Source organism: Staphylococcus simiae (genome assembly GCF_017357005.1).
GTDB classification, from domain to species: Bacteria; Bacillota; Bacilli; order Staphylococcales; family Staphylococcaceae; genus Staphylococcus; species Staphylococcus simiae_A.
Genome location: NZ_CP071589.1, coordinates 1,557,129 through 2,018,501 on the forward strand (window position 1 = coordinate 1,557,129; position 461,373 = coordinate 2,018,501).

Below are 461,373 nucleotides of genomic sequence, written 5' to 3' on the forward strand. Positions count from 1 at the left end.
GAGAGGCGTCATGATATCTTGTACAATCAAAATATCTTTTCGTATTTTTTGATCAAATAAGGCTTTATTAATAATATTAGCTACTAAAAATGTATCATAGCTTGATGAGATAACAGGTAATTCTTTCGCATTAGCATATTCTATGACCCTACTTGATGGTTTAAAACCACCAGTGATAAGAATTGCAGTATCTCTTTTCAATGCTTCAATTTGCACATCATCTCTATTACCAACAATTAATAAAGTTTTATCACCAATATATTTCATAATATCTTTAATTTCCATTGCCCCAATAGCAAATTTCGACACAGTTTTAGTTATTCCTTTATGACCACCTAAAATTTGACCATCAATAATATTAACAATTTCATTAAACGTTAAATGTTCAATTTCAGATCGGTTACGTTTTTCAATTCTTACAGTACCGACACGATCAATGGTTGCAACCATACCGATTTTGTCAGCATCTTTAATTGCACGATATGCTGTGCCTTCCGATACATTTAAAAATTTGGCGATTTTACGTACTGATATTTTAGAGCCAATAGAAAGTGATTCAATATAATCTAAAATTTGTTCATGTTTTGTCATGATATACCTCGTCTTTTCAAACACTAATAGCTATATTATAACTTTATTTTCAATAAAAAGCATTGAACAATAACTGATAAATAACTACCAGTAGTATTTTATATTTTACATAAAAGTGTGTTTATAAAATATTTCAAAAAAGATATATTTTAAATGGAAAAATTTACTATTATTTATTAGAATAGAAGTGAGGAGGGATGTACCGATGTATAAAAATATATTACTTGGTGTAGACACTCAACTTAAAAATGAAAAAGCATTAAAAGAAGTGTCTAAATTAGCTGGCGAAGGTACAGTTGTAACAATTTTAAATGCTATTAATGAGCAAGACGCACAAGCTTCAATTAAAGCAGGTGTTCATTTAAACAAATTAACAGATGAACGAAGCACACGTTTAGAAAAAACACGTAAAACTCTTGAAGATTATGGTATTGATTATGATCAAATCATTGTAAGAGGAAATGCTAAAGAAGAATTACTAAAACATGCCAATAGCGGTAAATATGAAATTGTTGTGCTTAGTAACCGTAAAGCTGAAGATAAGAAAAAATTTGTTCTTGGTAGTGTCAGCCATAAAGTAGCAAAACGTGCAACAATCCCTGTGCTGATCGTTAAATAATAATTTAATGTTAGATTCGAAGCGGTTTTGAAGAATAATTTATATTGTTAAACTCAACTAAAAAACTGATAAATTGATACTATAGTTTATCAACTTTATAACCATTCGATTAATAACAGCATTAAAAATAACGCGTTAGATTTCACGTTACTGAGCTGACCCCAATTAGTGGGAATAAAATAAAAACACTTCCGTTGAATTCGTGTAAAATGAATCTAAACGGAGGTGTTTTTCTATGAAAAGAGTATCTTATTCATTAGAAACTAAAAATAAAGCTATTGAAATGAAAAGTGCTGGTTATACTTCAAAACAAATTATGGAGACCTTAAATATTAGAAATAGAACACAGGTCGATACATGGTGGCGTTGGTATCGAAATGGAGAAAGTTATAGATTTTCTCAACAAGTAGGAAAACAGTACAGTTATGGCAAGGGTATTGAAGAATTAAGTGAATTAGAAAGACTAGAATTAGAGCTTAAAAGAAAAGATGTTGAATTGGACATTTTAAAAAAGTACAAAGAATTGGAAAGGAAGTGGTTCCAGTAGTAGTTATAGAATTAGTAGAAGAATTGAAGGATAAGTATTCAACCAAAATGATACTTGAGGTTTTAAACATACCTAAATCAACATTTTATAGATGGAAAAAGAACCAAAATAAAATAGATTTTATTACTGAAAAAGTCATTGAATTATGTGAAGAAAACAACTATACCTACGGTTATCGAAAGATTACAGCGCTAATTAATCAATCATCTTCTGTACCTGTTAATCATAAACGAATTCAGAGAATTATGCAGGAGAACAATTTGAATTGTCGAGTTAGACCTAAAAAGGCTAAAAAAGCTGGATCTGCTTATTATAAAACAGATAATTTATTACAAAGACAATTTAAAGCTAATCAACCAATGAAGTTACTAACTACTGACATTACTTATTTACCATTCGGTAATTCAATGTTGTATTTATCTTCGATTATGGATCTTTACAATGGAGAGATTGTGGCATATAAAATAGGATCTAAACAGGATCAAAATTTAGTTAACGAAACATTAAATCAACTAGATATACCCGAGGGTTGTATACTACATAGCGATCAGGGAAGTGTGTATACATCGTATTCTTACTATCACTTATGCGAAGAAAAAGGCATTGTCAGAAGCATGTCCCGTAAGGGAACACCTGCTGACAATGCCCCGATAGAAAGTTTCCATTCCTCGCTAAAGTGTGAAACCTTTTATCTCAACAATGAGCTTAGTAGCTCTAATAACATTGTAATCGATATTGTGGAAAAATACATTGATTATTATAATAAATTTAGAATTCAACAAAAACTAGGCTACTTTTCTCCTATAGATTTTAGAAAATTAGCAGCCTAGAATATAGTGTTTTTATTAAGTTCCCGTTTTAAGGGTTCAGTGCCTTACAAACATGATAATCTAACGCGTTTTTATATTAAAATTTAACTTCTTCTCCAGGTTTCAACACTTGAACTTCCCCAACTGTCACTGCATCTTTAAATTGTTGTGGATCCTGTTCAATAATCGGGAAGGTATTGTAATGTACAGGAACAGAAACTTTCGGTTTGATAAACTCATTGATTGCATAACTTGCATCATCAATACCCATCGTAAAATTGTCACCAATTGGAACGAAACATACATCTACTGGATGGCGCTTAGCAATAAGTGACATATCGCTAAATAGTCCTGTATCTCCTGTATGATAAATTGTTTTACCTTCTGCTTCAATAATGATACCCATAGGCATACCTAAATATACTGGTATACCATCTTCATGTGTGAAACTAGAACTATGAAATGCTTGAACATATTTAACACTGCCGAAATCCAAATTAGCTTTACCACCAATATTCATACCTCTAACATCTTTAACACCATGATATGTTGTTAAATAATCAGCTAATTCTGCACTACCAATAACAGTAGCATGATTTCTATTAGCTAATTCAACCACATCACCAAAGTGATCAGCATGTCCATGAGTAAGAATAATATAATCTACCTCTAATGTTGAAGCATCTAAATCTGATTGTTCATTACCTGTAATAAATGGATCGACGATAACCTTTTTACCATGTGCTTCAAAATATATTACCGATTGACCATGAAATGAAAGTTTCATTAAAATAGCCCTCCTATTTAATTTCTAATAATTTTAATATACCCTACTATAAACCAATTATAACAAATAAAATTTCTTTCAAGTGATAGTGTAATAAATTCTAAATTCGAACTCATTCTACTTTATATTATAAAATGCTAAAATAAAGTTAACTAATACAAGTATTGGAGTGTTAATTTAATGGCAAACATACAAAAAGTAATTGAAGCATTAAAAGAACAACAAGCAGATGCAGCATGGATTACGACACCGTTAAATATTTTTTATTTCACTGGATATAGAAGCGAGCCTCATGAAAGATTATTTGCTTTGTTAATTAAGCAAGATGGTTCGCAAGTTTTATTTTGTCCGAAAATGGAAGTTGAAGAAGTTAAAGCATCTCCATTTAAGGGTGAAATTATTGGGTATTTAGATACTGAAAATCCATTTTCATTATATCCAGCCACTTTCAAAAAGTTACTTATCGAAAGTGAACATTTAACTGTAGCCCGTCAACGACAATTGAAAGAAGGATTTAATACGACTGATTTTAATGATATTGACTTAACCATCAAACATTTACGCAACATTAAATCTAAAGATGAAATTGCTAAAATTAAGAGAGCAGCAGAATTAGCTGATAAATGTATTGAGATCGGTGTAGCATATTTAAAAGTAGGTATTTCAGAGCGTGAAGTTGTCAATCACATTGAACAAACCATCAAACAGTATGGTGTTAATGAAATGAGCTTTGATACGATGGTATTATTCGGTGATCATGCAAGCTCTCCTCATGGTACACCAGGTAACAGAAAGTTAAAAAACAATGAATATGTATTGTTTGATTTAGGTGTTATTTATGAACATTATTGTAGTGATATGACTCGCACAGTTGCTTTTGGTACGCCAACCCAAGAAGCACAGGATATTTATCAAATTGTTTTAGAAGCGGAAACGTCAGCTATTGAAGCAATCAAACCAGGTGTACCATTACAACATATCGATAAAATTGCGCGAGATATTATTAGTAATGCTGGATATGGTGACTATTTCCCTCATCGTTTAGGACATGGCTTAGGTTTAGAAGAACATGAATACCAAGATGTATCTAGTAGTAACAGTAATCTACTTGAAGCTGGTATGGTCATTACCATAGAACCAGGTATTTATGTACCACAAGTTGCAGGAGTGAGAATTGAAGACGATATTTTAGTTACAGAAAATGGCTATGAAGTCTTAACTCATTACAAGAAATAAAATAATAATAAAAGAACCTCTCATCATCAACTACCTGTTTGAGAGGTTCTTTAGTTATATAAAAATATAGTTAAGACAATATCACATTAAAATATTTCTTTTCACTATTGGAATATTTAAATGTCCTATGATTCAAGTGCAGCTTCTACTGTTTGATATGGTAAATCAAATGCTTGTGCTACACCTTTATTAGTTACATGACCTTTATAAGTGTTTAAACCTAAAGATAATGGTTGGTTAGATTTAAATGCGTCTCTATAGCCTTTATTAGCTAACATTAATGCGTAAGGTAAAGTAGCATTATTCAATGCAATTGTTGAAGTACGAGGAACTGCACCAGGCATATTGGCAACAGCGTAATGAACAACACCATGTTTAATATAAGTTGGGTCATCATGTGTCGTAATTTTATCTGTTGTTTCAAAAATACCGCCTTGGTCAATAGCAATATCAATAACTACAGAACCATTTTTCATTTGTTTAATCATCTCTTCAGTAACAAGTCTTGGTGCTTTAGCGCCAGGAATTAACACTGCCCCAATAACTAAGTCACTTTGTTTAACATATAATTCTATATTTAATGGATTAGACATAATTGTATGAACACGACCATCAAATAAATCATCTAATTGTTGTAAACGTTTTGGATTAACGTCTAAAATAGTAACATCGGCACCTAAACCAAGCGCAATTTTAGCTGCATTTGTTCCTGCTTGTCCACCACCAATGATAGTTACTTTACCTTTAGGTACGCCAGGTACGCCACCTAGTAAAATACCCATACCACCATTTAATTTTTGTAAAAATTCTGCGCCTACTTGAGCAGACATACGACCTGCTACTTCGCTCATTGGTGATAGTAATGGCAATGATCTATCAGGTAATTGTACTGTCTCGTATGCAATACTAATAACTTTGCTATCGATTAAAGCTTGTGTTAGTTTTTCTTCATTAGCTAAATGTAGATAAGTAAAGAGTACTAAACCTTCTTTAAAATATTTATATTCTGGTTCAAGTGGTTCTTTCACTTTGATAACCATATCTACATCCCATACTTTTGCTTGTTCAGCAATAATTTCTGCACCAGCTTCTTTGTAATCTTTATCTTCAAAGAATGATCCAGAACCTGCGTTTGTTTCCACCAATACAGTATGTCCACTTTCAACTAATGCATGAACACCACTAGGGGATAAACCAACACGGTTTTCATTATTTTTTATCTCCTTAGGTATACCAATTTTCATTACATCCACCTCCATACTCATCTTAACGCGAACTATATGAAAGCGCAATCAAATTTACACAAAATTGTAACTGTTATTTCTCTAACTTTTCGGAAAATTATGTTAAAATAGACTTAAGAAAGAAGAAGGAGGCACTTACTATGATTACTTATAAAAATATTTTAATTGCAGTTGATGGTTCACATGAGGCAGAATGGGCATTTAACCGTGCTGTTGGCGTTGCAAAACGTAATGATGCGAAATTAACAATTGTGAATGTTATCGATTCAAGAACATATTCATCATATGAGGTTTATGATGCTCAATTCACTGAAAAGTCTAAACACTTTGCAGAAGAGTTATTAAATGGCTATAAAGAAGTAGCCACTAATGCAGGTGTAAAAGATGTTGAAACTCGACTAGAATTTGGTTCTCCTAAATCTATCATTCCTAAAAAACTTGCTCATGAAATTAATGCAGATTTAATAATGAGTGGTACTTCTGGTTTAAATGCTGTAGAAAGATTTATCGTCGGCTCAGTATCTGAAGCTATTGTACGTCATGCACCATGTGATGTATTAGTCGTTCGTACAGAAGAATTACCAGCTGACTTCCAACCACAAGTAGCTACAACTCAATTACGTGAGAAATATCAAAATTAATCATTTATAATAATTAAATACATCTCGTTGTAGTTTCAAAACTGCAACGGGATGCATTATTTTATATCAACAAAAGCTCTAATCTGATAAACCAATCAGATTAGAGCTTTTCTACTTTAACTTATATTACCGCTACTATTTAATTATTTTAAATTTCCGAATGTCATAACATCACGTGCAATCATACTTTCTTCATCAGTTGGTATTACAATAACTTTAACTGGTGAATGTGGGTAGTTAATAAAGCCTTCTTTTCCACGTAACTTTTCATTTTTCTTAGGATCCCAGTATACACCCATAAATTCTAGTCCTTCTAAAACTTTAGCACGTATTTCTACTGAGTTTTCACCAATTCCAGCTGTGAAGACGATGACATCAACACCGTGCATTCTTGCTGCATAAGAACCAATGTATTTATGGATTTTAGAAGCAAAAACATCTAATGCCATTTGAGAACGGTCTTTACCGTTTGAAGCTTCTTCAGATAAATCACGTAAATCACTTGACGTACCAGAAAGTCCTAATAAACCAGACTCTTTATTTAAAATTTCTAATACTTGTTCAGCAGTCTTACCTGTTTTTTCCATAATGAATGGAATTAAAGCTGGGTCAATATTACCTGAACGTGTACCCATTGTTACACCAGCAAGTGGTGTGAAGCCCATTGACGTATCAATTGATTCTCCACCATCAATAGCTGCAATTGAAGCACCATTACCAATATGACAAGAAATAATACGTAGATCTTCAATTGGTTTGTCTAAAATCTCTGCTGCTCTTTGTGATACAAATTTGTGACTTGTACCATGGAAGCCATATTTACGAATACCATAATCTTTATAATAATGATATGGCAAGCTATATAAATATGCTTTCTCAGGCATCGTTTGATGGAATGCAGTATCGAAGACAGCTACATGCGGAATATTTGGTAATAATTTACGGAATGCACGAATACCCATTAAGTTTGCTGGGTTGTGTAAAGGTGCTAATTCACTTAATTCCTCAATTTCTTTTTCAATTTCATCAGTGATTTTGACAGACTCAGGGAATTTTTCACCACCATGTACAACACGGTGACCAGTACCGTCGATATCATTAATATCGTTAATAATATTATGTTCCTTAAACGCTTCTAACATAATATCAACTGCTTCTACATGATCATTAATATCTTTAATTGTCGTTTCTTTTTCACCATTCACTTCAATTGTAAAAATTGAATCTTTTAATCCAATTCTTTCAACTAGTCCTTTAGTTACTAATTCCTCTTCAGGCATTCTTATCAATTGAAACTTTAATGATGAACTACCAGCATTGATAGCCAAGATTAATTTTGACATAAATATTGTCCTCCATCGTTTGCTTATTTGTACTATTTCATTTCCCATTTTATCATTCAAACAGTTTTATGACTATACTATTACAGATTATTTTTTAGGATGATTTGTGTCCATCCAATGATTTAATTCAGTTATAAATCCTTGGAATTGTGTCGGATTTTTAAAATCTGGAATATTAGCTAATAAGACTTCGACTGGCTTTGTTTCACCTGACTTTTTCTTTTGCAAAATTAATATAGATTTTCTAGCTTTTTCACTTTTAAATAAAGTTGGTGGTAAATTTAAGAATGCTTGCATTTCTGTTTCTGTTGCAATATATTTTTCAAGCTGTTTTACATGGTCACCATTAAAAATATCACTTGGTACAATTAAAAAGGCATAACCTTTTTCTGTTAAAACATTTACTGCTTGTTCCAGTAATAAATAATGGGAATAACTATGACCTTCTGAAAAACCTAAATGAAAGTCATTACTACGTTCATCAACTGGATAATAGCCAACTGGAAAATCTCCTACTACAATATCTGCCCCTTCAATAGGTAAAGGCATAATAGCATCTTGAGGATACACATCAAATGGTATTTCTAAAAAGTTAGCTAAATGTACACTAACTCTTGATAATACAGGGTCTACTTCAATTAAATGATGCATAATAGCTATTTCAGGTAATACTTCTTTTACGGTTGCACTTAAATGTCCAGCGCCACTAGCTAAATCAACCATATGTAATTCTTGTTGATCTTGCATAAAACGCTCTACTAAAAATCCCAATATTAAACCGATAGAATCAGGCGTAATTTGATGATTCGCTTGTATTTTTTCTTCTTGCATTAAACTTAAATATGCAAATTGAAACGCTTTTCTACGATCTTGTAATGTTGCTTGCTCTAATAATTGTCTATCGTTAGTGTAAATGTACTCCATTGCTAACCCAAGATTTTCGATAAAGCTTTGTCCATTCTCATTGTTTAATGCTTTAGCCTTTTCATCTAAAGTATGAAATAAGCGTTCCATAATCGTTTGTTCTTCAGCCATTATTTAATTCCTTTCTAATAAAAAATGTCCATAAGTTTCTAGCAATCATAGATAAATATAATCTATTACAATGCTGTAAACAACTATGGACACTTATTGTATAAATAAATTTAAAAATTAAATGTTTTTATATGCAGTTAAAGCAGAGTCAAAGTCTGGGAAATCTGTTCCTTCACTAACAATCTCTTTATACACTACTTTATTGTCAGCATCTAAGACAAATACTGAACGTGCTAGTAAGCGTAATTCTTCCATAACTACACCAAAGTTTTCACCAAAAGATAAGTCACGGTGATCACTTAAAGTAATAACATTATCTAAACCGTTAGAAGCACACCATCTTTTTTGAGCAAATGGTAAGTCAGCAGAAATTGTTAATACAACGCCATCTTCTTTTGAAGCTTCTTCATTAAATTTACGTGTTTGTTGGTCACAAACGCCTGTATCAATTGATGGTACAACACTAATCAATTTCTTTTTACCTGCATAGTCAGCTAATGTAACTTGATTCAAATCGTTATCTAACACTGTAAAATCTGGAGCGATATCTCCTTCATTAACTTGTTGTCCAACTAATTGTATTGGTCCACCTTTAAATGTTATTTCAGTCATTATTTTGACCTCCTAGTAGTAGTTTCTATTCATATCATACGTAATTAATTGCGAAATTACAATTTTCAAGCATTAAATTGAATATTTTTCTAATGATGTACGATTTGTTGAAGATAGTCATATATATTTTTAACTATTAAAATAGCTGTAATCACTATAAATAAAACTTTAATATAGCCGACACCTTGTTTAATGGCGAATTGCGCACCAACATATGAACCAACAATCATACTAGCAGCCATAATAAGACCATAAACATAATTCACTTGGCCTAATGCCATAAATAAAACTAATGCACCAAGATTTGAAGCAAAGTTTAATACTTTGGCATTACCAGCAGCACTTAAAAAGTCAAACCCAAATAATAATAAAACGAACAACATAAACGACCCAGTACCACCACCAACGAATCCATCATAAAAACCGATAACAATGAATAACCCAGCAAATAATATTGCTTTGGCTACTGTGAAATGTGTAAAAGTTCTCACACTTCCCCAATCTTTTTTAAAAATTGTAAATATAAATACAGATGTTAGCGCAATAATAATTAATGGTTTAAGTATTTGTGATGGAATCATGGTTGCTACAAATGCACCAAGTGATGATGCTAAAAAGACGAATATAAAAAGTTTACTTACTACTTTTAAATCGACTTTTCCTGAACGGATAAATCGTAACGCACTTGTGAATGAGCCAAATGAGCTCGCTAGTTTATTCGTTCCTAATGCTACAGATGGCGGTAAACCAATTGCTAATAAAGCCGGTGTTGAAATTAGTCCGCCTCCACCTACAACTGAATCTATAAATGCTGCTACAAAACCAAAAACAATAATAGTCGAAATAATAGTTAAACTTAAATCCATATGTAACATTCCCCTTTGTTTTTATTGGATTTATGATACTTTATTATAAGAAATCATTAATTAAATCATCCGTTTGTTGTTGTTGTTCAGTTTTATAGTCACTTGAAATTGTTAGAGTCTCTATATTGTCAACAGCATGATTAATCATATCTTCAAAATCAAATGTACTTTCATATTGGACAACTTTGTCAAAATTAGGTTCTGTGACAGGATTCTTTGGTGTGAATATTGTACAACAATCTTCAAATGGTTGTATTGAAGTTTCAAAAGTACCGATATCTTTTGATTTCACAATGATTTCTTCTTTGTCATAAGTTAATAATGGGCGTAATACTGGTGTCGATGTCACACTATTGATTGCATACATACTTTGTAGTGTTTGACTTGCAACTTGACCAAGGTTCTCACCATTTACAATGGCATACGCGCCAATCTTATGAACTAATTTATCAGCGACACGCATCATCATACGTCTTGTAGATGTCATTGTATACCTTGGATGAACAACTTTATTGACTTGTTTTTGTAGTTCAGTGAAAGGAACAATGTGTAACTTAATAGGTCCTACACGCTCTGCTAAAATTCTAGTTAATTCAATTACTTTTTCTTTAGCTTGTTCACTCGTAAATGGCGGACTATGGAAATGAATCGCTTCGATTGTAACACCGCGTTTCATTACTTCAACACCTGCCACAGGTGAGTCTATACCACCTGATAACATTAATAATGTTTTTCCACCAGTGCCAACTGGTAATCCACCAGCTCCCGCAACAACATCAACATACATATAAATAGCATCTAATCTTACTTCAACTCTTATTTCGTGATCTGGTTTTTTGACATTAACAGTTATATCATCAACATTTGATAGTACTGCTCCACCAATTTCACGTTGTAGTTCATATGTATCCATTGGATAATTTTTATCGGTGCGTTTAACATCTATTTTAAATGTGCTATTTGTTTCAAATTGTTGTGCAAAAGATACTGCTGCTTGATTGATCGTTTCAAGTTCTTTATCAATTTTAATAACCGGACTAATAGATTTAATTCCAAATATTTTAGATAAACGTTGTATTATTTCATTAATATCCGCATGCTCTTGTAATTCTATATACATACGATCTCTTTTACCTTTTACTAAAAAACCATCTAGTCCTTTTAATGAACGATGGACATTATCACGCAATTGATTAACAAATTTTTTACGGTTAGAACCTTTTAACGTCAGTTCTCCATATCTCACTAATAAGTGATCATATTTCATTATTTTAGCAACTCCTTAATTTCTTCATAGATTAATTTGAATTTTTCTTTAAAAATAGCTATGTCTTGTGAAGTTGTCGTCATTCCCATTGATAATCTAATACTACCTTCAATTGCAAGATCAGAGATATTCATAGCCTTTAATACTTCATTTAATTTATGCCTTTTAGACGAGCAAGCACTGGTAGTAGAAACCATAATATCATGTTTAGAAAATGCATTAACAAGCACTTCTCCTTTAACCCCTGGAAAACTTACATTTAAAATATATGGTGAACCGTCTTCGGCTGAGTTGATATAGACACCTTGATAATTGGTTAAAAATTGACGTAATTCTTGATTAAAATGACTTATCGTTGCGTGTAAATGATCTACATTATTTATAGCTTCTTTCATCGCTTTAACCATGGCAATATCAATTGGTAAATTTATAGTACCACTTCTGACATTATATTCTTGCCCACCACCATGAATAGTTGGTTCTATGTTTTGTACATGATTAATTAATAACAAGCCTTGTCCTTTTAAACCATTAAATTTATGACCACTGAAACTTAAACTATCAATATTATCATATGTCATTGGAATTTTTCCGAAAGCTTGAACTGCATCAACATGAAAATGTGCTTTAGGATAACTTTTAACTATGTCAGCAATTTGCTTAATCGGTTGAATTTGGCCTGTGATATTATTTGCATACATACATGTAACTAAACCAACTTTTTCTGTCATCAATGACTTTAAGTGATCAAGATTAATTTTGCCATCTTTATCAACATCTACTAATTTCAAAATAAATCCCTGTTGTTCAGCTAAATATCTAACAACTTCTAATACAGATGGATGCTCAATGACGGATGTTATAATCTCATTTGCCGTATCTTTTTTACGATAAGCTATTCCTTTAAGTGCTATATTGTTAGATTCTGTTGCTCCACTCGTAAACACTACATCATAATTCATATTAGAGTTAATCATATTTTTAATTTGTTGTTTTGCTTGTTGCAGTAATTGTTCTGCTTGTAATCCAGCTTTATGTGGACTATTAGGATTAAAATACATTGTTTGATTTACTTTGACAAAAGACTCTAAAACTTCTGGTAAAGCTTTTGTCGTTGCAGCATTATCTAGGTATATCAAATTAAACACTTCTCTTTCATTTTTCAGCCAATTTTAAAAAGTTTTTACTCAAGCATTATACTATTATCACATAAAAAATAAAGGCTATTGCAATATTTCATTATATTTTAATATTATATATCCAAAAAGGATATAATAGATTAAAAATAAGGTTCTCTAACAAATCGGACTGATACATAATTAAATTTTCAAGCCTCGCTATGCCCAACTTGCATTGCATGAAAAAACTGGATAACCAGTTTTTCTGTGTTGGGTCCCTTCCTAGGGTGCTGTCTCAGCCTGTAGTCTTCGATTAGCACTGCTCCCTAAGGAGTCTCGGCTTCAAATTAATTTTCGATTTAAATTATTCATTTTTTATTTATCAGTCCTAAAAAACAGAGAACCAAAAATAATAACAAAAAGACCTAAGACTTATGTGTATTCACATTAAAAGTCTTAGGTCTTGACTGTAGTTAATGATTATCCTTTAATAACTTCTTCTTCAATATGCTTAGTTATGCCTGGTTCAACACTTTCAAGTGCTTGTTCAGAAATTTCAATCGAGCGTTTATATCGATTATTTTTAAATAAACGTTCTGCTTCATTTAAACTTTTATCTACACTGCTATAATCTTTTCTAAATCTATTACCATATTGGATCAATTTCTCAGCGTAAACAGCATTAACTAATACATCATTGGCTTCATCTTCAAACGTATTCATTTGGATAACAATTTTCGAAACTTTGTCTTTTAATTGTTTGACGTGAATTGGTCTTTCATTAAATTGTTCATTTACTTCACGTACTTCATGGTCTATTTCATTTTTCATAATAATAAAACGTTCTGGTACACTTGTTAAATTTGATGCTAATAAGCGACGATAAACTTCTTCTTTTTTAGATTGTACTCGAAGTAAGTTATCTTCCGCTTCTGCTTCATCTTCTCTAAGTTGAATGAGATGATTTTGCAGTTTTTCTTGTTTGTCGTTAATAACTGTAACATGATCTTCTAAATATTGCAGATTATCTTGAACTTCACTATAACGAACTGCAGATTTTGACATTTCTTTTAAAATATCATCATATACAGAAATTAAACTTTGTATTTCGTTTTCAAATTGACGAACACTTTGTGCATCTGATTCATTAATGTAGTAATTCTCACGTACATATTCAATTTCAGTTTGTAACGTGTAGTTCATGTCTTTAGCTTTGAACAAGTTATCTGTAATGATATCTTTAGTTTCTTCGACTTCATTTTTGGCTTTAACTTCGTGCTCAATTAAATCGTACATTTCATCTAACTTATCATTAATATTTGCAAGTTTATCATTTGCTTCATCTAATTCTAAGCGACTAATTAATGGTTCAACAAAACTTAATTCTGTTTTTAAGCTTTGTAAAGTACTATCTACTTTAACATGATCTAAGTCATAACCTTCGACTTTCAAATCACGACAACCATATTTTAAATCTTGGAATTGACCAGGTAGCTCTTTTTGAGTTTCTCTAATAAGCTCTGGTATTTCTTCCATGTAAGACTTTAATTGTTCCATATGCTCATGTAATGCTGAAATATGATTATGCGCTTGAACATAGTTACCATCAGCTTTCAATATTTCATATTGTTCAAGTTGTGGTTCAAAACGTTCAATTTCTGATTCTAATAATGATGCAGCCTCTCCAAATTGATGACGATTAGCAAGCACATCACGCTTCATCTCACGGTAATCGACCTTACATTTGTCATAAAGTCCGTCGTTATCTTTATACAATGCAACAATTTCATTAACTTGATGTTGTTGTTGCTCATAATTTTGTTCATATTGATCCATTAATTCATTAGCATCATCTATTTCACTTTGTGATGCAGTGAAATTAAATTTATCTAATAATGTTTCAGCATTATGAATCTTTTCTTCTACAGGAGCTAAATATTTGTTTGCACTTTCTAAGTTGTCCTTTTTCATTACTTCATATTTTGTTTTTGTTTCACCTTTTAAATTTAACTTAGATAATTGCGCAAGATTTTGATCAAAAGGTAATGTTTCTACTTCTTTTTTACGCTCAATTGCTTTTTCAATTACTTGTCGCTTAGTGGAACGTAAATAAAACAATACGCCGACAGCAATTAAAATAATCACAATGATTGCTAAAATGATATATAACACCATATGCTTCTCCTCCTATTTTATCATTATTATTATAACGTAATTTTAACTAAGGATAAATTATAAAATGAATTTATTGCCATAATATTTGAGAAACTTTATACTATTATAAAATTTATGAAAAAAAGAGGGTTTAATATGGCGACATTTCAAACAACAAATTATGACTTATTAAAAAAACAAACAGTTAGTTTAATTGAAGATGAACATAACATGATTGCAATATTAAGTAATATGTCCGCCCTATTAAATGACAATTTAGATCAAATTAATTGGGTAGGTTTTTATTTAATAGACAATGGCGAACTCATCCTTGGACCTTTCCAAGGTCATCCGGCTTGTGTTCATATTAAAATTGGCAGTGGTGTTTGTGGCACTGCAGTTGCTGAAAATCAAACACAAGTTGTAGCTGACGTAACACAATTTGAAGGACATATAGCATGTGATGCTAATAGTCGTTCTGAAATTGTTATCCCTATTAGAGTTAACGATAAGGTGATTGGCGTACTTGATATTGACGCACCTATCACAAATCGCTTTCATAACGAAGATAAAACAAATTTAGAAAGTATTGTTGAACTAATTGAAAATCAATTAGAACTGACTGATGGAACTAAATAGCAATAAAGTATTGACACTTTACAAGAAAATGTTACAATAATCTTTGTGTGAATTAACGAAAGTAGCAGTTGTATATTATTGAGCGCTATGTTGTTCCCAATGCGGACGTGTCACGTAACTGTCGCTATAAGGTGAAGACACATAAAACAACATATCTTAATAAGCATATAACACTCTTTTTTGTTTATTCATAACAACAAAAAAGATTAAAGGAGGAGTCAAATTATGGCTCGATTCAGAGGTTCAAACTGGAAAAAATCTCGTCGTTTAGGTATCTCTTTAAGTGGTACTGGTAAAGAATTAGAAAAACGTCCTTACGCACCAGGACAACATGGTCCTAACCAACGTAAAAAATTATCAGAATATGGTTTACAATTACGTGAAAAACAAAAATTACGTTACTTATATGGAATGACTGAAAGACAATTCCGTAATACATTCGACATCGCTGGTAAAAAATTCGGTGTACATGGTGAAAACTTCATGATTCTATTAGCAAGTCGTTTAGACGCTGTTGTATATTCATTAGGTTTAGCTCGTACTCGTCGTCAAGCACGTCAATTAGTTAACCACGGTCATATCTTAGTAGATGGTAAACGTGTAGACATCCCATCTTATTCTGTTAAACCTGGTCAAACTATTTCAGTTCGTGAAAAATCACAAAAATTAAACATCATTGTTGAATCAGTTGAAATTAATAATTTCGTACCTGAATATTTAAACTTTGATGCAGACAGCTTAACTGGTACTTTCGTACGTTTACCAGAACGTAGCGAATTACCTGCTGAAATCAACGAACAATTAATCGTTGAGTACTACTCAAGATAATATGTTTGTACACATTCATACTCAAATGTATGGATACAAAAACAGCATTGCCAACATGGCTATGCTGTTTTTTTTATAAATGTCCCCCATTCGATATCATTCAAATCATGATATCAGATGAGGGACATTTTTATTTTACTTATAAACTTATCATTTTATAATTTAAAAATTTCAAATGGTACATCTGTAATTAATCCATCGACACCATAGTTAATCATTTTTTGAGCAACTTTACTTTTATTCACAGTGTAAGGTAAGACTTTCAATCCAACTTTATGAGCCTCTTTGATAAATTGCTTAGTCACTAGCATATAATTAGGATTTGCATAAGTTGCACATTGAGCTATTTTAGCGAAATCAGGTCTTTTATACCAGTACTTCTTTTTACTACATAATACACCTAATTCGTAAGGACAATCCATATTATATAAATATTCAATACTGTTAATATCAAATGATTGAATAATCACTTTATGTTCTGGAATGTTATGTCGTTTCAACGTCTCTAATAATATCTTCTCTATATTAGGATATTGATTTGGTTTCTTTATTTCAATAAGTAATTGTTTTGAAAATTGTTTAGCTGTTTGTAATACTTCTTCCAATGTTGGTATAGTTTCATCTTGATAACTTATATCCTTATAACTACCAAAATCAAATGACTTAAGTTCATCCAATGTATAATTTGTAATCAAACCTTTTCCATTAGAAGTTCGATCAAGTTTATCATCATGAATAATAACGAGTTGATTATCTTTAGTTAAATGAATATCAATTTCTAACATATCAATATGATGCATTAAAGCGGCTTTGTAGCCAACCATCGTATTTTCTGGATATGTATTTGGTAAACCACGATGTGCAACAATTTTAAATTCTTTATATGGCTTTGTTATCTTCATATAAGACACCTTTCTATGAATCTTAGAGAAATTATTCTAAACTTAAGTTATCATAAACAACTCAGGAGGAAAAAGAATTTGGTTCAACACGACTTTAAAGTAACAACCATGTGGTCAGGCGGACGTAATAATGTAGGTAAAGTAAATGGAGATATCTTAAGCGAGCAAATATCTATACCTTCTTCCCTAGGCGGTATTGGTAAAGGAACTAATCCTGACGAGATGTTAGTTGCAGCAGCATCATCTTGTTACATTATCTCCCTTGCAGCTACATTAGAACGCGCTAAATTTGAAAATGTCACGATTGAACTCGAGTCAATTGGTACTGCAACATTTATAAATGGTAAGTTTGCTATGGAAAGCATCAACCATTATCCAAAAATTCAAATTGATAACAAAGATTTCGAGCGCTTGACTGAAAGATTACCAAAATTGTTACAAATTGCAGATCATAATTGCATGATTTCAAATTCAGTCCGTAATAACGTTAAAATCAACATTTCGCCTACTATTACAACATAAATATAGTTAAACAGAAGCATCATTTACGTAATTTTTATTTCTAAATCATGCTTCTGTTTATTTTTCCTCTTTTAAATTGTCAGAAAATTTGCTAAAATAAAAAAATCTTATTTTTAGGAGGACTACCTATGTATTATCATCATTCTTTATTACTGACACCTGGCCCAACACCTGTTCCTGATCACATTATGAAAGAAATTCAATCTCCAATGGTCGGTCATCGTTCAAGTGACTTTGAAGATATTGCTGAAGAGGCATTTCATGGTCTTAAACCAATATTTGGAAGTCAAAACGATGTACTCATATTAACTTCTAGTGGGACGAGTGTACTTGAAGCTAGCATGTTAAATATCATTAATCCTGATGATCACTTTGTTATTATTGTTTCTGGTGCATTTGGTAATCGTTTCAAGCAAATTGCACAAACATATTATAAAAATGTACACATTTACGATGTTGAATGGGGTAAAGCTGTAAATGTTGAGGAATTTATAACTTATTTAAAATCTCTCAACGTAACAATCTCAGCTGTTTTTAGTCAATTTTGTGAAACTTCAACTACAGTTTTACATCCTATTCACGATTTAGGCAATGCTATTCATCATTATAATAGTGACATATTTTTTGTCGTTGATGGTGTGAGTTGTATAGGTGCAGTTGATGTTGATTTAGCCAAAGATAAAATTGATGTGTTAGTATCAGGAAGTCAAAAAGCCATCATGTTACCTCCTGGATTAGCTTTTGTTGCTTATAATCAACGTGCAAAAGATCGTTTCCAACAAGTGACAACACCACGATTTTATTTAGATTTAAATAAATATATTTCTTCTCAAGTAGCACACTCAACACCTTTCACACCAAATGTTGCTTTATTTAGAGGGGTTAATGCTTATGTAGAATCAGTTAAAACGGAAGGCTTTAATCATGTTATTGAACGTCACTATGCCATCAGAAATGCGTTACGCCAGGCATTAAAAGCACTTAACTTAGACTTATTAGTAAATGATCATGATGCTTCACCTACTGTTACTGCTTTTATTCCTAAAGATAAAGAAGAAGTAAATCATATCAAAAACCAACTTAAACAACGTTTTAATATCACTATTGCTGGTGGACAAGGTCATTTAAAAGGACATATTTTAAGAATTGGTCATATGGGACAAGTTAGTCCATTTGACATATTATCAGTTGTAGCTGCATTAGAAATTATCCTATCTGATTACCGACAAGTTAGCTTAATTGGACAAGGAACTGCAAAATTTATGGAGGTTATTCACAATGAAATTTAATGTTTTAGTTGCTGATCCAATTTCTCAAGACGGTATAAAAAGTTTATTATCTCATGAGCAATTTAACGTTGATATTAACACTGGTCTTAGTGAAGATGAGTTAATTACGATTATTCCAGATTATCATGCACTAATTGTACGTAGTCAAACTACCGTTACACCTAATATTATCAATGCTGCTGATCACCTAAAAGTTATTGCACGCGCAGGTGTTGGCGTTGATAATATTAATATTGAAAGTGCAACTTTAAAAGGTATTTTAGTTATCAATGCACCAGATGGTAATACGATTTCAGCTACCGAGCATTCTATGGCTATGTTATTATCTATGGCTAGAAACATTCCTCAAGCACATCAATCTTTAAAAAATAAAAAATGGGAACGCAATCAATTTAAAGGTACAGAACTTTATCATAAAACATTAGGCATTATTGGTGCCGGAAGAATTGGTTTAGGTGTTGCTAAAAGAGCAAAAAGCTTCGGTATGAATATATTAGCTTTTGATCCTTATTTAACAGAAGATAAAGCTAAACAATTAAATATTACGAAAGCTTCTATTGATACCATTGCACAACAAGCTGACTTTGTAACACTACATACGCCACTTACCCCTAAAACAAAAGGTATTATAAATGAAGATTTCTTTGCTCAAGCTAAACCTAATTTACAAATTATTAACGTTGCACGTGGCGGTATTATTGATGAGCAAGCATTAATTAACGCACTTGATAAAGGACAAATTAGTCGTGCTGCCATTGATGTTTTTGAACATGAACCAGCTACTGATTCACCATTAGTCAGCCATGATAAAATAATTGTAACTCCCCATTTAGGTGCGTCTACGATCGAAGCACAAGAAAAAGTAGCAGTATCTGTATCCAATGAAATTATAGATATTTTAATCAATGGTACTGTTACACATGCAGTTAATGCACCAAAAATGGATTTAAGCAATGTTGATGATACGATTAAATCATTTATTGATTTGAGTCATACAGTCGGTGAATTAGCAATACAATTCCTTCATAATGCTCCTAGTACTATTAAAATTACGTATGGTGGAGAAATCGCAACTATAGACAACAGTCTATTAACTAGAACGATTATTGCAAGTATTCTAAAAGAAGATCTAGGTTCTGAAGTTAATATTATCAATGCTTTATTATTATTAAATAAACAAGATGTAACCTATAATATTGAAAATAATAAATCAGAAACAGGATTTAGTAATTATTTAGAAGTTGAATTGATTAACGATACTGATACTGTAAAAGTTGGTGCCTCAGTGTTTGCAGGTTTTGGATCTCGTATTGTACGTATTAATGATTTTTCTGTAGATTTAAAACCAAACCAATACCAAATTATTTCCTATCATAATGACATTCCAGGTATGGTTGGTAAAACTGGTGAATTATTAGGAAAACATCACATTAATATTGCCTCTATGACATTAGGTAGAACACAAGAAGGTGGCGATGCTTTGATGATTTTATCGGTTGATCAACCTGTCTCACAACATATTATTGATGAACTTAAACAACTGGGTGATTATAATCAAATATTTACCACTGAATTAACTGCCGTGCACTAAAGATTAGCACGTTTTAACTGCAATCACTAAAAGTTTTTCATAAATATTAAATTAAAACATACTAAAATTAGCCGTGAACGAATCTATGATGATAGATTTATTCACGGCTATTTATTATAGTTGTAGAGACTGGGACAAAATATTTCACTCTTAAATTCAAGCATTTGACAGTAACTGTCTGATTTGTAAAATGTTGATAAATCACCATTTTGAAAACCTAGTCAGTCTTGCCGGGGTGGGAGGGACCCGTCATAGAGAAATATAGGGATTACAATTGGTTTGAAAAAGGTTTACAGTTTATTAATTCATAATAAACTGCATAAGATTTTCTAGCTATTAAAATAGCAGAAACTCTAACAATTGCATAGGGACCCATCACAGAGAAACTGTACTTACAGTTTCTACAAACAATGCAGGTTGGGCAAAAGCTACTAAAAATTAAAATCTAAGTAGCTTTAAATGTGCAAGACGGGCATCTAAGAAATAAATTTTATATAAAATTTATTTCTGTCCCACTCCCTTTAGCTATTTATAATAATATATTACGGATATCTCCAATGTGATCAACGATATAATTTGCATTATGGTCTTCTAATTCTTGTCTTGCTTGTTGTCCTTTTAAACCAGTTAAAGTACCAATAAATGTTGCACCTATCGTTTGAGCACTCAATAAATCTGCTAATGAATCTCCAACAATGTATACATCACTTTTAGCAACAATTTGATGCTGTTGTAAAGCATATTCCTCATAATTCTGTTCTACATTCCCTTTTAATGCTGCAATATAACTAAATGGATTAGGCTTACCAAGTGGTCTATATTGTGGATATAATTCCTCAGCTTTTAAAACATCAGTCGCTGTTGCAATATGTCGCTTATCAAAATAATTTAATAATCCTAATGTTTCAAATGGCACAATAGTTTCAGTATAAGGTCTACCAGTGGCAATCCCTAATGAATATCCACCATTAATTAAATCTTCAAGTAATTGTTTTACCTCTGCAATTGGTCTTAAGATTACTTCTTGATATATAAAACCTTTTTTAAAATCTGTTTTACTAGCCTTTTGTTCAACTTCACTAAACAATGTCGTTCCTAAATACCATTCTTGATACACTTCCTGTGCTAACACCCATAATTTTCCTTTTAAACTAAATAACTTAGTATGTTTAATATTTAACCGCTGTGCCGCAAACTGTTCTAAAGCTTGATATATATTACTTTTACCACTATGTACTTGGCTTAAAAACTGTAACGGTTGTTGATAATCAAGAACAACATCATTGTTAAGCAATTGCCCTATATGTTGAAGTGTATTATCATCAAAGTTATGTTGTTCAATATAATAATCAATATCTTGTTGATTTAGTGTAGTTAATAGTTCAATAAAATGAATACAAAAAACTATAAATAACATATCCCAGTTAGAATTTAAACCTAATGATTTGAGTTTATTTAAAATTGTATCATTTAAAAAAATTTGCTCTCTAATCTCCGTAATTTGTTGATTAGAAATAGTTGCTAAATTTTGTGAATGCGCTAACCCTAAATAGGCTTTATCCATCAATAATTCATAAACTGTCAATGCTGAAACATCAAAACATCTTTCTTCACTTAAAAAGACTCCATCAACATCAAATAAAATCGTCGCCATATACAGTATCCACTCCATTTCTGAAAATTCAGATATAATTAATCATTGTACTATTAGCACTAAAAAAGCGCAAACCTATTCATATAGATTCGCGCTTCAAGATGCTTATTAATACATCACTATTTTACATTTGTTTCTCAAGTTCATCAGCTATTTGCTGTACATGTGTACCAATGATGACTTGTGATGAATGTTTACCACTTACTGTCACACCAACAGCTCCTGCACTTTTAATTTTTTGTTGATCTATTAAATTAGTATCCTTTAATTCTAAACGCAATCGTGTCGCACAATTTGTTAAATTAGTTATATTGTCGCGACCACCCAAACCTTCTAAGATAATCATTGCATTATGATAAAATTTTCCGCGCGTCGAATTCGTTTCACCTGTAGCCACAGTTTTATTATCAGTCGTTGGATCAGTTAACTCATTATCTCCACGACCTATAGTGTTTAAATTAAACACTTGAATAACAAATCTGAAAATAACATAGTACAAAATAAAGAACACTACACCTTGAACTAAAAGCATCAATGGATGATTAGCAACTGGATTAACTAATGATAAGACATAATCGATTAATCCAGCGCTAAATGAAAATCCTGCTGTCCAATGGAAAAATGAAGCAATAAATAATGATAAACCAGTTAATAACGCATGAATAACGTATAAAACCGGCGCAACAAACATAAAAGCAAATTCAATAGGTTCTGTTACACCAACAAAAAATGCTGCTACTGCACTCGCTAAAAACCAACCATATACTTGCTTTTGTTGTGATGATTTAGCTGTATGATACATGGCAAGTGCAGCAGCTGGAACACCAAACATCATGATTGGGAAGAAGCCTGCTTGGTATCGACCAGTGATACCTTTAATAGCATCTTTACCACTTTGGAATTTACCAATGTCATTAATACCAACTGTGTCAAACCAAAAAACACTATTTAATGCATGATGTAAACCTGTTGGAATTAATAAACGATTGGTTACACCATATAGAAATGCACCTAACGATCCCATACCGACAATTGACTCACCAAACCATACTATCCAAGAATATACAACTGGCCAAACAAAAAGTAATACCACAGCTAAAAACGTACAAAAGAATGCTGTTAAAATAGGTACAAGTCTTTTACCACTGAAAAATGATAAGGCCAAAGGTAATTCTGTTTCACTAAATTTATTATATGTATATGCAGCAATTAAACCAATTATAATTCCTACAAAAACATTTGTATTATCCATTTTTTCAAAAGCCATATCAATACTAGACATCTTCATACCTAATAATGGTGCTAATTTTTTTGGTGATAAGACTACAGTTACAAGTAAAAACCCAAGTGTAGCCGCTAAAGCAACGGCACCATCATTCTTCTTAGACATTCCTATCGCTACACCAATTGCGAATAATATTCCTAATTGTTCTAATATCGTTGTCCCTACTGTTGTGAAAAAAGTAGCGATTAATGGTACAACATGTAAGGCATTTAATGAGTTACCTATACCAGTTATAATAGCTGCTGCTGGCAATACTGCTACAGGTAACATTAAAGAGCGTCCTAAATTTTGAAAAAATTTATACATGATATCATTCCCCTTAAAAAAGGTAGCAATACATTGAACAGTATCACATCGACATGATTTGATAGGTTAGTAAAACTTTATATTCGTCACTATCAATATCATACGCTTAATACTCAAACAATTTTATTACTACCTAAAGATGTTAGTTATAAACTTTTAGCAATTTCGTTTAATTCTTGTTGTAACTTTGCAGTACGTGTTTCAATTTCTTTAGTAATGTAATCAATACGTTCATTACGTTTTAAATCTTTTGGTAACTTAGCAAGATCAATCGGTTCACCAATATTAATCAGCGCTTGCCCTGTAATTAGTCCATGAATTTTGTTAGGACCGACATAAGCAACTGGTAAAATTGGAGATTTACTTAACATCGCAATCGTTGCAGCCCCTCTTTTTAATGGTGCGCCTTCAGCTGAAGTACGATGACCTGTTGGGAAAATACCAACTGTCTTATGCTCTTTTAATAAATTAATTGGACGTTTTAATGTGCTAGGTCCTGGATTCTCCCTATCGACAGGAAAAGCATTTAATGATGTTAAAAACTGTCCAATCCATTTGTTATTAAATAATTCTTTCTTTGCCATATAATGGATTTGATTTGGATATAATGCCATTCCTAACATAATAACTTCGTTATAACTTTCATGTGTACAAGTTACAACATATTTATTATCTTGTGGAATATTATCTTTACCAATAACATACAGTGATTTTGATAATTTCACTAAAATAAATTTTAAAATACTACTGACAAACGAATACATAGTGCCACCTACTTAACTTTTTTGTATATAACATCTAAATTTTATCATTATCTTTTTAGTTGAACAAGATAGGATCATTATACATCTAAAGTTGTATAGTGTATTACTAGCATAAATTTTGAAAAACATACATAATTAAAATGAATATTATACAATTGGAGGTTAAATATGTCAGTTTTTAATCAATCAAATCAAACAACAAGATATAAAGGTCCTAAATTCCCATGGTTTAAAACCATTATTGTCGCTCTAATTGCAGGAATTATTGGCGCATTACTCGTCCTTGGAATTGGAAAAATTTTAAATCATACGCTGTTAGATGGTGATGGTTCCAAAGTTCAAACAACCAACTCTAAAGGAGGTAATCAATTAGATAAAGAAAGTGATAAATATGGTTCAGTACACGACATGATTAAAAATGTATCACCTGCCATAGTAGGTGTAATTAATATGCAAAAATCATCTAGCATTGATGACTTATTAAAAGGTAAATCATCAAAACCTGAAGAAGCTGGTGTCGGTTCTGGTGTTATTTATCAAATCAATGGTAACTCAGCTTATATTGTGACAAATAACCACGTTATAGATGGCGCAAATGAAATTAAAGTCCAACTTCATAACTCTAAACAAGTAAAAGCAAAATTAATTGGTAAAGATGCAGTGACAGATATTGCAGTATTAAAAATAAATAATACTAAAGGTATCAAAGCTATTAAATTTGCCAATTCATCTAAGGTTCAAACAGGAGATAGTGTATTTGCAATGGGTAATCCACTTGGTTTAGAATTTGCCAATTCTGTAACATCAGGAATTATTTCAGCTAATGAGCGTACAATTGGAGCTGATACTACTGGTGGCGATACAAAAGTGAGTGTTTTACAAACTGATGCTGCCATCAACCCAGGAAACTCTGGTGGTGCTCTTGTCGATATTAATGGTAATTTAGTTGGTATTAATTCTATGAAAATTGCAGCAGCCCAAGTTGAAGGTATTGGTTTTGCTATTCCAAGTAATGAAGTCAAGGTGACAATAGAACAACTCGTTAAACATGGTAAAATAGAGCGCCCTTCTATTGGTATCAGTCTCATTAACTTGTCTGATATCCCAGATTTAGATCGTCAAGAATTAGATACAAATAGAGATAGTGGCGTTTATATAGCTAAGGCCCCTAAAGATAGTGATCTAATAAAAGGCGACATCATTACTAAAATAGATAATACAGAGGTCAAAGATGATGTTGATCTTAGAAGTTATTTATATGAACATAAAAAACCTGGTGAATCAGTAACGTTATCTATTATCCGAGATGGTAAGAAAAAAGATGTTAAAGTAACTTTAAAAGAACAAAAATAAGTAGAGTCAAAACATCATGACCAAAAACAACAACTACCAAATGACAATGATAGTGATTTTACTAGATAATTAACTTTAAACTATAAATTAATCCCCACATACGACATTATAAAGTCCTATGTGGGGATAGTTTTAATTTAATGACTTATTGTTATGTGACGTTAACATGAGTGCAGGAATAATAATTAATAATATTGCTATAACTGCAACTAAGAACCCTGCATGATAAGCAGTTAATGTATGCGAAACCGTTGTATGTGTAGCCGGCATTATAATTGCTATAACTGTGGCAATTATTGCAGTACCCACACTTGAACCAGCATTTTCAATTATATTGATCCCTATACCTGCCTCAGCTAGATTTGATTCAGCAACACCTAAATATGCATCGGTAGTTAGTCCTAAATTAATTCCACCAACACTGCATCCTCTGATAAATAAAATAAGTGAAATAATCCAAATACTCGTATGATTCGTTATAAATAACAATGGGATTGAACCAAACATAGCAATAATAATACTATATATGATAACAGACTTAGCTCCAATTTGATCAATCATTTTACCGATATATGGTCTTGTTATAAGCATTCCTACACCTTGTGGAATTAATGCAATTGCAGTTTCAATCGTTGAATAACCTTTAAATACTTGGAAATATAATGGAATAATTAACATAGGTCCCATAATCCCAATATTTGCCAATAATAATCCAATCGATGCTGCACTATAACTCTTACTTTTAAATAGTGTTATAGGTAAAATTGTCTTGTAATTCATCTTGATATTATAAAGGATATATATTACAGCAAAAATGATAGCTAAACTTATAAGCACAAGTGACATCATATCAATGGCGTGTGTAGCATTTGATAAACGTGTCACTCCTAAAATAAGCAATGTACTAATTAATCCAAGTAAGACAATACCAATAGCATCTAATTTACTATTACGGTTAAAAGGTTCGAATTGTGGAATATATTTGATCATTAATGGAATTGCGATAATTAAAATAACAATGTTAATGAAAAATATCCATCTCCAACTAAGTAAATGAATAATGACGCCACCTAATACTGGTCCAAGTATAGGACCAAATATCATCGGTGTACTAACTATAGCCATGACTTTACCAGTATGTTCACGACCAGCAATTTTTACAATTAATGTAAACATCAGTGTTGTGATTAATCCTGCACTAAATCCTTGAGCAACTCTAAATATAATCAATGCTGTCATAGACCAACTGAGTCCAGCTAAAAGTGACGTTATACCGAAAAGTAACATAGCATTAATAAATACTTTCTTACCATTGAAGCGATTGATTAACCAACCAGCTATTGGTACAGCAATTGCTAAAGCTAATACATAACCGGTGATGGTCCACTGTGTTATTTCTATTTGTGAATGAAATGTTTCATTTAATTGTTTTATAGCAATATTAATCATTGTTGCATCAAGCATTGGTGCAATTGCACCTAATGTAATTGCCCATGCTGCAATCATAATATGTTTGGGTACTTTATTCTGTTGACGTTGTGACATAATACGCTCCTTTTTGTTTCTTTAGAAACAAAATATACACCTTTTATTGTTTCCTTGTCAACAAAAATTCCAAAAAATAAAAAACATCCTGTGCCAAAAACATTTCACACTTCAATTCAAGTATTTGGCAGTAACTGTTTGGTTTGTAAAATATTGATAAATCAACGTTTACAAACTTAGTCAGTCTTGCCGGGGTAGGATAACGACATAAATTTTATTAAAATTCATTTCTGTATCATTCACTTAATATCCTTTTCAATTCAAGTTAACAATGCTTTCCTACTTTTTGATGTTTTCTTTTTCGATAATTTCTTTGTCTAGATGATGATTATATTTTTCAATAAATGTCATCATATGTCGATATTCATCCTCTGTCATTTGATTGAATACGTCTCGATCACGTTCTTCAAATTCTTTATGTAACTGTTCGTGTAATTGATAAACATCAATACCTGCTGGAGTTAATTTAAAGTAAATTTCTTTTTTATTATCTTGATATTGGTAAGTTTCAATTAAACCTTTAGCTATCAAACGTTTCGTTAATTTACTTATTGCGCCTCTAGTCATATATAATGCTCTAGTTAATTTGGTGACATTGGGTGCTTCTATTTCTTCTATTGCCTCTAAACAATGAATCTCGCTCGACTTATACCCTTTTAAAGCTTCTTCCATACGGTCTTTATTTAAATAAGCAATTTTATTAAAAATTTCGCGTAATTGTGACATTAATTGTTGCTCTTTATTCATTGCTAGACCTCCTGAACCTTATATCAATTTAATGATTCTCATACATATAAAGAGGTTGAGACATCATAAGTCCCGACCTCTTTATTGGTAAGTCATCTTATTTATAATTTACCATGAAATATTTTTTCTTACCACGACGAATAATAGTAAATTCATTATCAATCTTATCATCTGATGATAACTCATAGTTCACATCCTGCTGTCTTTCACCATTAATATAAATAGCTCCATTAGTCACGTCTTCTCTTGCTTGTCTTTTTGATGACGAAATTCCTGTTTCAACTATAATATCAATGATATTTGATGTAGCATTAGCTACTTCAACTTGAGGTACATCTTTAAATCCTTCTTTTAGCTCTTTAGCTGATAATGATTTTAAATCACCACTAAACAATGCTTGAGAAATACGAATAGCATCATTCAATGCGTCCTCGCCATGAATGAATCGAGTAACATTTTCAGCAAGTGCTTTTTGAGCTTCTCTTAAGTGTGGTGCTTCATTTTTAGATTGCTCTAATTTTTCAATGTCATCTTTATCTAAGAAAGTGAAATATTTTAAGAATTTAATAACATCTTCGTCTGATTGGTTGATCCAGAATTGATAAAATTCATAAGGACTTGTCTTGTCGGCATCTAACCAAACTGCACCAGATTCTGATTTACCAAATTTCTTACCATCAGATTTAGTAACTAATGGAATCGTTAAACCGTAAGCATCCGTTTGACCATACATACGACGCATTAATTCAATACCACTAGTAATATTACCCCATTGATCAGATCCACCTACTTGAATTTTACAATTAAGCTCTTTGTTTAAATGACCAAAATCTATTGCTTGTAAAATAGTATACGTAAATTCAGTATAAGAAATACCATGTTCTAAACGTGATTGAATAGAATCTTTCCCTAACATATAATTAACACCAACATGCTTACCATAGTCACGTAAAAAACTAATTAATGATATTTGACCTAACCAGTCTTTATTGTTAACTAATATTGCATCTCTATCATTACCAAATTCAAATATTTTATGCATTTGTTTACTGATTCCTTGAACGTTGTGTTCTACTTGTTCTTCTGTTTGCAGCACTCTTTCTTCGGATTTACCAGATGGGTCTCCGATCATACCAGTTCCCCCACCAATTAACACAATTGGGCGATGTCCATGTTGTTGGAAACGTCTTAACGTTAAAAATGGTAGTAAATGTCCAATATGTAAACTATCTGCAGTTGGATCTGCTCCACAATATAATGTAACTTGTTCTTTATTTAATAGATCTTCAATACCTTGTTCATCAGTTTGTTGATAAATTAAACCTCTCCACTGTAAATCTTCTAATAGTTGATTTGTCATTATTGTTCCTCCTATAAAGTTTAAATATGTAAGTTATATTATAAGTTTAATTGATAATTATCATAAAATCGAGTAGGAGGATAACCATTATTTGATTATCCGTCCTCTCACACCACCGAGCGTACGGTTCCGTACTCGGCGGTTCAATATCTTGCGTAAGCCGTCTCTGCGAGTTGGGTTAATGGTTCTAACCCCCACTTGTAGAGACGTTTTGTTGTAAGTGCACGATGAACTTCATGCGTTGATGATAAGCGCCAGTATTTCTTTCTTGAATTGGCAATTTTCATTGCACTCTTATGGTCAAGTCCATACTTACGTAACATCTTATATTTGGTTTTTATTCTTTTCCATCTTTTGAGGATTAGTTGTCTAATGCGTCGGTTTAACCATGATTGTAACTTCGTTACAAAACCTGTAATAAATCCTTTACCAAAGTAATTTATCCACCCTCGTGTTACTTGATTAATTTCTGATATAATCTCTTTAAAGGTACCTGGTCTATTTCGTTTCGTTAGACGTCTTAAGGTGCGTTTTAAATTTCTTCTTGCTTCCATAGTCGGTCTGAAACGATAAGTGCCATTTACTTTGGTCATTAGACAACTCAAGAACTTTAAACGTGTGATAGAACCTACCTTGCTCTTTTCACTATTTACAATAAGTTTAAGGTCTTTTTCGATAAACTTTGTCACACTTTCCATGACACGTTGACCCGCTCGTTTTGTACGTACAAAGATGACGAAGTCATCTGCATAACGAACAAAGCGATGACCACGTTTCTCCAATTCATTATCTAATTCGTGAAGATAAATATTACAAAGTAACGGGGAAATAACACCACCTTGCGGTGCACCTATTTCTCTACTTCGATAATTACCATTGAGGTCGATTGCACCAACCTGTAGGCTTCTACGAATAAATTTAGAAATGGCTTTATCTTGAACATGTCGTTCAAATAGATACATTAATTTATCATGGTTCAACATATCAAAGCACTGTTTTAAATCACAATCAACTGCAACTAAGTAACCTTCTTCATAGTATGTTGCACATTCTTTAAGTGCAGTTCCTGTACTACGATTCGGTCTAAAGCCATGACTGTGTTTTGAGAAAGTACGGTCGATACTAGGTTCAATGACTTGTTTAATGGCTTGTTGGATAACTCTGTCTCTTGCGACAGGGATTCCAAGCACGCGCTTTTTCCCATTTGATTTAGGTATTTCAACCTTTCTTACTGCTTGTGGCTTATACGTGCCATCAAGCAGTTTTTGTTTAATTTGTGGAAAGTATTTTGCGAAATGTGATGTTAATTCACTTACTCGCATGCCATCGATGCCAGGTGCACCGTTGTTTTTCTTCACTTTCTTAATTGCTTTTTGTATATTATTCTCTCTTACAACAAGCTCCATCATAGATGGAGACTCACGATACATTTCTTTCATTTCACCTAAGATTTACTGTACGCACTCATATATCCTTTTTCGTTCCACTACTTATCTTTCTATGAGTTGCCAATCATTAATTGTATTCTGTACGTTGTAAATCTCTAACCTCCATTCTTTACTTTGTATGAATATTGTTCAGTCCTTCAGTATTTCTACCTACTATGACCTCTGCTGACTTCTCATCATTCGTTATTACTACGATTTTTTTTATCGCTGATGAGACCTCCCCGGGTAAGAGTAACCACTTTCCACTCATTCCACTGCATCATTTACTATATAGAACTCGGGTAGTATCGGACTTTATCTTGTATTGCAGATTCATCCATTCCACATAGCCTTGTATGATATTTCTGTTCGTCAGTGCGAGTGTTTGCGTCCGACTTCCTTCAGATTCCATTTCACAATGGACACCCTTGTCTTTCGCTAACAGTTCCTACTACCAAGCCTGTAACGGACTTTCACCGTCTAGTAATTACCCATGCCGGGCGCACAATAAAAATGCACCCTCACAAATATGTAAGGGTGCATTGTGCACGTTACCACCAAACTTAAACATAACTTTAATGTATGTTCACTCTATTAATGATACGTTCATTAATTAAACGTAGGATATCATATTAAGAGGTGTATTCGTATGACGAACATTACCAGTTTGCAGCGACCACTAGCTCTCTTAAAATGCAAATCATATTACTTGTCCTCGTACCCTATTTCATTATACATTTTCTCTAATTATAATTAAGGTAAATTTAAAAGTCAACTTGTCTGATATGGTATACTATACCTAATTTAGGAGGTTAAAGATGGTAAATTCAGATAACAATCAACAAATGGATCATCGTTTATATCGCTTTGAAAAAATATATAAGTCAATTAAACATACTTTGGTTGTATTTGGTATGGTCTTAATCGCATTGATATCTATTTTGTTGATTATCATGTCTATTTATTTTCATCATTTAACTAAAATGTCTGATTCATTGTCAGACCAATCTCTCATTAAACAAGTTACCCATTTACCAGGTGATGAAATGTTAGATCATAACAATAAAAATATTTTATATGAATACAATCATTCGCAAAACTCATTAATCATTGGCCCTAAAACTTTAAATCATAGTGCTATAAAAGCATTAACTTCATCAGAAGATACTTTATTTTATAAACATGATGGTATTTTACCTAAAGCTATTTTTAGAGCAATGTTTCAAGATATATTGAATAGTCATCAAAGTTCTGGTGGTAGTACGATTACGCAACAACTCGTAAAAAATCAAGTATTATCAAATGAAAAAACATATAGTAGAAAAGCGAATGAACTTAGATTAGCCATTCGTTTAGAACATTTAATGTCTAAAGATGAAATTATTTATACTTATTTAAATATTGTGCCTTTTGGAAGAGATTATAACGGTAACAACATTTCAGGAATAGCTTCAGCATCTTATAGTTTGTTTGGTATACCACCTCAAAATTTAAATATTGCACAATCTGCATACTTAATTGGATTATTACAAAGTCCTTATGGTTACACACCATACAACGAAGATGGTAGCTTAAAAGCAAACGATGACATTCAACATAGTATTCATCGCCAGCATTATGTATTGAAAAGGATGTTAGTTGAGCAACAAATTTCACAAAACGAATATAAAAGTGCATTAAAGTATGACATAAAGAAACATTTATTAAGTAAACCAACTAAATAATTATTATGTTAGTTAACTTTGTATTTATGTAAATTAATCATTTTAATTTATATAAATGTATATAGTGATATGAAAGTCACCACTTAAACTGCAGTTAAACCTCTTTTCCACATTAAATATCACTATAAAAAGTAAGGGTGGGACAGAAATAAATTTTATATAAAATTTATTTCGTCATCCCACCCCAGCAAGACTGACTAGCCTTATAAAACTTTGACTTACCTATATTTTTCAACACAGACAGTTACTGCCAAATGCTTGAATTTAAGTGTGACATATCTTTGTCCCAGCTTCACTATATTTATAACTCAATTAAATTTCAATATATTCTAATATTTTATTAGAATAAACCGATTGCATGACCATCATCAGTAACATCCATATTTAAAGCTGCTGGTTTTTTCGGTAATCCCGGCATTGTCATAATTGCACCTGTTAATGCAACAATAAACCCTGCACCTGTTTTAGCTTCAAGTTCGCGGATTGTGATTTCAAAATCACTTGGTGCACCGAGTAATGTTTGATCATCTGAGAAGGAATATTGTGTTTTAGCCATACATATTGGGTAATTATCCCAACCATTATCTTTAAATTGTTTTAATTGCTTTTGCGCTTTACTACTGAATGTAACTTTAGAACCACCATAAATTTCTTTCACAATGGTTTCTATTTTTTGTTCTAACGGTAGTTCTAAATCGTATAGTGGTTTAAATGAATTAGGTTGAGCTATTACTTCTAACACTTCTTTAGCTAAATCAACACCACCTTTACCACCTTTTTCCCATACTTCAGTTAAAGCAATACGTACATTGTTTTCTTTAGCCCACTGTTTTACATATTCTACTTCCGCATCAGTATCATGAATAAAAGCATTAATTGCAACGATAGGTTCTACACCGAACTTTTTAATATTTTTTACATGGCGTTCTAAATTTACAATACCAGCTTTAACGGCATCAACATTTTCTTCTTTAAGATTATCTTTAGCAACGCCACCATGCATTTTCAAAGCACGAATCGTAGCTACTACTACGACAGCAGAAGGATCAAATCCCGCTTCTCTTGCTTTAATGTCCATAAATTTTTCTGCCCCTAAGTCAGAACCAAAACCTGCTTCTGTGACAACTATATCCGCTAACTCACGTGCTGTTTCAGTAGCTAAAATAGAGTTACAACCATGTGCAATATTAGCAAATGGACCACCATGTACTAATGCAGGTGTGCCTTCAATTGATTGAACTAAGTTAGGTTTAATGGCATCTTTGAGAATCATTGCCAAAGCACCTTGTACTTTTAAATCTGCAACTGTCACAGGTTTACGATCTCTAGTATAACCAATGGTAATACGACTTATTTTATCTTTAAGATCATTAATATTACGACTTAAACATAAAATAGCCATGATTTCTGAAGCCACTGTAATATTAAAGCCATCTTCACGAGGAACACCATTTGTTGGTCCACCTAAACCAACATTAACATGACGTAAAGCACGATCGTTCATATCAAGAACACGTTTCCATTCAATTCGACGTTGGTCAATTCCTAATTCATTACCTTGATGAATATGATTATCTATAAATGCTGATAAAGCATTATTGGCTGTTGTAATCGCATGAAAATCTCCATTAAAGTGCAAATTGATATCTTCCATAGGTAACACTTGCGCATAACCACCACCAGTTGCGCCACCTTTAATACCAAATGTAGGTCCTAATGCTGGTTCACGTAAAGCTACCATGACACTTTCACCTAATTCATGAAAGGCATCTGCTAAACCGACTGTTACTGTTGATTTCCCTTCTCCTGCAGGTGTTGGACTCATAGCAGTAACTAAGACAACTTTCCCTTTTTTATCTTTTTTGTTGATTTTATTAATATCTATTTTGGCTTTGTAGTGTCCGTATGGTTCCAATGCATCTTCTGAAATACCAACTGTTGCTGCAATATCCTTGATTGGTTGTAATGTAGCTTGATTTGCAATTTCTAAATCTGATAAGTGAGTCAACGTTATTCGCCCCTTTTTGTTTATTAAAATTACTGCACATCAAATATGTAAGTTGAAACTAAGAAAACTTACCTTACATTCATATAATAACGAACTGTTATCCACTTGTCGACTAAATAGAGTTAGCGCTTTCATTTTCTAAATATTTATTTTTATTAACTATTTTTATATCAAATAGATATTAAAGTTAAATTTTTTTATTATACAATGATAAAAGCAGAAACCGACATACGATTTCTGCTTTCCTAGTTATCAATTATTGTACCTAATTGATATTATTCCATGGTACTTAAATCACCTGCATCTAAATCTAATTCCCAAGCTTTTAACACGCGTCTCATAATTTTACCTGAACGTGTTTTTGGTAATTTATCTTTAAATTCAATTTCTCTTGGTGCTGCATGAGCAGATAAACCTTCTTTAACAAACTTTCTAATATCTTCTTTCAATTCATCAGTTGGCTCATAGCCTTGCCTTAAAGCAACAAAAGCTTTAATAATTTCGCCTCTTACCGGATCTGGTTTACCGATAATACCCGCTTCAGCAACAGCTTCATGCTCTACTAATTTCGACTCTACCTCAAATGGACCAACGCGTTCACCTGCTGTCATAATGACATCATCTACTCGCCCTTGGAACCAATAGTAGCCATCTTCATCTTTATAAGCAGAATCACCAGACACATACCAATCACCAATGAAATAAGACTGATATTTGTCAGGATTATTCCAAATTTCATACATCATTGATGGCCATCCTTTTTTAATAGCTAAATTACCCATACGATTTGCTGGTAACTCATTACCTTCATCATCAACAATAGCTGCTTCAATCCCTGGTAATGGTTTCCCCATTGATCCTAATTTAACATCCATTGCAGGGTAATTCACAATCATATGACCCCCAGTTTCAGTCATCCACCAAGTATCTAATACAGTTAAACCGTACACTTGTTTAGCCCATTTAATTACTTCAGGATTGAGTGGCTCACCTACAGATAAAATTGAGCGTAATGAAGATAAATCATATTTTCCAACTATATCATCTCCAGCACTCATTAACATGCGTAAAGCAGTTGGAGCTGTATACCAAATCGTGACATCAAATGTTTCAATCATACTATACCATTGTTCCGGCGAAAATCTTCCACCTGCAATACAATTTGTGACACCATTTAACCAAGGTGCAAAAATACCATATGACGTTCCAGTAACCCAACCTGGGTCTGCAGTACACCAGTATATATCATCTTCTGTTAAATCAAGAACATATTTACCTGAAATATAATGAACTAGCATTGCTTGTTGAATATGAAGCACGCCTTTAGGTTGTCCAGTCGATCCAGAAGTATAATGTAAAATAAGACCATCATCTGGTTTCAACCATTCGATATCAAAGTCTTCACTAGCTTCTTGCAATAATGCATTAAAATCAACAAATTCTTCATCAACCTCATCATCTACAATTACAATTTTTTCAAGATGTGGTAATTTATTCACTGGAACACGTGGTAATAATGCTTTATTTGTAATTAATACTTTAGCTTCACTATTTTGTAAGCGATCTGAAACTGCTTTTTCCATAAATGCTTCAAATAGAGGTCCGACAATTGCACCAATTTTCAAGACACCCATTAATGCAAAATATAGTTCAGGTGTTCTGGACATAAAAATAAATACGCGATCCCCTTTTCGTACATGCGCTTCATTTTTCAAAATATTTGCTGCTTTATTAGAATATTTTTGCATATCACGATAAGTATATGATTCTTGACGCTGTTCATCTTTATAGTTAAGCGCAATTTTATCTCCTAAACCATTATCAACATGACGATCAATACATTCATATGCCATATTCATTTTTCCAGAATCATACCAAGAAAATTCTTTTTCTACATCTTTCCAATTAAAGTTATCGTATGTAGTGTCATAATCCGTTAAATTATAATCCCCTTGTTGACTTTTATATACTTCAACTTTCATATGAAACTCCCCCTTTGAATTGTATGAAATCGCTTTCTTTTTTCTTATTATACATATAATTTCAAATTATTCAAAATTTTTACAATTATCATTATTTGTATATTCATAAATGTAATTTTTCTATATAATGTAATTAATACATTTATTGCGTCATCTAAGGAGCTGAAGATATGAATCATGTTAAGACGTATAAAAGAGAAATTTATAACGTTAATGATCAACAATTTATTATTGAGGGGCCAGTTTCTAACTCTTATTTAAAATCATTCAATTTTGATACTAATTTGACTGCCTTCAGAAACGCAAATGATCAATTTGAAGCCCTATTAGACATCACTACTTTGGACGAAGGTCGAATCTATATTATTCATATTGATAACTTAATTATTGGCTATGTAACATATCATTACCCTGATGACATTGAACGATGGTCAACGGGCCACCTTCCTTACTTAATCGAACTAGGTGCTATTGAAGTGAGTATTAATTTTAGACAACGACAGCTTGCTGAAAAATTAATCATGCTTAGTTTATCTGCACCAGAATATGAAGATTATATCGTCATAACAACGGAATACTATTGGCATTGGGATTTAAAAAATTCTAACCTAGACGTATTCGAATATAAAAAAATTATGCAACGTTTAATGGCGACAGGCGGTTTAGAAATATTTGCTACTGACGATCCAGAAATTACTAGTCATCCAGCAAATTGTTTAATGGCAAGAATTGGACGAAATATTACACTAGAGCAACAACAAGCGTTTGATGATATACGCTATATGAATAGATTCTTCTTTTGATGACTAGTGAGAAAATTAAGGTGATGACATGACAAATACTACACATTTAACAACTGGTTATGTTTATTCTGATAAGTTATTAAATTATCGTTTCCATGATAAGCATCCATTTAATCAGATGAGATTAAAATTAACTACTGAATTATTATTGGATACGGGTCTTTTATTACCCGAACAAATTATTAAACCTAGATTGGCAACCGATGATGAATTACTACTTGTTCATCAATTTGACTATATTCAAGCAATTAAGCATGCATCTCATGGAATTATTAGTGACGAAGAGGCTGAAAAATATGGTTTAAATCAAGAGGATAATAGTCAATTTAGACATATGCATCAACATAGTGCCAGAATTGTTGGTGGCGCGTTAACACTAGCTGATAAAATAATGGCTGGTGAACTAAATAATGGCTGTCATCTTGGTGGTGGCCTACATCATGCTCAACCTGGACGTGCTAGTGGTTTTTGCATTTATAACGACATTGCCGTAACTGCGCAATACTTGGTCACTAACTATCAACAACGTGTACTTGTTATTGATACAGATGCTCATCATGGTGACGGTACACAGTGGAGCTTTTATACTGATGAACATGTCTTCACTTATTCTATACATGAAACTGGTAAATTTTTATTCCCTGGTTCTGGTCATTATACTGAACGTGGTGAAAATATTGGATACGGACACACTGTTAATGTACCACTGGAACCATTTACCGAAGATGAATCATTTATAAATACGTTTAATAAAACAGTTGAACCAGTGGTCAAAGCATTTAAACCAGATATTATTTTAAGTGTTAACGGTGTAGATATTCATTATCGAGATCCACTAACTCATATGAATTGTACGCTACAATCTCTCTATCAAATTCCATATATTGTTAAATCTTTAGCTGATACCTATACAAATGGAAAGTTAATGATGTTTGGTGGAGGTGGTTATAATATTTGGCGCGTTGTACCTAGAGCATGGAGTCATGTTTACTTTAGTTTAATCGACCAACCGATTCAAAGTGGTTATTTACCTTTACATTGGGTTAATAAATGGAAAAATTATGCACCAGTTCAGTTACCCAAACGCTGGGAAGACAAACTAAATGATTATACTTATGTAGCGAGAACTAAAGAAATAACTGCTAAAAATTATAAACTAGCGCAGTTAATTACTAGCTGGCATGATGATAGTGAAACATAATTACCTCTTGTAACGTCTCAAAGTAACTAATTAAACTTACGAGTCACTTACATTGCATAATAAACAACAAAATGGACTTATGCTCGTTATCAAAAAACGTGTCATAAGTCCATTTTTGTTATGCAGAAAAACTATATTTTTGAAAATACACTTCGTCTACTTCATCAAAGATTCAAAGTAAGATTGATCTTTATTTAGTAGTGCCTCTATACTCAATTCTATGCGGAAGAATAACATTCGGCTCTTCAATTGGTTCTTCACTCATATATTTAGTCAATAAACGCATACCTACTGCACCTATATCATAAAGAGGTTGAATTACACTTGATAATTGTGGTCTAACCATTTCAACTAAGCGTGTATTATTAAAACTAATAATTTGTAGCTGTTCTGGTACTTTAATGCCAGCATCCATAGCACTGTGCATAATTCCAATCGCTTCTTCATCACTAATACATAATACTGCATCAGGTAAGTTATCTTTCATCATTTCGAAAGCTTTAACACCTTCTTTGTAACTTTCAGCACCAGTTGCATTAAGTGCATCATCTAATTCTAAATTATGTTTATCAAGTACTGTTGTTAATCCACTTAAAACATCTTCTTGAGCTTTTCTAGAATAATCTCCACCTACAAGTGCAAATGATTTAGCCCCGCTTTCGATAAGATGTTGTGTGATTTCTTCTGCAGCTGCTGTAAAATCAATATTAACAGAAGCAATATCTACATCTTTACCGTTTGTACCCGATACAACGACTGGAACAGAAGATTGATTAATCATTTCTTTCATTTCATCAGAAATTGTGCCACCTAAGAAAATAATACCATCAACTTGCTTACTTAATAAGTTATTAAAAATTTCTTTTTCTTTATTTGGATCATTATCTGAATTTGAAATGATTGAATGATATTTATACATTGTTGCTATATCCTCAAGTCCTCTAGCTAATTGAGAATAATAAATATTTGAAATATCTGGGATAATTACACCAACTGTTGTTGTTTTTTTACTAGCCAAGCCACGTGCCACCGCATTGGGACGATAATTCAAACGCTTGATTACTTCATTCACTTTATTTTTTGTTTCAGCTTTAACATTTTGGTTACCATTTACAACGCGTGATACTGTAGCCATTGAGACTCTTGCTTCTCTTGCTACATCATATATAGTTACTGTCATTATTGTCCTCCTTGTAAACGCTTTATTTATTATAATAACATGTTTTCATATCATTTTCATAGTTTACCACAATTTATAAATCTCTAAAATTAATTTGTTTGGGATTTTGACTACTTGTCATTAATAAATGATAGCGTTTATTTTGTATTAGTTTGTTATTAAAGTTTTATACATATTAATTTTATAATTTTCAGAAAGCCTTTTCAATTAACTTTTGGTTGTGTTGAAAAATAGCCACAAATTTACATTTACATTCTTATTGATCTAGGTAGCTTAGCAACTGGGACTGTTAGTTTTAAGCAAGTTGTAATCTTTAATAGCTATGCCCAACCTTGCCCGTCTGGCACATTTAGAGCTAGTTAGATTTACAATCTTTACTAGCTCTTGCCCAACCTGCATTGCATGAAAAACTGGCTGACCAGTTTTTTCATGCAATGTAAGTTGGGCATAGCAAGGCTTAAAAAAATAATTATGTATCAGTCCAATTTAGGAAAGAACCTAAAAAAAAATGACTTTAATTTAATAATTAAAAACACAATAAACGACAATTCCTATTATTTTTAATAAGAATTGTCGTTATTAAGTTCTTTGTAACTGTAGCTAATAAAATTAATTACAATTTGTTTTGATTATATAAATCTGCTAATGGTTTAATTTCATCATAGAATGCTTGGAATTCATTTAAATCCATTTGTTGTCCTGCATCACTTAATGCAACAGATGGGTCTGGATGTACTTCTGCCATAACACCATCTGCACCAACAGCTAAAGCTGCTTTGGCTGTTGGTAACATGATATCTTTACGTCCTGTACTATGAGTTACATCTACCATTACTGGTAAGTGTGTACCTTGTTTCAAAATAGGTACAGCAGAAATATCTAAAGTATTACGTGTTGCTTTTTCATGTGTACGGATACCACGTTCACATAAAATAATATTTTGATTTCCTTGAGCTGCAATATATTCAGCAGCATAGACAAACTCTTCAATAGTTGCAGATAGTCCTCTTTTCAATAAAATTGGTTTGTTTGTTCTTCCAGCTTCTTTTAATAATTCAAAGTTTTGCATATTACGTGCACCAATTTGGAATACATCTAAATACTCGTCTGCAACTTCAAAGTCATTAGGATTAACAATTTCACTGACTACATTTAAATTATATTTATCTTTAACATTTTTTAAGATTTTAAGACCTTCTACACCTAAACCTTGGAAATCATATGGTGACGTACGTGGTTTAAATGCACCACCTCTAATGAACTTTTCACCTTTTGCTTGTAAATTTGCAGCCACGGCATCAACTTGTTCTTGAGATTCTACAGAACATGGGCCAAAGACAAATGATTTATTCCCATCACCAATAATACCACCATTATCAAATTTAACAATTGTATCTTCTGGTTTTAATTTACGAGATACATATAAATGCTTTTCGTTCTCAGATTTTTGTAAATCTGTAGAGGCTTTAAATATTTCTTTAAATAATTGCTTAATTGTATTGTCATTAAATGGACCTTGATTTTTATCAATCAAATCATTTAACATTTCTTTTTCACGTTGTGGGTCATAAATACGTGTACCTTGTTTCAATTTTTCTTCGCCAATTTTTTGAGCTAATTCACCACGTTTAGATAATAAGTCTAAAATTTGATGATTTAGCTTAACGACTTCATCTCTGTAACCTTCTAATTTACTAGTCATCCTACTCACCTCTACGAATTATTACTGTTAATTGCACTTTAAAGCGATAAAATAATATGTTAAAAAATATTCTAACAATTCTATTACTATTGTTCAACCCCGAATTGACAGAAAATAAAAAATCTTCGTACTACTATATTATTTATAACATCAGCAAACAATTATACACTATGTATTATTAGTCAATTAGTAAACCGTATTATATTAATTATAAAGATAAGTGAAAAAATATCTAAGCTCTGGGACAAATAACATTCTATACTTAATATAATGTTATTTGTCGTAATTATTTGCATTATTAAATGTTGCTAATTCAATAAATAATTGATAACTTTAATCAGCCTTGCTGGAATTATTTATTTAACAAATAATTAAATGATATGTCATAACTAAACATCGTTATAACTTCCTTTTTTCACTCTCTTAAAACAAGTTTAGTATAGAAATATCTAATTTAATAGATATTTCTATACTAAAATCTAACAATTCATATATTATATATTCACACTATTGTTCTTTAAAGACATTTATTAATCATTAAATGTACGTTTTTCTATTTTACTTTTAGCTGTTTCTACTTTAGTTGAGTCATCTTTGTTTTGTTTAGTTGATGATGTTGTTGTTTTGTTAGTTGTTTGTTTAGTTTTTTTAGGCTTTGCACTTGCTTTAGTTGTTTTTTCTGTTTCTGTTTTTTTAGAATTCGCTACTTTTGATGTTTTAGGTTTAGTATTTGTAGCCGTTTTTTTAGTTGTTGTTGACTTTTTAGTTGTTGATGTTTGCTTAGTCGTTGATTTCTTTTTAGTCGTATTTTGATTATTTGTTGGTGTTTTCTTTGTTGTAGTAGTATCAGTTGTTACTACACCTTTGTCGAATGTTGTTTCTTTTCGTTGTACTTTATTTTGCTTTTTCGATGATGTTGCTGTTTGATTACTTTTTTTTGAGGCATTTTTTTTAGTTACTAAATTTGGTACTTCTTTCATTTGTGACTTGGCAACCGGTTGTTCTTTTAATAGTTTGTCAGTTAATTGACTTTCTTTAGAACCTTTCGTCAATTTAGCACGTTTATTTTTGGCTGCGTTAGCTAATTTTTCAGCTGAAGAAAACTCAGTTATATGTTGTTCTTGCTTAATATGTTGCTTTTCTTGTGCTTTTTTTGAAGTATCGCTTAAGTTATTAGCTGTTGCTTCTTCTTCTTTGATTGCTCGTTGTTGTGCTGTCAATTCAGCTTGTTCATTTTGCTTTTTATGTAGTATATTTTCAAATTTATCTTTTACAGATTCTACATTACTTTCTAATTGTGTTTTTGTTTCTTTAACTTTTTTTGAAATTTCTTGTTCTTTTGCAATAAGTTCATCTGTTTTTTGATAAACTTTATTTTTATAATATAAACCTAATGCCGAACCTATAATTGCACCTGTTATAAAACTTACTACAAAATCTTTTCTATTTGGTAACTGTATATTTTGATAGCCATGTTTATTTTTTAACACTCTTTTATTGCACTTTTCTTCAGCCATAATATATCCTCCTACAACAAATGCACTTAAATAAGTAACATCCTTATTTAAGTGCATTTGTTTAATTATTAATTATTTATCTACACGAGTAGTGTAACTATGATCTGCATCACTAGCTACATTATTTGCTTTGTAGTTTGCACTTCCACGACGGTAGTGTCTATTTTGCCATTTGTCAGCAATTTCCATTGCTACATTTGACCATTGAACAACTTGTGATATTTTCTCTTCATTTTGTGAGATATTATGCGTAATTGAATTAGTTACACGATCAACAGAGTTGTTTAATGTTTGAACTGAATCACCGATACCTTTAACAGCATCTACAACTGAATTCAAACGATCAAGTTTACCTTGGATATCTTCAGTTAAACGATTGACTTTATGTAATAAGTCAGTAGTTTCACGAGTAATACCTTGTACTTGTCCTTCAACACCATCAAGTGTTTTTGCGACATAATCTAAGTTTTTCTTAACAGAAATCAATACAACTACGATACCGATACATAAAATTAAGAATGCTATCGCAGCGATAATTCCAGCAATTGGTAAAATCCAATCCATTAAAAACGCCTCCTAATTAACATATAATGAATGTCATTAATTATAAATACCCATGCAAATCTATTATAAACATATTAAAACTCATTTTTCATACCTATTTTATCTAAATATGCTTTTAGTAATTTCTGAATATCACCAGCACCCATAAATAAAATAACAGCATTATCAAATTGCTCTAATACATCAATAGAATTTTCATCAATTAATGAAGATCCGTCAATCTTATTAATTAAATCTTGTATTGTTAAATCACCTGTATTTTCTCTAATGGAACCAAAAATTTCACATAAAAAGACTTGATCTGCTTTACTTAAACTTGAAGCAAATTCATCTAAAAATGCTTGAGTTCTAGAAAATGTATGAGGTTGGAAAACAGCTACAACTTCTTTTTGTGGATATTTTTTTCTTGCGCTTTCTATTGTAGCACTAATTTCTCTAGGATGGTGTGCATAATCATCAACAATAACTTGATTTAATACTTTTGTTTCGTTAAAGCGACGTTTAACACCACCAAATGTTTCTAAAGCTTCTTTAATATTTTCAACATCTAATTTTTCAAGATAGCTTATAGCAATTACAGCTAAAGTATTTAAAATGGTATGATCTCCAAATTGTGGTGATAAGAAATGATTATAATATTCACCATTAATATACACATCAAACGACGTACCTTTTTCTGTGATTTCTATATTATCAGCATAAATATCATCAGATTTGTTAAACCCATAATAATATATTGGGACATCAGCTTCTATTTTACGTAAATAGTCATCATCACCCCAAGCAATAATGCCTTTTTTCACATTATGCGCCATTTCTTGGAAAGCTTCAAAAACATCGTCAATATCTTTGAAATAATCAGGATGATCAAAATCAATATTAGTCATAATCGCATAATCTGGTTTGTAACTTAGAAAATGTCTACGATATTCACATGCTTCAAATGCAAAATAGTCACTTTCAGGTAAGCCCATTCCAGTACCATCACCGATTAAAAATGATGTTTTTTTATCTCCATTCATAACATGAGAAAGCAGTCCTGTTGTAGATGTTTTACCATGAGCACCTGTTACTGCAACAGAAGTATATTGATCAATGATATGTCCTAAAAAGTCATTGTAGCTAATCACATCTAGTTTAAGTTGATGTGCACGCACTACTTCTTCATGATTGTTTGGAAATGCATTCCCTTGGATAACAACCATATCTTCTTTTATATTATCAGCATCAAATGGTAGTATTTTAATCCCTTTATTTTTAAGAGCTACTTCTGTAAAAACATAATTTTCAATGTCTGACCCCTGAACATCGTGGCCTAAATCATGCATAATTTGTGCTAATGAACTCATGCCAGAACCTTTAATTCCGACAAAATGATAGTGTGTCATTATATAAAACTCCTTACTAAAATTATTCGTTATTTAAATCTGCTTCTGTAATATAAACATCTCTAGGTTTTGATCCATTAGCGCCTGAAACGTAACCAAGCTGTTCTAGTTGGTCTATGATTCTTGCTGCTCTGTTATAGCCTATTTGGAAATGTCTTTGAATTAACGATGTTGAAATATGTCCTTCTCTAACTATAAACTCACAAACATCATCAAATAACTCATCTTGTGCTTGTGTTTCTGTTTTTTTCAATAATTCTTTTTCCTCAAATAAATAATCTGGTTCTCTTTGTTGTTTAATAAAGTCAACAACATCATCAATTTCGTCATCAGAAACAAAAGTTCCCTGAACTCTAATTGGTTTGTTCATACCGCTTCCAAGATATAACATATCGCCATATCCTAACAAGCGTTCTGCTCCGCCACTATCTAAAATAGTTCTTGAATCTACACTAGATGATACCATAAATGCAATTCTAGTAGGAATATTGGCTTTTATCAATCCAGTAATTACATTTACAGATGGTCTTTGTGTTGCAACTAACATATGAATACCACAAGCACGTGCTTTTTGAGCAATTCTTGCAATAGATTGTTCAACTTCTTGTGGTGCCATCATCATTAAATCAGCTAACTCATCAATAACTATAACAATTTTTGGCATTCTTTCATCATAAGGTGCTTTCTTATTAAAGGCAGTGATGTTTCTTACATGATAATGTGCAAATAATTTATAACGTCTTTCCATTTCTTCAACTGCCCATTTCAAACTTTGAGTTGCCGCTTTGACATCAGTTATAACTGGAGACACCAAATGAGGTAAGCCATTATAAGGAGCCAATTCTACCATTTTAGGATCAATCAGTAATAAACGTAATTCTTCAGGATGATTTTTATATAATAATGACATCAAAATACTATTTATGCACACAGATTTACCTGAGCCAGTCGCACCAGCAATGAGCGCATGTGGTGTTTTAGCAATATCCATTAACAATGGTTCATTATTAATTCTATAGCCCATTGCAACTGTCAATTTAGACTCTGCATTTTTAAAACTAGCTGTTTCAATAATTGATCGTAAATTGACTTTAGTTGGATTTTGGTTTGGAACTTCTATACCTACTCTACTTGTACCTGGAATTGGTGCTTCAATACGTATATCTTTAGCAGCTAATGCCATTTTTATATCATCTTGCAATGCTGTAATTCTAGATACTTTCACACCTTTTTCAACTGATAATTCGAAACGTGTTACACTTGGACCTTCAGTCACATCTTGTACTTCTGCAGGAACATTAAAATAGTATAAGGCATCGTTTAACTCTTGTTTCTTTTCATCTATCCATGTTTCATTAGGTTCTAACACTTTTGGTTCTTCTAATAAATCTACACTTGGTAATTTTATATTAGGACCTTTACGAATTGTCACTTTGTTATCACTGTTATTTGTTTGTTGTGCTGTATTTTGTTGTGATATTGACTGAGTATTAGTATTATTTACTGTCACGTTATTAGTAATATCACTTACTGCTTTACTATTGTCATCATGTGTTGATGTTGGTTTATGACTCTCATCATTCATATTATCATCATTAGTATGTTGTGTATTAGTAACATTTTCTTGCTGTTGTTCTGCATCCTGTTGTAGACTTGCTGACTCTATTTCAGACTGTTCATGTATGTTATTTTTTTCTAACTCATCGCTTGAATTAGATATAATATCAACTGAAGATTCACTACTATTATTGTCATTAGTCGTTGTTGTCATATTACTGTCACTTTGATGTTCATCCGTTGATATATTAGCTGACTGTTTATTATTAGAGCGTTGTACCGGCTTTAGTTCTGGTACTCTAACTTGGCTATGTTTCTTTTTATCCATCATCCGTTTTTTGTCTGATGGCGTCATGACAACATTGAAAGGTCGTTTAGTAGTAATGTCTGTTGTTTTTTTAGCATCCTGACTTGTGTTTTCTACCTTTTGAGATTGTTGTTCTTCGTTTAGTTGACCACTTGTTGCTCGAGATTCACTACTATCAGATAACATACTTTGTTGCTTATTTTTAAATTCAGAAGTCGTGTCTGTCGCAGTATTATTTTTGTCATTGACCTCATTTGAAGCTGATTGTTTATGACGTTTTGCGAATTCAATTTCATTATCAATCGTTTTATCAATATTATTAATATTGTGGTGATTGTTTGGTTGTTTCGTTGAATTTTCATCTTGTTCATCTTTGCTATTGCTTTCAATTGGGTTAGCAGTATTACTATCTTGATCATGTTGTGTCTCTGTTAGCTGTTCGCCATCAAGCTGTTGATGATTTAATTCATAATAATCTGCATCATCGACATCTTCAGTGTCATGATGTTCATTGTCGTCTTTAGCTTTAGAATCATTTTTAGATGTAGTTAAAATTTCACTATGCTTATTAACATCTTTACCTTGTTGTTCAGTATTCACTTTAGACGTTTCATCAATATCTTTGACAGTCACATCTTCATCATTAAGTTGCTGTTTATTATTAAGATGTACGTCAGTTAATGAAACTTCTTCATAATCATAGTTTGGATTTTCATCTAATTGTTCATCATTATGTTCTTTATTGTTATTTGTATCTAATGCTGTTGCTTCATCTGAAGAAGGTTGATTATCATCATCATCGATAGAAGCATCGGCATCTAAAGAACTTTCTCCAATATATTGTTCTGCTTGTCTTGCATACATCTCATCAATAGCTTTTTGGATGCTATCTTGTTCATCTTCGCTATGCTGCTCTCTTTTTTGTTGTAATGCCTTTTTGAAACGACGCTTTTGTAAAATTTTTCGTTCTCTTTCGCGTCTAATTTCTTCTACTATTTGTGATGCATAAATATTTTCAATATTAATTGTGTTATCAACTTTTGAATAATTAGGCGTCTCTTTAATCGAAGTTTCTTTTTTTGGTTGCTTAATGTCAACTTTAGATTTAACAGCATCGTTACCCAGACTACTATCACTACTTTGTTGGGATGATTCAGTTGTCTTTTGTGCTGATATACTTTGTACTGCTTTATCCTCTAGATTTACTGATTCATTACTATTGTCTTGATTTTTTGTTGTAGGAATTCGGCCATTCTCTAATTTTTTAGGTTTCATTGTTCCAAAAATAGCTGATGGCACTTCTGATGTTCTAAAACTTTCTTTATGATAATTACCAACAGTTGAATCATTCACTTTAGTAGTCGCTTTAGAGTTACTTTGCTTTTTATTTTCAGATGTTACACCATCGATAGCTGAAATGTATGTACCAATTTTATTGACAAAATAATAGTCATTATCATGATTTTTTGAATGTTGTTTACTAGTAGACTGTGAATTAGATCTGCTTCTATTAACTTCTTTGTTACTATCTTCTCTATCTTCTCTTAACTGACTTCTTCTTCGACGATGTCTTTTATGATTTTGTGCTACGTCGTTATAGAGTTGGTTGTCCTTTCGATAATCAGATATACCTTCAGAAATAGTAGTTTCATCATTGTCTTGTTGTTCAAAGTTTGAGTTAACATTCATAGGGAATCTAAACTTCCCTCTTGGACGATTATATATATCGTTATTTTGAGGAAGTAATGAGTCATGATGATTGTCTTTTTGAAGAGATGATTGTCTTTTCTTTTTTCTATGGATTAGATCATCACTTGAATCATTATCTTCACCGAATAACTTATCAAACCAACTCATATTTCCACTACCTTCCTAATTTATTCAAAAAATGGTTGACCAATATCATAACTATCATTAAGTACCATGATGCCTTTTTCTGCTGGTGCATTTGGTAAATCTAGTTCTTTCATTGAACAAATCATACCACTTGATGCTACACCACGTAATTCTGCATCTTTGATAACCATACCACTTGGCATTACTGCTCCTACTTTAGCTACTACTACTTTCTGTCCAGCTTCTACGTTAGGTGCACCACAAACAATTTGTAATGTATCGTTACCAACATTAACATTTAAGACGCTCAATTTATCTGCGTCTGGATGTTTATCTTTTGTTTCGACATATCCAACAACAAATTTGGGAGATAAATCAGCATCTAAAGTATAGTCAAAACCAGCTTGAGTAATACTTTGTTGTAATGCATCAAGTAAGCTTTCATCTAATTTAATATGTCCATTACCATTGATTGTTGTTACTGTTGAAATATCAAATATATTGTAACCAACGACTTTATTGTCATTTGTAATTTCCACAACGTTTCCTTTTTTGTTATATGCTAATTCTCCGTCTACTGGTTCAATTTGTAAAAATGCAACATCTCCTACAAATTGTGGATTATAAAATAAATTCATAATGTATGTACTCCTTATTTAATCTTGTTTGTTATTATTATTAAATTTTTGTCTATTGGCTTCTAATCTTTGTATAACGTTAGGATCTCTTTTTTGTTTGTTATTCTTACCAAGTATAAATATGGGTTCAAGATGGCCTTGTTGATAGCCAAATGATAACGATGTTATTGGTACTAAGCCTTTAGTGAAAAATTCCATAGTTAAATGTGCCATAACATCATAACCTGTTTTATTGCGTATATCTGCCACAATTAAGACATCTTGGTGAGGTACAGCAACAAGCATTTCACCTTGACACTGTTCTTCAAAATCATTTAAAAATGTTGTGTTTAAAATTCTACTAGCATCGTAACCGTCATTCGAATTGATGAAGTAAAAAAGGTTTCCTTTAACTTCATCAGTTGAATAGTTATTTGGTAATTTTCTAACATTAAATAACGAAATTTCTTTAACTTGTTGAGCAGATAGATTTAATTCTTTTAACATACTTTCATCTATTAAACGATAGGATTTACCTAAATCCACAGCGTAATAGATGTTAGTTTCTGCCGTATGTTCATCATAAACGAATTGATGTCCTTCTTTCGTTTGTTTATCAAAACTTGTCGCTCTGATAACTGGCATGATTTTTGAAGAATCAATTCCTGATAATTGTTGATCTTGCATTTGTGCAATGGCTTCTTCAACATAATAGACAATTTCATCTACAATTTTTTCTTTTTGAACTTCATATTTTGCCACAATAGCATTTAATTTGACTGTAATTCCTTTATTATTGTCAACTCTATAAATACGTAAAGTTTCTTCTTCACGATTAAATTTAAATTCAACATCTAAGTGCTTTAAACGTTGTTTGATTTTATCTCTCATTTGAAAGGTATTCATGTATAACACTCCTAATTTCGCACCTTTTAATAGTTTACAATAAAATAAGTCACAGTAACAGAGAAAAACGAGATTGCTCTCGTTTCTTAACTGTATAATTTATACATATTGCGCTAAAAAATTATCAATTTGTTCTATAGATTTTCGTTCTTTACCAATGTAACTGCCAACTAATTGTCCATTTTTAAATACTAAAAAACTTGGGATACCCATAATTCCATTATCTATACATATATCCATGAATTGATCTCTATCGACAGAAACAAAATCAAACATAGGATATTTTTGTTCTAATTTAGGTAAATCTGGTTCTATTACTTTACAATCAGGACACCACCCTGCTGTAAACTCAAATACTGTCGCACCTTGCTTTAATTCTTCAAATTGTTTTGCAGATTCTAATTGTTTCATAGTTAAATTACTCCTTTAATAAATATTATTATTGTTATTACTTACTTATATTGCAATGTATAAATTTGGTCATCATCTAAATTTAAAAGCGCTTGTTGCAATAATTCACGTGCTGAATAGTAATCTCTGATATCGAAAACTGCATCTGTACTATGGATATATCTCGCACATACACCAATAACAGCAGTTGGTATACCAATATTTGCTTTATGAATTTCTCCACCATCAGTACCACCTGGAGAAATATAATATTGATATTTAATATGATGATGATCGGCCAACTGTAGTAAATAGTCTCTAAATGTTGGTTTCAAAATCATAGTGCCATCTTTTATGCGAATTAATGTGCCTTGACCTAATTGCCCAGATAATGATTGTGTTGATTTAACATCATTTGCTGGTGAACAATCTACAACAAATGCAATATCAGGATCTATTAATTCAGCCGATGCTTTTGCACCTCTTAAGCCAACTTCTTCTTGAACATTTGCTCCCACATATAAATCAAAATCTAATTCTTTATCATGTAATAATTCTAGTATTTCAATAGCAATGACACAACCGTAACGATTATCCCAAGCTTTGGCACTGTAACGATTTTCAGACAGTTGTGTCAATGATGTGTTAGGTACTATCGTATCTCCAATTTCTATTCCTCTACGTCTTATATCTTCTTCGGATTCTGCACCTATATCTAACGTTAAATCATGTATTTGGGGTGCGCCTTCTTGACCTGTTCTAAAATGTTTAGGAATGTTAGAAACAACGCCTATAATTTGTTCTCCGTGACGATTCTTAACCGTTAATCGTTGTCCTTGCCAAATATCATTAGCAACGCCGCCTAAATTAGTAAATTGCAACATACCATTGTCAGTGATATTTGTAACCATAAATCCTATTTCGTCCATATGTGCAGCAATCATCACACGTTTAGCATTGGGTTTCTTAGATTTCTTCACTCCAAAAAATCCACCCATACGATTTTCCACAAACTCATCTATATAAGGTTCCATTTGTTGTTTCATATATTCTTTCACATCATTTTCAAAGGCTGGAGCCCCATGCATTTCTGTTAATGATTTTATTCTGTTCAATGTTGTTTTTTTATCTATGTTCATAAAACTCACTCCTTAAAAGTTATTATATCATCTTCAATATGGTAAACTAAAAATATGAATTTTTAATTAAGGGAGCATAAGTGATGACAAAAGCAAAATACATAATTCCAACAATAATTACGCTGTTAGTCATAATTATTTCAACTGTCTCAATTATACAATTAATCAACCGTAAACGTTATAATCCCGTTAAAGTACTAAACGAAGTAAAATCTTATTTTATGAATGTAACTGGATCTTATATTGTTTATGAACCATTCGTTCATCCAGAAACTGATAAATATCGTTTAGTGTATCAAGGTGGTATTACAACTATCAAAAATGGCAATCCTATTCATTATGACTTTTATGCAGATGCCTATACTGGAGAAGTTATCAATATTGTTGAATGTTAATATTTAGTGTTCAAGTGTTTAAAGCGTTAAGTTCAACCAAGGGGAAGCATAATATTTAAAAGTTTATTGTCAAACCGTTACACAAACGATGACATAAGTTCACAATGGTGAAGATAGCTATATAAGATAGTGCTTAATAAGCATACAGTAATACGTTTATCTTTATGTTCGCTTATGTTTGAAAGTGTAAAATAACTTTCCAAATCTAGTACTTAGTTCATAAAGAATGACAAAACATATCTTCTTATAATTACTCAAATTAAAACCGAAGTTTTCACGATCATGTGAAAGCTTCGGTTTTTTAATTTTAATATTTTAAAATAACTTGTACGGCAAATACGTTTTAAGTTTCTCTTGTTATAAATGATTCGATTGTTTTACCGTCTTGATCGTATTTTACAGCGAAATATTGTTCATCATGATAAAACAAGAACCAATACTGTTGATATATAAAGTATGGTAGTAATCTTTCTTTTTCACGAATTGATTGCATTGGATAATCATCATATGACGTCACCCACAATGGATTAAGATGAGCATGCGTTGGGAAAATGTCACCCATATGTACTGCTTTTTCTCCCTTACTTTCAATCAAAATAATACTATGACCAAAACTATGACCACCAGTATGTTGTAATTTAATACCTGGTATAGGTTCAAATGTTTTATCGTATAAGATTAAATTATCATCATAGTCACCAATATTTTTAGGCCAATACGTCGATTTGCTTCGTATATTAGGTGCTAAAAATTCATGCCATTCGTCTTGTTGAATGACATGTTTTGCATTTTTAAATACAGCTTTACCTTCAGTATCAGTGAGACCTGTGGCATGATCAAAATGCATATGTGTCATCAAGACAAAATCAATATCACCCGTAGTTAAATGATATGACTCTAAATCTTTTTCTATTTCACTTTCATAATCAACACCAAAGTTTCTAAGTTCTTTATCTGTTAGTTTATGTTGTCCAATACCAGCATCAATAATAATATTATACTGTTCAGTCTGAATTAAAATTGGATGTGTAGGTAAATGGATTTGATTACGTTCATTTACTTGATACTTTTTAGACCATAATGGCTTAGGTACTGGGCCAAACATGGCTCCACCATCTATTTTAGTATTACCACCATTTAAATAATGAATTGTAAAATCCCCTATTTTCATCTTCGTCACCTAATTTCTATATTTTTCGGCATTCATAAAATCGAGAGATATTCTTACATACATAAATGTAACTTTACAATAAAAATACCAATTTCATTTTTTATCTATATTAAGCCTATTATAAATGAATGTTGTCATTAAAGTACAATTTTAGGAGTTATTAAAGCTACTTAGATTTTTAATCTTTAGTAGCTTTTATGCAATTGTTGCGCTAGCAATCAATTGTAATCCTTTATGTTAGATTTATAATCTTTACTAGCTCTTGCCCAGCTTGCACATTATTGTAAAAATTCTGTTGACAGAATTTTTCTTTGCTGGGTCCCTTGCCCAACCTGCATTGCTTGTAGAAACTGTTTCGCAGTTTCTCTATGTTGGGTCCCTATGCAATTGTTAGAGTTTCTGCTATTTTAATAGCTAGAAACTCTTATGCAGTTTATTTTGAATTAATAAACTGTAAACCTTTTACAAATCAATTGTAATCCTTTAAAACCAGGTGGATTTTTAATCTTTACTGGTTCTTGCCCAACCTGCATTGCTTGTAGAAACTGTTTCGCAGTTTCTCTATGTTGGATCCCTTGCCCAGCTTGCACATTATTGTAAAAATTCTGTTGGCAGAATTTTTCTTTGCTGGGGCCCTAATGCCCAACTTGCATTGCTTGTAGAAACTGTTCCACAGTTTCTCTGTGTTGGGTCCCTACCTCAAGATTCTCGGATTTAAAATAATTTTTATTTTAAATTACTCAATTTTTATGTATCAGTCCAAAAAATAGAGAACCTAAAAAAGCATCTCTATATCATCCAATAGAGACACTTTTTCAAATTATTATATTTTGTTCTAACTATCATTGATGATGGAATTTTGCTTCCATACGATAAATTCTAGATCCTTTTTGAGAAAACTTTTGCTCATACTCAGTCAAAATATTACTACCATCGTCTTCTTCATGAAGATTTAAATTTATTTTAGTAAAATACATACCAAATTGAGACATACTTTCTAAACTGTAAGCAAATAATCCTCTATTATCAGTTTTAAAATGTATTGCACCATCTTCTGCAAGTATTTGCTTATATAATGCTAAAAATGTTTCATAAGTTAACCGTCTTTTAGTATGTCGCTTTTTAGGCCAAGGATCTGAAAAATTTAAGTAAATACGAGAAACTTCTTCAGGTTTAAAGTATTCATTAAGTTCTATTGCATCATTACAAATCATTTTCAAATTTGTTAATTGCAATTCTTTCACTTTATCTAATACTTTATACATGACACTTTTTTCACGTTCAATAGAAACATAATTTATATGTGGATTTTGTAGGGCTAAAGTAGTTATAAATTGTCCCATGCCTGAACCAATTTCAATGTGAATGGGTTGAACTGTGTCAAACCAATCAGTTATTTTCCCTGCATGTTGACCATCTAAATCTACTAAATCAGGATGATCTTTTAAATAATCTTCGGCCCATGGTTTGTATCGAACTCGCATTCTTAATTCTCCTTAAATAAACATGTTACTTGTCATTACTTCATTTAAGAATTTCAGCCAAGTATTCATATCTTTATATCTCTTCTGCTCTTCATACCATTGAACAAGACCTATTGATTGAATAACCGTATACCATTTCATGCGTTTATTCAAATTCAAACTTTCTTCTACACCATAAGTTTTAAACCATGATGACCATTGCTGTTCGGGAACGTAGTTGTATAGCAGCATACCTATATCAATTGCTGGATCTGCAATCATTGCGCCTTCCCAATCCACTAAAAATAATTCATCTCTATCAGATAATAACCAATTATTATGATTAACATCACCATGAACTACAGTGAAAAATCGTGAATCTAGACTCGGCATATGGTCTTCTAAATATGTTAACGCTTTTCTAACAGTATGATGCGTTAGTACTTCTCTAGACAATGATGCATTGATTTTATTAAGCATAATTTCTGGTGTTATAGGTTCCATTTCCATACGTTTTAGCATATTCAATAATGGTCTAGAACTATGAATTTTCTTTAATAAATGTGCAACTCTAGCTTGTTTCATTTCATTTAAGTTTAATTCACGTCCATTTTTCCAATGTTGTGCTGTTACAACTTCACCTGTTTCAATACGTTTAGTCCAAACTAATTTTGGCACAATACCTTCAGCAGATAAAGCAGCAATAAATGGATTTGAATTACGTTTAAGAAATAACTTTTGACCATCTTGTTCAGCCATATATGCTTCACCAGATGCACCACCTGCAGAATCAAGTGTCCATCCTAATTGATAAAACTGCTCCAACTCGTTCACCTCACTTTCAATTAGAAAATGGCTCCAGAAATATGTTTTCAAGAGCCATATATTCTAATTTATAACGCAGTATAACTACTCGTTATACTAGTATTTAGATTTATTTTAGATAAATCTTAACGTTCTTTGTAAAATATGATTAATGGTTACCACATTTATAACTCATAGAAAATTTTATAATTTTTACGTTGATATTTCAACTGAAAATGATAAACAAAATGTCACTTTTTACTAATAACCATTTGTTAATAAACGTTTTTTAGATTCGATATAAATTATAACATAATTAACTTACGATAGTTGATAATTTTATGAATTTAAGTTGAAAATTTTAATGATTAGTAAATTAAATACTACGAGTTGCGATTGCTTTATCAAAACCTTGTTGTAATTTACGTGTGATAGGTCCAACTTGACCATCATTTACAACTTCTCCATCTAATTTAATGACTGGTGTCACTTCTGCAGAAGTACTAGATACAATAATTTCATCTGCATTTTTTAAGAAATCAACAGTAAAAGCCTCTTCTTTAAAAGGAATTTGGTAGTCATCAGCTATATCTTTAATTACTCTACGCGTAATACCATTAAGAATAAAATTGTTAACTGGATGTGTATAAATTACCCCATCTTTAATGGCATAAGCATTACTAGATGAGCCTTCAGTTACAGTTTCACCACGATGTTGAATTGCTTCAACAGCATTATATTTCACAGCATATTCTTTTGCTAAGACATTACCTAGTAAATTCAAACTTTTAATATCACAACGTAACCATCTAATGTCTTCTACAGTTACTGCATTAACTCCATTTTCTAAGTGATCAAATGGACGGTCATAGCTTTTAGTATAAGCAACAATAGCTGCATCAACTGCTGGTGTTGGGAAATTATGATTTCTTTCAGCTACACCTCGTGTTGCTTGGATGTAAATGGCACCATTATTAATGTTATTGATTTCGACTAACTTTCTTGATAATTCAATAAGTTGATCAATATCATAATTTAAATCCAAACCAATTTCTCCAGCACTACGCAAAAATCTTTCATAATGTTCTGTTACAGTGAATAATTTCCCATTGTAAACTCTAATATATTCATATATACCATCGCCAAAAACGTAACCTCTATCGTTGTATGATACTTTTGCATCATCTGCAGCTACAAATTCACCATTAAAAAATACTTTTTCCATATATCATTCCTCCACGCATAAAGCATATATAGCTTCTAAATAAATACTTGTTGCATTAAATAATTGTTTCTTAGTGATATATTCATTTTTCTGATGCATTAAGTCTTCAGAATCACTAAACATGGCACCAAAAGCTACACCTTTATCTAAATTTCTAGCGTATGTACCGCCACCTATAGTATATGGTTCAGTCATATCGTTTGTTTGATTTCTATATGCTTGCACTAATGTTTGAACAAATGGATCATTTTTATCAACATAATGAGGAACTTGAACTTTGCCAATTTCAATTTCAAAACCATCATTATCAATTTCTGATTTAAATCTTTCCATAGCTTTGTCAAAATCAAATCCTTCAGGATATCTTAAATTAACACCAAAACGTCCACCTTGTTCATTATCGTAATTGATAATACCAATGTTTGTTGTAACGTCACCCATGACATCAGTATGGAATTTCATACCCATCTTTTCTCCAAAATCAGAGTCATATAAATAACGGTTACTGAATGCGACAAATGATTGAGCATTATTATCTAAATTAAGTGAAGATAAGAATTTTAGTAAATGTAATCCAGCATTAACACCAATAGAAGGATCCATACCATGAACAGCTTTTCCTTCAACAGTTAATACTAAAATGCCGCTATCTACTAAACTTTCACCTTGTAGTTGATTTTGTTCTAAGAAATATTCAAAATCTTGAATAACATCAGTCATATTTTCTTTAACTAGTACTCTTGCTTCGGCATGGTCTGGAACCATATTGTATCTTTCTCCTGATGTAAATGATTGAAGTTCATAATCTGGTTCATCTTTATCATCAACTATTGATTGTTGAACTAAATCAAATGTTGTAATACCTTTTTCACCATGGATTACTGGAAACTCTGCATCAGGAGCAAAACCTAATGCTGGCATTTCTTCAGTTTGGAAATAACGTTCAGTACATTTCCAATCAGACTCTTCATCAGTACCAATAATAATATGTATACGTTTTTTCCAATCAACTTTCATATCTTCTAAAATTTTAACAGCATAATACGCAGCAATCGTTGGTCCTTTGTCATCTAACGTTCCTCTAGCAATAATAGCATTTTCAGTTTCAACCGGTTCAAATGGATGACTATCCCAACCTTCACCTGCTGGCACAACATCGACATGACAAAGAATACCTAATACATCTTCCCCTTTACCTGCCTCAATTCTTCCTGCAATATGGTCAACATCATAAGTTGCAAAACCATCTCTTTGTGCAATTTCATACATATAATCTAATGCTTCACGAGGTCCAGGTCCGACTGGTGTTTCTGTTGATGCTTTAGAGTCATCTCTCACACTTTCAATTGATAACAACCCTTTTAAGTCATTAATAATTTGGTCTTCATACTGTTGAACCTTTTCTTTCCACATTCGAAATCGACTTCCTTTATCTATAAGTTAAATACTATTTTACATGAATTAAGATAAAAACTACAATAAGATGTCAGAAAATAATAAAAATAAGTCGCATTTATTGCTAAGGTTTAGCAAACATAGTTAAGTATTAAAAATACATACTATTGGTTAAGTGACGTATAACGGTTCTCTATTTTCTACGATTAGTCAAGTACTTATAAATAAAATAAGCATTACTAAATTAAACCGTTCAATTTATTTTTTTTGAATAAGGTGTTAAACTATATTTGATTGTACGTTTGGCTAATGTGGGGACATTTGATAATCGTACAATTTCTGATTCATTACTAAATAATGAATCGTTTTTAACAATCGATTTATACAAGCAACGACGGCAGTCTTATGAGATTTCTCATTAGGCTGCTTTCTTAGCTTATAATAATAATCAATGACATGATTATCAAAATGATGTTGCCCCTTTAAAATATTCATAATCACCCAAAACAATAATCTTCTCGCTTTTTTATTACCACGTTTGTTGATTGTATCTCTACTAGATGTACTACCTGATTGATATCGTTTGATATCAATACCTACAAAAGCATTGATCTGTTTATGTAATCTGAATCGTGTAATATCACCAATTTCTCCAATAATCATCGCTGCACTTAACCTACCTATACCTGGTATCGAATGAATGTTTTTTAGGACTGATAAAAAAGTGAATCATTTAAAATATAAATTATTTTAAAGCCAAGACTCCTGAGGCTGGGAGCCAACACAGAGAATTTCACCAAGAAATTCTACGGACAATGCAGGGACCCGTCATAGAAAAATTTTAAAAGGATTACAGTTGCACTATAAGTACAACTGCATTGGGACCCAACACAGAGAAACTGTGAAACAGTTTCAACAAGCAATGCAGGTTGGGCAAGAACTAGTAAATATTGAAAAACTAACTGGTTTTAAAGGATTACAATTGATTGCTTGCGCAACAATTGCATAAAAGCTACTAAAGATTAAAAATCTAAGTAGCTTTAAATGTGCAAGACGAGCAAGGTTGGGCAAGAACTAGTAAAGTTTAAAAATCTAACATAAAGGATTACAATTGATTGCTTGCGCAACAATTGCATAAAAGCTACTAAAGATTAAAAATCTAAGTAGCTTTAAATGTGCAAGACGGGCAAGATTGGGCAAGGGACCCAACATAGAGAAACTGCGAAACAGTTTCTACAAGCAATGCAGGTTGGGCAAGGGACCCAGCACAGAAAAATTCTGTCAACAGAATTTTTACAATAATGTGCACGTTGGGCAAAAGCTACTAAAGATTTAAAAAAGAATCAAAATAAAAAAGCTAACAAGTAGTATCACTACTCGCTAGCTATAATCTTAAAATATTATTTGTTATTCGGTGTTGCATTTTTATTGTTTTTTAAATCTTCTTCAGTAACAACTCTTAAGTTGTTGCTCGCTGTAGCGCCACCTTCATCATCAAACTTACCTTCTTCAACTCGATCTGCTTCCGGGTTATCTAAATTAGTAAATTTTGATTTTTCTTCTTCTAAAAATGATTTCGGATCATTTTTTAATCGCTCTGCGTAATCTTTAGGATTATTTTTAACTTCTTTAAGTGTTTCATTAGCAATTGATCCTAATTGACTAGCTTTATCTTTAGCGTTATTTTTATATGATTCTGGATTTTGCTTATATTTATTATATTCAGCTTTTAGTTTTTCACGACTATCTTTACGTGATAATAATACTGCAACAGTTGCAGCTCCGATACCTAATACTGCTCTACATAAATTTCCTTTTGCCATAGTAAAATCTCCCTTTTTTATAAATTTAACTGCTTAAAATCTGTTTCAGTTAATAGACGATATTGCCCTAATTTCAAATTACTATCTAATTCTAAGTTAGCAATTTTGATTCTTCTAAGTTCTAATACCTCATTTTCTATACTATGAAACATCCTTTTAACTTGATGATATTTCCCTTCATATATAGTCACTTTAGAAGTAACATCATCAATAATCTCTAATATTGCTGGTTTAACTTGGCCATCAGATAATTCTATACCTTGTTCAAATTTAACAATATCACAAGACTTTATAGGTTTTTTGGAGATCACTTCATATGTCTTAGGTACGTGATTTTGTGGACTCATCAATTTATGATTAAATTCTCCATCATTCGTTATTAATAAAAGCCCTTCAGTATCTTTGTCTAATCTGCCTACTGGAAAAATATTAAGATGTTGATACTCTGGAACTAAGTCAATAACCGTTTTATGCTGTGAATCTTCAGTTGCTGAAACATAGTTTTTAGGTTTATTTAGCATAATATAAACATTAGCCACATATTCAACGATTTGGCCATTGACTATAACAGTATCTTGTTCTGGAATGATGTGCACTTTAGGTAATTTAATTACTTGATCGTTAACCGTTACGTTACCTTTTTTCAGTAATTGCTTAACTTCGTTCCTCGTTCCATAGCCCATATTCGCTAAAAATTTATCTATTCTCATCGTAAAAATTTAATCTTTCTTCTTAATTTTTCAGGAATTTCACCTAAAAACTCATCAGCAAAACGTGTTTTAATAGTGATTGTGCCATAAATTACAACACCAACAATCACACCAAGAATAATGATAATTAAATAATTCAATTTAGATGGTTGTAATAATATGTTTAAAATATAAAATACTGCTTCTACACCTATCATCATAATAAATGAATATAGGAAAATTTTAGCAAATTGTATCCAGCTTTCGGTAAATTTGAATTTCGCATATTTTTTAAGGATGATAAAATTACAACCAATTGCAAATATTAAAGCGATACTTGTGCTTAATACTGCACCCGGTGTGTGGAATAACATAATTAATGGATAGTTTAATGCTAATTTAATTACGACTGACGCTAAAATAACATAAACTGTTAATTTTTGTTTGTCTATACCTTGTAACATTGATGCTGTAACACTTAATAAAGAAATTAAAATTGCTACAGGCGCATAGAAGAATAATAAACGACTTCCATCATGGTTAGGGTCATGACCTAACACAATTGGATCATATCCATAGAAAACAGTAAATAATGGTTGTGCTAAAGCCATAATACCAATACTAGCTGGTACCGTAATAAACATTAAAACACCAATAGACGTTCTAATTTGTCTATGCATTTCATCTAAACGTCCTTCTTCATATGTCTTAGTAATAAATGGTATTAAGCTAACTGCAAAACCAGCACTTAATGATGTTGGAATCATAACAATTTTATTTGTTGACATATTTAGCATATTAAAGAAGATATCTTGTAATTGAGATGGTACACCTACTAACGATAATGCACCATTATGGGTAAATTGGTCTACTAAGTTAAATAATGGATAATTTAAACTTACAATAACAAATGGAATACTATAGGCAATAATCTCTTTATACATTTTGCCATAAGAAACATCTATATCAGTGACATCTGAATCAACCATTCTATCAATGTTATGCTCTCTCTTTCTCCAATAATGCCATAATGTAAAAATTCCCGCTATCGCACCGACTGCCGCAGCAAACGTTGCTATACCATTTGCAAGTAAAATAGAACCATCAAAAACATTTAATACTAAATAACTACCTATAAGTATAAATAGTACACGTGCGATTTGTTCTGTAACTTCAGAAACTGCTGTTGGTCCCATTGATTTATATCCTTGGAATATACCACGCCAAGTTGCTAAGACCGGTATAAATATTACAACCATACTGATAATACGAATAATCCAAGTAATATCTTGTACTGACCAACCATTTTTATCATGAACACTTCTTGATAAAGTTAATTCCGAAATAAATGGTGCTAAAAAGTACAATAATAAAAACCCAAGTACACCTGTAATACTCATCACAATAAAACTTGATTTATAAAATTTTTGACTGACTTTATAAGCTCCAATTGCGTTATATTTTGCAACATATTTAGAAGCAGCTAATGGAACTCCTGCTGTAGCTATAGCAATAGCAATATTATATGGCGCATAAGCGTATGTGAAAGGAGCCATATTTTCTTGTCCACCGATTAAATAGTTAAACGGTATAATAAATAGAACTCCTAAGACCTTAGTAATTAATATACTAATCGTAATTAAAAAGGTCCCACGTACCATTTCTTTACTTTCACTCATTACGTATCTCCCTATCTCATATTTATTCAAATTTTATGATAAAATATTTAAATCTTTGTTGTCAGTTATTTTATTATGGACATATCATAAAATTTTATATACTTACTCATTATTCAATGCTATATCATAACAATTTCTTTGCTATCTGTCATTGAATTATAAAGTCATTACTTTAATTTGAGTATACTTTTAATGCTATTATACTATTAAAGAATATAATTGTATGCTTTAATCTTATTACTTGAATGAAAAATATTGCGATTTAAAATATTCACTTAATATACTAAAGTACCATTATAGTAGTATTGTAATCCTTTGACATCATTTTAAACAACCAAAGTCTTAATAAATATTAGACAAACAATAAGTCTTTCACATTCTGGAGGGAATTAATTATGTATCAAACAATCATTATTGGTGGTGGCCCTAGTGGATTAATGGCTGCAGTGGCTGCTAGTAACTCTAACGACAAGGTATTATTATTAGAAAAGAAAAAAGGTTTAGGAAGAAAGCTTAAAATTTCTGGTGGTGGTCGTTGTAATGTTACCAATCGTTTGCCCTATGCTGAAATCATTCAAAATATTCCTGGTAATGGTAAATTTTTATATAGTCCATTTTCAGTTTTTGATAATGAATCAATCATTAATTTTTTTGAATCAAAAGGTGTCAAATTAAAAGAGGAAGATCATGGTCGTATGTTTCCCGTGTCAAACAAAGCTCAAGATGTCGTTGATACACTAGTTGAAACTATTAAAAATCAACATGTAACAATCAAAGAAGAAGAAGCTGTTTCACAAATAGATGTCACTCCGAATCATACATTTAAGGTTCAAACGCAAAATAATACATATGAATCTCAAAGTTTAGTTATAGCGACTGGTGGTACAAGTGTGCCACAAACTGGCTCAACAGGTGATGGTTATAAATTTGCTGAATCATTAGGACATTCTGTTACTGAATTATTCCCTACGGAAGTTCCTATTACTTCTAATGAACCTTTTATAAAATCTAAGGAATTAAAAGGCTTAAGTTTAAAAGATGTCGAACTATCCGTCTTAAAAAAGAACGGTAAAAAAAGAATCAGTCATCAAATGGATATGATTTTTACTCACTTTGGTATAAGTGGACCTGCAGCTTTAAGATGTAGTCAATTTGTCTATAAAGAACAAAAAAATCAAAAGAAAACGCATATTAAAATGGCAATTGATACATTTCCTGACTATAACCACGAGCAATTAAAACAAACGATACAGCAATTATTATCTGAGCAACCAGATAAAGCAATTAAAAATAGTTTACATGGTCTAATTGAAGAACGATATTTACTATTTATGCTTGAACAATCAAACATTGATGTCAACATAACGTCACATCATTTATCCAACCAACAGTTAAATACATTAGTAGATAATTTTAAAGGATTTACATTTGAAGTCAACGGCACTTTACCTTTAGATAAAGCATTTGTCACTGGTGGAGGTGTGTCTTTAAAAGAATTACACCCAAAAACAATGATGTCTAAATTGGTTCCAGGATTATTTTTATGTGGTGAAGTATTAGATATACATGGTTATACAGGTGGTTATAATATTACAAGTGCTTTAGTTACTGGTCATGTTGCTGGCTTAAATGCTGGAAATTTCGTTTATCAAGCTCAATGAGTTATTTCAATATAGGCATGCTAATTAGTCTGACAATATAACATTGGATTGTAAATTCTGAGATACATATATGATATATTTAAGATGATGCAATGAGCAGGAATTATCTAGATGATAACTAGTTAATGAATAAATATTTTACATTCTTAATCAAGACTTATCCCGATTAGATTGAATCCACTATATAAAAGTCACCTATAAATTATGCATTAATGTTCAAGACGGCCATTTTCGCAATAAATGTTTTGAAAAGATTGATTTCAACCAAACACACTGTCTTTTATTGTTAAATAAAATATATAAACTCCCCATATAAACTATTTGGGTTCTGAGACATACTATTACAATGTATACTCAGCTAGTTTACAAATTAAAAAGCTACCTTTAAAGTTTCAGCTATTATTATTGCTGTTACTTTAAAGGTAGCTTTACTATAGTTATTATCTAATAAAGCTATTTATTGAGTTGTTGTTTTTTAGTTAACTGTCTCGCTACCAAAGCTAAGCCAGCAACTAATGATATTTCCATAAATGGTAAATGATAATCTTGTCCACCTGTTTTTGGCAATACTTTTGTACTACATTGTGGTGTACTATTATTATTCACTTTTGGAGGCTGTGGTGTCACTTTTTTACGTGGCATTATTACTTCTTTTGCAGATTCAACTGGTAATTTAATTGACAATATTTTAGTAATTGTTTCGTTTGTATGTTGTTTAATTAGCGCAAGATCCAAATTGCCATCTATCATGTTGAAACCTTCAGCTTTATAATCCTCAATTTGCTTAATGATATGAGATAATTGGCTAGCAGTCGCTATAGCTTTAAATTTAGCAATTGTTTGGTTTGCTACAATATCAATTTTAATTAATGATTGTTCTTGTGTTGCAATAATCGTTTCAAGATCATGTAATTGATGTTTGAAACGTTTTAAAACTTCATCTGCTTCTTGATTAGAAATGGCTATTCTTAAGTCATCTTCCATTGCAGTTTTTAGTTGAGCAATCTTTTGTAGGGCATCATTTTTTGTTTTGTCACTTATTTTATTATAGTTCTTGATGATTGTATTTGCTCTAATTACTTCGTTATTTATTTCTTGACTAATAGCCGGTTTTTTCATTGGTTTGACATTATTATCCATTAGTAGTTGTTTGTATTTTAATACTGTATCAGCTACTTGTTGATTAGTATGATCGTTGTCTATTGCTGTTAAAGCTTGTTGTTGATAAATGTTTTCTAATACTTTTGTAGCTGCCTCTTTTTCTTCAATAGTTGCTTCTTGATTATGATTAATATCATTAAGCAATTCATCTAATGTTTGTTTAAGACTTTCTCTTGCTTCAGGTTTAACTTTTGTTTCTGGTTTGATCTTATCAATTGCTTGGTTACCCTGTTCAACATGATCTTGTACGTCTTGTGTTGAATTATCTTGATTAATATCATTTAGAACATTAGATGTTGTATCATGTAGGACATTTATTGCAGCATTTTTTTCTTCGTCTGTAGCATCTGACACTTGATTAATCTCGTCTTCTTGACTATGCGCTTTGTCGTTAATATTTTGACGTCCATCCTTTTTAACATGTACATTCGGTAAAATATTTTTGATATCTTCAAGACCTTTACTTTCCGTATTATCAATTTGGCTATTAGTTTGGTCTTGTGAAATTTGTTGACCTAATTGTTGACGTAAAGCTTTAATTTTATCAATTGCCTCTTGTTTTTCATCATCTGTTGCATCTGGTGTTTGATTTATTGTAGCAATTTGCTCCTCTACACCTTGGTCTAGTGCGTCTAAGGCTGCACGTCTACGTCTTACTTTCGGTTTTGTTTTATCAATCATATCATCTGCTTTATTTTTCAATTGTGCTACTTCTTCATTTGTTGTCACTTGTTTAATACGTTGTTTATTTTCATTAACGGTATTATCAATGATTTGATTTGCTTCATTGATTTCATCATGCGTAGCATCAGGTGTCTGTTTATTTTGTTGTTTTTGTCTATTCGCTATATTTTGAATATCATCAATTGCTTCTTGTTTAACAACAACATTCGGTAAAATAGTAGCAATATTATTGATACCATCTTGTTCAGCTTTGTTTACTTCTGCAGTAGAAGGTAACTGATTAATTTGCTGTAAAATTTGTTGTTTAAGACTAGCTAAATCGTTAAGAGCTTTATTCTTTTCTTCATCTGTAGCATTTGGCGTTGTTAATATTCGTTCTTTTTGTTGCTCAGATTTTTGTTCTACAGCATTTCTTGCCTCGCTTCTAACCAAATGTGCTGGTGTAATTTTGGCAATACTATCAAATGCCTGTGTTTCTGTATCATTGACTTGTTGGTTGGTCTTATCGTTATTAATATCTTGCATGGCTTGCTTAACAACATTATCAAGTTGTTGTAAAGCTGCTTGTCGTTCCTCTGAAGTTGCTTCTAAGTCTTGATTAATTTGACTTCTTTTTTCATTCGCATGTTGATTAATACGTTCTCTGGCAGCAGGTTTTACTCTAGTCTCTGGAACAATCGCATTAATATCATTTATTGCATTAACTTTTAGTTGGTTAACTTGGTCATTCGTGTTGGCCTGATCAATACTATTTAAAGCCTGAGTTTTTGCTGTTGCTAAACGTTGTAATGCTGCTTCTTTTTCATTATCTGTTGCATCGACATTATTATTAATTACTTCAGTTTGACTATCGTTCGCTTGATTTATCGCATTACGGGCTGCTGGCTTAACTTCAGCTTGAGCAATGATTGCATTAATCGTATTAACCCCAGCCGTTGCTGCTTGATCTACTTCACTATTTGTTTGACTTTGGTTAATTTGTTGTAATGCATTATTTAATGCTGCTTGCACTTTATCTTTAGCTTGTTGCTGTTCATCGACAGTCGTATCTGGTGTTTGAACGATATCTGCATCATGAGTAGTAGCTTGTTGCTTAACAGTATTTCTTGCTTCATTCTTTTTAACTACGTTGGCAGCGACGCCTTCAAGTGTATTTAAACCGTCTGTTTTAGCTTGTTCAACTTGTGCATTTGTCGTAGCTTGATTGATAGCATTTATAGCTTGTTGTTTATCAATGTTCAAAGCATTAATAGCTTCATCTTTTTCTTCTTTAGTGGCATCAGGTGTTTGATTTATATTCGCTATTTTGTCCGTATATTTATCATTAATTGCTTGTATCGCAGTTGGCTTAACAATTTCTTGCGGAAGTACTTGAGCAATTTGAGTTAACCCTTCAGTTGTCGCTAATTCAACTTCGTTATTATGAGTGGCTTGATTAATATTATTCTTAATTTGTGTTACTAAATGAGTTAATTGTTGTAATGCAGCTTGTTTTTCTTCCGCAGTTGCTACTGTATTATTGTTGATTACTTGTTCTTGTTGTTGTTGTTTTTGATCAATTTGATTGATAGCATCTGGTTTCTTTTGAACTGTTACTGTAACATTATCAATATTTTGAATCGCACTATCTTTGATAGCATTGACATCATTCGTCTTTCTTGCGTTATTAATCTTATTCAAGGCATCTTGTAATTGTTGATCTACTTGATTTTGAGCCGCTGCTATTTCTTCTTGTGTGGCATTAGGTGTTTGTGTTAATTGTTGTTTTTTATCATTTGCTTTAGTTGTCACAGCAGTTCTAGCATCCGTCTTTACAGTTGTTTGTGGCTCATCTAGTGTAATGTCATTAATACCATTATTTTTAGCATCTTGAACTTCTTGATTTGTCGTAGCATTATTAATATTTGCTACAGCTTGTGTTTTATCATTGTTTACTTCTTGAATTGCTGCATCTTGTTCTTCATCAGTAGCATCGTTATTTGCTTTAATTTGAGCGATTTGTTGTTGTGCTTTATCATGAACTTCATTTCTAGCATCCGTTTTTTCTTTCGTTGCTGGCAAAATGTTATTAATATCAGTTGTCCATGTTTGTTGTAATTGATCAACTTCAGCATTGGTTGTCGCTTGATCAATAGCCTGCTCTGCTTGTGTAACTGCTTGATCTACTAATGATATCGCAGTTTGTTTCTCTTCAATAGTAGAATCATTGCTTTGATTGATGACAGCTTTATGAGCAATTGCTGCTTGATTAATTGCACTTCTGGCATCAGGCTTTTTCGCTATAACCGGTTGGATACCATCAATTGTTTGTAATCCAGTGGTCTTAATTTGATTAACTTGGTTATTCGTAGTTGCTTGATTAATATTATTTATAATAGAAGTAACTTCTTGATCTAAGTTCGCAATTGCTGCATCTTTTTCTTCTTTAGTTGCTGCTTGAATATTTAATAATTGTTGTCGTTTAGTTGCTGCTAATTGATTTATGTCATTACGTGCAGCTGGTTTGACTATAGGTTCTACAACGTCCGTATTGATATTTGCTATCGCTGCATCTTTTGCTTGTGCAACCTGATCATTCGTAGTGGCATTATCTATCGCTGTATCTCCTTCAGTAACATGAGTATCAATTTTTTGATTGGCTGCTGTAATTTCTTCTGTTGTGGCATCACTATTATTATTATTTAATTGCTTTTGCTCAGCTGCTTTATCACTCACAGCCTTTTTAGCTGCTGGTTTGACTACTGGTACCCCGACATCACCATTTAATAGCTGAATACCTGTATTTGTTGCGTTTGTAACACCTTGGTCTGTTGTTTGGTTATCAATATCATTTAAAACTTGGTTTTTATGATTATCTATTTGTTCTTCAATCGCTGTTTTTTCTTCATCTGTTAAGTCATTATTATTTTCAGCTAAATTAACCATTTGTTGAGCTTTTTGATTAATTTGTTGGTTGGCATTAACACTGCTAACTAATGTGTGCGACATTTGATTCACTAATTGATCTATTTGTTGTTGAGTAGCGCGTTGGTCCACCGGTACATTCTGATTTTGTTCATTAAGAATGTTATTCGCTTTAACTTTCAATTTATTATATTCTAAAATAGATGCATACGTATAATTCACTTGTTGTGGTATAAAATCATACTGTGTTTGTAAAGCATCTTTATTCATAATGATACTGAGTGGTGATGACGTCGTTGCTGTTGTATAAGGTGTATTAGGTGTATTCATAGTTAATTCAGTATATGTTTTATATGTGATATTACTTTCTAAATTAACTGTTTTCGGTGTATTGATTCTATTAACATGAACTTTAAATTTTAGGTGAATATCTTTTAATGGTAATAGCATCGGTGTATTAGGTGCACCATTTTTCGCAGTTAACCCATTACTTGAAAATGTCACTGTATTTGTTGTTCTATCGTATGCTTCAGCAAATGGATTTACATCGGTATTAGCCACATTTCCAATAGGTGTGCTCGTTACTAATGAATTATCTACATAAGTCACATCATCAGGTAATTTAACTTTATACACTAGAGCACCATTTTCTAGTGACGCACCAAAGTTCCCATCATTAGAAATCGTTGCATCGATGGCTAAATCACTATCTGTCTTAATTGTATTATTATAATTAATATTTTTGATATAAGCATGAGAACCTGATTTAACCCCGATAGTATCAACTAGTGAAAAGTACTTATAGCCATCTTGGTTTTTAGTAACCCTTCTAAAATTCCCATGCACACTAGCGTCTGGTAACAATTGAATTTTAAGGTCAGTTACATTTGCTGGTATTGTTGCTAATCTTAAAGTAGAACCTCCATCTACTGTTGCTCTAGCAATTTCAGAATCGTCAGCTGCATTTTTCAGTACTAAAATAGTTGCCCCATTACCATCTGCACTTGCCATCGTATTAAATTGGAAGACGACTTCTGAATTAGGATGTACTGACACAATTTTTTCAATACCGTTAAAATCTCCTGTATCACTAGGATTAGTTGCTAATACTCTACCTAATGCAATAACATTATCTGATGCTTGATCATTCTTTGGATCACCTTGATTAAAGACGCTAGTTCTTACTAATGAAGCACTTAAGACACCGACTTTACCATTATTAATCATCGTAAAGCCTGGTAAATTATTAACAACAGTAATCGTTGGTCTTAATTTATCTGGACTTGGATTAATACCGTTATTATCAAATGTAAATACTTCGTTAATACTACCCACATTATTCGCACCTGGGTCTGTATTGGCAGCGTTATTAGCTGGAGCTGCTGGTGCAGGTCCTGGAGCTTGTCGTCTTGTTCTTTTCTTTGGTTTATTTGAAGTCGCTTCTGTAACTGCAACGACATTTGTTTTGTCATTCGTATGTTTTAATTGTTCTTGAATCTCTTTTAATGAAATATGATGATCTACTGTTGATGTATTCTCAGGAACAATTAGTGGTGTATGACTTGCTATCATTGCATCTTTAGATACTTTTGGAACATCATTGACTGGTTGATGTTTGATGTTAGTATTTGTAGTGTCATATTGTTTAACAACAACATTGTTAGCATCAGCTGCTTTGTTAGAATTAGAATTAACCAAACTTGATGATTGATTTATATTATTATTAACAGTTGAAGTTGTATTGAGTGTATTATTTTGATTATTAACAGTGTTTGCTTGACTAGCAGTCTGTTGATTCGCTACTTGCTGATTCGTTGGCTGAACAAGATTTGTATCTGTATTTGATACCGTTTGTTCTGCTGCAAATGCTTCAGAATGATTGGAGTTAGCAAATATTAAGACTGATCCTATTACTGTTGACAATATACCTATTTTATATTTTCTAATACTGTATTTATTATTTTTTTCTAAATTCATTGTGTCGTCCTCCTGGTTGTTAATTCTATGATGTTTAATACGAACGCTATTGCAAATCGATTTGTAGCCAAATATTATTTTGCACAATAAAATTATTCTAATTAAGTTTATCATCATAATTATATAAAATAAAGTTATATTTTATTACAATTTAATTTCTATTTTTAACTACTCTGTAATAATTAATGATACTTTCTCTGAGCTTATTTACATTTCTCAATATGGATAAAAAAAGAAGTTAAACAACTTTATAAGCTGCTTAACTTCTTTTTTTATTGATACTTTTAGATGTTACTCATTTCTAAACCTTCATCGCCCCATGATTTCATGCCGCCTTCTACATTAACTGCGTCAATATCATGATCTTCTAAATATTCAACAACTCTGGCACTACGAACGCCACCAGCACAAATGATATAATATGTTTCATTTTTATTGAAATCTTTTAAATGCTCTGGAATTTGATCCATTGGAATTAATTTAGCATTAGGGATATAACCCATTTCAGTTTCTTCATCCGTTCTAACATCTACTATATTCACTGGATTAGAATCCAACACTTTAGTTTTTAATTCGTCAGTCGTAATTGACTTCATTTAATGACATCCTCCTTATTTTGCAACAATATTCACTAATTTTTGAGGCACTGCAATTACTTTTTTAATATCTTTACCTGCAATACTTTCTTTGACATTATCATTTTGCAATGCAGCTTCTTGCATGTCTTCTTTTGACATATCTTTCGGGATATTAATTTTAGCTCTTAATTTACCATTAACTTGCACAACAATTTCTACTTCATCATCTACTAATAATGATTCGTCAAAAGTAGGCCATGGTTGATAAGTAATTGTCTCTTGATGACCTAGTATTTGCCATAATTCTTCTCCAAGATGAGGAGCGATTGGAGATAACATTTTAACAAATCCTTCAATATAAGGTTTGTAAATTTCGTCAACTTTATAACATTCATTGATAAATACCATTAGTTGACTGATGGCTGTATTGAATCCAAGTGTCTCAAAATCTTCAGTTACTTTTTTAACTGTTTGATTATATACTTTGTCTAATGATTTATTATTAGTTAAGACTATTTTTGAATCTAAAGTGCCATCATCATTCGTTACTAATCTCCACACTCTATCTAAGAAACGACGAGAACCATCAAGACCTTTTTCACTCCATGCGATTGCTGCATCTAAAGGACCCATAAACATTTCGTATAATCTTAGTGTATCTGCTCCATGAGAACGTACAATATCATCTGGATTGATAACATTACCTTTAGATTTACTCATTTTTTCATTACCTTCACCAAGAATCATTCCTTGGTTGAATAATTTTTGGAATGGTTCTTTAGTAGGAACTACACCTAAATCATATAATACTTTATGCCAGAATCTAGCGTATAATAAATGAAGAACAGCGTGTTCTACCCCACCAATATATAAATCTACCGGTAACCAATGTTTTAATTTTTCAGGATCTGCAATCATATCTTCATTTTTAGGATCAATATAACGTAAATAGTACCAACAACTACCAGCCCATTGTGGCATCGTATTTGTTTCACGACGACCTTTCATGCCTGTTTTTTCATCAACAACATTAACAAATGAATCGATATTTGCTAACGGTGATTCTCCAGTACCAGATGGTTTAATTTCATTAGTTTCTGGTAATAATAATGGCAATTCTTCTTCTGGTACTGTAGTCATCGTACCATCTTCCCAGTGTATTACTGGAATTGGCTCTCCCCAATAACGTTGACGACTAAATAACCAATCACGCAATTTATAATTAACTTTCTTTTCTCCAGCATTTTTTTGTTCTAACAGGCTGATGGCTTTAGTTATTGCTTGTTCATTATCTAAACCATTCAATTCACCTGAATTAACATGTTTGCCTTCGCCTGTGTAAGCCGCTTCTTGTACATTGCCACCTTCTATAACTTCAATAATAGGCAAGTCAAATTTCTTAGCAAACTCATGGTCACGTTCATCATGTGCTGGAACTGCCATTACTGCACCAGTTCCATATGTTGATAAGACATAGTCAGCAATCCAAATTGGTAATTGTTTTCCAGATAATGGGTTAATAGCATACGCACCAGTGAAGACACCAGATTTATCTTTTGCTAAATCTGTACGCTCTAAATCAGATTTTTTAGATGCTTCTGTTTGATAAGCTTTAACTGCCTCTCTATTATCATCAGTAGTTATAATGTTAACTAGTGGATGTTCCGGACTTAAAACTAAGAATGACGCACCATAAATAGTATCTGGTCTAGTAGTAAAGACGTCTACTTTATTTTCTAAACCGTCAACATCAAATGCAACTTTCGCACCTTCAGAACGACCAATCCAATTTCGTTGCATATCTTTTAATGATTCAGGCCAATCCAAATCATCTAAGTCAGCAAGTAGTTGATCAGCATATTCAGTAATCTTTAATACCCATTGTTTCATAGGTTTACGGTAAACTGGATGTCCACCACGTTCAGATACACCATCAATAACTTCTTCATTAGATAATACAGTTCCTAATGCAGGACACCAATTTACTGCCACTTCATCAACGTAAGCTAAACCTTTGTTATAAAGTTGAATAAAAATCCATTGTGTCCATTTATAATATTCAGGATCTGTCGTATTTACTTCACGATCCCAATCATAACTGAAGCCTAATTCTTTAATTTGACGTTTAAACGTTTGAATATTTTTCTTAGTAAATTCGCGCGGATCATTTCCAGTATCTAACGCATACTGTTCAGCAGGTAAACCAAATGCATCCCACCCCATTGGATGCAGTACGTTATATCCTTGCATACGTTTATATCTAGAAATAATATCTGTAGCTGTATAACCTTCGGGGTGACCTACATGTAAACCTGCACCTGATGGATAAGGGAACATATCAAGTGCATAGAATTTTTTCTGACCTAAGTTGTCACTTGTTTTAAATGTTTTATGTTCGTCCCAATAATCTTGCCATTTCTTTTCAATTTGCTTATGATTGTAATTCACAGTTCGTCCTCCTGTATCAATAAAAAAACACCCCAAACTATTAATCGTAGGGACGACATTTGCCGCGTTACCACCCTATTTCACAGATACTGTGCCCTCATTTTAATAGTAAGAGATGTCTTGATTTGATTTATTTTTAATTAAAATTATTAATACATCTAGTCCTTAACACTGGCTCTCAACATTACCAGTTCTCTGTAGAAAAGCTTCTAAACGTTTTAAGTTGATAAGTTAATAGTATGGTATATATTGAATTATTTCAAGCTTTTAAAATGAATTTAACATTAAAGTTCATGATCCGCTTGTACAGATTTAGAATTGTTTTCATTAAATGCTATAAGTAAAATTAATGCACCTACTAATAACACAATCATTCCTAAAAACATCATACGCATATTGAACACATCAACTAATACCCCTCCTAAAAAAGGACCCACAGCTTTACCAATTGTAGAAGCTGAATTAACAAATCCTTGATATTGTCCTTGTTTACCTTTAGGAGCTAAATTATTAGCAATAGTTGGTACAGCAGGCCAAACAAACATTTCACCAAATGTTAGAATAACCATTCCAACAACAAAAATAGTGAAACTTTGGGCAAAGCTAGTAACCAAAAATGACATCATAAAAATGATGATTCCAACAAACATCTGTTTTTTTAAATTGCCTTTCAATATGTATAACACTGGTTTAATTAATGGTTGCGCTACTAAAATCATTATGCCATTAATTGTCCATAACACACTATATTGAGACATTGAAATGTTTATGGATTGAGTAAATGATGCAATTGTTGATTCCCATTGAATATAAGCGATCCAACAAATAGCGAACATGGCACAAATTAAAATTAACGACATCAACTTTGATTTATTCTTACTTTTAGCTAATTCCATATGATTTGGAAATTTTACTTTAACGCTAATCGGAATATTGAATTGCGTTAATGCCACAATAGCAAAAATAATATACATAATAAGGTTAGCTAAAAATATGTAATTAAAACTAAATTCTGCTACAAAACCACCAAGAGCTGCACCTAATGCTACACCAATATTTTGTGCTAAATATATAGCATTAAATGTTTGTCTACCTCCATTAGGCCAAACTGCACCAGCCATTGCATAAATTGCTGGTATGATCATTCCTCCACCAAAACCTAACATAACAAGCCATACTGCATACCAAGGCCATCCATGAAAGAAATTTAATAACGTTGTACTACATAAACATGTGACCGTGCCTAACATAATCGTTTTATAGCCACCTAATTTATCAAATAATGTACCACCTAATAAATTTCCAATAACCATACCAACAGAATTTATCATCAGTACTAAACCAGCAATCGTCAAACTCTTATCTAGTTCCTGCTTCATATAAATAGTATTTAAAGGCCATAAAAAACTAGAACCAGTAATATTGATTGCCATACCAATGACTAGCCACCATACTGATTTAGGTATATTCATTGTTCATAGTTCCTCTCTCTTTTTTGTCAAACTATAATAAACACTATAACATTAAAATATGTTAAAATCTGTACTTAGAACTCTTTTTTATAGAAAGGAAAATGACTTATGGGCAATCATTTCCCGTATGCTTTTGAAAACAAACGTTATCATACATGGAATTATCATTTAAAAAATAAATTTGGTCAAAAAATATTTAAAGTAGCACTTGATGGTGGCTTTGACTGTCCTAATCGAGATGGTACAGTAGCTCACGGTGGCTGTACATTCTGTTCAGCTGCTGGTAGTGGAGATTTTGCAGGTAATCGTGCAGATTCTATAGAAGTGCAATTTAAAGAAATCAAAGAAAAAATGCACGAAAAATGGCGTGATGGCAAGTACATTGCCTACTTTCAAGCATTTACAAATACACATGCACCTGTAGAAGTATTAAAAGAAAAATTTGAACCTGTATTAAAAGAACCTGGTGTCGTAGGTCTATCTATAGGAACAAGACCAGATTGTCTACCTGACGATGTAGTGGAATACTTAGCCGATTTAAATCAACGTACGTACTTATGGGTTGAATTGGGATTACAAACAATCCATCAATCAACATCAGATTTAATTAATCGTGCTCATGATATTCAAACATATTATGATGGTGTAGCTAAACTGCGTAAGCACAATATAAATGTATGTACACATATTATTAACGGTTTACCTGGTGAAGACTATGACATGATGATGGCAACAGCTAAAGAAGTTGCACAAATGGATGTACAAGGTATTAAAATTCATCTATTACACTTATTAAAAGGTACACCAATGGTCAAACAGTATGATAAAGGTATGCTAGAGTTTATGACTCAAGAACAATATACTAATTTAGTTGTTGATCAGTTAGAAATCTTACCTCCTGAAATGATTATTCATAGAATCACTGGTGATGGACCGATAGATTTAATGGTAGGTCCTATGTGGAGTGTTAATAAATGGGAAGTATTAAATGCTATAGATGATGAATTAGCTAGACGTGATTCATATCAAGGTATTAATTATAAGGAACATGTGACATCATGAAATTAGAACGTATTCTCCCCTTTGCTAAAACATTAATATCACAACATATTACTACTTCAAGTGTGGTTATAGATGCAACGTGTGGAAATGGTAATGATACCCTTTTTCTAGCACAAAGTGTCCCGCAAGGCCATGTTTATGGTTTTGATATTCAGTCGATTGCTATAGAACATACTAAAGAAAAAACTGCTCATTTTGATAATATTTCTTTAATTAATGACGGTCACGAACATGTAAATCAATATATACAAGACGAACATATTGGGCATATAGATGCTGCAATATTTAATTTAGGCTATTTACCAAAAGGTGATAAATCTATTGTCACGACACCTGTTACTACTATCAAAGCAATAGAAGATATCTTAGCACTTTTATCTAAAGAAGGCATTATAGTGTTAGTTATTTATCATGGTCACAGCGAAGGCCAACTAGAAAGAGATGCATTACTTGAATACGTTCAACATTTGGATCAAAAATATGCTCATGTACTTAAATACGAATTTTTAAATCAAAGAAATCATGCGCCATTTATAATTGCTATTGAAAAAATTTAATAAAACTAAAGCCACCAAAACTTCCTATAAAAGGAAATGTTGGTGGCTTTAGTTTGCTATACTGCTAAAATAGATTTCATACTATTTTCAAAAACATTAGCTTTATTTGCAATAGCTTCTCCAATAAATGATAACAATGTTTCTTTTTTATCTAACACTTTTTCATTAAAATGAATAATTACAGTTCTTTCATCATCAACTGGTCTTTCTTTGTAAATCCATTCTAAATCTACAAGATTATTGTATGTTCTTGTACGTTTATAAGGTTTTACTTCTACAAATTGGTCCATTTCTTTAAGTGTCATTGAACCTTTTTGCCATAGTGTTAATAAAATCAAAACTTCTTCTTTTGTCATATGATATTCCTTTTCTATTTCATCAAAAATAGAGTTGATATCCGTCAACAAAGTTTCAAGTTTTAAAATACCAGAGACTTTATCACTATCAAGATTTTTCATTTTTAACATCTCCCTATCATTAATAACGATCTTCACACAATTTATGCAGTGAATTCCCATTTCAAACATAACTATGTAATAACTTGCTCTTCCCAAAGTAACAATAAATATTAAATTCTAAATAATACATCGCAGATATTGAATGAAATTAAATAACAATAAAAATCAATTATGAATAGAGTTAATCATAATAATTATGTTAATAGTACAAAAAAACATATCACCCTATTACATATTAATTTTATATTTTTTTCACAAAGAAAATATATCAATTTAACCATTAAATTGCAACAATTCTACTGTGAATTTTTCAAGAATAAAGCTAAATTAATTATTAATTCATATTATTATCATTTTTAAAGATTTTATGACCAAATCGAGTAGGAGGATAACCATTATTTGATTATCCGTCCTCTCACACCACCGAGCGTACGGTTCCGTACTCGGCGGTTCAATATCTTGCGTAAGCCGTCTCTGCGAGTTGGGTTAATGGTTCTAACCCCAACTTGTAGAGACGTTTTGTTGTAAGTGCACGATGAACTTCATGCGTTGATGATAAGCGCCAGTATTTCTTTCTTGAATTGGCAATTTTCATTGCACTCTTATGGTCAAGTCCATACTTACGTAACATCTTATATTTGGTTTTTATTCTTTTCCATCTTTTGAGGATTAGTTGTCTAATGCGTCGGTTTAACCATGATTGTAACTTCGTTACAAAACCTGTAATAAATCCTTTACCAAAGTAATTTATCCACCCTCGTGTTACTTGATTAATTTCTGATATAATCTCTTTAAAGGTACCTGGTCTATTTCGTTTCGTTAGACGTCTTAAGGTGCGTTTTAAATTTCTTCTTGCTTCCATAGTCGGTCTGAAACGATAAGTGCCATTTACTTTGGTCATTAGACAACTCAAGAACTTTAAACGTGTGATAGAACCTACCTTGCTCTTTTCACTATTTACAATAAGTTTAAGGTCTTTTTCGATAAACTTTGTCACACTTTCCATGACACGTTGACCCGCTCGTTTTGTACGTACAAAGATGACGAAGTCATCTGCATAACGAACAAAGCGATGACCACGTTTCTCCAATTCATTATCTAATTCGTGAAGATAAATATTACAAAGTAACGGGGAAATAACACCACCTTGCGGTGCACCTATTTCTCTACTTCGATAATTACCATTGAGGTCGATTGCACCAACCTGTAGGCTTCTACGAATAAATTTAGAAATGGCTTTATCTTGAACATGTCGTTCAAATAGATACATTAATTTATCATGGTTCAACATATCAAAGCACTGTTTTAAATCACAATCAACTGCAACTAAGTAACCTTCTTCATAGTATGTTGCACATTCTTTAAGTGCAGTTCCTGTACTACGATTCGGTCTAAAGCCATGACTGTGTTTTGAGAAAGTACGGTCGATACTAGGTTCAATGACTTGTTTAATGGCTTGTTGGATAACTCTGTCTCTTGCGACAGGGATTCCAAGCACGCGCTTTTTCCCATTTGATTTAGGTATTTCAACCTTTCTTACTGCTTGTGGCTTATACGTGCCATCAAGCAGTTTTTGTTTAATTTGTGGAAAGTATTTTGCGAAATGTGATGTTAATTCACTTACTCGCATGCCATCGATGCCAGGTGCACCGTTGTTTTTCTTCACTTTCTTAATTGCTTTTTGTATATTATTCTCTCTTACAACAAGCTCCATCATAGATGGAGACTCACGATACATTTCTTTCATTTCACCTAAGATTTACTGTACGCACTCATATATCCTTTTTCGTTCCACTACTTATCTTTCTATGAGTTGCCTGTAAATGTCAATAAAAGAATGTACAAAAATGATTGTTTAAGAATGTACAAAAATGTCATTCTGTCTTTTCAACTTTCACAAAATGGTCTTTTAACCGATAAGACTTCCCAGTTATTTTTATGACATTTGAGTGATGTAATATGCGATCTAAAATGGCATTAGCTATTTTAGGGTCTTCAAATATTTCATTCCATAAATTGAAATTAATATTTGTAGTAAAAATGGTACTTTTCTTCTCATATCTTAAATCAATCAGTTGGAAAAAGAGTTTGGCATCTTCACTATCAATAGGTAAATAGCCTATTTCATCAATAATTAGTAATTTATATTTACTATAGTGCTTGAGTCTATTTTCTAACCGATTCTCTAATTGAGATTTTTTCAAATTTTGTATTAAATCATGACATTTAATGAAATACGTACTTACTCTTTTTTTCGCTGCTGACATACCAATTGATGTAGCTAAATGGGTTTTACCTACACCACTTGGACCTAAAAAGACAATATTCTGATGGTTTTCTATAAATCGTAAATGAGTAAAATCTACGATTTCTTGTTTATTGACGTTAGGTTGGAATGAAAAGTCAAAGTCGCACAGTTCCTTTTTAAAAGGGAATGCTGCTACCTTAACCATTGATTCAATCATATTCTTTTCTTTAACTGCGATTTCATAATCACTCAATTTAATTAAAGTATCAATAAATGATAAATCGTTAGTGATACTAAAATCTATCACTTCATCTAAATGAGTAATCATTTGATTCATTTTTAGATATGACAGATTATCTTTTAAACGTTGGTAGTTAGTAATATTATTCATCATACATCTCTCCTATCGTTTTTAAATTATCTAAGGCCAGCTGATTAATATCATCATGGTCTCCATAGGAGACAGCTAGCGTTTCTAAATAGTGTTGTTGCTGATAATTTAATTTATGATGGGTAATAGGATGCTCAACGATTAATTTGGTGTTATAATAAACAAACAAACGTTGATCATAAACTTGAACTTCAACCGTTTTTCCATAGTATTCAGCAGGAACTGAGTACTGATTGGAGCGATATGTAATCATATTCGAACGATTGACTTTCAAATATTTATGTTCTACTTTATATGAGTTTCTTACATGGACATTGGGTAATGGCTGTAAGAAGCTCTTTTCTTTTTTTACTTCAATAATTGGTATTTTTCCTGTCCCATTATGCACTGAGTAATTCAAACGATCATTTAATTCGTCAATAAATTGTGGAATTTCATGTAAGTATAATTGTCCTTGATAGGCATGAATTTCATCTAATATTTTCATAATGGATTCAACTTTACCTTTCGTTCTAGGACGACCAGCTATACACGGCTTCACTTTAAAATTAAAATCATCAGCGAATTGTTTGAATTTAGGATTAACTTGTCCACTAAACGTTTCAGTCCTAGGTTGACTCATCACTGTTTTCATATTATCTGTAACAAGTTCCTCTGGAACACCTTCAATAGATTCAAAAGCTTGAACCATTAAATTAAGTAATACATCTAATGATTTACTCATCGTAACTTGCATAATTTTGAAGCGTGAATATGACAGGAGTAAAACACCAATATTTAAAGATACCTCTTGATGATCCTTCGTTTTAAATCTTATATCTTCCTTCCAATCAAATTGAGCTTGGCAACCTGGTTTTGTTTCAAATCTAGTTGTTCCAACAGGCGTTGACTTTTGTCGTCCTTTTTTAAAATAATTATTGAATAAATCATGTTTTCTTATATATGTTCTAAATGTGGAATACGCACAATTTAGACCATGATTATCTTTAAGGTATTGCCATAACACGCGTTTATAAAAGAATTTCTGTTCACATTCTTCAGACAACAATTCTTTTATTAAATCATAATAGGGATCAATTTTAGATTGTTTTTTTCGATTAACCGAAGGTTTAAAGCCATTTAAATATTTATCTATTGTTCTTCGATCTACATTCATTTGTCTTGCGATTTCACTTTTATTAATTTTCATGTTTAAGCTCTCCATAACAATTTTTAATTTTGGTAAATCTGAAAGAGTTGTAACTTCATAATCTGTATTTATATCTAAAGATAATTTCATTGTTATTCACCTCAATAAAATTATCTCTAAATTTTACAGATTGTACATACTTAAACAGTCAAAAGTGTACATTATTAAATTATCATTTCCAAGTTGCCAATCATTAATTGTATTCTGTACGTTGTAAATCTCTAACCTCCATTCTTTACTTTGTATGAATATTGTTCAGTCCTTCAGTATTTCTACCTACTATGACCTCTGCTGACTTCTCATCATTCGTTATTACTACGATTTTTTTTTTATCGCTGATGAGACCTCCCCGGGTAAGAGTAACCACTTTCCACTCATTCCACTGCATCATTTACTATATAGAACTCGGGTAGTATCGGACTTTATCTTGTATTGCAGATTCATCCATTCCACATAGCCTTGTATGATATTTCTGTTCGTCAGTGCGAGTGTTTGCGTCCGACTTCCTTCAGATTCCATTTCACAATGGACACCCTTGTCTTTCGCTAACAGTTCCTACTACCAAGCCTGTAACGGACTTTCACCGTCTAGTAATTACCCATGCCGGGCGCACAAAAATAACCGCACCAACTAAGGTACGGTTGCAAATTTAATCATTAATAATTCTTAACAATTCATAATTATTATAACTTCTGTTACGCTTCTTACTCTTCTCTTCATAAATCAAATCTAATTCAGCCAATTTTTTTAATGCTCTTCTTACGGTTGGTTGAGAGTAAGATGTTATTTCTGATGCTCTTTTAACTGTTATTTTTGGCTCTTGAAACATTAAGAACCATAGACTTATTTCTGATTTGGCTTTTAATCGTTTTACGCCATTAGTATATAGTTTTTCGGATTTTTCAATTTTTTTTAATATACTGTTAATCATTCTTTCACTTGCATTAAGGAAAAACATTATCCAACCTTCCCAATCACTATTTTTAGATCTCACACCATTTAGTAAATCATAGTATCTAGCTTTTTCTTTTTCCAATTCTTCACTAACAAAGAATACTGGTTTATCTATGACACCTGTATTTACTAACATTAAAATAATTAAAATTCTCCCTAACCTACCATTTCCATCAAGAAAAGGATGAATAGACTCAAATTGGGCGTGTGTGATAGCTGTTCTTATTAATGGGTCAGCATCAAAATTAAAGCACGTATCGTTAGTATTTACTACTAAACTATTATGTTCTAAACCATTCATAAAGTACTCTAAGTTGGTCATATAGTCATCAATTTGATTGGCTTCAATTGGTATATAAGTCGCATTTTCAATTTTATTATCAGGACCTATAAAATTCTGTATTTTTCTAAAATTGCCTGGATCTTTCTCTTTACCTCTCGTTCCTTCTAATAATATAGCATGTAACTTTTTTATTAGATTTGAGGAAATTGGCATATTTTTATTTTTGATTTGATCATACCCATAGGTTAATGCATCCATATAGTTAAGTACTTCTTTAACTTCGTTACTTTGTCTTTTCTCCATTTTTTCTTCTAATAACTCATCAAATGTAACTTGAGTTCCCTCAATTTTAGTTGATTCTAATGACTCTCTCATACTCATTATATTTATAAAGTTATCATTGACTATTGCGTGTGATAGCTCACTATTCATTTTGCCTAACTTCATATTAATTTCAGATACTTTAATATATATTTTTAATGCAACACTATTAGAAACACTTACTGGAAGTTTTTCGATACCTTTTAACGTCATTTTATTACCTCCATTTTCTTAATATTAATAATTATAGCAATTTAAGAAAATAAAACAATAATTTCTTTCTTATTGAAATCAAAATAATGTAAGAAACATATTTCGATTTTTAAAATAGAATGTAAATATTTTGATATATTATCAGTCAATGAATTCACGAAAAAGACAGCCATTTTTGACTGTCCTAATATTTAGTATTAATATTTGTCCTCTGCTTCCATTTCCTTTTGATAATTGTAGAGCTTTTCGGCAGTATCAAAACTTAATTTTTCTACAGTTCGTTCGCCTCTTCTTATTCTTCTTATACTTGCTGAATCTACACCAGTTTTTTTACCTATTTCATAAGCTGATAAATTAGAATTTATTAGTTTTTTTACAGTTCTTATTAACATAAATAACCATGGACAGATTAATTTTTTATTTTAATATTAAATATATAGCAAATGCTAAAGCTAATATACCAATAAGATAATTTAAAAAGATTTTCACTTTTATCTTAGTTTGATTTGTCATATTGATCACCTCGTAATATAATATGAGGGAGGGGTAACCCCCCTCTAACTAAACATTTTGATTATTGAGACAAGTGTTGCAAAGCCTAAGCAGTAATTTCGGAATATCTCGCTTTTGGCTTTTGCAATATTTGTCTTTTTTTCTTCCCTTTCTAGCCTGTCCATGGTATCACCTCCTGACTACACTATTTATTATACAGGACATTTGACCTTTAATCAATATAATTATATATATTTTTTATATAATCATTTTATAATCAATCGTTTAAAGTACATTTACTTATATCTTAATTCACAAAAATAGGGCAGTCGCTAGGACTACCCTTCCATAATTATTTATACTCTTCTTCTACTTCAATGGTATATTTGTGTACCCAACCGTTATTACTTGGTGAATATGTTCGACACCAAATATTGCCTTGTGGGTCTTCAATTTCTTCATAAATATAAACAATAGCACCCGCTTCAAGTACATCTTTTTCTCTTGCGAAACTGTAATTATCGAAACTACTACCAGCGCGTTCTCGTAAGGATGCGTCATACTTTATTGTACCTCTATAATATGGTTCTTCTGACCATACTTTTACACGTTTACACCCTACTGGTTTCTTTTCAACAACGTCTTCATCTTCAGATTGTTGATTAACAACTTCCTTAGTTTCAATACTGTCATCCGTACCATCAATATATTTTTGTACTAATTCATCAATCACATTTACTGCATCTCTATCATATCCACACGCCGACAATGCATTTCCAGGATCTTGTTTATCATCTTGAATATCTTGATGACCTGGTGCTTTATGCCAGTGATCAATGTCCCACGAATCAAACAACACAGCATTGATACGTGCAAAGTTGTCCAACGCCTTTAATGAGCGTTCATGGTCTCCTGGAAAATAACATAATTCTCCTCCAAACGCAGCATCGTTTGCATCATCACCAAAATAATAATTATCCGTCGGTGTATTATATAATACATGCCATGCCTTTTCATCAATTGGCACCGTGATAATACACTCTTTATCATCAACAAAGAAATGTGCTGACGACGTTGTATTCCAATCTTCATTATACGTATTATAATAATAATCAGCATTTTGTTGAGCTGTACTATTGGGATTACCTGTGTCGTGATAAACAGCAAAAATTGGTTTACCTGTATCTAATTGTTGCCCTGTGCGTCTTGTTCCATACGGGATAAATTGTGTGTAAACTGGTACACCATTCCATTCATCTAAATAAGTTTTAGCCATATAAATCACTCCTTAAAAATGTGTATAAAAAATACGACTGATATCGTCGTTTACTTGTCGTCATCATTCAATTTTTCAGAAATAATTAATCTCTTTTTCAATTGTTCTGGGATTGGTACACCTAAAATCACAGCATTTTCTACAATACTTGTTGCTTCTGCGATAATTAAGAAAATAACAGAGCTATTCACTAAAAAACCATCTAGTCTAAATATGATGTCTAAAGCATTAGCAACTAATATGATACATAAATAAGCTATTTTTTTAATATAACCACTAATTGCTTTGTGACTCCATAATTTACCCTCTGAGAATGCTTTTAAAATACCAGTGATAATATCTATAAAAATCATTAGTAACAGTAAATCTATAAACACATAATTACCTGAATAAATTAAACTCATAAAATCATTCACTTCAACATCAAAATTTTTAACACTATCCATTATCATCATCCTTTAATAGATACCATAGACAGCTGTTACTGTAGCATTTGAATTCTTAGCTACATCGTTGTCAATCGTAACTAATGTTTTTAATACTTTTAAATGGCGTTCATCTTTGAATAAGATTGAAATTTCATCTAAAAACCCATTCTTCATATTGCCATTCTGTTCTCTTAAACCTGCATTATTAAAATATAAAGTGACGCCATTTTCAGGAATAGTAACGAACTGTGTCGCATAATGATTACTATAGAACGTAATATTAAAAATCAATTGGCCATAATTATGAAAGCTATCTTTCAATTCTATATTAGTATCTCTACCAGCTGAGCCACGCCATAATAAAATAGGTTGTGTTGATCTCCAACGTTGATACAACTGACCACGATATTTTTCAATTGATAAACCAGAACCTAGAATTGTCAAAATCCCATTATTTTCATCTTGCATAATAGCTTGAATAATACCTGTTGTATTATTACCATTACGTACTGGTAAACCTTGTGTAGTTGAATCAAAATAATAATTACCAGACTTTGTAATATTAATTGGATGGTTTAATGTACCATCAACAACACCACTATCTGCTTTTGTATTTAAAATTTTACTAACATTTAAATTTACATCTGACTTTGTATTTTCTAATGCATTAGAGAATGATACAACTTGATCAGTCAACTGCGTTATCTGATTTGTCAATTCTGCTTTGGTAACTAATTGATTACTATCAATAGATGATTGTAATGCTTTAACTTGTATATCTAGTGCTTTCGCTGATTCAACTTGACCATTTATTTTTCTATCTGTTTGTTCTGCAAGCTTTGTTAAATCATCAATACCTTGATTTACTGTTGTTCTCAATCTATTTAATTCATTTTGATATTCAGTAAAATAACTTTCGGAATTAATTCCAAACTCTACTTTATTTTTCAAAACTTTTATTTTAATTTCTAGCGTTGAATCAGTTTGTTCACCGCGTTTTAATTTGAAAAATGCTTGTTGATATTCACCTTCAGCCGTACTCGTTTGTTGTGGAAGAATATATCTAAATACACCATTACGTGCATCAAGTACTAAACCCCCATTCGTGTCAATAATACGTTCGCCATCTGGTTTCACTCCTTCAAATACTGGAGTTAATCCAGTTAGATTGTATGGTCTTCCATTAGAATAAACAGTGATTGTAATAGCTTTTAAACCACCATCTCCAACTCGACTTACAATATACTGTTGTTGCTCTTGTTCAGTACCAAGTTTTGTGATATCAAAAAATAAATCTTGATTTGCCATATTATGTCAATCCTTTCTACCCATAAAAATAGTAATAATTTTTCAATAACTCGTACATGATAATTTCATGTATATTTTCATTTGGATGTAACCCATCTTGCATATTAAATTTTCTAAATGCTGGATTATATACATCAATATAATTAGAATGATATGCATCAAAAATAGGTATGTCGAGTTCTGTACAGGCTAAAATATGAGCGTTGACATAATCTTCTAACGTATAGTTAAGACCATTTTTATCAGTATCTTTTCTTCTGATTATTTTGCCATTGACAGGTAACTGTCTTGTTGCAGTCAGACTGATAATTTTGACATCCTTATTTTGCGCTCGTATTAAATTAACCATTTGATAAAATGCACCAATATAGGTTTTAATATCCATTTTATCAGTACCAATTGGAACACCACTTTCCCATAGCCAATCGTCATCAGTACCTTGAATAATAACCAAATCAGCATTTTTAATACTAGTTGCTTGGTTAAAGATATTATTACTACTTACTGTTGAAAATGTAGCACCACCAACGGCTAAATTAGTCACATTAGCATTTAATTTTTCAGCTAAATATTGCCCGTAATTTTTGGTAGCATTTTTACCTCTAGTTACTGAATCACCAATACAAACAATACTTTTAATATTTTGTAATGTGTTAGACACTTTTGCATAGTCGTAAACGAGCGTGCCATTATGTGTAACTAATGTATGTTGTAAAGTACTTTGACGTTGTTGTTCTTCTTTAATTTGTGACAAATCACTCATCATACGCTCATTGAATGTATCGTGTTTCACACCATTAATATCCGTTTTAGCTTTAATAAATTCATCTGTAATACTTAATGGTGATTCTTCTGGCATTACAATAGCTCGTACTTCTTTTTTAATTTCGTCATATCTATCATCAATACCAGCAATCACTTGTTTTACAATGGATTCTCCATATTTTGATTTGAGGTTGAATAACTCATCAAAATTATCTTCTACTTCTTTTTTAAATTCTTTAAATACTGGTGAAAGTTTTGTCTTCATATTCAAACCTCCTAATATTCTAAAATTTCTTGTAATCTCACTTTATTTGCTTTAGTTGTTCTATTTTGATTGTCATCAGTACCAGTAACTATATTATCTTTGACAAAGACTGTTTTTGTACAAAATTCGTTCGTTGAATTTGTCGGAATGAGATGCACAATTTTAGCTGGACTATGAGCAGTCACATGATACTTAGGGATATACTGATAATGGTAGTTATTATCTTCGGTATCTGATCGCCATACGAGTACAATACCATTACGACATTCACTTACTCTTATACTCAAATTTACAATTTGATTAGCATTAGGCCACTTATCGATATTAGCTGCAATAACAGTTTCTGATGTGCTTGTATTGAGTACACCTTTATCATAGGCATTGGAATTGGTTTTTAATTCATCAAGCCGTTGCTTATCTTCTGCTGACATTAATCCTGCTTTTTGAGTTGTCGCATTTGTAAGTGTTTCTGGATCAAATTGCCTTAAGCCATCCAACTTCGCTTTATCCAGTGCAGACATCAATCCATTTTTAGATTGCGTTGCAACATCCATTGAATCTGTATTAAAATTTTGTAATTTCTGTTTTTGCTCTTCAGTTAATAACATTGATTTATCTAAACCATCAACAACATCAATGTGTGATCTAGCATAAACTTCTTCACCATCGTAAGTTAACGTTCTAGCCTTAGTAATTTCAGTCATTTACTTACGTCACTTCCTTATAAAAAATAGACCCAAGTCCACTTGAGCCTACACCACTTAAATTATCTAATTTTGTTTTATCGTCTTTTGACATTAATCCATCTTGATTTTGTGTTGCTAATGCTATAACAGCAGTATTAATACCACTACCACTAATTGCAACTTGCTTGTTTATACCACCATCATGACTAATTTCAATACCATTTTGTGTAAAAAATACATGATTTAAATGATTGACACTTTGAATCCCATTACTATCAAACGTTAATGCTTTTGTTGCTGCTGTGACATTATTATTAATTGTCTTATTATCTGATGCACTATTTTGGTTACTTCTTTTATCATTGTACAATTCATTCGTTTTACTAATCGTACTATTTATTTGTGCGCGATATCGATCTTTTTTCTTGTAGTTGCCTAATGTAATATCTTGCTTAACAATCGTATTTTGTTCATCACGAACCGTTTTCACTTCGATAATTCTGATTTTTTCAAAGATATTCATTGAGGTGTCTTTGACTGGTACAACATCACCTACTTGTGCAACTGCGTGTTTAAAGTGCTGTTGCATTAACGTAAAATCTATCGCTAAAGATTGTTTCAATGATTGATCAACTACATTTTTCATTTTGTTTAACAATACATGTTTATCTTTAATTCTACCGTCTTTAATTGGAGGTGCACTATACCTTCCAATCATATTGGCTAAAGGATGTTCATACTCAAGCTTGATGTTAGCATCTTTTAGTTTTGAATTATCAGGAAAATCTGCAAAACCTTTAATATAAGTATAAAAATTATTGCCATCTTCTTCTAATTTAAAATTCAATGCGTTTGTGCCATTTTTTATAAAGTAATCTGCATAATGTTCTACACGATCAAATAAATAAAATGTCTTATTACTTGGATTGTATTTAAATTCTAAATGATACCTATCTAAGCCATTTTTGAAATTTTCTAGTACAGTTGTTCCTTCTCCAGCATTTTGCCATTTCTGTGCATGTACCTTTGTTTCTAATGCATATTGATAACGACTATGTTTAAATATAGCACTAAAATACTCACGTCCTGTTAAACTTCCAGATATATTGTTATATATTATTTCTGATTTTAAATCATCTAGTTGTTTAGCTTTTGCTACAACACTTACTTTAGTAGTCGCAGCATTTGAATCTCTTTGTACAATAGTCACAACATATTGATGTTCATCTGTAGCACCACCTACATGTGTAACAATCCATTTAGCTGCTATAGATTGAGCAACATCTTTTAATTGATCTGTCGCATAAAATTCAAATCTTAATTCACTATCACTATTTAGTTTTTCAGTTAAAGTCGTTGATACTGGCAAGATAAAGGCTTTACCTTCATAATTGATGACTTTAATCATTTTGACACCTACTTTTTATAAAAACGCATGTCAAATTCGACACGTTTAACAGTTTGATTAAAAGAAAAATGGTTAAATCCTGGTATAAATATAGGTAACTCTACATTAGATTTATCGACAATAGATATACCGTTACGGGTAATTGATAAATCACGATATACAATCACATCACCTGGCTTTAATTGGACATTTTTAATCGTCATTACCTTATTCGCGCTTAAAGACCATTTAAATTTTGATGTTGGCTGTCCAATAACGATTGTCACCTTTTTATACATATTAAATTGATCATTAGCAACTGAACCATGATAGTAAATCTTGCCACTACTAACATGATTAAATACATACGTACGTTTACTAGCATCATCGAAATCAAGATCTAACTCAGTCCCCCATAGATTATTAACTTCGTTGTGATGTAGTTGCATGCTAGTACCAGTTGATTGAGCAAAAGGAAGTTCTACCGTCTCAAACTCGAATACGATATTACATTTATTATTTTTTTGACTAGGATTTAAGACGTTGACCAATTTAACATAATACTGATTACCATTCACATAAACATTTTGTTCATTATCGTAAAGCGGGTCACCATTATCACGAATAGCTTGATAATCGTCTTTAATAGTATCTTTAAAACTATAGCTATATTTATTAAATTTTCTAAGCTCACGAATATAAAATGGTTGATTATCTTGAATGATTTCAAAAATAAAATCCCGTTGCATTGCATAATCTACATAATTTTCAGCAATAAAAAAGACAGGTACCACGATTTTACGTTTATGATAAACACTACTAATGAGTTGTCTACCATGAATCCCTTCAAAATCATGATAATTGTCTTTCATTTCTATACCTTCTACTTTAATATCAGAGACAATAATTTGATAATCAGATAAACGAAATGACTGATTATCCTGCTTAATGATTTCTAAATCCAAATTTTATCGCCCCCTTAAAATTCAAATATTGAATGGTTAGTTGCATTAACATCGTTAACAATACTTGTAATCGCGTCATTATCAATGGCCATTTCAACACGTACTGTTTTTACATTAGGACTTTGTTCAATTGTATGTGTGTGTTGGATTTGACTATTAATACTAGCAGTCATATCTTCTATATTGCTACCAATATTACTAATTGTTGGTGCTTCTAACGTTGGATTGAAAACATCAGTCATTCTTTTAGCCACAGAAACAACACTATCAATGGCATTGCCACTATTTTTATCGATACCAATGTATAACCCTTGCATGACATATTTACCAAATTGCTTAAATACTCTAGAAGGAGATTTAATTCCTAACAATCTTTTGGCTGCCTTAATTGCTCCACCCACAACACCTTTGACTTTTTCTATTAATTTTTTACCAAAATTTACAACACCATCTATTAAACCCATAATTAAATCTTTACCAGCTTCTTTAAAACGATTAACAAAATTCTTTACTGCATCTAATGCACTAGATATTTTTTCTTTAATACCATTATAAACAGCGAGCATTTTCTCTTTTACTGTTGACACAATTTCTCTAAATTTAGATGAAATGGTAGACCAAATATTTTGTGCCGTTGATACCACTTTATTATAACCAGCAACGATATTGTCAATAATCGTACCTTTAATAAAGCCCCATACCGTTTGGGCCACATTTACAATCGCATTCCAAATATTGCCTAAAAATGTCATTAATCCATTAAATAATGCGACTGCTGTTGAAACGATTGCATTCCAAATCGCAATAACTGCATTCCTAAAGCCTTCGTTGGTGTTCCATAAATATATAAAAATTGCAACAAGCGCAGCAATAACACCGATAATAATTAATACCGGTGCACTTATTGTCCCAAAAATAACTCCTAAAATTGTCAACACAGTTTGTACAATTCGAATGACTGTTGTAATAATGTTAAAGATATTTATCAATGACATCAAATTAGTAATTAAACTAATTATAAATGGCACAATTGCCGCAAAAATAGGTGCTAAAGCCGAAAACACACTACTTAACATTAAAATAACTCCAATAATTTGGGCAACTATTGGATGCGCTTCAAATAATTTAGCAACAAAGCCTGTAATAGCAATTAAGACATCTAATACCACTGACGCAATAGGTGCCATAGCAATCGCAAAATTCATGACGGCATCAATAATATTACCAATTAATGTTGCTATTTTAGGGGCATTTTCACTAATATATGACATAAATTTATTGAATCCATCTGATTGTCCTATAGACTCCGACCATGTTTTAAAACCATTGGCCATCGTTGCTAATGTTTGTAGTAATCCTGATGAGTTACTACCGAAAATTTTAAATAAATTAATAATACCCATAAAAACATCCGAGAATATTTTTACAATTGTTGGTAAATTTTCTTTGATATAATTTATAAAGTTACTGATACCTTGTTGTGTAGATACTTTATTTGACCATTCTTCAAACTTAGTTCCTAAATTCACTAATTGTTCAGATATATAAACAAATAGAGGGCTAAATTGCGTTAAGATACTCACAAATCCTGAGCCAAATTTACCTACTGCACTCAGCATATTACCAAATACTGTCACACCGTCTGTATTTAGTGCATTGAAAGCATTACGTGCAGTTGTCGAATGATTAACCCAGTCGTTAAACTTTTGTGCATTTTTGGATATTAAATTGGTCACTTCGCTGATAAACGGTTTCAATGCATTAAGCGCACTTGTTACACCTTGCATACCATTGGCCATTGCAGTAAATATTGCATCAGAATTTTGCTGTACAATACCTTGCCATGTTGCCTTCAATGTATTCAAACTACTGTTATAGGCATTTGTTGCACTAGATGCTTGAATTAACCCATCATTTAACATTTTAGTAGCACTTTTAGCCATTAAACCAAATAATACAATACCTGATGTTGCAATACCAACTGCACCAGCAACACCTAACGCAGCACCACCGACAACAGCGAGTGAGTTACCGACTGCAGCAATGACTGGGATTAAACTCGCAATAATAGGTATTAACGCTGAAAACGATGACATTAAAATGCCACGAATGACATTAGAACCTACAACACCTAACGATTTAAAGCCATTAGAAAAGCCATTAAGACGTTGCATGAGTTTAGATCCTTGTGCTGCTAAACCTTTTAATCCTGTCATTGCTTCCTTAGTATTACTTTGTGCTTTGATACGAAATCTATTGGGAATACTTTTCAATACTTTTTTAAATAAGATAAGTTTTGCAATAGCACCAGCTGTATGTACACTCAGTTTAGTCTTTATCGCCTTACCATGTAATTGACGAATCGTTTTCTTTACTTTAGCCACTTTAAACAGAAATAGTTTATCATGTAATTGCATATAACTATTAATTTTTTTGTTATTTAAATGATGCATCAAAGTTTCATATTTGTGTAATTTAAATGTTGCCTTATCTACATTTGCATCAGCAGTGACACTGACAGTTTGGTGATCTAACTGCTTAATTTCTGTCTTAACTTTTTTAAATTTAGTATGAAATAATGAATCATTAATATCCACAACAGAATTGGCACGAACTATATCAATGAAATCTAAAGATTTCCTTAATTTTACTAACTTGGCCTTAGCTTGTTCATCTGCGACATTAACTGAGCTTGATACATTTTTGCCATCAACTTGATCCAATTCACCATCAATTTCAGCAATCTTTGTACTCACTTGATTGATATCAATATCCACATTCGCAATATGCACTTGCTTTTCAAACTTTTTTAATGAAGCTTCAGCTTGCTTTAATGTTGTATTTAGTGCTTTGTCATCAAGTTTTAAAGTGACATCTTTAATTTTTGAGGCTATCTTGTCAAACTTCTCAATTTTTTTAATTGCTGCTTCTATGTCTTTTTTAAATTTAGAGGTATTGGCCTTCAGCTGCGTACTCACTGTATATTCTGAACTCATTCGTATCACCTCCTATTGACTAATTTGCTTATTAATATCAGCAATTACTTCTAATAGAGCGTTTTGTTGTTCATCATCTTCAATTTGATCACCACTAAACACGATATCTTTACCTTGTAATAAACGATAATAATTATATTCATAATCTAAAATATCCTGTACTGATTTAAAGCGATATACTTCTTTTGGTTTTTTATCTGTACCAACATTTTTAGTTGACGCTGCATCTCTAATCGCAAAAGCCAATTTATACATATCATGTTCTTTTCTTAATAATTCAAAATGTAATGCATACATACGATAATTAAACTCTGTGAGTGTCATTTGATTGATATCATCTAAACGTTTGATATTTAGATCAGTCATGCAAATCAAAACGATACGGTCATACGTCATTTTGATGTGATTCGTGGTTTCAGCTTGCTTTACTTGTTCTTGACGAGGTCTTGGGTTAAAGGTTTGTTTCCCAATTCTTCAATAACTAATTTACCGAATTTTTTAAATGAACCATATTCTGCAACAAGATGCTCCAAAATGTGTTCTAATTCATCTTCATTTTTCGGTCTTCCTGTTTGTCCTTTGGTTGTAGCTTTAATAATTTTCGCTATGGCTAGAACGTTCCCACTTTGTAATTTAGGTATTAATTGCTCTAATCCTTCACCTAAGTTAATTTCTCTTACTTCATAACCTAACTCTTTATCAATTGCATTTAATTCACCTAAACCAAATTTTAATTCTAATTCATGTTTACCATTTTTAATTGTAATCATACGTTTCACTCCTATAAAAAAAGCAGGCAACATGTGCCTACTTTTGAATTAATTTATTCTATTATGCTGATGGAACTGCAGTTGTACTAGAAGCACTAGTTGTTGAAGTTGATGCTGTAGGTTGTGGAATGGTCGCTAAACCATCGTCTGCAAAATCAGATTTAACCGTATCATGGAAGCGATAACCTACTTTAGCTAACTGATCTACAACAACTTGTGGAATTGTTGCATAACCACGTTGATATTTATCATGCACTGCAAATTCAACTTCATATTCTTCTACGGAACCAACTTCACCTTTACGTTTAAATTTCTTAAAGCGTCCTTGATGATATTTCGCTTTAAATTTATCACGATTTTCTTTGTCACCAGGCACTTTACTTTCTACTTCCCATACCTCATATGCAATTTTATCTCTGACAGCATCTTCAAATTCATCACATAGAGGATCAGTATAATTTGCCTTAGCAGTTGCTGATAGTGTATTTTCAATCGTACCATCACTTGTATAACTACCGTCCATTGTTTCTTCAGTATCGTAATCATTTTCTAATTCATTTTCAAATTCAGTCATAAACATTAATTTTGACGCATCTGTTTTATCGCCACATTTTCTAAATAAATAAAGTCTGTCTTTACTATTTTTATACATGTAGAAGCCTCCTAACTATAAAATTTCATATTCAACTTGAATAATTGTGTGTAATAATGCTTGTTCTGTAGAATCATCATTTATCGTATTAATATTGAGTTCTAAAAGGCGTACTTGGTAATCTTCAAGTTGTGTTATCGTCGATAATATATTATCAATTTGTACAATGTATTGATCATGTTGACCAACATCTTGATAAGTATTCCATAAATGGATAGCACCTGTAGAAATACCATGATAAGCATTTAACGTATGTTCTGTTCGTTGTAACTTAAATTTATCCAACATAATAAAAGGATAAGGAATCACTTGCATTAAATCTTTAATATCTATGACACTGACGTCAATTTTACTTAGTTCAAGAAACACTTTATCAAATAATAGTTGATTAGGTGTATATGTCATTTACAACTCTCCTTATCCATTTAATAATCGGTTTAAATCATCATGTACACTATTTTTCAAAGCTTGGTACGTTGGAAACATGAACGGCTCTTTAGCCATATATCGTGTCCCATATTCTAAATAACCACTATAATGCGCATTTGAAACGACTTCATAGTGCAAGGGTGCAACTTTATTTACTTCAATTTGACGTGCTAAATTTCCAGTCCAATAACCCTTTTTAAAAGCAGTCTGAGCATTTTTTACAGCTATTTCAACACCTTCATGCGTATTCATTTTTAATATATAATCTACATCGTCATCGATATCATCATGCATTTGTCTCAATTTATTTATTATCCCTTTAGTTCCTGTCACTTTCATGATTGGTAACCTCTTTTAGAAATAATGAAGTACTATTATGATACTGTTTGATTTTAAGAACTTTATATAATTTATCGTGAATGGTTGCGTGTGTTGGTGAGGAACTTATTCGAGTTGATAATCTTGCTATTGCTACATTACTCACTACTTCGCCAAATTCAAGACGTGTTGCTTCAGCATTCAATTCGTTATAGTAGCAAGTTATTTCTGTTTCGTTTTCTTTAATTGATAATCTGCTTTTAGTAATTGGATCATAACGTGTTGACTTATAGTTGAAAATAACAATCCTATCTTGATATCTCATTAATAAAACACGACTTTCCCTTTATGTTGATCTTTATAAAATAAGTTGTTAAGCAACGGTTTATATTGATCAAAATCATTAGATTCATAAGTGTTTGATTTACCATCTTGAGATTCAGATGTCATACCCTCTGCACCTACCCTGTTATAACGCTTAATGGTTACTTCAACGACAATAAATGCGATTTTTTGCGGGATGCCTTCAATCTCATCAGGCAACATTGCCATCAATTCAGCTTTGACATTATCAATGATATGTTGTAATTGAATATCTTGTTTATCATCAGTTAAGCCTATACGTGCTTTAACATTATCTAAAAAATTCATTAGCTATTACCTCGATCTTCTTCAATTACATTGATTGTTAACTTAATTATCTGATCAGGTAAATCAACATGAGTTATTGTTATCTCAGTAGTACCTATTTTAAGCGCATCCATACCAAAAGGATATTCCATACCAAAAGGATATCCTTCATAACTTGCAATAGAAATTATATCAGGATCAGCTACAACAACATTACATGGTCTTGTAGTGTGTCTTGGTTCCAACCCATACATAATATCTCTGTATTTACCAACTACCATTTCTATGACATTAGATTCTTCTACCAAATTAATATATTTAGGTTTAACGTAATGAGTAGTGAATTCTGGTACTTTTACCCTTTCAGATTCAATACCATTAATTTCAAGCACTCCTTCATATGTACCTTCTGGAATTGTTGTATTAATTGGAAGATTATCAATATCAACTTCTAATAAACCATAGGGATAGTATTGCTCGTCTCCATCATGAAATTCAGTTGTTGCAACCACTTCTGTACCTTTATATACTTTTAAAATCTTAGATACCATTAATCAAAACCCCCAATTAACTTTATTTAAAGGATAAAGTAACTCCATTGTAATATGGTGATACCTCAACTAATTGAGGCTTAACTGGGTGTATTACTTTGGTCGCCTTGTTTAATCTTAATTTTGACTACTGCATCAATGTTTTCAGCAAAGATTTGAATTGCTCCAGCTAGTACAGTTTCAGCAGTTAAACGGTTAGCTTGAATATCATGTAATACGCCAATCATGCCTGTTTCATCTGTCACAAGATTAAATGCTTTACCTACTTCACCATTTGGATTTGCATAAGCAATATTTAAGTTTTCAGATGCAGTCATCCATACTTCGCCAGCTGGTACATCTGATAATTCAATGACACGTACCCCAACATAATTTGTTAATAAGCCCATGCCAAATAGTGATCCATTAGACACAATCAATCCATTCGTAATATGTTCAGCAGTATCATCTGGATTAACAAAGGCAATTGGCGTTATATCACTTTCAATAACAGTAGTTAACTTAGCACGTCCTTTAGCTAAAGCACCTTGTAAGTTTTTAGCTGATAATGCTCTTTTAGTAGTATCAATTGAAGTTCCTGCAGCTTGACTTAATGCTGATGCGAAATCTGTTCTGATTTTCTTTTGATAATGTCTAATCAGTTCGTTATCTGTATTATTTACTGCTAAATCAAAACCGTGTGCTTGAATAGCTTCTAACGTTGTCGCTTTACGATATTTGGTATAAGTTAATTCAATCGTATTAACCAATTCACGTTTAACTTTAGTTAATGGAATTTCTTCTCCTTCATTAACTGTTGTCGTAGATGCTTCTTCAACACTAAATTTATACATCTTAATGTTTGAACCAACATTCATTGGTAGCTTATTCGTTACACCTAATACTTCTAATAACTTAACAATGTTATTACCAAATCTATTCGCAAAATCAATAGACTTAGCTTGTCCTAAATCTTGACTAGTAATTTCAGCCATAAGTTTATTCCTCCTAAAAATTATTTAAATAAATTAATGTTCTTTGCAATGGCTTGCTGTCTTTCAACATCATCTTTAATCGCCATAATATCTTGTTTTGATAGGCTAGATTGTTGATAATTTACTGGCGTCTCTTGTCTTAATGCCTTTTCAACATTAGCTTGAACCATTTTGTTTAACAAATTCGCAAAGATATCTACATTTTTCTTTGTTTGTTCAGCATTCTCAGTGACTAAAATATCTAATAAATCTTCGTCAACAACTTCAATACCAGTTTGATTGAGCATTGAACGTGCTTCTTGTTTCATTTGGCTCTTAGCATCTTTTGTTTTATAAGTTTCTAATTCTTTGAGCAATTTCTCATTTTCATATTGTAATTGTTGATCTTTATTCATTTTCGCTAGTTTCTGTGCTTCAGCGATAGCATCTTTAATCTTCTCATCAGTTTTACGTTGCTCACGAGCAACACGCTCCTGAATCAATTTTGTCACTTCTTCTTGCGTAAATGTCTTTTCGGTGATTTGTTGTTTGTCGTCGTTAGTACTAACTTCTGCATTGTGAGATGACTCATTGTGTTGAGTATCATCAAACTGGTGATTAACTTGTTCTGCCATGAGAGCAACCTCCGTTTATAGTCTGTCGACTTATTCCATTACAGCTTTTATAACGTCATCAGTATGTTTTGGACAATAAAAAATAACCTTCACATTGGAAGGTTAAAAAAGCATATAAAAATAGCACCACTTTCTATTTATCTGTGTAGAAAGGATGCTTATTTATTAATTTAATTTTATTAATTACAGACTCATCAATAGAAAAGATTCCATCATCTGTCTCAACATCCATAGAATAATTTCCTGTTTCACTTTCAAATGGATTTTCATAATCTAAAACAAATCCTTGAAATTTTTCATCATTTTTAAGTGTTACAACAACGTTTTTTCGATAAGCATCTTTAATTTTCATTATTATCATTCCTTTTTAAATGTGGCACAATATGTACACCAGTCTTTGAATAATGAACTTTACCATATGGTGTTTTGTAATATTTCCCATTAATATAAGTTTTACCTATTATTTTATTGAAATTAATAATCTCTTTATGATTAAATGACCCTTTGTTAATAATCAAATCACCTTTAGTTGAATGTTTTTTTATAAGATTATTTAACTCTTCATTAGATAGTGTAGTATAGCTTGGTAATTTAGAACCATTTTTCATTGCATACTTCCTATTTCTCTCAAACAGTTCATGCCCTTTTTGATGTCTATTTTGTTTTTCATGGTTTAATTCTAATTTTATTCTACCATCTTTAATCATTTCTAGCATTTCTTTTTTAGCATTTTGTTGTAATTCTTCACTATTAACTTCTAGCTTATACTTACCTCTACGCTCTTTAAAGAATTGGTCGCGCCAATTACCAACATGTGGAACGGTTGTACTGCGACAAAATGGATGCATCGGTGGTGCATTAACACCTGGCATCATATCTTTAACTTTAAATACTTCACCATTTAAACTGTGACATAGTTTAGATGTCTTACTATCTATTTTAGCTACATATTTATATTTAGCATCTTCGCCTAATTCTTTAAGATAAGTGAGCTTTTGAGCCTCTGCTTGCACTCTTGCTGATTCAGTGATTAATAATCTCTTTGCATTAAAGGTTGTTGCATTGGTTTTCTTCTTAAAGGTCGATACAAATTCATTAGGATGCCTGCCTCTTAACACGACATGACTTGTAATACGTTCTACTTCTTTTTGTACTTGTGCCATATCTTTCCACAATCGCTTTGACCATGTAACACCTTTAAAGTTACTATTCACGACTGCTTTAACATGTGTATCATCAATCTTGACATGTTCGCCTAAGATGCCTGCTTGTCGTTTTACTTCTCTATCTACTGCATCAACTAGTTTATCTTCAATCTTATGTTCAATATCAATACCTGAACGCTTAACAATCAAATCTAATTGTTGTTTAAGTAACTTCTCTCGCGAAATATTCATCTTCGTGTTATATGCTTTTAATGCTATATTCGCTTCATCACTAAAGTCTTTAGTTTCAACCAATTTCTTAGCTTGTTGTTGAAAGGCTACAACATCAAATTGATCAGCAACTTTAATAGCTTCTTGCATCACTAAACCTTGAGACTGAGCATATTTAGCATAAAACGCAAGTATTTCTCTAGCTATTTCTGCATACATTAATAAAATAATACGCTCAATATCTGTCATTGCTTTAGCATCTTCTTGTGCTTCTGCATCAATAACATTTTGAGCGCGTGTTAACCAATATTCACTTGTCTCAGTCATTTATATCATTCTTTTCATCCTGAGTTACATGTTCATGTTGTGATTTAAATGCATCTTCATAATGGTCATTATTAGATTCTTCCTGCATTTTTTGTAACTCTTCATTTGGATTATCAATAAATGGTAGTAATGTCATTCTCGTTTGTTCTGAGATACCTCCATTTAGCGCATTAAACGCCTCTATAGACTCCATTAAAGATTTAGGTAGGTTAGGTGTAAACTGAATCGTTATCGTTGAATAATCGTGCTTATAAACGCCTGTAAGGTTAATATTATTAAACAGTAATTTATAACGTTTCATCAATCCTTTTTTGAATAAGCGTTCTTTAATTGCTCTAATCTGTTCTAAACCAAATAATTTATATTTCATTGATTCACCAGACTGAACACCACTAAAGTTTTCATCATTTAAATCAGGAGTATTAGTATATTTATGAATATCTCGTTGTAATCTTGTCTTATAAGCTTCTGTACCATTAGAACTTTCACCTGGCTTAATATGAATCATATTGGCTTGTCTAAATTTAACTGCATCATCGCCATTTAATTCAACATTACCAACTATAGCTAACATTGCATCGTTGATATCAGTCATATAATTAGCTGTATCTGATTGTGCACTATCGTATAAATCAATCAGGGTTAAAACATTTTCAAAATCACCTTGCTTAAAGCGATCATTGAGATATTCAATAATTGGTACTTCGTTATAGTAATGTGACTTTTCTTCACTGATGACTAATTCACCATCTACTTCTTTAAAGTAATAGATTTTTTGTGCCGTATACACTTCTACCATATTAACTTTGTCATTATTATCAGCTGTAATAGTGTAATATCTAACACCAGCTAATACATTTTTATCTAGGGAATAATCATAAATAATAAATGTATTTTTAGGATCTAATACCTTAAATCTATCAATATCTTGTTCATCTCTATAAACAATTTCAAATGCTCTACCATAAATCGATAAATCTAAAGCTAAATCACTATTAATAGCATCCACATCATTGATATCATTCACTTTAATAATTTCTTCATTAGTCTTCTCATCTTTATGAATAATCGTAATTGGATTACCTGTTAGGTAACCAACAATAAAGCGTGATACATATTTAGCATAATTATGAACTGCTCTATGGTCAGCTTTATTCGTCGTATCATTGACTCTTCTTTCAGCTGTTAATATATCTGTATTCCTGTTTAAATAATATGCCTCTAACATCTCTAATCGAGGTACCTGTGTATCTTGATGCTTCTTAACTAAGTATTGTAAGTTATTAGCTTTAAACAATTCATCTAGTTGTACAATATTGAAATCGTCATTAGCATTCTTTGAGAACTTTGTGTTGTTGTTATCTTGGTTGTATATTGTCATTTGTTCACTTCCTACTAAAATAAACCACGTATCGCTTTTAAATTATTATGATTATTATAAAATTCTTTATTTTTAAAGATTAATTTTGTTATGGCATAACGTAATGCATCAATACAGTGGTTATATGTATCAACTGGCTTATTGATATACTCACCAGTGTTCTTATCTTTTTGCCATGTGTAATTATCGAATTCTTCAATCGTCTTAAAGCATCGTTCATCAATCACAATGTCAAATTGTTTCAGAAACTGGATACCTGCCATGATGCTGTCTTTACCTTTGATTGCTGCTCTGATTCTATCAACGCCATGTGTTCTAATTTCTGCAATACTTTTTTGCTCTGCACTATCTGCAGTAATAATTTCTTTGTGATATCCCATATTTTTAATCATTTGAGCAATATCGTTATTTAACATACCTCTTTTGACAAATTCTTCTAGTATGTAAATGACTTTATTTGCTAAATCAACTTTTACATGAATAAAAGCACTCGGATCATTAATATATCCGAAATCTAATCCGAAGTATGACGGGATTTGTCTTAATTCATCTTTGTTTAATATTCTTATGTCATATTTAGGAAATACTAGTTTATCTAGTGTCGCAAATTCACCTAATGCATAAATTTTATAATATGCTGGGTTTCTATTTGCTAATTCTTCTAAATTGAATTTCGTCTTGTCATCTAAAAATTTATTATCTTTATAACTTGATTGTCTGATAAGTGTATTTTTAAGTGGCGTTTGTGATGCAAAGAAATACGAATAAACCCAATTCAATTTTGAAACAGGGTTAAACATTAAGTATATTTGTTTATCTTTATGTTTACGTTCTCTTAAACGTAATGTGAGTTGTGTATAATCATCTAATGTAAATTCAGAAGCCTCTTCCATGACAATATCTGATATACCTTTGATTGACTTAATTTTTTCAGGATTATCTAAGCCTTTAAATATAAAAATAGCGCCATTAGGTAATTCAACTTTATTATCTGTTTTATTCCATCTGCACATTTCCCATATTTTAAAACTCATTAAACAACTTCTAACATCTTCAAATAAACTTTCGCTAATCGTTGCTTGAACTTTACGTAACCAAAGTATTTTACGAGGATATTGCCAATTTCTGAGTGCTTTGATAACGACTTTTTGAACAACACCGTGTGATTTACCACTTGAACCACCACCATAATGAACTTCAGTAAAATGATGATAATCATAGAGTATGTCATAAATATTTTTATTAAAGACTTTATGGGGCTTAGTAATATTCAATTTAATCGTCGTCATTATATTCACCGATAGTTATTTCAATATTTCTTTGTGTGATTTCTTGTTTATCAGTCCACATGACGTGTCGTTTTCCTAATAATTCTGCTGCTTTAATTCTATCTTTTGCGCTAACTTCAATTGTAATTAATTTTTGGGTACCTTCACCTGTACCACATAACGTTTGCTCTGTGGTTTCACCGCGCATCACCGAAGTTAAATATTGCAATATCTCATCTTGTTGTGCGATACTTTCTTTTTTTAATTCTTCTAAGCGTTTAGCTACATACGCTTTGACGCTAGCTTTTTCTATCAACTTATAAGCATGTGTACGGCTATATGCTTTACTATATCCTGCAATAATAGCAGCTTGCGACACATTACCACTCTTAATATATTCATCAGCAAATTTCTGTTGCTTTAAACTCAATTTCATTTCATATATCACCACTCTCACGCTAAATGCATCATAAAAATAAACCTACCCATGATTTAACACAGGTAGGTACTAGGGAGTAAAAGCAATATTAGAGGACATCGCTAGGAGATATATTCTATCTCCTACTAATGTATCAATCGTAAGACAAGATTTGACTATGTTTAAATGTAAGTAATAAAGCCACACCGAATAAAGGCATGGCTTAATCTTTAATCTTCTAATGATTTTTGGTATTGATATAATTTCGCAATTGTTCTAAAGCGTGCATCTTCAATATGCGTTTTACCATTTTTTAAATCTTGAACAGTTTGATAAGGTACACCACTATCTTTTGAAATTTTATATCCTGTATGTGATTTTAATAATGTTTCGATTGAGTTAATAATTTCATTTATTGTATTCATTCTTTTCCCTCTTCCAATTATTAATTAATAATAGTGTAGTCAATAATGCGATGACGCTATCACTTATGTCATTACCTAAAATTACATTAACCCAAATTAATAAAATTAATAAAATGTAAATTGTTTTCATAATACTATAGTGTTAGAATTATTATACATAGACAAGCCCTTTCGGGCATTGTCTCTTACTTATCGTCTTTTTGTAATGTCTTGACTATGGCTATGACAGACATTATATAAAAGGCGATTTCTGTTATATTTTTCAAACTTTCTAACACCTCACTGCCCTCCTTTCAATTGGTATACTTTATTATAGCACGACTAAACGTGTTATTAAATACTATTTTATAATTTTTTTATACAATTTTTAATAAAAATAAATTACTTTTTAATTCAGATTCCATTTTTGTTATTGCCCTGTTTAGATACATTTGAACAGTTCCTTTTTGTATATTTAATAATTCTGCCACTTCTTTTAATGATAGCCTTTCACATTTTACCATAATGAAGCATTCTAATTCTTTTTGAGTTAATTTCATTAAAGCATGACTAACAGGATGATTTATATCATTTATTACATCGGAGTATTCAACATCTGAACTTTTATGATACATAGATTCACTGAAAGCTTTGCTAATAACATCATGATCGATTAAATAGCATTGTGCTTTGTCAATGGCATTGTAATTGTTTGGCTCATGGCCAGTCGTTAACCATTCAATAATGTAATCTATATCTTTGAGTATATCTTTATAAATTGATAAATCATCCTCTTCATGTCCTTGAACTATCTCAAGTTGATTAATTTTATTAATAACTAACAATCTTGTTTTTCTGTATTCTATTAGCAAATCTTTCATGATGTTGTTTCTCCTTGATGTAATAAATGATGTACTATATGCTAATTACGTTTAGTATTTAAAATAACTTTAATCTCAATTAATTCTATAAATACAATTAATAATAATACTGATAATATGTATTCTATATAATCAAACTCGAATGCTATTGTGATTGTAAAACTTAAAAAAATAGTTAATAACAAACCTACAACCATTCTTAAATAACTGTATGTAATCATTGTTGAGAAATAGAACAATAAAATTGTCATTGCTAGTAATGTTATATTGATTAATATCACTTTAGTTCACTCCTTTGGATTACAAAAACCTGAGCTACCAAAACCTTTTGTACCTCGTGTGGTTTCATGATGAAAGTCATCGACAATTTTTAAAGCTGGTGTTTCAATTGGTACAATAACCAATTGGGCTAATTTATCGCCTTTATTGATTTGATAAGTTGGATAGTCATATCTTTGGTCATAATGTGACTTTCCGTTGATATTATAGATAGTGTACATAACTCCACCGTCATTGGTATCCATTTTCGCTCCGTCATATTCTTCTAAACTAATATAGTCATTCTTAATATTAATCCCTAAATTACCAGTATAACCAGCATCTATCTTGCCTGTTTCAATCACTAAATGTGTTTTACTACTGACACCACTTCTTGATGTTAATAACCCTACATAACCTTTAGGAATGTTGACAGCTATATCAGTTTTTATCACCGCTTTATCTTGCGGCTCAAGTATCAATGTTTCGGCTGAATATATATCTAATCCAGCCGAATGATGATAAGCACGTGTGGGTAAAGTTGCATATTGTGATAATAATTTAATTTGTAGCTCTTTAATCATGTTCGTTGTTCCTCCAGTCTGATTTTCAACAGTGTTGAAATTAATTTGATCAGTATCAATTACAACATCATATAATTTGTCACCATCAACAAATATAGGCGATTCAGATATAAGATAGTTGCGTATATCCAATTGATTACTCGTAATATCTAATAATCTAATTTTCACTGTATCAACTCCCGAAATAATGATGAGGTTTTATATTTCTTCAACCTTATTCAAATCAATGTCTAATGCTTCACATATTTTTTTAATCGTTAAAAACCCCGGATTTTTATTTTCTAATTCAACTGAGCGAATAGTCGAGTTTTGTAAACCTGTTAATTTAGCTAACTGATATCGACTCATCCCTTTTTCTTCTCTTAATTTTTTTATATTAAGCATATAAGTACTCCTTAGTATTGTTTATGACGAAATTTCGTTTTATAATTATAATAACCCCACGAAATTGGGAGGTGATTTACTTGCTTATGCGAGGTTTTAAATCACCCTGTGGTTTTATAAGTTAGTAAATTTAAATTCGGACATCTTTTGTCGTGTTCCATTGTCAAACGAGAGACGTTAAAATTGGTAAATGATATTTAGGTAGTAACTAGATATCATTAGACTTTAATTGAAGACTTATGCACATGACAGGGCTGGGGACGATACCAGCAAAACATGTGCTGTTAGTCGTAGTAGCTAAAACCAAACAAAATTTCCGTAGCACATACTTTCTACGACAAGGTATGTGTTTTTTGTTAGCATTTTATATTAAACAAGATGAGTTGTTTCTCTATCTCTTAACTCAAATCTTGTTAAACTCCTACGTTTGATAATTTAGTCGTCTTCAACGTCTGCCCATTTCGTTTTAAGGTGTTCTTGAAATGCTTGTCTATCACGCTCAAATTGTTCATCATTTTGTGGTGTAGCATCAACTGGTGGTGTAGGACTATTTTGTTGTTCTAACCAAATCGGTGTTTTTTCTTTCGATGCTATTTTAAACGTCGGCGTTTGTTCTTGACGCTTTAAATTCAGTTGTTGAATCTCATATGCTCGCACTTGCTCAATTGATTGTAAATTTAAATTAAGCCATGAATTTAATACTGACTTGGCATAACCCCAACTAACTTTGTTTCGATCCTTAGCAATTTTTAATGCTGCTATCATGATGTCATCTGCATCGTTGTTAAATTGGTCGAGGTAATAATTCAAGTCTTCTTGAATGTATGGGCTCAATTGACCAAATCCATTTTCTTGAAAAAAGACGAAGGCATTTATAATCTTCTTCTTCTTCTTCTCCTTCTTTACATTCTTATCATTCTTATAATTCTTTATATTCTTTACATTCTTAGTCGTGTTCAGTGTATTGTTCAGTCTGTTGTCCTTCTTTTGTTCAGTGTATTGTTCAGTTCGTTGTTCAGTCTGTTGTTCAGTCCGTTGTTCACTTTGTTGTTTTTTATTTTCCTCATTTCTTTGATAAACACTATAGTTACGCACTTCAATGGTTGTTCCGTTTCTTGTCTTTTTAGTGGCTATCATATTGTCTTTTTCTAGTGCATTTAAATAGTTTCTTACTGTGTTTCTTGAGACGTTCCAACGTTCAGCTAATTTTAATTCTGATGTATGAAAAGTGCCACGTTTAATGGTGATTAATTCACCACCAATCATTGTCTTTTTATCTGTATGATTGGTTAGTAATAATATATCCATCCACCATTTAAATCGTTTAGCATCTTCCCAAATCCAATGGTCTATTATTTTACGATGTATTTTTATCCAACCAGCCATTTAATCACCTCATTTTTATTAGACAATTAAAATGGCAAATCATCGTCTGTAATTTCTAATGTAGATATATCTGGATTGCTATCTAATACACTTAGTTTACTTTGTTTTGGTTGATTCTTCTCATTGTCTTTAATTTCATACTGTTCAAAAATGGGTGTACCATCAAAGCGCCATATACGTTTTAAAACAGTGTTCCATTTGTCTGTATAATCGTTATATTCGCGCTTTAATTCAATGTTTAATGGTTTACCTATCAAATCTCTTTCTGTAAAGCTAAACGCCCCATTTACGCCTTGTAAGCCTGCAATGGATAAGAATGTATATATCCAATTCTTAGCGTAGTCTGTCGTCATATCTGCATTAGCAAAATGTACAAACTCACCAGCTTCTTTATGGGCAAAAGTAATCGCAAATTGTGGATGTCCATTTTTACTTTGCTTTCCTTCAAAATTCTTGATTTTCACGCTATATTGTCCAGGATTCATATAGTTGCCAATTTCTTGAGCGCCTTGTAAATTTAAATTAAATTTCATATTATTCACCTTTCCTAATTACCATTTCTAATCGCTTGTACAATGTCACTGATGCATGGATCAATAAATTTCTTATGATTGATTTGTACTGATGGAGAGTGTCTTATTTTCGTTTCATACATGTGTGAAGGCTCAGCATTTAAAACATAGTTTGCTTTGACCTGTCCATTTTCTAATTGCTCTTCTTCAATCATCATTCTTGCTAAGACATCACTTTGAGATGTAATGGCTTTTTTAATTTGCTCTTGAGCTTCAATCGTTACAGTTGGATTGATTGTGCTTCCTTCTTCATCTTTATCTTTGTTAATCCCTTCGTGTCCTGTAACGACAAAATGAAAATGATGTAATTCTTGTAACTTCGATATACGTCTATACATCGTTATGATTCGATCTGCTACTTCTCCCCAATCATTAAAAGAAGGCTTTTTTGTTTTATGTTTCATAACATCAGTTAATGTAATATCTCTTAGTTTTTGAGCTGTCTCAATCACTACAACGTTTATTGTCATTCCCTCATCACGCATTTCTTTTAAAATTTGTGGTAGATATTGAATGACATATAAAAGATGTTGATAATTCTCTATCGATACATCAGCACCTTTATCAACCACTGTTGTACCATCTTCATTAATATCAATAACAAAGGCATCATTATCCCTTGTCGCAAATGTCGTCTTACCTGAGCCAATTTTGCCGTATATCGCAAATTTATAAAATTTCTTCTTATTCTTCTCTGCAATATTATTTATCTTCAATTTGGCTAATATACTTTGTTGTGGTTTTGATTGCGTCATTATTATTCACCTACTTTGACAGAAAAAGTCATCGGCTTTTCTACTAAATGTGCCCCTTCTAAAACTTCACCGTTAACATCGATAAGTGTGCCTGAATCTGTCGCGTTAAAATCTTTCTTAATCTCTTGTTGATTGAGTTTCTTAGTGACTTTGATATAGTCTGTTAATCCACGTGCTTCTAATTGTTCAATCACCATAGACTCATTGCTCAGTTGAATAACTTTAGATCCTTTACGTGATGTTACTTTGCCATATGGCGTTTTTAATTTAAATTTCTTATCTAGTTCTTTTTGTTCTCGATAGTAATCAATGACAAGACCTTCAAAATAAGATAATTTTTGTTTTAATGAAGCGGTCTCTTGGTCACACCAATTTATAATTTTTTCCACTTCTTCTTTTGCAACATCTTCAATATCAGTAATTGATGCATTGATAGCATCTATTTTTTTAAACACCCAATTTGCTGTCTTTAAATCTGTAACTTTAAAAGTTTCTTGCTCATTAGTATTATTGAGCGCATCTATTTCTAATTGTTGTAATTTATTCATCAATCAATTTTTCTCCCTTCAAAATTTTCTTTGCTTGTTCGAATTTAGTTAAAATTGTATTTTTGCTATCGATATCATGAAATATATAAAAACCTTTGAATCGATTAACATATGCATCATTAAAATGTCCTATAAAAATCATGTTGTATTTATATTCGACTAAAAATCTATCGGATGGAATGAGTTTAATTAATTCAATCGCTAGCTTTTCAAAACTACTATGTTTTAATTTAGACTGCACTAAAACTTTCGAACACATGTTGACGTCCTCCTAATATTTAGTTAAAGTAAAATCGTGCTTAATCATAATGACTGATTACTAATTGGCGTTAGTAATCGGTCTTTTTTTCTTTGTAATATATATCTATAAAAAATTTAAACACTCCTATACTGATAAATGCCGCTAGTGATATTGCTGTAGTAAAGTAGAACACAAAACACAGTGCACTACCTAGAGCTGTAAATGCTAGATTGGCTATTAGATAACTTTTATAAGTGTTTGTCATTATCAGCACCTCTAATTAATTCGATTTAAATAGGCTTTATAACCTTCAATGACTTCAGGATATAGATACAGTACCCTAGACCCTATACGACGTTGGTATTGCTTTATTTCAGGTTCAAGCACGATTTTATTTTGTAGTGTTGATTTACTAATACCAGTAATTTCAACTAATCCTTTAATATCTATTGTCGCAATTTGTCGTCGATACTTTGCTAACATTTCATTAACCTTTTTCTCAACAAGAATATTTAGTTGGTCATTATCTATGCTAAAAGTAAACAATTTAATCATTCCTTTCTGTTGTATACTTGTATATCTTATTTACAATTAAGTTTCGCTCCATATTTCCGTGTTATAATCCTTTTATCGTTACTGAGATAGAATGGAGATGTTATATAATGGATCAATTCCTTTTTACTTTTGTCAATAAATTAATTGAAAAAGGTGCTGCTAAAGGACCAATAAAAACATTCAGTAAAACTTGGGACCTTATTTTCGGAAAATTTCATTTTTATGTTGATAAAATTCAATACAAACGCGAATTAGATTTTGAAAGATTCAAAATGCAGTTTAAAGATGAAATTTCAAATGTTCCTGAAGAAAATTTAAAAGAACCACAAATCTCTTTGCTTGGACCTGCATTAGAAGCCTCAAAATTTTATATTGATGAGCAATCTTTAAGTAACATGTTTGCCAAATTAATCGCATCATCAATGGACAATAGGAAAAGTTCGTTAACACACCATTCATTTGTTGAAGTTATTAAGCAACTTTCTCCAAACGATGCTGTTTTGTTAAAACATTTAAGCACTTCTAATATACATCCAACAGCGAAATATAGAGCTGTCGTTAATTCAAGTAATGATGGTTTCAATATTTCTGACTCGTTAATAAAAAACTCGCCTATCGACATACAACAAACCGAACTAGCAATAAATAATTTAATCAGATTGGGAATACTTAGTGATAGTTCTGGTCTTTCTTCTTTAACTAAAGAAGGTGTATATGATGCTTTTTATAGTCCTAGATACTTTGAACATTTTTCTCAATTTATATTTAATATGAGAACAGATAAAAATTTAGAGTTTGTTAAAGATATGTTGCGAGCTGGATTTACCTTAGAACAAATTAGTAATAAGACAGATTTGAATTACGAAAATCTTATTTCTTTCTATAAACCTTGGGTAATAGATATTGAAAAAGGCTACATACAAATATCGGCCTATGGTCAAGCGTTTGTAAATACTTGTATTAATTAAATGGTGAACTAAATAATTTTTTATATTTTTTATCCCTTTTAGCATTCCTAACTTCCTCGACCAAAAGTGCTGTTAGGAGTGCTATTTTGAATAGTTGTAGTTTGTTCAATCTTTTCATCTCCTTATAATGCAGTTTCTGGCATCAATAAATTTTGTTCTATAAAATCAATCGCCGGTCTAATCTTGATGTAACGCTTGTGATTTTTACCAATTCGGTACATACATTGGACTTGAAATTCCGTATTACTGTAGACATGCTTTTCTAAATCGTTCTTAGAAATGCCGCTTATTTTTACAAACTCAATAGCATCTGCAAAACCGATATATTCCATTTAAATCACTCCTTTCATGTATAATTTAGTTATTAACCAATAAGGTGGTGTTAAATATGGATAAAAGCGAATTTAAGAATTTTGTCGAAAAAAGAAATAATCGTTTTGAAGAAATTTATAAAGAATTATTTGAGGATAGAGAAAAAAATAATCCAAACGATATTTCTTTAATTCAAATCAGTGCTTTTCGAAGTTCTTAAAAAAGACTAAAACCACTACCATTAGTGTTTTGTCGATTAATTTCACTAGTAATATTCTCAATATTTAATCGACTATTAATTTTTATGACCTTCCAAGTCACAACTGCCATTGTGATGAGGAGGGTTGTTTTAAATAATTTATTCATTACTTATCACTCCCAAATCTTTAATACTTACAATTTTGCTAAGTTCAACCTTAATTTTTGTCTTTTCTTTATCTAATGTCTTAATACAATGTGCCAATTCTTCTTTACCTTCAAAGTGCTTTAACAAATGTTTATCTTGTAAAAGTAGTACGTTGGTTGTGTTTGCTGTAATTATGTTTATCACTCCTTGTTTTAGCATTAATGTTCAAAACTATTGAACTTTAATATTAAAAAAATATCTAGGTATATCTATATCATTAATACCTAAAAGTTTGGATGCTTTATAAATATCTCTATCTTTCCATCCAACTTTATTATTTAATTTTAATGATAAACTTCGTTCTGACATACCTAAAGCCAATGCAAACTGACTTTGATTGCGAAACTTTTCAACAATCTTTCCATTTAAAGCATCATAATTAAATAACATGATTATACCTCCACTTCATCAAAGTTGTTCAATTTTATTGAACTTAACTATAATTTATCATATGGTGTTTAGATTTGCAATACTAAAGTTCAAAATTTTTGAATAATATTATTGAACTTTTTTACTATAATCACTATAATTAATTTATATTCATTAGGAGGTTAGTTATAATGAAAAGTTCATTTAGTGCTAGATTAAAAGAAGCAATGAAAAAAAATAATATGAAACAAGTTGATATTATTAATAAAGTAAAATCACTGAATGAATTTAATGATATTAAAATTTCAAAAACTGATCTTAGTCAATACGTAAATGGCAAAACGACACCTGGTCAAAAAAAACTTTATGTATTAGCAAAAATTTTGAATGTTAATGAAGCCTGGTTATTAGGTTATAATGTTGATTCACTAAGAATATCTGATGATTCTCGTAACGTTAGTCGAAATAAGGAAAAAATATACGCTCACATTAAAAGTGACGTAACTAAAGAAGAAATGGAAGAAATCATCAATTTCATTGATTATGTAAATAGCAAAAGAACTAACCAACAAAATAATAGCGATAAATAAAGAGAGCTACTATTCAAACACATTTGTTTTATTGTGTTTTGTGTAACTCTCTTTTTTTATATAAAAATTATGCATAATTTAACTTTGATAAATTGGAGATGATAAAAATCTAAAATTCTTACAAACTAAAATATAAAGGAGTGAAGTTATGCATCAATACAAGGAGTTGATTGATGATATAAATCTTAAATTTATTGAGATGCCTGATAAGCTAGAATGTCTGATTATAGGTAGTGATTTATATATTAATAAGAATTTATCATCTATTTCAACTATTGAAATTAAAGAACCAAAGTCTTTATATCATTATCATGATTTTGAATTATTAATCCCCTTAAATCATATTAAACAAGCGATAGAAATACATGACTGCCAAACGATACCTCAGTTAAGTGCTTATTTTAAAGTCCCTGTAACAGACATCTTACTAACAATATACTTCTATAAAGTTAAATACTCAGATCTACATTTTCTCAATATATTCCACACTGATTTATTAAATATTCATCAAGAAATTATTTAGGAGGCTTTAAATGCAACAAGAAGCAACAGCATGGTACAAACAAAAATATAGATTAAATGCTCGATATGATAATTACATTATAAAATTTGAATAATTGACATTGTTTGAACATAAACAAAGAAGATTGAGAATTTATAAATTACAGTTTATTGATTAACTACGCCTGCATGCGTTCAAATATATACGTAAAGGAGAAATGTATTATGAAAGATTTTTTATATTTAGATACTGATGCTATCTCAAGTATTTCCGCACAATTATTTGAAGGTAAAATATTAGAAATAAGTGATGAAAAAATGAAACAAACAGGTGACAATATTATCGATAATTATGGAAGTGACGAAAAAAGAAGCACTTCTGCTAAATTTGGTACGAGCGGTACTAATATAAGTGGAAATGTGGAAAATTCAACTTTTGAAAGTAAATCTATCGAATTTCTTAACAATGAAACTTTTAAAATGGGGATTAAAAAAGCTTATGATGATTATTTATATAACAAAGTCTATGAGGAACTAGAATCAAAAAAAGAAATACATAACATTGCAAATGGTAATCAATTTGATTTTGTAGATATCAATGGAAAGTTTACTGTTCTAGATATAAATACATCTTCTAAAATATTTGATACTGAATTATTAAGACAAATGTCGTTCATGAGCAACTCATTTATTCTGCCTGACATTGAAACTTTAAACAATAAATATAAAGCTGCAACAAAGTATTTAGAGCATCCCGGAAGTAAAAAGTTGCCAAAGGATTTTAAAGATAAAAAAGAACTAGAAGAATTCTATGAAACATTCGAAGGATTATCATTTTTAAAAACTTTTAATGAAATGTCTAAACATCTTTCAACTATATTTGGTAACAAAATAATTTTATATAGAGGTAATACAATATTAATTGGAGATAGAAGTTGTTTAAGAATACCTGGAGAAACCTTATCTTTAGCTAATATAGTAAACATTGAGGGATTTGGAAGAAAAATAACTGAAACAACAACTCTCTCATCTGTAACTGATTTTCAAAAAATGGATTTTGATGACGAAGATTTCTTATCAAAAGGTACTCAAGGTATATTAATGATCTTTTTAACATCAGTATTAGGTTTAAAAGAAAAAGACACATTCGATATATTCCAACCAATTGGTTTAGAATACTCAAAAGTGTCTAGATAATTCTTTTTCTACATGATTTTGAATATAATTTTCCTTTTTATTATCATTATTATTTTTTATTTTTTTCTTGGCTTTTAAATAGTTCTCATGATGTATTACCGACATATTCTTACGTTCTTTTTCATTTTGTTTAATTTTATTTTTAATTAAATCAATCATTATTATCACCACCACTTGATTTAATTATATCATATTTTTATTAAATATACATTTGTGGTTAGCAAGCCTACTTTTATTGTTTGTTACATTTTTTAGTGGAAGGATAGTTTAAGAAATTAAAAAAGATAATCCCAGGGTCATAGGAATTCTCAGCTTTCGCTTACCCCCATTCGGGGACCCAGAGCTAATCCTTCTCGCGTTATCTTAAATATACTAAAAGTTACATTGGCTATTATTTCAAGAATTATTCACAGGGTAGCACGTCTACCCTTCTTATTTTTTAGGAGGTGTCCTATAAATGGCTTCATTTGAAAAGAGAGGAAATTATTGGAGATTTAAAGTACATTATAAAGATGAATTTGGAGACAAAAAATATATCACTCAATCAGGATTTAGAACTAAAGCAGAAGCTAAAAAAGCAGCCTTAGAAGTTGAGTTAAATTTAAAAAATGGCTTTAAAGAATATGTTAATTTTACGCTCGAACAATGGCTTGACTATTATCTTGAAACTTGGCGTAAAGATAAAATTAGTCAAAGTACATTTGAAATTGAGCTATATGCTAAAAGAAGATTATTAACTTACTATGATCCAAATATTAAAATAAAAGATATTACACCATCAATGCATCAAAAATTTATTAACACGTTAATTGAACATGGTTATAGTAAATCAACTTTATCAAAAACACATAATTTACTTAAGCGTGCGATGGAACGTGCTAAATATGATAGACATATATATTTCAATCCATGTGATGGTATCACGCTTCAACATAAAAACTTAAAAGAACGAGACAAAGCGAAATATTTACCAAAAGACAAAATCAAACCTTTTTTAGATATGGTTAAAAAACGCGATATATATCAATATTTTTTATTTAGAACGCTTATTGAAACAGGTATGCGTATTGGTGAAGCGAGTGCATTATCCTGGCAAGATTACGACAGAAAAGCCAAAACTATATCAATTACAAAGTCATATGATCAGAAAAGAAATCAATTTGGTGCTACTAAAAATAAAGAAAATAGAATTATATTTATAAGTGACACATTATCAAAAGAATTATTTAAACTAAAGTCCTTGCAGAACGCTAATAAACTCGCAAACAGTGAGTTATATAATATGAGTTATGATTTTATGTTTTGTAACGAGTTTGGTGACCCTCTTCCACGTTCAACAACACATAATACAATGAAATATGTTACAGGTAAAATTTTAGGTAAAGGTAACGAGTTAAGTATACATAAATTAAGACATACTCACGCCACTTTATTGTTAGAGAGTAATGTTCCAATGAAAGTAATTCAAGAACGACTTGGTCATAAGAGTGAATTCATAACAAGCAACGTGTATAGTCACGTAACTGAACAAATGAATCATAATGCAAAAGATAATTTCGAAACCTATATACGTGACATTTTTTAAGTTTAGTTGCCCAAAAGTTGCCCAATCGACTAAATAGCACCAATTTCCACATAAAAAAGTTGCCCATTTCACACCAAAAAAGAGCTAAAGCGAAATCGCCCTAGCTCTTGATACTACTTAAATCATCCCATTTTGTTTAGCGTATTAATATTGTTTCATGTACTGCTCGCGCTCCCATTCAGACACTTGGGTACGGTAATAATCCCATTCTAATGATTTAGAGTTAATAAATTGATTGTAAATATGATTACCTAAAGCTTGTTTGATAACATTGTTTTCACGCATAGCTTTTATTGCTGTATATAATGTTGAAGGTAAATCTTGAATGCCTACTGCTTCACGTTCTTCACGGTTCATTTCATAAATGTTTTGGTTAACAGGTTTTGGTACTTCAAGTTTGTTCTTAATACCATCTAAGCCTGCTTCTAAAATTGCAGCTAAAGCCATATATGGGTTAGCAGCTGGGTCTACTGAACGAACTTCAATACGAGTAGAAAGTCCTCTTGAGGATGGAACACGTACTAACGGTGAACGGTTTTTACCACTCCAAGCGATATAACAAGGTGCTTCATAGCCTGGAACTAATCGTTTGTATGAGTTAACAAGTGGGTTACATACTGCTGTGAATCCACGTGCATTTTTTAAGATACCTGCCGTAAATTGATATGCTGTATCTGTTAGACCCATTTCACTATTAGGGTCGTAGAAAGCATTTTCTTTACCTTTGAATAAAGATACATTAAAGTGCATTCCACTACCATTCACACCAAATAATGGTTTTGGCATAAATGTTGCATGTAAATTATGTTTACGCGCAATTGTTTTAACTACTAATTTAAATGTTTGGATATTATCACATGCTGTGATAGCATCTGCATATTTAAAGTCGATTTCATGTTGTCCAGGTGCTACTTCATGATGACTTGCTTCGATATCAAAGCCCATGTCTTCTAATTCTAATACGATATCACGACGACAATTTTCACCTAAATCAGTAGGTGCTAAATCGAAGTAACCACCATCATCATTTAACTCAAGCGTTGGTTCGCCTTTGTCATCTAATTTGAATAAGAAGAATTCTGGTTCAGGCCCTAAGTTAAAGTCTGTGAATCCTAAGTCTTCCATTTCTTTTAACACACGTTTTAAGTTGTTACGTGGATCCCCTTCAAATGGTGTACCATCCGTTTTATATACGTCACAAATTAAACGCGCAACTTTACCTTGTCCAGCTGTCCATGGGAAGATAACCCAAGTATCTAAATCAGGTTGTAAATACATATCTGATTCTTCAATTCGTACAAATCCTTCGATAGAAGAACCATCGAACATCATTTCGTTATCAAGTACTTTTTCTAATTGGCTAACAGGTACTTCAACGTTTTTAATTGTTCCTAAAATATCTGTAAATTGTAATCTTAGATATCTTACATTTTCCTCTTCAGCAAACTTACGAATGTCATCTTTTGTAAAAGTACGTTTTGGCATTTTGAAATCCTCCAAGTTTTATTTAATAAATCGGGATAAATCACCACGATTTATTGGCAATGTTTCTCCAACAGGCTTTTGCGTGGCATCTACAATCATCTTTTTTCTAGTTTCTTGTTCATCAGTTGATAAATGCTCTTGACTATCAAATATGATTTGTTTAATCCCTTTAATATTAAATCCTTTTTCTATTAATGATTTAATTTCTAGTAATCGTTCCAAATCATTGAGTGAGAACAGTCGTTTCTTACCTTCTGTTCTTTCTGGTTTAATCAGTTCATGTGTTTCGTAATAACGGATTTGTCTTGGAGATAAATCTGTTAGTTTACTAACAACACTCATAGAGAATACGGCCATGTTGCGTCTGATTGCATCATTCGACATCATTGTACCTCTCCTCTACTTTTGAACTTGTTAACAATTTATCATAAATAATCAGATAATACAAAAATATGTTAGGTTTTCTAACATAGAGCTTCAAACCCTTGATATGAAAGCATCCAATATATCTGCATAATATAAAATTCAGTTCAATTACATAATTTTTTTCGAAAATTTTTAAAATAATCTGATAAAATAAACAAAATTTAACTCAGGACATTACATTTTGCCCTGAGTTTTAAGTGTTAAACTAAACCTTGTTGTTGCAGTTGTCTAACTGCGCGAGTAACGGCTAATTTAACGTGTTCATAGGTTAATCCACCTTGTACATACGCTTCATATGGTGGTCTAATAGGTCCGTCAGCTGATAATTCAATTGATGACCCCTGTACAAAAGTTCCTGCTGCCATGATGACATCATCTTCATAGCCGGGCATATAACTAGGCTCCGGACTAAAATGCGCATTAATTGGTGAAGCATGTTGAATACTTTGACAAAATGAAATCATTTGTTCCTTAGTATCAAATTGTACAGTTTGAATTAAATCTGTACGTTTTTCATTATATTTAGGTGTCGTTTTCATATTTAACTTATCTAACAATAAACTCGTAAATAATGCGCCTTTTAAACTTTGACTAACAACGTGAGGTGCTAAGAAAAATCCTTGATACATCTCTTGCAAAGAATTTAATGATGCACCCGCTTCTTTTCCTATACCAGGAGCAGTTAAACGATAACCACAACGTTGAATTAAATCTTGTCTCCCAACGATATAGCCACCGATTTTCGCTAGACCACCTCCAGGATTTTTAATTAAGGACCCTGCTATTAAATCTGCACCACATTCTATAGGTTCTTTTGTTTCAACAAATTCACCATAACAATTATCAACAAAAATGATGATATTCGGGTGTTTAGACTTTATCATGTGTATTGCATGTTCAATTTCATCTATTGTAATAGAAGGTCTTTGGTCATATCCTTTTGAACGTTGTATCGCAATTACTTTTGTTCGATCATTGATTTGTTGCAACACGTTTTCTATATCAATATGTCCCTCTTTCAAAGCGATATCCTGATAAGTCACACCGTGTTCCTTCAAACTTTCAATACCATTGCCATTGATACCAATCACTTCAAGTAAAGTATCATAAGGACTACCTGTGATATATAATAATTCATCCCCATATTTCAACATACTTTGTAATGCTAAAGTAATGGCATGTGTACCTGAAATAATTTGTGGTCGAACAATAGCATCTTCTGCCTTAAAGGTATGAGCATATATTTCTTCTAAATGATCTCGACCAAAATCATCATAGCCGTATCCTGTCGTACCTTGTAAATCACTTTCGCTTGCTTTGACATGATGAAATGCATCTAATACCTTTTCTTGGTTATAATACGCAATATCTTCTATCTTTTTAAAATATGGAGCTAATGTCTGTTCAACATCAACAATTAATTCATTAATATCAGTCATTCTTTTGTCGTCCTTTTACTATTTTTTATATCCCTCAATATAATAATTTTCTTGAACTTCATTAAAAACAAGCCTAGTTACTAGCGTATGTTGCTTCAAGAAATATAAACGATCAGCGTCTTCAGCTGCTACTGTTTCATTATAAAAAGTTAAATTTCTTTTCACTTCAGTCATTAATAAATCTTTTACTTTTTCTTTATCATCTGCATTTTTTGTTGACACAAATATATGTGGTAATTGTGTTACAGGAATATCTCCATTCACTTCACACAAATCTTTTTTATTAAAAATGACAACTTGTGGTATTTGACCCATATCCAGTTGAATAATTAAATCATTAACCGTATCATATTGCACGCGATATTCTGAGTGGCTGGCGTCAACAACGTGTACTAATAAATCAGCACCTTTAGCTTCCTCGAGTGTTGATTTAAATGCAGCAATTAATGTTGTAGGTAATTTTTGAATAAATCCAACTGTATCAGAAATAATCATATTGAAACCTTCATTAATTTGAATTTGACGTGTTTTAGGATCTAATGTCGCAAATAATTGATTTTGTTCATAAGTTGTTTCATTTGCTAACACATTAAACCAAGATGATTTACCTGCGTTAGTATACCCAACTAAAGCCACTTGGTACACTTGATTTTGATCTCGTTGATTACGATAACGTTGTCGATGTTCTTCAACTGTCTTTAATTGGTGTTTAATTTCATTCATACGTGTACGTATATGTCGACGATCCATTTCAAGCTTTGTTTCACCAGGACCACGAGTTCCAATACCTCCACCTAATCGTGATAAGCTCTTACCATGTCCTTGTAGTCTTGGTAATAAATAATCTAGTTGAGCAAGTTCGACTTGTAATTTACCTTCTTTACTACGTGCTCTTAACGCAAAAATTTCTAGAATCAACTGAGTTCTGTCAATAATTTTAACACCTAATAAGTCATTTAAAGTTTTCGATTGTGCTGTAGTTAACTCATCATTGGTAACAACGACATCAGCATCATGAAACTCAATAAATGCTTGAATTTCTTCAATTTTGCCTTTACCAACATAATATTTACGGTCAACACGATGACGATTTTGTGTCACTTGACCAACTACATCTAATTGACAAGTACTTGATAATGCATCTAACTCTTCCATTGTTGATTCAAAATCAAATTGTTGATCATCTTGAGCATGTACACCGACTAAAACAGCTTTTTCTTGTTTTTCTTTTGTATCATGAATCAATTGCTGTGCCATGTTATACATCTCCTTAATTTTATACTACAAAACCTATTCTATCATAGTGTATATCTAAAGACTATTAAGCAAAATTATGTTACATTTAATTAAATCGAAAGGATGATTATATGGAAACAATTTACGATTTTGTAGTAGAGACAAATAAAGGTGTTACTTATAAATTAGAAGATTATAAAGGCGATGTCATGTTAATCGTTAATACTGCAAGCGAATGTGGATTTACCCCTCAATTTGAAGGGTTACAATCTTTATATGATAAATATAAAGAACAAGGATTTGTAGTACTGGGATTCCCATGTAATCAATTTGGTGGACAAGAGCCAGGTTCTGGTGAAGAAGCAGCACAAAACTGTAAACTAAATTATGGCATAACTTTCCCAATGCATCAGAAGGTCGATGTCAAAGGTGAACATCAACTGCCATTATTTAGATTTTTAACTGATGCACAACACGGTTTACTAAACGAAAAAATTAAATGGAATTTCACAAAGTTTTTAGTTGATCGTGATGGTAATGTGGTTAAACGTTTTTCTCCACAAAAAAAACCGGCACAACTAGAAAGTGCAATAGAAGAATTACTGTAAACAATAATTTCAATTAAATCTTTCAACATTAAAATGCTTCGTTTAAAGTATGGCTTTCAAATAAGAAACCGGCTTTAAACGAAGCATTTTTACAAACATTGTACTGTGCTTAAGTTATACGATATTCAATATATAAATGATGCTATACATTAGTTAATCTCACAATTAACATATGCTCACTTTGTATGTAACAACAAAATTTTGTATTACATTTAAACCTTTACATATTGAATAGTGGTTGATTAATGCTAAATAAACATTGAGCTTGATTACCTATTTTTATTATGCTCATATACATAATATCTATTGGTAAATCTTAGAAGAAATAACTCATGTTGTTGATTACAACTTATTCTTCACTTTCAGTTGTATCTTCAGCTTGAGCTTCATTATCAACTGTATAAGTGCTGATCGCATGTTTGTATATCAAATGTTGTTTACCCTGAGAATTTAAGCTAACTACATACTTATCGTAATCTTCTATAACACCTTTCATTTGGAAACCATTTAAGAAGAATACTGTCACTTCTGTTTTGTTCGCTTTAAAGTTCTCTAGTGCTTTGTCTTGGATGTTGTCATTTGCAATCATTTGTCAGAACTCCTTTTATTTAATATGGGTTGTAATCTCATCTAACATCATTTGAAGTGTCATGTTTTCTTTGTCTAACCAATGAACATTCATTTTATTTTTGAACCATGTCATTTGTCGTTTAGCATATTGGCGAGAATGCTGTTTCAATTTATCAACAGCATCGTCTAATGTCATTTGTCCGTTAATCACTGGGATTAATTCTTTATATCCAATTGCTTGCATACTTTGGCATGTTTCATAGCCTTGGTCAACAAGTTGTTGCACTTCTTTAAATAATCCGTGATCCAACATAATATCAACACGTTTATTTATTTTTGAATATAATGTTTTACGCGACATTTCAATCCCTATTAATAATGTATCATAATTTTCAGTAAATTGTTGCACTTTCTTTCGATTACTTAAAAGTTTTTTTGTTTTTAAATAATATTCAATAGCCCTCAATACTCTTTGTCTATTATTTGGGTGAATATTATTTGCAGATTCTTCATCAAATGAAGCTAAATAGTCATGTAATTCAGTATTATCAAGTTCAGATAATTGAGTTAACTGTTGTTGAACCTTATCAAGTTGTTCTTGTGATACGCTTTCGTCTTCTAACTCATAATTATACAACAGTGATTGAATATACAAGCCTGTTCCACCTGCAATAATCGGTACTCTTCCTCTTGCAGTTATGTCTTCAATTAATTGTTCAGCACGAAGTTTAAAATCATATGCTGAAAATGTTTCGTCAGGCTCTAAAATGTCTATTAAATGATGAGGCACATCACCCATTTCTTCTAGTGTAACTTTCGCTGTACCTATATCCATTGTCTTATACACTTGCATAGAATCACCACTAATAATCTCTCCATTTAGTTGTTTGGCTAATTCTATACTAAGTTCAGTTTTACCTGAAGCAGTTGGACCTACAATTGCTATTATAAAAGGTTTTTTCGCCATAATATCTCGTTCTCTTTCCTTTTGTCTTTATATGTTCTTATTTAGCCATAAAAATAACTCTTTCCAAACTTTGCGATAGCCATGTTCAAAAAGGATTTCATGTCGTTTCTCATGATATAACTTAACTTTTACATCCTTTATACCTGCTTTTCTATAACGTTTAGCTAGTTTTAAAACGCCTTGGCCATAATCACCAAAAGGATCTTCATAACCAGCAATTAATAAAATAGGCATGTCTCGATTAAGTAACTTGAGATGTTTAAATTGTGTTGTATGATGCATATAAAATAACGTTTGGTGCAATAATTGAGTTGATACTTCAAATCCACAATATGAATCACGAATGTATTTATCTACTTCATTTGAGTCAGATGATAACCAATCACTTGTTGTGCGTAAGGGTGATATGTTTTTATTAAAACTTTTAGTAAGCATATGATTTAGCCATGTAAGTCTTGATTGTTGACCAAAACTTGTTGTCATTAAAGTCAGAGCGAAGATAGCAGGTAAACTTTTCCAACTTGGATACATGGCCGTACCACTTAAAATAAGACCTTTACAATAATGTGGATATGTTTCAACAAATAAGCGTGCAATGATAGAACCCATTGAATGGCCTAAGACAAAATAAGGTTTGTCACTATTACTTCTGATTGTTTGAGCAATCTCGAAAGCATCACTGACAACTTGTCTCATATCATCATAATGCCCTCGAGTCGTCTCATCAATGTCTTTACCATGTCCTCGATGATTATGCCTAATGACATCAAATCCTTGTTGGTTAAGTGCTTGTGTTATTTTATCATATCGCTCCATATGTTCAGCCATACCATGAAAGATATGAATAAAGCCTCGAGATGGCATGTCGGTATAATCAACTTTTACTTCTATATTCGTATCATCTATCACTGTTAATTTAAAAGCTTTTGTTGCCATATAATCAACTCCTATCACCAATATCAATACACACGTTCGAAATCTTATCTTATCATATTTTCATAATTTCTTTCTTTACAGACTTTTACAAATTAATAATCAATCATTAGCAAAAATTGCCCTTTTGTACCTAGACGTCAATTTATTGATGTCCAAATCATTATCGTCACTAATAATAGAATTCAGTTCTATAAAAACAGTTTCTCTCAAAATCGAACTGATACATAAAAAAAGCAAATCTAAAAACAACAGCCTCGACATATAGGACAAGGCTGTTAAATAGATATACTATGAAGTTATTAAAACTAACTGTAGTTTTTAAAATTTATTCTCTAACTGCTGGTTGATTATTACCATGTTGAGCTTCTTTTATAGCTTGATCAACTTCCTCAGTATAAGCTACAACTTGTGCTGGAGAATAATCTAACATGTCAGACATCACTTTAATAACACTATCTTTATAATCTAAGACATCTTGGATGTTAAAGTACATTTTTCCTGAACGACGTACTAAGAAATCATTTGGTTTATAAACCATTTCTTGTTGAATCGCGTAAACAAGTTCAACATATATTTCTAATGGTAATTTATTATCATGGAATTGTGATGTTTGAGCAATATTAAATAATTCATCAACATTTGAACCATATTTTGATGCTAAACGTCGTGCAACTTCTGCATCGATACCATAACCTTTAGCAGCGTCTACTTTCTGTTCAACAAATTTCGCAAAGTTTTTGCTGCCACCTACATCTCCACCAGAAATTGGCAAGTTTTTAGTATTGCATGGTCCAAATGTTAATTTATATTCTTCTTTTAATCGTTTAGATACTAAATCAACAATGCCTTTAGCCATATGACGATAGCCAGTTAATTTACCACCAGCAATTGTTAGCAAGCCAGATTTACCTTCCCATACTTCATCTTTACGAGAAATTTCAGAAGGGTCTTTGCCTTCTTCATAAATAAGTGGTCTAACACCTGCCCATGTAGATTCAATATCATCATCTGTAACATTAACACTTGGGAACATGTAATTAATTGCATCTATTAAATAATCTCTATCTTCTTGAGTTGTTAAAGGTGATGATTTGATATTATCGTAAAATGTATCTGTTGTTCCTACATAAGCTTTACCTTCACGCGGAATCGCAAAAATCATACGACCATCTTTTTCAGTATCAAAGTATACCGCTTGACCAAGTGGGAATTTTGATTGATCGATAACAACATGGACACCTTTTGTTAAACGTAATTTTTTATTATTACGTGCATAGTCACCACTTCTTACATCGTCAACCCATGGTCCTGCAGCATTAATAACTTTTTTAGCTTTAATTGTATAGTTTTCATTTGTTAATTTATCGATAACTTCAACACCATTAACTTGTTGATTCTTATCATAAGTAAAGTGTTCTGATTTAGTATAATTTATAATTTCAGCGCCTTTTTCAGCAGCTTTTTTCATTACTTCAATAGTTAAACGAGCATCATCAGTTCTATATTCAACATAGTAGCCTCCACCTTTAAGACCATCTTGTTTAACTAAAGGTTCTTTATTTAATGTTTCTTTTTTAGATAACATTTTTTTACGTTCTGATTTCTTAACTCCTGCTAGACGGTCATACATTGCTAAACCTATAGAAGTTGAAAACTTACCAAATGTACCACCTTTATGCATTGGAAGTAACATCCATTCTGGTGTTGTAACATGAGGACCATTTTCATAAACGATTGCTCTTTCTCTACCTGTTTCAGCAACTACGCCTACTTGAAGTTGTTTTAAATATCTTAAACCACCGTGAACCAACTTAGTTGATCTTGAACTTGTTCCTTGAGCAAAGTCTTGCATTTCAACTAACGCTACTTTCATACCGCGTTCACTTGCATCTAATGCAATTCCTGCACCTGTGATTCCTCCACCAATAATAACTACATCGTATTCTTCATTTCTTAAATTCTTCTTAATATGTTCTCTTTTAAAAGTAGACAATGCCATGTTAAAACGCCTCCTATAATATAAAAAGAGAGATTTATCCTACATAAACAATTTCATTTAATTGAAAATGCACGAATAAATCTCTCATTTCTCGATTCAAATATTAACTTGTCTTTATTGTAACATAAATTTTGTTATTCAGTCTATTTAGTGTTTGGAATTATTCTGTTTTAAAAACTTGTGTTGCTTCTACAGCTTTCTTCCAACCTTTATACAATTTTTCTCTCTCTTGTTCATCCATTTTCGGATCAAATTTTTCTTCTAATTTCCAGTTTTTAGCAATTTCATCTTTACTGTCCCAGAATCCAACTGCTAAACCAGCTAAATAAGCAGCACCTAATGCAGTAGTTTCTTGAATTTCTGGTCTTTCAACCGGCGTATCAACGATATCAGCTTGGAATTGCATAAGAAAGTCATTTTTAACAGCGCCACCATCAACACGTAAACTTTGAACATCAATGCCAGAGTCTTTTGACATTGCTTCCATGACATCTCTAGTTTGGTAACATAGAGATTCTAATGTAGCACGAATAAAGTGTTCTTTTTCAGTACCGCGAGTTAAGCCAAAAATTGCACCACGTGCTTCAGAGTCCCAATAAGGAGTTCCTAATCCAACAAATGCTGGTACTACATAAACACCTTCTGTTGAGTCTACTCGTGTTGCATAATTTTCAGATTGTGGTGCTGAATTAATCATTCTTAGTCCATCGCGTAACCATTGAATTGCAGAACCTGATACAAAGATTGAACCTTCAAGTGCATAGTTAACTTTTCCATCTAAGCCATAAGCAATCGTTGTTAATAAACCACTTTCTGACTTAACAGCTTTTTCACCTGTATTCATTAACATAAATCCACCAGTACCATACGTATTCTTAACATCTCCACGTTCAAAACATGCTTGTCCAAATAAAGCAGCTTGTTGGTCTCCAGCGATACCAGCGATAGGTACTTCTTGACCAAAGAAATGATAGCTAACTGTTTTAGCATAGATTTCACTAGATGCTTTTACTTCAGGTAACATATTTTTAGGAACATCTAATATTTCTAACAACTCATCGTCCCATTTTAAGTCATGGATATTAAACATCAAAGTACGACTAGCATTTGAATAATCAGTAATATGTGCAGCATCACCTGATAATTTCCATACTAACCAACTATCAATTGTACCAAATAACAAATCTCCATTATCAGCTTTTTCTCTAGCACCTTCGACATTATCTAAAATCCATTTCACTTTAGTTCCAGCAAAATATGGATCTAATAATAAACCAGTTTTGTCTCTAAATAATTGTTCATGACCTTGTTCTTTTAAGTCATTACAAATACCTTGAGTTTGGCGAGATTGCCACACGATTGCATGATAAATTGGGCGACCTGTATTTTTATCCCAAACAACAGTTGTTTCACGTTGATTTGTAATACCTATCCCTTCAACTTGCTCAGCATTAATGTTATGTTCATTCATAACTTCCGTCATTACAGCTAATACAGAAGTCCAAATTTCATTTGCATCATGTTCTACCCAACCTGATTGTGGAAAGTGTTGTTTAAATTCACGTTGCGCAACACCTGCTATTTCTCCCTTTTGATTAAATAACATTGCTCTAGAACTCGTTGTTCCTTGATCTATAGATAAAATATATTTTTCCATAATATGTAGTCTCCTTTAAACTGTAAATCAGTATATTAATTCATTTTACAAAATTTTTTAATAGGTTGCGAAAAATAGCATAATTTACAATAAACTGATGTCAAATTATGCTATTTGATTAGCTGAATATTTTGTTTAATAAATAGTTTCAATATCATCATTTTTAGATGTTTTATTTAAAATTACACCTAAAATTAACGTAGCGATAACAACTAAGATTCCAATGGCACTTATTAAGTTAAATGTATGTTTATAAAAAATTGTATAAATTACAGCACCTAACATACCGCCAGCAATAGGACCCAATACTGGGACAATTGCGTAACTCCAATTTGAATCACCTTTACCAAATATTGGCAAAATTGCATGAGCAATTCTCGGTCCTAAATCACGAGCCGGGTTAATTGCATAGCCTGTTGGTCCACCTAAACTTAAACCGATTGCTACGATTAACAGACCAACAATGATTGGGTTTAATCCGTCAGCAATCTTATTAATACCAATAAATAAAATACCTAAAGTTAAAATCGTTGTACCAATAATTTCACTTAAAAAGTTAGCGAAGTAATTCTTAATTGCTGGTGCAGTTGAGAATACACCTAATTTTGCACCTTTTTCTTCTGTTACTTTCCAATGTGGTAAATACATTAGCCAAACTAATGCAGCACCCACAATACCACCAAGCATTTGACAAACTATAAATCCTGGTACTTGTGCCCAACTGAAACTACCATCCATTGCTAAAGCGATTGATACTGCTGGATTTAAATGTGCACCTGAAAACTTACCAACTGCATAAACACCCATAGTTACGGCTAAGCCCCAACCTAAAGCAATAACAATCCAATCAGCACCATTACCAGCACTACGTTTTAAATTAACATTAGCACAGACTCCGCCACCAAAAAGAATTAAAATTGCAGTTCCTAGAAATTCTGCTAAATATGCATTCATATATAAATGTCCTCCCAAAAGATAAAGAGATTCCTACAGCCATTTAATTGCGTAGAAATCTCTCGTCTCTATTCTAGATATTAACTTGTATTTTATGTTTTATATCATACTATTTGTATGAAAGCGTTGTCAATAACTTTTGTAAAAAATTGGTCATAATTTAATCTTTAAAAAACTAGTCATTGTCACAAAAAAGAACATATTGAAATTTTATTAAAATTTTACATATATTATTATCAATAAAAATCTCTTTTTGAATCTAGATAAAAGTACTTTTATTTTTTAGGACTAATTGATTAAATGTAAATAGAAAATATTGAAAGTATTAAGTAATTTAAAACCAAAACACCTGAAGTTGGGACCCAGCAAAGTAAAATTATGTCCACAGAATTTTTACTTTAATGTGCAAGCTGGGCAAGGGACCCAGCAAAGTAAAATTTAAAAGGATTACAGTTGCACTATCAGTACAACTGCATTGGGACGCAACAAAGAGAATTTCACCAAGAAATTCTACAGACAATGAAGGTTGGGCAAGAGCCTGGGACAAAATGTATTTTACGCTTAAATTTAAGCATTTGGCAGTAACTGTCTGGTTTTCAAAGCGTTGATAAATCAACATTTTGAAAACCTAGTCAGTCTTGCCGGGGTGGGACTACGAAATAAATTTTATATAAAATTTATTTCTGTCCCACTCCCAATTCGGGAGAATACAAATAAAAAACTCGACTCCTATTTTATTTCAATAGTCATCGAGTTTCTAAATTGTTATTATTTAGTCATTTAGCATTACTAATAACAATTTAGTTAATTTACCATAATTTTTGATCACTTGTTGTTACGTATTTTGCACCATTTTTAATTGCTTCTTCTATTTCTTGCTCAGTATTAATCAAGCCTCCTGCAATAACTTGTGCTTTCGTTTCTTTTTCTATATTATGAATTGCTTTACTTGCTACGCCAGGTAATACTTCAACGAAATCTGGTTCAACTTTTTTTATTAAATCTATACTTCTTTTCAACGCTTGACTGTCAATAATAAATACTCTAAATATCGTTAAAGTATTTAGAGATTTAGCCTTTTTAATGACTTTAGATTTGGTCGACACAATACCTTTAGGTTTAAATTGTTGAATAATATATTCACTAGCAAATTCATCATGACTTAGTCCTTTGATTAAATCTATGTGAATAAAACACTCTATGTGATTTTGTTTAAGTAATTCCATGATGCTCTTAATATGACCAATATGCATATCCAATAAAACACAAATTTTATGATCCGTCTTGATTAACAATTCTAAATCTTTCATGTTTCTAACTGCTGGTAAAATATTAGTGTTCATATTGACATCCTCTCTACATGACACGTTTGAATAATTTTTCTAATTCATAATTGGTAAAATTAATAATAATCGGTCTTCCATGTGGACACGTAAATGGATCTTCCGCTTCTCTCAATTGATCGATTAAATCTGACATCTCATGCTGTTGTAGATAATGATTAGCTTTGATTGATTTCTTGCAAGACATCATAATTGCAGCATCTTCACGCATTTTTGCTACATTAATTTTTTTATGTTCTAAGACAAGTTCAATCATATCTTTAATAATATCTTCTACTTCATCTTTAGGGAACCACACTGGATAACTATTAACGATATAGTCATAACCACCAAAATGTTCTAGATTAATTCCAACTCTTTGCAATTCACTTTGATATTGATCAATGATTAATTGCTCATCTTTTGAAAAATGGAATGTTAGTGGAATTAATAAATCTTGTACTTCATTTGTCACTTGTCCTATTTTATCTCTAAAATATTCATATTTGATACGTTCTTGAGCAGCATGCTGATCTATCATATACATGCCTTGTTCATTTTGCGCGATAATATATGTTCCATGAACTTGACCAACAACTTCCATATATGGAACGCGTTGTTTTGGTATAGATTTAAATGTTGAGCTATCGACATGTTCAGTATCAGATTCTGTGTTAGACATATATGTTATGTCATCGTCATTTTGATGTGGTAGATCCATTTGTTCCAAAATTTGTCTTTGTTTATTAGAGTAATCATCATCAATATTTCGTGTATCATTATATAAATTATTGTCATCAACTTCAGCAACCATATTAGATTCGTTATTATCACTTTGGTTTAACAATCCATCATACTGATAGTCAGATTTATCATCTAGACGTTTATCATTTTGATTAGCTTGTTCAAAAGCGATCTTTTGCTGTTCAAAAGTTTCTAACACTTTATTTTTTTTAGACATTTTATCTAAATCATTTTGTGGAATGAGTATTTTATCTTTAAATGCCTCTCTGATTTTTGTCACAATCAACTCAAATAATTGATCCTCTTTCGATAGTCTTACTTCTAATTTAGTTGGATGCACATTGACATCTACTAGTATTGGGTCCATCTCAATATTGATATAACATATTGGATAACGGCCAATAGTTAATAATGTATGATAACCTTCTAATATAGCCTTATTTAACATGAAATTCTTAATATAACGGCCATTAATAAAAATTGAAATATAATGTTTATTACTTCTTGAATGTTCTGGTTTGGCAACAAAACCTTCTAAATGATAATCACTTGTATCGCCAGAGATATGTACTAAATCTCGAGCAACTTTCATCCCATATATCTGTGCCATAACTTCATTTGTTTTACCTGAGCCATTCGTAGCAAGTAAAGTTTTCCCATCTGAAATTAAAGAGAATCGTATATTAGGATGACTCATAGCCATTCTATTGACAATATCTGTAATTTTGCCTAGTTCTGTATACAGACTCTTAATATATTTTAATCGCGCTGGCGTATTATAAAATAATGACTCAACTAAAATGTCAGTTCCTTGTTTAGCTTTAGCTGGTTTGTGATTTAAAACCTCGCCATTTTCGACATATATTTCATTTCCACTAATGCCATCTGTACATGTACGTAATGTGACTTTAGCAACTGATGAAATACTAGCTAGAGCTTCTCCACGAAATCCTAATGTTCTAATATGAAATAAATCTTCATCTTGGTCCAATTTACTTGTAGCATGACGATGAAATACTAAACCTAAATCTTCAGCTTCAATACCGCTACCATTATCAACTACTCTAATAGACTGAACGCCAGATTGCTGCACTTCTATATTTATTTCAGTAGAACCAGCGTCAATGGCATTTTCTAATAATTCTTTGACAACTGAACTTGGTCGTTCTACGACTTCACCCGCTGCAATTTTATTTGCTAATGAGGTTTGTAACTCTTTAATTTTCCCCATTTGGCAACACCTCTATTTTAACTGATTTTGTAATTCATTTAATTTCACTAATGCTTCGATTGGTGTCATATTAGATAAGTTTAATCCTTTAATTTGTTGTTCAACTTCACTTTGTCTCTCAACATCAAATAAATCAAATGTCGCTTGTTCAAATGTATTATCGCTTTGCTGTTTATTATTATCTTGCTTAATTATTTGTTGTTGGTCATCATTATTTTCTACATTTGATGTCGAAGTTATAGGTGAAATTTCTTTATTATTAGTTTCTTGCTCAAATTCATTAAGTATTACTTGTGCTCTATTGATAACTTGTTCAGGTAAATCAGCTAATTTTGCAACTTGAATTCCATAACTATCATCATCCGCTCCATCTTTAACTTTATGTAAGAAGATTAACTCTCCTTTATATTCATTGGCAGCTACATGCACATTTTTTAAATTTGGCAATACTTGATCTAACGTTGTCAGTTCATGATAATGTGTTGAAAATAATGTTTTAGCATGCGATGTCTGTGCTACATATTCAATCATCGCTTGAGCAAGTGCTAAACCATCATATGTAGAAGTACCTCTACCTATCTCATCAAAAATGATTAAACTATCTTCTGTAGCATATGTTAATGCTTTTTGGGCTTCTAACATTTCAACCATGAATGTACTTTTACCAGAAACTAAATCATCCGCTGCACCAATACGTGTAAAAATTTGATCAAATATTGGTAATATAGCTGATTCACAAGGAACATAAGCCCCCATTTGAGCCATAATACTAATAATAGCTACTTGTCTCATATATGTGGATTTACCTGACATATTTGGTCCAGTAATTAAATATATGAAGGTATCTTGATCTAGCAAACAATCATTAGGTACATAATCATTGTAGTCCATCACCCTCTCAACAACAGGATGTCTAGAATCGATTAACTTTAATTCTTTACTTTCACTGAACTCAGGTCTTGAATAATTATATTTTTGTGCAATTTCAGCAAAGCTTTGTAAACAGTCTAATTCTGAAATAATTTTAGCTTGTTGTTGTAAGCGTTCTGTATATTTTTTTACTTCTTCACGCAGCGTGACAAATAATTGATATTCTAATTCAACCGCTTTATCTTCTGCACCTAATATAATATCTTCTTTTTCCTTTAATTCATCAGTGATAAAACGCTCCGCATTTGATAAAGTTTGCTTCCTCATATAACCAAAATTAACAGGTTCTATATTTTGCAAATTCGCTCGTGTTATTTCTATAAAATAACCAAAGACTTTATTAAAACTTATCTTTAACGATTTAATGCCTGTTCTTTCTCTTTCTTTCTGTTGCAATTCTGCTAACCAAGATTTACCATTTTTAGATGCTTCTAAATACTCATCTAATTGATGATTGAATCCTACTTTAAATAATCCGCCATCTTTAATAGATATTGGTGGTTCTTCAACTAAGCTATTCTCTAGTACTTCTAATAAATCATCTAATGGTTCTAACTGATTAATTTTAGCTAATGATTGATGATTCATAGAATCTAGCAAAGCTTTAATATTTGGTATTTCAGAAATTGAATGTTTAAGTTGGATTAAATCTCTAGCATTAACATTACCATAACTTACTCTACCTACTAATCTTTCGATATCGTATACTTGATTTAAATAATGACGTAATGTATCTCTTTCTACAAATTGTTCGCTAAATGCTTCAACAATATTTAAACGTTCTTCAATTTGTTCTTTATTAATTAATGGTCTATCAATCCATTGTTTAAGTCTTCTGGCACCCATTGGTGTCTTCGTTTCATCCATCAACCATAAAAGTGTCCCTTTTTTTGATTTTAAACGAATACTTTCAGTTAACTCTAAATTACGTTTGGCATAAAAATCCATTTTCATATAATCGATAGCAGCATAAAATTCAGCATCTTCAATATGTGATAAATCTCTTTTTTGCGTATGATGAATGTAATCTAATAGTAATTGGGTTGCACTATGCATTAATGGTTGTTCTACTTGTCGATTGAAATCATACATCTCTGTAGATATTTGTTCTCGCAATGTAATTGTTTCTGTAACCATATTGATTTGTCTTTTTAAGTCATCTGTCAAAAGTTTATTAACTACAACTTCATTAGGATTAATAGTGGTAATTTCATTTAATAATGTTGCTTCATCATTAAATAAAGTCACTTTTAGTTCTCCTGTTGAAACATCACAATAGCTTAGGGCAATTTGTGGATAATCCGTCATAAAACTTAAAATATAATTATTCTGTTTATCATCCACACCACCTTGTTCCATTACTGTACCAGGTGTAACTATCCTAACAACTTCTCGTTTGACCATCCCTTTGGTTTGCCTTGGATCCTCCATTTGTTCACATATAGCTACTTTGTAACCGTTATTTATCAGCGTTTCAATATAGCTGTCAGCTGAATGATATGGTACGCCACACATTGGAATAGGATTTTCTTTTTTAGCGTCTCGTTTTGTTAAGGTGATTTCAAGCACTCTTGATGCTTCTTTGGCATCATCAAAAAACATTTCATAGAAATCTCCCAATCTAAAAAATAACAAACAATCTTGATATTCTGATTTTATTTTTAGATATTGTTGCATCATAGGTGTTACGTTAGACATTTATTTGTTCACAACCTCATTATTTTTATATTTTATAATTGAATTTTCCACTCAAATATAGCTGACAAAGTTAATTTGTATGAGTTATTTAACTCGTATATTTTAACATAATTAAAGTGACAAACATATCGAAAGCTTATTATGAAAAAACGCCCAATACTCGTTAAACGCAACATTAGTAATCAAAAATCATTGTTACTATGCTGAATAAGTATGGACGTATAAATATATTAATTTATTTTTTATTCAAGAATTTATCTAATATGCCACGTTTTTTTAATGTAATCAATAAGAAATAACTTATTAAAGCACCGATAGCACTAGATACAATAAATGTAATCATCAATGGTTTAATTAAAAAGTCATCAAAACCAATAAAATAGGCAAGTGGTATACAGACAAGACTACCAATAATACCAGTACCAAGTACTTCTCCAACAGCAGCCATAAAAATGTGTTTGCGATAAAAATAAAATGCACTGGCTAACAATACACCAATCATACTTCCCGGAAAAGCAAAAACACTACCAGTACCGAATAATAATCTTATTACTGAAGAAATAAGGGCTTGAGCTAATCCATACCAGGGACCAACTAAAACTGCACTTAATACATTAACAAAATGTTGTACTGGGGCGGCTTTAACAGGACCTAAAGGAATGATAATAATACTACTCAATACTACATTAACCGCTATTAACAGTGCAGTGATAGTTAGTTTTCTAGATTTCATATAATTAAGCTCCTTTTTCTTTAGTTAATTATGTTATTACATGTTGTTATATTGATTTAACCGCTTCTCCATCGTCGAAATAAACATTTGTAACAATTCATTGGCCTCAAATTGAGAAACTCTAAATTGTTCAACAATTGGTAAACTATTAATCTCTTCTTCTAGATGATGAATGTTGTCTTCAGATTGTTGCAATGCAAATTGTTGGCCATAATTTTGAAAATTAACTGATTGCTTTTGATATTTTTTTAATGTCGTCATTTTCTGTTGAATATTTTGATTACGATGTATTTGTTCTTCGACCATTCGATATTGCTTAATCGTATCTAACTGTTGAATTTTTTTAGCTATATTATCGGCTCGTTGTAATATTTCTTCTTTATCATACATTTTATTGTGCCACCATTTCAGGCTTAACTTCTCTAATGAATGTACCATTAAGTGAATATTGTTTAGCTTCATCAATTTGAACTTCAACCAATTTACCAATCATTGCTTTAGGTGCTTTAAAGTTCACTAATTTATTTTTATCAGTATATCCTGCTAATACTGTTTCATCTTTTTTACTGCTACCTTCACATAAGACAGTAACAATTTGTCCTTCATATTGGCTCATAGCGCGTTGTGAATATTCTCCAACTTTTTTATTAAGTCGTTGTAAGCGCTCCTTTTTGACATCTAAAGGAACATTATCAGTCATTTTAGCAGCAGGTGTGCCATCACGTTGTGAATATAAATAAGTGTAAGCATGTTCAAAGGCAACTTCATCATAAAGTGTTAATGTTTCTTCAAATTGTTCTTCACTTTCATTTGGATAACCAACAATAATGTCTGTAGTTAGCGCAACATTAGGAATTTTAGCTTTAATTCTTGAAACTAAGTCCAGGTAGCTTTCGCGAGTATATTTTCTACCCATAATTTTAAGTACTTTATTATTACCTGATTGTACTGGAAGATGAATATGAGGAACAATATTGCCACCTTCTGCTATAACATCAATCATATGATCAGTAAAATCCCATGGGTGACTTGTTGTAAATCTAACTCTTGGAATAGCGATTTTTGAGATATCTTGTAATAAATCTCCTAATCCATAAGACATATCTTGCAAGTCTTTACCATAAGAGTTAACATTTTGCCCTAATAAAGTAATTTCTTGGTATCCTTCACGAGCTAATTCTCTTACTTCATCTATAATATCTTGCGGTCTTCTACTACGTTCTTTCCCTCTAGTAAATGGCACAATACAATATGTACAAAACTTATCACAGCCATACATAATATTAACCCATGCTTTGATATTACCTTCACGGACTTTTGGAAGATTTTCAATAACATCCCCCTCTTTTGACCACACTTCAACAACCATTGCTTTAGAAAGATATGCCTCTTCTAAAATTTCTGGTAAATGATGTATGTTATGTGTCCCAAAAATCATATCTACATTTTGGTAAGATTTCAAAATTTTATTAACTACTGATTCTTCTTGTGACATACATCCACAAACGCCGATTAATATATCTGGACGTTCTTTCTTAAGATGCTTTAAGTTACCAATTTCACTAAAAACTTTATTTTCTGCATTTTCTCTGATGGCACAAGTATTAATTAAAATGACATCTGCAGTGTTAATATCTGAAGTAGCTTTATATCCAAGCGCTTCTAAAATACCTGCCAACACTTCAGTATCATGTGCATTCATCTGACAGCCATATGTTTTTATTAAAAATGTACGGTTTTCTCCCATACCACGATATTTTTCATCAATTTGAAAGTCTCTATTATATTGTATTTCTTGCTTTCCACGTTTTTTTGCTTCTTTTAAACTGGGTGGTTGATATATTTGTTCAAAATATTTGCTGTAATCTTTTTCAGCTTTGTTATCACGTTCTTTTAATATATCAACAGAACTAGACTTTCTTTGTTCTTCATTCACTTTGCAAAATCCTTTCTATATGCCCATATCATTACATCATTATATTAAATTTATCATCAAAGTGCAAAATGCTAAAAATTCAGAATGGAGTAGAAATAAGTTTTTAACATATATTTCATTGTCCACTCTAGCCAAACTATCTATGATTATAAAGGTAAATTTATTAATATTCTTAACCTCGATAGTTACAGTCAATTGCATAATTTTAAGTATATAATGCTTTTACTCCACACTCTTGACAGAAGAACTATTTCGAATTTTATTAATCATATTTTTCAGTTAGCGTTTCAATACTAATACCTTCTGGTACGTGATAAAACTTGACTTGGCTAATTATACTCGGACATTGTAATTCAACCATTTTATCATTTAAAGTTTGTATTAAAATTAAACACTCATTCATATCACCTTGTACTGTTGTTTCTAATGCACCAACTCTATAATTAAGTCCAGATTGATCAATAATAGCAATTGCTTCGTCTACATAAGGTATTACATTATCATTATTTGGCGTTCTAGGAATAATTTGAATACTCATTAATGTATCTTGCATTTTACATCTCTCCAATTTATAAATTTAGTATTATCTTTACTTATACTTATTTAGTCTTTAATAAAATAATAAGGATCACTGACAAACGCACTAATTATTGTGATCGTCTTTCAACTTTGATTGGAAATTTTCATTATGTTTACGTACCATTGCTGAACTATTAATTGTGTTAACTTGGTTAGCTACTTGCAATTTTGACTTTTTATTACTCTAGTTACTACTAAAAAGATTAACAGTTAACATGTATTTTTATTATATCAGTCTATTCTAAAAAATAGACAAACGATTGTGTTTCATATGTATAAAAAACTGAGTAATTTAAATGAAACTCATATTCATTTAAAAGACTCAGTTTTTATTTTTAAATAAATTGTTCAGTTAATTCATTAAATGTATCTTGAGAGATTTCGATATCTCGCTTAGCTAACGGTGTATCTTCTAATTCTGTTATTTGTGATTCATATGAAGGTGTTTCAGTATCTTGGTACACAATACCTTTGACTAATGATTCATGATCAATAACAGTTTTCATTGCGAGTTGTTTGTCTGATGTATCATAATCTTCAATATCATCCAAACTTACTAAGTGCTCTTTAAACCAATCATAAGTATTGATTTTATTATACGTTACACATGGTGAGAAAACATTAACAAATGAAAAGCCATCGTGATTGATTGCATCTTCTATTAATTTTGTTAATGCTTTAATATCACTAGAAAAGCCTTGTGCTACAAATGTCGCTCCTGAAGATAATGCTAATTCTAACGGTGCTACATTTTTCTCAATATTTCCTTTTGGAGTTGTTTTAGTAACAAAACCTACTGCTGATGAAGGTGAAGTCTGACCTTTGGTTAAGCCATAAATTTGGTTGTCCATAACAATATAAGTCATATTCATGTTTCTACGTAAAGCATGGATTGTATGACCCATACCTATAGCATAGCCATCTCCATCTCCACCTGAAGCAATTACTGTTAAATCTTTATTAGCCATTTTAACACCTTGTGCTAATGGTAGTGCTCGACCGTGTATAGAGTGCACACCGTATGAGTTAATGTACCCTGATAAACGTCCTGAGCAACCAATTCCAGTAATAATAGCCACATCTTCTGGTTCTAATCCAATGTTTGCTGCAGCTTTTTGAATAGCAGCTTGAACTGAAAAGTCACCACAACCAGGGCACCAATTGGGCTTTACATTATTTCTAAAATCTTTAAATGTAGCCACTTATACCATCTCCTTAATTTTTTTTACTACTTCTTGACCTTTTTCCACTATCTCATGTGGTAAGAATGGTGTCCCATCATATTTTGTATAATTTACTAATTTATCATGTATGTTGACATTCATTTTTAAAATACTGGCAAGTTGTCCTTGATAATTGTGTTCAGCTACAATAACTTTATCTGCCTGATTGACAGCTTGTTGAACGATTGACGTTGGGAATGGATGTAATTGTCTAATTTGCATTGTATTTACTTTAATTCCTTCATTTTCAAGTCGTTCACTACCTTCAACAATCGCACCTTTAGTTGAAATAAAACCAATATATAATATGTCAGCATGCTCATGATTTATCTGTGCTTCAACAGGTTCATTAATTAATAGATGTTCTGTTTTGTGCATACGTTTATCCATTTGTTGTTGTCTATTTTCAGCAGCTTCGCTAGGTTTACCTTCTTCATTATGCTCAACGCCTGTAATATGATGAATACCACCTTTTACACCTGGAATTGGACGTGGTGAAACACCATTTGCAGTTAATGCATAACGTTTAAAGTAACCTTTATCATCTTCATCACGTTCAATATCAGATTGTAATAATTCTCCACGTTTGATTTGAACACGATTAAAATCAAGATTATCAACGGTTTGTTTACCTAACGATAATTGTAAATCACTTAATATAATTACAGGACATTGGTATTCTTCTGCTAAGTTAAAGGCTTCTACAGTTAAATAAAAGGCATCCTCAGCATCTGTTGGTGCAACAACAATTTTAGGAATATCACCATGAGTACCATATATCATTTGCATTAAGTCAGATTGTTCTTGCTTAGTTGGCAAGCCTGTTGAAGGACCACCACGTTGTGTATTAATAATGACAAATGGTGTTTCAGTCATTCCAGATAAGCCAATAGATTCCATCATTAATGATAACCCTGGACCAGCACTTGCAGTAAACGCTCTTACACCACCATAATTAGCTCCAATTGCCATTGTTGCTGCTGCTATCTCATCTTCTGTTTGAATAACAGTTCCACCTACTTTTGGTAAGTTAGCAATCATATATTCCATAATTTCTGACGCGGGTGTAATGGGATAAGCAGCCATAAATTTAGATCCTGCAGATATTGCACCTAAACCTATGGCATCATTACCAATCATATATAAATGAGGTTGTTCATTTGTATGTTCAAGTTCAAAATCACCAATTATTTCTGATAACTGTTGTTGCATTAATTGATAGCCTTCATTTAATGCTTGAATATTAATATCAACAACTTTGTCCCCTTTTTTGCTAAACATATTTGAAACTAATGTTTCAAATGTTTGAGTGTCTAGATTCATTAAAGCAGCTGTGGCGCCGATAGCAACCATATTCTTCATTAATGCCGTACCAAGTTCTTTAGCTGTACTTGTAAATGGTAATTCAATAAGTTGAGCTTTACAATCTTCTGGTTTAGTTGGTTTAGCTTTGGCGTCAGCTAAAATAATACTATCTTCTCTCATTTCGTGATAATTCACTTCAATTGTTTCTTGATCGAATGCAATTAAAATGTCTAAATCATCACTAATTGCATGTACTGGTTTTGTAGATACTCTAATTTTATTATTAGTATGTCCACCTTTAATACGACTTGAAAAATGTCTATAGCCATATAAATAATAGCCTTTTCTATTCATAGCCGTAGCAAAAATTTCGCCAGTTGACTCTATACCTTCACCTTGTTGTCCGCCAACTTTCCACGATAATTGTGGTTTCATAGTTAATTGCCTCCTACGGATTGATTTCATATTAAATAATAACAAAAAGAACCACCGATTTACTATGTAAACAGTGGTACGATATTAAATTCATACTAATGGACGATAATATCATTTACGCTTCCATTCAACTTAACAGTTTAAATTCTACGTAGCTAATGAATAACTATTAATCTATCAAAAAGTTAAATGTTATCTATCTTTACAATTTTGATTGTTCAATTCATTATTAATAATTTAGCTTTTATATTAATTTATACTAATTGATGATCTTCATTAATCAATATACGTTCAATATACTTAGCAGTTCCTTCTTTATTTAAATCTATAATAACACCTGATAAAACACTTCTACCTTCATCTGGTACAACATGCCGTTGAGGTAAACTTGTAATAAATCTTTTAATAACTTCATCTTTATTTATACCTAGGATTCCATCATAATAACCTGTCATACCGACATCAGTTATATAAGCAGTACCATTAGGTAAAATACGATCATCTGAAGTTTGAATATGCGTGTGTGTTCCAACAACTGCACTCACTCTGCCATCAAGGAACCAACCCATAGCATTTTTTTCAGATGTTGTCTCTGCATGAAAGTCCACAAAGATATAATCCGTTACTTTTCTAGCTTCTTCCACAAGCTCATTTGCTTTTTTAAAAGGATCATCTATATCTTGCATAAAAGCACGACCTTGTAAATTGATTACTGCCAATTTAATTTCATTAATCTGGATAAATCTCATACCTACTCCAGGTGCTTCTTCAGGAAAATTCGCTGGTCTAACTAAGCGTTTAGCAGAATCAATAAATTCATATATTTCACGTTGTCCATAGGTATGATTACCCATAGTCATAAAATCAACGCCATCTCTTAACAATTGTTTATATATTTTTTCAGTTAAACCTTTACCATGTGCAGCATTTTCTGCATTCACTATGGTTACAGTAGGTTTATATTTTTGTTTTAATAGTGGAAGATATGTTTCTATAGCATTTCTGCCTATCTTTCCAACAATATCCCCAATAAACATTATTCGCATGGTGTGTCATCCTCTCATATATATTAGTTTAATTGATATAGTTGAATATTTAAAGAAAATAATCCCCTATTTATAGTTTTAAAATTGATAGTAGGGATTACTTTTTTGAATAGTTTGTTTATGTTATCATTGAACCATCAAAAAATAGGAGTTGTAAATAAATACATGTCTATTAATATTGATCCAGAAAAATTTGCAGAATTAGTTGTTAGTTCAAATCCTTCAAAATCAGAAGATGTTGAAGATATTGCAAAAGATAGTTTAAAACTATATATTAATGCTTATCGTTTAGCTGAAAGATATTCTACAATCGCAACAAATTGTTATGATACAGCTGAAGTGATTCAAGAATTGAAAAAAACTGATTTACAATTAAAATAATACAAGTAAAAATTTATACACTGCTAATCAAGTTCACAACTTTTTTAGCAGTTTTTTTATGCGCGAATTTAGTTTACATAATAATGTTATACTAAATTAAATTATTGTTTTCAATTCTATCTTTAAGAAGTTTGCATATTTAGAGCTAGTTAGATTTACAATCTTTACTAGCTCTTGCCCAACCTTGCCCGTCTTGCACATTTAAAGCAACTTAGATTTTTAACCTTTAGTAGCTTTTATGCAGTTGCACTTATAGTGCAACTGTAATCCTTTTAAAATTTTTCTATGATGGGTCCCTGCATTGTCCGTAGAATTTCTTGATGAAATTCTCTGTGTTGGGTCCCTTGCCCAGCTTGCACATTATTGTAAAAGTTCTGTTAACAGAACTTTTCTTTGTTGGGTCCCAATGCAATTGTTAGATTTTCTGCTATCTTGATAGCTAGAAAATCTTATGCAGTTTATTATAAATTAATAAACTGTAAACCTTTTTCATAGCAACCAATTGTAATCCTTTATTTAGTTTTTTAACCTTTACTAGTTCGCCCAACCTACACTGCTTGTTGAAACTGGCAACCAGTTTTTCTGTGTTGGTTCCCTTACCCCAACTTTCGTATTTATAAAAAATCCGAAAGTTATTTTTCTCTATCGGGGCTTTATCACATGAGTATTAATATCAATATTTTTGTATTTTAAATAATTTTTATTTAATTAATCATTCGTAAATTTCAAGTTTAAGTTAGCCACTTATATTTTTTAAGTAGTACTAACGTTTTAGGCTCTTTTCTGTTTTGTAAACCCAAGATGAGTGGTAGATATTTTATCTATGACTCATCTTGGGTTAGTAACAGCTAAAGTATTTAGCTGTTAAATAACTATAATAGATTTAATACTTTTAATGCTTGAGCCATTCTATGATGAGCTGTGTCATAGCCTAGGATTTTTCTAGGATAATCATTCATAAATTGTTGCACTTGTTTTAAGCGACATTGACTCACGGTTGATAGATCTGTTCCTTTAGGTATAAATCGACGTAACATTTTATGTTGATTTTCACTGGTACCACGTTCAAATGATGAAAATGGATGTGCGAAATAAATATTGATGTCATGACCAAATTCTTCATATAATGATGCGAATTCTGAGCCATTATCTGCTGTGATTGATTTGAATATATGTGGTGTGAGCGACTTTAAATGCTTAAATATTGATGTTAATCCTTGTGAGACTGAATGAGCGCTTTTATCATTAATCAGCTTTAAGATTTCAAAACGTGTAGCACGTTCAACGAGTGTTAAGATGACAGGTTTAGATTTATCTTTGGTACCGATGACAGTATCGATTTCCCAATGTCCAAAGGTTTGACGAGATTGGACGTCCTGTGGACGCTGTTCAATACTTGGACCTAAAATACGACGATGTGTACGATGATAGGTTTGATTAGACATGCGTCGTTTTAACTTCTCTAAAAGATGGATATTTTTAGTCGCCATGATATTATCATTAATCCAAGCATATAAAGTTGTCACACATGGTATTAAATCTTTACGGAACACATTTTCACGATGAGCACATGCCACAACAGCTTCAGGTGACCAACGTTGTTGAATCATTAAGTCATCAGCCCAAGCTATAAAATGAGGATTTTTCCGCCATAAAGATTGTGCGCCACAACGTTGTCGATTCTTGTAGTAATTTTGTTGTGCGAGTGATGGAATATATTGGAATTATTCATATTCATAAACTTTATCTTGATATTTTTGGCGTGAAATTTGACGTGTGGTACCACGTTCTATTTCATTATGGATTGTTTGAGGTGCACGTCCTAATTCACGTGCAATAGCACGATTAGAAAAGCCTAAATCTTTAAGAGTTTCGATACGAATGCGTTCTTCATAAGTTAGGTGTGTTCCTTTATGTTTTATCGTGTTACAATGATTTTGCGTCATGTGAATTCATCCTTTATTGAAGAGTGTGAGAGCCTCAATAATAACATGAAATTCACGTGACGTTTTTTATTTATAGGTGGCTAAGTTGATTATAAAATCCACCTTTATTAATCATTCTTAATAAAGAGTAAATTTTAATTATTACTATATAAAGAAAACTCCCCCACACTTTGTGGGGGAGACAAAAATTATTTTGCATATTCTACTGCTCTAGTCTCTCGAACAACTGTCACTTTGATATGACCAGGATATTGTAATTCTTCTTCAATCTGGTTTTTAATATCTCTTGCTAATCTATATGATTTTAAATCATCAATTTCTTCAGGAGAGACAATCACACGGATTTCTCTTCCTGCTTGTATTGCAAATGCCTTTTCAACACCGTCATAACTTTCTGATAACGTTTCCAATCGTTCTAATCGACGAATATAATTTTCCAGTGTTTCTTTTCTAGCGCCTGGTCGTGCAGCTGATAATGCATCAGCAGCAGCCACTAAAATAGAAATAATTGACGTTGGTTCTACGTCTCCATGATGTGAATGAATCGCATTGATTACTGTTTCATTTTCACCATATTTTTTAGCTAATTCTACACCTATTTCAACATGACTACCTTCTACTTCATGATCTATCGCTTTACCTACATCATGTAATAGCCCTGCACGTTTAGCTAAAGTTTCATCTTCACCTAATTCTGCAGCTAACATACTTGCTAGATGTGCTACTTCAATAGAATGTTTAAGAACATTTTGACCATAACTTGTACGATAATTTAAACGTCCTAATATTTTAACTAAATCTGGATGCATATTATATGCATTAACTTCAAATGTCGCTTGTTCACCAGCTTCACGAATAATATCATCTACTTCTTTTCTTGCTTTTTCGACCATATCTTCAATTCTTCCTGGATGAATACGACCATCAGATACTAAGTTAACAAGTGCTGTTCTTGCAATTTCTCTTCTTATTGGATCAAAACCAGATAAAATTACAGCTTCTGGTGTATCATCAATAATTAAATCAATTCCAGTTAAAGTTTCAAGTGTGCGAATATTTCGTCCTTCTCTACCAATAATACGACCTTTCATCTCATCATTTGGTAAATTAACAACTGATACAGTAGATTCACTTGTATGATCTGCTGCTAATCTTTGCACTGTAGTAGCTAATAATTCTTTGGCTGTTTTATTAACTGTTTCTTTAGCTTCTTTTTCTTTTTCTTTAACAAGTATTGCAATATCTTGTGACAGTTCTTCTTCAACTCTTTGAAGTTGTTCATTAACAGCTTCTTCTTGAGTGAGACCGGAGATGCGTTCTAATTCTTGTTCATGCTTCATTATTAACGTTTGAACACTACTCTCTTTTGCATCTACTTGTTGTTGTTTTTCTTCAATTTTTGATTCTTTTTGCTCTAAAATCTCATCCTTTTTATCAAGTAAATCAGATTTTCGCTCTAAGTTCTCTTCTTTTTGAAGAAGGCGGGATTCTTGTCGTTGAAGTTCACCACGTCTTTCACGTAGTTCCGCTTCAGCTTGTTCTCTTAAAATTTGATTCTCTTCTTTTGCCTCAAGTAATTTTTCTTTCTTGATATTGTCAGCCTCTTTATTGGCTTGATTTACAATATCTTCGGCAGTCTGTCTTGCATGTAATTGCTTTTGATGCAATATATTTCGGGCTACAACATACCCTACAACAACGCCTAGAATAATCCCCAGCAAAATGAGTAGGAGGCTTAATAAATTCACATAAACACCTCCTTTTTCTAGGGTTTCGTCTGTATATGAAATTCAATATGACTTTATGAAATTATATATAAATCATACATATTAATTGTACGGTTTTAAGCGGATAAGTGTCAAGTTATCTATTTGCACTTTTAGAAGATATTACAACTATTGACTGTTGAAAATTATAATTATTATACTATTAAAAATATAATTTTATCATCAATAAATTCACCATTAAATCTATGATCTTAATTATCAAATTGAATGTAGAAATCTCCATAAAAATATATAGCAATTAGTTTTATTAACATATAATAGCTAAGGTACAAGACTATCAAAAATACCAGTCAACAACTATATTAAGAGTCTATAAGCATTTTTATTGGGTTTTCTCCCAACTTGGACTGGTACATAATTAATTTTTAAATTATTCATTTTTTATTTATCAGTCCTAAAACTAGAGAACTCTTTATTGTAGTTATAAACGCTAACACATTTAAAATTTTCCATAAAAAAACTTCAAAGTACAACATCGTTATACTTTGAAGCTATAAATGTTTGAAGATTTACCCTTATTCTTCCTCTTCAAAAAGTGACTTAGGCGCTTCTTCTTCAGAACCTTCAACATCACCATCAAAAATTCCAAGCTTTTCACGTAATTTACGATCAATTTCTTCTTTAATTTGAGGATTCTCTTTTAAGTACATTTTAACGTTTTCTTTACCTTGGCCCATTCTTTCACCATTATATGAATACCAAGCACCGGATTTATCAACAATTTCATTTTCAACACCTAAATCAATAAGTTCGCCTTCTTTAGAGATGCCTTGTCCATACATAATATCCACTTCTGCAACTCTAAATGGTGGTGCAACTTTATTTTTAACAACCTTAATTTTAGTTCTATTACCAACAATTTCTTGTCCTTGTTTCAATTGTTCAGCACGACGTACTTCTAGTCTAACAGAGCTATAGAATTTTAATGCTCTACCACCCGGTGTTGTCTCAGGGTTACCGAACATGACACCAACTTTTTCACGAATTTGGTTAATGAAAATAGCTGTTGTATTTGATTTAGAAATAGCACCAGATAACTTACGTAAGGCTTGTGACATCAAACGTGCTTGTAGTCCAACATGAGTATCTCCCATTTCACCTTCAATTTCAGCTTTAGGCGTTAGAGCTGCAACTGAGTCAACTACTACAACATCGACAGCGCCACTTCGTACAAATGCTTCTGCAATTTCTAAACCTTGTTCGCCATGGTCAGGTTGTGACAAATATAAATTATCAATATCCACGCCTAGCGCTTGAGCGTACACTGGATCTAACGCATGTTCAGCATCTATAAATGCTGCTACACCACCATTACTTTGTACTTCGGCAATAGCATGAAGTGCTACAGTAGTTTTACCAGAACTTTCAGGACCATATATTTCAATAATACGTCCTTTAGGGTAACCACCGACACCTAATGCATTATCCAATGTCACTGAACCACTTGATGTACTTGAAACACGACGAGCTTTATTGTCCCCAAGTTTCATTACTGCACCTTTACCAAAAGACTTTTCCATATTTTTTATTACTGTATCTAGAGCTTTTTGACGATCATTATCCAAAGCGAGACCTCCTAAGTGAGCTTGTTTCTTTTTATTATCTTACCAATACTATACAAGGATTTTAATTGAATTACAAGTGTTTTGCGAATATTTGTTCGTATTTTTTGGCTATTTTTTACAACAAAATCGAACAAACGTACTTATCAATTTAACAATTATTAAAAATTAAATCCTCATTTAAATGAATTTAATAATCTTATTAATGCATAATTTTGACTTCTGCTATGCATTAAATTTCTTGATTGTGCCATTTTAAATGACTCAATAGTTAACTTGTCATTTTCCAATAATGCCAAATAAATAGTGTTATCTTGATTTAGAATAGAAATTGCCAAAGGAACTTGATATAAAGAAGCTGTATAATTAGTTGATTCTAGTAATTGTTCCTCGATACTGTTGTTTTTATTAATGATGTATTCTGAATCAATGATAGATCCTTTAGCCATTTCATGTTCATCTACATTTTTTAATCTATTGAATAATGCTCCATTTGTTACACCATCATATATTGCAAACGGGGTGTTAATACGTTGTATAACTGCTTGCTCTAATAATATATCATCTGATCCATAATAGAACTCACCAATTCTCTCCAAGATTTCTTTTTTAATTGGGGTTATTATATTTTCAGCCTCAGTCTTAGATTCTGCACTTGCAGTTAATCTAATATAAACTTCATGACTACCAGCTAATGGTGCGATTGTTGGATTTGTTTGGTGATCTATCATATCCATAAGTACCGTTTCGACTTTGGACTCTCCTATTCCGGCAAATCTAAGTAATTCTGAGTGTATGATTCTTTTATTATCCATAAAATAAGGCAATAACTCATGTTTAGCCATAGGTTGCATTTCTTTAGGCGGTCCTGGTAACATGACAATTTTTTTATTACCAGTTTCAATTAACATGCCTGGTGCCATACCATGATGATTAGGTAATACTATTGAATCTTTTATAACTAAAGCTTGTTGTTTATTATTTGGTGTCATTTCTTGGCCTTGTTCTCGAAAATAACTTTCAATATAGTCAAGAGAAGGTTCATCGGTTATCAACTCTTTATTAAGCACTTTGGCAACTGTATGTTTAGTTAAATCATCTTTTGTAGGTCCCAAACCTCCTGTTAAAATCAACGTATCAAATCGTTCTAAACCGCTTCGAATCACATGTTCTAAGCGATGTGGATTATCACCAATAACTGTATGTTCAACAACATCTTTACCAATTTCATTAAATAACTTGGATAAAAATTGTCCATTAGTATTGGCTATTTGACCTAGTAATAATTCTGAGCCGACTGCTATTATTGAGATTTTCATTTGTCTCCCCCTTTTGCATAACACATCTATTATAAACAAATCTCCTTAAAATTTCTAAAAATGAGTTTCAAAATGACTGTAATTTTAATTGTATAATCAATTACTAACTGACGACTTGTCATAGAAACTGAAATTAAAATGCATTCTATAGTTATTATTGTAGGATTTACAGTAATAATCTGAATTACAATGCCTTGATTTATTACTCTTTTATCATCTTAATCGGTCTTGCCGTGTGAGACACGTCATCAAAATATACGCGAGGTTTTTAAATTAACGTACAAAACAGACATTAACGAAATAACTATTTGAAAAATTATTTCTATCGTACTCTCCACTATAATTATTTGACTGAAAACAATTTTTAAATAATTTTCTCTTAACTGGATAATCTAATGTTTAAATTTTAATGATTATAAGATGTATACTTTTGCTTTGAATATCATTTAATATACCCAAAATAATAAAAAGGTAATTTCTACCAAATTTAAATAGAAATTACCTTTGATAAATATTAAATTTATATAGCTTTAGTACTAAACTTCTCAAAATAATTAATGTTTAAATACATCTCTACCTTTATAGAAATATTCAACACCTGATAAGATGGTAAATAATACACCGATATATAATAATATTTGACCTATAGAGAATCCAAGCCATATTGCCATTGGGTCACCTAATAGCAACCAAATGATTGCTACCATTGTTACAGCTGTTTTAATTTTACCAAGTTGTCCGGCAGCACTAACGAAACCTTGTTCAATTTGTAATAAACGTAATCCTGTAACAGCAAATTCTCTAGCGATTATAATAATTGCTACAACAGAATTGGTTAAACCAAGTTGCACCATAACAATAAGCGCACTAGCTACTAATAATTTGTCTGCTAGTGGATCTAAAAATTTACCCATATTAGTCACTAAATTCCATTTACGTGCTAAATATCCATCTGCAAAATCACTGAGAGATGCAATGATAAAAATAAAGCCACTAATTAATTGTTCTATTCTTATATCATAGCCACCTATAAATGATACGTTGCCAAATCCGAAATCTACTAATGCAAATAAGATAAAAACGGGTATTAATACAACTCTGAATACCGTTATCTGATTTGGAATATTCATCTTAAATCCTCATTTCATATTTTGTTATTGTTGTTAAAATATTAAAACTAAAAGAATCCATAACACAATAGTAATCAAAATTGCTAACCCCATGATTACTAATAGTTGTAAAGGTTCTTTAGATTTACTTTTATAAGTTACTTCATTACCATTACTAAAATCTGTTAAGACTTTGTCAAGTTGCTGTTGATTAGATGGTATTTCATCTTGATGAGCTTGAATAAGTTGGTTAGGTTCAATATTAACAACACTTGCGTATTTCCTAATAAATCCTTCGCTATAATTAGGATTAGGTAGTAAATTTAACTCGTTATTTTCAATATGTACTAATAAATACCTTTTAAGACCAGTCAATTGTTCTAATTCAGTTAAAGTCATCCCTAATCTTTCTCGTCTACCTTTTAATACTTCACCAATTGTCTTCAATAATGAACCTCCTAACTAACATTTACTCAAAGAATCCGAAGCCTCCACCAAATGGATCTCCAAAATCTAAATTATTTTTACTTTGAATTGTTTGTTGTTTCATATCTTCATATGTTATTTCTTGATTTTCATTTTCTCTTAATTCAATAATATAGTCAAAATCTTCCATAGTATAAGAACTTGTTTCTACAAATAAATCAGGGTGTTCTACAACTTTAATAGATGGTAAGGTCATTACTTCTGTTACAAGTTCTTGATGTTTGGGATTTGTCTCACGAGCAGTTACTGCACCATCTATAATATAAACGTGATTACAATCGTACTCTCCTTTAATTAGAGAGCTTCGAACAGTTTGTTTAATGAGTGTTGAACTAATAAATAACCATCTCTTATGTGCACAAACACTACCTGCTACGATTGATTCTGTCTTGCCAACTCTAGGCATGCCTCTAATCCCAATTAATTTATGTCCTTCTTCTTTAAACAATTCTGCTAAAAAATCAACTAATAATCCTAAATCTTCACGTTCAAACTTAAAAGTTTTCTTATCTTTACCATCCTGTTCAATATAGCGACCATGCCTTACCGCTAATCGATCACGAAGTTCAGGTTTTTTTAATTTAGTTATCTGAATTTCATTAATTTCACGTGCAATTTGTTCAAAACGTTCTACTTTAGTTAAACTATCCGTTTTAATTAACAAACCACGTTTACCTTGATCAACGCCGTTTATTGTAACGATACTGATACCAAGCATACCAAGTAAACTAGAAACATCACCTAATAATCCTGGACGATTCATTTCTATTTCATATTCCAGGTACCATTCTTTTTTTTGTGCAATAGTCATGGTAAACCCACACCCCTTGTTAGTTTAGCAATACTAAAAATTCAATTTTAATAGTCATATTATAACATTAAAAAATTTTAAATGTTATTGATTTACAGATACCAACCACCATTAACTTTTTGAATCGTCCCAGTAATACTTTTAGCTTGTGAGTGATATAAATATGCACAAGTATGTGCAATTTCAGAAGGTAATACCATACGTTGCTGTGGTAAGTCAGCCAATATACTTGTCAACTCTGCTTCATCCCAGTATTGAGCCATGTTTCCAGCAACAAAACCAGGAGTAACGGCATTAACAGTAACAGTTGTTAATGCTAATTCTTGACTCAATGCCTTAACGAAACCAAGTTGTGCACTCTTCATCGCTGAATATATCGTCTCCATACTCGCACCAGTTTCACCCCATATGGATGAAATAACAATAATTCTACCATTTTGACTTTGACGTAATTGATCTACAAAGTAACGACAAATTCTAATTAATTGCAGTACATTTAATTGATAACTGCTATTTATTTGATCATCAGTCATATCTTGAAGCATACCGTATAGTGCCTGTCCACTCGTATATATAAGAAAATCTAATTCTTCTATTCCATTAAAAGTAGCATCTAAATCAAGGGGATGTGATAAGTCTGCTTGAATAAAATGAACCCTTTCACCACGATATTGAGCTTCTAATTGCACTAAATCTGCATGACAATAGTGTAAATATACCTCATAACCATCTTGTAATAAGCGCTTTACTATTGCTGAACCAATTGATCCAGAACCACCAATGACTAAAGCTTTCATTATTCTTTAATCTCCAAACGACTGTCTACTTGCTGTTCTAAATTTAAATATAATGATGTTGTTTCATTTATACTATCTAAAGTAATATTTTCTACTATATCTAACATATCAAAGACACTTACACCTTCAAAATACAATTTAGTATATTGATTAGCAATATATTCTGGAGAATTCAAACTTGAAATAAACTCACCAATGAATTGTTTTTTCAATAATTCAAACGCTTGTTGATCTTGTAACTTACCTTTATATGTTGTTATTTCATCTAACAATAGTTGTTTTAGTTCATCTGGTTGTTGTGTAGCACTTGTAATGATAGAAAAACTATATGTTGGTTCTAAGACAAATTGATAACCAAATGTATCATCAATTAATCCCTTATTTAATAATTGTTGATAAAAATCCGTTTCTTCTCCAAAAATAAGTTCATAGAATAATGACATTTCCAGATCTCTTTGTACATATTTGTGTGGCTCTTCTGACAAAGGTTTATTTTTAAAACCTAGCATTAGTCGTGGTGATTGGATATTCATCTCTTCAGTTACAAATGCTTCATTAACTTCTTCCGGTTCATCAACTATAGCTCTTGCTATTTTCGGTTGATCCGTTTTATTACGTTTATTTTCATGTTCTTCTACTATTTGACAAATATCATTAGGATTGACATCCCCAACAACAAATAGCACCATATTAGAAGGATGATAAAACGTTTCATAACATAAATATAAGTCTTCTTTCGTAATATCATAAATACTTTCTACACTACCAGCAATATCAACACGTATAGGATGTTTTGAGTACATAGCACGTAAAGTATTAAACATCAATTTATATCCAGGTTGCTCCTGATACATTTTAATTTCTTCTGCAATGATACCTTTTTCTTTATCAACTGTTTCTTTAGTGAAATATGGCGTCTCTACCATCTTTAACAAACGTTCAATATTACTTTTAATATTATCAGTAGCACTAAACAAATAACTTGTACGGTCAAAACTGGTAAATGCGTTTGCTTGAGCATTATCTTCAGCGAATGCTGTAAATAAGTCTTCCTCTTCTTTTTCAAATAATTTATGTTCTAAAAAATGAGCAACACCATCTGGTACAGTAACATACTGATTTTGACCTAATGGTTTAAATTTATTATCTAAAGAGCCAAACTGTGTAGTATATGTGACAAATGTTTTTTGAAATCCTGCTTTAGGTATAATAAATAATCGTAAACCATTATCTAATTTCTTCTCATATACCCATTCATCTATTTGTTCATAATAATGTTGCTTCATTCTTCGTCACCTCTTTTGGTTAATACATAAACCGTATCTAAATATGCTTCATTTGCAACTGTCATAATATCTTGATAATTAACATTACTTATCTCTTCTATAAAATCATCCTTGGTTTGTGGCTGATCCAACAAAATCTGGTTATGCATAATTTCGATAATACTTTTTGGTCTATCTTCAGATTCAAATCTATGAGATATTATAATTTTTTTGGCAAGTTCTAACTTTTCTTCAGAGAATTCTCCATTTGCTAGTTTATTAAATTCCGATATAACAGTTTCTTTTGCTATTTCATATTTATCACTTGAAACACCACTTAAAACAAATAAATAACCGTTTTTACCATCAATTTGAGAATGAATAGAATATGCCAAACTTTGTTTTTCTCTCACTTCATTAAATAAAACAGATGATGGATCGCCACCGAACATCATGTTTAAAACAACAAATGCAGCATAATTTTTATCACCATATCTAGTATTAAATCGATATCCTAAATTTAATTTAGCTTGATCAACTTCATCATAGGTAACAATATAATTGGGCTCTGTAATGCTTATATTTTTAAAATTATTTTTCTGTTGCAATGTGGTAGCAAATGGTTTTATTGGAAACATATTTTTTATTTTAGCTACTACTTCTGATTCATTAACATTCCCAACTACATATACTGCACAATGGTCATTATTAATCATTGATTGATATGTATGATATAAACTTTGCGCAGTAATATGTGGTATTTGTTCTAATTGCCCAGTTGATAAATATTTGTATGCTTCATCTTCAAACATATAATCTAGCATTTTTAAAAATGAATATTGTGCTTTGTTATCCACCATTGCTTCGATTTTCTTTTGTAGTAATGTTTTCTCTTGTTCAACAATATTAGTATCAAATGCATTATCTTTAATTAAAGGGTTCCAAATAATTTCATATAATAAGTTTAATCCTTGTTCAAGTAGCAATTCATGATTTTTTAAATAACGCTCATTGACAATTTCTAATGATAACGTAATAACATGTTGATCTTTAAATTTCGTAACTGTGCTATTTACATAAGCGCCGTATAATTCTGCCAAATGATTATTAAACAATTTATCTGTCGGCCATAATTTTGTAGCTCTTACTAAAATTTTACTTAATAATGAACGTGCGGTGATTGTGTCGTAGTCTAAGGGTGCCATAAATTTAAAAACAATTGTCGTGGTCTTAAATTTTGTTGTTGGTGTAATATTAATATGTATATTGGATGATGAACTTTGTTCCAAGTTATTAACTCCTTTATTATGTGTGTAACTATATTTTTCGAGATAGTTTAAATTGTACTAAGCTATTTTTCATATAATTTAATGAATATAATACTGGTTCATTAAATTCATTATAATGTGTTATTTTTAATAAAATTAAACCTTCATGCAATGATGCATTTAAAACTTCTGAAATACGCGGTTCATAGTTAATCGCTTCAATTTCTGTATCAGCATAACAAATATTATGGCCACTTTGTGTTTTAATTGCACTTAAGATTGAACCGTTACTCATTTGATAACCCGTGCAAGTCAAATTTCTTTTAGCAATTTTGTCCATACAATAAACAACAGGATTACCATTAGCTGTTCTTATTCGTTCGATGAGCGTGATAGCCTCACCATCTTTAACATTTAATAATGATGCGTCTAATGAAGTTGCAGGTTGTTCATCAAAATTTAAATATTCGGTGCCACTTTCATAGCCAGCATTTTTGATCATTTGTCCAATGCTCACTAATTCATTTAATGGATAAAAGAAAGGGGGTAGTGTTTTTACACTTGTACCCTCTTCAAAATTATCTTTAATGACTTGTTCTGTAATTAATGCCTTAATTGCTTCATTGACATCATCAGTTTTGACATTTAATTGTCGAGCAATCGTTAAATCACTTGGTAACGTTTCACCATTGTGTAATTTATTCTGCTCTATCAAATTTAAAATGTATTGTTTTACTTTATAAATAGCGTTTACTTCTGACATTGTTACACCTCGTCATTATTTAGATCAATTAGTACTTGTCTTGGCTTACTACCTTTTTGTGGACCAATCACTTGATTACGTTCTAAATCGTCCATCAATCTTGACGCTCTATTATAACCAATTCTGAATTGACGTTGTAGTAGTGACGTACTTGCTTTTTGTTGTTCAATAACAAATAAATATGCTTCGTCATATAAGGCATCTTCACTTTTCATCTCAGATTTATCAACTGGAGCATCAGGTTCCATTTCTTTAACATAATTTGCTTGCTGTTGTTGGACAACATAATTCACAACATCTTGAACTTCTTGATCACTTAAAAATGCGCCTTGAATCCTAGTTTGAGTAGAATCACCATTACCAACATAAAGCATATCACCTTTACCTAACAGTTTCTCTGCACCACCAGTGCCTAAGATTGTTCGTGAATCTGTTTGCGAACTAACAGCAAAAGCAATTCGTGATGGTATATTATTTTTTATGATTCCTGTTATAACATCAACAGATGGTCTTTGTGTTGCAACTATTAAATGGATACCCGCTGCACGTGCCATTTGTGTAATACGCTGTATGGCATTTTCAACTTCTTTACCAGCAACCATCATTAAGTCAGCTAATTCATCAACAATTACAACGATATATGGTAATTCTGCTTGTTTTTCATCTAATTCTTGATTTTGCTTACGTATAAAGGCATTATATCCTTTAATATTTCTAGTTGCAGAATGTTGGAATAAATCATAACGTCTTTCCATCTCTGCAACTATCTTTTCTAAAGCTTGTGCAGCTTTATGTGGGTTTGTCACAACTGGTATTAATAAATGAGGTATACCATTATAAACATTTAATTCAACCATTTTCGGATCAATTAACATCAATTTAACTTCGTGTGGTTTAGCGTTTAATAAAATACTCGTTATGATACCATTAATACATACAGATTTACCACTACCCGTCGAACCTGCAACTAATAAATGTGGCATTTCGTCAAGTTGAACAGTAATCGGATCGCCTGAGATATCTCTTCCTAAACCAACTTCTAACTTATTATTAGACGGGAATTTCTCATCTAAAACTTCTTTAAGAGAAACTAAAGATATTTTCTCATTTGGTACTTCAATACCCACTGCAGATCTACCAGGAATTGGCGCTTCAATTCTAACGTCTTTAGCAGCTAGTGCTAATGCGATATCGTTATGTAAATTGACAATTTTACTAACTTTAACACCCTGTGCTGGTTGAATTTCATATTGTGTCACTGCAGGCCCAATTTTAATCTGCGTCACTTTAGCATTAACACCAAAATCTTTCATCGTATTTTCTAAAATTTGACCTTTACGTTGAACTTCACTTTTAGAAGTTGCTTGTTGTTTAGCTGGTTGATTTAATAATGTTAATGGCGGTATAACATATTCAACATTCGTAACTTCGCCCGCTTCTACAATAGATCCTTCAACTTCTGAGCTACTATCGTCCTCTAATTCATGCTGTGAATTATTTTTATTAGAAGGCCTTTCTTCGGTTACATCACTTGATTTACTATTATCTTGATTATATAAATGTTTCTTGCGAGAGGATTGTTGAGGTTGTTCTTCACTGTCATCATGACCAAAAATTGGTATTGGTCTATCATTAGACACTTCAGCGACTTCAGGTAAATCGCTTACATCCTTAATAGTTACATCAGTTACTTTTTGCTCCTCAGCTTTTTGTGATTTAAGTTGTGCTTTCTCTTCTTTTTTCTTTGCACGTTGTTCAGAACGCTCTTGCATATTCATTTTCATAGAACTAAACCATGTTTTAAGATTTTCTAAAACAAGTTTTGATACATCTCTATGACGATGATTAGTTAATAAAATCACACTAGATATGAGTAATAATAATGTAATTAATACAACACCAATAATTGAAATTAGTGGTTCACTAAGAATAAACAAATAATACCCTAAAACACCTCCACCAAAATTAGGGAACATTGTATGTTCATATGACTTGTATACGTAAGTTAATACAGGCTCACGTTCAGATTTAATGCCACTGTTGAAATAATATATAAGTTGACATAAGAATAGCAACGCAAATTGTAACACGATTGAACCTGTAGTTCTTCTAGATTTAGGGATACGTTTAGAATATGTTAAATAACCAGTTGATAATAACACTAAGATATACGTTAAATACCTACTAAATCCAAATAAATAATTAAAGAAGCTATCAATAACACGTCCAATAATTCCTAATTGGAAGATACCTAAAACAACTAAAATAACTACTAAGATAGCTATGACATATCTTATGGGATTATCATTTTGCTTTTTTCTAGAATTTGTACGTTTTTTAGTTGTTCCTTTTTTCTTCGTTGTGGGTTTTCTTTTGGTTTGTGGCAATTGATACACCTCCTTCTCGTTATAAGTATATTGTAATAAATCATTTTATTATGAGACGTCGAAAGAGGTAAGAACAACCTCACTCGTTACTAATTCATTAATTGAAATAACGTAAACATTAGCTCAACTATATTAGTATAAAATATAAAGTCATAGTAAATACTAAATTTATATTTTGTGAATTGTTCTAACCTCTTTTAATGTTTGTTAATTAAAATTATATTTCTGATATGACTGGAATAATCATAGGACGACGTTTAGTACTTTCAAATAACAGCTTACTAATTTGGTCTCTCATATTTTGTTTGATTTCTGACCATTCAATACGTTTTTCTTGTAAGCCAGCTTCTACAATTTCACGTACTTTATCTTCTGCCTCTTGTAGTAAATCTTCACTTTCTCTTACATAAACAAAGCCTCTTGATTGAATTTCCGGTCCAGCAGCGATTTTTCTATTTTTAGGATCTAACGTCACAACAACTATAAATATGCCGTCTTCTGCTAATAAATGTCTATCTCGTAATACGATATTACCTACATCGCCGACACCTATACCATCAATCAAAATGTTACCTGATGTAACTTTTTCATTTATGATCATATTTTTACCATCATAATTAATAACGTCACCTTTTTCTACAAGGAAGATCTTTTCGGGAGATACACCAGCTTCTGCCGCTAATTTTGCATGAGCAATTTGCATTTTAAATTCACCTTGTACTGGTATAAAGTACTCAGGTTTCATTATATTTAACATCATTTTTAATTCTTCCATACATCCATGGCTAGATGCATGGATTTTTTTATTATTTGGAATAATATGTGCTCCTGCACGTACCAATTCATTTAAAGTATCTGCAATAATCACTTCCATATTAGCTGAAGCTGTAATTGCTAAAAATACTGAATCTCCTTTTTCTATATTCATAATTTTATGTTTATGCTGAGCCATCTGACTTAAAGCTTCAACTGGCTCACCTTGCATTCCTGTAGCAATGATAATAACTTCATTCTTAGGATAGTTATCAACTTCTGTAATTGGAATCAGTAAATCTTTTGGAATATCAAAATAACCCATTTTTCTAGCAATATTAAATGAACTTTCTAAAGAACGACCCAAGAAAGATACTTTTCTATTTAATCTACTAGCTATATTTAATACTTGTTGGATACGAATGAAATTAGAAGCATAGCATGATACGATTAAACGTCCACGTACTTTAGCAAATGCGTCATACATATGATGTTCAATAACATTTTCAGGTGTGTTATAGCCCGGTTTCTCGGCTTCAGTTGAATCACTAATCAACACAAAGACGCCTTCTTCTCCAATTTCAGACATACGTTTAAAATCTGGTGCATAATGACCATGTAAACTTTGATCGAATTTAAATTCTCCTGTGTATACTATTGCACCATAAGAAGTGTGAATACAAACACCTAAGCTATCTGGAATACTATGTGTAGTGTTAAAGAAACTTACATTGACATTCTTGAATCTCATAATAGAATCATGATTAACAGTATAATAGCGTACTTTTTTATCAATGTTACGGGCTTTCATGCTTTCTTTTACTAACGCTATTGTTAATTTTGAACCATATACTGGTGCATCTAATTGTTCAAGAACGTAACTCACTGCACCAATAGCATGTTCGTGTCCATGAGTTAAGAATATACCTTTTAATTTATCTTTATTTTCAATTACATAAGAAATATCAGGAATAACAATATCTATCCCTAACATTTCATCTTCTGGAAACATTAATCCAGCATCTAACATAAACATTTCATCGTCTACTTCAACGATGTACATATTTTTAGCTATTTCGCCAACACCACCAAGTGGAATAATGCGAATATCTTTATTATTTTTCTTTATTAAACTCAAAATTTTACCTCCTAAATTTGTTGCCCGTCCATATATAAACTCACCATTTATTATAAGTGAAAACACGCATGATGTACACTATTATTCACTTTGATATCATTCTGTTTATCATAAACAATGTTTAAAATTATTTGTTGATCGTATATCTATTCTGATTATCTTCAATCAAAGGTTGTTATGGTTGAATATTTTTTATCTAAATGATGTCATAGTTAAAATCGACTTACAGTTGTATTTGTATTTTGTGACACATCATTGTAGTTTAATTGCTCTTATTTGTTGTCATTCTCGTCCTCCAACTGTTATTTATAGAAAATTCCATATTTGTATACTAAAGTTCTTAATTCTAAACTTTTAGCATCATAGAAGAGAGATTGCAATTGATTTTCAACAGATTGATTCCGTAGATGCCTGTCTAGAACAATAATGTAAAATTGACAAATATCTATTTAATGCTGAGTTCTATACACTCCAGTAAGATATAAAAAATAGATATATTCCGACATTATAATCCAGACAGTTACCACCAAATGCTTAATTTTAAGTGTAAAATGCTTTTTGTCTCAGACTCATTCCTCGCAAAAAAACTGCTGAACAATCATTAAGATTATTCAACAGTTTCATTTTTATAAACAAACTAATATAAGCATGTCAGATAGTCATTATTTGTCATCTAAAACTTTATGTGAAGCATTAGCGCGACCTTGTTTATCAATTTCAGTTACTTTAACTTCTATTGTATCTCCAATTTTTAATACATCTTCAACTTTATTTATTCTATCTTGAGAAATTTGTGAGATATGAAGTAAAGCATCTTTACCAGGGAATAGTTCAACAAATGCGCCATATTTTTCAATACGTCTTACTTTTGCGTTGTACACTTGTCCTACTTCAGCTTCACGGGTAATTTCTTCAATGATTTCACGTGCACGATCAATCATATCTTGATCAACTGCACCAATAAAGATCGTACCATCTTGTTCAATGTCTAATTTAACACCAGTTTCATCAATGATTTCATTAATTTTCTTACCACCTGGTCCAATAACATCTCTGATTTTCTCAGGTTTAATCGTCATTGTAACAACTTTTGGTGCATAAGCACTTAATTCTGAACGTGGTTGATCTATCGTTTGTAACATATGATCCATAATTTCTAAACGTCCACGTCTTGCTTGTTCCAATGCTTCTTCTATGATTTCACGCGTTAAACCGTTTATTTTAATATCCATTTGAATAGCAGTAATACCTTCTTTAGTACCAGCTACTTTAAAGTCCATATCACCTAAAGCATCTTCCATACCTTGAATATCAGTTAAAATTGTATAACTATCATCTCTTGTAACTAGACCCATAGCAATACCAGCAACTGGTGCCTTGATTGGAACACCTGCATCCATTAATGCTAATGTTGATCCGCAAATGGACGCTTGAGATGAAGAACCATTTGATTCTAGTACTTCACTGACGATTCGTATTGTGTATGGGAATTCAGCAATATCTGGAATGATGTATTTTAATGCTCTTTCACCTAAGGCACCATGTCCAATTTCACGTCTACCAGGTGCACGAACTGGACCAGTTTCCCCAACTGAGAAATTAGGGAAATTATAATGATGCATAAATCGTTTTTCTTCTTCAGGACCAATACCATCTATTAATTGGTAATCTCCTAAGGCGCCTAGAGTCAATACCGATAATGCTTGAGTTTGACCACGAGTGAATAAACCTGAGCCGTGTGCTCTTGGTAATAAACCTACTTCTGAATCTAATGGTCTAATCTCGTCTGGTTTACGGCCATCTGGTCTTATTTTATCTTCAGCAATTAATTGTCTTACTTGTTCTTTAATTAGATCGTTAATAATACTATTTACTTCTTTAATTAGTAATTCATTATCAGGATCTTCTTCATTTATAAATTCAGCAACAATGTCATCTCTAATAGCATCTAAGTTATCATCGCGTTGCTGTTTATCGAATGTCAAAACAGCATCTTTCAGACCATTTTGCTCTGTTAATGCCGTAATACGTTCTACTAACGCTTCATCACGTTCAACAGGTACAAATTCACTTTTAACAGGTTGAATATGATCTATAATTTGTTGTTGAAATTCTACTAATCGTTGAATCTCTTGATGACCAAAGAAAATGGCTTCCAGCATTTCGCTTTCAGTAATTTCACTAGCACCAGCTTCTACCATGTTTACAGCATCTTTATGACCTGCTACTTCCAAATCTAATCTTGAAACTTCTTTTTCAGCAACTGTTGGGTTAATAACATATTTACCGTCAACATATCCAACGTTTACTCCTGCGATAGGTCCTTGGAATGGAATATCTGATACGCTTAAAGCCATAGATGAACCTATCATAGCAGCCATTTGTGGTGAGCAGTCTGGATCAGCACTTAAAACAATATTCATAATTTGAACATCATGTTTATAACCTTTAGGGAATAACGGTCTAATCGGTCTATCAATTAAGCGTGCTGTTAATGTTGCATCATCACCTGGTCTACCTTCACGTTTTTTAAATCCACCCGGAATTTTACCAGCAGCATACATTTTTTCTTCATAGTTAACTGTTAATGGGAAGAAATCACCATCGCGTGGTTCTTTAGAAGCAGTAGCAGTTGATAATACAACCGTATCACCATAACGTACTAAAACAGCGCCGTTAGCTTGTTTAGCCAATTGTCCTGTTTCAATCGTTAAAGATCTGCCTGCCCATTCAGTTTTAAAAACTTTTTTCTCTTGAGACATTACGAATCTCCTCTCTTGAATCTAATATTTATATCATATCATTTATTTAGATATTTTTATATCAGTGTTATATATAGAATTACAAAAAAATAGGATGGGATAGCAATCTATTTTAATAACTAGAGATTATTAACCCACCCTATTATTTGTTAAATTTCAAAATGTTTTTTTATTAATTTTAGTTATTTATATTTTATTAGTTAATTCATAAATACAAAAATGAAGGTTGGAACATAAATATGCTCCAACCTAAAAGACTATATTAAGATTAACGACGGATACCTAATGATTTAATTAATTCACGGTAACGTTGAATATCTTTACTACGTAAGTAGTTTAATAAATGTCTACGACGACCTACCATTTTTAATAATCCACGACGTGAATGGTGGTCTTTTTTGTGTGTACGTAAATGATCGTTTAATGCAGTAATTTCTGCAGTTAAAACAGCGATTTGTACTTCTGGAGAACCAGTATCAGTTTCGTGTACACGGTATTCTTTAATAATTTCGTTCTTACGTTCTTGTGAAATTGCCATAATCAATTTCCTCCTTAAATTGTATATACTCCTCAATCTGAGTTAAGCGTTGGAGAATCGACTCACTAAGAAAGAGGTGTGACATAATTATCCTAAAATAATTATATGCAACTTTAAATATTATAAGACACTTCATCACCAAAATCAACAGATAATAAATATTTAGCTTGTTCTTTATCTTCATTCATTTGCTTAACTAAAGGATCAATGCCATCAAACTTAACTTCTGGTCTTAAAAAGTGATGCCAATAAACGATAACACGTTCACCATATATATTTTCATCAAAATCAAAAATATTAACTTCAATAACCACGTCTGCTTTTTGAGGATCATGAAATGTTGGTTTAACTCCGATATTAGCAACTCCACGATATAATTTATTTTCAGCACCAATTTCTATACTAACAGCATAGACACCGATGCGTGGTAATAAGTAGTCATCGCTAGGTTGAATATTAGCAGTTGGGAAACCAATTGTACGACCTCGTTTTTCACCTTGGACTACAGTTCCTTTTATAGAATAAATGTAGCCAAGTTCTCTATTAGCTTTTTGAAGTTCTCCATCTAATAGCGCTTGTCTAATCGCAGTAGTTGAAATTTTTTCGTCATCAGATTCTTGTTTTTTAACAATTGTAGTATTAAATTCATTATATTCTTTTAACACAGACATATTACCTTTACCGAATTTACCAAATGTAAAATCAAAACCTGCAATAACTTCTTTAACATGGTTATTAATAATATAGTCTTGAACAAATTCTTCAGCTGTGACATTAGCAAATCTAGAAGAAAAATTCACAACGATACAATAATCAATACCATGTTGAGCAATTTTTTCTAGTTTATCTGCAAGCGGCGTTAAATATGTTGTTCTTTTGCGTTTTGGATTTAAAACAACTGATGGATGCGGGTCGAATGTCATCACAGCTTTTTTTAATTGATTTTCTTTTGCTTTATCATCTAAAATTTCAAAAACTTTATCATGGCCTTTGTGCATACCATCAAAAAAGCCAAATGCCATTGCTACATCCTCATTTATATATTGATCTTTTTGTATAGGATGTGTCACTTCTATGACTTTCATAATTCATATCTCCTTTAGTTAAAGACTTTTTTCGGTTTAATTTCTGCAGGTTTATCTGGATGGATGATATAAATAGCCAATGCTTTCTTCGTACTATGATCAATAAAAACAACTTGTTCATTAAATTGTTGTTTAAATTGTCGTGTATAAAATTTTTGGCCATTTAAAATTCGCTGCTTCACTTGTGGATCTTCTATAATTATCTGAGATAAACCCTTTAACCCATATTCTATAGGAAACAATTTAGTTTGTAATGAATCATGCTCATGCAATGCTTTAATGTCTTCTAAACTTAAACTATCCTCTAATTTAAAGCCACCAGATTCAATTCTAGTTAATTTAGACATATGTGCAGGTAATTCTAACGCTTTTCCGATATCTGTCGCAAGTGTGCGAATATAAGTACCCTTACCACAAGTAACAGTAATATCAAAGTTACATTCATTATTTGTGAAATTTAATTCTGAAATTCGTTTAATGTTATAAATAATTACTGTTCTAGTTGGGCGTTCCACTGTTTCATTGTTTCTAGCATATTCATACAACTTCTTGCCATTAACTTTAACAGATGAATACATTGGCGGTGTCTGACTAATATGACCTTGGAAGTGTTGTAATACTTTATCAACTTGATCAACAGTAATTTGTCCATCGTTAACATTACTTTGCGCTATTGTTACACCAGTTTGATCTTCGGTTGTCGTACTACGACCGATTGTGACAGTGGCTACATATGATTTCCCCATATCCATAACATAATCACTAATTCTTGTCGCTGGTCCAATACAAATTGGTAAGACACCATCAACTTCTGGATCTAATGTTCCGGTATGACCAATTTTTTTTGTTTTTAATATTTTACGTAATTTAAAGACAACATCATGACTTGTTAGTCCGCGTTCTTTATACACTGGCAAAATACCGTTATACATCCTTTCACCTACTTTAATAATTTTTAGGAAACTTATTCTTTGAATCTGAAAATTAAATATTAATAAAAGTGCATTGTGATTTCATAGTATGATGTTGGCAATGCTTTGATAAATACATATTAACTATAAAATGTTTGATAACAGAATTGGCGCAATAAAGATCAATTAATAGTAAAAATATCAATCCAAGTTGTCAACATACCTATTTTACGATAATTTTCACATAAAAAAAGGAACATGTTACAAAACTTATTATTCACCATTCGCATCTATATGCTTTTAATTGAATAATAAGTTTGTTTAACACATCCCAGATTACTAATTTGCTATTATTTATCTTGTTTGTGTAAATCTTGAATCATGCGTTCAATTTTATTACCATATTCTATTGATTCATCATATTCATACATTAACTCAGGTATAATACGTAATCTCATTCTTGAACCTAATTCAGATTTTATAAAACCTTTGGCCTTTTCTAATGCTTTAAAAGTATCTTCGACTTCTTTTTTATTACCAAGAACTGTTAAGAAAACCTTCGCTTGTGATAAATCATTAGTTAATACAACATCTGTTATCGTAATAAATCCAACACGTGGATCTTTAACCTTATTGTTGATGATATCCATTAATTCTTTTTTCATTTGTTCACCAACACGTTCTGCTCTCATATTACTCATTATGTCACCTCATTTATCTCTATTATTTAATTTATTGATAGTTATGCTATTCATATAACTTTTTTAGTTCACACGTTATTTTAATAAATTCAGCATACAAAATCAAATGTTGTCTGTATTTTAATAATAGATTACATCTTTAGTATTAAAAATTGAAAAAAGAATCTAGTAGATGAAGTCAAATTTTAATGTAAATAAATATGATAGTGATAATTAGAATATAAGGTAATATTGTAAGTAGATACCACTTACCTTTTTGTTGTAAATTCATTGATTCTGGGACCAATAGTTCAAAGAAAAAGGTTGGTATAACTATAAGTAGCAATAAAACAATCATTGATATTTTGTTTTTAGAATACAAATTTGTATAACCTAACGATAATATTACAAGTATCGTCAAATTCATAAGTGTAAAATGGAAGCGTTCAATAAACTGACGCAATTTATCACACCCCTAACATTCTTATCGCTAAACACTGAAGAAAGTTTAATAGTATTAGGTATTGGGATTTATTTATAATCTCTATGTTTTAGATTGTTCAATATATTATATACCCAAGATATAAATTAAACATTCTTATTCATAATATTGCATTTCAATCAAAATATTTAATATCGTTATTGTTCTTGTATGATAAGTTAACTACAAATAGTTCTATACCAAACGATACTGTTAATTTTGTATCACTCATACCTAAGTAAATAATTTTAAAGCGAGTTAGCTATTTAATCTTTAATAGCCATACCCAACTTGCACATTTCGAACTAGCTAGATTTACAATTTTCACTAGTTCTTATGTAGTTGCACTTATAGGGTAACTATAATGCTTTTATTTTTCAATGATGGGTCCTGAATTACATAAATAACTAGGTAACCATTTTTTCATACATGCAGGGACCAGTCATAAAAAATTTATAACTAAAATTTTCACTATAATGTGCAAGGCGAGCAAAGTTGGACGCTGGGGCTTCAGCAAAGAAAAATTCTGTCAACAGAATTTTCACTATAATGTGCAAACTGGTATGCAAGGTTTGAAAAAATAATTATGTATCAGTCCAATTTGGATAGAACCTCAGTCAGTCATTTAGAATAAACAACCTAAAAAACCGAAAATCAGTTGTATTACTGACTTTCGGTTTTTGATATTAAGTAATATTATCTTTTTATTTCAACCATTTCGAACGCTTCAATAATATCGCCTTCTTTTAAATCATTGTAATTTTGAACAGTGATACCACATTCATAACCTTTTGCTACTTCTTTAGCATCATCTTTAAAACGTTTAAGTGTGTCTAATTCACCTTCAAATTGAACAATGCCGTCACGAATAATACGAACGCCTGCGTTACGAGTAATTTTACCTTCAGTTACATAACAACCCGCAATTGTTCCAACTTTAGAAACTTTAAATGTTTGACGTACTTCTGCTTGACCAATAACTTGTTCTTCAAATTCAGGATCAAGTAGACCTTTCATTGCTGATTCAATTTCTTCAATAACGTTATAAATAACCCTGTGTAAACGCATGTCTACATTTTCAGCTTCAGCTGCACGTTTAGCACCAGCATCTGGACGTACGTTAAAGCCGATAATAATACCATTCGATGCATTAGCTAATGTTACGTCAGACTCGTTAATAGCACCAACTGCGGTATGAATAATACGTACATTGACACCTTCAACATCTATTTTCATTAATGAAGCGGCTAATGCTTCTACAGATCCTTGAACATCACCTTTAATAATGATATTAAGATCTTTCATTTCACCTTGTTTCATTTGTTCAAATAAATTATCAAGTGTTACATTTTTACTTTCCTGACGTTGTTGCATGACATTAGCTTCATGTCTAGATTCACCAATTTTACGGGCTTGTTTTTCATCACTAAAGACAACGAAGCGATCACCAGCTTGAGGGACATCATTAATACCAGTTATTTCAACAGGTGTTGATGGTCCGGCTGTTTTAATTCTTTGACCTAAATCATTTACCATTGCACGAATACGACCATACGTATTGCCGACTACAATAGAGTCACCAACATTTAAAGTACCGTTTTGAACTAATAATGAAGCTGATGGTCCACGTGATTTATCTAATTCTGCTTCAATAACAGTACCGACCGCACGTTTTTTAGGGTTAGCTTTTAATTCTTGTACTTCTGCAACTAAGCCAATCATTTCTAATAATTCTTCGATACCGTCACCACTTAATGCTGATAGTGGTACAAAGATTGTGTCACCGCCCCAATCTTCAGGTACTAAATTATATTCAGTTAACTCTTGCATAACTCGGTCAGGGTTAGAAGTTGGTTTATCAATTTTGTTTACTGCAACAATAATAGGTACTTCTGCCTCTTTAGCATGATTGATAGCTTCAATCGTTTGTGGCATTACACCATCATCTGCTGCAACCACTAATATAGTAATATCAGTTACTTGAGCACCACGTGCACGCATTGTAGTAAATGCAGCATGTCCTGGTGTATCTAGGAATGTAATTTTTTTACCATCATTGTCAATTTGATAGGCACCAATATGTTGAGTGATACCGCCAGCTTCACCTGCTGTCACTTTAGTATGACGAATAGAGTCAAGTAATGTTGTTTTACCATGATCGACGTGTCCCATAATTGTAACTACCGCTGGTCTCTCAATTGCATCTGGATCGTCTGTTTCATCGTCAAAATAAGTTGCTAAATCTTCTTCATCAATAACAACTTCTTCTTCAAGTTCTACACCATAATCATCAGCAATTAATTCTATAGTTTCTTGATCTAATGACTGATTAATATTAGCAACAATACCTAATAAGAATAATTTTTTGATAATCTCTGATGATTCAACATTTAATTTCTCAGCAAATTCTCCAACTGTAATACCATCTTGATACGTAACTTTTGATGGGATTTCTTTTGGTTCTGCTGGTTGATTATTTTGTTTTTTGTTGGTTTTATTATTTTTCTTGTTATTTTTATTATTCTTTTTATTGTTACCTTGTTGGTTATTTGGTTTATTCTTTTGTTGTTTGTTGTTTTGTTGATTTGGTTTGTTGCTTTGAGTTTTATTACCTGATTTTTGGTGATTATTTTGAGTATCTTTATTACTTGTTTGTTCTTTTTTGAACTTTTTATCCAATGCTTTGATTTGATCATCTTCCAAAGCTTGCATATGATTTGATACTTCTATGTTCATGCTTTTTAACTCATCTATAATCTCTTTACTCTTTAGATTTAATTCTTTCGCATATTCGTAAATTCTTTTTTTACTCATATAATCACTCCTTATGATATTCATCTATCATTGATAGCAATTTTTTGGCAAACCCAGGATCTGTAATCCCTACATTCACACGTTCTCCTTTGCCAAGTGCTATCCCCAATTCATTTCTCGTTCCAATGACGCGTACTGGTACTTTATAGCTATTACATTTATCTTTAATCAGCTTTGTAGTATTACTTGACGCATCAGTAGCTATAATAGCCAATTTTAAATTGCGCTTTTTTATTTCATTAACTATGACAGATTCCCCAGTTTTAACTTTACCTGCTCTCATAGCTAAACCTAAAAAATTAAAAATTTGGTCCGTTGTCATTTTGGAATCTCTTCTCTATAAATTAACCTAATAATTTCTTTATAAACAGGATCGAGTTGTTCCTTTGATGCTTTAAAATATTTCTCCAATACTTCTTTTTGTTGTGCCTGTTCTACCATGTTAACATTTTTAGAAACATAAGCACCTCTACCTTGTTGCTTACCTGAAGCATCAGCGAAAATTTCACCATCTTTGTTGATAACAACACGAATCATATCTTTTTTAGGATACATTTCGTTTGAAAGAATACATTTACGCATTGGAATTTTTTTCTTTTTCATAGACGTCACTCCAACTTATTATTCTGATTCTTTTTCATCATCTGATTCAACAAGTAATTCAGCTGCTGTTAAATTAGTTTCATCTTTATCAATATCGTCGATAACAATGTCTTCATTGTCATCAGCTATTGCAGCTTCTTCAATGACTTCTTCAGTTGCAACTACAGGATATATACCCGCTTCACGTGCATCTGTTTCAGATTTAATATCAATTTTCCAACCAGTCAATTTAGCAGCTAAACGTGCATTTTGACCTCTTTTACCAATAGCTAATGATAATTGATAATCTGGTACCACTACAATAGTTGATTGATTTGCTTCATCTACAATGACTTCTAACACTTGTGAAGGGCTCAAAGCATTTTTAACAAATACTTTTGGATCTTCGTTCCATTGAACGATATCAATCTTTTCTCCACCAAGTTCTTCGACTACTGCTTCCACACGCGCACCTTTTGCACCGACACATGCACCTACTGCATCAATATCTGAATTGTCAGAGTACACACTAATTTTTGAACGATCCCCAGCTTCACGCGCAACTGATTTAACTACTACAGTACCATCGTAAATCTCAGGTACTTCTTGTTCAAATAAACGTTTTAATAATCCAGGATGGCTACGAGACACAAATATTTGAGGGCCTTTTGTTGTTTGCTCAACTTTGTTTACATATACTTTAATGCGCTCATTTGGAATATATTTTTCATTAGGACTTCTTTCGGCTTCTGAAAGTACAGCTTCAATACGACCTAAATTGACATATACATATCTATGGTCAACACGATCTATAATTCCAGTTAAAATATCTTCTTCTTTGTCAATAAATTCATCAAAAAGAATCTCACGTTCAGCATCACGTAAACGTTGCATAACTGCTTGTTTTGCAGCTTGTGCACCAACTCGCCCAAAATCTTTAGGTGTGACATCCTCTTCATAAATATCTCCAACTTCATATGCAGGGTTTTTAACTAAAGCAGTACTTAAATCTACTTCATCTCTATCATCAAAAACTTCTTCAACTACTTCTTTACGTGCAATAACTTTAAATGTACCTTGATCCATATTCAAATCAACACGTACGTTTCTTGCGCTATCGTAGTTCTTTTTGTAGGCTGTGATTAATGCAGCTTCTATTGCATCTATCAACACTTCTCTAGGGATTTTCTTTTCTTTTTCTAAGTATTCAGTTGCTAATAATAGTTCATTACTTGACACGATTTTTCCTCCTCATCACGTTAAAGCATAACTGCGTGACGTACTTTTGCAATTTTATCTCGTGGTATCTCTATATCTTTAGTTCTTGATTTAATCTTCACCTGTACAACGATATAATCGTTATCGACAGATTTTAGAACACCCAACCATTCTTTGCTACCTTCGATAGGTAAATACAATGAGACGAATATAGGTTGATTAACGGCATTATAAAAGTCTTGTTCTTTTTTTATTGGTCGTTCGGCACCAGGTGATGCTACATCTAAATAGTACATTTCCGGAATAGGATCATTGGCATCCATAGCTTCACTTATACGTTCAGAAGCTAATGTACAGTCATTTAAATCAACGCCACCATCTTTATCAATTGAAATACGTAAAAAATGATCTTTACCTTCTTTCACATATTCAATATCTACAAGTTCATAGTTTAATTCGTCCATTATTGGTTGAATAATTGTTTCAACTTGTTCAGTTATTTTACTCATACAGGCCTCCTTTTTTGGCAAATAGAAAAGAGCGGGAATTCCCCACTCTTCTGCCTGAGTCACTAATTTTTTAAGCATGTTAATTATATCATAAGTTGCATAACTAAACAAATAACTATATATCGTAACTCTATTATATAGTTTTTATACAAAATTATAAGTTAATATCTACTACTTTAACTAACCTGTTATTAAATTACATATCGAAAATAGATAATTGCGCCTTATCTGGTAAGTTGGGTAGTGAACCTAGCTCATCTAAATAATCAATTACTTTTTGAGAAAGTCCTGCTTTTTTATTTAAATCTTCTTTAGATAAAAGCGGTCCTTCATCTCGTGCTTCAACAATACGTTTGGCAACATTTTCACCTAAGCCTGGTACAGAAATAAATGGTGGTATTAAGGTATCACCTTCGATGACAAATTCAAATGCTTTACTTTTTTCTAAACTTATAGGTTGCATGCTATAGCCACGGTGAGCCATTTCATTCATAATTTCTAACACTGTTAAGACATCTTTTTCTTTTTTACCTAAATCCATATAACGAGAATACATATCTTTAACAGCATTTCTGATACCTGTCTTATCTTTAATCATCGTAATTAAATCAAAATCTGAAGCTCTAATGGTAAAATAAGCAGCATAATAATATAACGGATGATGTACTTTAAAGTAAGCAATTCTTAAAGCCATTAAGACGTAAGCTGCAGCATGGGCTTTCGGGAACATATATTTAATTTTCAAACAAGAATCTAAATACCAATCTGGTACATTATTTTCCTTCATAGCCTCTTCCATTTCTTCACTTAAACCTTTACCTTTACGTACAGACTCCATTATTTTAAATGCCATAGACGGTTCTAATCCTGCATACATTAAGTAAACCATAATATCATCACGACAACCAATAACACTAGATAAATCACAAATTCCAGCTTTAATCAGTTCTTGTGCATTTCCTAGCCACACATCAGTACCATGTGACAATCCAGATATTTGTACTAACTCTGAAAATGATGTTGGTTTAGTATCTTCCAACATTTGACGTACAAAGCCTGTACCAAATTCAGGAACACCGAACGTACCTGTTTTACATAAAATTTCATCTTCAGTAACACCTAAACTTTCTGGACTACTGAAAATTTTCATAACATCTTTATCATCCACTGGTATTGTTTTAGGGTCAATTCCAGATAAATCTTGAAGCATACGAATCATCGTTGGATCATCGTGTCCTAATATATCAAGTTTCAATACATTGTCATGAATTGAGTGGAAATCAAAATGTGTTGTCATCCACGCAGAATTTTGATCGTCAGCTGGATATTGTATTGGTGTAAAGTCATAAATGTCCATATAATCTGGTACTACAATAATACCCCCTGGATGTTGTCCAGTAGTACGCTTTACGCCTGTACAACCTTTAACAAGACGATCAATTTCTGCACCACGTTTATGAATACCTTGGTCGTTTAAATAACCTTTTACATATCCAAAAGCAGTCTTTTCAGCAACTGTACCGATTGTACCTGCTCTAAAAACTTTGTCTTCACCAAATAACACCTTTGTATAGTTATGCGCATTAGGTTGATACTCACCACTAAAGTTTAAGTCGATATCTGGTACTTTATCTCCTTTAAATCCTAAGAATGTTTCGAAAGGTATATCTTGTCCTTCTTTTATTAATGGTGCACCACACGTGTCACAATTTTTGTCAGGCAAATCAAATCCTGAACCAACGGACCCATCATTAAAGAACTCACTCGTCTTGCAATTAGGGCAAATGTAATGTGGAGGCAAAGGATTAACCTCTGTTATTTCAGTCATAGTAGCAACAAAGCTAGAGCCAACAGAACCACGTGACCCTACAAGATAACCATCATCTAATGATTTTTTAACTAAACGTTGTGAGATTAAATAAATAACCGCAAATCCATTACCTATTATACTAGTCAATTCTTTTTCTAATCTATCAATAACGATTTGAGGTAACTCTTCACCATACAACTTACGTGCATTGGAATAACTTAATTCTCTAATTTCTTCATTTGCACCTTCCATACGTGGTGTGAATAAATCGTCTTTAATCGGAACTACTTTATCAATACGGTCAGCTAATTCATTAGTATTTTTGACAACAACTTCATACGCTTTATCTTCACCTAAAAAATGAAATTCATTAAGCATTTCATCCGTAGTTCTAAAATGTGCCTCTGGTAAAGTTGATCTATTTAACGAGTTACCTGGTTGTGATGCAATTAATATTTTACGCGCAATTGCATCATGCTCATATAGATAATGTGCGTTACCTGTTGCTATGACAGGGATCCCTACTGTATCACCAGCTTGAATAAGTCTTTGATATATTTCCTGTAATGTTTCATTATCACGTATTAATTCTCTATCTATTAAATCTTGATAAAGTGCTGGCGGTTGAATTTCAATATAATCATAATATTTGGCAATATTTTCTACCTGGCTTTGATCTTTTTGCATAACCGCAGTAAATAATTCACCCTCATCACATGCTGTACCAACTAAAATTCCTTCTCTATATTCATTTAATAATGAACGTGGAATTCTAGGCGTTCTATAATAATATTGGACTAATGATGCACTTACTATTTTAAATAAATTTTTCAATCCTTGTTGGTTTTGAACAATTAATGTTACGTGATTAGGTCTAGCACGTTTATATGCGTCTTCATTACTAAGCTTTTTATTAATGTCTGCATGATTATTTACGCCAAGTTCTTTCATTTGTTGTACCATTTTTATGAAAATATAAGCTGTAGCTTCAGTATCATAAATAGCACGGTGATGTTGAGTTAACTCTACTCCATATTTTTTAGCTAAAAAATTCAAGCCATGTTTACCATATTCCGTGTTAATTGTTCTTGATAACTCTAATGTATCAATCACGCCATTTGTTGAAGAACCAAAGCCAAGTCTCTCATATCCAGTATCAATAAAGCCCATATCAAAGGAGGCATTATGAGCAACAAATATGGCATCCCCAACCCAGTCTTTAAATTCAGTCAATACTTCTTCTATTTCAGGAGCATCAACTAACATATCATCTGTTATATGCGTTAGATTAATGATAGTTTCTGATAATCGTTCATGTGGATTACTAAAACGCTCAAATTTATCAATAATTTCGCCATTATAGACTTTTACAGCTGCAAGTTCGATAATTTTGTCATATTGATTAGATAAACCAGTTGTTTCCACGTCAAAAACAACATATGTCGCATCTTTTAAAGGAATATCTTTTGGTTTGTATGCAATTGGCACACCATCATCTACAAGCATACCTTCCATACCATAAATCATTTTAATACCATTTTTTTCAGCAGCTGCATGGGCATCTGGAAATGCTTGTACTACATTATGATCAGTTACAGCAATAGCAGGATGTCCCCAGTCAGCCGCTTGCTTAACATATGCTCCAATGTTTGGAATACCATCCATTTGACTCATTGCTGTATGTAGGTGAAATTCCACTCTCTTATCTTCAGCTTTATCTTTTTTAGGTATTTTCTTAATTTCTTCGATGTCAGACATCATCATCACTAAGTCTCTAATAAATGAATCTTCTTCAATACGCCCCTGTGCTCTAATCCATTTACCAACACTCAACGCTTTAAAATGTTCTAAATCGTCTTTATTTTTACGAGTAAACATTTTTAATACAAGTGAGTCAGTATAGTCAGTTACTTTAATTTCGACAATATGACGTCCACTTTTCAATTCTTTCAAGTTAATATCGAAAATAACACCTTCAATAGCAACTTTGAATTCTTCTTCGATGATAGATTCAATAGGTTTAATATTTTCCACTGGAATTTGTTTACCAATTTGACATTTATCGACCGAACTTTCGTTATTATCTTGTTGTTTAGCTTTATCAGCTTTCATTTTTTCTAATTTTTCAGTAGCTTCTCGCGCACTTTGTTCATCTTCTTCTTGAATATGCGCTTCTAAAGAAGCTAAATTTTGATCTTGATCGTTGTCATCTGTTTCAAAGACAATTTTGGAAATATCAAAACCACAATTTTGGAATGCTTTAACTAAACTACCATTACATGTCTTATCAAAATGGTTGCGTTCAATATCATTAGATACCAATACTTTTAAAATATTGCCAGACATAATTAACTTTTTCTGCTTTAATTGACCTTTAACTTTTGGTGACAATGCTGTTTGATCAATACAATGACTAAAATATTTAAGTGCATACTCATCTTGATTGGCATTATCTGTAATTGAAAATTTAACGCTTACTTTTGCTATATCTTTAAATTCTTGTTCCACAGCATTAATAAAAAGTAAATAATCTTCATGTGCTAAAAAATGAGGCAATTTAATATGAAAGTCCCATGTTCTGTTTATATTTGACACATCTACACGTGTTAATTCACCAGAGTTTATAATCTCTTCATCTAGTTGATCAGATATTTTAATTTGATCAGCTAATATTTTGAATTTTTGTTGTTCTGTCATTGCCAAGACAATTACCACCTTAACTGTTTATTACTGTTTTATAACTTATTCTTGAGACAGATTGACCTTGCATAATGTATCACTTCTATGTAATTAATTATGGTTTTGTCTATCTTGATAACACAATTTTATATTACATTATACTACGCATTGAATCTTTTTTCATTGATAACAAATTTTATTTTGCTATCACTATTAATTTAACTAAAATGGTTCTCTCCAAAATTGGACTGATACATAATTATTTTTTTTAAGCCTCGCACCCCAGCTTGCACATTAAAGTAAAAATTCTGTTGACAGAATTTTTCTTTGCTGGGGCCCCAATGCCCAACCTGCATTGCATGAAAAAACTGGATAACCAGTTTTTCTATGTTGGGTCCCTACCTCAGGAGTCTCGGCTTCAAAATAATTTATATTTTAAATTATTCACTTTTTATTTATCAGTCCTGAAAGATAGAGAACCACTAAAATTAGCATGCTGCATAATGTAGCATGGATTAATATACATAATAAGAGTAGGAATCAATGAGGTATAAGTTCACTATCCTTTATTGAGTCCTACTCTTAAAAAATGATTAATATTATTTTGCGTTATGATACATATCAGTTATCACATTTTTCAAGTCATTAACTTCTACTTCTTGACTATCACCAGTCAAACGATCTTTAACTTCAACAATACCTTCAGCAGCACGCTTACCTACTACAATTCTAACTGGTAGACCAATTAAATCTGCGTCATTAAATTTAACGCCAGCACGTTCTTGACGATCATCATACAACACTTCATAGTCACCATTAAATTCTTTATATATTTTATCTGCTAATTCGCGTTGATCATCTTTTTTAGGATTTATAGTTATAAGATGGATATCAAATGGTGTTACTGACTTAGGCCAAATTATTCCGTTATCGTCATTGTTTTGTTCTACTACAGCACTTAATGTTCTTGATACACCAATACCATAACATCCCATAATTAAAGGTTGTGCTTTACCTTGATTATCTAAAAATGTAGCATTCATTGCTTCAGAATATTTAGTTCCTAATTTGAATACTTGACCTACTTCTATACCTTCAGCAAAATGTGCCACTCCTGAACCATCACTTAACATTTCGCCTTCTAAAATAAATCTAAAATCACCATATTCATCAATATTAAAGTCTCTATCGACATTGGCATTAATTAAATGATAGCCATCTTCATTTGCACCTACGACAATATTATTAAGATCTTGAATATAGTTATCTGCGAAAATTTTAATATCTTTATCAACAATTGGTCCTAATGAACCTGGATTAGCACCCACTAAATTAATTATTTCGTCTTGAGTAGCCATTTCTATATTATCTGTACCGAAATACGCTTTCAACTTAACATCATTAATTTCATGATGACCTCTAACTAATACCATAATAAATTCGCCATCAACTTTAAAAATCATTATTTTAACAATTTCATCAAGTGGCTTATTTAAGAAATCAGCTAGTTCTTGTGCTGTTTTAACATTAGGTGTTTCAATCTTTTCTAAATCTTTAATTTCTGTATGTTTAGGATTAGCATGATACACGACTTCTGCTTTCTCAATATTAGCAGCATAATCACTCTCTTGACTGTATACAATTGTATCTTCACCAATCTCACTTAACGCCATAAATTCATGTGTATGACTACCACCAATTGCACCAGAGTCAGCCACTACTGGTCTAGCATTTATGCCTACACGTTTAAATATTTCACTATAAGCTTGATACATATCTTGATACGTTTTATCTAATGATGCTTCATCAGCATGGAATGAATAAGCATCTTTCATTATAAATTCTCTACCTCGTAACAAGCCAAATCGTGGTCGTTTTTCATCACGAAACTTAGATTGAATTTGGAATAATGTCATTGGTAATTGTTTGTATGATTTTAACTCATTACGAACTAAAGATGTTACTAGTTCTTCATGAGTCGGACCAAGTGCAAATTGACGTCCATGTCTATCTTCTAAACGCATTAATTCAGGACCGTATGCCCCCCAACGACCTGATTCTTCCCATAATTCAGCTTGTTGTAATGCTGGCATTAATATTTCCACAGCATCAATTTTCTCCATCTCTTGACGAATAATCGATGAAATATTATTTAATACTCGTGTAGCTAATGGTAAATAACTGTAAATACCACTTGTACTTTGTTTAATTAAACCTGCTTTTAATAATAAGCGATGACTCAAAGCCTCAGCTTCTGCAGGAACTTCTCTCATTGTAGGTATAAATACTTTGGATTGTCTCATTTTTAATTATCCTCCATTTTAATTATAAGAAATATCGTTGTATATCATTCCAGGTTACTAAAATCATAACGATTATCATAAAGATTGCACCGACTGCAATAATGGCAGTCTCAGCTTTCTTATTAACTGGCTTTCTAAATATTGCTTCATAAATAACAAATAAAATTCTTCCACCATCTAGTGCTGGAATAGGAATCAAATTCATAATTCCCAAGTTAACACTTAGTAAAGCCGTGTAGCCTACTAAACTTATAATGCCAGATTTAACTACTGAATCCACATTGTGATAAATACCAACCGGTCCGTTTAACATATCAAATGAGAATCCACCTGTGAAAATACTACCTATCATTCCCACTACAGCAGTAAAAATAAGTGTTCCACCTCGAATAAAACTATCAAATCCATATTTAAATGGCTTTAATAATGTGTGTTCACTTGCTGGTTGGAATCCTAATTGATATTTAGTAACTGAAGAGACTTTAGTAACTTTTTGTTCGACTTTTTTAGGGGTCAATACTACAGAATGCAACTTACCACCCCTATCATATTTTACAGTTGTTTTATTATCTTTAACTTTAGCTAATGCTTTATCGACATCTTCAAATTTGGAAATTTTATATGGTCCTATTTGTTCAATTTTATCGCCCTTTTGTAAACCAGCTTGTTGTGCTGGAGTGTTATCGGCAACTTGTGCAATAGATGCAGTAGGTGTACCTTGGTAAAAAGCCAAAGCAATAAATAACACTAAAGCTAATATAAAATTAAACAGTGGTCCAGCAAATAAAGTTAAAAATTTAGCTAAAGGTTTCTTATGTGTAAATTGACGATCGCGTGGTGCTATTTGTATTAAACTACCATTTTCTACAAAATATGCTTTGTTAGCAATCTTAAAGTGATGTCTTAGATCATCATATGCAGTTATACCTTCAATAAATAAATCATCTTTGAAATCACATTTTTTAACTTCAATCGCTTCTATTTGTTGAAACTTATGTTGATCGTCTAAAATAATATGCGTTATTTCATCTTGGTCATTTAATTTTATTTTAATGTTCATACCTGGTTCAACAGGAGGTTCTTCTAAACCATCTCCTGCCATACGAACATAACCTCCGACTGGTAATAGACGAATTGTGTATAATGTTTCATCTTTTCTAAAACTAAAAATTTTCGGACCCATACCGATAGCAAATTCAGGGCACATAATGCCAGCCCTTTTGGCAAAAAACATATGCCCATATTCATGAACAGTTACTAATACACCGAACACTATAATGAAAGCAATAATTGTAATTAAATAGCTCATTAGCTACACCTCGATTAATTGTATATTTCAAATGTTACGTTAGTTTATAAACATAATATCATTATTATAATATGTACTTATTTAATAACAAACAATAAAGTACGAATTTCTGAAAAATTTGCTTAAGATTTTCAAAAGGAGTTATAAGATATCAATATATCTCAATAACTCCTCAACATGTATAATTTCAATTTTATTAGTTTTGTAATTACTATAACAACACAAAAATCTTATCAATCAATATAATTCCTAATTTAATATAGCTTTTCACAGATTAAAAATATAAATTAAATCATTAAATCTGAATTAATAGAATGTTTAGTAATGGTAGTACAAACATAAAACTATCAAATCTATCTAAAATACCACCATGTCCGGGTAAAATTCGTCCAGAGTCTTTTACACCAAAATGTCGTTTAAAACCAGACTCTACTAAATCTCCTAATTGTCCAAAAAGACTTAATACAATAGTTATCGATAATAATAACCACATATTCATACTAAACGCTACAAAAAATGACATAATTATTGGTACCAGTAAACTACAGAACAGTCCTCCAATAAAACCTTCGATTGTTTTATTCGGACTAATTACTGGCCATAATTTATGTTTACCAAACATTTTACCGAATAAATATGCACCTGTATCAGTAAGCCAAACAATTAAAAAAGCAAATAATATGTAATGTAACCCTTCAGATCGAGTTTCATAAAAATACATAAATCCTATGCCTACATATGCCACTGACATTAAGCAAAAAGCTGCATCCATGAAACTAAATCTATTTTTAGATAAGACTGTATAACTTAAAACAATAAAACTCATTGCAATTAAACTTTTTAATTGTATCACTTGTACCCATGCACCAGCATCTTGAGGCAACATTATAATGATTAATGCGATTGCACTTATTATTCCTGGAAAAGAAACAAACTTAATCATGTTCATATTGAGTAGCTCTTTTAATGCAATTAATGCTAATAAATTAGCAAATAACATTAAAATTAGTCCACCTTTTAACAATATAGGCAAGAAAACCAATAAGGCAATAATTGCAGTTAGCGTTCTTACTTTCATACTTTACTACTCCTCACTTAATCCGCCAAAACGACGTTGACGTGACTGATAAATTTTAATACATTCAACTAATTCATCTTCGTCAAAGTCAGGCCATAATTTTTGATTAAAGATAAATTCACTATATGAAACTTGCCAAATTAAAAAGTTGCTTATTCTTTGTTCTCCAGATGTACGAATCAATAATTCAGGATCTGGATAATGTTTAGTCATCAAATGATTGTTTATATATGCTTCATCGATAATATCACTGTTTAACCCTTGTTGTTGCATCTCTTCAAACATATTTTTTATACTATGTACAATTTCTGCTCTACCACCATAATTTATAGCAAATATCAATTTTAAGCCTGTATTATTAGCTGTTTTTTCTTGCGCATTATTAATAGCTTCTAATGTTTTTTTAGGAAGTTTATCTGTAAACCCAATTGTTTCAACTTTAACATTTTTTTCAATAAGTTCTGGTAAAAATGTTTTTAAAAAATCTACAGGTAAATTCATAATATAATTTACTTCATTTTCAGGTCTTGACCAATTTTCTGTGGAAAAGGCATATAATGTTAAGTATTTAACACCCATATCACTTGCTTTACGCGTTATTTTTTTCACCGTTTGCATTCCTTGGTAATGACCTTTAATTCTAGGCATTTTTTTATTCTTTGCCCATCTGCCATTTCCGTCCATAATGATAGCAATATGTTCAGGAATATTTGTTAAATCCAAATTATCATCATGGGTATTTATATTATTTTTTTTATTTATTAGCTTTTTAAACATGGTCTTTCCTCCGAGCCTGATCATCTCTGTTATATAGTATATGTATTAAACAATCATCTATCATTTTATCATACTCATTTAACGCATTGAATAAGCAAATAAAAAAACTGTACCAAAGTCGTACTCGGTACAGTTTATATCATGAACGTGACATACCTACTGATGTTAAAACGAAGCACTTCATTTTAATTATATAATTTTATTTTATCTTATATACTCGCTAATAAAGTGTTTTCACTTAACTGTTTTAAATGTGTATCACTCATTCATTTTTATGAATTTTTAATATCTATAACAATGATCTCGTCACTGTTATAACTATATCGAAAATTTTTATACTGACATGATGTCTTTTTCTTTATCAGCAACTAATTGATCAATTTCTTTGATAGAACTATCAGTAGCTTTTTGAACATCATCTGTTTGACTTCTTAATTCATCTTCTGAAATATCACCATTTTTTTCATCTTTTTTCAATTGTTCATTCATATCACGACGAATGTTTCGAACAGAAACTTTTGCATCTTCCCCAATTTTTTTCACGTCTTTAACTAATTCTTTTCTGCGTTCCTCAGTCAAAGCAGGCACAGAAATACGAATTACTTCACCATCACTAGTTGGGTTAACGCCTAAATTTGCTGCGATAATTGCTTTCTCAATATCACCAACAGATGTTTTATCATATGGAGAAATAACAAGCAATCGTGCTTCTGGAACATTAATGCTAGCCAATTGTTGAACTGGTGTAGGTGCACCATAGTAATCGACAGTTACACCATTTAATAAGTTTGAATTAGCACGTCCTGCACTAATATTAGCAAGTTCGCGAGACAAGCTATCGATAGATTTTTTCATTCTTGATTTAGTTTCATTAATAATGTCACTCATTATAAAAACACCTCGTATTTTATTTTGTAATTAACGTACCGATTTTTTCACCCATTACAGCACGTTTAATATTTCCTTCCTCCATAATAGAGAATACGTTTAATGGAATATTATTATCCATACAGAATGATGATGCAGTTGAATCCATTACTTGTAAACCTTCTTGTAGCATTTGAATATGAGTTAAGTGTTCATATTTAACTGCATTTTTATCTACTTTAGGATCTGCTGAGTAAACGCCATCAACATTATTTTTACCCATTAAAATAACATCTGCTTCTACTTCTGCAGCTCTTAATGCAGCGGTTGTATCTGTTGAGAAGTATGGATTACCAATACCAGCAGCAAAAATCACTACTCGTTTCTTCTCTAAGTGTCTAATTGCACGACGACGAATGTATGGTTCTGCAACTTGCTTCATTTCAATAGATGTTAAGACACGTGTATCACAATCTAATTGTTCAAGGCTATCTTGTAATGCTAATGCATTCATAACAGTAGCTAACATACCCATATAGTCAGCAGTACCTCTATCCATGCCTAAATCACTACCAGTTTTACCTCTCCAAATATTACCTCCACCAACAATAACTGCAATTTCACAGTCCATTTTAGCTACTTCTGCAACTTGTTCAGCAACACTTTTAATAATAATTGGATTGATACCAAATCCTTTATCTCCTGCTAGTGCTTCACCACTTAGTTTTAAAACTACACGTTTATATTTAGAATTTTGAGCCATTGTCTTATCCTCTCTATCGTGAATATATGTAACATATACAAGTAAAGAAGACACGGTTACTCCTTATTAACATGTGAAACACAGTAATAAGTCGTACTATAGGTGTCTTCTTCCTTGTTATACTTTATGACAGATTATTTCATTTGTCCTTTTACTTCGTCAGCAAAGTTTTCTTCGCGTTTTTCCATACCTTCTCCTACTTCATAACGTACGAAGTCAACAAGTTTTCCACCTTTTGATTTTAAGAAAGCTTCAACTGTTTGATCAGGGTCTTTAACGAAGTCTTGGTCTACAGCACAAATTTCTTGTAGATATTTACGTAAACGTCCTTCAACCATTTTTTCAACGATTTTTTCTGGTTTACCTTCATTTAAAGCTTGTTGTTTTAATACTTCTCTTTCATGATTAATTTCTTCTTCACTAACTTGTTCTGAAGAAACATATTTAGGGTTGATTGCAGCAATATGCATAGCTACATCTTTAGCTGCTTCTTCGTCAGTTGAACCTTCAACTACCGTTAACACACCGATACGTCCACCCATGTGTAAGTATGCACCAAATGCATCATTGTCAGTTTTAGTTCTTACTGCAAAACGACGGATGCTTAATTTTTCACCAATTGTAGAAATAGCTTCTTTCATTCTTTCATCAACTGATTTACCGTTTGGTAAAGTAGTTTCCATTAAAGCATCAACATTTTCTGCTTTAGATTCAAGGATTTGATTAGCAATTTCTTTAACTAGTTCTTGGAAACCTTCGTTACGAGCAACGAAGTCTGTTTCTGAGTTAATTTCAACAATTGCAGCTTCATTACCTTTTACTTCAACGTGTACTAAACCTTCTGCAGCAATACGGTCAGCTTTTTTAGCTGCTTTAGCAATACCTTTTTCACGTAGATAATCAATCGCTTTATCAATATCGCCATCTGTTTCAGTTAGCGCTTTTTTACAATCCATCATGCCTGCGCCAGTTTTTTCACGTAATTCTTTAACAAGTTTTGCTGTAATAGTAGCCATTCTTTATTCCTCCAATAAATTATATAAATATTTGTTTTAATTTTAGCATTAATTTAGGTTTAATTGCCAATAGTCTATTGTTATATTTCGCAATTTTTTATAGATAAATGATTGTTCATATCTGAGATTTTTTTATTAGACTTATCGCTTTACTTACCTAAAAGTCTTAACATAAATAACCATAACAGTTAACATTTCATTTATATTTCCCTTTTAAAAAAGGTGATAAGCATATATATCTTATCACCCATTTAAACTATATCAAGTCAGAGTCAACAGTAATTATTCTGCAGTTGCTTCTGTTTCTTCTGATTTTTCTTTTTCATCTAAATCGATGTTTTGCTCTGCAGCAACTTCTTCATTAGATACGCCTTGTTGTCCTTCTATGACAGCATCTGCCATTTTACCAGTTAATAATTTAACGGCACGAATAGCATCATCGTTTGCTGGGATAACGTAATCAATTTCATCTGGATCACAGTTAGTATCAACGATACCTACGATAGGAATATTTAATTTACGTGCTTCAGCAATAGCGTTACGCTCTTTACGAGGGTCAACTACGAATAATGCTTGAGGCATTGTTTTCATATCACGAATACCGCCTAAGAATTTGATTAAACGGTCGTATTCTTTTTTAAGTTCAACAACTTCTTTTTTAGGTAAAACTTCGAACAAACCATCTTCTTCCATTTTTTCAATTTCAGAGATACGTTTGATACGTTTTGAGATTGTTTTATAGTTAGTTAATAATCCACCTAACCATCTTTGGTTAATGTAGAATTGTCCAGCACGTTCTGCTTCAGCTTTAACTGATTCTTGTGCTTGTTTCTTAGTACCTACGAATAAGACTTTACCGCCATCTTCAGATACTTGTTTTAAGAAGTAATAAGCTTCGTCAACTTTTTTCACTGTTTTTTGTAAGTCGATGATATAAATACCATTTCTTTCAGTGAAGATATATTTTTTCATTTTTGGGTTCCAACGGCGTGTTTGGTGACCGAAGTGAACACCTGCTTCTAGCAATTGTTTCATTGAAATTACTGCCATAATAAATTCCTCCTAATGGTTAAATTACCTCCATTACAAACTACTGTAAAAACAATACAACAAGTATTGCACCATTTACATATCGTTATTTGTAATGTGTGTATTGGCTTTATAGCCGAAGATAAATATAACATATTGTATGGTTAAAAGCAAACAATTTTTAAAAGGTTTAACAGAGACAGATAAGCAATTGATTGTTTAAAATATCTATCATATCTATCTTTGTTATTAACTATTTACTTTTTTCTAATTCATCCAAGAATTTTTCTTTTTTAACTTTAATGAATGTACCTTTCATACCTAAAGAACGCGATTCTATAACACCGGCACTTTCAAGTTTTCTCAAGGCGTTAACAATTACAGATCTTGTAATTCCAACTCTATCAGCAACTTTTGATGCGATTAGCAATCCTTCAGTACCACCTAATTCATCAAAGATATGTTCAATTGCTTCTTTTTCTGAGTAAGAAAGTGAATTAATTGCCATAGTAATCGCTGCTTTGTCTCTAGCTTCTTTTTCCACTTCATTGTGTTTTTCACGTAAAATTTCCATACCTATAACTGTTGCAGCATACTCACCTAATACTAAGTCATTTTCATTAAAATCATCATGTACTCTACCTAATACAAGTGTACCTAATCTCTCCCCACCACCTAAAATTGGGAAGATTGTAGTTCTGCTATCGATGAACACTTCTCTATTTTCTGGTGGGAACACTGTTAAAACATTATCGATATCAATATTCGATTCAGTTTGTTTAACTTCCATTAATTGTTCAGTATATTCACTTGGAATGTGTCTTTCTTCTAGCATACTAATAATTCGTTCACTTTTTAATAATTCATTCAAACTTGATCCTAAAATTTTACCTCTACGCGATACGATGAAAACATTCGTAACTGTTACGCTACTTATTGTTTGTGCTACATCTTTAAAATCTACAGCTATACCCTTGTGTTTTTGTAATAATGTGTTTAATTCTCTAGTTTTAGATAATAAGCTCATGAATCTTTCTCCTTTTATATTTTATAAAATAAATGCACTTAAATCCTTATTTGTTGAAATTGATTTTAGTTTATCGTCAACATATTGAGGTGTTATATCTACAACAGCATGCGGCATATTTGGTGCTTCGAATGATAAATCTTCGAGCATTTTTTCTAAAATAGTATGCAATCGTCTAGCACCTATATTATCAGTATCTTGATTTACTTGATAAGCAATTTCAGCTAAACGCGTTATGGCTTCATCTGAAAAATTAACTGTTACTTCTTCTGTTTGTAATAATGCTTCGTATTGCTTTATTAATGATAATTTAGGTTCTGTTAAAATACTTACGAAGTCTGCTACTGTTAAGCTATCAAGTTCAACTCTAATTGGAAAACGACCTTGTAATTCAGGAATTAAATCACTTGGCTTAGAAACATGAAATGCGCCTGCTCCAATAAATAACATATGTTCAGTATTCACAGTACCATATTTTGTTTGTATCATGCTACCTTCCAAAATTGGTAAAATATCTCTTTGTACACCTTGTCTAGAAACATCTTGACCACTATTTTGATTATTAGTAGCTACTTTATCTATTTCATCAATGAAAATAATACCCATTTGCTCTGCTAATTCTAATGCTTCCTGATTTGCTGTCTCTTGATCGATTAATTGGTCTGCAAAATCATCTGCTAAGATTTTACGCGCCGTTTCAACAGCAACTTCTCTTTCAACTTTTTTCTTAGGCATTAATTGATTCATCATATCTTGCATTTGTTGATTTTGATTAGTTCCTAACATGCCTAAAGCACCTGGGTCTTGTTCAACTTTAATACGTACTTTTTCTTTTTCAAGTTTACCTTCTAGCAATTGTTGTTTAATTTCAGAACGTTTCGTTTTAATTTCTTCTGTTGGTGCTTCTTCCTCTTCATCGTTGTCTTGACCAAAATTAGGAATTGCACCTCCAAATAGAGATTCTAGCGGGTTATTTGATTGTGAAGCTTTCTTTTTCATACTTGGCACTAATAATTTGACAAGTTTTTCATTTGCTTTATTCGTTGCCTCATCTTTAACTAGTGCTTTTTTGTTATTTTTTACTAACCTAACTGAAACATCTACTAAATCTCTTACCATACTTTCAACATCTCGACCAACATAACCTACTTCTGTAAATTTAGTAGCTTCAACTTTGATAAAAGGTGCGCCAACAACTTTGGCCATTCTTCTTGCGATTTCAGTTTTACCTACACCAGTTGGTCCAATCATAAGAATATTCTTAGGGGATATTTCTTGCTTAGCTTCTTCATTTAATAAGCTTCTTCTGTATCTGTTACGTAAAGCAATCGCAACTTTACGCTTGGCATCGTCTTGCCCAACAATATATTCATTTAATTTAGATACGATCTCTTTTGGAGTCAATTTAATTCCACTTGTATCCATTAATTTCATTCCTCCATTTTGCACTAAATTTCAGTATTCATTTCCAAATTTCTAACTTTATAATGTCTCTACTACAATATTGTCATTCGTAAAGACACAAATGTCTGATGCTACTTTAAGACTTTCATAAGCCATTTCTTTAGCTGACATATGTGATGCATGTCGTTTTAATGCTCTACCTGCACTTAAAGCATAATTACCACCAGAACCAATTGCAATTAAGTCATCATCTGGAGCTATAACTTCACCAGTACCACTTACGATTAAAATTGCATCTTTATCCATGACAATCAACATTGCTTCAAGTTGACGTAATTGTTTATCTCCACGCCATTCTTGAGCTAATTCAACTGCAGCTCGTTCCAAATTACCACTAAATTGTTGTAATTTTGTTTCGAATTTTTCAAATAGTGTAAAGGCATCAGCAACACTTCCAGCAAAACCAGCTAAAACTTTGCCGTCATACAAACGTCTTACTTTGCGGGCAGTTTGTTTCATAATGACTTGTTGTCCTAATGTCACTTGCCCATCACCAGCCATAGCTGCTTCCCCATTATGTCTTACGGCATAAATAGTCGTTGCATGTAAAGTATTATTACTCATTATTCATTCTCCTTTTTTGCTCTAGGATGTGCATTTAAATACACTTTTCTCAATTGTTGATTCGATACGTGAGTATATTTTCCTGTTGTCGATAAATTTACATGTCCTAATAGTGCTTGAACAGTTCGCAAATCAGCACCTTCATTTAATAAATGTGTGGCAAAAGTATGTCTTAATTTATGAGGGTGTATCTTACTAACTCCTGATGTACGTTTAACGATGTCGTTCAGGACATATCTAACACCACGTTCAGTAATCGCTTCACCTTTTAAATTTACAATCAAAAAATCATGTTTCGAATGTTGTATTGGTTTAAACTCAGCTAAATATTGTTCAATACTTTGCTTACAGAATTCACCAAAAGGAACAAAGCGTTGTTTATTACCTTTTCCTAAAACCGTTACGCCATTGGAATACATATCAATATCTTGTTGCTTAATATTAACTAATTCAGATACTCGAATACCTGTTGCGTACAACAACTCCAAAATCACTCTATCTCTAATACCTTTTTTGGCATCTTGCTGTACCGTATTAAACAAGGCTTCCATCTCTTCTTCATAGAAAAATTGAGGAAGATATTGCTCTTTTTTAGGGTGTACTAATTGCACAAATGGATTAATGATGGAGTCATCCATAGTCATCCAATATTCATAAAAAGTACGTAACGTTGAGATTTTACGAGATACTGAAGTTCTTTTCAACTTATTTGAATAAAGGTAACTTAAATAATTTCTAGCATCTCGATATTGAAACGTTTTTAATTCTAAATGTTCTTGTTCCAAAAATTGATTAAATTGAACTAAATCATCATGATATGATTTTAATGTATGTTCAGAAAAGTTTCTTTCTACTTTTAATGTCTTTAAAAATGATTGTTGGATGTTATTCAATATGTCACCTCTCCACCAATATAAATTGTAGCATATACAAAATAGGGCTTACAGTAATTTGATATTCAATTCTAAATCTTTTGAGAATTGAATTAATTTTATCATAATAATTTTTACTTTTATTAAAATGTTTATAACGAAAATGTTTAGTTACACACTACAATGTATAAATTAACAATTAAATGAATGTACTTCTTTTAAACAAACAATATTAAATACTTTCTTCTACATATTACAGTATAAATCTTATTGCGTGTCATTTATTTAGCTCATCTTGATAAGATTCTTTTAAATTGTCAAAAATATGTAACAAATATAGCTAGTGATGTAATATCAACACAAAATTATCCCAATGTATTTTAGTTAATCTATATATGTGTGACAAATTATTATAATAATCCTTTTCAAAGCAGCTTGATTTACAGATAATAGTAATTCATTTTGTATATCAATTTCATATAGACTTTACATTTCAACTTCATATCTGACAAGATGATAGATATTCAACTAACGCAAAGAATCAATTAAAAAAGACTAGAATCGTATTTATTCTAAATTTGCAAAATGCTAACTACAGCCATGCAAATTTTAAAATAGTACTTCTAGTCTTTTTAACTATCTATAATGTTTTTTTGTAGTTTTCCAAGTAATCAAGTGCGCGATGTGCTTGAGCTTCATATCTTTCTTTCTTATCTTTAATACGTTTTTCTAGTGAAGGTAATAATCCAAAATTAGCATTCATAGGTTGGAAGTTCTTTTCATTTTTAGCATGTGAAATATAATATGCCATACTTCCTATCATTGTCTCTCTTGGAAATACAACTTCGCCTTTGCCCAACATTTTATGTGCTAAATTGATACCTGCTACAAGACCACTTGCTGCACTTTCAACATAACCTTCTACTCCTGTCATTTGACCAGCAAACTGAATATTAGGTTGATTAATCAATTCATATTTTTCATTTAAAACATCCGGTGAGTTGATAAAAGTATTTCTATGCATAACACCATAACGTACGATATCAACATTTTCTAAACCAGGGATTAATTTAATAACTTCTTTTTGTGCTCCCCACTTAAGATGAGTTTGAAAACCAACAATATTATATAATGTACCAGCTGCATCATCTTGTCTTAGTTGCACAACTGCATATGGTCTTTTACCAGTCTTAGGGTCTTCCAAGCCAACTGGTTTCATAGGGCCAAATAATAAAGTCTTACGACCACGTTCAGCCATGACTTCAAATGGCATACAACCTTCAAAATATTTTTCTTTCTCAAATTCGTTTACTGGTGCAACTTCTGCTTCCAATACCGCATCATAAAAGCGATTAAATTCTTCTTCAGTCATAGGACAGTTTAAATATGCTGCCTCACCTTTATCATATCTTGATTTTAAATATACTTTATCCATATCAATTGATTCTTTTTCAATAATAGGCGCTGCTGCATCATAAAAATATAATTGATCTTTACCAGTTATGTCGACAATTTCTTGCGCTAAATTTTCAGTTGTTAAAGGACCAGTTGCAATAATTGAATAACCCTCAGGAATAGAATTAATTTCTTCGTTAATTACATTAATATTTTCATGATTTCTTAATGTTTCTGTTATATATCCAGAAAAATCATGTCTATCCACTGCTAATGCTCCACCGGCAGGAACACGGGCTTTATCAGCTGCTTTAATAATTAAAGAGTTTAGTCTTCTCATTTCTTCTTTTAATACACCAACACCATTAGTTAAGGCATTACCTCTTAATGAGTTTGAACACACTAATTCTGCAAATTTATCTGTATGATGTGCTGGTGTTTGTTTTACTGGACGCATTTCAATAAGATTAACTTTTATACCTCTTTCAGCTAATTGATATGCTGCTTCGGATCCAGCTAATCCAGCTCCAATAACGTTAACAGTTTGAGTCATTGTAACTCTCCTTTATAAAAAATTTCATTGCATGATATTAATATTTTGGTTAATTGTTATACTTCAAATCATTATATATAACATTATATTTTTAAAGTGAATTTAACGTCATCGAGTAGGAGGATAACCATTATTTGATTATCCGTCCTCTCACACCACCGAGCGTACGGTTCCGTACTCGGCGGTTCAATATCTTGCGTAAGCCGTCTCTGCGAGTTGGGTTAATGGTTCTAACCCCCACTTGTAGAGACGTTTTGTTGTAAGTGCACGATGAACTTCATGCGTTGATGATAAGCGCCAGTATTTCTTTCTTGAATTGGCAATTTTCATTGCACTCTTATGGTCAAGTCCATACTTACGTAACATCTTATATTTGGTTTTTATTCTTTTCCATCTTTTGAGGATTAGTTGTCTAATGCGTCGGTTTAACCATGATTGTAACTTCGTTACAAAACCTGTAATAAATCCTTTACCAAAGTAATTTATCCACCCTCGTGTTACTTGATTAATTTCTGATATAATCTCTTTAAAGGTACCTGGTCTATTTCGTTTCGTTAGACGTCTTAAGGTGCGTTTTAAATTTCTTCTTGCTTCCATAGTCGGTCTGAAACGATAAGTGCCATTTACTTTGGTCATTAGACAACTCAAGAACTTTAAACGTGTGATAGAACCTACCTTGCTCTTTTCACTATTTACAATAAGTTTAAGGTCTTTTTCGATAAACTTTGTCACACTTTCCATGACACGTTGACCCGCTCGTTTTGTACGTACAAAGATGACGAAGTCATCTGCATAACGAACAAAGCGATGACCACGTTTCTCCAATTCATTATCTAATTCGTGAAGATAAATATTACAAAGTAACGGGGAAATAACACCACCTTGCGGTGCACCTATTTCTCTACTTCGATAATTACCATTGAGGTCGATTGCACCAACCTGTAGGCTTCTACGAATAAATTTAGAAATGGCTTTATCTTGAACATGTCGTTCAAATAGATACATTAATTTATCATGGTTCAACATATCAAAGCACTGTTTTAAATCACAATCAACTGCAACTAAGTAACCTTCTTCATAGTATGTTGCACATTCTTTAAGTGCAGTTCCTGTACTACGATTCGGTCTAAAGCCATGACTGTGTTTTGAGAAAGTACGGTCGATACTAGGTTCAATGACTTGTTTAATGGCTTGTTGGATAACTCTGTCTCTTGCGACAGGGATTCCAAGCACGCGCTTTTTCCCATTTGATTTAGGTATTTCAACCTTTCTTACTGCTTGTGGCTTATACGTGCCATCAAGCAGTTTTTGTTTAATTTGTGGAAAGTATTTTGCGAAATGTGATGTTAATTCACTTACTCGCATGCCATCGATGCCAGGTGCACCGTTGTTTTTCTTCACTTTCTTAATTGCTTTTTGTATATTATTCTCTCTTACAACAAGCTCCATCATAGATGGAGACTCACGATACATTTCTTTCATTTCACCTAAGATTTACTGTACGCACTCATATATCCTTTTTCGTTCCACTACTTATCTTTCTATGAGTTGCCAATCATTAATTGTATTCTGTACGTTGTAAATCTCTAACCTCCATTCTTTACTTTGTATGAATATTGTTCAGTCCTTCAGTATTTCTACCTACTATGACCTCTGCTGACTTCTCATCATTCGTTATTACTACGATTTTTTTATCGCTGATGAGACCTCCCCGGGTAAGAGTAACCACTTTCCACTCATTCCACTGCATCATTTACTATATAGAATGGAAATGATAATTTAATAATGTACACTTTTGACTGTTTAAGTATGTACAATCTGTAAAATTTAGAGATAATTTTATTGAGGTGAATAACAATGAAATTATCTTTAGATATAAATACAGATTATGAAGTTACAACTCTTTCAGATTTACCAAAATTAAAAATTGTTATGGAGAGCTTAAACATGAAAATTAATAAAAGTGAAATCGCAAGACAAATGAATGTAGATCGAAGAACAATAGATAAATATTTAAATGGCTTTAAACCTTCGGTTAATCGAAAAAAACAATCTAAAATTGATCCCTATTATGATTTAATAAAAGAATTGTTGTCTGAAGAATGTGAACAGAAATTCTTTTATAAACGCGTGTTATGGCAATACCTTAAAGATAATCATGGTCTAAATTGTGCGTATTCCACATTTAGAACATATATAAGAAAACATGATTTATTCAATAATTATTTTAAAAAAAGACGACAAAAGTCAACGCCTGTTGGAACAACTAGATTTGAAACAAAACCAGGTTGCCAAGCTCAATTTGATTGGAAGGAAGATATAAGATTTAAAACGAAGGATCATCAAGAGGTATCTTTAAATATTGGTGTTTTACTCCTGTCATATTCACGCTTCAAAATTATGCAAGTTACGATGAGTAAATCATTAGATGTATTACTTAATTTAATGGTTCAAGCTTTTGAATCTATTGAAGGTGTTCCAGAGGAACTTGTTACAGATAATATGAAAACAGTGATGAGTCAACCTAGGACTGAAACGTTTAGTGGACAAGTTAATCCTAAATTCAAACAATTCGCTGATGATTTTAATTTTAAAGTGAAGCCGTGTATAGCTGGTCGTCCTAGAACGAAAGGTAAAGTTGAATCCATTATGAAAATATTAGATGAAATTCATGCCTATCAAGGACAATTATACTTACATGAAATTCCACAATTTATTGACGAATTAAATGATCGTTTGAATTACTCAGTGCATAATGGGACAGGAAAAATACCAATTATTGAAGTAAAAAAAGAAAAGAGCTTCTTACAGCCATTACCCAATGTCCATGTAAGAAACTCATATAAAGTAGAACATAAATATTTGAAAGTCAATCGTTCGAATATGATTACATATCGCTCCAATCAGTACTCAGTTCCTGCTGAATACTATGGAAAAACGGTTGAAGTTCAAGTTTATGATCAACGTTTGTTTGTTTATTATAACACCAAATTAATCGTTGAGCATCCTATTACCCATCATAAATTAAATTATCAGCAACAACACTATTTAGAAACGCTAGCTGTCTCCTATGGAGACCATGATGATATTAATCAGCTGGCCTTAGATAATTTAAAAACGATAGGAGAGATGTATGATGAATAATATTACTAACTACCAACGTTTAAAAGATAATCTGTCATATCTAAAAATGAATCAAATGATTACTCATTTAGATGAAGTGATAGATTTTAGTATCACTAACGATTTATCATTTATTGATACTTTAATTAAATTGAGTGATTATGAAATCGCAGTTAAAGAAAAGAATATGATTGAATCAATGGTTAAGGTAGCAGCATTCCCTTTTAAAAAGGAACTGTGCGACTTTGACTTTTCATTCCAACCTAACGTCAATAAACAAGAAATCGTAGATTTTACTCATTTACGATTTATAGAAAACCATCAGAATATTGTCTTTTTAGGTCCAAGTGGTGTAGGTAAAACCCATTTAGCTACATCAATTGGTATGTCAGCAGCGAAAAAAAGAGTAAGTACGTATTTCATTAAATGTCATGATTTAATACAAAATTTGAAAAAATCTCAATTAGAGAATCGGTTAGAAAATAGACTCAAGCACTATAGTAAATATAAATTACTAATTATTGATGAAATAGGCTATTTACCTATTGATAGTGAAGATGCCAAACTCTTTTTCCAACTGATTGATTTAAGATATGAGAAGAAAAGTACCATTTTTACTACAAATATTAATTTCAATTTATGGAATGAAATATTTGAAGACCCTAAAATAGCTAATGCCATTTTAGATCGCATATTACATCACTCAAATGTCATAAAAATAACTGGGAAGTCTTATCGGTTAAAAGACCATTTTGTGAAAGTTGAAAAGACAGAATGACATTTTTGTACATTCTTAAACAATCATTTTTGTACATTCTTTTATTGACATTTACATATAGAACTCGGGTAGTATCGGACTTTATCTTGTATTGCAGATTCATCCATTCCACATAGCCTTGTATGATATTTCTGTTCGTCAGTGCGAGTGTTTGCGTCCGACTTCCTTCAGATTCCATTTCACAATGGACACCCTTGTCTTTCGCTAACAGTTCCTACTACCAAGCCTGTAACGGACTTTCACCGTCTAGTAATTACCCATGCCGGGCGCACAATAATAGCACAAAGATGATTTTATTTTAAATCGTCTTTGTGCTTCTTTATGTTCAATACTCCATATTGTCTTTTCGTGTTCCCAGCGTGCTGTCCCAGCATTCCCCAACTCGCACTGTTTGTATAAACTGATTAATCATTTTATTTATGTTAGGACCCCGGACTTCGGCTAGTACTGCTCCCTCGGGGGTCTTCACTACAATGCTTGGTTTTAACGAAATTGACAATTTCTATCAACTTTCAATAGAAATTGTCTTTTTTACTAAAAACTAGAACCTACTGTCTAAGACTCTTCTTAGTTTAATCAAATCATTAAATTCCGGTAATATACGCTTATTTACTCCATATATTTAAATGTTGTTCTTTAGCTTTTTCTTGAGCTTTAATGAATACATTACGATACTTGCCATTAGGTGCAAAATATTTTTCTCTTGCTAATCCTTTTTCAACTAATTCTTTATTATACATATGGTCTTTATCTAACCAGACATATGCTAATGTTCTACCATAGCGATCTTCTTTTTCTTTATCATATTCTAAATAAACATCTTTGTTCGTTAACGTTTTTTTACTATAGTTAGAAGCTTCTTTTCCAAAAGGTTGGACAGGTGTATTGGGTTTGACTGTTTCTGGAGTATCCACCCCTGTTAGTCTAACTTTTATTTGTTGACCATTTCTTGTAGCTACAAATGTATCTCCATCAACTACTCGAGTAATATGTACTTTATCTTTATCTTTCAAATCACCTGATTGAACAGAGTCATTCCCATTATTAAATGGACCTGAATGATTAATAAATTGAAAAGCTAAAACACCCACAACAATTAATGCCACAACTATTGTAGTGATTGACTTATTAGATTTCACTATTACACCTACTTTTACTATTTTTGTACCGACTAATCATATATAAGTTATACAACTACGTCAATAGTCATATTTATTTTCTTTCCTTTTAAATCTTATGAACCATGCTATAATATAATAGTTAAGGAGTGAATTAAATGAATATCAATAATGAGAATATGGTCACATTGATTGCTGTAATCATTGCAGTAATTATTGGTATCATTCTCCAAATAGTTTTTAAATTACCTTTAATCGTTTCTGCTGTACTATCAATTTTCTTAGGTATTTTAGTCGGCTTCATAGTATATATTATTATCACTATTGTTAATAAAAGACGACATAAATAAACCAGTAATATGAATAAAGCTTGCTATAAAATAACATGATATAATGTTAACTTTATAGCAAGCTTTATTTTTTTGAGTTTTACTGAATTAGCATGCAAATCTTGATACAAATAAATAGCAAGACCGACAGCTACAGCCAACCTTTGTCTAGTGCTTTTTTCCATGCATCAAATCTATTTTCAGCAAATAATTTATCTATAATTGTTGACGTATAATTGCGGACAGTACCATCACTTAGAAATAAGTTATCTGCTATTTCTTTACTACTTAACCCATTCCCTATTTCCCTTAAGACTACTTGTTCTTTATGAGTTAATGGATTTGACTCAGTAAATAATGAAGTCATTAAACTAGAACTATACTCTTTTTCACCTTTCATTACTTTATGTATCGTTTGCACTAAATCATCTACAGATCTTTCTTTTAACACGTAGGCATCAACGTCATTAGCAACAGCTTTTTCAAAGTATCCACTGCGTTTAAAGGTTGTAACAATAATGATTCTCGTATTAATTTGATGCTCTCTAACAAACGATAAAACCTCGAGCCCTGTCATTCCAGGCATCTCTATATCCAATATTGCTACATCAGGTTGCAATTGTGCAATTTTTTCCAAAGCAACACTACCGTTATCTACATCTGCTACTATGTCTATATTATCATGGAGATTAATAAGTTGAACCATCGCTTGTCTAAGCATGTTTTGATCTTCAGCAATAATGATAGAAGTCATGCGACCCCTCCTAATGGTATGGAAATTGTTAATTGTGTACCTTGTACATTATCAATATGTAACTTTCCTTCAAGTTGTTCTACCCGTTGATAAATACTTGTTAACTCTGTTGGCTCAACATCACCATTTATACCTTGTCCATTATCTTGAATTGTAAATATGAGCATTGTATTACGTTGAATTAATGAACCATAAACGTTATTAGCACCAGAATGCTTTATCACATTATTTATTGCTTCTCGTAAAATCATAGATAAAATGGATTGTTTTGTAGGATTTAAAGCATTAGCAAGCTGACCATGTTCAAAGAAAAATTGTATACCTGTATCCTGTAATATCTTTTCAACTGCTACAATTTCATCTTCAAATGATTGATATTTTAAATTACTAATGATTTCCCTAACTTTCATAAGTGAATCTTTAGACAAATCATTTATTGCCAATAATTCGACTTTAGTAGCCTCTATATTTGAATCTGCGAGTTTATATGCAAGTTCTGACTTTAATGACAGACTAGCAAATACATGTCCTAAGGTATCATGTAAATCTTGTCCAATACGATGACGTTCTTGTTCAGCAATCAATACATTAATATATTCATTCTTTTGTTCAATTTCAGATTTAAGTTGACGCTCTGCTACAACTTTGAAATTACCAAGCATAATTAATGTAATAACAACATAAAATATTAACATCGAGATAATCATATTTGAATCAAATAGATATGTAATGGTCAAACAAATTACCATTGTAGTTACACACATCATAAATTCTTTAGATTTCACTGTGACTTTCAAAGTAAATGGTAATGCAAAAGCACTAAAAAAGAAAAATAAGCTAATCATTGGTTGAAAACTATAGACAAAGTAAATAATCGCCAAATAATGTATCACTAACATATTAAATAAAATGTTTTGACTCAAATTTTTATAAAAGATGACAAGTAACACGTAAGATACTGTAAATATTAAAACAATACAAACATATAACCACTTAGGTCCCCTAATTGTACTAACAAAAATACCAATAAATGGAAAAAATAAATATATTAACGATGATAATTCACCGAGTGATACCTTTACTTTCTGTTGCATTTTAATTACACCACACTTTTTCGTTTATTTATAAAATAAGTTATCATTATAAAAATAACACTATTTAATATTAGTATAGCAAACGATTGAAATTGAAAGCCTTCATTATTTGTTACACTTATACCTAATTGCTTTAAATGATATGAAGGTAAGCTTTTTCCTATGTGCTGTAACCATTGTGGAAATGTATTGATTGGAAACCATAAACCACCAAGTACTGCGAGACCAATAGTTAAAATATTGCTTATAGCATTCACTTTTTGACTATCTTTAAACTGTGCAAAGATTAAACCTAATGATAAGAAGCTACTACCACCTAGCCATAATAGAAAACCAGATAATAACCACTTAGCCATTGTCATATTTACATCTTTATAAAAATGAGCTACTAAGAATAATATGACAATGGCTAACAAATATAGAATCGTTGTTTTTATCATTTTAGCTGTATAATAATTAAAACTATTAAAGGTGGTAGACATTAATTTTTTATACCAACCATTATTTTGCTCTTCAATTAAATCTAAAGGAAATGTCATCAAACTAAAACTAATTAAGCTATAAACTGTCATACTATACATATAATCTTTATAAAAATGTTGTTGAACAGCTTTTGGTAAATCTAAAATACTTGTAAACAAAATATAAAAGAATACTGGAAAGATAATTGATAACATTAAAGTCAATTTTTTACGAAACATAATTTTAATTTCATATAAAAGATAACTTAATAGCATGATTGATCACTTACGTCATTATTGTTTTCATGAAATAAAGCTTCTAATAATGATGTTTTAGTAATTTCAATATCATTTAAATTAACCTGTGCAGATTTCAATATAGATAAGACTTTATCAACATGAGACGTCGTAATAATAAGACGATTTGTATTATCTCTAGTTAATTGATATAAATCAGAATGATTTAGTTTAAGATTATAGCTTGATGGTATTTTAATCAAAGATTGATGATGTTCTTTGATTGTTTGTGGTGAATCATAAAAATGAATATGTCCATGATCTAAAAATATGACTTTATCAGCCATTCTCTCAACTTCTTCAATATAATGTGACGTATAAAAAATTGTTTTATTTTGTTGTTTTAATCGTTTAATGATTGACCAAAAATGTTCACGACTTTCTATATCCATCCCTGAGGTAGGCTCATCTAAAATCAATAACTGTGGTAGACCAACTAATGTTAATACAAAATCAAGTATACGTTGTTGGCCACCAGATAAATTTATAGCATATTGATTTAATATTTGGTCATCAAATTTTGTTAGTTCCACAAATTTATTATATGTCATCGTTTCGTTATAAAATGATTGATATAAATGAAATAATTCTTTAACTTTAACAGATTTCGGAAAACTAGAATATTGATACATCACTCCTCTATTAGCACTTATTAATAAGTTTTCATAGTCAGTTATATCTCCTTTACTAGTTTTAATGTTACCTATTAATAAATCTATTAGCGTTGACTTTCCTGCACCATTTTTTCCTATTAAAGCCGTACATTGTCCTTGTTCAATATTAAAATTCAAATCTTTAACTACATCATTATTATTGAAAGTTTTAGTTAAATTGTTGATGGTTATCATTGTTTTCACTACCTTTTTCGTTATAAATCAACTTTAACTGATTTTAATAATGTGTATTAGTATCAATTGTCATGAAATAAATATGACATTTGTCATTTTAGTTTACATAATATTATTATAGACAAGAAAAACGTCCCACATCATTACAGTGTGAGACGTTTACTTTTTATAAAATTGGTGACACTAATTTGGCTAAAGCTTCTTTAATTTTAATAGAAGTTGAACGTTGTTCGTATACTTCTTTCGTTAATTGTTTAGATTTTGTAATATCATCTTCATAAACTGCTTTTAAATTTTTAGCAAGTTGTTCATCATAGATAAACGCATTAACTTCAAAATTTAATTCGAAGCTTCTGAAATCCATGTTAGCAGTCCCAACGGATACTGCTTCTTCATCAATCATACACATTTTAGAATGAATAAAACCATTTTCATAAGTGTAAACTTTAACGCCACTTTCTAATAAATCAGAAGCATTTGCGTATGTTGCCCAATAAACAAATGGATGATCTGGTTTACATGGAATCATTAAATGTACATCAACACCTGACTTCGCAGCCATTTTTAAAGCGTTAATGTAAGAACTATCAGGAATAAAGTATGGACTTTGTAAATAAATTGATTTTTTAGCACTCATAATCATTTTAGTATAACCGTACTCTATTTGATGCCATTCACTTGCAGGACCACTTGCAGCAATTTGAATCGCTGTTTTACCTTCCACGCCATCTTTTTTAGGGAAGTATTTTTGATCATATTCAAATTGTGGACGATGTGCTTGAGAATTCCAATCTAAAATAAATCGTAATTGTAACGCATCAACTGCATCACCATGAATACGTAGATGTGTATCTCTCCAATGTCCTAACTTTCCTAAGCCTAAATATTCATCACCTATATTAAAGCCACCAACGTAGCCTAATTGACCATCAATTACAATGATTTTACGATGATTTCTATTATTCATACGGAAGTTCAGCATTGGAACTTTAGATGCAAAAAAGGCTTCCACTTCTCCGCCTAAAGATTTAAAATGATCAAAGTTTGCCATTTTGACATTTTTAGAACCGACATCATCATATAGAATTTTAACTTCTAAACCTTGCTTTAACTTTTCTTCTAAAGCCTTTAAGATACGTGTTCCTAGACCATCCAATGAAAATGTGTAATATTCTAAATGGATATAATTTTTAGCATTTTTAATGTCTTCTAACACTTGATCATAAAGGTCATTACCATCAATAAAGTAATCAACTGTATTATCCTCTGTTAAAAAGCCATCTTGTTCCATTAACAACATTCTAATTAAATCATGATGTCGCTCTACTTGTTTGTTATTAGTACCATAATTTCCTTTATCAAAGCTTTCAATTTGACTTTCAATTAAACTATCAAATTCAGTTAGAGCTTTACCGTTATATTTATTTAACTTACGTGACGACACAGTTCTGCCGAAGAATAAATATAGGATAAAGCCAATAAGCGGTAATACAAATAATACAAATAACCAAGCCCAAGTAGAACTTGCCGAACGTCTTTCACGTTCTAAAAAGATAATAATAAATGCTAAGACAATATTAATTATAAAAGCGATTGCTAAAATAATTGTAAATAATGTTCCTAAGTCATTTGAAAATGAAAATTCCATAAATTTTGCTCCTATACCGAATGACCTAATCATTCTTTAATTATTATTTAGTGAAAGATAAAGTCAAAATAGCATTGAATTCTTCTTCATTTTGTGGGAAAGTACGCTCTTCAATTTCTTTAATAGTGATACTAACTAAATGTAATTGACTTGCTTCGTCACTACTTAAGAAGTTATTGATATCTTTTTCTAGTAACTCCAATGTATCAGCAGTAAAGGTCTTAAATTTTACTTGTTCCATCATATCCCTCTTTTCTTTATGTTTATTAAATCATAGTGCTTTTTAAAGTAAAATTCAATTAATTTTGTCACTAAAAGTATAGTTATAACAACTGTATTATGGTTTTACCTCCTTGTTGTATCATAACTTTATTGTATAATAATATTATTAAATTTTATAATTTATTATTTTGATTGGGAGGCAATAAAGTGATTTCTTTTGAAAATGATTATTTAGAAGGTGCACATGAAAAGGTATTACAACGTTTAATAGATACCAATTTTATACAAGCCGCTGGTTATGGCTTTGATCAATTTACTCAACAAGCTATCGATAATATTAAAACTGTAATAAACTGTCCTGAGGCAACGATTCGATTTTTAGTTGGTGGTACGCAAACGAATCAAGTTGTCATAAATTCTGTATTAAAAAGTTTTGAAGGTGTTATTTCTGCAGATAGTGGTCATGTAGCTGTACATGAAGGTGGTGCTATTGAATTTAGCGGACATAAAGTACTAACTATTCCATCTCATGCTGGAAAAATATTACCTCAAGATGTTAAGCAATACATCGAAACATTTAATTCAGATTTTAAAAAAGATCATATGGTCTTCCCTGGTATGGTTTATATTTCCCATCCAACAGAATATGGTACGTTATATTCTAAGCAAGAATTAAAAGATTTATCAGATGTTTGTCGTCATTATAACTTACCTCTATTTATGGATGGTGCACGTTTAGGATATGGTTTGATGAGTGATAATAGTGATTTATCAATAGAAGATATTGCTAAATATTGTGATATTTTCTATATAGGTGGCACGAAAATCGGAGCATTATGTGGTGAAGCAATTGTCTTCACTAAAAATAATGAACCGGCAAACTTTACGACTTTAATTAAGCAACATGGTGCATTATTAGCAAAAGGACGTTTGACTGGTATACAGTTTTTAGAATTATTTACTGATGACTTATATTTTAAAATTAGTAAGCATGCAATTAACATGGCACGAAAAGTCAAACAAGGCTTTATCGATAAAGGATATCAACTTTATTTTGATTCGCCTACAAATCAACAATTTATCATTTTACATGAAGACAAAATAAGAGAATTAGAACAAAAGGTCAAATTTGCAATATGGGAAAAATATGACGATAATCATCGAGTTGTTCGATTTGCAACAAGTTGGGCGACAACAGAAGAACAGGTTGAGAAATTATTATCTTTGATATAATAAATTTTAGGAGTACGCTTATGTGCTCCTATTTTTATAATTAATGAATATACTTATGGTTTAGTATATGTTAAAAGTTGAATTTATATATTTATCGACATTAAAAATTTCTATGTAAGACTTATCATTGTAGGACTATAAAAATTTTTACGTTAGTTGCTAGTCGTCGTTAGTACTAACTTCTGTGTTGTGAGATGACTCAGTGTGTTGAGTATCATCAACATGATTATTAACTTGTTCTGCCATGAGACCAACCTCCATTTATAGTCTGTCGACTTATTCCATTTCAGCTTTTATAACGTCATCAGTATGTTTTGGACAATAAAAAATAACCTTCACGTTGGAAGGTTAAAAAAGCGTATAAAAATAGCACCACTTTCTATTTATCTGTGTAGAAAGGATGCTTATTTATCTAGTAGTTTTATTTCTTTAATTTCTGATTCATCTAGTGACCATATACCTACACTTGTTTTTAAATCCATAGAAAAATTGCCAGAATCATTTTCAAATGGATTGTCATATCCTATAACAAATCCTGATAATTCTTTGTCATTATCTAAAATTACTAAAACATCGTGTCCATATGAATTTGGAATTCTCATTTAATCCTCCCCTTTTCTACGAATGGTATAACATGAGTACCTGTTTTTGAATAATGTACTTTTCCTATTTTTGTTTCAATGTATTCACCTGATATATATGCTTTTCCAATTATTTTTCCAAAGTTAATTATCTCTTTTTGATTAAAATTTCCGTTTAATAATAATATGTTACCGGTAGTAGCATATTTTAAAATTAAGTTGTTCAACTCTTTATTAGATAGCGTGGTAAAACTTGGTTGGTTAAATCCACTTTCCATTGCATACTTCCTATTTCTCTCAAACAGTTCATATCCTTTTTGGTATCTGTTTTGTTTTTCATGGTTTAATTCTAATTTTATTCTACCATCTTTAATCATTTCTAGCATTTCATTTTTAGCATTTTGTTGTAATTCTTCACTATCATCTTCTAACTTATACTTACCTTTACGTTCTTTAAAGAATTGATTTCGCCAATTGCCAACATGTGGGACGATAGTACTGAGACAAAATGGATGCATCGATGGTGCATTAACACCTGGCATCATAACTTTAAATACTTCACTCACATTGGAAGATTAAAAATGGGTATAAAAATAGCACCACTTTCTATTTATCTGTGTAGAAAGGATGCTTATTTATTAGTTTCTTGATTTTCTTTTTTTAATTTTTCATAATATTCTTCAATGTCTTTAAAAAAGTCTTCTACAGAAATATGTCCATCTAATTGTTGAATTGACATTTTGCTCACCCCTATTACCTTTTAAGTTCTATATACTTCGTATTATAGAGTTGTTTTAGAATATAATCAACAACTATATCGGCTTTTTCGATATTATTATGTTGCTTTATGTCTTTAATAAGACTAATTACTTTATTTTCATCATATAAACTAGTTTTACTTATATATTTTACTGCGCTGTAATTTGTAACAATTGTTAACGTTTTTATAGATTTATTTTCAATAAATAGCTTTAAATCATTCATTGAAAAACTTGATTGTCCAGGATGATTATGTAGCATCGTTATTGAATAAGGTTTGCTGTTAAATATTAATTCTGTTGATTTTTCTCCTGGCACAAATGATACACTATCCTGGTCACCATATACTTTTATAACTTTACCATTTTTTAATAAATACGCCACTTCATTACTGTTATTATTTTCTTTAGCATCTTTAAGTAATGCTTTATGTTGTTCTTGTATAAATTGATTTTCTTCTTTAGTATGAGTTGGAATATCAATATATCTTATTTTATCAATGGCTTGATCAGTACTGTTTACTTTCTTCCCTAGTACTTTAGCTTGTTCCAATTTCTCTGTATTATCTTCATCTTCTAGCTTATACTTACCTTTACGTTCTTTAAAGAATTGGTCTCGACAATTGCCAACATGTGGGACGGTAGTACTGCGACAAAACTGATGCCAAAGTTATTTATGATACTTTTAGGCTTTTACGTTATGCATATATAAAAATTCTCTTTTTAGTGCAAAATCAATCTGACTGTTTAAATGGTGACCAATAACTGCTGAGTAATAAAAATATATAGTACTGGTTCAAAACATTAATATCCAAAGTATTTCTAATAATGAAAAGAAAATCCAAGACTTATCACCATTTTTTTGAAGTGAACCCCAAAAGTTAAATTTTAGGTTTAACTTTTGGGGTGCGGTTCACTTTCTACATTTATTGCTTATTTATTACTTAATGCATCTTTAGCCATATGAATTGCATCTTTATATTTTAAAATAAGTTTGGTGACCCACTTCCACGCTCAACAACACATAATACAATGAAATTAAGTGGACAAAAAGTAGACAAATACTAACTTTAAAAGTTAAAATTACTATTTCTGTCCACCTAAAGCTATATTTTCACACAAAAAAAGAGCTAAAGCGAAATCGCTCTAGCCCTTGATATTACTAAACTCATCCCATTTTGTTTAGCGTATTAATATTGTTTCATGTACTGCTCGCGCTCCCATTCAGACACTTGGGTACGGTTTTAAAAAATGGGATTTATTCACCTTCTTTAGATATTAAAATCGCATAATGACGAGAATTCACAAATTATAGAGTTTATCACTTTTTAAAAGCAGTTGCCCATTTAGTTGCCCATAAAGGAAATTTTTAAAAAATGGGCAACTAATTATTCTTTATCCCTTATATATCAAGGGATATAGCCGTATATTTTTAATTTTCCTATTTTCCCTCAATTTCCTTTTGATAATTGTAAAGTTTTTCGGCGTTTAATAAGCCTAGTCTATCTAATTTTGACTTACCTAACCTTAATTGTTTAATAGTTGCTTCATTAACCCCCGTATCTTTACTTATTTGATAAGCACTTATATTTGAATTAAACAACTTAATTATTTCATCTCCCATTTAAAACACAACCTTAACAAAAGATATTATCATTATGATTAACAATAAAACTAGTACAAATTCAATTTTTTCTTTTTTGTTAGTTTTTCTTAGTTTGTAATTTATTTTCATAGTTTACAAATAAATGAAGAGCGTTTTATAATATATGTGAGAGGGAGGTTACCCTCCCGCAATTAGTTAAGTTCAAAAGCTATCTCGATTATGATAACGGCCAAGTTAATTTTTATCGAGAATGTTAAGCTTTTGAGCTTTTTTTGTCTCTTCATTTATTTTTCCTCCCTTCTAATAAGTATATTACTATTACACGTTATATTTCTAACGTAATCAATTTTTTCTTTTTTTATAATCGAGTAGGAGGATAACCATTATTTGATTATCCGTCCTCTCACACCACCGAGCGTACGGTTCCGTACTCGGCGGTTCAATATCTTGCGTAAGCCGTCTCTGCGAGTTGGGTTAATGGTTCTAACCCCCACTTGTAGAGACGTTTTGTTGTAAGTGCACGATGAACTTCATGCGTTGATGATAAGCGCCAGTATTTCTTTCTTGAATTGGCAATTTTCATTGCACTCTTATGGTCAAGTCCATACTTACGTAACATCTTATATTTGGTTTTTATTCTTTTCCATCTTTTGAGGATTAGTTTGTAAATGTCAATAAAAGAATGTACAAAAATGATTGTTTAAGAATGTACAAAAATGTCATTCTGTCTTTTCAACTTTCACAAAATGGTCTTTTAACCGATAAGACTTCCCAGTTATTTTTATGACATTTGAGTGATGTAATATGCGATCTAAAATGGCATTAGCTATTTTAGGGTCTTCAAATATTTCATTCCATAAATTGAAATTAATATTTGTAGTAAAAATGGTACTTTTCTTCTCATATCTTAAATCAATCAGTTGGAAAAAGAGTTTGGCATCTTCACTATCAATAGGTAAATAGCCTATTTCATCAATAATTAGTAATTTATATTTACTATAGTGCTTGAGTCTATTTTCTAACCGATTCTCTAATTGAGATTTTTTCAAATTTTGTATTAAATCATGACATTTAATGAAATACGTACTTACTCTTTTTTTCGCTGCTGACATACCAATTGATGTAGCTAAATGGGTTTTACCTACACCACTTGGACCTAAAAAGACAATATTCTGATGGTTTTCTATAAATCGTAAATGAGTAAAATCTACGATTTCTTGTTTATTGACGTTAGGTTGGAATGAAAAGTCAAAGTCGCACAGTTCCTTTTTAAAAGGGAATGCTGCTACCTTAACCATTGATTCAATCATATTCTTTTCTTTAACTGCGATTTCATAATCACTCAATTTAATTAAAGTATCAATAAATGATAAATCGTTAGTGATACTAAAATCTATCACTTCATCTAAATGAGTAATCATTTGATTCATTTTTAGATATGACAGATTATCTTTTAAACGTTGGTAGTTAGTAATATTATTCATCATACATCTCTCCTATCGTTTTTAAATTATCTAAGGCCAGCTGATTAATATCATCATGGTCTCCATAGGAGACAGCTAGCGTTTCTAAATAGTGTTGTTGCTGATAATTTAATTTATGATGGGTAATAGGATGCTCAACGATTAATTTGGTGTTATAATAAACAAACAAACGTTGATCATAAACTTGAACTTCAACCGTTTTTCCATAGTATTCAGCAGGAACTGAGTACTGATTGGAGCGATATGTAATCATATTCGAACGATTGACTTTCAAATATTTATGTTCTACTTTATATGAGTTTCTTACATGGACATTGGGTAATGGCTGTAAGAAGCTCTTTTCTTTTTTTACTTCAATAATTGGTATTTTTCCTGTCCCATTATGCACTGAGTAATTCAAACGATCATTTAATTCGTCAATAAATTGTGGAATTTCATGTAAGTATAATTGTCCTTGATAGGCATGAATTTCATCTAATATTTTCATAATGGATTCAACTTTACCTTTCGTTCTAGGACGACCAGCTATACACGGCTTCACTTTAAAATTAAAATCATCAGCGAATTGTTTGAATTTAGGATTAACTTGTCCACTAAACGTTTCAGTCCTAGGTTGACTCATCACTGTTTTCATATTATCTGTAACAAGTTCCTCTGGAACACCTTCAATAGATTCAAAAGCTTGAACCATTAAATTAAGTAATACATCTAATGATTTACTCATCGTAACTTGCATAATTTTGAAGCGTGAATATGACAGGAGTAAAACACCAATATTTAAAGATACCTCTTGATGATCCTTCGTTTTAAATCTTATATCTTCCTTCCAATCAAATTGAGCTTGGCAACCTGGTTTTGTTTCAAATCTAGTTGTTCCAACAGGCGTTGACTTTTGTCGTCCTTTTTTAAAATAATTATTGAATAAATCATGTTTTCTTATATATGTTCTAAATGTGGAATACGCACAATTTAGACCATGATTATCTTTAAGGTATTGCCATAACACGCGTTTATAAAAGAATTTCTGTTCACATTCTTCAGACAACAATTCTTTTATTAAATCATAATAGGGATCAATTTTAGATTGTTTTTTTCGATTAACCGAAGGTTTAAAGCCATTTAAATATTTATCTATTGTTCTTCGATCTACATTCATTTGTCTTGCGATTTCACTTTTATTAATTTTCATGTTTAAGCTCTCCATAACAATTTTTAATTTTGGTAAATCTGAAAGAGTTGTAACTTCATAATCTGTATTTATATCTAAAGATAATTTCATTGTTATTCACCTCAATAAAATTATCTCTAAATTTTACAGATTGTACATACTTAAACAGTCAAAAGTGTACATTATTAAATTATCATTTCCAGATTAGTTGTCTAATGCGTCGGTTTAACCATGATTGTAACTTCGTTACAAAACCTGTAATAAATCCTTTACCAAAGTAATTTATCCACCCTCGTGTTACTTGATTAATTTCTGTTATAATCTCTTTAAAGGTACCTGGTCTATTTCGTTTCGTTAGACGTCTTAAGGTGCGTTTTAAATTTCTTCTTGCTTCCATAGTCGGTCTGAAACGATAAGTGCCATTTACTTTGGTCATTAGACAACTCAAGAACTTTAAACGTGTGATAGAACCTACCTTGCTCTTTTCACTATTTACAATAAGTTTAAGGTCTTTTTCGATAAACTTTGTCACACTTTCCATGACACGTTGACCCGCTCGTTTTGTACGTACAAAGATGACGAAGTCATCTGCATAACGAACAAAGCGATGACCACGTTTCTTCAATTCATTATCTAATTCGTGAAGATAAATATTACAAAGTAACGGGGAAATAACACCACCTTGCGGTGCACCTATTTCTCTACTTCGATAATTACCATTGAGGTCGATTGCACCAACCTGTAGGCTTCTACGAATAAATTTAGAAATGGCTTTATCTTGAACATGTCGTTCAAATAGATACATTAATTTATCATGGTTCAACATATCAAAGCACTGTTTTAAATCACAATCAACTGCAACTAAGTAACCTTCTTCATAGTATGTTGCACATTCTTTAAGTGCAGTTCCTGTACTACGATTCGGTCTAAAGCCATGACTGTGTTTTGAGAAAGTACGGTCGATACTAGGTTCAATGACTTGTTTAATGGCTTGTTGGATAACTCTGTCTCTTGCGACAGGGATTCCAAGCACGCGCTTTTTCCCATTTGATTTAGGTATTTCAACCTTTCTTACTGCTTGTGGCTTATACGTGCCATCAAGCAGTTTTTGTTTAATTTGTGGAAAGTATTTTGCGAAATGTGATGTTAATTCACTTACTCGCATGCCATCGATGCCAGGTGCACCGTTGTTTTTCTTCACTTTCTTAATTGCTTTTTGTATATTATTCTCTCTTACAACAAGCTCCATCATAGATGGAGACTCACGATACATTTCTTTCATTTCACCTAAGATTTACTGTACGCACTCATATATCCTTTTTCGTTCCACTACTTATCTTTCTATGAGTTGCCAATCATTAATTGTATTCTGTACGTTGTAAATCTCTAACCTCCATTCTTTACTTTGTATGAATATTGTTCAGTCCTTCAGTATTTCTACCTACTATGACCTCTGCTGACTTCTCATCATTCGTTATTACTACGATTTTTTTATCGCTGATGAGACCTCCCCGGGTAAGAGTAACCACTTTCCACTCATTCCACTGCATCATTTACTATATAGAACTCGGGTAGTATCGGACTTTATCTTGTATTGCAGATTCATCCATTCCACATAGCCTTGTATGATATTTCTGTTCGTCAGTGCGAGTGTTTGCGTCCGACTTCCTTCAGATTCCATTTCACAATGGACACCCTTGTCTTTCGCTAACAGTTCCTACTACCAAGCCTGTAACGGACTTTCACCGTCTAGTAATTACCCATGCCGGGCGCACAATAAAAACCCTTTTGCATAAAGGGTTTTCTTGAAACATAGTTAATATACAATTATTTATTCTAATTCTGTAACATCTTTATCTTCAACAATAAAACCTAATGTATTCACACTATTATTTAAAAACGTTAAAATATAACGCATGACTTCTTCACGTTCAGGTTCATTATGAATCTCGTGATATAATCCTTCCCACGCTTTAAAGTATAGTTCAGGTGTATCGTACTTATCTTTTAATTCGTTTATGGCAGATGTTTCAACTATTCTATCTTTTGTACCGTACATTAACAAAGTAGGTAACGACTGGATATCTTTTATATGATTCATCGTTTCTTTCATTGTCTCATTAATAATATTATACCAGTGATACGTTGCTTTCTTTAGCATTAAACCGTCATTTTCAGTTTCTTCAATGATTTCTTCGTTTCTAGTTAAATCTGCCACTTCAATACCTAATTTAAAACGTGTATCCTTAGAAATTTTGCCTACGTTTGAAATTAATTTATCTTTTCGATTCTTTCCAGATTTTTGCAAGTCTAGTAGTGGTGAGATTAACATCATGCCTTCAATAGGTAACTCTACTTTTTCTAATAAGTTTAATAAAATTAAACCACCTAATCCAACTGCCAACACATAAGTTGGAATTTTATATTCATTTGCAATTTTTAACCACTCTAATAATGCTTCGTGATATGTTTGAAAGTTCTCAATTTGACCTTTATTTGCTCTTGAAGTTTGCCCTTGTCCTGGTAAATCTCCCATAATTACATGATAACCATTTCTACGCAACATAGTGATGACATAGGCATATCTTCCAGTATGTTCTAACAAATTGTGAGCAATAACTACAACGCCTTTCGCATCATTCTCTGCTTCCCATTTCCACATTCTTCTAATGCCCCTTTTTTCAATAAACTTCAATATAGTAATTATAGCAAATTCTAACTATTTTATGCCATTTATAGTAATTACTCCATGACTATAGTTTGACACAAGATGAATTTCACAAGTTGTCAGTGTAATTATACAAAAATAAATTTGATTACATTCTATGAAAACGCTTTCTACAATAAATTTTTCGTGCTAAAATTATTTTAAACATAAGGGTTTGGAGGAATAGCAATGCCATTACTAAAAAATTTTTTTATTGCTTTATCAAACAACAGTTATTTAAATAATGCAGCTAAAAAGGTAGGTCCTAAAATGGGTGCCAATAAGGTAGTTGCAGGAAATACAATTCCTGAATTAATTAATACGATAGAAGACTTAAATAATAAAAATATTGCTGTGACTGTTGATAATCTCGGAGAATTTGTTGGTACTATAGAAGAAAGTTTACATGCCAAAGAACAAATATTACAAATTATGGATGCCATTCATCAACATAATGTTAATGCACATATGTCTGTTAAATTAAGTCAGTTGGGTGCAGAATTTGATTTAGAACTTGCTTATGAAAATTTACGAGAAATTTTGTTGAAAGCAAATGAATATAACAATATGCATATTAATATAGATACAGAAAAATATGCTAGTCTGCAACAAATTATTCAAGTTCTTGATCGTTTAAAAGGTGAATTTAGAAATGTAGGGACAGTTATTCAAGCATATTTATATGATTGTCATGATTTAGTTGATAAGTATCAAGATTTACGTTTACGTTTAGTTAAAGGTGCGTATAAAGAAGATGAGTCAATTGCATTCCAATCAAAAGAAGATGTAGATGCCAATTACATTAAAATCATTGAGCAACGTTTGTTAAATGCTCGTAACTTTACATCTATTGCGACTCATGATCACAATATTATTAATCATGTTAAACAATTTATGAAAACACATCACATTGATAAAAATAAAATGGAATTTCAAATGCTTTATGGTTTCAGATCAGATTTAGCACAACAAATAGCCAATGAAGGTTATAACTTTACTATTTATGTCCCATATGGTGATGATTGGTTTGGTTATTTTATGCGTAGATTAGCCGAACGTCCTCAAAACTTATCATTAGCAGTTAAAGAATTTATAAAACCTAAAACAATTAAACGAGTAGGTATGGCAACTGTATTAATATCAGCATCATTATTATTAATAAAACGTTTTAAACAAAGTCGTCGTTAATCAGTTATCTTCTTAAAATAGAAGTCTAATTTATTAGAAAACCCTTTTTAATGTTAACAAATATGAAAAAAGACAATTCCTATCAATTTTCCATAGAAATTGTCTTTTTGTCTTTTCGCCAAGAAGCTAATGTACCACACTCTTATGTGCTAATCCATTTATTACTAACATTTCATTTAAAAGGACTTCAATAGATTTGCCATTTCTATAGCGCTAACTGCAGCTTCAGCACCTTTATTGCCAGCTTTTGTACCCGCTCTTTCAACAGCTTGCTCTATACTTTCAGTTGTTAAAATACCAAAGATAACTGGCACTTCAGTTTCGTCATTAACTTTTGAAACACCTTTAGCAACTTCATTACATACATAATCATAATGTGACGTTGCTCCTCTAATAACACAACCTAAAGTAATGACTGCATCATACTTGTTAGATTTAGCCAATTTTTTAGCTACTAGTGGTATTTCAAATGCACCAGGAACATAGGCAACATCAATACTATCAGGTTCAACTTCATGTCTGATTAAAGTATCTTTAGCACCTTCCAATAAACGACCTGTTATAAAATCATTAAAGCGACTTACTACAATTGCTACTTTTAGTCCTTTTCCAACTAATTTACCTTCAAAATTCATTTTTTAGCCCTCCTATATTAAATGACCCATTTTTAATTTTTTTGTTTCCATATAATGATGATTGTGTTCCGTTTCAGGAACAATAACTTCAATTCTTTGGTTAATATCAATACCATAATGTTGTAATCCTTCAAACTTACTAGGATTATTACTTAATAAATTAATGTGTTCTACATTGAAATATTTTAAAATTTGGGCTGCAATATAATAGTCTCGTAAGTCTTCATCAAAACCTAGAGCCAAATTAGCAGTCACTGTATCATAGCCTTGTTCTATTAATTCATAAGCACGTAATTTATTGATTAGTCCAATGCCTCTTCCTTCTTGTGGTAGATAAATAATCATACCTCCATGTTCCTCAATATATTGCATAGATGCTTCAAGCTGTGCACCACAGTCACAACGTTGACTATGGAATATATCTCCAGTTAAACATGAAGAATGTAAGCGTACATTTTCAACACTACGTATATCTCCTTTAGCTAAGACAACAATCTCTTCATTACTAGTAGATGTTGTAAAGCCATACATATCAAACGTACCAAAATCTGTTGGCATTTTAACTTTAGCTTTCATTTGTATGTCAACATTATTTTGATTGATAATAGGTTGTTGATGGTGTTGAAGATACTCTATTAAACTTGCAATTGTAATCATTTTCAATTGATGTTTCTCTTTAAAATTTTGTAATTGTTGACCTTTTGCCATTGTGCCATCGTCGTTCATAATCTCACAAATTACTCCAGCTGGTTGTGCGTTCGTTAATTTTGCTAAATCAATTGCTGCTTCTGTATGACCGGTTCTTACTAAGACGCCCTCATCTTCTGCTACTAAAGGAAATAGATGGCCTGGTCTATTGAAATCTCTTGCAACTGTTCGTGGATCAATGAGTTTCCTAGCTGTCAATGTACGTTCATTTGCACTAATTCCAGTGGTCGTTTCTTTATGATCAATACTTACGGTAAATTTAGTACCATAAATATCAGAATTATCATTAACCATTTGATGAAGTTCCAATCGCTGTGCTATTTCTTTGGATACAGGTGCACAAATTAATCCACGTGCTTCTTTAGCCATAAAATTAATAGTGTCATCATTCATCCATTCTGTAACGGCTACTAAATCACCTTCATTTTCTCTATCTTCATCATCAACTACAATGATACTTTGTCCATTTTTCAAAGCCTCTAATGCAGATTCTATATTATCAAAATGCATGATACCCCTCCTAAAAACCAAATGATTTCAATTTATCAAGTGTCAGTTGTGAACGATCTTGCGATAAAATATTTTCAACATATTTGAATAAGACATCTGTTTCTAAATGAACATTATCTCCTAACTTTTTAGTTGCTAATATCGTTGATCGTCTAGTTTCGGGAATTAAATGTATATCAAATGAGCTTGCATGCTTGTCAAAAACCGTTAAACTAACACCATCTACTGTAATAGATCCTTGTTTTACCAATTGATTTAATACTGTTGTACTACACTGAATTGTAACTATCCTCGAATTGGCATTTTCTTTAATTTTTGAAATTTTACCTAATTCATCCACATGCCCTAACACAAAGTGTCCACCAAAACGCCCACTACCACTCATAGCACGTTCTAGATTGACTTCACTTTGTTTTGCTATATCAGCTAAATAGGTTTTATTTTCAGTACCTTTAATCACTTGTACTGAAAAAGAAGACTCATTAAAATCAATAACAGTTAAGCATGCACCGTTGACACTTATTGAATCTCCTATATGCATATCTTCAGTAATCTTATGTGCTTTTATATCAAGTGTTCGTACTGATTGATGCATTCGGACGTTTGTTACTGTACCAATTTCTTCAACGATACCTGTAAACATGTCGTCGTCACTTCTTTCGTAATATTAATTTGATGTTTTGGTTTATTAATTCGGAATGAACAATTTCAAATTGATTACTTTCTGGAATATTAAATACATCATCCGTTTGATAGTATTGATATGTTCCAGATCCACCAATGAGTTTCGGGGCAAAATAGAGAATAAATTCATCTATATAGCCTGATTGGAGAAATTCTGAAGTAATGTGTGGTCCTGCCTCGACTAACAGTTTACCAACACCTTTTTGATATATATCTTGTAAAATTGCTGTTAATTGACACTGTTGTAAATAAATAATATCTATATTTTCTTTATCTGTTGTTAAGTTTGGATTTTCAGTATAAATCCAAATTGCTGTTGATGTATCTTGAAAAAGTTGTTGTCTAAAATCTAAATCGCCTGATCTAGATAAAATGATTTTGATAGGATTTTTACCGTCAGCGAAACGAGTTGTATACTGTGGGTTATCCAATTCTACTGTTCCACGTCCTGTTAAAACTGCATCGTGCTTATGTCTTAACTGATAGACATCTTGTTTTACTTCTTTGTTAGTAATCCACTGACTTTGACCATTATCATTCGCTTGTTTACCATCTAAGCTAGCAGCAACTTTGACTGTTATCTCTGGAATTTGTTGTGCTTTAGCTTTAAAAAAGTATTGATATAAAGACGCCGCTTCTTCATCATATTGATATTCAACTTCTATACCTTGTGCATGAAGAATATCATCACCATGTGTCTCTAATGATTGATCTTTCGTAGCATAAATAACTTTGCTAATTTGAGCATCAATAATTTTATTTACACATGGTGGTGTTGAACCATAATGACTACATGGTTCTAACGTAATATAAATAGTGGCTTCTTTAGCTTGAGTTCCTGCCATATCTAATGCTTGAACTTCTGCGTGTTTATCACCTTTTTGTAAATGTGCACCTATACCAACGATACGCCCATCTTTGACAACAACAGAACCTACCGGTGGATTTATACCAGTTTGACCATCAACCATTTTAGCTAGTTGAATTGCATATTTCATAAATTGACTCAAAATATCACCTCTATAAACAAAAAACCTTACATCTAAATTTCAGATGCAAGGAGTTAAAGTTATCGTTAAATAAGCCTATTCGTTAATTATTTTTAAACGAATATGCCTTATTAATCATGTCGATTGTCGATATTCTTTCTCCCATCCAGACTTTAACTGTCGGCTCTAGATTCTCACTAGATCAGCCATTAATATATAAATTATTAATGGGTCGCAGGCTTTAAATTACTGCCGGTTGGGAATTTCACCCTGCCCCGAAAGAATAATATGAAATTGTTATAGATTATTTGAGTAAGTAGTATCTAAACTACAATTTAAATGATACTATATATACTTTTAAAATACAATTCTTACCATCTTAATCAGTGTTTAGACTCTAATTTCTATAAATTCCACTAGTATTTTACCTATTGTTGATTACGTTCAAATTGTGCTAATGATGTATATAATTGTGATACAGTATTATCAACTTGCTCGACAATCATTTTTACACCATTACGTAATTTATTAACACCGTTTGTCATTTGACCAATTGCAATAACATTAGTTAACGTGCCGTATCTTGGACTGATCACTTGATTGGTTTCAGGAATAATCTGAATACCACCCATTGGATGCGCTTGTACAATTTGTCTATTTTCAAGGTTTAATATCAATTGATCATCTTCGTCTAATTGTGATAAGTGCGTTTTAGAACCTGTCGCATTAATCACAACATTAAATTGTTCTTTATCTGGATAGCCTTGATATGAAAATACAAAGCTTTCATCTTGATAAGAAACATGCTCTAACCCTTTTTTGATGATTAAGGACTCGTCCCTAATCAAATCAATGATAAGTTTAGCTGTTCTAGGTGGCATTGGATTAGAATTTAATTGAATCATCTTCGTATATTTCTTATTAAATATTTTTTGGTCTTCTAAACTAAAACTATTCCAAATCCAATTTAAATTTTCTTTTAAATATTCAATTACACTTTGAAAAGCACCCAACTCCTGTGGTCGTTCTAAATCATAAGTTAAGTCTGCAATATGATCTCCAGTGCGTCTTTCTACTAATTTTTTAAAATCCACACCATAATCATCACACTCTTTTAAAAATAAAGTGACAGCGGTATCTAAAGGTACATTACCGTAATTATCCTTCTTAATTAAATTAAAGCGATGTTTTGTTAAATGATTGAATGTTATAGGTATCATTTCTCCACGTACACTTGGAAGATGTGCAGAACGACTTGTCATTGTAATAGGTAATTTAGGATGATGTGCAGCTACATAACGTACAACATCTAAACTTGCTAATCCAGTTCCAATTACTGCTATATCATCACTACTTTGAACATTATCCAAAGTATTATAAGTAGGATACGGTGTAGGTATATAACCTGATTTTCCTTTTAATTCATAAGGGTCATGATATGCAAACGTACCACAAGTTAAAAATAAATAATCATATTCATGCCATTCATCTCTATTCGCAGTAGTACAAACATAATATTTTAAAGTTGTTTCATCAATATTCGAATTTGTATACACACCTTTAACTTTATGATAAATCGTAGTGATGTTATCATACTGTTCATTAAACATTGATACATATGATTTCATATAATGACCGAAAACAAACCTAGGTAGATAAGTTGGATCATCAAAATGAAAATCACGTTGCTGTTGGTACCATTTCCAAAATTCTTGGTCATCATCTAAGTTTAAACTCATCTTCTTTGACGGCATATTAATTAATAATTCCGAACTATCGTTTTGGAATGGCACACCCTGCCCCATATTAACTTTGTCATCATATAAATCAACGTGTAAGTTTTTAAATTTGGGATGTTTAACCAATGCCCTTAATACACTTACACCTGCTGTTCCCATACCAATTATTGCTACACGCATTATTGTTCATCCTCTATACTGTTAATTTTTTAAGATTACTATTATCTTAAATTATATCAATTTAAATTTTTGATTAATAATTATTTCCCTTTATTTTAAAAATTAAATCTTCAACTTCATCATAACTATTTTTTAAATGATTTACTTAATAAAATTGGTTCTCTCCTAAATTGTACTGATAAATAATTATTTTTTAAATTATTTCTTTTTATTTATCAGTCCTGCAAAACAGAGAACCATAAAATTGTCTTATATCAAGTCTTTATAACATAAGAAAAACCAAGATTTTCTGATTCGAGAAAATCTTGGCTATACTAATTGACTTACATTTGTATGCTTACCTAAAAAAATTACTTTTTATCTAAATGTTTACTATCATCTTTGTAGACGAAATATTTGAAATATTTACCTTCAGTTTTCATATTTTGGTAGAAATCTGCAATAATAGTTGCATTACTTTCTGCCCATTTAATATCTGTAGCATACTGATGTTCTCCAGGATTCTTAGGATTCCATCTCATACTATATAACGTGTCTTGATCTTTATTTGATAAGAAGTGTTTATGAATAAAATCTGCACCGCCGCTGATTGCCTTTTCAGGTGTGTCCCAACCATGCTTTTTCGCGTACTGTGCACCAGTGTTAATTGGATCTTTATCTAATGCACCTACACCATAAAAGTTATAATATTTCTTACCATCAATTTCAACACCGTTAGCTAATTCACTCTTCACAGCACCTGTTTCTAATAATGCATGTGAAATTAAATAAACTTCATTAACATGTTTATCTTTAGCGGCATCTAAAAAGGCATCTGTATGTTTAAGTAATGTTGGTCTATCAATTAACATACGTTTAATTCTATTTTTATCAATACCTTGATATTTGGATAAATCTAAAAATTGATACTTTTGCTTTTTATCATCGATAAATTTACTACTGTCCATTGCAGACTTAATTTCAGTTCCTGAAGCATCTCTCCAGGCTGTATTTTCTTTATTTGATACTTGTTGACTCGTGTAATTATTTATTTGCTTTTTTGCTGCATCTTTTAATGTAACATTTAACTTTTCTATTTTAACGTCTGATTTAACATGTTTAAAAAATATCTGATCTGATATCATTGAGAAAAATAAAAATGCGACAACAGCAAATATGATAACAAGTCCTATTATTGTGAAAATAGAACCCTTCTTGTGTTTATTCATATCTACACCTCTTAGGTCATTGTTGTTGTACGTTCAGTCATACTACGATAATAAAGTTTAACATTAATATCGTAGTATAACAATTTTATCTATACATTGTTACCAATTCATAAATAAATAGTAATCAAAATGAAATTTTTTAAACAATTACTCAATAATTCATTTTGAAATTTAATAAATTCATAAGCAAATATAGTTGATTTAGAATCTTCTAGATATTTATAAATATATTAATTACCTGTTATATCTCTTTTATAATCCATCATGATAAAACTAGCCGCATTTGATCTATTCTTATAATAGTATTGATTTAAATCAATAGTTCCTTCAATTTGGCCATCACGATACATCATTTCATTTGTAAAATTATTAATCATTACAAAATCTGAACGATCACGTATAACGTCTAAATCGTCATTTCTTGCAAAAAAATGTTCTAAATTTAAGTGTGCGTAGTCCATAATATCCTCCTTCATAAAAATTTGTTCTATTTATTATTTATGTCTTTAATAATATGTCATTCCGCAGTTTTCAAATTACTTATGAGTACTATTTAACACTTAATTCAAAGATTACGCAAATGAATTATCATACTTTTTTCATTACAGTTTGAATATCCGGAAATAATTGTTATGTACATAACGAGGAGATTCAAATAGTGAATTTTAATGAAATTTATAATAAACACCATAAAATAATACATTATTTGTTAAAAAAATATCATGTATCGTATAATTATGATGAATTTTATCAATTATTGTTGATAAAATTATGGCAACTAAGTACCTCTTATCAAGCTTCTCACAACTGCAATATTAATACTTTTTTATTTACTCGCTTAAAATTCTACCTTTTCGATCTATTTAGACAACAACATCGTATCAATGAGGTTATCTCTTTTGATACCAATTTAATCACTGGTGAGTCATATACCAGTAATTTAAATGATTTCTCACTATATTATAATGAAATGTTACAAATACTAACTACTAGAGAACAACAGTGGCTTTCTTTGCATTTAGCAGGTTATAAACAATACGAAATCGCTAATATAATGAATTTATCTATTTCTACTATAAAAACAACTAAAGCCAATATCAAAATCAAATTATCTCATTACAAAAACTAACTGTAAAGGACAGAATTGAATGAATAATTTCTCCACAAACGAACTACTTTATATTAAAACATCTACATCTGAACAATTATCAACTGACTGTGTTTATACACATTATTCATATAGTTTACCTTATTCGATACACAAAGTTTTGAATTATTATTTAAAGTTACATTTTAAAACATTAGAGTTACAAACTGAGTATGCAAAACGTATGTTAAAAATAAATAAACTCATACCAATTTACATTAATCCTCAAGTTATTTTATTTCCTATAAAACAAAAACGTGCACCAATACAATATTATATTAATGCACGACAAATTATTGGAATTAACGTCAAAAGAAATATCACAATTATTAATTTTAACAATGCTATATCACTAGAAGTCGATGAGCCACATACTTTAATAATGAAAAAATGTCAGGAAAGTTTGATTCTAAGTCAATTAATAACTCAAACTATTTAGAATTAAACTTAGCTTGCAATAATTTTTTGGTAAAAAATGCTGTAACTATCTTAATAAGATAGATACTAACTATCATTAATAAGATAGCACCTATAATTGTTAAAATAACTGTTGCTGTTGATAAATCCACTTTAGGTTGTATAAAAAATTGAACACCAGTTAAACTTGTTATTAATCCAAATAAAAATAAACCTAATAAGCAGACATATGTAAAAACGATACCTAATAATAATAAAAATGTATTATAGCTTTTAGCTGTAGATTTATTAAATACATGATGTCTAAGGTATTCATTTGAATATGCAATTGGCTTATTAAAATGATTTGATTCACTGTCATCAAGTTGTGTTAAATGATTATCTAATTCACGCTTCTCATTCTTATTTAAAAACCATAATTGTTTTTTAACTTTTTTATCAAATGTACTTTTGTTCATAGTTAAGGACAAACGCTCCTTTTTAAATTCATAAAGTCATACTTATTATTGTATTTTATTAATTCTACAGATTTTTATGTATTTAAGCTACATTTTTATTTTGAACTCGGATAATGAATGTCCTTTTCTTTTTTAGAGATCATTAGTAGTGTTTATTAGTACCATTAACTGTTTACATTCGTCGCTGTCGCTTCGAATGCATAAGAGCCTGGGACATAAATCCCAAAAATAATAGCACAAAGATGATTTTATTTTTAAATCGTCTTTGTGCTTCTTTATGTTCAATACTCCGTATTGTAGTTACGCGTTCCCAGGGTGCTGTCTCAGCCTGTAGTCTTCGACTAGCACTGCTCCCTCGGGAGTCTCCACTACAATACTTCGATTTTATGTAATTTTACATGTAAATACTTCAAAAAATTGGTTCTATAATAAATCGGACTGATAGAGAATTTTTAATTATTTTCTATTAGTCCGATTTTTATATTTTGAATATGAAAAAAGCGCAATTATCTCTATAAATAAAAGTGACCAAACAAATAATGGTTCTCTCCCAAATTGGACTGATACATAATTATTTTTTTAGCCTCGCACCCCAGCTTGTACATTATAGTAAAAATTGTGTTGACAGAATTTTTCTTTGCTGGGGCCCCAATGCCCAACCTGCATTCATGAAAAAAACTGGATAACCAGTTTTTTTATGTTGGGTCCCTTCCTAGGGTGCTGTCTCAGGAGTCTCGGCTTCAAAATAATTTATATTTTAAACTATTCACTTTTTATTTATCAGTCCTGAAAAATAAAGAACCTATAATATTGATAATCCTGAACTTTGAATGTCTTTAGCAAAGCCTTTTACTGTGTCTACTGACAATTCTTCAATATCTCGTCCTAAGTTAGTGTTCACTTTTTTAACAACATCTGCTGGACAAGTAATAATATCAGCACCTATTTCATCAGCCTGAATAACATTGATTACTTCACGACAACTAGCCCATAATAATTTAACACCTTTTTTACTATGAGTAATTTCGACTGATTCTTTCATTAAAGGTAGTGGATCCACTCCAGTATCAGCAATGCGACCTGCAAATACTGAAACATAAGTTGGAACGCCTTCAGTAACAGCATCTGTAATTTCTTTAACTTGTTCAATTGTATATACAGCAGTTACGTTTAATCTTACATTATTAGCAGACAACTTTTTAATTAATGGAATTGTCGATTCACCTTTAGTATTCACAATAGGAATCTTAACAAACACATTATCTCCATACTGTTTTAAAATTTCCGCTTCTTTTTCCATAGTTTCTAAATCATCCGCAAATACTTCAAATGAAATTGAAGCATCTGGTATTTCTTTCACTGCTTCTTCTGCAAAAGCTTTATAGTTAGTAACGCCAGCTTTTGCCATTAAACTAGGATTGGTTGTAAAACCATCTACTTCTTTATTTTTATAAGCAGCTTTCATTTGTTCAATATCGTCTCCATCTGCAAAAACTTCAACATTTAATTTTACCATTATGAATTACCTCCATTTACTTGTGAAACTATTGTCTCAAGATACGTCTTTCTCATCAAATATCTCGATATAAAAATTTGTATTATAAATTATTTATAACATGTTATGGTAATTATATGCTAATTATTTGTCTTTATATGAGTTTGAAATTAAATTATATACATCAGTAGTTAATTAATTAACTACTGTTTTAATATGGTTTATGATACGATATGTAAATGATATTGATGCAGGAGGTTTAACATGTCTCGTTCTAAAAAGTTTTTTTACTTATCATGTTTAATGATTATAATTAGCTTCTTTTTTAATACTAACAATGATTTATTAAGTACTATATTTGCTTCAATAGTTAAACTTATTTTTGTCTGTAGTATTGTAAATACAGCGATATTGATTTTGGCAATCTTATTTGCTGATCGTTCAATTAAAGCATTAAAACCTGACTCTGATTGGATTAGAGTTGCTAGTAAATCTTTACCTTGGATTATTTTCGTCGTCATTGTAATTCATGCCCTATCTATGATCCATACTTTTGGTATCATTTAATTTCAAATAAATTAGTTAAAATTCATTTATTAAACAACTTCTATTGTCATTTTATAAAGAAATTCTTTATAGATGTGTAATAGAAGTTTTTATTGACTATAAGTTACAAACAGAAATTTCAAAGACAAACTAAATATTTGTTAAAACTATAAACATAACTTAAATTTTGAGGTGACAAAATGACATATTTGTATATCTTTATAGGTGGCGCTATAGGTGCATTACTTCGCTTTAGTTTATCTATTTTGAACCATGGCTCTACATTCCCAATAGGTACACTAGTAGCTAATTTAATCGGTGCTTTGTTGATGGGTCTAATTACGGCGATTTCAATAAAATTATTTAATAATCATCCAACACTTAAAAAAGCAATTACTACCGGTCTATTGGGTGCATTAACCACTTTTTCAACCTTTCAAGTTGAACTAGTTCAAATGATGGCGCAGCAACAATTTTTACTCTGTCTATGTTATGCATTAACAAGTTATATTTTCGGTATTTTACTTTGTTATTGTGGCATGAAGATTGGAGGCAAAATTAAATGTTAAATATTATATATATATTAATTGGTGGTGGACTAGGTGCGGTCGCAAGGGCTGCCATAACTGATTATTGGAATACCCATCATCAATCTTCATTACCAATAGCAACTTTGATAGTTAACCTTATCGGTAGTATCATTATTGGTATATTATTAGGATTATCAATTCATAATCCTCTTATGTCAAATTTAATTATTACAGGCTTTTTAGGTGGATTAACAACATTTTCTACTCTATCAAAAGAGCTAGTTGAAATGTTAACAACTAAATTTAATATATCGCACTTCGTTACTTATTCCTTACTACAATTCGTAGTAGGCTTTATCGCTTGCTATATTGGTTACCATATTTAAACATACTTCAATTACATCGTTTTATGTTGATTAATAAATACAATTTAGTAGCGTTATAATAGTCGTTTACTACATTGTTAATCAATTCAATCATCATAATAAAGACTTCATTCAACATGGATACACAGTTGTATCAGCTGAATGAAGTCTTTTTTTCATTTATATTTATTCACCCTTCAAATATTTTTGGGTCAGGACCTATTCTTTGATCTTTGTTTAAATTATCAATTTGTGTCATTTCATCATTAGTTAATTCGAAATCAAAAACATTAATATTTTCAATAATACGATTAGGTGTCACTGATTTAGGGATAGTTACTATACCATGCTGTACATTCCATCTAATAATGATTTGAGCTGCTGATTGTCGATGTCTTTGAGCAATTTGTTGAATCGTATCGTCACATAATATTTGAGCATTCATCAATGGTGACCAAGATTCCATTACTATATGTTGCGCTTCTAAATAATGTCTTAATTTATGTTGATTTAAATAAGGATGACATTCCACTTGATTAATCACTGGCTTAAATGAAACTTGCGCAAGTAAAGCTTCTAAATGTTCTGTCTCAAAATTACTGACACCTATATTTTTCAACTGACTATTTTTATATAAATCTTCCATACCTTTCCAAGTATTTATCATTACTGCTTCGTTCGTTCCTGGCCAATGCATTAAATATAAATCTAAATAATCTAAACCTAAGCGATCTAAACTTGCTTGGTATGCTGGCTGTACATTCTCTCTACCAAAATCTTCAAAATACAATTTTGAAGTAATAAATAAATCTTCTCTTTTTAAGCCTGTTGATTCTAAAGCTAGACGTATCCCTTCTCCGACTTTTTCTTCGTTACCATATACTTTTGCTGTATCAATACTACGATATCCCTCTTCAATGGCAAATTTAACTGCTTCTTTACAATCATCATTATTTTCAACTCGAAACGTACCTAAACCAACTTGAGGAATGCTATTACCATTGTAAAATTTTTTATATTGCATTATTGTCGCCTCACTTTTATCTATTTATGCCTATCATAACAAAGCTAGCACTGAAGTGTTAGCTCAAAATAAAAAAACTGAGATAATGACATTATTTAGTCACTATCTCAGTGTTGTTATTAATTAAATGATTCAATTTTATCCATAATATTTTGTAAATCATCAACGTTATATTGAATACGACCGTGGAAAACAAACTTATTAAAGAATTCATCAAGTTGTTCTTTCCCTACTAATACTTTAACAGTAGCATTTTGGTTGTAATTTGAAATTGTAACGTCGCCATCATTCTTAGGGTTAAAATATAATATAGATGTTGGTGTATATTTTGTACCTAATTCTTTTTGTAAATCTTCAGCTAATTGTTTAATTGACTCAAGTTTATCTGAATAATTAACAAATGATAATGATTTTTGGTCATCATTTTGATCCATAATAATAGTCTGTGGTCTAGATGAATCTAAATCTAATGTATTAAATACTTGTTCCATCGGAGGTAAATCTTTAAATTGACCACCACTAATACCATTATAGACATGACCTTTTAATAATTGTGAATCAATAATATATAGACCCGTACGAGTTAATACTAAATGACTGATACGTTCAATATCATTGAATTTGTTACTTGGTAAAAAGATATTTGCCATAATATGCATATCTTCAGGTCTAATACGCTTTTCTTTAACTAATCTTTCACGTATACCAATTAGTCTCATATCAGTAACATATTCACTATGATTTTTAGAGAATAATTTTAACGCATCAATTTCACGGTCTTTCGTACTGACCATTTCATTATAATCTTCTTGTTGTTTTGTTATTGTTTTCTTATTTTCAATACGTTCTTTTTCTAGTTGTTCTTCGTGAGTCTTTTTAATATTTTGTTCTTTTTGCTCATATTTTTCTTCAGTTTGTCGTTTAACTTTCTTTTTACTACCTAATGCTACTAAATAAAGTACAAAGAAAATCAAAGCAATAACAACTGCAGCAATTAATCCAATAACAATTGGTGAAGAGAAATCCATCACAATAACGCTCCTTTTCAAATGTGTCAATATGATAATTATAAAGGATAAAGTAAAGATTTTCGATACATAATATCATTATATACCGAAAATCTTATATATTTTATCTCATTATTTATTATTGTTGTACTGCATCTTTAAGTTCGTTAACTTTATCTAATTTTTCCCATGGTAATAAAACATCAGTACGTCCAAAATGGCCATATGCTGCAGTTTGTTTATAGATAGGTTGTTTTAAATCTAACATCTTAATGATGCCAGCCGGTCTTAAATCAAAATGTTTTCTAACTGCTTCAACTAATTGTCCTTCTGACACTTTACCAGTTCCAAAAGTATCAATTGCAATAGAAACAGGCTCAGCAACACCAATTGCATATGCTAGTTGAACTTCACATTGAGCTGCTAGTCCAGCTGCAACAATATTTTTAGCAACATAACGTGCAGCATAAGCAGCTGAACGGTCTACTTTTGTTGGATCCTTACCACTGAAACAACCACCACCATGACGTGCATAACCACCGTATGTATCTACGATAATTTTACGCCCTGTTAATCCAGCATCACCTTGTGGTCCACCAATTACAAAACGACCAGTTGGGTTGATATAAAATTTAGTTTGCTCATCTAATAAATTCTCAGGTACAGTTGGATAAATAACTTGTGTTTTAATATCTTGTTGAATTTGTTCTAATGTCACATCTTCTGAATGTTGAGTTGACACAACAATTGTATCGATACGCACTGGATGATCTTGTTCGTCGTATTCAACAGTCACTTGAACTTTACCATCAGGACGTAAATAATCTAGTATATGGTCTTTTCTAACATCAGATAAACGTTTTGCTAATTTATGTGATAAATCAATAGCTAAAGGCATATAAGAATCTGTTTCATTTGTAGCAAATCCAAACATTAATCCTTGGTCACCCGCACCTGTTGCTTCAATTTCTTCTTCTGAATTATTATCACGATATTCTAATGCTTGATCTACACCTTGTGCGATATCTGGTGATTGTTCATCGATTGCCGTTAAAATTGCCATTGTTTCATAATCGTAGCCATATTTAGCTCTAGTGTAACCAATGTCTTTAATTGTTTCTCTTACTACTTTTGGAATATCTACATAAGTCGTTGTAGATATTTCTCCAGCTATTAAAGCCATACCTGTAGTTACTGTTGTTTCACATGCCACTCGTGCATTTGGATCATCTTTCAATATCGCATCTAATATAGCATCTGACACTTGATCAGCTATTTTATCTGGATGTCCTTCTGTTACTGACTCTGAAGTAAATAATCGTTTGTTATATAACATAATTTGCTCCTTTTATTTTAAATTACGACAATTCTCTTGTATGAGCTAATTAAAAAGGCCTTCTAACTATTTACATAGAGAGAAGGCCTAATACGTCCATTCGCTCTTATCGTTCAGACCTATATGTCTGCAAACGGTTTGGCACCTTTCTTTTATAAAAAAGAGGTTGCTGGGTTTCATTGGGTCCATGTCCCTCCACCACTCAGGATAAGAGAATCCGTTAAGAATAATAGTACCGAATTACAGAATTAATGTCAATTTTTGGTATAAAAATTTACTATAAAATATTGTAGATTAATTATTTCAATGTGTTATACTATTTAAATGTAAAGGCTTACATTTAAATTATCGCTTTGGAGGGATTTAGGATGTCAGTAGATAGTTACACTGAATCAACTAAAATAGACAACTTATTAAAGAAACCATCTTCACTTTTCCAACTTTCAACAACGCAATTGTATAATAAAATACTGGACAATGATGAAGGTGTACTCACAGAATTAGGCGCTGTTAATGCTAGCACAGGTAAATATACTGGTCGCTCACCTAAAGACAAATTTATTGTCACAGAACCTTCTTATAGAGATAACATTGATTGGGGAACTATTAATCAACCCATTGATGAAGAAACATTCTTAAGTTTATACCATAAAGTGTTAGATTATTTAGATCAAAAAGATGAACTGTATGTCTTTAATGGATACGCAGGTAGTGACAAAGATACCATGTTAAAACTAACAGTCATTAATGAACTGGCTTGGCATAATTTATTTGCTAAAAATATGTTCATTAGACCTGAATCTAAAGAAGAAGCATCAAAAATAAAACCCAATTTCACAATTGTTTCAGCACCACATTTTAAAGCTGATCCAAAAGTTGACGGTACAAATTCAGAGACGTTCGTTATTATTTCTTTCAAACATAAAGTGATTCTAATTGGTGGTACTGAATATGCCGGAGAAATGAAAAAAGGTATCTTCTCTGTTATGAATTATTTATTACCAATGCAAGACATTATGAGCATGCATTGTTCAGCAAATGTCGGAGAAAAAGGCGATGTTGCTTTATTCTTCGGTTTATCAGGTACAGGTAAAACGACTTTATCTGCAGATCCTAAACGTAAATTAATTGGTGATGATGAACACGGTTGGAACAAAAACGGTGTCTTCAATATCGAAGGTGGATGTTACGCTAAAGCTATTCACTTATCAAAGGAAAAAGAACCACAAATTTATAATGCTATTAAATACGGTACAATATTAGAAAATACTGTTGTAGCAGAGGATGGCAGTGTCAATTTCGATGACAATCGTTATACCGAAAATACACGTGCTGCTTATCCAATTAATCATATTGATAATATTGTCGTACCTTCAAAAGCAGCTCATCCTAATACTATTATTTTCTTAACTGCTGATGCATTTGGAGTAATCCCTCCAATTTCTAAATTAAATAAAAAGCAAGCTATGTACCATTTCTTAAGTGGCTTCACATCTAAGTTAGCTGGTACTGAACGTGGTGTTACTGAACCAGAACCTTCCTTCTCAACTTGTTTTGGTGCACCATTCTTACCATTACATCCAACAGTTTATGCAGATTTATTAGGAGAATTGATTGATCAACATGATGTAGATGTTTACTTAGTTAATACAGGATGGACTGGCGGAAAATACGGAGTTGGTCGTCGTATTAGTCTACACTATACACGTCAAATGGTTAACCAAGCTATTTCTGGCAAATTAAAACATGCAGAATATACTAAAGATAGTACATTTGGATTAAGCATTCCCGTTGAAATTGAAGATGTACCAAAAACAATCTTAAATCCTATTAATGCATGGAGTGATCCTGACAAATATAAAGCTCAAGCTCAAGATTTAATTCAACGTTTCGAAAATAATTTTGAAAAGTTTGGGAAAGAAGTAGAACATATTGCTTCTCAAGGTGGCTTTAACAAATAACACCTTATCGTCATAAACAATTCGAAGTAATATAACAGACAACAAGCCAAGATTTTCAGTTGAAAATCTTGGCTTATTCATATTCAAAATATAAAAATCGGACTAATAGAAAATAACTAAAACTTTCTATCGGTCGATTTATTATAAAGTCAATTATTTTACTATTTAACGATTCGTAAGTTGATGTGTTTCGACTTTAGTCATAAATGATTTGATATAACTTAATGCTTCTTTTAATGCTGGCGGTCTCGGTACATGTCCTTCATCTTCTTGATAAAAAGTATCATATGTTACTCCTTTAAGAGAGAGTTGTTGCTCTAAGTAATAAGCCTGATGTATCCCAACTTGTTGATCTTTCTCACCATGAACGATTAAAATTGGAGGACTTTGACGATTAAGTAAATGTATAGCATCACGAGCTTCATATTGTACTTTATCTTTTTGAGGATGTCCCACCATTCTTCTTAACATCCCTCTTAAATCTATACGTTCTTCATACATTAAATTAATATCTGATACGCCACCCCAAATAATGTAACTACTCACAGGTAACTCTTGAAAAGTCAATAACCCCTGCAATCCTCCTCTAGAAAATCCTATCATATGGATAAATGCATCTGGATATTTACTATGTAATAAGCGTATGAGTACTGTAACATCATTGAGATCACCACGATAAAATTCATCTTTGCCTTCACTACCATTATTCCCTCTATAGTACGGGCCTATCACTAATGTATCTTTATCTGCAAATTGCATTAGACGCGCTGCTCTAACTCGACCAACTTGACCTTTTCCACCACGTAAATAGACAACAATTCTTTTAATCTCAGTCAACGGTGTCATCATTAATGCTTTGACTTTTAAGTGATCTACAACATAAGTAACTTCATCAAATTGATGATCGAATGATGTCACTGGCATACGTTTAACTTTGATAAAATCCAAGTGCAATCACCCTTTCTAAGCACGTTAATATCGTTTCGTCTTGCAATAAGTAACTTTGTTGCTCCTTACTAATGTCGTTAATATTGTTAAATAATACTGGTCCTGTTGTTTCCATATAGTCATATTTTTCATTAATTTCATTTACATCAATAAAATAGACATCTTTTATAAATGTCTCATCTTCTACAGTTGCAATATGATATTGAGCAATATAATGAAGTGCTTTAACAGTAGCACCTGTTTCTTCATAGAGTTCTCTTTTGACTGCATCTTCACTCGTTTCAAAATCTTCCCTTTTACCACCAGGAAATTCAATACCACGTATTTTATGGTTAGTGAAAAGTAATTGATCATTATAAACTGGAATAGCAAGGACATGATTACCATCTGCCTCATTGATATCTGTCTTATAAGTTAATTCAACTAGTCGCTGATCCTTATCCCAAAACTTCATGGTCATCACATCCTTTCAATATATGTTAAACTGTTGATACATTATTTTCAGTTGGGGGCACTACTATGAAAAAAATATTTTTAGCGCTGATTCATTTTTATCAACGCTTTATTTCGCCACTCACTCCACCTACTTGTCGTTTTTATCCGACATGTTCAGAGTATACTAGAGAAGCCATTCAATATCATGGTGCGTTTAAAGGCTTATATTTAGGCATCAGACGCATATTGAAATGTCATCCTTTACACAAAGGTGGCTTTGATCCAGTTCCATTAAAAAAAGATAAATCGAAACATTCACATCATAACCACGATTAATATGGTTGTAGTCGTGTAATATCAATTTTAGGAGGATGAAATTCAATAGATCCTCCTTTTAATATGCCTGATCCCTCAACAACATCCTGTTTAAAATAATATCCTGTAGGTGTAACATCTCCAGGATAATCTCCATCTTTAGCTAACATGGCTGTAAAATATCTACTCAAACCATATTCATACATACCTCCAATAACCACTTTAACATTTAACTGATGTAGAACTTTAATGATTTGTTGAACTTTATCTATACCACCTAGTCGAAATGGTTTAACTACGACTACATTGATTGGATAACTTGCGACCAATGCTTTAATTTGTTCAATATGACGTGCCTTTTCATCAATAGCAATTGGTGGTAAATCTCGTTGGTCCATATGTTTAAGTTGAGCAATATTTTTAAATGGTTCTTCAATATACAATACTTTATCTTTCAGTTTTAATAACGTCGTAACGTCCGCTGCTGTCAAAGATTCATTAGCATCAACCGCAAGTTGGAATTGAAAATCCAACTGCTTAAGTGTCTCAATATCTTCTAATAGCGCTGGTGACCACTTTAATTTGATTCGTTGCGGTTTTGTTTGTGTCAATTGTTGTAGTTGTAATTTTGTTAATCCACTTACCGTCGCTCCATACGCGACATTAAATTGAGTTAGTTGATGATATTTTTGATACAACGCCATAACGACAGTACTTCTTGCAGCAGGCGCATGTTCTAAAATTTTTAACGTTGCCAACCATGCTTCATACGTTGCGATATGCTGCGACTGAACTGTTGCAAACCAACGTTCAATATCCTTTTTAACAGATTGAATCGTTTCATCATCATACCAGTTTGTTGCGAAAGCATTACACTCTCCAAAGTATGCATGTCCTTCTTCATCAACAAGTTCAATAAATAGACATTGTCGTTGTTCTAACTTTATTTTAGGCGTTATAATTGGTGACTTAAACGGTTCCTCATATAAATAAAAGTTGACATGATTAATTTTCATCATTTACTCCATGCTGTTGTGTCAATTTATTACGTTGTAACTTTCCAGTAGATGTATACGGTAAAGTTGTAACTCTTGCAAAATATTTTGGCACTTTATATTTTGCTAACTTTTGATTAAAAAATGCTGTCAAATCATCTTCTGATATGTCATTTTTAGCTACATAGTATAATTTAGGAACTTGTCCCCAAGTATCATCTGCTACTGGTATACAAACAGCGTCTTCAATATAATCCATCTGTTTCGCTACTGTTTCAATTTGGTATGGATAAATATTTTCTCCTCCACTAATAATTAAATCTTTGCGTCTATCATAAATCATAACGTAGCCATCTTTATCAATTTCTGCAATATCCCCGGTTTTAAAATAACCATCTTCAAAGGTATCGGTTATATCTTGAGGATACAGATAGCCTTGCATCACATTATCCCCTTTAATCAATAATTCACCATGTCCTTGTGCATTAGGATGACTAATTGCCACTTTAACATTATCACTAGGTTTACCCACTGTATCAAAACGTTGACGTAACATATTAGGAGTGGCTGTTAGAAATTGCGAACACGTTTCAGTCATACCGAAAGAATTATAGATGGGAAGTTGATAGCTTAATGCTTGTTGTATTAATGGCTGAGATAACTTTGCACCACCTAATAAAATCTTTTGTAGTGAATACGGCTTAGTTAATCCTTTATCCATCAACCATTTTAATGTTTGTGGCACAAGAGACACATGTGTGATTTGTTCTGAACAAATAATATGTAACACTTGGTCGGTTTCAAATTTTCCAACAATTCTTACTGTAAAACCTTCAATCACAGCTCTTAACAACACACTCAATCCTGAAATATGGTATATCGGCAATACGGATAACCATTTGGTATATTGATCATAACCTAAACTGTCCTTACATCCTTTGGCACTAGCTAAATGATTCGCAAAAGTTTGTGGTACTGCTTTTTGTGGACCTGTAGTACCAGATGTAAACATGATGGATGCTATACGCTGTAATTCAAAATCAGTCACTGTATAAGATTGAGATTGTAAATCATTTAAATCATTCAATGAAAAAATGTTAAACTTCTCAATATTTAAAGGTATTGTTATTAATATCGTCGAAATATCTACTGACATCATTTGTTTTATGATCTCTTCTTTAGTTAATCGTGTATTAATCATGGCAATTTCTACACCAGCTAACCAGCAAGCATGAATTAACACTACAGACTCAATTGAATTATTGATATAAAGACCTATACGTTGCTGTTGTAGTGTCTTTATCTTAAAAGATAGCGCTAGTGCTTGTTGATACAGCTGTTGATATGTCAATTGTTGACTACCATCTGTTACTGCAACGTGCTGTGCTCTTTTTATTGCTTGTTGCTTTATCCAAAAATCCATTATCTATTCCTCCAAATTTATATACATATCAATTATAACTATTTTAATGCGTCAGCGCAGGAGTTGTGTTTGAAAGACAACTTTTTTGCCCATATTCATCAAAATTTAAAAATAACAAACACTCCTACTTTGAAACATCTACATAAAGAGGAGTGTTTGGATAATTTATTGACTACTTTTGTGCACTTAATCTTAAAGTTAATCTATCATTCTGTTGTGTCGATTTACTTGCTTCAGCTACATCTTGTTGTTGTGTTAAATAGTCACGAGTAGTTCCTGACATGGCACTGAGATGAAAGACCTCATCATCTAAATTTTCAATTAAATAAATATAGTATATATCTTTACCACTTTTCAATTTTAGCGTATGCCATATCGACTGCTTAGCTGACAACACATCAGCCGATACTTTTTTGATAAATAAGTAGCGTTTACTACCAATTTTATTTATAAAAAATGGTACTGACTGCTGACTTTCAGTAACATCATTCGTTACTTTTGCTATATTGTCACTATTAAAAACAATTTTAGCAAAAGGTTTATTATGTTGTTCAATAATAAAAGATTGATTAATAAATTTATCTTTGTTTGAGCATCCATAAATGCCTAAAGTCATTAATAGTATTCCTACTATAACCACAATTTTACAATTAGAGTTTTTTAAGATCATCATGAGTCACCTCTAGTTTAAATATATTTTATATTATAACAAAATTATTTGTTTAGAGGATTAAACGTTTTAATCTACTTTCTTACAATATTAAATTGTGAAAATTTGAGTTTTATAACTAGTATAAATTTTCTTTGTTATTTTTTTAAAAATTAAAGTATTGTTACAACTAATTTGGTATTATAAGAATATGTATACATAATATTAATGGGTTTTCCAATAATTTGTTTGTTACTTTTACTATTTGTAATTTCATAACAGTCATACCACGTATTTATCATGTTACTAAATAAAATTATTATTTTAAAATGACAGCATCAATTAATATTACTATTTGTCATTGTGGTCATAATACGTTTAATATTTTTCATTAATAGTCATTTACAAATATAAAGTTTTCATGCAAAGAATTGTTAAAACATGAGGAGATGACCAGATGGACGATAAGTTTAAAAATGAAGAAGAAAAAAGACAATGGGAACAATTCCAAGAATACCAACGTCAGCAACAAGAACAACAACGCCAGCAAGAACAGCAACAATTCCAAGCATTTCAACGTCAACAGCAAGAACAACAATATCATTCTAGGATGCAAGATAAACAAGGTAATTCTAAAAAGTGGTGGTTCATTGGTTGTGGCGGCTGTTTAGGATTAATTATCATTGTAGGTATTATCATTGCTATTGCTACAACTATGCTCATGCCTAATCAAGACCATTCTACTAGCAACACAAAAGGTAAAACTTATAAAGTTGGCGATACAGTTAAAAATGGTAATTTAGAAATTAAATTAAATTCCGTACAGACAATGGATCAAGTTGGGTCATCCATTGCACCAACTAAAGCAAAAGGAACATTTGTAGTTGCAGATTTAAAAATTAAAAATAAAGGTCAAGAATCTTTAACTATTGATAGTTCAATGTTTAAATTGAAGTCTGGTGATAAAAGTTTAGAACCTGATGCAGGTGCATCCGTTACAGCAAACCAAGGTGAAGATGGCTCTATCACAAATTCATTCTTTTTAGAACAACTCAATCCAGATAGTACCGTTGAAGGTAAGGTTGTCTTTGATGTGTCAGAAAGTGTTGCCAAATCAAAAGATAAAAAATTAGTTATCAATTCAAGCATGATCAGTACTAAAAGTGTTACTTTTGATTTATCGAATATTAAAATAGATAAATCTGAGAAAGACGACGATGATTCTGATAGTAATGACAATGACGATAATGGCGCTTCTGGTGAAGCTGCAAGCGATAATTCTGGTTCAAGTTCAACTTCTTCAGCAAGTAATGCTACAAGTAGTAATCATAGCTCTTCTTCATCAAACAATGAATCTGATGAAGATACATCAGAAAGTAAAGCAGACTCCAGTGCAGACAAACCTACTGAAACTAAACCAGTAACTCCAGCAGCACCTTCTAAAGCAGAGCAACCTGCTCCAAAAGCAACAACACCTTCAAACTCTGATTCAGGTAGTAGCGAATCAGAATAAGGTGAAATAATGATAATATGAATAATTCATATATGTCGTTCACTGACACATATTATACTAATGTGACTACAAGCATAAAATGATCACTAAACAGTTAATGTGAAGTATATTATCAATTCTAGCTAACATTGATTTAATAATGTCATTTCATTTATTAAATAGGATAAATAAAAGCCATCACAGTAAATAATGTTTTCTGTGATGGTTATTTTAACTTTTTAAATTGTATAATATGAACTAACAAACAACATCGTTCACTTTTCTATTTATGTTAAATTAGTACTAAATAAAAATAAAGATTAGGTGGTTTACTATGTCTATTGTTTCAATTATTTTAGTTATCTTAGTAGCAATTGAATTTCTATATATCATGTATTTAGAAACATTTGCTACATCTTCTACCAAAACGAGTAAAACTTTTAACATTGCTACACAAAAATTAAAAGATGAACACATCAATGTTCTACTCAAAAATCAAGGTGTGTATAATGGTTTAATTAGTTTATTGCTAATTTACAGTGTCTTTTTTACTAGTCATCCAAAAGAAATATGTATTCCAATTTTAATTTATACTATAGTTGTAGCAATTTATGGTGGCATCTCTAGTAATATAAGTATTTTATTGAAACAAGGAACATTACCCATATTGGCATTATTATCAATGTTGTTTTAGATTTAAAATTAATCAAAATCAACCCGTATACACAGGTGATTTTGATTTTTTTATGTATTACTTGTCTTCAATATTTAGGCGCAAAGACTATGTGATACTTACAATTCCATTTTGTATGTGTAAAACCGTTTGTGTCAGATGACATTATATAGTATCTCCTCGTGTTGTTTAATTTGGTTGGCTGACCAATATGTATTCTAGCACGTAGAGATGATTTTTTTGTGACAACGGTAGAATCTTTTCTGAATCATATATATAGCGTATAGTTTTCTTAATACAATAAATAAAAAGAAGCTAATCATGCAAAAATGATTAACTTCTTTTTCAAGTATTTAAATATCCAGATTACTCACTTGAAAATAATCTAGTCCTCGTTCGCCACGTATTCATTTAAATTCACGCATGGTCGTTGACTTATTTATATTATAATATTTTTATTTAATTTTACAAGTCTAATATCTAAAGTTTGCATTTCTCTCTGCTCAATTTTTTCCATTTTTATTAATTTAAGTTTATCTAATTCATCGTCTAATTTTTAACTATCTTCTACTCTTGGTTGATCTAATTTAAAGTTAAAATCTTCTCCTATTTTATTAGCATCAAGATTTTGGACTTTAAACTGGTTAACAAACGCATGTTCTAATAATATATTGTCTACATATCAATGAATTATTTATACATTCTCATCGTAATAGAACATATAAAATATTGTTTGGAATTTAACAAACTCTGTTTCAAAAGTTTATATCAATAAAATTAGCTATTATTTATAAAAGTCGACGTACATAAACAGTCAAAAATGTGTATTATTAAAGTATCATTTTCCTGTATAGATTATAAGATTAGAATTTACAAAGGATACTTATTTTAATAATACTATTAATTTTTAAATGGGCGCATGGGCGAACAACTTGTTAAAAATTAGTTGAAATTGTCCATAGATTGACCAAAATTTTCAAAACAAACTTAAACAAATTTATAACAAAAGCTAAAAAGACTGGAGTTATTAAAAATCTCCAGTCTTTTATTACTATGTTGCATTTTTTCACATAATCCATAGTCAAACTATGTGAGCTATTAGTAAGCCATGTATTGTTTTTTTTAGTCCGCGCACAGTCGCTTACTTATAAATTAATTATAAAATAATTTTTTTATATTAAAACATTGAACTTCCTTTGCTACACTTTTGTTTTTAATTAAAGTATTCGAAGATAGTGAAAATAGTCTTGTAAAAAAATCCAAACGATTTATTTAGTGACTAAATTCAAATTTCTTGTGACCAAAATTAAATAATTAAAAACATTTGTAGTCACAATGTGCCTTTTTATTTCAAAATGAATCAAAATATTAGAAAGTGATTTTTCATTAAAATAACTACAAACATTGATATAACAATATTTATTCAAAATGAAAATAGCGCTTAAAATGGATTTAAACCATTCTAAGCGCCTTTACGGAGAGTGAGGGATTCGAACCCTCGAGACGCTTGTGGCGCCTACACACTTTCCAGGCGTGCTCCTTCGGCCAGCTCGGACAACTCTCCATAGTAATATTATAAAACAAAAAACAGAAGCGATATTTCACTTCTGTTTATATGACTCCTACGGGACTCGAACCCGTGTTACCGCCGTGAAAGGGCGGTGTCTTAACCGCTTGACCAAGGAGCCATGGCTCCACAGGTAGGACTCGAACCTACGACCGATCGGTTAACAGCCGATAGCTCTACCACTGAGCTACTGTGGAATAATAAAATTTAAATGGAGCGGGTGATGGGAATCGAACCCACAACATCAGCTTGGAAGGCTGAGGTTTTGCCATTAAACTACACCCGCTAATGTAATACGATTATGGGGCGGTTGAAGGGGATCGAACCCTCGAATGTCGGAACCACAATCCGATGTGTTAACCACTTCACCACAACCGCCAAGACATAAAAAATGGTTCAGGACAGAGTCGAACTGCCGACACATGGAGCTTCAATCCATTGCTCTACCAACTGAGCTACTGAACCTTAACAATAATGGCGGTCTCGACGGGAATCGAACCCGCGATCTCCTGCGTGACAGGCAGGCGTGTTAACCGCTACACTACGAGACCTATTAAACTTATGTATTGCGGGAGGCGGATTTGAACCACCGACCTTCGGGTTATGAGCCCGACGAGCTACCGAACTGCTCCATCCCGCGATAATATTATTTTGAACTACTAATTTAATATACCATAATAAAATGTTTAAAGTCAACAATTATTTGTATTTTTTTAATCAGTAATTCTTTAGTGAATACTACATCGCAATAAACTGTGCTCTGTTGAACACAAATATTAGTATATTAACTTTTGACTGACTCGTCAACTTAATTTTAAAATTAAAATGTGTAAAAAAACGCTTCTTCTTCCATTTTATAATATAAGTGTTTAAATAACGTAAAATATAATGATAGACATACTCGTAATGTCATGTTTAGCATCTCAAAATATTTTCCATTACTGTATGTCCATCAAATTTATCTTGTCATATAACCTTGCATACGATCTTGTAGTGTTGTAAATGTTTTAAATCCATCTTGTTCTAAAAAGTGACCGCCCTCTTCTACTATACGCAAGTTACCTTCTAACGCATTCATTAGTCGTTGAGTTTCTTTATATGAGACATATTTATCGTTTTTAGAACTTAAACCATAAAAATGATCGACTTTAGCTTTAATGTTATCATAATCAATTGTGACATCTCGTAAATCAACATTTAAATCTATATCCTCTGCATCCTCTTTGAATCCAGCAATACTAAAAAATCCTTCAATATGATGATCCAATAATTCTATATATTTTAAAGATGTAATAGACCCAAGACCATGTGTAACAAAATATGTATCTTGTTTAGTAATATGAATTTGTTTCTTCATTTCTTCTACCCATTGATTAACAGTTTTATTAGCTGCCGATTCACAATTAAACAACGTAACATTATAACCTTCAAGTGTTAAATTATGTTGCAACCACTGGTACCAATGATTATGACTATCCCCATACATTGAATGTACTATAATTACATCTGTCATGAAAATCTCTCCAATCATAAACTAATATATTTTAACAAATAAGTACCTAATTTCTTCTACCAAACATTATTTATGACATATTAAAAATTGTTGAATTTAAGCATATATTAAACACCTAAATTATTTCTTTATTACAATAGCTTAAAAAAGACGGTTCTCTACCAAATTGGACTGGTACATATTTAATTTTTAAATTATTCACTTTTTATTTATCAGTCCTGAAAAAAAGAGAAGCAAAAAGACTTGTTTCTTTACTATCATAAAATATTTAAAAAACACTTTAAAGTGAAATGGCTATGAGTTTCTAACCATTTAATTTCACTTTAAAGTGTCCCCTAACTTTATATTTCTTGTAATAACTCTTCAACTGCTTCTTTCCCTTGTTTAATACAATCAGGTAAGCCTACCGCTTCAAATGAAGCACCAGTCACACGCAGTCTAGGATATGTGTTTCTTATATGTTGCTGAATTTGACGAATTTGTTGGATATGTCCTACATGATATTGTGGCATACTTTTTGGAAGTCGATTGACTATAGTGAAGTCTGGATCTCCTTTAAATGTCATCATCTTACTCAAATCACGACGTACGATAGAAACGATTTCTTCGTCACTGTGATCTTCTACAACAGTATCTCCCGGTTTACCAATATAGGCACGTATTAATACTTTACCTTCTGGTGTAGTAAACGGCCATTTTTTCGAAGTCCAAGTACATGCAGTAATATCTGTATCGCTTGTTCTCGCAATAACAAACCCTGTGCCATCATAAGTATTTTCTATATTTTGCTCGTCAAATGCTAATACTACAGTCGCAACTGATGTACTATCCATCGTTTTAAAGTAATCGAAGGCTGGATCTTGTCCAAACCATTGTAAAAATACTTGATGTGGTGTTGTTACAAGGACACCATCATATTGTTCAGTGTAATCACCGCAAACAATATCATAATGCTGTTGCGTAGAAACAATATCATCAACTGCTGTTTGATATTTGATATTTACACCTTTACGTTTAATATCTTGTTCTAACGCTTCAATAAATGAACTTAAACCATGTCTAAATTGTTTAAATTGTCCTTTAGGCGCTCCAGGATATAGTTGTCGTTGTTTAATTCGTTGTTGTTTTTCATATTTCATCCCTTTTATCAAGCTACCAAACGTTTGCTCTTTATCCTTAAAATTAGGAAAAGTACTCATTAAACTTAAATCATCAATATTAGTACCGTAAATACCACCCATCAAAGGTTCAATTAAGTGTTCTAGCACTTCATCGCCTAATCTTTCTCTAAAAAATTGCCCTACTGATATATCTCCATCATGCATTTCCAAAGGTTTCTTAATTAAATCTAACCCAGCTCTTAATTTACCAAGCGGTGATATAAGTTTGGTAGTTAAAAATGGCTTAATATCTGTTGGAATTCCCATAATAGAGCCACCAGGGATAGGATAAAGTTTATTTTTAGCAAAAATATATGACTGTCCTGTTGTATTAGTTATAATATCTTGTTCTAATCCAATATCTTTTGCTAAATCTGTCATAATTGTTTTGCGACCTAAATATGATTCTGGACCTAATTCAATCATATAACCATCTTGTCGATAAGACTGTATCTTACCTCCAGGTCTGTTTGAGCTTTCATAAATGGTAACATCAATACTTGGATCTTGTTGTTTTAAATAATACGCACTTGCTAAGCCGGTGATGCCTGCCCCAATAATGGCTATTTTTCTAGTCACAACATTTCACGCTTCCTTTATTATTATATGATTGATTTAATTTCATCAACGATAGCACCAATAAATAATGGATGAGTATTAGGCATTTCTGGACGATAATAGTTTGCGCCGATATCATCACATACAACTTTACATTCATAATCATTATCATAAAGTACTTCTAAGTGTTCACACACAAAGCCAACTGGTGTATAAATAAAGTTTTTATATCCATGTTGTTCAAATAAGTTACGAGTTAAATCTTGAACATCTGGTCCTAACCATGGTGTTCCAGTGTTACCTTCAGATTGCCAGCCAGTAGCCACATGTGTAATATTTGATTGTTGTTGAATAATACGCGCAGTATCTTCTAATTCCTGTGGATAAGGATCGTTATTTCTCTCTATCAAACCTTTAGGTAAACTATGCGCTGATACGACAAGTACCGTGTCGTCATATTCTTCTTGAGGTATTTCTGCTAGCGTTTCATTTACTTTTTCAGTCCAATATTGGATAAATTTAGGTTGATGATAGTAATGTTTAACATGTTTAAGTTTAATACCATATTTTGCAGCTTCCTCATCAGCTCTTTGGTCATATGAACCTACTGAAAAACTAGAATAATGCGGTGCTAATACAACTGTTATAGCCTCTTCAATACCATCTTTATGCATTTGTTCTACCGCTTCTTCAATATATGGAGAAATATGTTTTAATCCTAAATATAATGAAAATTCAATGTCGGAATATGCATCATTTAATGCATTTAATAAAGCATCAGCTTGTCTATCTGTAGTCCCAGCTAAAGGTGATAATCCACCAATAAATTGATATCTATCTTTTAAATCTTGTAATTCTTCTTCAGTTGGACGTTTACCATGTCTGATATCAGTATAGTATGGTTCTATATCACTTTCTTTATAAGGTGTACCATAAGCCATAACTAATAATCCCATTTTTTTAGTCATTGATAAAACCTTCCTTTAATTGAAATATGTTGCTTTAGCACAATATAATTACCGTACTATTTTTGAGTATAATTGTGTACAAATTCGCTCACACGTCTTAATGTTTCCGGCTGTACTTCTGGGAATACACCATGACCTAAATTAAAAATATGTTTACCATACGTCATACCTTGATCTAAAATAGGTTTCAATCTTTCTTCGATGACATCCCAAGGTGCTAATAACAGAGAAGGATCTAAATTACCTTGAAGGGTTTTTGATATGCCTAGTTGTTGTGCTTCTTTAATCGATGTGCGCCAATCAAGCCCTAAAACATCAATTGGTAAATCATTCCATTCATTAATTAAATGGCTTGCGCCAACACCAAATAAAATGACTGGTACATCATATTGAGCTTTAATCTCACTAATTAAACGTTCCATTTTAGGTTTAATGTAGTATCTATAATCTTGAACATTAAGTGCACCAACCCATGAGTCGAATATTTGAATTAACTCTGCTCCAGCTTCAATCTGAGCGCCCACATAGGCTACTGAAACATTTACTAGATGATCCATTAAACTAAACCATGTTGCTTCATCACGATACATCATTGCTTTTGTAAAATTATAATTTTTTGAAGGGCCACCTTCAATCATATAAGAGGCTAATGTAAATGGCGCTCCTGTAAATCCAATTAATGGTACATTCAATTTTTCTTCAGTTAATAATTTAATTGTATCTAAAACGTAAGGAACATCTCGTTTTGGATCAATTTGTGATAACTTTTCGACATCTTGCACTGTCTTAATTGGATTATGTATAACTGGACCAATACCCGATTTTATTTCTACATCAACGCCAATGGGTTGCAATGGCGTCATAATATCTTTATACAAAATTGCAGCATCTGTGTTGTAATTATCAACTGGTAAATGTGTCACATAAGCACATAATTCAGGTTGATGAGTTATTTCGAATAATGAATATTTTTCTTTCAATTTACGATATTCAGGCTGAGAGCGACCTGCTTGTCTCATAAACCACACTGGTGTATGTGTCGTTTTTTCGCCTTTTATCATTTTTAAAATTGTATCGTTTTTATAATGCACCGAAAGGCCTCCTAATTAAAATCATTCTTATCTATAGTATCACATTGATAAATTATACGTATTTAATACAATCAATTGTCATAAAACCGACATTTAAATTTTTTATCAATTGATTAATCATTCTTATTAGTTTATTAACAGTTATGAATATTTCCATTTTAATTTACTAACAATATCTATTATATAAATATTATTATGACATTAATAGTGGCAATCAAAGCTTTATAATCGTATAATGGATTAAAAAATAAGGGGGCCATCATGATGAAAAAATTATTCACTTCATATGGAACTTACGGATTTTTAAACCAAATTAAATTGAATCACCCTGATCACCATTTGTTTCAATTTTCTACTGCCGATTCATCAGTTATATTTGAAGAAACAACTGGTAAAACTGTACTAACTTCACCTGCTGTTTATGAAGTTATAAAAGAAATTGGTGAATTTAGCGAAGAACATTTTTATTGTGCCATTTTTATCCCAACGACTGAAGATCATAAATACCAATTAGAGAAAAAGTTATATAGTTCTGATGAAGACTTTAAAAACTTTGGTGGTTTTAAAAGTTATCGTCTACTTAGACCATCAAAAGGAACAACTTATAAAATTTACTTTGGCTTTGCAGATAGACAAACATATGAAGACTTTAAAAACTCAGAAACATTTGCCCTTAATTTTTCTAAAGAGGCATTAAGTCATTACTTTGGTTCAAGTGGACAACATTCTAGTTATTTCGAACGTTATTTATTCCCTATTAAAGAATAAATGAATTAAATTATAAAATAGTTGAAGCAGGTAAATTAGCTAACATTTTACCTGCTTTGTTAATGTTTAAATACTTATATAAATTCAGAATTTAATGTTTAGTCTCTCAGTAATGTTTCTTGATATTTTAACTTTTTAATAATACTTCGTATCGTTAACCAACCTACAATGAAGAACACAATGGCTGCATATGCTAATATCCAATGTGTCATTATAAATGTCACACTTAAAATGATGCCTATGACTATCATTAAACGATATAAAAATTGTTCATATCCTTTGATTACTTTTGAATCTGCTACTGGCCAAACTTGTGGCCATAACCCATAAGCTTGTTGTGAATAAAATTGCGCCATTTGTAATAATATCAAGTACATAAACAATGCTCCAATGATAATTGTCACAATCGTATAGGGTAACCAAATCATCAATAGCACTGCAATAATAATTAATCTAAAGATGATATTAAAGGCATCTCTTCCTCTAATAAAACTTCGTTTAAATAAAAATAAATACATTGCATTAGAATTGAACTTCTTCCCTTTAGGAACATTTAATAAAACATCTAAATATTTACGTCTTACGGCAGATTCTTTTAAATGTTTAACATCAGTAAACATATTTACAAATTTATAATAATTCATATGATGTCGTTGCTCTACTGCTATCATTCTTTCCCAAGGATATAAATATTGTGGTTTAACTTTCTTAAGTAACCACTCAATAAACACAGGAATTAATAGTAATACAATTGCAATATACAGTTTTGGTCCTAGTAATAAATAATAACTAATAATAAATGTGACCATTAAGATAATATTAGTAGCTACTAATGAAAAACGTGATTGATAACTTTGCCATCTCAGTCGTAAACCTAAATATGGAAAGAGCAATGCACTGATTATAACAAAAACATAAAATATAACTGCTTTATGATTGATATTATAAAAAAGTGGAAACATAACGACTAACGTGATGATCGATAATAAAATTCTTGAAAAATAGCTATATATTAAACTTATTTTCATATATTTAGTCATATGTTTTTCAAACGGTAGTAAGAATAATTTGTCAGCTTCTTTCAATAAAGGTCTAATGGGAAAAATTGAAATAACACTTAAAATGATCGCAGCAATAAGTGCAAAATTAACATTATCAGGAATATGTTGTAACCATTCTCCATAACCAAAAATGAAGGCGCCTAATAAAATTAATAAAAAGACCATAAAATGGCCATTAAAAATAAATTTATTATAATACATCTTTTCTTTACGTATAGCCTTCAAACGTTTATTAAATAATTCAACAGCAAAGTCACGCATGATGTTGTCCACCTTGTGTTACATGAATATAAATATCATCTAATGTTTGATGATGTAATCCCGTTTGTTGACGTAACTCTTCTAAGTTCCCAATTGCTACAATTTGACCTTCATCCAAGATGATGAAACGATCACAATATCTTTCAGCTGTCGCAAGAATATGTGTACTCATCAATACTGTTCTACCTTCATTTTTCTTTTCTACCATTAAATCTAACATTGATTGAATTCCCAATGGATCTAAACCTAGAAATGGTTCGTCAATAATATACAATTCAGGATTTACAATAAAAGCACAGATAATCATAACCTTTTGTTTCATCCCTTTTGAAAAATGACTTGGGAATATTTTAAGTTCATTGTTTAACCTAAATGTTTCTAATAAAGGTTTAGCGCGTGACATTGCCTCATCATAATCAATATCATAAGCCATTGCCGTCATTTCAATGTGTTCTTCTAATGTCAATTCATCATATATTACCGGTGATTCTGGTATATATGAAAGTTTTCTTCTATATGTTTCAATATCATCATTTATATTTACGTTTGAAATAGCTAATTGGCCTTCCATTGGTGTTAACAGACCAAGCATATGTTTGATTGTGGTACTTTTACCAGCACCATTTAATCCAATCAAACCAACTATTTCTCCAGAATGTAGTTCGAAATTAATATCTTTAATTACAGGGCGTTTACCATAACCTCCTGTAAGATGTTCAACTTTAACTGTCATATTGCACCTCCATGACTTTCATTGTACCAAAAATTGAGAGACTCTCATATTAAATAGCTATGTCTTAATATCGATTTATCTTCGACAATGATATAATAAAATCAAATATTACTTGAATAGGAGTGTCGTATTTATGGCTGAAACAATTTTTAGTAAAATTTTATCTGGTGAGATTCCAAGTTATAAAGTTTATGAGAATGACTATGTTTATGCTTTTTTAGATATTTCGCAAGTGACTAAAGGTCATACTTTATTAATACCTAAGAAACCTTCAGCAAATATTTTTGAAACTGATGAAGAAACAATGAAACATATTGGTGCTGCTCTACCAAAAGTTGCTAACGCAATTAAACAAGCATTCAATCCTGATGGTTTAAATATCATTCAAAATAATGGTGAATTTGCTGATCAATCTGTATTCCATCTACATTTTCATCTAATACCACGATATGAAAATGATATTGATGGTTTCGGTTATAAATGGGAAACACATGAGGAAACAATAGATGATGATGCTAAACAAGAGCTAGCAACTTTAATTCAATCACAATTTGAATAAATATGCTTACCAGCTTAATATTTGGGTATACTATTATTAATCTGAAGTTAAAATATTAATTTCAACTATGACACATTAATATTTATTTGTACGACATAACAGTGAGGAGAATTCAAATGAAAGTATCACGTATCTTATTTGGTGTCGGTGTCGGTGTAGCAGCAGGATTTGCTGTTGCTCTGCAAGGACGCGATGATAAAAGTGTTAAACATAACACAATTGACAAAACAGCCCCTACCGGCTCAAGAACTGAATTACAACTTGAAATAGATAATATTAAACAAAGTTTTAATGATATCTTGAACTACAGTTCCCAAATTAAAAATGAAAGTGCTGAATTTGGGGGATCAATCGGTGAAGAATTTAAAACACTCATCGGTAATTTCAAATCAGACATTAACCCTAATATTGAACGTCTACAATCTCATATTGAGAATTTACAAAATCGTGGCGAAGATATAGGTAATGAATTATCAAAATAATTGTTAACACAGTGTGGCTCAATACCTGCACTGTGTTTTTTTTAAGATTAAGTCACTACTTATTTGTTAGCTATTATATATATTGTGATACAGTCATAAGAAGGTGATAAACATCATTCTATACTTAATCGTATACGGTTAATATTTCATGTTTGTATTTTAAAGTAATGAAAAACGAACATTTTCTCATTAAATTCAGCCTGGTCTTGAGACAATCATAAAATAAATTCTCTAGAAAATTTATTCAGTCTTACTTCCTTTCAATACACGCATTGACTAATTTAACTTTTAGATAGATAATACCTATCGTATAGTGAAAAGAGATGAGGCGTTATTATGTTTTTATGTAAACGACAATTAGATATACATGCACGTTTTGGTCTACCAAGAATTGCATTTATGAGCGTAGTATCTACAATCATTATGTTTTTAGTTAGTTATGAAATCATGTATTTCTTCTCTAATACACGATTATCAGATCATCATTTTCTAGTTTTTTTATTTTGTGTAGTGCTTATGTATCCACTTCATAAAAGCGTCCATTTATTATTTTTCTTACCCTATTATCAATCATTCAAAGTTCATAAATTAACTAATCGACGCTGGTTATTATTTTATAATACGTATGTCAATACACCAGTTCATAAAATTTATTTTTGTATCAATTTAATATTACCACTTGTATTACTAACAACATTATTTGTAGTGTTAACCATTCACTACCCTCAATATGGTCATTACTTTATGTTTTTATTATCACTAAATTTTGGGTTTTCTATTTTAGATTTACTCTATTTAAAAATCATCTTGTTTTCTAATTATGGTCAATATATTGAAGAACATAGTACTGGTATTCATATTTTGAAAAAAACCAACAAGCACAAGTATTTATAATATTCTATATCATTGAATTTCGGACAAACAATATCCTATACGTCAAATTGTGAGCTTGGCAGTAACTGACTGACTGATGAAATACTAATAAATCAATGATTTCTCACGCTAGTCAGTCTTGTCGGAGTAGAACAGAAATTAATTTTTTCAAAATTTATTTCTGTTCTACTCCTATTTTTTTATTAATTGACTCATGCTGTAGTCTGATGCATTGCTTTTCTAATTGGTGATAATATAAATTTATGTTATATTTACGATGATTAACTAACAAAGGAGTTTCAACTATGAAATCAATAAACAAGCTCATTGTTCCGCTAACTGCAAGTGCATTATTATTAGGTGCATGTGGTTCAAACGCAACAGATTCGAAAGATAACACGTTAATTTCTTCAAAAGCTGGCGATGTAACTGTTGCTGATACTATGAAAAAAATCGGTAACGAACAAATCGCAAATGCTTCTTTTGATGTCATGTTAAATAAAATTTTAGCTGATAAATATAAAGATAAAGTGAATACCAAAGATATCGATAAAGAAATTGACAAAGAGCAAAAACAATATGGCGGTAAAGAACAATTTGAAAGTATGTTAAAACAGCAAAATTTAACATTGGATCAATATAAAGAACAAAAACGTACTGCTGAATATCAAAAGCAATTATTAGCTGATAAAGTTGATATTTCTGATAAAGAAATTAAAGAAGATACTAAAAAAGCTTCACATATTTTAATTAAAGTTAAATCTAAGAAAAGTGATAAAGAAGGTTTAGATGATAAAAAGGCCAAAGAAAAAGCAGAAGAAATCCAAAAAGAAGTAGCTAAAAATCCAGATAAATTTGGAGAAATTGCTAAGAAAGAATCTATGGATACATCCTCAGCTAAAAAAGATGGTTCATTAGGTTATGTCATCAAAGGACAAACTGTTGATTCATTCGAAAAAGCTTTATTCAAACTTAAAGATGGCGAAGTTTCTAAAGTTGTTAAATCTGATTACGGTTATCATATTATCAAGGCAGATAAACCGACTGACTTTAATTCTGAAAAAGCGAGCCTAAAATCTAAAATTATAGAACAAAAAGTACAAAAAAATCCTAAACTTTTAACAGACGCATATAAAGATTTATTAAAAGAATATAAAGTAGACTACAAAGATCGTGACATTAAAAAAGCTGTCGATGATTCAATTTTAAACCCTGAAAAATTGAAACAACGTGCTTCACAAGATGGTCAAACACAACAGGCTGGTCTATCAGGAATGGGATCTTAATTAACACTAACTCAAAATTCATTAAAATAAGAGCGTTATCAAATGTTGAAATAAACATTCGATAACGCTCTTATATTTTTTAATCTAATGACTCTGGCTTATAGAAGCGACGATTTTCTAGACCAAATATTTTATCTGTAAATTGACCTTTGTCTGTTTTCTTATATGCTTTTTCAAACATATTCATTTTGGCATCAATATTATCAATATAGCACAATATTTCTGCTTCTTTTAAATATGGTAATTTAGGAGAACCAAATTCTAATTTGCCATGATGAGATAGTATCATATGTCGTAATAATAATACTTCTTCTCCATCTATACTTAATTCTCTCGCTGCTTCAGCAACTTCATCACTAGCGATAGATATATGACCAAGTAAATTTCCTTCTACTGTATATGATGTAGCTACTGGTCCACTCAACTCTCTAACCTTACCTAAATCATGTAAAATAATAGCACTATACAATAAACTTCTATTCAATAACGGATAAATATCACATATTGACTTAGCAATACGTAGCATAGTTAAAACATGATAGCTTAAGCCACTAGCAAAGTTATGATGATGTGAGCTTGCTGCTGGGAAACTATAAAATTGTTGTTGATATTTTTTTAATAAATGACGTGTAATACGCTGTAGGTTAGCATTTTCAATATCTAACATAAAATGAGAAATTTCTTCTTGAATCTCTTCCGGTTTTAAAGGTGCGCCTTCAATAAAATCTTGTGTTCTCAATTGATCTTCTGCTGTGGCTAATCTAATTTGATTAACTTTCATTTGTTTATTACCGCGATAGTTAATCACATCACCTTTAACATGGACAATTTCTTCTGGTTTTATAATTTCCATATCTTTTTTTGTAGCTGTCCAAAATTTCGCTTCCATTTCACCACTTTTATCTTGTAAATGTAAAGTCATATAGTCTTTACCTTGTGCAGTAACACCTTGTGTCGCTTTATGCACTAAGAAAAAATGGTTAACTGAATCTCCGGGATTTAAATTCTCTACATTTCTCATCGTTTCCCGCCTTCCTCTATTTTGTTTAATGTAATAACTTCTTTAGCTGGAATAATATTATCTTTAACACATGTAAAGTAAAGTACTTGATAATGTTGTGATAATTCTCTCAAATAATTCAACATTTTTTCAGTACGCTTTTTATCAAAATGAACAAATGCATCGTCTACGATTAATGGGAATGGATAATATGGTCTTAATACTTTAATTAAACTGATACGTAACGCTACATAAAGTAATTCTTTAGTTGACTGACTTAATTCAACAGGTTCATATATTTGACCATTATGATGTTTCACCGTAATACTATCTTCATTATAATTAATCATTGTATATTTACCGTCAGTTAAGTTTGTTAAAATTGCAACTGCTTCGTTAATCACTTGTGGTAAACGTTTATCTTTAATTTGTTTAATATGTTCATCAACTAGACTTTGTAAATAACTTAAACTAGCCCAGTCTTTAGCAATCGCATTTAATTGATTTTTAAGACTATGATATTCATGTCTTAAATTGGCAAGTGTTGAATCAGTTTCCATATGATTAATTTGGGCGTTTAAATCACTCACCTGACTCTGCATATCTAAATATTGTTCATTATATTCATCGACTTGTGTAGCTAATAAATGATCTTCTTCATCTAATTGTGCCGTTGTTTTGTCACTTAAACTTGAACTCAAGTCATATGAATAGTTTTGATTTTCAAGATACTTTGTTAATTGATTAAAACGATTTAAATCACTCATGTAACTTTGATAATCTTCATGATGTTGATAGAATTCTTCTTCATTTGAAACATTGATGAAATTAAACAATTCGTCTATTTCTTTATTATTGGCATTTAATTGCTCTTTTAAATGTGCTAATTCATTAGAGATTAATTTAGTATTGTCTTCATTACTTTGCCATTTAGTTTTAGTATCTTCAGCATTTTTAAGCCATTGATTAATATCATGGAACAGTGACAATTTATTAAAGTACACAAATAGCGGTTGTGTTACTCTTTCAGCGTGCTCGTAAAATTCCGTTAGCTCTGTTGCTAATTGTTGTCGAGTCTCATTTAAATCTTTGATATGCTGGTCAAGTGCTTTGATGTTTGCCATTGTTGAAATACTATCAATTATTAATTCATTAGACATCTTAGGAGATAAGTATAATTCTTCTTTAACATTAGCAATATTTTCATCTAAACTATGATGACGAATCGTAGCTGTATTTAACTTACCTTCGATATATTGTCTTTTTTCATCTAAAATATCTTTATTTTTACTTGCTTGTTGCCAATGGTCACGATGACGATATTGTTCATCTAAATCAAAGCTTAAATCATAATTTTGATCTAATTGTGCTAACTGTTCTTTCAATTCAGCAATTTCGTCTGTAATTGCTTCACTATAATCAACTTCTTTAGCTTTTGACATGATGATGCCAATAATGAAAATGATAGTCAATATTGCAAAAATGACTCCAAACAGCATATTTTGAGTAATAAATGAAAATGCTGTTAATCCTATTCCGACAATTGTTAGAATAATAAATGTTGTACGTAATAATTTTTGACGTTGTTGTTTCTGCTGTTGCTCTATTTCAAAACGTTCTTTTAATTTTTCGTATAGATTTTCTTTTTCGTTTAATTCGATAACTTGTTGAGAATATTCTTTTTTCTTTTCAAATGTTTCATCGGCAACGATATGTTCTTCAATACTATCCAATTCATTATTTATCGCATTTGTTTCAATTTTATTATCTTCTAGACTACGCTCAAGTTGTTTAATATATGCTTGTTGTTCTTGTTTTTGGTTAATTTGTTCACTAACATGACTTTTCATAGCTTCTGAGCTATCTACACTATGATGTGTTTCAGACCATCCAATATGTGATTGTAATTCTTCTTTTTCTCTTTGTTTATTAGCAATTTCTTTTTCTATTGATGTTAATTCAAACTCTTTATTTTTAATATCACTTTGTTGTTGGTTTAAACTCGTCATTGCATCGATATCAGATTGTTTTGCAGGTTTAAGTTTGTGTTTTTCATCTAACAATTGTTGTAAGCGTTCTTCTCTCAAACCGATATCTCGCTCTAATGATTGTTTATGTGCTCTTGCTTTTTCATATCTATCAATACCCTTTTCAGGAAAATGGATTGGTTCAACATTTAAATTTTGTTCTAATGCTTTCCATTCTTGAGCATGATCATGTAGTGCAACTTCTTTTTGCTTTGCTTCATGCATTTTAGATAATTGGTTTAAATTTTGTTTTAAGTTTTCAAGTCGTCTAGTTGCTTTATCACGATCATCTACTAAGCGGTGATATGTTTCTAATTTTGCTTCTTCTTCACGAATTTGACCTTCCAATTGTTTCAATTGTTCAATTTGTTGATTGATAATTGGATTTTTTCCTGATTTCTTATAAAGTTCATCTTTTTTGCGATTAATAATGTCTCTCATTGACGTAAATTCAGTAGAACCTAATGCTCCAGCTTGTAATAAATAGTCTTGAAGTTGTTTTTCGTGAAGATTACGATGAATATCTTGTAACCCTAATACGTCAAATGAAAAGATACCTTGATATGTCTTTTTGGAGATATAGTTTAGTTTCTTTTGTAACCAGGCTTCATCACGTACAGTACCATTTGGTAAATAGACTTTAACATCGCCTTGGGCACTACCTTTAATACGTTCAACTTCAATCTCCATATCATCATCTAACATTAAAGTTAACTTACCACCATATTGATTACCTAATCTTGGTTCTAGTCGTGGTTCTTTTGATTTTTTAGTTGGAAATCCAAATAGAATCGAATGGATAAATGCTTGAATCGTTGATTTACCTGCTTCATTTTCACCAAAAATTTCTGTGAATGTTTGATTGAAATCAATTTTACGTTGAACAAACTGACCATAGCCATAAATTTCAAGAGATTTAATTATCATTTTGTTCACCTCTCATCTCTGCCTTTAATAATTCTTCTGCGTGATTAACTAATTCAGTATGATTAAACTCAGTATAATCTTCTAAATATTTAGAAGCACGAGGATTGAGATATAAATCAGACATTGCATTATCAAACACCGTACGATCTGCTAATAATTCTCCTGAAAATTCATTTACTAATGGTGATTCATCATTTTGTGTATATGAAATTGATAAATCATCAATGACAACGAATTGATTTTCATTTTCCTCATAATCGGCAATCATTTCTTCAACTTGTAATAAATCTTGAGGTGAAATATATGATTCACTATTAACAACAAGTTTTATACGGTAAATTGCTTTACCTTGATTTCTCACTCGTTCTTTGAATTGTTGAATTTCATCATATAAACCTTGCTTTGAAGTGTGTTCTGTCTCAATTGTTGCTTCTTCAAATCTAATGTATTGCGTCGGGTAAAACTGCGTAGTTAAATTTAAATGATCTCCTTCAACTAATAAACATCCTTTTTCACCTTGTTCGTTAAAATGTCTACCTTGAATATTACCAGCATAGTTAATCACTGGCATATCACTTAATTGTTGACGTTCATGTATATGTCCAAGTGCCCAATAATGATATAACTTACTGTTTAAATCTTCTAAAATAAATTCAGTATATCGATCTTTAGTTGAAGATTTGCTATACGTTCCATGTAATACACCGATATGTATCCCCTTTTGCCCTTGACTAGAAGGATATTCGTCTATTTTATTTTCATAACTAGATTTATCTTGATAACTAAAGCCATGAATATAAATTGTTTCACCGGCTTTCGTAATAGCTTCGTATGTTTCTACTTGATTTGAAAATACTGAAACATTATCTGGCCAATTAGCAGTGATATTTGAAGTTAAAGGATCATGATTACCGTGACTTATATAGACAAAAATTTGTTCATTTTTTAATCTTTCAAACTGTTGTTGTAAAAATACTTCAGCACGAAGCGTTCTATTCTCACTATCAAATAAATCTCCAGCAATGATGACGAAATCCACTTCATGTTGAAGTGCGATATCTACAATATTTTTAAAACTTTCATAGGCACTTTTTTGGATATCTTCAAATATTTTGGGGCTTAAATGACTTTTAGACTTGAATGGACTATCTAAATGTAAATCTGCACAATGAATAAATTTAACCATACTTACATTTCTCCTCAATAAAGGTTCTAACATCAATTTCAAAGATGATGACTTATAAATTTACATATGTCATATAGTTACTTTGATATATAAATGTTGAATGTTACTTTTTGTTATTATCATGTTCTTCATACAATTTCTTTAAAATGAATTACTCATTTTTTATCATATGGATTGCTATAACTAAATTTTATATAAAATTGATGTTTTATTTACCAAATATTAACAAAGTATATTATCTATTCATTTTACCATAACATATTTCATATCGTCGATGAACATAATGTGTTAAGCGTTTACATATTAAAAATAATAATTTACTACAATTTTCAAACTATCTGTTGATATTAAAACTTGGATTTGAACAATGATTGTATAACCTACAAGTTTATATTGGTAAGGTAAAACCTATTATAAAATGGCTATATTAAAAATGTTAATCATCATGTGTCTATTAAGACTTTAAGTGGTTAGTAATCTATGAAGTATTTTTGTTATCAGAATATCATTAATAACAATTAAAAAAGCCAACAAAGTTAGACACTTTGTTGACTTTAATCTTCTAAACTTAAGATAATATATACACTAATTAGTCAGCGTAAATTTCATCTAAAGGTTTAACGATGATTTGGTTGATTTCTTGGAATACTTGGCTCATTTTTTGCTCAGCATTCATTAATTCAGAGATGTTTTCATCTTTTTCGATTGCTTGAGCTTGTTCTTGAGCTTTTTGTAAATCTTCCTCAGGAATCTCTTCACCTTGCATTTGTTTTTGTTGGAAACTCATTTGAGTTTCACGGAATTCATCAAATAATTTTTTTGACTCTTCATTAGCTTTTACTTTCGCAAAAGCGTCCTTAATAGCTTTATATTCTTCACTATCTCTTAAAGCTTGTTCTAATTGATTTGCATAATCGTATAAATTTACTGCCATGTTTAGCACTCCTTTGATAACTTGTTTAATAACGTTTCGCTATTACTTTACCACATCTATCTTTTTTAGACAAAGATTGCAACTAATCCTTGGAAAAATCCAATAATTCCACCCAAAATGAAACCAAGGGACATAATTAATTTTAACTCTTTATCTGCAATTTCAATAATTAATTTTTCAATATAATCTAAATCAAATGTATTTATTTGTTCTTCTACTAAACCTCTTAAATTCACTTTTTTCATAATACTTGAAAGATGTTTAGATAATTGAGAAGTAATCATCGTTGTTAATTGTTGAACTAAATGCTGTTCTAGATAATCAATGACATTAGGCATCATTTGTTGTAGTGAACGATGTGATTGTTGATATATGGTATTGCTTATATAATTAGCACTAACTTCAGATATTTCTGCAAATTGTTTTTCAGTTATTACTTCATTTAATTGCTTTCTTTTTAATTCTAGATATTCATTGTGTATTACTGTCGTCGCAATAGCTTTAGCTTTCGGATGTGACGTTAATCTAATTAACTCTTGTTGAATACGATCAGCAATACTTTCTTTAGTCATAAACATTTGTAACATACCGATAATTTTACCTTTTTCATTGAAAAAGGTATCTATCATATCGTTGATATCTTTAGTTCCTCTTTCAGAAGACAAATATTTCCGTGCTCTATCACAGAGTAAATCTGTAGCTTCTTCGACCTTATTATCTATTGCTGTTTGTATCGTTTCAGGAATAAGATTAACCAATTGTTCAGCTTGATGATTGTTATAAAATGTCATGATTTGACGCTGAATATAATGATTAACATTATCATTAATTACATGATCGATGTCGATATTTAAGTGTTGAGCAATACTAGCAATTGTTGTGTTGTCATGTTTAACTTTTGAAATCTGTTGCATTAAGATATCTTCAATTGCTTGTTGAGACTGTTTACTTTCAAGCTTTGCTTTGATTAATGATTCAGTCAAAAGATGTTCTTCAATCACTTGACCAATCTTAGACGCAATTTCTCTTCTTCTTTTAGGTATTAGTCCGGGCGTAAATGGTACTCTCAAATGAAAAATATAAAGTGGTTTAAACGGATGAAATAGCATTCTTATAGCAATAACATTTGTTATGCCACCGATGATAGCTCCTACAACTATCATAAATATAATTACAAATATTGCATTCATTGATTGTTCTCCTTGATCACTGATATTTATCTATGTTTTTTAAATGTAATGACTTATTTCCTGAATTAGATTTGTATAAACATAATTATAAAAAAACGATGATTGCACTTATACAAATGCATCATCGTTCTATTATCTATAAAAAGTTAGAGGTTTAGATATGTACTAATTCTTCTTTAGCATTTCTATTGAAATAAGTTTCCGCTTCTCTCATTTTTGAAGTACCAAAAATAGGTTGGTTATCAGGATTTAATACACGATAAATATTACTTACTTTGTTACTTTGTAAAATAAAACCATTACGTGTCTCTACATTATTCCAATAAATGTCGCTAGTTGGTGCATGATTTGGATATGCACAGTGATTTCTAGATATAGTTTGTACGATTTCTAATGGATCACAGCCAAATGTACTATTTAAAACTTCAGAATCTCTAAACAATGCACAAATTGAAATACAAGTTGTCCAGTTTGGTAATACTCTTTCTTTCTCAATTTGAACCAAAGTCTTCTTTGATAAGCCAATTGTTTGAGCCATTGTGTCCTGAGTATAGCCAGCCTCTATACGTACCATTTTAAATTTAGTTTGAATTAAATCAGTAAAACTCTGTCTATCCATTCTGTTATCTACCTTTCTATTTGGGGAATTTTATCCGGACGCAAGAAATTGCAATAATACACATTTCTTGAAACACAGATTACATCTTAATATATTTTTAATAAAATTAAAAGAGTCAATTTCACTTTGTCTTAAATTTTAGTTAATCAACAATATTAAAGTTTACTTCAAAATAATATAAAAGTAAATCATGTAAAAAATAAAATTTAGCAATTTAACTATGCCTTAATTTTATATCTTCGCCGACTTATAATTTGTCTTGCTGTAACATAATCATCAATTTTTTAAATCGATGTATATTAACCAAAATTTTTAAAGTTTGTTATTGCCATTTGAGGCTAATTCGTGATTTAATATTTTAGTCTCAATTAATCATTTACTATCTATCAATAAAGCCAATACTATCAATTGGTCACTGATAATATTTATTTTTAAGCACTCGACATTTCAATTATTTTTATAACTGTGTATCTATCATTTTAAAATTTAAAACAATGTGCGTAAAAATGCGTTTCTAATTTGTTATTAATTTAAGTTTATTATGTAACTACATCATTAATATCTAAATCAATTTATTTTCCATAGCATAAATAGCAGCTTGCGTACGATCATTAACCTGTAATTTAGTAAAAATATGACTGACGTGTGTTTTAATTGTTTTCTCTGATACAAATAATGTTTCCGCAATTTCTTTATTAGTCTTACCTTTAACCATTTCTCTAAGTACTTCTATTTCTCTTTTAGATAACTTATTAGTGTTATGTGGTTTTTGACTCACTGCTTCAAAGACATCTTGAGCTTTAGGGTGTATAACTTTATTACCTTCTAACACTCGTCGTATAGTAGTTATCAGTTGTTCTGGTTCAACATCCTTCATTTCATAGCCATCAGCACCTTGATTAATGGCTGAAATAACATGTTCATCATCTACATAACTTGTTAACACTAATATTTTAATTTCTGGATAATATTTTTTTAAATATTTAGTGATTTCTATACCATTCATATCTGGCATGACTAAATCTAACAAAACAATGTCAGGTTGTTCGCCACTATTGATAAAATCAATAAAATCTTGTCCATTTGAAAAGTCTTCAATCACATCAAAATCATCAATGGTTGATAGTAAAAAGCGTAAGCCTTGACGAACAATATGGTGGTCATCTACTAGTATGATTTTTTTCATATTGTAACTCCTAACTACGTAATTCTATAGGTATTTTCATTGTTATTCTTGTACCTTGATTGGGTGTTGAATGTATGTCAACATTCCCATTTAACAATTTGACGCGCTGTTTAATATTAGTTAAACCATGGGATGACATCATATTGATTTCTTCCATATTAAAACCGCAACCCTCATCTTCTGCAACTATTTCAAGGTGATGATTTGATTGAGTTATTTTTATTAGTAATTTGTCGGTATTAGCGTGTTTTTTCACATTATTAATACATTCCTGTAGCGCACGATAAATATTTTCTTCGATGTCATTTGATAAATCAATTAATCCTTCAACATCAATTTCTAAATTGATATCGACTAACTTGCCATATGCAGTTAATGCATGTACAATACCTTGTTCTAAGCCAACTGGTTTTAATTGCCATATTAAAGCTCTCATTTCATTGACAGCATTTTGACTCGTTTCTTCAATTGTTTGAAATGCTTGTTTAGCAATCGTTTCTTGTGTTAAACCGTATGCAGCATGTGCTGTTAACTTTACAGAAAAGAGCATTTGATTTACTGAATCATGTAAATCTCTAGCCAATCGATTTCTTTCATTAATTTTTGCTACTTCCTTTTCATGATCCGTTAAATAAATGCGTTTAATAGCTGACCCTAATTGAAAGGCAACAGATTCTAGCAACTCTAAATCTTCGTCGCTATATCGTTCAGTATTGGGAGAAGCAACATTTAATATACCAAATTGTTCTGAACCTGATTTAAGTGGCACTGTTGCATGATGAGTAACTCCATTATTCTGATTTGGCAAAGCTTTAGAAGCTAAGTTAATTCTTGAACAGTTTACAATATTTGAGGCTTTATTTAATTTGCCTTTATTAAAAGCATTAACACACCAGCACGTACCGTCTTTAATATAGTGACATTGATTTGCCATTAATGAAGGTGGCAAATCGACATATGATACAAGTTCATGTTGACCTTCTTGATTTATAAAAAAGATCCAGCCTGTTGTGAAATTACTACCTTCTATCAAAGATTTTAAGGCACCTTGAGTCACACTATATATTTCAGTTTCTTCATTTAAAAATTCGGCAATTTCTTTCAGTAACGCTAACCTCGATTTTTGCTCCATCATTTCGTCCACCTTATTAAACATGTCTTTCTATTATACCTTTAGTTGTATAAATTTGAAATCTTTGTCTATTATCCATTATATTTTGCTACTCTTTTAATATTTGTATTTAGTCTTTACTTTTTATGATATGATATTAAATGATATAGGAGGATTTTATGAAATTTAAAATACCAGAAAACTTTAATAACATGACCTTAAGAGAAATATTTCAACAAGTGAAGTTACCCAAGAAAGATCTCCATCATTTAAATATGTCGAAGGACATTACAATTAACGATCGCTTAGCACGTTTAGCTGATACAGTTCATACGAATGACATCGTCTATGTACCTACTCCCGATGAGAAAAGTAATTATCTACCAAGTTATCGCTATGCTGAAGTGAAATATGAAGATGATGACTTAGCAATTATTTTGAAACCTAAAGGTGTTAAAACACATCCAAACGATTTAAAAGAAAGTAATACATTAATGAATCATGTTATATATACGATTGATAGTGATTATGTTGAACCTATCCATAGGCTCGATCAAGAAACTGTTGGCTTACTAATTGTTGCTAAAAATCCATTAATGAAAAAAATATTAGACAGAATGTTAGAAGAAAATGATATTACTCGAATATACAGAGCTAATGTTAAAGCACTATTGCCAATTAAACCTCAAACCATTGATATGCCAATCGGAAAAGACAAGTTCCATTCAAATAAAAGAAGAGTATCACCTACGGGTCAACGTGCAATTACGCATATTTTATCTTCTCAAATGGTTAAAGAAAATGTATGTCAATTAGCAATTAAATTAGATACAGGTCGAACACATCAAATTCGTGTGCACTTAGCAGAAATTGGTCATCCTGTTATTGGAGACCCATTGTACGGAGATTCAACCTTAAGACAGCTTTCCTTAGAAAGTTATAAAATTGAATTACAGCACCCATTAACAAAAGAATTGATTTCAGTATCTTTAGACGATTAAGTCATTGAGCTACAGTTATGACACTTAATAATCAAAGTTGTTTATATTTTTTATTGAGACAATCATCTCATTCGTTAAATTAAAAATGTCATTTTTGGTTGCGACAATCGGGAGTGGGACAGAAATAATTATTTCATAACAAATTATTTCGTAGATGCCCGTCATCAAAATTCTAAATGCGTATTTTTCATGTCAGATCTTAGTTACTCCAGCAATAGAGGCTAGGATTATATAACACTATTTTATTAATATCACGTAATCGATATCATTATAACTAATCTCAGCTATTTACTATAGAAGCCTTTTCAAGCCAGAATCATTCAGTTTTTTAAATAGACAACTTACTTGAAATGTATGTGTCTTATTTCTTTTCTTTAACAATTGTGTTTATATACTATATAAATATTTAAAAAAGCTTGAACAACGAAGCAATAACATCTCGTTGTTCAAGCTTTTATGCATTACTATCACTAGTGAGGATCAACCATATCTTCTGGTTTAATCCACGCTTCAAATTGTTCTTCTGTAACGTATCCTGATTGAATCGCTGACTCTTTTAATGTTAACCCATCTTTATGTGCTTTTTTAGCAATTTGCGCTGCTTTTTCATAACCAATATGTGGATTTAATGCAGTCACTAACATTAATGATTGATTTAAATAGTTATCGATATTTTCAGCTATTGGTTCAATACCGACTGCGCAATTGTTATTAAATGTTTCCATACCATCAGCTAATAAATATATTGATTGTAATGTATTATGCATAATAACAGGTTTGTATACATTCAACTCAAAATTACCTTGTGAACTTGCAAAGCCAACTACTGTATCATTGCCCATTACTTGGACTGCAACCATTGTTAACATTTCACATTGTGTAGGGTTAACTTTACCCGGCATAATTGATGATCCTGGTTCATTTTCAGGAATTGAAATTTCAGCTAATCCTGCACGAGGACCAGATGCTAACCATCTTACATCATTTGCAATCTTCATCAAATCGCCTGCTAATGCTTTTAAAGTACCATGTAATTGTACTACTTCGTCATGTGCTGTTAATGCATGGAATTTATTTTCTGATGACACAAAAGGATACCCAGTATTTTCTGCAATAAATTTGGCAACTTTATCTCCAAATTCTGGATGTGCATTGATACCAGTTCCTACAGCAGTCCCACCAATAGCTAAATTTAGCATATACTTTTTTGATTCAGACAACATTTGTTCACATTTATCTAACATATAACGCCAACCACTAATTTCTTGACCTAATCGAATTGGTGTAGCATCTTGTAAATGAGTTCGTCCAATTTTAATAATTGAGTTGAATTGATCTTCTTTTTCTTTAAAAGTATTACGTAAATGTTTTAAGGCTGGTTCTAATTTTGTTTCAACTTCATGATATAAAGCAACATGCATTGCAGTTGGGAAAGTATCATTTGAACTTTGTGATTTATTTACATCATCATTAGGGTGAATCGTTTCATCGCTATTATGATTTTTTAGGTATTCATTAGCTACAAAGCTAACTACTTCATTAACATTCATATTACTTTGAGTACCGCTTCCTGTTTGCCAGACAACTAATGGGAAATGCTCATCTAGTTCACCTGTTAAAATTCTGTCACAGGCATGTACAATGGCATCTTTTTTAATTGAATCTAATTTTCCTAATTCATGATTGGCTAATGCTGCTGCTCTTTTTAATTGTGCAAAGCCATACACTACTTCAATTGGCATACGTTCTTTACCAACTGGAAAATTTCTTTTACTTCGTTCAGTTTGGGCACCCCAATATTTATCTGAAGGTACTTCAATTTCTCCAAAAGTATCATGTTCAATTCTTACTGACATTCAAATTCTCCCCTTATCATTGTTTATTTAACTGTAGTATATCACTAATCAAAATGAATGAGCAATTGATGTTTAAAACGTTTTCATTATAACAAAAAATAAACTGAACCATTCTATTAGAAGGCTTAGTTTATTTATGGCATCTTTAATTTTAAGAAGTTAAAATAGTGCGTAATAACTTACTATGATTGATGACTATATTTTTGTTTAGTCGCTTGTACAGTTGCTACAGCTGTAAGTATGTATAATATTGCACTTAAGACTGTCATTACAGGATTTAAAGAAACTAATAGATGAAAAATACCGTTCAAGCTATTATAAAAATCATCTAAAGTGTAGTAAAGAATTCCTGTGATTAATAAGCAACAAACGACACTGATAATTATGCCAGATTGGTTACTTTTGATGAACATTTTAGCATTAACTTCATCAATTAACCCTTGTGACAAATTCAACTGCAATTGAACTACCTTGAATAAGATTGGTAGATACAATGCACCTAAAGCTAATGGAAATGCTTTGATAGAAATTAAACTGATGATTACTGTTGAAATCAATAAATGAACCCAATATTTTCCTAACATATATTTAATTCTCCTCTTTAAGACTCTAATATAGATTACCATATTAATGTTACTTCGATAATATAATAATAATTCAAATGATATATAGTATATTATAAATTTCTATTGCATAAAAATAGAATGAAACATTAACTGTCTCATTCTAAATTCATTAATTATTATCGTGTGATTGATTATGCTTTTCTTGATCGTTTTCTTCAGAAATTTGTTCCATTTCTTTACCTAGTTCTTTCAAATCATCAAAATCATTTACCATTGCATTTTCATCTTCATGATAATTTAATTTAGCATCTTTTTCATTAACCATAGCAATCCCTCACATCTTTATTTATGCAAAACGTGATGTAAAGTAAGTTTTTACATCTTCTGGTAAGCCTTCAGCAGCTTCTTTATCTAAAATTACATTAACCATACGATGAGCTTTTAAGTCAGCTGGCTCATAACTACTTTTACCATTTTCTTGGTATAATTTTTCTACCATTTCACGTTTGTTTACACCTGTAATGACCAGAATAATTTCTCTAGCTTCCATTAATCCTTGACGCACACTAACATCTAAATGGCCTTGTTCGCTAATAGATAGCACTTGCAAAGTTAATTTACCTTTATTTTCTTTAGTTTTAATTTTATCTGAAATAAATTCAATGGCATCTTTTTCAAATTCAATAGCATAAATTTGACTTTTAGGTACTCCCAAAGCTTCAAAATATGATTGATTATTGTCATAATCTAAAATATTAATTTGACTAAAGTCCACAGCATGATGATCTACATTTTTCTTTAATTCATCTAGAACAGGTGCTTGATCTGTATCTAAATGAAAACCAGCTATTGTTGTTGGATTGTTATTAAATTGCTTTCTAATAATATCGGCAGCATATTCTGCTACAAGTTGACTGTTGTCAAATACTTTAAAATTCATTGCCATGTTTATTACACTCCTCTTAGTTTGCATTTTACATATATAAGGCGATATTAATTTCAATTATACCCTAAAATAATGTCAATCAAACTCAAATATGAAATATCTTGGGAGTGGGACAGAAATAATTGTTTCAAAATAAATTATTTCGTCATCACACTCCGACTAGACTGACTAGTATTATAATATGTATATTTATCAACATTTTATAATACAGGCAATTACTATCAATTGCAAAAAAATTATTACAAAATGGTTTTGTCTCAGGCTTTTATATTATAAATATTTATTATTTTTACTTTAATCCTGGGAAGTCTTGTTGTCTTAATGCTTCATAAATTAATAAGGCAGCCGTGTTCGACAAATTAAGTGAACGAATATGGTCACTCATTGGTATTCTTAAAGCTGTCTCTTTATATTTTTCTTTTACCCAATCTGGCAAACCAGTTGTTTCTCTTCCAAAAATAAAATAATTATCTACTTCTGTATTAGAAAAATCAAAATCACTATATGTTTTTTGTCCGAACTTTGTTAATAAATAATATTCACCAGAAGTATTGTCGAAAAATTCTTCAATACTGTCATGATATGTAATATTAACGAATTCCCAATAATCTAAGCCAGCTCTTTTTAACATTTTATCATCTGTGCTAAAACCAAGTGGTTTAATCAAATGTAAATGCGTATTCGTACCTGCACAAGTACGAGCAATATTACCAGTATTTGCTGGTATTTCAGGTTGAAATAATACAATGTGATTTGTCATATTATGTGTTTCTCCTTGTTTCTAAGCCTTTTAGCATTTCAGTTTGCACTTCTTCATCTTCACTATTAAAGTGTTCATTAATAAATGGTCGAGCATCTTCCCCTAGAATTTGTCCAATCGCCCAATAAGCTGTTGCACGTATCATAGGTCGAGCATCATTAATGGCTACTTCTTTTAACTCCGGAACTGCTGCTTCTTCATTAAAATGTGCTAAAGCAAGTATAGCATTCCTTTGTATTGGTTTTTTACCTCTCCATGCTCCAGCAAGATGTCCATAGTTTGCTTTAAACTCCTTGTTAGACATTTGTAATAATGGTATTAATCTTGGTTTTAAAATTTCTGGTTCCAAAACGATATCATCATGCTGTGTGTTGATTCCTCTATTTTTAGGGCATACTTGTTGACAAGTATCACAACCATACAATCTATTGCCTATTTTATAACGATATTGATCAGGCATATAGCCTTTTGTTTGCGTCAGAAAGCTAATACACTTTTGACTATTAAGTTGACCATTACCTACTAATGCACCCGTTGGACATCTATCAACACAAATAGTACAATCACCACAACTATCTAAGATTGGGTCATCGGGTTCAAAAGGTATACTAACCAACATCTCTCCTAAATATGTCCATGTACCTAAATCTTTATTGATAATAAATCCGTTGCGCCCTGCAAAACCTAAACCGGCTCTCTCAGCGACAGCTCTATCAGATAATACACCCGTGTCAACCATAGATAGAATATCTACATTTTCAACTTTTGTTTTTATGAATTCAGATAATTTATCTAAACGCGTTCGCATAATAGTATGATAATCTTGTCCCCACGAAGCTCTAGCAAATAATCCTCTACGATCACCTCGAACACTCTTTGGTGCACCTTTTAACTTATTAGGATAGCCAACAGCAATCGCAATAATTGATCTTGCAGTTGGTAAAGATAATTTAGGTTCTGTTCTTAAAGCTATATCTGATTCTTCAAAACCAGAAGCATAACCTTTACTATGATAATCTTCAAGTTTCTGCTTTAATTCATCAAAGGGATCGGCAGTTGTAAAACCTATACTGTCAATACCAATTGAATGGGCATACTCAATGATATCTTGCTTTAACTGCTTATAATCCAATGATAATCCCCCTTTTAAATTTCACTATGCTATTTTAACATATTAACTATTGAAAGTAGGACTACAAAACTTATTAATTAAAATGAAAAACTCGAATAAATTTCGTCTTTATAATTAACGAAATTCATTCAAGTTTTTAACTAATTATAGTACGCGAGATAAAAAGTTTTGAGTTCTTTCATGTTGCGGATTTTCAAATATTTGTATTGGTGTACCTGATTCAACTACAACTCCATCAGCCATAAAAATGACTTTATCACTTACATCTTTAGCAAAGTTCATTTCATGAGTAACAACTACCATTGTCATTCCTTCTTTTGCTAAATCTTTCATTACTTTTAACACATCTCCAACAACTTCTGGATCCAATGCAGATGTTGGTTCATCAAATAATAAGACTTCAGGATGCATAGCTAATGCTCTAGCTATTGCAACTCTTTGCTTTTGCCCACCAGATAATGAATTAGGATACACATTAGCCTTATCTTTCAGTCCAACTTTTTCTAATAAAGAATGTGCTTCTTCGTATAATTTATCATTAGAGTTATTTTTTAACATTTTAGGTGCTAATACGATATTTTCAATCACTTTTTTATGCGGAAATAAATTAAAATTTTGAAAAACCATCCCCATTTTTTGTCTTAATTGATCCAAATGAACACCTTTTTCAGTTAAATCATTACCATCAAATATAACATGACCTTTTGTAGGTGTCTCTAACAAATTCATACATCTTAACAAGGTACTTTTACCACTACCAGAAGGGCCGATAATTGCTACTACTTCTCCTTTATTCACTTCAAGATTAATATCTTTTAGTACTTCATTATCACCAAACGTTTTATTTAAATTTTGAATATTAATCACTAGCACTCAATCTCCCTTCAATAACAGCCATAATACGAGTTAACACAAATGTAAGCACAAAGTATAGCGCTGCTGCCACTAACAATGGTGTAAATGGATCGAACGAGTTACCTTGAACGACTTGAGCATTAAACATAATTTCGCTAACACCAATTGTTGAAACAATAGAAGATTCTTTAATCAATGTTACAAATTCGTTACCTAAGGCAGGTAATATTTTTTTAATCGCTTGTGGCATGATAACTGTTCTCATAGTTTGAGAATAACTCAATCCTAAACTTCTAGATGCTTCCATTTGACCTTTGTCTACTGCATTAATACCTGCTCTAATAATTTCAGCAATATAAGCAGATGAATTTATTACTAAAGCTATTGTACCGCACACTAACGCTGATATATCTAATCCTAAGGCAGCTGTTATACCAAAGAAGACGATGAAAACTTGCACTAGCATTGGAGTTCCTCTCAGCACTTCTATATAAATTGTTGCAATCCAAGATAAAATTTTAAATCTGCTTAATTTCAGCAATGCTACTACTGCTCCTAATATTGAACCTAATGCAACGCCAATTAATGAGATTAATACTGTTATTTTAATACCTTTTAAGAAAAAACTACCATATTTAGTAAAGAAGTTGCCATTATCTTCCATATCTTGAGCCGCATGTGTTAAGTATTTATCTATTAATCCTTTATCTTTTACTTCTTTAATTGATTTATTCACATTAGCTAATAATTCAGGTGAATTTTTAGGCACAGCTATTACTGTATCTTTTTCTTCATCATTAAACTTTGCTTTCGAAATATCTAATTTTGGATTTTGCTTTAAATAAGCTTCAGCAACTGGCTTTTCAACTACTGCCCCTTCTACTTTGCCACTTTTTAATGCTAAGATGACATCAGGCAATCTGCTTAAAGATGTTATAGATGCATTTTCAATTTCAGTTTGTGCTATTTTTTCTTGATCTGTACCTTTTTGAGCACTTATCTTTTTGTTATTAAAATCCTTTATTTCTTTATATTTATTTAAGTCGTCTTTTTTTACTACCATGACATTTTTTGTTTTCATATATGAATCAGAGAAATCAACTTCTTTTTTACGTTCTGGCGTTGTAGTCATACCAGAAATAATTAAGTCTATTTTCCCAGTTTTTAATGCACCTAGTAAACTATCAAAAGACATATTAACAATTTTTAATTTTAGATGATTATCTTTTGCAATTTTTTTAGCCAAGTCTATATCGACGCCAGCGTATTCAGTTTTGCCTTTCACATTACGCTCAAATTCCATTGGTGCATAATCTGCAGACAAACCAACTCTTAGTTCTCCACGTTCTTTAATTTTATCCCAAGTTTTATCTTGATCAGCCAACGCCACTGGATTTAAATTAATCGCAATGCTGCTAATTAATATGCTCATAATTAAAAGGACTTTCCCTAACCTTTTCATTTAAGCACCCCCTATTTAATTAATATTCATTATTATACATATATATACGAAATTAAGCAATAGCCACTTTTAATTTTCTGATATTATTTAAACAAAATAAAAAGACTTGAATCTATCATTGACATGCTTCCTATAAATATTCCACTTTTTAAGTGTCTATTTTATAGAGTGCACATCATAAGCTAGTTCAAGTCTCATATAATTACATTAAAAATATTCATTTGTTTTATTGTTTTGGAACTTCAAATTTATAAATATCATTTGAGTACAGAGGAATAAATTTTTTACATAGTTCATGTACGATAAAGCCACTTATAAAAGGTATAATGAAATATCCAATAGCTAATAATATAATATTCATTGTTGGATCACCCGGCATTCGATTATAAGCATTAATTGGTCCAACAAGTCCAGTATAACCAAAGCCAGCTGATAAAGGAGTCCCTTTAACTTGTAAAACATATGCAATAATTCCTACAATAATACCATTTATTGTTAATGGTATGGCAATAATCAAATTTTTAAGGAAAACAGGTATCATCATCTTTGCTGCGCCAATTAATAACACCATATTGACTCCAATTGAATTAACACGTAACGAACCAAATAAAAATGTTACACAAGCTGCTACAATACCTAAATTAGCTGCACCACTACCAAGTCCATTAAGACTAATAGCTGTAGCAATTGCTACTAATGAAATTGGTGTTACCATCAACAATGAAAAAGTTACACTAATTAATATAGACATAAGTAACGGGTTTAAGTCTGTAAATGAATTAATCAATCTACCTAATGCTTGAGTAATTTGTCTTACATAAGGTAAAGTTATTAAACCAATTCCACCACTTACAATCGGTATTAAAACTGGTAAAATAATCATTTCAAAAGATCCCAATTTATTTTGTAGTAACATATAAATTAAACATGCAATAATTACAACAATGATTGTATTAATAATATCTCCAATACCTTTTATTTCAAACCCTTGTCCATTAAAAATAATAGCACCAGATCCAAGTATTGCTGATGTACCTATAATAGCAGCACCTGCACCGTTGAATTTTAATTGATGTGCAGCTAAGATTCCTACTATAAATGCCATAAACGATTGTATGATTATTACTAATTGATAAATCATTTCTAAAATTTCATTACCATTTTTAAATATCTTTAAGAGCTCACCTAACAAAGCATTAGGTATGAGTGCTATTACTACACCAGCACCAACTGCATTTAATATCTTACTGAAAAATTGATTATTATTAGTCTTAGAGTTACTCATAAATTACCTCCAGTTCACACATTAAATTAATAATAATACAAAGACTAAAGATGCACAATAAATTATTGAAAAGCACCTATCTTAAACTTTCGTAATAAATAAGTTCAAGATTTGTAAGACTAATCAATTGATTGTAAATAAAAAGTATAAATAACTTAAAAGTCAAATTCCTAAAGCAGCTCATTAAAAATGTAAGACTGTCAAAATCTGGTTCTCTACCAAATTGAACTGATGCATAATTAATTTTTCAATTTCTCTATCAGTCCGATTTAATATAGAGCCTTATTATAGAGCTAAATAAAAAAATAAGTCCCTAAACAATTAGTTTAGAGACTTAAATGATACCGGTGGTCGGGGTCGAACCGACACTCCACAAGTGGAACGGGATTTTGAGTCCCGCGCGTCTGCCAATTCCGCCACACCGGCAAAATGATAAACAAAAAACTTCCCACTGGAAGCAATTATGGAGCGGAAGATAGGATTTACACCTATACCTCGTTCCGGGAAGGAACGTGTTCTAAGAGTTGAACTACTCCCGCAGGTTATTAAATTAAAATTGGAGCGGAAGATAGGATTTACACCTATACCTCGTTCCGGGAAGGAACGTGTTCTAAGAGTTGAACTACTCCCGCAAAACTATTAAATCAAATATGGAGCGGAAGATAGGATTTACACCTATACCTCATTCCGGGAAGGAATGTGTTCTAAGAGTTGAACTACTCCCGCATTAAAATTAAACCTGGAGGCGGCAACCGGATTTGAACCGGTGATAAAGGTTTTGCAGACCTCTGCCTTACCACTTGGCTATGCCGCCAATAACTGGGCTAGCTGGATTCGAACCAACGAGTGACGGAGTCAAAGTCCGTTGCCTTACCGCTTGGCTATAGCCCATTAATAATAAGGGCGACTGAAGGGGATCGAACCCTCGAATGTCGGAACCACAATCCGATGTGTTAACCACTTCACCACAGTCGCCATGGCAGGGGCAGTAGGAATCGAACCCACACCAAAGGTTTTGGAGACCTCTATTCTACCGTTGAACTATGCCCCTATTAAAATATATGGAGGGGGGCAGATTCGAACTGCCGAACCCGAAGGAGCGGATTTACAGTCCGCCGCGTTTAGCCACTTCGCTACCCCTCCAAATGGTGCCGGCCAGAGGACTTGAACCCCCAACCTACTGATTACAAGTCAGTTGCTCTACCAATTGAGCTAGGCCGGCTAAGTAATGGTTCAGGACAGAGTCGAACTGCCGACACATGGAGCTTCAATCCATTGCTCTACCAACTGAGCTACTGAACCATAATAAAAACGTAATGATGGCGGTCTCGACGGGAATCGAACCCGCGATCTCCTGCGTGACAGGCAGGCGTGTTAACCGCTACACTACGAGACCTATAAAAGTAATTGCGGGAGGCGGATTTGAACCACCGACCTTCGGGTTATGAGCCCGACGAGCTACCGAACTGCTCCATCCCGCGATAATAATAAATAATGGCGGAGGAAGAGGGATTCGAACCCCCGCGGCCCGTTAAGGCCCTGTCGGTTTTCAAGACCGATCCCTTCAGCCGGACTTGGGTATTCCTCCATTATTATAGGTAAATCGTTATTAAATTTCAAAATGGCGGTCTCGACGGGAATCGAACCCGCGATCTCCTGCGTGACAGGCAGGCGTGTTAACCGCTACACTACGAGACCATTATAAAACGGAGGAAGAGGGATTCGAACCCCCGCGAGCCGTTAAGCCCCTGTCGGTTTTCAAGACCGATCCCTTCAGCCGGACTTGGGTATTCCTCCAAAATTATATGGACCTTGCAGGACTCGAACCTGCGACCGAACGGTTATGAGCCGTTAGCTCTAACCAACTGAGCTAAAGGTCCTAAATATAATTTTACAACTAATAAATAGTGGCGGTGGAGGGGATCGAACCCCCGACCTCACGGGTATGAACCGTACGCTCTAGCCAGCTGAGCTACACCGCCTTATATAGTTTGTAAATAAATGGTGGAGACTAGCGGGATCGAACCGCTGACCTCCTGCGTGCAAAGCAGGCGCTCTCCCAGCTGAGCTAAGCCCCCATTATTTTACAGTATATCGGGAAGACAGGATTCGAACCTGCGACCCCTTGGTCCCAAACCAAGTGCTCTACCAAGCTGAGCTACTTCCCGTATAATTAACGCGCCCGATAGGAGTCGAACCCATAACCTCTTGATCCGTAGTCAAACGCTCTATCCAATTGAGCTACGGGCGCATATGTTTATTTTAAAAATGGTGCCGAGGACCGGAATCGAACCGGTACGGTGATCTCTCACCGCAGGATTTTAAGTCCTGTGCGTCTGCCAGTTCCGCCACCCCGGCACTAATATAATGGAGCAGAAGACGGGATTCGAACCCGCGACCCCAACCTTGGCAAGGTTGTATTCTACCGCTGAACTACTTCTGCTTATGCGGGTGAAGGGAGTCGAACCCCCACGCCGTAAGGCGCTAGATCCTAAGTCTAGTGCGTCTGCCAATTCCGCCACACCCGCTATAAATGGTGAGCCATAGAGGATTCGAACCTCTGACCCTCTGATTAAAAGTCAGATGCTCTACCAACTGAGCTAATGGCTCTTCCATGGTGCCGGCCAGAGGACTTGAACCCCCAACCTACTGATTACAAGTCAGTTGCTCTACCAATTGAGCTAGGCCGGCATATGTAAGAAAAATGGTGGAGAATGACGGGTTCGAACCGCCGACCCTCTGCTTGTAAGGCAGATGCTCTCCCAGCTGAGCTAATTCTCCTAATTAATTATTTGCCTGGCAACGTCCTACTCTAGCGGAACGTAAGTCCGACTACCATCGGCGCTAAGGAGCTTAACTTCTGTGTTCGGCATGGGAACAGGTGTGACCTCCTTGCCATAGTCACCAGACAAATAAGAATGTAAATTATACACTCAAAACTAGATAGTAAATAAAAATGATTGTGCTTCGCAAAACATTTAATTGATTAAGTCTTCGATCGATTAGTATTCGTCAGCTCCACATGTCACCATGCTTCCACCTCGAACCTATTAACCTCATCATCTTTGAGGGATCTTATAACCGAAGTTGGGAAATCTCATCTTGAGGGGGGCTTCATGCTTAGATGCTTTCAGCACTTATCCCGTCCATACATAGCTACCCAGCTATGCCGTTGGCACGACAACTGGTACACCAGAGGTATGTCCATCCCGGTCCTCTCGTACTAAGGACAGCTCCTCTCAAATTTCCTACGCCCACGACGGATAGGGACCGAACTGTCTCACGACGTTCTGAACCCAGCTCGCGTACCGCTTTAATGGGCGAACAGCCCAACCCTTGGGACCGACTACAGCCCCAGGATGCGATGAGCCGACATCGAGGTGCCAAACCTCCCCGTCGATGTGAACTCTTGGGGGAGATAAGCCTGTTATCCCCGGGGTAGCTTTTATCCGTTGAGCGATGGCCCTTCCATGCGGAACCACCGGATCACTAAGTCCGTCTTTCGACCCTGCTCGACTTGTAGGTCTCGCAGTCAAGCTCCCTTATGCCTTTACACTCTATGAATGATTTCCAACCATTCTGAGGGAACCTTTGAGCGCCTCCGTTACCTTTTAGGAGGCGACCGCCCCAGTCAAACTGCCCGCCTGACACTGTCTCCCACCACGATAAGTGGTGCGGGTTAGAAAGCCAACACAGCTAGGGTAGTATCCCACCAGCGCCTCCACGTAAGCTAGCGCTCACGTTTCAAAGGCTCCTACCTATCCTGTACAAGCTGTGCCGAATTTCAATATCAGGCTACAGTAAAGCTCCACGGGGTCTTTCCGTCCTGTCGCGGGTAACCTGCATCTTCACAGGTACTATGATTTCACCGAGTCTCTCGTTGAGACAGTGCCCAAATCGTTACGCCTTTCGTGCGGGTCGGAACTTACCCGACAAGGAATTTCGCTACCTTAGGACCGTTATAGTTACGGCCGCCGTTTACTGGGGCTTCGATTCGTAGCTTCGCAGAAGCTAACCACTCCTCTTAACCTTCCAGCACCGGGCAGGCGTCAGCCCCTATACATCACCTTACGGTTTAGCAGAGACCTGTGTTTTTGATAAACAGTCGCTTGGGCCTATTCACTGCGGCTCTTCTGGGCGTTAACCCTAAAGAGCACCCCTTCTCCCGAAGTTACGGGGTCATTTTGCCGAGTTCCTTAACGAGAGTTCGCTCGCTCACCTTAGAATTCTCATCTTGACTACCTGTGTCGGTTTGCGGTACGGGCACCTATTTTCTATCTAGAGGCTTTTCTCGGCAGTGTGAAATCAACGACTCGAAGACACAATGTCTTCTCCCCATCACAGCTCAGCCTTCACGAGTACCGGATTTGCCTAGTACTCAGCCTTACTGCTTAGACGTGCAATCCAATCGCACGCTTCGCCTATCCTACTGCGTCCCCCCATCGATTAAAACGATTATAGGTGGTACAGGAATATCAACCTGTTATCCATCGCCTACGCCTGTCGGCCTCAGCTTAGGACCCGACTAACCCAGAGCGGACGAGCCTTCCTCTGGAAACCTTAGTCAATCGGTGGACGGGATTCTCACCCGTCTTTCGCTACTCACACCGGCATTCTCACTTCTAAGCGCTCCACATGTCCTTGCGATCATGCTTCACCGCCCTTAGAACGCTCTCCTACCATTGTCCAAAGGACAATCCACAGCTTCGGTAATATGTTTAGCCCCGGTACATTTTCGGCGCAGTGTCACTCGACTAGTGAGCTATTACGCACTCTTTAAATGATGGCTGCTTCTAAGCCAACATCCTAGTTGTCTGGGCAACGCCACATCCTTTTCCACTTAACATATATTTTGGGACCTTAGCTGGTGGTCTGGGCTGTTTCCCTTTCGAACACGGACCTTATCACCCATGTTCTGACTCCCAAGTTAAATTAATTGGCATTCGGAGTTTGTCTGAATTCGGTAACCCGAGAAGGGCCCCTCGTCCAAACAGTGCTCTACCTCCAATAATCATCACTTGAGGCTAGCCCTAAAGCTATTTCGGAGAGAACCAGCTATCTCCAGGTTCGATTGGAATTTCTCCGCTACCCTCAGTTCATCCGCTCACTTTTCAACGTAAGTCGGTTCGGTCCTCCATTCAGTGTTACCTGAACTTCAACCTGACCAAGGGTAGATCACCTGGTTTCGGGTCTACGACCAAATACTAAACGCCCTATTCAGACTCGCTTTCGCTACGGCTCCACATTTACTGCTTAACCTTGCATCAAATCGTAACTCGCCGGTTCATTCTACAAAAGGCACGCCATCACCCATTAACGGGCTCTGACTACTTGTAAGCACACGGTTTCAGGTTCTATTTCACTCCCCTTCCGGGGTGCTTTTCACCTTTCCCTCACGGTACTGGTTCACTATCGGTCACTAGAGAGTATTTAGCCTTGGGAGATGGTCCTCCCAGATTCCGACGGAATTTCACGTGCTCCGTCGTACTCAGGATCCACTCAAGAGAGACAATATTTTCAACTACAGGATTGTTACCTTCTTTGATTCATCTTTCCAGATGATTCGTCTAATATTGTCCTTTGTAACTCCGTACAGAGTGTCCTACAACCCCAACAAGCAAGCTTGTTGGTTTGGGCTCTTCCCGTTTCGCTCGCCGCTACTCAGGGAATCGATTTTTCTTTCTCTTCCTCCGGGTACTAAGATGTTTCAGTTCTCCGGGTGTGCCTTCTGATATGCTATGTATTCACATATCGATAACATGACATAACTCATGCTGGGTTTCCCCATTCGGAAATCTCTGGATCAACGCTTACTTACAGCTACCCAAAGCATATCGTCGTTAGTAACGTCCTTCATCGGCTTCTAGTGCCAAGGCATCCACCGTGCGCCCTTAATAACTTAATCTATGTTTCCGTTAGGAAACGCGTTATTAATCTTGTGAGTGTTCTTTCGAACACTAGCGATTATTTCTTATGAATTCAAGCTTATTTAAAACTCTTTATTCACTCGGTTTTGCTTGGTAAAATCTATTTTTACTTACTTATCTAGTTTTCAATGTACAATAATTAATGGTGGAGACTAGCGGGATCGAACCGCTGACCTCCTGCGTGCAAAGCAGGCGCTCTCCCATCTGAGCTAAGCCCCCATAATTAAGTTGAACGTTTAAATAAAATTAATGGTGGGCCTAAGTGGACTCGAACCACCGACCTCACGCTTATCAGGCGTGCGCTCTAACCAGCTGAGCTATAGGCCCATCAACTTGAATGTTAATAAACATTCAAAACTGAATACAATATGTCTACGTTATTCCGCATCTTCTAAAAAGATGTTCCGAATATATCCTTAGAAAGGAGGTGATCCAGCCGCACCTTCCGATACGGCTACCTTGTTACGACTTCACCCCAATCATTTGTCCCACCTTCGACGGCTAGCTCCTAAAAGGTTACTCCACCGGCTTCGGGTGTTACAAACTCTCGTGGTGTGACGGGCGGTGTGTACAAGACCCGGGAACGTATTCACCGTAGCATGCTGATCTACGATTACTAGCGATTCCAGCTTCATGTAGTCGAGTTGCAGACTACAATCCGAACTGAGAACAACTTTATGGGATTTGCTTGACCTCGCGGTTTCGCTGCCCTTTGTATTGTCCATTGTAGCACGTGTGTAGCCCAAATCATAAGGGGCATGATGATTTGACGTCATCCCCACCTTCCTCCGGTTTGTCACCGGCAGTCAACTTAGAGTGCCCAACTTAATGATGGCAACTAAGCTTAAGGGTTGCGCTCGTTGCGGGACTTAACCCAACATCTCACGACACGAGCTGACGACAACCATGCACCACCTGTCACTTTGTCCCCCGAAGGGGAAGGCTCTATCTCTAGAGTTGTCAAAGGATGTCAAGATTTGGTAAGGTTCTTCGCGTTGCTTCGAATTAAACCACATGCTCCACCGCTTGTGCGGGTCCCCGTCAATTCCTTTGAGTTTCAACCTTGCGGTCGTACTCCCCAGGCGGAGTGCTTAATGCGTTAGCTGCAGCACTAAGGGGCGGAAACCCCCTAACACTTAGCACTCATCGTTTACGGCGTGGACTACCAGGGTATCTAATCCTGTTTGATCCCCACGCTTTCGCACATCAGCGTCAGTTACAGACCAGAAAGTCGCCTTCGCCACTGGTGTTCCTCCATATCTCTGCGCATTTCACCGCTACACATGGAATTCCACTTTCCTCTTCTGCACTCAAGTTTTCCAGTTTCCAATGACCCTCCACGGTTGAGCCGTGGGCTTTCACATCAGACTTAAAAAACCGCCTACGCGCGCTTTACGCCCAATAATTCCGGATAACGCTTGCCACCTACGTATTACCGCGGCTGCTGGCACGTAGTTAGCCGTGGCTTTCTGATTAGGTACCGTCAAGATGTGCACAGTTACTTACACATATGTTCTTCCCTAATAACAGAGTTTTACGATCCGAAGACCTTCATCACTCACGCGGCGTTGCTCCGTCAGGCTTTCGCCCATTGCGGAAGATTCCCTACTGCTGCCTCCCGTAGGAGTCTGGACCGTGTCTCAGTTCCAGTGTGGCCGATCACCCTCTCAGGTCGGCTATGCATCGTCGCCTTGGTAAGCCGTTACCTTACCAACTAGCTAATGCAGCGCGGATCCATCTATAAGTGATAGCAAGACCATCTTTCACTATTGAACCATGCGGTTCAATATATTATCCGGTATTAGCTCCGGTTTCCCGAAGTTATCCCAGTCTTATAGGTAGGTTATCCACGTGTTACTCACCCGTCCGCCGCTAACATCAGAGAAGCAAGCTTCTCATCTGTTCGCTCGACTTGCATGTATTAGGCACGCCGCCAGCGTTCATCCTGAGCCAGGATCAAACTCTCCATAAAAATTTATGATGTTTGATTAGCTCATAATACTAAATAATGTTTGTAACTTAATGTTACGTTTTTGGAATTAACGTTGACATATTGTCATTCAGTTTTCAATGTTCATTTGTCACTTACAAGATTTAATTATAGCTCGTAAGTTTAATTAAGTCAACAACTTTTTTAAAATTTTATTTAATTTCTAAAAAGATTATTTCGTAACTCAATTAATTCAACAAATATTATTCTATTATGTATTAACTTTAAATACAATAGTCAAATTTACACTTTAGAATATTTTTTAATGTCTTTCAAAAAACATTGTTACGTGTTTTGACGACTTTTATATAATATCAAGTATCTATTTCATAGTCAACATTTATTATCACTTTATTTATAGACAAATTTACTCTTTATGTATTCAATCTACTTTCATAAAGATTATATAATATTTATGTGTAATAAATTAAGTTCTTAATGGTTATGTTGATCTTTAAATGTTTACTTTAATAGTTATCATAATATAAAAAAGAGAAGATTAATTTTCATCATTAACCTTCTCACTTTGTACTTTCAGTTATTTATCTTGGCAATCTTTGCAAACTCCATAAATTTCCATTCGATGATGTGTTACGTTAAAATCAGTCATGTGTTGCGCTAATCGTTCAATCTCATTTAATTGAGGATATTGGAAATCAACTATTTTACCACATTTTTCACAAATAATATGATAGTGATTGTGTGTATTAAAATCAAAACGACTTGATGCGTCTCCATAAGTCAGTTCTTTAACTATTCCAATATCTTTGAAGACTTTAAGATTATTATATATGGTCGCAACACTTATATTTGGGAAATCTGGTGAAAGTGCTTGATAAATGTCATCTGCTGTTGGATGATTATGCGAAGAAATTAAATATCGTAAAATTGCTTGTCTCTGTGGTGTGATTCTAATACCAGCTTTTCTTAATGAACTTATAGATTCTTCTAGTTCATGATCAATTGATTCTATTTCCGCACTCATCTACATCACCATCTTTCTTATATAATAATGATTATTACTTAATAATAATATAACTTTTGTTAATAAAGATTGTCAACATAAACAAGATACTTTCTATTAATATCCTTTATCCGCTTCCACTATATTCTCATTTAGTTCTCCTTTAGTGAGAAACGACGATAAATTATTAGTGAAAATGTCTAACAAGTCATACTTTGCATTATAATCATTTCCAGTTATATGTGCAGTAATCGTTACATTGTCTAATTCATATAATGGACTATCACTCGATAAAGGTTCATGTTCGAAAACATCTAAATATGCATGTCTAATAATTTTTTCTCGTAATACTTCAATTATAAGTTCTTCCTTTACAATACTTCCCCTTCCTATATTAATGAACAACGCCTCATCTTTCATAATTTCAAAATGCTTTCTGTGCAATAAATGTATTGTTTCTGTTGTTTCAGGCAAGGCATTGATTACAATATCTGCTTGAGGTAGTAGGTCGTTTAATGCAGAAATCTTATATATTTCATCAAAATTATCTTTTAATTGTCCAGATTTACTCATGCCAATTACTTTCATATTAAATGCTTGAGCTAACTTGGCAGTTCTTTGGGCAATAGCACCTGTTCCTAAAAATAATAATGTATTATGTGCTAATCTTTTTCCAGTAATGGTTGAATCATAAATGTGCTTCCTTTGATTTTCATAAGATAAAGGCATTTTTTTATAATCATCTAATATAAAAGCTAAGATATATTCCGATAATTGTTTAGCTTGAACACCACGTCCATTAGTCAAAAGAATATTATTATCTTTAATATATTGAAGTGGTAAGTTATTTACTCCTGTAGCAAACCAAGCAAGCCATTTTAAATTTGGACAACTTTTTAAAAAGGATTCATCAACTTTGCTATCATAACCTACTAAAATGTCTAATTCTCGTTTATCTTCTAATGGTATATCAATTGCTTTTTTATAAAATTTGAATGAAACGTCAGGAAATTTATCTTTTAATTTATCTTCAACTTCTCTCATACGATTCAAACCAACTACTTTCATTATTCGTCACCCCAAAATATTTTTTAGTTCTTCTATTTGTGTTTTAACTTTAACTTTTTCAATGACATCAATAATAAAACCATTTTCATCTATTATAAATGTTGTACGTACAATACCCATACTCTCTTTACCAAAAGACTTTTTCAATTGATAAACTCCAGTAGCTTTAGATAATTCATAGTCTTCATCAACTAATAAATCAAAATTCAAATCATGTTTTGCAATAAAATTTTGATGCTTTTTCTGTGAATCACCACTTATACCGAATACTTTGACATCTAAATCATTAAACATTGCTAAATTATCCCGAAAGTCACATGCTTCTGTAGTACATGTTGGCGTATTATCTCTTGGATAAAAATATAAAATTGCTTTACTACCTTTAAACGTCTCATTTGATATAGTTTCTCCATGTTGATTTTTTAAAGCAAAATTTGGAAATTGATCACCTTTTTGTAACATCTAATCACCTTTTTCTTCATTATAATAATTTTATGATACGATAGAATATGAAAATATTAAATTAAAAGAGGTTGATATAATGAAGTTTACTGAAAGTGAACGACTACAAGAACTTTCAAATGAATATATCTTAGGTGGAGTTAATTCACCATCACGTTCATATAAAGCTGTGGGCGGCGGAGCCCCTGTTGTAATGAAAGAAGGACATGGTGCTTATTTATACGATGTAGATGGAAATAAATACATTGATTATCTACAGGCGTATGGTCCTATTATAACTGGTCATGCTCATCCCCATATTACTCAAGCAATTCAAGAGCAAGCAGCAAAAGGCGTATTATATGGAACACCTACTGAGTTAGAAATCGACTTCAGTAAGAAACTTAGAGAAGCTATACCTTCTCTAGAAAAAATACGTTTTGTCAATTCTGGTACAGAAGCAGTAATGACTACTATTCGTGTGGCACGTGCCTATACTAAACGTAATAAAATAATAAAATTTGCTGGTTCATACCATGGTCATTCAGATTTAGTACTTGTTGCAGCTGGAAGTGGTCCATCACAACTTGGTTCTCCAGATTCTGCTGGTGTGCCTGAAAGTGTAGCAAGAGAAGTTATAACTGTACCTTTTAATGATATTGATTCATATAAAGAAGCAATTGATTATTGGGGAGATGAAATTGCGGCTGTGTTAGTAGAACCTATTGTTGGTAACTTCGGAATGGTTATGCCGCAACCAGGATTTTTAGAAGAAGTAAATAAAATTTCTCATGATAATGGCACGCTGGTTATATATGACGAAGTAATCACTGCATTCCGTTTCCATTATGGTGCAGCTCAAGATTTATTAGGTGTTATTCCTGATTTAACTGCTTTTGGTAAAATTATTGGTGGTGGACTTCCAATTGGAGGATATGGTGGCCGTCAAGATATCATGGAACATGTTGCCCCACTTGGTCCAGCATATCAAGCAGGTACTATGGCTGGTAATCCATTATCTATGAAAGCCGGCATAGCTTTATTAGAAGTGTTAGAACAAGATGGTGTTTACGAAAAATTAGACCAATTAGGTAAACGTTTAGAGGATGGTTTATTAGATTTAATTAACAAGCATAAAATAACTGCTACAATTAATAGAATTTATGGTTCATTAACATTGTATTTCACGGATGAACATATTACACATTATGAGCAAGTTGAACGTTCAAGTGGTGAAGATTTTGCTAAGTTCTTTAAATTAATGCTTCATCAAGGTATAAATTTAGCACCATCTAAATACGAAGCTTGGTTCTTAACTACGGAACATACTGAAGAAGATATTGATCAAACATTAAAAGCTGCTGATTATGCATTTAGCCAAATGTCTAAGTAATACCTTATTAATATAGAGAGAAGATTAAATCTCTCTTACTAACTTATATATACAATATTCAGTTATAGCAAATTATGCTTATGAACATTAGTACTATATGGAAGTAACCCAAAATAAATATTTTAAAATTTATTCCGTATATGTGCATCATCAAAAACTACATGTAGTTTCCTAGTGACCTCGACCAAACTGACTAATAAAAAGTGTGGATTTACCTACAATTCTCACTCATCCGGTCACTTCCAAGCACACCATATTAAGTGAAAATTACTTTTTGTCACGGATTCTAATCATTTTCAGGAAGTAGTACACCGAATTCATTTTAAAGAAATGTAATTCTGTACTCTTCCTTTTTTATTTTCAAAAATTGACTATTCCATTCTCTACTGTCAAATATTCTTTATATACATCATTAGCACGTGATTAAATCTATATTCTTAAAATACTATCAGTTACACTGTAATGTCTTAAAATTAACATCATAATATTCTATAGAAACTTTCTTTCATCTTCCTTCATACTACTTTAGACTTATTTTCTATTAGACTTTTGAACCAATGTTCATTTCTACGATACATACGCTTGAATTTTAACGGAAGTAAGTGTATAACAGTAATGAATACGAATATTATTCAAATTAAATAAAAGGAGCGTCATTATTTTTGAGACTAGGAGCTCGGATTTTTAAAACTGGTATAGCCATTATATTAGCTATGTCTATCGCTTCTTTACTACCCGACAATGTAGGTTTAAAAGCCTTAGCAGGCGTCAGTGCTGTTGTAGCAATGCAACCAAGCATTTATCGTTCATTTAAAACAGTATCTGATCAAGCCTTAGGTAACATTATCGGCGCCTTACTATCAGTGGCGATGGTAACCATATTTAGTGATAATATTATCATTATGGGAGTAACAGTAATTGTTTTAATTGCAATATTATTCAAATTTAAATTGGCACATGTAGCAACGCTTGCAAGTGTGACAGCCCTCATTATTATGGGGCAACACACTGGTTCTTTCTATATCACTGCATTCTATAGATTTGTACTAGTAATGATTGGTGTGATTAGTTCATCATTAGTCAATTTTGTTTTCTTACCTCCTAAATTTGAAACAAAGATATATTATAACTCGCTAAATATATCATCAGATATTTTTGTATGGTTTAAATTAGTTCTAAATGATACATCAGAGTTTAATAATATTAAACAAGATGCTCAAAATTTAAACCAACGAATTGAAAAATTAGAAAAAATATTCGATTATTATAGTGAAGAGCGCCCTATTACTAAAAAGTATATTCATCAACAAAATAGAAAGAAAATTCTTTTTAGAGAAGTAGTACAGACGACAAGACAAGCATATGAAGTATTAAACCGCTTATCCCGCTATCAAAACGACTTATATTTACTTAATAATAATTTTCTCTTACAGATTAAATTAGAATTAGATTCTCTTATCGCTTATCACGAACAGATTTTAGTTAGTTTATCGAAAAAAGCTAGATATAACGTCACAAATTTAGACTTTGAAGTTGATAATCCTCAAAAGAAAAATTTAATGGAAACATTCCAATATGAATTAATTCATAATCCACATCAAACAGAATATTCATTTGCAAATATTATGCAAATTATAGCTGCAATTGAGGATTACCGCTACCACCTGGAGCATCTAGATAGAATTAGAATTAGTTTCTTTACTTATCACCGCAATGACTCTGATATTGATATCGTGGAAGAAGACTTCGATTTATAAAGACTATTTAGATTATATTAAATATAAAATAGTAGCGCTGACCCCAATTAACGGGAATAAAATAAAAACACTTTCGTAGAACTTATATTGTATGAATTCTACGAAAGTGTTTTATTTTGATTCAATTATTTAGTGTTTATTTATTATTAGCAATGCGATTTTATATATATCATTATAACTGAAAAAATAACTTGTTATTGATGTCTATCATTTTATTCAATCATAAATTTTGAATGCTATACAGATGTTCATATGAACCTTGTTGATCAATAAGTTCTTGATGTGTGCCAACCTCTACAATTTGACCATTTTCAATAACGACAATTTTATCTGCATGTGTAATCGTAGATAATCTATGTGCAACAATTAATGTTGTTCGATCTTTACTTAAAACATCTAACGCTTCTTGAATGATTGATTCACTTTCCAAATCAAGAGCACTTGTCGCTTCATCAAGTATTAAAATTGGAGGATCATTTAAGAAAATTCTCGCAATAGACAGCCTTTGTTTTTGTCCACCAGATAACTTAACGCCACGTTCACCAACTTCAGTATCATAACCTTGAGGCAGATTCATAATAAATTCATGTGCATTAGCCATCTTAGCCGCTTCTATAACTTCTTCATCAGTAGCAGTTGGCCTACCAAGTAAAATATTTTCTTTAACAGTATCTGAAAACAATATATTATCTTGTTGAACTAAACCAATTTGATTACGTAAACTACCAGTTAAAAAGTCTTTAATATTATGACCATCTATTAATATTTCACCAGAGGTTACATCATAAAATCTAGGTATTAAATTAATCAAGGTAGATTTACCGCCACCACTCATACCAACAAAGGCAACCGTCTCTCCTTTATCAATACTTAGATTAATATCATTTAAAATATAAGATTCATCATCATTATATTTAAAGCTAACATGTTCAATATCAATACGCCCTTGTTTGATTTCAATTGGCTGTGCTCCAATACCATTTTTAATATCATAATCTTCATCCATTAATTGAAACACCCTATCCATTGACGCAAAACTTTGTGTCAACGTTGTAAAAGATGCAACTAAACGACGTAAAGGCCCAAATAATAATTCTAAATAACCAACAAATGCGGCTAATGTACCTACTGTAATAGATCCTGATATTGCTAAATATGCCCCTACGCCAATTACAATGATTGGACCAATATCAGTTACTGTATTTATTGCTGCAAATGAATATGCATTCCATCTTGTATGCTGTAATGCTCGAGTTAAGAAATGGCTATTTTTCTTATCAAAATTTTGAGCTTCATTATCTTCAATCGCAAAACTTTTAATTACGGATATACCCTGTACACGTTCATGTAAAAACCCTTGTACTTCAGCTAGGGCTTGAGATCTTTTTCTAGTTAACAATCTTAATCGTCCGAAAAATACATAAACTGTCAAAATATAAAATGGGAAGATAAATAATGCGGCAAATGTTAATTTTACATCTAAGAAGAACATAATGGATAAGGCAATGATTATAGTGATACAGTCTAACCATATGTTCATTAATCCTGTTAAAATAAAATCTTTAGTTTGTTCAACATCATTTATAACTCTTGAGATAACTTGTCCCACCTGATTGTTGGCATAATATCTCGCACTTAATGCTTGCAAATGATTATACAATCTTTTACGTATATCATATAAAATTTTATTACTAGTCCATTGTGCTAAGTATTGCCTAATAAACTCAATGGGTGGTCTAACTATTACAAATATAAACAACGCTATACCAATAGCAATACCTAAATGATTAATTTTTTCTGCAGATGATAATGCATGATTATTAATCACACCATCAATGGCATACTTTATTAATAATGGTATTAACATCGGTATTCCAAATTTAATTATCCCAACAATTATCGTTGCAATAATACGATATTTGTATGGTTTAACAAATTCCAAATATCGCTTAATCATACCTTTTCCCCCTATTCAATTGTCATTCTAGTTTTTTGTAAAAATGAATAGAGGCTGGATAGTTAATTTGTACTTAAACAATACTTTAATTAACATATCGCAACCTCTGTTATCTTCTAGTGATTAATTTAATTGTTGATTGGCTTTGTCGTGATGTCGATACTTTTAAACTTTAATCAGCATATGCTTAAGTTAAAGCATTAGATAATCCGTTATTACATTTCAATACTATGATAATATAAACGATTAACACTAACTTTACATCTTTTTTGCTTAATATTGTCTGATTTTCTTATAGCGCTCTTTCCACACTTTAATAAAATCAGGTGCAAATGGACCTTTTTTCTGTTCTATCCATTGCTGTAAAATATCGACATTTCTTCTTAAAATGACATCAATGTCATGTGGGTAATTCATTTGATTCATATGTTGTTCATATTCATCTTCATCTAATAAATGGTATTTACCATTAGGATAAACTTTCACATCTAAATCATAATCGATGTATTTTAATGCTTCTTCATCACACACAAATGGTGACGATAAATTACAATAGTAATAAATACCATCTTCTCTAAACATGCATATAACATTGAACCAATATTCAGAGTGAAAATAAACTATTGCGGGTTCCCTAGTTATCCATGTACGACCATCACTTTCAGTAACTAATGTATGATCGTTACCTCCAATGACCACATGATCCGTACCTTTTAATATAGTTGTTTCAGACCACACACGGTGAATATTACCGTCATGTTTATAACTCTGAATTTTAATAGTTTCCCCTTCTTTAGGTATGGATTCTTTGACCATACTCCACACCACCTTCTGTTAATTTAACCATTATAAATTATAGCATATTTTAAATGTAGTATTGAACAAATTAGATGGATTCACAATTACTATATTAAATATTTAATGTTATTTATATTCAAACCATTTTTGAAAAGTAGTAATGCCAGTAGAAGTCGTTGTTATATAAACCGCAAATAATGACAATGTGTTGACAGTGTCGATAAGTACCAACATTCTATATTCAGCGCTATAACTTTATAAGTATAATAATAGCTCTAGTTAACCAGTTATAAATTGATAAATTTTAGACATGGAAACTGGTAACGATAATTGATCTCTATCATCAAGATCAAACCATGCCATATTGTCGGGTAATGTTAAGTTATCAACAGTATAAGGTACAGCATATACCTTTATATCCCAAGTTAAATGCGTAAACTGATGCTTTAATTGCATTAACGGTTCATCTAACGTAGTAATTGCTGTATTTAATAACTCAGACATTGCTTTATCTGCATTTTTAAATTCATGCATTGGAAATTGCCACATACCATTTAATAATTTTTGCTGACGCTTTTCTAATAAATATTGTCCTGCTTCATTTCTAATTAAAAATACTTTTTGTGTTATTGTTTTCTTTTTTATATTTTTAGTTTTTACAGGTAATTCTGTCATGTTACCTATATGAAATGCTTCACAATGTTCTTGTACAGGGCAAAATAAACACATTGGATTTTTCGGTGTACAAATTAAAGCACCTAATTCCATCATTGCTTGGTTAAAAGTACCAGCCTGTTGTTGTACAAAGGGTAATAACTCTTGTTCGTAGGCTTTTCTAGTTGATTGTAATTTAATATCTCTATGATCATTATTTAATCTAGACCACACTCGAAATACATTACCATCGACAGTCGCTAGAGGTTTATCAAATGCTATACTCATCACCGCTGCCTCTGTATAAGGTCCTACACCTTTTAATTGTTTGAATAACTCCGGATCATCAGGTACAATACCTTGATATTTATCGTCAACTTCTTTAACAGCCGTATGAAAATTTCGTGCTCTACTATAATAGCCTAAACCTTCCCAGTATTTTAATACTTCATCTTCAGATGCTTTACTTAAAGCAGCAATGGTCGGGAATTTATCGATAAATCTATAGTAGTAATCAATCACTGTTTTTACTTGTGTTTGTTGTAACATTACTTCACTCAACCAAATATAATATGGATTTGTCGTTTCTCTCCAAGGCATATCTCTTTGATTTTTATCGAACCATTGTACCAAATGCGTCTTAAAATTTTGCTGTTGATACATTTAAATACCTCTCTTTTTAAAAGTAATTAATTTTTAAGTCATAATGTTTCTAGTGTACACTATAATGGTAGTTAATAAGTAAGTTAATTTTGTTATTTGCAAAATTCGATTATAATAATAAATATAATATGATGAAATGAGGAACAGATATGGATACTGCAACACATATCGCAATGGGTATTGGATTAACTGCATTAGCAACACAAGACCCTGCAATGGCTGGTACATTTGGTGCTACTGCAACAACTCTAATTATTGGCTCTTTAATACCTGATGGCGATACCGTACTTAAATTAAAAGATAATGCTACTTATATTTCTCATCATAGAGGTATCACTCATTCCATACCATTTACGATTCTTTGGCCGATTTTAATTACATTCTTAATCTTTACCTTTTTCAAGGGCGTTGAACCATTGCATATATGGATGTGGGCACAACTTGCTGTGTTCTTACACGTTTTTGTAGATATCTTTAACTCCTATGGTACACAGGCGTTGCGACCTATTACAAATAAGTGGATTCAACTTAGTGTTATCAATACTTTTGACCCAATTATTTTTATTATTTTATGCTTAGGTATTGTACTATGGATTATAGGTGTACATCCATTTATCATCTTCTTTCCTATAATCGCAATTTTAATTATTTATTACATTATTAGATTTAAAATGCGTTCAACTATAAAAAAACAAGCACTTAAAACGATTCAACAAGAGCATCATCCTGTCAAAATTTTTGTTGCTCCTACTATGAAATTTATGGAATGGCGAGTTGCGATTCAAACAGACGAATATGATTATGTAGGACTTGCACGTGGACGAAACGTTGTCTTTAGCGATAAAGTAAAAAGGCAAGGTTTAACTACTGATTCTTTATTATGGAAAGTTAAAGGTAATAAAGATATTAGAACGTTTCTTAACTTTTCATCAATTTATCGCTGGCAAACAACTGATTTAGGTGACGGTACTACTGAAATAAGATTAATTGACTTAAGATATTTAAAAAATAATCATTACTCATTTGTAGCTATTGCACATTTAACAACAGACAATATTATTGATCATTCTTATATTGGATGGGTATTTACGGAAGACAAATTGCAACGTAAATTATATAGTCATTAACCACCTATTTTTAACACATTTTGTATTGAAATTATTTGATAATAACAAAAAAACTGCTGACATACAATTACTTGTTTGTTGGCAGTTTTTATTACGTTAAAATTGCTTATATTGATTTCTTTCCAAAATTGAACCGATACATAATTATTCACTTTTTAATTGTCAGTCCTATAAAAATCTTAACTTTGTAATTTGTGACACATATGAATATTTATACTTCATGATATTTAAAATATATATAGCCTCCCAAAAGTTGCATGTTGGTACCTTCACTTTTAAGAGGCTATAATTTTATCTAAATTACTCAACTGGTTTAGTTACAGTACTTTCTTTTGTATGCTGTTTATAAATTGCATGTGTTGTATATCGAGCCAAGGCAAAATTAATAACAAGTAACAGCACAATTATAAATACAAAGTAGAAATGATAAGGTATGTTCTCCATACTAGTGACACCGAACATGACCGATTGCGACATACCGTTTACTAAATAGTAAAAAGGATTAAGCATTAAGATGTGATTAAGTAACATCTGATTGGGATTCGGCATAAACACAATAGGTAATATCACAATGTTAATTATAGAACATACATAGAAAATGACATCTACATTTTTAAATATCAATCTAAGAAGACCTATTGTCACTGATAGCGTACTAATCAATATAGCAGATAATACGATATAAAATAGTAAGGCAATGATAGATGTTTCGAAATTAATTGGCTTTAACACTGCTGCAAAAGTAGTAACAACAGCTAATGACACGATAGCTAAAATGACTATCACTATATTTGGAATTGTTGCCGATAGATTAAATGATTGCATCAACATAAAATCTTTAGCATAGTGTTGATAGCCTTTGTATATTGCAAAAATAATACACAAATATACTATGAACGAAACGATTCTCAACATCCATCTTGCTTCTCTTATATCAGAGAGGTGACCAAAATGAACTACGAGTTCAAATGCTATTAGAAGTAATACGCATAGCGCTATTAAGGCAATAAACAATGGCCAAGTTGTTTTTAATCGCTTGATGGTAAACCTAACTGAATGAGGTAAATTTTTAAAATATGATATTATTTGATCTAGCATTTTTCCACCTACAATTCAATATAAATCCATTTATTTTCTTTCATATTAGCAATGCAATAGCCATTTCCAACTTTGGCAATCCAAATATTAGAATTAACATTAAATTTATCTTTAAACTTAGCTTTATCTACAATTGGAAAAACAAATCCATATAATTGATTGTTATCATTAAATAACATATCAATTGGTTGTTGCGTAATTGGTGCGACATAACGATTGTCATCACTCGGTACTAACGTTTTAGTTACAGAACTATGTTGTTTATGAAGTTGGCTATTAAAATAATCTATGTAATTACTATAATTAGATTTCATAAATGGTGCTAATTTTTTCATACTATGAGATTGGTAAAGTCCTGCTGGATTAAAATAGTCTAGTTTATTTTTGTTAACGATAAACGTTTTATTATCTGAGCTGACTTTATAATTTTTACTATTTTCACCAGTAATCGTTATAACACTATACTTAGGAAGCGTAACACTTTTATCACCGTCCAATGTCACACTGCCATCAAAAGCAATACCATAGGCTAATTTGTCTACATAAGGATCTTTATTTTCATTTTCGATAGCATTACGATTTGTGTTATCAGCGAAAGATATAATACCGCTATTGTTAAAAATCAAAACAGCCATTAATAACATACCAAGTAACGAGGTTGTTACTATTGTCCAAAATCTAATAAGAAATTGTGGAGGCTTAGCATGATTATAACGTTCAATTCGTTTGAAATTATATGTCATTTCTGGAATTCTACTACGACTTTTCTTCCAATCTAAATCATAATTTTTTATTTCTTCTTCATCAGTTAAACTTTGTCTATCTCTTTCATGTTCTTTAAAAACAGGTAGCACTTGTTTTAAAGAACCTTCCATTCTTAATTGTCCATGTGAAAACCATGCAATATAATTACTTACTTGTTCGATTTTGTTAACATCATCATCTATAAATACGATCGTCTGATTATTATCAATATAATCATCAGCCAATTCAAGCGCTCTTTCCATAAATTGCTCTGATAAATAAGTCAAAATATGGTTTAAAATGATAATATTAGACTTAGAAGATCTAGCAATACTCAACACTAATTGTGCGTATTGTTCTTTCGTTAAATCACTCACTTTATACTCTTTTATATCATGCAAATGTGCATAGTGAATAATCTGTTCGGCTTTATGGTCATTAATTTGATAATTAAATAGCTCAACAATTTGCGCAACATAGTTCTCAATTGTTTGATTAATTGCTTTATAATCTTCAATGTAACTGTAAAAAATATCGTCTTTACAAACAACTTTACCTTTATCAGGATTAATGGCTCCTCCAAGGATTTGTCCAACTAATGTTTTAGATGATTCTGGCTCCCCAATAATCCCTAATGCTTCCCCTTGATATATATGAAGAGATACATTATTTAATTCTATATCTTCAGCACCATAACCAAAAGGTAGATACCATCTATGATTTCGTTTATTTCTATAGTAATGCGTTACTTTGAGTAACTTTAATACAATTGAACTTGCCATCTAATTTCATCCTTCTATTATTGTAATAACGCGATTGGTAAACCTTCTTCAGGCTCATTACTATTAAATCTGAAGCCCCACGCAAATATACCCTTTAATCTTTCAACTTTAAAATATTGATTACTACCATCGTTAAGTTTATAAATTTTACCTATTACTATTTTATTACGATCAACTAAATAGCTTTCTGCTACTATTACTTTACTTTGATAGACATCATATTCATTCAATATGCCATTCATTTCTGCTTTTCTCATTTTTTCTCTATATAGTTGAATTTCATGTCGTAATTCTTGTTCTGACATCTCACTCAATTTCTTCTGTTCCATCGACGATACCACTTTCTTCTAATTTAGCTTTAATTTTATCATATTTATAGCCTTTTCTCATAAGTGCTTCAATTGTTTTATGAATTAATTTTTGTTGATCATATTTTTTACGTAGTTTTGTATAAACTTTTTCTAAATCACGTTGTAACAAATCATCTAATACTGCTTCATCTTGTTCGAAATCCATCTCATTTAGTACCTGTTGAATTGTTTCCATGTCAAATCCTTTTTGCATCAAAGACTGCATCACTTTTTGTTTCACTTTAGTGACTGGTCCTTTTTTAGTCTTCATGATTTTATTTGCTATTGCAATGATATCTTCAAGTGGTTGCTGTTCTTTATATAATTCAGTATATTGATCGATAATAGAAGACTCTACACCAACTTGATATAATTTTTGACGATATATCTCTGGACCTTTATCAGTAGTACGAATCATAGTGTTTTTTAAACTTTCCGCATAGTCTACATGATCAATTAATTTTTCTTGATAGCAATAATTGATTACGTCATCAATAGCTTGTTCTGATATTTCTGCTTTTGCTAAATATTGCCTAACTTCTTTAGCAGTTCTTTTTTTATATGATAAATACTGTATTGCTGTATTTAAGCCTTGGCGATAATGATCATATTGTTGTATCTGCTGCATATCAGATGCTTCAAGTTGTTGTCCTTTTTTCAAATTAAACTTGACTAAAGTATCTATATCTATACCCATTTCAAATTGTCCATCTAGATACAAATTAAAACGCTCTTTATTCTTTTTTTGTACTTCTAATTTAGAAATTGTTGGCATCGTCGTACCTCCCATGCGATTATTGTTATTTTAATAAAATTAATTAATAATAAAGTGCCAAAAACCGTTTATAATCATTTTATTTTTAAAATGTATAAGCTTTTCATGTGCAGATTAAAATATATTATCACAGTAATCAACAGTAAATTGTCACTTCGCTTTTAATTAGGCTCTATAAAAAATAGGATTCAACATTTATACATCAACCTAATTTGACAATGAACCGTAATTAACAATATATAAATATGATGCCACACATAACATTATAAATTAGAAATGTGTGGCATCATATGTTAATGATTTAATTGTGACATCGCTTCTTGATATTGAGCATTAGAAATATACGCTTGTTGTTTCATTTTTTCTAAATTCGTACTAATACGTTGTCTAAAATTATTAGACATATCATTAATATCATAAACACTCGGCGCATTAACTTTACTAGCTAAAATAGCACTTTGTAGTACTGTTAAATGTGGCATCATAGTGTTATTTTTGTTAACTGTAGCTCCAAAATAATGATTTGCTGCACTTTCAATCGTATATTGATTGTCACCGAAATATATATTATTTAAATAGAAGCTTAATATTTCATCTTTACTATACTGTTTCTCTACTCGATGTGCTACAAACAATTCTTTTACCTTTCGAGTAAATGAACGACCATTATCATAATAATAATTTTTAACAACTTGTTGAGTGATTGTACTACCACCCTGAACATCATGATCGCTAATAGTGGAAAATAGTGCTCTTGTCGTTCCTTTAATATCGAAACCATGGTGCTTGTAAAATCTTTCATCCTCCATGGAAATAAATGCACCTTTAACATAATCAGGCATATTGTTTGCTGCTACAAAATCACTTTTATTCTCAATTTTCTTTAAATCATCAACGTTATCACGTGACGCAAGAAAATACATGACACCAAAAAATATTGCAATGATAACTAAAATGAAGACAGTAATTTTTAATATAATTTTTTTACTTTTCTTTTTCTTTGGTGGTTTACCAACTGGTTGATAATAAGTATTATAGTGAGGTTCGCGTGTGTTCTGCTCTAAATGTTTTGTAGAGCTTGCGTATCTATCGCTTCTTTTCATGCATTTGCTCCTTCTTCTTTAAACTCACTTGTATAATTTGAGTTTACCAGTAGTCACACAGATAGGCTATACTTTATTGAAAAAATCAGTCCTGGGGTGTACTTAAATTGTGTCCAATTATCATATATTCATCCGAAAGAGGGAGTGAGACAAGCACCCTGGAGACGCGAAACTACAATATGGAGTATTGAATATAAAGAAGCTCAAAGGCGATTCAAAATAAAATCGTCTTTGTACTATTATTTTGTGGATTTTTCTCCCAGGCTCCTGTTATCGATATCAAATTTCTTATCATAACTAAAAATTAGACCATATATTGAACATAAACGCTAACTTCATAGATTTAAGAGGGATGTTTAAAGAACATATTATGGTAATCATTAATAACTCAACATTATTTGTACCATTTATTATTAAAAAAGTAATTGCTAATCACTTTAATTAAATATTTTCACTATGAATCATCATTTTAAATTTTTTTAAAGGTCTTAATAACAGCAACACATCATCGCTAATGTTTATAAAATTGATTGTTATTAACTTCAAATAAATCGAGTAGGAGGATAACCATTATTTGATTATCCGTCCTCTCACACCACCGAGCGTACGGTTCCGTACTCGGCGGTTCAATATCTTGCGTAAGCCGTCTCTGCGAGTTGGGTTAATGGTTCTAACCCCCACTTGTAGAGACGTTTTGTTGTAAGTGCACGATGAACTTCATGCGTTGATGATAAGCGCCAGTATTTCTTTCTTGAATTGGCAATTTTCATTGCACTCTTATGGTCAAGTCCATACTTACGTAACATCTTATATTTGGTTTTTATTCTTTTCCATCTTTTGAGGATTAGTTGTCTAATGCGTCGGTTTAACCATGATTGTAACTTCGTTACAAAACCTGTAATAAATCCTTTACCAAAGTAATTTATCCACCCTCGTGTTACTTGATTAATTTCTGATATAATCTCTTTAAAGGTACCTGGTCTATTTCGTTTCGTTAGACGTCTTAAGGTGCGTTTTAAATTTCTTCTTGCTTCCATAGTCGGTCTGAAACGATAAGTGCCATTTACTTTGGTCATTAGACAACTCAAGAACTTTAAACGTGTGATAGAACCTACCTTGCTCTTTTCACTATTTACAATAAGTTTAAGGTCTTTTTCGATAAACTTTGTCACACTTTCCATGACACGTTGACCCGCTCGTTTTGTACGTACAAAGATGACGAAGTCATCTGCATAACGAACAAAGCGATGACCACGTTTCTCCAATTCATTATCTAATTCGTGAAGATAAATATTACAAAGTAACGGGGAAATAACACCACCTTGCGGTGCACCTATTTCTCTACTTCGATAATTACCATTGAGGTCGATTGCACCAACCTGTAGGCTTCTACGAATAAATTTAGAAATGGCTTTATCTTGAACATGTCGTTCAAATAGATACATTAATTTATCATGGTTCAACATATCAAAGCACTGTTTTAAATCACAATCAACTGCAACTAAGTAACCTTCTTCATAGTATGTTGCACATTCTTTAAGTGCAGTTCCTGTACTACGATTCGGTCTAAAGCCATGACTGTGTTTTGAGAAAGTACGGTCGATACTAGGTTCAATGACTTGTTTAATGGCTTGTTGGATAACTCTGTCTCTTGCGACAGGGATTCCAAGCACGCGCTTTTTCCCATTTGATTTAGGTATTTCAACCTTTCTTACTGCTTGTGGCTTATACGTGCCATCAAGCAGTTTTTGTTTAATTTGTGGAAAGTATTTTGCGAAATGTGATGTTAATTCACTTACTCGCATGCCATCGATGCCAGGTGCACCGTTGTTTTTCTTCACTTTCTTAATTGCTTTTTGTATATTATTCTCTCTTACAACAAGCTCCATCATAGATGGAGACTCACGATACATTTCTTTCATTTCACCTAAGATTTACTGTACGCACTCATATATCCTTTTTCGTTCCACTACTTATCTTTCTATGAGTTGCCAATCATTAATTGTATTCTGTACGTTGTAAATCTCTAACCTCCATTCTTTACTTTGTATGAATATTGTTCAGTCCTTCAGTATTTCTACCTACTATGACCTCTGCTGACTTCTCATCATTCGTTATTACTACGATTTTTTTTATCGCTGATGAGACCTCCCCGGGTAAGAGTAACCACTTTCCACTCATTCCACTGCATCATTTACTATATAGAACTCGGGTAGTATCGGACTTTATCTTGTATTGCAGATTCATCCATTCCACATAGCCTTGTATGATATTTCTGTTCGTCAGTGCGAGTGTTTGCGTCCGACTTCCTTCAGATTCCATTTCACAATGGACACCCTTGTCTTTCGCTAACAGTTCCTACTACCAAGCCTGTAACGGACTTTCACCGTCTAGTAATTACCCATGCCGGGCGCACAATTAAAAGGAAATTAAGCAATGGTTCATTGCCTAACTTCCTTGTTATAACTAACAATAGTGACATAACAATGCGTCAATAATTAAACGCTTAATGCCTTGTTTTCGTTCTTTCAGATTTTATTTGTGTTATTTTTGATATGCTTTTTGTATATTATCTAACTGTTCAATAGTTAAATTGATTCCACCCTCACCGAAAAACCATGTATTACTATCAAAAGGAGTTACATTATGTTGTTTAACTGCTTTTACATTTTTGATTACAGGGTTGTTTAATGCTTGAGGAATTTGTTTTTTATGTTGAGTTGAACTTTTTGTTCTATCAATAACAAATATTTTATCTGGGTTAAGTTTTTCAAGATATTCATTTGAAATGATTGTACCAGATGAATTTGGTTTCATGTTTGAATCAGCATGTTTTATACCTAAATCTTTATTTAAAAAGCCACCGAATCTACCACTATCTGCAAATGCTTTAATACCCTTATCATCTACGTTTAAGAATAATACACGTTCATCGTTAATCGCTTTTTTTGTTTCTTCAACTTTATTATTTAATTTAGTGATTAATTTATCTGTTTGTTGCTCTTTGTTAAAAATTTTGCCAATATTTTTTGTGTTATGCTTTATAGATTGTAAATAATTATCATTATCCGGACTGACAAAGACAATTTTAGCTTTAGGTGCAGCCTTTTTCATTTCATCTAAAGTCTGTGTATGTGCTTGTCTAAAAGAGGCAAATATTAAATCTGGTTTCGTTTTAGCTAATTGATCGTAATCTGGTTTGCCGGGATTACCCAAGTTAGTATATTTCTTATCCTTAAATTCATTTAAACTTTCTGGTAAAAGAGATGATCCTTGACCTTTAGATACTGCAACGATTCTATTTTGTAATTTCAAAGATTTCATAACGTCTAAAGCACCATAATCCATAACTGCAACTCGCTTAGGATTTACAGGAACTTTAGTCATTTCAGTTTTCACCTTTCCTTTATTATGATCTTTATTCTTTTCTTTGAATTCATAAGTCTGCTTTATAGTTACAGTTTTTTGTTTTTCATCCTTTTTGTCATTTGAATTAGTACTACAAGCTGACAACATTACAGTAAGACAAAGAATAACAAATAATACTTTTTTCAATATTTCCCTCTCCTTATCATATAGTAGACCTATTATAAATGATTATCATTCTCAATTACAATAATGTATTTTACTCAATTTGTGTGATTATCACTATTTTCCATAAATTTTTTATGATAAGAAATGGTTACTTCGTTTGAGAGTTTAAACATCCATTTGACCGTTTTTGCCTTAGTTTGGTGACTCAAAGACCTCGACATCAAAATATTTTATACATTTAGTACATTAATTTTTCGAGTCATTAGTCAGTTTACAAATAGCGCGAACAAATAATTACGGACATGAAAAAAGGTTCTCTCCCAAATAACTGATACATAATTATTTTTTATTTAACAGTCCTAAAAATAGAGAACCGAAAAAAAAGGCAACTTCTATCAAACTCAATAGAAATTGCCTTTGTGATTAACCTAGAAACTTAATATACTAGGTTCTTTATATATTAATCTTGTAATTGTTTAACGATTTCTCTATTAAAATCATCTAAATCATCAGGTGTACGGCTTGTCACAATGTTGTTATCAACTACAACTGATTCATCCACTACTTGTGCACCTGCATTTGATAAATCTTTACGTACATTTAATACGGCAGTCAATGTACGTCCGTTTAAATCATCAGTATCAATTAAAATTTGTGGTCCATGGCATATAGCAAACGCTGGAACATCATTTTTAGTAAAGTATTTTGCAAATGTACCATAACGTCCTTCAGCATCGCCACGTAGATGATCTGGAGAAAATCCACCAGGAATTAATAATGCATCGTAATTTTGTGGTTTCGCATCAGCAATACTTACGTCTACATTTACTTTTTCACCATGTTTACCAACGACTTCACTGTTAGCTGTATCACCGATGACTTCTGTTTCAAATCCTGCATTTTCTAATGCTTCTTTTGGACTTGTATATTCTATATCTTCAAATTCATTTGCTAGAATTACTGCTACTTTTTTAGTCATTATAAAATCACCTTTCTTTAAATGATTGCTAATTATAATATAGACAACTTTAATCATGATTAAACATAAATCAATATAAAATAAGGTTGTTCTATTAAAATATGACATTTAACGACTAAATCCACAGCTTAACTTATTTTGATACTTGTTTCACTTTTTCTTCTAATTGATCTAACAATCCAATCCATTCATCTATATCTTCAACACGAACTTCATCAGGATTGACATGGTCAATATCCTCAATAAATTTATTTAAACGCGTTTTAATTTGGTCGATTGTTTGTTGTTCATCCATAAAAAAGTAAGCTCCTTTAATTTTATTTCTCATTATTATCCTAACAGAAATCATGTGTCAGCGATATACTATTATTTAGTATTTAATCTGTTTCTAATTATTGCGACAATTAAAAAATACCTTTTCATAATTTACAAAGTGAGAGATAATTTATATTTGATAATCATAATTTAATACTAAATTAACATTGATAAGTTAATATCACATATTTTCAATAATAGAAAGAAGGAAGTTTTAGACGATGAATAGCGTCAACATAAAGCAACCAATTAGCATTTATAATGACCCCTGGGAAGCATATAATGATATGCAACAATACGACAAATTAACTCTAAGTAATATTGAATTTACAACAACAAATTTATGTAATATGCGTTGTAGTCATTGTGCCGTAGGTTACACATTGCAAACGTCAGATCCCGAACCATTAGATATGGATTTGATATATCGTCGACTAGATGAAATACCTCATTTGCGTACAATGTCAATTACAGGTGGAGAACCAATGTTTTCCAAAAAATCAATTAGAAACGTTGTTAAACCCTTATTAAAATATGCACATGAGCGTGGTATTTATATTCAAATGAATTCCAACTTAACTTTACCTCAAGATAGGTATTTAGATATCGCTGAATATATCGATGTCATGCATATCTCTCATAACTGGGGAACAACTGACGAATTTGCTACTGTTGGATTTGGGGCTATGCAAAAGCAACCTCCACTAAAAGCAAAATTAAAACTGTATGATCAAATGATAGATAATGCGCGTACATTATCTGAACAAGGTATGTTTGTGTCAGCTGAAACCATGCTTAATCAAAGCACATTACCATATCTACAAAAAATTCATCATGAAATCGTTCATGATATGAAATGTAGTCGTCATGAAATTCATCCTATGTATCCAGCTGACTTTGCTAGCCAACTGAATGTGTTATCGTTAGCCGAAATGAAAAAAGCAATTAATGATCTCTTAGATTTTAGAAATGAAGATATTTGGATGTTATTTGGTACATTGCCTGTCTTCCCTTGTATAAACGATGACAATGATCAACAGTTGTTACGTCGCTTAAGAACAGCACGTAATGTAACGACTAGAAATGACCCTGATGGTCGCAGTCGCTTAAACGTAAATGTATTTACAGGTAATGTGATTGTAACGGATTTTGGTGATGAAACTGGTACTATTTCTAATATTAAACAAGATAAATTAACTGATGTATTTGATAAATGGCTCAATAGTAATTTAGCTCAATCACTTAATTGTCACTGTTCGGAATTTAATTGTCTCGGGCCAAATATATTAGTTAAAAATATGTATTATCCAAATATGGATTTTAAAGAAAATGAACGTATGATGCACTCAAAACCACAAATTGTGCAACAATAATACCAACATTTTGAAACAAGCATGAGCCTGGGAAAAAATGTATTTTACACTTAAATTTAAGCATTGGACAGTAACTGCCTGGTTTTCAAAGCGTTGATAAATCACCATTTTGAAAACCTAGTCAGTCTTGCCGGGGTGGGAGGGACCCAACACAAAAAAACTGGTTAGTCAGTTTTTTCAGACAATTCAAGTTGGGCAAGGGACCCGTCATAGAAAAATATAGGGATTACAATTGGTTGCTAACGCAACAATTGCATAGGGACCCAACACAGAGAAACTGTACTTACAGTTTCTACAAACAATGCAGGTTGGGCAAGAGCTACTAAAGATTAAAATCTAAGTAGCTTTAAATGTGCAAGACGGGCATATACGAAATAAATTTTATATAAAATTTACTTCTGTCCCACTCCCCATTCCTACGATTAGTCAAGTACTTATAAATAAAATAAACATTACTAAATTAAACCGTTCAATTTAATTTTTTTTGAATAAGGTGTTAAACTATATTTGATTGTACGTTTGGCTAATGTGGGGACATTTGATAATCGTACAATTTCTGATTCATTACTAAATAATGAATCGTTTTTAACAATCGATTTATACAAGCAACGACGGCAGTCTTATGAGGTTTCTCATTAGGCTGCTTTCTTAGTTTGTAATAATAAGCGACGACATGATTATCATAATGATGTTGACCCTTTATAATATTCATAACCACCCACAACAATAGTCTTCTCGCTTTTTTATTACCACGTTTGTTGATTGTATCTCTACTAGATGTACTACCTGATTGATATCGTTTGATATCAATACCTACAAAAGCATTGAGCTGTTTATGTGATCTGAATCGTGTAATATCACCAATTTCCCCAATAATCATCGCTGCACTTAACTTTCCTATACACAGTTTCAAGAACCCAACATACTACAAACGAATTTTAAAAGGCGAGAGTAAAACTGACTAGTTTTTCATACGGGTTTAAAACCCAAGGGGATGCACAGTCTACTTCTCTCTCTACAACTATAAAAAATAGCTGTGAAAAAATCTGTCGTCATAGATTTCTTCACAGCTAATCTTAGTATGTTTTATTTTTTATCAGTATCAATGATAAAATTAAAAAAGACAGATTGTCAGTATAGATATATTTTATACTGTAACAATCTGTCTTTTCTTATTTTAACTAATCATTAATATGTTGTACTTTAGCTAAATATTCTATCGTTTGCTTACTTTCAATACGTCGTGCCTTCCTTCTTTCAACACGTTGTGGTGCTGTTTCAAAAAACCATTTTTCTACATCATCTTCAGGATATACTCCTGGAACATTTTTGGGTCTATCATTATCGTCTAAAGCTACAAATGTTAGAAAACTTAGCGCTGCAAGTTCTTGTGTATTGTTAAACACATCATCAATACGGATTTGAACTACAACTTCCATTGAACTTGTACCTGCATAAGACACCATAGCAACATATTGTAGAATATCACCTGTCTTAATTGGCTTTAAAAAATCTACAGAATCAGTTGATGCTGTGACAACTTGTGCACCTGCATGTTTCATTGCAGTAATAGCTGCAATTTCATCGATATTTGCCATTAATGTACCACCAAACATAGTATGATGGTGATTCGTATCCTGTGGAAATACTTGTCTATTTTTATAACATTTTGAAGCAGACATAGACTTCATTGGTCTATCATTTTTACTCATATGTTAACTCCCTATTCCCTTTTAAACTCAATAATTTTATGCCCTTATTAAGCTATGTTATTTTTATCATTAAAAATCGGCCCAATTACCATCTTTAAAGACTAATTCTTCTCTACCATCCTCTAAAATACCGTATATATTCAAGTCACTACTACCAATCATAAAATCAACGTGTACATTAGAATCATTCAATCCACTTGCTAATTTTTCTTCAGTCGTCATTTCAGTTCCACCTTTAACATTGAAACCATATGCTGAACCGATTGCCAAATGACATGAGGCATTTTCATCAAATAATGTGTTATAAAAAATAGTATTTTTATTTGATATTGGTGAATCATATGGTACCAAAGCAACTTCACCTAAATATTTAGAACCTTCATCAGTATTAATTAAATCTTTCAATACTTCTTCACCTTGTTGTGCTTGTACACGAATAATTTCTCCATTTTCAAATGTTAATGTGAAACCATCAATAATTGTGCCATTATGACTAAGTGGTAATTTATTAGTAACATAGCCATTTACTCTTAAACGATCTGGTGCTGTAAACACTTCTTCAGTTGGTATATTAGCAATGAATGATGGACCATTATTATTAACATAACTCGTCGCATCTTCCCATATATGACTTTGTGGTAATCCAACTACTAAATCAGTACCTTCTGACACGTAATGTAATGCTTTATAATTTTTTTGTTGTAACTTATTAGAATAGACACTTAGATTTTTAATATGTTGGTGCCAATTTTCAATTGGATCTTGCCCATCAACGCGCACAATTTCAAATACTTCATCGATAAATTTACTATATGCTTCTTCAATAGGTAAATCTGGATAAACACGATGTGCCCATGCTTTAGATGGAAATGCCGCTACCACCCACGGAAATGCATTTTTTTGAACACCTTCCATATATCCTTTATAAGCTCTTGAATATTGTTGTTGTGCAGCTTGTAGTTTGTTACTATCAATACCTTCCATTAAATATGGATCTTCACTGATTAATGCTAAATTAGCTGCTCCTCTTGAAACGTAATCCATTCTCGCATCTACATCATATTGCTTTACATCATTATTCATAAAATATGTTTCAGATTCATTTTCATATTTTAAACGTTTTAAAGTAGGATCGCTATATTCAACACGTACATCCGATGCACCATTTTTGTACGCTTCTGCAACAATTAAATGTGTTAATTCTAATGTTTCAACAGATGATCTAATGAAAACAGGTTGTTCTGGTTGAACATTCAACCCAACTTTTACAAGTAATTCTGCATATTGTTGTAATTTGTGTTGATAATTTGTCATAAAAATTCTCTCCTTAATCCTGACGTAATTGACCTAATGCATCTGCAATTGCAGTCACTTCACTTGGTGATAATCTGTCTCTTGATTGTACAAAATCGTATATTTCAGTTATTTCTTCTTCATTCGCATTTTTATATTTTTCAGGATCTAATAAACCTTGATTAACGATATTTAATTTTTGTCTAATTGCTAGAACTTTATCTTCATTTGTCATTGCCACAATGTTCACCTCTAAATTTAGTTATGTAATCAAAGTATCACAATTTAATAAACTTTGATAGAAATTTATATATTCTACTTTCTTATTGTTTAAAGACACTATAAAATGGGGATATAACTACAGAGTTTGGAGGAATGATGATGATAGATGTAGCTTTTGTTTGTCTTGGTAATATTTGTCGCTCACCAATGGCAGAAGCAATTATGCGACAACGATTACAAGATAGACAAATTAATGATATTAAAGTGCATTCTCGAGGAACAGGTAGTTGGAATCTTGGTGAGCCACCTCATAAAGGAACTCAACAAATTTTAGACCAACACCATATTCCATATAATGGTATGATTAGTGAGTTATTCGAACCAACTGATGATTTTGATTATATTATTGCTATGGATCAAAGTAATGTCGATAATATCAAATCTATCAACCCTAATTTAAAGGGACAATTGTTCAAACTGTTAGAATTTAGTAATATGGAAGAAAGTGATGTGCCTGACCCATACTACACGAATAATTTTGAAGGTGTGTATGACATGGTATTATCATCTTGTGATAACTTAATTGATTACATCGTCAAAGATGCAAATTTGAAAGAGGGGTAAATTATTATGAAAAACAAATTAGTTCCTGGTATATTAATTGGTGCCGTTATCGGTGGTGTTGCAACTTTAGCTGATAAATCTACACGTGATAGTTTAGTACAATCATTTAAAGATGCTAAAAATGGCAACCGTAGTCGTAAACCATCTAAAATAACTAACATTAAAGATGAAGTTTTATACTGGAAAGACGTTGTAGAAGAAATCCGTCGTAACAACCCAGAATTAGAACGTTCTCTTAAAGATGCTAAAGATACATTTGTTAACAGAAAAAATCAACGTTAACATTGGTTTAGCAGTTTGATACTATCTATGGTAATTTAAGCGTTTTTATGCAAGTCGAATACTTTAAATCATATCTTCATTATATTTATGTTTTAAAATTGTTCACTTGTTGCTTGCTTAATACAGCATAGATATAGAAGATGGGGCTGACATGATTCATCATTGTTATAGCCTCTTTCTTTAGGTTTAGAAAATGTATTATTCACTCAAAATAAATATAGTTTATACTTTTCAACAATTGATATATTTTGGTTCTCTCCCAAATTGGACTGATACATAATTATTTTTTATTTATTAGTCCTAAAAAATAGAGAACCTACATTTAATGGTATATTGTGAGATTAAAAAATAGAAAGGTTAAGGACTTATTATGTCAAAAAAAGACGCTACATCTTCCAAATTTCTTAATTCTATTAAGAATGGCCAAGATGATCATAATGACAAAAAAAGTAGTTCATCTAAAATAAAAGTAGATCGTACGTATGTTGAACCTCAACAATTTCAATCTAAGGATACTAAAAAAGATGATCAAGTACTTTTTGTGTCAAGATTAAACAAGCCAGCAAAGTATAAAAAAGATTCAAACTTTTTATCTTATCTAATTTACCGTATTGGTAAAGATGATGCATCAGGGCTTGCTGCTCAAATGACTTATCACTTTGTGTTAGCACTCTTCCCTATGCTTATCTTCCTTTTAACTTTGTTACCATTTTTCAATATTAAACAAAGTCAAATAACTGAGATGCTTAGTAATGCACCTGCAGATACGTCTACGTTAATCAAAGGCGTTATTAACGATGTCACACAAAATTCCAGTGGCGGTCTATTATCAGTCGGTTTGATTTTAGCGATTTGGTCCGCTTCAAATGGAATGACAGCAATTATGAACTCATTTAATGTTGCATATGATGTTGAAGATAGCCGTAATGGTATCGTCTTAAAACTATTGAGTGTTTTATTCACTATTGTTATGGGTGTCGTTTTTGTAGTAGCCTTAGCATTACCAACTTTAGGTTCAGTTATTAGTCATTTCTTATTTGGACCACTAGGACTAGATGATGAAGTAAGATGGATATTTAATTTAATTCGTATTGGTTTACCAATTATCATAATATTTATTGTATTTATTGTGTTATATTCAGTAGCACCTAATGTTAAGACTAAAATTAAATCTGTATTACCTGGTGCTATTTTCACTTCAGTTATATGGTTAGTAGGTTCATTTGGATTTGGTTGGTACATTTCAAATTTTGGTAACTACTCTAAAACATATGGTAGTATTGCCGGAATCATTATATTGTTACTTTGGTTATATATTACAAGCTTTATTATCATTGTTGGTGCTGAGATTAATGCTATTATTCATCAACGTAATGTGATTAAAGGGAAAACACCTGAAGAAGCTGCATTGCAACACGACGATAATAACCAAAATCATTATAATGAAGATACTAAATATCAATATAATAATGATGCTAATAATACGCATAACAAAGAATATCATATTGATAAACATCCAGACGATGAATATCCCGAAGATGATAAAAACATAGCCGAAAAAGTCATAGATAAATTTAAAAAAGATTAACTTCAACTAAAATCGTTGTCTTTTAAATAATGATGAACACTAACTTAAATAAAATTAAATTATATGTTGTATCATTAGTTATTAATGACAATGTATGTCAACGTTATAACTTTTTTTCAACTTTAAAACTCCTTATAAAGTAGTTACTTCTTAAGTGTCTACTTTACAAGGAGTTTATTGTTTTAGATGTATAGGTTACATACAAACTAGTTATTGAATTAAATTATGTTGGAATGCATAAATAACAGCTTGTGTTCTATCTTGTACTTCCAATTTACTTAATATGTTACTTACATGAGTTTTAACTGTTTTTATGGTGATATGTGATGCACTAGCGATTTCCTGATTGGAATAGCCTTTAGCAATAAGTAACAATATTTCCATTTCTCGTTCTGTTAACATTTCATATAATTCAGCTCGTTTTTTCATACGATTACGCATTTTTACTAATACTTCAGGTTCAAAAACAGATTCCCCATTATATGTTTTACGTACAGCATCAGCAATATCTTTAGCACTTGTTGTTTTTAAAATATAACTATCAACGCCAGCATCCAAAGCACGATAAACTTCATTATCTTCTATAAAGCTTGTTAGCATTAATACTTTAATATGTGGTAAGTCTTTTTTTATTTGAGTAGTAGCTTCGACACCATCCATATCTTCCATTAATAAATCCATTAAAATTAAGTCCGGATTCAAGTCATGTGCCTTCGATATAGCATCCTTACCTGATTCACCTTCACCTACTACTTCTATATCACTTTGTGTTGATAAATAACTAGAAATACCGATACGAACCATTTCATGGTCATCCACAAATAATACTTTAATCGTCATATGAATCCTCCTTATTAAGAGGTGCTTTTACCTCTATACGCGTTCCTGCATCCGGCATTGAAATTATATGGAATGTCGCACCAATTTCTAATGCTCTTTCTTCCATATTCTTCAAGCCATAACTTTGTTTTACTTTATCATTCATATCGAAGCCTTTACCGTCATCTTGAATTCTTAATAACAGATAATCTTCATTGTTAAATAATTCAACAGTCACTTTAGTACCATCGGAGTGTCTAAGTGTATTAGAAATTGCTTCTTGAGTAATTCTAAATAAATGATCTTCAATTCCTTTTGGTACTTTGAACTCTTGAATGTCATGGACAACTTTCATAGGTACTTTCTTCTGTAAATCTACAACTAAGTCTTTAATGCCCTCTCCTAATGACTTATCTTTTAATCCTAGAGGTCTTAAATGTAATAATAGTGCTCTCATCTCCAATTGCGCATCTTGCACCATTTTTTCCAAAATAGGAATTTGTTGATCTAATGGTGGCTCTAAAGTCGTCTCCTTAATTGCAGAAAGCATCATACTAGCAGCGAATAATTGCTGACTGACTGAGTCATGTAATTCTCTAGCTAGACGTTGTCGTTCATCTTCGATTATTTTTTTAACTTTGACATCATTAATATTATAATTTTCGTTAGTTAAATTTTGTGTCTTTAATCTTAATTTATGTAATTCTTGATTTAAAGGCACTAATGTATGATATAACTCAATCGTTTCACTATACAGTTCAATATTTTGGTCATTAATACCAACAGTTTCACCTTCTATAGAGCGTTCAATTTGAGTCTTAATCCATTCATTTTGTTGATTAATCTTATAAGCTAAAATAGATCCTACAATAATACATAAGAAGATAATAATTAAATTTAAAAATAGAAATACTGGAATACCAAAAATTTGGGTATAAAACATCCCTTGAAAATAAATGATATTAACAAACACTTTATCAATAAAGAAAAATGCCGCTAACATACTATATACTAAAATCAACATAGAACCTATCGTTCTTATATAGTGATTCATCGATAAACCACCTCTACGTCTCCTATAAATGTTGATACGTAGATATTAATCGTGTAATTGTCAGTTTTCACTATTTCTTCAATGTGAATATTATCATTTTCAACTTTATAAGATTTATCATTGACATATGCGCTACCGTAGAATGCTGCCATATGTAAATTAATATTGTAATTAATAGGCACTAACACTTGGACTTTACCTAAGATATGTCTCACGACAATTGTATTATTTTCTTTAATGTTTGCCGCCTTTGTTAAATCAATGTGTAAATCCCCAATACCATGTTGTATTTGGACATCTTGCCATTTATAGACATAGACTGGTGTTTTTTGCTCACCAAACCACTTTTGTTTGATAAATGATGGGGACGACATTGTTTCTTCTGTCGCTATAACTTTCATCGGTTTAAATTTATGAATAAGATAGCGAATCATTAATAGTAATAAAAATAAGAACAAAATAATAATTGTGTATTTGTTTGATAATAAAGTAAATGCTATTAACAATGCACCAATCCAAAACGCTAATAAACCTCTAATTTTGTGGAAATATAAATATCCTACATAAACTAGAACACATCCTAATAATAAAACAAGTAAAAATCCAATTTTCTCAAAGAAAATATAGTAGAAATTAGCAATAATCATTAATGCCGTAAAAATAATCAACATTTGTGTTGATATATATTTATGTGTCATGCTTCGCCGCCTTTCTATGCTACAGCGTTCATATAATTTATTAAGTAACACTCATTTTCTGTTGTTAGTCTCTCTTGTGATTGTAATTTAATTTCTGCTTCAATACGAGCATAATCTGTTTCAACACTATTAAGTTGTGCTTTAATGCGTTCAATTTCTAAATGATTAATTTCACTGACACAACTTACTTCATATTTATCAGCAATATCAATATATTTATTTTCTAATGTAAACATCAGACTGTCAATTAACTTACTAAGCTGTGCTTTCTTGTCTGTTAAATACTTGATATATCCTTCAAGATTTTTTAGTTTTTCGTCTAAGACCATGCGATAATCTATAATGTTATTTTTAACTGTTGCTTTTAAAAAGTTATTTATATAATGTTCAACATAATTCATATTACTCACCTTTTCATAATAATTAATCATAGGTTCAATGTATATATTTTGTAACTATATGATTTAAATTAACTATGAAAGTATCATAGTCTCAAAGCTAGACATCATTTTATACATTCGTCCTTCTATTCTTTATTATTATAAAATAATTCCGGAGCTATTATTAATAGGCTCCGGAACGATATAGCTTTCATACTTTGGTCTTAGTTAGAAAATGTTATTAAATTGAAGGCGATTTAGTCGTCAATTTTCGTTGTTAAAATTGGACCATCTTTCGTAACGATAACTGTATGTTCTATTTGTGCTACAAAACTTTTGTCTTGTGTTTCAAACGCCCATTCATTTTTACCTTCTGATACAAAACTAGCATTTGAAGAAATAAATGGTTCAACAGCTAAAACAAGTCCTTCAGTTAATAATGTTTTATCTTTAGGGTCAAAATAATTCAACACATGTGCTGGTGCTTCATGTAATGATTGACCGACACCATGACCAGTTAAATTTTTAATCACTTTTAAATCATTTTGACGTGCTGTATTATGCACTGCTTTACCTATGTTACTTAGTTTAGTGCCTGGTTTTACTTTTGTCATAGCATTTTCAAAAGCCATGATTGCTACATCACATACTTTTTGTTTAAGTGGATTGTCTGCTTCCCCAACAACAAATGAAATACCAGTATCTGCATAGTAGCCATTTTTTAAAGCTGAAACATCAATATTTACTAAATCTCCTTCACGAATCACTCGTTTACTAGGAATGCCATGGGCAACTTCTTCGTTTACACTGATGCATGTTTGACCAGGGAAATTTTCATCATGAATAGGTGCTGATAAAGCCCCATGTTGTTCAAATAATTCTTTGGCAATGTTATCTAACTCTTTCGTTGTGACACCTGGTTTAGTTGCTTGTTGCATTGTGTCACGCACAACAGCACAAATATAACCAATGTCTTTTAACGCTTGTAATTCTTCATCTGTTTTTACAATCATGTTATCCCGTTCCTTTTTATAATATTATAACTTATTATAGCAAATATTCTTTGATATACTAAAGATGTAACTACGTTATTTTATAAATTCTATTATTTAATATTGGTAGACGAACATAATTTCAATACTGAACAACATATGATATTTTAATTTTTAAATGGCAAAGAGGGCTAAACATGAACGAACATTGGTATAAACATTTTATTGGTGCACGTACAATCAAGACAGGTATTGCTATCTTTTTCACTACTTTATTTTGTATGGCTTTAAATCTAACACCTATTTATGCCATCTTAACAGCAATTGTAACAATTGAACCTACTGCTAAAGCATCTTTAAAAAAGGGATATAGACGCTTACCTGCAACAGTTATGGGTGCAGGGTTTGCAGTGATCTTCACTTACATATTTGGTGACCAATCACCTTTTACATATGCGTTAAGTGCTACATTTACGATTATATTCTGTACTAAATTAAATCTACAAGTGGGTACAAATGTCGCGGTCTTAACATCTGTAGCTATGATTCCAGGTATCAACGATGCTTATATGTTTAACTTTTTATCTAGAACATTAACGGCGATTATTGGTTTAGTTACTTCAGGCTTAATTAACTTTATTATTTTCCCACCTAAATACTACAATCAAGTTGAAACAAGATTATCTAGCACAGAACAGTTGATGTATAAATTATATTACAATCGTTGTCAGGAGCTTATTTTGGGACATATTCAATCTGATAAAAGTAATAAAGCTTTTAAGAAATTGTTTAACTTAAATACCGAAATTGAAACACTTATTAGTTATCAACGCGATGAACTTAGTTATCATAAAAAGAAAGCGTGTGATTGGCAATTGCTCAATCAAATGACGAAACGCGCTTACACAAATCGTTTATTTATTACTCATTTATCAAATATCATATACTTACCTCGAAACACTAAAATAACATTTACAACTGCTGAACGCGTTGCTATTTTAACGATCAGTCAAAATATTAAAATGATAGTTAATGAAGGCACCTTTAATCGTGAATCTGAGGCAGTCAACACGTTAAAGCATAGTATTAAAGCACTTGATATAAAAGACCAAAACCAAATAAAGAGTCATCTTATCTACGAATTTTTAATGATGTACCGTTTACTCGATAATAGATATGCATAAACAATTGTTTAGTTCTAAAATTATGTAATCTAAATAAGATGACTCACCATATTTATAAAAAACACGACCATCTCTATGATTTAATAAATAGAAATGGTCGTGTTTATATATTAATAATGTTTATTTATTTTTGTTAGCACGATCAATTAATACTTGCTTCGCTTGTTGCTCTGCTTCATTATCGATGTCTTTAGGTTCAAATGGAATCCCTTTACGTTCACATGCTTTTTCTAATAAATAGTCAGTGATTTCATAGTTTTTAGGTAATATTGGTCCATGCAAATAAGTGCCAAGTAAGTTTTTATAATGGATACCTTCTTTTTTATCATCATCGTTATTACCATAACCATAAGTCACTTGGCCTAATGTACCAAAATTATGATATGTTCTACCTCCATGATTTTCAAAACCAACAATTGTACCAAATGTATCACTTTCTATAACAATATCACCTGTTAACCTTTCAGTTTGAGACTGTGTATAGAAATCTAAAATACCTAATCCTTCAAGTTCAGTACCATCAGGCGTAATATATTTATTTCCTAAAAATTGGTAACCACCACAAATTGTTAATCCTGGCATACCATCTTCTATTGCTTCTTTTAAAGGTGTTTTAATTTTTTCTAATTCTTTAGTAGCAAGTGCTTGTTCTCTATCACTACCGCCACCAATAAAGAAAATATCGCATTCATCAAAAGTTACGCCTTCTGTTACATTAATTTCTACAACGTTAACTTTGATATTTCGTTTCTTAGCTCTTTGTTTTAAAGCGATAATATTGCCAATATCACTATATAAATTTAATTTATCAGACATAAAATGATATATAGTCAATTCATTCATTTATGATTGACCTCCTTCAAATGAGCGGTTAAGTTGTTCTAACATTGGTGCTAATGACGTATAGTTAGGTATCGCCACAGTAAAGCCTGTATAATCCATTGTTTTCGCTGTTGCTTTATAGATATCACGTTCAACTATAATTGGTACATCTACTTCAGCAAGTTTTAAGCGTAATTGTAATTCTTCAGCTCTATTACCTGTAACAATGATTGTTTCTATATCTTGATTAGCTAACTTTTCAAAATCTGCATCATAAATCCATGACGTGTCACGTCCATCTGCTGCATTATCATTCAATGAAATGACATACACTTTACGACCTTCTAATTGTTCACCTACAGATAAACTGGCGTTCATACCAGCTGGATTTTTTGCTAAATTAATCATAGCTTCTTTGTGATCTTTTTTAAAATATTGCATACGCCCATTATCAGACGTATATGTTTCAAAACCATTTTTAATTGATTGGTAATTTAACCCTAATTCTTTTAAAACTGTATATGCTGCAAGTGCATTATATGCGTTAAAATCACCAGCAATCTTCATGTCATATCGTTCATCATTGATCGTTAACTGTAAAAATGGTGCAACTTCAAAAGTAGAAACTTCATATGTTGGTTGTTCACGTTTGAAACCACATTGACAATGATAATGACCTATTTGATTGTAATGTATATAATCATACTGTAATAAACGTCCACAATTTGGGCAATATCTACTTTCATTCATTGTACTTTGTTCAAATTCATGTGCATGAGCTTTCATACCATAATATACAATATCATCACTCGCAATTTTCAAACGACTCACAAAAGGATCATCAGCATTAAGTAATAATTTAATACCTTTATTACTAATTGTATCGGCAATATTATTAACCATAATATCAATTTCACCAAAACGATCCATTTGATCTCTAAAGAAATTAGTAAATACCATCATAGATGGTGTCACTTCTTTTAATACTCTTGGTATAGATCCTTCATCAATTTCAATAATTGCAATTTTAGTCTTCGGAGTTGTTTGCATAATAAAAGCAGATGTAATACCAGCTGCCATATTTGCGCCCTCATTATTATGAATAATATTAATATTATTTTCTTTGAGTGTATGTCCAATTAAGTTTGATGTTGTCGTTTTACCATTAGTACCACTAATAAATACAATATCATCTACTTGTTCGGCTAATTTTCTTAAAATATTAGTATCCACTTTTCTAGCAATTTGGCCAGGTAAATCCGTACCTTTTTTGCCTACTGCTCTACTCGCTTTACGAGCAAGCTTAGCCAGATGGATTGCAGTCCACTGTCTCATGTGTTTCCTCCTCAAATTTGCATTCGTATAATTATAACATGACTTTGCAACTTCAAAAAAGTTTCATTACTTCTGAAATAATCATGCCATTATTAATTTAAAATAATTCTCAATTAGATAGTTAAAAATGATATTTATTCTCAATTAGATTAAAATTTTAGGACTTAAATTAAAATTATTATTATTTACATTTTAAAATTTCTTTGTTACACTTAATTTAAATTCAAAATAATAATTTATAAATACGAGGTGTATTAACATGTTAAACAAAGAACTATTAGAAGCTTTAAACGAACAAATGAACCACGAATATTTTGCTGCACATGCTTATATGGCAATGGCTGCGTATTGCGACAAAGAATCTTACGAAGGCTTCGCTAATTTTTATATCCAACAAGCAAAAGAAGAACGATTCCATGGACATAAAATTTATAACTATATTAACGACCGTGGTGAACATGCTGAATTCAGAGCAATACCAGCACCAAAAATTGATTTCTCAAGTATTTTAGAAACATTTAAAGATGGTTTAGCACAAGAACAAGATGTTACTAAACGTTTCTATAATCTATCTGAAATTGCTCATAAAGATAAAGATTATGCTACAATTTCTTTCTTAAATTGGTTCTTAGATGAACAAGTTGAAGAAGAATCAATGTTCGAAACACATATCGATTATTTAAGTCGTATTGGTGACGACAGTAATGCACTTTACTTATATGAAAAAGAATTAGGTGCAAGAACTTTCGACGAAGAATAAGCGCCTGGGACGAAAAGTATTTTACACTTAAAATTAAGCATTGGGCAGTAACTGTCCTGTTTTCAAAAAGTTGATCAATCAATATTTTAAAAACATAGTCAGTCTTGCCGGTTTGGGATTATGAAATAAATTTTATCGAAAATTTATTTCTGTCCCAAACCCACCTTTTATTTGTTAGGGGATGGTAAACTTTTGATGATTAAATCAAAGGTATCATCCCCTTTTTACTGTTTACTTATAAGTCAATTTAGTGTATTTTCCATTAAAAATTCTCTAAACTATCTTTATATGGTTCTCTTCCAAATTGGACCGATACATAATTATTCGTTTTTAATTTATCAGTCCTAAAATATAGAGAACAGTTTAATATTAAATTTTAAGACAAGTATCTAATGTTCTCTAATAAATTGGTCTCCTAATTTCGATATTATATAATATTATTTGTATCTTAGCGCAAAAATAGAGCATCTAACTTAGTGAAAGGAGTTAATGTCATGACAAATAATTCTTTTGTTGCACTTGATTTTGAAACGGCCAATGGTAAACGAACAAGTATATGTTCGGTTGGTATGGTTAAAGTCATTGATAATCAAATTACAGAATCATTCCATACTTTAGTTAACCCTCAAGACTATTTTTCCCAGCAAAATATTAATGTGCATGGTATTGAACCACAAGATGTTGAACAATCTCCAACATTTGATTACGTCTTTCCGTATATGATGCAATTTATTGATAATCTACCAGTTGTTGCTCATAATGCAGCTTTTGATATGAATGTATTGCATCAAAGCATAAAAAATATTGGTCTTCCAACACCGACGCTCAAATATTTTTGTAGTTATCAACTCGCCAAACGTACTGTAGATTCTCATCGTTACGGCTTAAAATATATGATGGAATTTTATCATTTAGATTTTCATGGTCATCACGATGCTTTAAATGATGCTAAAGCTTGTGCAATGATTACATTTAGATTATTAAAACATTATAATGATCTTAACCATGTTATGACGATCTATGGTAAAAATTTACAAGATAAAGGTTAGCAAATACTTCTAATATTTTGAAGCTTGCTAACCTTTTTAAATAAAATCATAAATAGTCATATTTTTATAAGACGATGGCTCTAAATTACCTACAGTTACCCCAATTAATCTTATGGGAATATCTGGATCCTTCAATTCATTATAAAGTGCATATGCAATATTATATATATCATTTTCTGTATTGACTGAATCCCTTAAACTTGTTTGTTTAGAATAGGTTTCAAATTGATATGTCTTAATTTTTACTGTAACTGTCTTAGCTGATTTCTGAAGCTCATTTAATCGTTCAGCTGTCTTTCCTGACAATTCCCAAACTTTACGCAATATTTGTTCGTCATCATTTACATCGGTGGCAAATGTACGCTCAGTACCTATTGATTTACGTATTCTAGAAGATTTAACCTCACTATGGTCAATACCTCGTGCTTTATTATATAGTCCTCTGCCTCTTTTACCAAATAACCTTATTAATTCAAATTCACTTTTTTGATATAAATCTTGACCGGTATATATATTGTTATCATGCATCACTTTTTTAGAAGCTTTACCAACGCCTGGAAAATCTCCAATATCTAACCCCATGATGATGTCATGTACATTATTGTAATCTATAACTGTCATACCATTAGGTTTGTTCATACCACTGGCTAATTTTGCTAGAAATTTATTATATGATACACCTGCAGATGCAGTTAATTCTGTTTGCTCAAAAATATCTCGTCTAATATATTGCGCGATTTGAGAAGCGGGTAAGTCAGGTCTCACTAAATCAGTAATATCTAAATATGCTTCATCTAAAGACATAGGTTCAACTTTATCAGTATAACTGCGAAAGATAGCCATAATTTGTTGTGATGTTTTTCTGTATTCACCAAAGCGATGTGTAACATAATAACCATTGGGACATAATTTATGCGCTTGTGACATTGGCATAGCTGAATGAACACCATACTTGCGTGCTTCATAAGAAGCTGTAGACACTACACCTCTATTACTTGCTTTTCCACCAACAATGACAGGTTTACCTTTAAGTTTTGGATTATCTCTCATTTCCACCTGAGCAAAAAAGTAATCCATATCTATATGAATAATTCTTCTTTCAGCCATGCCCTCACCTCACTTTTATTTTTATAAGTTAACAAAAAAAGACCTCACTACAATTATACGCTCTGCATCATTAATTTACATAATTGATGCACTAAGTATCATTTGTACTGAGTCTTAAATAATATTATTGAATTGGTTTTTGATTATATAAGTATAAACTCTCTGTGTCTTGTTGCACATATTTAAAATTACTCGTCATCGCGAATGTCACTAATAAAAGATCTATTAAGCAATACGCCGTATGCATACTAAAAATAAATATAATAGATGAATAGCCAAATTGTTTAATTAAAATAAGTAAAACACTACTAATTATAATAAATGGAGCAAGCATAATGATAGCAAACTGCCATTTGTTATAACAAGCATTTGAAGTATGAAAGAGTATGTTACCTTTTTTAATTTGCAACATTGGTTGGCAATCTTTTTTAAAGATAATAAATAATAAGCGATGAATGAATTCATGTATAACAAGTACGATTGCAAATCCTAAGAAACCATATATTAAATTAACAATAATATTTTGGTCTATAATTGCAGTGACATCTAGTGCCCACTTATAAGTAAATAATATGACAAATAATGCAATGATCATTTGCACTACAATAAATCTTTTAATGTTGAAATTATTGTCAGATAAATCGATTTTATGCATTGCCAACCCTCCCAAGTAACTACGTCTTAGTCGTTATTAATCATAGTATACATTGTAAAATTTGATTAAAAAAGTACTTTTCAAGAAAGTAAATTGGCTGTAATAAAATCTTAATAATCGACATTATTCTATCATAAATAAACTTAACACAATATGTCTTCTAAGCTATTTTAAGTCGAATTGAGCAACTGTTTCTACATGCGTTGTATGAGGAAACATATCTACTGGTGTAATTTCAATAAGTTTATATTTCTCAGCTAGCATTAATGCATCACGTTGTTGTGTCGATGGATTACACGAAATATAAACAATACGTTTTGGAGCTAGTTCTAATAATGTATTGATAAACGTTTCGTCACAGCCTTTTCTTGGTGGATCAACCATAACAACATCTGGTTTAATCCCTTGTGCTTTCCATTGTAAAATAACTTCTTCTGCTTTCCCACAGACAAAAGTAGTATTTTCACATTGGTTTAAAGTCGCATTGTACTGTGCATCTTTAATTGCAGAAGGTACGACTTCGACACCATACACATGTTTAGCGTAAGGTGCCATGTACAATCCGATAGTTCCTATACCACAATAAGTATCAAGTACTGTTTCGTTACCAGTTAACTGAGCATAAGAGATTGCTTGATTATAGAGCTTTTCAGTTTGCTCTGAGTTAATTTGATAGAATGATTGGTCACTTATTTCAAATGTACTATCAGATAATTGATCTTCAATGGTATCTTGGCCGTATAAAGTTATGGAATGCTGCCCCATAATCACATTAGAGTGACTATCATTAATATTTTGTTTAATACTTGTTATGTTAGGAAATGCCTCTAAAAGTGCATTGATAATGACTTCAGCATTTTTAAATTTCTTACCGTTTGTCACAAAAATAACCATCATATCATCCGTATGGTAACCTGTTCTAACAACTAGATGTCGCAATGAGCCTTTTTTTGTATATTCATTATAAATACTAATATTTAAATCATTTAGCATAGCTTTAACTAAGTTCATAACTTGCTGATGTCGATAATCTTGAATTAAACAACTATCCATATCGATAATGTCATGACTACGTTGACGATAAAAGCCCATGATAGCTTCATTATCCTTATTTTTCCCTACTGGGATTTGTGATTTATTTCTATAACGCCATGGATCATCCATACCAATAGTGTCATTAATGGTAACATCAGTGAAATGTGCTTTTCTCTGAAATAAATTAATAACTTGTTCTTTCTTCATTGCCAATTGTGCTGGATAAGATAAATGTTGTAATTGACAACCACCACATTTTTGGTAATAAATGCAAGGTGGTTCAACACGTTCTTGACTCTTAGTATTAATATTTAATAATTTACCGATTGCAAAATTCTTTTTTACTTTGATTACTTTATATTCTATTTCTTCAGCAATTAATGCTTGTGGAATGAATATAGGATATCTATCTACTTTAACAACACCATGACCTTCGTGAGTTAAATCTACAACAGTTCCCGTTTTTATATCATTTTTATTAATTGTTTCCACAACACTACCCCCATAAATAAAAGGCTAGGAAGTTAATTAAAGCTTTTCCTAACCTTATTTGATGCTATATTTACTCTATCTCTACATGTTCATTATTTAATAATTCATCGTTAACGATATCTTTAGGTGCAAACACTTCAATATGCCTTTCTAAATTTAAAAAGTTCGCCGGTAACTTACCACCATATTCACCATCAACATTTAATTGTAAATCTGTGAATGATGAAATATTAACTGATTTAGCTTTTTCATAAATTACTTTTGGATGTTTGATATGTTCGCCACGTGATGCTAATGTCATAATATGACCAAGTTCCGCAAGATTAGCCTTTTCGATGATAATTAAAGTAAAATAGCCATCATCTAATTTAGCATCTGGAACTAACTTTTCGAAGCCTGCCATAGAATTCGTAAGTCCTAAAAAGAATAACAATGCTTCACCTTGGAATACATTACCATCATATTCAATTCTTAAGTCTACAGCTTTCATTTGTGGTAGCATTTCAAAGCCTTTAATATAATATGCAAATGGTCCAACGATAGACTTTAATTTACTAGGTGTCTCATAAGAAACTTGCGTTAGTTGTCCACCAGCTGCTAAATTAATAAAGTAACGATTATTCATTTTACCTATATCAACTTTTGTTGAATGACCTTCTATAATAACGTCTAATGCGCCCATAATATCATTAGGAATATGTAAAGCTCGACCAAAGTCATTGACTGTACCCATAGGAATGACACCTAATTTAGGTCTATTTGGTCGCTCGGCTATACCGTTAACAACTTCGTTTAACGTACCATCGCCACCAGCCGCAATTAAAATATCATATTTATCGTTTAATGCACGTTCAGCTTCAATCGTTGCATCGCCAATTTTTTCAGTGGCATATGCACTTGTTTCATATCCCGCTTTTTCTAATTTAATTAATGCATCAGGTAATACTCTTTTAAATAGTTCTTTACCAGATGTCGGGTTATAAATGATTCTTGCACGTTTCCTCATATCTTATCCCTCGACTCATCTAACTCTTATTTTAATTTAAGTCATAACGTAGGTATATCATCAGTTAATTAGTTCACTAATGCAATTAAATTGAATTTGTCACGTTATGATTGCTATAAAATTAATTACATTCAATTTACATTAACAGATTAATACAGCATTTCTGTTCTCTTTAGTCGCTATTACTTTGTTATGCTAGTCACTCGATTGAATCGACATTAACATAACGTGCGTTTAATCTTATACCTTATTATTATACAGTTAGACTGAATATAATTAAAGCTAACACATACATAAAGTTTGTTTTTTTAGTAAATTACTATTATTTATGAAACTAAGATAAAAGTATATTTAGTGGCTTTTAAAATTGAGTAGCAACTATCTGAATTATAAAACAGCCTAGGAAGCCTGAGATAAAAAGCATTTCAAATTAAACATTGGGCAGTAACTGACTAGTTTTCAAAATATTGTTAAATCAACATTTAAAAAAATAGTCAGTCTTGCAGGGCTGGATGACGAAATAAATATTATAGAACATTTATTTCTTTCCACTCCCATTGCAATCTAATCAGTGTTGTCTGGAAAGTATTAATAATGCTTGTTAGAAAGATTTTCTCTCCTATTTTGGACTATAACATCATTATTCACTTTTTATTTATTGCTTTAAAAAAACTGAAAACTTTATTGCTAAACTACCCTTATAAATATGTGAAAAAATATCTCCTTGAAAGATAGATCCTTTCAAGGAGATATTTATATCGATAAATTCAAATTATCTTTTATCTAGTTCTTGTTTTAATAATTGGTTAACCATTTGTGGATTAGCTTGGCCTTTTGATGCTTTCATAATTTGTCCAACTAAGAAGCCCATTGCTTTGCCTTTACCATTTTTATAGTCTTCAACAGATTGCTGATTGTTATCTAATGCTTCATTTACAAATTTTAGAAGTGTGGCTTCGTCAGAAATTTGTACTAAGCCTTTATCTTCCATAATTTGTTTAGCATCGCCACCATTAGCAGCTAATTCTGGGAATACTTTTTTAGCAATTTTACTACTCATCGTACCATCTTCAATTAATTTAATCATACCAGCTAAGTTTTCTGGTGTTAATTTAGTATCTTGTAATTCTACTTGGTTTTTATTTAAGTATTCGTTTACGCCACCCATTAACCAGTTTGATGTTAATTTAACATCAGCGCCATGATCAATAGTTTCTTCGAAGAAATCAGACATTACTTTAGTAAGTGTCAAGACGTGAGCATCATATGCTGGTAAACCTAAATCATTCACATATTTTGCTTTACGTTCATCAGGTAATTCTGGAATTGTTTGGCGTACACGTTCTTTCCATGCTTCGTCAATATATAAAGGTACGATATCTGGTTCAGGGAAGTAACGATAATCATCTGACCCCTCTTTAACACGCATTAAAATTGTTTTACCAGTAGATTCGTCAAAACGACGAGTTTCTTGACCAATTTCTCCACCATTTAATAATTCTTCTTCTTGACGTTTTTCTTCATATTCTAAACCTTTACGTACAAAGTTAAATGAGTTTAAGTTCTTTAATTCAGCTTTTGTACCAAATTCTTTTTGACCATATGGTCGTAAAGAAATATTAGCATCACAACGTAATGAACCTTCTTCCATTTTCACATCTGACACGCCAGTATATAAAATAATAGAACGTAGTTTTTCTAAGTATGCATATGCTTCTTGAGGAGATCGAATATCAGGTTCAGAAACGATTTCAATTAATGGTGTACCTTGTCGGTTTAAATCAACTAATGAATAGTCACCTTTATGCGTTGATTTACCAGCATCTTCTTCCATATGCAAACGTGTAATACCAATACGTTTTGTTTCGCCATCAACTTCTATATCGATATAGCCATTTTCTCCGATTGGTTGATCAAATTGTGAAATTTGGTACGCTTTTGGATTATCTGGATAGAAATAGTTCTTACGGTCAAATTTTGATTCTGTCGCAATTTCCATATTAAGTGCCATTGCCGCACGCATTGCCCAGTCTACAGCACGTTTATTTACAACTGGTAAGACACCAGGATATGCTAAGTCAATAACATTTGTGTTTGAGTTAGGTTCTGCTCCAAAATGTGCTGGTGATGGAGAAAACATTTTTGACTCTGTTTTTAACTCAACGTGGACTTCAAGTCCGATAACTGTTTCAAAATGCATGATTTCCACTCCTTATAATTTTTCATAAACGTCATGTAAGTTGTATTGTGTTTCAAATTGATATGCTACACGATATAACGTTTTTTCATCGAAAGGTTTACCAATGAATTGTAAACCAATTGGACGACCATTAGATTGTCCGCAAGGAACAGAAATACCTGGTAATCCTGCTAAGTTTACAGGTGTTGTTAATAAATCATTGGCATACATTGTTAATGGATCACCAATTTCTTCGCCTAAATTAAATGCTGTTGTTGGTGTTGTTGGTCCAACAATGACATCATAATTTTCAAAGACTTTATCAAAGTCATTTTTTATTAAAGTTCTCACTTTTTGAGATTTTTTATAGTAAGCATCATAATAGCCTGAACTTAAAGCAAATGTTCCTAAGAAGATACGGCGTTTAACTTCTTTACCGAATCCTTCTGATCTAGACATTTTGTATAGTTCATCTAATGTATTGGCTTCTTTAGAATGGAATCCATAACGAATACCATCAAAACGTGATAAGTTAGCTGAAGCCTCTGAAGAAGCAATAACATAATATGATGGAATACCAAATTTAGTATTTGGTAATGATACTTCTTCAACTTCTGCACCTAAATCTTTTAATGTATCAACTGCTTGTTTAACTGATGCTTTAACATCTTCACTAACACCTTCGCCTAAATATTCTTTAGGTAGCGCAACTTTTAAGCCTTTAATATCTTTACCGATATCAGATGTAAAATCAACATCCTCAACTGGTGCACTTGTTGAATCATTAGCATCTAAACCTGAAATAGCTTCAAGTACTATGGCATTATCTTTAACGTTACGAGTTAATGGTCCAATTTGGTCTAATGAAGACGCAAAAGCTACTAAACCGAAACGTGATACACGACCATATGTTGGTTTCATACCTACAATACCGCAATATGCTGCTGGTTGTCTGATTGAACCACCTGTATCTGAACCTAAACTAAATGGTACTAATCCTGCTGCAACAGCTGCTGCTGAACCACCAGAAGAACCACCTGGAACGGCTTGATGATCAAATGGGTTGACAGTCTTTTTAAAGTAAGACGTTTCAGTAGAACCACCCATGGCAAATTCATCCATGTTTAATTTACCAATCAATACAGCATTTTCGTCATGTAATTTTTCCATTACAGTTGATTCATAAATTGGTACAAATCCTTCTAACATTTTACTAGCACAAGTTGTTTCTAAACCATTAGTGATAATATTATCTTTAATTCCCATTGGTATACCAAATAATTTGCCATCCATTTGATCTTTTGCTTGTAAGTCATCTAATTCATATGCTTTTTTCATAGCATTTTCTTTATCTAAAGCTAAAAATGATTTAATTGTAGGATCTGTTTCCTCAATTGCATCATAAATATCACTTACAACATCAGATGGTTTGATTTCTTTATTTTTGATTAATGTTAATAAATTCTCAACAGATTCATAGCGAATGCTCATCCTATGCGTCCTCCTCGTTCATGATTGTAGGAACTTTGAATTGTCCATCTTCTGTCTCTTTAGCATTTTTAAGCGCAAGTTCTTGTGGGATACCATCGATTGCCACATCTTCACGTAAAACGTTTTGTAAATCTAATACATGATATGTAGGTTCAACGCCTTCTGTATCGGCACTATCATTTTGTTTTGCAAAGTCTAAAATACTTTCTAATGTGTTAGCCATTTCTTCTGTTTCTTCAGGAGAAATATGAAGCTTTGCAAGATTTGCTATATGCTCCACTTCTTCACGTGTAACTTTTGTCATTAATAAAAGCCTCCTTTTATTCATTCATCACCAAATTGTATCAAATTTCCACTTAAAAATCTAAGTTTTTATTGACTTATCATGTAAAAATATACATTTGTATGCCTTTATCATACCAATAAAATTAAGAAAACAGAGTATTAATCATGAGTTATTTATTATAGATATTATAAAAATTCATTGTTATGCATTTTATGCATAAAAAATCAATATTGTTTTTTAATTAAGAAAACACTTTCTTCATTGTTATAAAAGTATTTAATAGTGTAAATTTTAATTTTCCTACTTTTCTAAACATTTAACTTTATGTATAATGATTTCATGTAACTTATTAATAATTAAACAAAAGGAGTGTTGATCATGCTTACAATAGGGACTGCTTTAAGTCGACAAGTAGATGCAAATTGGCAAACATACATTATGATTGCTATCTATTTCTTAATACTTATTGTTATCGGCTTTTATGGTTATAAACAAGCTACAGGTAATTTAAGCGAATATATGCTTGGTGGACGTAATATTGGTCCATATATTACTGCTTTATCAGCTGGAGCTTCAGATATGAGTGGATGGATGATTATGGGCTTGCCAGGTTCTGTTTATAGCACAGGGTTGTCAGCAATGTGGATTACAATTGGCTTAACATTAGGTGCATATTTAAACTACTTTATTGTGGCGCCTAGGTTACGTGTGTATACAGAACTCGCAGGAGATGCTATAACCCTACCTGATTTCTTTAAGAATAGATTGAATGATAGAAACAATGTCTTAAAGATTATTTCTGGCTTAATTATCGTTATTTTCTTTACACTTTACACGCATTCTGGTTTTGTATCTGGTGGTAAATTATTCGAAAGTGCTTTCGGTTTAAATTATCATTTCGGATTAATTCTAGTCGCTTTTATTGTCATTTTTTATACATTTTTTGGTGGTTACTTAGCTGTATCAATTACAGACTTCTTCCAAGGTGTCATTATGTTAATCGCAATGGTTATGGTCCCTATTGTAGCCATGATGAACTTAAACGGTTGGGGTACGTTTCATGATGTTGCAGCAATGAAACCGACAAATATGAATTTATTTAAAGGATTATCATTTATTGGTATTGTGTCACTATTTTCATGGGGACTTGGTTATTTTGGACAGCCTCATATTATCGTACGTTTTATGTCTATTAAATCTTACAAATTATTACCTAAAGCACGTCGTCTAGGTATTAGCTGGATGGCTGTTGGATTACTTGGTGCTGTAGGTGTTGGTTTAACAGGTATTGCCTTTGTTCCAGCATATCACGTTAAATTAGATGATCCAGAAACTTTATTTATTGTGATGAGTCAAATTTTATTCCATCCGTTAGTTGGCGGATTTTTACTAGCTGCAATTTTAGCAGCGATTATGAGCACTATCTCTTCACAATTACTTGTTACTTCAAGCTCGCTAACTGAAGACTTTTATAAATTAATACGTGGTGAAGAAAAAGCCAAAACACATCAAAAAGAATTTGTTATGGTTGGCCGTTTATCAGTATTAATTGTTGCAATTGTTGCTTTAGCTATTGCTTGGTCACCAAATGATACGATTTTAAACTTAGTAGGTAATGCGTGGGCTGGCTTTGGTGCATCATTCAGTCCTCTGGTACTTTTCGCCTTATATTGGAAAGGCTTAAGTCGTGCAGGTGCAGTAAGTGGTATGGTTTCTGGTGCTTTAGTAGTAATTATTTGGATTGCTTGGATTAAGCCATTAGCAAGTGTTAATGAAATTTTTGGCTTATATGAAATTATTCCAGGCTTTATTGTCAGTGTGATTGTTACTTATGTAGTGAGTAAATTAACTAAGAAACCTGGAGACTTTGTCGATCGAGATTTAAATAAAGTAAAAGAAATTGTACGAGAGAAATAATTTATGAATTAAAATTAGGAGCCTGAAGTTATTTTAATAAGTTTAGGCTCCTTTTTTATGTACTTTATTTTTTAGTAAGTCTTGCACGAAATTAAAAGCTTTGTCATTGATTAAAATTTAAAAATACTTCTGTTGAAACTACACACTTTTATGTTGATTTAAATCATGTATTTTTGAAAACTGTTTACCGATTAAATCATCGAATTTAGAGAAAACTGCTACTAATTCACTCCATGTTTTGATATAGTACCTCGCTAATTTATTTTTTTATTTTCGTAAATTTCAAGTTTAAGTTAGCCACTTATATTTTTTAAGTAGTACTAACGTTTTAGGCTCTTTTCTGTTTTGTAAACCCAAGATGAGTGGTAGATATTCTATCTATTACTCATCTTGGGTTAGTAACAGCTAAAGTATTTAGCTGTTAAATAACTATAATAGATTTAATACTTTTAATGCTTGAGCCATTCTATGATGAGCTGTGTCATAGCCTAGGATTTTTCTAGGATAATCATTCATAAATTGTTGCACTTGTTTTAAGCGACATTGACTCACGGTTGATAGATCAGTTCCTTTAGGTATAAATCGACGTAACATTTTATGTTGATTTTCACTGGTACCACGTTCAAATGATGAAAATGGATGTGCGAAATAAATATTGATGTCATGACCAAATTCTTCATATAATGATGCGAATTCTGAGCCATTATCTGCTGTGATTGATTTGAATATATGTGGTGTGAGCGACTTTAAATGCTTAAATATTGATGTTAATCCTTGTGAGACTGAATGAGCGCTTTTATCATTAATCAGCTTTAAGATTTCAAAACGTGTAGCACGTTCAACGAGTGTTAAGATGACAGGTTTAGATTTATCTTTGGTACTGATGACAGTATCGATTTCCCAATGTCCAAAGGTTTGACGAGATTGGACGTCCTGTGGACGCTGTTCAATACTTGGACCTAAAATACGACGATGTGTACGATGATAAGTTTGATTAGACATTCGACGTTTTAACTTCTCTAAAAGATGGATATTTTTAGTCGCCATGATATTATCATTAATCCAAGCATATAAAGTTGTCACACATGGTATTAAATCTTTACGGAATACATTTTCACGATGAGCACATGCCACAACAGCTTCAGGTGACCAACGTTGTTGAATCATTAAGTCATCAGCCCAAGCTATAAAATGAGGATTTTTCCGCCATAAAGATTGTGCGCCACAACGTTGTCGATTCTTGTAGTAATTTTGTTGTGCGAGTGATGGAATATATTGGAATTGTTCATATTCATAAACTTTATCTTGATATTTTTGGCGTGAAATTTGACGTGTAGTACCGCGTTTTATTTCATTATGGATAGTTTGAGGCGCACGTCCTAATTCACGTGCAATAGCACGATTAGAAAAGCCTAAATCTTTAAGGGTTTCGATACGAATGCGTTCTTCATAAGTTAGGTGTGTTCCTTTATGTTTTATCGTGTTAAAATGATTTTGCGTCATGTGAATTCATCCTTTATTGAAGAGTGTGAGAGCCTCAATAATAACATGAAATTCACGTGACGTTTTTTATTTATAGGTGGCTAAGTTGATTATAAAATCCACCATTTTTTTATTTTGTTAAGATTAAACAAGTTTATATAACTAAATTTAAAATATGGTAGTAACTCTTTCGTTTTTGTATACAAAAACACCTTTTTTATTTTCACATATATAAAATGGATTACAATTCTATAACGTGTGGCTTAATTTTGGGATCATGATTAGCAATTGCTTTGATACAATTTTCACTATTTGCCATTTGTTTTATCCACTCCAATGAATCTTGAGCATCTTTTTTATTTATCAGCACACCTGGTAGTATATTCTCTTCCCATGATTTAGATGCATAACCTGAATCAGAAGCTAATAATACAAAACGATTACTATTTTTATTTTTTATTATTGTAGCTGCTAATCCTTTACTATGCCCTGGAACCCAAACCATTATTATGGTACCGTCTCCAAATAGATCAAATGATTTATTTTTTGGACCAATGCCTGTATTTTCAAATTTAAATGTGTTTAGATTTATATCTTTCCATTCATGTGGTAAATAATGTATCTTATCTTTTAATATTGCTTGATATTCTTCTTCACTGAGCAATATATTTTGTGCATCATTAACTAATCTTAAGCCATCAGCATGATCACAATGCATATGACTCATTAAAACAAAATCTATGTCACTTGATTGGTAACCTAATTTCAATAATTGCTCATTTACAGCTTGATTTTCAGGTAATTCCGCTTTATTTATTGGATATTGGAATGATAAATTTCTCAACTGATGTTTTCTGTTATCTGTATGCCATCCTGTATCAATTAATATTAATCCTTTTGGATGTTCAATTAAATAAACTGAAACAGGTATTTTAATTTGATGTTTTTTTGATCTAAATAATCCCGTCCAAGCTAATGGAGGATTATTTTTATAATTAAACGGTAAAGCTTCATCTACTATTACTTTACCTGTATGCAAAATGTGTACTTTAATATCTTTAGTCATTTATTTCATCTCCTGGTTTTAATATCGACTGTATGTCATTCATCTTATTAATTATGATGTCTAAATTTTCTTTATTTAAATTAAGTTTCTTTTCTAAACCTTTATATAATAATTCTTGTCTATGTTGATAAAATTTATGACCTTGATTAGTCAAAGCAATTAATTTTTCTCTTTTATCTTGTGACTTTATTTTTTTGACGTATCCTTTCTCTTCCATCTTTTTTATTCGTTTGGTTACAGCTGTTTTATGCACACCTTGTCTAAAAGCTATTTCTTTAAGTGACATATTTTTATTTTCCAATAACAATTTAAATACACCCAATTGTTCTCTAGAAATATCAATGGCTTGTTCTTCTATAACTTCATTAATTTTCTTACTAAGTTCAATAAATTGAAGATGCAATTTATTATATTTTTCAAGTGTTACTTTTTCCATATAAACTCTACCTTTTAAGTTTTTATGTCACTTATTGTATACCCGGGTAAACTATTTTGCAAATATTTTTCATGTTTTAAATATTGAAAAACACTTTCGTCTCAATTCAAGATACTTGAATAGTACGAAAGTGTTGAAATTTAATTACTATAAATATGAACTTGTGGTTTTTTATCATTTTTAGTTTTACTAATCAATGCTCTTGGTTGATTACCGTCTTTAATTCTTATTTCATAATTATCGATTTTATCAAAATATTTATCTGCTTGTTCGGTTACATATTGTGTAATACCAATTGTTTCAGCTTGACCATTATAATCGATTGGTAAATCAATGGTTAATTGTTTAGGCTTTTTATCAACAAATTTTACTTTACCTACAGCTTGTGTGAAATTAGTAAAATATGATTGTAAATTATCGTTAAACTGTTTAAAGTTATTATTTAAATTTTCATCATAATCAGCTGCAGTAGAAGACGGTAATAATGTTGATGTCTCATTAATATTATGCCACTCATTTAGTTTAGTCTGACCTTTATCGGCAGTAGCTTGAGTGATGAATTCGCCTGGCGTAATAGCGTCTTCACTAGATTGCTTATAAATAGCAAAATGAATCGGGATATCTTTCAAGTCATCATTTTCACGTAATCTTGATAACATTTCACTTGCCATTTCTTTACCTTGTTGTTTGATTTCACTGTCATCTAATTTTTTACTATAAGTTGGGCCGTCTTTATCTTTATGATAATAATAGACACTATTCATAGCTAAACCAATCGTCATACCTTTTATATTCTTACCTTTTGTATCACGACTGCTATAAAAATCTTGTTCTAAAATATTAGATAAGTAAGCAGGTGAGTTATTAGCAATTTTTTCAGGATCTGTTTCACCTTCATGTGATGGGTTTAGACCTAAATTTTCATTTGCTTTTTTCTCCTTCTTATCCTTACTAGACATTTTATCAATCTCACTCTTAGTATATTTAGGTTCTAAGTATGCATTGATTGTTTTTTTATCTAAGAACTGTCCATCCTGATATAAATAGTTATCAGTTGGAAAAACTTCCTTACTTAAATCTAATAAGCCATCTTCAAAGTCACCACCGTTATAACTATTAGCCATATTATCCTGTAATAGACCTCGAGCCTGGCTTTCTTTAAAAGGTAATAATGTACGATAGTTATCTCCTTGTACATTTTTATCTGTAGCAATTTGTTTTGTCTGATTTGAATTACTATTATTTTTACTATTATCTTTTTCAGAATGGTCATCCTTACCATTACCACAAGCTGATAATATAAAGATCGCTGACATTAATAATATCAATGTACGCTTCATCAACATACCCCTCTAACTATTTAATTCATTTTGCTTATCAGCAAATTGTTGTTCTGTCCAAATTTCAATACCTAAGTTTTGTGCTTTAGTCAATTTTGAACCCGCTTCTTCACCGGCAATAACAATATCAGTATTTTTAGTAACACTGCTTGTTACTTTAGCACCTTGTGACACTAACCATTTTGATGCTTCATTACGTGACATCTGTTGTAATTTACCTGTTAAGACAATCGTTTTGCCACTAAACTCAGGGCTACCTTCAATATCAGAAGTTTTAATACCTTTATATGTCATATTGACGTTTTTTTGTTTTAATTTCTCTATTAAAGCAATGATATCATCATTTTCTAAATATGTGACTACGGATTGTGCTAATTTATCGCCGATATCGTGAATCTCTATCAATTCCTCTTCTGTTACAGTTAACAATCTATCCATCGTTTCATATTTTTCGGCTAATACTTGACTGGCTTTCACACCTAGATGTCTAATGCCTAAACCAAATAATAAGTTTTCTAATGAATTATCTTTTGCTTTTTCAATAGCTGCTAACAAATTATCAACTTTCTTTTGACCCATCCGTTCTAGTGGTAATAAGTCATCTTGTGTTAAATAAAAGATGTCTGCAACATCTTTTATAAGATGGTTATCATATAATTGATGTATTATTTTATCACCTAAACCATCTATATTCATGGCTTGTCGTGATACAAAATGTATCAAACCTTCAACTAATTGCGCCTGACATTTAGGATTAATACAACGCAGTGCAACCTCACCTTCAATTCTAACCAATTCATGGCCACAACTTGGGCAATGTGTAGGCATATGATATGTTACGGCATCATCAGGTCTACGATCAGGTATACTTCTTACAACTTCTGGAATAATGTCACCTGCTTTTTTAACGATGACACTATCACCAATTCGGATGTCTCTCTCATGTATCAAATCTTCATTATGGAGTGATGCTCTAGAAACTGTTGTCCCAGCTACTTTAACTGGTTCTAAAATTGCTGTTGGTGTTACTACACCTGTTCGTCCAATACTTAATTCTATATCAAGTAATTTGGATACGACTTCCTCTGCAGGAAATTTATAAGCAATTGCCCAGCGAGGTGATTTTTGAGTGAAACCTAATTCATCTTGTTGATCTAAATCATTAACTTTAATAACGATACCATCAATATCATAAGGTAAAGACTCTCTATCTTTCGTCCATTTTTCAATGTAAGCAAGAACACCATCAATATCTTTAACACGTTGACGTTCTTTATTTGTTTTAAATCCTAGTTTATCTAATTCATCTAACGCTTCACTTTGTGATTTAGCATCAAAGTCTGTAAAATCATTCACACTATAAATAAAGACACTTAATTTACGTTTAGCTGTCAATTTTGAATCTAATTGTCGTAATGAACCAGCTGCAGCATTTCGGGGATTAGCAAATAACTGTTCACCATTTTTTTCTTTTTCTTCGTTCAAATGTAAGAATGAACGTCGCGGCATATAAGCTTCGCCTCGAACTTCAACATTTAATGGCTGTTTGATTTTTAGCGGGATAGCATGAATCGTTTTTAAATTTTCAGTAATATCTTCACCTGTAGTGCCATCGCCACGTGTTAAGCCTTGTACAAAATAGCCGTTATCATATTTTAATGATACAGCCAATCCATCTATCTTTAGCTCACACATATATTCAACATTATTAATATGTTCTCTCACACGTTGATCAAATTTACGTAAATCTTCTTCATTAAAAGCATTACCTAAACTTAACATAGGTGTATCATGATTAACTTTATTAAATGATGCTTGTGCCTCTCCCCCAACTCTTACAGTTGGTGAATCAGGCGTTCTATATTCTGGATGTCGTTCTTCAATATCAATTAATTCATGTAATAATTTATCGTATTCACTATCAGGTACAGAAGGATTATCTTGAACGTAATATTCATAACTATATTGATTTAATAATTCGTGTAGTTCATTCACACGCGATGACAACTGTGCCATTTTTAATCCTCCTTCTTCTCAATTGGTGCAAATTGAGCAAGTAAACGCTTAGGTCCTTGAGATTTGAAAATGATGTCTAATTCCACTGAACCATTTTTTTCGTTGACATGACTAACCATGCCTTCGCCCCAGGCTTTATGTGTGACTTTATCTCCAACTTTCCAGTCAGATGATGTCACTTGTTTCTTAGAAGATGTCGTACGTTGACTAAATCCTCTTTTTGTCACTGGTTTAGCTTTAGGTTGAATTGTTTGGCGCTTACTACTTGAATGTTTTTCTAATAATTCTTCTGGAATTTCTTGTAAAAATCGAGAAGGCATATTAGATTGTGAACGTCCAAATAGCATACGTGACGTTGCATGTGTAATGTACAATACCTCTTCTGCACGAGTAATCGCAACATAACAAATACGACGTTCCTCTTCCATTTCATGATCATCATCACTTTTAATTGCTCTAATATGTGGGAATAATGATTCCTCCATGCCCATAATGAAAACGATTGGATATTCCAATCCTTTTGCAGAGTGCATAGTCATTAATGTTACGCCACTTTCAGTATCTGCTTCATCAATGTCTGCTACTAATGATAAATCTGTTAAGAAGTTTATTAATGATTGTTCTTCTAATGGTGTATTTTCCTCATAATCTTTTGGTACAGACATAAATTCATCTAAGTTTTCTAGACGACTACGTGATTCCAGTGTATTTTCTCTTTCTAGCATCTCTCGATATCCTGATTTGTTCAGAACTTCTTCCACAATGTCACTAATTTCTAAGAATTCTTGCTCTTTAATTAAATTTTGAATCAATTCATAAAAATTCAGACACTCTTGTGTTACTTTTTTCGATAAGCCAATAAAATCAACTTCACCTAATGCATCGAACATACTAATATTATTTTGAACAGCATAATTTTGAATTTTATCAACTGATGAAGGGCCTACACCACGTTTTGGAACATTGATAATACGTTGTAAACTAATATCATCATTACTATTTGCTATAATTCGTAAATAACTTAATAAATCTTTAATTTCTTTACGATCATAGAACTTTTGACCTCCAACCATAGTGTACGGAATATTAGACTTCATAAATGTTTCTTCAAGTACACGTGATTGTGCGTTTGTTCTATACAAAATAGCCATTTCACTGTATGGTTTACCATTTCTATGATGCTTCATTATTTCACGTACAACATATTCCGCTTCATCGCGTTCAGTCATCGCTTCGTAGTAATTAATTTTGTCACCGTTAGTATTAGCAGTCCAAAGTCCTTTCGGCTTACGTTCTGAATTATGTTTAATGACTTCATTAGCAGCATTTAAAATGGTTTTAGTCGAACGATAGTTTTGTTCTAGAAAAATGGTTTTAGCTTCTGGGTAATCTTCTTCAAAGGATAAAATGTTTTGAATGTCGGCACCACGCCAGCCATAGATAGATTGATCTGAGTCACCTACAACACATAAATTTTTAAATTTACTTGCTAATAATTTGACTAATGTATATTGTGCTTTGTTAGTATCTTGATATTCATCAACATGTATATATTGAAATTTATTTTGATAATATTCCAATACTTCAGGTACACGTTCAAATAAAGTAATTGTTGTCATAATTAAATCATCAAAATCTAACGCTTCATTACGTTGTAGTTGACGTTGATAACCACTATACACCGTTGCAACCATTTGCGAATGATAGTCATTGGCTTCTTTTTGGGCATCTTCTGGCGTTTTCAGTTCATTTTTCAAGTTGCTAATTGCACCAATAAACATACGTGGTTCAAATTTCTTACTATCGATATTTTCATTTTTCAACACATCTTTGATTACTGATTTTTGGTCAGTTGAATCAATAATTGTAAAGTTGCGTTCAATACCAATACGATCAGCATCACGACGTAAAATTCTCACACACATAGAGTGGAATGTTGACATCCATATTACTTCTGCTTCATCACCTACTAATTTTTGTACACGCTCTTTCATTTCTTTAGCAGCTTTATTGGTAAATGTAATGGCTAAAACATTGTATGGTGATACATCTTTTTCGTCTAATAAATACGCAATTCTATGTGTTAAAACTCGTGTCTTACCTGAACCAGCCCCCGCCATAATTAATAATGGTCCTTCTGTTGTTTTAACAGCCTCACTTTGTTCTGCATTCATATGATTTAATAGTGCATTCATTTACTAGACTCCTTTATTTTCACTGTTTTTAAAGCTTTTTTGATATCTGTATAAATAATATTACCTACTACTATAGTGTCTGCAATTTGTGCCATTTCTTCTGCTTGTTGTAACGTTGAAATGCCTCCACCATAAAATAGTTGTGTTGTTGATAATTGGTTTGCTACAGCTCTAACTCGTTCAGTATCACCGTAACTTCCACTATATTCTAAATACATTATTGGCATACGATATAATTCGTTCACCATCTGTGCATATGCTTCTAAATCTTCAATTGATAAAGCTGTCGTTGCTTTAGTTAGTTGTGCTACTTTACTATCTGGATTTAAGACAACATAGCCTTCAAACATAACTTCTTCGAAATCTATACTATGACCATATTCCTTCAAAGCTTGATGTAATAAGCCATTATGATATGTAACGTCTGTACTATTTAATACAGATGGTACAAAGTAAAAGTCAAAACCTGGCATGACACTTTCTAAATTAGAAATCTCTAGTACAAGTGGTAAGGGATACCTTCTTACTCTACTCATTAAATGGATGACATTATCTTCAGTTACATCATCAGTACCACCGATCATGATTGCATCTGTTTGTGACATACAAATTGCATCTAGATCATCATCTGAAATCCATTTTGCTGGGTCTAATTTAAAAACATGGCGCCACTTACTGATGTCATACATTGTCCGAAACTCCTTTATTTAACATATCTTTGATTATAGCATTTTTAATTGTACAGTTCTAAAGAGTTAACATGATTTTTAGGTCATTTATTTTAAAATTTTAGAACCAAAAATGAATAAACCTGAGACCATTTTCGTCTCAGGTTTATTGCAATATTTTAAATTGAGAGTGGGATAGAAATGAATTTTCTAAAACATTATATCAACATCGCTTCTCAGCAAAACTTTCTAACATTGTAAGACGTAAATTGATTAACATATTACAATCTAGTCAATTATTATCAAATATATGAAATTAAGTATATCATGCGTTTTATTTGAGCCTCAAGTTATCATTACTAACTACTCTTTTGTGTCTATGTTTAATCTATCTAAAATCATGGTATACGCATCGTTACCCCATTGAAGTGAGCGTTTAACTCTTGAAATCGTCGCAGTAGATGCACCTGATTCTTGTTCAATTGTTGCATACGTATAACCTTGCTTAATCATTTTAGCAACCTGTAATCTTTGTGACAGTGATTGTAATTCATTAACAGTACACAAATCATCGAAAAATTGATAGCATTCTTCTCTATTTTCTAACGTCAAGATCGCATCAAATAATTCATCTAATGCTTGACCACGTAATTTTTCAATTTGCATATCAAAACAACCCCTACTTTATTTAGTCTTTATGCCATTTTAACGTACTAATTCGTTAAAGTGTAGTAATTCGAAGTTATTTCATCAATAAATTACGTCTACTTTAATTATACTATGCTAATCCAGCGCGTTCAAAAATTGTATCAACTTGATTTAAATGGTGTTCTGGATTGAAACACTCGTCTAACTCTTCTTTAGTTAAAACATTAGTTATAGAGTCATCTTGTTCAATCAACTCGCGGAAAGGTGTTTTTGTTTCCCATGATTCCATCGCTTTCGGTTGTACTTTGTCATAAGCTTCTTCTCTAACCATACCTTTATTAATTAAAGCTAATAGGACACGTTGAGAGAAAATCAGACCAAATGTTTTATCGATATTTTGACGCATATTATCTTCAAAGACTGTTAAGCGATCTACAATATTGGTAAATCTATTTAATGCATAGTCTAAAGCAATTGTAACATCTGGTAACATAATTCTTTCAGCTGATGAATGTGAAATATCACGTTCATGCCATAACGGAACATTTTCGTATGCTGTTGTAATATAACCACGAATGACTCTTGAGATACCTGTAATATTCTCAGAGCCTATCGGATTACGTTTATGAGGCATTGCTGAAGAACCTTTTTGCCCTTTAGCAAATGCTTCTTCAACTTCTCTTGTTTCCGTTTTTTGTAAATTACGAATTTCAACAGCAAATTTTTCCAATGATGTGGCAATAAGTGCTAATGTCGCAATATAATACGCATGTCGATCACGTTGTAAAGTTTGTGTTGATACAGGTGCAGCGCCAATACCTAAATGTTTACACACATATGTTTCAATTTCAGGTGGAATATTGGCAAATGTACCAACAGCTCCACTCATTTTACCTACTTCAATTTCTTCACGAACAGCTTTAAAACGTTGTAAATTACGTTGCATTTCTGTATACCATAGTGCCATTTTCACACCAAATGTAGTTGGTTCTGCATGAACACCGTGAGTACGTCCCATCATTAATGTATATTTATATTTCTTAGCTTTATTAGCTAGTACTTCTATAAAACGTTCTAAATCTTTTTCAATAATGTCATTTGCTTGTTTGATTACAAAACTCAATGCTGTATCCACAACATCTGTAGAAGTTAAACCATAATGTACCCATTTACGCTCATCGCCTAAAGTTTCTGAAACTTGTCTAGTAAATGCCACTACATCATGACGTGTTTCTAACTCTATTTCTTGTGCACGTTCGACATCTACTTGTGCATTTTCACGAATTTTTTGTACATCTTCTCGTGGTATATAACCTAATTCGCTCCATGCTTCACAAGCTAAAATTTCAACTTCTAACCACGCTTCATAGCGATTTTGGTCTGTCCAAATATTTGACATTTCTTCTCTAGAATAACGTTCTATCATTTTTTTAACTCCTATCGTATGTATAATCAAAACTTATCACAAAACAGAACTATAACATGATTTAACAATGAAATGTTCGTCTTTATCATCACTCTTTTAAGTCTAACAGAATTATAACTAAATGTATAAATTTTTTCCGTATATTCATATTTTATTTTATTTTTCATGTGAATACAATGGACTCGGTCATATTGTTAGGAAAATGGTATTGTCATATAATCAGCATTTTTTTAATTATCATGATGCTTATGTCATTAACAATATGACATAACATAAAAAACCAAGGCTCTACATATCTGCAAAACCTTGGTTAGAATAATGTCATATTTAATAATTAAGATAGTGCTTAAAGCTCATCTGTTGTCTAAAAGCTATCTTTATGTTGTTATTTTTTTACCTATGAAAATAATTTCTTGTTGTAATACTTCAATTGAACCATCTTTATTTTCTTGATAAATAGGTTTTTCAATTCGACGAACTGGCATATAACCAGCCTCTTTCATGCGTTGTAAACAGTCAGTAATCGTTTCTTCAGCTTCAACTTTAAACTTCATGCTCAACAACACTTTCAAGTAGTTCTGGCTCATAATCTTTAAGTTTACGACGACGAATACCTTTAGTCCAGAATCCACCATGAATATTTCGTGGTTCATAAGCTATAATAAACGCTTTAGGATCTAAATTTTTCACCGTATCCATTAATTTACGTTCATATTTTCTTGGAGTTAAAATTTGCATCACCATACGGCTACCATCTCTACCGAATGCTGCATAGTGGGTTACACCATATCCTAAATTTCTCAACTCATTTGGTAAATCTAATTCATATTCAGCTGATGTTACGTTAACAACTGTATAGCCAAGGGCCAATTTTTCTTCTATTTTCATCCCTACAATAATTCCTATCGAGAAACCGAAAGCGTAGGCAATAATATTTTGTATATGGCCAAGATTAGACATAACTAAACCTAATCCTACTACATATACAAGTACTTCTAAAAAGCTCACTGATGCTGCCATGTAACGATAACCTTTAAGTGTTAATATCGTGCGCATTGTTAGAAATGTAACATAGCACACATTAATAATAAAAATAGTGATGACCATTAACCATGGATTTCCAACTATTACCGACATATGACTCCTCACTTTCTTGTTTGACACATTTCCCTGGACAAAAATATTTCACATTTCAATCCAAGCATTTGGCAGTAACTGTCTGGTTTGTAAAAAGTTGATAAATCAACATTTTACAAACCTAGTCAGTCTTGACAGGGGGATTATGGTATAAATTTTATAGAAATTTATGTCTGTCCCACTCCCACTTTCAAATTATACATATTAATATAATATAGTACGATTATGGTCAGAAATAAATAGTGAATTTAACTTAAACAATATTTTTTCTTAATAATTGAATGAAGCTTTTTATTTTTTGCTATTACTTTTAGGCCATGTATAACGTGTATAGGCTAGTTCTCTCTTATGAGCATTGCGAACATAATGTCCTTCGATGATTTTACGCGCTTCTTCCGGCACTTCTTTACCTTCTAAATAATCATCAATATGGTCATATGTTACACCTAGCGCATCTTCATCAGGAAGTTGAGGCTTATCATCTTCTAAATCTGCTGTTGGTATTTTTTCATATAAATGCTTTGGCGCGTTTAAATAGGCTAATAATTGACGACCTTGTCTTTTATTCAAACCAAATATTGGAGCTATGTCAGCTGCACCATCACCATATTTTGTATAAAAACCTGTTATATTTTCTGCAGAATGATCCGTACCAACCACTATTCCCTGTCTATTAGAGGCAATTGAAAATTGTACTTTCATACGTTCACGAGCCTTTTCATTTCCTTTTTGAAAATCAGTTAAATGAATGCCAGCCTCTTGTAATGATTGAACGCTTTGATCTACTGCTGGCTTAATATTCACAGTCACAATTTCATCTGGTTCAATAAATGATAGTGCATCTTCAACTTCAGCAGCATCTTTTTGTACACCATATGGTAATTTAACAGCAATAAATGTACAATCTCTACCTTCTTGTCTTAATTCGTTAACCGCTAATTGTACTAATTTACCTGTAAGTGTTGAATCTTGCCCACCTGATATACCAAGTACTAACGATTTGATAAATGAATGTGATTGCACATAACTTTTAATAAAGTGTTTAATTTCTGCAATTTCATCGGCACTATTTAAATGTTGTTTAACTTTCATTTCTTCAACAACAATATCTTGTAATTTAGTCATTATCTTCTTCCATCTCCTTAACATGTTCAGCAACTTCAAATATACGTTTATGTTTATTATCCCAACACTCTGTACTTAAATCTACTGGATATTCTTGTGGATTTAAAAAACGTTTATTCTCTTCCCAAATAAATTGTAAACTACGTGCTAAATAATCACGAGATTCAGCTTCTGTAGGCATATCATAAACTAACTTACCATTGTCATAAATCGTATGATGTAAATCTATAGCATCAAAAGATTTAATAAATTTCATTTTATATGTGTGTACTGGGTGGAACATTTTCAACGGATTTTGTTGATGAGGATCTTCATGATCTAAAGTAATATAATCGCCTTCTGCTTTGCCCGTTTTTTTATTAATGATACGATAAACGTTTTTCTTACCTGGTGTTGTGACCTTTTCAGCATTATTAGATAATTTAATACGATCACTATAGTTACCGTTGTCATCTTCTATAGCAACTAATTTATATACTGCTCCTAATGCTGGTTGATCATATCCAGTAATCAATTTAGTGCCGACACCCCAGGAATCAACTTTAGCACCTTGTGCTTTTAAACTTGTTATTGTTTCCTCATCTAAATCATTAGAGGCAATAATTTTAGCATCAGGAAAGCCTGCTTCATCTAGCATACGTCTTGCTTCTTTAGATAAATATGCTATATCTCCAGAATCTAATCTAATCCCTGCAAAATGAATCTTATCACCTAATTCTTTGGCTACTTTAATTGCAGTAGGAACGCCAGACTTCAATGTATGAAATGTATCTACTAAAAAGACGCAATTTTTATGACGCTCTGCATACTTTTTAAAAGCTATATATTCATTGCCATAAGTTTGAACTAATGCATGTGCATGTGTTCCAGAAACTGGAATGCCGAATAATTTACCTGCTCTAACGTTACTTGTAGAATCGAAACCTCCGATATATGCAGCTCTTGCACCCCATAATGCAGCATCAATTTCTTGAGCACGACGTGTACCAAATTCCATTAGATCATCACCAGAAGCAATTTGTCGTATTCTACTTGCTTTTGTCGTAATTAACGTATGGAAATTAACGATATTTAATAAGATTGTTTCGATTAATTGCGCTTGTATTAATGGTGCTTCTACACGAAGCAATGGTTCATTACCGAAACATAGTTCACCCTCTTGCATTGACCTAATGCTACCAGTGAATTTTAGTGTTTTTAAATAATTTAAAAAGTCATCTTGATAACCTATTGATTGTAAATATTCAATATCTGAAGATGAAAAGCCAAAATGTTCTATAAAATCGATAACCCTTTTCAAACCATTAAATACTGCATAACCACTATTAAAAGGCATTTTTCTAAAATATAAGTCAAAAACCGCCATTTTCTCATGTATATTATCATTCCAATAGCTTTCAGCCATATTTATTTGATATAAGTCATTTTGTAGCATTAAGCTATCGTCATTTAATTGGTACACTCGTATCTCTCCAATCGACCTTTTATTTTCTTACATTTTATCATAATTAGATTTTTCTAGGTAATAGAGCACCTTTTTTTAATTTTCTTAAATGAGTCCTAACAATTTAATGACATCTCCATATTATTTATATGTATTTTTATATTTTAGCTTATAATGCTTAATGAGGTGTTGCAAAATGTTATTTGAAGAGGCACAAATATTTATTAGAAAAATGTATCATGAATATGACTATCATAACGACATAATTGAACAGCGTTTAACTGAAATTAACGATGAAATAAATCAAACTGGAACTTACACACACACTACTGAAGAACTAACATATGGCGCAAAAGTGGCATGGCGACAGTCTAACCGCTGTATCGGTAGACTATTTTGGGATTCTCTCAATGTTGTAGATGCAAGAGATATTAAGACAGAGCCTGAATTTCTTGGTGCTATTACAAACCATATCAATAAGGCGACAAATGATGGCAAATTAAAACCTTACATTACTATTTTCGCACCAACAAATGGTCCAAAAATATTTAATCATCAGCTTATTCGCTACGCTGGTTATGAACAAAGTGGTGACCCTTCTGAAAGAGATATTACACAGCTAGCTGAACATTTAGGTTGGCAAGGGCAAGGTGGTCACTTCGACATTCTTCCACTGATTTATCAACTTCCCGGTGACAATATGAAATATTTTGAATATCCTGAAGGGTTAATTAAAGAAGTTAATATTGAACATGAGCACTATCCAAAATTAGCTGAACTCGGATTAAAATGGTATGCTGTACCAATTATTTCAAATATGGATTTAAAAATTGGTGGCATTACTTATCCAACTGCGCCATTTAACGGTTGGTATATGGTTACTGAAATCGGTGTACGTAATTTTATTGATGATTATAGATATAATTTATTAGAAAAAGTTGCACATGCTTTCGAATTTGATACACTTAAAAATAATTCATTTAATAAAGATCGTGCACTAGTTGAATTAAATTATGCAGTATATCATTCTTTTAAAAATCAAGGTGTCTCTATTGTCGATCACTTAACAGCTTCTAAACAGTTTGAATTATTCGAACGTAATGAAGAAAAATGTCAAAGACATGTGACAGGAAAATGGTCATGGTTAGCGCCGCCATTATCACCGACACTAACATCAAATTATCATCATGGTTATGATAACACTGTTAATGATCCTAATTTTTATTATAAAAAACAGGATATTGAAAACAACAAGTGCCCTTTTCATCAATAAGTTAGTGGGGTGTAACTGATGCAATTATACTATTTAGGACCTAAAGGAACATTTTCATACCTAGCCTGTCGACAATATTTATCTGAAACTGAGGCGACATACGAACCAAAATCAAATTTATTTGAAGTAGTAAAAGCTGTTTCGGAAAATGATGATGGTGTAGGTATCGTCCCGATTGAAAACTCTATTGAAGGGACAATTAATCTAGTAGCTGATTCTTTAGCACAACAGCATGTTTTTGCACATGGAGAGATTCGTCTAGATATTAATTTCGCATTGTATGCTAATGAAGGTGATACATTAGCAGATATAAAGAAAGTTTATTCTATTGCGCCTGCTATAAGTCAGACTAGCAACTATATTCATAAACATCAATTTGACTATGACTACGTTGATAGTACTATCCAAAGTTTAGATAAAATCACTCATGGTGTGGCTGCCATTGCACCTTTAGGCAGCGGTGAGGCATATGGTTATCATCCGTTAGATACACATATTGAAGATTACCCACATAATGCTACACGGTTTTTAGTTATTAAAAATCATCAACAATTTGATACGCATGTGTCATCTTTAATGTTTTTAATTACACCGACTGTAGATAAACCAGGTTTATTAGCTAGTATCTTAAACACATTTGCCTTATTTAATATCAATTTATCCTGGATTGAATCACGCCCATTAAAAACACAACTAGGTATGTATCGTTTCTTTGTCCAAGCAGATTCAACTCTAAGTGAAGATATAGATAAAGTTATTTCGATCTTGATCACCCTAGACTTCAAAGTAAAAATGATTGGTGCTTTTAATTAAAATAAATGTCGTCATAAATGGAATGTGTAGTAACTTCCTTTATGACGACATTTTTTGTTATAAAATGATTTGATTCTCCAACAAATTGGATTGATACATAATTTTTTAAATCTCGCACCCCAGCCTACACATTTTAATGAAAATTCTGTTGACAGAATTTTTCTATATTAATAGTACGCTAACCTTTATCATAAAGCACGATATGTGAAAGTATAGTTAAATTGTCGATTATTTTAATGGCAATGGCTTGGAAATATCGATACCTAGTACCATTGGCATTACAAAGTAAACGACTAAGATGATAATGATGGCACTAATTAAGTTTACCCAAAAACCGACTGAAGCCATTTGTTTAATAGATATTTTGCCAGTACCAAAGACGATAGCGTTTGGAGGCGTTCCTACTGGTAACATATATGCACAGTTAGCTGCCATTGCTGCTGGTGCCATTAATAATAGTGGATGAACACCTACGGCAACTGATAATGTAGCTAAAATCGGTAAAATCATAGTAGCAGTCGCAGTGTTAGATGTTACTTCTGTTAAGAACAATACAAATATCGTAATGACTATAACGATAATGATTGGACTGACACCGTTTAGTGATTTTAGTTGTTCACCCAACCATTTTGCCAAACCACTTTCAGAGATACCTTTGGCTAGTGCTAATCCGCCACCAAATAGTATTAACACGCCCCAAGGCAATTCTTTCGCAACTTCCCAATCAATAATTCTACGATGTTGCTCCTTATTTTTTGCTGGGATAATAAATAGTAGTACAGAAATAAAGATCGCAATTGTCCCATCAGCAACTTCAGATGTTACAGCCCAATTCTTAAGTAAAAACTCTCTAGTAATCCACAACAAACTAGCCAAAATAAAGATTGTTTGAACGACTTTTTCTTCATATTTCATCTTACCTAATTCATCTAATTTTTGTTTAATTAATTGTTGACCACCTGGCAAATATTTTAAGTCATGTCTAAACGCTACGTATCTCAAATATAACCACGTAATTACTAATAAAATAATTACTGTTGGTATTCCGACAATCATCCATTTAGCAAAACTTATTTCATGACCAAAGTTTTGCATATATTGTCCTTTTAAAATAATTAATGGCGGTGTGCCAATCAAGGTACCTAGGCCTCCAATTGTACCTGCATAACCGATAGCTAATACTAAAGATGTTTCAAACTTTTTTATACTTTGTTGATTAGTCTCTGCCCCTTTTAAATCATTAGCTTCTTTAATAATTGCCAGCCCTATTGGAATCATAATCATAACTGCAGCAGTATTAGATACAAACATAGATAAGAAACCTGTTGCTACCATGAAACCGAGTAATATCTTTGATGTACTTGCACCAATATAATTGATAATAGTTAATGCCACACGAGTATGTAAATTCCATCTTTCCATGGCTATTGCTAAAATAAAACCACCTAAAAATAGAAAAATAATATCATTACCATATTCTGATGACACTTGTTCAGGTGTCAAAACGTGACCAATAGGTAATAATATAATTGGTAACAAACTTGTCGCTGCAATAGGTATCGTTTCAGTAATCCACCAAGTAGCAATCCATAACGTAATTGCTAAAACATAAACGCCCTTCCATGGTAACGTCTCAGGGTGGACAAACAATAATGTTAATGCAAATAATAATGGACCTAAAATAAGACCGATCCATTGCCCCTTATTAAATGACTTATTGTTATTTGATGTTGAAAAGAAGGTCAAATATCGTTTAGACACATCCCTTTGATGTTGATTAAATCTAGCCATAAAATCCCCCCCATGTTTAATTAGAAATTCTGTTATTTTAATAACTAGAATTTCTTATGCAGTCGTTACGCTAGTATACGACTGTATTCCTCTGTGATCTGTTATTTTAATAACTAGAATTTCTTATGCAGTCTTACGTCAGTACACGACTGTATTCCCTGTTATCTGTTATTTTAATAACTAGAATTTCTTATGCAGTCGTTACATCAGTACACGACTGTATTCACCTGTGATCTGTTATTTTAATAACTAGAATTTCTTATGCCGAGTCCGTTCCAATCCTAAAAGATTAACAAGGATTGTAAAACGTTGATTTATCAATATTTTACAACCCAGAAAGTTACTACCAAACAGTTAATTTCATATGCAAAATGCATGTATCCTAGTTGCAATTATAGCATATTTACACCATTATATGAATGCGCTTTCACATTTTTCGAATTACTTCTCCTAAAAATTTTTGTCTAATATTCTATATTAATTTTTTTGATAGCTATATCGTTTGTTATATTATCTAAGGTCAAATCTTTAATATCTTCTAAATGAATGGTTTGGCTAGCATCATTAAATGTATTTCCTGCGATAAATATTTGCTGATGCTTAACATTATTATAGCTACGTATATGTATAGCATCTTTCATCATCGGCCCTTTAAATTGGTTTCCTATAATGTTCATGTTCTTACCTGCTTGTGACCCTTGATCTTGTCCTGTTAAGATATCTGCTGCATTTTCACCATCTCTAACTGCCAAATACCTAATGCCTCCAACACAATTTATAAATTGATTATTAACGATAAACGTATTAATTGATTTTAACGGTGTTAACGTATAATCTTGCATACCTTCAAAGACATTATTTTTAATATGAATATTATCGTAAAATTTATTATGTCGACTCGCATGAGAACCAATTGCTCTATTCCAACTAGTCATTCCTTTTAACTTTGATGGACCAAAATAACATTGTTCGATAATGACATTTTTAGTAATTGTACCATCTGTCGTACCGAATTTTGGAAAAGCACCAGGCACTTGAATATCTAATTGAATAGCCTCTGAAAAGAACCGCTTACCTTCATAATCAACAAAACCTTCAAACGAACAATCTTTAATGTGTAAACCATCAATACCACAAGCATCAATAGCATGACCACTTACGACATTTTTAATCGTTACACCAAGCAACTGTATATCTTCAGCATGACCCATACACATTGCTGTATTATTATAAGGATAAGCTATTCCATTCATATCAAAGACGCCGCCTTTAATATGAATATGTCCATGACCATTGTATCCTTTGTAGAAGCCAAATCGATGACCGTTTTTTAATAGTGTACCTTTATGTTGGCGTAAAATAACCGCTTCATCATCTAACAATAAGGTCGTATGACCATAGATAATTAACGGTTTGCGCATATAATACGTCCCTTTTGGTATGTAAATTGTAGTTTGTTGATTTTTCCCTTGATTAAGTGCTCGTTGAATCGCTTTTGTATCTTTATATTTATGGTGCCCTATAGCTCCATAGTCTTTTATATTGATGTACATGATGGCTCATCCTTCATCTCATTTTATATTGAACATTGCTTACGTACTATATAATAACCGTTTTAATTAAAGATAATCCTATTATCACCTTTATTTATCATCGTTACTAATTATCATTGCTATATTTTCTAATATTACAAGACGTCGTCTAACTATCAACAAAGATATAAAATTTTTAATACCTCTTATTATTTTCAAGTGCTGTAACTTTTATTAAAGTAAGACATTTCTTAAGTTGTATGGGAGTGGGACAGACATAAATTTTATATATAATTTATGTCGTAATCCCACCCCGGTAAAGACTGACTGGGTTTGTATAACTTTGATTTACCAACATTTTATAAATCAGACAGTTCCTGCCTAATGCTTGAATATAAGTGTGACATGTTTTTGTACCAGGCTCTATAGATAAGTTAATGTTTAAAAAACAAACTGTCATACCAAATAGAGACGACGACATCATTTTTAAGAAAATTTATATCTGTAAAGCTGTCATTTACTTTGATAAATTGAAGTGAATCTATATACTAAACGTATAAATTAAATTTAATAATTACATCACTTGAGTTATAAAGTAAACAATTATTTAAATTAGACATTGGAGCGTTGGTAAATGACAAATCGTGCATTGTTAGTTGTAGATTATTCATATGATTTTATTGCGGATGATGGTTTGTTAACTTGTGGCAAACCCGGCCAGGTTATTGAAGACTTCATCGTCTCTCGTATTAATCATTATCATCAAACACAAGATTCAATCTTTTTCTTAATGGATTTGCATTATGAACAAGATAGTTATCATCCTGAAAGCAAACTATTTCCGCCACATAATATTATCAATACCTATGGTAGAGAATTATATGGTCGAGTTGGTGAAATTTATAACCATATTAAAATGCAACCCAATATACATTTTATTGATAAAACACGCTATGATTCTTTTTACGGTACTACATTAGATAGTTTATTGAGAGAACGTCATATTACAAACATTGAAATTGTGGGCGTTTGTACCGATATTTGTATTTTGCATACTGCGATTTCAGCTTATAATTTAGGTTATCAAATTTCGATACCTGAAAATGGTGTTGCCTCTTTTAATCAACAAGGACACGATTGGGCACTGGCACATTTTAAAAATGCGTTAGGTGCAGAGGTAGAACAATTCGTTTAAAACATGCTAAAATAAAAACATACAATAAGAAATAAGGGAGATATTTGAACAATGGCTAAAACATATATTTTCGGACATAAAAATCCAGACACTGATGCTATTTCATCTGCAATTATCATGGCAGACTTTGAACAATTAAGAGGCAATGATTCAGCAACAGCATATCGCTTAGGTGATATCAATGCTGAAACACAATTCGCCCTGGATACATTCAATGTTACAGCACCTGAATTACTAACAGATAACTTAGATGGACAAGATGTTATTTTAGTGGATCATAATGAGTTCCAACAAAGTGCTGATACAATTGCTGATGCTACAATTAAACATGTCGTTGACCATCACAGAATTGCTAACTTTGAAACTGCTGGCCCATTATATTATCGTGCTGAACCTGTTGGTTGTACTGCTACCATTTTATACAAAATGTATAAAGAACGTGGCTTTGAAATTAAACCAGAAATTGCTGGTTTAATGGTTTCAGCTATTATTTCTGACAGTTTATTATTCAAATCACCTACTTGCACTGAAGAAGATGTCAATGCAGCACAAGAATTAAAAGACATCGCTAACGTTGACTTAGATGTTTATGGTTTAGATATGTTAAAAGCTGGTGCCTCAACAACTGATAAATCTGTTGAGTTCTTATTAGATATGGATGCTAAATCTTTCACTATGGGAGATTATGTGACTCGTATTGCTCAAGTTAACACAGTTGATATCGATGAAGTACTTGATCGTAAAAGTGAACTTGAAAAAGCCATGTTAACTAACAGTGCTGAAGAAAAATACGACTTATTTGTTTTAGTAGTAACTGATATTATTAATAGTGACTCTAAAATTTTAGTCGTAGGTGCTGAAAAAGATAAAGTCGGAGAAGCCTTCAATGTACAACTTGAAGATGATATGGCCTTCTTAACTGGTGTTGTTTCACGTAAAAAACAAGTTGTTCCTCAAATTACAGCAGCACTAACTAAATAAAACAATATTATTACACTTTATAAAACGTTATCGATGAAACTACCAACATCTGTATGTGTGTCATACATTGTTGGTAGTTTTTTTACTCTTTTACTATTATGCGCTATTTGAATGATATAAATGATTGTCGTTTCTATATTGTAGTAATTAAGGTATCACTACCAAATTCTTTGATATATTCCTCATAAAAATTTAACTGGTAACGTGTTTTTAGCGTTTAGTTTTCCCAATTTGGTCTAAAGTATTATGTACACAATTTCATCTGTATTTAATTTTTATTAGCTAATTTATTAAATTCAGTACTTATATTTGTTTTATGACTATCATTTTAGTTATGATGACACTTGTACATATTTAAAAATTAACACAAAGGAGGTTAATATAACATGACTACAATCGAACAAGTTTTCAATCGTAGTAAGTCTTATTTTAATAGTCAACAAACAAAAGACGTTGCTTTTCGTAAACAACAGCTTAAACAACTTTCTAAAACAATTAAAAAGTATGAAAATGCTATTTTAGATGCCTTATATCAAGATTTAGGAAAAAATAAAGCTGAGGCTTATGCTACAGAAATTGGTATTGTCTTAAAAAGCATTAAACAAGCTAGAAAACACATTAATAGTTGGACAAAAACAAAGTCCGTTGATACACCATTATATTTATTTCCAACTAAAAGTTATATAAAAAAAGAACCGTATGGTACAGTTCTTATTATTGGGCCTTTTAATTATCCATTTCAATTAGTGTTCGAACCTTTAATTGGAGCAATTGCTGCTGGCAATACTGCTATCATTAAACCTTCTGAATTAACGCCTCATGTCGCTCAAGTAATTAAACAGTTAATTAATGAAGCTTTTGAGTCACAATATATCGAAGTGATTGAAGGCGGTATTGAAGAAACACAAACTTTAATCCATTTACCCTTTGATTATATTTTCTTTACAGGAAGTGACCATGTAGGAAAAGTGGTTTACCAAGCTGCGAGTGAAAATTTAGTACCCGTCACATTAGAATTAGGTGGAAAATCTCCAGTTATTATCGATGAAACAGCAAATATTAAAGTTGCTAGTGAACGTATTTGCTTCGGCAAATTCACTAATGCTGGACAAACTTGTGTCGCACCAGATTATATTTTAGTACATCACTCTATAAAAGAAGAACTAATTAAAGCTTTATCAAAAACAATTCATGAATTTTATGGTCAACATATCGAACAAAGTCCTGATTTTGGTCGTATCGTTAATCTTAAACATGTCAAACGCTTAACAAATCTGATTGAGCAACAACATGATCATATCGTCTTTGGAGGACATTATGATGAAACTAAACGTTATATTGAACCAACATTATTAGATCATATTTCTAGTGATGATCCAATTATGCAACAAGAAATTTTCGGTCCAATTTTACCGATTTTAACATATCATCATTTTGACGATGCTATATCATTCGTTCAACAAAGACCTAAACCACTTAGTCTTTACTTATTTAGTGAAAATGAAAATGCTACAGAACGTGTATTAAATGAACTATCATTTGGCGGTGGTGCTATTAATGATACATTGATGCATCTCGCCAATCCTAAATTACCTTTTGGCGGTGTTGGTGCTTCAGGTATCGGTCGTTATCATGGAAAATACTCATTTGATACCTTTACACACGAAAAAAGTTACATCTTTAAATCAACACGTTTAGAATCCGGTATCCAGTACCCTCCTTTTAAAGGTAAGTTTAAATACATTAAAGCTTTTTTCAAAAATTAACATACGTATTTTAAATTTAAAGCCCAAGATTGAACGTTAACAATCTCGGGCTTTTTACTATCTATTTTATAAACAGTTGTTATTAAAAAATAACACAAACACCTTCTAATGCTTGACTATGATCATCTGTTAATGTTAACTCCCCTGTTTGCTCATTTCTTTCAAACACAGTAACTTTAGATTGACCTTGTTCATGTGCACAAACTAAATATTTATTTGACGGTGTGATATTGAAATCTCTCGGGAAATCATCACCTGTATGAGTTATCGCTACAAGTTCTAATTTACTGCCGTCTGCTAACACTTTATAAATTGCGATACTATTGTGCCCACGGTTAGATACATATAAAAATTGTTGATCACGAGATAATCTTACAGCAGCTAACTTGGTAGCATCAGTAAAATCTTGCGGTATCGTTTGATAGCGTGCTAATTCTTCAAAATGTCCGTCATGATATGCTGTAACACTTACTTCATTTGAGAGTTCATGTACAACATACGCATATTTACCATTGTCATGAAATTCAATGTGGCGTGTGCCATCTGCATCTTTAAATTTTGACTGTGCATATTCTTTAAAACCATCTTCACCAAATTGATAGGCAACAATTCTATCAGTACCTAAGTCTGTTGCAACGACATACTTACCGTCTGGCGTTTGATTTAAATAGTGTGCATGTGGGTGGTCTTGACGTTCATGAGAGCCTGTAGGAAAATCATGTGCTAATTCTTCTATTAATTGTTCAACTTCACCAGTAGTTACATTTAATTTATATAAACGAATAATACCTGCACCATATACTGCTTCAAATAAATATTGGTTATCTTGTGAAATAGCTACATAACATCCTGTACCAGTTGTTGAAGGTAAGCATTTATTTATTAATGTCAATTGACCATCCGCTTCAATTTTAAAACTAGCTACACCACATTGTTCACCTTCTTTAGTAATTCCATATAAAAACTTGTCGTTGTGCGCTAAGTATGTTGAGGCTTCTAATTCATAACCAGTTTCTACAAAATTAATACGTCCCTCTTGTTCATTTAAGTCAAAATGATAAATGCCTTTACCACCCTTTTTAGTATAAGAACCAATATAACCCATTGTCATGTATTTATCCCTCCATTTTGTTATTAATACTATTTTATTAAATTTTGTAAGCGAATAACAATATTTTGCAGTGATGACTCACTTTAACTTTTGATGGTTAATCACTAAATTTATTGTTATTCTATGATAAGTTAACGTATAAACTATATAGTTCAAATTATTTTATAAAAGAACTAAACAAATCATTTAACTGTATTTTTATATTTCTCAATTCATTCACCACCACAACAATTAACTTGGAGTGTTCATTCAATGACTATATTAGCAATTGCTATTTTTATCATAACTTTAATTTTTGTTATCTGGCAGCCTAAAGGCTTAGACATAGGCATTACCGCTGTCATAGGTGCATTGATTGCTATAGTAACAGGTGTGGTTTCTTTATCAGATGTTGTCGAAGTCACTTCAATTGTCTGGAATGCTACTTTAACGTTCATTGCGATTATTTTAATTTCATTAATTTTAGATGAAATCGGCTTTTTTGAATGGGCAGCCTTACATATGGTAAATGCTTCTAAAGGCCATGGTTTTAAAATGTTCTTATTTATTATGTTATTAGGTAGTATTATTGCTGCATTGTTTGCTAATGATGGTGCTGCTTTAATTTTGACACCTATCGTCTTAGCTATGGTTCGTCACTTAGGTCTACAACAACGGGCCATTTTTCCGTTTATTATTGCTTGTGGATTTATTGCTGATACAACTTCTTTACCTCTAATTGTTAGCAACTTAGTTAATATTATTTCTGCTGATTATTTTAATATTTCTTTTGTTCAATATTTTTCGAAAATGTTTATACCGAATATTTTTTCTTTATGTGCTAGTATTATTGTTCTTTGGCTATATTTTAGAAAAGCCATACCAAAATCTATTGGTATAAGTTGTATTAAAACGCCTAAATCAGCAATTAAAGATAAACGCTTATTTCATATCTCTTGGTTTGTTTTATTGTTCTTAGTGATAGGTTATTTAAGTAGCGAATTTATTGATATTCCTGTTGCCTTTATCGCCCTTTTGATTGCTTTCATCTTTCTATTATTAGCAAGACGTTCTAAAGCAGTAAATTTAACAACTGTGATTAAAGGTGCACCTTGGAATATTGTTATTTTTTCAATTGGTATGTATGTCGTTGTTTTTGGATTAAAAAATGTCGGCATCAGCTCATTACTTGGACATTTATTAAGTCATATTTCTAACTATGGTTTATTTAGTAGTACACTCATGACTGGTTTTATAGCAGCATTGTTATCATCTGTTATGAATAATTTACCTACTGTATTATTTGATTCATTAGCTATTGCCGAGTCTCATGTGACTGGCATTGTCAAAGAAGGGATGATTTACGCTAATGTCATTGGCTCAGATCTAGGTCCGAAGATTACACCAATAGGCTCCCTGGCAACATTATTATGGTTACATGTATTGAGTCAAAAAGGGATGAAAGTATCTTGGTGGACATATTTTAAAACAGGTATTGTGATTACGCTTCCTGTACTATTTATCACGCTCGTTGGTTTATATTTGTCACTCATTATTTTTTCATAAGTATTTAATTGCAGTCATCTTTTTTTTAAGATGATTGCATTTTTCTATTGCAAAATAGAACGTATGTTCGTATAATATATTTATAAGATTGAGGTGAGTGGAAGATGAATAACTTTGAAACGGAGACAGATTATCGTAATATCCCTCGTGAATTATTAGATAGAAATATCCCACAAGGAAGAGGTATGATCAAATGGGCACCATTCATTATATGTACTAATTTATAACAAATGCTTACTTTATAGTATTTTTATGTATTAGTCATATATAATATGTAAAATCTTTTATAATAAAATCGTGAAAGAACTTTGATATTCTCTCACGATTTAATAACTCAACTTAACAGCATCCATCATTTTTATGCTGATTTTTTTCTTTATTTTCTTCTATATTCTCTTTTTTCTCCTCAATTTCTACAGAACAACAAGCTTGTTCTTTGGGTTTTAATTTAGAAATTGCTTTTTTAAATGCATTCTTTTCCATTGTAACACCTCCTTTAATTATTATTTAACATCCACACGATGTATCGCAACATTCATTTTTATTAATTATTTCTTCGTTTTCATCTATAAATTCAAAAACTTCTTTATATGGTGCTTGCTTTAATATATTAAAGGTTTTTTCACATACAAAGGTTCTTTCGCCTCGTTCAAAAATATGGTCATCATCATCTTCAATATGTTTAAATGGACCTTTGTATATAACAGATTGCCCTTTATCAATACATGGACCCTCTTTACCTTTGTGAGCTATAATCGTCATACTTCTAAAATCAATACCTTCAATAGTAGTCCATGTCTTTTCGCGTTTATCAATTTCTACACCATAAAATCCTACTTTTTCAAAAGCCTCTACAAATGATTTTTCTTCAATGGCTCCTGAATAACAGCCACTCCACAAGTTTTCGTCTTGTCTCAACTTTTCTGGTACTTCTACATTAGAAACAATATCTGAGATTACTGCTTTACCACCATCTTTTAAAACACGGTAAATTTCCCTGAATAGTGCTTCTTTGTCATCTGTTGAAACTAGGTTTAGAACACAATTTGATATAACCACATCTATACTATTATCCTTTATCATAGTCATTTCATTTTCTAAGTAATTAATATATTGCTTAATAGATTGATACGTACCTAAGTTGTTAACAGGATGTTCTTGTATATATTTATCGAGTTCTTCTAAATCTAATTTTAAGTTTTGAATTTTTCCTTTATGAAAAATAACATTATCATAACCAATTCTTTCAATCATTTGATTCTGATATTTTTTAGCAAGATTTAACATATCATCGTTCATGTCTACGCCAATAACTTTGCCTGTTTCACCAACAATTTGAGAAACTATATAAGGAACTTTGCCACCACCAGAACCTAAATCTAATACTGTATCTCCTTCTTTGATTTTACCTAAAGGATCTCCACAACCATAATCTTTCTCTATGATTTCATCTGGTATAATCTTTAAGTACTTTGTATCATATTCTACTGGGCAACATAAATTTTCTTCATGTTTTTTAGCAGCATTCCCATATCTATTGATTACTGAAGTTTCTTGATTCATTAATTTATCCTCCTTAAACTTAAACAATCATATTAACTATTAATCCTGTAGCAACAGCTACAACTAAAATTGCGATAACGAATGAGACTACAAATTTTTTCTTGAATAATTTCGATAATAATACAACTTCGGGAATACTTGCACCAGCACCACCTATTATCAACGCAACTACTGTTCCTAAGGACATCCCTTTTGATACTAATGCTTCAGCTATAGGTAACATTGTTTCAGGTCTGATATACATTGGAATACCTATAACAGATGCAATGAATACGGATATAACGCCATCTCCACTTGCGTATTTTGTAATAAATGTTTCAGGTACAAATCCATATATGAACGCTCCAATAAATACACCAATAAATAGGTATGGAAGCATTGGATATAAAAATGCCCACGCATCATTTAATGCTTGTTTAAAACGAGATCCCGTTTTATTAGCAAAAAATCCATCGCCTTTCACATTTACGCCTTTATAAGTTTCAGCTAAATTCATTTTTGAAAATACAAAACCTGTTAAGATACTAAATATTGCTAGTACAACAAAATAAACTATTGCAACTTTCCAACCTAATAAAGCCCATAACATAAATAGCATTAATGGATTCATCAATGGTGAAGCAATCAAAAAACTCATAGATGGACCGAAAGGGACTTTAGAATTTAATAATCCTGCGAGTATTGGAATAGTTGAACAGGAACAAAAGGGAGTAATCGCACCAAATATCATTCCTAAAAAATAATTAATTCCTTGGTTATGCTTACTTAACATGTTTTTGATTTTATCTTCTGAAACTACTTGTTGAATTAAACTTACAATAAAACTTACGATTATGAACAGTATTAATAATTCAAAAAATAGCATTAGAAATGTTTTTATAAATTCTATAATCGAATCTATCATTAGTATAACGCCTCCAAATTTATTAAATCAATATTTCTTGATATATTAATCAAAAAAATTTGATTAATGATATGTCAAAAAAGATACTTAAAGTATCTTACAACAAGTATCTTCATTCAATACTACCTGTATTTGTTGTTCATTAATTTTATAATAATTCCATGTACCATGTTTTTCTGCAATGAGGATATTTGCATCTACTAATTTTTTCAAATGGTAAGAAAGTTTAGATTGTTTTAATGCTAGCAATTCTTCCAAATCACATACACACAAAGATTTTGTATTGCTTTGACGTATAGAATGTAGGATTTTAAGTCTAATTTTATCTGCAAGTGCTTCAAACATCTTTTCATAAAAATTTAATTGCTCTTCTTCATCTACATCTGGATTGACCTTGATTACTTCCATTTAATCACTTCCATTCTGTTATCAGGTAGTTATTTAAGTTCTTGCACTGCTTGTTTAAAGTTATGTGCGGTTAATTCACCGTATGTTTCAATATTATCTTTGAAAAAAGAACTTTTCATATATGCTACAGCTTCATTTAAACACATATCTTTTGAAGTCATAACTAATTTTAAGTAACCAATAAAATAATCTACAGATAAAGTACCTGCATGATTTACCACCAAGGTTTTCCCTCCAACGCTCTAAATAATATATCAACTTTTTTTGATGTATTAAACTTAACACTTTTTTGTAATAATTTCAAATCCAAATACGGAAAATCCTTGCTTTGAGCGAACGTATGTTCTATTATGATATTGAGGTGCTATTATGTTATTCAATTCTAACATTCCAGATAAATATAAATATGAAACGGACTATAGAAAAATCCCAAGAGAATATTTGAATCCCAAAATCCCTCAAGGTCGTGGAAACATCAAATGGAGAGCTTTTGCCACTTTGCCTGAACAATATGAAATATTAAATAAAGTGATGCAAAATCAAAACAAAATTGCAAATCCCTTATTATCTGATGATTCTTTGAGCCAATTAGATTATATAGTTAGTGAAAAAATTCAATCCAATGAATCTTGTACAATTGAATATTGGAGTAACGGTTATATAAAAACTTATACTGGATTCATTTTGAAATTCAATGTATTAGAAAAATCTTTTTCCTTTTTCAATACTTCCAATAATAATTACTATACTTTATATAAAGAATATATTAACAACATATTTTAAAGTAACCATAAAATAGTAATTAACAAAATAAGAAAGGGGTATTCATAATAACTTTATGTTCCTCTTTTTACTTTTCAAAAAATAATAGCGTATATTGAATTTTTAAAAGTTTTCATACATTTTATTATATAAAGCGTTAACTTCATTCTTTAATGCTTTATTCTCTTTTTCTAATTTTTTAATTTTTCTTTTCAAGGATTCAATAATTGCATTTTTCCCATCATTTTTGGCTTGAATTACATTTGATTGAGTGCTGTGTTTACGCAATTCTTCAATTTTATTTCGAATTTCTTTATGATTATACAAAGTAGCTTTTGAAACATTTGCATAATTAGAAACAACATTAAAGTTAATCTCTATATTTTCTTTTAAGAGCCTTTCTATTGCAGAATTTACTTTTATTTCTGTATTAGCTTTTTTTCTTTTATGTATTTCTTTCATTTGGTTTTTTCTATCATAATTCCCCATAAGTCCTCCTATGTTTTCATCCTATTATTTCTACCAAAAATAACATTTCCATCTTTTATATTTTTTAATATGTCTTCATATTTTTCTAATAAATTGACATGCTTTTCTACCATATCATCTCTATTAAAATTTTTAGCTACTTCTATAGAATTAATGGTAGATTTAACAAGCAATTCATACTTTTCTACATCTAAATTTGAAAATCCTATTGCTAAATCTTTGCAGGGTTTACCTGAATTACAAGTTAAACATGGTGGTGCTTCCATATATGGGCAGTCACCTTTTAACCTTGCATGACACGTACCATATGGATTGTCCATAGCATTTAATTTATGCTCTTGCCATAAAGAGTTCAACGCATTCTCAGAAAGTTCACTACTATGTTTAATATTTTTTACTTTACCATCAATATCAAAGGTGAATGCTCCTTGATCTATAACTGATTCAAATGCTTTTCTTTTAGTATCATCAAGAAGTTTCGCATATCTAAGGGTCATTTCAGGAGAAGCATGAGCTAATAGTTCTTGAATAGTTAGAATATCAACTCCACCATTAAGCAACTTAACAGCATATGTATGCCTAAACTGATGTGTTTTAAAGTGGAAAATTTCTCCCTTTTCATCAACAATATTTTTAGTTTTAGCTAAATAATTTAAATGAGAACGAACTAAATGTTGAGTATATGGCATTCCTTTTCTCTTACCTTTGTATATAACAAATATATAATTATTAGGGTTGTTGTCCTTAGTACTTTGTCTTTTAGAACTTGCAATTAAAACTGCTAATATATCGGCTAATTGTTCATCAATAGGTATTCTATGGCCTTTTACAAAAGTTTTTGCTATATCAGTAACTATAGAATATTTACCATTAATTTTAGTAAGGCAGTTATCTTTTAAAGTTAATACATCTGATATACGTAAACCCGTTTTAAATGCTATCCAAATGATAGGTATAATTTCTTCAGGTAAAGAATTTATATTTTCAAATAGTTGATCTAATACAAAATCTGGAATATAATCAATTTGATTTTTTTCGAGTTTTTCATGTTTAGGTAGATCTTGTGGCAAAAATAAGAATCTTATATCTTCTATAGGTGCTATACTATATTTTTGCGTAATTATATCATTCAAAAACCTTCTAACTAATTTAAGTTCTTCACGTACAAAATTCTTTACACTTCGTACGTTTTTACTTTTTGCATATTTAAAAATGAAATCAATATATGTTTCCATATGCTTTCTTTCTAACTTATTTAAATCATTCCAATTAGGTTCTTGATTATGTATACTATTTAAAAATCTAGTCAAAACTCTTACATACATTCTACCTGTAGCAAAATTCATATCTCCGGTCAATAATCGCTGTTTTAAATATTGTTTTACAGAAGTTCTTATATTAAATGAATCTATCTTTTTAAAATTTAGATAATTTCCTGTAAGTGTTTTATTATAAGTCAATCCATACATTTCTAAATTTCTTATATCCCATAAATCTTTATCCCACTCTTCTCTGCTGTCAATCATTTTTGAAAACAGCCTATATAATTTTTTTAAACTTGAAGCTATAGGCGTTTTTGTTTCATAATTTCCAAAAACGATACTTTTTGATCTTTTTATAGTGGTTACATTTTGATTTTTTAACCACTTAATCCATTCAGACTCTAAACTATTAAATTCGTAATCTAATAATGAGTTTATATTTGGAAACTTTTCATTGAAGAAAGTAGCCAATTTATTAATATGTACTGCACCACCATTAAATAAAGAACTTAAAGACCAATATTCAGTAGTAATTAATTTCAGGCAAATATACTTGAATTCTAAATTTAAATACTTGTTTTGAAATCTAAAAAATATATTTTTTCTTTTACCATTATATCCGTTCAAATCATCTTGAAATTGATTAAAAATCTTAAAATTAGAAATGTGCCATACATCATTTTTATAGAAATAATCACTATAGATATCGGTATAAACAATATCTCCCTCAGAATTTATACTTTTACTTTTCAAAAAGCAAAGTTCCTTTTTTAATTTGTTTTGAAAAAAATCATCTGTATTTTGGACGCTATTATTCATGTGAATCTCCTATTCAAATATTTGGAATGAATCTTTTACTTTTTCCCAATTTTCACGGATAAGCTGATCATTATTATGAATATACAAATCCATAGTGGTTTGTATATTACTGTGTCCAAGCCGTTCTTGAACTTGTTTTATATTTTTACTTTTATTATAAAAAATAGTAGCATGAGTGTGCCTTAACAAGTGAGGATGAACCATAATTCCAGTTTTCTTTCTTAAACGTTTAAATATTGAATTTACATCATTATAGTCTAAAGGTTCTCCAATATTTTTACCTTTAACTTTAATAAACAAAAATTCAGAATCAGTTGAAACTTCATCTAATACTTCATATAAATAATCATCATATAAATCAATCAAAGCTTGTGAAATGTATATTTTACGTTCCCCACTTTTTAATCTAGCTCCATTTTTATTTTTTCTATTTTTCAAAATAATTTGATGTCCATTAGTCAAATCATATTTAATATCATCTATGTAAAGTGACAACAATTCCCCAATACGCAATCCTGTTTCATATAATAATTGAATCATAAATTTATCCCTAATGTTATTTGATGCTTTTATTAACTCTTTTATTTCACTGGTACTCAATATTTTCATTTTTTCTTTTGGCACTTTTACTTTTAGTGTATTTGTATATAATAAATCATTTGTATTTACATGATCTAAAAAACTTTTATAAGAAGACTGACGACCTCTTTCTATTAAAATTGATTTAGCAACGTCAATTTTAGATTTTTTAGTTCTAAATAAGTAATCATAAAAGTTAGTAACTACAGTGATAGTTAAATTAATAGTTTTAGGGCTTTTTCCATATAATGGTCTATCTTTAAATATAACTTTTTCATATTTATTTGGTGATTTTAACCACATAACAAAATCAACTAAATCATCAAAAGTTACATCTTTATGATCTTTATTTTTAAATTCTAGGTACATAAAATATCTTTTTAAACAATATGCATAAGTCTTTAAAGTATTCTCACTTTTATCAACACTCTCTAAATACTTTAAATAATAGGTAACATCTTCAACTGGATTTAAATTACTATCAATTATCATAAAGTTCTTTCCCCTGTTAGAATTCACATTTACTATTTTCATATTATAATCCCTTTCTTAAATTTAATTTAAGAATACACTAATTTAATACATTTTCATATTATACATATAATACGTAATAAAATTAGTTTAGATAACAATTTTTTCTGTTAAATATCTCGCAATATTGTTATACATATTATACAAAGTAAACTCTAAAGTTATTAATACATATAACCTTTTGCTACTCTGCCAGAGCAATTTGAAACTATTCAACAATATATTATGGATCAAAATAAAATTGATCGTCCTGTACTATCAGAAGATCAACTTACTGAATTAAATATTAAATTACATGAAGCTCTGCAACGATTACGTCCTGTTAAGATTAGATATTACAATGATGGTTTCATAGATACTATGACTTTGACTATACATCGTATTGATTCGATTAATTTTGAAATAGAAGGATATATTAACCAACGTCAACTTCAGAAATTATCTCTGTTTGATATTTTAGATATTACTATATTGCATTAATTTTAGATTCTCTCATAAATTGGACTGCTACATATTTATTTTAAATTATCTACTTTTTATTTATCAGTCTTAAAATAAGGCATATCTAAATTTATTAATACTTAGATAAAGTAAAAAAGAGGCTGAACATAAATTGTTCAACCTCTTCATAAAAAATATTAGCTATTTTTACTTTCGATATCAGAAATAATTTCTTTTGTTTTTCTTTCGATATCTTCAAAGTCTTTTTTGAAAATATAAGCGAAAACAGCTACGCCAACACCAGCAACTACAGTTGTAATTGCTAATAAGCTAAATACAAATTTAAATAAACCTTTAATAAAGTTCCACATTCTAAATTCACCTCTATAAAATAATATACCAATCTACAATTCATTATACTATCATATTTAGAATAATCATTAAATATATACCCATTCTCTAAAAAAATATGCATCCAACATAATTAGTCAACAATATAAAAAATCGAAGCACCATAAAGTGATGCTCCGATATTGTCTTTATGCTTTATATAATAACGTTGATTATCTATTAATAAATTCTTTATGTTAAGATAACTATACATTAGAACAATTTTAGTAAGTCCACCAACTGTATACTCTTTGCTTTACTGAATGATAAAATCTGTACACTTATCATTCACCTCCAATAATTAAACATTTATGTTTTAATTGTAACTTATATTTTTACAAACACAATTAATATAAAATTACATTTTTATTACAATTATACCAAAATAAAGGATGTGTAATAATGCAACAAGTGACATCAGATATTATGACCTTTAGAGGCTCTCACTTTGATTTAGGTGTAGCGACTGCCAAATGGCTACAGCAAACGCCCTTATTAAGTAATCGCCAACAAGAATGGAAAAAGCGTATACCGAGATTTGATATAGACATTAATGAAACTTATCAAATTTATCAAACTTATGCGCCTCAAATTTGGGATGAATTGATGGGATTACAAAGTGTATTAAAGTTACCAACGAGACAAATCATCTTGAATTTTGGTCATTTTCGTTTTACTGATTTAAAAGAAAGTGGTTGCACCGTATTTCAAGGCCAAGATTATTTAGTAAGAAACTATGATTATCATCCTGCTACATACGATGGCAGATATTTATTATATCAACCAACAGATGGTGGCCTAGCACAAATAGGTCCTACATCAAGAGTAACTGGTCGTATGGACGGCATGAACGAAGCGGGATTAGCTATGGCCTATAACTTTATGCACCGTAAACATCCTGCGAATGGTTTCGTTTGTTATATGATTGGTCGCTTAATATTGGAATATTGCAGCAATGTTACAGAAGCAATCCAATTATTAAAAAACATTCCACATAGAAGTTCGTTTAGTTATATATTAATGGACAAGGAATTAAATCACGTTATTGTAGAAGTCACTCCACGCTCTATTGATGTACGTCACGATATATTTTGTACAAACCATTTTGAAATACTGACTCATGAGAATCGCAATTATACTAAAGAGTCTACTGAACGACTAGCACGGGTAATGAAACAAACACCTGAACATATCGATATGCATACAGCGTTCAAGATATTTAATGACCCTCTATATGAAATTTACAGTAAATTATTCAGAAGTTGGTCAGGCACGATACATACATCTATGTATCACCCACAAAGTTTAACAGCTTATATGACATTAGGTGAAAATAAACCACCAGAAATGATTGATTTCAATTCTTGGTTGGAAGGTAATGAATTATCCATTAGTCAATTTACTGGTCACATTGACACAGATTTAACCTTTGCCAATATATAACAATAGAAGGGGGTTGGATAGAAATAAATTTTATATAAAATTTATTTCTATCCAACCCCTGCAAGACTGACTAGGTTTGTAAAACGTTGATTTATCAACCTTTTACAAACCAGACAGTTACTGCTAAATGCTTAAATTTAGTCTGAAATGATTATGTTCTAGACTCTTCTAGTTTATTATTATCTCACACCGCCTACTATCCATTAACTTCTATTAATCGATGTCGATGTCACCATCAATAGTATAGAATTCTAAAACATTGTCACTATTACCTACTTTACCATTTTTAAAAGCCTTATTATGAATTAAACTTTTTCCAGTACCAGGGTTCAATTTCAATATTGTATTAACGGGTTTCTCAGCGTATTCAAACGAAATGTCACCTTCTTTAGTTGAGGCTTTGACGTCAGACTGTGCCGGCATTTTTTTAAATTTAACTTCACCATGATCATTAATAAATATAGTTTGCTTTAATTTACTATTAATGATAGATAGCTTACCACCTTTTAACTTGAAATCACTATTAACTATGTTGCTATTTTTTATATATAAATCTTTACTAAAATTTGTATATAGGTTTACATTATCAAATTGAACATTATCTAAATTAAAGTCACCAGTATGATTAATAATATTACTATCATTCAATGCTATACCAGAAATTTTTAAATGACCTGCATCCATATCAATATTTAAGGATTTTATTTTATTATCAGGAACTTCTATCGTTAATTGTTTTTTATTATGATAAAAAGGGTTCAAATCCGTAGAATACCCTCTGTTCTTATTTTGTGAATCTCTTACTTTAAGACATTTATCTTTAATTTTAGTTTGAATATGATTATCACCATTGTATGTTATCTTGAATTGACTACCTTTTTTTAATGTTAAATTGCTATTATCTAATTTAACATCTAAACGGTTAAATATATCTTGTTGAAACGTCTTGTCATAATTTTGGGTATCATATTTATCTTTATCAAAGACAAACCAAGTTGTCGTGGCAGCAATAAAAAAGACAATAAATACACTTATACCGATAAAAAAGAGCTTTTTCATTTTTTGACGCTCCCTTTAACTGTTTTAATATACCAAGTTAAGTATTTTAAAATAATGCGATATATATACTCTAATACTTTAAATATTATAATGATACATACTAAACCAATCCCCGAATAAGAAATAGCAAATAAAATATTACTTATTGAGTCATATATACCTTTTAAAAAAGCATTGATGATCAAGAGAATTGGACAGAATAATAACGTTAAAGATAATAAAAATAGCAATAAAATAATAATACCAATTAAAGTTACAGGTATTAAAATTACAAACATTGACAATATACCTAAACTTAACGATGCTATGACAGCGCGAGCGATATTAGTAAAATTAGGTTTGATTTGAGCATAGTCAATAATATTTTGTGCTTTTACTTCATTAGCTACATCATAAGGATCTTTTAATTTTTTTATGATTTTTTCTTCTGATTCACCATTTAATTCTTGTTCATAAAAGTACGTTTCATATTCATACATTTTTTGATCGATTAATGGTCTTGGCAAACCTTTAAGTGAGGTTTCTAATTCATTTAAATACGTAATCTTATTCATATTAGTCACTCATCCTGATTATCATATTCAATACTCTCTTTTTCTGTGATTAAATCTAACAACGCTAATGACTGAAAAATTCAATACGTTTAATTTCACGATTTTCACATAATAAATTTAATTTCATGTGATGGTCACGATCTAAGTATTTAATTGATTCATATTTCTTACCTATAATGTTCTTTTTATAATTAAAGCCTAATTGGTTAATGACATCATCAATTGATTCTCCAATATTACCATCAAAGCTAGTATTGACCGTACTATCTTTTACAAGCATAATACCTTTAACTACGTTATCTTTTTGTCTAACTTTGACTGTTAAATTAGGATGTTCTTTATCACTATAAAATTTAAATCTTTCCATTTTAATTTTTTTATTAATTTCATAACCTTTGTCATTAAATGTTTGGTTTAGCTGTATGTTATTTATTGTCGTATCTGATAAATCTACTGTTTTTGTTTGACGATATTGTTGCAGTCCAATAACTACTAATATGGCACAAATCAAAAAAAGACCAAATACTATCCAGCGATTTTGAATTCGCAACGAGGTCACCACTTTCCATTTTATTAATTTAAATATAGCATATGCTTTTATTTGTTTCATCTTTAACAAGATTTAACATAAATAATGCAATTAATTTATTTTATTACCTTTTATTAACATAAATTGGTATAATATTGTAAATGCTAAAGGAGGTTTTTACGATGACAAATTTAGAAACTTATTTCAAAAATAGTCAGCCATTAAATGATTATATTGATAGTATGAAAACTAACAAAGATAATATCAGCGAAATCTATCAATCATTTGACATGCCAAATGACAGTGAACGCCTTAATAAAATCAGCAACATGGACTACTCTAAAGTATTAGTCATTACTGAAGACTGGTGTGGCGATGCCATGATGAATTTGCCAATTTTAAAACATATCAGTGAAGCTTTAAATCTTGAAGTACGTGTTTTCCATAGAGATGATGATACACGCTTAATTGACCAATACTTAACAAATGGTAAATCTCGCTCAATTCCTATTTTTGTATTCTTGAATGATCAATATGAACAAGAAACTGTTTGGGGTCCAAGAGCTTCTGAAGTACAAAAATTTGTGACTGATTTACGTAATGATAAATTGCCAAGTAAAGACCATCCAGATTATAATGACTTAGAAAAAGAAACACATTTAATTATTTCTAACCGTTATAAAACAGATGCTACATTCTGGAAAGCAGTTTATAATTCTATCTTAAATAAACTCGAAACTAAATAAAACAATACAAAAGCGAGTCATATTCGATACTTCGATCAATGACTCGCTTTTATTTTAATTAAATATCCTTTTTAGCCGCATATAATACACTAATTATGAATAACACAATGATAGATGCAATAGAAATGAACCATTGCCAATTGGTAAAATCAATATTAACTTCTGTCATTTTATTAGTTAGATACGTAAATGGTAAATATTTAAATGACTTATTAATTTTATCTCCAATAGTTGGTATCAAGCCAATTAATGGTTGAATAAAAGGCACTATTAGCAGTAAAAAGATACCTAATGTGAATATCACCGCTGTTTGCTGCACCACTAATGTCACGAATAACAACACTAATCCAAAGAATAAGAAGAAGATTAAATAAAACCAAATATTATTTAAAAATTTATCTCCATCTAAAGCTTTTCCTTTTGTTGATTGTTGCAATATCATCATTAAAATATATTGTAATAATGTAAATAATAAAGAAATTCCAACAATTGATATTGTTTTTGCGACAATATAACCAATACGGCTCTTCATTTTACTCATATACAACTGTATTGTCCCTTGAGAATAATCACGAGTTATCGTTTTAATAATAAATAATAACCCTATGAATAAAAATAGCCAATTAGATAACGCGAATACCATGTCGTAATTCACTTCATGTGATGGATTGTTTTTGGCATTAGACATTAACATCGTTTGCATCGTTGATAATCCAGCAACCACAATAAGTGATATATATGTTAATGGACTTTTTAAAATACTATAAAAATCAAATTTAACGAGTTGGAATATATTCATTAGTTATCACCTCTTTGATTAATATTGAAGTACGTATCACGTAGTGAACTCTTACGTGTTTCAATATATTGTGGGTAGATATTTGCTTTAGCTAACAATTTTAATAATTGCTCATAATTATTTTGAGATTTAATCATGATATGGCCATCTGCTTTTTCAGATTGTTTAATATCAAATTCTACTGATAGTGCCTCAATAGCTTGATCGAACTGAGCATGATTAACAGTAATTAGCGTCACTTCTTGAGGTCCACCATCTTTCATATTAATATCTTGTACAAAATGACCATCTCTTAAGAAGATTGCTCTATCACAAATCAACTCAATATCCTCTAATTTATGACTTGAAATAAGTATTTTCATACCTAATTCTTGTACTAAACTTTGTATAGTTGTTAAGACGTCGATTGAACCATCTGGATCCATACCATTTGTTGGCTCATCCAATATTAAATATTTAGGTTTATTCATTAAAGACACCGCGATTGCTAACTTCTGTTTCATTCCCATAGAATATTTCTTAACTTTTTTCTTCACATATGGTCTCATACCAAATGCATCGATAATTTTATCAGTATATGCTTTATCAAAACCTTGTCCTAAGACTTGAGCAAATAATTTTAAATTATATAAACCTGATTTATTGTCATATAATTTGGGATGTTCAATTAAAAATCCAACATTATCTTTATGATTTAATGCTACTTTTCCTTTGAAATTTATAATATTACCATTCATGACTTTCATTAATGTTGTCTTACCAACACCATTTTTACCAATTAATCCGACAATTTGACTTGTTCCAAAATCAAAATTAATATCATCTAATACTTTTTGTGTACCATATTGTTTAGTAATATTTTCTAATTTCATCAAAGTCCTCCTTTAAATTGATTGACGCGTTATTTTTTTATACTGAATAAAGTAATTAATCATTAATGCTACAATACTTATGGCAATGAGACCATAATTTAATATGTAGACATAGTACTTTGGTAATGTAAAACGATTAAAAATAAAATAATCGACAAAATTTATCACTATAGCAATAAACAAAGGTAACAACCAAGCAATAGTTATAATATAAAATATATATGATATATAACTTCTACGTAATTCAGTCATTTTACTAAAAGCAACAGGTAATGATAAAAAGTTAGCTACAATAAAATTAAAGAACGTAGGAAAATAAATATCGTTAACGCCTAATGACATTGAATTATCGTCGTATAAGTATAGAACCAAGGCACCTAAAAAAGTAAAAATGATACAAGTAATATAATTTGAGTTTAATAAGTCCTTTTTAGAAACAGGTAAACTACCAAATATAAAATAGGAATTGTTACCACCTAAGCGTTTATGCACTCTAAATAAATGGCCAGAATCAAGTATAAAAACAACAAAAACTAATATAAATGCTAAGAACCCAAAAATATAATAAGTTATAGAGTCTTTAGCAAAAGAGGCGTAAATTGGGTAAAACAGTAATGCAATAGCATATGTAATAAGTGTCAGCTGGCGTAATTTCAAATTTCTCATAATCAGGTTTTTCATTGTTTAAAACCTCCACTTTGCTTATGACAATTGTCTTTACCATTTTCTAAATAAACCATTAACTTTTCAATCGTTGGTCTTTCGATTTCAACTTTATTGCCTAAAATTTCTTCAAATACTTGTGCATGTTCTGTTAATGCGGTAAATCCTGTTGCACGTTCATCTTTATATAATAACAATGATGATAATTCATCATCTAAATCCAATATTGAACCATGAATGATTTGATAACGTTGTAAAATATCATTAGTTGACCCATGCAATTTGATTTGTCCATCACTGAGATAAACAATATAATCGGCAATCATTTCTAAATCTGAAATAATATGTGTCGACATAAATACAGTTTTATTGCTCTTAATTAATTCTTGCTGAATCATTTCAAGTACTTCATTTCTAACAACTGGATCTAAACCTGACGTTGGTTCATCAAATATAAATAAATCTGCGTGATGTGATAATGCTATTGTTAATGACAATTTCATTTTCATACCTGTTGACAACGTTTTAATTTTCTTCTCAGGTACTATATTAAATCGTTGTAGTAATTGAAGGAATTTGTCATGATCCCACCTACTATAAAATGGTGCGATGATTTTTTCTAATTTTTTAACTGTCCAATTTTCATTAAAATAGCTCTCAGAATAAACAAAACCAATTCTATCTTTAATACCCACGGGGTCTTCTTGCATACGTTGTTGCCACAGTGTAATTGTGCCAGATTGAGGACTGTATAAATCCATAATTAAACGAATAATTGTAGTCTTTCCAGCACCATTCGTACCGATAAAACCAGTTACATAGCCTTCAGGAACTTGAAAGGTTATATCATTAAGCTGTAATCCACCTTGTTCAAATGTTACTGCATTTAATTCAATAGCATTCAAGATAATTCCTCCTCGTATATAAGAGCTAAAATATCTTGTAATTCTTCTAATGACATACCAATCGTTTTAGCTTCTTTAACTAAATCTTTAGTTAAATTTTCAATTGCAAAAAATTGCTTTTCTTTAAAGATAGCGCTATCTTGTTCTTTCACAAAAGTCCCTTTACCTCTAATTGTTGTTACAAAGCCATCTTTTTCTAAATCCTCATACGCTCTTTTAGTCGTAATTAGACTAACTTTCAAATCTTTCGCTAATTCCCTCATTGATGCTAAGTGTTCTCCTGGTTGAACATATCCTTTGAGAATATTTTCTTTAATCTGTTGCTTGATTTGTTCATAAATTGGAGAGTCACTATTATTTTTTAAAATTATTTTCATGAATGTCCCCTTTCAGAACTGTATATACACACTATATACACTATATACAATTTTGTAAACTATAAACCTTCCAATGAGTCAAAATACTTCCCATAATGTGATGATATTGACTTATTTAGAGTACAAATGTGTTGTATTGCTAATGAAATTGGGACCGACATAAATATTTCAAAGCAATGATTGCATAGATATTCTTCTGACATATTAATATAAAATCTGCATGTGACTTTTTGATACGGTATCATACCCACTTTAGTATTAGTGATTAGAGCGATAAAACATTGATTCACCAGCACTTTTTCATCAGACAATAACTGCCATATGCATCAGATTGTCTATAGGATCCTATTAGATACATTCTCTTCACCATATCCTACTTAGCTATGTTAAGAAAATTATTAATAAAAAAACTGCACTAACAATGATCTATATGTGAATAAGTTCTTGATTATCACATAAGCTATTGTTAGGCAGTTAACTATTTTTTATTATTCTTACGTCGATCATTATGTCTACTAATAAACGCACAAATCATAAACATAATTGCTGCTAGTAAAAGTTTTATTCCTTGTTCTTCACTATTTGTTGATTGTAAATAATAACCAACAACAAATAATATGATAGCAATGATTACAAATATTTTTGTTAAATGCTTCATTTATTTCACCTCAACATTTCCCATTATAACAAACTTACGATTACATGTTGAGTTCTTCTATATCATCATTTTGATGAGTTGTTGCTTAACATTTATTAAATTAATGTGCCCAATTTTAAATGAACTGTACCCTTAATAATTAAGATGATAGTTACTGATTGCTTTAAACTATTTTTTATTTTTCCATTTGCTTTCTAACCAAATCCTTAACACAATTAAAAAAGATCCAGTAATCAAAGTCATTAAACCTTCTTGCCACCATTCCATTTTATGACCTCCTAAATTACACCATCAAAATTGACTTTAAAAAGTTTCTATACATATTCTAACATAAAATGCGAACATGTGTTCGTATTTTAATTGTTATTTTTAAATTTGTCGATAGAACCCACAACTTCACTTTATCTTTGTTATAATTGAATATAATATGTATTTGAAGTCAATTTTAAAAGAGAGGTTAGTCAATAATGAATCCATTAGCCCAAAATTTAAATCAACAACTTGAACAATCCAATCCTCAAGTCTTAGCTATGCTATCTAGTTTAGGACACAATATGTTTTATCCAAAAGGTATTTTGTCCCAATCTGCAGAAGCTAAAAGTACAAAATTCAACGCTACAATTGGTATGGCAACAAATAAAGAGGGTAAAATGTTCGCACCTTCATTAGATAATATGTTTAATGATTTAACACCAGACGAAATCTTCCCTTATGCACCTCCTCAAGGTGTAGAAGAACTTAGAGATTTATGGCAGCAAAAAATGTTAAAAGATAATCCCGATTTAACTAAAGAACAAATTACACGTCCTATTGTTACAAATGCCTTAACACATGGTTTATCTTTAGTTGGAGACTTATTTGTAGACTCAAATGATACGATTTTATTACCTGAACATAATTGGGGCAATTATAAATTAGTATTTGATACTCGTAATGATGCACAAATCGACACATATCCTATTTTTGATGAGCAAGGTCATTACACAACAAGTGCATTAGTAGAAACATTAAAGCATTACAACAAAGACAAAGTCATTATGTTGTTAAATTACCCTAATAATCCAACTGGTTACACACCAACAGCTGATGAAGTTGAAACAATTGTTGCAGCTATTAAAGAGCTTGCAGATAATGGAACGAAAGTTGTTGCTGTAGTAGACGATGCTTATTATGGCCTATTTTATGAAGATGTATACAGACAATCATTATTCACTGCATTAACAGCACTGAAATCTCAAAACATCTTACCAGTTCGTTTAGATGGTGCGACTAAAGAATTCTTTGCTTGGGGCTTTCGTGTTGGATTTATGACATTTGGTACGGCTGATCAAACAACAAAAGATGTCTTAGAAGCTAAAGTGAAAGGTCTAATTCGCAGTAATATTTCTAGTGGTCCACTACCAACTCAAAGTGCCGTCAAACATGTGTTGAAACATCATGAACAATTTGATAAGGAAATTGCCAAAAATATCGAGACACTTCAACAACGCTATGATGTTACAAAAGAAGTTGTTTATGATGTCAAGTATAATAAATATTGGCAAGCTTATGACTTTAATTCAGGTTACTTTATGGCTATTAAAGTACTTGGTGTTGATCCAGAAGACTTGCGTAAACATTTAATCGAACATTATTCAATTGGTGTTATTGCTTTAAATGCTACTGATATTCGTATTGCTTTTAGTTGTGTAGAAAAAGAAGATATTCCGCATGTTTTTGATTCAATTGCCAAAGCCATTGATGATTTAAAATCATAACATTATATATTTTTATGAGAGTTAAAGGTAAGCAAATGCTTGTTGCCTTTAACTCTTTTTTATTAGTTTGACAAAAATTTTATTAGTTGAAACGTCTTTGTTTAGATGTTCTTATCACAGTAATGTTAATTTTATAGAATTGAAAAATCTAACATATACTACTTTTGTGAAATTAAAAAACAACAGTAAGATGTCTTTTTAATAATCATCTTACTGCTGCTTATTAGCATTATATTAAGTTTTGTTGTTACATAAGCTTAATAAAGCTTATTGTTAATTTTTTTAATTAACTCATATTGTTAGTTATTTTATTTATTGACGTTGTTTATGTTTACGTCTAAAAATTAATGATAATCCAAGTAATGACATTAAAGCGTACATTAAACCATGGTTGTCGTCATTTACTTGTCCCGTTTGTGGTAATTTTTTCTTATCTTCTTTCTTAGTTACTTGTTCACCATTATTATGACTAACAGTTAATACTTCTTTCTGTTCTTTTACCTTTGTTAGCTGTTGGTTTATTATATTTGTTAGTGTTTCTTTGTCTGTTAAAACTTGTGTCTTACGTTGACCGAGGTGATGATTATTAGCTACTTTTTCAAAAATGTGTATTGTAATGCCATCTTTAACCATTGTTTCAAGGAAACGATATCCTGGAATTTCACCAGCTTGTCTTGCTGATTGTGGATATTTGTCATCTTCAATAGGGTCTTTTAATATTTGTCCTTTTGTATCCATCCACACTGTTACATGAAGCACAGGTAGATCTTGTTGTATAGCATTAATACCGTCTTCAGGTTGACTAGTCCAAATCAATGGTTCATTCTGTCCAGTTGAATTAGTAGTTTCAGTGTTATTAGATACATGTGTTAAATCTGAACCATGTACTGAATTATTATTATTGGATATGACATCTGAATGATTATCTTGTTGTGACGAATTTTCAGTTACTTTATTGTGTGGATTTATATTATTATCGTTTGAGTTTGATAAGTTTTGACTGTTATTATGCTCATTATTTTGTATCGCAGGTGTTTGTTGGTTATTCCCCGTATCATTATTTTGGTTATTAGCTTGCAATGAATGATTTTCATTATTTTGATTTATTATAGGCACATGATGATTTTCTTGATTATTATTATGATTTGTAGCTTGATTTTCATCATTTGGAAGTACTGAATTTAATTTTTTAAAGATATAACGTGTAATGCCATCTTTCATTTCCATACCTATATATTGATAACCTTTAAAGCTTCCTACTTCTTTAGCTTCTTCAGGATTTTTATCATCTTCAACAGGGTCTTTTAATATATTACCTTCTGTATCTACCCATACTGTTACATGAAGTATAGGTAATATTTCATCGTCAAATTTTTCAGATGCTAATGTTTGAGTCACACTTTTTCCATCACTATTTCCATTTTTTACAGTAGCTGTAATCGTTCCTTCAAATTGAGCTATGTCACCTGATATTGTTACTTCACCAGTCTTAGGATTAATATGAACTGATGGATATTGGTTATTTACTAATTGCCAGTCATCTTGTTGTTTTACAGCATTAATGGTAAATGTAGAGGCATCAGTATTGTCAATTTCAATCATTAATTGATTAACATTTTCTGGTGGACGTATCATTGTGATATGTTGGTCTGTATCTTCTTCGATGATTGCTGCTAATTGAGGTGTAGCCATTTTAGCATGCATCGTTGTACTAGCTGCTTGACTAGGATCACTGTTTTTATTGACTGCAATGACGTTAATTTCACTGTTTGGCTGCACTGCAGTATGTTCTACAGTAACAACTCCTGTGTGGTCATCAATCATAATACCTGCTACTGATGGATTAAGTACCCATAGATTATTCGCTTTCATTGCTGTGATGGTTTGACCTGCTCCTGTCGTATCGACATATTTTATCGTCATCGATGTTGTATCACCTTGTGGTGTAATCGTGACACTTGCTGTTGCTCCATTTGCTGCTACAATTGGTGCTGCTGGTGTTGCTTCTTTAATTGACATCTGAACTGTATGTTCTTCACTAACATCACTATTGCCTTTTACGGCTGTTGCTTTTATATCACTATGTGGCTGCACTGCAGTATGGTCTATGGTAACGACACCTGTTTGATTGTTAATTGAAATTCCTGACACTGCTGGTTTAAGTGACCATAGATTATTGACATTTGTCGCTGTTATTGTTTGATCTGTTCCTGTCGTATCAGTATATTCAATTGTCATTTTACTTGTATCACCTTGCGGAGTAACTATTACGCTTGCTGTTGCTTCATCTGCTGTTACAGTTGGTGCTGCTGGTGTTGTTTCTTTGACTGGCATTTGCACTGTATGTTCTCCACTGACATCACTATTACCTTTTTTGGCCGTTGCTATTACTTCGCTATATGGCTGCACTGCAGTATGGTCTACATCAATAACTCCAGTTTGACTGTCAATAGATATACCTTGAACTGATGGATTAAGTGACCACGTATTATTTACTTTTGTTGCTGTGATAGTTTGGTCTGTTCCTGTTGTATCTGTATATTTAATCGTCATTTCAGTGATATCACCTTGTGGTGTAATCACAACACCTGCAGTCGGTTCATCTGCTGTTACAATTGGTGCTGCTGGTGTACCTTCCTTAATTGGCATTGTAACTTGCGTTTCACTACTACTATCACTGTTGCCTTTTACAGCTGTTGCAATTACTTCGCTATTTTGCTTTACTGCAGTGTGATTAATTGTAACAGCACCACTTTGATCATTAATCGACATACCTGCAACTGATGGATTGAGTGACCATATATTATTCGTTTTCGTTGCAGTTATAATTTGGTCTATTCCTGCCGTATCGACATACTTGATTGTCATTGATGTACTATTGTCTTTTGGTGTAACTAATACACTTGCTGTTGCTTCATCTGCTGTTACACTTGGTGACGCTGGTGTTGTTTCCTTCAATTGTGTAAATAATGTTTGAAGTTCTGTCGTCATTTGATTAATACTCGCTTGATTTTGACGATGAGTAATATCAATGTGATTATTTTCTTCATTTAAAATATTATTCGCTTCTACTATTTTAGCTTTTAATGCATTCCAGCTTTCAGGTGTATAATCCGCTTCATTTAATGTATGCAATTGTTGAGTAATGTCATTTACTTTTGTTTGTAAATCAGTTTGGTACATTAATAATTGAACAGTTTGCGCACTTGCTGCATGTTCACCTGTTTTTTGTCTATCTTTACCTCTAAATGGTGCATCAGTTTGATACGTTAAATTACCATTCAATTCTACATTTTTAGGTTCTGAAGCTTGAAATTCAGCTATATAAGAAATCGTTTGGCTTTGGCCTGCCCCCACTTTTCCAATAGTTAATGTTAATACATTTGTAGTTTGATCATAGCTTCCTTGAGCACCAGTTGCAGAAATAAACTTAGAATTTGCAGGTAATGTCACTTTATAAATAACATTTTTAGCAGTAGTATGACCTTTATTTTCTAAATTAAATGATACTGTACCTTGAGCAACATTTGCTGTAGCTGAATTAGCACTTACAGTATATGATGTTTGAGGTAAAGATGTTTCAATAAAAGCACCACTATTCACGCTTACGTTACTAACTACCCCTCCATAATAAATGTTAGCAGGCGCTGAACCATAGCCATTTGCACTACTAGTTTGTCCAGATGTTAAATTATTGTTATCTGAAATAGGTAAAAATGTCACACGTACACGATCTAAATTATCGGGAATATTTACCATTGTACTCAATTTCCCTGTTGGAAAACTACTCATTCCATTAAGTCTATTATCAAACAATATTTGATTACCAGTAGTATCGCTTATTTTCAATTTAGCCCCTGTTACACTACTTTTAAACGTCATACTAGCAGATGTGAATCTCACGACAAGTTCTGATCCTGGTACAACACTAATATCTTGATAAATTCCTGCTACTTTAGGGCTTAAAGTTGTTCTCGTATTACCATTAGTAGTCACTGCTAAGACCACACCATATGGTGCTGAAGCATCACTCATATAAGGTCTATAATCTCTTGCAGTTAAAGTATTAAATATTGGAAATTCTGGGTTAGGATTTGTTGATAAGCTCGTCCAATGATCTACACCAGTGACAAATGTAACTTTTTGTGAAGTTGTCGGTAATGAGCCTCCTGTCACATGATCAAAATGACCATTCTCTATTGCAGTATTAGTCTCATTGAAGTGTAGCGGATCATTATTACTTGCTGGTGCTGGATTGGTATTCACACTTCTTTTATGAATACGATGATTTACGCTCGGCGATTGACTATTATGTTGCGTATGGGTAATATTTTGATTATGTATAGAATCTGCAGTACTGTTTTGCTGTGTAGGTTGATTGGCTAATTTACTTGCTAAAGATTTATTAGAATCAGTACTTGTGTTATTAAGTTGAACATTGTCTCCTATGTTTGTATCATTTAATGACGTACTGTTTTCAATTTGTGGTGTATTATTGGATTGTAATTGAGATGATACTTCACTATTAATATGACTTATATTTGTCGAAGTATTCATATCTTTTTTAATTTCGGAAGCTTGTGCAATGTGATTTTGATTTAAAAATAAAAAGAATGCTGACACAATAATACTTGCAGCTCCGTATCCTTTGTAAGTTCTAATTGAAAATCTAGTAATCTTTTTCTTGTCTAAGTTGTTGTTTCTCTTGTTGTTCATTATTTATCTTTGTCTCCTTTATTATTTCAGGTAGGTATAACTCTAATGATATAAAATCCAATATAATGTTCCACTATTTTTATATTTCTAAAATAAAATAGCACAAAATTAAAATTATAACAACTTAACTATAACAATTATTAGAAAGTTAAAATATATTATGCAATAAATTTTAAAAATCAACATACAGCCTATATGCTGGTAACATTATACGACCGAAATTAATATCTCAATAGCAAAATAGGTATATAAAAAGACGCTTCCCAAAAGTTCAGTCAACTTAAGGAAAACGTCTCAAAAGAATTATTTTGAAATCCTGTTTTAGTTCAGCTGAATCAAAACAGGATTTTTATTTTTTTGTTGTTTCATGTCATAATTATGTCATTTATAATGACGAAACACCTTTATACCAATGTTTATGAGTGGTTTTACATCATTCCTGGCATTCCGCCACCCATGCTTGGTTGATCATTATTTTTATCAGGAATTGATGCTACAACAGCTTCTGTTGTTAAGAACATTGCTGCAACACTTGCTGCATGTTGTAATGCTGAACGTGTTACTTTAGTTGGGTCAACAATACCTTTTTCTAACATATTAACCCATTCATTTGTTGCTGCATTGAATCCAACACCAGTTTCAGCATTTTTTAAGCGTTCAACAATGACTGATCCTTCTAAACCAGCATTTTCAGCAATTTGACGTACGGGTGCAGTTAATGCTTTAAGTACAATATTCACACCAGTTTCTACATCGCCTTCTGCTTCAATAGCACTCACTTTTTGATATACATTAACTAATGCTGTACCGCCACCTGCAACAATACCTTCTTCTACTGCTGCACGAGTTGAATTTAATGCATCTTCAATACGTAGTTTGCGTTCTTTCAACTCAGTTTCACTTGCTGCACCAACTTTAATAACTGCAACGCCACCAGCTAATTTAGCAAGGCGTTCTTGTAGTTTCTCACGATCAAAATCTGATTCAGTTTCTTCAATCTGTGATTTAAGTTGGCTGACACGAGCATCAATGCTATTTTCATCTCCGTCACCATCGACTACAGTCGTATTATCTTTAGTAACTTCAACTTTGTTAGCAGTACCTAACATATCAATTGTGGCATCTTTTAGATCTAAACCTAAATCATCAGTAATGACTTGTGCACCAGTTAAGATAGCTAAGTCTTCTAACATAGCTTTACGACGATCACCAAAGCCAGGTGCTTTAACTGCTACGGCAGTAAATGTACCACGCATACGATTTAATACGATATTAGTTAATGCATCGCCTTCAACTTCATCTGCAACAATTAAAATTGGTCTATTAGATTGTACAATTTGTTCAAGTAAAGGTAAGATATCTTGGAATGAAGAAATTTTCTTATCAGTTACTAAAATATATGGACGTTCTAATTCAGCTACCATTTTATCTGAATCAGTTACCATATATGGTGATTGGTAACCGCGATCAAACTGCATACCTTCAACAACTTCTAATTCAGTATTTAAACCATTAGACTCTTCAATAGTTATAACACCATCGTTGCCTACTTTTTCCATCGCTTCAGAAATATAACGTCCAATTTCTTCATCAGCTGCAGAAATAGCACCAACTTGGGCAATTTCATTTTTATTTTCTACTTTTTGAGAAATATCGTGTAACGCTTCAACAGCAACTTTAACTGCTTTATCAATACCTTGTCGCAAACCAACTGGATTAGCGCCACTTGTGACATTTTTTAACCCTTCTTGAATCATAGCTTGAGCTAATACTGTTGCAGTAGTAGTACCGTCACCAGCAATTTCATTTGTTTTATTAGCCACTTCTTGTACTAATTTAGCTCCCATATTTTCATATGGATCTTCTAATTCAATTTCTTTAGCAATAGTTACACCATCGTTTGTGATTAACGGTGCAGTAAACTCTTTATCTAAGACAACATTACGTCCTTTTGGACCAATTGTAACTTTAACAGCATTTGCTAATTGGTCTACTCCACGTAACATTGCTTGACGTGCGTCTTCAGAGAACTTTAATTCTTTAACCATATATTAAACCTCCATTAATAAACTAAAATTAATCTTTGTTACTTATTTCTTAAAATGATTTCTATATCTATATCGTAATTATTCAATTACTGCTAAAATGTCTTCTTCATTTAATACTAAGTATGTGTCATCGTTTCTTTTTACTTCTGTGCCAGCATATTGTTGAAAGACAACTCTGTCTCCTTCTTTAACTTCAGGAGTCACTCGTGTTCCATCATTTAATAAGCGTCCGCTTCCAACAGCGACAATAACGCCTTCGTTAGATTTTTCTTTAGCACTATCAGTTAAAACAATACCGCTTTTTGTTGTTTGTTCTTGTTCTTGTTTTTCAATAATCACACGATTTCCAATTGGTTTAAGCATGATTGTTCCTCCTTTATGAACCTAATGTTAGCACTCAACTTTAAAGACTGCTAATACAATTTTAATAATAATCAAATTTGGTCAAAATATCAAGCAATAAACTTTGCTAATTAATTTTTTGTACATCATTTCTATTTACGATAAAATAAGTTATAAACATAAATTTGGAGGATAACAATGAAAAGATTTTGGGTATCATTATTAACGGTATTAACTTATGCATTAGCATTATATTTACCTAGTTTTATAATCAAAACAAGTTTCTTCCAACAGTATGAAGGTATGGAACTTGCTAAGATGTCTATATATGTACAATTAGTATTATTTCTAATTGCAGCAATTATTATTATTTTGATTAATCTTAGAATTAAAGACCCCACTCAACTTGAAATGGGACCTAAAGAACCTATGCGCTATGTCGTACCATGGGCGTTAGCTGGCTTTGCTATTGTCATGGTGTATCAAGTTATCGTAAGTTTGATATATACTCAAATCTTTGGACAACAACAAATGAGTCCAAATACTGAAAGATTAATGATAATCGCTAAAAAAATTCCAGTCTTCATTATATTCATTTCAATAGTTGGTCCATTATTAGAAGAATTTGTTTTTAGAAAAGTAATTTTTGGTGAAATTTATAATGCTATTAAAGGCAATCGAGTAGTGAGCTTCTTAATTGCAACTACTGTTAGTTCACTAATATTTGCTTTAGCACATCAAGATTTTAAGTTTATACCTATATATTTTGGTATGGGGATCGTTTTCTCATTAGCTTATGTATGGACAAAACGTTTAGCTGTTCCAATCATCATTCATATGCTACAAAATGGTATGGTTGTCATATTCCAACTTATTGGAGCAGATCATTTACAAAAAATGCAAGAACAAGCCAATGTTATCTTACATTTAATATTTCACTAAAAAAGAAACGTGATTTCACAAATCACGTTTCTTTTTTATCTTTTCTTTTTAAAAACAACAAAATGAGCACAATGACAATTATTACAATCGTAATTGATGCCCCTATAATCCAGCCTTTATTATCAGTGTTTATCGTTGCTGATTTATTATTATTCTGTTGTTCTTTAGTTATCTTAGTATCACCTTGTTGCTGTTCTGTAGTTCTTTCATGATTGTTGCTATTTTTATCTTGAGGTTTCTTTAAGTCGGGCATGGAGCCAATTTTACCGGTAATTAACGCTAATATCTGCTCATCCAAATTGTCATAATATGCATTTGCCTTTAGTGGATTGAAATATTGGAATCTAAAATAATCAGTACGTTGGTGAAGTCCATTTAAATTGTCATTACCACTAAAGTTTTGTTTACGAACGATATGATAAATGTCACTATCTGAAATGTTAGATTTATCTTCACCCAATTTATTAATTTGATTAATAATAAATGGATTATATTTTGATGCCCCTGTCGCTATAGCATTAAATCGACTTTTGTTCACATTATTCATATGTCCATAGTGGGGAGCATTATTTAAACTTGTCAGTTGTCCAGATGAATATGATGCATGTTGCGAACTGTTAGATTTAATATAATTTGAATTGTTATTCCAACCATTATTTATCGTTCCTTGTTGACTTTGAGAATTATTTTGAGAAGAATGAGACGATTGGTTAGATTGCTGTGAATTTGAGTTGTTAGAATGGTTGCCACTTTGCTGGCTATTACTTGAACCATTAGGTTGTGGTTTAGGTTTTACATTTGAATCAGGTTGATTGTGTTTCCCATCATTTTTTGAATCATCAGTATAATGTCCATTTTGATTCTCTGTGTCTATATTTGTTGAACCATTATTGTTATCGTTATTTGATTGTTCTTTATTATTTTCATCTTTGTCTTGGTTAGACGGTTTTTTCCCTGTACCTTGTGTACCTTCACTATCATGTTGGTTATTATTATCTTGCTTATTAGAAGTTTGAGATTCTTCCCTTGAATTCTCGTTATCTGATGCATTTTTATTACTGCGATGCGTTGTCTCAATATTATTAGATACTGGCTTATTCATTTCATTACCATAATTATTTTGTGATGTTTCGTTGACTGCTGTTTCATTAGTAGCGGCGTCAGCAACTGTACTATAAGTGACATTCCCTATCATAATCGTGCTAACCAATAACAAAGATTTGGCTATTTTATCTATTTTCATTAAGTATAGTCACCCCCCACTTATCAATTTAGCTTCAACTTAAGTATATTAAAGATTGATAGTAATTGCATTTATATATGAAATTTGAAAATAAATATTAATATTCTTGAAACTTTCGTAATTATCGCTTTACTTTTATTAGTATAAATTTTATACTTAATCTATTAATTAATTTGGATTAACAATAAAGGAGACTGAAATTATGGGATTATTTAGTAAAGATAATAAAGAAATGACATTTAATGAAGCTATGGAAGCACGTCGTTCAGTTTATAACTTAAAAGAAACACTATCTATTAGTGATAATGAATTAGAGGAATTAATTGCACATGCAGTTAAACATGTTCCGTCAGCATTCAATTCTCAATCAACACGTATAGTTTTACTATTAAATGATAATAAAGATAAATTCTGGGAAAATGCAAAAGGTATTTTAAAAGAAGCTATGGGTGAAGATCGTGATTTCGAACCTACACGTCAAAAATTAGATAATTTCAAACATTCTTATGGTACAATTTTATTTTATGAAGACCAAGATGTAGTAAGTGGCTTACAAGAACAAATGCCAAGTTACTACGACAACTTTGCAATTTGGTCTAATCAAACTAATGCTATGCATCAATATGCAATTTGGACTGCTTTAGCAACTAAAGGTATTGGTGCATCATTACAGCACTATAACCCAATTGTAGATGAAGCTACTGCAAATGATTTTGACATCCCTAAATCATGGAAATTAGTAGCTCAAATGCCATTTGGTGATGTACGTGAACCAGCTGGTCAAAAAGAATTCAATCCAATTGAAGATCGTTTCTTAGTTAGAAAATAAACTTTGTTCAACGCAACTAATTAACAATGATAAATTAGTTATTTTAAGCTAAAGATGCATGACATCCTTAGCTTTTTTGCGTTTTGTTACAACTTTTAGTAAGTTTTATATATTAATATTAGAGGATGTGATTCGATGAAAATTCAAATATTACAATTACCTATCGTTTTTGGTGACACAGACAAAAATGAGCAACAAATAGTTCATTATTTTAACACTTATATTGACGATGATACCGAAGTAGTTGCTTTACCTGAAATGTGGAATACTGGCTATGATTTAGAAAATTTGAATGCAACAGCTGATAAATCATTACAACGTAGTTTGACATTCATAAAAAACCTAGCATTAACTTACCATGTTGATATTATTGCTGGATCGGTATCTAACATCAAAGAAAACCAAGTATTTAATACTGCATTTGCAGTCAATCGTGCGGGCCAACTAATCAATACTTACGACAAGGTTCATTTAGTACCTATGCTTAATGAACCACAATTTTTATCAGCTGGTCAACATGCTGCTGAAGCTTTCAAGCTCTCGAATGGTACTCTAGTGACACAACTAATTTGTTATGATTTACGTTTCCCAGAGATGTTAAGATATCCTGCGCGTCAAGGTGCTAACATTGCTTTTTATGTTGCTCAATGGCCTACTGCACGTGTCAAACATTGGCATGCTTTGTTAAAAGCAAGAGCGATTGAAAATGATATGTATGTTATTGGGATTAATGGCTGTGGCTTTGATGGACATACTGAATATGCTGGTCAATCTATTGTTATTGATCCTAATGGAGAAGCAATTGGTTCTTTAGACCAATATCCAAATTGTTTAACAGTCGATATTAATCTAGACAAAGTAGCACAACAAAGACGAGCTATTCCTGTATTTGATAGTATCAAAACCGATTTATATAAATAAAAAGGGTTCTCTGTCAAATTGGACTGATGTATCATTAATTTTTCAAGCCTCACTTTCCTAGGGTGCTGTCTCAGCCTGTAGTCTTCGACTAGCACTACTCCCTCAGGAGTCTCGGCTTTAAAATAATTTTTATTTTAAATTATTCATTTTTTATTTATCAGTCCTAAAAAATAGAGAACCATAAAAAGTCGCGAGCTTGGGAGGGGCTCGCGACTTAAATCTTATTATTAAGGGAATGTTTTACAGTTATTTTTCAATCTATTTTTTGGGGATGTTATTAATTATGAAAAAATTTTTATCAATAATGATAAATCGATATTGTTTACAATAGCATAATTGCTATGACTAATTAACGTATCTGTTAAGTAGTATGTTACATAGTACGTGGTCAAATAATGTTGACGCTTACTAATAAATGCTACTCACTCATTAGTATAGTGTTTGTTATCAAGTTGGGAAGTCTTCATAACAAATCATCATTGTACTATACGAAATGAAATTTCTAAGTAATTAACATTAATCTTCTTATTTTGAGAATTTATTTACTGTGTCGATAATCCATTTTACTAAGTCACCGATTGTTGAAATGATATCTGCTGCCATTGAAATCACTCCTTCCTTAATGTAAGTAAGATTAAACTTTAAAATTAAACAACTCATCAACTATTTTCCATCACATCTCTGTGATCTATTTATATTAAAACATGAATTTCGTATATTTTTTTAAATCTTTCGTAACTAATCAATTTTTATTCTTAACTGTTATTTAATTTATGATAAAATATTATTTATAAATTACATTTAACAGTTAAGTATACTTTTTCAACAGTTAGGCATTCTTACCAAAAAAGGTTGTACCAAATTGTATAATGTGACTAAGGAGAGTGGTACCAAATTGAACTACATCGACAAAAAAATAAACCAATTTGCCACTTATCTTCAAAAAAGAAACAACTTAGATCACATACAGTTTCTGAAAATACGTTTAGGTTTGCAAGTTGTAGTCAGTAACATAAATAAGACTATTGTTACTTATGGAATCGCCATATTCATGCATATGTTTTGGTATACATTAGTTATGCACATTGCTTATATGATGCTTCGATTCCACGCACATGGTGCTCATGCTAAATCAGCATTGCTATGCTATATCCAAAATATTATTATTTTCATATTATTACCTTGGTTAATGATTCATCTAGACATTAATATGTGGATTTATTATATTTTGAGTTTTATAGGATTAATCATAGTTATAACCTATGCACCAGCGGCTACTAAAAAGCAACCTATACCCAAACGCTTAGTTAATAGGAAAAAAATATTTTCCATATCTATATATGTCATACTTTCTATATTATCATTAATAATCAAACAACCTTTTGCACAATTAATTATTTTAGGCTTATTGATTGAAACAATTTCACTACTACCTATTTTCTTTTCTAAGGAGGACAAATAATGACTACTTTACTTAACTTATTCTTCAATGTATTTACTACAATTATTGAAAAAATCGGTACCGTTGCTGGTTATTCAACATGTTCATTATGGTATGATGAACCAGAAGTACCAGAAGAATTAACAAAATTATATGAATAACTAAAGAAAGTGTGAAAAAATATGGAAGTATTAAATTTTTTTCCATTAGCTATTTTTCAGATTATATTAACATTTATTGTTACAAAAATAATTAGTGATATTAAATATAAAAAAAGGGATTATGCTATTATTTTAGCAATTATAATCCCTTCTACTATTTTATATTACTTTTTTGGTAATACCACTTTAATATTTGTTTTTATTGCTATGCTTGTGTTTTTCTACACCAAAATAAAAGCATATGCCATTATAACTGTCTTAATAAGTCAATTAATTATGTATATGACTAACTATATTAATTTAATTGTCTTTTTATATATCCTATCTCATTATGAGAGTCAAATGATATTATTATTTATTTATATTTTGATTTTCTCAATTGTTCCTATAATACTGTCTTTTATAATTAAATTCATTATTGAACGTTTAAAAAATACATATTTAGCATCAAATAAACTGTACTTAAGTTTAATTTCTATCGTCATATTCTTCATATTAGGTTTCTTTTATACTTATTCTCAAATAGATAGTGATAAAATTGAAACAGTTAAAGCTTATACAGTAGTTTTCTTAGGTGTAATTCTTTTCTTAAGTGTACTAGTGTTTGTCTTTTCGCAATTTACGCTAAAAGAAATGAAATATAAACGTAATCAAGAAGAAATTGAAACTTACTATGAATATACATTGCGTATTGAAGCAATCAATAACGAAATGCGTAAGTTCCGTCATGACTATATTAATATTCTTAGTACGCTTTCTGAATATATACGTGAAGATGATATGCCTGGTTTACGTCAATATTTCAATCAAAATATTGTACCTATGAAAGATAATATTCAAATGAATGCTATCAAACTTAACGGTATTGAGAATTTAAAAATTCGTGAAATTAAAGGCTTAATCACTGCCAAAATATTGCTTGCCCAAGAAATGAATATTCCAATAAGCATTGAAGTACCTGAAGAAATGAATCATATCGATATGAATATGATTGATTTAAGTAGAAGTATAGGCATTATTTTGGACAATGCTATTGAAGCATCGAATGAAATTGATGACCCTATTATTCGTGTAGCCTTTTTAGAAGATAATGGCACGATTACTTTTATCGTGATGAATAAATGTCGCGATGATATTCCACGAATTCATGAATTATTCCAAGAGAATTTTTCAACTAAGGGTCAAAATAGAGGTTTAGGCTTATCAACATTAAAAGAAATTGCCGACAAATCAGATAATGTACTATTAGATACAACTATTGAAAATGGCTTCTTTATTCAAAAAGTTGAAATTATTAATAACCAATCGTAAGGATGTGTGCTTATGAAAATTTTCATTTGTGAAGATGACCCAAAACAGCGAGAAAATATGGTAACAATTATTAAAAATTACATTATGATAGAAGAAAAACCAATGGAAATTGCTCTGGCAACTGATGATCCTTATGAAGTACTTGAACATTCTAAAAATATGACAGATATTGGTTGCTACTTTTTAGATATACAATTAGCCTCTGATATTAACGGTATAAAATTAGGAAGTGAAATACGTAAGCATGATCCCGTTGGTAATATTATCTTTGTTACTAGTCATAGTGAACTAACTTATCTTACTTTTGTCTATAAAGTGGCTGCAATGGACTTCATATTTAAAGATGATCCTGCAGAGTTAAAAACAAGAATTATCGATTGTCTTGAAACTGCGCATACTAGATTACAATTATTATCTAAAGAAAGTAACGTTGAAACAATCGAACTTAAACGTGGTAGTAATTCTGTTTATGTTCAATATGATGATATTATGTTCTTTGAATCATCTACGAAATCTCATCGCTTGATTGCACATTTAGATAATCGTCAAATTGAGTTTTATGGTAATTTAAAAGAAATAAGTCAATTAGATGATCGTTTCTTCCGATGTCATAATAGTTTCGTTGTCAATCGTCGCAACATTGATTCTATTGACTCTAAAGAACGTATCGTTTACTTCAAAAATAAAGAACATTGTTATGCTTCAGTACGAAATATAAAAAAAATATAGTTTGGTACAGAAATTAATATATTAAAACGTTTTTTAGCATCAAAATGACCATCAATGACTTGTACATTGATGGTCTCTTTTTGATGTTATATTTAAAAATTTGTGGTTCTCTACCAAATTGGACTGATGCCATAATTATTTTTTAAGCCTCGCACCCCAGCTTGCACATTATAGTAAAAATTTTATTTTTAAAATTTTTCTATGACGGGTCCCTGCATTGCATGTTAGAGTTTCTGCTATCTTGATAGCTAGAAAATCTTATGCAGTTTATTATGAATTAATAAACTGTAAACCTATTTCAGATAACCAGTTTCTCTATGTTGGGTCCCTACCTCAGGAGTCTCGGCTTCAAAATAATTTATATTTTAAACTATAAAACTTTTATTTATAAGTACTTGACTAATCGTAGGAAATAGAGAACCAAAATTGTAACGTTTAAATTTAATTTATAACTTCTTCTAACGTTGGTAAACTGTCGATAGCTCCATATTCCGTTGTTACTTTTGCTGCCACTTTATTACTAAACGCTAAAATTTCTTGTCCTTCATTTTCAAATAATGTAGTTAAATCTTTAGTGTTTGATGCTAATAATTTACTAATGACCGCTCCAATAAAGGCATCACCTGCACCTGTTGTATCAACAGCTGTTACTTTAAACCCTTCATGACTGATAGTTTGTCCATCTTTTAAGTAAGCAACTGCCCCGTCCTTACCTTTAGTATAAATGACCACTTCAACATTACCTTTAAACAATGATTGTATTGCTTCGTCTTCATCTTTTATACCTGTTATAAACTCTAACTCTTCGTCTGAAACTTTAACTATATGAGCGTAAGGGATAAATTCCAATATAGCACGACGACAATCTTCTGGGTCATCCCATAATGGTAAACGTACATTAGGGTCAAAGACTACTGTACCCTTTGCAGTAAGCATATTATCAATCATCGCATGATGCGCTTGTTTCATAGGACTTTCAACTAAATCGACCGAACAAAAATGCATAATATCTTGTGAAGTCAATTGTAATTCTTCAATATTATCCTCATGATATAGCATATCTGCAGATGGTTTACGATAAAATGAAAAATCGCGTTGTCCATCTTCAGCTAAACTAACGAAAGCTAATGCTGTGTTTGCTTCATCCGTACGTTTAATATACGACACATTCACCCCTATGTCAGCAATTGTTTCAATGATACGATCGCCAAAAGCATCATTGCCTAATTGCGTAATCATATATGCTTGTTGACCTAACTTTTGAACTGCGCAAGCAACATTGCAAGGTGCACCTCCAACTTGTCTAGAAAATGTAGCTACATCTTTTAATTTTACATTCGTTGTATTGGGAATAAAATCGATTAATGCTTCACCTATAGCATATAAACGTCTCATTAAATATCATTCCTTAAGTCATATTTGGTAAATTGTAAATAAACTTGTCCTGATTCAGTTGATGTCTTAATGCCAATAGCATCTTCACTTGGGAAAATTCTTGAAGATAGTACTCGTTCTCCATCATTACAGAATATTTCAATACTTGAAGTATCAACAAAAATTTGCAATCTTTTTAGTGGTGTATCTAGAATAGTACTTCTTGTCATATCTTCTACATTAGCTGGTAATAAACCACTTTCTGATCTATCAAAAGTTAATTTATTTTGTTCTTTATTATAAGCAATCACTGTTGAAGTTGTTTTAGATGTACGTAATTCAAAGTAAATTTCTGTAGCATCATTCTCTAATACATCGATGATTAACTCATACTGTTTACCTTCATATGGATGTAATTTACGTGTGAATTTATTGGCATATCCTAATGCTGTTTCTTTATTATGACGTAGTTTTTCTAAAGCTTTATAAGGACGTTGCTTTAATTTACCGTCTTCTATTGTTAATTCTCTTGGTATTGTTAAACAATGCGCCCAACCTTCTTGATCAGTTGGATATTCTATTTCAGGTAATCCCATCCATCCTATTAAAATACGTTGACCATTTTCATCAGTAAAAGTTTGTGGTGCATAAAAATCAAAACCACGGTCTAATTCAATAAATGATTGATGGTCAAATGTTAACGTATCAATATCAAAATCACCTATCATATAACCTGATTGATAAATATTACGATATTTGTCATTGTCAGCTTCTAAGCCTTGTGGGCACATCAGCATAACATCATAACCATCTAACTTAAAGTAATCGGGACATTCCCACATATAACCAAAATTTGTTAAATGTGTCTTGATTTCTCCCAATAGTTTCCAATTTACAATATCATCAGTGACATATAATAATAATCGCCCTTGTTCTTCATTATTTTGAGCAGCTAAAATGGCATAGTATTGATCATCTATTTGAAAGACTTTCGGATCTCTAAAATGACTAGTATAACCTTCTGGTTGCTGACTAATCACTGGTTTAGGAAACTTTTCAATTGTGCCATCCTCTGCCATACGTGCAATCATTTGACTTGAATGTCTGTTCCAATTACTATCTCTATGATTTCCAGTATACATGTAATATAAATGATCATTATATTCAAAAGCGCTACCACTATAGACACCATGACTATCATATTTAGTATCTGGCTTTAAAATAGGACCATGCGGCTCAAATGATACTAAATCTTTACTAGTATAGTTATACCAATACTTTAATCCATGAACTGCTCCTAATGGAAACCATTGATGGGATACATAATATGTCCCTTTATAATAAATTAAACCGTTAGGATCATTTAATAATCCAGTTTCTGGTTGTATATGAAACGTTTGTCTATATTTTGATTGATCGACTTTACGTTTTAATTCTTTAAAATACTCTATATCAACATCTTCTATACGTCGATATCTCTCTTCTCTTGTCCAATCTATCATGGTTGTTGTACAGTCCTCCTTTAATAGATTATGTGTTAATCAATTATCATCTATTATAACAAAGATTTAACACATCATTTATGATTTATTCATACTTATTATAATACATTTGGTATCGGTTCCAAAATAAATTTAAAAATAAAGCGTCTATACTTTAACATTTATTGTGACGCTATAAGGTGCATGTTCTTTATTTAATAACTGTTGAATTTCTTCAATCGCACGTTGTCCCGCTTCAAAATAATTGAAATGTACCGTTTTAATTGAAGGCGATACCAACTGTGTCATAGGATCTCCACCAAAACCATAAACTTGTTGTGGTTTAAGTTGCGTATCGTTATCCGAACAATATTTATATATAGCTAATGCTATCGTATCTGTAGCGCCGACAATTGCATCAGCATGACTAATATGTTGCAGTTTTTCTGACACATCTAACTTTGCATCCATATAGTTAAACACTGTTTCGTGAATGCGTGGTTTAATATGATATTCTTGTAATTTATCTAATAATCCATTTTTTCTATTTATACCTATGGCAATATCATTTTCACTAACACTAAACACTTCTACATCTTTATAACCTTGTTGACCTATCCATTCGCCAACAATTTGCCCAGCCATATAATCATTATGAATAATACTATGTAATAATTCATGTTGCTGTCCTACAATAACAACTGGAATATCAATTTTTTGAATGGCCTCTATATGTTGATCTGTGATATCAGTTGCCATTAAGACAATACCATCAACTTTACTTCGTGCAAATGTTTCTAACGCTGTGATTTCAGCATTAATATCCAATCCAGTATAGTTCAATAATAATTGTGATTGGAATTTTTGACATTGCATTGCTAAACCTTTAACCGTCTCGTCAACAGCAAATGAATTCATTCTTGGGATGATAGCACCAATGAGGTGAGTTTGTTTAGCTCTCAAACTTTGTGCAAATTGATTTGGCTGATAGTCGTTATCTGCAATAATTTTGGTTAGTTTTTCACTCGTTTCTTTACTAACTGAGCCATTATTTAAAAATCTTGAAACTGTACTTTTAGATACTCCTGCAATTCTTGCAATGTCTGAAATCGTCTTCATTTTTATCACCTGTCATTTTTTGTAGCACTTATGTATATTTTAGCATATCTGTAACCGCTTTAAGTAACTTTTTATGTTAGCTTTGTTAATTCTAACCTTAAAAGAGATTCCAATGACTTAACAATAGAATCTCTTAATCATTATTATTTTTACTACTATGCTTTAGGTAATCATCATCTTTTAATATGACGATTAAAGCGATTTAACTCTCCATAAAAATAGGCGTGCTCACCATGTACAATTTTGTCCAAACCAATTTGTGTTTCTTCTTTAGTTACTGATAATGGAGCAAATAATTTTATAGTCCGTGCAATCACATAAGTCATAATAATACTAAACATAATTACTGCACTTACACATAAAATTTGTACGCCTAATACATGTATATTTCCTGAATAAAGAAAGCCATTTTCAATATCAGGATTAGCTTTGTTACTTTGAAATACTGCTGTTAATATAGCACCAATAATGCCTCCCACACCATGTATACCAAAAGCATCTAAAGCATCATTATACTTTAATTTAACTTTGATATAATTTACAACAACATAACAACTAGCACCGCCAATGACGGCCATAATGATAGCACTCAAGTAACTTACATAACCAGCAGCTGGTGTAATGACTACTAATCCAGCTAATACACCTAATAATAAACCAAGTAAACTCGTTGTATGTTTAAATAAATATTCCAACAGTAACCATCCAAAGGCTCCAGCACTTGCTGCAAGTACTGTATTCGTAAAAGCAAGCATAGCGATATGATCAAATGTAAAAGCACTACCAACATTAAAACCATACCAACCTACCCATACGAAAATGCCTCCAATCAAAGTAATAATCAAATTATGTGGCGTTGGTATATCATTTTTCTCATGATTACCTATCATTATTGCCAGTACTAATCCAGAAACCCCTGAAGTAATATGGACGACTGTACCACCAGCAAAATCGAGCACGCCTAACTTATTAATCCAACCTCCGCCCCATACCCAGTGAGCTACAGGGCTATATACTAAAGCTGTCCAAATGACTACAAAGATGAGATACGGTATAAACTTCATTTTCTCAGCTATTGAACCGGATAAAATTGAAATCGCAATTGTGCAGAACATCATTTGAAACAACATAAATAATGCTAAAGGTACATGAGGACTAATTTCTTTATCAATGTTAAAACCTACATGATCAAGTCCCAAGAAATCTAAATTACCAAACCACAAATTACCATGACCAAAACTTATAGTAAATCCTACAGTTATCCAAACAAATGTCACTAAGATAATTGCAGCCATACTTTGCATCACTGTATTTAAGGCATTTTTAGATTGAACTAACCCACCGTAAAATAAACTTAACCCTGGAGTCATCAACCAAACTAATAATGTACATAAAAATAAAAAAATTGTATCACTAATATGCATACTTATCACTCCCTTATTGTCATAATAATCTGACAATTTAAAAAGAGCAAAAATCGGTCAATAAATGTAACCTATCATGTCATATTTTCTAACAAAAAAATGCCTCAGCAGTGACATGCATCATCACTTGTTGAGGCATTATTAGTATTACAGCTGTATTTTATTTATGCTTTTTCAATCGTTATCGTCCATGATGCATCATCTAATTGTTCATAGTTAGTTACTGGATATCCATTTTCAGCTGCCCAATTAGGAATAGCTTCTGTTGCTTGCGTACAATCAAAATCGATTTTTAATTCGTCACCTATTTCTAAAGTTGTCATCTTCTTTTGCGCTTCAATTAGTGGAAATGGACAAACCATACCGACTGTCCCAAGTTCATATAACATTTAAATAACCTCCTAAATTGTTTGTGTTTGACTAATCGTTTGTCTCTGTTGTTTGTTTATCTGTTTCATAGGTCTAATAAATATAAAGTAACTTATTGTCCATACACCTAATATCATTGATCCTAAAGCAATCCATCCTTGCCAAGACATTGTCGCAGTTTCTACTAAACCATTACCAATCGAACACCCACCAGCAACAGATGCCCCAAAGCCCATGCAGATACCTCCAATTGCGCTATTCTTAATTGTTGTTCTATCCGGTAAGCGCCACTTAAACTCTCTAGCTCCTCTTGCAGCAATATATGAACCGATAAAGATTCCTAAAACAAGTAAGACACCCCAATCAATAAATTGTCGGTCTCCAGATATCAAAAAATGAATTAAGTTCGCAGATGGCGTAGTTATACCTAATCCATATGGGCGTCCTGTTGACGCACTCATTGGCCACGCAATTAAAGCAATCACTCCCACTGCGATTGCAGCAACAAACGGGTGATATCTTTTTTCAAATAAATAATGTCTTAATCCTGAAAAGCGTTGTTGCAACTTTGGTACAGCCATTTTAGGTTTAGGTCGTTTTAACGTTTTGATTATAAGAAATACTGTAATAATAGTTAATAACATTACGAGTATCCATATAGGAATACCTGTTGTTTGAGAGATATCACTATTAACATTAGTAGATTGATTAATAAATGTCATCACTGGTAATAATATACCAGTTTTGGTTATTGCTGCTGTGAAGGCATAAAGTACCAAGGCTATCCAACTACCGATGAGTCCCTCTCCTGCACGGTACCATGTTCCTGTGGCACATCCTCCTGCCAATACAATACCTATGCCAAAGATAAATGATCCAATGATCGTACCAACAACCGGAAAACTATGTGTTGGTATTGTAATCAATCCTAGTCGAGTCAATAATAATAATCCTATACTTTGAATTGTGATAGCGATAAGTAAAGCATAAAACATTTTATTACTTTTCTGCACATACATATCACGAAATCCGCCTGCTAAGCAAAAGCGTGTTCTCTGCATTACAAAACCTAATAAAACACCAACAATAAGTCCACTAACAATTGTCCAAATCATTCAACCACCCTTTTCCGATATGTTTACTAAGTATTATAATTGAATAAATTTATGTTTTCAACCTGAGATCATGTTTATTCGAGTTAATTTAGAAATTACATTGATGATACTAGATATGATAAATCTCATAAATATATGATTCATAACTGTTTATCATGATTCTCTTATGTTAAAACTAATAGATTGGATATAGCTGGAAATAACGTTTGTATGTTCCAAAGATCATCGTCACACTCAACATCAATTTACGCTAAATATCTTTTGGACCTATTTTACAAGTTGATATAGACTCAATTACATTCGACAGTCATAAACGATAATAAACTAGCATTGATAACTAATAAATTCTAATAAAAAAAGCAATGTCCTTCATATTTATATGATGAACACTGCTTATTTAAACAATTCTTTAATAGTCTATGTTATTCACTATAATTTTTCATAAAAAATAATAATGATTGTAATTCAATACCTAAATCAATTTGGTGTACTTGAACATCTGCTGGCGTATTAATGCGACCAGGCGTAAAGTTTAAAATGCCTTTCACACCAGATGCAACTATCTGATCTGCCACTTTTTGTGCAACTCTTTCAGGCGTTGTTAAAATAACTACATCGATATCTTGTTGTTTCAATGTTGATTCTAGTTCACTATTATCTTTAATAACAACATTACCAATTTTTTGACCTATCACATCTTTTTTAACATCAAAAGCTTCCGTAATAGTCATTTCATCATGTATAGAAAAGTTATATGTAAGTAGTGCTTTCCCCAGATTTCCGACACCAACGATAGCAATCTTAATTATATCGCTCTCACTTAATTCCGATTTAAAAAATTCTAATAAACTATCAATATTATATCCATAACCTTTTTTACCTAATTCGCCAAAATAAGAGAAATCGCGACGAATTGTAGCCGAGTCAATTTGTAACGCTTCGCTAATCGCTTTGGAGTTTACACGATCAACGCCTTTAGATTTTAATGTGCTAACAAATCTATAGTATAGTGGTAAACGTTTTAAAGTTGCTCGAGGAATTTTAACTTGGTCAGTCATTCGTTATTTCCTCCTTAGAGTTTGAAAGAACTTCTATTTCTGTATTCAAACGATGTAGAGCGTGAATGCAAAATTATTAATAAACAAACAATTGATTGCAATGAATACTTAAATATTATACATTATTAATTTTTAAAAATAAATATCTTAGTTTCAAGTATAGTTCTAATACTGTAAAATAGAAAGTAATGTATTCATTTCTTATCATACTATATTTATGAAATATGTTGACTATAGACGAAAGGTGACGATTGAATGATACTTTTACAACTTAATCATATAGCAAAATCATTCGATGGTGAAGATATTTTTACTGATGTTGATTTTGAAGTCAAAACAGATGAACGTATCGGTATTGTTGGTAGAAATGGTGCTGGTAAATCAACATTAATGAAAATTATTGCTGGTGTAGAGGGCTATGATACTGGTACTATCTCCAAAATTAAAAATTTAAAAATTGGCTATTTAACTCAACAAATGACGTTAAATTCAAATGCCACAGTGTTTGAAGAAATGTCAAAACCATTTAACCATATTAAAAATATGGAACAATTGATTAAACAAGAGACTGATTGGTTAGCACAACATGCCAACGACTATGATACCACTGAATATAGTGAACATATGGAACGCTATGAGTCTTTGACAAACCAATTTGAACAATTAGAAGGATATCAATATGAAAGTAAAATAAAGACAGTATTACATGGTTTAAATTTCACTGAAGAAGATTTTGACAAACCGATTAACGATTTTAGTGGTGGTCAAAAAACTCGATTATCATTGGCTCAAATGCTGCTAAATGAACCTGACTTATTATTATTAGATGAACCTACTAACCACTTAGATTTAGAAACAACTAAATGGTTAGAAGATTATTTAAGGTATTTCAAAGGTGCTATTGTCATAATCAGTCATGACCGTTACTTTTTAGATAAAATTGTTACTCAAATTTATGACGTTGCCCTTGGTGGTGTTAAAAAATACATTGGTAACTACGATCAGTTTATTGCTCAACGTGATCAATACTATCACAAGCGCATGCAAGAATATGAGCGTCAACAAGATGAAATCAAACGTTTAGAAACATTTGTTGATAAAAACATTACACGTGCTTCGACAAGCGGTATGGCTAAAAGTCGCCGTAAAATGTTGAAAAAAATGGAACGTATTGATAAACCAATGTTAGATGCCAAAAGTGCTAACATCCAATTCGGCTTTGATCGGAACACTGGTAACGACGTCATGCATATTAAACACTTAGAAATTGGTTATAGCTCACCTATCACTAAACCGATTAATATTGAAGTGTCTAAAGGTGATCATATTGCTATTATCGGACCAAATGGTATAGGTAAATCAACATTAATTAAAACAATTGCTGGCTTACAACAACAACTCGGTGGCGACATTAATTTCGGTGCTAACTTAAAAATCGGCTATTATGATCAAAAACAAGCTGAATTTAAATCTAATAAGACAATTTTAGACTATGTATGGGATCAATATCGTGACATGAATGAAAAAGATATTCGCGCTGTCTTAAGTCGATTCTTATTCGTGCAAGATGATGTCAAAAAAATAATTAATGATTTATCTGGTGGCGAAAAAGCGAGATTGCAACTTGCGCTTTTAATGTTACAACGTGATAATGTCTTAATATTAGACGAACCTACCAATCATTTAGATATTGACTCAAAAGAAATGTTGGAACAAGCTTTACAATATTTTGAAGGTACCATACTCTTTGTGTCTCACGATCGTTATTTCATTAATCAACTCGCTAATAAAGTGTTCGATTTAACCGCTGATGGTGGTACGATGTATCTAGGTAATTATCAATACTATATCGAAAAAATTGAAGAACGAGATGCTTTACAAGCTCAAAGTGATGCACAAAATAATGACCATCACCTGGAACATACAACGATTAATAAAGAATCTTCTTACCATAGTCAAAAGGAACAACGCCGTCTTCAAAGAAAATTAGAAAGACAAATTTCTGACTGTGAATCATTAATAGAATCACTAGAGGCTGACATTGAAACTATCGATCAACAATTAACACAACCCGAAATTTTTAATGCCCCACAAAAAGCCAATGAACTAGCTATGCAAAAGTCTGATAGCGAACAAAAATTAGAACAAGCAATGATAGAGTGGGAAGAATTACAACAAAAATTATAATTTTACTTGAACTCTTATTGTGTTATATACACAATTTAGAGTTCTTTTTTTACAGATTTTTAAAATTTTTATTCACATTATAAATACTGTAATTGTGGCTATCCACAGAGTTATCCTAGTTATCCACAGGTAATATCCCACTAATTTTATCTTGTTTTTTTACTTTTCCAATGATTATCCACATAAAAACAGCAGATATGTATAACTTATCCACAAGTTGTTAACTATTTGTTGATAAGTACGCATGTTCCCTATTGACACAGAATTACTTTAAGTATGTTGTTGTAGTTAATAATTTATGAAATAATATTATTATTAATTGTTATTTACATTTTTCACATTAATTATTTTTTATTAGTTTTCGATGCTATTAAACTTACTTTTAATAATTTGAATATTCACTACATATCAATTTAATTAAGGAGTTCATCATGAATCATAACCATACTTTTGTTCTATTTTTAATCGCTATTATATTATTAACTATTATTGTAGGAGTTACTAGCCGCTTAATTAGTCGTAAACGTTTATTTAATGACTTGGAAAATTTATGGCGTACCATTTCGCCTATTGAAACATTTATCAGGCCTAATGCAAGATTTAATTCAGAATATCAACTAAAGAAAAATGATTATAACAGTCATCAACTTATTGATGACAAAACTTGGTCAGATTTAAATATGTCTGACATTTTTCATATGATGAATTACAATTTTACTGCTATTGGTGAAATGAGATTATATGCTACTTTACGCGGCATGTATAAACTTAATAATCAAACATTGTTATCATTATTTAAGAACAATAAAGCGTTTAGACAGCAAGTTGCATATCGTTTAGCATTAATAGGTAAAACGGTATATCCAAAATTTCCAGATCAAATTACATATATTAGTAGTAACTTCCTACTAATGTTATGTCCGTTATTACCGGTTATCACCGCATTAATCATCTTTGTTAATGCACAACTTGGTTTATTATTATTGTTAGCTAGTTGTATTGTTAATATCATTCTATCCTCAACCTTAAAACGTTCTTATGACGATGACTTGAAATCAATGTTTTATATTTCTAATGTTCTACAACAGGGTTATGCAATTACTAAAATTCAAGACACACCAAACCCTGAAGTTAACTTCAGTCATTTTAAAGCAGCACGTCGTTTAACTGGTATATTAGCCGACGTTAATGATCAAGACGTTGGTGGTGCATTTATAAAATTATTGAAAATGATATTTATGTTAGATTATCTCATCTTTCACTCTATTCAGCGTAGTTACAATAAATATAAAGCTGAATTAAACCATTGTTTTAGTTATGTAGCACAATTAGATAATTATTATGCTTTAGCAATGTATCAACGTACACTTGATGTATATTGTGAACCGCAAAGTAATACGCAAATGACAGATGTCCAGTTTACTGATCTTAGCCATCCATTAATTGTAGATGCCGTTGCTAATAGTTTTACTTTAAATAACAATGTATTACTTACAGGCTCAAACGCCTCCGGTAAATCAACGTTTATGAAAGCTGTCGCTATTAATTTAATTTTAGCGCAAACAATTAATACAACTACGGCTCGTTCGTTTACATATGAACCTGGAAATGTTTATACTTCAATGGCTAATGCTGATGATGTCTTATCTGGTGACAGTTACTTTATGGCAGAGTTAAAATCTATTAAACGTATCGTAAATATTAATAGTTCATCCAAATTATATTGCTTTATTGATGAAATTTTTAAAGGTACTAATACAACTGAGCGTATAGCCGCTTCAGAATCTGTACTGTCATATCTCGATCACCAATCTAATGTCAGAGTTATCGCTGCTACCCATGATATAGAATTAGCCACTATGTTAAATAAACGTTTTATCAATTATCATTTTAATGAAATTATCGAAAATAATAATATTCATTTTGATTACACTATCAAACCTGGTAAGGCCAACACTAGAAATGCAATTGAATTATTGAAAATAACTGATTTCCCTGAAACGATTTATCAACGTGCTAAAGACAATGTGTCTGATGACGATAATGCTAACTAACCGTGTCGTTTCAGACTAAAAAACAACGTCAATACACGCTATAAAAATACCTTTATAGCTATGTGTATTGACGTTTGTTAATATTTATTCAATTGTGCACTCTTCTAAATCTATATTATTACTACCATTTAATGTAAGGTCGCCTACTTGATGATGTTGATATAAGTAATATCCGGCCACACCTATCATAGCAGCATTGTCTGTACATAATTGTGGACTAGGTATCGTTAATTGTATTCCTTGTTCCTGACACTGTTGTGTTAAAGATTGTCTTAACCCCTTGTTACTAGCAACGCCACCAGCAACAATCAAGCGATTCACACCATATTCTTGGCAAGCTTTAATCGCTTTATATGTCAGTACTTCTACAACACTATTTTGAAAACTAGTAGCTACATTTTCTTTAATAATTGGTATATTCTTTTGACGTTGATTATGCAATTGATTGATGACTGCACTTTTTAATCCACTAAAACTAAAATCAAAACTATCTTTATCTAGCCATACACGCGGGAATTGATACGTATCTTCACCATTAGCTGCTAAACGGTCAATTTGTGGTCCCCCAGGATATGGTAAATCTATCGTACGAGCGACTTTATCATAAGCTTCACCGACTGCATCATCTCGTGTTTCACCTATAACTTCGAAATTCAAATGATCTTTCATATAAACTAATTCTGTATGCCCACCTGAAACAATTAATGCCATTAATGGGAATGTTAAAGGCGTTTCAATATGATTAGCATATATATGTCCAGCAATATGGTGAACTGGAATAATCGGTTTATCATATGCAAAAGCTAATGCTTTGGCCGCATTAATACCAATGAGTAATGCGCCAATTAATCCAGGACCTTCTGTCACAGCGACAGCATCTATGTCTTCCATTGTTACGTCAGCATCCTTAAGTGCTTGTTCAATCGTTGCAGTAATACCTTCTACATGATGTCTACTCGCAACCTCGGGGACTACGCCTCCAAAACGTTTATGACTATCAATTTGACTTAATACTGTATTAGATAGAACTTGATTACCATTCTTAACGACACTAACACTTGTTTCATCACAACTTGTTTCAACTGCTAATATTAAATTGTTATTTGTCATGTAAATTCACCCACATTACCATTGCATCTTCACCTTCACCATAATAATTTTTACGTTTACCACCATACTGAAACCCTAAATTTTCATAGACATGTTGAGCAACATGATTATCTACTCTTACTTCTAAACTCATAACATCACATGTATGACTGGCATAGTTCTTACCATATTCTAACAACATTTGTCCTAATCCAAACCCTCTATAGCTATGATCAATTGCAACAGTAGTTATTTGTGCTTGATCAATGACTATCCATAATCCTAAATATCCTATAATTTGTGATTGATATTCAATAACGAAATATTTAGCAAAATCATTTTGCTCTATTTCATGATAAAAAGCATCAATCGTCCATGAGCTATCATTAAAACTATGTCTTTCTATATCAAAAACTTGAGGAACATCATCTTTAGACATTACCCTAATATTTAATTGTGCTTTTGATTGTTGATCCAATTACGCTCTGCCTCTGCTAATTTATGATATTTAGGTACAAAAGTATGGATATCTACTGGTGTTGTTATTAAATTTTTCATTACTTGTGCTTGTGGTAATTGGTCAATCTTTTCACCATCTAGTAAATCTGCTAGTGATTGTGTATCTCTACCGATGAACGCATACGGTTGATCATAACTTTGCACACGTTCTAGCAGTGCTTCAATTGTTATATACTGATCTTCCATTAAAGAAATTAATTGCTGATCTTGCCATTGATAGATTCCTGCATAAACAGCTTGTCTTCGTGCATCAAAAATAGGTACTAACAGCTTATGTTGGTCATTGACAGTTGCTGCTAATGCTGCTAATGAAGACACACCATATAATTCAGTATTTAAAGCAAAGGCTAGTGTTTTAGCCACAGTTACACCTATTCTTAATCCTGTATATGAGCCTGGTCCTTCAGCAACAATAATGGAATCTATATCATGCTTTGTTATCGTACTCTGCTCAAATAACTCATTGATTGCAGGCATTAATTGTACTGAGTGATTTTGTTTGGTATCTGTTGTTTTTTGCGCTAACACGTCATCATTTTTCATTAATGCCACTGATAAGGGTTGATTTGACGTATCAATGAGTAGTGAATTCATCATAAATGGCCTCCTTAATTTGTTGATAGTGTTTACCTACAGTTATTAAATCAATTTGTCTCGTTGTATCATTTAGTACAGATATATTGATAGTTAAATGTTCTGAAGGTAGTAAATCTTTAATAAATTGACTCCATTCAATAACAGTAATTGCTTGATCTTCAAAATACTCTTCAAAACCTAAATCTTCTTCTGAATCTTCTAATCGATAGCAATCCATATGATGTAATTTTAATGAACTACCTTTATAAGATTTTATAATATTAAACGTAGGGGAATTGATGATTCTTTTAACCCCCATTGCTTTACCAATAAATTGAGTTAGTGTCGTCTTACCTGCACCTAATTGTCCATTTAATAATATTAAATCACCTGGAGCTAATTGATTTACTAATAGTCTAGCAAATTGATTCATATCATCTAAACTTGTTATTGTTATCACTGTCTTATCTCCTAATTCACTTTATTAGTTAGTTAAAATTGACTCATTTTAATTCATTTATAACATCTGAAAACGATTGATCATTTGTTAACTTGTTATGAACTCAATCTTTTTTACATAACTTTATAGTTTTTTAAAAAATGACTACAAGAAAATATTTCAAACTTAATAATCTACAACTTCATTACATCTATCAAATCGTCTAACCTTTTTTTCTAACTAATTATTCAACTTATATATTGTAACAAATTTCAAGTTATATTTCTTTTCTTTAATACGCATTAAATTGTCTTAATAAATTGTAAGAAAATTTAAAATAATCATTGACACATAAAGACAGATATAGTAAATTAAGTTTATCAAATTTTTAGACAATTCAAATAATTAATGCAATATAAACCATTCAAGGAAGGAGTATAATAAAATGACTAATCTTAATACGCAACATCAACCAACAACATCAAATATTATTATTTTATTATACTCTTTAGGACTCGAACGTTAGTAAGATTTTACTAAACGCTTTAAGTCCTATTTCTGCTTGAATGGGACTTATAAACGTCCCAATCATTATTGGGACGTTTTTTTATTGTTATAACTTCAACAAACAATTACTTTTACGGGGGAATTTATAATGCGAAGCGATATGATCAAAAAAGGAGATCACCAAGCTCCAGCAAGAAGTCTGTTACACGCTACAGGCGCTTTAAAACAACCAACTGATATGAATAAACCATTTGTAGCAATTTGTAACTCTTATATTGATATTGTTCCAGGACATGTACATTTAAGAGAATTAGCTGACATTGCTAAAGAAGCTATTAGAGAAGCTGGGGCTATTCCATTTGAATTTAATACAATCGGTGTCGATGATGGTATTGCGATGGGTCATATTGGGATGCGATATTCCCTACCATCACGAGAAATCATTGCCGATGCTGCTGAGACAGTCATTAATGCTCACTGGTTTGATGGTGTATTTTATATTCCAAACTGTGACAAGATCACTCCAGGTATGTTATTAGCAGCTATGAGAACTAATGTTCCAGCAATCTTTTGTTCAGGAGGTCCAATGAAAGCAGGTTTATCTGCACAAGGTAAAGCATTAACTTTATCATCAATGTTTGAAGCAGTTGGTGCCTTTAAAGAAGGTTCAATTTCGAAAGAAGAATTTTTAGATATGGAACAAAACGCTTGTCCAACTTGTGGCTCTTGTGCTGGTATGTTTACTGCAAATTCAATGAACTGCTTAATGGAAGTATTAGGACTAGCATTACCTTATAACGGTACAGCTTTAGCCGTTAGCGAACAACGTCGTGAAATGATTCGTGAAGCTGCATTTAAATTAGTAGATAATATCAAAAACGATATCAAACCTAGAGATATTGTTACACAAGAAGCACTTGATGATGCATTTGCTTTAGATATGGCAATGGGTGGTTCAACAAATACAGTCTTACACACTTTAGCAGTCGCTAATGAAGCTGGTATTGAATATGATTTAGAACGTATCAATGATATTGCTAAACGTACACCATATTTATCTAAAATTGCTCCAAGTTCATCTTATTCTATGCACGATGTTCATGAAGCTGGTGGCGTACCTGCTATTATTAATGAATTAATGAAAAAAGAAGGTACACTACATCCAGATAGAATTACAGTTACTGGTAAAACATTACGTGAAAATAATGAAGGCAAAGAAATCAACAATTTTGATGTTATTCACCCTTTAGATAATCCATATGATGCTCAAGGTGGCTTATCAATATTATTTGGTAATATTGCTCCTAAAGGTGCTGTTATTAAAGTTGGTGGTGTAGATCCTTCTATTAAAACATTCACTGGTAAGGCAATTTGTTTTAACTCTCATGATGAAGCTGTTGAAGCGATTGACAATCATACAGTTCGTGAAGGTCATGTAGTTGTTATTCGATACGAAGGTCCAAAAGGTGGTCCAGGAATGCCAGAAATGTTAGCCCCTACTTCTTCTATTGTAGGTAGAGGTCTAGGAAAAGATGTGGCATTAATTACTGATGGACGCTTTTCTGGCGCAACAAGAGGTATTGCAGTAGGTCATATTTCACCTGAAGCAGCTTCTGGTGGCCCTGTTGCATTAATTCGTGACGGAGATGAAATTACCATTGATTTAACAGAAAGAACTTTAAATGTTAATCAACCTGAAGAAGAACTATATCGTAGACGTGAACAATTAGAGCCGTTCAAAGCAAAAGTAAAAACTGGTTATCTTGCAAGATATACTGCATTAGTTACTAGCGCTAATACTGGTGGCGTTATGCAAGTTCCTGAGAATTTAATCTAACCTAGGAGATGATTTAAAATGTCTAAAACTGAACATGAAGTAAATCGTACTGTTGATACATTGAAAATGGCTGAGTCTTTAGAACCTGAATATTTAGAACAAGATACTCTTGATAATATGCGTTCAGGTTCGGAATTATTAGTAGAAGCATTATTAAAGGAAAATGTTGAATATTTATTTGGTTATCCTGGAGGCGCAGTATTACCATTATATGATACTTTCTATGATGGTAAGATTAAACATATTTTAGCACGACATGAACAAGGTGCTGTTCATGCTGCTGAAGGATATGCCCGAGTTTCTGGAAAAACAGGTGTTGTAGTTGTTACAAGTGGTCCCGGAGCTACAAATGTAATTACAGGAATCACTGATGCACACTCTGATTCACTTCCTTTAGTTGTATTTACAGGCCAAGTTGCAACACCAGGTATTGGTAGAGATGCCTTTCAAGAAGCAGACATTTTATCAATGACATCACCTATTACGAAGCAGAATTATCAAGTTAAAAATGTTGAAGATATTCCAAGAATTGTGCATGAGGCTTTCTATGTTGCTAATTCTGGACGTAAAGGTCCAGTAGTGATTGATTTCCCTAAAGATATGGGTGTTTTATCAACTAATATTGGCTTATGTGATGAGCTTAATATTCCAGGTTATCAAGTTACAACAGAACCTGACGTTAAAGATGTTGATACTTTAGTTTCGTATTTAGCTGAAGCTAAAAAGCCTTTAATTTTAGCTGGTGCTGGAATTAATCATTCTCAATCAAATGACTTATTAACACATTTTGTTAATCAATATCAAATTCCAACTGCAACAACATTACTTGGTTTAGGTGCTATTCCATATGATGATCCTCTATTCTTAGGAATGGGTGGAATGCATGGCTCTTATGCGAGTAATATGGCGCTAACTGAATGTGATTTATTAATTAACTTAGGTAGTCGTTTTGACGATAGATTAGCTAGTAAGCCCGATGAATTTGCACCAAATGCAAAAGTTGTACATGTTGATATTGATCCATCTGAAATTAATAAAGTAATTAAAGCAGATTTAGGTATTGTTGCTGATTGTAAACATTTATTACAACAATTAACTGCAAGAGATATTACTATCCCTGAACATCAACAATGGGTCAAACATTGCCAGAATAATAAAGTACAACATCCTTTCAAACATGGTGAACCTGATGACGTATTTTGTAAGCCTCAACGAACAATAGAATACATTGGTGAAATTACAAATGGTGAAGCAATTGTCACTACAGATGTTGGACAACATCAAATGTGGTCGGCACAATTTTATCCTTTTAAAGATCATGGCCAATGGGTTACTAGTGGTGGTTTAGGAACAATGGGATTCGGAATTCCTTCTGCTATTGGAGCTAAACTTGCAAATCCAGATAAAACGGTTGTTTGTTTTGTTGGTGATGGTGGTTTCCAAATGACTAACCAAGAAATAGCCTTATTACCTGAGTATGGATTAGATATTAAAATTGTCTTAATCAATAATGGTACATTAGGAATGGTTAAACAGTGGCAAGATAAATTCTTTAATCAACGTTTCTCTCATTCAGTATTTAATGATCAACCTAATTTCATGAAAATGGCTGAAGCGTATGGTGTACAAGGATTCTTAATTGATAATCCTAAAAATCTAGAACAACAATTGGATGAAGCATTTAATTATGATGGACCAGCTTTAATTGAAGTTCGTATTTCCCCTGCCGAACCAGTCAATCCAATGATACCATCTGGTAAATCTAACCATGAAATGGAGGGGTTATAATGACTAGAATTATTAAATTACAAGTCGCTGATGAGGTCAGTACACTTAACCGTATAACTAGTGCTTTTGTTCGCTTGCAATACAATATCGATACATTACACGTTACTCATTCTGAACAGCCTGGTGTTTCGAACATTGAATTACAAGTCAATATTGAAGATGATGACATGCTACATATTTTAATTCAAAAATTAAAACAGCAAATCAATGTTTTATCAGTTGAGTGTTATGATTTAGTCGATAATGATGTGTAAGTGAAACACCACAAAGGTCTCTTTACACATAGCAAACGTCACCATTAATTAGTTTTATCTATACCTTTAAAATGACTATGTCGATAGCTAATACTTATTTTTGGGAGTGCGATAGCAATAAATTTATTACGCAAATGCTTGTTATCAAAAATCCCTACTCTATTTTTGATGACGCATTACACTCACTTTGGTAAGACTGACTAAATTTATAACACGCAATTTATTAGTATTTTATTATCAAGTCTTTGACTGATGATCGCAACATATTATATATAACATGCTTTAGTCACAGACCTATCTTTGCCCTTTGTGTTTTTTTAATGCCAATGATGCGCTAATTAGATATAAATTTCAAATAGTCTAGTTATCATCTCACAGCATTATTAACTTTATATTTCAGAATTTTCGAAATTATATTTACTATGGAGGAATTTATTATGACAACAGTTTATTATGATCAAGACGTAACAAAAGATGCTTTACAAGGTAAAAAAATTGCAGTAGTTGGATATGGTTCACAAGGACATGCACATGCACAAAACCTAAAAGATAATGGTTATGATGTCGTTATTGGTATCCGTCCTGGACGTTCATTTGATAAAGCAAAAGAAGATGGATTTGATGTATATCCAGTAGCTGAAGCTGTAAAACAAGCAGATGTCGTTATGATTCTTTTACCAGATGAAATTCAAGGTGATGTATACAAAAATGAAATTGCACCAAACTTAGAAAAACATAATGCCCTAGCATTTGCACATGGATTTAATATTCATTTCGGAGTAATCCAACCACCTGAAGATGTTGATGTTTTCTTAGTAGCACCAAAAGGACCTGGTCATCTAGTTAGACGTACATTTGTTGAAGGTTCAGCAGTACCATCATTATTTGGTGTTCAACAAGATGCTTCTGGTGAAGCACGAGATATTGCTTTAAGTTATGCCAAAGGTATTGGAGCTACACGTGCTGGTGTCATCGAAACTACATTCAAAGAAGAAACTGAAACAGATTTATTCGGTGAACAAGCTGTTCTATGTGGTGGTGTCTCTAAATTAATTCAAAGTGGTTTTGAAACATTAGTAGAAGCTGGTTATCAACCAGAACTTGCTTATTTTGAAGTATTACATGAAATGAAATTAATTGTCGATTTAATGTATGAAGGCGGTATGGAAAACGTTCGTTATTCAATTTCTAACACAGCTGAATTTGGAGATTATGTTTCTGGACCTCGCATTATTACACCTGACGTTAAAGATAATATGAAAGCAGTACTTACTGATATTCAAAATGGAAACTTCAGTAACAGATTCATTGAAGATAACAAAAATGGCTTTAAAGAATTCTACAAATTACGTGAAGAACAACACGGTCATCAAATTGAAAAAGTTGGACGTGAATTACGTGAAATGATGCCATTTATTAAATCAAAAAGTATTGAAAAATAAACCACTATAACTATGAGGAGTTGTTAATTATGAGTAGTCATATTCAAATTTTTGATACCACATTGAGAGATGGTGAACAAACACCAGGAGTAAATTTTACTTTTGAAGAGCGTTTAAGAATAGCTCAACAATTAGAAAAATGGGGCGTCGATGTTATTGAAGCAGGATTCCCCGCTTCAAGTACTGGAAGTTTTAAATCAGTTGAAGCAATTGCTCAAACTTTAACAACAACTACAGTATGTGGACTAGCAAGATGTAAAAAATCTGATATTGATGCTGTGTATGAAGCTACTAAAGATGCTGCTAAACCAGCTATCCATGTTTTTATTGCTACGTCGCCTATTCATTTGGAACATAAACTTAAAATGACACAACCTGACGTACTCGCTTCGATTAAAGAACATGTTGAATATGCGAAACAATTCTTCGATGTTGTTCAATTTTCACCAGAAGATGCAACACGTACTGAATTACCGTTCCTAATTGAGTGTGTACAAACAGCAGTCGATGCAGGTGCAACGATTATCAATATTCCTGATACAGTTGGCTATAGCTATCATGATGAATATGCACATATTTTCAAGACATTAAATGACAGTATCCGCGCTGATCAAGAAATCATCTATAGTGCACACTGTCATGATGATTTGGGAATGGCAGTTGCTAATAGTTTAGCTGCAATTGAAGGTGGCGCAAAACGTATTGAAGGTACTGTTAATGGTATTGGTGAACGTGCTGGTAATGCTGCATTAGAAGAAGTTGCTTTAGCTTTATATGTACGAAATGATCACTATGGTATCCAAACTAAATTAAATCTTGCTGAAACTAAAAAGACGTCTGATTTAATCTCTCGTTATGCTGGAATCAGAGTACCAAGAAATAAAGCTGTTGTTGGTCAAAATGCCTTCAGCCATGAATCTGGTATTCATCAAGATGGTGTGTTAAAACATCGTGAAACTTATGAAATAATGACTCCTCAATTAGTTGGTGTAAGTACAACTGAATTACCTTTAGGTAAATTATCTGGTAAACATGCTTTTGCTGAGAAACTTAAAGCATTAGGTTATGATATTGCTGACAAAGCACAAATCGACCTATTCAAACAATTTAAAGCTGTTGCTGATAAGAAAAAGTCTGTGTCTGATAAAGACATCCATGCTATTGTCCAAGGTTCTGAACATGAGCATCAAGCACAATATCAATTGGAGGCACTCCAATTACAATATGTCTCCAGCGGTCTTCAAAGTGCTGTCGTAGTTATTAAAGACAAGGATGGTCATACTTTCCAAGATTCTAGTATCGGCACTGGATCAATTGTAGCAATTTATAATGCAGTAGATCGTATTTTCAATCGACAATGCGAACTCATCGATTATCGCATTGATTCACTTACTGAAGGTACAGATGCTCAAGCAGAAGTACATGTTAACTTATTAATCGAAGGAACAGAAGTTAATGGCTTCGGTATAGACCATGATATTTTACAAGCATCATGTAAAGCTTATGTTGAAGCACATGCTAAATATGCTGCCGAGAATACTAAAAAGGTAGGTAATTCGTAATGACATTTCGTATTGTAAGTCTACCTGGTGATGGAATTGGTCCAGAAATTCTGTCAGGCACACTATCGTTACTAGAAAAAATAAGTGAACAATATCATGTTGATTATACAATTGAGCATCACGATTTTGGTGGTGCTTCTATTGATAATCATGGTATTCCATTAACAGATGATACTTTAAATGCATGTAAACAAGCTGATGCGATTCTTTTAGGTGCAATCGGAGGTCCTAAATGGACTAATCCTAATAATCGCCCTGAACAAGGTTTATTAAAATTACGTAAATCTTTAAATTTATTCGCAAATATACGCCCTACTATTGTAACTGAAGGTACTAGTCAATTTTCACCATTAAAAGCTGAACGAGTTGAAGGTACAGATTTAGTTATAGTAAGAGAATTAACTAGTGGGATTTATTTCGGAGAACCTAGACATTTAACACAAGACCATGCTTTAGATTCATTAACTTATACACGTGCTGAAATCGAGCGTATTGTTCGAGTTGCTTTTGAATTAGCACAAACACGTCGTCATAAATTAACATCCGTAGATAAAGAAAATGTCTTAGCTTCGAGTAAATTATGGCGAGATATTGTTAACAAAATCAGTGAAGATTATCCAGATGTTGAAGTAAATCATTTATTAGTAGATGCCTGTAGTATGCATTTAATTACAAACCCAACTCAATTTGATGTCATTGTCTGTGAAAACTTATTTGGCGACATTTTAAGTGATGAAGCTTCAGTTATTCCTGGATCGTTAGGTTTATCACCTTCTGCAAGTTTTAGTGATAAAGGTCCAAGATTATATGAACCTATTCATGGCTCAGCACCAGATATTGCTGGACAAGATATTGCTAATCCATTCGGTATGATTCTTTCATTAGCTATGTGTCTACGTGAAAGTTTAAACCAAGCACAAGCCGCTGATGAGCTAGAAAAACATGTTTATAATATGATAAAAAATCAGCAAACTACTAAAGATTTAGGCGGTCAATTATCAACATCACAAGTATTTGCTCATTTGCTACAACAATATGATTAAAAAAGGGGGAGATGTCAATGGGACAAACATTATTTGATAAAGTGTGGAACCAACATGTATTATATGGAAAATTGGGTGAACCTCAATTATTATATATCGATCTACATCTTATCCATGAAGTTACTTCTCCTCAAGCTTTTGAAGGACTTAGACTTCAACACCGTCAATTAAGACGTCCAGATTTGACCTTTGCAACATTAGATCACAATGTTCCAACCATTGATATCTTTAATATTAAGGATGAAATTGCCAATAAACAAATCACTACATTGCAACAAAATGCGCGTGATTTTGGTGTTCACATTTTCGATATGGGGTCAGATGAACAAGGTATTGTTCACATGGTTGGTCCGGAAACTGGGTTAACTCAACCGGGTAAGACCATTGTTTGTGGTGATTCACATACAGCAACTCATGGTGCTTTTGGCGCTATTGCGTTTGGAATCGGAACAAGTGAAGTAGAACATGTATTTGCTACTCAAACTTTGTGGCAAACTAAACCTAAAAATTTAAAAATTGATATCAATGGTACATTACCAACAGGTGTATATGCCAAAGACATCATTTTACATCTTATTAATCAATATGGTGTCGATTTTGGTACAGGATATGCCCTAGAATTTACTGGTGATACAATTAAAAGCTTATCTATGGAAGGTCGTATGACTATTTGTAATATGGCAATTGAAGGTGGCGCAAAATACGGTATTATCCAGCCAGACGACATCACTTTTGAGTATGTCAAAGGTCGTCCATATGCTACTAATTATGAACAATCTATAGATAAATGGCGCGAACTTTATTCTGACGATGACGCTTACTTTGATAGAGTTATTGAATTAGATGTCAGTCAGCTTGAGCCTCAAGTGACTTGGGGAACTAATCCCGAAATGGGTGTAAGCTTCAGTGAACCATTCCCTGAGATTAAAGATGTCAATGATCAAAGAGCATATGATTATATGGATTTACGCCCAGGTCAAAAAGCTGAAGATATTGAATTAGGTTATGTCTTTTTGGGCTCTTGTACAAATGCTAGATTGTCCGATTTAATCGAAGCTAGTCATATAGTTAAAGGTAATCAAGTACATCCAAATATTACAGCTATCGTCGTCCCCGGTTCTCGTACAGTCAAAAAAGAAGCTGAAAAACTGGGCATAGATAAAATATTTAAAGATGCAGGATTTGAATGGCGTGAACCTGGATGTTCTATGTGTCTAGGTATGAATCCAGACCAAGTACCTGATGGTGTTCACTGTGCCTCAACAAGTAATCGTAATTTTGAAGGTCGACAAGGTAAAGGTGCTAGAACTCATTTAGTATCCCCTGCTATGGCAGCAGCAGCAGCTATTAACGGTAAATTTGTCGACGTTAGAAAGGTGGTTGTTTAATATGGCAATTGATCCTATTACTACATATAGAGGTAAAGTCGTACCACTTTTCAATGACAATATTGATACCGATCAAATAATACCTAAAGTACATTTAAAGCGAATTTCTAAAACAGGTTTCGGCCCTTTTGCTTTTGATGAATGGCGTTATTTACCAGATGGTAGTGATAATCCAGAATTTAATCCTAATAAACCTCAATATAAAGGTGCATCTATTTTAATTACTGGAGATAATTTTGGTTGTGGCTCAAGTCGTGAACATGCTGCTTGGGCACTTAAGGACTACGGTTTTCATATTATTATTGCGGGAAGCTTTAGCGATATTTTCTATATGAATTGTACTAAAAATGCAATGCTACCTATTGTTTTAGACAAACCAGCACGCGAACATTTAGCACAATTTGAAGAAATTGAAATTGATTTACCAAATCAAACAGTGTCTTCTGATGAACAATCATTTCATTTTGATATAGATGAAACATGGAAGAATAAGCTAGTAAATGGATTAGATGATATTGCAATTACCCTTCAATATGAAGATCTTATAGAAAAATATGAACAATCACTTTAAGGGAGATGAATAATATGACAGTCAATACTGCTGTTTCAACTAAAGATATTGATGAAGCCTTTTTAAGGTTAAAAGATATCGTTAAAGAAACACCTTTACAATTAGATCACTATTTATCACAAAAATATGATTGTAAAGTGTATTTAAAAAGAGAAGATTTACAATGGGTACGTTCATTTAAATTGCGTGGTGCGTATAATGCTATTGCTGTATTACCAGATGAAGCTAAAAATAAAGGGATCACCTGTGCCAGTGCTGGAAATCATGCACAAGGTGTTGCCTACACAGCTAAAAAATTAAATTTAAAAGCTGTTATCTTTATGCCTGTAACAACACCAATGCAAAAAGTAAATCAAGTTAAATTTTTTGGTAACGGCAATGTTGAAGTTGTCTTAACAGGTGATACTTTTGATCATTGCTTAGCTGAAGCCTTAGAATATACTAAAACATACGATATGAACTTTATTGATCCATTTAACAACGTTTATACTATCTCTGGACAAGGAACTTTGGCTAAAGAAATGCTTGAACAAGCAGCCAAAGATAATGTGTCATTTGATTACTTATTTGCTGCTATTGGTGGAGGTGGTTTAATTTCAGGAATTAGTACTTACTTTAAAGCTTATTCACCAAATACTAAGATTATTGGTGTAGAGCCCGCTGGTGCAAGTAGTATGTATGAATCAGTGGTAGTAAATAAACAAGTAGTCACTCTGAATAATATTGACAAATTTGTAGATGGTGCATCTGTAGCAAGAGTTGGCGATATTACATTCGACATCGCCAAAAATAATGTTGATGACTACATTCAAGTTGATGAAGGTGCCGTATGCTCAACTATTTTAGATATGTATTCAAAGCAAGCCATTGTCGCAGAACCAGCAGGTGCATTAAGCGTTAGTGCCCTTGAAAATTATAGAAGTCAAATTAAAGGTAAAACAGTAGTATGTGTTATCAGTGGTGGTAATAACGATATTAACCGTATGAAAGAAATTGAAGAGCGTTCATTACTTTATGAAGAAATGAAACATTACTTTATCTTGAATTTCCCACAACGACCTGGTGCTTTACGTGAGTTTGTTAATGAAGTATTAGGACCACAAGATGATATTACAAAATTTGAATACTTAAAAAAATCTTCTCAAAATACAGGAACTGTCATTATTGGCATACAACTTAAAGATCATAATGATTTATTACAATTGAAAGACAGAGTTCACGACTTTGACCCTTCTAATATATATATTAATGAGAATAAAATGCTTTATTCTTTATTAATTTAAGTTCATTAAAAATATAATATGAAGCTTTAATGAAACGACTAAATGAATTTGTTAAAACTCATTTAGTCGTTTTTTAAGTTCTCTTCAAAATTGGACTGATACATAATTATTTTTTATTTATCAGTCCTGAAAAATAGAAACCTTATTTCGTCAGCTTCAAACGCTTGCTCTGCGTCAAGTCCTGATATACCTTCATGACTTTTAGACATAAAAAAAAGAGACCTTACGGTCTCAATGCGGCTCATCGCATCCATTTTTATTGCCTGGCAACGTCCTACTCTAGCGGAACGTAGTCTGCTACCATCGGCGCTAAGAAGCTTTCTTGACTTGAGACAACCGCTCGCATCTTTCCTCATTGACGTCTCTCTCTGACTCCTTTAGCTCGTCTAAAGTCGTGACGTTCGTTCCTTATTTCGTCAGCTTCAAACGCTTGCTCTGCATCAAGTCCTGATATACCTTCATGACTTTTAGGCATAAAAAAAAGAGACCTTACGGTCTCAATGCGGCTCATCGCATCCATTTTTATTGCCTGGCAACGTCCTACTCTAGCGGAACGTAAGTCCGACTACCATCGGCGCTAAGGAGCTTAACTTCTGTGTTCGGCATGGGAACAGGTGTGACCTCCTTGCCATAGTCACCAGACAAATAAGAATGTAAGTTATACACTCAAAACTAGATAGTAAGTAAAAATGATTGTGCTTCGCAAAACATTTAATTGATTAAGTTTTCGATCGATTAGTATTCGTCAGCTCCACATGTCACCATGCTTCCACCTCGAACCTATTAACCTCATCATCTTTGAGGGATCTTATAACCGAAGTTGGGAAATCTCATCTTGAGGGGGGCTTCATGCTTAGATGCTTTCAGCACTTATCCCGTCCATACATAGCTACCCAGCTATGCCGTTGGCACGACAACTGGTACACCAGAGGTATGTCCATCCCGGTCCTCTCGTACTAAGGACAGCTCCTCTCAAATTTCCTACGCCCACGACGGATAGGGACCGAACTGTCTCACGACGTTCTGAACCCAGCTCGCGTACCGCTTTAATGGGCGAACAGCCCAACCCTTGGGACCAACTACAGCCCCAGGATGCGATGAGCCGACATCGAGGTGCCAAACCTCCCCGTCGATGTGAACTCTTGGGGGAGATAAGCCTGTTATCCCCGGGGTAGCTTTTATCCGTTGAGCGATGGCCCTTCCATGCGGAACCACCGGATCACTAAGTCCGTCTTTCGACCCTGCTCGACTTGTAGGTCTCGCAGTCAAGCTCCCTTATGCCTTTACACTCTATGAATGATTTCCAACCATTCTGAGGGAACCTTTGAGCGCCTCCGTTACCTTTTAGGAGGCGACCGCCCCAGTCAAACTGCCCGCCTGACACTGTCTCCCACCACGATAAGTGGTGCGGGTTAGAAAGCCAACACAGCTAGGGTAGTATCCCACCAGCGCCTCCACGTAAGCTAGCGCTCACGTTTCAAAGGCTCCTACCTATCCTGTACAAGCTGTGCCGAATTTCAATATCAGGCTACAGTAAAGCTCCACGGGGTCTTTCCGTCCTGTCGCGGGTAACCTGCATCTTCACAGGTACTATGATTTCACCGAGTCTCTCGTTGAGACAGTGCCCAAATCGTTACGCCTTTCGTGCGGGTCGGAACTTACCCGACAAGGAATTTCGCTACCTTAGGACCGTTATAGTTACGGCCGCCGTTTACTGGGGCTTCGATTCGTAGCTTCGCAGAAGCTAACCACTCCTCTTAACCTTCCAGCACCGGGCAGGCGTCAGCCCCTATACATCACCTTACGGTTTAGCAGAGACCTGTGTTTTTGATAAACAGTCGCTTGGGCCTATTCACTGCGGCTCTTCTGGGCGTTAACCCTAAAGAGCACCCCTTCTCCCGAAGTTACGGGGTCATTTTGCCGAGTTCCTTAACGAGAGTTCGCTCGCTCACCTTAGAATTCTCATCTTGACTACCTGTGTCGGTTTGCGGTACGGGCACCTATTTTCTATCTAGAGGCTTTTCTCGGCAGTGTGAAATCAACGACTCGAAGACACAATGTCTTCTCCCCATCACAGCTCAGCCTTCACGAGTACCGGATTTGCCTAGTACTCAGCCTTACTGCTTAGACGTGCAATCCAATCGCACGCTTCGCCTATCCTACTGCGTCCCCCCATCGATTAAAACGATTATAGGTGGTACAGGAATATCAACCTGTTATCCATCGCCTACGCCTGTCGGCCTCAGCTTAGGACCCGACTAACCCAGAGCGGACGAGCCTTCCTCTGGAAACCTTAGTCAATCGGTGGACGGGATTCTCACCCGTCTTTCGCTACTCACACCGGCATTCTCACTTCTAAGCGCTCCACATGTCCTTGCGATCATGCTTCACCGCCCTTAGAACGCTCTCCTACCATTGTCCAAAGGACAATCCACAGCTTCGGTAATATGTTTAGCCCCGGTACATTTTCGGCGCAGTGTCACTCGACTAGTGAGCTATTACGCACTCTTTAAATGATGGCTGCTTCTAAGCCAACATCCTAGTTGTCTGGGCAACGCCACATCCTTTTCCACTTAACATATATTTTGGGACCTTAGCTGGTGGTCTGGGCTGTTTCCCTTTCGAACACGGACCTTATCACCCATGTTCTGACTCCCAAGTTAAATTAATTGGCATTCGGAGTTTGTCTGAATTCGGTAACCCGAGAAGGGCCCCTCGTCCAAACAGTGCTCTACCTCCAATAATCATCACTTGAGGCTAGCCCTAAAGCTATTTCGGAGAGAACCAGCTATCTCCAGGTTCGATTGGAATTTCTCCGCTACCCTCAGTTCATCCGCTCACTTTTCAACGTAAGTCGGTTCGGTCCTCCATTCAGTGTTACCTGAACTTCAACCTGACCAAGGGTAGATCACCTGGTTTCGGGTCTACGACCAAATACTAAACGCCCTATTCAGACTCGCTTTCGCTACGGCTCCACATTTACTGCTTAACCTTGCATCAAATCGTAACTCGCCGGTTCATTCTACAAAAGGCACGCCATCACCCATTAACGGGCTCTGACTACTTGTAAGCACACGGTTTCAGGTTCTATTTCACTCCCCTTCCGGGGTGCTTTTCACCTTTCCCTCACGGTACTGGTTCACTATCGGTCACTAGAGAGTATTTAGCCTTGGGAGATGGTCCTCCCAGATTCCGACGGAATTTCACGTGCTCCGTCGTACTCAGGATCCACTCAAGAGAGACAATATTTTCAACTACAGGATTGTTACCTTCTTTGATTCATCTTTCCAGATGATTCGTCTAATATCGTCCTTTGTAACTCCGTACAGAGTGTCCTACAACCCCAACAAGCAAGCTTGTTGGTTTGGGCTCTTCCCGTTTCGCTCGCCGCTACTCAGGGAATCGATTTTTCTTTCTCTTCCTCCGGGTACTAAGATGTTTCAGTTCTCCGGGTGTGCCTTCTGATATGCTATGTATTCACATATCGATAACATGACATAACTCATGCTGGGTTTCCCCATTCGGAAATCTCTGGATCAACGCTTACTTACAGCTACCCAAAGCATATCGTCGTTAGTAACGTCCTTCATCGGCTTCTAGTGCCAAGGCATCCACCGTGCGCCCTTAATAACTTAATCTATGTTTCCACCATTTTGCTAATCCAACGTTAAACATCTTCTTAAACAAAATAAAATTGAAACGCGTTATTAATCTTGTGAGTGTTCTTTCGAACACTAGCGATTATTTCTTATGAATTCAAGCTTATTTAAAACTCTTTATTCACTCGGTTTTGCTTGGTAAAATCTATTTTTACTTACTTATCTAGTTTTCAATGTACAAATGAATGTTAATAAACATTCAAAACTGAATACAATATGTCTACGTTATTCCGCATCTTCTAAAAAGATGTTCCGAATATATCCTTAGAAAGGAGGTGATCCAGCCGCACCTTCCGATACGGCTACCTTGTTACGACTTCACCCCAATCATTTGTCCCACCTTCGACGGCTAGCTCCTAAAAGGTTACTCCACCGGCTTCGGGTGTTACAAACTCTCGTGGTGTGACGGGCGGTGTGTACAAGACCCGGGAACGTATTCACCGTAGCATGCTGATCTACGATTACTAGCGATTCCAGCTTCATGTAGTCGAGTTGCAGACTACAATCCGAACTGAGAACAACTTTATGGGATTTGCTTGACCTCGCGGTTTCGCTGCCCTTTGTATTGTCCATTGTAGCACGTGTGTAGCCCAAATCATAAGGGGCATGATGATTTGACGTCATCCCCACCTTCCTCCGGTTTGTCACCGGCAGTCAACTTAGAGTGCCCAACTTAATGATGGCAACTAAGCTTAAGGGTTGCGCTCGTTGCGGGACTTAACCCAACATCTCACGACACGAGCTGACGACAACCATGCACCACCTGTCACTTTGTCCCCCGAAGGGGAAGGCTCTATCTCTAGAGTTGTCAAAGGATGTCAAGATTTGGTAAGGTTCTTCGCGTTGCTTCGAATTAAACCACATGCTCCACCGCTTGTGCGGGTCCCCGTCAATTCCTTTGAGTTTCAACCTTGCGGTCGTACTCCCCAGGCGGAGTGCTTAATGCGTTAGCTGCAGCACTAAGGGGCGGAAACCCCCTAACACTTAGCACTCATCGTTTACGGCGTGGACTACCAGGGTATCTAATCCTGTTTGATCCCCACGCTTTCGCACATCAGCGTCAGTTACAGACCAGAAAGTCGCCTTCGCCACTGGTGTTCCTCCATATCTCTGCGCATTTCACCGCTACACATGGAATTCCACTTTCCTCTTCTGCACTCAAGTTTTCCAGTTTCCAATGACCCTCCACGGTTGAGCCGTGGGCTTTCACATCAGACTTAAAAAACCGCCTACGCGCGCTTTACGCCCAATAATTCCGGATAACGCTTGCCACCTACGTATTACCGCGGCTGCTGGCACGTAGTTAGCCGTGGCTTTCTGATTAGGTACCGTCAAGATGTGCACAGTTACTTACACATATGTTCTTCCCTAATAACAGAGTTTTACGATCCGAAGACCTTCATCACTCACGCGGCGTTGCTCCGTCAGGCTTTCGCCCATTGCGGAAGATTCCCTACTGCTGCCTCCCGTAGGAGTCTGGACCGTGTCTCAGTTCCAGTGTGGCCGATCACCCTCTCAGGTCGGCTATGCATCGTTGCCTTGGTAAGCCGTTACCTTACCAACTAGCTAATGCAGCGCGGATCCATCTATAAGTGATAGCAAGACCATCTTTCACTATTGAACCATGCGGTTCAATATATTATCCGGTATTAGCTCCGGTTTCCCGAAGTTATCCCAGTCTTATAGGTAGGTTATCCACGTGTTACTCACCCGTCCGCCGCTAACATCAGAGAAGCAAGCTTCTCATCTGTTCGCTCGACTTGCATGTATTAGGCACGCCGCCAGCGTTCATCCTGAGCCAGGATCAAACTCTCCATAAAAATTTATGATGTTTGATTAGCTCATAATACTAAATAATGTTTGTAACTTAATGTTACGTTTTTGGAATTAACGTTGACATATTGTCATTCAGTTTTCAATGTTCATTTTAAATCTTCTATGGAGCGGGTGATGGGAATCGAACCCACAACATCAGCTTGGAAGGCTGAGGTTTTGCCATTAAACTACACCCGCTTATTAAATTAAGTATTTTTTGGTGCGGCCGAGAGGATTTGAACCTCCACGGGATTACTCCCACTAGGCCCTCAACCTAGCGCGTCTGCCGTTCCGCCACGACCGCTGGCAAAACGCATTTAAAACGGCTTGTTTTTTTAGAACGATATTTATTATAAAACATCTATATTTCAAAGTCAATAAGTTATTTTCACTTTTTTAACTTTTATTTAACAAAGGTAATAAGTTCTTAACAGAACGTTAATAATATTAAAGTAATAAGCTAGAAAAGTCAATGATTTTTTAAAATCTTTTATTTTTTGATTTTACCTTTTATTACATAAAATTGTATGTGTTTTGTAAAAAAGGAACGTGTTTAATCATACGAAATATTATTTTAATAGTCAATACAAAAATACATTATTTCCAAATCAATAAAAGTAATATTAGTCATATTAACGCTTTATCACTTATTAGTAGTAAAAATGATAACAGTCATTTTTCTAATTTAACTTTTCTTTTTATCTTAATAGATTGATTAACCATACAATTATCATCAAAATGGAACCATTTGGGTATTTATTTCAATTTAAACTATACTTTTTCTAAGTCAAATCTGAAACAACAAATATTATTTTTTTAATTTCAACATTCAGTCGTAGCATCATGTAACTAACTAAAAAGCATAATACTATATTTAATATTAGGTCACTGGAAGTAACAGTGTTGATGATCAACTATTCATAAATCAACTTTTATATTCTTAGTCAATTTTAACAGAGTAGTTTGGACTCATTATTAAAAAGCTACATGCAGCATTTACATAAATGATGACGACTTACATCATCAACTAGATATATTTGTTGAAAGTTTATTTCTATAGCGCCACCACTAAAAAAGTAAAAACTAGGCATAAGTAATAAAGTTGTTATCCCCTAATACTTACCCCTAGTTATATTTACATGCTTGATATCAAATTACCTTCTTAACATTTCCATATTCTGCAAATTAACATTAAACTCAAATCTGGAAGACTTCTCTTCTTATTTATGGAAAAGTTTAGTCATTTTCAATTTACCATTACATTTACCACATCTCATTCGTTTAGTATCCACTTTTCTAATACGTAAATATTGAGTATGGCATTTTGTGCATTGATATTCATAATTAGCGCGCTGTTCATAACTTTGTATTCTATTACAAAATCTTGGTGCGCCTACTTGTTGACTTAATATTTTAAAGTCTCTGTCTTTATGTTGATATCCTCTACCTGCAATATGCAAGTGATAATGACACAACTCATGTAAAATAATCTTTTTAACATCTTCTTCCCCAAAATGCTGATATTGCTTTGGATTTATCTCTATATTATGAGATGTTAATAAATAACGTCCACCAGTAGTTCTTAAACGCTTATTAAAATACACTTTATGATTAAAAGCGAGACCAAAGTTATCTATTGATAATCTTTCAGTTAATAACTGCAGATCATCATTATTCATGTGGATCAATCATTGTTAGTGCGACTTTATCTTTATCTCTATCTATAGAAAGTATCCAAACATCCACAATATCTCCAACACTAACTATATCCATAGGATTTTTGACAAATTTCTTGGATAATTTTGAAACATGTACTAAACCATCTTGTTTAACACCAATATCCACAAAAGCACCAAAGTCTACAACGTTGCGAACTGTCCCACTTAATTTCATACCTTCTTTTAAATCTTCAATTGATAACACATCTGATTTAAGGATTGGTGTTTCGTATTCATCCCTAGGGTCTCTATTTGGTGCTTTTAAAGATTTAATAATGTCTTCCAATGTCGGTATGCCTATATCCAACTCTTGAACTAAATCATCAATGTTTAATTTATTTAATTTATCTTTTAACGCATCTGTTCCAATATCAGTACCATTAAATCCTAGTTTATCTAATAACTGATACGTCGTTTTATAACTTTCTGGATGAATGGATGTATTATCTAATGGTTCTGTACCTTCTACTATTCTTAAAAAGCCAATACTTTGTTCAAACGTCTTGGCACCTAATCGTTTAATTTTGCTAATTTCTTTGTTATGTTTTATTGCACCGTTTTCTTCTCTATAAGTAATAATATTTTTAGCAATTTGAGGACTTAGTCCTGATACATATTGTAATAATGATTGTGAAGCTGTATTCACATCAACACCAACTTGGTTAACCGCAGTTTCTACGACAAATATTAAAGCATTTTCTAATTCTTTTTGATTAACATCATGTTGATATTGACCAACACCTATTGATTTCGGATCAATTTTAACTAGTTCACTAAGTGGGTCTTGTACGCGTCGCCCGATGGATACTGCACTACGCTCTTCAACTTGAAAATCAGGAAATTCATCTCTTGCAACTTCAGAAGCTGAATAAACTGATGCTCCTGCTTCATTGACAATAATAAATTGTACTGGTAATTCATGTTTCTTAATAATGTCTGCCACAAATTGTTCAGTTTCACGACTTGCTGTTCCATTTCCTATTGCAATTAATTGTACATCATAATCTCGAACCATATTGACAAATGTTTTTTCTGCGGCCTCAATTTTTGATACTGGTGGGTGCGGATAGATCACACCTTTAGCAACAAAAGTTCCGAACGGATTGATAACAGCTAATTTACAACCTGTTCTAAATGCAGGATCGACCCCTAATATTTGTTTTCCCTTCATTGGTGGTTGTAAAAGTAAATTTCTTAAATTTTCACTAAACACCAAAATGGCATGATGCTCAGCTTTTTCCGTCAAATCACTCTGAATTTCTCTTTCAATCGAAGGTATAATTAAACGTTTTAAACTATCTCTTATAGCTTCAATAATATAATCTTGGTAAGGATTATCTTGAATTATTTCTTGTTTGGTAATTAATGCTTCTATCTGTGTTGTATCAAAATCAAACTTAACCGTTAATATTTTCTCTTTTTCACCGCGATTGACTGCTAATACACGATGATTCGCAATTTTTTTAATAGGTTCACTATAATTGTAATACATTTCAAAAATGCCTTTTTCATCTTCAGCGTTTTTCTTTTTAGTTGTGACAATAGATCCTTGGTGATACATATCTTTTAATATTTTAGTTCTATATTTGGGATTATCTGATATTTGTTCAGCGATAATGTCTTGTGCTCCTCTTACCGCTTCATCAACAGTAGTAACTTCTTCATTAAAAAACTGTTGTGCTTTATCGTTAATATCCACTTCGTGTTTCGCTTGTCTTATCCATTTAGCAAAAGGTTCCAAACCTTTACGTTTAGCTTCAGTCGCTCTTGTCTTTTTCTTTTGCTTGAATGGTCTATATAAATCTTCAACACGTTGTAGCTTTGTTTGTTTTAAAATATCTTGTCTTAAGTCATCAGTTAATAGACCTTGTTGTTCAATATTCTTAATGACTTCTTCTTTACGTTTTTGTAGGTTAACTATGTATTGATATTCATCATCAATTTGTTTAATTTCAACTTCATCTAATCCACCTGTTTGCTCTTTTCTATAACGAGCAATAAAGGGTACAGTATTTTTTTCTTCTAATAAACTTAGCACTGCTTCTATTTGTTTCTTACTAAATTGATACTTTTCTATTATAGATTGAATCAAATTATTATCCATTTACTAAACCACTCTTTTCTATAATTTACTTCCCCATTTTAACATATTCATTTTTTTACTGTGGTAATAATATTATTACCAGTGACTTACATAACCATCTATTTAAATATGCATTATTGTTATCCTCATCACAATGTTACTAATTACTAGAAGTGAAACATACATAAAATTTTTAGCAATGAATGTCATTATCCTACTCCACCTATACGGATGAATGTTACATGATATTAAGTTTTAACGTGTTTCAATACTAATAGTGACCGCTAAATGTACATCATTGAATACAACATCCTATGTCTCAGCTTAATTTCAACAACTTCATTATAATAGTGGTCTAATCACTGCGCAGTTATATTTCTTTTTATTAAAATGATTATAAAAAAGAAGCCAAAATTTTTAATCATTTGGCTTCTTAATTATTGTATTAATTGTACAAATGTACAAACATATGAGTTTTACATGCATTGTTATAAAAAATATAACGTAATAACCTCAAGTTATTGATTAGCTGCATTTTGTAATTTTTTGATGGCTGTCCTTTGTAATCTAGAAACATGCATTTGGCTTAAACCGATACGTTCACCAGTTTCTTTTTGACTCAAACCTTCAATAAATGTACATTGAATAATTTCTCGTTCTCTTTCGGATAGAATAGGTAATATTCGTTCTAATATCATACGTTTTTCTGTTAAATCATAGTTATCATCTTGCTGACCCATAATATCTAACAACGTTACAGTAGAACCGTCTTTGTCTGCTTCTATGGAATGATCGACACTTAAAGCATTATAACTTTGCCCCATCTCCATAGCTTCTAGAACTTCTTCATCTGAAACTTCCAATCTAGCAGCAATTTCACTAATTGATGGAGACCTTTCTAACTCTGCTGTTAATTCATCACTAACCTTTTTAATTCTTGGCCCAATTTCTTTAATTCTTCTTGGTACATGAACACTCCATGTTTTATCCCTTAAATATCTTTTGATTTCACCGATTACAGTTGGTACTAAAAAGGCTTCAAATTTCCGTTCAAAGGACATATCGAATCTATTGATGGCACCTATTAAACCAACCATACCAACTTGAACTAAATCTTCATGATGTGATTGCCCTTTTGAATATTTGTATGCTAAAGATTCAATCAGTTTTTGATAATGTCTAACTAATTTATCTTGTGCTTCACTATTCGAATTCTCTTGGTGTTCTTTAATCCATTGGTTAATTTGTTCAGGTGAAACTTCATTAGCTGATTTCGACTCTTTCGCCATTATTTCGCACCTGCTCTTTTTTTATATACTTAGTCATACTAATCGTAACACCAGATTCTTTATAAACTGTCACTTCATCCATCAATGATTCAATTAAAAACAAGCCTAAGCCACCTTCACGAAGAAAATCAATACTTTCATTTTCATCATAAGGTCCAATTTGTGTTTTAGTTGCTTCATAATCAAAACTGTCACCTTGATCAGAAATAATAATTTTAATACGATCATCTAAAATATCAAAATACAAATTAATCATGCCAACTTCTTTCTTCTCTTTATATGCATGTTTAACAGCATTTGTTACAGCTTCACTTACTGCAATTTTAGCATCTTCAATATCGTCATATGATGCACCAGCTCTTGTAAATACACCAGATAAAGTTAAGCGAATCAAACTAACATATTCTGCTGAGGCCGGAAGACGCATTTCAATAAAATCTTCTTTTGATTGCATGTTACTCAACCTCCGTTCCTTCATTAACATGCATTAAATCTTTCAATCCAGTGATATCAAACAATCTTCCGATACGATCTGATACACCTAAAATGTACAATTCTTTATCATGTTGATTTAACGCTTTTAATGTCCCTACAAAAAGTCCTAATCCTGTTGAATCCATGTAAGTAACATTTACTAGGTTAACACGAATATCACGTGAACCATCTTGTCGCATTGGTGTTAGTACCTCTTCTAATTCAGGTACTGTATAAACATCCAATTCTCCACCTACTTTGACTTCATAATAATCATCATAAGTGACAGTTTCTATATTTAAATTCATTTAAATACACTCCTACTTTAATTTACTAAATTTATAGTTACACAATGTGTTTTGTTAAAATTTTATAATTCAAATTATATTATACCCAAATAAATGATTTTAAATCGTTAAAGTTAATTAATTTACTCTTTTAATAATTAATATAATCATATCATCTTTTTTACTAGGATTTTGTAGTTTTAAAATAGCTTCATATATAATTTGAACGATATCTTGTGGATGCATATGTTTATGTTTCTCTATATAATCTAGTAATTGATTTTTATCAATAAACTCACCTTCTGTACTTCTAGCTTCAGTCACACCATCTGTGAAAATGATAATTAAATCATCTAAATAAATAGGAATTTCTTGCTGTTGATATCTTGTATTTGGACTAATTCCTAATACTCTACCTTTAACTGAAATCTCTTCGAATTGTTCCTTTTCAGCGCGATAAATATATCCAGGTTCATGTCCAGCTGAACTACAGTATAACAAATGGTTCATTTCTTCATATAAGCCATAAAACATTGTGACAAACATATTTTGATTAACGTTTTTTTCAACAACTCGGTTTAATCGTTTTAACCCATCACTCGGTAATTGAGAGTGTCCATAAGAGTCCATACCAAATTTAATCATACTCATGGCAAGTGCAGCTGGAATACCTTTACCTATCACGTCGGCAACTGCAAAACTCATTGTTCCATCGTTATGATCTATTAAATTAAAATAATCTCCACTTACTTTTTGTGCAGCGACTGAGATAACACCTATTTGTATACTATCAAACTGTGGGATATCTGTTTTTAGCATTGTTTGTTGTAGACTAGATGCTAAATCTATTTCTTTATCGTGGACTTGAAGTTTATCTACTAATTTCTGATAATCTCTATAACTATACCCAAAGCCTTTAACAATTTCTTGTAAGACGACTAAAGTTTTGAAAATATCTTCTTTAGTTAAGTCTAACGTTAAAATATATTTCTTATGTATGTCTACGATATCCTCAGGCAAAACGTCTTTCCTGATGACTTCGTCTGTATACTTCTCACATTTTTTTATTAATTCTTTTTGATCTTGATTGGTTAAACTTTCATCAATTAAACCTTTATAATGTTGTTTAAACTCTTCCACGATTTTGCCTCCTTATTTCTATCCCATAAAATAAGCTGTGTTGTACTTAAACACGACATGTCAGTACAAATTACTTATATACCCCAGTAAATACTAATTCAGCAATATTGATTTTTTAGGCTTGATATGTAGTAAGAGAAAACAAATAACATTTCACTAAACTACAAACTCAATATAAAAGTATTATTCTCTATTTGTGTTAAGTAAGGTAAGAACTGTTACAGCAAAAATTAAAAACTTAATTTTTGTTGTAATGTTCTAGATAGGCAAAGGTTGGCACCAAACCACTACAAAACTAAACTCTGCTAATAGAATATTTACAATCAAATATATGTTAGATTCATATGCAATTAAAATGATTAGTCCACTTTTTTAGAGAATCAAACATTAAAGCCAAAAAAAACTTTAGGATTGAACACCTAAAGCTAAAAAACTTAAGACATCCATTTATAATAAACACTATATACAAAACTTATAATGAATAACTACTTTAGCAAAGTAACCTTGTGAAATTTGCTGTGTCGAATAAGTTATTTTTATTATAAAATTATTGTCTTCCTAACATTATTTTATTTGTCTTTGAAAAATTCATATAATAAACTAAGAAAGTTTATGTTGACTTAAAGTAGTTAATCCTAAGCTAATAATTAAAGCATTATCTACTTCTTTCATTTTACTTTCTGATAAATACGTTAACTTTTCCTTTAATCGTTTCTTATCAAGTGTTCGTATTTGTTCAAGTAAAATAACTGAATCTTTATCAAGTTTATATTTCTTCTTTTCAATTTCTACATGTGTTGGTATTTTGGCTTTATTTATCCTACCTGTTATTGCCGCAACAATAACAGTAGGACTATATTTATTACCAGTGTCATTTTGTATAATGACTACAGGTCTAACTCCCCCTTGTTCAGACCCTTGAACTGGTGATAAATCCGCTAAATAAACATCGCCTCTTTTAATCATTCATTCGATGAGTTAGAAGATAAATATGATTCGTTACAATCACACGCTTCGCACTCTATTGGGAAAGCTTCGTTCGCTAGGGAGAGATTTAAATCTGCCATTTGTGAATATCCTTCTTTTAAAGATTGTTCTAAACTATGACTTCTATTTTGGCTAAATGATAACATATGAGAACCTCCATCCGAGTTCAAAAGTTATTAATTGTACTTTAATTACTTTTATGATAACAAATTTTAATAATACTGACTATATTATTTTAATAATTCATTTGTCACATCTATGTCATCGCCATCATGATATACTCTTGGCAATCTTCTTGATAAATTACAAAGGACTTCGTAAACAATGGTTTGTTGTTTGCGAGCGGCTTGTTCCACAGACTGTTCACTGTCTCGATGATTATCAATTAAAATAACTGAGTCACCTGTTTTTACATTATCAGGTACTTTAACAATCATTTGATCCATGCAAACTCGACCAATAACTTCACATTGTTGTCCATTGACGTTAACATGACTTCCTTGCATGACTCTCAAATACCCATCAGCATAGCCAATTGGTAAAATTGCTATTTTTGTTGCTGCTGTTGCAGTATATGTAGCACCATAACTAACTGATTCACCGGCCAATAAAGATTTAACTTGAACAATATTAGTTACTAGTTGAATACTAGGTCTTAAGTGTACTTTAACATTTTCTTTAACATATTCAGATGGATAATATCCATATAAAGCAATTCCAGGTCTTACGGCATTACAAAATTGACCGTCCATTAATAACGTTGCTGCTGAATTTTGACAATGGACATATTGAGGCTTTTCGAATTGATTTACCATATTTTTAAATAATTGATATTGTTCAGTCGTATATTCACCTGGTTCATCAGCACAAGCAAAATGAGTATATACACCTTCAAAGACAAGTTGTTCTTGTTGAGTAATAATATCAATCACTTCTTGATACTCGTCACTATCTTTAATACCTAATCTACCCATACCTGTATCTAATTTGACATGTAACCAGAGTTTCTTAATTTGCTCACTTGATATGTTCTTAATCATTTCTTTTAACCATTGTTTGGATGGTGCTGTTAATGCTATGCGATGCTGGATAGCTTTATCGACGTCTTCTGGTGTAATAACGCCTAATACTAATATTTTAGCAGTGATACCATGCATGCGAAGTTCAATTGCTTCATCTAATGTTGCCACTGCAAAAAATGTTGCACCATGGTTCATTAAATGTTGTGCAACTTTAACACTACCTAATCCATAAGCATTAGCTTTAATTACTGCAATAACTGTCTTATTATGATGTAACGTACTAATCGTATTAAAATTTGCAGATACTGCATTTAAATCTACATTGATATATGCCGGACGGTAATATTTATCTGCCATAATCATTCCTCCCATTAATAATTATTCTATCTTCATCTACTGTTGTTATTTGTTATTAATTGTTTATTCAATTATTTCTAATAACACTTGGCTCATTGCATAATTTTCTGTATGTGTAATACTAACATGTACTTTGTAACCAGGATAAGTAATACATGGTTTTCCTAAGTCATCGTTATAACAATCAATATCATTAAATGCGACTTGTTGTCCTAAACCAGTTCCTAAAGCTTTGCTAAAGGCCTCTTTGACCGCAAATCGTCCAGCTAAAAATTCAATTTTCCGTTGCTCATTACTAAACTTATAAAATTTCTGTTGTTCATTTGACGTTAAAATACGATCTACTAACTTGGGTTGTTTAGCATACACTTTTTTTATTCTTGCTATTTCTATTAAATCAATACCTATGCCATAAATCATGATATATCCTCTTTTACTAAAAATTGATTTGGCTAATACAATTACGTCTGACTTGTTGTGCGTTTGTCGTTAATGACTTGTTTTAACAATTCTGCTTGCCTATTTTTAATCAACTCAATGTGTGAATTTCCACCAGCTGTTGATAAAGTCAATGTTGCTAATTGGTAACGTCTCATTAACATGCCTTCTTTTATATCAATATTTTGAATACGAAAATACGGAATGATATTTTCTTTCACAAAAAAGATACCTCTCCTAATACGAATTTCATCTTCCTCGATAATATAGCGAAAATAATGATAGCGGTAATTGGGCATTATAAATAACATAAATATCATTATTAATAGCCATAATATGATACTTAACATAATTATTATCTTATTTGACATGATATGCCAAAGATAACCATTTAGTATGTTAAAAGCAATTAATACTATTGTTATTAAAGTAATCCAAATTAACAAGGCACTTAATCTCATTACTTTTTTGGCATTGGGTGCCATAAAATTAATTTCTTTCATGACTTTCACCTCTCTCAAACCAATATTTAAGCATGAGAACTTGTTTCTCTTGTGCAAATTTTAAACCTATATTCTTCTTATCAAGACCCTTGGCTATAATCACTTTAAAATTAATTAAATGACTACGCTTAAGTAGCGGATGTTGAAAGGTATCAAATCCAATTATTTTATTCCTTTTTAAATAATATGTTTTACGATTGAATAAAGTAATAGTTCTTATAGTAAGTTCATTTTTAGTTATTTTAAATCCAGCATTTTTAGTATAAATGATAGCTTTGATAATAAATAACAATATCACGATTACCGCTATAGACACTATTAACCATAAAAATTGCGACCAAAAATATAAACAACCTACTGATATAGCTATAATAACAAGGATTGGAATCAGAAAATGTCTATGAAACCCTTTCCTTGGCATTCCTGGTTCTATCTGCTGAAATTCCATTTCTGGAACTAATTTTTGTATAACTTGATACGCATTTTTTCTTTTTATAAATGGTAGAACCAAAACATTACCATTGCTATTACCATCATCGTTATCATTGTTGATATTAAAATCGCTAGTTGTTATAAAATGAATCGCTGTGTATCCAAACAATCTTCTTACATATGATTGCTGTTCAACGATAGCTTGAACTCTTTCTGTTGGAACTGTTATTTTCTTTTTGTTAAAAAGGCCATAGGTAATTTTTAATTGTTTGGCATCATATGTAATACAGAAATCAAAGTATCTCATTATATTCAAAATTGTTCCGATAACATAACTTATAGCGATAATACAAACTACTATCGCTATTATAGTGATAGTTAAAGCATGTGCAATCACTCCAAACGTCTCACCTAATTTTGACCATGGGATAAAGTCAGAGAATACACCAAATGTTGGTCCGATTGTTGCAAATGCTAAGCCAATGGCACCACTTGTCAGTGACATAAAGAGCAACTGTTTAAATGGCATATGATACATTTGTTGTTGTAATGTCTTATCATTGAAATTATGTTCATATTTTTCTTGGACATTATCTCTATTAATTTCAATATCAACCTTATCTTGATTGAATTGGTTAACATTTGTATTGTCATCTTTTAATATTTCTAACTGTAGACGATCGATTTGTTGTTCAATGAGTTCACTTTGCTTTTTAGAAATAACACTTAACTCGATACCATCACTCGGTGTCTTAATTTTAAGTTCAACCCCACCTATCAATTGATTAATAAGTGTTTGAGAAGTGTCTACTGATTGAATTCGTTCAATATTTAATTCTTTTCTTTCTTTATTAAATAACCCCTTAGTGATGATGAATTTATCGTTGTCAATCCAATATCTCGTCGTATATGCTTTAATAATTTGATTACAATAAGTTATAACAAAAATACTAAATAACACACCAGGCCATATGTATGATTTAGGGTTTGAAAAATCAAAATCCTTCAACTGAAAGAATATAAAAACGATAAAAACAATAAAATTTTGTTTAATGGCAGTAATTAAACCATTTACATATGAAATTGGGTGAAGTTTATTTGGACTAGACATCTTCATCCACCCCCCTCAATTGTTTAAAAGTTATTTCGTGAATAACGTTCGTTTGTTGTTCATCTAGCATTGGTAAGATGACTTCATGTCCTGCAGTAACAAAGACTAATTGATATAACTTAAACATTCTGCTTATAGGGTTAGTCTTTACTTGAAGGTATTGTAATCTTTCTATTTTAGTAGTTCTTATAGTTTCAACAAGACATTTAGAACGATATTGAATCATATTAGGATCTACGGAATAAGAAAGGCAATGATACTTGTAAAATGGTCTAACTATAAGTTGAACTACACTTATTATAAATAATAATAGGAGTACATAAATCAAGTATGGATGCCAATCGAAATGTCGCCATAATAAATAAAATATGACATACCATGCCATATCTTGTAAAAATTTAATAATACTAATCACTATATAATATGATAAAGCTGATTTAGGACTTTTCTTAAAAGCATGTGCTGATGACATATTGATAACACTCCTAACTAAAAACACAATGCCATTCATTTTATATTTCTATTTCTTCACTATTACTTGATATTATAGCATATCTCATATACGTACCTTAAGCGGACAATGATGAATATCAATTTCATTTTTAGTTCATTCGATTTTCTAACAAATTGAACTAATAGATTTAATTTACTTCAACACTTAATCTTGAATACAAATGTATCTATAATGCTGTTAAATTTTTTATTGTTAGGTTTTTCGGTTCTCTCCAAAATTGGACTGATACATAATTATTTTTTAATTTATTCACTTTTTATTTATCAATCCTAAAAAACAGCTCAATGCTTTTGTAGGTATTGATATCAAACGATATCAATCAGGTAGTACATCTAGTAGAGATACAATCAACAAACGTGGTAATAAAAAAGCGAGAAGACTATTATTTTGAGTGGTTATGAATATTATAAAGAGTCAACATCATTTTGATAATCATGTCATCGATTATTATTATAAACTAAGAAAGCAGCCTAATGAGAAATCTCATAAGACTGCCGTCGTCGCTTGTATAAAACGATTGTTAAAAACGATTCATTATTTAGTAATGAATCAGAAATTGTACGATTATCAAATGTCCCCACATTAGCCAAACGTACAATCAAATATAGTTTAACACCTTATTCAAAAAAATTAAATTGAACGGTTTAATTTAGTAATGTTTATTTTATTTATAAGTACTTGACTAATCGTAGGAAATGGAGAGTCGGTTTTTCTTAGTCATCTTTATACTTTCTTCAAAACTATGTCACCTTGTTATATCATTGTAGCTTCAGCTATAGGTCATCAAACAAAAAAATCTCGGATACAATAGCATCCGAGATTTGAAAATATTATCTATTTTTGATGGTCAGCAAATGTGCGACCTTTCATTGATTTGTTACCGTTATTGTTGTCTTTACGGTCAAATTTTTTGTTAGATTTCTTTTTATTATTTGAATAGCCACCTTTTGAATGCTTTCTTTTGCTATCAAATTTATGGTTTCCACGTTTATTATTTCTTCCACGTGAACCACCATTTTTACCGCCACGACCTTTACTAGCTAATGGCTTTTCAAAAGTTAACTGAACTTCAACTTCATCATTAGCTTCTACTAATTCTTGTAGTAATGCAGCTACTAAATCAACATCATTATATTCATTTAATAATTCAGTTGCGATACGTTTTAAACGAGATTCAGTTTCTTTAGCCATCCAGCTTTCAACTTTTTCTTTGATGTCGTCTTCGCGTGCTTGCAACACTTCTTTACGATGTGGTGGACGTAATGCTGACATTTTTCTACCACTAGCATCCTCAATTTGTCTGATATAATCCATTTCAATTGGATTAACGAATGTTACAGCGATACCTTCTTTACCTGCACGGCCTGTACGACCAATACGATGAGTATAACTTTCTTTATCTTGTGGAATATCAAAGTTATAAACATGACTAACACCTGAAATATCCAGTCCTCTTGCTGCTACGTCTGTAGCGACTAAGATATTAATTTGATCATTCTTGAATTTCTTCAAGACTTCTAAACGTTTCGCTTGTGTAATATCACCATGTAATCCTTCTGCTTTATACCCTTTTGAAATTAACGCACTTGTTAATTCATCAACACGACGTTTAGTACGTCCAAATACGATTGCTAATTCTGGTTGATGAACGTCTAAGAAATTCGTAAATGTTTCAAATTTCTCTAACTCTTTAACAATTGTATAGTATTCTTCGATTTGTGGGTCAGACATTTCATTATTCATTGTCTTAATAATTTTTGGTGATTTCATAAATTGTTGTACTAAAGCTTGGATTGCTTTAGGCATAGTTGCAGAGAACAACATTGTTTGACGTTGTTGTGCTGGGATTTTATCCATAATGAATCTCATATCATCGATGAATCCCATATTCATCATTTCGTCCGCTTCATCCAATATTAAGGTATGGATACCATCTGTTTTTAATGTACGACGATTAAGATGGTCGATTACACGTCCTGGTGTACCAACTACGATTTGTGGCCCTTTTTTCAAGGCTTTAATTTGGCGTTCGATAGGCATTCCACCAAATACAGTAACTACTTGAACATTTTGTCCACGGCTAAATTCTCTTAATTGTTCAGCAACTTGCATCGCTAATTCTCTAGTAGGTGCTAGAATTAAAGATTGAACCCCTTGTTTACCTACTACTTTTTCAATTAAAGGAATACCGAATGCTCCTGTTTTACCTGTACCGGTTTGAGCTTGTCCAAGGATATCAATTCCTTGTAACGCATAAGGGATACTGTCTTTCTGGATAGGTGTTGGTTCCTTGAATCCCATAGATTCAAGTGTTTGAACCGTATTATCCGAAACCCCTAGTTCTTTAAAATTTTGCAAAATAATTCTCCTTTTTACCTGTTTATTTCTCAATATACTTTTGCATATAAGTTCATTAATATTTCATCAACTTCTTTATAGTACCACCAAAAAATTTTAATCGCAATAAAGCAATTCACTAATATAATGTCAAATCCAGCTTATTTTTTGTCATAATTTTGTCAAAAAGCTAGGGTTTAATTAGATGTAAGCGTTACTTTTTAACATCACAAAATGTTAGAAAAAATATTTTTACACTATCAACAATTTAAATAATATTTCAAGATTAAGTTTTACCTTTATATCATCATTATCAGAAAAACTGCTTTATTACTATATAACGATGAACTGCTAATTTTTTACATTGTGACACTGCAGCGGTAATACAATATGACATGCTAATAAATAAAAGCCCCAGATAAATAATCTAGGACTTTGAGTTCATATATCATAATTATTTGTTATTTTACTAAGGCATTAACAATATCTTCTAATTTCATACCTCTTGAACCTTTAACCAAAATATTATCTTGTGGTTGTATAAGTTGTTGTAAATCATTAATCAATTGTTGTTTATCATGATAATGTGTTGCACTAGCAACATGATGTTGTCCTGTTTGATGAATAAATTGAGCATCATCACCATAAGTTAATAGCATATCGATATTTTTATGTTTTAAATATTCTCCGACTTCTTTATGCATAACTTGACTATTAGGACCTAATTCTAGCACATCAGCTAAAATGATAATATTACGTCCATGTAACGCACTTAATGTATCAATTGCAGCTTTCATACTAGTAGGACTTGCATTATAAGCATCATTAATAATTGTAATATTATTAGCTAAAACATGTTGTTCCATTCTCATCCCTGTTAATGTTACATGTTTAATATTGTTATAAATCACATCATATGATAGACCTAACGTTTTACCTACTGCAATAGCAATAGTGGCATTCTTCATATTATGTACGCCTAATATAGGTAGTTCATAACTTTCTTCATTATTAATAGTAAAAGCAATACCATTCATTTCTTTATCTTCAATATGACAAACTAAATCATTTTGGTTATTCAAACCGATACTTATACATTCGGCATTAACTACTTTATCAACATGTGGCTTCAATAGTGGTTCGTCACCATCATAAATAAATGTGCCATTTTCTTTCAAACCAATCATTATTTCAGCTTTAGCTTGAGCAATACCTTCTCTTGATCCTAAATCTTGCATATGAGATTCACCGATATTTGTAATAATTGCTATATCTGGTTTAGCTAAATTTGATAACAACTCAATTTCATGGAAACCTGACATCCCCATTTCTAGAATAGAAATTTCAGTATCCTCATTAAGATCTAATATTGTTAGTGGTAATCCAATTTCATTATTGTAATTACCTTGTGTCTTTTTAACCTTAAATTCTGTATGTAAGACACTTTCTATCATGTCCTTAGTTGTTGTCTTACCATTTGAACCAGTCACTGCAATCACTTTAGGGTTAACGTAATGTAAATATGCTTCAGCAAGTTGCTGTAAAGCCGTTAAAGTATCTTCGACCCAAATAATTGGTCCTACTACATCATCTGATAATTCAGTTCCTTTTTGATAAAACGATGCACCAGCACCGTCATTTAAAGCTTGAGCTACATATTGATGTCCATCGACGTTCTCACCTTTAAAAGGAATAAATAACATATCTTTTGCGATTGCTCTTGAATCAATTGTTACACCATTGATTGATCTATCTAAAAATTGATCGTCTATATCGCAAGGTACCCATTCTTTTACTTGTTGTAATGTCACATTAATCATAATAACAACCTCAATTAGTCAATTTTATATTTGTTTTTCTGTTTATCTTCATAACGTTCTTTTGCTAAATCAATTAATTTAGTTATCAATTCTGAATATGATAATCCCATATTTTCCCATAGTTTAGGATACATACTAAATGCTGTAAATCCAGGCATTGCATTTGTCTCATTAATGTAGATTTGGTTATCTTCAGTAACAAAGAAGTCTGCACGTACTAACCCAGAGCAATCTGTTGCTTTAAAAGCTTCCAGTGCCATATTACGTAAAGTTAACTGTACATCATCATCTAATTCTGCTGGAATTTGTAATTGTACATTACCATCTTTATATTTTGATTTATAATCATAAAATGCCACATCTTTGACCACTTCACCAGGCCATGTCGCTTCAGGGTAGTCATTCCCTAAAACTGCTACTTCAATTTCACGTGCATTAACACCTTGTTCGATCACAAGTTTGCGGTCAAATTGAAATGCTTCATCAATACCTTGCTTTAGTTCTTCTTCATTATTACATTTACTAATACCAACACTTGAACCTAAATTGGCTGGTTTAACAAATACTGGATAGGTTAATTTATCGTTAACTAATTTCAAAATATTATGTTGATACTTCTCATATTCAGAACGTAAAAAGCTAATGTATGGTAATTGAGGTAGCCCTCTATGTTCAAATAATTGTTTCATTACAAGTTTATCCATTGAACTTGCAGCAGATAATACACCATTACCAACATATGGTACATCTAAGACTTCAAATAGTCCTTGGATAGTACCATCTTCTCCGTTTGGTCCGTGTAATAATGGGAATACTGCTACATATGGTTCACCTGAACTACTCTCTTTAATTAACTTAGAAATTTCGCCACTTTCTCCATTGGCTAATTGTAAATCATCTGTTGATTCAATATGTTCAGTGATATCACTTTGTTTTCGCCATTCTCCATCATTTGTAATGTATATAATGTCAACGTGATATTTATCTTTATCAATTGCGTTTAAGACATTTTGTGCAGTTAAAATTGATACTTCATGTTCTGCACTTTTACCACCAAAAACGATACATATATTTTGTTTGGTCATGTTAATTTCCTCCAATGATATATTCATAGCATAGCTATAATATATTAAAATTGATGTGGTTGTTAATTATTTTCATTTAATCGACGTATCTTTGAACCTTAATAGTATCATATTTTATTGTCATTTTGCATTTCAAAATGAGTGCTATAATGTGAATATTTACCGTCCATACTTATTTATGTTACAGTTTTCTTTAAGATTATCAACGTTGCTTCATTATGTATTCTTGTTGTTTTATCACCTGGATATTCTAGCTAATTTAGTGAAAGTCATGTAAAATTAAAATAACTATAAGCGTGGGTAAAAGGAGTAAGAAATGAACTATTCATCTCGTCAGCAACTGGATAAACATTGGTTACGAAAAATAGACTGGATATTAGTAGCGACTATTACAGTATTAGCTATATTTAGTGTATTACTAATAAATTCAGCAATGGGTGGTGGCCAATACAGTGCTAATTTCGGTACAAGACAAATTTCATACTATATATTAGGCACAATATTAGCAGTCATTATTATGCTCATATCACCTAAGAAAATTAAAAATTACACATATATTTTGTATATTATCTTTAATATATTACTTATTGGTTTATTGATTATTCCAGAATCTCCAATTACACCAATCATTAATGGTGCAAAAAGTTGGTATAGTTTTGGTCCAATTAGTATACAACCATCTGAATTCATGAAAATTATTCTTATTTTAGTACTTGCTAGAGTAGTAGCTAAGCATAATCAATTCACTTTCAATAAGTCGTTTCAAAGTGATTTGTTGTTATTCTTCAAAATAATCGGTGTGTCGTTAATACCAAGTTTGTTAATTCTATTCCAAAATGACCTAGGTACAACTTTAGTATTAGCAGCAATTGTAGGTGGGGTCATGTTAGTTAGTGGTATAACTTGGCGTATACTTGCTCCTATTTTCATTACTGGTATTGTCGTAGGTGCTACAGTTATATTAGGCATATTGTATGCCCCTTCACTAATTGAGAAGTTATTAGGTGTTCAAGTTTATCAAATGGGACGTATCAATTCTTGGTTAGACCCATACACATACAGTAGTGGTGATGGTTACCACTTAACCGAGTCACTTAAGGCGATTGGTTCTGGACAATTAATTGGTAAAGGATACAATCATGGTGAAGTTTATATTCCTGAAAATCATACTGACTTTATTTTCTCAGTTATTGGTGAAGAAATGGGATTTTTAGGCGCAGTATTTTTAATCTTGGTCTTTTTATTTTTAATCTTCCATTTAATTAGACTAGCTACTAAAACTGAAGATCAATTCAGTAAAATCTTTATTGCTGGCTATGTAACTTTACTTGTATTCCATATTTTACAAAATATTGGTATGACGATTCAGCTATTACCAATCACTGGTATTCCATTACCATTTATCAGTTACGGCGGTAGCTCTTTATGGAGTTTGATGGCTGGTATTGGTGTCATATTATCTATTTATTACCACGAACCAAAAAAATATAAAGACTTATATTATGCTAAATCTTAATACTTTAGACTCAAATAATATCGATATACAATTAATTCAAATCCTAGATAGTTAGCAATTCTGTCGACTATCTAGGATTTTTTCGTTCTAAATTTTAAGTGTTAATGATAAATAAATTCACAAACAATTTAAACATATGATAGTAGTTTGTGAAACGAAAAAAAGTGCTAATAACGACGCTCATATTAGGTCGTTAATTAGCACTTACAAACTTTTATATTCAACATAAAAAGTTATTTAATAGTATTTCTCATATACAGTCAATTATTTTAACTCATGACTTACTTTATTAGATGCTGGTAGCGTATTAATAATATCTAAACGAGATTTAGTTTTTTTAATATTCACACCTAATGATGACAATAGTTTGACTACATTTTGAATCTTTTCTGGACGTTTCATTATTATCACCTCGTTTGGATAGCTTTCATTAATATCTTACCCCATTCATCCTACCTTTACTACATAATTTACAAATTTTTAAATAAATTTTACATTTTTGCAGTATGTTGTATACTTTCCATTTAATAAATTACTTTATAGCCTGCATCATAGATTTCTTTTTCAATACTATCAAGATTTGATGGTGTTTCATATTCAACCTCAACACTACCATCAATGATGTTTACATTAGCTGATTTTACACCTATCATTTCTTTTAGTATTGCAGATACATGTTGTGCTTGTTCTTCTGTTTCAATACCTGCAGTATGAATTACACTATTGTTTAACATATAACGTCACCTAATCTTTCATTAATTTTTGAAATGTAACTAATAATTCTTCCATTGCTTCTTCTTGAGCACCTTGATTTACTTTATTCATAATACAACTTTTCATATGCTGTTCTAACAATACTGTTGCAACACTGTTTAAAGCAGATCTTGTAGCCCTAATTTGCGTTAAAACATCATCACAATAGACATCATCTTCTATCATACGATTAATGGCACGTACTTGACCTTCTATACGATTTAATCTTGATTTCAGATTTGTTTTAATTTGTTCAGAATGATGTGCATTATCTTGTTCTGTCATGATATTCACTCCCTATTCCATTCTTGTTAATAGTATATCTCACAAACTTAGTAGTCAACATGATTCATTTTTGGTCATTATATGCTTAATTAACATTGCCATGATAATTCATGATACAATTAATGAGATTTAGTTATTCAATTGTTAATACAGAATTACGGAGGTTCCTAATGATAGAGTTATTATCATCCATTTTCTTTAGACACTCGAATATTATTTTAAACGTTATTTTTTTAGGTGCATTTATTTTAAATTTAATTTTTGCATTTACTATCATATTTATGGAACGTCGTTCGGCTAACTCTATTTGGGCTTGGTTACTCGTTTTAGTTTTCCTACCTTTATTTGGCTTTATCTTATATTTACTATTAGGTCGACAAATACAACGTGATCAAATATTCAAACTAGATAAAAAAGATAAGCAAGGCCTTGAACTTATCGTAGATGAACAATTAGCAGCATTACAAAAGAACAATTTTTCCAATTCTAATTATCAAATCGTTAAATTTAAAGAAATGATTCAAATGTTGCTATATAATAACGCAGCTTTTTTAACAACTGATAATGATTTAAAAATATATACGGATGGTCACGATAAATTTGATGATTTAATTCAAGATATACGTCATGCCACTGATTATATTCATTTTCAATACTATATTATACATAGTGACGACCTTGGCAAAACGTTATTGCATGAACTTTCTCTTAAAGCAGAACAAGGAGTAGAAGTGAAAATTTTGTATGATGATATGGGGTCTAGAGATTTACGTAAAAAAGATTTAAAGGCCTTTCGTGACAAAGGTGGACATGCAGAAGCTTTCTTCCCATCTAAGTTACCTTTGATTAATTTACGTATGAATAACCGTAACCACCGTAAAATAGTTGTTATTGATGGTCAAATTGGTTATGTTGGTGGCTTTAATGTAGGTGATGAATATCTCGGTAAATCTAAAAAATTTGGCTATTGGCGAGATACTCATTTAAGAATCGTTGGAGATGCTGTCAATGCGTTGCAATTAAGATTTATTCTTGATTGGAACTCTCAATCTACGCGTGATCATTTATCTTATGATGAGCGCTACTTCCCAGATGTTAATTCAGGAGGTACTATTGGAATTCAAATTGCTTCTAGCGGACCGGATGAGGATTGGGAGCAAATTAAATATGGCTATCTAAAAATGATTTCATCAGCCAAAGAGTCCATATATATTCAGTCTCCATACTTTATTCCCGATCAAGCTTTTTTAGACTCAATTAAAATTGCAGCATTAGGTGGCGTTGATGTCAACATAATGATACCTAATAAGCCGGATCATATGTTTGTATTTTGGGCTACTTTGAAAAATGCAGCTTCACTTTTAGATGCAGGTGTTAAGGTTTATCATTATAATGATGGGTTTTTACATTCAAAAACATTAGTTATTGATGATGAAATTGCTAGTGTAGGTACTGCTAATATGGATCATCGTAGTTTTACTTTGAATTTCGAAGTGAATGCATTCATTTACGATAAGCAAGTTGCTCGAAAATTAAAACAGGCTTTCCAAAAAGATTTAAAAGTATCCTACCAATTAACTAAAGAACGGTATGCTAAACGTAGTTGGTGGATTAAATTTAAAGAAGGTATTTCTCAATTATTGTCACCTATTTTATAATATTATATTTTTCAAGGAGTATTTATGAATAATCAAGAACGTATTAAATCAGCACAGCAATTTATGGAAAATATACATCAACATGACTTTTCAGGACATGATATTGCGCACGTTTATCGTGTAACTTCATTAGCTGAATATATTGCTGAACATGAAAATGTAGAGCAACCTTTAGTTATTACTTTAGCAGCGCTACTTCATGATACAATTGATGATAAACTGGTTGATTCAAACATACAACTACAGTCTTTAACACAATTTTTACAAACACTTGATTTATCATTAGAAATGCAACAACATATTTTGCATATTATTCAACATATGAGTTATAACAATGGACAAAATAATCATGTTACATTATCTATCGAAGGGCAAATTGTTAGAGATGCAGATCGACTTGATGCTATAGGAGCCATTGGAATTGCTAGAACATTTCAATTTGCAGGACATTTTAATGAACCAATGTGGACTGAGCAATTAAGTGATGCTGAGATGTCTCATCAAGATATTAATCACTTACCTCCTTCAGCAATCAAACACTTCTATGAAAAACTATTTAAATTAAAAGATTTAATGCACACAACAACAGCACGTCACATTGCTCAAGAACGACATCAATTTATGACGTCATTTGTTAAACAATTTTTAACGGAATGGAACTATTCTAAGGATTAGTACTTTATAGATATCTTTAGTCTTTCTTTTAAAAATTCATATAAAGATAACTAAAAGAGCCTGGGACATAAAACCCAAAAATAATAGCACAAAGATGATTTTATTTTTAAATCGTCTTTGTGCTATTTTATGTTCAATACTCCGTATTGTAGTTTCGCGTTCCTAGGGTGCTGTCTCAGCCTGTAGTCTTCGACTAGCACTGCTCCCTCAGGAGTCTTCACTACAATACTTCGTTTTTATGTAATTTTACATGTAAATACTTCAAAAAAATAAGACACTTTCGTATAATTTAATAAATACCAATAAACTAAATTAACGAGGTGTCTTATGTATAAAGATTATAACATGACTCAACTTACACTACCAATGGAAACTTCAGTAAAAATTCCTCAAAATGATATTTCAAGATACGTTAATGACATTGTTGAAAGTATACCAGATAAAGAATTCGATGAATTCAAACATTACCGTGGTGCGACTTCTTACCATCCAAGAATGATGTTGAAAATTATTCTATATGCCTATACACAATCTGTATATTCTGGAAGAAAAATTGAAAGATTGCTCAATGATAGTCTTCGTATGATGTGGTTATCTCAAAACCAATCACCTTCGTATAAGACAATTAATCGTTTCAGAGTTAATCCTAAAACGGATGCTTTAATCGAATCTTTATTTATCCAATTTCATAGTCAGTGTCTAAAACAAAACCTTATTGATGATCAAGCTATTTTTATCGATGGAACCAAAGTAGAAGCTGATGCCAATAGATATACATTCGTATGGAAGAAAAGTATTTTAAACTATGAATCAGATATGAACGAAAATTCAAAAATAATCTATCAAGAATTGGTAAAAGACAAAATTATACCTGAGATTATAGAAGATAAAGATACTGATTTATCAAAAGAGGATATCGATTTAATCGGTAGCCATTTGGATAGAGAAATCGAAGATTTAAATTAGCAAATTGACAATGAAACACAACCAGAATTAAGAAAGCAAACTCGTCAAAAAAGAACAGAAATTAAAAAGGTTAAAAAGAAATTTGATGATTATTCTGAGCGAAAGTTGAAATACGAAGAACAAAAAGCAATTCTTCAAGACCGTAATAGTTATTCTAAAACAGACCATGACGCTACTTTTATGAGAATGAAAGAAGATCATATGAAAAATGGACAACTTAAACCAGGATACAATTTACAAATAGCGACAAATTCACAATTTGTATTATCATATAACGTTTACCAAAATCCAACAGATACTAGAACTTTGATACCATTTTTAACTTTGATTAAAGAAACCTACGGTTATTTACCTGAGTATATTGTCGCTGATGCTGGTTATGGTAGTGAACAAAACTATATGGCTATTATAGATGATTTTAATAGAACGCCTTTGATTACATATGGAATGTTTATTAAAGATAAAACTAAAAAATTTTAAAAGTGGCATTTTTAATACTCAAAATTGGGATTATGATGAAATCAACGATGAATTTATTTGTCCAAATCAAAAACGATTAGGCTTTAAACGATATGCTTACCGTAATGATAAATATGGCTTTAAAAGAGATTTTAAATTATATGAATGTGATGATTGTTCAGGATGTCCACTCAAACATCAATGTATGAAATCAAAGTTAAAAACAAATAAAAAATAATGAAGAATTATAATTGGGAGTATTTTAAATCACAAATTAATCACAAGCTTTCTGAGCCAGAGACGCAAAAAATCTATAGTCAAAGAAAAATTGACGTAGAACCTGTTTTTGGATTCATGAAGGCTATTTTGGGTTTCACTCGAATGTCGGTTCGAGGGATTGATAAGGTTAAACGCGAACTTGGATTTGTGCTAATGGCAGTTAACATAAGAAAAATAGCAGCTCAACGAGCTGTATATTTCAAAATTAATAACGAAAAAGACAATTTCTATCAATTTTCAATAGAAATTGTCTTTTTTTACTTAAACCTAGAACTTAATGTCCCAGACCCTTTAAATTTAATGTCATCATTTTATTTCTTTTTCTTTTTTGACACAACTTGATTGCCTTTGGCTTTCTTTGCTTTACCGTGTTCTCTTTCATACTCTTCGATGAATGGTTGTACTTCTTTTTTAGCAACTTTTTCGTAATGAAGATTTGCAAAGTGAGTTTGTACAATTAAGAATGCGGCACTGACTGACCAATATAAACCAAGTGCAGATGCTGAACTCAATGAAATCCAAATAATCATAATTGGAGATATAATCATCATCATGTAACCCATTTGACGTTGTTCTTGTGGCATTGTTTTACTAGACACATATGCTTGAACAAAGTATAGGATACCGGCAATAATTGTAATCCAAATATCTGGACGACCAAGATTAAACCATAAGAAATGTGGATATTTAAATAATCCATCTACTAATTGATCTTTTAATACAAAGTATAATCCCATAATGATTGGCATTTGAATTAACATTGGTAAACAACCCATCATGCTCTTCATTGGATTCATATCATACTTTTTATATACTTGCATTAATTCTTGGTTTGCTGCCATTTTTTCTTCTTGTGTACGTGCACGTTTAACTTTTTCTTGAATCGCATCAACTTCAGGTTTAGCAACCTTCATTTTTTGACGCATCATATGACTATTTTTATAGTTTGATAACATGAAAGGTAATAAGATAATACGAATTACTAATACCAAAATAATAATTGCCAAACCATAATTGTCATTTAATAAATGGCTTCCTAACCAATCCAATACATTTTTCATTGGATCTACGAATGTATTGTAGAAAAACCCACTACGTTTTTCAGGTTTAGAATAGTCACACCCTGCTAAAAAGACTATAATACCCAAAAACAAAGGTAGTAACGCTTTTTTCTTCATTTTTCCACCTCTATCATCATATTCACATAGGATTTATTTTATCATATTAATGAGTACGTATGAAACAATAAGTGGAAAAATTTAACTAATTATTAAAATAACCTCTAAAATCTTTAACAGTTTGTGTAATGTTGTCACTCTTTGAAATAGCTGAAATAACAGAAATACCATCTGCACCTGCTTTAACAATATTTTGAGTGTTAGATACTGTAATACCACCTATAGCTACAATTGGCATATGTGAATTGTAACTTTTCAATTTAGTAATCATTGCAGGACCTACTGGTGGATGTGCGTCTTTTTTAGAGGGTGTATCATACATCGGTCCTACGCCAATATAATCAACTTCGCTCAAGTCAGAATGCTGATATTCTTGTTCATCACTAATACTCAATCCTATAATCTTATCGTCACATCGCTCAATAAATGTTGAAATTGCGTCATCATCTTGACCAACATGAATACCATCTGCATTAATACGTAACGCTAACTCTACATCATCATTGACGATAAACGGTACCTTAAATTGATGACACAAATGCTGCAATTCTATTGCTAATTGTTCTTTATCATCACCTTTTAGTGCTTTATCACCCTTTTCTCTAAATTGAAATAATGTAATACCCGCTTCAAGTGCTTCTGTTAGGACATTTTTTAACGTGGTATCTTGTCTTACATCTTGCGTTCCACATATAAAATAGACTTGTAACATATTTGCTGAAAATTTCATTATTTAACCTCTTCTTGCTTTAAATTAATATCATAATGTTCAGTTGTAAAATGATAAATAGAGTCTAGTAATAAAGGCAAAAATGTTCCTGGCCCAGTACAATGTGGGTGATGTTCAGCCATTTCTGCAGCAATATTATATACACTAACTGCTTCTACTAAAGCTTCGCTCGTCGGTTTATCATTTTTTAAAGTAAAACTTGCAATTATACCTCCTAATAAACAACCTGCTCCAGTAATTTTAGCTAGTAAGGGACTGCCATTAGATAAGCGTATGACTTGACCATCTTGCACAATGATATCTTCTTGTCCTGTAACTACAATAGCAGTACGATATCGTTCATATGCTTGTTTAGCAATATTTACTGCATCTAATTGACTATCACTATCAGTCCCTTTCATTGTTGCTGTGTCATCTATAAGTGCCAATATTTCTGAAGCATTACCTTTAATAACAGAGACATCGATGTCCTTTAAAAATGTTTGACAAAATTGTTTACGATATGTCGATGCTCCAACTGCTACAGGGTCAAAAACGATCGGTAACCCTACATCATTGGCAATATGAGCAACATTTAATATATCTTGCTCGTTATTGTTAGTTAGCGTTCCAATATTAATTAAAAGCGCACTGGCCACATTATAAAAGTCTTGTGCTTCCTCAGGCGCTTCACTCATTGCAGGACTTGCGCCTAAACTAAGTAAGCCATTAGCTGTAAAATTCTTTACTACATCATTGGTATAGCAAATGACTAAAGGTTGATTGCTTCTAATTTGATTAAGATATTTCATCATCTAACCCCACTTTCTTCATATAAGCAAAATGATTTACGGGACCTCTCCCTTGACCAATTTCTGGTGTATATTGAATACTTAATGAAATATAGTGTTTCGCTTTAGCAACAGCTTGGTCAATCGTTCGTCCTTTAGCAAGTTCTGCTGTGATAACTGCTGAAAATGTACAACCTGTTCCATGTGTATGTTGAGTAACAAATCTTTCATTTTCAAAGACTTGGACGCTATCTTTAGTAAATAAATAATCTTTGGCGATATCCGTATCGGAAGCATGTCCTCCTTTGATAACAACACCCTTACTACCAATTTCATTAATAAATACTTTGCCTGCTTGGTATATCTGTTTCTCGCTTTCAATTTTTAAGCCAGTTATTTCTTCCGCTTCAGGTAAATTAGGCGTTACAACATCAGCAAGTGGTAATAATGTATGTTGTAATTTGTTTTTCGTAGTATCGTCCATTAAAGAATCTCCACTTTTTGCTAGCATAACTGGATCAATGACATAAGGTATAGCAGGATACGTTAATAAATATTGACGTATGACTTGCATGGTTTCATGAGTGGCAATCATGCCTGTTTTAATTGCATGTGGCAATTCGTCTACAAAGACGCTCGTTAATTGTTCTTCAACCCAAGAAGATTCTAAGTTATGTATATGTTGTACTCCTAAAGTATTTTGGGCAACTATACTCGTTATCACGCCCATACCATAGACCCCACAGGAATGAAATGATTTAAGATCTGCCATAACACCAGCACCACCTGTGGGATCTGTACCAGCAATGGTTAAAGCTATTTTTGGTTTATTCATTATATTGTCCTCCAAATTCCCATTGTTCGAGTGTATCAGCCATATTAAAGAAGTTTCGTTCATGGATACAACTTTCTAAAAATACATGTTTAACTTGTTCAATATCTGTTTGCGAAAACGTTTGGCTTAAACGATCAATCAATTGATCAAATATGTCAATAATGTTATCCATCTCTGTATTATAAAATTCAAACCATTGTGCAGTTTGACTTTCTCTATTTAAATGTTTATCTTGTAATGCCCTTTTAGCAATTTCAGCATATACATAAGGACAAGGTGCCATCGCTGCAATAGTGTACACAGCATTTTCACGACTATAAGCTTGAAAATACATATGTTTTATATAATGGTCTCCACTTGGAGGCCATACTTTTTGTTGAATAATATCTTCATATGGTTCACCAATAAACTGAGCCAAAATGTCGTGTGCACTAACCTCACCATCAACCATAAATTCAATTTGTTCCACTAAAAATTTAACATCTGTCATACTTGGCATTTTGGGTATTAATAAAGCATACAAATTAGTAAATTCTTTTAAGTAAGCTGCATCTGCTTGTAAATAATGACGTAACACTGCCTTACTAATTTCACTCTTCAATAACTTTTGAATGAATTTATCATGATAAATATCATGAATGATTGGTTGTGCTAATTGTTTCAAATCTTGAGATAGTGTCAATGTTTATTCCTCCAATAAAAAAACTACTTCCAACAATTAGGAAGTAGTTTTTATGACAAATAGACAGAATCGAATCTATAATCAACTACTTTCCTACGTTGGTATTAACCAAATCAGGTAATAAGGGTCTGATTACATCATCTCAGCCTACATAGCTCCCCTAGTAGTAATTTATTTAATTTTGATGATAACTTGATTTTAGCAAACGCTTTCAATCTTTTCAAACATTGCAATTAGTTACAAGAAAAAATTTTATGTTTTTCTTCTTAATATACATTAAATTCTGTAACAAATTGGAATGATGATTATGATTGCCTTGTAATGTTGTACTGCAACTTCTACATTAAAGTCTTTGTTAATATACCTGACCTTGTAACAAAGAAAAAGTGATTGGACATATCCAACCACTTCGTTATTTAAATTATGCAGTTACCCAGTGACCAGGGCCACCTGTGTTATAAAGTTTTACAGCTGCAGCATCTTGAACATGTTCTGGTGCTTTAGCTGGTGATACACCTTTATATTCTGCAGGTGCTACTGAATCCCAAGTAGATTGTAAGAATTGATATTTACCTGCTGCACCTGAACTTGGATTAATTGCATGAATGTTGCCACCAGATTCACGTTGTGCGATTTGTTGTAAATGACTATTTACATTTACTGATGAACCACTGTCAGCTTTTGAATCATTTGAACTTGCTTGACTAGATTGTTGTTGCGTTGCTTGTTGTGTATTATTTGATGATTGCACTGATTGTTGTTGTGTTGAACCTTGTTGTTGTGTGTCATTGACAGCTGTAGTTTGAGGTTCATTTGTTTGTGCTGTTTGTGGTGCTGAAACTTGTTGCGGTTGTGCGCTATTTGCTTGTTGCGTCGCAGACACTTGTGAAGGTGCAGTTTCATTTGTTGCTGTTGTTGCTTGTGCACTTACGTCAGCATTTGTTGCACCAGTTGCATGATATTCCCAACTAAAGTGAGTACCATCAGATTCAAAATGATAAGTAAATCCTTCATAGTCAAATGTATAATTATAAGCTCCAGCTTCAATTGGATTTTCATTCAATGATTGATCATTTGATTGTGCCATCTGAGCTAAAGCTGCTTTATTCAAGTCTGCCTCGCTTGCATGTGCGTCATGACCAGCATTTCCAGCCACTACGCCTAAACCTACTGCTAATGATGAAGCAATTAATGTTTTTTTCATTATTTAAAATCCTCCTGTGATTACTTTGTTTTCTTTAAAATTTCTACAATGCATACCATAACATCTGTGATTTTATAGTAGGTTACAGTGAAATAAAAAAATAACCTTGAATTTTACACTCCATTTACAATACATTTAAAGCTTGTACTGTTAAATATGACTTATACATATGGCTATGAAAGTATTTTTAATAAAATATTTATTTTTGTTATGTAACATTCTTGAAATATTATATGTATTTCACCTAAAAAATTACACAATAAAGCCGAAGTAGAACAGTAATCATAATGTTATAAAATAGCTCTATTGTTCTACCTCGACTGAGAATGCATAGAATTAGTAGTGGGACATAAAATAATTTTTTCAAATTTATTCATTCTGGCAAGACTGTCTAAACTTATAAAACGATGATTTCTCAACATATTATAATCCAGTCAGTTACTGCCACTGCATATTACGTATAAAATGCTTGCTGCCCCACTATCAGAATCACTGCCAATTTCATTAGTAACCTTTAAAATGAATTAAATAATAGCAGCAACTTTATTTGAGTATAATTGAAGTGAGTTAAGTTAAATTAGGATGATTTAAATGATTTAAGGTGGATTGGGAATATTAAATTTCTAGAAAGTCAGGATTGTCTATATTATTGGAGTTGATATCATAAGCATTATCTGAAAGAATTTCATCATTTTTAGATTTAGGGGACATAAATTTAATCGTTTCAACATATAATTCAGTTACAAAATGTGTTTGTTCATCTTTGACATATTTTCGTGAACGCATTTGGCCGGTTATGCCGACTAATGAACCTTGGTTTGTATATTTTTCAATATTTACTGCCAATTTACCAAAAGCTTTACAAAAAATATAATCACTTACAAACTCATCATTTTCGTCTTTATAATTTCTTTGTGTTGCAACACAAAATGTTGCTATTTTACTATCCTCCTTGTCAAATAGTTGTACATCTTTGGTTAGTCTTCCGACTATGACGATTTTGTTTAACATATTGTGTGTTAATCACCTCCTTATCAAACATATTAAATACTTTCTTTTATAAGGTCAAAATAGCAATTTTATAAATATTTATAGCTTTAACATCTAAAAATTTGTTATATTTAAAGAAATTAATGATATTTTAGCTTCATTTTTCCTAATTTTTTTAAAAATCATATAAATTAAACAACTGGGATGTGAAAATATGAAAACTTTTAAAGCCGTACGGTTTCAGATTGTTAATGAACATGGTGGAATTATTGAATATGAACTAGAAGATGGTGTAATAATTAATAAAGAACGCAGTGGTACTGGATGGCTGTTAGAGATCGTTATTTCAAATGAGCATTTAGATACCTTTAAAGCGTATCAACAAAACGATCAATTATTAGATATACGCGTTGTTATAACTAGACCATCTAATGATCCTGCATTATTTGAAGCTTCTGTTAAAAGTATACGAAATTTTACAACGACGATGTCTATTGTCTTTGAATGCCATATTTATACGTTACGTCAACAATATGCTGAAGGTTTATTAGAACAATTAATTGATGATGGCTTATCTGGCGAGGAACTAAAGGTCACATTTAATCGTATGATGCAATCAAAACCAAAACTAAAAGACGAAAAAATAGAACCATAAGTAAAAATTTAAAATTTCTCATAAAAAAAGAAGGAGCTTCGGCTCCTTCTTTTTATTTTACATCTTGTATAGCGAACGTTAATTCACAACTACAAGCTAATTGACCATCTACAGTTGCTTTCGCACTACCTTTGCCTATTGGTCCTTTAATTTTGGTAATTTCAACTTCTAATGTTAATGTATCTCCAGGTACAACTTGTCGTTTAAAGCGACATTTATCGATACCTGCAAATAAAGCAATCTTACCTTTATTTTCTTCGCTATTTAAAATAGCAACTGCACCTGTTTGTGCAAGTGCTTCAGTAATTAGCACACCTGGCATAACTGCATAATCAGGAAAATGACCTTGGAAAAATGGTTCATTACCTGAAACTTGTTTAATAGCAACACAACGTGTACCTTCTTCATACTCAACAACTTTATCAATTAATAAAAATGGTTGTCTATGAGGTATAATTTGTTTAATTTGGTTATAATCAAAAATTGTTTCCATTTTTAAAATGCCTCCATTAATTGAACTATGTTTGATTAATCGTTAATTCTGACGATATCTGCACCTAATTGTTTTAATTTACCATGTAAATCTACATAGCCTCTGTCTAAATGTTTTAATTCAGTAACTTGTGTGGTACCATCAGCAACCAAACCAGCTAATATTAATGCAGCCGCGGCTCTTAAATCAGTTGCTTTAACTTGAGCACCTTGTAAACTACTCTTACCTTCAATTTTTGCACTACGACCTTCAACATTAATATTAGCATTCATACGTTTAAATTCAGCAACATGCATGAAGCGATTTTCAAATACAGTTTCAGTAACAACTTTATGACCATTAGCTGTTAATAATAAGGCCATCATTTGAGATTGCATATCTGTTGGGAATCCAGGATGCGGTAAAGTTTTAATATCAACTGGTTGCAGCTCATCATCTACAGTAACACGAATTGCATCTTCCAAGTATTCAAGTTGAACACCCATTTCTTCTAATTTATAAACTAAACTAGCCATATGTTCTTTGATTGCACCGTGTACTAATACATCACCACGCGTAATTGCACCTGCAATTAATAGCGTTCCTGCTTCAATTCTATCTGGAATAATCGCATGCTCAACACCAACTAATCTATCGACACCATTTATCGTAATCGTATCAGTTCCTGCTCCAGTTATACGACCGCCCATTTCGTTAATATAATTAGCTAAATCAACGATTTCTGGTTCTTTAGCGGCATTTTCAATGACTGTTTTACCATTAGCTAAAGAAGCTGCCATAATTAAATTTTGAGTTGCTCCAACACTTGGGAAGTCCAAATGAATAGAGGCACCTTTCAACCCATCTTTAGCGTTAGCATAAATATTGCCATTTTCAAGGTGAATATCTGCACCAAGTGCTTCAAAACCTTTAATGTGTTGTTCAATAGGTCTACTACCAATCGCACATCCACCTGGTAAAGCAACAATAGCGTGACCTAATCTTGCAAGTAATGGACCCATAACTAAGATACTTGCGCGCATTTTACTTACATATTCATATGGTGCTTCTTCATTTAATGTACTTGTTGCATCAACAATAACGGAATTTTCTTCTTTTTTATATGTAACATCCGCATTTAATGTTGAAAGCACATTGTTGATCGTTTCTACGTCACTTAAAGCTGGAACATTAACTAATTTACTAGGTTTATCAGAAGCCAATAATGAAGCTGTTAATATTGGAAGAACAGCATTTTTTGCACCTTCAACTTTAACTTCACCTGTTAATCTATTTCCACCTTTAATTACTATTTTATCCATCATTTATCCTCCACTTATAACTCCTATTACTTTTACATTTCCCTAATTTAAGTTCTATTTAATTATTCGATTATTATTTAATTATAGCTATTTTTAATAATAAATAATAGAGTCTACTTTATTTTATTAAATATTTCACTTGCGTTGAGTATTGTAACAAATCTACAATAAAATTGCTTACTGCAGTACCTAGCAATATTGCAATAAAAATCATACATACTTGCAATTGTAATGTATAGCCTTTTTTGAAAAATTGGTCTAATCTTACTGAATGTAAAGCCCAATAAGCTATGCATATACATACTACATGTAATACTAAATGGATAACTGCAAATTGACCTAAATAATCCATTAATGTCACCTCTTATGATTACTGTATTACATTGTACATGAAATATTTGAATAATGATATAACATTTATACCCGTTTTTAGATTTCTTAACTTCAAAATCAGCTAAAAAGAAACGACTAAATTATAAACAAAACATGTCATTTTTTATAATTTTAGTGTTAATAAACTTATTGAAGAATTATTCTGTTAGAATTTGTCTATATCGAAATATTTATAACAATCAATTTTCCAACAGATTTGGTTTATAATGTCCTCTGACAATACTAACTGCGCTTAAAAATGCTGATTTAGCAATATTTTTAATCCAGATAACTACTGTTAATCGCATCGTATTAAATTATCCCAGCTTTCATCATTTCCTATGTTACCTTTATACTAAATACCTTGTCTTTCGCTATACTGCATACAGCTATAAGAGTTAAAGGTATGTGTGATGATAGAATATACTTTAACAAAAAAAGGCTGGGCCATAAATCCCAAAAATAATAGCACATAGATGATTTTATTGTTAAATCGTCTTTGCGCTTCTTTATGTTCAATACTCCGTATTGTAGTTTCGCGTTCCTAGGGTGCTATCTCAGCCTGTAGTCTTCGACTAGCACTGCTCCCTCAGGAGTCTTCACTACAACACTTCGTTTTTTATGTAATTTTACATGTAAATACTTCAAAAAAATAAGACACTTTCGTATAATTTAATAAATACCAATAAACCAAATTAACGAGGTGTCTTATGTATAAAGATTATAACATGACTCAACTTACACTACCAATGGAAACTTCAGTAAAAATTCCTCAAAATGATATTTCAAGATACGTTAATGACATAGTTGAAAGCATACCAGATAGAGAATTCGACGAATTCAAACATTATCGTGGTGCGACTTCATATCATCCAAAAATGATGTTAAAAATTATTCTATATATCTACACACAATCTGTATATTCTGGAAGAAAAATAGAAAGATTACTCAATGATAGTCTTCGTATGATGTGGTTGTCTCAAAATCAAACACCTTCATATAAAACAATTAATCGATTCAGAGTCAATCCTAAAACAGATGCCTTAATTGAATCTTTATTTATCCAATTTCATAGTCAGTGTCTAAAACAAAACCTTATTGATGATCAAGCTATTTTTATCGATGGAACCAAAGTAGAAGCTGATGCTGGTTATGGTAGTGAACAAAATTACATGGCTATTATCGATGATTTTAATAGAACACCATTGATTATATATGGAATGTTTATTAAAGATAAAACTAAAAAATTTAAAGTGACATTTTTAATACTCAGAAATGGGATTATGATGAAATCAACGATGAATTTATTTGTCCAAATCAAAAACGATTAGGATTTAAACGATATGCTTATCGTAATGATAAATATGGATTCAAAAGAGATTTTAAATCTCAAGTAAAACCAAAGCTTTCTGAGCCAGAGACGAAAAAATCTATAGTCAAAGAAAAATTGACGTAGAACCTGTTTTTGGATTCATGAAGACTATTTTGGGGTTCACTCGAGTGTCAGTTCGAGGACTCGATAAGGTTAAACGTGAACTTGGATTTGTATTAATGGCAGTTAACATAAGGAAAATAGCAGCTCAACGAGCTGTATATTTCAAAATTAATAACGAAAAAGACAATTTCTATCAATTTTCAATAGAAATTGTCTTTTTTTACTTTCACCAAGAACTTAATGTCCCAGGCTCTTTTAATTTGTTATGTTAATTCAGCCACACGCAAACGGTTATTTGCTCTTTGTAAAGCTCTTTCAGCTCTATTAATATCAGTATTATCGTCTTCATTTTCCAAATGAGACTCTGCTCTAGCTTTAGCTAATTTTGCACGTTCAACATCAATTTCTGCAGCAGTTTCAGCAGTTTGAACTATGATAGAAACTTTATGTTGTCTTACTTCTACGAAACCATCGCTAACTGCTACATATTCAGCTCCATTATGGAAGTTTACTTTTACATAGCCAGTTGTTAAAGCAGCTACAGTTGGAATATGTCCACTCATGATACCCATTTCACCAGCTGTTGTTTGCATAACAGTAAGTTCAACGTCATCGCGATCATAAACAGAACCATTAGGAGTGACAATATCTAGGTTTAATGTATTCATTATCCATTCCTCCTAATTTTATACTTCAACACCCATATCTTTTGCTTTTTCAATTACATCGTCCATACTTCCTACTAAACGGAAAGCATCTTCAGGAATATGGTCATATTTGCCTTCTAAAATATCTTTAAAGTTTTGTACTGTTGTTTTAACAGGTACATATGAACCTTTTTGACCTGTAAATTGTTCAGCTACATGGAAGTTTTGAGATAAGAAGAATTGAATTCGACGCGCACGTTCAACAGTTTGCTTGTCTTCATCTGATAATTCATCCATACCTAAAATAGCAATGATATCTTGTAATTCACGATATTTTTGTAATGTAGATTGTACATCACGCGCTACTTCATAATGTTCTTGGCCAACGATTGAAGGCTCTAGTGCTCTTGAAGTAGATGCTAATGGATCTACCGCAGGATAAATACCCATTTCAGTTAATTTACGCTCTAAGTTTGTTGTAGCATCTAAGTGCGCAAATGCTGTTGCAGGAGCAGGGTCAGTATAGTCATCGGCTGGTACGAATACTGCTTGAATAGATGTTACTGAACCTTTAGTAGTAGATGTAATACGTTCTTGTAATTGACCCATTTCAGTTGCAAGCGTTGGTTGGTAACCTACGGCTGATGGCATACGACCTAATAAGGCAGAAACCTCAGAACCAGCTTGAGTAAATCTGAAAATGTTATCGATAAATAGTAAAACGTCTTGACCTTGTTCATCACGGAAGTATTCAGCCATTGTTAAACCAGATAAAGCAACACGCATACGTGCACCAGGTGGTTCATTCATTTGACCGAATACCATTGCAGTTTTCTTAATTACACCACTATCGCTCATTTCGAAGTATAAGTCATTACCTTCACGTGTACGTTCACCTACACCAGCGAATACAGAAATACCACCATGCTCTTGGGCGATATTATTAATTAACTCTTGGATTAATACAGTTTTACCTACTCCGGCACCACCGAACAAACCAATTTTACCACCTTTAATGTAAGGTGCTAATAAATCTACTACTTTAATACCAGTCTCAAGAATTTGAACTTCTGTTGAAAGTTCGTCAAAAGCTGGAGCTTGGCGATGGATAGGATCACGACGAACTGATTCTGGAACATCACCTTTTAAATCAATCGCCTCACCTAATACATTAAATACTCGTCCTAAAGTTTCATCACCTACAGGAACACTAATTTCTTTACCTGTATCTTGTACATCCATGCCTCTTTGAACACCGTCAGTTGAGTCCATTGCAATCGTACGTACAACATCATCACCTAATTGAAGTGCCACTTCTAAAGTTAATTGAATTGTGCCTTCTTCTTTAGGTACTTCAATAACTAAAGCATTATTAATTTTAGGAACTTCGTTATGTTCAAATCGAACGTCAATTACAGGACCCATAACTTGGGTTACACGGCCAATTCCCATGCTATTTTCCTCCTTTAAATATTACTCAAGTGCTGAAGAACCACCAACAATTTCAGTGATTTGTTGTGTAATTTCAGCTTGTCTTGCTCTATTATATTGTAATGATAAATCATCAATAAGTTCAGTTGCATTATCAGTAGCATTTTTCATTGCAGTCATACGAGTAGCATGCTCACTAGCTTTTGCATCTAATATCGTTCCATAAATTAAACTTTCTACATATTGAGGAAGAATTACGCTCAAAATAGATTCTTTGTCAGGTTCAAATTCATATGAAGACATTTGTCCTTGCCCTTTACTAGAATCTTCTTGAGATAATGGTAAGACTTGTCTCTTTGTAGGTTTATTTTCAAGAACACTTACATAATGACTATAGTATATATTTAATTCGTCGATTTCCTCTTCACTATATAAATCTATTGCATGGTTAGCTATTGCTTGAACAGATTTAAATGATGGTTGATCAGGTACGTCAACTTGAGAATACTCAACTTCATAACCTCTATTTTTCAGAAAATCAACACCTTGTTGACCTAAGACTACAATACTGTATTCACTGCTATCTTGATGCTTAGCTTCAATGTCACTAACCATTTTCTTAAGAACATTGGCACTATAAGCACCAGCTAAACCTTTATCACTAGTGATGACTAAATAACCACTTCTAGTAATTGTTCTAGGTCTTAGCATTGGATGGTTAGTATTGCTACTTCCACCTGCAATCGCAGTAATCGCATCTTGCATTTTATCCATATATGGTGTGAATTGTTTTGTATTTTTCTCAGCTCTACGAAGCTTTGAACTAGAAACCATGTTCATGGCTTTGGTAATTTGCTTCATTTTTTTGGTTGATTTTATTCGACTATCAATTTCTTTAAGAGAAGCCACTATCTCACCACCTTATACTAAACTTGTATATTATTCAGATTTGCTAAAGCTTTTTTTGAAATTATTTATAGCTGTATCAAACTTATCAGCATCTGGTAAGCTACCAGTTTCTCTGATTTCATTTAACAGTTCAGTAGCATTTTGATCTGCCCAGTGGTTTAATTCATCTTCAAAACGACTAATATCAACAACTGGAATATCATCTAAATATCCTTTAGTTAACGCATAAATAATTAATACTTGATACTCTACTTGTAAAGGTTTATTTTGATCTTGTTTTAAGACTTCAACTGTACGTTTACCGCGTTCAAGTTTGCTTGCTGTGAATTCGTCTAAATCAGAGCCGAATTGCGCAAATGATTCAAGTTCTCTATATGAAGCTAGGTCTAAACGTAATGTTCCAGCAACCTTTTTCATAGCTTTAATTTGTGCAGAACCACCAACACGTGATACTGATTGTCCAGCATTAATGGCTGGTCTTACACCTGAGAAGAATAAATCAGATTGTAAGAAGATTTGACCATCAGTAATAGAAATAACGTTTGTTGGAACGTATGCTGAAATATCCCCAGCTTGTGTTTCGATGATAGGTAATGCAGTAATAGAACCGCCGCCTAAATCGTCATTAAGTTTTGCTGCTCTTTCAAGTAGTCTACTATGTAAGTAGAATACATCACCAGGATATGCTTCACGACCTGGAGGTCTACGTAAAAGTAATGATAATTCACGATAAGCTGCTGCTTGTTTTGTTAAATCATCATAAACAATTAATACATGTTTACCATTAAACATGAACTCTTCACCCATTGTTACACCTGAGTATGGTGCAATATATAATAATGGTGATGGTTCAGATGCTGATGCCGCTACGATAATTGTATAATCTAGTGCTCCAGCTTGTCTTAGTTTTTCTACGTTTGCTCTTACTGTTGAATCCTTTTGACCAATAGCAACATAAATACAAATAGTTCCTTGATCTTTTTGATTTAAAATTGTATCAATAGCAATGGTAGTCTTACCTGTTTGACGGTCACCAATGATTAACTCACGTTGACCTCTACCAATTGGAACTAAGGCATCAATCGCTTTAATACCTGTTTGTAATGGTTCATCAACAGATTTACGATCCATTACGCCAGTTGCTTTTTTCTCAACTGGACGTGTTTTTGTTGTATTAATAGGTCCTTGTCCATCTATAGGTTGGCCTAATGGATTTACAACTCTTCCAATTAATTCTTCGCCTACTGGTACTTCCATAATACGGCCAGTACGTTTAACTTCATCACCTTCAGTAATATCTGTGTATGGTCCTAAAATAACAACACCTACATTAGATTCTTCAAGGTTTTGTGCTAAACCTAAAACACCGTTTTGGAATTCAACTAGTTCCCCAGCCATAACGTCATTTAATCCGTGTATTAATGCAATACCGTCACCAATTTGTAATACAGTACCGACATCTGTTACGGACATTTCTGACTCATAATTTTCAATTTGTGAGCGAAGTAATGCACTGATTTCTTCAGCTTTGATGGCCATCTATGTCACTCCTCTTTAATATTAATTAGCTCTTTTAAATTTTCTTTGTAGTTGGACAAGATCATTTCTTACACTTCCATCTAGAACAGTAGTGCCAACTTTAACTCTAAAACCACCAATTAAATCTGGATTTATTTTAGTATCTACGATCACTTTAGATAACTTTGTTTGTTGAGTAATAAGGTTGATAATCTTATCTAATTCTTCTTGATTCAATTCGTAAGTTGATTCGATTGTTGCATAATCTTGATTATAGTATTTATTATAGAATCCTTGAAATGCATTAAACACATCGCTTACTAATGCAATATGTCTATTATCTGCTAATACATATAGCATATTTTTAATGTACGGATTAACATCTACAAATACATTATCAATTAAGCTACGACGATCTTGTACAGTATGCGTCGGATTACTATCTACCATTTCTAAGTCTTTAATTTTATCTGATACAGCTTGATTGATTATTTCAAATTGTTCATTAATGACTTCTAAGTTATTTGTATCTAGAGACACATCAAATAATGCTTTAGCATATTTATTAGCTACTTTTACCATTATTTATCGCCTGCCTCTTTTAAATACTTATCAACCAATTCTTTTTGATCTTGCTCAGAAATTTCTTTTCTAAGCACTTTAGAAGCTATTAATACTGATAATTCAGATACTTGATTATTAATATCAGCAATAGCACGTTCTTTTTGGCTATTGATTTCACTTTGTGCAGTTTCAATCATACCGTTAGCACGAACATTGGCTTCATGAATGATTTGTTCTTGCTGTTCACGTGCTTGAACTTTAGCATCTTCTAATATTTTTTGAACTTCTTCTTGAGTCTCTTTTAATTTTTGTTTGTTTTCTTCTTCAAGTTTTTGTGCATTTAATTTTGCTTGTTCAGCGTCATCGATATCTTTATTAATATCTTTTTCACGTTTGTCCATCACTTGTTTCAATGGACCCCATGCGAATTTTTTAAGTAACGCCAGTAAAACGATGAAAGTTAGGACTTGTACGATAACAGTTCCCCACTCGACACCGCCAGCTGCACCAAGAACGAATAAGTTAGCTGTTTCAGTCACGGGTTCATGACACTCCTTTCATAAAAGTAATCGCTAGTGTTAAATAAAAACGAATGGCGAAGGTCTAAACGTATGAGACTTCGCCTTTATCTGTAAATTATCCAGCAAATGTCATGAAGGCAATAACTACACCGATGATAGGTAATGCTTCAACTAAACCTACACCAATAAACATAATACCCATTAATTGACCACGTGCTTCAGGTTGACGTGCAACACCTTCTACTGTTCTTGAAACGATAAGACCATTACCGATACCTGCTCCTAATGCTGATAAACCAATTGCGATTGCTGCTGCTATTAAATTCATAATTTATTTTCCTCCTGTGATTGTATATAATTTTTAAAATTTGTTAGTGTTCATCTGCCACTTTATGTGACATATAAACCATTGATAGCATAATAAAGATATATGCTTGGATAGTTCCTACAAATATTGAGAATGCTTGCCAAACTATAAGGCCTGGTATACTAATAATCCAACCCCATGCTGGTTCATTAAATACTAAACCTGCTAATAATGTTAATAGTATCTCACCAGCAAAGATATTACCGTACAAACGTAAACCAAGTGTTAACGTTGAAGTGAATTCTTCAAAGACATTAATAATTGCCAGTGGCCAGAATGGTTGAACATAACCTTTAAGATATTTTTTAGTACCTCGCATTTTAATACCATAAAAGTGAGTCAACAATATGACTGTTGTAGACAATGTTAAAGTTACTGTTGCATCAGCTGTAGGTGATTTCCACCATAATGTGTGATCTTTTGTCACAATTGAAAATGGAAGCCCTAACATATTGGCAACAAAGATATAAAGTATCAAAGTAACTGCTAAGAAGTGGAATTGACCACCTTTTTTCCAAGCCATGTTCCCTTCAATGATTCCCCTCACGAAATCAAAAATCCATTCAATGAAATTTTGTTTACCAGTTGGTCGTTTTTGTAAATTACGTGTACAAATGATAGCTATAAATAAAACAATCAGCGCAGTTACTACTATCATCAGTATACTAGCTAAATTAAAAACGATATCAAAACCGAATAAATTCCAACTCACTAGTGGGGATTTGTGATCCATAATCTCACCTCTTTCTTCCTTTATTTACTCACCTTTAGTAAAGGACGTATGATAACTACAACATAAGAAATCATCAAACCAATAATAATACCAATAATATTGATAGTTTCTTTGTTAAAATACCAAATAATACAAGCTAATATCGCAACTAAATATCGCCACATATTACCGGTAGAAATATGCATCGTGTCATCTTTCTTGGCATTATCCAAGTATATTTCAAAGATGTATGTATTAACCATGGAAGCTATAATGCCTATCATCAAACCTAATATAAAAGGATGATGATTAAAAAAATACACAATCGCTAATATTAACAATATATATAAATAATATTGGATAAATTGTTTGAAAATGTTGTAGAAACGACTCATTTTTATGCCTCCGTGTGACTGTAATCAATCATGAAAACCCTTCCACTCATACAATCTAAATGATAATATAGGCGTTATACGGTGTCAATTCTATTCAAATGGTTGTTGAAAATTCGAAATATCCAGACACAATTTAGACATATTTTAATAATTTATATTATTTTTATTGAAAATCTACTGGTTGATCTTCAATAAGTCCTAAATAAAACTTAATATGTTTTATTATTCTGTCAGAAGCTTGACCATCTCCATATGGATTTTGCGCTTGACTCATTTGCTGATACAGTTCGTCATTTTCAATCAATTGTTTAGTTGCGTCATAGACATTGTGTTGCTCTGTACCTACGACTTTTAAAGTGCCCGCTTCTACACCTTCAGGTCGTTCAGTCACTTCCCTAAGTACTAACACAGGTTTATGAAGTGATGGTGCTTCTTCTTGAATACCGCCAGAATCAGTCAAAATTAGAAATGCTTCCTTAGCAAAATTATGAAAATCAACAACATCTAGTGGTTCAATTAGTTCAATGCGTTCATTATGTCCTAAATATTGATAAGCAAGTTCCCTCACTTTAGGGTTCTTGTGCATTGGATATACTAACGCTAAGTCGTCAAATTCTTCAATTAATTGTTTAACTGCTTTAAAAATATTCACCATAGGTTGCCCTAAGTTTTCTCTTCTATGGGCAGTCATCAAAATGTATTTCTTATGACTATATTTATCAATAATTGCAGATTGATAGTTATCAGCAATAGTATATTTCATTGCATCTATAGCAGTATTACCTGTTATAAAGACACTATTTTTATCTTTTTGTTCATCTAACAAATGTTGAGCTGCATCCCTAGTAGGGGCAAAATGCAAATCAGCTAACACACCAACCATTTGTCTATTCATTTCTTCAGGATAAGGAGAATACTTATCATAACTTCTTAATCCTGCTTCAACATGGCCAATAGGTACTTGATTATAGAAAGCTGCTAACCCTCCAGAGAATGTCGTCATTGTATCTCCGTGTACAAGTACCATATCTGGCGCTTCTTGTTGAATGACATTTTCAAGTTGTGTCATAGCTTTAGTTGTCATTTCAGACAGTGTTTGGCCTTGTTTCATAATATTCAAATCATATTTTGGTTTGATGTCAAAGGTATTAAGCACTGAATCCAACATCTCCCTATGTTGTGCTGTAACTACAACAATAGGTTCAAGCATATCATCTTGTTCTAGAGCTTTAACTAAAGGTGCCATTTTTATAGCTTCTGGTCTTGTTCCAAATACTGTCATAATCTTTTTCATCAAACTATCAATCTCCGATTCTTCTATTTAGTACCAAATAATCTATCTCCAGCATCTCCTAAACCTGGAGTGATATAAGCTTTTTCATTTAACTTATCATCTAATGCAGCAATATAAATATTGACATCAGGGTGAGCTTCTTGCATTTTTTCTACACCTTCAGGAGCTGCGATTAGACACATAAAGCGAATATTCTTAGCACCACGTTTTTTCAATGAAGTGATAGCTTCAATTGCTGATGCACCAGTTGCCAACATTGGATCTACGACAATGATTTGTCTTTCACTAATATCTTGAGGTAACTTAGCGAAATATTCCACAGCTTTAAGTGTTTCTGGATCACGATAAAGACCAATATGTCCTACTCTAGCTGCTGGAACTAAGCTTAAAATACCATCTGTCATACCTAAACCAGCACGTAAAATCGGTACAATAGCCAATTTTTTCCCAGCTAAGCGTTTTGCAGTCATTTTTGTAACTGGTGTTTCAATGTCAACGTCTTGAAGTTCTAAATCTCTAGTCACTTCATAAGCCATTAACATACCAACTTCATCTACAAGTTCTCTAAATTCTTTAGTTCCTGTATTGACATCTCTAATATAACTCAATTTGTGTTGAATTAATGGATGATCAAAAACGTGTACTTTACTCATAATATTACTCCTATCTTGTGTATATTTATTGATATAATGGATATTTAGTTGTTAATTTTGACACGCGATCTTTAGCCTCTTGAAGTTTCGCTTCGTTATCATGATTTTTTAAAGCTAAGCTAATAATTTTAGCTACTTCTTTAAAGTCTTCTTCTTTAAAACCTCGTGTTGTTGCAGCAGGTGTACCTAAGCGAATCCCACTTGTGACAAAAGGTTTTTCTTGGTCAAAAGGAATTGTATTTTTGTTACATGTAACACCAACTGCATCTAATGTTTCTTCTGCTACTTTACCTGTAAGTCCAATAGACCCTTTTACATCTACAGCTACTAAATGATTATCTGTCCCTCCAGAAACGATTCTAAATCCTTCAGCGATTAACGTTTCTGATAGTGCACGAGCATTATCAATCACTTGTTGTTGATATACTTTAAAATCATTTTCTAAAGCTTCTCCAAATGCTACTGCTTTGGCTGCGATTACATGTTCTAAAGGTCCACCTTGAATACCTGGGAAGATTGTTTTATCTATGTCTTTTTTATATTGTTCTTTACATAAAATCATACCACCACGCGGACCACGTAATGTTTTATGCGTTGTTGTAGTTACAAAGTCTGCATATTCAACTGGATTAGGGTGTAATCCTGCTGCTACTAACCCTGCGATATGTGCCATATCAACCATTAATTTCGCATTAACTTCGTCTGCAATTTCTTTGAACTTTTTAAAATCAATCGTTCTTGAGTATGCTGATGCTCCAGCAACAATTAATTTAGGTTTATGTTCTAAAGCTAATTTGCGAACCTCATCATAGTTAATTAATTCAGTGTCTTTATCAACACCATATTCGACAAAGTTATAAAACTTACCACTAAAGTTGACTGGGGAACCATGTGTCAAATGTCCACCATGACTTAAGTTCATACCAAGTACAGTATCACCCATCTCTAAGGCTACTAAATACACAGCCATGTTAGCTTGTGACCCTGAATGTGGTTGAACATTGACATGTTCTGCTCCAAATAAAGCTTTAGCACGATCAATAGCAATACTTTCTGTTACATCTACAAACTCACAACCTCCGTAATATCGTCGTCCTGGATAGCCTTCAGCATATTTATTTGTTAATACTGACCCCTGTGCTTCCATAACTGCTTCCGATACAAAATTTTCTGATGCAATTAATTCAATGTTGGTGTTTTGTCTCTGAAATTCTCTGTCGATAGCTTCTGCGATTACTTTATCTTGCTTTGCGATATAAGACATAAAAATCTCCCCTTCTTTCAAAAAACTTATTGGTATTTAGCACGTTCGCCACCAATTTTTTTAGGTCTTGATGAAGCAATGGTTACATTTGCTTGACCAATTTGCTTAATAGTCGTCCTTACTGGCACGCAAACATGTCGAATATGCATACCAATAAGTGTCTGACCAATATCAATTCCACATGGAACCGTGATATGTTCCACAACTATTGGATCCTTCATATGCTGATAGGCAAAAGTCGCTAAACTTCCACCAGCATGTACATCAGGTACAACAGAAACTTCTTCCATTGTTAAAGGATTAAAATCAGCCCTTTCTATTGTGACAGCTCTGTTGATATGTTCACATCCTTGAAAAGCAAATGATACACCCGTTTCTTCACTCACAACATCCAATGCTTTAAAGATTGTTTCTGCTACTTCCATTGAACCAACAGAACCAATTTCTTCACCAAGAACTTCTGATGTTGAACAACCAATAATACATAGTTCACCTTTGTTAAAAAATGACATTTGTTTCAATTCATTTAGTAACGATGTCACTTCTTGCATTTGGAGCCCACCCTTCTGTAAAAATAAAAAAGGAATATAGCAAAGTGCTACACTCCTTTATTATAACTTATTTAATCTTTAACATATACTAATTATACAGAATTCATATTCGTTAATTTTTCTTTCAAATCTTTAATCAAAGATTCTAATTGTAGATATGTTTCTTTATATGTTTGTTCATCGCCTCCAAAAGGATCATGAACTTCATAATCATTATTTACAAACTCGCTTAGTGTATATACATGTTCATGGTTGCCATATTGGTGCTTAATCGTTTCTTTATGATGAGATGACATTGTTAATATTAAATCTGCATCTAGGTCGGCTATTGTAAATTGTTGAGAACGTGTTGCTTTTGGTAAATGATGCTCTGCAATAATTTGTGCTACATACATGGATACGCTTTGACCATTCGAAGC

At 31.8% G+C, this 461,373-nt stretch carries 412 protein-coding genes, 39 tRNA genes, 6 rRNA genes, 16 pseudogenes and 3 riboswitches (2 of these 476 running past the window's edge); of the genes and pseudogenes, 94 read left to right on the forward strand and 379 right to left on the reverse strand.

Features of this window, described 5'->3' with window-relative positions; all coding sequences use genetic code 11:
• Positions 1-591: the beginning of a DRTGG domain-containing protein gene (locus J3R86_RS06965; RefSeq protein WP_207516676.1), read on the reverse strand. 708 nt of this gene lie to the left of the window's left edge; the window shows 591 of its 1,299 coding nt (coding positions 1-591); the start codon lies at positions 589-591; the stop codon falls past the left edge of the window.
• 205 nt (positions 592-796) lie between these two features.
• On the opposite strand from J3R86_RS06965, the gene J3R86_RS06970 reads away from it, so the two are divergent.
• Both J3R86_RS06970 and J3R86_RS06975 read left to right on the forward strand, forming a co-directional pair.
• A complete protein-coding gene (locus J3R86_RS06970) occupies positions 797-1,210 on the forward strand; it encodes a universal stress protein (RefSeq protein ID WP_002462088.1) in 414 nt (137 codons plus the stop codon).
• Between the two features lie 235 nt (positions 1,211-1,445).
• A protein-coding gene (locus J3R86_RS06975; RefSeq protein WP_207516677.1) for an IS3 family transposase occupies positions 1,446-2,587 on the forward strand; the annotation gives its coding sequence in 2 pieces (ribosomal slippage) (positions 1,446-1,716 and positions 1,716-2,587; 1,143 coding nt in all).
• Positions 2,588-2,663: 76 nt separating this feature from the next.
• Here the strand turns inward: J3R86_RS06975 and J3R86_RS06980 are convergent.
• The gene (locus J3R86_RS06980) at positions 2,664-3,353 is read right to left on the reverse strand and encodes a metal-dependent hydrolase (protein WP_207516678.1); all 690 of its coding nucleotides are present in this window, start codon (positions 3,351-3,353) and stop codon (positions 2,664-2,666) included.
• Positions 3,354-3,533: 180 nt separating this feature from the next.
• On the opposite strand from J3R86_RS06980, the gene J3R86_RS06985 reads away from it, so the two are divergent.
• Complete coding sequence (locus tag J3R86_RS06985; protein ID WP_207516679.1) at positions 3,534-4,589, forward strand: M24 family metallopeptidase; 1,056 nt, start codon at positions 3,534-3,536, stop codon at positions 4,587-4,589.
• Positions 4,590-4,714: 125 nt separating this feature from the next.
• Here J3R86_RS06985 and ald read toward each other — a convergent pair whose 3' ends face one another.
• The gene (gene ald, locus J3R86_RS06990) at positions 4,715-5,833 is read right to left on the reverse strand and encodes an alanine dehydrogenase (protein WP_207516680.1); all 1,119 of its coding nucleotides are present in this window, start codon (positions 5,831-5,833) and stop codon (positions 4,715-4,717) included.
• Between the two features lie 140 nt (positions 5,834-5,973).
• Here ald and J3R86_RS06995 point away from each other — a divergent pair, with 140 nt between their 5' ends.
• Positions 5,974-6,474, forward strand: a complete 501-nt coding sequence (locus J3R86_RS06995) for a universal stress protein (protein WP_207516681.1) — start codon at positions 5,974-5,976, stop codon at positions 6,472-6,474.
• 143 nt (positions 6,475-6,617) lie between these two features.
• On the opposite strand, the gene J3R86_RS07000 is transcribed toward J3R86_RS06995, so the two are convergent.
• The 7 genes from J3R86_RS07000 to ezrA form a co-directional block, all read right to left on the reverse strand.
• Complete coding sequence (locus J3R86_RS07000) at positions 6,618-7,817, reverse strand: acetate kinase (RefSeq protein WP_207516682.1); 1,200 nt, start codon at positions 7,815-7,817, stop codon at positions 6,618-6,620.
• 87 nt (positions 7,818-7,904) lie between these two features.
• Positions 7,905-8,852 (reverse strand): class I SAM-dependent methyltransferase, encoded by a 948-nt coding sequence (locus J3R86_RS07005; protein ID WP_207516683.1) that lies wholly within the window; start codon positions 8,850-8,852, stop codon positions 7,905-7,907.
• A gap of 117 nt (positions 8,853-8,969) precedes the next feature.
• A complete protein-coding gene (gene tpx, locus J3R86_RS07010) occupies positions 8,970-9,464 on the reverse strand; it encodes a thiol peroxidase (protein WP_207516684.1) in 495 nt (164 codons plus the stop codon).
• Positions 9,465-9,553: 89 nt separating this feature from the next.
• Positions 9,554-10,330, reverse strand: a complete 777-nt coding sequence (locus tag J3R86_RS07015; protein ID WP_207516685.1) for a TSUP family transporter — start codon at positions 10,328-10,330, stop codon at positions 9,554-9,556.
• A gap of 43 nt (positions 10,331-10,373) precedes the next feature.
• Positions 10,374-11,597, reverse strand: coding sequence for a tRNA uracil 4-sulfurtransferase ThiI (gene thiI / locus J3R86_RS07020; protein WP_207516686.1), 1,224 nt, complete (start codon positions 11,595-11,597; stop codon positions 10,374-10,376).
• Positions 11,597-12,745, reverse strand: coding sequence for a cysteine desulfurase family protein (locus J3R86_RS07025; RefSeq protein WP_207516687.1), 1,149 nt, complete (start codon positions 12,743-12,745; stop codon positions 11,597-11,599). Before J3R86_RS07025 ends, thiI begins: the two co-directional genes overlap by 1 nt.
• A 450-nt stretch (positions 12,746-13,195) precedes the next feature.
• Positions 13,196-14,890 (reverse strand): septation ring formation regulator EzrA, encoded by a 1,695-nt coding sequence (gene ezrA / locus J3R86_RS07030; protein WP_207516688.1) that lies wholly within the window; start codon positions 14,888-14,890, stop codon positions 13,196-13,198.
• 135 nt (positions 14,891-15,025) lie between these two features.
• Here ezrA and J3R86_RS07035 point away from each other — a divergent pair, with 135 nt between their 5' ends.
• Positions 15,026-15,508 (forward strand): GAF domain-containing protein, encoded by a 483-nt coding sequence (locus tag J3R86_RS07035; RefSeq protein ID WP_207516689.1) that lies wholly within the window; start codon positions 15,026-15,028, stop codon positions 15,506-15,508.
• 225 nt (positions 15,509-15,733) lie between these two features.
• A complete protein-coding gene (gene rpsD, locus J3R86_RS07040) occupies positions 15,734-16,336 on the forward strand; it encodes a 30S ribosomal protein S4 (RefSeq protein ID WP_000090512.1) in 603 nt (200 codons plus the stop codon).
• A gap of 155 nt (positions 16,337-16,491) precedes the next feature.
• Here rpsD and J3R86_RS07045 read toward each other — a convergent pair whose 3' ends face one another.
• Entirely contained in the window at positions 16,492-17,238 is a 747-nt protein-coding gene (locus J3R86_RS07045; protein ID WP_207516690.1) for a glycerophosphodiester phosphodiesterase, read from the reverse strand.
• Positions 17,239-17,316: 78 nt separating this feature from the next.
• Between J3R86_RS07045 and J3R86_RS07050 the strand changes: the two genes are divergently transcribed.
• From J3R86_RS07050 to serA, 3 genes are all read left to right on the forward strand, one after another.
• Positions 17,317-17,760, forward strand: a complete 444-nt coding sequence (locus J3R86_RS07050) for an SACOL1771 family peroxiredoxin (RefSeq protein WP_207516691.1) — start codon at positions 17,317-17,319, stop codon at positions 17,758-17,760.
• Between the two features lie 128 nt (positions 17,761-17,888).
• Positions 17,889-19,049, forward strand: a complete 1,161-nt coding sequence (locus tag J3R86_RS07055; RefSeq protein WP_207516692.1) for a pyridoxal-phosphate-dependent aminotransferase family protein — start codon at positions 17,889-17,891, stop codon at positions 19,047-19,049.
• A complete protein-coding gene (gene serA / locus J3R86_RS07060) occupies positions 19,039-20,640 on the forward strand; it encodes a phosphoglycerate dehydrogenase (RefSeq protein ID WP_207516693.1) in 1,602 nt (533 codons plus the stop codon). Before J3R86_RS07055 ends, serA begins: the two co-directional genes overlap by 11 nt.
• A 529-nt stretch (positions 20,641-21,169) precedes the next feature.
• Here serA and J3R86_RS07065 read toward each other — a convergent pair.
• The 3 genes from J3R86_RS07065 to J3R86_RS07075 all read right to left on the reverse strand — a co-directional run bounded on the left by J3R86_RS07065 (position 21,170) and on the right by J3R86_RS07075 (position 24,649).
• Positions 21,170-22,294: an HAD family hydrolase gene (locus J3R86_RS07065; RefSeq protein WP_207516694.1), complete on the reverse strand. Its 1,125-nt coding sequence runs from the start codon at positions 22,292-22,294 to the stop codon at positions 21,170-21,172.
• Between the two features lie 124 nt (positions 22,295-22,418).
• The gene (gene nagE, locus J3R86_RS07070; RefSeq protein WP_207516695.1) at positions 22,419-23,885 is read right to left on the reverse strand and encodes an N-acetylglucosamine-specific PTS transporter subunit IIBC; all 1,467 of its coding nucleotides are present in this window, start codon (positions 23,883-23,885) and stop codon (positions 22,419-22,421) included.
• Positions 23,886-24,031: 146 nt separating this feature from the next.
• Positions 24,032-24,649 carry a lysophospholipid acyltransferase family protein gene (locus tag J3R86_RS07075; RefSeq protein WP_207516696.1) on the reverse strand — a complete coding sequence of 206 codons (618 nt, stop codon included), beginning with the start codon at positions 24,647-24,649 and terminating at the stop codon, positions 24,032-24,034.
• 168 nt (positions 24,650-24,817) lie between these two features.
• Here J3R86_RS07075 and J3R86_RS07080 point away from each other — a divergent pair.
• Positions 24,818-26,071: pseudogene (locus J3R86_RS07080) on the forward strand (S1C family serine protease).
• Between the two features lie 63 nt (positions 26,072-26,134).
• Here the strand turns inward: J3R86_RS07080 and J3R86_RS07085 are convergent.
• The 4 genes from J3R86_RS07085 to ltrA (J3R86_RS07100) form a co-directional block, all read right to left on the reverse strand.
• Complete coding sequence (locus J3R86_RS07085) at positions 26,135-27,547, reverse strand: DHA2 family efflux MFS transporter permease subunit (RefSeq protein ID WP_207516698.1); 1,413 nt, start codon at positions 27,545-27,547, stop codon at positions 26,135-26,137.
• 279 nt (positions 27,548-27,826) lie between these two features.
• Complete coding sequence (locus J3R86_RS07090) at positions 27,827-28,294, reverse strand: MarR family transcriptional regulator (RefSeq protein WP_207516699.1); 468 nt, start codon at positions 28,292-28,294, stop codon at positions 27,827-27,829.
• A gap of 97 nt (positions 28,295-28,391) precedes the next feature.
• Positions 28,392-29,654, reverse strand: a complete 1,263-nt coding sequence (tyrS, locus tag J3R86_RS07095) for a tyrosine--tRNA ligase (RefSeq protein WP_207516700.1) — start codon at positions 29,652-29,654, stop codon at positions 28,392-28,394.
• 143 nt (positions 29,655-29,797) lie between these two features.
• Positions 29,798-31,084 (reverse strand): group II intron reverse transcriptase/maturase, encoded by a 1,287-nt coding sequence (gene ltrA, locus J3R86_RS07100; protein ID WP_207518488.1) that lies wholly within the window; start codon positions 31,082-31,084, stop codon positions 29,798-29,800.
• Positions 31,085-31,899: 815 nt separating this feature from the next.
• On the opposite strand from ltrA (J3R86_RS07100), the gene J3R86_RS07105 reads away from it, so the two are divergent.
• Complete coding sequence (locus J3R86_RS07105; RefSeq protein ID WP_207516701.1) at positions 31,900-32,805, forward strand: transglycosylase domain-containing protein; 906 nt, start codon at positions 31,900-31,902, stop codon at positions 32,803-32,805.
• Positions 32,806-33,145: 340 nt separating this feature from the next.
• On the opposite strand, the gene J3R86_RS07110 is transcribed toward J3R86_RS07105, so the two are convergent.
• Positions 33,146-34,813 (reverse strand): formate--tetrahydrofolate ligase, encoded by a 1,668-nt coding sequence (locus tag J3R86_RS07110; RefSeq protein WP_207516702.1) that lies wholly within the window; start codon positions 34,811-34,813, stop codon positions 33,146-33,148.
• A gap of 275 nt (positions 34,814-35,088) precedes the next feature.
• Positions 35,089-36,795, reverse strand: a complete 1,707-nt coding sequence (acsA, locus tag J3R86_RS07115; RefSeq protein WP_207516703.1) for an acetate--CoA ligase — start codon at positions 36,793-36,795, stop codon at positions 35,089-35,091.
• 170 nt (positions 36,796-36,965) lie between these two features.
• Here acsA and J3R86_RS07120 point away from each other — a divergent pair, with 170 nt between their 5' ends.
• Positions 36,966-37,598 (forward strand): N-acetyltransferase, encoded by a 633-nt coding sequence (locus J3R86_RS07120; RefSeq protein WP_207516704.1) that lies wholly within the window; start codon positions 36,966-36,968, stop codon positions 37,596-37,598.
• A gap of 28 nt (positions 37,599-37,626) precedes the next feature.
• Positions 37,627-38,799, forward strand: coding sequence for an acetoin utilization protein AcuC (locus J3R86_RS07125; protein WP_207516705.1), 1,173 nt, complete (start codon positions 37,627-37,629; stop codon positions 38,797-38,799).
• Positions 38,800-38,989: 190 nt separating this feature from the next.
• Here the strand turns inward: J3R86_RS07125 and ccpA are convergent, their stop codons facing one another.
• The 10 genes from ccpA to J3R86_RS07175 all read right to left on the reverse strand — a co-directional run bounded on the left by ccpA (position 38,990) and on the right by J3R86_RS07175 (position 51,902).
• The gene (gene ccpA / locus J3R86_RS07130; RefSeq protein ID WP_207516706.1) at positions 38,990-39,979 is read right to left on the reverse strand and encodes a catabolite control protein A; all 990 of its coding nucleotides are present in this window, start codon (positions 39,977-39,979) and stop codon (positions 38,990-38,992) included.
• Between the two features lie 613 nt (positions 39,980-40,592).
• Positions 40,593-41,681 carry a bifunctional 3-deoxy-7-phosphoheptulonate synthase/chorismate mutase gene (locus tag J3R86_RS07135; RefSeq protein ID WP_207516707.1) on the reverse strand — a complete coding sequence of 363 codons (1,089 nt, stop codon included), beginning with the start codon at positions 41,679-41,681 and terminating at the stop codon, positions 40,593-40,595.
• A gap of 530 nt (positions 41,682-42,211) precedes the next feature.
• Positions 42,212-43,198: a hypothetical protein gene (locus J3R86_RS07140; protein ID WP_207516708.1), complete on the reverse strand. Its 987-nt coding sequence runs from the start codon at positions 43,196-43,198 to the stop codon at positions 42,212-42,214.
• Positions 43,199-43,270: 72 nt separating this feature from the next.
• Entirely contained in the window at positions 43,271-43,762 is a 492-nt protein-coding gene (locus J3R86_RS07145) for a DUF948 domain-containing protein (RefSeq protein ID WP_207516709.1), read from the reverse strand.
• Between the two features lie 74 nt (positions 43,763-43,836).
• Positions 43,837-45,150, reverse strand: coding sequence for a UDP-N-acetylmuramate--L-alanine ligase (murC, locus tag J3R86_RS07150; protein WP_207516710.1), 1,314 nt, complete (start codon positions 45,148-45,150; stop codon positions 43,837-43,839).
• Between the two features lie 22 nt (positions 45,151-45,172).
• A complete protein-coding gene (locus tag J3R86_RS07155; protein WP_207516711.1) occupies positions 45,173-48,871 on the reverse strand; it encodes a DNA translocase FtsK in 3,699 nt (1,232 codons plus the stop codon).
• A gap of 20 nt (positions 48,872-48,891) precedes the next feature.
• Positions 48,892-49,488, reverse strand: a complete 597-nt coding sequence (gene ytpR, locus J3R86_RS07160; protein WP_207516712.1) for a YtpR family tRNA-binding protein — start codon at positions 49,486-49,488, stop codon at positions 48,892-48,894.
• A gap of 18 nt (positions 49,489-49,506) precedes the next feature.
• Positions 49,507-50,373, reverse strand: coding sequence for a DUF1444 domain-containing protein (locus tag J3R86_RS07165; RefSeq protein WP_207516713.1), 867 nt, complete (start codon positions 50,371-50,373; stop codon positions 49,507-49,509).
• Positions 50,374-50,472: 99 nt separating this feature from the next.
• Positions 50,473-50,784, reverse strand: a complete 312-nt coding sequence (locus tag J3R86_RS07170) for a thioredoxin family protein (protein ID WP_207516714.1) — start codon at positions 50,782-50,784, stop codon at positions 50,473-50,475.
• Between the two features lie 41 nt (positions 50,785-50,825).
• The gene (locus tag J3R86_RS07175; protein WP_207516715.1) at positions 50,826-51,902 is read right to left on the reverse strand and encodes a M42 family metallopeptidase; all 1,077 of its coding nucleotides are present in this window, start codon (positions 51,900-51,902) and stop codon (positions 50,826-50,828) included.
• 83 nt (positions 51,903-51,985) lie between these two features.
• Between J3R86_RS07175 and J3R86_RS07180 the strand changes: the two genes are divergently transcribed.
• Entirely contained in the window at positions 51,986-52,297 is a 312-nt protein-coding gene (locus J3R86_RS07180; RefSeq protein ID WP_207516716.1) for a PepSY domain-containing protein, read from the forward strand.
• Positions 52,298-52,640: 343 nt separating this feature from the next.
• Here J3R86_RS07180 and J3R86_RS07185 read toward each other — a convergent pair whose 3' ends face one another.
• The 10 genes and pseudogenes from J3R86_RS07185 to J3R86_RS07230 all read right to left on the reverse strand — a co-directional run bounded on the left by J3R86_RS07185 (position 52,641) and on the right by J3R86_RS07230 (position 62,546).
• A complete protein-coding gene (locus J3R86_RS07185) occupies positions 52,641-53,468 on the reverse strand; it encodes a YtnP family quorum-quenching lactonase (RefSeq protein ID WP_207516717.1) in 828 nt (275 codons plus the stop codon).
• Between the two features lie 443 nt (positions 53,469-53,911).
• Positions 53,912-54,058, reverse strand: a complete 147-nt coding sequence (locus J3R86_RS07190) for a hypothetical protein (protein WP_207516718.1) — start codon at positions 54,056-54,058, stop codon at positions 53,912-53,914.
• Positions 54,059-54,310: 252 nt separating this feature from the next.
• Positions 54,311-54,952 (reverse strand): tRNA (guanosine(46)-N7)-methyltransferase TrmB, encoded by a 642-nt coding sequence (trmB, locus tag J3R86_RS07195; protein ID WP_207516719.1) that lies wholly within the window; start codon positions 54,950-54,952, stop codon positions 54,311-54,313.
• Positions 54,953-54,964: 12 nt separating this feature from the next.
• A complete protein-coding gene (locus tag J3R86_RS07200; protein ID WP_207516720.1) occupies positions 54,965-55,756 on the reverse strand; it encodes a phosphotransferase family protein in 792 nt (263 codons plus the stop codon).
• Positions 55,757-56,111: 355 nt separating this feature from the next.
• On the reverse strand, positions 56,112-56,960 hold the full coding sequence (dat, locus tag J3R86_RS07205; protein ID WP_207516721.1) for a D-amino-acid transaminase: 849 nt from the start codon (positions 56,958-56,960) through the stop codon (positions 56,112-56,114).
• 3 nt (positions 56,961-56,963) lie between these two features.
• Positions 56,964-58,373, reverse strand: a complete 1,410-nt coding sequence (pepV, locus tag J3R86_RS07210) for a dipeptidase PepV (protein ID WP_207516722.1) — start codon at positions 58,371-58,373, stop codon at positions 56,964-56,966.
• Positions 58,374-58,661: 288 nt separating this feature from the next.
• Positions 58,662-59,075, reverse strand: a pseudogene (locus tag J3R86_RS07215) (transposase); the annotation flags it as partial.
• A 680-nt stretch (positions 59,076-59,755) separates the two neighbouring features.
• The gene (locus tag J3R86_RS07220; protein WP_207516723.1) at positions 59,756-60,178 is read right to left on the reverse strand and encodes a YtxH domain-containing protein; all 423 of its coding nucleotides are present in this window, start codon (positions 60,176-60,178) and stop codon (positions 59,756-59,758) included.
• Positions 60,179-60,195: 17 nt separating this feature from the next.
• A complete protein-coding gene (locus tag J3R86_RS07225; protein ID WP_207516724.1) occupies positions 60,196-60,888 on the reverse strand; it encodes a pseudouridine synthase in 693 nt (230 codons plus the stop codon).
• Positions 60,885-62,546 (reverse strand): putative polysaccharide biosynthesis protein, encoded by a 1,662-nt coding sequence (locus J3R86_RS07230; RefSeq protein ID WP_207516725.1) that lies wholly within the window; start codon positions 62,544-62,546, stop codon positions 60,885-60,887. The genes J3R86_RS07225 and J3R86_RS07230 overlap by 4 nt, the downstream gene beginning before the upstream one ends.
• A 395-nt stretch (positions 62,547-62,941) precedes the next feature.
• On the opposite strand from J3R86_RS07230, the gene J3R86_RS07235 reads away from it, so the two are divergent.
• The gene (locus tag J3R86_RS07235; protein ID WP_207516727.1) at positions 62,942-64,207 is read left to right on the forward strand and encodes a BaiN/RdsA family NAD(P)/FAD-dependent oxidoreductase; all 1,266 of its coding nucleotides are present in this window, start codon (positions 62,942-62,944) and stop codon (positions 64,205-64,207) included.
• Between the two features lie 453 nt (positions 64,208-64,660).
• Here the strand turns inward: J3R86_RS07235 and J3R86_RS07240 are convergent, their stop codons facing one another.
• The 4 genes from J3R86_RS07240 to J3R86_RS07255 all read right to left on the reverse strand — a co-directional run bounded on the left by J3R86_RS07240 (position 64,661) and on the right by J3R86_RS07255 (position 75,431).
• Entirely contained in the window at positions 64,661-70,933 is a 6,273-nt protein-coding gene (locus J3R86_RS07240; protein WP_207516730.1) for a SasC/FmtB family protein, read from the reverse strand.
• A gap of 284 nt (positions 70,934-71,217) precedes the next feature.
• Positions 71,218-71,529 (reverse strand): rhodanese-like domain-containing protein, encoded by a 312-nt coding sequence (locus tag J3R86_RS07245; RefSeq protein WP_207516732.1) that lies wholly within the window; start codon positions 71,527-71,529, stop codon positions 71,218-71,220.
• A gap of 15 nt (positions 71,530-71,544) precedes the next feature.
• On the reverse strand, positions 71,545-73,959 hold the full coding sequence (gene leuS / locus J3R86_RS07250) for a leucine--tRNA ligase (RefSeq protein ID WP_207516738.1): 2,415 nt from the start codon (positions 73,957-73,959) through the stop codon (positions 71,545-71,547).
• A 284-nt stretch (positions 73,960-74,243) separates the two neighbouring features.
• Positions 74,244-75,431: an MDR family MFS transporter gene (locus J3R86_RS07255; protein ID WP_207516740.1), complete on the reverse strand. Its 1,188-nt coding sequence runs from the start codon at positions 75,429-75,431 to the stop codon at positions 74,244-74,246.
• Positions 75,432-75,539: 108 nt separating this feature from the next.
• On the opposite strand from J3R86_RS07255, the gene J3R86_RS07260 reads away from it, so the two are divergent.
• A complete protein-coding gene (locus J3R86_RS07260; RefSeq protein WP_207516741.1) occupies positions 75,540-76,493 on the forward strand; it encodes a tRNA modification radical SAM protein MnmL/YtqA in 954 nt (317 codons plus the stop codon).
• The gene (locus J3R86_RS07265; protein ID WP_207516742.1) at positions 76,490-77,050 is read left to right on the forward strand and encodes a tRNA 5-(aminomethyl)-2-thiouridylate-methyltransferase MnmM; all 561 of its coding nucleotides are present in this window, start codon (positions 76,490-76,492) and stop codon (positions 77,048-77,050) included. Before J3R86_RS07260 ends, J3R86_RS07265 begins: the two co-directional genes overlap by 4 nt.
• Before the next feature lie 56 nt (positions 77,051-77,106).
• On the opposite strand, the gene J3R86_RS07270 is transcribed toward J3R86_RS07265, so the two are convergent.
• The 41 genes from J3R86_RS07270 to J3R86_RS07475 all read right to left on the reverse strand — a co-directional run bounded on the left by J3R86_RS07270 (position 77,107) and on the right by J3R86_RS07475 (position 109,951).
• Entirely contained in the window at positions 77,107-77,508 is a 402-nt protein-coding gene (locus J3R86_RS07270) for a transcriptional regulator, SarA/Rot family (RefSeq protein WP_207516743.1), read from the reverse strand.
• A gap of 451 nt (positions 77,509-77,959) precedes the next feature.
• Positions 77,960-79,246 (reverse strand): group II intron reverse transcriptase/maturase, encoded by a 1,287-nt coding sequence (ltrA, locus tag J3R86_RS07275; protein ID WP_207518527.1) that lies wholly within the window; start codon positions 79,244-79,246, stop codon positions 77,960-77,962.
• Positions 79,247-79,382: 136 nt separating this feature from the next.
• Complete coding sequence (gene istB / locus J3R86_RS07280; protein WP_207516745.1) at positions 79,383-80,147, reverse strand: IS21-like element helper ATPase IstB; 765 nt, start codon at positions 80,145-80,147, stop codon at positions 79,383-79,385.
• On the reverse strand, positions 80,140-81,426 hold the full coding sequence (istA, locus tag J3R86_RS07285; RefSeq protein WP_207516747.1) for an IS21 family transposase: 1,287 nt from the start codon (positions 81,424-81,426) through the stop codon (positions 80,140-80,142). The genes istB (J3R86_RS07280) and istA (J3R86_RS07285) overlap by 8 nt, the downstream gene beginning before the upstream one ends.
• 559 nt (positions 81,427-81,985) lie before the next feature.
• Complete coding sequence (locus tag J3R86_RS07295) at positions 81,986-83,107, reverse strand: Fic family protein (protein ID WP_002463912.1); 1,122 nt, start codon at positions 83,105-83,107, stop codon at positions 81,986-81,988.
• A gap of 197 nt (positions 83,108-83,304) precedes the next feature.
• The gene (locus J3R86_RS07300; protein ID WP_207516749.1) at positions 83,305-83,499 is read right to left on the reverse strand and encodes an XRE family transcriptional regulator; all 195 of its coding nucleotides are present in this window, start codon (positions 83,497-83,499) and stop codon (positions 83,305-83,307) included.
• A gap of 452 nt (positions 83,500-83,951) precedes the next feature.
• Positions 83,952-84,875, reverse strand: coding sequence for a peptidoglycan recognition protein family protein (locus tag J3R86_RS07305; protein WP_207516750.1), 924 nt, complete (start codon positions 84,873-84,875; stop codon positions 83,952-83,954).
• A 50-nt stretch (positions 84,876-84,925) separates the two neighbouring features.
• Entirely contained in the window at positions 84,926-85,321 is a 396-nt protein-coding gene (locus tag J3R86_RS07310) for a phage holin family protein (protein ID WP_207516751.1), read from the reverse strand.
• Between the two features lie 12 nt (positions 85,322-85,333).
• Positions 85,334-86,611 (reverse strand): phage baseplate upper protein, encoded by a 1,278-nt coding sequence (locus tag J3R86_RS07315; RefSeq protein ID WP_207516753.1) that lies wholly within the window; start codon positions 86,609-86,611, stop codon positions 85,334-85,336.
• 16 nt (positions 86,612-86,627) lie between these two features.
• Entirely contained in the window at positions 86,628-87,641 is a 1,014-nt protein-coding gene (locus J3R86_RS07320; RefSeq protein ID WP_207516754.1) for an SGNH/GDSL hydrolase family protein, read from the reverse strand.
• An 11-nt stretch (positions 87,642-87,652) separates the two neighbouring features.
• A complete protein-coding gene (locus tag J3R86_RS07325) occupies positions 87,653-88,345 on the reverse strand; it encodes a hypothetical protein (RefSeq protein ID WP_207516755.1) in 693 nt (230 codons plus the stop codon).
• A gap of 4 nt (positions 88,346-88,349) precedes the next feature.
• Positions 88,350-89,735, reverse strand: a complete 1,386-nt coding sequence (locus J3R86_RS07330; RefSeq protein ID WP_207516757.1) for a tail tube TT1 domain-containing protein — start codon at positions 89,733-89,735, stop codon at positions 88,350-88,352.
• Positions 89,736-89,743: 8 nt separating this feature from the next.
• Positions 89,744-90,679: a phage tail domain-containing protein gene (locus J3R86_RS07335; protein ID WP_207516758.1), complete on the reverse strand. Its 936-nt coding sequence runs from the start codon at positions 90,677-90,679 to the stop codon at positions 89,744-89,746.
• A 14-nt stretch (positions 90,680-90,693) separates the two neighbouring features.
• On the reverse strand, positions 90,694-93,675 hold the full coding sequence (locus J3R86_RS07340; protein ID WP_207516760.1) for a phage tail protein: 2,982 nt from the start codon (positions 93,673-93,675) through the stop codon (positions 90,694-90,696).
• Between the two features lie 12 nt (positions 93,676-93,687).
• Complete coding sequence (locus tag J3R86_RS07345) at positions 93,688-94,041, reverse strand: hypothetical protein (protein ID WP_207516761.1); 354 nt, start codon at positions 94,039-94,041, stop codon at positions 93,688-93,690.
• A gap of 59 nt (positions 94,042-94,100) precedes the next feature.
• Positions 94,101-94,445 (reverse strand): tail assembly chaperone, encoded by a 345-nt coding sequence (locus J3R86_RS07350; protein WP_207516762.1) that lies wholly within the window; start codon positions 94,443-94,445, stop codon positions 94,101-94,103.
• Positions 94,446-94,506: 61 nt separating this feature from the next.
• On the reverse strand, positions 94,507-95,097 hold the full coding sequence (locus J3R86_RS07355; RefSeq protein ID WP_002476002.1) for a phage major tail protein, TP901-1 family: 591 nt from the start codon (positions 95,095-95,097) through the stop codon (positions 94,507-94,509).
• Positions 95,098-95,112: 15 nt separating this feature from the next.
• Positions 95,113-95,502 (reverse strand): hypothetical protein, encoded by a 390-nt coding sequence (locus J3R86_RS07360; RefSeq protein ID WP_207516763.1) that lies wholly within the window; start codon positions 95,500-95,502, stop codon positions 95,113-95,115.
• A 12-nt stretch (positions 95,503-95,514) separates the two neighbouring features.
• Complete coding sequence (locus J3R86_RS07365) at positions 95,515-95,865, reverse strand: HK97-gp10 family putative phage morphogenesis protein (protein WP_207516765.1); 351 nt, start codon at positions 95,863-95,865, stop codon at positions 95,515-95,517.
• Positions 95,846-96,169, reverse strand: coding sequence for a hypothetical protein (locus J3R86_RS07370; protein ID WP_207516766.1), 324 nt, complete (start codon positions 96,167-96,169; stop codon positions 95,846-95,848). The genes J3R86_RS07365 and J3R86_RS07370 overlap by 20 nt, the downstream gene beginning before the upstream one ends.
• The gene (locus J3R86_RS07375) at positions 96,169-96,495 is read right to left on the reverse strand and encodes a phage head-tail connector protein (protein WP_207516768.1); all 327 of its coding nucleotides are present in this window, start codon (positions 96,493-96,495) and stop codon (positions 96,169-96,171) included. Before J3R86_RS07375 ends, J3R86_RS07370 begins: the two co-directional genes overlap by 1 nt.
• Positions 96,495-97,025 (reverse strand): hypothetical protein, encoded by a 531-nt coding sequence (locus J3R86_RS07380; protein ID WP_207516770.1) that lies wholly within the window; start codon positions 97,023-97,025, stop codon positions 96,495-96,497. The genes J3R86_RS07375 and J3R86_RS07380 overlap by 1 nt, the downstream gene beginning before the upstream one ends.
• 80 nt (positions 97,026-97,105) lie before the next feature.
• Positions 97,106-97,999, reverse strand: a complete 894-nt coding sequence (locus J3R86_RS07385) for a capsid protein (RefSeq protein ID WP_207516771.1) — start codon at positions 97,997-97,999, stop codon at positions 97,106-97,108.
• A gap of 20 nt (positions 98,000-98,019) precedes the next feature.
• Complete coding sequence (locus tag J3R86_RS07390) at positions 98,020-98,613, reverse strand: DUF4355 domain-containing protein (protein ID WP_207516772.1); 594 nt, start codon at positions 98,611-98,613, stop codon at positions 98,020-98,022.
• A gap of 133 nt (positions 98,614-98,746) precedes the next feature.
• Positions 98,747-98,965, reverse strand: coding sequence for a hypothetical protein (locus J3R86_RS07395; RefSeq protein WP_207516773.1), 219 nt, complete (start codon positions 98,963-98,965; stop codon positions 98,747-98,749).
• Positions 98,955-100,316 carry a minor capsid protein gene (locus J3R86_RS07400; protein ID WP_207516774.1) on the reverse strand — a complete coding sequence of 454 codons (1,362 nt, stop codon included), beginning with the start codon at positions 100,314-100,316 and terminating at the stop codon, positions 98,955-98,957. The genes J3R86_RS07395 and J3R86_RS07400 overlap by 11 nt, the downstream gene beginning before the upstream one ends.
• A complete protein-coding gene (locus tag J3R86_RS07405) occupies positions 100,309-101,697 on the reverse strand; it encodes a phage portal protein (protein WP_207516775.1) in 1,389 nt (462 codons plus the stop codon). The genes J3R86_RS07400 and J3R86_RS07405 overlap by 8 nt, the downstream gene beginning before the upstream one ends.
• A 14-nt stretch (positions 101,698-101,711) precedes the next feature.
• Positions 101,712-102,986: a PBSX family phage terminase large subunit gene (locus J3R86_RS07410; RefSeq protein WP_207516778.1), complete on the reverse strand. Its 1,275-nt coding sequence runs from the start codon at positions 102,984-102,986 to the stop codon at positions 101,712-101,714.
• Positions 102,973-103,401 carry a terminase small subunit gene (locus J3R86_RS07415; RefSeq protein ID WP_207516779.1) on the reverse strand — a complete coding sequence of 143 codons (429 nt, stop codon included), beginning with the start codon at positions 103,399-103,401 and terminating at the stop codon, positions 102,973-102,975. Before J3R86_RS07415 ends, J3R86_RS07410 begins: the two co-directional genes overlap by 14 nt.
• Positions 103,402-103,613: 212 nt before the next feature.
• Complete coding sequence (locus J3R86_RS07420; protein ID WP_207516780.1) at positions 103,614-103,808, reverse strand: hypothetical protein; 195 nt, start codon at positions 103,806-103,808, stop codon at positions 103,614-103,616.
• Positions 103,809-104,164: 356 nt separating this feature from the next.
• A complete protein-coding gene (locus J3R86_RS07425) occupies positions 104,165-104,668 on the reverse strand; it encodes a sigma factor-like helix-turn-helix DNA-binding protein (protein ID WP_207516781.1) in 504 nt (167 codons plus the stop codon).
• Between the two features lie 41 nt (positions 104,669-104,709).
• Complete coding sequence (locus tag J3R86_RS07430) at positions 104,710-104,949, reverse strand: hypothetical protein (protein WP_207516782.1); 240 nt, start codon at positions 104,947-104,949, stop codon at positions 104,710-104,712.
• Positions 104,950-104,955: 6 nt separating this feature from the next.
• A complete protein-coding gene (locus J3R86_RS07435) occupies positions 104,956-105,510 on the reverse strand; it encodes a dUTP diphosphatase (RefSeq protein WP_207518528.1) in 555 nt (184 codons plus the stop codon).
• Positions 105,511-105,708: 198 nt separating this feature from the next.
• Positions 105,709-105,894: a helix-turn-helix domain-containing protein gene (locus J3R86_RS07440; RefSeq protein ID WP_207516783.1), complete on the reverse strand. Its 186-nt coding sequence runs from the start codon at positions 105,892-105,894 to the stop codon at positions 105,709-105,711.
• A 435-nt stretch (positions 105,895-106,329) separates the two neighbouring features.
• A complete protein-coding gene (locus J3R86_RS07445) occupies positions 106,330-107,280 on the reverse strand; it encodes a DnaD domain protein (RefSeq protein WP_207516784.1) in 951 nt (316 codons plus the stop codon).
• Positions 107,281-107,306: 26 nt separating this feature from the next.
• Positions 107,307-107,813 carry a DUF669 domain-containing protein gene (locus J3R86_RS07450; RefSeq protein ID WP_207516785.1) on the reverse strand — a complete coding sequence of 169 codons (507 nt, stop codon included), beginning with the start codon at positions 107,811-107,813 and terminating at the stop codon, positions 107,307-107,309.
• Positions 107,814-107,827: 14 nt separating this feature from the next.
• Entirely contained in the window at positions 107,828-108,607 is a 780-nt protein-coding gene (locus J3R86_RS07455) for an ATP-binding protein (RefSeq protein ID WP_207516786.1), read from the reverse strand.
• Positions 108,608-108,609: 2 nt separating this feature from the next.
• Positions 108,610-109,155, reverse strand: coding sequence for a host-nuclease inhibitor Gam family protein (locus J3R86_RS07460; protein ID WP_207518529.1), 546 nt, complete (start codon positions 109,153-109,155; stop codon positions 108,610-108,612).
• Positions 109,148-109,414, reverse strand: coding sequence for a hypothetical protein (locus J3R86_RS07465; RefSeq protein ID WP_207516787.1), 267 nt, complete (start codon positions 109,412-109,414; stop codon positions 109,148-109,150). Before J3R86_RS07465 ends, J3R86_RS07460 begins: the two co-directional genes overlap by 8 nt.
• 70 nt (positions 109,415-109,484) lie before the next feature.
• Positions 109,485-109,661: a DUF1270 family protein gene (locus tag J3R86_RS07470; protein WP_207516788.1), complete on the reverse strand. Its 177-nt coding sequence runs from the start codon at positions 109,659-109,661 to the stop codon at positions 109,485-109,487.
• An 11-nt stretch (positions 109,662-109,672) separates the two neighbouring features.
• Entirely contained in the window at positions 109,673-109,951 is a 279-nt protein-coding gene (locus J3R86_RS07475) for a hypothetical protein (protein ID WP_242692885.1), read from the reverse strand.
• A 107-nt stretch (positions 109,952-110,058) separates the two neighbouring features.
• Here J3R86_RS07475 and J3R86_RS07480 point away from each other — a divergent pair, with 107 nt between their 5' ends.
• Positions 110,059-110,919: a DUF4393 domain-containing protein gene (locus J3R86_RS07480; protein ID WP_207516789.1), complete on the forward strand. Its 861-nt coding sequence runs from the start codon at positions 110,059-110,061 to the stop codon at positions 110,917-110,919.
• 122 nt (positions 110,920-111,041) lie between these two features.
• On the opposite strand, the gene J3R86_RS07485 is transcribed toward J3R86_RS07480, so the two are convergent.
• A complete protein-coding gene (locus tag J3R86_RS07485; RefSeq protein ID WP_207516790.1) occupies positions 111,042-111,251 on the reverse strand; it encodes a hypothetical protein in 210 nt (69 codons plus the stop codon).
• 56 nt (positions 111,252-111,307) lie between these two features.
• Here J3R86_RS07485 and J3R86_RS07490 point away from each other — a divergent pair, with 56 nt between their 5' ends.
• Positions 111,308-111,451 (forward strand): hypothetical protein, encoded by a 144-nt coding sequence (locus J3R86_RS07490; RefSeq protein ID WP_207516791.1) that lies wholly within the window; start codon positions 111,308-111,310, stop codon positions 111,449-111,451.
• Positions 111,452-111,589: 138 nt separating this feature from the next.
• On the opposite strand, the gene J3R86_RS07495 is transcribed toward J3R86_RS07490, so the two are convergent.
• Complete coding sequence (locus tag J3R86_RS07495) at positions 111,590-111,781, reverse strand: hypothetical protein (RefSeq protein ID WP_207516792.1); 192 nt, start codon at positions 111,779-111,781, stop codon at positions 111,590-111,592.
• Between the two features lie 27 nt (positions 111,782-111,808).
• Positions 111,809-112,027, reverse strand: a complete 219-nt coding sequence (locus J3R86_RS07500; protein ID WP_207516793.1) for a DUF739 family protein — start codon at positions 112,025-112,027, stop codon at positions 111,809-111,811.
• Between the two features lie 170 nt (positions 112,028-112,197).
• Between J3R86_RS07500 and J3R86_RS07505 the strand changes: the two genes are divergently transcribed.
• The 3 genes from J3R86_RS07505 to J3R86_RS07515 all read left to right on the forward strand — a co-directional run bounded on the left by J3R86_RS07505 (position 112,198) and on the right by J3R86_RS07515 (position 114,294).
• On the forward strand, positions 112,198-112,596 hold the full coding sequence (locus tag J3R86_RS07505) for a helix-turn-helix domain-containing protein (protein WP_207516794.1): 399 nt from the start codon (positions 112,198-112,200) through the stop codon (positions 112,594-112,596).
• Positions 112,597-112,744: 148 nt separating this feature from the next.
• Positions 112,745-113,119, forward strand: a complete 375-nt coding sequence (locus J3R86_RS07510) for a hypothetical protein (protein ID WP_207516795.1) — start codon at positions 112,745-112,747, stop codon at positions 113,117-113,119.
• A gap of 203 nt (positions 113,120-113,322) precedes the next feature.
• Entirely contained in the window at positions 113,323-114,294 is a 972-nt protein-coding gene (locus J3R86_RS07515; RefSeq protein ID WP_207516796.1) for a DUF6414 family protein, read from the forward strand.
• Here the strand turns inward: J3R86_RS07515 and J3R86_RS07520 are convergent.
• Positions 114,277-114,453 (reverse strand): hypothetical protein, encoded by a 177-nt coding sequence (locus tag J3R86_RS07520; protein WP_207516797.1) that lies wholly within the window; start codon positions 114,451-114,453, stop codon positions 114,277-114,279. The two genes, J3R86_RS07515 and J3R86_RS07520, sit on opposite strands and share 18 nt — an antisense overlap.
• Positions 114,454-114,751: 298 nt before the next feature.
• Here J3R86_RS07520 and J3R86_RS07525 point away from each other — a divergent pair, with 298 nt between their 5' ends.
• Positions 114,752-115,879 (forward strand): site-specific integrase, encoded by a 1,128-nt coding sequence (locus tag J3R86_RS07525; RefSeq protein ID WP_207516798.1) that lies wholly within the window; start codon positions 114,752-114,754, stop codon positions 115,877-115,879.
• Between the two features lie 144 nt (positions 115,880-116,023).
• On the opposite strand, the gene glnA is transcribed toward J3R86_RS07525, so the two are convergent.
• The 4 genes from glnA to hflX all read right to left on the reverse strand — a co-directional run bounded on the left by glnA (position 116,024) and on the right by hflX (position 120,486).
• The gene (gene glnA, locus J3R86_RS07530; protein WP_207516799.1) at positions 116,024-117,364 is read right to left on the reverse strand and encodes a type I glutamate--ammonia ligase; all 1,341 of its coding nucleotides are present in this window, start codon (positions 117,362-117,364) and stop codon (positions 116,024-116,026) included.
• 18 nt (positions 117,365-117,382) lie between these two features.
• Positions 117,383-117,751, reverse strand: a complete 369-nt coding sequence (locus J3R86_RS07535; protein ID WP_207516800.1) for a MerR family transcriptional regulator — start codon at positions 117,749-117,751, stop codon at positions 117,383-117,385.
• A 239-nt stretch (positions 117,752-117,990) separates the two neighbouring features.
• A complete protein-coding gene (locus tag J3R86_RS07540) occupies positions 117,991-119,229 on the reverse strand; it encodes a methionine gamma-lyase family protein (protein WP_207516801.1) in 1,239 nt (412 codons plus the stop codon).
• A gap of 18 nt (positions 119,230-119,247) precedes the next feature.
• On the reverse strand, positions 119,248-120,486 hold the full coding sequence (gene hflX, locus J3R86_RS07545; protein ID WP_207516802.1) for a GTPase HflX: 1,239 nt from the start codon (positions 120,484-120,486) through the stop codon (positions 119,248-119,250).
• 110 nt (positions 120,487-120,596) lie between these two features.
• Here hflX and J3R86_RS07550 point away from each other — a divergent pair, with 110 nt between their 5' ends.
• The gene (locus J3R86_RS07550) at positions 120,597-121,073 is read left to right on the forward strand and encodes a glutathione peroxidase (protein ID WP_207516803.1); all 477 of its coding nucleotides are present in this window, start codon (positions 120,597-120,599) and stop codon (positions 121,071-121,073) included.
• Positions 121,074-121,422: 349 nt separating this feature from the next.
• Here the strand turns inward: J3R86_RS07550 and hfq are convergent, their stop codons facing one another.
• The 16 genes from hfq to J3R86_RS07630 all read right to left on the reverse strand — a co-directional run bounded on the left by hfq (position 121,423) and on the right by J3R86_RS07630 (position 141,338).
• Positions 121,423-121,662: an RNA chaperone Hfq gene (hfq, locus tag J3R86_RS07555; protein ID WP_002463889.1), complete on the reverse strand. Its 240-nt coding sequence runs from the start codon at positions 121,660-121,662 to the stop codon at positions 121,423-121,425.
• Between the two features lie 15 nt (positions 121,663-121,677).
• Positions 121,678-122,613, reverse strand: coding sequence for a tRNA (adenosine(37)-N6)-dimethylallyltransferase MiaA (miaA, locus tag J3R86_RS07560; RefSeq protein WP_207518531.1), 936 nt, complete (start codon positions 122,611-122,613; stop codon positions 121,678-121,680).
• A 24-nt stretch (positions 122,614-122,637) separates the two neighbouring features.
• Positions 122,638-123,546, reverse strand: coding sequence for an alpha/beta hydrolase (locus J3R86_RS07565; RefSeq protein WP_207516804.1), 909 nt, complete (start codon positions 123,544-123,546; stop codon positions 122,638-122,640).
• Positions 123,547-123,871: 325 nt separating this feature from the next.
• Positions 123,872-125,545 carry a glycerol-3-phosphate dehydrogenase/oxidase gene (locus tag J3R86_RS07570; RefSeq protein WP_207516805.1) on the reverse strand — a complete coding sequence of 558 codons (1,674 nt, stop codon included), beginning with the start codon at positions 125,543-125,545 and terminating at the stop codon, positions 123,872-123,874.
• A gap of 160 nt (positions 125,546-125,705) precedes the next feature.
• Positions 125,706-127,202 (reverse strand): glycerol kinase GlpK, encoded by a 1,497-nt coding sequence (glpK, locus tag J3R86_RS07575; RefSeq protein ID WP_207516806.1) that lies wholly within the window; start codon positions 127,200-127,202, stop codon positions 125,706-125,708.
• 135 nt (positions 127,203-127,337) lie between these two features.
• Complete coding sequence (locus J3R86_RS07580; RefSeq protein ID WP_207516807.1) at positions 127,338-128,156, reverse strand: MIP/aquaporin family protein; 819 nt, start codon at positions 128,154-128,156, stop codon at positions 127,338-127,340.
• An 809-nt stretch (positions 128,157-128,965) separates the two neighbouring features.
• Positions 128,966-129,499, reverse strand: coding sequence for a glycerol-3-phosphate responsive antiterminator (locus tag J3R86_RS07585; RefSeq protein ID WP_207516808.1), 534 nt, complete (start codon positions 129,497-129,499; stop codon positions 128,966-128,968).
• A gap of 13 nt (positions 129,500-129,512) precedes the next feature.
• A complete protein-coding gene (gene mutL / locus J3R86_RS07590) occupies positions 129,513-131,453 on the reverse strand; it encodes a DNA mismatch repair endonuclease MutL (RefSeq protein WP_207516809.1) in 1,941 nt (646 codons plus the stop codon).
• Between the two features lie 12 nt (positions 131,454-131,465).
• Positions 131,466-134,081 carry a DNA mismatch repair protein MutS gene (gene mutS / locus J3R86_RS07595; protein WP_207516810.1) on the reverse strand — a complete coding sequence of 872 codons (2,616 nt, stop codon included), beginning with the start codon at positions 134,079-134,081 and terminating at the stop codon, positions 131,466-131,468.
• A gap of 235 nt (positions 134,082-134,316) precedes the next feature.
• Positions 134,317-134,814, reverse strand: a complete 498-nt coding sequence (thiW, locus tag J3R86_RS07600; protein ID WP_207516811.1) for an energy coupling factor transporter S component ThiW — start codon at positions 134,812-134,814, stop codon at positions 134,317-134,319.
• A gap of 36 nt (positions 134,815-134,850) precedes the next feature.
• A complete protein-coding gene (locus J3R86_RS07605) occupies positions 134,851-135,204 on the reverse strand; it encodes a YlbF/YmcA family competence regulator (RefSeq protein WP_207516812.1) in 354 nt (117 codons plus the stop codon).
• 1 nt (position 135,205) lies between these two features.
• Positions 135,206-136,750, reverse strand: coding sequence for a tRNA (N6-isopentenyl adenosine(37)-C2)-methylthiotransferase MiaB (gene miaB, locus J3R86_RS07610; protein ID WP_207516813.1), 1,545 nt, complete (start codon positions 136,748-136,750; stop codon positions 135,206-135,208).
• Positions 136,751-137,012: 262 nt separating this feature from the next.
• Complete coding sequence (locus J3R86_RS07615) at positions 137,013-137,303, reverse strand: thiamine-binding protein (protein WP_207516814.1); 291 nt, start codon at positions 137,301-137,303, stop codon at positions 137,013-137,015.
• A 361-nt stretch (positions 137,304-137,664) separates the two neighbouring features.
• Positions 137,665-138,531, reverse strand: a complete 867-nt coding sequence (locus J3R86_RS07620; protein ID WP_207516815.1) for a 2-oxoacid:ferredoxin oxidoreductase subunit beta — start codon at positions 138,529-138,531, stop codon at positions 137,665-137,667.
• Positions 138,532-140,292, reverse strand: a complete 1,761-nt coding sequence (locus J3R86_RS07625) for a 2-oxoacid:acceptor oxidoreductase subunit alpha (RefSeq protein WP_207516816.1) — start codon at positions 140,290-140,292, stop codon at positions 138,532-138,534.
• 254 nt (positions 140,293-140,546) lie between these two features.
• Positions 140,547-141,338, reverse strand: a complete 792-nt coding sequence (locus J3R86_RS07630) for a TIGR00282 family metallophosphoesterase (RefSeq protein ID WP_207516817.1) — start codon at positions 141,336-141,338, stop codon at positions 140,547-140,549.
• Positions 141,339-141,503: 165 nt separating this feature from the next.
• On the opposite strand from J3R86_RS07630, the gene J3R86_RS07635 reads away from it, so the two are divergent.
• Positions 141,504-141,719 (forward strand): hypothetical protein, encoded by a 216-nt coding sequence (locus J3R86_RS07635; protein WP_002463863.1) that lies wholly within the window; start codon positions 141,504-141,506, stop codon positions 141,717-141,719.
• Positions 141,720-142,591: 872 nt separating this feature from the next.
• On the opposite strand, the pseudogene J3R86_RS07640 reads toward J3R86_RS07635, so the two are convergent.
• From J3R86_RS07640 to rpsB, 33 genes and pseudogenes are all read right to left on the reverse strand, one after another.
• Positions 142,592-143,665, reverse strand: a pseudogene (locus J3R86_RS07640) (IS30 family transposase).
• 188 nt (positions 143,666-143,853) lie between these two features.
• The gene (gene rny, locus J3R86_RS07650; protein ID WP_207516819.1) at positions 143,854-145,413 is read right to left on the reverse strand and encodes a ribonuclease Y; all 1,560 of its coding nucleotides are present in this window, start codon (positions 145,411-145,413) and stop codon (positions 143,854-143,856) included.
• A gap of 554 nt (positions 145,414-145,967) precedes the next feature.
• Positions 145,968-147,017: a recombinase RecA gene (gene recA, locus J3R86_RS07655; protein ID WP_207516820.1), complete on the reverse strand. Its 1,050-nt coding sequence runs from the start codon at positions 147,015-147,017 to the stop codon at positions 145,968-145,970.
• A gap of 173 nt (positions 147,018-147,190) precedes the next feature.
• Entirely contained in the window at positions 147,191-148,333 is a 1,143-nt protein-coding gene (locus J3R86_RS07660; RefSeq protein WP_207516821.1) for a CinA family nicotinamide mononucleotide deamidase-related protein, read from the reverse strand.
• A 554-nt stretch (positions 148,334-148,887) separates the two neighbouring features.
• Positions 148,888-149,463 (reverse strand): CDP-diacylglycerol--glycerol-3-phosphate 3-phosphatidyltransferase, encoded by a 576-nt coding sequence (gene pgsA, locus J3R86_RS07665; RefSeq protein WP_207516822.1) that lies wholly within the window; start codon positions 149,461-149,463, stop codon positions 148,888-148,890.
• Positions 149,464-149,496: 33 nt separating this feature from the next.
• Positions 149,497-149,889 (reverse strand): helix-turn-helix domain-containing protein, encoded by a 393-nt coding sequence (locus J3R86_RS07670; protein WP_207516823.1) that lies wholly within the window; start codon positions 149,887-149,889, stop codon positions 149,497-149,499.
• 22 nt (positions 149,890-149,911) lie between these two features.
• Entirely contained in the window at positions 149,912-150,739 is an 828-nt protein-coding gene (locus tag J3R86_RS07675; RefSeq protein WP_207516824.1) for a YmfK family protein, read from the reverse strand.
• 92 nt (positions 150,740-150,831) lie between these two features.
• Positions 150,832-151,536 (reverse strand): elongation factor P 5-aminopentanone reductase, encoded by a 705-nt coding sequence (ymfI, locus tag J3R86_RS07680; RefSeq protein ID WP_207516825.1) that lies wholly within the window; start codon positions 151,534-151,536, stop codon positions 150,832-150,834.
• Entirely contained in the window at positions 151,536-152,822 is a 1,287-nt protein-coding gene (gene yfmH, locus J3R86_RS07685) for an EF-P 5-aminopentanol modification-associated protein YfmH (RefSeq protein WP_207516826.1), read from the reverse strand. The genes ymfI and yfmH overlap by 1 nt, the downstream gene beginning before the upstream one ends.
• On the reverse strand, positions 152,819-154,090 hold the full coding sequence (yfmF, locus tag J3R86_RS07690) for an EF-P 5-aminopentanol modification-associated protein YfmF (protein WP_207516827.1): 1,272 nt from the start codon (positions 154,088-154,090) through the stop codon (positions 152,819-152,821). The genes yfmH and yfmF overlap by 4 nt, the downstream gene beginning before the upstream one ends.
• Before the next feature lie 28 nt (positions 154,091-154,118).
• Positions 154,119-154,832 (reverse strand): GntR family transcriptional regulator, encoded by a 714-nt coding sequence (locus tag J3R86_RS07695; protein WP_207516828.1) that lies wholly within the window; start codon positions 154,830-154,832, stop codon positions 154,119-154,121.
• A gap of 2 nt (positions 154,833-154,834) precedes the next feature.
• Positions 154,835-156,298: pseudogene (locus J3R86_RS12315) on the reverse strand (DNA translocase FtsK); the annotation flags it as partial.
• 92 nt (positions 156,299-156,390) lie between these two features.
• Positions 156,391-157,219: pseudogene (locus J3R86_RS12320) on the reverse strand (DNA translocase FtsK 4TM domain-containing protein); the annotation flags it as partial.
• Between the two features lie 217 nt (positions 157,220-157,436).
• The gene (gene rnjB, locus J3R86_RS07705; protein ID WP_207516830.1) at positions 157,437-159,110 is read right to left on the reverse strand and encodes a ribonuclease J2; all 1,674 of its coding nucleotides are present in this window, start codon (positions 159,108-159,110) and stop codon (positions 157,437-157,439) included.
• Between the two features lie 662 nt (positions 159,111-159,772).
• Positions 159,773-161,872, reverse strand: coding sequence for a polyribonucleotide nucleotidyltransferase (pnp, locus tag J3R86_RS07710; protein ID WP_207516831.1), 2,100 nt, complete (start codon positions 161,870-161,872; stop codon positions 159,773-159,775).
• A gap of 268 nt (positions 161,873-162,140) precedes the next feature.
• Complete coding sequence (gene rpsO, locus J3R86_RS07715; RefSeq protein WP_207516832.1) at positions 162,141-162,410, reverse strand: 30S ribosomal protein S15; 270 nt, start codon at positions 162,408-162,410, stop codon at positions 162,141-162,143.
• A 113-nt stretch (positions 162,411-162,523) separates the two neighbouring features.
• Positions 162,524-163,495, reverse strand: a complete 972-nt coding sequence (locus tag J3R86_RS07720; RefSeq protein ID WP_207516833.1) for a bifunctional riboflavin kinase/FAD synthetase — start codon at positions 163,493-163,495, stop codon at positions 162,524-162,526.
• Positions 163,496-163,509: 14 nt separating this feature from the next.
• On the reverse strand, positions 163,510-164,427 hold the full coding sequence (truB, locus tag J3R86_RS07725; protein ID WP_207516834.1) for a tRNA pseudouridine(55) synthase TruB: 918 nt from the start codon (positions 164,425-164,427) through the stop codon (positions 163,510-163,512).
• A 329-nt stretch (positions 164,428-164,756) separates the two neighbouring features.
• Positions 164,757-165,107 (reverse strand): 30S ribosome-binding factor RbfA, encoded by a 351-nt coding sequence (gene rbfA, locus J3R86_RS07730; RefSeq protein ID WP_207516835.1) that lies wholly within the window; start codon positions 165,105-165,107, stop codon positions 164,757-164,759.
• Between the two features lie 1,156 nt (positions 165,108-166,263).
• Positions 166,264-168,381 carry a translation initiation factor IF-2 gene (infB, locus tag J3R86_RS07735; RefSeq protein ID WP_207516836.1) on the reverse strand — a complete coding sequence of 706 codons (2,118 nt, stop codon included), beginning with the start codon at positions 168,379-168,381 and terminating at the stop codon, positions 166,264-166,266.
• Positions 168,382-168,385: 4 nt separating this feature from the next.
• Complete coding sequence (locus J3R86_RS07740) at positions 168,386-168,703, reverse strand: L7Ae/L30e/S12e/Gadd45 family ribosomal protein (RefSeq protein WP_002464261.1); 318 nt, start codon at positions 168,701-168,703, stop codon at positions 168,386-168,388.
• Positions 168,700-168,984: an RNase P modulator RnpM gene (rnpM, locus tag J3R86_RS07745; protein WP_207516837.1), complete on the reverse strand. Its 285-nt coding sequence runs from the start codon at positions 168,982-168,984 to the stop codon at positions 168,700-168,702. The genes J3R86_RS07740 and rnpM overlap by 4 nt, the downstream gene beginning before the upstream one ends.
• A gap of 18 nt (positions 168,985-169,002) precedes the next feature.
• Positions 169,003-170,202 (reverse strand): transcription termination factor NusA, encoded by a 1,200-nt coding sequence (gene nusA / locus J3R86_RS07750; RefSeq protein WP_207516838.1) that lies wholly within the window; start codon positions 170,200-170,202, stop codon positions 169,003-169,005.
• Positions 170,203-170,222: 20 nt separating this feature from the next.
• Positions 170,223-170,690 carry a ribosome maturation factor RimP gene (gene rimP, locus J3R86_RS07755; RefSeq protein WP_207516839.1) on the reverse strand — a complete coding sequence of 156 codons (468 nt, stop codon included), beginning with the start codon at positions 170,688-170,690 and terminating at the stop codon, positions 170,223-170,225.
• Between the two features lie 196 nt (positions 170,691-170,886).
• The gene (locus J3R86_RS07760; RefSeq protein WP_207518533.1) at positions 170,887-175,197 is read right to left on the reverse strand and encodes a PolC-type DNA polymerase III; all 4,311 of its coding nucleotides are present in this window, start codon (positions 175,195-175,197) and stop codon (positions 170,887-170,889) included.
• Positions 175,198-175,778: 581 nt separating this feature from the next.
• Positions 175,779-177,482, reverse strand: a complete 1,704-nt coding sequence (locus J3R86_RS07765) for a proline--tRNA ligase (protein WP_207516840.1) — start codon at positions 177,480-177,482, stop codon at positions 175,779-175,781.
• Between the two features lie 22 nt (positions 177,483-177,504).
• Positions 177,505-178,791, reverse strand: coding sequence for an RIP metalloprotease RseP (gene rseP, locus J3R86_RS07770; RefSeq protein WP_207516841.1), 1,287 nt, complete (start codon positions 178,789-178,791; stop codon positions 177,505-177,507).
• Between the two features lie 295 nt (positions 178,792-179,086).
• The gene (locus tag J3R86_RS07775) at positions 179,087-179,869 is read right to left on the reverse strand and encodes a phosphatidate cytidylyltransferase (RefSeq protein WP_207516842.1); all 783 of its coding nucleotides are present in this window, start codon (positions 179,867-179,869) and stop codon (positions 179,087-179,089) included.
• 6 nt (positions 179,870-179,875) lie between these two features.
• Positions 179,876-180,646, reverse strand: a complete 771-nt coding sequence (locus J3R86_RS07780; protein WP_207516843.1) for an undecaprenyl pyrophosphate synthase — start codon at positions 180,644-180,646, stop codon at positions 179,876-179,878.
• Between the two features lie 333 nt (positions 180,647-180,979).
• Entirely contained in the window at positions 180,980-181,534 is a 555-nt protein-coding gene (gene frr / locus J3R86_RS07785; protein WP_095092672.1) for a ribosome recycling factor, read from the reverse strand.
• A gap of 19 nt (positions 181,535-181,553) precedes the next feature.
• Positions 181,554-182,276, reverse strand: a complete 723-nt coding sequence (gene pyrH / locus J3R86_RS07790) for a UMP kinase (protein ID WP_002462103.1) — start codon at positions 182,274-182,276, stop codon at positions 181,554-181,556.
• Between the two features lie 134 nt (positions 182,277-182,410).
• A complete protein-coding gene (tsf, locus tag J3R86_RS07795) occupies positions 182,411-183,292 on the reverse strand; it encodes a translation elongation factor Ts (protein WP_207516844.1) in 882 nt (293 codons plus the stop codon).
• A 282-nt stretch (positions 183,293-183,574) separates the two neighbouring features.
• Complete coding sequence (gene rpsB / locus J3R86_RS07800; protein WP_207516845.1) at positions 183,575-184,342, reverse strand: 30S ribosomal protein S2; 768 nt, start codon at positions 184,340-184,342, stop codon at positions 183,575-183,577.
• A gap of 15 nt (positions 184,343-184,357) precedes the next feature.
• On the opposite strand from rpsB, the gene J3R86_RS12235 reads away from it, so the two are divergent.
• Entirely contained in the window at positions 184,358-184,489 is a 132-nt protein-coding gene (locus J3R86_RS12235) for a hypothetical protein (RefSeq protein WP_278249685.1), read from the forward strand.
• Between the two features lie 85 nt (positions 184,490-184,574).
• Here the strand turns inward: J3R86_RS12235 and codY are convergent, their stop codons facing one another.
• From codY to ltrA (J3R86_RS07830), 6 genes are all read right to left on the reverse strand, one after another.
• Positions 184,575-185,348 carry a GTP-sensing pleiotropic transcriptional regulator CodY gene (gene codY / locus J3R86_RS07805; RefSeq protein WP_207516846.1) on the reverse strand — a complete coding sequence of 258 codons (774 nt, stop codon included), beginning with the start codon at positions 185,346-185,348 and terminating at the stop codon, positions 184,575-184,577.
• A 21-nt stretch (positions 185,349-185,369) separates the two neighbouring features.
• Complete coding sequence (gene hslU / locus J3R86_RS07810; RefSeq protein WP_207518534.1) at positions 185,370-186,773, reverse strand: ATP-dependent protease ATPase subunit HslU; 1,404 nt, start codon at positions 186,771-186,773, stop codon at positions 185,370-185,372.
• 57 nt (positions 186,774-186,830) lie between these two features.
• Entirely contained in the window at positions 186,831-187,376 is a 546-nt protein-coding gene (gene hslV / locus J3R86_RS07815; RefSeq protein ID WP_207516847.1) for an ATP-dependent protease subunit HslV, read from the reverse strand.
• Positions 187,376-188,269 (reverse strand): tyrosine recombinase XerC, encoded by an 894-nt coding sequence (xerC, locus tag J3R86_RS07820; protein ID WP_207516848.1) that lies wholly within the window; start codon positions 188,267-188,269, stop codon positions 187,376-187,378. Before xerC ends, hslV begins: the two co-directional genes overlap by 1 nt.
• Before the next feature lie 619 nt (positions 188,270-188,888).
• Positions 188,889-190,196 carry an FADH(2)-oxidizing methylenetetrahydrofolate--tRNA-(uracil(54)-C(5))-methyltransferase TrmFO gene (gene trmFO, locus J3R86_RS07825; protein ID WP_207516849.1) on the reverse strand — a complete coding sequence of 436 codons (1,308 nt, stop codon included), beginning with the start codon at positions 190,194-190,196 and terminating at the stop codon, positions 188,889-188,891.
• Between the two features lie 186 nt (positions 190,197-190,382).
• Positions 190,383-191,669 (reverse strand): group II intron reverse transcriptase/maturase, encoded by a 1,287-nt coding sequence (gene ltrA / locus J3R86_RS07830; RefSeq protein ID WP_207518488.1) that lies wholly within the window; start codon positions 191,667-191,669, stop codon positions 190,383-190,385.
• Positions 191,670-192,053: 384 nt separating this feature from the next.
• Here ltrA (J3R86_RS07830) and istA (J3R86_RS07835) point away from each other — a divergent pair, with 384 nt between their 5' ends.
• Entirely contained in the window at positions 192,054-193,340 is a 1,287-nt protein-coding gene (istA, locus tag J3R86_RS07835) for an IS21 family transposase (protein WP_207516850.1), read from the forward strand.
• Complete coding sequence (gene istB, locus J3R86_RS07840) at positions 193,333-194,097, forward strand: IS21-like element helper ATPase IstB (RefSeq protein WP_207516745.1); 765 nt, start codon at positions 193,333-193,335, stop codon at positions 194,095-194,097. Before istA (J3R86_RS07835) ends, istB (J3R86_RS07840) begins: the two co-directional genes overlap by 8 nt.
• 605 nt (positions 194,098-194,702) lie before the next feature.
• On the opposite strand, the gene nucI is transcribed toward istB (J3R86_RS07840), so the two are convergent.
• Positions 194,703-195,236 (reverse strand): thermonuclease NucI, encoded by a 534-nt coding sequence (gene nucI, locus J3R86_RS07845; RefSeq protein WP_207516851.1) that lies wholly within the window; start codon positions 195,234-195,236, stop codon positions 194,703-194,705.
• A 137-nt stretch (positions 195,237-195,373) separates the two neighbouring features.
• On the opposite strand from nucI, the gene J3R86_RS07850 reads away from it, so the two are divergent.
• Positions 195,374-195,565: a LapA family protein gene (locus J3R86_RS07850; RefSeq protein WP_207516852.1), complete on the forward strand. Its 192-nt coding sequence runs from the start codon at positions 195,374-195,376 to the stop codon at positions 195,563-195,565.
• A 130-nt stretch (positions 195,566-195,695) separates the two neighbouring features.
• Here J3R86_RS07850 and J3R86_RS07855 read toward each other — a convergent pair whose 3' ends face one another.
• The 6 genes from J3R86_RS07855 to J3R86_RS07880 form a co-directional block, all read right to left on the reverse strand.
• Complete coding sequence (locus tag J3R86_RS07855) at positions 195,696-196,298, reverse strand: response regulator transcription factor (RefSeq protein ID WP_207516853.1); 603 nt, start codon at positions 196,296-196,298, stop codon at positions 195,696-195,698.
• The gene (locus tag J3R86_RS07860; RefSeq protein WP_207516854.1) at positions 196,295-197,392 is read right to left on the reverse strand and encodes a sensor histidine kinase; all 1,098 of its coding nucleotides are present in this window, start codon (positions 197,390-197,392) and stop codon (positions 196,295-196,297) included. Before J3R86_RS07860 ends, J3R86_RS07855 begins: the two co-directional genes overlap by 4 nt.
• A gap of 5 nt (positions 197,393-197,397) precedes the next feature.
• Positions 197,398-198,129, reverse strand: coding sequence for an ABC transporter permease (locus J3R86_RS07865; protein WP_207516855.1), 732 nt, complete (start codon positions 198,127-198,129; stop codon positions 197,398-197,400).
• Positions 198,120-198,998, reverse strand: coding sequence for an ABC transporter ATP-binding protein (locus tag J3R86_RS07870; protein ID WP_207516856.1), 879 nt, complete (start codon positions 198,996-198,998; stop codon positions 198,120-198,122). Before J3R86_RS07870 ends, J3R86_RS07865 begins: the two co-directional genes overlap by 10 nt.
• A gap of 166 nt (positions 198,999-199,164) precedes the next feature.
• Positions 199,165-200,646, reverse strand: a complete 1,482-nt coding sequence (cls, locus tag J3R86_RS07875; protein WP_207516857.1) for a cardiolipin synthase — start codon at positions 200,644-200,646, stop codon at positions 199,165-199,167.
• 43 nt (positions 200,647-200,689) lie between these two features.
• Positions 200,690-200,887 carry a hypothetical protein gene (locus J3R86_RS07880; protein ID WP_002465337.1) on the reverse strand — a complete coding sequence of 66 codons (198 nt, stop codon included), beginning with the start codon at positions 200,885-200,887 and terminating at the stop codon, positions 200,690-200,692.
• A gap of 188 nt (positions 200,888-201,075) precedes the next feature.
• Between J3R86_RS07880 and J3R86_RS07885 the strand changes: the two genes are divergently transcribed.
• A complete protein-coding gene (locus J3R86_RS07885; protein ID WP_207516858.1) occupies positions 201,076-202,101 on the forward strand; it encodes a threonine aldolase family protein in 1,026 nt (341 codons plus the stop codon).
• Positions 202,102-202,505: 404 nt separating this feature from the next.
• Here the strand turns inward: J3R86_RS07885 and J3R86_RS07890 are convergent, their stop codons facing one another.
• From J3R86_RS07890 to J3R86_RS07930, 10 genes and pseudogenes are all read right to left on the reverse strand, one after another.
• Complete coding sequence (locus J3R86_RS07890) at positions 202,506-202,703, reverse strand: hypothetical protein (protein ID WP_207516859.1); 198 nt, start codon at positions 202,701-202,703, stop codon at positions 202,506-202,508.
• Positions 202,700-203,248: a polymorphic toxin type 50 domain-containing protein gene (locus J3R86_RS07895; RefSeq protein WP_242685720.1), complete on the reverse strand. Its 549-nt coding sequence runs from the start codon at positions 203,246-203,248 to the stop codon at positions 202,700-202,702. The genes J3R86_RS07890 and J3R86_RS07895 overlap by 4 nt, the downstream gene beginning before the upstream one ends.
• Positions 203,249-203,435: 187 nt before the next feature.
• Complete coding sequence (locus J3R86_RS07900) at positions 203,436-203,993, reverse strand: head morphogenesis protein (protein WP_242685721.1); 558 nt, start codon at positions 203,991-203,993, stop codon at positions 203,436-203,438.
• Positions 203,994-204,013: 20 nt separating this feature from the next.
• Positions 204,014-204,104 (reverse strand): annotated as a pseudogene (locus J3R86_RS12325) (polymorphic toxin type 50 domain-containing protein); the annotation flags it as partial.
• Positions 204,105-204,881: 777 nt separating this feature from the next.
• Complete coding sequence (locus J3R86_RS07905) at positions 204,882-205,064, reverse strand: XRE family transcriptional regulator (protein WP_207516860.1); 183 nt, start codon at positions 205,062-205,064, stop codon at positions 204,882-204,884.
• Between the two features lie 421 nt (positions 205,065-205,485).
• Positions 205,486-205,710 (reverse strand): annotated as a pseudogene (locus J3R86_RS07910) (group II intron reverse transcriptase/maturase); the annotation flags it as partial.
• A gap of 55 nt (positions 205,711-205,765) precedes the next feature.
• Positions 205,766-206,530: an IS21-like element helper ATPase IstB gene (gene istB / locus J3R86_RS07915; protein ID WP_207516745.1), complete on the reverse strand. Its 765-nt coding sequence runs from the start codon at positions 206,528-206,530 to the stop codon at positions 205,766-205,768.
• Positions 206,523-207,809, reverse strand: a complete 1,287-nt coding sequence (gene istA / locus J3R86_RS07920) for an IS21 family transposase (protein WP_207516747.1) — start codon at positions 207,807-207,809, stop codon at positions 206,523-206,525. The genes istB (J3R86_RS07915) and istA (J3R86_RS07920) overlap by 8 nt, the downstream gene beginning before the upstream one ends.
• Before the next feature lie 85 nt (positions 207,810-207,894).
• Positions 207,895-208,971 (reverse strand): annotated as a pseudogene (gene ltrA, locus J3R86_RS07925) (group II intron reverse transcriptase/maturase); the annotation flags it as partial.
• 558 nt (positions 208,972-209,529) lie between these two features.
• Positions 209,530-210,360 (reverse strand): alpha/beta hydrolase, encoded by an 831-nt coding sequence (locus J3R86_RS07930; RefSeq protein WP_207516861.1) that lies wholly within the window; start codon positions 210,358-210,360, stop codon positions 209,530-209,532.
• Positions 210,361-210,594: 234 nt separating this feature from the next.
• Between J3R86_RS07930 and J3R86_RS07935 the strand changes: the two genes are divergently transcribed.
• Entirely contained in the window at positions 210,595-211,593 is a 999-nt protein-coding gene (locus J3R86_RS07935) for a proline dehydrogenase family protein (protein ID WP_207516862.1), read from the forward strand.
• Between the two features lie 176 nt (positions 211,594-211,769).
• On the opposite strand, the gene ribH is transcribed toward J3R86_RS07935, so the two are convergent.
• From ribH to J3R86_RS07970, 7 genes are all read right to left on the reverse strand, one after another.
• A complete protein-coding gene (gene ribH, locus J3R86_RS07940) occupies positions 211,770-212,228 on the reverse strand; it encodes a 6,7-dimethyl-8-ribityllumazine synthase (RefSeq protein ID WP_207516863.1) in 459 nt (152 codons plus the stop codon).
• 12 nt (positions 212,229-212,240) lie between these two features.
• Positions 212,241-213,446, reverse strand: coding sequence for a 3,4-dihydroxy-2-butanone-4-phosphate synthase (gene ribB, locus J3R86_RS07945; RefSeq protein WP_207516864.1), 1,206 nt, complete (start codon positions 213,444-213,446; stop codon positions 212,241-212,243).
• A 10-nt stretch (positions 213,447-213,456) separates the two neighbouring features.
• Positions 213,457-214,089 carry a riboflavin synthase gene (gene ribE / locus J3R86_RS07950; protein ID WP_207516865.1) on the reverse strand — a complete coding sequence of 211 codons (633 nt, stop codon included), beginning with the start codon at positions 214,087-214,089 and terminating at the stop codon, positions 213,457-213,459.
• Positions 214,090-214,096: 7 nt separating this feature from the next.
• Complete coding sequence (gene ribD / locus J3R86_RS07955) at positions 214,097-215,140, reverse strand: bifunctional diaminohydroxyphosphoribosylaminopyrimidine deaminase/5-amino-6-(5-phosphoribosylamino)uracil reductase RibD (RefSeq protein WP_207516866.1); 1,044 nt, start codon at positions 215,138-215,140, stop codon at positions 214,097-214,099.
• A 129-nt stretch (positions 215,141-215,269) separates the two neighbouring features.
• Positions 215,270-215,406: riboswitch (FMN riboswitch) on the reverse strand.
• A 141-nt stretch (positions 215,407-215,547) separates the two neighbouring features.
• The gene (locus tag J3R86_RS07960; protein ID WP_207516867.1) at positions 215,548-217,038 is read right to left on the reverse strand and encodes an FAD/NAD(P)-binding protein; all 1,491 of its coding nucleotides are present in this window, start codon (positions 217,036-217,038) and stop codon (positions 215,548-215,550) included.
• Positions 217,039-217,388: 350 nt separating this feature from the next.
• Entirely contained in the window at positions 217,389-218,246 is an 858-nt protein-coding gene (locus tag J3R86_RS07965; protein WP_207516868.1) for a peptidoglycan release complex glucosaminidase SagB, read from the reverse strand.
• Between the two features lie 230 nt (positions 218,247-218,476).
• Positions 218,477-218,707: a hypothetical protein gene (locus J3R86_RS07970; RefSeq protein WP_207516869.1), complete on the reverse strand. Its 231-nt coding sequence runs from the start codon at positions 218,705-218,707 to the stop codon at positions 218,477-218,479.
• Positions 218,708-218,904: 197 nt separating this feature from the next.
• Between J3R86_RS07970 and J3R86_RS07975 the strand changes: the two genes are divergently transcribed.
• Entirely contained in the window at positions 218,905-219,375 is a 471-nt protein-coding gene (locus J3R86_RS07975) for a sigma-70 family RNA polymerase sigma factor (protein ID WP_207516870.1), read from the forward strand.
• Between the two features lie 19 nt (positions 219,376-219,394).
• On the forward strand, positions 219,395-219,832 hold the full coding sequence (locus J3R86_RS07980) for a competence protein ComK (RefSeq protein ID WP_207516871.1): 438 nt from the start codon (positions 219,395-219,397) through the stop codon (positions 219,830-219,832).
• On the opposite strand, the gene J3R86_RS07985 is transcribed toward J3R86_RS07980, so the two are convergent.
• Positions 219,825-220,268, reverse strand: coding sequence for a hypothetical protein (locus J3R86_RS07985; RefSeq protein WP_207516872.1), 444 nt, complete (start codon positions 220,266-220,268; stop codon positions 219,825-219,827). The two genes, J3R86_RS07980 and J3R86_RS07985, sit on opposite strands and share 8 nt — an antisense overlap.
• 802 nt (positions 220,269-221,070) lie before the next feature.
• A complete protein-coding gene (locus tag J3R86_RS07990) occupies positions 221,071-221,784 on the reverse strand; it encodes a transaldolase (protein WP_207516873.1) in 714 nt (237 codons plus the stop codon).
• Positions 221,785-222,027: 243 nt separating this feature from the next.
• Between J3R86_RS07990 and J3R86_RS07995 the strand changes: the two genes are divergently transcribed.
• The 3 genes from J3R86_RS07995 to J3R86_RS08005 all read left to right on the forward strand — a co-directional run bounded on the left by J3R86_RS07995 (position 222,028) and on the right by J3R86_RS08005 (position 223,225).
• A complete protein-coding gene (locus J3R86_RS07995; protein WP_207516874.1) occupies positions 222,028-222,330 on the forward strand; it encodes a hypothetical protein in 303 nt (100 codons plus the stop codon).
• A gap of 179 nt (positions 222,331-222,509) precedes the next feature.
• Positions 222,510-222,878, forward strand: a complete 369-nt coding sequence (gene crcB / locus J3R86_RS08000) for a fluoride efflux transporter CrcB (protein WP_207516875.1) — start codon at positions 222,510-222,512, stop codon at positions 222,876-222,878.
• Positions 222,872-223,225 carry a fluoride efflux transporter FluC gene (locus tag J3R86_RS08005; protein WP_207516876.1) on the forward strand — a complete coding sequence of 118 codons (354 nt, stop codon included), beginning with the start codon at positions 222,872-222,874 and terminating at the stop codon, positions 223,223-223,225. The genes crcB and J3R86_RS08005 overlap by 7 nt, the downstream gene beginning before the upstream one ends.
• A 169-nt stretch (positions 223,226-223,394) precedes the next feature.
• On the opposite strand, the gene J3R86_RS08010 is transcribed toward J3R86_RS08005, so the two are convergent.
• The 3 genes from J3R86_RS08010 to metK all read right to left on the reverse strand — a co-directional run bounded on the left by J3R86_RS08010 (position 223,395) and on the right by metK (position 226,571).
• Positions 223,395-224,228 carry an aldo/keto reductase gene (locus J3R86_RS08010; protein WP_207516877.1) on the reverse strand — a complete coding sequence of 278 codons (834 nt, stop codon included), beginning with the start codon at positions 224,226-224,228 and terminating at the stop codon, positions 223,395-223,397.
• A 119-nt stretch (positions 224,229-224,347) separates the two neighbouring features.
• On the reverse strand, positions 224,348-225,256 hold the full coding sequence (locus tag J3R86_RS08015) for an NERD domain-containing protein (RefSeq protein WP_207516878.1): 909 nt from the start codon (positions 225,254-225,256) through the stop codon (positions 224,348-224,350).
• 118 nt (positions 225,257-225,374) lie between these two features.
• Positions 225,375-226,571, reverse strand: coding sequence for a methionine adenosyltransferase (gene metK / locus J3R86_RS08020; RefSeq protein ID WP_207516879.1), 1,197 nt, complete (start codon positions 226,569-226,571; stop codon positions 225,375-225,377).
• Positions 226,572-226,674: 103 nt separating this feature from the next.
• Positions 226,675-226,785, reverse strand: a riboswitch (SAM riboswitch).
• Between the two features lie 154 nt (positions 226,786-226,939).
• Here metK and pckA point away from each other — a divergent pair.
• On the forward strand, positions 226,940-228,532 hold the full coding sequence (pckA, locus tag J3R86_RS08025) for a phosphoenolpyruvate carboxykinase (ATP) (protein ID WP_207516880.1): 1,593 nt from the start codon (positions 226,940-226,942) through the stop codon (positions 228,530-228,532).
• 165 nt (positions 228,533-228,697) lie between these two features.
• Here the strand turns inward: pckA and J3R86_RS08030 are convergent, their stop codons facing one another.
• Positions 228,698-229,456, reverse strand: coding sequence for an alpha/beta hydrolase family protein (locus tag J3R86_RS08030; protein WP_207518537.1), 759 nt, complete (start codon positions 229,454-229,456; stop codon positions 228,698-228,700).
• A gap of 4 nt (positions 229,457-229,460) precedes the next feature.
• Complete coding sequence (gene ytkD, locus J3R86_RS08035; RefSeq protein ID WP_207516881.1) at positions 229,461-229,940, reverse strand: RNA deprotection pyrophosphohydrolase; 480 nt, start codon at positions 229,938-229,940, stop codon at positions 229,461-229,463.
• A 59-nt stretch (positions 229,941-229,999) separates the two neighbouring features.
• Between ytkD and yidD the strand changes: the two genes are divergently transcribed.
• Positions 230,000-230,251: a membrane protein insertion efficiency factor YidD gene (gene yidD / locus J3R86_RS08040; protein WP_207516882.1), complete on the forward strand. Its 252-nt coding sequence runs from the start codon at positions 230,000-230,002 to the stop codon at positions 230,249-230,251.
• Here yidD and menC read toward each other — a convergent pair.
• From menC to J3R86_RS08055, 3 genes are all read right to left on the reverse strand, one after another.
• A complete protein-coding gene (gene menC, locus J3R86_RS08045; protein WP_207516883.1) occupies positions 230,248-231,246 on the reverse strand; it encodes an o-succinylbenzoate synthase in 999 nt (332 codons plus the stop codon). The two genes, yidD and menC, sit on opposite strands and share 4 nt — an antisense overlap.
• Complete coding sequence (gene menE, locus J3R86_RS08050) at positions 231,236-232,648, reverse strand: o-succinylbenzoate--CoA ligase (protein WP_207516884.1); 1,413 nt, start codon at positions 232,646-232,648, stop codon at positions 231,236-231,238. Before menE ends, menC begins: the two co-directional genes overlap by 11 nt.
• A gap of 172 nt (positions 232,649-232,820) precedes the next feature.
• Complete coding sequence (locus J3R86_RS08055) at positions 232,821-233,264, reverse strand: DUF4909 domain-containing protein (RefSeq protein WP_207516885.1); 444 nt, start codon at positions 233,262-233,264, stop codon at positions 232,821-232,823.
• Between the two features lie 490 nt (positions 233,265-233,754).
• Between J3R86_RS08055 and J3R86_RS08060 the strand changes: the two genes are divergently transcribed.
• Both J3R86_RS08060 and J3R86_RS08065 read left to right on the forward strand, forming a co-directional pair.
• Positions 233,755-234,810 (forward strand): DUF4352 domain-containing protein, encoded by a 1,056-nt coding sequence (locus tag J3R86_RS08060; RefSeq protein ID WP_207516886.1) that lies wholly within the window; start codon positions 233,755-233,757, stop codon positions 234,808-234,810.
• Between the two features lie 313 nt (positions 234,811-235,123).
• Positions 235,124-235,483 carry a DUF1304 domain-containing protein gene (locus J3R86_RS08065; RefSeq protein ID WP_207516887.1) on the forward strand — a complete coding sequence of 120 codons (360 nt, stop codon included), beginning with the start codon at positions 235,124-235,126 and terminating at the stop codon, positions 235,481-235,483.
• 70 nt (positions 235,484-235,553) lie between these two features.
• On the opposite strand, the pseudogene J3R86_RS08070 reads toward J3R86_RS08065, so the two are convergent.
• The 13 genes and pseudogenes from J3R86_RS08070 to hemE form a co-directional block, all read right to left on the reverse strand.
• Positions 235,554-235,628 (reverse strand): annotated as a pseudogene (locus J3R86_RS08070) (IS200/IS605 family transposase); the annotation flags it as partial.
• Between the two features lie 1,309 nt (positions 235,629-236,937).
• Positions 236,938-237,026 (reverse strand) — tRNA-Ser (locus tag J3R86_RS08075).
• Between the two features lie 52 nt (positions 237,027-237,078).
• Positions 237,079-237,150 (reverse strand) — tRNA-Glu (locus J3R86_RS08080).
• Position 237,151: 1 nt separating this feature from the next.
• Positions 237,152-237,226, reverse strand: a tRNA-Asn gene (locus J3R86_RS08085).
• A 15-nt stretch (positions 237,227-237,241) separates the two neighbouring features.
• A tRNA-Gly gene (locus tag J3R86_RS08090) sits at positions 237,242-237,315 on the reverse strand.
• A gap of 16 nt (positions 237,316-237,331) precedes the next feature.
• Positions 237,332-237,407: transfer RNA gene (locus tag J3R86_RS08095), tRNA-His, on the reverse strand.
• Positions 237,408-237,421: 14 nt separating this feature from the next.
• A tRNA-Phe gene (locus tag J3R86_RS08100) sits at positions 237,422-237,494 on the reverse strand.
• Positions 237,495-237,504: 10 nt separating this feature from the next.
• Positions 237,505-237,580, reverse strand: a tRNA-Asp gene (locus J3R86_RS08105).
• 15 nt (positions 237,581-237,595) lie between these two features.
• A tRNA-Met gene (locus J3R86_RS08110) sits at positions 237,596-237,669 on the reverse strand.
• Between the two features lie 318 nt (positions 237,670-237,987).
• Positions 237,988-238,542 carry an RBBP9/YdeN family alpha/beta hydrolase gene (locus J3R86_RS08115; protein WP_207516888.1) on the reverse strand — a complete coding sequence of 185 codons (555 nt, stop codon included), beginning with the start codon at positions 238,540-238,542 and terminating at the stop codon, positions 237,988-237,990.
• A 341-nt stretch (positions 238,543-238,883) separates the two neighbouring features.
• Positions 238,884-240,281 carry a protoporphyrinogen oxidase gene (hemY, locus tag J3R86_RS08120; protein WP_207516889.1) on the reverse strand — a complete coding sequence of 466 codons (1,398 nt, stop codon included), beginning with the start codon at positions 240,279-240,281 and terminating at the stop codon, positions 238,884-238,886.
• A 23-nt stretch (positions 240,282-240,304) separates the two neighbouring features.
• Positions 240,305-241,228 (reverse strand): ferrochelatase, encoded by a 924-nt coding sequence (hemH, locus tag J3R86_RS08125; RefSeq protein ID WP_207516890.1) that lies wholly within the window; start codon positions 241,226-241,228, stop codon positions 240,305-240,307.
• Positions 241,229-241,284: 56 nt separating this feature from the next.
• Positions 241,285-242,319 (reverse strand): uroporphyrinogen decarboxylase, encoded by a 1,035-nt coding sequence (hemE, locus tag J3R86_RS08130; protein WP_207516891.1) that lies wholly within the window; start codon positions 242,317-242,319, stop codon positions 241,285-241,287.
• A 264-nt stretch (positions 242,320-242,583) separates the two neighbouring features.
• Between hemE and traP the strand changes: the two genes are divergently transcribed.
• Positions 242,584-243,087, forward strand: a complete 504-nt coding sequence (gene traP, locus J3R86_RS08135; RefSeq protein ID WP_207516892.1) for a signal transduction protein TRAP — start codon at positions 242,584-242,586, stop codon at positions 243,085-243,087.
• A gap of 98 nt (positions 243,088-243,185) precedes the next feature.
• Here traP and ecsB read toward each other — a convergent pair whose 3' ends face one another.
• Both ecsB and ecsA read right to left on the reverse strand, forming a co-directional pair.
• Positions 243,186-244,409 carry an ABC transporter permease EcsB gene (gene ecsB / locus J3R86_RS08140; RefSeq protein ID WP_207516893.1) on the reverse strand — a complete coding sequence of 408 codons (1,224 nt, stop codon included), beginning with the start codon at positions 244,407-244,409 and terminating at the stop codon, positions 243,186-243,188.
• Complete coding sequence (gene ecsA / locus J3R86_RS08145; protein ID WP_207516894.1) at positions 244,402-245,142, reverse strand: ABC transporter ATP-binding protein EcsA; 741 nt, start codon at positions 245,140-245,142, stop codon at positions 244,402-244,404. The genes ecsB and ecsA overlap by 8 nt, the downstream gene beginning before the upstream one ends.
• A 133-nt stretch (positions 245,143-245,275) precedes the next feature.
• Here ecsA and J3R86_RS08150 point away from each other — a divergent pair, with 133 nt between their 5' ends.
• The 4 genes from J3R86_RS08150 to prsA all read left to right on the forward strand — a co-directional run bounded on the left by J3R86_RS08150 (position 245,276) and on the right by prsA (position 248,342).
• On the forward strand, positions 245,276-245,701 hold the full coding sequence (locus J3R86_RS08150) for an HIT family protein (RefSeq protein WP_207516895.1): 426 nt from the start codon (positions 245,276-245,278) through the stop codon (positions 245,699-245,701).
• Positions 245,702-245,817: 116 nt separating this feature from the next.
• Positions 245,818-246,183, forward strand: coding sequence for a YtxH domain-containing protein (locus tag J3R86_RS08155; RefSeq protein ID WP_207516896.1), 366 nt, complete (start codon positions 245,818-245,820; stop codon positions 246,181-246,183).
• A gap of 336 nt (positions 246,184-246,519) precedes the next feature.
• Entirely contained in the window at positions 246,520-247,077 is a 558-nt protein-coding gene (locus J3R86_RS08160) for a DUF3267 domain-containing protein (RefSeq protein ID WP_207516897.1), read from the forward strand.
• A gap of 284 nt (positions 247,078-247,361) precedes the next feature.
• Positions 247,362-248,342, forward strand: a complete 981-nt coding sequence (gene prsA, locus J3R86_RS08165) for a peptidylprolyl isomerase PrsA (protein ID WP_207516898.1) — start codon at positions 247,362-247,364, stop codon at positions 248,340-248,342.
• 79 nt (positions 248,343-248,421) lie between these two features.
• Here prsA and yhaM read toward each other — a convergent pair whose 3' ends face one another.
• From yhaM to J3R86_RS08205, 8 genes are all read right to left on the reverse strand, one after another.
• Positions 248,422-249,363, reverse strand: coding sequence for a 3'-5' exoribonuclease YhaM (gene yhaM / locus J3R86_RS08170; protein WP_207516899.1), 942 nt, complete (start codon positions 249,361-249,363; stop codon positions 248,422-248,424).
• Positions 249,360-252,296 (reverse strand): ATP-binding protein, encoded by a 2,937-nt coding sequence (locus J3R86_RS08175; RefSeq protein ID WP_207516900.1) that lies wholly within the window; start codon positions 252,294-252,296, stop codon positions 249,360-249,362. Before J3R86_RS08175 ends, yhaM begins: the two co-directional genes overlap by 4 nt.
• Entirely contained in the window at positions 252,286-253,482 is a 1,197-nt protein-coding gene (locus J3R86_RS08180; RefSeq protein WP_207516901.1) for a metallophosphoesterase family protein, read from the reverse strand. Before J3R86_RS08180 ends, J3R86_RS08175 begins: the two co-directional genes overlap by 11 nt.
• A gap of 589 nt (positions 253,483-254,071) precedes the next feature.
• Positions 254,072-254,416, reverse strand: a complete 345-nt coding sequence (locus J3R86_RS08185) for a YlbF/YmcA family competence regulator (protein WP_002465326.1) — start codon at positions 254,414-254,416, stop codon at positions 254,072-254,074.
• A 65-nt stretch (positions 254,417-254,481) separates the two neighbouring features.
• Positions 254,482-255,606 carry a DUF445 domain-containing protein gene (locus J3R86_RS08190; RefSeq protein ID WP_207516902.1) on the reverse strand — a complete coding sequence of 375 codons (1,125 nt, stop codon included), beginning with the start codon at positions 255,604-255,606 and terminating at the stop codon, positions 254,482-254,484.
• Between the two features lie 154 nt (positions 255,607-255,760).
• A complete protein-coding gene (gene xdrA, locus J3R86_RS08195) occupies positions 255,761-256,225 on the reverse strand; it encodes an XRE family transcriptional regulator XdrA (protein ID WP_207516903.1) in 465 nt (154 codons plus the stop codon).
• 562 nt (positions 256,226-256,787) lie between these two features.
• A complete protein-coding gene (locus J3R86_RS08200; protein WP_207516904.1) occupies positions 256,788-257,411 on the reverse strand; it encodes a response regulator in 624 nt (207 codons plus the stop codon).
• A gap of 10 nt (positions 257,412-257,421) precedes the next feature.
• Positions 257,422-258,543, reverse strand: a complete 1,122-nt coding sequence (locus J3R86_RS08205; protein WP_207518538.1) for a GAF domain-containing sensor histidine kinase — start codon at positions 258,541-258,543, stop codon at positions 257,422-257,424.
• Positions 258,544-258,701: 158 nt separating this feature from the next.
• On the opposite strand from J3R86_RS08205, the gene J3R86_RS08210 reads away from it, so the two are divergent.
• Positions 258,702-259,523 carry an RluA family pseudouridine synthase gene (locus J3R86_RS08210; RefSeq protein WP_207516905.1) on the forward strand — a complete coding sequence of 274 codons (822 nt, stop codon included), beginning with the start codon at positions 258,702-258,704 and terminating at the stop codon, positions 259,521-259,523.
• A gap of 470 nt (positions 259,524-259,993) precedes the next feature.
• Here J3R86_RS08210 and fumC read toward each other — a convergent pair whose 3' ends face one another.
• From fumC to bcp, 44 genes are all read right to left on the reverse strand, one after another.
• On the reverse strand, positions 259,994-261,379 hold the full coding sequence (fumC, locus tag J3R86_RS08215; protein ID WP_207516906.1) for a class II fumarate hydratase: 1,386 nt from the start codon (positions 261,377-261,379) through the stop codon (positions 259,994-259,996).
• Between the two features lie 182 nt (positions 261,380-261,561).
• A complete protein-coding gene (locus tag J3R86_RS08220) occupies positions 261,562-261,963 on the reverse strand; it encodes a hypothetical protein (protein ID WP_207516907.1) in 402 nt (133 codons plus the stop codon).
• A 151-nt stretch (positions 261,964-262,114) separates the two neighbouring features.
• Complete coding sequence (locus tag J3R86_RS08225; RefSeq protein ID WP_207516908.1) at positions 262,115-262,270, reverse strand: SAS053 family DNA gyrase inhibitor; 156 nt, start codon at positions 262,268-262,270, stop codon at positions 262,115-262,117.
• A gap of 21 nt (positions 262,271-262,291) precedes the next feature.
• A complete protein-coding gene (locus J3R86_RS08230; protein WP_207516909.1) occupies positions 262,292-262,891 on the reverse strand; it encodes a 6-phosphogluconolactonase in 600 nt (199 codons plus the stop codon).
• 289 nt (positions 262,892-263,180) lie between these two features.
• Positions 263,181-263,651: a tRNA (uridine(34)/cytosine(34)/5-carboxymethylaminomethyluridine(34)-2'-O)-methyltransferase TrmL gene (trmL, locus tag J3R86_RS08235; RefSeq protein WP_207516910.1), complete on the reverse strand. Its 471-nt coding sequence runs from the start codon at positions 263,649-263,651 to the stop codon at positions 263,181-263,183.
• 1 nt (position 263,652) lies between these two features.
• Entirely contained in the window at positions 263,653-264,783 is a 1,131-nt protein-coding gene (queG, locus tag J3R86_RS08240) for a tRNA epoxyqueuosine(34) reductase QueG (RefSeq protein WP_207516911.1), read from the reverse strand.
• A 144-nt stretch (positions 264,784-264,927) separates the two neighbouring features.
• Complete coding sequence (locus J3R86_RS08245; RefSeq protein WP_207516912.1) at positions 264,928-265,650, reverse strand: amino acid ABC transporter ATP-binding protein; 723 nt, start codon at positions 265,648-265,650, stop codon at positions 264,928-264,930.
• The gene (locus J3R86_RS08250) at positions 265,643-267,100 is read right to left on the reverse strand and encodes an ABC transporter substrate-binding protein/permease (RefSeq protein ID WP_207516913.1); all 1,458 of its coding nucleotides are present in this window, start codon (positions 267,098-267,100) and stop codon (positions 265,643-265,645) included. Before J3R86_RS08250 ends, J3R86_RS08245 begins: the two co-directional genes overlap by 8 nt.
• A gap of 226 nt (positions 267,101-267,326) precedes the next feature.
• A complete protein-coding gene (locus J3R86_RS08255; protein ID WP_207516914.1) occupies positions 267,327-268,385 on the reverse strand; it encodes a PTS sugar transporter subunit IIC in 1,059 nt (352 codons plus the stop codon).
• A 342-nt stretch (positions 268,386-268,727) separates the two neighbouring features.
• A tRNA-Leu gene (locus J3R86_RS08260) sits at positions 268,728-268,811 on the reverse strand.
• 38 nt (positions 268,812-268,849) lie between these two features.
• Positions 268,850-268,924, reverse strand: a tRNA-Gly gene (locus J3R86_RS08265).
• Positions 268,925-268,942: 18 nt separating this feature from the next.
• Positions 268,943-269,017 (reverse strand) — tRNA-Gly (locus J3R86_RS08270).
• A gap of 19 nt (positions 269,018-269,036) precedes the next feature.
• A tRNA-Gly gene (locus J3R86_RS08275) sits at positions 269,037-269,111 on the reverse strand.
• A gap of 14 nt (positions 269,112-269,125) precedes the next feature.
• Positions 269,126-269,199: transfer RNA gene (locus J3R86_RS08280), tRNA-Cys, on the reverse strand.
• Between the two features lie 5 nt (positions 269,200-269,204).
• Positions 269,205-269,276: transfer RNA gene (locus J3R86_RS08285), tRNA-Gln, on the reverse strand.
• Between the two features lie 11 nt (positions 269,277-269,287).
• A tRNA-His gene (locus J3R86_RS08290) sits at positions 269,288-269,360 on the reverse strand.
• A 2-nt stretch (positions 269,361-269,362) separates the two neighbouring features.
• Positions 269,363-269,436, reverse strand: a tRNA-Trp gene (locus tag J3R86_RS08295).
• A gap of 11 nt (positions 269,437-269,447) precedes the next feature.
• Positions 269,448-269,528: transfer RNA gene (locus J3R86_RS08300), tRNA-Tyr, on the reverse strand.
• A gap of 3 nt (positions 269,529-269,531) precedes the next feature.
• Positions 269,532-269,607: transfer RNA gene (locus J3R86_RS08305), tRNA-Thr, on the reverse strand.
• Positions 269,608-269,614: 7 nt separating this feature from the next.
• Positions 269,615-269,687 (reverse strand) — tRNA-Phe (locus tag J3R86_RS08310).
• An 18-nt stretch (positions 269,688-269,705) separates the two neighbouring features.
• Positions 269,706-269,781, reverse strand: a tRNA-Asp gene (locus J3R86_RS08315).
• Between the two features lie 11 nt (positions 269,782-269,792).
• Positions 269,793-269,866 (reverse strand) — tRNA-Met (locus J3R86_RS08320).
• Positions 269,867-269,880: 14 nt separating this feature from the next.
• Positions 269,881-269,973, reverse strand: a tRNA-Ser gene (locus J3R86_RS08325).
• A gap of 34 nt (positions 269,974-270,007) precedes the next feature.
• Positions 270,008-270,083: transfer RNA gene (locus tag J3R86_RS08330), tRNA-Asp, on the reverse strand.
• A 9-nt stretch (positions 270,084-270,092) separates the two neighbouring features.
• A tRNA-Ser gene (locus J3R86_RS08335) sits at positions 270,093-270,182 on the reverse strand.
• A 9-nt stretch (positions 270,183-270,191) separates the two neighbouring features.
• A tRNA-Ile gene (locus tag J3R86_RS08340) sits at positions 270,192-270,265 on the reverse strand.
• A 28-nt stretch (positions 270,266-270,293) separates the two neighbouring features.
• Positions 270,294-270,367: transfer RNA gene (locus J3R86_RS08345), tRNA-Met, on the reverse strand.
• A gap of 20 nt (positions 270,368-270,387) precedes the next feature.
• Positions 270,388-270,463: transfer RNA gene (locus J3R86_RS08350), tRNA-Ala, on the reverse strand.
• Positions 270,464-270,479: 16 nt separating this feature from the next.
• Positions 270,480-270,553 (reverse strand) — tRNA-Pro (locus tag J3R86_RS08355).
• Between the two features lie 9 nt (positions 270,554-270,562).
• A tRNA-Arg gene (locus J3R86_RS08360) sits at positions 270,563-270,636 on the reverse strand.
• Between the two features lie 18 nt (positions 270,637-270,654).
• Positions 270,655-270,743: transfer RNA gene (locus J3R86_RS08365), tRNA-Leu, on the reverse strand.
• A 10-nt stretch (positions 270,744-270,753) separates the two neighbouring features.
• Positions 270,754-270,828, reverse strand: a tRNA-Gly gene (locus J3R86_RS08370).
• A gap of 3 nt (positions 270,829-270,831) precedes the next feature.
• Positions 270,832-270,913 (reverse strand) — tRNA-Leu (locus tag J3R86_RS08375).
• Positions 270,914-270,919: 6 nt separating this feature from the next.
• Positions 270,920-270,995: transfer RNA gene (locus J3R86_RS08380), tRNA-Lys, on the reverse strand.
• 5 nt (positions 270,996-271,000) lie between these two features.
• A tRNA-Thr gene (locus J3R86_RS08385) sits at positions 271,001-271,076 on the reverse strand.
• Between the two features lie 14 nt (positions 271,077-271,090).
• A tRNA-Val gene (locus J3R86_RS08390) sits at positions 271,091-271,166 on the reverse strand.
• Between the two features lie 13 nt (positions 271,167-271,179).
• Positions 271,180-271,294: ribosomal RNA gene (rrf, locus tag J3R86_RS08395) — 5S ribosomal RNA — on the reverse strand.
• Between the two features lie 73 nt (positions 271,295-271,367).
• Positions 271,368-274,290: ribosomal RNA gene (locus J3R86_RS08400) — 23S ribosomal RNA — on the reverse strand.
• Between the two features lie 165 nt (positions 274,291-274,455).
• Positions 274,456-274,531, reverse strand: a tRNA-Ala gene (locus J3R86_RS08405).
• 31 nt (positions 274,532-274,562) lie between these two features.
• A tRNA-Ile gene (locus J3R86_RS08410) sits at positions 274,563-274,639 on the reverse strand.
• A 93-nt stretch (positions 274,640-274,732) separates the two neighbouring features.
• Positions 274,733-276,284 (reverse strand): 16S ribosomal RNA (locus J3R86_RS08415).
• The 16S, 23S and 5S rRNA genes sit together here with 29 tRNA genes alongside, the layout of an rRNA operon.
• Positions 276,285-276,840: 556 nt before the next feature.
• Positions 276,841-277,287 carry a peroxide-responsive transcriptional repressor PerR gene (gene perR / locus J3R86_RS08420; protein ID WP_002464237.1) on the reverse strand — a complete coding sequence of 149 codons (447 nt, stop codon included), beginning with the start codon at positions 277,285-277,287 and terminating at the stop codon, positions 276,841-276,843.
• A 96-nt stretch (positions 277,288-277,383) separates the two neighbouring features.
• Complete coding sequence (locus tag J3R86_RS08425) at positions 277,384-278,334, reverse strand: phosphoglycerate dehydrogenase (RefSeq protein WP_207516915.1); 951 nt, start codon at positions 278,332-278,334, stop codon at positions 277,384-277,386.
• A gap of 6 nt (positions 278,335-278,340) precedes the next feature.
• A complete protein-coding gene (gene bcp / locus J3R86_RS08430; RefSeq protein ID WP_207516916.1) occupies positions 278,341-278,796 on the reverse strand; it encodes a thioredoxin-dependent thiol peroxidase in 456 nt (151 codons plus the stop codon).
• Between the two features lie 79 nt (positions 278,797-278,875).
• On the opposite strand from bcp, the gene J3R86_RS08435 reads away from it, so the two are divergent.
• Positions 278,876-280,168, forward strand: a complete 1,293-nt coding sequence (locus J3R86_RS08435; RefSeq protein WP_207516917.1) for a glutamate-1-semialdehyde 2,1-aminomutase — start codon at positions 278,876-278,878, stop codon at positions 280,166-280,168.
• 662 nt (positions 280,169-280,830) lie between these two features.
• Positions 280,831-281,925, forward strand: a complete 1,095-nt coding sequence (locus J3R86_RS08440; protein WP_207516918.1) for an FUSC family protein — start codon at positions 280,831-280,833, stop codon at positions 281,923-281,925.
• Between the two features lie 220 nt (positions 281,926-282,145).
• On the opposite strand, the gene J3R86_RS08445 is transcribed toward J3R86_RS08440, so the two are convergent.
• From J3R86_RS08445 to mutY, 3 genes are all read right to left on the reverse strand, one after another.
• Complete coding sequence (locus J3R86_RS08445; protein WP_207516919.1) at positions 282,146-283,882, reverse strand: ABC transporter ATP-binding protein; 1,737 nt, start codon at positions 283,880-283,882, stop codon at positions 282,146-282,148.
• 273 nt (positions 283,883-284,155) lie between these two features.
• Positions 284,156-284,698, reverse strand: a complete 543-nt coding sequence (gene ntdP / locus J3R86_RS08450) for a nucleoside tri-diphosphate phosphatase (protein WP_002464190.1) — start codon at positions 284,696-284,698, stop codon at positions 284,156-284,158.
• Between the two features lie 261 nt (positions 284,699-284,959).
• Entirely contained in the window at positions 284,960-285,997 is a 1,038-nt protein-coding gene (gene mutY / locus J3R86_RS08455) for an A/G-specific adenine glycosylase (RefSeq protein ID WP_207516920.1), read from the reverse strand.
• 149 nt (positions 285,998-286,146) lie between these two features.
• Here mutY and J3R86_RS08460 point away from each other — a divergent pair, with 149 nt between their 5' ends.
• Positions 286,147-287,124 carry a metal-dependent hydrolase gene (locus J3R86_RS08460; protein ID WP_207516921.1) on the forward strand — a complete coding sequence of 326 codons (978 nt, stop codon included), beginning with the start codon at positions 286,147-286,149 and terminating at the stop codon, positions 287,122-287,124.
• 300 nt (positions 287,125-287,424) lie between these two features.
• On the opposite strand, the gene J3R86_RS08465 is transcribed toward J3R86_RS08460, so the two are convergent.
• From J3R86_RS08465 to J3R86_RS08505, 9 genes are all read right to left on the reverse strand, one after another.
• Positions 287,425-288,222, reverse strand: a complete 798-nt coding sequence (locus tag J3R86_RS08465) for a hypothetical protein (protein ID WP_207516922.1) — start codon at positions 288,220-288,222, stop codon at positions 287,425-287,427.
• 8 nt (positions 288,223-288,230) lie between these two features.
• A complete protein-coding gene (locus tag J3R86_RS08470; protein ID WP_207516923.1) occupies positions 288,231-289,748 on the reverse strand; it encodes an ATP-binding cassette domain-containing protein in 1,518 nt (505 codons plus the stop codon).
• A 17-nt stretch (positions 289,749-289,765) separates the two neighbouring features.
• Positions 289,766-290,077: a YfhH family protein gene (locus tag J3R86_RS08475; protein ID WP_207516924.1), complete on the reverse strand. Its 312-nt coding sequence runs from the start codon at positions 290,075-290,077 to the stop codon at positions 289,766-289,768.
• The gene (gene recX, locus J3R86_RS08480; protein ID WP_207516925.1) at positions 290,055-290,873 is read right to left on the reverse strand and encodes a recombination regulator RecX; all 819 of its coding nucleotides are present in this window, start codon (positions 290,871-290,873) and stop codon (positions 290,055-290,057) included. The genes J3R86_RS08475 and recX overlap by 23 nt, the downstream gene beginning before the upstream one ends.
• A 293-nt stretch (positions 290,874-291,166) precedes the next feature.
• Positions 291,167-291,976, reverse strand: a complete 810-nt coding sequence (gene sgtB / locus J3R86_RS08485; RefSeq protein ID WP_207516926.1) for a glycosyltransferase — start codon at positions 291,974-291,976, stop codon at positions 291,167-291,169.
• Between the two features lie 626 nt (positions 291,977-292,602).
• On the reverse strand, positions 292,603-293,889 hold the full coding sequence (gene ltrA, locus J3R86_RS08490; protein WP_207518488.1) for a group II intron reverse transcriptase/maturase: 1,287 nt from the start codon (positions 293,887-293,889) through the stop codon (positions 292,603-292,605).
• Positions 293,890-294,520: 631 nt separating this feature from the next.
• Positions 294,521-295,531 (reverse strand): siderophore ABC transporter substrate-binding protein, encoded by a 1,011-nt coding sequence (locus J3R86_RS08495; protein WP_207516927.1) that lies wholly within the window; start codon positions 295,529-295,531, stop codon positions 294,521-294,523.
• Positions 295,532-295,970: 439 nt separating this feature from the next.
• Entirely contained in the window at positions 295,971-296,489 is a 519-nt protein-coding gene (locus J3R86_RS08500; protein WP_207516928.1) for a type 1 glutamine amidotransferase domain-containing protein, read from the reverse strand.
• Between the two features lie 133 nt (positions 296,490-296,622).
• Positions 296,623-296,784 carry an SE1561 family protein gene (locus tag J3R86_RS08505; RefSeq protein ID WP_207516929.1) on the reverse strand — a complete coding sequence of 54 codons (162 nt, stop codon included), beginning with the start codon at positions 296,782-296,784 and terminating at the stop codon, positions 296,623-296,625.
• Between the two features lie 241 nt (positions 296,785-297,025).
• On the opposite strand from J3R86_RS08505, the gene yfkAB reads away from it, so the two are divergent.
• Positions 297,026-298,177: a radical SAM/CxCxxxxC motif protein YfkAB gene (yfkAB, locus tag J3R86_RS08510; RefSeq protein WP_207516930.1), complete on the forward strand. Its 1,152-nt coding sequence runs from the start codon at positions 297,026-297,028 to the stop codon at positions 298,175-298,177.
• Positions 298,178-298,700: 523 nt separating this feature from the next.
• Here yfkAB and J3R86_RS08515 read toward each other — a convergent pair.
• The 4 genes and pseudogenes from J3R86_RS08515 to J3R86_RS08530 form a co-directional block, all read right to left on the reverse strand.
• Positions 298,701-299,078, reverse strand: a pseudogene (locus J3R86_RS08515) (transposase); the annotation flags it as partial.
• 280 nt (positions 299,079-299,358) lie between these two features.
• Positions 299,359-299,889 carry an acyl-CoA thioesterase gene (locus J3R86_RS08520; protein ID WP_207516931.1) on the reverse strand — a complete coding sequence of 177 codons (531 nt, stop codon included), beginning with the start codon at positions 299,887-299,889 and terminating at the stop codon, positions 299,359-299,361.
• 69 nt (positions 299,890-299,958) lie between these two features.
• The gene (locus J3R86_RS08525; RefSeq protein WP_207516932.1) at positions 299,959-301,203 is read right to left on the reverse strand and encodes an aminopeptidase; all 1,245 of its coding nucleotides are present in this window, start codon (positions 301,201-301,203) and stop codon (positions 299,959-299,961) included.
• Between the two features lie 13 nt (positions 301,204-301,216).
• Positions 301,217-301,417, reverse strand: a complete 201-nt coding sequence (locus J3R86_RS08530) for a DUF1128 family protein (protein WP_088177495.1) — start codon at positions 301,415-301,417, stop codon at positions 301,217-301,219.
• Between the two features lie 146 nt (positions 301,418-301,563).
• On the opposite strand from J3R86_RS08530, the gene J3R86_RS08535 reads away from it, so the two are divergent.
• The 3 genes from J3R86_RS08535 to J3R86_RS08545 all read left to right on the forward strand — a co-directional run bounded on the left by J3R86_RS08535 (position 301,564) and on the right by J3R86_RS08545 (position 303,898).
• Entirely contained in the window at positions 301,564-302,028 is a 465-nt protein-coding gene (locus J3R86_RS08535) for a low molecular weight protein-tyrosine-phosphatase (protein ID WP_207516933.1), read from the forward strand.
• A gap of 6 nt (positions 302,029-302,034) precedes the next feature.
• Positions 302,035-302,310 (forward strand): YtxH domain-containing protein, encoded by a 276-nt coding sequence (locus tag J3R86_RS08540; RefSeq protein ID WP_207516934.1) that lies wholly within the window; start codon positions 302,035-302,037, stop codon positions 302,308-302,310.
• A 370-nt stretch (positions 302,311-302,680) separates the two neighbouring features.
• Positions 302,681-303,898, forward strand: a complete 1,218-nt coding sequence (locus J3R86_RS08545; RefSeq protein WP_207516935.1) for a YihY/virulence factor BrkB family protein — start codon at positions 302,681-302,683, stop codon at positions 303,896-303,898.
• A gap of 210 nt (positions 303,899-304,108) precedes the next feature.
• Here the strand turns inward: J3R86_RS08545 and vraR are convergent, their stop codons facing one another.
• The 5 genes from vraR to map all read right to left on the reverse strand — a co-directional run bounded on the left by vraR (position 304,109) and on the right by map (position 307,862).
• A complete protein-coding gene (gene vraR, locus J3R86_RS08550; protein WP_002464447.1) occupies positions 304,109-304,738 on the reverse strand; it encodes a response regulator transcription factor VraR in 630 nt (209 codons plus the stop codon).
• The gene (gene vraS / locus J3R86_RS08555) at positions 304,728-305,771 is read right to left on the reverse strand and encodes a sensor histidine kinase VraS (RefSeq protein WP_207516936.1); all 1,044 of its coding nucleotides are present in this window, start codon (positions 305,769-305,771) and stop codon (positions 304,728-304,730) included. The genes vraR and vraS overlap by 11 nt, the downstream gene beginning before the upstream one ends.
• Positions 305,768-306,469, reverse strand: a complete 702-nt coding sequence (gene vraT, locus J3R86_RS08560) for a cell wall-active antibiotics response protein VraT (RefSeq protein WP_207516937.1) — start codon at positions 306,467-306,469, stop codon at positions 305,768-305,770. The genes vraS and vraT overlap by 4 nt, the downstream gene beginning before the upstream one ends.
• 14 nt (positions 306,470-306,483) lie before the next feature.
• Positions 306,484-306,870, reverse strand: coding sequence for a hypothetical protein (locus J3R86_RS08565; protein ID WP_207516938.1), 387 nt, complete (start codon positions 306,868-306,870; stop codon positions 306,484-306,486).
• A 236-nt stretch (positions 306,871-307,106) separates the two neighbouring features.
• Positions 307,107-307,862: a type I methionyl aminopeptidase gene (map, locus tag J3R86_RS08570; RefSeq protein WP_207516939.1), complete on the reverse strand. Its 756-nt coding sequence runs from the start codon at positions 307,860-307,862 to the stop codon at positions 307,107-307,109.
• 176 nt (positions 307,863-308,038) lie between these two features.
• Between map and J3R86_RS08575 the strand changes: the two genes are divergently transcribed.
• Positions 308,039-309,025, forward strand: coding sequence for an FUSC family protein (locus J3R86_RS08575; RefSeq protein WP_207516940.1), 987 nt, complete (start codon positions 308,039-308,041; stop codon positions 309,023-309,025).
• 120 nt (positions 309,026-309,145) lie between these two features.
• Here the strand turns inward: J3R86_RS08575 and J3R86_RS08580 are convergent, their stop codons facing one another.
• Together J3R86_RS08580 and J3R86_RS08585 are read right to left on the reverse strand one after the other, a co-directional pair.
• The gene (locus tag J3R86_RS08580; RefSeq protein WP_207516941.1) at positions 309,146-309,868 is read right to left on the reverse strand and encodes a lipid II isoglutaminyl synthase subunit GatD; all 723 of its coding nucleotides are present in this window, start codon (positions 309,866-309,868) and stop codon (positions 309,146-309,148) included.
• Positions 309,869-311,182, reverse strand: coding sequence for a lipid II isoglutaminyl synthase subunit MurT (locus J3R86_RS08585; RefSeq protein ID WP_207516942.1), 1,314 nt, complete (start codon positions 311,180-311,182; stop codon positions 309,869-309,871).
• 259 nt (positions 311,183-311,441) lie between these two features.
• Here J3R86_RS08585 and ftnA point away from each other — a divergent pair, with 259 nt between their 5' ends.
• Both ftnA and J3R86_RS08595 read left to right on the forward strand, forming a co-directional pair.
• On the forward strand, positions 311,442-311,942 hold the full coding sequence (gene ftnA / locus J3R86_RS08590) for a ferritin (protein WP_207516943.1): 501 nt from the start codon (positions 311,442-311,444) through the stop codon (positions 311,940-311,942).
• Between the two features lie 494 nt (positions 311,943-312,436).
• The gene (locus tag J3R86_RS08595; RefSeq protein WP_207516944.1) at positions 312,437-312,991 is read left to right on the forward strand and encodes a 3'-5' exonuclease; all 555 of its coding nucleotides are present in this window, start codon (positions 312,437-312,439) and stop codon (positions 312,989-312,991) included.
• A 36-nt stretch (positions 312,992-313,027) separates the two neighbouring features.
• Here J3R86_RS08595 and dinB read toward each other — a convergent pair whose 3' ends face one another.
• The 7 genes from dinB to gatC form a co-directional block, all read right to left on the reverse strand.
• On the reverse strand, positions 313,028-314,098 hold the full coding sequence (gene dinB / locus J3R86_RS08600; RefSeq protein WP_207516945.1) for a DNA polymerase IV: 1,071 nt from the start codon (positions 314,096-314,098) through the stop codon (positions 313,028-313,030).
• A 124-nt stretch (positions 314,099-314,222) separates the two neighbouring features.
• The gene (locus tag J3R86_RS08605; protein WP_207516946.1) at positions 314,223-314,753 is read right to left on the reverse strand and encodes a DUF3267 domain-containing protein; all 531 of its coding nucleotides are present in this window, start codon (positions 314,751-314,753) and stop codon (positions 314,223-314,225) included.
• A gap of 165 nt (positions 314,754-314,918) precedes the next feature.
• The gene (gene rlmD / locus J3R86_RS08610) at positions 314,919-316,280 is read right to left on the reverse strand and encodes a 23S rRNA (uracil(1939)-C(5))-methyltransferase RlmD (RefSeq protein WP_207516947.1); all 1,362 of its coding nucleotides are present in this window, start codon (positions 316,278-316,280) and stop codon (positions 314,919-314,921) included.
• Positions 316,281-316,350: 70 nt separating this feature from the next.
• Complete coding sequence (locus J3R86_RS08615; RefSeq protein WP_207516948.1) at positions 316,351-317,286, reverse strand: diacylglycerol kinase; 936 nt, start codon at positions 317,284-317,286, stop codon at positions 316,351-316,353.
• A gap of 772 nt (positions 317,287-318,058) precedes the next feature.
• Positions 318,059-319,486, reverse strand: a complete 1,428-nt coding sequence (gene gatB, locus J3R86_RS08620; RefSeq protein WP_207516949.1) for an Asp-tRNA(Asn)/Glu-tRNA(Gln) amidotransferase subunit GatB — start codon at positions 319,484-319,486, stop codon at positions 318,059-318,061.
• A 12-nt stretch (positions 319,487-319,498) separates the two neighbouring features.
• On the reverse strand, positions 319,499-320,956 hold the full coding sequence (gene gatA, locus J3R86_RS08625) for an Asp-tRNA(Asn)/Glu-tRNA(Gln) amidotransferase subunit GatA (protein ID WP_207516950.1): 1,458 nt from the start codon (positions 320,954-320,956) through the stop codon (positions 319,499-319,501).
• Position 320,957: 1 nt separating this feature from the next.
• A complete protein-coding gene (gene gatC, locus J3R86_RS08630) occupies positions 320,958-321,260 on the reverse strand; it encodes an Asp-tRNA(Asn)/Glu-tRNA(Gln) amidotransferase subunit GatC (RefSeq protein WP_002461676.1) in 303 nt (100 codons plus the stop codon).
• Positions 321,261-321,620: 360 nt separating this feature from the next.
• Here gatC and putP point away from each other — a divergent pair, with 360 nt between their 5' ends.
• Positions 321,621-323,159 carry a sodium/proline symporter PutP gene (putP, locus tag J3R86_RS08635; RefSeq protein ID WP_207516951.1) on the forward strand — a complete coding sequence of 513 codons (1,539 nt, stop codon included), beginning with the start codon at positions 321,621-321,623 and terminating at the stop codon, positions 323,157-323,159.
• A gap of 429 nt (positions 323,160-323,588) precedes the next feature.
• Here the strand turns inward: putP and J3R86_RS08640 are convergent, their stop codons facing one another.
• From J3R86_RS08640 to J3R86_RS08700, 13 genes are all read right to left on the reverse strand, one after another.
• Positions 323,589-324,662, reverse strand: a complete 1,074-nt coding sequence (locus J3R86_RS08640) for an IS30 family transposase (protein WP_207516952.1) — start codon at positions 324,660-324,662, stop codon at positions 323,589-323,591.
• A gap of 220 nt (positions 324,663-324,882) precedes the next feature.
• The gene (locus tag J3R86_RS08645; protein WP_207516953.1) at positions 324,883-325,707 is read right to left on the reverse strand and encodes an N-acyl homoserine lactonase family protein; all 825 of its coding nucleotides are present in this window, start codon (positions 325,705-325,707) and stop codon (positions 324,883-324,885) included.
• Positions 325,700-326,143, reverse strand: a complete 444-nt coding sequence (locus J3R86_RS08650; protein WP_207516954.1) for a MarR family winged helix-turn-helix transcriptional regulator — start codon at positions 326,141-326,143, stop codon at positions 325,700-325,702. Before J3R86_RS08650 ends, J3R86_RS08645 begins: the two co-directional genes overlap by 8 nt.
• A gap of 140 nt (positions 326,144-326,283) precedes the next feature.
• Positions 326,284-327,483, reverse strand: a complete 1,200-nt coding sequence (locus tag J3R86_RS08655; RefSeq protein ID WP_207516955.1) for a CamS family sex pheromone protein — start codon at positions 327,481-327,483, stop codon at positions 326,284-326,286.
• 12 nt (positions 327,484-327,495) lie between these two features.
• Positions 327,496-329,499 (reverse strand): NAD-dependent DNA ligase LigA, encoded by a 2,004-nt coding sequence (ligA, locus tag J3R86_RS08660; RefSeq protein WP_207516956.1) that lies wholly within the window; start codon positions 329,497-329,499, stop codon positions 327,496-327,498.
• A gap of 2 nt (positions 329,500-329,501) precedes the next feature.
• The gene (gene pcrA / locus J3R86_RS08665; RefSeq protein ID WP_207516957.1) at positions 329,502-331,694 is read right to left on the reverse strand and encodes a DNA helicase PcrA; all 2,193 of its coding nucleotides are present in this window, start codon (positions 331,692-331,694) and stop codon (positions 329,502-329,504) included.
• Positions 331,691-332,383: a heptaprenylglyceryl phosphate synthase gene (locus J3R86_RS08670; protein WP_207516958.1), complete on the reverse strand. Its 693-nt coding sequence runs from the start codon at positions 332,381-332,383 to the stop codon at positions 331,691-331,693. The genes pcrA and J3R86_RS08670 overlap by 4 nt, the downstream gene beginning before the upstream one ends.
• Positions 332,384-332,725: 342 nt before the next feature.
• Positions 332,726-333,028, reverse strand: a complete 303-nt coding sequence (locus J3R86_RS08675; protein WP_002464734.1) for a YerC/YecD family TrpR-related protein — start codon at positions 333,026-333,028, stop codon at positions 332,726-332,728.
• Between the two features lie 112 nt (positions 333,029-333,140).
• Positions 333,141-334,436, reverse strand: a complete 1,296-nt coding sequence (purB, locus tag J3R86_RS08680) for an adenylosuccinate lyase (protein ID WP_207516959.1) — start codon at positions 334,434-334,436, stop codon at positions 333,141-333,143.
• Between the two features lie 377 nt (positions 334,437-334,813).
• Positions 334,814-334,996, reverse strand: a complete 183-nt coding sequence (locus J3R86_RS08685) for an NETI motif-containing protein (protein WP_207516960.1) — start codon at positions 334,994-334,996, stop codon at positions 334,814-334,816.
• Positions 334,980-335,573: a DUF2179 domain-containing protein gene (locus J3R86_RS08690; protein ID WP_002464731.1), complete on the reverse strand. Its 594-nt coding sequence runs from the start codon at positions 335,571-335,573 to the stop codon at positions 334,980-334,982. The genes J3R86_RS08685 and J3R86_RS08690 overlap by 17 nt, the downstream gene beginning before the upstream one ends.
• A 291-nt stretch (positions 335,574-335,864) precedes the next feature.
• A complete protein-coding gene (nadE, locus tag J3R86_RS08695) occupies positions 335,865-336,698 on the reverse strand; it encodes an NAD(+) synthase (protein ID WP_207516961.1) in 834 nt (277 codons plus the stop codon).
• On the reverse strand, positions 336,691-338,160 hold the full coding sequence (locus J3R86_RS08700; RefSeq protein WP_207516962.1) for a nicotinate phosphoribosyltransferase: 1,470 nt from the start codon (positions 338,158-338,160) through the stop codon (positions 336,691-336,693). Before J3R86_RS08700 ends, nadE begins: the two co-directional genes overlap by 8 nt.
• A 178-nt stretch (positions 338,161-338,338) precedes the next feature.
• Between J3R86_RS08700 and J3R86_RS08705 the strand changes: the two genes are divergently transcribed.
• Both J3R86_RS08705 and J3R86_RS08710 read left to right on the forward strand, forming a co-directional pair.
• On the forward strand, positions 338,339-339,415 hold the full coding sequence (locus tag J3R86_RS08705) for a nitric oxide synthase oxygenase (protein WP_207516963.1): 1,077 nt from the start codon (positions 338,339-338,341) through the stop codon (positions 339,413-339,415).
• An 18-nt stretch (positions 339,416-339,433) separates the two neighbouring features.
• The gene (locus J3R86_RS08710; RefSeq protein ID WP_207516964.1) at positions 339,434-340,228 is read left to right on the forward strand and encodes a prephenate dehydratase; all 795 of its coding nucleotides are present in this window, start codon (positions 339,434-339,436) and stop codon (positions 340,226-340,228) included.
• A 228-nt stretch (positions 340,229-340,456) separates the two neighbouring features.
• On the opposite strand, the gene J3R86_RS08715 is transcribed toward J3R86_RS08710, so the two are convergent.
• Positions 340,457-342,019, reverse strand: a complete 1,563-nt coding sequence (locus J3R86_RS08715; protein WP_207516965.1) for an SLC13 family permease — start codon at positions 342,017-342,019, stop codon at positions 340,457-340,459.
• Positions 342,020-342,483: 464 nt separating this feature from the next.
• Complete coding sequence (locus tag J3R86_RS08720) at positions 342,484-343,572, reverse strand: glycosyl hydrolase family 28-related protein (RefSeq protein ID WP_207516966.1); 1,089 nt, start codon at positions 343,570-343,572, stop codon at positions 342,484-342,486.
• 613 nt (positions 343,573-344,185) lie between these two features.
• Between J3R86_RS08720 and J3R86_RS08725 the strand changes: the two genes are divergently transcribed.
• The 3 genes from J3R86_RS08725 (at position 344,186) to J3R86_RS08735 (ending at position 347,493) form a co-directional block, all read left to right on the forward strand.
• Positions 344,186-344,746, forward strand: a complete 561-nt coding sequence (locus tag J3R86_RS08725; RefSeq protein WP_207516967.1) for a cysteine hydrolase family protein — start codon at positions 344,186-344,188, stop codon at positions 344,744-344,746.
• Positions 344,747-344,797: 51 nt separating this feature from the next.
• Positions 344,798-345,727: a manganese-dependent inorganic pyrophosphatase gene (locus J3R86_RS08730; protein WP_207516968.1), complete on the forward strand. Its 930-nt coding sequence runs from the start codon at positions 344,798-344,800 to the stop codon at positions 345,725-345,727.
• Between the two features lie 386 nt (positions 345,728-346,113).
• The gene (locus J3R86_RS08735) at positions 346,114-347,493 is read left to right on the forward strand and encodes an aldehyde dehydrogenase (RefSeq protein WP_207516969.1); all 1,380 of its coding nucleotides are present in this window, start codon (positions 346,114-346,116) and stop codon (positions 347,491-347,493) included.
• Between the two features lie 82 nt (positions 347,494-347,575).
• Here the strand turns inward: J3R86_RS08735 and pglS are convergent, their stop codons facing one another.
• Complete coding sequence (gene pglS, locus J3R86_RS08740; RefSeq protein ID WP_207516970.1) at positions 347,576-348,604, reverse strand: 6-phosphogluconolactonase; 1,029 nt, start codon at positions 348,602-348,604, stop codon at positions 347,576-347,578.
• Between the two features lie 252 nt (positions 348,605-348,856).
• On the opposite strand from pglS, the gene arsB reads away from it, so the two are divergent.
• Complete coding sequence (arsB, locus tag J3R86_RS08745; RefSeq protein WP_207516971.1) at positions 348,857-350,149, forward strand: arsenite efflux transporter membrane subunit ArsB; 1,293 nt, start codon at positions 348,857-348,859, stop codon at positions 350,147-350,149.
• A 104-nt stretch (positions 350,150-350,253) separates the two neighbouring features.
• Positions 350,254-350,355, forward strand: a pseudogene (locus J3R86_RS12190) (YolD-like family protein); the annotation flags it as partial.
• A gap of 133 nt (positions 350,356-350,488) precedes the next feature.
• Here the strand turns inward: J3R86_RS12190 and J3R86_RS08750 are convergent.
• From J3R86_RS08750 to J3R86_RS08770, 5 genes are all read right to left on the reverse strand, one after another.
• Complete coding sequence (locus J3R86_RS08750) at positions 350,489-350,632, reverse strand: hypothetical protein (RefSeq protein WP_207516972.1); 144 nt, start codon at positions 350,630-350,632, stop codon at positions 350,489-350,491.
• A 24-nt stretch (positions 350,633-350,656) separates the two neighbouring features.
• On the reverse strand, positions 350,657-351,712 hold the full coding sequence (locus tag J3R86_RS08755; RefSeq protein WP_207516973.1) for a methyltransferase domain-containing protein: 1,056 nt from the start codon (positions 351,710-351,712) through the stop codon (positions 350,657-350,659).
• Positions 351,713-351,731: 19 nt separating this feature from the next.
• Positions 351,732-352,616 (reverse strand): permease, encoded by an 885-nt coding sequence (locus tag J3R86_RS08760; RefSeq protein WP_207516974.1) that lies wholly within the window; start codon positions 352,614-352,616, stop codon positions 351,732-351,734.
• An 87-nt stretch (positions 352,617-352,703) separates the two neighbouring features.
• Positions 352,704-353,024, reverse strand: coding sequence for an ArsR/SmtB family transcription factor (locus J3R86_RS08765; protein WP_207516975.1), 321 nt, complete (start codon positions 353,022-353,024; stop codon positions 352,704-352,706).
• Between the two features lie 29 nt (positions 353,025-353,053).
• Positions 353,054-353,248, reverse strand: coding sequence for a hypothetical protein (locus tag J3R86_RS08770; protein ID WP_207516976.1), 195 nt, complete (start codon positions 353,246-353,248; stop codon positions 353,054-353,056).
• 145 nt (positions 353,249-353,393) lie between these two features.
• On the opposite strand from J3R86_RS08770, the gene J3R86_RS08775 reads away from it, so the two are divergent.
• A complete protein-coding gene (locus J3R86_RS08775) occupies positions 353,394-353,807 on the forward strand; it encodes a YolD-like family protein (protein WP_207516977.1) in 414 nt (137 codons plus the stop codon).
• A gap of 102 nt (positions 353,808-353,909) precedes the next feature.
• Here J3R86_RS08775 and J3R86_RS08780 read toward each other — a convergent pair whose 3' ends face one another.
• The 3 genes from J3R86_RS08780 to J3R86_RS08790 are packed head-to-tail and all read right to left on the reverse strand — an operon-like array spanning position 353,910 to position 357,469.
• Positions 353,910-354,275: a DUF6262 family protein gene (locus J3R86_RS08780; protein ID WP_207516978.1), complete on the reverse strand. Its 366-nt coding sequence runs from the start codon at positions 354,273-354,275 to the stop codon at positions 353,910-353,912.
• Positions 354,276-354,283: 8 nt separating this feature from the next.
• A complete protein-coding gene (locus J3R86_RS08785) occupies positions 354,284-356,356 on the reverse strand; it encodes a site-specific integrase (protein ID WP_207516979.1) in 2,073 nt (690 codons plus the stop codon).
• Positions 356,357-356,365: 9 nt separating this feature from the next.
• Positions 356,366-357,469: a tyrosine-type recombinase/integrase gene (locus J3R86_RS08790; RefSeq protein ID WP_207516980.1), complete on the reverse strand. Its 1,104-nt coding sequence runs from the start codon at positions 357,467-357,469 to the stop codon at positions 356,366-356,368.
• Positions 357,470-357,643: 174 nt separating this feature from the next.
• Here J3R86_RS08790 and J3R86_RS08795 point away from each other — a divergent pair.
• Positions 357,644-357,946, forward strand: a pseudogene (locus J3R86_RS08795) (YolD-like family protein); the annotation flags it as partial.
• Between the two features lie 158 nt (positions 357,947-358,104).
• On the opposite strand, the gene J3R86_RS08800 reads toward J3R86_RS08795, so the two are convergent.
• Positions 358,105-358,278 carry a hypothetical protein gene (locus J3R86_RS08800; RefSeq protein ID WP_002464717.1) on the reverse strand — a complete coding sequence of 58 codons (174 nt, stop codon included), beginning with the start codon at positions 358,276-358,278 and terminating at the stop codon, positions 358,105-358,107.
• 421 nt (positions 358,279-358,699) lie between these two features.
• Between J3R86_RS08800 and J3R86_RS08805 the strand changes: the two genes are divergently transcribed.
• A complete protein-coding gene (locus J3R86_RS08805) occupies positions 358,700-359,740 on the forward strand; it encodes a C45 family autoproteolytic acyltransferase/hydrolase (protein WP_207516981.1) in 1,041 nt (346 codons plus the stop codon).
• 213 nt (positions 359,741-359,953) lie between these two features.
• Here the strand turns inward: J3R86_RS08805 and J3R86_RS08810 are convergent, their stop codons facing one another.
• The 3 genes from J3R86_RS08810 to J3R86_RS08820 all read right to left on the reverse strand — a co-directional run bounded on the left by J3R86_RS08810 (position 359,954) and on the right by J3R86_RS08820 (position 361,903).
• Positions 359,954-360,799 (reverse strand): DUF4097 family beta strand repeat-containing protein, encoded by an 846-nt coding sequence (locus J3R86_RS08810; protein WP_207516982.1) that lies wholly within the window; start codon positions 360,797-360,799, stop codon positions 359,954-359,956.
• Positions 360,796-361,353: an HAAS signaling domain-containing protein gene (locus J3R86_RS08815; protein ID WP_207516983.1), complete on the reverse strand. Its 558-nt coding sequence runs from the start codon at positions 361,351-361,353 to the stop codon at positions 360,796-360,798. The genes J3R86_RS08810 and J3R86_RS08815 overlap by 4 nt, the downstream gene beginning before the upstream one ends.
• Positions 361,354-361,417: 64 nt before the next feature.
• On the reverse strand, positions 361,418-361,903 hold the full coding sequence (locus J3R86_RS08820) for a hypothetical protein (RefSeq protein ID WP_207518539.1): 486 nt from the start codon (positions 361,901-361,903) through the stop codon (positions 361,418-361,420).
• 161 nt (positions 361,904-362,064) lie between these two features.
• On the opposite strand from J3R86_RS08820, the gene J3R86_RS08825 reads away from it, so the two are divergent.
• Positions 362,065-362,628 (forward strand): thioredoxin family protein, encoded by a 564-nt coding sequence (locus tag J3R86_RS08825; RefSeq protein WP_207516984.1) that lies wholly within the window; start codon positions 362,065-362,067, stop codon positions 362,626-362,628.
• Between the two features lie 58 nt (positions 362,629-362,686).
• Here the strand turns inward: J3R86_RS08825 and pmtD are convergent, their stop codons facing one another.
• From pmtD to J3R86_RS08860, 7 genes are all read right to left on the reverse strand, one after another.
• Entirely contained in the window at positions 362,687-363,427 is a 741-nt protein-coding gene (pmtD, locus tag J3R86_RS08830; protein WP_207516985.1) for a phenol-soluble modulin export ABC transporter permease subunit PmtD, read from the reverse strand.
• Positions 363,427-364,299 carry a phenol-soluble modulin export ABC transporter ATP-binding protein PmtC gene (gene pmtC, locus J3R86_RS08835; protein WP_207516986.1) on the reverse strand — a complete coding sequence of 291 codons (873 nt, stop codon included), beginning with the start codon at positions 364,297-364,299 and terminating at the stop codon, positions 363,427-363,429. The genes pmtD and pmtC overlap by 1 nt, the downstream gene beginning before the upstream one ends.
• Positions 364,300-364,311: 12 nt before the next feature.
• The gene (gene pmtB, locus J3R86_RS08840; protein ID WP_207516987.1) at positions 364,312-364,980 is read right to left on the reverse strand and encodes a phenol-soluble modulin export ABC transporter permease subunit PmtB; all 669 of its coding nucleotides are present in this window, start codon (positions 364,978-364,980) and stop codon (positions 364,312-364,314) included.
• Positions 364,977-365,867, reverse strand: coding sequence for a phenol-soluble modulin export ABC transporter ATP-binding protein PmtA (pmtA, locus tag J3R86_RS08845; RefSeq protein ID WP_207516988.1), 891 nt, complete (start codon positions 365,865-365,867; stop codon positions 364,977-364,979). The genes pmtB and pmtA overlap by 4 nt, the downstream gene beginning before the upstream one ends.
• On the reverse strand, positions 365,864-366,244 hold the full coding sequence (gene pmtR, locus J3R86_RS08850) for a PSM export ABC transporter transcriptional regulator PmtR (protein ID WP_207516989.1): 381 nt from the start codon (positions 366,242-366,244) through the stop codon (positions 365,864-365,866). The genes pmtA and pmtR overlap by 4 nt, the downstream gene beginning before the upstream one ends.
• Before the next feature lie 478 nt (positions 366,245-366,722).
• Positions 366,723-366,902 carry an SE1626 family protein gene (locus J3R86_RS08855; RefSeq protein WP_207516990.1) on the reverse strand — a complete coding sequence of 60 codons (180 nt, stop codon included), beginning with the start codon at positions 366,900-366,902 and terminating at the stop codon, positions 366,723-366,725.
• Between the two features lie 168 nt (positions 366,903-367,070).
• Positions 367,071-367,169 (reverse strand): Trp-rich small protein, encoded by a 99-nt coding sequence (locus J3R86_RS08860; protein WP_207516991.1) that lies wholly within the window; start codon positions 367,167-367,169, stop codon positions 367,071-367,073.
• A gap of 200 nt (positions 367,170-367,369) precedes the next feature.
• Here J3R86_RS08860 and J3R86_RS08865 point away from each other — a divergent pair, with 200 nt between their 5' ends.
• Entirely contained in the window at positions 367,370-368,659 is a 1,290-nt protein-coding gene (locus J3R86_RS08865) for an aminotransferase class I/II-fold pyridoxal phosphate-dependent enzyme (RefSeq protein WP_207516992.1), read from the forward strand.
• Between the two features lie 312 nt (positions 368,660-368,971).
• Here the strand turns inward: J3R86_RS08865 and J3R86_RS08870 are convergent, their stop codons facing one another.
• The 3 genes from J3R86_RS08870 to groES all read right to left on the reverse strand — a co-directional run bounded on the left by J3R86_RS08870 (position 368,972) and on the right by groES (position 375,786).
• Positions 368,972-373,375: a SasC/FmtB family protein gene (locus J3R86_RS08870; protein ID WP_207516993.1), complete on the reverse strand. Its 4,404-nt coding sequence runs from the start codon at positions 373,373-373,375 to the stop codon at positions 368,972-368,974.
• A 428-nt stretch (positions 373,376-373,803) separates the two neighbouring features.
• On the reverse strand, positions 373,804-375,423 hold the full coding sequence (gene groL, locus J3R86_RS08875) for a chaperonin GroEL (protein WP_207516994.1): 1,620 nt from the start codon (positions 375,421-375,423) through the stop codon (positions 373,804-373,806).
• A gap of 78 nt (positions 375,424-375,501) precedes the next feature.
• Positions 375,502-375,786, reverse strand: a complete 285-nt coding sequence (gene groES / locus J3R86_RS08880) for a co-chaperone GroES (protein ID WP_002464796.1) — start codon at positions 375,784-375,786, stop codon at positions 375,502-375,504.
• A 177-nt stretch (positions 375,787-375,963) separates the two neighbouring features.
• On the opposite strand from groES, the gene mroQ reads away from it, so the two are divergent.
• The gene (gene mroQ / locus J3R86_RS08885) at positions 375,964-376,707 is read left to right on the forward strand and encodes an intramembrane glutamic endopeptidase MroQ (RefSeq protein ID WP_207516995.1); all 744 of its coding nucleotides are present in this window, start codon (positions 375,964-375,966) and stop codon (positions 376,705-376,707) included.
• 22 nt (positions 376,708-376,729) lie between these two features.
• Here mroQ and J3R86_RS08890 read toward each other — a convergent pair whose 3' ends face one another.
• Positions 376,730-377,950 (reverse strand): SdrH family protein, encoded by a 1,221-nt coding sequence (locus J3R86_RS08890; RefSeq protein ID WP_207516996.1) that lies wholly within the window; start codon positions 377,948-377,950, stop codon positions 376,730-376,732.
• A 202-nt stretch (positions 377,951-378,152) separates the two neighbouring features.
• On the opposite strand from J3R86_RS08890, the gene J3R86_RS08895 reads away from it, so the two are divergent.
• Together J3R86_RS08895 and J3R86_RS08900 are read left to right on the forward strand one after the other, a co-directional pair.
• Positions 378,153-378,779, forward strand: coding sequence for a nitroreductase family protein (locus tag J3R86_RS08895; protein ID WP_207516997.1), 627 nt, complete (start codon positions 378,153-378,155; stop codon positions 378,777-378,779).
• Between the two features lie 135 nt (positions 378,780-378,914).
• Complete coding sequence (locus J3R86_RS08900; protein WP_207516998.1) at positions 378,915-379,700, forward strand: carbon-nitrogen family hydrolase; 786 nt, start codon at positions 378,915-378,917, stop codon at positions 379,698-379,700.
• 525 nt (positions 379,701-380,225) lie between these two features.
• Here the strand turns inward: J3R86_RS08900 and hld are convergent.
• Positions 380,226-380,303, reverse strand: a complete 78-nt coding sequence (hld, locus tag J3R86_RS08905; RefSeq protein ID WP_002464791.1) for a delta-hemolysin — start codon at positions 380,301-380,303, stop codon at positions 380,226-380,228.
• 292 nt (positions 380,304-380,595) lie between these two features.
• Between hld and J3R86_RS08910 the strand changes: the two genes are divergently transcribed.
• From J3R86_RS08910 to agrA, 4 genes are read left to right on the forward strand one after another with little or no spacing between them, the layout of a single operon-like run.
• Complete coding sequence (locus J3R86_RS08910) at positions 380,596-381,162, forward strand: accessory gene regulator AgrB (protein ID WP_207518540.1); 567 nt, start codon at positions 380,596-380,598, stop codon at positions 381,160-381,162.
• Positions 381,162-381,302, forward strand: coding sequence for a cyclic lactone autoinducer peptide AgrD (gene agrD / locus J3R86_RS08915; protein WP_207516999.1), 141 nt, complete (start codon positions 381,162-381,164; stop codon positions 381,300-381,302). Before J3R86_RS08910 ends, agrD begins: the two co-directional genes overlap by 1 nt.
• A 21-nt stretch (positions 381,303-381,323) precedes the next feature.
• Positions 381,324-382,613, forward strand: a complete 1,290-nt coding sequence (gene agrC, locus J3R86_RS08920; RefSeq protein WP_207517000.1) for a quorum-sensing sensor histidine kinase AgrC — start codon at positions 381,324-381,326, stop codon at positions 382,611-382,613.
• A 12-nt stretch (positions 382,614-382,625) separates the two neighbouring features.
• Complete coding sequence (agrA, locus tag J3R86_RS08925; RefSeq protein WP_207517001.1) at positions 382,626-383,342, forward strand: quorum-sensing response regulator AgrA; 717 nt, start codon at positions 382,626-382,628, stop codon at positions 383,340-383,342.
• Between the two features lie 441 nt (positions 383,343-383,783).
• Here the strand turns inward: agrA and J3R86_RS08930 are convergent, their stop codons facing one another.
• The 7 genes from J3R86_RS08930 to J3R86_RS08960 all read right to left on the reverse strand — a co-directional run bounded on the left by J3R86_RS08930 (position 383,784) and on the right by J3R86_RS08960 (position 391,282).
• On the reverse strand, positions 383,784-384,737 hold the full coding sequence (locus J3R86_RS08930; protein WP_207517002.1) for a carbohydrate kinase family protein: 954 nt from the start codon (positions 384,735-384,737) through the stop codon (positions 383,784-383,786).
• Complete coding sequence (locus J3R86_RS08935) at positions 384,737-386,218, reverse strand: sucrose-6-phosphate hydrolase (RefSeq protein WP_207517003.1); 1,482 nt, start codon at positions 386,216-386,218, stop codon at positions 384,737-384,739. The genes J3R86_RS08930 and J3R86_RS08935 overlap by 1 nt, the downstream gene beginning before the upstream one ends.
• 147 nt (positions 386,219-386,365) lie before the next feature.
• Positions 386,366-387,316, reverse strand: a complete 951-nt coding sequence (locus tag J3R86_RS08940) for a LacI family DNA-binding transcriptional regulator (RefSeq protein WP_207517004.1) — start codon at positions 387,314-387,316, stop codon at positions 386,366-386,368.
• Between the two features lie 173 nt (positions 387,317-387,489).
• Positions 387,490-388,740 carry an ammonium transporter gene (locus J3R86_RS08945; protein WP_207517005.1) on the reverse strand — a complete coding sequence of 417 codons (1,251 nt, stop codon included), beginning with the start codon at positions 388,738-388,740 and terminating at the stop codon, positions 387,490-387,492.
• Between the two features lie 164 nt (positions 388,741-388,904).
• Positions 388,905-389,129 (reverse strand): sulfurtransferase TusA family protein, encoded by a 225-nt coding sequence (locus tag J3R86_RS08950; RefSeq protein WP_207517006.1) that lies wholly within the window; start codon positions 389,127-389,129, stop codon positions 388,905-388,907.
• A gap of 12 nt (positions 389,130-389,141) precedes the next feature.
• Positions 389,142-390,221, reverse strand: coding sequence for a YeeE/YedE family protein (locus tag J3R86_RS08955; RefSeq protein ID WP_278249702.1), 1,080 nt, complete (start codon positions 390,219-390,221; stop codon positions 389,142-389,144).
• A gap of 425 nt (positions 390,222-390,646) precedes the next feature.
• Positions 390,647-391,282: a redox-sensing transcriptional repressor Rex gene (locus J3R86_RS08960; RefSeq protein ID WP_207517008.1), complete on the reverse strand. Its 636-nt coding sequence runs from the start codon at positions 391,280-391,282 to the stop codon at positions 390,647-390,649.
• 255 nt (positions 391,283-391,537) lie between these two features.
• Between J3R86_RS08960 and abc-f the strand changes: the two genes are divergently transcribed.
• The gene (gene abc-f, locus J3R86_RS08965) at positions 391,538-393,469 is read left to right on the forward strand and encodes a ribosomal protection-like ABC-F family protein (protein WP_207517009.1); all 1,932 of its coding nucleotides are present in this window, start codon (positions 391,538-391,540) and stop codon (positions 393,467-393,469) included.
• 431 nt (positions 393,470-393,900) lie between these two features.
• A complete protein-coding gene (locus tag J3R86_RS08970) occupies positions 393,901-395,523 on the forward strand; it encodes a MutS-related protein (RefSeq protein WP_207517010.1) in 1,623 nt (540 codons plus the stop codon).
• A gap of 84 nt (positions 395,524-395,607) precedes the next feature.
• Here J3R86_RS08970 and tsaD read toward each other — a convergent pair whose 3' ends face one another.
• The 4 genes from tsaD to tsaE are packed head-to-tail and all read right to left on the reverse strand — an operon-like array spanning position 395,608 to position 398,167.
• Complete coding sequence (gene tsaD, locus J3R86_RS08975) at positions 395,608-396,633, reverse strand: tRNA (adenosine(37)-N6)-threonylcarbamoyltransferase complex transferase subunit TsaD (RefSeq protein WP_207517011.1); 1,026 nt, start codon at positions 396,631-396,633, stop codon at positions 395,608-395,610.
• A complete protein-coding gene (rimI, locus tag J3R86_RS08980) occupies positions 396,623-397,090 on the reverse strand; it encodes a ribosomal protein S18-alanine N-acetyltransferase (protein ID WP_207517012.1) in 468 nt (155 codons plus the stop codon). Before rimI ends, tsaD begins: the two co-directional genes overlap by 11 nt.
• Complete coding sequence (tsaB, locus tag J3R86_RS08985) at positions 397,063-397,725, reverse strand: tRNA (adenosine(37)-N6)-threonylcarbamoyltransferase complex dimerization subunit type 1 TsaB (protein ID WP_207518541.1); 663 nt, start codon at positions 397,723-397,725, stop codon at positions 397,063-397,065. The genes rimI and tsaB overlap by 28 nt, the downstream gene beginning before the upstream one ends.
• Positions 397,706-398,167, reverse strand: a complete 462-nt coding sequence (gene tsaE / locus J3R86_RS08990) for a tRNA (adenosine(37)-N6)-threonylcarbamoyltransferase complex ATPase subunit type 1 TsaE (RefSeq protein WP_207517013.1) — start codon at positions 398,165-398,167, stop codon at positions 397,706-397,708. The genes tsaB and tsaE overlap by 20 nt, the downstream gene beginning before the upstream one ends.
• Before the next feature lie 634 nt (positions 398,168-398,801).
• On the opposite strand from tsaE, the gene ilvD reads away from it, so the two are divergent.
• From ilvD to ilvA, 9 genes are all read left to right on the forward strand, one after another.
• Positions 398,802-400,490: a dihydroxy-acid dehydratase gene (gene ilvD / locus J3R86_RS08995; protein ID WP_002464773.1), complete on the forward strand. Its 1,689-nt coding sequence runs from the start codon at positions 398,802-398,804 to the stop codon at positions 400,488-400,490.
• A gap of 18 nt (positions 400,491-400,508) precedes the next feature.
• Positions 400,509-402,278 carry a biosynthetic-type acetolactate synthase large subunit gene (gene ilvB / locus J3R86_RS09000; RefSeq protein WP_207517014.1) on the forward strand — a complete coding sequence of 590 codons (1,770 nt, stop codon included), beginning with the start codon at positions 400,509-400,511 and terminating at the stop codon, positions 402,276-402,278.
• Positions 402,278-402,532 (forward strand): ACT domain-containing protein, encoded by a 255-nt coding sequence (locus tag J3R86_RS09005; protein ID WP_002464771.1) that lies wholly within the window; start codon positions 402,278-402,280, stop codon positions 402,530-402,532. The genes ilvB and J3R86_RS09005 overlap by 1 nt, the downstream gene beginning before the upstream one ends.
• A gap of 437 nt (positions 402,533-402,969) precedes the next feature.
• Positions 402,970-403,974: a ketol-acid reductoisomerase gene (ilvC, locus tag J3R86_RS09010; protein ID WP_207517015.1), complete on the forward strand. Its 1,005-nt coding sequence runs from the start codon at positions 402,970-402,972 to the stop codon at positions 403,972-403,974.
• A 29-nt stretch (positions 403,975-404,003) separates the two neighbouring features.
• Positions 404,004-405,536: a 2-isopropylmalate synthase gene (locus tag J3R86_RS09015; protein WP_207517016.1), complete on the forward strand. Its 1,533-nt coding sequence runs from the start codon at positions 404,004-404,006 to the stop codon at positions 405,534-405,536.
• Complete coding sequence (leuB, locus tag J3R86_RS09020) at positions 405,536-406,579, forward strand: 3-isopropylmalate dehydrogenase (protein WP_207517017.1); 1,044 nt, start codon at positions 405,536-405,538, stop codon at positions 406,577-406,579. Before J3R86_RS09015 ends, leuB begins: the two co-directional genes overlap by 1 nt.
• 17 nt (positions 406,580-406,596) lie before the next feature.
• The gene (gene leuC, locus J3R86_RS09025) at positions 406,597-407,967 is read left to right on the forward strand and encodes a 3-isopropylmalate dehydratase large subunit (protein WP_207517018.1); all 1,371 of its coding nucleotides are present in this window, start codon (positions 406,597-406,599) and stop codon (positions 407,965-407,967) included.
• Between the two features lies 1 nt (position 407,968).
• On the forward strand, positions 407,969-408,538 hold the full coding sequence (leuD, locus tag J3R86_RS09030) for a 3-isopropylmalate dehydratase small subunit (protein WP_207517019.1): 570 nt from the start codon (positions 407,969-407,971) through the stop codon (positions 408,536-408,538).
• Between the two features lie 14 nt (positions 408,539-408,552).
• Positions 408,553-409,821: a threonine ammonia-lyase IlvA gene (gene ilvA / locus J3R86_RS09035; RefSeq protein WP_207517020.1), complete on the forward strand. Its 1,269-nt coding sequence runs from the start codon at positions 408,553-408,555 to the stop codon at positions 409,819-409,821.
• Between the two features lie 352 nt (positions 409,822-410,173).
• Here ilvA and J3R86_RS12240 read toward each other — a convergent pair whose 3' ends face one another.
• The 19 genes from J3R86_RS12240 to J3R86_RS09125 form a co-directional block, all read right to left on the reverse strand.
• Positions 410,174-410,296 (reverse strand): hypothetical protein, encoded by a 123-nt coding sequence (locus J3R86_RS12240; RefSeq protein WP_278249686.1) that lies wholly within the window; start codon positions 410,294-410,296, stop codon positions 410,174-410,176.
• A gap of 52 nt (positions 410,297-410,348) precedes the next feature.
• Positions 410,349-410,463, reverse strand: a 5S ribosomal RNA gene (rrf, locus tag J3R86_RS09040).
• A 73-nt stretch (positions 410,464-410,536) separates the two neighbouring features.
• Positions 410,537-413,459: ribosomal RNA gene (locus J3R86_RS09045) — 23S ribosomal RNA — on the reverse strand.
• 289 nt (positions 413,460-413,748) lie between these two features.
• Positions 413,749-415,300: ribosomal RNA gene (locus tag J3R86_RS09050) — 16S ribosomal RNA — on the reverse strand.
• 119 nt (positions 415,301-415,419) lie between these two features.
• Positions 415,420-415,493 (reverse strand) — tRNA-Gly (locus J3R86_RS09055).
• 20 nt (positions 415,494-415,513) lie between these two features.
• Positions 415,514-415,599 (reverse strand) — tRNA-Leu (locus J3R86_RS09060).
• Positions 415,600-416,515: 916 nt separating this feature from the next.
• Positions 416,516-416,974: a SprT family protein gene (locus J3R86_RS09065; protein WP_207517021.1), complete on the reverse strand. Its 459-nt coding sequence runs from the start codon at positions 416,972-416,974 to the stop codon at positions 416,516-416,518.
• A complete protein-coding gene (locus J3R86_RS09070) occupies positions 416,967-419,117 on the reverse strand; it encodes a Tex family protein (protein WP_207517022.1) in 2,151 nt (716 codons plus the stop codon). Before J3R86_RS09070 ends, J3R86_RS09065 begins: the two co-directional genes overlap by 8 nt.
• Positions 419,118-419,614: 497 nt before the next feature.
• Entirely contained in the window at positions 419,615-420,385 is a 771-nt protein-coding gene (gene sigB, locus J3R86_RS09075) for an RNA polymerase sigma factor SigB (protein WP_207517023.1), read from the reverse strand.
• Positions 420,360-420,839, reverse strand: a complete 480-nt coding sequence (gene rsbW / locus J3R86_RS09080) for an anti-sigma B factor RsbW (protein WP_207517024.1) — start codon at positions 420,837-420,839, stop codon at positions 420,360-420,362. Before rsbW ends, sigB begins: the two co-directional genes overlap by 26 nt.
• Position 420,840: 1 nt before the next feature.
• Positions 420,841-421,167, reverse strand: coding sequence for an anti-sigma factor antagonist (locus J3R86_RS09085; protein WP_207517025.1), 327 nt, complete (start codon positions 421,165-421,167; stop codon positions 420,841-420,843).
• Positions 421,168-421,284: 117 nt separating this feature from the next.
• Positions 421,285-422,286, reverse strand: a complete 1,002-nt coding sequence (locus tag J3R86_RS09090; RefSeq protein ID WP_207517026.1) for a SpoIIE family protein phosphatase — start codon at positions 422,284-422,286, stop codon at positions 421,285-421,287.
• 600 nt (positions 422,287-422,886) lie between these two features.
• Positions 422,887-423,252 carry a type II toxin-antitoxin system PemK/MazF family toxin gene (locus tag J3R86_RS09095; RefSeq protein ID WP_002465156.1) on the reverse strand — a complete coding sequence of 122 codons (366 nt, stop codon included), beginning with the start codon at positions 423,250-423,252 and terminating at the stop codon, positions 422,887-422,889.
• Positions 423,249-423,419: a type II toxin-antitoxin system antitoxin MazE gene (gene mazE, locus J3R86_RS09100; protein ID WP_002465155.1), complete on the reverse strand. Its 171-nt coding sequence runs from the start codon at positions 423,417-423,419 to the stop codon at positions 423,249-423,251. The genes J3R86_RS09095 and mazE overlap by 4 nt, the downstream gene beginning before the upstream one ends.
• An 84-nt stretch (positions 423,420-423,503) precedes the next feature.
• The gene (alr, locus tag J3R86_RS09105) at positions 423,504-424,652 is read right to left on the reverse strand and encodes an alanine racemase (RefSeq protein WP_207517027.1); all 1,149 of its coding nucleotides are present in this window, start codon (positions 424,650-424,652) and stop codon (positions 423,504-423,506) included.
• Positions 424,653-424,715: 63 nt separating this feature from the next.
• Positions 424,716-425,072, reverse strand: a complete 357-nt coding sequence (gene acpS, locus J3R86_RS09110) for a holo-ACP synthase (protein ID WP_207517028.1) — start codon at positions 425,070-425,072, stop codon at positions 424,716-424,718.
• A 41-nt stretch (positions 425,073-425,113) separates the two neighbouring features.
• Positions 425,114-425,593 carry a PH domain-containing protein gene (locus tag J3R86_RS09115; protein ID WP_207517029.1) on the reverse strand — a complete coding sequence of 160 codons (480 nt, stop codon included), beginning with the start codon at positions 425,591-425,593 and terminating at the stop codon, positions 425,114-425,116.
• The gene (locus J3R86_RS09120) at positions 425,580-427,136 is read right to left on the reverse strand and encodes a PH domain-containing protein (RefSeq protein WP_207517030.1); all 1,557 of its coding nucleotides are present in this window, start codon (positions 427,134-427,136) and stop codon (positions 425,580-425,582) included. Before J3R86_RS09120 ends, J3R86_RS09115 begins: the two co-directional genes overlap by 14 nt.
• Positions 427,129-427,608, reverse strand: coding sequence for a PH domain-containing protein (locus tag J3R86_RS09125; RefSeq protein WP_207517031.1), 480 nt, complete (start codon positions 427,606-427,608; stop codon positions 427,129-427,131). The genes J3R86_RS09120 and J3R86_RS09125 overlap by 8 nt, the downstream gene beginning before the upstream one ends.
• 316 nt (positions 427,609-427,924) lie before the next feature.
• Here J3R86_RS09125 and J3R86_RS09130 point away from each other — a divergent pair.
• Positions 427,925-428,236, forward strand: a pseudogene (locus tag J3R86_RS09130) (transposase); the annotation flags it as partial.
• A gap of 248 nt (positions 428,237-428,484) precedes the next feature.
• Here the strand turns inward: J3R86_RS09130 and cshA are convergent.
• From cshA to J3R86_RS09145, 3 genes are all read right to left on the reverse strand, one after another.
• Entirely contained in the window at positions 428,485-430,008 is a 1,524-nt protein-coding gene (cshA, locus tag J3R86_RS09135) for a degradosome RNA helicase CshA (RefSeq protein WP_207517032.1), read from the reverse strand.
• Positions 430,009-430,448: 440 nt separating this feature from the next.
• Positions 430,449-431,807 (reverse strand): UDP-N-acetylmuramoyl-tripeptide--D-alanyl-D-alanine ligase, encoded by a 1,359-nt coding sequence (locus J3R86_RS09140; RefSeq protein WP_207517033.1) that lies wholly within the window; start codon positions 431,805-431,807, stop codon positions 430,449-430,451.
• A 14-nt stretch (positions 431,808-431,821) separates the two neighbouring features.
• Positions 431,822-432,892 carry a D-alanine--D-alanine ligase gene (locus J3R86_RS09145; protein WP_207517034.1) on the reverse strand — a complete coding sequence of 357 codons (1,071 nt, stop codon included), beginning with the start codon at positions 432,890-432,892 and terminating at the stop codon, positions 431,822-431,824.
• A 316-nt stretch (positions 432,893-433,208) separates the two neighbouring features.
• On the opposite strand from J3R86_RS09145, the gene J3R86_RS09150 reads away from it, so the two are divergent.
• Positions 433,209-434,408, forward strand: a complete 1,200-nt coding sequence (locus J3R86_RS09150; protein WP_207517035.1) for an FtsW/RodA/SpoVE family cell cycle protein — start codon at positions 433,209-433,211, stop codon at positions 434,406-434,408.
• A 264-nt stretch (positions 434,409-434,672) separates the two neighbouring features.
• Here J3R86_RS09150 and J3R86_RS09155 read toward each other — a convergent pair whose 3' ends face one another.
• The 3 genes from J3R86_RS09155 to csoR form a co-directional block, all read right to left on the reverse strand.
• Positions 434,673-434,810 (reverse strand): Lmo0850 family protein, encoded by a 138-nt coding sequence (locus J3R86_RS09155; protein WP_000828354.1) that lies wholly within the window; start codon positions 434,808-434,810, stop codon positions 434,673-434,675.
• A 122-nt stretch (positions 434,811-434,932) separates the two neighbouring features.
• Positions 434,933-435,142, reverse strand: a complete 210-nt coding sequence (gene csoZ / locus J3R86_RS09160) for a putative copper chaperone CsoZ (RefSeq protein WP_207517036.1) — start codon at positions 435,140-435,142, stop codon at positions 434,933-434,935.
• Positions 435,143-435,152: 10 nt separating this feature from the next.
• Positions 435,153-435,446, reverse strand: coding sequence for a copper-sensing transcriptional repressor CsoR (gene csoR, locus J3R86_RS09165; protein ID WP_002464830.1), 294 nt, complete (start codon positions 435,444-435,446; stop codon positions 435,153-435,155).
• 170 nt (positions 435,447-435,616) lie between these two features.
• Here csoR and cls (J3R86_RS09170) point away from each other — a divergent pair, with 170 nt between their 5' ends.
• The 3 genes and pseudogenes from cls (J3R86_RS09170) to J3R86_RS09180 all read left to right on the forward strand — a co-directional run bounded on the left by cls (J3R86_RS09170) (position 435,617) and on the right by J3R86_RS09180 (position 439,825).
• The gene (gene cls / locus J3R86_RS09170; protein ID WP_207517037.1) at positions 435,617-437,104 is read left to right on the forward strand and encodes a cardiolipin synthase; all 1,488 of its coding nucleotides are present in this window, start codon (positions 435,617-435,619) and stop codon (positions 437,102-437,104) included.
• 24 nt (positions 437,105-437,128) lie between these two features.
• Positions 437,129-437,779: an HD domain-containing protein gene (locus J3R86_RS09175; protein ID WP_207517038.1), complete on the forward strand. Its 651-nt coding sequence runs from the start codon at positions 437,129-437,131 to the stop codon at positions 437,777-437,779.
• A gap of 327 nt (positions 437,780-438,106) precedes the next feature.
• Positions 438,107-439,825: pseudogene (locus J3R86_RS09180) on the forward strand (IS1182 family transposase).
• Here J3R86_RS09180 and yidC read toward each other — a convergent pair.
• The 7 genes from yidC to J3R86_RS09215 all read right to left on the reverse strand — a co-directional run bounded on the left by yidC (position 439,795) and on the right by J3R86_RS09215 (position 445,893).
• On the reverse strand, positions 439,795-440,661 hold the full coding sequence (gene yidC, locus J3R86_RS09185) for a membrane protein insertase YidC (RefSeq protein ID WP_207517039.1): 867 nt from the start codon (positions 440,659-440,661) through the stop codon (positions 439,795-439,797). The pseudogene J3R86_RS09180 and the gene yidC sit on opposite strands and share 31 nt — an antisense overlap.
• An 85-nt stretch (positions 440,662-440,746) precedes the next feature.
• A complete protein-coding gene (gene thiE / locus J3R86_RS09190) occupies positions 440,747-441,391 on the reverse strand; it encodes a thiamine phosphate synthase (protein ID WP_207517040.1) in 645 nt (214 codons plus the stop codon).
• The gene (gene thiM, locus J3R86_RS09195; RefSeq protein ID WP_207518542.1) at positions 441,391-442,182 is read right to left on the reverse strand and encodes a hydroxyethylthiazole kinase; all 792 of its coding nucleotides are present in this window, start codon (positions 442,180-442,182) and stop codon (positions 441,391-441,393) included. Before thiM ends, thiE begins: the two co-directional genes overlap by 1 nt.
• Entirely contained in the window at positions 442,169-442,996 is an 828-nt protein-coding gene (thiD, locus tag J3R86_RS09200; protein WP_207517041.1) for a bifunctional hydroxymethylpyrimidine kinase/phosphomethylpyrimidine kinase, read from the reverse strand. The genes thiM and thiD overlap by 14 nt, the downstream gene beginning before the upstream one ends.
• Positions 442,989-443,678 (reverse strand): thiaminase II, encoded by a 690-nt coding sequence (tenA, locus tag J3R86_RS09205; RefSeq protein WP_207517042.1) that lies wholly within the window; start codon positions 443,676-443,678, stop codon positions 442,989-442,991. The genes thiD and tenA overlap by 8 nt, the downstream gene beginning before the upstream one ends.
• Positions 443,679-443,751: 73 nt before the next feature.
• A riboswitch (TPP riboswitch) is annotated at positions 443,752-443,850 on the reverse strand.
• Between the two features lie 249 nt (positions 443,851-444,099).
• Entirely contained in the window at positions 444,100-444,882 is a 783-nt protein-coding gene (locus tag J3R86_RS09210) for a transglycosylase family protein (protein ID WP_207517043.1), read from the reverse strand.
• A gap of 615 nt (positions 444,883-445,497) precedes the next feature.
• A complete protein-coding gene (locus J3R86_RS09215; RefSeq protein ID WP_207517044.1) occupies positions 445,498-445,893 on the reverse strand; it encodes a single-stranded DNA-binding protein in 396 nt (131 codons plus the stop codon).
• A 193-nt stretch (positions 445,894-446,086) separates the two neighbouring features.
• Here J3R86_RS09215 and J3R86_RS09220 point away from each other — a divergent pair, with 193 nt between their 5' ends.
• A complete protein-coding gene (locus J3R86_RS09220) occupies positions 446,087-446,527 on the forward strand; it encodes a YwpF-like family protein (protein WP_207517045.1) in 441 nt (146 codons plus the stop codon).
• Positions 446,528-446,579: 52 nt separating this feature from the next.
• Here the strand turns inward: J3R86_RS09220 and fabZ are convergent, their stop codons facing one another.
• The 3 genes from fabZ to J3R86_RS09235 all read right to left on the reverse strand — a co-directional run bounded on the left by fabZ (position 446,580) and on the right by J3R86_RS09235 (position 448,673).
• Complete coding sequence (gene fabZ, locus J3R86_RS09225) at positions 446,580-447,020, reverse strand: 3-hydroxyacyl-ACP dehydratase FabZ (RefSeq protein WP_002464819.1); 441 nt, start codon at positions 447,018-447,020, stop codon at positions 446,580-446,582.
• A gap of 35 nt (positions 447,021-447,055) precedes the next feature.
• On the reverse strand, positions 447,056-448,321 hold the full coding sequence (murA, locus tag J3R86_RS09230; RefSeq protein WP_207517046.1) for a UDP-N-acetylglucosamine 1-carboxyvinyltransferase: 1,266 nt from the start codon (positions 448,319-448,321) through the stop codon (positions 447,056-447,058).
• A 118-nt stretch (positions 448,322-448,439) separates the two neighbouring features.
• On the reverse strand, positions 448,440-448,673 hold the full coding sequence (locus J3R86_RS09235; RefSeq protein ID WP_002464817.1) for a DUF1146 family protein: 234 nt from the start codon (positions 448,671-448,673) through the stop codon (positions 448,440-448,442).
• A 730-nt stretch (positions 448,674-449,403) separates the two neighbouring features.
• On the opposite strand from J3R86_RS09235, the pseudogene J3R86_RS09240 reads away from it, so the two are divergent.
• Positions 449,404-450,400: pseudogene (locus J3R86_RS09240) on the forward strand (transposase).
• Here J3R86_RS09240 and J3R86_RS09245 read toward each other — a convergent pair.
• The 14 genes and pseudogenes from J3R86_RS09245 to J3R86_RS09310 all read right to left on the reverse strand — a co-directional run.
• Positions 450,392-450,796 carry a F0F1 ATP synthase subunit epsilon gene (locus J3R86_RS09245; protein ID WP_207517047.1) on the reverse strand — a complete coding sequence of 135 codons (405 nt, stop codon included), beginning with the start codon at positions 450,794-450,796 and terminating at the stop codon, positions 450,392-450,394. The pseudogene J3R86_RS09240 and the gene J3R86_RS09245 overlap by 9 nt on opposite strands.
• 18 nt (positions 450,797-450,814) lie before the next feature.
• Complete coding sequence (gene atpD / locus J3R86_RS09250; RefSeq protein ID WP_207517048.1) at positions 450,815-452,227, reverse strand: F0F1 ATP synthase subunit beta; 1,413 nt, start codon at positions 452,225-452,227, stop codon at positions 450,815-450,817.
• Positions 452,228-452,248: 21 nt separating this feature from the next.
• The gene (gene atpG, locus J3R86_RS09255; protein ID WP_207517049.1) at positions 452,249-453,115 is read right to left on the reverse strand and encodes an ATP synthase F1 subunit gamma; all 867 of its coding nucleotides are present in this window, start codon (positions 453,113-453,115) and stop codon (positions 452,249-452,251) included.
• Between the two features lie 30 nt (positions 453,116-453,145).
• Positions 453,146-454,654, reverse strand: a complete 1,509-nt coding sequence (gene atpA, locus J3R86_RS09260; protein ID WP_207517050.1) for a F0F1 ATP synthase subunit alpha — start codon at positions 454,652-454,654, stop codon at positions 453,146-453,148.
• Between the two features lie 21 nt (positions 454,655-454,675).
• A complete protein-coding gene (locus J3R86_RS09265) occupies positions 454,676-455,215 on the reverse strand; it encodes a F0F1 ATP synthase subunit delta (RefSeq protein ID WP_207517051.1) in 540 nt (179 codons plus the stop codon).
• On the reverse strand, positions 455,215-455,736 hold the full coding sequence (locus tag J3R86_RS09270) for a F0F1 ATP synthase subunit B (RefSeq protein ID WP_207517052.1): 522 nt from the start codon (positions 455,734-455,736) through the stop codon (positions 455,215-455,217). Before J3R86_RS09270 ends, J3R86_RS09265 begins: the two co-directional genes overlap by 1 nt.
• Before the next feature lie 97 nt (positions 455,737-455,833).
• A complete protein-coding gene (gene atpE / locus J3R86_RS09275; RefSeq protein WP_001048816.1) occupies positions 455,834-456,046 on the reverse strand; it encodes a F0F1 ATP synthase subunit C in 213 nt (70 codons plus the stop codon).
• Between the two features lie 43 nt (positions 456,047-456,089).
• Positions 456,090-456,818, reverse strand: a complete 729-nt coding sequence (gene atpB / locus J3R86_RS09280; RefSeq protein ID WP_002464810.1) for a F0F1 ATP synthase subunit A — start codon at positions 456,816-456,818, stop codon at positions 456,090-456,092.
• 20 nt (positions 456,819-456,838) lie between these two features.
• Positions 456,839-457,242: pseudogene (locus tag J3R86_RS09285) on the reverse strand (ATP synthase subunit I).
• 113 nt (positions 457,243-457,355) lie between these two features.
• Positions 457,356-458,486 carry a non-hydrolyzing UDP-N-acetylglucosamine 2-epimerase gene (gene wecB / locus J3R86_RS09290; protein WP_207518543.1) on the reverse strand — a complete coding sequence of 377 codons (1,131 nt, stop codon included), beginning with the start codon at positions 458,484-458,486 and terminating at the stop codon, positions 457,356-457,358.
• 23 nt (positions 458,487-458,509) lie between these two features.
• Positions 458,510-459,139, reverse strand: a complete 630-nt coding sequence (gene upp, locus J3R86_RS09295; RefSeq protein ID WP_207517054.1) for a uracil phosphoribosyltransferase — start codon at positions 459,137-459,139, stop codon at positions 458,510-458,512.
• 25 nt (positions 459,140-459,164) lie between these two features.
• Entirely contained in the window at positions 459,165-460,403 is a 1,239-nt protein-coding gene (glyA, locus tag J3R86_RS09300) for a serine hydroxymethyltransferase (RefSeq protein WP_207517055.1), read from the reverse strand.
• Between the two features lie 26 nt (positions 460,404-460,429).
• Positions 460,430-460,954 carry a TIGR01440 family protein gene (locus tag J3R86_RS09305; protein WP_207517056.1) on the reverse strand — a complete coding sequence of 175 codons (525 nt, stop codon included), beginning with the start codon at positions 460,952-460,954 and terminating at the stop codon, positions 460,430-460,432.
• A 92-nt stretch (positions 460,955-461,046) separates the two neighbouring features.
• Positions 461,047-461,373: the 3' portion of a low molecular weight protein arginine phosphatase gene (locus J3R86_RS09310; protein ID WP_207517057.1), read on the reverse strand. The gene runs 108 nt beyond the window's last position; 327 of the gene's 435 nt are visible here — the last part of the coding sequence; its start codon lies off the right edge, out of view; the stop codon is at positions 461,047-461,049.

Excerpts from the sequence above, each read along its gene's own strand:
- J3R86_RS06970 (WP_002462088.1), top strand. The coding sequence starts at position 797 with ATGTATAAAAATATATTACTTGGTGTAGACACTCAACTTAAAAATGAA.
- J3R86_RS06980 (WP_207516678.1), bottom strand. The coding sequence starts at position 3,353 with ATGAAACTTTCATTTCATGGTCAATCGGTAATATATTTTGAAGCACAT.
- J3R86_RS06985 (WP_207516679.1), top strand. The coding sequence starts at position 3,534 with ATGGCAAACATACAAAAAGTAATTGAAGCATTAAAAGAACAACAAGCA.
- ald (WP_207516680.1), bottom strand. The coding sequence starts at position 5,833 with ATGAAAATTGGTATACCTAAGGAGATAAAAAATAATGAAAACCGTGTT.
- J3R86_RS06995 (WP_207516681.1), top strand. The coding sequence starts at position 5,974 with ATGATTACTTATAAAAATATTTTAATTGCAGTTGATGGTTCACATGAG.
- J3R86_RS07000 (WP_207516682.1), bottom strand. The coding sequence starts at position 7,817 with ATGTCAAAATTAATCTTGGCTATCAATGCTGGTAGTTCATCATTAAAG.
- J3R86_RS07005 (WP_207516683.1), bottom strand. The coding sequence starts at position 8,852 with ATGGCTGAAGAACAAACGATTATGGAACGCTTATTTCATACTTTAGAT.
- tpx (WP_207516684.1), bottom strand. The coding sequence starts at position 9,464 with ATGACTGAAATAACATTTAAAGGTGGACCAATACAATTAGTTGGACAA.
- J3R86_RS07015 (WP_207516685.1), bottom strand. The coding sequence starts at position 10,330 with ATGGATTTAAGTTTAACTATTATTTCGACTATTATTGTTTTTGGTTTT.
- thiI (WP_207516686.1), bottom strand. The coding sequence starts at position 11,597 with ATGAAATATGATCACTTATTAGTGAGATATGGAGAACTGACGTTAAAA.
- ezrA (WP_207516688.1), bottom strand. The coding sequence starts at position 14,890 with ATGGTGTTATATATCATTTTAGCAATCATTGTGATTATTTTAATTGCT.
- J3R86_RS07035 (WP_207516689.1), top strand. The coding sequence starts at position 15,026 with ATGGCGACATTTCAAACAACAAATTATGACTTATTAAAAAAACAAACA.
- rpsD (WP_000090512.1), top strand. The coding sequence starts at position 15,734 with ATGGCTCGATTCAGAGGTTCAAACTGGAAAAAATCTCGTCGTTTAGGT.
- J3R86_RS07045 (WP_207516690.1), bottom strand. The coding sequence starts at position 17,238 with ATGAAGATAACAAAGCCATATAAAGAATTTAAAATTGTTGCACATCGT.
- J3R86_RS07055 (WP_207516692.1), top strand. The coding sequence starts at position 17,889 with ATGTATTATCATCATTCTTTATTACTGACACCTGGCCCAACACCTGTT.
- serA (WP_207516693.1), top strand. The coding sequence starts at position 19,039 with ATGAAATTTAATGTTTTAGTTGCTGATCCAATTTCTCAAGACGGTATA.
- J3R86_RS07065 (WP_207516694.1), bottom strand. The coding sequence starts at position 22,294 with ATGGCGACGATTTTATTTGATGTTGATGGAGTCTTTTTAAGTGAAGAA.
- nagE (WP_207516695.1), bottom strand. The coding sequence starts at position 23,885 with ATGTATAAATTTTTTCAAAATTTAGGACGCTCTTTAATGTTACCTGTA.
- J3R86_RS07075 (WP_207516696.1), bottom strand. The coding sequence starts at position 24,649 with ATGTATTCGTTTGTCAGTAGTATTTTAAAATTTATTTTAGTGAAATTA.
- J3R86_RS07085 (WP_207516698.1), bottom strand. The coding sequence starts at position 27,547 with ATGTCACAACGTCAACAGAATAAAGTACCCAAACATATTATGATTGCA.
- J3R86_RS07090 (WP_207516699.1), bottom strand. The coding sequence starts at position 28,294 with ATGAATAAAGAGCAACAATTAATGTCACAATTACGCGAAATTTTTAAT.
- tyrS (WP_207516700.1), bottom strand. The coding sequence starts at position 29,654 with ATGACAAATCAACTATTAGAAGATTTACAGTGGAGAGGTTTAATTTAT.
- ltrA (WP_207518488.1), bottom strand. The coding sequence starts at position 31,084 with ATGTATCGTGAGTCTCCATCTATGATGGAGCTTGTTGTAAGAGAGAAT.
- J3R86_RS07105 (WP_207516701.1), top strand. The coding sequence starts at position 31,900 with ATGGTAAATTCAGATAACAATCAACAAATGGATCATCGTTTATATCGC.
- acsA (WP_207516703.1), bottom strand. The coding sequence starts at position 36,795 with ATGAAAGTTGAAGTATATAAAAGTCAACAAGGGGATTATAATTTAACG.
- J3R86_RS07120 (WP_207516704.1), top strand. The coding sequence starts at position 36,966 with ATGAATCATGTTAAGACGTATAAAAGAGAAATTTATAACGTTAATGAT.
- J3R86_RS07125 (WP_207516705.1), top strand. The coding sequence starts at position 37,627 with ATGACAAATACTACACATTTAACAACTGGTTATGTTTATTCTGATAAG.
- ccpA (WP_207516706.1), bottom strand. The coding sequence starts at position 39,979 with ATGACAGTAACTATATATGATGTAGCAAGAGAAGCAAGAGTCTCAATG.
- J3R86_RS07135 (WP_207516707.1), bottom strand. The coding sequence starts at position 41,681 with ATGACTAGTAAATTAGAAGGTTACAGAGATGAAGTCGTTAAGCTAAAT.
- J3R86_RS07140 (WP_207516708.1), bottom strand. The coding sequence starts at position 43,198 with ATGGCTGAAGAAAAGTGCAATAAAAGAGTGTTAAAAAATAAACATGGC.
- J3R86_RS07145 (WP_207516709.1), bottom strand. The coding sequence starts at position 43,762 with ATGGATTGGATTTTACCAATTGCTGGAATTATCGCTGCGATAGCATTC.
- murC (WP_207516710.1), bottom strand. The coding sequence starts at position 45,150 with ATGACACACTATCATTTTGTCGGAATTAAAGGTTCTGGCATGAGTTCA.
- J3R86_RS07155 (WP_207516711.1), bottom strand. The coding sequence starts at position 48,871 with ATGAGTTGGTTTGATAAGTTATTCGGTGAAGATAATGATTCAAGTGAT.
- ytpR (WP_207516712.1), bottom strand. The coding sequence starts at position 49,488 with ATGAATTTATTTTATAATCCACAATTTGTAGGAGATGTTGCATTTTTA.
- J3R86_RS07165 (WP_207516713.1), bottom strand. The coding sequence starts at position 50,373 with ATGAATACCTTTCAAATGAGAGATAAAATCAAACAACGTTTAAAGCAC.
- J3R86_RS07170 (WP_207516714.1), bottom strand. The coding sequence starts at position 50,784 with ATGAAACAATTAGAATCTGCAAAACAATTTGAAGAATTAAAGCAAGGT.
- J3R86_RS07175 (WP_207516715.1), bottom strand. The coding sequence starts at position 51,902 with ATGAACATAGATAAAAAAACAACATTGAACAGAATAAAATCATTAACA.
- J3R86_RS07180 (WP_207516716.1), top strand. The coding sequence starts at position 51,986 with ATGACAAAAGCAAAATACATAATTCCAACAATAATTACGCTGTTAGTC.
- J3R86_RS07185 (WP_207516717.1), bottom strand. The coding sequence starts at position 53,468 with ATGAAAATAGGGGATTTTACAATTCATTATTTAAATGGTGGTAATACT.
- trmB (WP_207516719.1), bottom strand. The coding sequence starts at position 54,952 with ATGCGAGTTCGATACAAACCATGGGCCGAAGATTATTTAAAAGATCAT.
- dat (WP_207516721.1), bottom strand. The coding sequence starts at position 56,960 with ATGGAAAAAGTATTTTTTAATGGTGAATTTGTAGCTGCAGATGATGCA.
- pepV (WP_207516722.1), bottom strand. The coding sequence starts at position 58,373 with ATGTGGAAAGAAAAGGTTCAACAGTATGAAGACCAAATTATTAATGAC.
- J3R86_RS07220 (WP_207516723.1), bottom strand. The coding sequence starts at position 60,178 with ATGGCAAAAGGAAATTTATGTAGAGCAGTATTAGGTATCGGAGCTGCA.
- J3R86_RS07225 (WP_207516724.1), bottom strand. The coding sequence starts at position 60,888 with ATGAGAATAGATAAATTTTTAGCGAATATGGGCTATGGAACGAGGAAC.
- J3R86_RS07230 (WP_207516725.1), bottom strand. The coding sequence starts at position 62,546 with ATGAGTGAAAGTAAAGAAATGGTACGTGGGACCTTTTTAATTACGATT.
- J3R86_RS07235 (WP_207516727.1), top strand. The coding sequence starts at position 62,942 with ATGTATCAAACAATCATTATTGGTGGTGGCCCTAGTGGATTAATGGCT.
- J3R86_RS07240 (WP_207516730.1), bottom strand. The coding sequence starts at position 70,933 with ATGAATTTAGAAAAAAATAATAAATACAGTATTAGAAAATATAAAATA.
- J3R86_RS07245 (WP_207516732.1), bottom strand. The coding sequence starts at position 71,529 with ATGAAGTCAATTACGACTGACGAATTAAAAACTAAAGTGTTGGATTCT.
- J3R86_RS07255 (WP_207516740.1), bottom strand. The coding sequence starts at position 75,431 with ATGAATATACCTAAATCAGTATGGTGGCTAGTCATTGGTATGGCAATC.
- J3R86_RS07260 (WP_207516741.1), top strand. The coding sequence starts at position 75,540 with ATGGGCAATCATTTCCCGTATGCTTTTGAAAACAAACGTTATCATACA.
- J3R86_RS07265 (WP_207516742.1), top strand. The coding sequence starts at position 76,490 with ATGAAATTAGAACGTATTCTCCCCTTTGCTAAAACATTAATATCACAA.
- J3R86_RS07270 (WP_207516743.1), bottom strand. The coding sequence starts at position 77,508 with ATGAAAAATCTTGATAGTGATAAAGTCTCTGGTATTTTAAAACTTGAA.
- ltrA (WP_207518527.1), bottom strand. The coding sequence starts at position 79,246 with ATGTATCGTGAGTCTCCATCTATGATGGAGCTTGTTGTAAGAGAGAAT.
- istB (WP_207516745.1), bottom strand. The coding sequence starts at position 80,147 with ATGAATAATATTACTAACTACCAACGTTTAAAAGATAATCTGTCATAT.
- istA (WP_207516747.1), bottom strand. The coding sequence starts at position 81,426 with ATGAAATTATCTTTAGATATAAATACAGATTATGAAGTTACAACTCTT.
- J3R86_RS07295 (WP_002463912.1), bottom strand. The coding sequence starts at position 83,107 with ATGACGTTAAAAGGTATCGAAAAACTTCCAGTAAGTGTTTCTAATAGT.
- J3R86_RS07300 (WP_207516749.1), bottom strand. The coding sequence starts at position 83,499 with ATGTTAATAAGAACTGTAAAAAAACTAATAAATTCTAATTTATCAGCT.
- J3R86_RS07305 (WP_207516750.1), bottom strand. The coding sequence starts at position 84,875 with ATGGCTAAAACTTATTTAGATGAATGGAATGGTGTACCAGTTTACACA.
- J3R86_RS07310 (WP_207516751.1), bottom strand. The coding sequence starts at position 85,321 with ATGGATAGTGTTAAAAATTTTGATGTTGAAGTGAATGATTTTATGAGT.
- J3R86_RS07315 (WP_207516753.1), bottom strand. The coding sequence starts at position 86,611 with ATGGCAAATCAAGATTTATTTTTTGATATCACAAAACTTGGTACTGAA.
- J3R86_RS07320 (WP_207516754.1), bottom strand. The coding sequence starts at position 87,641 with ATGAAGACAAAACTTTCACCAGTATTTAAAGAATTTAAAAAAGAAGTA.
- J3R86_RS07325 (WP_207516755.1), bottom strand. The coding sequence starts at position 88,345 with ATGACTGAAATTACTAAGGCTAGAACGTTAACTTACGATGGTGAAGAA.
- J3R86_RS07330 (WP_207516757.1), bottom strand. The coding sequence starts at position 89,735 with ATGATTAAAGTCATCAATTATGAAGGTAAAGCCTTTATCTTGCCAGTA.
- J3R86_RS07340 (WP_207516760.1), bottom strand. The coding sequence starts at position 93,675 with ATGAGTTCAGAATATACAGTGAGTACGCAGCTGAAGGCCAATACCTCT.
- J3R86_RS07345 (WP_207516761.1), bottom strand. The coding sequence starts at position 94,041 with ATGACTGATCTAAATATCAAACGTTTAGATGATATCAATCAAATGACA.
- J3R86_RS07350 (WP_207516762.1), bottom strand. The coding sequence starts at position 94,445 with ATGATTACAATTAAAAATGGTAAACATGAATTAGAATTAAAATTTGGT.
- J3R86_RS07355 (WP_002476002.1), bottom strand. The coding sequence starts at position 95,097 with ATGTATAAAAATAGTAAAGACAGACTTTATTTATTTAGAAAATGTGGC.
- J3R86_RS07360 (WP_207516763.1), bottom strand. The coding sequence starts at position 95,502 with ATGACATATACACCTAATCAACTATTATTTGATAAAGTGTTTCTTGAA.
- J3R86_RS07365 (WP_207516765.1), bottom strand. The coding sequence starts at position 95,865 with ATGAAAGTGACAGGAACTAAAGGGATAATAAATAAATTGAGACAAATG.
- J3R86_RS07370 (WP_207516766.1), bottom strand. The coding sequence starts at position 96,169 with ATGAGATATCAAGATAGGATTGTTATTTTCAACTATAAGTCAACACGT.
- J3R86_RS07375 (WP_207516768.1), bottom strand. The coding sequence starts at position 96,495 with ATGAATTTTTTAGATAATGTTAAAGCACGTATAGGCTTAACTGATGAT.
- J3R86_RS07380 (WP_207516770.1), bottom strand. The coding sequence starts at position 97,025 with ATGGTATCTAAGATTTTAAAAGTATATAAAGGTACAGAAGTGGTTGCA.
- J3R86_RS07385 (WP_207516771.1), bottom strand. The coding sequence starts at position 97,999 with ATGGCTGAAATTACTAGTCAAGATTTAGGACAAGCTAAGTCTATTGAT.
- J3R86_RS07390 (WP_207516772.1), bottom strand. The coding sequence starts at position 98,613 with ATGGCAGAACAAGTTAATCACCAGTTTGATGATACTCAACACAATGAG.
- J3R86_RS07395 (WP_207516773.1), bottom strand. The coding sequence starts at position 98,965 with ATGAAAATTAAAGATGCTTATCGAAAAAACGTTGTTGTAACACTTAAA.
- J3R86_RS07400 (WP_207516774.1), bottom strand. The coding sequence starts at position 100,316 with ATGACTGAGACAAGTGAATATTGGTTAACACGCGCTCAAAATGTTATT.
- J3R86_RS07405 (WP_207516775.1), bottom strand. The coding sequence starts at position 101,697 with ATGACAATATACAACCAAGATAACAACAACACAAAGTTCTCAAAGAAT.
- J3R86_RS07410 (WP_207516778.1), bottom strand. The coding sequence starts at position 102,986 with ATGACGACGATTAAATTGAATATTACTAAGCCCCATAAAGTCTTTAAT.
- J3R86_RS07415 (WP_207516779.1), bottom strand. The coding sequence starts at position 103,401 with ATGAAATTGAGTTTAAAGCAACAGAAATTTGCTGATGAATATATTAAG.
- J3R86_RS07420 (WP_207516780.1), bottom strand. The coding sequence starts at position 103,808 with ATGAATACAATAAATGAAATTATTAACTCAATCGAAACATTATTAAAA.
- J3R86_RS07425 (WP_207516781.1), bottom strand. The coding sequence starts at position 104,668 with ATGAAAGATTTGCTAATAGAATACAGAAAAACAAGATTGTTAGTTATT.
- J3R86_RS07435 (WP_207518528.1), bottom strand. The coding sequence starts at position 105,510 with ATGATTAAAGAGCTACAAATTAAATTATTATCACAATATGCAACTTTA.
- J3R86_RS07440 (WP_207516783.1), bottom strand. The coding sequence starts at position 105,894 with ATGCTTAATATAAAAAAATTAAGAGAAGAAAAAGGGATGAGTCGATAT.
- J3R86_RS07445 (WP_207516784.1), bottom strand. The coding sequence starts at position 107,280 with ATGGCTGGTTGGATAAAAATACATCGTAAAATAATAGACCATTGGATT.
- J3R86_RS07450 (WP_207516785.1), bottom strand. The coding sequence starts at position 107,813 with ATGAAATTTAATTTAAATTTACAAGGCGCTCAAGAAATTGGCAACTAT.
- J3R86_RS07455 (WP_207516786.1), bottom strand. The coding sequence starts at position 108,607 with ATGACGCAATCAAAACCACAACAAAGTATATTAGCCAAATTGAAGATA.
- J3R86_RS07460 (WP_207518529.1), bottom strand. The coding sequence starts at position 109,155 with ATGAATAAATTACAACAATTAGAAATAGATGCGCTCAATAATACTAAT.
- J3R86_RS07465 (WP_207516787.1), bottom strand. The coding sequence starts at position 109,414 with ATGTGTTCGAAAGTTTTAGTGCAGTCTAAATTAAAACATAGTAGTTTT.
- J3R86_RS07470 (WP_207516788.1), bottom strand. The coding sequence starts at position 109,661 with ATGACAAACACTTATAAAAGTTATCTAATAGCCAATCTAGCATTTACA.
- J3R86_RS07475 (WP_242692885.1), bottom strand. The coding sequence starts at position 109,951 with ATGATTAAATTGTTTACTTTTAGCATAGATAATGACCAACTAAATATT.
- J3R86_RS07480 (WP_207516789.1), top strand. The coding sequence starts at position 110,059 with ATGGATCAATTCCTTTTTACTTTTGTCAATAAATTAATTGAAAAAGGT.
- J3R86_RS07485 (WP_207516790.1), bottom strand. The coding sequence starts at position 111,251 with ATGGAATATATCGGTTTTGCAGATGCTATTGAGTTTGTAAAAATAAGC.
- J3R86_RS07490 (WP_207516791.1), top strand. The coding sequence starts at position 111,308 with ATGGATAAAAGCGAATTTAAGAATTTTGTCGAAAAAAGAAATAATCGT.
- J3R86_RS07500 (WP_207516793.1), bottom strand. The coding sequence starts at position 112,027 with ATGTTATTTAATTATGATGCTTTAAATGGAAAGATTGTTGAAAAGTTT.
- J3R86_RS07505 (WP_207516794.1), top strand. The coding sequence starts at position 112,198 with ATGAAAAGTTCATTTAGTGCTAGATTAAAAGAAGCAATGAAAAAAAAT.
- J3R86_RS07510 (WP_207516795.1), top strand. The coding sequence starts at position 112,745 with ATGCATCAATACAAGGAGTTGATTGATGATATAAATCTTAAATTTATT.
- J3R86_RS07515 (WP_207516796.1), top strand. The coding sequence starts at position 113,323 with ATGAAAGATTTTTTATATTTAGATACTGATGCTATCTCAAGTATTTCC.
- J3R86_RS07520 (WP_207516797.1), bottom strand. The coding sequence starts at position 114,453 with ATGATTGATTTAATTAAAAATAAAATTAAACAAAATGAAAAAGAACGT.
- J3R86_RS07525 (WP_207516798.1), top strand. The coding sequence starts at position 114,752 with ATGGCTTCATTTGAAAAGAGAGGAAATTATTGGAGATTTAAAGTACAT.
- glnA (WP_207516799.1), bottom strand. The coding sequence starts at position 117,364 with ATGCCAAAACGTACTTTTACAAAAGATGACATTCGTAAGTTTGCTGAA.
- J3R86_RS07535 (WP_207516800.1), bottom strand. The coding sequence starts at position 117,751 with ATGATGTCGAATGATGCAATCAGACGCAACATGGCCGTATTCTCTATG.
- J3R86_RS07540 (WP_207516801.1), bottom strand. The coding sequence starts at position 119,229 with ATGACTGATATTAATGAATTAATTGTTGATGTTGAACAGACATTAGCT.
- hflX (WP_207516802.1), bottom strand. The coding sequence starts at position 120,486 with ATGGCACAGCAATTGATTCATGATACAAAAGAAAAACAAGAAAAAGCT.
- J3R86_RS07550 (WP_207516803.1), top strand. The coding sequence starts at position 120,597 with ATGGAAACAATTTACGATTTTGTAGTAGAGACAAATAAAGGTGTTACT.
- hfq (WP_002463889.1), bottom strand. The coding sequence starts at position 121,662 with ATGATTGCAAATGACAACATCCAAGACAAAGCACTAGAGAACTTTAAA.
- J3R86_RS07565 (WP_207516804.1), bottom strand. The coding sequence starts at position 123,546 with ATGGCAACAAAAGCTTTTAAATTAACAGTGATAGATGATACGAATATA.
- J3R86_RS07570 (WP_207516805.1), bottom strand. The coding sequence starts at position 125,545 with ATGGCATTGTCTACTTTTAAAAGAGAACATATTAAGAAGAATTTAAGA.
- glpK (WP_207516806.1), bottom strand. The coding sequence starts at position 127,202 with ATGGAAAAATATATTTTATCTATAGATCAAGGAACAACGAGTTCTAGA.
- J3R86_RS07580 (WP_207516807.1), bottom strand. The coding sequence starts at position 128,156 with ATGAATGCATATTTAGCAGAATTTCTAGGAACTGCAATTTTAATTCTT.
- J3R86_RS07585 (WP_207516808.1), bottom strand. The coding sequence starts at position 129,499 with ATGAACACTAATATTTTACCAGCAGTTAGAAACATGAAAGATTTAGAA.
- mutL (WP_207516809.1), bottom strand. The coding sequence starts at position 131,453 with ATGGGGAAAATTAAAGAGTTACAAACCTCATTAGCAAATAAAATTGCA.
- mutS (WP_207516810.1), bottom strand. The coding sequence starts at position 134,081 with ATGTCTAACGTAACACCTATGATGCAACAATATCTAAAAATAAAATCA.
- thiW (WP_207516811.1), bottom strand. The coding sequence starts at position 134,814 with ATGAAATCTAGAAAACTAACTATCACTGCACTGTTAATAGCGGTTAAT.
- J3R86_RS07605 (WP_207516812.1), bottom strand. The coding sequence starts at position 135,204 with ATGTATGATAAAGAAGAAATATTACAACGAGCCGATAATATAGCTAAA.
- J3R86_RS07615 (WP_207516814.1), bottom strand. The coding sequence starts at position 137,303 with ATGCAAGATACATTAATGAGTATTCAAATTATTCCTAGAACGCCAAAT.
- J3R86_RS07625 (WP_207516816.1), bottom strand. The coding sequence starts at position 140,292 with ATGAAACCACAATTATCGTGGAAAGTTGGCGGACAACAAGGTGAAGGT.
- J3R86_RS07630 (WP_207516817.1), bottom strand. The coding sequence starts at position 141,338 with ATGCGAATAATGTTTATTGGGGATATTGTTGGAAAGATAGGCAGAAAT.
- J3R86_RS07635 (WP_002463863.1), top strand. The coding sequence starts at position 141,504 with ATGTCTATTAATATTGATCCAGAAAAATTTGCAGAATTAGTTGTTAGT.
- J3R86_RS07660 (WP_207516821.1), bottom strand. The coding sequence starts at position 148,333 with ATGAAAATCTCAATAATAGCAGTCGGCTCAGAATTATTACTAGGTCAA.
- pgsA (WP_207516822.1), bottom strand. The coding sequence starts at position 149,463 with ATGAATATTCCAAATCAGATAACGGTATTCAGAGTTGTATTAATACCC.
- J3R86_RS07675 (WP_207516824.1), bottom strand. The coding sequence starts at position 150,739 with ATGACTATTGCACAAAAAAAAGAATGGTACCTGGAATATGAAATAGAA.
- ymfI (WP_207516825.1), bottom strand. The coding sequence starts at position 151,536 with ATGAAAGCTTTAGTCATTGGTGGTTCTGGATCAATTGGTTCAGCAATA.
- yfmH (WP_207516826.1), bottom strand. The coding sequence starts at position 152,822 with ATGAAGCAACATTATTATGAACAAATAGATGAATGGGTATATGAGAAG.
- J3R86_RS07695 (WP_207516828.1), bottom strand. The coding sequence starts at position 154,832 with ATGTCAGAAGTAAACGCTATTTATAAAGTAAAACAATACATTTTAAAT.
- pnp (WP_207516831.1), bottom strand. The coding sequence starts at position 161,872 with ATGTCTCAAGAGAAAAAAGTTTTTAAAACTGAATGGGCAGGCAGATCT.
- rpsO (WP_207516832.1), bottom strand. The coding sequence starts at position 162,410 with ATGGCAATTTCACAAGAACGTAAGAACGAAATTATTAAAGAATACCGT.
- J3R86_RS07720 (WP_207516833.1), bottom strand. The coding sequence starts at position 163,495 with ATGAAAGTCATAGAAGTGACACATCCTATACAAAAAGATCAATATATA.
- truB (WP_207516834.1), bottom strand. The coding sequence starts at position 164,427 with ATGTATAACGGTATTTTGCCAGTGTATAAAGAACGCGGACTAACAAGT.
- rbfA (WP_207516835.1), bottom strand. The coding sequence starts at position 165,107 with ATGAGTAATATGAGAGCAGAACGTGTTGGTGAACAAATGAAAAAAGAA.
- infB (WP_207516836.1), bottom strand. The coding sequence starts at position 168,381 with ATGAGTAAAAAAAGAATTTACGAATATGCGAAAGAATTAAATCTAAAG.
- J3R86_RS07740 (WP_002464261.1), bottom strand. The coding sequence starts at position 168,703 with ATGACAACGGACCAAATTTTTAATTTTTTAGGTTTAGCTATGAGAGCA.
- rnpM (WP_207516837.1), bottom strand. The coding sequence starts at position 168,984 with ATGAAAAAGAAAAAAATTCCAATGCGTAAATGTATTCTTTCAAACGAA.
- rimP (WP_207516839.1), bottom strand. The coding sequence starts at position 170,690 with ATGAGTAAAATAACTGAACAAGTTGAAACAATTATTCAACCAATAATG.
- J3R86_RS07760 (WP_207518533.1), bottom strand. The coding sequence starts at position 175,197 with ATGACAGAACAACAAAAATTCAAAATATTAGCTGATCAAATTAAAATA.
- J3R86_RS07765 (WP_207516840.1), bottom strand. The coding sequence starts at position 177,482 with ATGAGACAATCCAAAGTATTTATACCTACAATGAGAGAAGTTCCTGCA.
- rseP (WP_207516841.1), bottom strand. The coding sequence starts at position 178,791 with ATGAGCTATTTAATTACAATTATTGCTTTCATTATAGTGTTCGGTGTA.
- J3R86_RS07775 (WP_207516842.1), bottom strand. The coding sequence starts at position 179,869 with ATGAAAGTAAGAACGCTAACTGCAATTATTGCCTTATTGGTTTTCTTG.
- J3R86_RS07780 (WP_207516843.1), bottom strand. The coding sequence starts at position 180,646 with ATGTTTAAAAAGCTAATAAATAAAAAAAATAATATAAATACCCATGAT.
- frr (WP_095092672.1), bottom strand. The coding sequence starts at position 181,534 with ATGAGTGACATTATTAATGAAACTAAATCAAGAATGAAAAAATCTATC.
- pyrH (WP_002462103.1), bottom strand. The coding sequence starts at position 182,276 with ATGGCTCAAAATTCTAAATATAAACGTGTAGTTTTAAAACTAAGTGGT.
- tsf (WP_207516844.1), bottom strand. The coding sequence starts at position 183,292 with ATGGCTACTATTACAGCAAAACTTGTTAAAGAATTACGTGAAAAAACT.
- rpsB (WP_207516845.1), bottom strand. The coding sequence starts at position 184,342 with ATGGCAGTAATTTCAATGAAACAATTGCTAGAAGCAGGTGTTCACTTC.
- J3R86_RS12235 (WP_278249685.1), top strand. The coding sequence starts at position 184,358 with ATGGTTAAATTACCTCCATTACAAACTACTGTAAAAACAATACAACAA.
- codY (WP_207516846.1), bottom strand. The coding sequence starts at position 185,348 with ATGAGCTTATTATCTAAAACTAGAGAATTAAACACATTATTACAAAAA.
- hslU (WP_207518534.1), bottom strand. The coding sequence starts at position 186,773 with ATGGATACAAGTGGAATTAAATTGACTCCAAAAGAGATCGTATCTAAA.
- hslV (WP_207516847.1), bottom strand. The coding sequence starts at position 187,376 with ATGAGTAATAATACTTTACATGCAACGACTATTTATGCCGTAAGACAT.
- trmFO (WP_207516849.1), bottom strand. The coding sequence starts at position 190,196 with ATGACTCAAACTGTTAACGTTATTGGAGCTGGATTAGCTGGATCCGAA.
- ltrA (WP_207518488.1), bottom strand. The coding sequence starts at position 191,669 with ATGTATCGTGAGTCTCCATCTATGATGGAGCTTGTTGTAAGAGAGAAT.
- istA (WP_207516850.1), top strand. The coding sequence starts at position 192,054 with ATGAAATTATCTTTAGATATAAATACAGATTATGAAGTTACAACTCTT.
- istB (WP_207516745.1), top strand. The coding sequence starts at position 193,333 with ATGAATAATATTACTAACTACCAACGTTTAAAAGATAATCTGTCATAT.
- J3R86_RS07850 (WP_207516852.1), top strand. The coding sequence starts at position 195,374 with ATGAATATCAATAATGAGAATATGGTCACATTGATTGCTGTAATCATT.
- J3R86_RS07855 (WP_207516853.1), bottom strand. The coding sequence starts at position 196,298 with ATGACTTCTATCATTATTGCTGAAGATCAAAACATGCTTAGACAAGCG.
- J3R86_RS07860 (WP_207516854.1), bottom strand. The coding sequence starts at position 197,392 with ATGCAACAGAAAGTAAAGGTATCACTCGGTGAATTATCATCGTTAATA.
- J3R86_RS07865 (WP_207516855.1), bottom strand. The coding sequence starts at position 198,129 with ATGCTATTAAGTTATCTTTTATATGAAATTAAAATTATGTTTCGTAAA.
- J3R86_RS07870 (WP_207516856.1), bottom strand. The coding sequence starts at position 198,998 with ATGATAACCATCAACAATTTAACTAAAACTTTCAATAATAATGATGTA.
- cls (WP_207516857.1), bottom strand. The coding sequence starts at position 200,646 with ATGGAATTTTCATTTTCAAATGACTTAGGAACATTATTTACAATTATT.
- J3R86_RS07880 (WP_002465337.1), bottom strand. The coding sequence starts at position 200,887 with ATGGAACAAGTAAAATTTAAGACCTTTACTGCTGATACATTGGAGTTA.
- J3R86_RS07890 (WP_207516859.1), bottom strand. The coding sequence starts at position 202,703 with ATGAGAATTCCAAATTCATATGGACACGATGTTTTAGTAATTTTAGAT.
- J3R86_RS07905 (WP_207516860.1), bottom strand. The coding sequence starts at position 205,064 with ATGGGAGATGAAATAATTAAGTTGTTTAATTCAAATATAAGTGCTTAT.
- istB (WP_207516745.1), bottom strand. The coding sequence starts at position 206,530 with ATGAATAATATTACTAACTACCAACGTTTAAAAGATAATCTGTCATAT.
- istA (WP_207516747.1), bottom strand. The coding sequence starts at position 207,809 with ATGAAATTATCTTTAGATATAAATACAGATTATGAAGTTACAACTCTT.
- J3R86_RS07930 (WP_207516861.1), bottom strand. The coding sequence starts at position 210,360 with ATGTGGAAATGGGAAGCAGAGAATGATGCGAAAGGCGTTGTAGTTATT.
- J3R86_RS07935 (WP_207516862.1), top strand. The coding sequence starts at position 210,595 with ATGCCATTACTAAAAAATTTTTTTATTGCTTTATCAAACAACAGTTAT.
- ribH (WP_207516863.1), bottom strand. The coding sequence starts at position 212,228 with ATGAATTTTGAAGGTAAATTAGTTGGAAAAGGACTAAAAGTAGCAATT.
- ribB (WP_207516864.1), bottom strand. The coding sequence starts at position 213,446 with ATGCATTTTGATAATATAGAATCTGCATTAGAGGCTTTGAAAAATGGA.
- ribE (WP_207516865.1), bottom strand. The coding sequence starts at position 214,089 with ATGTTTACAGGTATCGTTGAAGAAATTGGTACAGTAACAAACGTCCGA.
- J3R86_RS07960 (WP_207516867.1), bottom strand. The coding sequence starts at position 217,038 with ATGCGTGTAGCAATAATTGGTATGGGAACAGCAGGTGTAAGTGTATTA.
- J3R86_RS07965 (WP_207516868.1), bottom strand. The coding sequence starts at position 218,246 with ATGAATAAACACAAGAAGGGTTCTATTTTCACAATAATAGGACTTGTT.
- J3R86_RS07970 (WP_207516869.1), bottom strand. The coding sequence starts at position 218,707 with ATGGACTACGCACACTTAAATTTAGAACATTTTTTTGCAAGAAATGAC.
- J3R86_RS07980 (WP_207516871.1), top strand. The coding sequence starts at position 219,395 with ATGAATAATTTCTCCACAAACGAACTACTTTATATTAAAACATCTACA.
- J3R86_RS07985 (WP_207516872.1), bottom strand. The coding sequence starts at position 220,268 with ATGAACAAAAGTACATTTGATAAAAAAGTTAAAAAACAATTATGGTTT.
- J3R86_RS07990 (WP_207516873.1), bottom strand. The coding sequence starts at position 221,784 with ATGGTAAAATTAAATGTTGAAGTTTTTGCAGATGGAGACGATATTGAA.
- J3R86_RS07995 (WP_207516874.1), top strand. The coding sequence starts at position 222,028 with ATGTCTCGTTCTAAAAAGTTTTTTTACTTATCATGTTTAATGATTATA.
- crcB (WP_207516875.1), top strand. The coding sequence starts at position 222,510 with ATGACATATTTGTATATCTTTATAGGTGGCGCTATAGGTGCATTACTT.
- J3R86_RS08005 (WP_207516876.1), top strand. The coding sequence starts at position 222,872 with ATGTTAAATATTATATATATATTAATTGGTGGTGGACTAGGTGCGGTC.
- J3R86_RS08010 (WP_207516877.1), bottom strand. The coding sequence starts at position 224,228 with ATGCAATATAAAAAATTTTACAATGGTAATAGCATTCCTCAAGTTGGT.
- J3R86_RS08015 (WP_207516878.1), bottom strand. The coding sequence starts at position 225,256 with ATGGATTTCTCTTCACCAATTGTTATTGGATTAATTGCTGCAGTTGTT.
- metK (WP_207516879.1), bottom strand. The coding sequence starts at position 226,571 with ATGTTATATAACAAACGATTATTTACTTCAGAGTCAGTAACAGAAGGA.
- pckA (WP_207516880.1), top strand. The coding sequence starts at position 226,940 with ATGTCAGTAGATAGTTACACTGAATCAACTAAAATAGACAACTTATTA.
- J3R86_RS08030 (WP_207518537.1), bottom strand. The coding sequence starts at position 229,456 with ATGCCAGTGACATCATTCGATCATCAATTTGATGAAGTTACTTATGTT.
- ytkD (WP_207516881.1), bottom strand. The coding sequence starts at position 229,940 with ATGACCATGAAGTTTTGGGATAAGGATCAGCGACTAGTTGAATTAACT.
- yidD (WP_207516882.1), top strand. The coding sequence starts at position 230,000 with ATGAAAAAAATATTTTTAGCGCTGATTCATTTTTATCAACGCTTTATT.
- menC (WP_207516883.1), bottom strand. The coding sequence starts at position 231,246 with ATGAAAATTAATCATGTCAACTTTTATTTATATGAGGAACCGTTTAAG.
- menE (WP_207516884.1), bottom strand. The coding sequence starts at position 232,648 with ATGGATTTTTGGATAAAGCAACAAGCAATAAAAAGAGCACAGCACGTT.
- J3R86_RS08055 (WP_207516885.1), bottom strand. The coding sequence starts at position 233,264 with ATGACTTTAGGCATTTATGGATGCTCAAACAAAGATAAATTTATTAAT.
- J3R86_RS08060 (WP_207516886.1), top strand. The coding sequence starts at position 233,755 with ATGGACGATAAGTTTAAAAATGAAGAAGAAAAAAGACAATGGGAACAA.
- J3R86_RS08065 (WP_207516887.1), top strand. The coding sequence starts at position 235,124 with ATGTCTATTGTTTCAATTATTTTAGTTATCTTAGTAGCAATTGAATTT.
- J3R86_RS08115 (WP_207516888.1), bottom strand. The coding sequence starts at position 238,542 with ATGACAGATGTAATTATAGTACATTCAATGTATGGGGATAGTCATAAT.
- hemH (WP_207516890.1), bottom strand. The coding sequence starts at position 241,228 with ATGACTAAAAAAATGGGATTATTAGTTATGGCTTATGGTACACCTTAT.
- traP (WP_207516892.1), top strand. The coding sequence starts at position 242,584 with ATGAAAAAATTATTCACTTCATATGGAACTTACGGATTTTTAAACCAA.
- ecsB (WP_207516893.1), bottom strand. The coding sequence starts at position 244,409 with ATGCGTGACTTTGCTGTTGAATTATTTAATAAACGTTTGAAGGCTATA.
- ecsA (WP_207516894.1), bottom strand. The coding sequence starts at position 245,142 with ATGACAGTTAAAGTTGAACATCTTACAGGAGGTTATGGTAAACGCCCT.
- J3R86_RS08150 (WP_207516895.1), top strand. The coding sequence starts at position 245,276 with ATGGCTGAAACAATTTTTAGTAAAATTTTATCTGGTGAGATTCCAAGT.
- J3R86_RS08155 (WP_207516896.1), top strand. The coding sequence starts at position 245,818 with ATGAAAGTATCACGTATCTTATTTGGTGTCGGTGTCGGTGTAGCAGCA.
- J3R86_RS08160 (WP_207516897.1), top strand. The coding sequence starts at position 246,520 with ATGTTTTTATGTAAACGACAATTAGATATACATGCACGTTTTGGTCTA.
- prsA (WP_207516898.1), top strand. The coding sequence starts at position 247,362 with ATGAAATCAATAAACAAGCTCATTGTTCCGCTAACTGCAAGTGCATTA.
- yhaM (WP_207516899.1), bottom strand. The coding sequence starts at position 249,363 with ATGAGAAATGTAGAGAATTTAAATCCCGGAGATTCAGTTAACCATTTT.
- J3R86_RS08175 (WP_207516900.1), bottom strand. The coding sequence starts at position 252,296 with ATGATAATTAAATCTCTTGAAATTTATGGCTATGGTCAGTTTGTTCAA.
- J3R86_RS08180 (WP_207516901.1), bottom strand. The coding sequence starts at position 253,482 with ATGGTTAAATTTATTCATTGTGCAGATTTACATTTAGATAGTCCATTC.
- J3R86_RS08185 (WP_002465326.1), bottom strand. The coding sequence starts at position 254,416 with ATGGCAGTAAATTTATACGATTATGCAAATCAATTAGAACAAGCTTTA.
- J3R86_RS08190 (WP_207516902.1), bottom strand. The coding sequence starts at position 255,606 with ATGAATGCAATATTTGTAATTATATTTATGATAGTTGTAGGAGCTATC.
- xdrA (WP_207516903.1), bottom strand. The coding sequence starts at position 256,225 with ATGGATAGACAGAGTTTTACTGATTTAATTCAAACTAAATTTAAAATG.
- J3R86_RS08200 (WP_207516904.1), bottom strand. The coding sequence starts at position 257,411 with ATGAAAAAAATCATACTAGTAGATGACCACCATATTGTTCGTCAAGGC.
- J3R86_RS08205 (WP_207518538.1), bottom strand. The coding sequence starts at position 258,543 with ATGGAGCAAAAATCGAGGTTAGCGTTACTGAAAGAAATTGCCGAATTT.
- J3R86_RS08210 (WP_207516905.1), top strand. The coding sequence starts at position 258,702 with ATGAAATTTAAAATACCAGAAAACTTTAATAACATGACCTTAAGAGAA.
- fumC (WP_207516906.1), bottom strand. The coding sequence starts at position 261,379 with ATGTCAGTAAGAATTGAACATGATACTTTTGGAGAAATTGAAGTACCT.
- J3R86_RS08220 (WP_207516907.1), bottom strand. The coding sequence starts at position 261,963 with ATGTTAGGAAAATATTGGGTTCATTTATTGATTTCAACAGTAATCATC.
- J3R86_RS08225 (WP_207516908.1), bottom strand. The coding sequence starts at position 262,270 with ATGGTTAATGAAAAAGATGCTAAATTAAATTATCATGAAGATGAAAAT.
- J3R86_RS08230 (WP_207516909.1), bottom strand. The coding sequence starts at position 262,891 with ATGGCAATGAATTTTAAAGTATTTGACAACAGTCAACTTGTAGCAGAA.
- trmL (WP_207516910.1), bottom strand. The coding sequence starts at position 263,651 with ATGACAAATCACATTGTATTATTTCAACCTGAAATACCAGCAAATACT.
- J3R86_RS08250 (WP_207516913.1), bottom strand. The coding sequence starts at position 267,100 with ATGAAAAGGTTAGGGAAAGTCCTTTTAATTATGAGCATATTAATTAGC.
- J3R86_RS08255 (WP_207516914.1), bottom strand. The coding sequence starts at position 268,385 with ATGAGTAACTCTAAGACTAATAATAATCAATTTTTCAGTAAGATATTA.
- perR (WP_002464237.1), bottom strand. The coding sequence starts at position 277,287 with ATGAGTGCGGAAATAGAATCAATTGATCATGAACTAGAAGAATCTATA.
- J3R86_RS08425 (WP_207516915.1), bottom strand. The coding sequence starts at position 278,334 with ATGAAAGTAGTTGGTTTGAATCGTATGAGAGAAGTTGAAGATAAATTA.
- bcp (WP_207516916.1), bottom strand. The coding sequence starts at position 278,796 with ATGTTACAAAAAGGTGATCAATTTCCAAATTTTGCTTTAAAAAATCAA.
- J3R86_RS08435 (WP_207516917.1), top strand. The coding sequence starts at position 278,876 with ATGAAGTTTACTGAAAGTGAACGACTACAAGAACTTTCAAATGAATAT.
- J3R86_RS08445 (WP_207516919.1), bottom strand. The coding sequence starts at position 283,882 with ATGATTAAGCGATATTTGGAATTTGTTAAACCATACAAATATCGTATT.
- ntdP (WP_002464190.1), bottom strand. The coding sequence starts at position 284,698 with ATGGTCAAAGAATCCATACCTAAAGAAGGGGAAACTATTAAAATTCAG.
- mutY (WP_207516920.1), bottom strand. The coding sequence starts at position 285,997 with ATGTATCAACAGCAAAATTTTAAGACGCATTTGGTACAATGGTTCGAT.
- J3R86_RS08460 (WP_207516921.1), top strand. The coding sequence starts at position 286,147 with ATGGATACTGCAACACATATCGCAATGGGTATTGGATTAACTGCATTA.
- J3R86_RS08465 (WP_207516922.1), bottom strand. The coding sequence starts at position 288,222 with ATGCTAGATCAAATAATATCATATTTTAAAAATTTACCTCATTCAGTT.
- J3R86_RS08470 (WP_207516923.1), bottom strand. The coding sequence starts at position 289,748 with ATGGCAAGTTCAATTGTATTAAAGTTACTCAAAGTAACGCATTACTAT.
- J3R86_RS08475 (WP_207516924.1), bottom strand. The coding sequence starts at position 290,077 with ATGGAACAGAAGAAATTGAGTGAGATGTCAGAACAAGAATTACGACAT.
- recX (WP_207516925.1), bottom strand. The coding sequence starts at position 290,873 with ATGCCAACAATTTCTAAATTAGAAGTACAAAAAAAGAATAAAGAGCGT.
- sgtB (WP_207516926.1), bottom strand. The coding sequence starts at position 291,976 with ATGAAAAGAAGCGATAGATACGCAAGCTCTACAAAACATTTAGAGCAG.
- ltrA (WP_207518488.1), bottom strand. The coding sequence starts at position 293,889 with ATGTATCGTGAGTCTCCATCTATGATGGAGCTTGTTGTAAGAGAGAAT.
- J3R86_RS08500 (WP_207516928.1), bottom strand. The coding sequence starts at position 296,489 with ATGACTAAAAAAGTAGCAGTAATTCTAGCAAATGAATTTGAAGATATA.
- J3R86_RS08505 (WP_207516929.1), bottom strand. The coding sequence starts at position 296,784 with ATGGATGAACAACAAACAATCGACCAAATTAAAACGCGTTTAAATAAA.
- yfkAB (WP_207516930.1), top strand. The coding sequence starts at position 297,026 with ATGAATAGCGTCAACATAAAGCAACCAATTAGCATTTATAATGACCCC.
- J3R86_RS08520 (WP_207516931.1), bottom strand. The coding sequence starts at position 299,889 with ATGAGTAAAAATGATAGACCAATGAAGTCTATGTCTGCTTCAAAATGT.
- J3R86_RS08525 (WP_207516932.1), bottom strand. The coding sequence starts at position 301,203 with ATGACAAATTATCAACACAAATTACAACAATATGCAGAATTACTTGTA.
- J3R86_RS08530 (WP_088177495.1), bottom strand. The coding sequence starts at position 301,417 with ATGACAAATGAAGATAAAGTTCTAGCAATTAGACAAAAATTAAATATC.
- J3R86_RS08535 (WP_207516933.1), top strand. The coding sequence starts at position 301,564 with ATGATAGATGTAGCTTTTGTTTGTCTTGGTAATATTTGTCGCTCACCA.
- J3R86_RS08540 (WP_207516934.1), top strand. The coding sequence starts at position 302,035 with ATGAAAAACAAATTAGTTCCTGGTATATTAATTGGTGCCGTTATCGGT.
- J3R86_RS08545 (WP_207516935.1), top strand. The coding sequence starts at position 302,681 with ATGTCAAAAAAAGACGCTACATCTTCCAAATTTCTTAATTCTATTAAG.
- vraR (WP_002464447.1), bottom strand. The coding sequence starts at position 304,738 with ATGACGATTAAAGTATTATTTGTGGATGACCATGAAATGGTTCGTATC.
- vraS (WP_207516936.1), bottom strand. The coding sequence starts at position 305,771 with ATGAATCACTATATAAGAACGATAGGTTCTATGTTGATTTTAGTATAT.
- vraT (WP_207516937.1), bottom strand. The coding sequence starts at position 306,469 with ATGACACATAAATATATATCAACACAAATGTTGATTATTTTTACGGCA.
- J3R86_RS08565 (WP_207516938.1), bottom strand. The coding sequence starts at position 306,870 with ATGAATTATGTTGAACATTATATAAATAACTTTTTAAAAGCAACAGTT.
- map (WP_207516939.1), bottom strand. The coding sequence starts at position 307,862 with ATGATTGTAAAAACAGATGAAGAATTACAAGCGTTAAAAGACATTGGT.
- J3R86_RS08575 (WP_207516940.1), top strand. The coding sequence starts at position 308,039 with ATGAACGAACATTGGTATAAACATTTTATTGGTGCACGTACAATCAAG.
- J3R86_RS08580 (WP_207516941.1), bottom strand. The coding sequence starts at position 309,868 with ATGAATGAATTGACTATATATCATTTTATGTCTGATAAATTAAATTTA.
- J3R86_RS08585 (WP_207516942.1), bottom strand. The coding sequence starts at position 311,182 with ATGAGACAGTGGACTGCAATCCATCTGGCTAAGCTTGCTCGTAAAGCG.
- ftnA (WP_207516943.1), top strand. The coding sequence starts at position 311,442 with ATGTTAAACAAAGAACTATTAGAAGCTTTAAACGAACAAATGAACCAC.
- J3R86_RS08595 (WP_207516944.1), top strand. The coding sequence starts at position 312,437 with ATGACAAATAATTCTTTTGTTGCACTTGATTTTGAAACGGCCAATGGT.
- dinB (WP_207516945.1), bottom strand. The coding sequence starts at position 314,098 with ATGGCTGAAAGAAGAATTATTCATATAGATATGGATTACTTTTTTGCT.
- J3R86_RS08605 (WP_207516946.1), bottom strand. The coding sequence starts at position 314,753 with ATGCATAAAATCGATTTATCTGACAATAATTTCAACATTAAAAGATTT.
- J3R86_RS08615 (WP_207516948.1), bottom strand. The coding sequence starts at position 317,286 with ATGAGGAAACGTGCAAGAATCATTTATAACCCGACATCTGGTAAAGAA.
- gatB (WP_207516949.1), bottom strand. The coding sequence starts at position 319,486 with ATGCATTTTGAAACAGTTATCGGACTTGAAGTCCACGTTGAGTTAAAA.
- gatA (WP_207516950.1), bottom strand. The coding sequence starts at position 320,956 with ATGAGCATTCGCTATGAATCTGTTGAGAATTTATTAACATTAATCAAA.
- gatC (WP_002461676.1), bottom strand. The coding sequence starts at position 321,260 with ATGACAAAAGTTACACGTGAAGAAGTGGAGCATATAGCAAATCTTGCA.
- putP (WP_207516951.1), top strand. The coding sequence starts at position 321,621 with ATGCTTACAATAGGGACTGCTTTAAGTCGACAAGTAGATGCAAATTGG.
- J3R86_RS08640 (WP_207516952.1), bottom strand. The coding sequence starts at position 324,662 with ATGACGCAAAATCATTTTAACACGATAAAACATAAAGGAACACACCTA.
- J3R86_RS08645 (WP_207516953.1), bottom strand. The coding sequence starts at position 325,707 with ATGACTAAAGATATTAAAGTACACATTTTGCATACAGGTAAAGTAATA.
- J3R86_RS08650 (WP_207516954.1), bottom strand. The coding sequence starts at position 326,143 with ATGGAAAAAGTAACACTTGAAAAATATAATAAATTGCATCTTCAATTT.
- J3R86_RS08655 (WP_207516955.1), bottom strand. The coding sequence starts at position 327,483 with ATGAAGCGTACATTGATATTATTAATGTCAGCGATCTTTATATTATCA.
- ligA (WP_207516956.1), bottom strand. The coding sequence starts at position 329,499 with ATGGCACAGTTGTCATCGCGTGTGAATGAACTACACGAATTATTAAAT.
- pcrA (WP_207516957.1), bottom strand. The coding sequence starts at position 331,694 with ATGAATGCACTATTAAATCATATGAATGCAGAACAAAGTGAGGCTGTT.
- J3R86_RS08670 (WP_207516958.1), bottom strand. The coding sequence starts at position 332,383 with ATGTATGACATCAGTAAGTGGCGCCATGTTTTTAAATTAGACCCAGCA.
- J3R86_RS08675 (WP_002464734.1), bottom strand. The coding sequence starts at position 333,028 with ATGCAAATTGAAAAATTACGTGGTCAAGCATTAGATGAATTATTTGAT.
- purB (WP_207516959.1), bottom strand. The coding sequence starts at position 334,436 with ATGATAGAACGTTATTCTAGAGAAGAAATGTCAAATATTTGGACAGAC.
- J3R86_RS08690 (WP_002464731.1), bottom strand. The coding sequence starts at position 335,573 with ATGTCGGTAATAGTTGGAAATCCATGGTTAATGGTCATCACTATTTTT.
- nadE (WP_207516961.1), bottom strand. The coding sequence starts at position 336,698 with ATGACTAAATTACAAGATATTGTTGTTGAAGAAATGAAAGTTAAACAA.
- J3R86_RS08705 (WP_207516963.1), top strand. The coding sequence starts at position 338,339 with ATGTTATTTGAAGAGGCACAAATATTTATTAGAAAAATGTATCATGAA.
- J3R86_RS08710 (WP_207516964.1), top strand. The coding sequence starts at position 339,434 with ATGCAATTATACTATTTAGGACCTAAAGGAACATTTTCATACCTAGCC.
- J3R86_RS08715 (WP_207516965.1), bottom strand. The coding sequence starts at position 342,019 with ATGGCTAGATTTAATCAACATCAAAGGGATGTGTCTAAACGATATTTG.
- J3R86_RS08720 (WP_207516966.1), bottom strand. The coding sequence starts at position 343,572 with ATGTACATCAATATAAAAGACTATGGAGCTATAGGGCACCATAAATAT.
- J3R86_RS08725 (WP_207516967.1), top strand. The coding sequence starts at position 344,186 with ATGACAAATCGTGCATTGTTAGTTGTAGATTATTCATATGATTTTATT.
- J3R86_RS08730 (WP_207516968.1), top strand. The coding sequence starts at position 344,798 with ATGGCTAAAACATATATTTTCGGACATAAAAATCCAGACACTGATGCT.
- J3R86_RS08735 (WP_207516969.1), top strand. The coding sequence starts at position 346,114 with ATGACTACAATCGAACAAGTTTTCAATCGTAGTAAGTCTTATTTTAAT.
- pglS (WP_207516970.1), bottom strand. The coding sequence starts at position 348,604 with ATGACAATGGGTTATATTGGTTCTTATACTAAAAAGGGTGGTAAAGGC.
- arsB (WP_207516971.1), top strand. The coding sequence starts at position 348,857 with ATGACTATATTAGCAATTGCTATTTTTATCATAACTTTAATTTTTGTT.
- J3R86_RS08750 (WP_207516972.1), bottom strand. The coding sequence starts at position 350,632 with ATGGAAAAGAATGCATTTAAAAAAGCAATTTCTAAATTAAAACCCAAA.
- J3R86_RS08755 (WP_207516973.1), bottom strand. The coding sequence starts at position 351,712 with ATGAATCAAGAAACTTCAGTAATCAATAGATATGGGAATGCTGCTAAA.
- J3R86_RS08760 (WP_207516974.1), bottom strand. The coding sequence starts at position 352,616 with ATGATAGATTCGATTATAGAATTTATAAAAACATTTCTAATGCTATTT.
- J3R86_RS08765 (WP_207516975.1), bottom strand. The coding sequence starts at position 353,024 with ATGGAAGTAATCAAGGTCAATCCAGATGTAGATGAAGAAGAGCAATTA.
- J3R86_RS08775 (WP_207516977.1), top strand. The coding sequence starts at position 353,394 with ATGTTATTCAATTCTAACATTCCAGATAAATATAAATATGAAACGGAC.
- J3R86_RS08780 (WP_207516978.1), bottom strand. The coding sequence starts at position 354,275 with ATGGGGAATTATGATAGAAAAAACCAAATGAAAGAAATACATAAAAGA.
- J3R86_RS08785 (WP_207516979.1), bottom strand. The coding sequence starts at position 356,356 with ATGAATAATAGCGTCCAAAATACAGATGATTTTTTTCAAAACAAATTA.
- J3R86_RS08790 (WP_207516980.1), bottom strand. The coding sequence starts at position 357,469 with ATGAAAATAGTAAATGTGAATTCTAACAGGGGAAAGAACTTTATGATA.
- J3R86_RS08800 (WP_002464717.1), bottom strand. The coding sequence starts at position 358,278 with ATGTGGAACTTTATTAAAGGTTTATTTAAATTTGTATTTAGCTTATTA.
- J3R86_RS08805 (WP_207516981.1), top strand. The coding sequence starts at position 358,700 with ATGCAACAAGTGACATCAGATATTATGACCTTTAGAGGCTCTCACTTT.
- J3R86_RS08810 (WP_207516982.1), bottom strand. The coding sequence starts at position 360,799 with ATGAAAAAGCTCTTTTTTATCGGTATAAGTGTATTTATTGTCTTTTTT.
- J3R86_RS08815 (WP_207516983.1), bottom strand. The coding sequence starts at position 361,353 with ATGAATAAGATTACGTATTTAAATGAATTAGAAACCTCACTTAAAGGT.
- J3R86_RS08825 (WP_207516984.1), top strand. The coding sequence starts at position 362,065 with ATGACAAATTTAGAAACTTATTTCAAAAATAGTCAGCCATTAAATGAT.
- pmtD (WP_207516985.1), bottom strand. The coding sequence starts at position 363,427 with ATGAATATATTCCAACTCGTTAAATTTGATTTTTATAGTATTTTAAAA.
- pmtC (WP_207516986.1), bottom strand. The coding sequence starts at position 364,299 with ATGAAATTAGAAAATATTACTAAACAATATGGTACACAAAAAGTATTA.
- pmtB (WP_207516987.1), bottom strand. The coding sequence starts at position 364,980 with ATGAAAAACCTGATTATGAGAAATTTGAAATTACGCCAGCTGACACTT.
- pmtR (WP_207516989.1), bottom strand. The coding sequence starts at position 366,244 with ATGAAAATAATTTTAAAAAATAATAGTGACTCTCCAATTTATGAACAA.
- J3R86_RS08855 (WP_207516990.1), bottom strand. The coding sequence starts at position 366,902 with ATGAAGCATTTAACAAAAATATTTGTAATCATTGCTATCATATTATTT.
- J3R86_RS08860 (WP_207516991.1), bottom strand. The coding sequence starts at position 367,169 with ATGGAATGGTGGCAAGAAGGTTTAATGACTTTGATTACTGGATCTTTT.
- J3R86_RS08865 (WP_207516992.1), top strand. The coding sequence starts at position 367,370 with ATGAATCCATTAGCCCAAAATTTAAATCAACAACTTGAACAATCCAAT.
- J3R86_RS08870 (WP_207516993.1), bottom strand. The coding sequence starts at position 373,375 with ATGAACAACAAGAGAAACAACAACTTAGACAAGAAAAAGATTACTAGA.
- groL (WP_207516994.1), bottom strand. The coding sequence starts at position 375,423 with ATGGTTAAAGAATTAAAGTTCTCTGAAGACGCACGTCAAGCAATGTTA.
- groES (WP_002464796.1), bottom strand. The coding sequence starts at position 375,786 with ATGCTTAAACCAATTGGAAATCGTGTGATTATTGAAAAACAAGAACAA.
- mroQ (WP_207516995.1), top strand. The coding sequence starts at position 375,964 with ATGAAAAGATTTTGGGTATCATTATTAACGGTATTAACTTATGCATTA.
- J3R86_RS08890 (WP_207516996.1), bottom strand. The coding sequence starts at position 377,950 with ATGAAAATAGATAAAATAGCCAAATCTTTGTTATTGGTTAGCACGATT.
- J3R86_RS08895 (WP_207516997.1), top strand. The coding sequence starts at position 378,153 with ATGGGATTATTTAGTAAAGATAATAAAGAAATGACATTTAATGAAGCT.
- J3R86_RS08900 (WP_207516998.1), top strand. The coding sequence starts at position 378,915 with ATGAAAATTCAAATATTACAATTACCTATCGTTTTTGGTGACACAGAC.
- hld (WP_002464791.1), bottom strand. The coding sequence starts at position 380,303 with ATGGCAGCAGATATCATTTCAACAATCGGTGACTTAGTAAAATGGATT.
- agrD (WP_207516999.1), top strand. The coding sequence starts at position 381,162 with ATGACTACTTTACTTAACTTATTCTTCAATGTATTTACTACAATTATT.
- agrC (WP_207517000.1), top strand. The coding sequence starts at position 381,324 with ATGGAAGTATTAAATTTTTTTCCATTAGCTATTTTTCAGATTATATTA.
- agrA (WP_207517001.1), top strand. The coding sequence starts at position 382,626 with ATGAAAATTTTCATTTGTGAAGATGACCCAAAACAGCGAGAAAATATG.
- J3R86_RS08930 (WP_207517002.1), bottom strand. The coding sequence starts at position 384,737 with ATGAGACGTTTATATGCTATAGGTGAAGCATTAATCGATTTTATTCCC.
- J3R86_RS08935 (WP_207517003.1), bottom strand. The coding sequence starts at position 386,218 with ATGATAGATTGGACAAGAGAAGAGAGATATCGACGTATAGAAGATGTT.
- J3R86_RS08940 (WP_207517004.1), bottom strand. The coding sequence starts at position 387,316 with ATGAAGACGATTTCAGACATTGCAAGAATTGCAGGAGTATCTAAAAGT.
- J3R86_RS08945 (WP_207517005.1), bottom strand. The coding sequence starts at position 388,740 with ATGCATATTAGTGATACAATTTTTTTATTTTTATGTACATTATTAGTT.
- J3R86_RS08950 (WP_207517006.1), bottom strand. The coding sequence starts at position 389,129 with ATGTTATATGAACTTGGGACAGTCGGTATGGTTTGTCCATTTCCACTA.
- J3R86_RS08960 (WP_207517008.1), bottom strand. The coding sequence starts at position 391,282 with ATGACTGACCAAGTTAAAATTCCTCGAGCAACTTTAAAACGTTTACCA.
- abc-f (WP_207517009.1), top strand. The coding sequence starts at position 391,538 with ATGATACTTTTACAACTTAATCATATAGCAAAATCATTCGATGGTGAA.
- J3R86_RS08970 (WP_207517010.1), top strand. The coding sequence starts at position 393,901 with ATGAATCATAACCATACTTTTGTTCTATTTTTAATCGCTATTATATTA.
- tsaD (WP_207517011.1), bottom strand. The coding sequence starts at position 396,633 with ATGACAAATAACAATTTAATATTAGCAGTTGAAACAAGTTGTGATGAA.
- tsaB (WP_207518541.1), bottom strand. The coding sequence starts at position 397,725 with ATGAATTCACTACTCATTGATACGTCAAATCAACCCTTATCAGTGGCA.
- ilvD (WP_002464773.1), top strand. The coding sequence starts at position 398,802 with ATGCGAAGCGATATGATCAAAAAAGGAGATCACCAAGCTCCAGCAAGA.
- ilvB (WP_207517014.1), top strand. The coding sequence starts at position 400,509 with ATGTCTAAAACTGAACATGAAGTAAATCGTACTGTTGATACATTGAAA.
- J3R86_RS09005 (WP_002464771.1), top strand. The coding sequence starts at position 402,278 with ATGACTAGAATTATTAAATTACAAGTCGCTGATGAGGTCAGTACACTT.
- ilvC (WP_207517015.1), top strand. The coding sequence starts at position 402,970 with ATGACAACAGTTTATTATGATCAAGACGTAACAAAAGATGCTTTACAA.
- J3R86_RS09015 (WP_207517016.1), top strand. The coding sequence starts at position 404,004 with ATGAGTAGTCATATTCAAATTTTTGATACCACATTGAGAGATGGTGAA.
- leuB (WP_207517017.1), top strand. The coding sequence starts at position 405,536 with ATGACATTTCGTATTGTAAGTCTACCTGGTGATGGAATTGGTCCAGAA.
- leuC (WP_207517018.1), top strand. The coding sequence starts at position 406,597 with ATGGGACAAACATTATTTGATAAAGTGTGGAACCAACATGTATTATAT.
- leuD (WP_207517019.1), top strand. The coding sequence starts at position 407,969 with ATGGCAATTGATCCTATTACTACATATAGAGGTAAAGTCGTACCACTT.
- ilvA (WP_207517020.1), top strand. The coding sequence starts at position 408,553 with ATGACAGTCAATACTGCTGTTTCAACTAAAGATATTGATGAAGCCTTT.
- J3R86_RS12240 (WP_278249686.1), bottom strand. The coding sequence starts at position 410,296 with ATGCCTAAAAGTCATGAAGGTATATCAGGACTTGATGCAGAGCAAGCG.
- J3R86_RS09065 (WP_207517021.1), bottom strand. The coding sequence starts at position 416,974 with ATGAATAATGATGATCTGCAGTTATTAACTGAAAGATTATCAATAGAT.
- J3R86_RS09070 (WP_207517022.1), bottom strand. The coding sequence starts at position 419,117 with ATGGATAATAATTTGATTCAATCTATAATAGAAAAGTATCAATTTAGT.
- sigB (WP_207517023.1), bottom strand. The coding sequence starts at position 420,385 with ATGGCGAAAGAGTCGAAATCAGCTAATGAAGTTTCACCTGAACAAATT.
- rsbW (WP_207517024.1), bottom strand. The coding sequence starts at position 420,839 with ATGCAATCAAAAGAAGATTTTATTGAAATGCGTCTTCCGGCCTCAGCA.
- J3R86_RS09085 (WP_207517025.1), bottom strand. The coding sequence starts at position 421,167 with ATGAATTTAAATATAGAAACTGTCACTTATGATGATTATTATGAAGTC.
- J3R86_RS09095 (WP_002465156.1), bottom strand. The coding sequence starts at position 423,252 with ATGATTAAAAGAGGCGATGTTTATTTAGCGGATTTATCACCAGTTCAA.
- mazE (WP_002465155.1), bottom strand. The coding sequence starts at position 423,419 with ATGTTATCATTTAGCCAAAATAGAAGTCATAGTTTAGAACAATCTTTA.
- alr (WP_207517027.1), bottom strand. The coding sequence starts at position 424,652 with ATGGCAGATAAATATTACCGTCCGGCATATATCAATGTAGATTTAAAT.
- acpS (WP_207517028.1), bottom strand. The coding sequence starts at position 425,072 with ATGATTTATGGCATAGGTATTGATTTAATAGAAATAGCAAGAATAAAA.
- J3R86_RS09115 (WP_207517029.1), bottom strand. The coding sequence starts at position 425,593 with ATGAAAGAAATTAATTTTATGGCACCCAATGCCAAAAAAGTAATGAGA.
- J3R86_RS09120 (WP_207517030.1), bottom strand. The coding sequence starts at position 427,136 with ATGTCTAGTCCAAATAAACTTCACCCAATTTCATATGTAAATGGTTTA.
- J3R86_RS09125 (WP_207517031.1), bottom strand. The coding sequence starts at position 427,608 with ATGTCATCAGCACATGCTTTTAAGAAAAGTCCTAAATCAGCTTTATCA.
- J3R86_RS09140 (WP_207517033.1), bottom strand. The coding sequence starts at position 431,807 with ATGATTAATGTGACATTACAACAAGTAAAAGAATGGGTACCTTGCGAT.
- J3R86_RS09145 (WP_207517034.1), bottom strand. The coding sequence starts at position 432,892 with ATGACCAAACAAAATATATGTATCGTTTTTGGTGGTAAAAGTGCAGAA.
- J3R86_RS09150 (WP_207517035.1), top strand. The coding sequence starts at position 433,209 with ATGAACTATTCATCTCGTCAGCAACTGGATAAACATTGGTTACGAAAA.
- J3R86_RS09155 (WP_000828354.1), bottom strand. The coding sequence starts at position 434,810 with ATGAAACGTCCAGAAAAGATTCAAAATGTAGTCAAACTATTGTCATCA.
- csoZ (WP_207517036.1), bottom strand. The coding sequence starts at position 435,142 with ATGTTAAACAATAGTGTAATTCATACTGCAGGTATTGAAACAGAAGAA.
- csoR (WP_002464830.1), bottom strand. The coding sequence starts at position 435,446 with ATGACAGAACAAGATAATGCACATCATTCTGAACAAATTAAAACAAAT.
- cls (WP_207517037.1), top strand. The coding sequence starts at position 435,617 with ATGATAGAGTTATTATCATCCATTTTCTTTAGACACTCGAATATTATT.
- J3R86_RS09175 (WP_207517038.1), top strand. The coding sequence starts at position 437,129 with ATGAATAATCAAGAACGTATTAAATCAGCACAGCAATTTATGGAAAAT.
- yidC (WP_207517039.1), bottom strand. The coding sequence starts at position 440,661 with ATGAAGAAAAAAGCGTTACTACCTTTGTTTTTGGGTATTATAGTCTTT.
- thiE (WP_207517040.1), bottom strand. The coding sequence starts at position 441,391 with ATGAAATTTTCAGCAAATATGTTACAAGTCTATTTTATATGTGGAACG.
- thiM (WP_207518542.1), bottom strand. The coding sequence starts at position 442,182 with ATGAAATATCTTAATCAAATTAGAAGCAATCAACCTTTAGTCATTTGC.
- thiD (WP_207517041.1), bottom strand. The coding sequence starts at position 442,996 with ATGAATAAACCAAAAATAGCTTTAACCATTGCTGGTACAGATCCCACA.
- J3R86_RS09210 (WP_207517043.1), bottom strand. The coding sequence starts at position 444,882 with ATGAAAAAAACATTAATTGCTTCATCATTAGCAGTAGGTTTAGGCGTA.
- J3R86_RS09215 (WP_207517044.1), bottom strand. The coding sequence starts at position 445,893 with ATGTTAAACAAAATCGTCATAGTCGGAAGACTAACCAAAGATGTACAA.
- J3R86_RS09220 (WP_207517045.1), top strand. The coding sequence starts at position 446,087 with ATGAAAACTTTTAAAGCCGTACGGTTTCAGATTGTTAATGAACATGGT.
- fabZ (WP_002464819.1), bottom strand. The coding sequence starts at position 447,020 with ATGGAAACAATTTTTGATTATAACCAAATTAAACAAATTATACCTCAT.
- murA (WP_207517046.1), bottom strand. The coding sequence starts at position 448,321 with ATGGATAAAATAGTAATTAAAGGTGGAAATAGATTAACAGGTGAAGTT.
- J3R86_RS09235 (WP_002464817.1), bottom strand. The coding sequence starts at position 448,673 with ATGGATTATTTAGGTCAATTTGCAGTTATCCATTTAGTATTACATGTA.
- J3R86_RS09245 (WP_207517047.1), bottom strand. The coding sequence starts at position 450,796 with ATGAATACATTAAACCTAGATATTGTCACTCCTAATGGTTCTGTTTAT.
- atpD (WP_207517048.1), bottom strand. The coding sequence starts at position 452,227 with ATGGGAATTGGCCGTGTAACCCAAGTTATGGGTCCTGTAATTGACGTT.
- atpA (WP_207517050.1), bottom strand. The coding sequence starts at position 454,654 with ATGGCCATCAAAGCTGAAGAAATCAGTGCATTACTTCGCTCACAAATT.
- J3R86_RS09265 (WP_207517051.1), bottom strand. The coding sequence starts at position 455,215 with ATGGTAAAAGTAGCTAATAAATATGCTAAAGCATTATTTGATGTGTCT.
- atpE (WP_001048816.1), bottom strand. The coding sequence starts at position 456,046 with ATGAATTTAATAGCAGCAGCAATCGCAATTGGTTTATCAGCATTAGGA.
- atpB (WP_002464810.1), bottom strand. The coding sequence starts at position 456,818 with ATGGATCACAAATCCCCACTAGTGAGTTGGAATTTATTCGGTTTTGAT.
- wecB (WP_207518543.1), bottom strand. The coding sequence starts at position 458,486 with ATGAAAAAGATTATGACAGTATTTGGAACAAGACCAGAAGCTATAAAA.
- upp (WP_207517054.1), bottom strand. The coding sequence starts at position 459,139 with ATGAGTAAAGTACACGTTTTTGATCATCCATTAATTCAACACAAATTG.
- glyA (WP_207517055.1), bottom strand. The coding sequence starts at position 460,403 with ATGTCTTATATCGCAAAGCAAGATAAAGTAATCGCAGAAGCTATCGAC.
- J3R86_RS09305 (WP_207517056.1), bottom strand. The coding sequence starts at position 460,954 with ATGCAAGAAGTGACATCGTTACTAAATGAATTGAAACAAATGTCATTT.